Consider the following 461373-nt stretch of genomic DNA (forward strand, 5'->3'; position numbering starts at 1 on the left):
CTACGGTATGCCGGAACAGGTTCAGTTCTGGTCCGTGGCGGATAACGTGCGCTTTGGCGGCGCATTGATGGCAGTAAAAGTTGCGGAAAAACTGGTGCAGGAGTACCTGTACTAATGTCTGACCTGCAACAGCCGTCAACGCATAAAATTGCGCTGGGCATTGAGTATGACGGCAGCAAGTATTATGGCTGGCAGCGCCAGAACGAAGTGCGTAGCGTTCAGGAAAAACTGGAAAAAGCGCTCTCTCAGGTTGCGAATGAACGCATTACTGTCTTTTGTGCGGGCCGCACGGATGCGGGTGTTCATGGTACGGGACAGGTGGTGCATTTTGAAACCACCGCGCAACGTAAAGATGCGGCGTGGACGCTGGGGGTAAATGCGAATTTACCTGGTGACATCGCCGTACGCTGGGTGAAAGCGGTACCGGATGATTTTCATGCCCGATTTAGCGCCACGGCTCGCCGTTATCGCTACATCATCTACAATCATCGGTTGCGCCCTGCGGTTTTGGGTAAAGGCGTGACACATTACTATGAGCCGCTGGATGCTGAGCGTATGCATCGTGCGGCTCAGTGCCTGATTGGCGAAAATGATTTTACCTCGTTTCGGGCAGTGCAGTGTCAGTCACGCACGCCGTGGCGTAACGTGATACATATAAACGTCGCGCGTTTCGGCACTTATGTGGTGGTGGATATTAAAGCGAATGCCTTTGTACATCATATGGTCAGGAATATTGTCGGCAGCCTGATGGAAGTAGGCGCCCACAACCAGCCGGAGAGCTGGATTGCAGAACTGTTAGCGGCGAAGGACAGAACGTTAGCAGCAGCAACGGCGAAGGCGGAAGGTCTGTATCTGGTGGCGGTAGATTACCCTGACCGGTTCGACCTGCCAAAACCGCCAATGGGCCCGCTATTTCTGGCGGACTAATTTGAATTGTATAAAGGCATAACTATGGATCTGATTTACTTCCTCATCGATTTTATCCTGCACATTGATGTGCACCTGGCGGAGCTTGTCGCGGAATACGGTATCTGGGTTACGCGATTCTGTTTCTGATCCTGTTCTGCGAAACAGGACTGGTGGTAACGCCGTTCCTGCCGGGAGATTCGCTGCTGTTTGTCGCTGGTGCACTTTCTGCATTGCCAACGAACGATCTCAATGTTCATCTGATGGTGGCGTTGATGATTGTGGCGGCGATTGTGGGAGATGCGGTGAACTACACGATTGGCCGGTTGTTCGGTGAAAAACTTTTCAGTAATCCAAATTCCAAAATTTTCCGCCGCAGCTATCTGGATAAAACCCATGCGTTCTATGAGCGTCATGGCGGCAAAACGATTATTTTGGCGCGTTTCGTTCCTATCGTGCGTACATTTGCACCGTTTGTTGCGGGTATGGGACACATGTCCTACCGTCATTTTGCGATGTATAACGTTGCAGGCGCGTTGCTGTGGGTATTGCTGTTCACTTATGCAGGCTACTTGTTTGGCGATCTGCCGATCGTTCAGGAAAACCTGAAATTATTGATTGTGGCGATTATCGTCCTTTCCGTATTGCCGGGCGTGATTGAAGTGATTCGCCATAAACGCGCTGCGTCACGGGCTGCAAAATAGAAAGTAACTCAGCGGTTCGACCACTTTTTTATCCAAAGTTTCGGGCTGTTATGTTTTAATGTGCAACATTCATGGTCTGTTTGGGGCAAAAATGGCATTATGCGCCCCTTATAACAAAGCTGACTAGGGTTCAGGCAGAAAGGTCACCAATGAGCTGGATTGAACGAATTAAAAGCAACATTACTCCCACCCGCAAGGCAAGCATTCCTGAAGGGGTGTGGACCAAGTGCGATAGCTGCGGTCAGGTTTTATACCGTGCTGAGCTGGAACGTAATCTTGAGGTCTGTCCGAAGTGTGACCATCACATGCGCATGTCGGCGCGTAATCGCCTGCATAGCCTGTTAGATGAAGGTTCTCTTGTGGAACTGGGTAGCGAGCTTGAGCCGAAAGATGTGCTGAAGTTTCGTGATTCCAAAAAATACAAAGACAGACTGGCTTCTGCGCAAAAAGAAACCGGTGAGAAAGACGCGCTGGTGGTAATGAAAGGTACGCTTCACGGTATGCCGGTCGTTGCAGCTGCATTCGAGTTCGCTTTTATGGGCGGTTCCATGGGCTCTGTCGTCGGCGCGCGTTTCGTCCGTGCGGTCGAACAGGCGCTGGAAGACAACTGCCCGCTGATCTGTTTCTCTGCGTCTGGCGGGGCGCGTATGCAGGAAGCGCTGATGTCACTGATGCAGATGGCAAAAACATCTGCGGCGCTGGCAAAAATGCAGGAACGTGGTTTACCGTACATTTCCGTACTGACTGACCCTACCATGGGCGGTGTTTCTGCAAGCTTCGCGATGCTGGGCGATCTCAACATTGCTGAGCCGAAAGCACTGATCGGCTTTGCCGGTCCACGTGTTATTGAGCAGACCGTACGTGAGAAACTGCCGCCGGGATTCCAGCGTAGTGAATTCCTGATTGAAAAAGGCGCTATCGATATGATCGTACGCCGCCCGGAAATGCGTCTGAAACTGGCAAGTGTTCTGGCGAAGCTGATGAATCTGCCCGCGCCGAATCCGGATGAACCGCGTGAAGGCGAGGTGGTACCTCCGGTACCCGATCAGGAATCAGAGGCCTGATAACTGAAAAGGGCAGGGCCACAGGCGCTGCCCTTTTGCTTTTCTCAACGTAAAGAATCTACAGGCATCATGGACAATAAACCTATTCCTCAAGCCACGTCGCCCCTGGCGTCGTGGCTTTCTTATCTGGAAAACCTGCACAGTAAAACCATCGATCTGGGCCTCGAACGAGTAAGCCTGGTGGCGCGCAAACTGGGCGTGTTGAAACCTGCGCCATTTGTCTTTACGGTGGCGGGAACTAACGGAAAAGGCACGACCTGCCGTACGCTGGAATCGGTGCTGACCGCAGCAGGTTATAAGGTCGGAGTATACAGTTCGCCGCATCTGGTGCGCTACACGGAACGCGTGCGCGTGCAGGGGCGTGAACTGCCGGAATCCGCGCATACCGCCTCGTTTGCTGAGATTGAAGACGCACGTGGCGATATTTCGCTGACCTACTTTGAATACGGCACGCTGTCAGCATTGTGGCTGTTTAAACAGGCGCAGCTTGATGTGGTGATTCTGGAAGTGGGTTTAGGTGGCCGTCTTGACGCAACCAATATCGTCGATGCCGATGTCGCGGTGGTCACCAGCATTGCGCTTGACCATACTGACTGGCTGGGACCCGATCGCGAAAGCATTGGCCGCGAGAAGGCGGGGATCTTCCGTGCAGATAAACCGGCTATCGTCGGTGAACCGGAAATGCCCTATACCATCGCGGATGTGGCGCAAGAGACAGGGGCGATACTGCAGCGCCGTGGCGTGGACTGGCGCTATTCGGTTACGGAGAACGACTGGTCATTCACCGATAGCCACGGTACGCTGACACAACTGCCGTTACCGCAGGTCCCGCAACCTAACGCCGCGACCGCACTGGCAGCACTGCGCGCCAGTGGACTTAACGTCAGCGAGCAGGCGATTCGTGAAGGTATCGAGCAGGCTATTTTACCGGGGCGCTTTCAGATTGTGAGCGAGTCACCGCGGGTGATTTTTGATGTTGCTCATAATCCACATGCGGCGGAATATTTGACTGAACGTCTGAAAAAGTTAGTGAAAAGTGGGCGCGTACTTGCGGTTATCGGTATGCTACATGATAAAGACATTGCCGGTACGTTAGCCTGGTTGAAAAGCGTGGTTGACGACTGGTATTGTGCGCCTCTGGAAGGCCCGCGTGGCGCAACGGCAGAACAACTGCTGGAGCACTTGGGTAATGGCGAAGCCTATGACAGCGTGGCTCAGGCATGGATTGCGGCCCTGGCCGCGGCAAAACCAGAAGATACCGTGTTGGTGTGTGGATCGTTTCACACTGTCGCACATGTCATGGAAGTAATAGACGTGGGGAGAAGCGGTGGCGAGTAAGTTTCAGAATCGATTAGTTGGCACTATTGTGCTGGTCGCGCTTGGGGTGATTGTGCTTCCCGGGCTGCTCGACGGGCAGAAAAAACATTATCAGGATGAGTTTGCGGCGATCCCGCTGGTACCAAAACCTGGCGATCGCGATGAACCGGACATGATGCCTGCGGCGACGCAGGCGCTGCCGACGCAACCGCCGGAAGGTGCGGCAGAAGAGGTGCGTGCCGGTGATGCGGCCGCGCCGTCGTTGGACCCGTCGCGTCTGACGGCAGCAAACAACGCAGAGTTCGATCCTATCCCTGCGCCTGTGGAGCCGCCAAAACCAAAACCGAAGCCGCAACCTGTTGCCGCTGCTCCGGCGCCGACGCCCGTTCCTGCACCAGCACCGAAACCGGTCGTCGAAGACGCGCCGGCACCAACCGGGAAAGCCTACGTTGTACAGCTCGGTGCGTTGAAAAATGCGGATAAGGTCAATGAGATCGTCGGTAAGTTACGTGGTGCGGGCTTCCGGGTATATACTTCCCCGTCAACGCCGGTACAGGGTAAAATAACCCGAATTCTCGTTGGGCCTGATGCGTCCAGAGATAAGCTGAAAAACTCGCTGGGAGAACTGCAGAAAATCTCCGGTCTGAGTGGGGTTGTGATGGGGTATACCCCTAATTAAGGGGCTGTCTCATGTCGGCCGGATACGGTATTAACACCGCTATCCGGCAGTGCCCGAAGAGGCATAAAACCGTATGGCGTTGAAGATTTTTTCAGCGCCATTTTTATTTACGCGTGGAAAGGAAATCCCTACGCAAACGTTTTCTTTTTCTGTTAGAATGCGCCCCGAACAGGACGACAGGGCGTAAAATCGTGGGACACTTATGGTCTGGATTGATTACGCCATTATCGCGGTGATTGGTTTTTCCTGTCTGGTTAGCCTGATCCGTGGCTTTGTACGTGAAGCATTATCGTTGGTGACTTGGGGTTGTGCTTTCTTTGTCGCCAGCCATTACTACACTTACCTGTCTGTCTGGTTTACGGGCTTTGAAGACGAACTGGTTCGGAATGGGATTGCTATCGCGATACTGTTTATCGCGACACTTATCGTCGGCGCTATCGTTAACTTTGTGATAGGCCAGCTGGTGGAGAAAACAGGCCTGTCGGGTACTGACAGGGTGTTGGGGATCTGCTTCGGTGCTCTGAGAGGGGCGCTGATCGTCGCCGCCATACTGTTCTTTCTCGATACGTTTACCGGTCTGTCGAAAAGTGAAGACTGGAGTAAGTCGCAGCTGATCCCGCAGTTCAGTTTCATCATCAGATGGTTCTTTGACTATCTGCAAAGCTCGTCAAGTTTCTTGCCCAAAGTATAAACTTTGGGTCGTTGCTGAACGAGGAAAAGACGTATGTGCGGTATTGTCGGTATCGCCGGTGTTATGCCGGTAAACCAGTCGATTTATGACGCGTTAACGGTGCTCCAGCACCGTGGTCAGGATGCCGCAGGCATCATCACCATTGATGCCAATAACTGCTTCCGTTTGCGTAAAGCAAACGGAATGGTGAGCGATATTTTTGAAGCGCGCCATATGCAGCGTTTGCAGGGCAATATGGGCATCGGTCATGTGCGTTACCCGACGGCTGGCAGCTCCAGCGCCTCTGAAGCTCAACCTTTTTACGTCAACTCACCGTATGGCATCACGCTTGCCCACAACGGCAACCTGACCAACGCGCATGAGCTGCGTAAAAAGCTGTTCGAAGAAAAGCGCCGTCACATCAATACCACTTCAGATTCAGAAATTCTGCTGAATATTTTCGCTAGCGAGCTGGATAACTTCCGCCATTATCCGCTGGAAGCCGACAATATTTTTGCTGCGATTGCAGCGACCAACCGTCAGATCCGTGGTGCCTATGCCTGTGTGGCGATGATTATCGGTCACGGTATGGTTGCCTTCCGCGATCCTAACGGTATCCGCCCGCTGGTGCTGGGCAAACGCGATATCGGCGATGGTCGTACCGAATATATGGTGGCTTCCGAGAGCGTGGCGCTGGATACGCTGGGCTTTGAATTCCTGCGTGATGTTGCTCCTGGTGAAGCGGTGTATATTACCGAAAAAGGTCAGTTGTTTACCCGCCAGTGTGCCGATAATCCGGTCAGCAACCCATGCCTGTTTGAATATGTTTACTTCGCGCGTCCTGACTCCTTCATCGACAAGATTTCCGTTTACAGCGCCCGCGTGAATATGGGAACAAAGCTTGGCGAAAAAATTGCCCGTGAGTGGGAAGACCTGGATATCGACGTGGTGATCCCCATTCCGGAAACCTCTTGTGATATCGCGCTGGAAATTGCCCGTATCCTCGGTAAGCCATATCGTCAGGGGTTTGTGAAAAACCGCTATGTGGGGCGTACCTTTATCATGCCGGGTCAGCAGCTGCGTCGTAAATCCGTGCGCCGTAAGCTGAATGCCAACCGCGCTGAGTTCCGTGATAAAAACGTACTGCTGGTTGATGATTCCATCGTGCGTGGAACGACTTCAGAACAGATTATCGAAATGGCGCGTGAAGCTGGCGCGAAAAAGGTTTATCTGGCCTCTGCCGCACCGGAGATTCGCTTCCCGAACGTTTATGGCATTGACATGCCAACAGCGACGGAGCTGATTGCTCATGGTCGTGAAGTGGACGAGATCCGTCAAATCATTGGCGCGGATGGGCTCATCTTCCAGGATCTGAACGATCTGATCGACGCTGTGCGTGCTGAGAACCCGGATATTCAGCAGTTTGAATGCTCCGTGTTTAATGGCGTCTATGTCACTAAAGATGTTGACCAGCAGTATCTCGATTTCCTCGACTCTTTGCGTAATGACGATGCCAAAGCGGTATTGCGCCAGAACGAAGCGGAAAATCTTGAGATGCACAACGAAGGTTAACGTTTGCTCGCAAGCAAGGGGCAACCTGCACCCTTGCTTGCAACTCACCGTAAATTCCTGCAAAGTCGGCCCTGAGCAAGCAAGGGCGATTAAACATGAAACGACTCATCATTGGTATTTCTGGCGCAAGCGGGGCAATTTACGGTGTGCGCCTGCTACAGGTTTTGCGTGACGTTACCGATGTGGAAACCCATTTGGTGATGAGCCAGGCGGCGCGGCAGACGCTGGCGCTGGAAACGGACCTCTCTGTACGCGACGTGCAGGCCCTGGCGAATGTGACGCACGATACGCGCGATATCGCCGCCAGTATCTCCTCCGGTTCTTTTCAGACCGCCGGAATGGTTATTCTGCCATGTTCAATCAAAACGCTTTCTGGCATCGTTCACAGCTACACCGATGGACTGCTTACCCGTGCGGCAGATGTGGTGCTGAAAGAACGCCGTCCCCTGGTGCTGTGTGTACGTGAGACTCCGCTGCATCTCGGGCACTTGCGTCTTATGACTCAGGCGGCAGAAATTGGCGCGGTGATTATGCCACCCGTTCCCGCCTTCTATCATCGGCCACAGACGCTTGATGATGTGATTAATCAAACGGTTAATCGTGTGCTTGATCAGTTTGATATCGCTCTTCCGCAGGACCTGTTCACCCGCTGGCAAGGGGCGTAAGCCGTTCCATCAGCGTGCAAAGAAACATCCGTTGCCCTGTTTCAGGGCAATTTTGTAACCGCGATCATATCCTCAACATTTAATTCGTTAAAACGCAACGAAACGCTGCGGTTCAACCGTCAGACCTGCTATCTTCAAAATCAGGACATTATTGCAACGTTTTATTAACATATTTAACGTCGAATATCCTCATCGATGCGAAAATGGCATAAGACCTGCATGAAAAAGTCTGCAAACACACAACACAACGTAAAACATAATAAAATTACGCCACTTGAGGGTTATGTATGAAGAAGACGGTTCTTGCTTTGTCTTTGCTGGTAGGACTCTCCGCCACCGCGGCCAGCTACGCAGCACTTCCGCAGACAGTTCGTATTGGTACAGATACAACGTACGCTCCTTTTTCCTCTAAAGATGCCAAAGGCGATTTTGTCGGTTTTGATATCGATCTGGGAAATGAGATGTGTAAACGTATGCAGATCAAATGTACCTGGGTTGCCAGTGATTTTGATGCGCTGATCCCGTCGCTGAAAGCGAAAAAAATTGATGCCATCATCTCTTCGCTTTCCATCACCGAGAAACGCCAGCAAGAAATTGCGTTCTCAGACAAACTTTACGCAGCAGATTCACGTCTGATCGCCGCGAAAGGCTCCCCAATTCAGCCGACTCTGGACTCCCTCAAGGGTAAACATGTTGGCGTCCTGCAAGGTTCGACACAGGAAGCCTATGCCAATGACAACTGGCGCAGCAAAGGCGTGGACGTGGTGGCTTATGCGAACCAGGACCTTATCTATTCTGACCTGACGGCAGGCCGTCTGGACGCGGCGTTGCAGGACGAAGTCGCAGCCAGTGAAGGTTTCCTGAAACAACCTGCAGGTAAAGATTACGCGTTTGCCGGTCCGTCAGTTAAAGATAAAAAATATTTTGGCGACGGGACCGGGATTGGCTTACGCAAAGACGATGTCGAGCTGAAAGCGGCGTTTGATAAAGCGCTGGGCGAACTGCGCAAAGACGGCACCTACGACAAAATGGCGAGCAAGTATTTTAACTTCAATGTCTACGGCGATTAATACGCCGAAGCGGGGAATTGACTGCACCATTGCGGGTAACCATTACGGTGCATAATAAATTCAGTGCACTGTTTTGGTGCTTTTGTCGCTGACTTAATAAGCATGAGTGCATACTTAAGCGCTTTTCATGCAAATAAATACCGCTGACAAGGTAGAATGCTTTGCCTTGTCGGCCTGATTAATGGCACGATAACTGCACCTGGTCCTGTAAAGATCCCCTATAAAAGACAGTCTGTTGAGGATAGTTATGAAAAAACTGGTGTTGTCTCTTTCTCTGGTTCTGGCTTTCTCCAGTGCTACCGTAGCATTTGCAGCCATCCCGCAAAAAATTCGTATCGGTACGGATCCTACTTATGCACCGTTCGAATCGAAAAATGCGCAGGGTGAATTGGTCGGTTTTGATATCGATCTGGCTAAAGAGCTCTGCAAGCGCATCAATACACAATGTACCTTTGTGGAAAACCCGCTGGACGCGCTGATCCCTTCGTTAAAAGCGAAGAAGATCGATGCCATCATGTCGTCGCTTTCCATTACTGAAAAACGTCAGCAAGAGATTGCCTTTACCGACAAGCTTTATGCAGCAGATTCGCGTCTGGTGGTTGCTAAAGATTCTGCTATTCAGCCGACCATTGAGTCGCTGAAAGGTAAACGTGTCGGTGTGCTGCAGGGCACCACTCAGGAAACGTTCGGTAACGAACACTGGGCGCCAAAAGGCATTGAAATTGTCTCCTATCAGGGGCAAGACAATATCTATTCTGACCTGACTGCCGGGCGTATTGATGCCGCATTCCAGGATGAAGTCGCAGCCAGCGAAGGCTTCCTGAAGCAGCCAGTTGGTAAAGATTACAAATTCGGCGGCCCGTCTGTGAAAGATGAGAAGTTGTTCGGTGTGGGTACCGGTATGGGACTGCGCAAAGACGACAACGAGCTGCGCGAAGCGCTGAACAAAGCCTTTGCCGAAATGCGAGCTGACGGTACTTACGAGAAGCTGGCGAAAAAGTACTTCGATTTTGATGTTTACGGCGGTTAATCACCGCAGGTGCTGATAAAGCCCGTAGATTTTTGACGCGTTGAATTGATGTCTGATGGCGCTGCGCTAATCAGGCCTACGGTGATTTTGTAGGCCGGATAAGGCAAAGCCGCCATCCGGCATTTAACGGTTAGTCTGAAATCAAAAGAGGCTTATTACTCCACCACACACGACAGGACAGGCAGCATGTTGTATGGCTTTTCAGGTGTTATTTTACAGGGTGCGATTGTTACGCTGGAGCTGGCTCTCAGCTCGGTAGTGCTGGCGGTCATGATAGGCCTTGTTGGCGCGGCAGCGAAGCTTTCGCAAAGCCGGGCGCTGGCGCTTATATTCGAAGGGTACACCACGCTTATCCGCGGGGTTCCCGATCTCGTCTTAATGCTGCTCATTTTCTACGGATTACAAATCGCGCTGAATACCATTACCGATGCAGTGGGTATCAGTCAGATTGATATCGATCCGATGGTCGCAGGGATTATTACGCTCGGGTTTATCTACGGAGCCTATTTTACTGAAACCTTCCGTGGCGCGTTTATGGCGGTACCGAAAGGTCATATTGAAGCGGCGACGGCATTCGGTTTTACCAGCTCACAAATATTTCGCCGCATTATGTTCCCGGCGATGATGCGCTATGCCTTACCGGGAATTGGCAACAACTGGCAGGTCATTCTGAAGGCCACGGCGCTGGTGTCGTTGCTTGGACTTGAAGACGTAGTGAAAGCCACTCAGCTTGCCGGGAAGAGTACCTGGGAGCCGTTCTATTTTGCCGTAGTGTGCGGGGTCATCTATCTGGTGTTTACCACTGTTTCTAATGGCGTGCTGCTGTACCTTGAGCGCCGCTATTCCGTGGGTGTGAAGAGGGCTGACCTGTGATTGAGATTATTCAGGAATACTGGAAGTCCCTGCTGTGGACCGACGGATATCGCTACACCGGCGTTGCTATCACCCTGTGGCTTCTGATTTCGTCAGTGGTGATGGGCGGGATTCTGGCGCTGTTTTTGGCAATTGGTCGTGTTTCCAGTAATAAGTTTATCCAGTTTCCCATCTGGCTGTTCACCTATATTTTTCGTGGAACGCCGTTGTATGTTCAGCTGTTGGTGTTTTATTCCGGGATGTATACGCTGGAGATAGTTAAAGGCACGGATTTCCTCAACGCGTTTTTCCGCAGCGGGCTTAACTGTACCGTACTTGCGCTGACGCTGAATACCTGTGCCTACACGACGGAGATCTTCGCCGGGGCTATCCGTTCCGTGCCCCATGGCGAGATTGAAGCCGCACGCGCCTACGGTTTCTCTTCCTTCAAACTGTACCGCTGCATTATCTTGCCTTCCGCGCTGCGTATTGCGCTGCCGGCTTACAGCAATGAAGTGATTTTAATGCTGCACTCCACGGCGCTGGCGTTTACCGCAACGGTGCCTGATCTGTTGAAAATCGCCCGTGATATCAACTCGGCAACCTACCAGCCATTTACCGCATTCGGTATTGCCGCTGTACTGTATTTGATGATTTCGTATGTCCTGATCAGTCTGTTCCGTAAAGCGGAAAAACGCTGGTTGCAGCATGTATCCTCTAAATAGTTCGAGTAACACGATGCCTGAGAATAAATTAAACGTTATCGATTTACATAAGCACTACGGCGAACATGAAGTGCTGAAAGGGGTATCGCTGCAGGCCAACGCAGGTGATGTTATCAGTATTATTGGCTCGTCAGGTTCAGGTAAAAGTACCTTCCTGCGCTGCATTAACTTTCTCGAGAAACCGAGCGCCGGGTCGATTGTCGTCAGTGGCCAGAACATTGGTCTGGTGCGCGACAAAGACGGCCAGCTTAAGGTTGCCGATAAAAATCAGCTGCGCCTGCTGCGTACGCGACTGACGATGGTCTTTCAGCACTTCAACCTGTGGAGCCACATGACGGTGCTGGAAAACGTGATGGAAGCGCCGATCCAGGTGCTGGGGTTGAGCAAGCAGGAAGCCCGCGAACGTGCGGTGAAGTATCTGGCTAAAGTGGGCATTGATGAGCGCGCACAGGGGAAATACCCGGTGCATCTGTCCGGTGGTCAGCAGCAGCGCGTCTCCATTGCCCGCGCGCTGGCGATGGAACCGGAAGTATTGCTGTTTGATGAACCTACGTCGGCGCTAGACCCAGAGCTGGTGGGCGAAGTGTTGCGCATTATGCAGCAGTTGGCCGAAGAGGGAAAAACCATGGTGGTGGTGACCCACGAAATGGGGTTTGCCCGTCATGTCTCCACGCACGTGATTTTCCTGCATCAGGGGAAAATTGAAGAAGAGGGCGACCCGGAACAGGTATTCGGTAATCCGCAAAGTCCGCGTTTGCAGCAGTTCCTCAAAGGATCGCTGAAGTAATTGAGTTGCCCGGAGGCGCTATGCTTTCCGGGCCTATCGCTTTAACGCGCCGTACTCCAGACGATAAACCCAGTCGTCATGCGCTATGCCGTTCACTTCATAGGCTTTTTCAAGCACCTGAGTGCGTAGAAATCCTGTTTTTTCCAGAATGCGTATCGACCCGGTATTCCCGGCTAATACATAGGCATTTATCGCCGTTACGCCAGCCTGTTGAAAGGCATAATCGCACACGGCGCGTACGGCTTCGCTGGCAATACCTTTTCCCTGCGCCCGCGGCGTGATGGCGTAGCCAATGTCCGCTTCCTGAGGATAAAGATGGCTTATCTGTAAGCCAATATCGCCCAGTTGCGCCGTGTTGTTGTGCTCCCGGATAACAAAGGTATGTCGAGCGGAAAGGCGTCTGGCGAAGAGCAGGCGAGTATCTTTGGTTGGGGCGATATCCCCCATGAAACGCATGACGTCAGGATTTTCTCGTAGCCGCTGGAAAAAAGGCCAGTCAGCGAGTTGGTACAAAGAGAGGGTAAGTCGGGGTGTTGATATTTTCGCCATAACGTCGCCATTGTAGTAACCGGTTTTTTAACCATACCACCACAATGGCAACAGTGAAGGGATATCAGACATTATCGGATGACATCGGCCAGCGCTTCTTCCAAATCGTACCAACGAAACGCAAAACCTGCCGCTTCCAGGCGTTTGGGCAACGCGCGCTGACCCCCGAGGACCAGCACCGAGGATTCGCCCATCAGCAGCCGCATAGCGGCCGCCGGAACGCGCAGGATCGCCGGGCGGTTCAGGGCATGACCCAGCGCATGGGCAAACTGCTCATTGCGAACCGGGTATGGCGAAACCATGTTGAAGGGACCGCGCAGATCGTTGTCCAGCAGCCAGATAATCCCGTTGACCATATCGTCAACATGGATCCAGGCCAGGTATTGACGCCCATTACCGATAGGACCGCCAAGCCCCAGGCGAAACGCTGGGACCATCTTAGCGAGGATCCCGCCCGTAGAGGCCAATACAACGCCAGTACGCAGCAAACATACGCGCGTTCTGTCGCTTTGCGCAGCGCTGGCGATCTGTTCCCACCGGGCGCACAACTTATGGGTGAATTCATTGTGTGGCGGTTCTTCTTCCGTCACAACGACTTCACCCAGATCGCCGTAGTATCCCGTAGCGGAGCCGGAGATGAGTACGGCAGGCGGCGTGTCGCTGACCTTGATTAAATCGACCAGTTTCTGCGTAATCCCCCAGCGGCTCTGGCACAAACGCTCTTTTTGCTCAGCGCTCCAGCGTTTGTCAGCGATAGGTTCTCCGGCAAGATTGATGACAGCATCAATGCCATCGAGGTTTTGCTGCTCTTCCAGCCCTTTCCATAGCGTGACCCGGGAGTCCAGAATCTGACGAGCCTTATCAGGAGTACGTGTCACTACGGTAATCTGATGCCCCAGTTCCAGCAGGCAGGGGATCAAATGACGTCCAATCAGGCCAGTACCGCCGGTAATCAGAATCTGCATGTCGCCTCCCGGGTTACGTTTAGCGCTGCCAGCTCAATGTCATGGAAACGGAGTCGGCGTAACGCAATGCGTGAAGTTTATCGATCTCCACTTCAGCATAAGTGACCCAGTGATGTTCGCGTGCGATATCGAGCACATCTTGCGTTAATTTTTCCAACAATGAGAAGCGGTTACTCTCAACGTGCGAAATGATGCTCTTGGTGATGGTGCGATAATTCAGCGCGTCGTTGATATCTTCACTGGTCCGGGCTTTGTCTGCGGGATAGTGGATGGCAATATTGATGACGATATCCTGTCGGTTCAGGATCTCCTCTTCTTTAATGCCGATAAAAGTGCGCAGACGAAGGTTTTTTATACGAATAATTGCGTCAGGTTGTGACATTGCAGGTTTCCTCCATGTATGAACCTTTTCATGATACACGAGAACCGAATCGCGTTAACTTTTCTCGCTCTGCGCTTGCTGCATCGCCCGTTCTGTTGCGGGACGAGTACGGATTCGTTCGTACCAGTTATTGACCGCCGGATAGTTGTCGAGGTCGATACGCTGGCGCTGGTGGAGATTAATCCACGGCCAGCAGGCAATGTCGGCAATGCTGTAATGATCGCCACCCAGCCAGGGTGATATTTCCAGACGTTTATTCATGACGTTGTACAGTCGCTGGGTTTCTACCTGATACCGTTCAATAGCGTAGGGGATAGTTTGCGGTGCGAAGTGGCTGAAGTGATGATTTTGTCCCAGCATTGGCCCCAGTCCGCTAACCTGCCAGAAGAGCCACTGCAGCGTGGTGTGGCGCTCGCGTAATTCACCGCTGAGTAGCTTACCGCTCTTTTCCGCCAGGTAGAGTAAAATCTCACCAGACTCAAACAGGCTAATGGGTTTTCCACCATCCTCCGGGGCGCAGTCGATGATGGCCGGAATTTTATTATTTGGTGAAATCAGCAAAAAGTCAGGGCGGAACTGGCTGCCTCTGCTGATATCTACATGAATCAGCCGGTATTTTAACTGTGCCTCTTCGAGAAACAGTGTGATTTTGTGCCCGTTTGGCGATGGCGTGTAGTAGAGGTCGATCATTTTCAGCGTCCGTTTTGTCATGAACCGGGTCACTACAAGTATAGAAGCTGCTGACGTGCGTGAGTTTTCATCAAGTGACAGCGAGAGAAAGACTCTATATTTTGAAAGCAAGCCAATACACGTCAGAGGACATTATGAGCAAACCTGCAATTACGCTGTGGTCAGATGCCAACTTTTTCTCCCCTTATGTGCTGTCTGTTTATGTCGCTCTGCAAGAGAAAGGGCTGCCTTTTACGCTGAAAACCGTTGACCTCAATAGCGGTGAACACTTGCAACCTTCATGGCAAGGGTATGCGCTGACGCGGCGCGTACCGGTTCTGGACATTGACGGTTTTGAACTGAGTGAATCCTCGGCGATTGCCGAATTCCTGGAAGAGCGTTTCGCGCCGCCGCAATGGGAGCGCATTTATCCGCACGATCTACAAAAACGAGCTCGCGCCCGCCAGGTTCAGGCCTGGCTCCGCAGCGATCTGATGCCTGTCCGGGAAGAGCGTTCGACGGATGTGGTTTTTGGTGGCGTGAAGAAAGGTCCGTTGACGGAAGCTGGCAGGGCCAGTGCGGAAAAATTGTTTGCTACGGCGGGCAGTTTACTGGCGCACGGTAAGCAGAATTTGTTTGGTGAATGGTGTATTGCAGACAGCGATTTAGCGCTAATGCTTAATCGACTGGTTCTGAATGGCGATGATGTACCAGAACAGCTCGCGGAGTATGCCACCTTCCAGTGGCAGCGCGCTTCGGTACAACGTTTTATCGCGCTTTCAGCGAAGCGTTCCTGCTGAAAGTAGGGGCGTAATCCAGTATCATTGAAAGGTGTTTTTCAACGAGGGGTGAGTGATGAAACTGATGTTCGCATCGGACATTCATGGTTCGTTGCCGGCTACGGAATGCGTACTTGAACGGTTTGCCCAAAGCGGTGCGCAATGGCTGGTGATACTGGGCGATGTATTGAACCATGGGCCGCGTAATGCGCTGCCAGAGGGCTACGCGCCAGCGCAGGTCGCCGAGCGTTTGAATGAGCAGGCGTCGCGGATAATTGCGGTGCGTGGGAATTGCGACAGCGAAGTGGATCAGATGCTCCTGCATTTTCCAATAACCGCGCCGTGGCAGCAAATTCTGACTGACAGCCAGCGACTCTTTCTGACGCACGGACATCTTTTTGGTCCGGATAACTTACCACCGCTCAACGCCGGCGATGTGCTGGTTTATGGGCACACGCATCTGCCGGTGGCAGAGCGACGTGGGGATATCTACCAGTTTAACCCAGGTTCGGTAAGTATCCCGAAAGGGGGATTTACGGCAAGCTACGGGATTCTGGATGATAATGTTCTCAGCGTGATGGCACTCAATGATCAAAGTATTATTGCGCAGATCGAGATTAATCCGTAAGTTACCCCACAAACGTAAACGCGCCGTAAGAGCGCTAGAAAAAAGAAGGTTTCCTGATGGTGGAACAGCGTCGTTTGGCAAGTACTGAATGGGTGGATATTGTGAATGAAGACAATGAAGTCATCGCACAATCCAGCCGGGAACAAATGCGGGCACAATGCTTGCGCCACCGTGCAACGTATATCGTTGTACACGATGGTATGGGTAAAATTCTGGTTCAACGTCGCACTGAGACAAAGGACTTTATGCCCGGTATGCTGGATGCTACCGCGGGGGGAGTTGTGCAGGCTGATGAACAGCTTCTGGACTCCGCGCGTCGTGAAGCGGAAGAAGAATTGGGCATTGCCGGCGTCCCATTTGCCGAGCACGGTCAGTTTTATTTTGAAGACCAGAACTGTCGCGTCTGGGGCGGGCTGTTTAGCTGCGTGTCTCACGGACCGTTTGCGCTGCAGGAAGAAGAGATTAGTGAAGTGTGCTGGCTGACGCCGGAAGAAATTACCGCGCGCTGTGATGAATTTACACCGGACTCACTGAAAGCACTGGCGCTGTGGATGACACGCAATGCCAAGAATGAAAGTGCGAAAGCCGAAAAACACGAAGAAGCTGAGTAAACTGAGCGCCGCCGATCCTGGATGACGGATCGGGACTCGTTGCAGGCCGGATAAGCCGCTGATGCGCATTATCCGGCCTTGTTGTTTAATGGTAGCCCATCAGTTGCGCACCAATGACCACTACGCTGGACATAATAAACAGCAGACCCAGCAGCGTGGCGCCCACTTTCAACCAGTTGCGGAAGTCCACCCGACACACCCCTAATGTCGCCATCAGCGATGCAGAGGTTGGGTAGATAATATGACTGAAGCCGTCACCAAACTGAAAGGCCAACACGGTGACCTGGCGGTTGACCCCTACCAGATCGCCCAGTGGTGCCAGTAGCGGCATAGTCAGTGCTGCCTGACCCGATCCGGACGTGACAAAGAAGTTAAACACAGCCTGGAAAAGCAGCATAAACCAGGCCGCAATCGCGTTGTCCAGGCCACTGATACCGCTGGCGATACTGTGCAGTAGGGTATTTAACACACTGGCATCACCCGCTTCGCCATTACCAACCAGCAGCAATATTCCCTTGGCAAAGCCGACCAACAGGGCAGGCGCGATCATCATTCGCGCACCCTCAGTAAACGAGGAGGCCATGATATTGACCGTCATACCGTTGAGTCGAAAAACAACACCGATAATGCCAATCACCAGCCCCATGGTGAAAAACTGACTGGCAATTTCAGGAATGAACCACGCGTTGACGATAACGCCCCAGACCACCCAAATCATCACTGCGGTCAACACGATCAGGACCAGCCAGTCACCCAGTGTGAAACGTCGCTCGACGACCTCGTCCTGCTGCTCACGGAAGAAACGGTCCGATTCATGCACCCGGGACAGCAGAGGGTTTTTCTTAATGCGTGCCGCGTAGGCCAGCGTGAACGTCAGGCCGATCATCGTCGCTACAACCCACACGACGATGCGCAGACCCGAACCCGAGAGTACAGGGACACCCGCAATACCCTGTGCGACAACCACACAGAATGGGTTCATCCATGAGCTGGCAAAGCCAATTTGGGTGGCGATATAGGTCACCAGAACGGTGGTGATACTGTCGTAACCTAACCGCACCATAAGCGGTGCAATGATAATGGCGAAGGCGACCGCTTCTTCCCCCATCCCAAAGACGGCACCGCCTAACGAGAAGAGAATAAACAGTACCGGGATAAACAGGACCTCATTACCCCGGGTATGACGGATCAGCGCCAGGATGCCGTTATCGATGGTTCCTGTGCGCATTACGATACCGAATGCACCACCAATCACCAGCATAAACATAATGATGCCAACGGCGGTGCCAAATTTTGAACCGGAGGTTAACCCTTCAAACGGAAAATTCATCAGACCAGGGCTTTCATCGCCGGTGGTGAAGAACTTAACCCGGTGATATTGCTCTTCACCCGCATCGTTGGTCAGAATACGAAAAGAGTGGGGATCGACCACTTTACGCGTTTTGGTTTGTCCATCAACCTGGTACTGCACTTCCTGGCTGTCGAACATTCCGACGGGAACGACCCAGGTTGCCAGACTGGTTAAAATGGCGACGAAAAAAATAATCACCAGCGTGTCGGGCATGGCCCATTTTTTCGCGGGTTGTGATTCTGTTACTGCAGACATAAAGGACTATCCCTGTTGCAAAGCAAAGAGGCTAAGTATGCAAACGGGAGAATAGTTATTCATTGATGCAGCGCATCTAAGCAAATGTTTCAGAATTTGTTAATGAACGGGACAGGCATAAAAAAACCGGAAATATCAGCTATTTCCGGTTTCAAGAATCACGCTATGTCGGTCGCAACGGATGCGTTCAGGTCACCATCCGGCGTACACAGCAGATTACTGCTGCTGGGAAGACTGGATCGCGGTCAGAGCGATGGTGTAGACGATATCGTCTACCAGCGCGCCACGAGACAGGTCGTTCACCGGCTTACGCATACCCTGCAGCATCGGCCCGATGGAGATCAGGTCAGCAGAACGTTGTACCGCTTTGTAGGTGGTGTTACCGGTGTTCAGATCCGGGAAGATGAACACGGTAGCTCGACCTGCAACCGGAGAGTTCGGCGCTTTGGATTTTGCTACATCAGCCATAACAGCCGCATCGTACTGCAGCGGACCGTCGATCATCAGGTCAGGACGTTTTTCCTGCGCCAGACGCGTAGCTTCACGTACTTTCTCTACGTCGCTACCTGCACCAGAGGTACCGGTGGAGTAGGAGAGCATTGCAACGCGTGGTTCGATGCCGAAGGCAATCGCGGAATCAGCAGACTGAATCGCGATTTCTGCCAGCTGTTCTGCGGTCGGATCCGGGTTGATCGCGCAGTCGCCGTAAACATAAACCTGATCCGGCAGCAGCATGAAGAACACCGAAGACACCAGAGAGCTACCCGGCGCAGTTTTAATCAGCTGCAGCGGTGGGCGAATGGTGTTTGCCGTGGTGTGCACGGCACCGGAAACCAGACCGTCAACATCGTCTTGTTCCAGCATCAGAGTACCGAGAACCACGTTGTCTTCCAGCTGTTCGCGGGCAACGGTTTCGGTCATACCTTTGTTTTTACGCAGTTCGACCAGGCGAGCAACGTAGCTTTCGCGAACCACATCCGGGTCAACGATTTCTACGCCAGCACCCAGTTCAACGCCCTGAGACGCGGCAACACGGGTGATCTCATCCGGGTTACCCAGCAGTACGCAGGTTGCGATACCGCGTTCAGCACAGATAGCCGCTGCTTTAACGGTACGCGGTTCGTCGCCTTCTGGCAGAACAACACGTTTACCGGCTTTACGCGCCAGTTCAGTCAGCTGATAGCGGAACGCTGGCGGAGACAGACGACGGCTACGCTCAGAGGTCGCAGTCAGGGATTCAATCCAGTCAGCGTTGATATAGTTTGCAACGTATTCCTGAACTTTCTCGATGCGCTCGTGATCGTCAACCGGCACTTCCAGGTTGAAGCTCTGCAGGCTCAGAGAGGTCTGCCAGGTGTTGGTGTTGACCATGAAGACTGGCAGGCCAGTTTCGAATGCACGTTCGCACAGTTTGTTGATGCGCGCGTCCATTTCGTAGCCGCCGGTCAGCAGCAGGGCGCCGATTTCTACGCCGTTCATTGCCGCCAGGCATGCTGCAACCAGCACGTCAGGACGATCGGCGGAAGTTACCAGCAGGGAACCTGCGCGGAAGTGTTCCAGCATGTGCGGGATGCTGCGTGCGCAGAACGTTACAGACTTCACGCGGCGGGTATTGATATCGCCTTCGTTAACGATAGTAGCGTTCAGGTGACGCGCCATATCGATTGCACGAGTAGCGATCAGATCGAAGCTCCACGGCACCGCGCCCAGTACTGGCAGCGGGCTGGATTCTTGCAGTTTAGCCGGATCAACTTTGATCACTTTCGCTTTGGAAGAGTCGTCGAAAATCTCGGACAGATCCGGGCGGGTACGGCCCTGCTCATCAACCGGTGCGTTCAGTTTGTTAACGATAACGCCGGTGATGTTGGTGTTTTTCGCGCCGCCGAAGCTGCTGCGAGTCAGTTCAATACGCTCGTTCAGCTGTTCCGGAGTATCGGTGCCCTGAGACATCACGAAGACGATTTCCGCGTTCAGCGTTTTCGCGATTTCGTAGTTCAGAGACTGGGCGAACTGATGTTTACGGGTTGGGACCAGGCCTTCAACCAGTACAACTTCAGCGTCTTTGGTGTTCGCGTGGTAGTTCGCGATGATCTCTTCCATCAGCACATCTTTCTGATTGCTGGACAGCAGAGATTCAACGTGGCTCATCTTCAGCGGCTCAGCAGCTGGCAGAGAAGAGTTAGCACGCACGATGCTGGTAGTCTGGTCTGGCGCATCGCCACCGGCACGAGGTTGAGCGATTGGCTTAAAGACGCTCAGACGAACGCCTTTGCGTTCCATAGCACGGATCACGCCAAGGCTGACGCTGGTCAGGCCGACGCTGGTTCCGGTAGGGATCAGCATAATAATACGGGACACGGTTTATCCTCTTTCGTTACCGCCGATATACGGCGGGTTACAAAACAGCACCGCCAGCTAGGCTGGCGGTGTGAAATCAGGCAGTCAGACGGCTCGCGTCTTGCGCGATAACCAGTTCTTCGTTGGTTGGGATAACCACCGCAGGACGGGTACCTTCTTTGTTGATGAAACCAGATTTGCCGAAACGTGCGGCCAGGTTACGTTCGTGGTCAACTTCGAAGCCCAGAACGCCCAGTTTGCCCAGAGACAGTTCACGAACCATCGCTGCGTTTTCACCAATGCCACCGGTGAAGACAACCGCATCCAGACGACCATCCATCAGCGCGGTGTAGGAACCGATGTATTTCGCCAGACGGTGGCAGTAAACGTCCATTGCACGTTTAGCGTCTTCTTTGGTGGTGTAGTTGTCTTCAACATAACGGCAGTCGCTGGTGACTTCGGTCAGACCCAGCAGGCCAGACTCTTTGGTCAGCATTTTGTTGATCTGGTCAACGCTCATGCCCAGGGTGTCGTGCAGGTGGAAGATAATCGCCGGGTCGATGTCACCGGAACGCGTACCCATCACCAGACCTTCCAGCGGGGTCAGACCCATGGAGGTATCAACACATTTACCATTACGGATTGCAGAAACAGAACCGCCGTTGCCCAGGTGGCAAGTGATGATGTTCAGTTCATCAACCGGTTTGTTCAGCATTTTTGCCGCTTCCTGAGTCACGAAGAAGTGGCTGGTACCGTGCGCGCCGTAACGACGAACGCCATGCTCTTTGTACAGGCTGTACGGCAGAGCGTAGAGGTAAGATTCTTCCGGCATAGTCTGATGGAACGCGGTGTCGAACACAGCCACGTTTTTGTCTTTCAGGCTTGGGAAGGATTTCAGCGCTTCTGCGATACCGATCAGGTGAGCCGGGTTGTGCAGCGGTGCGAAAGAGGCGGAATCTTTGATGCCCTGGATAACGGAATCGTCAATAACCACGGAGCTGGTATACTTCTCGCCGCCGTGTACGATACGGTGACCAATTGCAGTCAATTGCGCGGACAATTCTGGTTTTTGTGCCAGAATAGTGTTAACGATAAAGTTCAGCGCTTCACTGTGAGCGGCGCCTGCACCTAAAGCCGCTTCTTGTTTACCGCCGTCCATTTTCCACTTGATACGTGCTTCTGGGAGATGGAAACATTCGGCTAAACCAGAGAGGTATTCTTCACCGTTTACTGCATCGATGATGGCAAATTTCAGTGAGGAGCTACCGCAGTTCAGAACCAGTACTAACTTACTCGACATGGAAGTACCTATTTATGATACGTGGCTAAAAAAACGTCAGGGAGTCATAGAGCGTAGCGCATGATGACACCGACGTTTATGATTAACATCATGCGCCAGGGTCTTTTTGGGCACGATGGAATAAATACCTTTGAGTCTATGCCATTTTGCGTATTTTTCAGCCAATGGCATACTGTATGCCAATTTGACGACTCAATGATTTTGGACTAAAGGCCTTACAGGCCGGCACAGGATACCTGAATGTGGGTATCAAAGACAAAATGTTTTGAACGATGTCCTTTGTAGTTGTTGTTTTACACAAATTTTTTAATTTTTATATGTGAAGTTGAGGTAACCGCCATGTCGACACCGGATAATCGCTCCGTCAATTTTTTTAGCTTGTTTCGCCGGGGACAGCACTACGCAAAGACGTGGCCAATGGAAAAGCGCCTGGCGCCTGTGTTTGTTGAGAACCGCGTGATCCGCATGACGCGTTACGCGATCCGTTTTATGCCGCCTATCGCCGTCTTCACCTTATGCTGGCAAATTGCGTTAGGTGGTCAGTTGGGGCCGGCTGTGGCAACGGCGCTGTTTGCGCTGAGCCTGCCAATGCAGGGCATGTGGTGGTTGGGTAAACGTTCCGTTACGCCGCTGCCGCCTTCGATTCTCAACTGGTTCTACGAAGTTCGGGGAAAATTACAAGAAGCCGGGCAGGCGTTATCGCCGGTTGAAGGGAAGCCGGATTACCAGGCGCTGGCTGACACGCTTAAGCGCGCCTTCAAACAACTGGATAAAACTTTCCTCGATGATTTGTAATTGACCCCTGATTACGCATATAAAAGAAGGCACAAGTTGCCTTCTTTTTTTTCATCGCAGTAGTAGTGATACAGGAGTCCCAAATGGAAATGACCAACGCTCAACGTCTTATTTTGTCGAACCAGTACAAAATGATGACCATGCTCGATCCGACCAACGCCGAGCGTTATCGTCGTTTACAGACGATTATTGAACGCGGTTACGGCTTGCAGATGCGCGAGCTGGATCGTGAGTTTGGTGAGTTGACGGAAGAAACCTGTCGTACGATTATCGATATTATGGAGATGTATCACGCATTACACGTGTCCTGGACTAACCTTAAAGATGCACAGGCTATTGATGAACGCCGCGTGACGTTCCTTGGCTTTGATGCCGCAACGGAAGCCCGTTTCCTCGGGTATGTTCGTTTTATGGTGAACGTGGAAGGCCGTTATACCCATTTTGATGCCGGTACACATGGCTTCAACGCTCAGACTCCAATGTGGGAAAAATATCAGCGCATGCTGAATGTCTGGCACTCCTGCCCACGTCAGTATCACCTGAGCGCGAATGAAATTAACCAAATCATTAATGCCTGAGGGGGCGAGCGTGCAGTGCAAAGGCTTTCTGTTTGATCTGGATGGGACACTGGTCGATTCCTTACCCGCAGTAGAACGTGCGTGGTGTAACTGGGCCGATCGTTTTGGTCTCAATCATGACGAGGTACTCGGTTTTATTCACGGCAAGCAGGCAATTACCTCCTTGCGGCACTTTATGCCTGGCAAGTCAGACGCGGAGATCGCGGCGGAATTCACCCGTCTGGAGCATATCGAAGCGACTGAAACGGATGGAATCACCGCGCAACCAGGGGCGATTGAGTTACTCAATCACCTGAATAAAGCGGGTATCCCTTGGGCGATTGTGACCTCGGGGTCAATGCCGGTCGCACGGGCACGCCATCGTGTTGCTGGTCTTCCCGCGCCTGAAGTGTTTGTCACTGCTGAGCGGGTTAAAAGGGGCAAACCCGAGCCCGATGCATATCTGTTAGGCGCTCAACTGCTAGGTCTGGCACCGCAGGAGTGTACCGTGGTTGAAGATGCGCCCGCTGGGGTGCTCTCTGGCCTGGCTGCCGGATGTCATGTGATCGCGGTCAACGCGCCGTCAGACACGCCGCGTCTGGATGAGGTCGACTTTTCGTTGACCAGCCTGGAACAGATTTCCGTGACCAAGCAACCCAACGGAAATGTGGTTGTGGTAAGAAATACCTGATCGTGATTTAGCCCCAGACTGTTGGGGCTTTTTTATGGCAAACTCAATCCATCCCTCTCATTTAACAAGGATATGTTGTGAACGGTGAATTGATATGGGTTCTCTCATTGTTGGCGATTGCCGTCGTTTTGTTTGCTACTGGCAGAGTGCGTATGGATGCCGTTGCTCTGTTGGTCATCATTGCCTTTGTTCTGAGTGGAACACTGAGCATTTCAGAGGCTTTTTCGGGTTTTAGCGATCCTAACGTTATTTTGATTGCGGCCTTATTTATCATTGGGGACGGCCTGGTGCGTACCGGGGTGGCAACGGTGATGGGGGCCTGGCTGGTGAAGGTGGCCGGCAGTAGTGAAGTCAAAATGCTGGTTTTGCTGATGATCACCGTCGCCGGGCTCGGTGCCTTTATGAGTTCCACTGGCGTAGTCGCGATTTTTATTCCTGTTGTTTTAAGCGTATCTATGCGCATGCAAACCTCTCCCTCACGCCTGATGATGCCGCTTAGCTTCGCGGGGCTTATCAGCGGCATGATGACGCTGGTGGCGACACCACCGAACCTGGTCGTCAACAGTGAGTTACTGCGCGAGGGACTTAACGGCTTCAGTTTTTTCAGCGTGACTCCGTTGGGGCTGGTTGTTCTGGTGCTCGGCATCATTTACATGCTGCTGATGCGTTTTATGCTGAAGGGCGATGATGCCGGGCAGCAGGGGGATGGCTGGAAACGCCGGACCTTTCGCGATCTTATCAAAGAGTATCGTCTGACGGGGCGCGCCCGCCGCCTGGCTATTCGTCCCGGCTCGCCGATGATTGGCCAGCGTCTTGACGACCTGAAGCTGCGTGAGCGCTACGGGGCGAACGTGATTGGTGTTGAGCGCTGGCGTCGCTTTCGGCGCGTGATTGTGGACGTTAATGGGGTCTCTGAGTTCCGTGCCCGCGACGTTTTGCTCATTGATATGTCCGCCGCTGATGTCGATCTGCGCGAATTCTGCAGTGAACAATTGCTGGAGCCGATGGTGTTGCGCGGCGAGTATTTTTCCGAACAGGCGCTCGATGTGGGGATGGCTGAGATTTCGTTGATCCCGGAATCAGAATTAATCGGTAAAACGGTACGGGAAATCGCGTTTCGTACGCGTTACGGCCTGAACGTCGTCGGGGTGAAGCGTGATGGTACGGCGATGGACGGCGCGGTGGTGGATGAACCGTTGCTGATGGGTGATATCATTCTGGTCGTGGGTAACTGGAAACTTATCACCGCGCTTGGGAAAAAAGGCCGCGACTTTGTGGTGTTGAACATGCCGGTTGAAGTCAGTGAAGCGTCTCCGGCACACAGCCAGGCACCGCACGCGATTTTCTGCCTGGTTCTGATGGTTGCGTTAATGCTGACGGATGAAATCCCCAATACGGTGGCCGCCATTATCGCCTGCCTGCTAATGGGGAAATTCCGGTGTATTGATGCGGAGAGCGCCTATAAGGCTATCCACTGGCCAAGTATTATCTTGATCGTCGGGATGATGCCTTTCGCGCTGGCTTTACAAAAAACCGGCGGTGTCGATCTGGTGGTAAAAGGACTCATGGACGTCGGTGGGGGATATGGCCCGTACATGATGTTGGGTTGTCTGTTTGTCCTGTGTGCGACCATTGGCTTATTTATCTCGAATACCGCAACAGCAGTGCTGATGGCGCCGATTGCGCTGGCGGCGGCAAAGTCGATGGGCGTTTCGCCGTATCCTTTTGCGATGGTGATTGCAATGGCGGCATCCGCGGCCTTTATGACGCCAGTCTCATCACCCGTCAACACGCTGGTATTGGGGCCGGGTAACTATAGCTTTAGCGACTTTGTGAAAATTGGGGTGCCATTTACGGTGATCGTGATGGCGGTGTGTGTGGTGATGATCCCGATGCTGTTCCCGTTTTAATTTTTATGCGCCGGATGGCGACGTAAACGTCTTATCCGGCCGACATAACGTCGCCGCAAACTTACAGCGGTGAATCCTGACTGATTTCATCCAGCGACAGATGGAAGCTTGGGACAAAGACCGCTAAAAAATAGTCCATCTCTTCACTACGCCGTGACTCCAGCGTTTTTTCCAGCCGTGTTTTTGCCAGCAGAAACTCGTTGTTACCGGCCGAAAGCTCTTCCAGACATTTCAGATAGGCGCACAGGGCATCGGCCTGCTTCACAATCGATCTCTCTTCATCGCTGCTGGCGTGCTCATCAATTAATGGCGCAAAGATATCGCGTAATTCATCCGGAACCATATCGACCAGCTTCTGCTGGGCAATTTTCTCAATGGCTTTATATTCCTGAGCAATTTGTGAGTTGAAGTATTTTACCGGGGTAGGGAGGTCGCCGGTCAGTACTTCGGAAGCGTCGTGGTACATCGCCAGTAGCGCGATGCGCTCTGCGTTAACCTGACCACCAAATTTCCGGTTCTTAATCGCGGCCAGTGCATGGGCGACCATGGCGACCTGCAGGCTATGTTCGGAGACGTTTTCGGTGCGTACGTTACGCATCAGCGGCCAGCGGTTGATGAGCTTCAGACGGGATAAGTGGGCAAAAAAGTGGCTCTGCTTCATAACGACCCTTACTCTGTGACTTCAGTAACGGTATTTTGCGCAGAGAGTACTACCGGATGCAAACCCGGTAGCACTTTGCATGATTACAGCTGGTGATAACCGGACAGGAAACGCTCAAACTTGCTCAGCGACATTTCAATATCATCAATACGCGGTAGCGTGACGATACGGAAGTGATCCGGCCACGGCCAGTTGAATGCGGTGCCCTGGACCAGCAGGACTTTTTCCTGCAGCAGGAAATCGAGTACCATTTTCTGGTCATCATGAATATTGAAGCGTTTGGCATCAATTTTCGGGAACATATACAGCGCGCCGCGCGGTTTCACACAGGAAACGCCCGGAATATCATTAAGTAATTCCCAGGCCCGGTTGCGCTGTTCATACAAACGTCCGCCTGGCATGATAAATTCGCTGATGCTCTGGTAGCCACCCAGCGCGGTTTGAATGGCGTGTTGCGCCGGGACGTTGGCACACAGGCGCATTGAGGCCAGCATTTCAAGACCTTCAATATACCCTTTGGCATGTTTCTTCGGTCCGTTCAGTACCATCCAGCCCTGGCGGAACCCCGCAACACGGTAAGTTTTTGACAGGCCGTTGAAGGTAATCGTCAGCAGGTCCGGGGCCATTGCCGCAATTGAGTGATGCTCGGCATCATCATAGAGAATTTTGTCATAAATCTCGTCAGCAAAGATAATGAGGTTGTTCTGGCGAGCAATCTCAACAATCTCCATCAGCAACTCTTTGGAATAGACGGCGCCGGTAGGGTTGTTTGGGTTGATGATGACGATCCCACGCGTGCGCGGGGTGATTTTTGCCCGAATATCATCAAGGTCCGGGAACCAGTCTGACGATTCATCACACAGGTAGTGCACGGCATTACCGCCAGAGAGCGATACTGCCGCTGTCCACAGCGGGTAATCAGGTGCAGGAACCAGCATTTCGTCCCCACTGTTCAGCAACGCCTGCATCGCCTGAACGATTAATTCAGAAACGCCGTTACCGATATAAATGTCCTCCACGGTAACATCGCGCATCCCGCGGGCCTGGTAATGCTGCATGATCGCTTTGCGGGCTGAATAAAGACCTTTTGAATCGCAATACCCTTGTGCGGTAGGCAAGTTGCGTATCACATCGACCAGAATTTCATCTGGTGCTTCAAACCCGAATGGCGCAGGGTTGCCGATGTTGAGTTTCAGAACTTTATTGCCTTCTTCTTCCAGGCGCTTTGCTTCCTTCAGAACCGGGCCACGAATGTCATAACAGACATTTTCTAATTTGCTGGATTTTTCAATGGGGGACATGAATCTTGACCTTTTTAGCTGTGAATGCCACTCCCTGCCGTGGAAGTCAGCACAGAACAATGTACTCCCCCGACGGTGAGTTTTGAAGGGTCTTTAGTAGAAGATTTCGAAAGTTGCGAGGTTATAATTAACTGGTAATAACTAAATAATGAATTTAATATAGAATTATAATCTTGATATTTTGTATTTTATGGTTATATATTTTGCGGTGGCGACTTGGATGTGGTGATTTGTTTGGCTGAAAATAGTGGGATGTGCAAAGCGGTGCGCGGTCGGCAGTATCTGCTGTATTGCGCGATTCGAAAATACTGAGGTTTGAGCCTGACAAACTGTTATCGGCCTGATCTGACAACGGCGCGGTGTGAATCTATTGTTAAGTATAATTAATGAATGGTGGCATTCTTAATTAATTATTATTTAATATTTAAACAGGATTTATTGAACGCGTTAATAATACGAAAACCACTAGTCTGAGTTAACACCTTTTTGCTTCGATTAATTCGCGATAACACTTATAAATATAGTGGTTTTAGGTTAAGATAAGTCCCATGAAATGGTACGCAACTTGTGTTTTGCGATAATTCTAATGTTAGTTGAGAGTTTCTAACATACTGAAAAGTTAGTTTTTAATGTGTAAATTAGTGTTCGTTAACTATTTTTTAAATTTACAAAGTTTACATGTTTTCCATTAGTCAGAATCATCCAATAGCTAAAAAGTGACTCTTTCTCGTTGCTATATTCCGATGAGTACCACGGGTATTAAATAGCGCTGAAGAGGAATTGTTTCGTTTGTTAAAGCAAATACATCCTTATTTTCACCCGGTTACACTTGGTGAAACGGCGAGGGAGGTCCATTACAAATGGAGTTGTTTGTTTCTGAATGCACAGCATTAACCCGGTATGACCCGCGAGTAAGTGAAAAATTATGATAAATGCAAATCGTCCGATAATTAACCTCGACCTCGATCTGCTGAGAACCTTCGTTGCTGTTGCCGATCTGAATACCTTCGCGGCTGCGGCAGCTGCGGTATGTCGCACTCAGTCTGCGGTGAGTCAGCAAATGCAACGCCTCGAACAACTAGTGGGGAAAGAGTTGTTCGCGCGCCATGGACGTAACAAACTACTGACCGAGCATGGGATTCAGCTGTTGGGTTACGCCAGAAAAATATTGCGTTTTAATGATGAGGCATGCTCATCATTGATGTTTAACAATCTTCAGGGAGTGTTAACTATTGGCGCTTCTGATGAGTCAGCGGATACCATCCTTCCTTTTCTGCTGAACCGGATAAGTTCGGTTTATCCGAAGCTTGCGCTGGATGTCAGAGTGAAACGTAACGCCTACATGGTGGATATGCTGAAGTCACAAGACGTTGATCTGGTGGTGACAACCAACCGGCCAGGCGATTTTGAGTGTCTGAATCTGCGTACCTCACCGACGCACTGGTATTGTGCGGCCGAGTATATTTTACAAAAAGGTGAACCGGTGCCGCTGGTGCTGCTGGACGATCCGAGTCCGTTCCGCGATATGGTGCTGGCAACGCTGAACGCTGCGCAGATCCCGTGGCGTCTGGCCTATGTTGCTTCAACATTAGCGGCTGTGCGTGCGGCGGTGAAGGCGGGGTTGGGCGTGACTGCCCGTCCAGTAGAAATGATGAGCCCGGATTTACGCGTACTGGGCGCGGCGGACGGATTGCCACCGTTGCCGGAAACAGAGTACTTGCTGTGCTGCGACCCTGCCTCACAAAATGAGCTGGCTCAGGTGATCTTTAAGTCGATGCAGACCTATCAAAATCCGTGGCAATACAACCAGTTTACCCCTGAAGGGGGAGATGATTCGCTGATTGTTGAGGGCGACTTCGAGTGATGTACCATAAATAATCGTTATAAAATGTAAGTGCAAAAAAGAGTCGCTGGTGATGAAAAAACCTCCAGTGGCTCTTTTTTTATGCAAATAATGGTCGGAGATGCCATTTTGTATACCAAAACTTAACAAAATCAGTAGGTAAAAAAGCCACCCACAGATAGTGCAAAAAATAATCACTCGAGGCGCTATTCATTTCCATGTTAAAAAACTAGAGAAATTGTTGCTGTTTTTTATGGTGAATTAACAAAAGCGTGTCACAGATCAAGAAAATACTCCCATTTAGGGGGAGGCATCTGTGCGAATTCCTGTCAAAATAGACGTGTATTATCTTTTTTACTTCACAACGGACACGATTCAACAACATTGAAAATGACTGATGATGCGATCGAAATTAGTCTAAAGAGCACTTTATGTTAATGAAGTTGGAACAGTGTAAAATAATGTGAGGAAACTTTTGTTAAAGTTGACAAAAGGTTATAGAAAGGAGTAAAAAACCCCATCAATTGGCTGTATAAATGATTTTCTACAGTGATTGTAAGGTTTTTTTTATTCCTCCCCATGAATCGATGTGGCGTTCATCTGCCGAAAAGAGCAGAGAATTTGGCGCTACTTTTGATGAGTAAGCAATGAGTATGTCAACATCCACTGAAGTCATCGCTCATCACTGGGCATTCGCTATCTTTCTTATTGTCGCCATTGGCCTGTGCTGCCTGATGCTCGTCGGCGGTTGGTTTTTAGGTGGTCGCGCACGCGCGAGATCTAAAAACGTGCCGTTTGAATCAGGTATCGACTCGGTCGGCACCGCCCGCTTGCGCCTGTCTGCCAAGTTTTATCTGGTAGCCATGTTCTTCGTTATCTTCGACGTTGAAGCGCTGTATCTGTTCGCATGGTCAACTTCTATCCGTGAAAGCGGTTGGATTGGCTTTGTGGAAGCTGCAATTTTTATTTTTGTGTTACTGGCAGGTCTGGTTTATCTGGTGCGTATTGGCGCGCTGGACTGGACGCCCGCGCGTTCACGCCGCGAGCGTATGAACCCGGAAACGAACAGTATCGCTAATCGTCAACGCTAACCGCGAGGCATTAAGATGGATTATACGCTCACCCGCATAGATCCTAACGGTGAGAACGACCGTTACCCCCTGCAAAAACAGGAGATCGTAACCGACCCCCTGGAGCAAGAAGTTAACAAAAACGTGTTTATGGGCAAGCTGCATGACATGGTTAACTGGGGCCGTAAAAACTCAATTTGGCCATACAACTTTGGCCTTTCCTGCTGCTACGTAGAGATGGTGACCTCGTTTACCGCCGTGCATGACGTGGCCCGTTTTGGTGCGGAAGTTCTGCGTGCATCACCGCGTCAGGCTGACCTGATGGTCGTAGCCGGAACCTGCTTTACCAAAATGGCCCCGGTTATTCAGCGCCTCTACGATCAGATGCTGGAACCTAAATGGGTTATTTCCATGGGCGCATGCGCCAACTCCGGCGGTATGTACGATATCTACTCGGTAGTGCAGGGCGTTGATAAATTTATTCCGGTAGATGTGTACATCCCGGGATGCCCGCCGCGTCCAGAAGCGTACATGCAGGCACTGATGCTGCTGCAAGACTCCATTGGCAAAGAACGCCGTCCGCTCTCCTGGGTGGTTGGCGATCAGGGCGTTTATCGCGCCAATATGCAGTCAGAACGCGAGCGTAAACGCGGCGAACGTATTGCTGTAACGAATCTTCGTACACCAGACGAGATTTAATTTGCGCCTGTCGGCAGCAACATTGCGCTTCGTGAACTATTAGACATACACAAAATCATTCAAGGTGTATCAAGGCGGCAACTGAGCGAATCCCCTGGAGCTTACATCAGTAAGTGACTGGGTGAGGGAAGGCAGCCAACACCGAGACAGCTTGAAGGATGAAGTGGATAAACAGCGCGAAGCACTGCCGACTACCACGAACCATTTGCAATGGTGAACAATATGACCGACTTAACCGCGCAAGACGCTGCATGGCAAACACGGGATCACCTCGATGACCCGGTCATTGGCGAACTGCGCAACCGTTTTGGGCCGGATGCCTTTACCGTTCAGGCGACTCGCACCGGGATACCCGTTGTCTGGGTCAAGCGTGAACAGTTACTCGAAGTTGGCGATTTCTTAAAGAGACTGCCGAAACCTTACGTCATGCTGTTTGACTTACATGGCATGGACGAACGTCTGCGTACGCACCGCGAAGGGTTACCCGCCGCGGATTTTTCCGTTTTCTATCACCTGATCTCCATTGAACGCAATCGCGATATCATGCTCAAGGTGGCATTGTCTGAAAACGACCTGCGCGTACCGACTTTCACCAAACTGTTCCCGAACGCCAACTGGTATGAGCGTGAAACCTGGGAAATGTTTGGCATCGATATCGAAGGCCACCCACACCTGACGCGTCTGCTGATGCCGCATACCTGGGAAGGCCATCCGCTGCGTAAAGACTACCCGGCACGCGCCACCGAATTCGATCCGTTTGAGCTGACCAAAGCCAAGCAGGATCTGGAGATGGAAGCGCTGACCTTCAAACCGGAAGACTGGGGCATGAAGCGTAGCACCGAAAATGAGGACTTCATGTTCCTCAACCTCGGTCCTAACCACCCGTCTTCACACGGTGCGTTCCGTATTGTCCTGCAGCTTGATGGCGAAGAAATCGTCGACTGCGTGCCTGACATCGGCTACCACCACCGTGGCGCTGAAAAGATGGGTGAGCGTCAGTCCTGGCACAGCTATATTCCGTACACTGACCGTATCGAGTACCTCGGCGGCTGCGTGAACGAAATGCCATACGTGCTGGCAGTCGAAAAGCTGGCGGGCATTACCGTACCGGATCGCGTGAACGTGATTCGCGTCATGCTCTCTGAACTGTTCCGCATCAACAGCCACCTGCTGTACATCTCCACGTTCATTCAGGACGTTGGCGCAATGACCCCGGTATTCTTCGCCTTTACCGACCGTCAGAAAATCTATGACGTTGTCGAAGCGATCACCGGTTTCCGTATGCACCCGGCCTGGTTCCGTATCGGCGGTGTGGCACACGATCTGCCACGCGGGTGGGACAAACTGCTGCGTGACTTCCTCGACTGGATGCCGAAGCGTCTGGATTCCTACGAGAAAGCTGCACTGCGCAACACCATCCTGAAAGGCCGTTCGCAGGGTGTTGCCGCATACGGCAAAAAAGAAGCGCTGGACTGGGGCTGTACCGGTGCTGCGCTGCGTGCGACGGGTATTGATTTTGACGTGCGTAAATCACGTCCGTACTCAGGTTATGAGAACTTTGACTTTGAAGTTCCGGTTGGCGGCGGTGTGTCCGACTGCTATACCCGCGTGATGCTGAAAGTGGAAGAGCTGCGCCAGAGTCTGCGCATCCTTGAGCAGTGCCTCAATAACATGCCGGAAGGCCCGTTCAAAGCGGATCACCCGCTGACCACGCCGCCGCCGAAAGAGCGCACGCTGCAACATATCGAAACCCTGATCACCCACTTCCTGCAGGTTTCGTGGGGCCCGGTTATGCCGGCGAACGAGTCCTTCCAGATGGTGGAAGCGACCAAGGGTATCAACAGTTACTACCTGACCAGCGATGGCAGCACCATGAGTTACCGTACGCGTATCCGTACCCCGAGCTATGCGCACTTGCAGCAGATCCCGGTAGCAGTACGTGGCAGCCTGGTGTCCGACCTTATCGTCCATCTGGGTAGTATCGATTTTGTTATGTCAGATGTGGACCGCTAATTATGCACGAGAATCAACAACCACAAACCGAGGCTTTTGAGCTGAGTGCGGCTGAGCGTGAAGCGATTGAGCACGAGAAGCACCACTACGAAGACCCGCGTGCGGCGTCCATTGAAGCGCTGAAAATCGTTCAGAAACAGCGTGGCTGGGTGCCGGATGGAGCGATCTACGCGATCGCTGACGTGCTGGGTATCCCGGCAAGCGACGTCGAAGGTGTTGCGACATTCTACAGCCAGATCTTCCGCCAGCCGGTCGGTCGCCACGTGATCCGCTATTGCGACAGCGTCGTGTGCCATATCAATGGCTACCAGGGGATCCAGGCTGCGCTTGAGAAAAAACTCAACATCAAGCCGGGGCAGACGACCTTTGATGGTCGCTTTACGCTGTTGCCGACCTGTTGCCTGGGGAACTGCGACAAGGGGCCGAACATGATGATCGATGAAGATACTCATGCTCACCTGACCCCGGAAGGCATTCCCGAACTGTTGGAGCGGTATAAATGAAAGACATTATCCGTACTCCCGAAACGCATCCGCTGACCTGGCGTCTGCGTGATGACAAACAGCCGGTCTGGCTGGACGAATACCGTAGCAAGAACGGCTACGAAGGTGCGCGTAAGGCCCTGACCGGGCTGTCACCGGACGAAATCGTTAATCAGGTAAAAGACGCTGGCCTGAAAGGGCGCGGCGGCGCAGGCTTTTCCACCGGTCTGAAATGGAGCCTGATGCCGAAAGACGAATCCATGAACATCCGTTACCTGCTGTGTAACGCCGATGAAATGGAGCCGGGCACCTATAAAGACCGCCTGCTGATGGAACAGCTGCCGCACCTGCTGGTGGAAGGCATGCTGATCTCCGCGTTTGCGCTGAAAGCGTACCGTGGTTACATCTTCCTGCGCGGTGAGTATATCGAAGCGGCTGTGCATCTGCGCCGTGCGATTGCCGAAGCGACCGAAGCCGGTCTGCTTGGTAAAAACATCATGGGCACCGGTTTCGATTTCGAACTGTTCGTGCACACCGGGGCAGGGCGTTACATCTGCGGTGAAGAAACCGCACTGATCAACTCCCTCGAAGGTCGCCGTGCTAACCCACGTTCCAAGCCGCCGTTCCCGGCAAGCTCTGGCGCATGGGGTAAGCCGACCTGCGTAAACAACGTCGAAACGCTGTGTAACGTACCGGCTATCCTCGCCAACGGCGTGGAGTGGTACCAGAACATTTCGAAGAGCAAAGACGCGGGCACCAAGCTGATGGGCTTCTCCGGTCGTGTGAAGAATCCTGGCCTGTGGGAACTGCCTTTCGGCACTACCGCGCGTGAGATCCTCGAAGATTACGCGGGCGGTATGCGCGATGGCCTGAAGTTCAAAGCCTGGCAGCCGGGCGGGGCGGGTACTGACTTCCTGACCGAAGCACACCTCGATCTGCCGATGGAATTCGAAAGCATTGGTAAAGCAGGCAGCCGTCTGGGTACCGCGCTGGCGATGGCGGTTGACCACGAGATTGGCATGGTACCGCTGGTGCGTAACCTCGAAGAGTTCTTTGCCCGCGAGTCCTGCGGCTGGTGTACGCCGTGCCGTGACGGTCTGCCGTGGAGTGTGAAAATTCTGCGTGCGCTGGAGCGTGGCGAAGGCCAGCCAGGGGATATCGAGACACTTGAGCAACTGTGTCGTTTCCTCGGTCCGGGTAAAACCTTCTGTGCACACGCACCGGGCGCGGTTGAACCGCTGCAGAGCGCCATTAAATATTTCCGCGAAGAATTCGAAGCTGGCATTAAGCAGACTTTCAGCAATACCCACGTAATTAGTGGTATTCAGCCGAACCTGCTGAAAGAGCGCTGGTAAACGTTTTACGCGAAAGCATTCAAGATGCGTCAAGGCGGCAACCGAGAGAATCCCTGAGCTTACTAAAGTAAGTGACTGGGATGAACGAGGGAAGCCAACGCCGAGGCAGCTTGAAGGATAAAGCGGAAAAGAAATTCGATTAACGCTTGGTCACTGACTAAGCCAACTGGAAGCATGCTGACTATGGCTACGATTCATGTAGACGGCAAAGAATATGAGGTCAACGGAGCGGACAACCTGCTGGAAGCTTGTCTGTCTCTCGGCCTTGATATTCCATACTTTTGCTGGCACCCGGCGCTGGGAAGCGTCGGTGCTTGCCGCCAGTGTGCGGTGAAGCAATATCAAAACGCGGAAGATACGCGTGGTCGCCTGGTGATGTCATGTATGACACCGGCTACCGAAGGCACTTTTATTTCTATCGACGACGAAGAAGCGAAGCAATTCCGTGAAAGCGTAGTGGAATGGTTGATGACTAACCACCCACACGACTGTCCGGTCTGTGAAGAGGGGGGGAACTGCCACCTTCAGGATATGACCGTAATGACTGGTCATAGCTTCCGTCGCTACCGCTTTACTAAGCGTACTCACCGCAATCAGGATCTGGGACCATTCATCTCTCACGAAATGAACCGCTGCATCGCCTGCTATCGCTGCGTGCGTTACTACAAAGATTATGCGGACGGCGCGGATCTGGGCGTGTATGGCGCACATGACAACGTCTATTTTGGTCGTCCGGAAGACGGTACGCTTGAGAGCGAATTCTCCGGTAACCTGGTAGAAATCTGCCCGACCGGTGTGTTCACTGATAAAACGCACTCCGAGCGTTATAACCGTAAATGGGACATGCAGTTTGCGCCGAGCATCTGCCAGCAGTGTTCCATCGGCTGTAACACCAGCCCGGGTGAGCGTTACGGCGAACTGCGTCGTATCGAAAACCGTTACAACGGTACCGTTAACCACTACTTCCTCTGCGACCGTGGTCGTTTTGGCTATGGTTACGTGAACCTGAAAGACCGTCCGCGTCAGCCGGTCCAGCGTCGTGGTGATGACCTGATCACCCTGAACGCTGAGCAGGCGATGCAGGGGGCGGCAGATATTCTGCGTCAGTCGAAGAAAGTGATCGGCATCGGCTCCCCGCGTGCCAGCGTTGAAAGCAACTTCGCGCTGCGTGAACTGGTGGGTGCGGATAACTTCTATACCGGTATCGCCCAGGGTGAGCAGGAACGTCTGCAACTGGCGCTGAGCGTGCTGCGTGACGGCGGGATTCATACTCCGGCTCTACGCGAAATCGAATCTTATGATGCGGTTCTGGTACTGGGCGAAGATGTCACCCAGACCGGCGCACGCGTTGCGCTGGCAGTGCGTCAGGCGGTGAAAGGCAAAGCGCGTGAAATGGCGGCGGCACAGAAAGTGGCCGACTGGCAGATCGCCGCAATCCTTAACATTGGTCAGCGTGCCAAACATCCGCTGTTCGTGACCAACGTCGATAACACCCGTCTGGATGATATCGCGGCATGGACCTACCGTGCACCGGTTGAAGATCAGGCGCGTTTAGGTTTCGCTATCGCCCATGCGCTGGATAACAACGCACCGGCGGTTGACGGCATCGACCGTGACCTGCAGAACAAAATTGACGTTATCGTTCAGGCACTGGCCGGGGCGAAGAAACCGCTGATTATTTCCGGCACCAACGCCGGTAGCGCCGAAGTGATTCAGGCTGCTGCTAACGTGGCGAAGGCGCTGAAAGGCCGTGGCGCAGATGTTGGCATCACCATGATTGCCCGCTCTGTTAACAGCATGGGCCTGGGCATGATTGGCGGTGGTTCCCTTGACGATGCGCTGACCGAGCTGGAAACAGGTCGTGCTGACGCCGTTGTGGTGCTGGAAAACGATTTGCATCGTCATGCTTCAGCGACTCGCGTAAATGCTGCGCTGGCGAAAGCGCCGCTGGTACTGGTCATTGACCATCAGCGTACGGCTATTATGGAAAACGCTCATCTGGTGCTTTCCGCCGCAAGTTTCGCCGAAAGCGACGGTACGGTGATTAACAACGAAGGCCGCGCCCAGCGTTTCTTCCAGGTCTATGACCCGTCCTATTACGACAGCAACACCATCATGCTGGAAAGCTGGCGCTGGCTGCATTCGCTGCACAGCACCGTACAGAGCCGTGAAGTGGACTGGACGCAGCTCGACCACGTTATCGATGCGGTCGTTGAGAAGCTGCCACAGCTGGCGGGTATTAAAGATGCTGCGCCGGATGCAAGCTTCCGTATCCGTGGACAGAAACTGGCGCGTGAACCGCACCGCTACAGTGGTCGTACGGCAATGCGCGCTAACATCAGCGTGCACGAGCCGCGCCAGCCGCAGGATAAAGACACCATGTTCGCCTTCTCGATGGAAGGGAACAACCAGCCGTCTGCACCGCGTTCACAAATTCCGTTTGCCTGGGCACCAGGCTGGAACTCCCCACAAGCGTGGAACAAGTTCCAGGATGAAGTGGGCGGTAAACTGCGTCATGGCGATCCGGGCGTGCGTCTGATTGAAGCATCTGAAGGTGGCCTGGATTACTTCACTACCGTTCCGGCGAGCTTCCAGGCTCAGGATGGTCAGTGGCGTATCGCACCGTACTACCATCTGTTTGGTAGTGATGAAATGTCCCAGCGTGCACCGGTCTTCCAGACCCGCATGCCGCAGCCGTACATCAAACTCAACCCGGCAGATGCCGCGAAGTTGGGTGTCAATGCCGGCACGCACGTTTCTTTCAGCTACGATGGCAACACGGTCACGCTGCCGGTTGAAATCGCTGAAGGCTTAACGGCAGGGCAGGTTGGTTTGCCGATGGGCATGCCTGGCATCGCGCCGGTTCTGGCAGGTGCGCGTCTTGAGGATCTGCAGGAGGCACAACAATGAGTTGGATTACACCCGATCTGATTGAGATCCTGCTGAGCATTCTCAAAGCGGTGGTGATCCTGCTGGTGGTGGTCACCTGCGGGGCATTCATGAGCTTTGGTGAACGTCGTCTGCTGGGTCTGTTCCAGAACCGTTACGGACCGAACCGTGTTGGCTGGGGCGGTTCGCTCCAGCTGGTTGCGGACATGATCAAGATGTTCTTTAAAGAAGACTGGATCCCGAAATTCTCGGATCGCGTCATCTTTACCCTGGCACCGATGATCGCCTTCACCTCGCTGCTGCTGGCCTTTGCTATTGTGCCGGTGAGTCCGAACTGGGTGGTTGCTGACCTGAACATCGGGATCTTGTTCTTCCTGATGATGGCAGGCCTCGCGGTCTACGCGGTGCTGTTCGCCGGTTGGTCGAGTAACAACAAATACTCGCTGCTCGGTGCGATGCGTGCGTCTGCGCAGACGCTGAGCTACGAAGTGTTCCTCGGATTGTCCCTGATGGGCGTGGTGGCGCAGGCCGGTTCATTTAACATGACCGACATCGTCAATAACCAGGCCGATATCTGGAACGTTATTCCGCAGTTCTTTGGTTTTGTCACCTTTGCCATCGCGGGCGTCGCGGTGTGTCACCGTCACCCGTTTGACCAGCCGGAAGCCGAGCAGGAACTGGCCGATGGTTACCACATTGAATATTCCGGCATGAAATTCGGTCTGTTCTTTGTGGGCGAGTACATCGGTATCGTCACCATTTCTGCGCTGATGGTTACCCTGTTCTTCGGTGGCTGGCATGGCCCGTTCTTACCGCCATTCGTCTGGTTCGCGCTGAAAACCGCGTTCTTCATGATGATGTTCATTTTGATTCGTGCGTCGTTACCGCGTCCTCGTTATGACCAGGTAATGTCCTTCGGCTGGAAAGTCTGTCTGCCGCTGACGCTCGTCAACTTGCTGGTAACGGCGGCTGTCATTCTCTGGCAGGCGCAATAAGGGACACAAAGACCATGACCTTAAAAGAATTGTTAGTAGGCTTCGGCACCCAGGTACGTAGTATCTGGATGATCGGCCTGCATGCGTTCGCCAAACGCGAAACGCAGATGTACCCGGAAGAGCCGGTCTATCTACCGCCCCGTTTTCGTGGTCGTATCGTTCTGACTCGTGATCCAGACGGTGAAGAGCGCTGCGTTGCCTGTAACCTGTGTGCGGTAGCGTGTCCGGTTGGCTGTATCTCTTTGCAAAAAGCAGAGACCAAAGATGGCCGCTGGTATCCGGAGTTTTTCCGCATTAACTTCTCACGCTGCATTTTCTGCGGCCTGTGCGAAGAAGCCTGTCCGACTACGGCTATTCAGCTGACTCCAGATTTCGAGCTGGGTGAGTACAAGCGCCAGGACCTGGTTTACGAGAAAGAGGATCTGCTGATCTCCGGTCCGGGCAAATACCCGGAATATAACTTCTACCGGATGGCAGGTATGGCAATCGACGGCAAAGATAAGGGCGAAGCAGAGAACGAAGCTAAGCCTATCGACGTCAAGAGCCTGTTACCGTAAGGAGAGGGGCAATGGAGTTCGCTTTTTATATCTGTGGCCTGATAGCCATTCTCGCAACCTTGCGGGTGATCACCCACACCAATCCGGTACACGCATTGCTGTACCTGATTATTTCGCTGCTGGCGATTTCTGGGGTGTTCTTCTCGCTGGGCGCTTACTTCGCCGGTGCGCTGGAAATTATCGTCTACGCGGGTGCCATCATGGTGCTGTTCGTGTTCGTGGTGATGATGCTCAACCTCGGTGGTTCTGAAATTGAGCAGGAACGTCAGTGGCTGAAGCCGCAGGTGTGGATTGGTCCGGCGATTCTGTCGGCCATCATGCTGGTGGTGATTGTGTATGCCATCCTGGGTGTTAACGATCAGGGCATCGACGGTACGCCAATCAGCGCGAAAGCTGTCGGTATTTCCCTGTTTGGACCTTATGTTCTGGCGGTTGAACTGGCTTCGATGCTGCTGTTGGCGGGTCTGGTTGTGGCCTTCCACGTCGGTCGCGAAGAGCGTTCCGGTGAAGTGCTGAGCAATCGCACTGATGACCGCGCGAAAAGAAAAACGGAGGAGCACGCATGATCCCCTTACAACATGGACTGATCCTCGCGGCTGTCTTATTCGTACTGGGTTTAACTGGTCTGGTTATCCGCCGCAATCTGCTGTTTATGCTGATCGGGCTGGAAATCATGATTAACGCCTCCGCGCTGGCCTTCGTGGTCGCCGGAAGCTACTGGGGCCAGACCGATGGTCAGGTGATGTACATTCTTGCCATCAGCCTCGCGGCTGCTGAAGCGAGCATTGGACTTGCGCTGCTGCTGCAACTTCATCGCCGTCGCCAGAACCTGAACATCGATTCAGTAAGTGAGATGCGTGGATGAACATGCTTGCCTTAACCATTATTCTGCCATTTATTGGCTTTGTATTACTGGCGTTCTCTCGCGGTCGTTGGTCAGAAAATCTGTCCGCAACCGTGGGCGTCGGGTCGATTGGCCTGGCGGCGCTGGTGACCGCGTTTGTGGGTGTTGACTTCTTTGCGAATGGCCAACAGGCCTACAGCCAGCCGCTGTGGACGTGGATGTCGGTCGGCGACTTCAACATCGGTTTTAACCTGGTGCTGGACGGCCTGTCGCTGACCATGCTCTCGGTGGTGACCGGCGTGGGTTTCCTGATCCACATGTTCGCCTCCTGGTACATGCGCGGGGAAGAGGGCTACTCTCGTTTCTTCGCCTACACCAACCTGTTTATCGCCAGCATGGTGGTTCTGGTACTGGCGGATAACCTGCTGCTGATGTATCTCGGCTGGGAAGGCGTGGGCCTGTGCTCCTATCTGCTGATCGGTTTCTATTATACCGATCCGAAGAATGGCGCAGCGGCAATGAAAGCCTTCGTGGTAACCCGTGTCGGTGACGTATTCCTGGCGTTCGCGCTGTTCATCCTCTACAACGAGCTGGGTACGCTGAACTTCCGCGAAATGGTGGAACTGGCGCCTGCGCACTTTGCAGACGGTAACAACATGCTGATGTGGGCAACCCTGATGCTGCTGGGCGGTGCGGTCGGTAAATCTGCGCAGCTGCCGTTGCAGACCTGGCTTGCAGACGCAATGGCGGGCCCGACGCCTGTCTCTGCGCTTATCCACGCCGCGACGATGGTTACCGCCGGTGTCTACCTGATTGCACGTACCCACGGTCTGTTCCTGATGACCCCGGAAATTCTGCATCTGGTAGGGATTATTGGTGCTATCACGCTGGTGCTGGCAGGGTTTGCCGCACTGGTCCAAACCGACATCAAACGTGTGCTCGCTTACTCCACCATGAGCCAGATTGGCTACATGTTCCTGGCGCTGGGCGTACAGGCATGGGATGCGGCGATTTTCCACCTGATGACGCATGCCTTCTTTAAAGCGCTGCTGTTCCTGGCATCCGGCTCGGTTATCCTGGCCTGCCATCACGAACAGAATATCTTCAAGATGGGCGGCCTGCGTAAGTCTATTCCGCTGGTGTATTTCAGCTTCCTGATTGGTGGCGCGGCGCTGTCGGCTCTGCCGCTGATTACCGCGGGCTTCTTCAGTAAGGATGAGATTCTGGCCGGTGCGATGGCGAACGGTCATATCAATCTGATGGTTGCAGGTCTGGTCGGTGCGTTCATGACCTCTCTGTACACCTTCCGTATGATTTTCATCGTGTTCCACGGTAAAGAACAAATTCACGCTCACGCAGGGAAGGGGATTACCCATCATCTGCCGCTGATTGTGCTGATGATCCTGTCCACTTTCGTTGGCGCGCTGATTGTGCCGCCGCTGCAGGGGGTACTGCCTGCGACGACCGAGCTTGAGCATGGTCGCGTCATGACGCTGGAAATTACCTCCGGTATCGTCGCGATTGCAGGCATCCTGATCGCAGCATGGTTGTGGCTGGGTAAACGTACGCTGGTGACGTCGATTGCCAACAGTGCGCCAGGCCGTCTGCTGGGGACCTGGTGGTATAACGCCTGGGGCTTTGACTGGCTGTACGACAAAGTGTTCGTCAAGCCGTTCCTGGGTGTTGCCTGGTTGCTGAAACGCGATCCGCTGAACGCAATGATGAACATTCCGGCTATCCTTTCCCGCTTTGCAGGTAAAGGCCTGCTGTTAAGCGAGAACGGCTATCTGCGCTGGTATGTGGCATCAATGAGCATTGGCGCCGTCGTTGTGCTGGCACTGTTGATGGTACTGCGTTGAGTTTGTTGGCTGGATGAACGATTGCCGGATGGCGCTTCGCTTATCCGGCCTACAAACCCAAAAATAATTTTTAGAATTCGTTGAAAATCTGTTCCTGAAGTACAGGCGTCATCGGCGAAGTCAGACCGAATACCGCCAGCGCAGAGCAACCGGAGCGTACTGAAGTACGTGAGGATTGCGAGCACTGCCGGGATTTGGGCTGACGAGTGAGATAGCCTGAGCAGGAGTAAATATAAGGGACATACTTAGCTATGTTATTACCCTGGTTGATATTAATCCCCTTTATCGGTGGCTTCCTGTGCTGGCAGACCGAACGCTTTGGCGTGAAGGTGCCGCGTTGGATAGCGCTGATTACCATGGGACTGACGCTGGCGCTTGGCCTGCAGCTGTGGTTGCAGGGCGGCTATTCACTGACGCAATCCGCTGGCATTCCGCAGTGGCAGTCTGAGTTTATCCTGCCGTGGATCCCGCGTTTCGGCATCTCTATTCACTTAGCAATCGACGGTTTATCGCTGCTGATGGTAGTGCTGACCGGTCTGCTCGGTGTTCTGGCGGTACTGTGCTCCTGGAATGAAATCGAAAAATACCAGGGCTTCTTCCACCTGAACCTGATGTGGATTCTGGGCGGCGTTATCGGCGTGTTCCTTGCCATCGACATGTTCCTGTTCTTCTTCTTCTGGGAAATGATGCTGGTGCCGATGTACTTCCTGATCGCGTTGTGGGGGCATAAAGCCTCTGACGGTAAAACGCGTATCACGGCGGCGACCAAGTTCTTCATTTATACCCAGGCGAGTGGTCTGGTGATGTTGATTGCCATCCTGGCGCTGGTGTTTGTGCACTATAAAGCGACCGGTGTGTGGACCTTCAACTATGAAGAGCTGCTGAATACCCCGATGTCCCACGGTGTGGAATATCTGCTGATGCTGGGCTTCTTCATCGCGTTTGCGGTGAAAATGCCGGTGGTTCCGCTGCATGGCTGGTTGCCAGATGCGCACTCCCAGGCACCGACCGCAGGTTCCGTTGACCTGGCGGGGATTTTGCTGAAAACCGCGGCTTACGGTCTGCTGCGCTTCTCTCTGCCGCTGTTCCCGAACGCGTCGGCTGAGTTTGCACCTATCGCAATGTGGCTCGGCGTTATCGGTATCTTCTACGGCGCGTGGATGGCCTTTAATCAGTACGATATCAAACGTCTGATTGCCTACACCTCTGTATCACACATGGGCTTCGTACTGATTGCTATCTACACCGGCAGCCAGCTGGCGTACCAGGGTGCGGTTATCCAGATGATCGCTCACGGTCTGTCCGCTGCCGGTCTGTTCATTCTGTGTGGACAGTTGTACGAACGTCTGCACACGCGTGATATGCGTATGATGGGCGGCCTGTGGGGCAAAATGAAATGGTTGCCTGCACTGTCTATGTTCTTCGCCGTTTGTACGCTGGGTATGCCTGGTACAGGTAACTTTGTTGGCGAATTCATGATTCTGTTCGGCAGCTACCAGGTGGTTCCGGTCATTACGGTGATCTCAACCTTTGGTCTGGTGTTTGCTTCTGTGTACTCGCTGGCGATGCTGCATCGCGCTTACTTTGGTAAGGCGAAAAGCCAGATTGCCAGTGTTGAACTGCCAGGGATGTCGCTGCGTGAGCTGTTTATCATCCTGTTGCTGGTTGTGCTTCTGGTACTGCTTGGCTTCTATCCGCAGCCGATTCTGGATACCTCGCATTCTGCGATGAGCAACATCCAGCAGTGGTTTGTTAATTCCGTTACTACTACAAGGCCGTAAATCGCCATGACAATAACTCCACAACACCTGATTGCGCTGCTACCGCTGCTGATCGTCGGCTTGACGGTGGTGGTTGTGATGCTCTCCATTGCGTGGCGACGCAATCACTTCCTCAATGCCACGCTGTCGGTCATTGGGCTTAACGCCGCGCTGGTTTCGCTCTGGTTTGTTGGCCAGGCGGGCGCCATGGACGTCACCCCGCTGATGCGGGTTGACGGTTTCGCCATGCTCTACACCGGGCTGGTACTGCTGGCGAGTCTTGCTACCTGTACCTTTGCTTACCCATGGCTGGAAGGCTACGACGACAACCGGGAAGAGTTCTACCTGCTGGTGCTGATTGCCGCGCTGGGTGGAATTCTGCTCGCCAATGCTAACCATCTGGCGGCGCTGTTCCTCGGTATCGAACTGATCTCTTTGCCGCTGTTTGGCCTGGTCGGTTATGCCTTCCGTCAGAAACGTTCGCTGGAAGCCAGTATCAAGTACACCATCCTGTCTGCCGCAGCGTCTTCCTTCCTGCTGTTTGGTATGGCGCTGGTGTACGCACAGTCCGGCAACCTGTCGTTCGTTGCACTTGGTAAGAGCCTCGGCGACGGCATGCTGCATGAGCCGCTGCTGCTGGCGGGCTTCGGTCTGATGATCGTGGGCCTCGGCTTCAAACTTTCGCTGGTTCCGTTCCATCTGTGGACGCCAGACGTATACCAGGGTGCTCCAGCCCCGGTTTCCACCTTCCTGGCGACGGCGAGCAAAATCGCTATCTTCGGCGTGGTGATGCGTCTGTTCCTGTACGCGCCGGTTGGCGACAGCGAAGCGGTACGTATCGTGCTGGGTATAATTGCCTTTGCGTCCATCATCTTCGGTAACCTGATGGCGCTGAGCCAGACCAATATCAAACGTCTGCTCGGTTACTCTTCCATCTCTCACCTCGGTTACCTGCTGGTGGCGCTGATTGCCCTGCAGAGCGGCGAGATGTCAATGGAAGCGGTAGGCGTGTATCTGGCCGGTTATCTGTTCAGCAGCCTCGGCGCGTTCGGTGTGGTCAGCCTGATGTCCAGCCCGTACCGTGGTCCGGATGCAGACTCTCTGTTCTCCTACCGTGGTCTGTTCTGGCATCGTCCGATCCTCGCGGCAGTGATGACGGTGATGATGCTGTCTCTGGCGGGTATCCCGATGACGCTGGGCTTTATCGGTAAATTCTACGTACTGGCGGTCGGTGTGCAGGCCAATCTGTGGTGGCTGGTTGCTGCTGTGGTGGTCGGTTCCGCGATTGGTTTGTACTACTACCTGCGCGTTGCAGTAAGCCTGTACCTGAGCGCACCGCAGCAATTGAACCGCGATGCACCGTCTAACTGGCAGTACAGCGCGGGCGGTATCGTGGTGCTGATCTCTGCACTGCTGGTGCTGGTGCTGGGTATCTACCCACAACCGCTGATCAGCATCGTGCAGCTGGCGACGCCGCTGATGTAAGCGACACGCTGAAACGAAAAAACCCGCCTCGGCGGGTTTTTTTATGCGGGCAAGGCTATCAGGCGGAAAGCTGACGGCTCACCAAAGGACCACTAACATCTTTTGCTGCGCGTTCCATCACTTCCTGAATCACAGAAGATAATTCGTTAACCTCGAATTTTGCTACGTAGCCATCGGCCTTAACCCGGCGGACGTGATCTTCGTTGGCGCTACCGGAAAGTGAAGAGTGAATGATGACCGGGATCTTCTTCAGCCGCTCGTCGGTTTTGATCTTACGGGTCAGTGTGAAACCGTCCATCTCCGGCATTTCCAGATCGGTAAGCACCAGGGCGATTTTCTCGCTGACAGGCTTACCCTCCGCTTGTGCCTCTGCGGAGAGTTGCTGAATTTTGTCCCAGGCATCTTTGCCGGTGACATGCATCAGATGCGGAATTTCCATCGCGTTCAGTCCTTTCTCCAGCATCGCCCGGGCAACTTTGGAGTCTTCCGCAACAATGGCCACCGCACCCGGCGTGATAGTGAATTTGCTGGTTTTCAGGTCGGTTGCACGTAAATCGTGGTTGGACGGCACAATGTCATACAGGATCTGCTCGACATCAAGCACCAGCGCCAAATTGTTGGTTTCTTTGTCGTCGTCCAGACAAGCGATACTGGTGATGTAGCGACCATTGACGGCTTTCTCAGCAGTGTGCACCTGCTGCCAGTCGAGACGCATAATGTTCTCTACTGACTCCACCGCAAACGCCTGTACGCTGCGGGCGTACTCGGTGATCAACAGGATATTGAGCCCGGTTTCGGGTTTACACCCAGCGACAGCAGGCAGGTCGATCACCGGGATCACCTGGTCCCGGATATTCACCATGCCTAACAGCGGAGACTTCATGCCGGCAGGGCGTGTAAATGTCGGCATCGGGACGATTTCACGGAGTTTGAAAACGTTGATGCCAAACAGCTCTGATTTCTGCTCTTCAACCGACTTGCCAAGGCGAAACAGCAGCAGCTCAAAGCGGTTCGACAAGGTTAGATTGGTCCTGTCATCAATATCTTTCTGAAAATTGTTCATCCTGTCCTCAGTGTGAAAGCCGGCCTTTCCACTGTTATCGGCATTGAGGCGGAAAAATAAAGCGTTAAACGGTGAAAATGGCGAAATCGTGAGCCAGTTCCGTTGCCGGGAACAGCGCTCTGCACTCTTCAAGTAACCGTTGGCAGCCCTTTGCATCGTAGCGGGAGCTGACGTGGGTCATGATGAGTCTGCCCACACCGGCGTCCCGTGCCAGCTGTGCGGCCTGCCGGGTGGAGCTATGCCCGCGGCTGTTGGCTTTTTCCTCCATTGACGAATCCAGCGTGGTTTCATGTACCATCACGTCCACCCCTTTTGCCAGTTCGATGGCGCTCGCACAGGGCCCGGTATCACCGAAAATGGCGACGGACTTTCCCTTAATCGCCGGGGCGAGATAATCGGCCCCGTTAATGGTGCGCCCGTCTTCCAGCACAATAGTTTTGCCCGCTTTGAGATCCTGAAAACAAGGGCCTGGTTTAACGCCCGCCACTCTGAGCGCGTTGGCATCAAGCGCACCGGGTTTGTCGTGTTCTTCAACACGAAAGCCGTAGCACTCCAACGGATGTTCCAGTCGAAATGCGGTCACTTTGCGCAGGCCGTCATCCACAATCTCACCGGCGGTGATTTCTACAATATCCAGCGGGTAATCGGTCCATGAGCCGCTCAGTCGCAGGGCCGTTTCGGTAAATTCCCGTAATCCTTTCGGACCGTAAAGCGTCAGCGGCTGGACGTTTCCGGCCATTGAACGGCTGCACAGCAGCCCTGGCAAACCAAAAAGGTGATCGCCATGCAGATGACTGATAAAAATACGATCAAGTTTGCCCGGGTTGAACGGGGTGCTAAGCATTTGATGCTGCGTCCCTTCGCCGCAATCAAAAAGCCACAAACCTGCCTGAGTAGGGTGTTGCAGATTCAGTAATATTGCCGTTACATTGCGAGAACGTGTGGGAACTCCCGCAGACGTACCTAAAAATAGTAATTCCATCTTTACGTTACACTTTTCGCCATTAATGAGGCAGGGTGTTCAGGTTATCACAACAAAGGGGCAGACAATGATCCACTGGCAAGATCTCCATCATGCAAAGCTGAGTGTTCAGGAGCTGTATGCCATTCTTCAGCTTCGCTGCGCGGTATTTGTTGTTGAGCAACAATGTCCGTATCAGGACGTGGATGGCGACGACTTAGTCGGCGAGAACCGTCACATTCTGGGATGGCATAATGATGAACTGGTGGCGTATGCGAGGATTCTGAAAAGTGACGATGATCTGGAGCCAGTAGTGATTGGTCGGGTGATTGTCAGCGAAGCGCTACGCGGCGAAAAATTGGGGCAGCAGTTAATGATGCAAACGCTGGCCTCCTGTGCGCAGCATTGGCCGCATAAGGCGTTATATCTGGGGGCTCAGGCGCATCTGCAATCGTTCTATGCGAAATTTGGGTTTGTTCCAGTCACGGAGATCTATGACGAAGATGGTATTCCACATATCGGCATGGCGCGTGAGGGGCATCAAGCGTAAACAGCCCCTGTCGTCTATAGTTAGCGGGTACGTCAATAGAAAGGGAGAATATAATGTCTTTTCATTCTTACGAATCACGTATTGATGATGATTTGGAATTATTGAGCGAAACGCTGGCAGAAGTGCTACGTTCTTCCGGCGATCCTGCCGACCAGAAGTATCTTGAGTTAAAAGCGCGGGCTGAGCAGGCGTTAGAAGAGGTGAGAAATCGCGTTAGTCACGCCTCTGACAGTTACTATTATCGTGCAAAGCAGGCAGTTTGCCGGGCCGATGACTATGTACACGAAAAACCCTGGCGTGGGATCGGCGTGGGGGCGACAGTCGGTTTAGTGATGGGATTATTGCTGGCACGGCGATAAATATAGCGCTGTCATCTCACTCCCTATACGGGGGTACTGCTTTTTCTGCTCAGTACCCCGTATAATGAGAGGTTTTTAACAGGGAGAGGTCCGCGTGCATTCAATCACTACTGCGCTGGAAAGTCTGATGCGCATTTTGTCGCAAGAGATACCGGCAGCACCTGGCATTCGTATTTACGACATACCTTTCCCACTGAACGATGCTTTTGACGCTTTAGGATGGCTGGCCAGCCAGCCCGTCTGGCCTCAGTTTTACTGGCAGCAACGTAACGGTGATGAAGAAGCGGCTGTGCTGGGCGCAGTGGCGACATTCTCCTCACTGGAATCTGCCCAACGGTTTTTACGCCAATATGATAATCACCCCGAACTGCGCATCTGGGGCCTGAATGCGTTTGAGCCGCAGCGCGGTAATTTATTGCTACCGCGACTGGAATGGCGACGCTGTGCCGGGGTTGCGACCTTACGACTTCATCTGTATAGCGACGTGTCGTTGCGTGAAGATGCCGCGCAGGCTGCTGCGTTTATTTCAACGCTTGCGCAGGTAAAACCGCTTCCCGCATTGCGTTTGATTTTGACGGGAGAACAGCACTGGCCGGATAAAGACGGTTGGGTTCGCCTGATTGAGCTTGCCACGCAGACCATTGCTGAGGAAGAACTCGACAAAGTGGTGCTGGCGCGTGCGACCGATTTACAGTTTTCTCAGCCGGTTAATGCCGCGGCGGTTATGGCCTCCAGCCGGCGTTTAAATCTCAACTGTTACCACTTCTATATGGCGTTTTCCGCCGAATCGGCTTTTCTTGGCTCTTCCCCTGAACGTCTGTATAGACGGCGTGACACGGCACTGCGCACTGAGGCGCTGGCCGGAACGGTCGCCAATCACCCTGACGATCATCGCGCCTGGCAGCTTGGTGAATGGCTGATGAAGGACGATAAAAACCAGCGTGAGAACATGTTGGTGGTGGAAGATATTTGTCAACGGCTGCAAAACTGTACGCAAACCCTCGATGTCCTGCCGCCGCAGGTACTCAGACTGCGCAAAGTACAGCATCTGCGCCGCTGTATCTGGACTGCGCTCAATCAGGCGGACGATACGCTTTGTCTGGTACAGCTACAGCCTACTGCAGCCGTAGCGGGTATTCCCCGCGAGCTGGCGCGTGAATTTATCCAACATAATGAACCCTTTGAACGCGAGTGGTACGCCGGTTCCGCGGGTTATCTTTCACTGCGTCAGAGCGAGTTTTGCGTGTCATTACGTTCAGCGAAAATTAGCGCAAATGTCGTACGCCTGTATGCCGGGGCGGGGATCGTGCGCGGTTCAGATCCTGAGCAAGAATGGCAAGAAATAGATAATAAAGCGGCAGGGTTACGTACTTTATTACAGATGGAAGGATAATGATTTCGTGTATATTCCCGACTCATATCAAAAATCCATTTATTCGATTCTTTATACTGTGTCGCAATATTGATACCGGACAATCTCATGTCAGTAAGCGCATTTAACCGACGCTGGGCGGCGGTCATTCTGGAAGCACTCACTCGCCACGGCGTCAGGCATGTTTGCATTGCCCCTGGCTCGCGTTCGACGCCGTTGACTTTAGCGGCAGCGGAAAATCCCGCTTTTATCCATCATACGCATTTTGACGAGCGCGGACTGGGACATCTCGCCTTAGGTCTGGCGAAAGTCAGCAGGCAACCTGTTGCCGTTATTGTCACCTCTGGTACGGCGGTAGCGAATTTGTATCCGGCGCTGATTGAAGCCGGACTGACCGGTGAAAAACTGATTTTACTCACCGCTGACAGACCGCCTGAGCTTATTGACTGTGGCGCTAACCAGGCGATTCGTCAGGCCGGCATGTTTGCGTCACATCCGTCGCAAACGCTCTCTTTACCGCGTCCGACGCAGGACATTCCGGCAAGCTGGCTGGTGTCTACCCTCGATAACGCTCTGGCCTCACTGCACAGCGGTGCGGTACACATTAACTGCCCGTTTGCGGAGCCGCTGTATGGCGAGATGGACGACACGGGCATTGAGTGGCAGCAGCGCCTGGGCGACTGGTGGCAGGATGACAAACCCTGGTTGCGCGAAGCGCGTCGGCTGGAAAGCGACAAACAGCGCGACTGGTTCTTCTGGCGGCAAAAACGTGGTGTGGTACTTGCCGGGCGCATGAGCGCCGAAGAGGGCAAGAAAGTTGCGCTCTGGGCGCAGACGTTAGGCTGGCCACTCATTGGTGATGTGCTGTCGCAAACCGGACAGCCGTTGCCCTGCGCCGATCTGTGGCTGGGGAACGCGAAAGCGGTCGCTGAATTAGAGCAGGCGCAGATTGTGGTGCAGCTCGGCAGTAGTCTGACCGGTAAACGACTGCTGCAATGGCAGGCTAGCTGCGATCCGCAGGAATACTGGATTGTCGATAATATCGAAGGCCGCCTCGATCCGGCCCATCATCGTGGCCGCAGGTTGGTGGCGAAAGTTGGCGATTGGCTGGAGCTGCATCCGGCGGAGAAACGTCAGCCCTGGTGCGTAGAAATCCCTCGTCTGGCGCAACAGGCATGGCAGGCGGTAGAAGCCCGCCGCGACACGTTTGGCGAAGCACAGCTGGCGCACCGTATTCGCGAGTATCTGCCAGAGCAGGGACAGTTGTTCGTGGGGAACAGCCTGGTTGTACGGCTGATTGACGCGCTGTCTCAGCTTCCGGCAGGTTTTCCGGTTTACAGCAATCGCGGTGCGAGCGGTATTGACGGTCTGCTATCAACCGCGGCAGGCGTACAGCGTGCCAGTGCGAAATCGACGCTGGCTATTGTTGGCGATTTATCCGCGCTGTATGACCTGAATGCGCTGGCGCTTTTGCGCCAGGTTTCCGCACCGTTTGTCCTGATTGTGGTGAATAATAACGGCGGACAGATTTTCTCTCTGCTGCCAACCCCGCCAGGCGAACGTGAACGGTTCTACCTGATGCCGCAGAACGTCCATTTTGAGCATGCCGCGGCTATGTTTGACCTCAAATATCACCGCCCGGAGAACTGGGCGCAACTGGAGAGCGCGCTGACGAACGCCTGGCGTACTCCGGTGGCAACGGTGATTGAGCTGGTAGTGAATGAAACTGACGGGGCGCAAACCCTGCAGCAACTGCTGGCGCAGGTCAGTCATCTATGATCCTGCACGCGCAGGCGAACACGGGGCAGGTGGATTTCCCCTGGCTGGTTTTCCTGCACGGATTTTCCGGCGATCGCCGGGAATGGCAGGCGGTCGGTGAAGCATTCCCGGACTATTCGCGGCTGTATATCGACCTGCCTGGCCACGGCGGTTCTGCTGATATCAGCGTGAACGGATTCGATGACGTCAGCGATATGTTGCGTAACACGTTGCTTAGTTACAACATACTTAACTACTGGCTGGTGGGATATTCCCTTGGCGGCAGAGTCGCAATGATGGCGGCCTGTCAGGGGATGCCGGGGCTCTGCGGCCTGATTGTTGAAGGTGGACACCCAGGCTTACAACACGAAGATGAGCGCGTTCAGCGTCGCCTTGCAGATGGGCGTTGGGCCGCACGTTTTCGCCGTGAGCCGTTGCGCGAGGTGTTTAATGACTGGTACCAGCAACCGGTTTTCGCTTCGCTGGATACGACTCAAAGAGAGGCGTTGGTCGCTTTACGCTGCCAGAATAAGGGTGAAACGTTGGCGGCAATGCTGGAAGCCACCTCGCTGGCCGTACAACCTGATTTACGTGTGCAACTGAAAACGCGCACATTTCCGTTTTATTATTTATGTGGTGAACGTGACGATAAATTCCGCGCTCTGGCGGCGGAAATATCCGTACCGAACCATGTGATTCGTAACGCCGGACACAACGCGCATCGGGAGAATCCCGCTGGCGTGGTGGACTGTCTGGCTCAGATTCTGCGTCGCTGACTATAGGACATTTTATGATCTATCCTGATGAAACAATGCTTTACGCACCGGTAGAATGGCTCGATTGCTCTGAAGGCTACACCGACATTCGCTATGAGAAATCCACCGACGGTATCGCAAAAATCACCATTAATCGTCCGCAGGTACGCAATGCTTTCCGTCCTGTCACCGTCAAAGAGATGATTCAGGCGCTGGCGGATGCGCGCTATGACGACAATATCGGCGTGATTATTCTGACCGGCGCGGGCGACAAAGCGTTCTGTGCGGGCGGCGATCAGAAAGTACGTGGCGATTACGGCGGATACCAGGATGACTCCGGTGTGCATCACCTGAACGTACTGGACTTCCAGCGCCAGATTCGTACCTGTCCGAAACCGGTTGTCGCGATGGTGGCAGGGTATTCCATCGGTGGTGGCCATGTGCTGCACATGATGTGTGACCTGACCATTGCGGCTGAAAACGCCATCTTTGGTCAGACTGGCCCGAAAGTCGGTTCCTTCGACGGCGGGTGGGGCGCATCCTACATGGCGCGTATCGTCGGCCAGAAAAAAGCACGTGAAATCTGGTTCCTGTGCCGTCAATACGATGCAAAACAGGCGCTGGATATGGGCCTGGTCAATACCGTGGTTCCGCTGGTCGATCTGGAAAAAGAGACTGTGCGCTGGTGTCGTGAAATGCTGCAAAACAGCCCGATGGCGCTGCGTTGCCTGAAAGCTGCACTGAATGCCGACTGCGATGGCCAGGCGGGTCTGCAGGAGCTGGCCGGGAACGCGACCATGCTGTTCTACATGACGGAAGAAGGTCAGGAAGGCCGTAACGCCTTTAACCAGAAACGCCAGCCTGACTTCAGCAAATTCAAACGGAATCCGTAATGCGTAGCGCGCAGGTATACCGTTGGCAGATCCCCATGGACGCGGGGGTGATTTTGCGTGACAGGCGGTTAAAAACGCGTGACGGGCTGTACGTTTGTCTTCGTGACGGCGAGCACGAAGGGTGGGGAGAGATCTCTCCACTACCGGGCTTCAGCCAGGAAACCTGGGAAGAGGCGCAAACTGCGCTGCTGGCCTGGGTTAACGGTTGGCTGCAGGGGGATTCATCCTTACCACAACTGCCTGCCGTTGCATTTGGTGTTAGCTGTGCGCTGGCCGAGCTTGAGGGTACGTTGCCTGAGGCGGCGGACTATCGTGCTGCGCCGTTGTGTACCGGTGATCCTGACGATCTGGTGCTGCAACTGGCAGACATGCCTGGCGAGAAAGTTGCGAAGGTAAAAGTCGGTCTGTATGAAGCTGTTCGCGACGGTATGGTCGTCAATCTGTTGCTGGAGGCGATCCCGGAACTGCACCTGCGGCTCGATGCCAATCGTGCGTGGACGCCGCTGAAAGCCCAGCAGTTTGCGAAATATGTCAATCCTGAGTATCGCGGCCGCATTGCCTTCCTCGAAGAGCCGTGTAAAACCCGTGATGATTCCCGTGCGTTCTCGCGTGAAACAGGGATTGCCATCGCCTGGGATGAAAGTCTGCGTGAAGCCGATTTCACCTTTATGGCCGAAGAGGGCGTGAAGGCTGTCGTCATCAAGCCTACGCTGACGGGTAGCCTCGACAAGGTGCGTGAGCAGGTTGCAGTCGCACACGCGCTCGGTCTCACCGCCGTGATCAGCTCCTCTATCGAATCGAGCCTGGGCTTAACCCAGCTGGCGCGCATTGCTGCCTGGTTGACGCCACAGACTATCCCTGGTCTGGATACGCTCAGCCTGATGCAGTGCCAGCAGGTGCGCACCTGGCCGGGTAGCGCGTTGCCGTGCATTGAGGTCGATGCGCTGGAACGATTGCTATGACCCAGTGGGAAATGCCCGATGGCGCAAGCGCATCGGGCCTGGAGCGATTGTCCGATACGCCTGATTTTACTGACTGGCCGTGGCGTCACTGGCGACAGGCTCGTGCGGACGCGCCAGCCTTACGCCTCAACGATGAGGTGTTAAGCTGGGGCGATCTCTGTGCGCGAGTCGATCGTCTGGCAAGTGGCTTTGCGGCTCAAGGGGTGGAAGAGGGCGATGGCATATTGCTCCGCGCCTGGAATCATCCCCGTCCGCTGCTGGCCTGGCTGGCATTGTTGCAGTGCGGGGCACGAATTTTACCTGTGAACCCGCAGTTGCCACAGTCGTTGCTGGATGTGTTAATCCCGGATCTGACGCTGCGTTTTGCGCTGGATCTGGAAGGCGAAAGTCCACTCCCGGGACTGACACCGCTGCGAATGCTGGAACAGTCTGGCGAGCATGCTGCCGTCTGGTTGCCTCAGCGCTTGAGCACAATGACGTTAACCTCCGGCTCAACCGGACTGCCGAAAGCGGCGGTACATACCTGTCAGGCGCATTTGGCGAGTGCGCAGGGGGTGCTGTCACTGATGCCATTTGGCGAAAACGATGACTGGCTGCTCTCGCTACCGTTATTTCACGTTTCCGGTCAGGGGATTATGTGGCGCTGGTTGTTTGCCGGGGCGCGTATGACCGTGCGCGATAAGCAGCCGTTAGAGCAGATGCTGGCGGGTTGTACCCATGCTTCGCTGGTTCCCACGCAGCTTTGGCGACTGTTGGTCAATAACGCACCGGTATCGCTAAAGGCCGTGTTGCTGGGCGGTGCCGCGATTCCTGTTGAATTGACGGAACAAGCGCGTGAGCAGGGTATTCGCTGCTGGTGCGGTTACGGGTTGACGGAATTTGCCTCCACGGTGTGTGCGAAAGAAGCCGATGGTAAGGCGGATGTCGGCTCTGCGCTACCAGGCAGAGAAGTCAGGATTGTTGATGATGAAGTCTGGCTGCGTGCCGCCAGCATGGCGCAAGGGTACTGGCGTAACGGACAGCTTTATCCGCTGGTTAATGCGCAAGGCTGGTTTGCCACCCGCGATCGCGGCATCGTGCATGATGGCAAGCTAACCCTTGTCGGGCGGATGGACAACCTGTTCTTTAGTGGCGGAGAAGGGATACAACCGGAAGAGGTGGAGCGCGTTATTGTATCGCATCCCCATGTTCTACAAGCTTTTATTGTGCCAATCGAAGATGAAGAGTTTGGCCATCGCCCCGTTGCGGTAGTGGAGTACGATGCCGAAGCTGGAAGTATTGATCTGGCTGAATGGGTGAAAGATAAGCTGGCACGTTTCCAGCAACCCGTTCGTTGGCTAACCTTACCCGCAGAATTGAAAAGCGGTGGTATTAAGATTTCTCGCCGGGCGCTGCTGGAGTGGGTCCGTACCCGCGGTAAAGCTTAAGAAAACATTAAATTTATCCCGCATAATTGCCATTCCCGGGCCATTGTCCTTTGGTTTATCTGCTAAAGTGTAACCTATTGTGAAAATCATTAGCAAAAGGTGCGCTATGGAATGGCATGTGAAGAAGTCTTGCTGTAACCGAAAAGCAGGGAGGCTCTATATTGTTCTTTGTGATACCGATGGTTCGTTGAAAATGCTGGCTGAAGCGCAAGCCTGCGAGCGTGTAAAAGTCGGCGATCTGCTGTCACCGCTAAAAGATGCCCAGTATTGTATTAACCGTGACACATCGCGAGTGATTAAAATCATTGATGCCAGACAGTATCTCTGTGAAGAATGGGAGCGTCTGCGACAACTGTCTGACGATAAATGATCTCAGGGCGTGTGTTGGCGGGCAGGTAAGAATATGGTCATTAATCCCGCCATAATACACAGCACACCCACCAGGGCTTTTATTGAGAAGGTTCCCTGCCAGCCAGGTAAAATCATTGATGCGATCCACACCAGCACATAGCTGAGGCTGAGCAAGGCATAGGCTTTGCTCAGCGCGAGCTGATGCAGGGCTTTATGCCAGCACATCACTGACAGTAAATAACCTACCAGCCCGCCATACAAGGCGAATGCGCTGCTGCTGGTTGAAAAAACGGCGGAGATAAACGCCAGCGGTTGCAGCATGGGCGGCAGATTATCCATCGCGTAACCCAGACTTAGCTGAGCAACCGACGTAATAATCACGCTGCACAGCCCCCAAAAGATGCCCATTACACCGCACTCCCAAGAATAAAGATGCCGGTGATGAGTAGCCCAACCCCCAGCCAGTGACGCGTTGTGACAGGTTCGCGCCAGATTTTCCATGCCGCCAGCGTGACCCATACAAAGTTCAGGCTTAGCATTGGGTAGGCGATACCGACGGGAACATTCTGCAATACTGCCAGCCAGAGCAGCATGGCCAGTCCCAGACAGGCCAGCGCCAGACCAATCCACTGCGCGATATAGCGTGTTCGCGCGTGGGCGGGTACCGGGCGGGTGGCCTGCTTCTGGCACAATTGTCCACAGACGCTGAGCAGGCTGGCAAGGACTAAGGTTAGCCAGATCATTTAGGCCGGTACTGAATCAAGACCAGGCGCCCCTGATTGTCGATATAGTCGGCGGGGGGAATGGCAAGCTGATTAATATCTTCATCCTTCGAAATTGATAGCACGAGCGTAATGATCCCCTCCTGACGATGTCGCGCCAACCAGTCGGCAAAGTCATCCCTGCTGACGAAGCGTCCCTGGGCATCCGGATAATTAAGGCCGTATTTTAACTCACCTGTTTGCCCGTACATGTTGATGTCATCGCGTTTCAGGCTCCAGGCCAGGCCTGCGGCAACGCCAACACTGTCGGTGAAAATATAACGGCTCGACTCCAGCGACTCTTTGGTCATCTCGACAAAAAACTGTGGCTGTTTGGATTCCATTACCCGGTCCGGTACTGAGAAACCGAACAACAGCGCCAGCCCCAGCGGGCAGAGCGCTGCTAATTTCCAGTTTTTTTCACGGTTGTTAAGCGTATACCAGCCAAATAGCGCCCAGGTGATAAAGATACCCCATGAGCAAAACACTTTATACGTTTCGATATGCGACCAGACCGGTGTCTTCAACGGCCCGAGCGTAGACACGATAAATGTGGCGACAATACCAATAACACCGAACAGAATGTTGATCCAAGCGTTGACGCGCAGCGCTGCAGAACCTTTTTCAGCCGCCTGCAAGCCAAACCGTGCGGTAAGGATCGCCAGCGGTGCGAAGCAGGAAAGAATATAGGTTGGCAGCTTCCCTTTGGCGATACTGAAAAACAGAATCGGCATGACAATCCAGCCCAGCAGATATAGCGCGCTACGCGGGATATCCCGTTCACGCCAGCCGGTACGCAATGCCCCCGGTAGTAGCCCGAGCCAGGGTAAGGCGCCCGCCACGAAAACCGGTATGTAGTACCAGAATGGCGCTTTATGCTGGGCATCATCCTGCGCAAAACGCTGAATATGCTCAATCCAGAAAAAGTAGTGCCAGAAGTCGGGTTCGCGTTGTGCAATCGCCAGCCCCCACGGCAGGACAATGGCAATACAGCTGATAATCGACAACAGGCCGTAAATAAAGATCTCTTTCCAGCGCTTTTGCACGAAAACCCATGGCAACACGCTGAGGACGGGGACAGCGAGCGCGAGAAAGCCTTTGGTCATCACGCCCATGCCGCAGGTGAATCCTAACAGCAAAAAGGCGACAATTTTACCTGTTCTGGTGGTGGCCTGCATTCCCTCCCAAAAACAGCACATGCCTGCCATCAGCCACAGCGCGATAATGGGATCAAGTACCGCATAGGTTCCGATACTGTAAACAGAAAAAAACGTTAGAAAGATAACGGCAGAGAGTAGGGCCGTACGTTTATCACGCCATAGCCGCATTGCCAGCCAGGCGACCAGGAGTGCAGTCAGTAGGGTTGCAAAAATAGCCCCCGCCCTGACGCCAAAGTTGTTTGCGCCAAACAACCATTGCCCGATGCTGTTTAACCAGTACCCCGCGATGGGCTTTTCAAAATAGCGTAGCCCTAAAAAATGTGGGACGATCCAGTCGCCAGACGTCAGCATTTCCCGGCTGATTTCAGCGTAGCGCGTTTCGTCGGGCTGCCAGAGCAGGCGGCTATTGATGGGTAAAATAAAATACAGTGCAATAAATGCGACAAATGCCAGGGCGTAACGTGCGGATTTCATGGTGTCACACTCGCGGGTTGCTGGCAGCCGAGCCATCCCTCTCTGCCGGGTATTTTGCCACGAACGATCTGGCCCGTTGGCAGTGTACTGATATCGTCTGGTAACAGTTCGCCCAGTGGACAAAACGTAATCCCAGCGTCGGCGGCACGAATGAGCAGATCGTCAAATTTCTGCTGAAAAGCAATGCCTTCCACCTCTGCGTGAATCGTGTAGACCGGGGTGCCTTTGTCCCGCTGAATGCGGGAGAGAATATAGTCGTTGAAGTCCGCGGCCTGCACCTCCTGACCAACCACCTCATCCCATGTTGGTAGCGTGACCGGAATTTGTGGCGTCCCCATTTCTCCTGTTTCAAGTACAGGACGGAATAACGATGTTCCCCTGCAATCGCTGTTATAGCGCAGATGGAATGTTTCTTTTGCCTCGACCACGCGCGAGTCGGCACGCCAGCCAGCGACGGCAGAACAGGTGACGGGTTGGCCGATGAGCGTTTCGAGCGCATTAATGCCCCGCGAAATATCATCAATCAGCTGTTTATCGTTCCAATTGCCGCTTCGTGATTGCCAGGCATGATGATCCCAGGCGTGTAAGCCTGTTTCGTGATACCGGGCAGCTTGCGAAATGATGGCCGCATTGGCCAGGCCAATTTCTTTTCCAGGCCAGGCGGTGCCAGCCAGTAAAATATCCCACCCGTAGAGTGAGGCTGCGTTTGAGCGCAGCATCTTCCACAAAAATTGCGGCTTCACCAGACGCCAGAGATGGCGTCCCATATTGTCGGGCCCGACGCTAAAAAAGAAACTTGCCCGAACGTTATGCCGGTTCAATGTCTCCAGCAGGCGGGGCACGCCTTCGCGTGTCCCCCTGAATGTATCGACATCTATGCGCAAGCCCACTTTGGTCATGATGTGTGTTCCGTGATATCCACACTGCGTAAGAAGAAGTCCAGCGTCTCTTCAACCGTTTCTTGCATCTCGATTGTTGGTTCCCAGTTCAGGCAACGTTTGGCGTTACGAATACTGGGTTTGCGGTGCTCAACGTCCTGGTAGCCTTTGCCATAGTAGCTGCTACTCTCAACGTCGCGGAAACCAGCAAACGGCGGGAAGTGCTGGCGCAATGGATGTTTTTCGAAACAGGAAAGGAGCATTTCAGCCAGTTCCTGAATACTGGCTTCGTTATCCGGGTTACCAATATTGATGATCTCGCCATCACAGCGCCCGCCGTCGTTTTCAATGATACGGAACAAGGCTTCGATACCGTCACGAATGTCGGTAAAGCAGCGCTTTTGCTTACCACCTTCAATCAGCTTGATGGGGGAGCCTTCCACCAGATTCAGGATCAGTTGGGTAATGGCGCGTGAGCTGCCGATACGTGCGGCGTTCAGGCTGTCCAGACGCGGTCCCATCCAGTTAAACGGACGGAATAAGGTGAAACGTAGCCCTTCTTTTTCACCGTATGCCCAAATGACGCGATCCAGCAGTTGTTTAGAGACCGAGTAGATCCAGCGCGGTTTATTAACCGGGCCGACGATCAGGTTGGAGCTGTCTTCATCGAAATCTTTATCGGTACACATACCGTAAACTTCAGATGTTGACGGGAAAATGATGCGTTTGCGGTACTTGACACAGTAACGAATAATTTTCAGGTTTTCTTCAAAATCAAGTTCGAAGACGCGCAGCGGGTTGCGGGTATATTCAATCGGCGTGGCAATGGCGACCAGTGGCAGCACGACGTCGCATTTTTTCACATGATATTCAATCCATTCGGAGTGAATGCTGATATCGCCTTCCACGAAATGGAATCGTGGGTGTTGCAGAAAACGCTCAATCGCATCGCTGCCGATATCAAGCCCGTAGATTTCGTAGTTATCTTCGCGCAGCAGGCGTTCAGTCAGGTGGTTGCCAATGAAACCGTTAACGCCAAGGATCAAAACCCGGGTGCGGCGTTTGCTGGCGGAAACGGGCTGGCTGTTGAGGCGGGAACCGGCGACCAGACCCAAAACTTGTGCCAGCTGTGAGCCCTGCATGGTAATGCCATCACCCGCTTGCCCGGTAATGATTTCGAGTGCGCCATCGGCACAGGCAATCAGCAATGGTGATACGGAGATAACCGTTCCTGGCAGCGCCGCAGATGAATTTGCACTCTGGCGCGATGACCAGATGGTGAATTTTTGCGTACCGGCATAGCTAAATGCACCCGGCCATGGATCGGACACGGCGCGAACCATGTTATGCAGTTGTGCGCAGGGTTTATTCCAGTCGAGGAAACTGTCTTCCGGCGTGCGGCGACCAAAACAGGTGGCATCGGCTTCCTGTTGTGGGTACTCCTGAAAATCACCGGCTTTGATGGCCGGCAGCGCCTGTGCCAGTACCTCGCGGGCAGACTGGCATAATTTATGGTGCAGGGTTAACGCCACGTCATCGGGGGAAATGGTAATGCGTTGCTGGGCGACGATGGCACCGGCATCTGCGCGCTTGACCATGCGGTGCAGCGTCACACCTGTTTCGGTTTCGCCATTGACTAATACCCAGTTCAGCGGTGCACGGCCACGATATTTGGGCAGCAATGAGCCGTGCAGATTAAAGGCACCCACAGGCGCAAGACGCAGGATCTCATCGCTGAGTAAATGGCGATAGTAGAATGAGAAGATCACATCGGGGGCGAACTGGCCGATCCGCTCGATCCACAACGGATGATTGACCTCGTCCGGAGCGTACACCGGAATTCCTGCGCTGGCAGCGAGGCGGGAAACTGAGCCAAAAAACGCTTTTTCACCTGGGTTATCGGCATGCGTAAAAATCGCAGCGATGTCATAACCCGCATCCAACAGGGCCTGAACCCCCTGACATCCCATATCGTGATAGGCAAATACGACGGCTTTCATGCGCGGTTTTCCTCAGTTGACTGCGTGGTTTGCGGACGGATAACGTGTTGAACAAAATAGCGAGGGCGTGCGCGGACATCGTTATAGATGCGACCGATATATTCGCCGAGTAATCCCATGCCAATGAATTGCGCACCGATAAAGGTAAACAGCACGGCAAACAGCATAAACACACCTTCTGCCGCCCACTGCGGGCCGAGCGTCAGGCGAAGAACAACAAGCAGGACCGACAGGGTAAAGCCTGTGGCGGCAATGATGCTGCCCAGCAGGCTCAACATACGCAATGGCGTGGTGGTCAGGCAGGTTACCAGGTCATACATCAGGTTTATCAGACGCATGAAACTGTACTTAGAGTCGCCAAATTCACGCTCGGCATGGTGCACCGGGATTTCCGTGGCTCGGCGGGCAAAGATGTTAGCCAGGATCGGAATAAAGGTGCTGCGCTCCTGGCAATGCAACATGGCATCGACGATGTGACGGCGATAGGCGCGCAGCATGCAGCCGTAATCGCCCATGGCTTTACCGGTCGTGCGCTGAATCAGATGATTGATCATCCGTGAGGCGGTCTTACGAAAGCGGGTGTCCTGGCGGTTCTGACGCACCGTTCCGACGACATCGAAGCCTTCTTTTGCCGTGGCAACCAGCCGCGGGATCTCCTCGGGCGGGTTTTGCAAATCAGCATCCAACGTGATGATCAGGTCGCCAGTGACGTGGCTGAAACCGGCCATAATCGCCGAGTGTTGCCCATAGTTTCGATTCAACAGAATAGAGACAATATGGCTGTTCGGTGCCTGGGAGGCGTCCATCATCAGTTGAGCTGAATTGTCACTGCTACCGTCATCAATGAGCAGGATTTCATATTCAGTATCCAGTTTTTCGCAGGCGGCGCTGGTGCGCCTGATTAATTCTGGCAGGCTTTCCTGTTCGTTAAAAACGGGAATGACCACCGAGACTTTACTAATCGGTGAGGCTTCAAACATGCTTATTGTCCTGCAATCTGGCGAAGTGCCGTAATGACGCGTTGTGTGTCATCGTCGGTCATGTCGGGAAATAGCGGCAGTGAACAAATGCGAGCGCTATTCCATTCGGTATTAGGCAGAGAAAGATCGGTGAAACGTTCGCGATAATATTTCTGCGTGTGGGCCGCGCGAAAATGCAGGCCTGTGCCAATATTTCTGGCCTTTAGTGCTTCCATCAAAGCATCTCTGCTCAGCCCACAGCGGGCTTCATCCACGCGAATGATGAACAAATGCCAGGCGTGCACATGCGACCACTGGGGCAGGGTGAGCGGTTGAAACGGCGTATCGGCCAGCGCCTGTTGATACTGCTGCGCAATTTGCGCCCGGCGCGCGTTGAGGCGATCCAGCTTGTTCAACTGCACCAGGGCGATGGCGGCGTTGATGTCTGTCAGGTTGTACTTGTACCCCGGCGCGAGAACTTCAGCCTGCGGCGCGCGACCATAGGTTTGACGGTCATAAGCATCTACCCCCAGGCCGTGGAATTTCAGGCTACGAAGCCGTTGAGCGAGCTGGCTGTCGTCAGTAACAATCAGTCCACCCTCGGCACAGGTCACATTCTTGATCGCGTGAAAGGAAAAGATTGCGGTACCACGAGCACCAACATGACGACCCTTGTATAACGTTCCGACGGCGTGCGCTGCATCTTCAATAACAGGGATTCCGTAGCGTTCACCGATGGCGTAAATGGCATCAAGATCGGCGGGGGCCCCGGCATAATGCACGGGAATAATGGCTTTGGTACGCGGGGTGATAGCGGCTTCAATGTGTTCAGGGGTCACCATCAGCGTATCGCGGTCGACATCGATCATAACCGGTGTGGCGCCCAGCAGGACAATCATGTTGAGTGTAGATACCCACGTCATCGACGGGGTGATCACTTCATCGCCTTCACCCACACCCAGCGCCATTAGCGTAATGTGCATACCTGCCGTCGCGGAACAGACGGCAACAGCGTTTTGGTTACCTGTGAGCTGGCAGAAAGCGTCTTCCAACTGCTGATTTTTAGGACCCGTGGTTATCCACCCTGAATCCAGAACCGCCTTAACTGCGGCAAGTTCTTCATCACCCATTGCCGGACGGGAGAAAGGCAAAAAGTCAGACATCATTATTCCTTCAGCCATTTAACGCCACCGCCGTTTTATTTTTAGTGATAAACAGGGGCATCGTTAATTATTTCATCAGGCCACAAAGATTAAAGACTGAAGGTTAATTTATCCTTAAGAGTTTAAGGTTGGAGATATAAAGAGGAATGCGGAGGAGATCATTTTATTTGTCTGAAAATAAATGATTTTTACGTGTATTCTGTCGTGGCTATGGCATCGCTGCTCTGCTGCTGAATGATGAGTGCAATGCCATGATCTGAAGGGTCAATATTTTGCTGCTATCACCATGTGAACTTACAATAACCCTTTCAATGTTAACGTTTTACGTGTGGCGACGTTTAGGTCGTAATGGGCGAGATCTTCCGGTTTAACCCAGGCGAAATCCTGGAACTCTTCGTTAATCTTCACTTCACGGTTGGCGGAAATACAATCGAAGATGAGATAAATCATGTAAATCTCTTCCTGGCGACCATCAGCATAGGTTTTGGTTCGAATATCGTCACTGAAGGTCCAGGGGGTAATCTGCGATAACTCGAGGTGTTCTCCCAGCTCTTCCCTGATTTCCCGACGTAAGGCTTCTTCGATACGTTCGCCTGGCTCAACGCCGCCGCCAGACAACGCCCACTGGCCAGGGAAAACACCGCGATCGTCGGCCATTTTGCACAATAAATAACAGCCTTCATTTTGAATGAGTGGGCAAACAATCGTTCTTTGACGCATAAGTCTGTTCCTTGTAGGGGAGGGCGGAGGAGTCCATCGTAAACTTATCTTACCTTTTGCAGGCAACAGAAAAAACGCTTCATTGCTGTTTAAGCCTGCTTTGCCGGGGAAAAGAAGGTTGTCTGTTGAAAACGGCAATCAGGTGCCTTTAACCGTCTATTTCAGATAAGAACTTAACCTTACTGAAACATTGCGGGTAGTATTTAGTTACAATATGTCATTGTATCGCTTTTTTAGCTCATTGATTCCTCGCCATCTGGCAGTACAATCCAGCGGTTTTGGGGCTATGTTTTGATTCTTGCTGGAAAGGATAGAAAATGAAAAAAAGTTTATTACTGGGTTTTGCCGGAATGCTGTTTGTTTCTGCGTCGGCGAATGCGATTAGCATTAGCGGTCAGGCTGGCGAAGATTACACTAACCTTGGCTTTGGTATGGGTACTGAGTCCACCGGACTGGCTGTTAGCGGCAACTGGATGCATAACGATGACGACGGTGATGTTGCAGGGCTTGGCCTTGGTCTGAATATCCCTCTGGGTCCGTTGCTGGCAACAGTCGGTGGGAAAGGTATCTATACCAACCCGAAAGACGGTGATGAAGGCTACGCGGCAGCTGTCGGTGGTGGTTTACAGTGGCCGATTGGCGACAGTTTCCGTCTGTTTGGCGAATACTACTACTCCCCGGACTCACTCTCCAGCGGTATCGACAGCTACGAAGAAGCAAATGCCGGTGCGCGTCTGACGATTATGCGTCCGCTGAGCATCGAAGCCGGTTATCGTTACCTGAACCTGGCAGGTAAAGACGGCAACCGTGATAACGCAATTGCTGATGGCCCGTACGTTGGGGTTAACGCCAGCTTCTAACATTTCTGGCGCGGCGTTCAGTCGCGCCTTCCCCCCTCCATGCGTTATAGTGTTTTCATCATAAAAGCAGGAGAACACGATGTTAAACGTGGAGATGCTATCCACCGGGGATGAAGTGTTGCACGGACAAATCGTCGACACCAATGCCGCCTGGCTGGCCGATTTTTTCTTTAATCAGGGATTACCGTTAACACGCCGCAATACGGTAGGCGACAATCTGAATGATTTGGTCGCTATACTGCGTGAGCGTAGCGAACATGCTGATGTGCTGATCGTTAATGGCGGCTTAGGGCCGACCAGCGATGATTTGAGCGCACTGGCGGCGGCAACCGCCAAAGGTGAAGGGCTGGTGCTGCATGAAGCGTGGCTGGCCGAAATGACGCGTTTTTTCCGTGAGCGGGGACGCGTGATGGCGCCGAGCAATCGCAAACAGGCTGAACTTCCGGCCAGCGCGGAGTTTATCAATAATCCGGTCGGAACTGCCTGCGGGTTCGCCGTGAAGCTTAATCGCTGCCTGATGTTCTTTACGCCGGGTGTGCCGTCAGAATTTAAAGTCATGGTTGAACATGAGATCCTGCCGCGCCTGCGTGAACGTTTTTCTCTCTCTCAGCCCCCGCTATGCCTGCGCTTAACAACCTTTGGTCGTTCTGAAAGCGATCTGGCACAGAGCCTGGACTCTCTGGTTTTACCGCCAGGGGTGACAATGGGATATCGCTCGTCGATGCCGATTATTGAGCTGAAGTTAACCGGGCCCGATTCCCAACGTGAAGCGATGCTGGCGCTATGGCCAGAGGTGAAACGCGTTGCCGGCCAGAATATGATTTTTGAAGGTACCGAAGGGTTACCTGCGCAAATTGCCCGTAAGCTCCAGAAGCGCCAGTACAGTCTGACGTTGAGCGAGCAATTTACCGGAGGCTTAATCGCCCTGCAGCTGTCTCGCGCCAGTGCCCCGTTGTTAGCGAGCGAGGTGGTGCCATCTCAGGAAGAAACACTGGCACAAACGGCGCACTGGATAACCGAGCGACGCGGCAACCATTATGCCGAGCTGGCGCTGGCGGTATCGGGTTTCGAAAACGAACATATTAACTTCGCACTGGCAACACCTGACGGCACGCATGCCTTGCGCGTACGGCTGAATGCAAATCGCTACAGTTTGGCTATTCGTCAGGAAGTTTGCGCAATGATGGCGCTTAATATGCTGCGGCGTTGGCTAAATGGTCAGGATATTGCCGGGGAACACGGCTGGATAGACGTGGTTGAATCGCTCACGATTTAATGATTGATTGGGAAGGCTAAAAACCTTCCTAATCTGACTCATTCTGTGACATCGTCAGGCAATAGCCCAGTAATTAACCGAACCAAATCACGATCAATTCCATTTACCAGCATCATGCGCGCGATACGTAAGGCTTCTTCTTGCGTACCTTTCTGTACTCCTTGCGCTAATCCTTGTTGTATCCCTTGTTGTAGCCCATTGCGGTGACCTTCTTGTTTTAGCCTCTCTGCGATTGTCATCAACCTCTCCTTATGATGGGGGGAACGTTCGGCAACTTCATGGATAAATTCACTGACGTGAGAAACGTCACCGTACCGTAGCAGGTAATTAAATAGCGTTTGTAGCTGGCTGTCATTAGCGGTGCTTGTAACTAATAGCGAGATCAGGCGGTCCACTAATCCCATCAAATCGCGATCTGTATATCCAGATAATCCCGAGCCATCTCAGGGTAAGACATTATCTTTTTAAAAACGGCATCATGCGGTGTAGGTGTAGTGGATTTAGCCATGGTAGTCCGTCACCAGAAAGAGAAGATGGCGTGACGGTATCCACTTTTAATATGCGCTGCATGCGGGAAATGGGGTCTTTGCGTGGGTGAATCAGAGATAAATACGCCCGACTGCAACGTATTCAATTAAGCGGAACGGGCTACGTAAAAAAATGCCCGGTAGCAAATGACACCGGGCAACAGGTTTAACCCAACGCTTTGGCAAGCAGGGTGATCGGATGTTCGCAGCGCTTACTGGTAGACATCTCAATCTGCCATTTACACGTTTCGCAGTCGGTCACGACGATATCCGCGCCGCTTTCTTCAATCTGGCGGAACAGCGGTGCGCCGATTGACTGTGACGTCGGATAGTTTTCCTTTTTGAATCCGTACGTTCCGGCGATCCCACAGCACTGTGAATCCAGCACTGTCAGTTCAAGTCCAGGAATTTGTCGCAGCAGTTCCAGCGTATAGAGTGTCCAGCCCATTTTCTCCATATGGCAGGGTGTGTGATAGACCACTTTTAGCGGCAACGTTTTCAGCGGCAACGTTTTCCCTTCGTCCAGTTTGCGCCACAGCCAGCGTGTAGCCAGTTCAATATGTTCGCGCAGGCCTGAGTTGTCGACATCCAGCACTTCAGGGTATTCATCGCGTAGCGCAAAGGTACAGGTTGAAGAGGTGGCAATAACCGGGATGCCTTTTCCGTCAATCGCTTCTCGCAGTGAAGCCACGTTACTTACCGCCTGCTTACGTGCTTTATCGGTGAAACCGTTGGCGATCAGTGGTACGCCACAGCATTTCTCTTTACTCAGCAGTTGTACGCCGGTACCCATCGCGTTCAGCACTTTTATCAGGTCTTTACCAAGTTGCGGATGGTTGTAGTTCACAAAACAACCGTGGAAAAACGCGACCTGATCCTGATACTGCGCCTGTTGTGCGGCTATGCTGCGATACCAGCGACGGAAGGTCCCGAAGGAGTACTTCGGCAGCGTACGGCGATGATCGATTTTTAGTGCATAATCAAGAAGCTGGCGTACCGGTTTCAGTGAAGTTGCGGTGTTCACGATGGGGGCGAATGGCGTAGAAACACTGCCCATCAAATCGGTATGGCTTAAGACAAAGTTACGTATCGACGGACGCGTCGTGTCGTATTTGGCACGTGCGCGTTGAATGATGTCGCCAATTTTGACATCCGAAGGGCAGGCCACTTCACAGCGTTTGCAGTTGATGCAATATTTCAGCGCATCGTCATATAACGCACCATCTTTCAACCGCAGGCGTTCACCGTCAGGCCCGGCTTGTTTAGGGCCAGGATAACCTGGGTTGACACGGCTTACCGGGCAGGCTGTGGTGCACACTGTGCATTTGATACAACTTTCAAAACGTGTGTCGCTCATTGCTGGCCTCCTGCACGTTTCGCAATATGATGCGCGGCGTGTAAAGCGCTTACTGCGCACACCCCGCCTCCGCAACCCTGGGCGATAGGGTCAAAACCGCCAAGTACCGATCCGATGGCAAACATATTCTCTACTGTTTTGCCTGCAAGCGATGGACGCAGTTCAGCATCGGTGGTTACGCCAAACTGTTGCCACGGCTGCGGATCAAAGACGTCACGCTGATACCACTGCGCACGTGTGGCGGTTTGGTGTACATCCAGACCGAGAATCGGCTCATGAACGGCCTCACGCGTGGCAACCAGTCCGCTGCTAAAGAAGCTACCGCTGGCGAGCACGGCGAAGCGTGGACGCAATGGAATATCGGCATGGTTGCGGGTCCAGATTTCGCTGACAACGCCATCCTGACAGGTGATTTTTTTCACTTCATCGCCTGGCATCCACACCCCACCCTGGCGTACAAACTGGCGCTGCAATTTGTTATGCAGGCGCATGCCCAGCACTGACGGCGGTAAAGTGGGTAATAACATCAGTGAGCAGGGCAGGCGGTCGTTGAGCCACTTCCAGAGCCGATCGTCAGCCAGGCCGAAACAGGCTGGCATGATTATCATGTCGTAAGTTTTTGCGATTGGCATCAGGGCGTCATAGAGCAGCGACCATTTATCTTCGTTATCTAACAGACGTGCAATGTTGACGGCGCGAAATTCGGTTGGGTTATCACGCAGGACATCCAGTTCTGGCAAATCGATTTCAGCCGTTTCGACGCTAAGGTTACGCTGGCGCAGTGAGGCCGCGGCAAGGTGCGCCTGGAAATCCAGTAAGCCGCTGATTCCCACCACACAGACACGTTGTGCTGATAACGGCCAGACCGGCACTTCCGCTGAACTAAGCCAGGTTGAACGCAGGGTTCCCAACGGTGTTACACGTTGATGAGCCTGATGAACCTTACCGTGCAAATGTGTTCCGCACGCTTCCAACAGATTCTGCGCCTGCTGGGCCAGTTCCAGAACGTTGTGAGTTCCGATGGTGCTATAAGGATGACCCGGTGCCTGAGTACGTAGCGCATTCAGCCCCGCTTCAATGTCGGTTACCGGTTGACCATCCGGCAGGTTGCTGAGCAAATCCAGTGAGCCGGAGGAGAAGTGCAGGGCGCTTTGGCCGCGGGTAACAATCGTGCAGCGCAACCCGCTTTTTTGCAGTTGCAGGCCACACATCAGCCCGGCGAGACCGCCGCCGATAATGACGGTATCAAATTTCATCCTGGTGCTCCTTTTCCAGACCGCATAACCCCTGATAAACCCAGCGGGTGAACTCGCTTTCGCGCAGTGCATCTCCCCACGCGATAGGCTGCACGCCTTTCCAGCGTTCGTTGAGGAATTCTGAAAGCTGGGTGATAGATTGTGCGGCGGTGGTGACATTAAAACGTTGTAGCAAACCTGCGGCGCGGCAGGCGCACAATTCGCCCTGGCACGTCCCCATCCCGACGCGGGTGCGACGACGTAAATCGAGCAAACTGTTGACGGTTAAATTTTCAACGGCATATTGCACTTCACCTGCGGTGACGGCTTCACATTCACAGACCAGGCTGCGGTGCTGACGGCCTTCGCTAAGCCATGCCGGGGTGCGGTCGCCATGGCGGTAGACCGCTGAGCCGCGCAGTGGCGCTGGCAAAGAGATAACGCGTTTAAGCGTGTGTTCGGTTGACTCCTGCGAGCCCGGCAGTGCTGTCTCTGCGGTCGTACAAGGGCGAGAATTGCCCAGTTTACGGCACACTGCGTCGGTGGCCCATTCTGCCATCAGGCGATAGGTCATCAGTTTGCCACCGGTAATGGTGATAAATCCGTCCAGTCCGTCGCGTGTGGCGTGATCGAATAACACAATACCGCGGCTGACGTTACGACCGGTCGGATCGTCGTCGCTGGCCACCAGCGGACGCACACCGGAGTAAGCACGCAGGATGCGAGTTTTCGCCATAATCGGCGCCAGCTTCTCACCTTCACGCAGCAGAATATCCACCTCTTCTGCAGTGACGCGGTTGCTGTCGATATCGTCGTAATCAATGTGTTGTGAGGTCGTACCGATCAGCGAAATGGTATCACCAGGCACCAGAATATCGGCGTCAGATGGCTTACGGCAGCGGTTGATAACATGCTGATTTATGCGATGGTCCATGATCAACAGAGAACCTTTCGCCGGGAACATACGGATGCTCAGATCGGCATATTCCGCAATGCGCTGGCCCCAGATCCCGGCGGCGTTCACCACCACCGGCGCATGCAGAGACTGCATCTCGCCCGTCAGATGGTTGCGTACGTTCACCCCGCACACCGTCGCACCTTCACGAATCAGCCCCGTCACTTCATGGGCCGTTAAGATAATCGCACCGTGCTCTCGTGCATCCAGCATGTTGGCGGCGGTTAAGCGGAAAGGATCAACGGTACCGTCTGGTACTTTCACTGCGCCAATCAGTTGCGGGTTTACCGAAGGTTCGATAATACGCGCCTGTTGGGGATCGATCGCTTCTGCGCGGATGCCCGCGTCTTCACAGGCACGAATAAAGGTGGCCTGGAAAGAGAGTTCATCTTCCGGCAGCGTAATAAACAGACCGTCCGTCGGCTCAACACAATGGCGGGCGATACGTTTCAGAATTTGGTTTTCGCTAATGCATTCGCGGGCAGATTCAGCGTCAGTAACGGCGTAACGTGCTCCGCTGTGCAGCAGACCGTGGTTACGGCCCGTTGCGCCTGTCGCGATATCGTGGCGTTCGACTAAGATAACGCGCAATCCGCGCAGGGCACAGTCGCGTGCGATCCCTGCACCTGTTGCTCCTCCACCAATGATAATCACGTCACTTGTTTGCGAGTCGCGAGTTTTCATTGTTTTTCCTCACAGTTCGTTTTTTATCATTTAGCCACATAAAAAACATGGATTGTTTGATTTCGCGCATATTCGCTCATTATTCGAAAATGAAACGTGATTTCGTGCGCCTTTATGAACATTTGTCATAAATCTGTAACAATCTGTGCTGTGTTTCACATTATTGTGCGGGGTCTTTCCTTAACATCGCGGTCACACTGGGGGCGGTAGCGTCGTGATGACGTACTACAGTGTTTCCTTCGAATGAAAGACGGCCACGGAGGCTACATATTATGTTGAGCATTTTTAAACCTGCGTCACATACGACGCGTTTACCTGCAGCGGAAATCGATCCCACCTATCGTCGATTGCGCTGGCAGATTTTCCTGGGGATATTTTTCGGTTATGCCGCGTACTATCTGGTACGTAAGAACTTTGCCCTGGCGATGCCGTATCTGGTTGAGCAGGGTTTCTCCCGTGGCGATCTGGGTTTTGCGTTATCCGGTATTTCCATTGCCTATGGTTTTTCGAAATTCATCATGGGGTCCATTTCGGACCGCTCGAATCCGCGCGTTTTCCTGCCCGCGGGCCTGATTCTGGCTGCTGCGGTGATGCTGTTCATGGGCTTCGTGCCGTGGGCGACATCCAGCATTGCAGTCATGTTTGTGCTGTTGTTCCTCTGCGGTTGGTTCCAGGGGATGGGGTGGCCGCCGTGTGGCCGTACTATGGTGCACTGGTGGTCGCAGAAAGAGCGTGGCGGCATCGTTTCCGTCTGGAACTGTGCGCATAACGTCGGTGGCGGTCTGCCTCCGCTGTTGTTCCTGTTGGGTATGGCCTGGTTTAACGACTGGAAAGCTGCGCTGTACATGCCTGCCTTTGGTGCGATAGTCGTTGCGCTGTTCGCCTTTGCGATGATGCGTGATACGCCGCAGTCCTGTGGCCTGCCGCCAATCGAAGAGTACAAGAACGACTATCCGGATGATTACAACGAAAAAGCGGAAGAAGAGCTGACTGCGAAGCAGATCTTCATGCAATACGTACTGCCGAACAAACTGTTGTGGTATATCGCTATCGCCAACGTGTTCGTCTATCTGCTGCGTTACGGTATCCTGGACTGGTCACCGACCTATCTGAAAGAAGTGAAGCATTTTGCACTGGATAAATCGTCCTGGGCTTACTTCCTGTACGAGTATGCCGGTATCCCGGGTACGCTGCTGTGCGGCTGGATGTCGGATAAAGTCTTCCGCGGTAACCGTGGTGCCACCGGCGTGTTCTTTATGACGCTGGTCACTATCGCGACGGTCGTTTACTGGATGAACCCGGCAGGCAATCCGAACGTGGATATGGCTTGTATGATTATCATCGGCTTCCTGATCTACGGCCCGGTCATGTTGATCGGTCTGCATGCGCTGGAACTGGCACCGAAAAAAGCGGCAGGGACGGCGGCAGGCTTCACCGGACTGTTCGGCTACCTGGGCGGCTCTGTCGCCGCGAGCGCCATTGTCGGTTACACCGTTGACTTCTTCGGCTGGGATGGCGGCTTCATGGTGATGATTGGCGGTAGCGTACTGGCGGTGGCTCTGCTGGTGGTCGTCATGATTGGTGAAAAACGCCATCATGCAGAAATGATGCTGAAGCGTAACGGGGGTTAATGAATGAAAACCACATTGAAAAGTCTCAGCGTCGCGTTGATGCTGGCAGGTATGGTTGTTAGCAGTGCGGCGGTTGCCGCAGATAAAATTGTCATTGCACACCGTGGCGCCAGCGGGTATTTACCCGAGCACACGCTGCCTGCGAAAGCGATGGCTTATGCTCAGGGCGCGGATTTTCTGGAGCAGGATTTGGTGATGACCAAGGATGATCATCTGGTTGTCCTGCATGACCACTATCTTGACCGCGTAACCGATGTTGCTGAGCGCTTTCCGGATCGTGCGCGTAAAGATGGGCGTTACTATGCCATCGACTTTACGCTGGATGAGATCAAATCGCTGAAATTTACCGAAGGTTTTGATATCGAAAATGGCAAAAAGGTACAGACATATCCAGGGCGTTTCCCGATGGGTAAATCTGATTTCCGTGTGCACACTTTCGAAGAAGAAATTGAGTTTGTTCAGGGATTAAATCATTCAACCGGCAAAAACATCGGCATTTACCCGGAAATGAAAGCGCCGTGGTTCCATCACCAGGAAGGGAAGGACATCGCCGCTAAAACGCTGGAAGTGCTGAAAAAATACGGGTACACCGGTAAACAAGACAATGTCTATCTGCAGTGCTTTGATGTGGCGGAGTTAAAACGCATCAAAAATGAACTGGAACCGAAGATGGGGATGGATCTCAATCTGGTGCAGTTGATTGCGTACACTGACTGGAATGAAACTCAGGAGAAAAAGCCAGACGGCAGTTGGGTGAATTACAACTACGACTGGATGTTCAAACCGGGTGCCATGAAGCAGGTGGCGGAGTATGCGGACGGCATTGGGCCGGACTACCATATGCTGGTTGATGAGAAGTCCAGTAAGGGCAATATCTCATTAACGGGTATGGTACAGGACGCGCACCAGAACAAGATGGTGGTGCATCCTTATACTGTTCGAGCCGATCAGCTGCCGGATTATGCAACGGATGTAAACCAGCTGTACGACGTGTTGTACAACAAGGCGGGCGTTGACGGGCTGTTCACCGACTTCCCCGACAAAGCGGTGAAATTCCTGCATAAAGAGTAACGGCAGAAGGCCTGCGATGAACGTATTTTCGCAGGCCTTATTGGTGAAGTGTGAGCAGATTGCTAGATGAGGCCGTCAGCAGTCAACGATTCCATATATGCCTGCAGTAGAAATAAAGGGCTGCCGTCTACCGGCGGCTCTTTTGCCAATAACGATATTTGTCGATAAAACGTTGGCTCCAGCGCCACTGAGCGAATTTCCCCGCCAACTGCCTTCAGCGTGAGTTCCGGCAATAATGCAATCCCCAGCCCCTGGCGAATAAAGCTCATTGCGGTATCCGGGTGGTTAAATTCGTATTTAATAACTGGCTCAATCCCTTTTTCTTTAAATAACGTCATGATGCTTAATTCATAGCGGCCTTTACTGATAATCAGCGGTTCTCCCATCAGTTCTTCCAGCGAAACGGTGGTGTTGGCTGCCAACGGGTGGCTTTCGGGAACCACTACGGTGAATCTGTCGCGAATGACCGGGACGCAATACATATTACTGACCGGGAAGTGTACAAAGCCTGCATCAATGCTGCCATTGCGGAGTGAATCCACAATCTCGTTGCTGTTCTCTTCGTAGGGTATGATTTTGATAGTAGGATGCTGGTGCTCAAAGTAGCGGATGATGCCGGGCAAAATGCAGGCGCAGGCGCTGGGAAAACAGCCAATATGCAGGGTCCGGATTGGGTTTCGCTTCTCCTGCTCGGCAATCTCTTTGACCGCGTGCGTTTGCACGATAATCTGGCGAAGGTGTGGGATAAGTCGGGAACCTGCTGGTGTTAGCTGAATATCTTTTCGACGCTCACGGATCAAAATATCGATGCCCAACTCTTCTTCAAGCGCTGAAATAGCCTGACTCACTGCCGATTGGGTCATATAGAGCCGCTTGCTGGCTTCGGTAAAACCTCCGTACTCAAGAACGGCAAGCAGGGCGTGGATCTGCGTTAGTGTCATTAGTTATCTCTAATCAATATAATTAAAATGATTAATTTCTCTAATAGCATAGGCCTGTTTATACTGCCTTTCTACATTCAGTACCCAAAATAATTGGCGTAGCCAACACGTAAGCAACGTGAAGTATGACGGGTATAAATCATATTTTGACGCACCTGTCCGTGGTTCAGTTGAGCTGAGCGTTGCCTGCGTGCGCCGTCTGAACAGGTTGTCGAAAATGAAAGAAAAACTGTGGACGAAGGATTTTTGGGCAATAACGATTATCAGCTTTATTATCTTTTTTGTTTTTTATGTCCTGCTGACCCTGCTTCCGATCTATATTTCGGATCGCCTGCATGCGACTCCTGATAAGGCCGGTTTGTTAGTCACGTTCTTTTTGGGTGCTGCCATTCTTGTCCGTCCTTTTGCCGGGCAGTGGGTGGGAAAATATTCGAATAAAACTATTCTGGTGCTCTCTTCTCTGGCCTTTTTGGTGGTCACTGCGCTGTATCCGGTTTGCCATTCAATTGAATCACTCCTGCTGATTCGGGTGCTTCATGGTGTAACGTTTGGCGTTATAACCACGGTAAAAGGAACGATTTCCGCGCGGTTGATACCGGCCTCCCGACGTGGGGAGGGCATCAGTTTTTTCTCTTTAGCCATGGGACTGGCAATGGTGGTTGGGCCATGGGTCGGGCTGAACATGGCACGCTGGGAAGCCTACACCGCCGCATTCTGGCTGTGTACGGCTGTGGCGGCGCTGGGGATTGGGCTGTCGCTGATTGTCGCCGTACCGCCAGTGATTCGTCATGCTGATGGTTCTAAACCGAAGCTGGGCTTTGCCGCCATGTTTGACCGCGCTGCGCTGCCTTTCGCGATGGTGACATTCTTTATGACCTTTTCCTATGCAGGCGTTTCAGCCTTCCTTGCATTGTATGCCCGCGAATTGGATTTGATGGCGGCCGCCAGTAATTTCCTGCTTTGCTACGCTATTTGCCTGATGGTCTGCCGAACCTTTACCGGCAATATTTGTGATAAAAAAGGGCCGAAATACGTGGTTTACCCGTGCTTGCTGGCCTTCACCGTTGGGTTGGTGGCGCTGGGCTACACCAACGGGAGTATGATGATGATTCTGGCCGGTGGATTAATTGGTATCGGCTATGGCTCAGTGACGCCTGTGTTTCAGACACAAATTATTAGCTCGGTGGAGCCGCACAAAATCGGTGTGGCCAATTCGCTGTTTTTCAATGCAATGGACGCGGGAATGGCCATTGGTGCGTTCATCATGGGGATGATGGTCGAAGGCGTGGGGTATCGGGCGATTTACCTGGTTGGGGCTTTGCTGGTGGTGCTGGCAGGGGCGTTGTATATCATGCAGATGAAAAAACGCGGCGACGTGGTACTGGTCTCCGCGCATGAAGTCCACTAAGCACTACATTTCAATCTCAATATCTCCGTTTGCCCGGCAACAGCAGGGCAATATCTCACCCGGCTGAATAAACGCCAGAGGTTCCGCAATCCAGTCAACCTGTCCCGCCACCAGGCGGGTACGGCAGGAACCGCAGTAACCTTCACGGCACTGATACTCGACTTCAACGTTGTGCGATTCGAGCGCGGCGAGCAGGGAAGGATGTTCATCCTGGCACAGCAGTTGTGTGCCAGAGATGCGCAGAGTCACGCGGCCCATCAGAGCTGGAAATTACTCAGGTCGTCGGTATCAACTTCGGCGTCGATTTGGCCGACCAGATAAGAGCTGACTTCCACTTCCTGCGGTGCAACCTGGACGTTATCGGATACCAGCCAGGTATTGATCCACGGGATCGGGTTAGAGCGTGTCTGGAATGGCAGATCAAGACCAACAGCCTGCATACGGATATTGGTGATGTACTCAACGTACTGGCACAGGATATCTTTGTTCAGACCGATCATCGAGCCGTCACGGAACAGATAATCTGCCCACTCTTTTTCCTGCAGCGCGGCCTGTACAAACAGGTCATAGCACTCTTGTTTACACTCTTCGGCAATTTCGGCCATCTCTGGATCGTCGACACCGCTGCGCAGCAGGTTCAGCATATGCTGGGTGCCGGTCAAATGCAGGGCTTCATCACGGGCAATCAGACGAATGATTTTTGCATTGCCTTCCATCAGTTCGCGTTCCGCAAAAGCGAAAGAGCAGGCAAAGCTGACGTAGAAGCGAATAGCTTCCAGCGCGTTAACGCTCATCAGGCACAGATACAGTTTTTTCTTCAGTTCACGCAGATTGACGACAACCGTTTTACCATTGACCGTATGCGTGCCTTCGCCCAGCAGATGCCAGTAGCTGGTCATCTCGATCAACTCATCGTAGTAGCTGGAAATGCCTTCCGCGCGTTTCTGGATCTGCTCGTTGGTGACGATATCGTCGAACACCACCGCGGGATCGTTAACGATATTACGGATGATATGGGTATAAGAGCGGGAGTGGATAGTTTCGGAAAATGCCCACGTTTCCACCCAGGTTTCCAGCTCAGGGATAGAAATCAGCGGCAGCAGCGCCACGTTCGGGCTACGTCCCTGAATAGAGTCCAGCAGCGTCTGATATTTCAGGTTGCTGATAAAAATATGTTTTTCATGTTCCGGCAGTGCCTGGAAGTCAATGCGGTCACGTGAAACGTCGACTTCTTCCGGACGCCAGAAGAAAGAGAGCTGCTTTTCGATCAGTTTTTCGAAGATGTCATATTTTTGCTGATCGTAGCGGGCGACGTTCACCGGCTGGCCGAAAAACATCGGTTCCAGAAGCTGGTCATTTTTCGTCTGTGAAAAAGTGGTGTATGCCATTGATGTGAGTCCTTTGTGGGATGTGCGCCGGAGGCGGTGCAAGCACCGTGTCCGGCCTACAAACCGTGCAATCGTAGGCCGGGTAAGCGTAGCGCCACCCGGCATCATTCATCAGATCTTACATGCGCCGCTTTCGCAGCCATCATCCTGAATGGATGGCACCAGATCGTCCTGAGAATCTTCCGCACCGTCACGGGTGTTCTGATAATACAGCGTTTTGACACCAAATTTGTAGGCGGTGAGCAGGTCTTTCAGTAACTGCTGCATCGGCACTTTTCCTGATGGGAAGCGTGACGGATCGTAGTTGGTGTTGGCAGAAATCGACTGATCGATAAATTTCTGCATGATCCCCACCAGTTGCAGATACCCGTCATTGTTCGGCATCTCCCACAGCAGTTCGTACGCGTCGTGCAGGTGTTCGTAGTCCGGCACAACCTGGCGCAGAATGCCATCTTTAGATGCTTTAATGCTCACGTAGCCGCGCGGTGGTTCAATGCCGTTAGTGGCGTTGGAGATCTGCGAAGAGGTCTCCGACGGCATCAGCGCAGAAAGCGTGGAGTTACGCAGACCGTGGGTCTTAATGGACTCACGCAGTTGCTCCCAGTCCATGTGCAACGGCTCGTTGGCAATGGCATCCAGATCTTTCTTATAGGTATCGATCGGCAAAATACCCTGCGCATAGGTGGTTTCGTTGAACCACGGGCATGCGCCTTGCTCTTTTGCCAGTTCGTTAGAGGCTTTCAGTAGGTAATACTGAATGGCTTCAAAGGTTTTATGGGTCAGGTTATTCGCGCTGCCGTCAGAGTAACGCTTACCGTTTTTCGCCAGCCAGTAGGCGTAGTTGATTACGCCAATACCCAGCGTACGACGGCCCATGGCGCCACGTTTAGCGGCCGGAATTGGATAATCCTGGTAATCCAGCAGCGCATCGAGAGCACGCACAGCCAGTACGGCCAGTTCTTCCAGCTCATCCAGGCTGTCGATAGCACCCAGGTTGAATGCGGATAACGTACACAGCGCGATTTCACCGTTTTCGTCGTTCACATCGGTCAACGGTTTGGTCGGCAGTGCGATTTCCAGACACAGGTTGGACTGGCGTACCGGTGCGACAGCCGGATCAAACGGGCTGTGGGTGTTGCAGTGGTCAACGTTCTGAATGTAGATACGACCAGTAGAAGCTCGTTCCTGCATCATCAGCGAGAACAGCTCAACCGCTTTCACGCGCTGTTTGCGGATGCTGTCGTCGTTTTCATATTTTGTGTACAGGCGTTCAAACTCGTCCTGATCGGCGAAGAATGCGTCGTACAGACCTGGGACGTCGGACGGGCTGAACAGGGTGATGTCGCCGCCTTTCAGCAGACGGGTGTACATCAGCTTGTTGATCTGCACGCCGTAGTCCATGTGACGGACGCGGTTACCTTCTACGCCACGGTTGTTTTTCAGCACCAGCAGGCTTTCTACTTCCAGATGCCACATCGGGTAGAACAGGGTGGCGGCACCGCCGCGCACGCCGCCCTGAGAGCAGGATTTCACCGCCGTCTGGAAGTGTTTGTAGAACGGGATACAGCCGGTGTGGAACGCTTCACCGCCACGAATCGGGCTACCCAGCGCACGAATGCGACCCGCGTTGATACCAATGCCAGCACGTTGAGAAACGTATTTTACAATCGCGCTGGACGTGGCGTTGATCGAATCCAGGCTGTCGCCACACTCGATCAGTACACAGGAACTGAACTGGCGGGTAGGGGTGCGCACGCCGGACATAATTGGCGTCGGCAGCGAAATTTTAAACGTAGAAACGGCGTCGTAGAAACGTTTAACGTATTGCAGACGGGTTTCACGCGGGTAGTTCGAGAACAGGCAAGCTGCCACCAGAATGTAGAGGAACTGTGCGCTTTCGTAAATCTCACCGGTGACGCGGTTTTGCACCAGATATTTGCCCTCTAACTGCTTCACCGCAGCATAAGAGAAGGTCATATCACGGTCGTGCTCGATGAACGAGTCCATCTGCTTGAACTCTTCTTCCGTGTAGTCTTCCAGCAGATGATTGTCGTATTTGCCCATTTCAACCATTTTCACAACATGGTCGTAAAGTGCAGGCGGCTCAAACTCGCCGTAGGCTTTTTTACGCAGGTGGAAAATGGCTAGGCGAGCAGCCAGGTACTGATAATCCGGCGCGTCGCGGGAGATCAGGTCTGCAGCAGCTTTGATGATCGTTTCATGGATATCGGAAGTCTTGATACCGTCATAAAACTGAATGTGGGAGCGCAACTCGACCTGTGAAATCGATACGTTATTCAGTCCTTCTGCCGCCCAATCCAGAACTCGATGGATTTTGTCGAGATTGATGCGCTCTGTACTACCATCACGCTTTGTCACCAGCAGACTCTGATTCATGTGGTTTTTTACCTGTCCGTGAAAGAAAAAATATCCCCCATATTATCCACAGTGCCACGTTGTGACTAAGTCTGTGGATAAATACTATATGTAGGGGTTGTTTGATAAAATAGACGCTATATGGTGAGTATTCTAGTAGGGATTCTTTTCAGCACAAGAGTTGATTTTGAGGTTAAATTGAGGTTGCAAAAGGGTAAGGATCGCTAAGTGCGCGTCTTATAAGGCCTGGCGGGGATGTCAATAATTGAGAAAAAAAATAGAAAATTTGATCGAGTGCTGATTTCTTCATCTAAGGCAAAGAAAGTTCTTATGATCTGGCACAGGATTTGTAGGCCTGATAAGCGAAGCGCCATCAGGCATTGTTCCCGTTAGCATGCCGGATGGCGTCGCTGGCGCGCCTTATCCGGCCTACAGGAGCGGTTAATCAACCCTGGCGGTGGTATGTACCATATAGTTCACATCCACGCCGGGACCCAGTTTGAAGGTGTTGGTAATGGGGTTGTAATGCAGACCGGTCATGTGACGTTCCTTCAACACCGTCTGGTCAACCCACTGTAACAATTCAGCCGGCTTAATAAATTTTTTCACATCGTGCGTACCTTTCGGCACCATGCGCAGAATATATTCCGCGCCGACCACAGCCATCAACCAGGACTTACCGTTACGGTTGAGCGTGGAGAAAAATACTTCGCCGCCGGGTTTCACCAGCCTGGCGCAGGCTCTGACCACCGACTGCGGGTCCGGTACGTGTTCCAGCATTTCCATACAGGTGACGACGTCATACTGATGCGCATGTTTCTCGGCGTGTTCTTCGACAGTCTCCTGCACATACTCAACATGAATGCCGCTTTCCAGCGCATGCAGTTTTGCCACCTGGAGCGGTTCAAACCCCATATCCAGGCCGGTGACCGTTGCGCCTTCACGCGCCATGCTTTCTGCCAGAATCCCGCCGCCGCAGCCGACGTCGAGTACCTTTTTACCAAACAGACCACCTGACCGTTCGGCGATATAGCCCAGACGCAGCGGGTTTATGCGGTGCAGAGGCTTAAATTCACCCTCAAGATCCCACCAGCGCGACGCGACTGCTTCAAATTTGGCAATTTCTTCATGGTCAACGTTGTGAGTTACCGGCGGTTTTTCGGCATTCATTGGGGCTTCTACTCCTAAATTAGCAATGCAAACGAGTATATCAGCCTGACGGGATGAATAAAGCCTCTGTCTGGGGGAATCCATTTACCTGAATCTGCACGGGTGTGTTATAATTTGCGACCTTTGAATCCGGGATACAGTAGAGGGATAGCGGTTAGATGAGCGACCTTGCGAGAGAAATTACACCGGTCAACATTGAGGAAGAGCTGAAGAGCTCCTATCTGGATTATGCGATGTCGGTCATTGTTGGCCGTGCGCTGCCGGACGTCCGAGATGGCCTGAAGCCGGTACACCGTCGCGTACTTTACGCCATGAACGTATTGGGCAACGACTGGAATAAAGCCTATAAAAAATCTGCCCGTGTCGTTGGTGACGTAATCGGTAAATACCACCCTCATGGTGATACCGCCGTTTACGACACCATTGTTCGTATGGCGCAGCCATTCTCCTTGCGCTACATGCTGGTGGATGGTCAGGGTAACTTTGGTTCTGTCGATGGCGACTCCGCAGCTGCGATGCGTTATACGGAAATCCGTATGTCGAAAATCGCCCACGAGCTGATGGCTGACCTGGAAAAAGAAACGGTTGATTTCGTCGATAACTACGACGGCACCGAACGCATTCCAGACGTCATGCCGACCAAAATTCCTAACCTGCTGGTGAACGGTTCGTCCGGTATCGCGGTAGGTATGGCAACCAACATTCCGCCGCACAACCTGACGGAAGTGATCAACGGCTGTCTGGCATATATTGACGATGAAGACATCAGCATTGAAGGGCTGATGGAACATATTCCGGGTCCGGACTTCCCGACCGCAGCGATCATCAATGGTCGTCGTGGTATCGAAGAAGCTTACCGTACCGGTCGCGGCAAGGTATACATTCGCGCACGTGCAGAAGTCGAAGCTGACGCGAAAACCGGTCGTGAAACCATCATCGTGCATGAAATTCCGTATCAGGTGAACAAAGCACGCCTGATCGAGAAAATTGCCGAGCTGGTAAAAGACAAACGCGTTGAAGGCATCAGCGCGCTGCGTGACGAGTCTGACAAAGACGGTATGCGCATCGTGATTGAAGTGAAACGCGATGCGGTCGGGGAAGTGGTGCTGAATAACCTCTACTCCCAGACCCAACTGCAGGTTTCTTTCGGTATCAACATGGTTGCGCTGCACCATGGTCAGCCGAAGATCATGAACCTGAAAGAGATTATTGCTGCGTTTGTTCGTCACCGTCGTGAAGTGGTTACCCGCCGTACTATTTTTGAACTGCGTAAAGCCCGCGACCGTGCGCACATCCTCGAAGCGCTGGCGATTGCTCTTGCCAACATCGATCCGATCATCGAACTGATCCGTCGTGCCCCGACCCCGGCAGAAGCGAAAGCGGCGCTGGTTGCGCGCTCCTGGGAACTGGGTAACGTCTCTGCCATGCTGGAACGTGCGGGTGATGACGCTGCGCGTCCTGAGTGGCTGGAACCTGAGTTTGGCGTGCGTGACGGTCAGTACTTCCTGACTGAACAGCAGGCCCAGGCAATTTTGGATCTGCGTCTGCAGAAACTGACCGGCCTTGAGCATGAAAAACTGCTCGACGAATACAAAGAGCTGCTGGAGCAGATCGCTGAACTGCTGCACATTCTGGGCAGTGCCGATCGTCTGATGGAAGTTATCCGTGAAGAGATGGAGCTGGTTCGTGAGCAGTTCGGCGATGCGCGTCGTACTGAAATCACAGCGAACAGCGCTGACATCAACATCGAAGATCTGATTAGCCAGGAAGATGTTGTCGTAACCTTGTCTCATCAGGGCTACGTGAAATATCAGCCGTTAACCGATTACGAAGCACAGCGTCGTGGCGGGAAAGGTAAATCAGCAGCACGCATTAAAGAAGAAGACTTTATCGACCGTCTGCTGGTGGCCAACACTCACGACACGATCCTCTGCTTCTCCAGCCGCGGTCGTTTGTACTGGATGAAGGTTTATCAGCTACCGGAAGCCAGCCGTGGCGCACGTGGACGTCCAATCGTCAACCTGCTGCCGCTGGAAGCCAACGAACGCATCACCGCAATTCTGCCGGTACGCGAGTACGAAGAGGGCGTGAACGTCTTCATGGCAACCGCCAGCGGTACCGTGAAGAAAACGGCGCTGACCGAATTCAGCCGTCCGCGTTCTGCCGGTATTATCGCCGTCAATCTGAACGAAGGCGACGAACTGATTGGCGTTGATCTGACGTCCGGTAGTGACGAAGTCATGCTGTTCTCTGCTGCCGGTAAAGTGGTGCGCTTCAAAGAAGACGCAGTCCGTGCGATGGGACGTACCGCGACCGGCGTACGCGGTATCAAGCTGGCAGGAGAAGATAAAGTTGTTTCTCTGATTGTTCCGCGCGGTGAAGGTGCCATCCTGACCGTGACGCAGAACGGCTACGGTAAGCGTACCGCGGCAGAAGAGTATCCGACCAAGTCTCGTGCGACGCAGGGCGTTATCTCCATCAAGGTTACCGAGCGCAACGGCTCTGTTGTCGGCGCGGTACAGGTTGAAGATACCGACCAGATCATGATGATCACCGATGCCGGTACGCTGGTGCGTACTCGCGTGTCGGAAATCAGCGTGGTTGGGCGTAACACCCAGGGCGTGATCCTCATCCGCACGGCGGAAGATGAAAACGTCGTCGGTCTGCAACGTGTTGCTGAACCGGTTGATGATGAAGAACTTGACTCCATCGACGGTAGTGCTGCGGAAGGGGACGATGATATCGCTCCTGAAGCTGAGAGCGACGATGATGCGGCAGATGACGCAGAAGAGTAATTAAGTTGTAATGAGAAGGGCCGGAGAAATCCGGCCCTTTTTTTTAGTTCATCCGCTCCACGATCATTGCTATACCCTGGCCGCCGCCGATACACAGCGTTGCCAGACCGAGCGTTTTATCCCGTGCCTGTAACGCGTGCAGCAATGTGACCAGAATACGCGCGCCGCTGGCGCCGATAGGGTGGCCCAGCGCAATCGCACCACCGTTAACGTTGACCTTTTGCGCATCAAACCCCAGTGTTTTACCCACGGCAAGAAACTGTGCGGCAAATGCTTCGTTGGCTTCGATAAGGTCGATATCCGACAGTTGCAGCCCGCTCAGTTGTAACGCTTTTTGCGTGGCCGGAACGGGTCCCATGCCCATCATCGCCGGGGCGACGCCGCCGCTGGCCCAGGCTTTGATTCGCGCCAGCGGTTTTAGCCCAGCAGCCAGCGCTGCCGACTCTTCCATTACCACCAGAGCGGCAGCACCGTCGTTAATCCCCGAGGCGTTGCCAGCGGTAACGGTACCTGCTTTGTCGAAGGCCGGACGCAATGCGGCAAGACCTTCCGCCGTGGAGTCTGCCTTGGGAAACTCATCGCGTTCAAAAATGAGGGTTTTCTTACGCGATTGTACGCTGACGGGGACGATTTCGGCCTGGAAAGCGCCGGACTCTATTGCGGCAATAGCTTTCTGCTGTGATAACAGTGCCAGTTCATCCTGCATTTCGCGGCTGATGCCATACTCTTTGGCGACATTTTCTGCGGTGATCCCCATATGGTAACCATGCTCGGTGCAGATCAGGCCGTCGCGCAAAATAACGTCCGACAATTGCCCATCGCCGAGGCGATATCCCCAGCGGGCTTTTGCGTCTAACAGGTAGGGGGCCTGACTCATGTTTTCCATTCCGCCAGCGACCAGTGCCTGGGCCTGTCCGGCGGCGATCGCCTGAGCCGCAAGCGCCACGCTTTTGAGACCGGAGCCACACACTTTGTTGACGGTGAAGCCGCAAACGGTGTCGGAAAGACCGCTTCTTAGCAATGCCTGACGCGCCGGATTCTGTCCAAGACCGGCCTGCAGCACATTACCCATAATCACTTCTTCAACCTGTTGCGGATCAAGATGAGCGCGCTCGATTGCCGCTTTTATCACGGTTGATCCCAGCTCGATAGCGCTGGTGGTCGCCAGTGCGCCATTAAAGCTACCGATTGCGGTACGTGCCGCGCTGACAATGACACAGTTTTTCATTTTTCTGTTCCTTTATGTAAGTAATGGCTGTCAGAACAAGGTCAATCCAATGACAAAAATGACGCCTGAGAAGAGCAGGGCGGTGATGCAGTACCCCATGATGTCGCGCACACCCAATCCGGCGATCGCCAATGCAGGTAGCGCCCAGAACGGCTGCGCCATGTTCATCCACTGCTCGCCATAGGCGATAGCCATTACTGACTTACCGAGATCGGCGCCAAGCGCCTGAGCGGCTGGCATGACGAACGGTCCCTGAATAACCCAATGGCCGCCGCCAGATGGCACGGCAAAGTTAATCAGTGCTGAACTGAAGAAGGTCATCAGCGGGAAGGTGTCTTTGTTGGCGACGTTGATGAAGAACTCGGTAATCAATCCGCCGAGGCCAGAGTGCTCCATCATCAACTGAATACCGGCGTAGAAGGGGAACTGCACCAGGATGCCGGCGGTGCTACGTGCGGCAGCGCTAACGGCACGCATATAGGCCATAGGCGTTTTATGCAGCAGCAGACCGGCAATCATAAACATCAGGTTGACGGTGTTGATGGTGATGTTGAAGCCTTTCTCAGTGAAATAGAGGGCCAGATAAGCAATCCCTAATGCCCCGATTACCAGGGCCAGAATGCGGCTCTCTTCCAGTTTTTCCGATGGCGGGGCGTCGGGTGGCAGTTTTTTCTGGAAACCAGCTTCTTCCAGTAACAGCTTCGGATCGATGCTTACCACATCAGACGGTTTTGGCGTCATCATGCGTGTGATGAACGGCATCACGACGATCAGCGCCACGGTGATGAAGATGTTGAAACCGGTAAACAGCGTATCTGCGACCGGAATTAATCCTGCGACGTGCTCAACCGGGTTGCCTGGCGTTGCCGCCAGCAATGGCATTGAGCCGGAGAAGCCACCCCCCCAGGTGAGAAAACCGATGTAGGCGCAGGCAATCAGCAGGGGATAGTCGGAGCCGGGTACCCGGCGTGCGACTTCACGGGCAAACATCGCCCCCACGACCAGACCAAAACCCCAGTTGATGACGCAGGCGACCGAACCGAAAAACGTCACCAGCATGACACCCTGAGCGGGGGTTTTGGCGGCGGAGGCCGCCGTACGCAGCAGACTTTTCACCGGTCCTGAACTGGCTAACGCATGGCCTGTGACGATGATCAGCGCCATCTGCATGCCGAAAGCCAGCAGGTTCCAGAAACCATCACCCCAGAATCTCACCATGCTGACTGGCGTTTGTGGCGTCAGCCACAGCGCGATGCCGAAGGTCAACAGCGTTAGCAGCATGGCGAAAATCAGCGGGTCGGGCAGCCAGCGGCTGACCACGCGCGTCATAAAACGAGCAATGCGGCCGATCATGCATCACCTCGCAGGATAATCAGCTCGGCGGCGACATCAAACTGCGCTTCGGTTTTTTCACGCAGCATGGCGATATCGCATCCTTCTGCGATTTCCGTAAGCCACATTTTTCCGTCAATGAAGCGGAAAACGGCGAGTTCGGTGACCAGCATATGCACCGCATGTTGTGCCGTCAGCGGCATGGTGCAATGTCGGAGGATCTTCGCTGAGCCGTCTTTTGCGCAATGCTCCATCGCGATAATCACTTTGCGCGCGCCGGTCACCAGATCCATCGCCCCTCCCATGCCGGGAACCATTTTTCCGGGAACGACCCAGTTGGCGAGGTTGGCTTGTTCATCGACCTGTAACCCACCGAGCACGCAGGCATCGACATGGCCGCCGCGAATTAACGCAAACGACATGGCGCTATCAAACATGGCCGCGCCTGGTAAAATCCCGCACGGTTGCCCACCGGCGTTTACCAGGTCGGGATGCGCGGTCGTGACCGGACCCAGACCGAGAAAACCGTTTTCTGACTGCAATGTGATATGAATGTCAGCGGGCAGGTAGTTGGCAACCATCGTCGGCAGACCAATCCCCAGGTTGACGACATCCCCGTCGTGAAGCTCAAGCGCCACACGGCGCGCAATACGTTGTTTAGCATCCATGATTAGCTCTCCTGTGGAATGACGATATGGTCGATAACGGCACCGGGGGTAACGATCTGGTCTGGCTGGAGTTCACCGATCCCGACCATTTCATCCGGTTCAACCAGTGTGATGTCGGCGGCGAGGGCAATCAGTGGGTTAAAATTACGGGCGCTAAGTTGATAGGTCAGGTTGCCAAGCGTGTCGGCGCGGTGTGCACGGATCAGCGCCAGATCGGCACGTAATGGACGTTCGAGCAACCAGACTCTGCCATCGAGCGTCATGGTCTGCTTGCCATCTTCCACTACGGTGCCGACGCCGGTTGGTGTGAGAAAACCGCCAAGGCCTGCGCCACCGCAGCGAATTTGCTCAATCAGAGTGCCTTGCGGTACCAGTTGTACGTCCATTTCACCGGCAATCATGCGGCGACCGGTTTCAGGGTTGGTGCCAATGTGCGAGGCAATCACTTTGCTCACGCGGCCGTTGACGATTAAGGGGCCGATACCGGTATCGACAAATGCGGTATCGTTGGCAATTAACGTCAAATCCCTGACGCCAGATTCAAGTAAGGCTTCGACAAGGCGAGGTGGCGTGCCAACCCCCATAAAACCGCCGACCATGATGGTCATGCCGTCACGAAAGAAGCTCGCTGCGTCTTGTAAAGTAATCAGTTTTGTTTTCATTATGTTTCCCTTTTGCATACTCCATTTTGGGTACGCTCAGGGAATTGCAAGCCGGGTGCCAGAATGATAAATGGCGAAATTAATTTTTAATTATTTGAATTTTATGATTTATTTTTTATTGGCTGGTGAGGGGAAGGGAGAGTTGCTATGCAGAGTTTTGCGCAGTGTGCAAAATTCTGCATAGCAAATTTAGGTATCAGGAGCCTGACGGGTCAATACCATACTCTTGCAATTTGTACATCAGAGCGCGCCGACTGATCCCCAGCATTAGCGCGGTACGGGTGCGGTTGCCATCCTGATTGTCGAGCACCTCAAGGATGATGCGTTTTTCCTCACGCTTAATTTCTTCCTTCAGATTGCGTTCTCCGGTCTGAACTGCTTTTACCTCTGTTACGGTACTGACAGGCGATCGGAACTGCGCAGGCAGGTCTTCGGCAAAAATCACCGCACCGGTATTCATGACCACCGCGCGTTCGATGACGTTAGACAGTTCACGAATGTTCCCTGGCCATGGCCAGGCGGTAAGCATGGACATCGCCGTTGGATCGATCTCAATGATATCCCGCTGATTTTCTGAGCTAAATTTTTGTAAAAAGTGATTCGCTAACAGGGCGATGTCTTCGCGGCGTTCGCGTAACGGGGGAAGGGTCAGATGAATCACGTTAAGCCGATAAAACAGGTCTTCGCGGAACGTTCCTTCCTTCACCATTGTTTGCAGGCAGCGGTTGGTGGCGGCAACAATACGGATATCGACGCGGATAGTTTGGTGTCCGCCGATGCGCTCGAACTCTCTTTCCTGCAAAATACGCAGCAGTTTGGCCTGCAGAACCAGCGGCATTTCACCAATCTCGTCGAGCAGAAGCGTTCCCTGATGCGCACGTTCGAACAGTCCCTGGCGTAGGGTCTGTGCACCGGTAAATGCCCCCTTTTCGTGACCAAACAGTTCGCTTTCCAGTAAGGATTCCGGTAAGGCCGCACAGTTGATTTTGATAAAGGGACCGTTGGCGCGTTTACTGTTGTAGTGGATGGCGCGGGCAATCAGCTCTTTTCCTGTGCCACTTTCACCGCTAATTAGTACGTTCGCCTGTGAGAGGGCGATTTTTGCCGTGTCTTTACAAATATCCATCATCACCGGGCTGTTGGTCAGGATATGCCCCCATTGCCAGCTGGTGCTTAGCGCCTGATGTAGATTGCGGATCTCCTGCTTCATTGCCTGTAGCTGTAGTGCGCGCTGAATGACCAGATTGAGCTCATCCAAATCAAAGGGTTTAATCACATAGTCAAACGCGCCGCTACGGAGAGCTTCCACTGCGGTTTCCACTTCGGCGTAGGCCGTCATCAGAATAACGGGGATCCGCGGCTGCTGGGCGCGCATGACTTTCAGTGCATCAATACCGTCCATCTCTGGCATGCGGATGTCCATCAGTACCACGTCAGGATGCGTATCAGCAAACAGAGTCAGCGCGGCTTTTCCATCGCTGGCGCAGTGCGTTTCATGCCCTTGCAGGGAAAACGCAGTGGTAAGCATACGGCGAACATTTTCTTCGTCATCAACGATGAGAATTCGGTAGGTCGTTTTCATTCTGACGGATTTCCCTGCGGGTTAAGAGGTAAAATCAGGGTGAAGGTTGCGCCGCAGCCCGGCATACTTGTCACGTGGATATCCCCCTGATGCGCGTTGATAATGCGCTGGCTTAGTGCCAGTCCAAGACCCGTACCTGACGCTTTGGTCGTAAAGAAGGGGTCGAATATTTTCTTCTGAATAGCACTATCGATACCGTTGCCATTATCTTCAATCATCACCGCCTGCTGTGAGGCTGAGTATTGCCAGGTGCGGATGCGAATTTCGCCCCGTGCGGCTATCGCCTGCACCGCATTGATTAAAATATTGAGGATCACCTGCTTGAGGAGTTCGCGATCGGCGACGATGGCTGGCAGGCTGGCATCTAATTCCGTGGTAAACGCGATTCGAGCCTGTAGGCCTGCGGTTTGCACGAGGATCAGCGTTTCTTCAATCAACGCATTGAGCCGTACCTGCTGCCACTGGCTTTGCCGCGGGCGTGAGAAATCCAACAGTTGCTGGATGACTTTATTGATTGAGTCAATTTCGTTCAGCACAACGGATAAATATTCCTGATGTTCTGGTAAAGACGTTTGTTGGCGGATGATCTGGACATAGCCACGGATTGCCGTCAGCGGGTTACGTACCTCATGCGCCACTCCAGCCATCAACTCGCCGAGCGTCGCGAGCCTTTCCGTTTGTGCCAGTCGGCGCTGGGTCTCTTTGCGGGCCGTTAAATCAGAGAAAATCACCAGGGCTCCGATTAGCTCGCCATGCGCGTTATGGATCCGGCTGGTGGTGACGCTTATTTCAATGGTGCGGTCGCGACCAGGAAAACTCACCTCCTGGGCGACATGTTCGGTGCCGTGCTCCAGCGTATCCAGTACCGGGCTGGAAAACTGAGTATCGGCAAAGAGGGTTGCATAGGGTTGCCCGACCAGTTCATGCAACTGATAGCCAGTGATTTGCTCTGCCGCCGGGTTCATGGTGGTGACATCGCCCTGTCTGTCGATGGCAATGACGCCGTCTGCTGCGTTCTCAATAATCAGGTCGTTAAGGGTTTTGGTTTCCCGAAGCGTTTGTGCCAGCGCATTGACGCTGCGGCTGATTTGCCCCAGTTCGCCGGGCAGTTCAGGCAGGCGGGCTGGTGTTTTTTGCGCCAGCGTGGAGAGTCCGTCGGTGATAATGTCGATATTCGCACTGAGACGGCGAGAGAAAAGCACAATCAACAGCAGGCTACTGATGAGTCCGGCAGCCAGTACGGCAATGATCCTGACGTCCATTTTCCAGGCTTGCTGGCGGATATCTTCCGTCAGTTCATTCGCCCAGATATAGCCAATGACGTCACCCTGTCGTTCGATGGGGATCATGGAGTTGAGGATGTCGCCACGAACCTGTCGTCCGGAAAAAACCACAGGTGCGTTGCTGCGCATCACTTCGCGCCCGGGGTGATCCTCGGTGATGGTGATACCGACATTACTTTGGTACAACGCAGAGGGAGCGTAGGTGATGATTGCATCCAGTGCTTTGTTGTAATACCCCGCGCCGATGCCAGGAAATGCCCGGGTGATCCGTTCGGTGATGGGGCCCAACTCAAGATTTAGCGCCCGAATGCGCGCTTCACGCGGTAAATCCGCGTAGTGGCTAAAGCGATCGCCCAGCGCACCGTTAAGCAGAGTGAGCACCGATGACAGTTTTTTCTCTTTTTCAGATAAGACTGCTGACCGGCCTTCGGTTTCTACGATATAACCAATAGAAATCGTCGGTACAATGACCATCAGAATGGCCATCATGATCATTTGGTTGCGTAAACGTCGCGGGTATAAACGACGCGTCAGCCATCTCAGCTTGCGCATTCTCACATCCGTGCAGTGTTTTTTAGGCAAACGACGATTATCAGGGGTTAAGACAACGGTGTCAGAGCGGTGTATCATATTCCCGTAAAGAGAGGGCATTGCGACGCCGGACATTTACCGCTACCTTAACCACACTCTATTGATACCCTGAGGCGGAGCTTCGCCCCTTTGAAATACCTTGCTTCCGTTCATTCAACCCTAAAAGTCTCACGCTACCTGTTCAGAGCGCTGGCCTTACTGGTCTGGTGTCTGATTGCTTTTGCGTCGGTGTTCTACATTGTGAATGCGCTGCACCAGCGAGAGTCTGAGATCCGCCAGGAGTTTAATCTCAGCTCCGATCAGGCCCAACGCTACATTCAGCGTACTTCTGACGTGATAAAAGAGCTGAAATACATTGCTGAAAACCGGTTAACGGCAGAAAACGGCGTGATGTCATTGCGGGCACGGGATGATAAAACCGTGGTGCCGAATTTTGAACCGCTGTTTGCCGATTCCGACTGTGCGGTGATGGGTAATGCCTGGCGTGGCTCGCTGGAGTCATTGGCGTGGTTTATGCGCTACTGGCGCGACAATTTCTCAGCGGCTTATGATTTGAACCGCGTGTTTCTGATCGGCAGCGATAACCTCTGTATGGCCAATTTCGGTCTGCGGGATATGCCTGTCGAACGTGACGAGGCGCTGAAAGCGCTGCATGAGCGCATCATTAAGTATCGCAATGCGCCGCAGGAAGAAAACGGCAATAACCTGTTCTGGATAAGCCAGGGACCGCGTCCGGGGGTGGGGTATTTTTATGCGCTGACGCCGGTCTATCTTGCCAATCGTCTGCAGGCGTTGCTGGGTGTGGAACAGCCGATTCGCATGGAGAACTTCTTCACGCCTGGCAGTTTGCCGATGGGGGTGACAATCCTTGATGAAAATGGTCATGCGCTGATCTCACTCACCGGTCCTGAAGGCGCTATTAAGTCTGAACCGCGCTGGATGCAGGAGCGCTCGTGGTTTGGCTACACGCCGGGTTTTCGCAACCTGGTGTTGAAGAAAAACCTGCCGCCGTCATCGCTCAGTATTGTGTACTCCGTGCCGGTCGATCTGGTGCTGGAGCGGATACGCATGATGATCCTGAATGCGGTTCTGCTGAATGTGCTGGTAGGTGCGGCGTTGTTTATGCTGACGCGCATGTATGAGCGGCGTATTTTTATTCCAGCGGAAAGCGATGCCCAGCGCCTGGAAGAGCATGAGCAGTTTAACCGTAAAATCGTGGCTTCTGCGCCGGTCGGTATTTGTATTCTGCGCACAATTGATGGCATTAACATTCTGAGCAACGAGCTGGCACATACCTATCTCAACATGCTGACGCATGAAGACAGGCAACGGCTGACGCAAATTATCTGCGGCCAGCAGGTTAATTTCGTCGATGTGCTGACCAGCAATAATACCAATCTGCAAATCAGCTTTGTGCATTCACGTTATCGCAATGAGAACGTAGCGATATGCGTCCTGGTCGATGTGAGTGCGCGTGTGAAAATGGAAGAGTCGTTACAGGAGATGGCGCAGGCGGCGGAACAGGCCAGCCAGTCAAAATCAATGTTCCTTGCGACGGTGAGTCATGAATTACGCACGCCGCTGTATGGCATTATCGGCAACCTCGACCTGCTGCAAACGAAAGAACTGCCCAGCGGAGTGGATCGCCTGGTGACGGCGATGAATAACTCCTCCAGCCTGTTGTTGAAGATTATCAGCGATATTCTTGATTTCTCGAAAATTGAATCCGAACAGTTGAAGATTGAACCGCGTGAATTTTCACCGCGGGAAGTGATGAGCCATATTACGGCCAACTATCTGCCGCTGGTAGTACGCAAGCAACTGGGATTGTACTGTTTCATCGAACCGGATGTGCCTGTGGCATTAAATGGCGATCCGATGCGCTTACAGCAGGTCATTTCTAACCTGTTGAGTAATGCGATTAAATTCACTGATACCGGCTGTATTGTGCTGCATGTTCAGTGCAGCGGCGACTACCTCAGCATTCGTGTGCGTGATACTGGCGTGGGGATCCCGGCTAAAGAAGTCGTTCGCCTGTTCGATCCCTTCTTCCAGGTGGGGACGGGCGTGCAGCGTAATTTCCAGGGGACCGGGTTGGGTCTGGCTATCTGTGAGAAACTGATCAGCATGATGGACGGGGATATTTCCGTCGATTCTGAACCGGGGATGGGGAGCCAGTTTACGCTGCGGATACCGCTGTATGGTGCCCAGTACCCACAGAATAAAAGCGTGGACGGTCTTGCCAGTACCCGCTGCTGGCTGGCGGTGCGAAACGCGTCACTCTATCACTTTATCGAATCCAGCCTCACGCGCACCGGGATGACGCTGCTGCGTTATGAGGGACAGCAACCTGATGCAAATGATGTATTGATTGCTGATGATGTGCAGGATCAGGCATGGCAGGGACGAGCCACGGTGATTTTCTGTCGTCGCCACATTGGTATTCCGCTGGAAAGAACGCCTGGGGAGTGGGTGCACAGCGTAGCATCACCGCACGAGTTGCCCGCGCTGCTGGCGCATATTTACAGCGTTGAACTGGGCAGTGAAGCGCTTTCCACCGCACTGCCAGCTCCGGACAAAGTGGGCGCCACAAACGATGACATGATGATTCTGGTGGTTGACGATCATCCGATTAACCGTCGTTTGTTGGCCGATCAGCTAGGATCGTTGGGGTATCAGTGTAAAACTGCTAACGACGGTGTGGACGCGCTCAATGTGTTGAGTAAAAACCATATTGATATTGTGCTGAGCGACGTCAACATGCCGAATATGGATGGCTATCGTTTGACGCAGCGTATTCGCCAACTGGGGCTAACGCTGCCGGTGATTGGTGTGACGGCCAATGCTCTGGCGGAAGAGAAGCAGCGTTGTCTGGAGTCGGGAATGGACAGCTGTTTGTCCAAGCCGGTGACGTTAGACGTGCTGAAGCAGACGCTAACGGTCTATGCGGAACGCGTGAGAAAAACGCGGGGATAAAAGGGGCAGGGTAGCGGCGTTTGCCTTATCCGGCCTACAGAACATACACAACGCTATATAGTTCGTAGGCCAGATAAACGCGGTGCCATCAGGCAGATGATATGGAAACCGAATTACTCTTTGTCTGACGGGCTTAGCGTCACGGATGACAGGTAATTCAGCAGGGCGATATCGTTTTCCACGCCGAGCTTCATCATTGCAGACTTTTTCTGGCTACTGATGGTTTTAATACTGCGATTGAGCTTTTTAGCGATTTCAGTCACCAGGAAACCTTCGGCAAACAGGCGCAGAACTTCACTTTCTTTCGGTGACAGGCGTTTGTCGCCATAGCCGCTGGCGCTGATTTTTTCCAGCAGGCGAGAGACACTTTCCGGGGTGAATTTCTTACCTTTTTGCAGCGCCGCCAGCGCCTTAGGCAGGTCAGTTGGCGCACCTTGTTTCAGCACGATCCCTTCAATGTCGAGATCCAGTACCGCGCTCAGGATGGCCGGGTTGTTGTTCATGGTCAAAACGATGATCGACAGGCTCGGGAAATGGCGTTTGATATATTTAATTAACGTGATCCCATCACCGTATTTATCTCCCGGCATTGAGAGATCGGTAATCAACACATGAGCATCTAATTTAGGCAAATTGTTGATCAGTGCAGTGGAGTCTTCAAATTCGCCGACAACGTTCACCCACTCGATTTGTTCAAGTGATTTACGAATACCGAACAGTACAATCGGATGGTCATCGGCAATAATTACGTTCATAGTGTTCATGTATTGGGCTACCTTGCTACAGCAAGCTCTTGACGTAAACGTCAATGTCGCTGATGTACTTTTCTATACCTGGAGCATCTTTCTCTTGAATAAGATGTTCCAGCGCTTCACATAACTGCTTGCCGGGTACCAGATTAAGCATGGCAAACACGCCTTTCAGGCGATGGGCCGTTTGGGCTAACGCAGCGAAATCGCTGGTTGCTGCCTCAGTATACAACCTCTTAACATCATCCGGTACTGTGTCTACAAAGAGTGCATAGTAACCACTGGCATGAAGTTCGGCGTTTTCATCACCGCCGAGGGGGAGTTCCTGGATCTCTTCTTGCGCCAGTTGTTCTTCTATTAGCTCCAGGACAGCTTCCTGCATAGCATTGCTCATATTAAAGTTGACGCGCAGCTGACCGGGGCCAATTTTTCGCACGCCAGACTCATCATCGCTTAAAAGCAAGCCCGAGGCAGTAAGATTAGACGGATTATCAGTGATAAAGAGATCATATTCTTGACTATTCAGTCGCTCATCGGGCGTGATGCAGGTTGCCCCCCAGTTTTCCAGCTGACGCAATACAATGCTGCGTACGTCATTCGAGGTGACGTCAACCATCACGCTGACGTCATCCAACAGCCGTTCTTCATTATCAGCATGTTGGTCATGCAGCGGCATCTTAACATGGACGATATAACGCGTTCCAAGTTCTTCCCGCGCTTTAATATTCAGATGTCCACCCAGTTTGCGTGCGAGCTGATCGCACAACCAGAACGTGAGTGGATTCGCTTTGCCATATCGATCGCTCTGCGTGTCATTGCTGAACGGGAAGTGCAGATTATCAATTTCATTCAGCGCGACGCCTTCCCCGGTATCCAGAATACGGAAGGTCAGACGCTCTGCCTCCGACTCATCCTGGTCGACGTCCAGCGTAATTTTGCCAATCTGCGTTGTGGTCACGGCATATTGAATGAGCAGCAGCAAAATACGACGCAGGGCATCGCGGTCGCCACGGCGCTCATCATTGGCGCTCAGATGATTTTTAATCAGCAGCTGTAACCCTTTACGCTTGATGGCGGGTAATACTTCAGGCACGACGTCGTCAATTAACGCCTGCACGGAAAACAGCGTTGATTCACTTTTCCAGTCATCGCTTTCCAGAAGATTGGCCAACTGAATCTCATCGACCATACGTACCAGAACGTCTGCCTGGTTTGCCAGTTTGTGGCTGTCGGGCGTATTGAGTGCGGCAGCATTGATGGCCAGCGTTTTGGCAGGATCTTTCAGTGCGCTACCAATGTTTTGCATAAAGGCAGCGCGTGCCTGTTGGTTTTTCTCATACAGTCGCTGCGCTTGTTTTAGCTTTTTATTGACCAGTACTTCGCGATCCTGGTCGCGAATGATAAAGATCTGCGTGCGGGCTGAGATCTGGCTGCGGAACAGCCTGATCTCATACAATTCATTATTGATTGTGGCCTGGATGACCCCCTGATGCTGCTCCGCCATACTGGTGATATTTTGCAGATTTAAATGTGGCAGCAGATGGTCGGCAATTTTATTGCTGATAACCGTGCGGTTGGATTCCTGGTCGTGCACCAATAACCCCAACGGCAGCAGCGAAACAATTTCTTCATTGATTGCACGCAGCACCCGGAGTTCATTATTTGCGGCAAGGTTTGGCGCCACTTCGTTTGAGCGGGCAGGGAGGTGGCGGAAAGTGGTATAGCCAAACAGCGCTAGCGCCAGCAGAGCAATATTCAGTAACAGCGGCAGCAGAATGCTTTGCAGCGTATCAAGCAGTAATGAACCAAAGGGAACCTGCCAGACCAGTCGCATATCCGTTGAATTTAGCGCTGAGGAGATCTCAATCTTGCTATTGTTAAAGTTGATGCTGACGCTGTCAGGCGACTCTTTTTCACTGAGATGCTCAGCCGTAGACGTGGCATCAGGCTCCAGGTGAAAACTGTCCAACTGCATGCCCGGCGGGATCAAATCATTAATCGGCAGGTCAAACGCGACCACGGTTGCCAGATGCCCTGGCTGATTAAAGGTAGTGCGTAACGTGAAGTAATGGCCGTTTTGCCAGACCAGACGGCGAAGGGACGAGAAGCTTTCACGCTCATCAAGCGCATTGGCCTGTTGTAACATTTCAGCGCGGCGCGAATCGACAATGTTGCCAATTGTCGATTCTTTAAAGCCGGAGGTGAGATCTTTCAGCGGCAGCGTCGAGATAAGAATCAGGCTATTGTCCTGACCATTCAGATAATACATTGACCATGGGACATTCTCCGCGCCCCACAGTGTATCCAGATAGGTTGAGATACGCTGGGTCATTTCCAGCGTAGAACTGTCATGCGAACCGAAAATCAGCGCTTCAGTCTTTCTACGGGGTTTTTCAAGATAGTAGACATCTTGCTTGAGCCGGGTTTCCTGTAACCCGTCGGCAGTCGATGAGTTGGCTGTCGCTGCAATATTGTCATAGATTTGCCAGGTCACGTATCGCCAGGTATCCACCCTTTTATGAATTGCGTGGGTGATATCGACAATCTGATAGCTCTTATCTTTTAGCCAGGTGTTGACCGCGCTCTGGACCATCACGCCCATCATCACCAACAGCACCACGATCAGTAATAAGAAGAAACGGGTAATACTTCCCGGAAGCAGGGAGAATCGGGTAGAAGCCGTTGTGTCAGACTGACTCATTCGTGTTTATGACCTGTTAAAACGACGCTAAAGATGAAGGGGCAGTATAAAGGGTAATGTATGAATTGCCATACTTACGCAACATCCGCTGAGCTGCATTTTTTATTGCTGTGTACCGTTGCCAGGCAGGCAATGCAAACATGTACAGCCGGTCACTATCAGTACAAATAGAGGTATGAAAACGACAGATTTAGCATTAAATAACAAGAAATTATTTGTCTGATTTATATGTGATGGTGAACAGGTGAGATAGTTAATAGTCGTTATAGTTATTCATCGGTAGCACAGAACCGTGACGTTTGTGTAAAGAAGGGTAAAAAAAAACCGAACGCAGAGCATTCGGCTGAAATAGGGGTAAACAGACATTCATGAATGAATGACGGTAATAAATAAAGTTAATGATGATAGCGAGTCTATTTTAGTTGCGAGTGAAGATTTTGTTTTATCATTCAGTGCTATGGTTGTGTTTTGTATAATTTATTGATTTATATGTATTTTTCAACAATTCTTGACTATTCGTGCTTATTCTCCCCATTTTCTTAATTAAAAAAAGTTCCCTTTTGTTAATATTTGGAAACATCTATATCGATAAATGAAACATCTTTAAAGTATTAGTATCATATTCGTGTTGGATTATTCTGTGTTTTTGCGGAGAATGAAGTTGCCGACTGGTTAATGAGGGTTAGCCAGTGAGCAGTGGCATAAAAAAGCAATAAAGGCATATAACAGAGGGTTAATAACATGAAAGTTAAAGTACTGTCCCTCCTGGTACCGGCTCTGCTGGTAGCAGGCGCAGCAAATGCGGCTGAAATTTACAACAAAGACGGCAACAAATTAGATCTGTACGGTAAAGTCGACGGTCTGCACTATTTCTCCGACAACAAAGGCGATGATGGTGACAAGACCTATATGCGTATCGGCTTCAAAGGCGAAACCCAGGTTAACGATCAACTGACCGGTTACGGCCAGTGGGAATACCAGATTCAAGGTAACCAGAGTGAAGCCAGCAACGACGCTTGGACGCGTGTGGCCTTCGCAGGTCTGAAATTCGCTGATGCAGGTTCTTTCGACTACGGTCGTAACTACGGCGTCACTTATGATGTCACATCCTGGACCGACGTCCTGCCGGAATTCGGCGGCGATACCTACGGCGCTGACAACTTCATGCAGCAGCGTGGTAACGGTTATGCAACCTACCGTAACACTGACTTCTTCGGTCTGGTTGATGGTCTGAACTTTGCCCTGCAGTATCAGGGTAAAAACGGCAGCGTTAGCGGTGAAAACGTAAGCGGCCGCAGCTTGCTGACTCAGAACGGCGACGGTTACGGCGGATCTGTAACCTATGATATCGGCGCTGGTTTTGGTATTGGTGGTGCTATCACGACGTCTAAACGTACTGCTGACCAGAACGCGACGCGCGCTTCTCTCTTTGGCAATGGTGATCGTGCAACCGTTTATACCGGTGGTCTGAAATACGACGCCAACAATGTTTACCTGGCTGCACAGTATTCCCAGTCCTATAACGCGACCCGTTTCGGTACCTCTAACGGTAGTAACCCGACTGCGGCTTATGGTTTCGCAGATAAAGCACAGAACTTTGAAGTTGTGGCACAGTACCAGTTTGATTTCGGTCTGCGTCCGTCCGTGGCTTACCTGCAATCCAAAGGTAAAGACATTAACAATGGCTTCACCAACTACGGTGACCAGGATATCGTGAAATATGTTGATGTTGGCGCGACCTACTACTTCAACAAAAACATGTCTACCTATGTTGATTACAAAATCAACCTGCTGGATGATAACAACTTTACCCGCGATGCTGGTATCGCGACAGATGATATCGTAGCACTGGGTCTGGTTTACCAGTTCTAATCTGCATTTATTTCTATCAAAGGCCCTACGGGGCCTTTTTTAATGCCGTTTTTCTGACGTACAAACACTCTTTTTTGGTGTACTCTTGCGCCCGTTTTCATAAGGGTAATCACGTATGGATATGATTTTTTGCCGTGCAGCGCTCCTGGCTGTAACACTCTTTTTTGTCGGGTGCGATGAGGCCCCGAAATCAACTCAGACTCCGTCCTCAACCGCGACAGTCCTGGAAGGCAAAACCATGGGCACTTTCTGGCGGGTCAGTGTGGTTGGCGTGGATGCCAAACGCGCCGGGGAGTTGCAGGAGAAGATCCAGACGCAGCTCGATGCTGATGATCAACTGCTTTCTACCTATAAGAATGATTCTGCGCTGATGCGTTTTAACCTGTCAAAAAGCCTGTCACCGTGGCCGGTGAATGATGCGCTGGCGGATATTGTGACATCGGCGTTACGTATTGGCGCAAAAACCGACGGCGCGATGGACATCACCGTCGGTCCGTTGGTGAACCTGTGGGGCTTTGGTCCACAGCAGCAACCGCTGCATACACCTACGCAGGCAAGAATTGATGCGGCAAAAGCGCAAACCGGGCTTGCACATCTGAAGGTGGTTAATGAGGCGCACCAGAATTATCTGCAGAAAGATCTGCCGGCGCTGTATGTTGATCTCTCCACCGTGGGGGAAGGGTATGCGGCTGACCATCTGGCGCGATTGATGGAACAGGAAGGGATCGCCCGCTATCTGGTTTCTGTTGGTGGTGCTCTGAACAGCCGTGGAATGAATGCCGAGGGGCAACCGTGGCGTGTGGCAATACAGAAACCGACCGATCGTGAAAACGCGGTGCAGGCGATTGTCGATATCAACGGACATGGCATCAGCACCTCCGGTAGCTATCGCAACTATTACGAACTGGACGGTAAACGTCTGTCCCATGTCATCGATCCGCAAACCGGTCGTCCGATCGAACACAATCTGGTCTCTGTGACGGTGATTGCACCCACGGCGCTGGAAGCCGATGGCTGGGATACAGGATTGATGGTCCTCGGCCCGCAAAAGGCTAAAGAAGTCGTGCGTCGCGAAGGGTTGGCGGTGTATATGATTGTTAAAGAAGGCGACGGGTTTAAAACCTGGATGTCGCCGCAATTTAAAAGCTTCCTGGTCAGCGAAAAAAATTAAAAAGCAAGATTGCGGGTTTTTATAACCCGCAATGCGGACACACTGAGGCTAAGCGCTATGCTTAACAAAGGAGTCCATCATGACAAATCTCTTACACATAACTGATGATGAACGCTGGCAGTCTGTGCTGGACCGTGACGCGGGTGCTGACGGTCAGTTTGTTTTTGCTGTTCAGACGACCGGCATTTTCTGTCGGCCGTCCTGTCGGGCAAAACACGCGCTGCGCAAAAATGTCAGTTTCTTCGCGGATGCTGAGCAGGCACAGGCGGCAGGGTTTCGTCCCTGCAAACGCTGCCAGCCGGACAAAGACAGCGCACAACAGCAGCGGCTGGACAAAATAGCCCACGCCTGTCAGTTGCTGGAGCAGGAGTCCCCCCTCACACTTGAGGCGCTTGCGCAGCATGTTGCGATGAGCCCGTTTCACCTGCATCGCCTGTTCAAAGCAACCACCGGGATGACCCCTAAAGCCTGGCAACAGTCATGGCGTGCCCGCCGCCTGCGTGACGCGCTGGCAAAAGGCGTGCCGGTCACACAGGCGATTCTTGACGCCGGATTCCCCGACAGCAGCAGCTATTACCGCAAAGCGGATCAGGCATTAGGCATGACCGCCAGGCAATTTCGTCAAGGCGGCGGTAATGTTTCTGTGCGCTATACCCTCGCAGATTGCGCTCTGGGTCGCTGCCTGGTCGCGGAAAGTGAACGGGGTATCTGCGCGATCTTGCTGGGCGACGACGATGCTACGCTGATCGCAGAATTGCATGAACTGTTTCCGACGGCACGTGATGAGCCCGCCGATGCGGAGTTTCAACAACATGTGCGTGAGGTGATTGCCGTGATTAACACGCGCAATACTGCACTGTCACTGCCGCTGGATATTCAGGGAACCGCCTTTCAGCAACAGGTATGGCAAGCGCTGCGGGCAATCCCTTGTGGTGAGACGGTGAGTTATCAGCAACTGGCCAGCACTATCGGCAAGCCGAAGGCGGTGCGTGCCGTCGCCAGTGCCTGCGCGGCGAACAAACTGGCTATTGTGATCCCGTGTCACCGCGTAATCCGTGGCGACGGCGCGCTTTCTGGCTATCGTTGGGGAATAACGCGCAAGGCGCAGCTATTGCAACGTGAAGCCACCCGCGAGGAAACCTAATGCTCGATCTCTTTGCCGATGAGAAACCCTGGCACGAGCCGCTGGCGTCAGGTGCGGTGATTTTGCGGCGTTTTGCATTTGAATACGCACCCGCTTTACTGCAGGCAATCGCGGCGACAGCCAGGCAGTCGCCGTTTCGCCAGATGGTCACCCCTGGCGGTTATACGATGTCGGTAGCCATGACGAATTGCGGCCATCTGGGGTGGACAACGGATCAACATGGCTACCTCTATTCACCGGTCGACCCATTAACTGGCGCTCACTGGCCGCCATTACCCGAGGTCTTTGCTGAGCTGTGCCAACAGGCGGCAACGGCCGCAGGCTATCCTGATTTTCAACCGGATGCTTGCCTTATTAATCGCTATACGCCGGGGGCAAAACTGTCTTTACATCAGGATAAAGATGAGCCTGACCTGCGAGCGCCTATCGTCTCTGTATCGCTGGGCCTGCCGGCAATTTTTCAGTTTGGTGGCTTACGGCGCAACGATCCCTTAAAGCGAGTTTTGCTGGAACATGGTGATGTGGTGGTATGGGGGGGAAACTCGCGGCTGTTTTATCACGGCGTCCAGCCGCTTAAGACAGGGTATCATCCGTTGACGGGGGATTGTCGCTACAACCTGACGTTTCGCCAGGCAGGTAAAAAAGAATAAAAATAAGAATTATTATTGCTGTGAGCGAAGAGATGTTTAAACTGCGGGCTGTTATTACTTGTCCGGGTTGTTTGCATGGAACTTTTACTTCTTGTCTGGCGGCAGTATCGCTGGCCATTTATCAGCGTCATGGCGCTCAGCCTTGCCAGTGCCGCGCTGGGGATTGGACTGATTGCGTTTATTAATCAGCGCCTGATTGAAACGGTCGACACCACGCTGATGGTGCTACCGGAGTTTCTTGGCCTGCTGCTGTTACTGATGGTCGTCACCCTCGGTTCACAGCTGGCGCTCACCACGCTGGGACACCACTTTGTCTACCGTCTGCGTAGCGAATTTATCAAACGTATTCTGGACACCCACGTCGAGCGTATCGAGCAAATCGGTAGCGCCTCGTTACTGGCCGGTTTAACCAGCGATATCCGTAACATTACCATTGCCTTTGTGCGCCTGCCTGAGCTGGTGCAGGGGATTATTTTGACCGTGGGGTCAGCGGCGTATCTGGCCATGTTGTCGACCAAAATGCTGCTGGTGACGGCAATCTGGATGGCAATCACCATCTGGGGCGGATTTGTGCTGGTGGCGCGGGTGTATAAACACATGGCTACCCTGCGTGAAACCGAAGACAAGCTGTACAACGACTACCAGACGGTGCTGGAAGGGCGCAAAGAGCTGACGCTCAACCGTGAGCGTGCAGAGCATATCTTTAACCAGCTGTACGTCCCGGATGCCAAAGAATACCGCCACCATATTATTCGTGCTGATACCTTCCACCTGAGCGCGGTCAACTGGTCGAATATTATGATGCTGGGCGCCATTGGCCTGGTATTCTGGATGGCCAACAGTCTGGGGTGGGCTGATACCGCGGTGGCGGCAACCTATTCGCTGACGTTGCTATTCCTGCGCACGCCGCTGCTCTCTGCCGTCGGCGCGCTGCCGACGCTGCTGACGGCACAGGTGGCGTTCAACAAGCTGAATAAGTTCTCCCTGGCCCCCTTCAAGGCAGAATTCCCGCGGCCAACCGCATTTCCGGACTGGCAAACGCTGGAGTTGCGTGACGTAGTTTTCCATTATCAGGATAATGCGTTCTCCGTTGGGCCAGTGAATCTGACCATTCGTCGTGGTGAATTGATCTTCCTGATTGGCGGTAACGGCAGCGGTAAATCTACGCTGGCGATGTTGCTGACCGGGTTGTACCAGCCGCAGTCTGGTGAGATTTTACTGGATGGCAAGGCGGTTGCTGTCGAAAAACCGGAGGACTACCGTAAGCTGTTCTCTGCAGTGTTTACCGACGTCTGGCTGTTTGACAAATTGCTGGGGCCCGAAGGCAGAGAGGCTTCTCCGGCGCTGGTCGCGAAGTGGCTGGAACATCTGCAAATGGCGCACAAGCTGGAGCTGAACGACGGACGCATTCTCAACCTGAAGCTGTCGAAAGGGCAGAAAAAGCGTGTGGCGCTGTTGCTGGCATTAGCGGAGGAGCGCGACATTATTCTGCTGGATGAATGGGCCGCCGATCAGGACCCGCATTTCCGGCGTGAATTCTACCAGGTATTGTTGCCGCTGATGCAGGAGATGGGCAAAACCATTTTTGCCATTAGTCATGACGATCATTACTTTATTCATGCAGACCGTTTGCTGGAAATGCGTAATGGGCAATTGAGTGAACTGTTGGGCGATGAGCGTGATGCAGCCTCACGTGATGCGGTGGCTCGCACAGCATGATCCCATATGCCGCCGGTTTTTTATCCAGCCGGCGGCCTCGTTTATTGTTATTTACATAATTCGGCATCATGATTAATGATATTTCATATCATGGATTTATGATTGATGTCCGTAATAAACAAAAATAGCGCCAGGCTACGTGATGAAGAACGTGCCCGCCTGATCTGGCTGCTGACCACTGATAAAGCCATTATTTCAACGCTGTTGGGCAAGCTTACCCTGGCTGAGCAATATGACGTCGGTACTCTGGCCGACGATATTGCTGAGGTAGGGGCACTGGTGGAGCATTTGCCGCCACCCGATCTGGCCGATACCCTCGAAGCATTACCCTCCGAAGAGCGTCACGCGCTGTGGCGGCTAATTCAAAGCGACAAGCGTGGTTATGTGCTGCTGGAAGCGTCCGAAAACGTCTGGGACGATCTGATCGATGAAATGTCGGACCGGGAGTTGCTCGACGCGCTGCAATACCTCGACATCGACGAGCAGATTTACGTGGTGCAGCATTTACCGCGTAACCTGACCGGTCGACTGCTGGCGACGTTGCCGGCGGAAGAGCGGGCGCGCGTGCGCCAGGTGATGCACTACGAGAAAAATCGCGTCGGTGCGATCATGGAGTTCGAAGTCATTACCGTGCGCCCGGACGTGACGCTGGAGGTGGTACAGCGCTACCTGCGACGGCTGGGTAAAATGCCGGAGAACACCGATAAACTCTTCGTCACCGATCGTAATAAAGTACTGGTGGGCGAGCTGACCTTAACCTGTATTCTGCTCAATGATGTGCAGCGCAAAGTCAGTGAGGTGATGGAAGACGATCCGCTCACCTTTGCTCCGGAAGATATCGCCGAGCATGCCGCGCGTACCTTTGAACGCGACAACCTGGTCAGTGCGGCGGTGGTGGACCCAACAGGTAAGCTGATGGGGCGATTAACCATCGATGAGATCGTCGATGTGGTGTATGAAGAAACGGACACCGATCTGCGTCGGATGGGGGGTTTAAGCGCCGGAGAAGATGTCTTTGCCCCGGTCACCAAAGCAGTAAAAACCCGTTGGGCCTGGCTGGCCGTCAATCTCTGCACCGCGTTTATCGCATCACGCGTCATTGACGGTTTTGAACACACGATTTCACAGCTGGTGGCGCTGGCCTCGCTCATGCCCATCGTGGCGGGGATCGGCGGCAACACCGGTAATCAGACCATCACCATGATTGTCCGCGCGCTGGCGCTGCAAAACATTCAGCCAGGAAACCTGACGTTCCTGATCCTGCGTGAAATGGGCGTGGCGGTGATTAACGGGCTGGTCTGGGGTGGGATTATGGGCGGCATCACCTGGTGGTTGTACGATGACATGGCGCTGGGCGGCGTGATGACCCTGGCAATGATGCTTAATCTGTTAATGGCAGCGCTGATGGGGGTGATCATTCCAATGACGATGGTCAAGCTCGGACGCGATCCGGCGGTCGGCTCCAGCGTCATGATTACCGCTATCACCGACACCGGCGGATTCTTTATTTTTCTGGGTCTGGCGACGCTGTTTTTGATGTAGACGCCCGTTTCCCTCTGACGATGCGCGGCAGTATCAACATCGTAACCACGCCGGCAACCACGCCAATCGCCAGGTTGCCGGTAGAGACTGTCGCGGCGACGGTAACCAACATTGCCAGCGTTTCGGCGACCGGCATGTTGGCCAGCGTCGTGGGTCGGATACTGTGCCAGCTAAACGTTTTTACCGCCACAATCACCATAATTCCCGCCAGTACTGACATCGTTATCTTTGCCATCACCTCGCTGAGTGCGGTGACCAGCAGCAACAGCACCAGCCCGGCGGCGAACGTAGAGACGCGGCTGCGTCCTTTACCCATCTCAACGTTAACAATCGTTTGACCAATCATCGCGCATCCGGCGATACCGCCATAAAACCCGGCCAGAATATTGGCTATCCCCAGCCCCGTACTTTCACGATTTTTATTCGAGGGCGTGACCGTCAGATCGTCAACCAGTCGGGCGGTAAGCAGCGACTCCATCAAGCCGACAAAGGCAATACTCAGCGCGCAGGGCCAGATAATCGCCAACGTGTGCAGGTTGAGAGGCACTAACAGCTGTGTGAATCCGGGTAATCCACCGCTCATTGAGCCTTCGTCACCGACGGTAGGCAATAACTGCCCGCTGGTCACGGTGAAGACCGTCAGCAGCACGATGGCAATCAGCGGCGCGGGAATGCTTTTAATAAACCGCGGTACCCACAGCACGATAAGCAGCGTCAGAACAAACAGCCCCCAAATCAACGGGCTTTTCCCCCAGAAGTGCGGAACCTGAGCAAAGAAAATCAAAATACCCAGCGCGTTGACAAAACCGGTCATCACTGCCGTGGGGATGAACCGCATCAAACGCGCCATGCCTAACACACCAAACAGGATCTGAATAATCCCGGCCAGCACTACCGCTGGCAGGATGTATTGCACGCCGTGTTGATGCACCATCGGGCCAATGACTAATGCCACCGATCCTGCAGCGGCGGTAACCATTGCCGGACGCCCACCTAAAAAGGACATCGCCAGGCACAGTACGATCGAGGCTATCAGGCTGACTTTAGGGTCCACGCCGGCGATAACTGAAAACGAAATCACTTCCGGGATCAGCGCCAGGGCGGTTACCACACCAGCCAGCGTTTCACGAACCAGCAGGCGGGGTTGGCGTAACACGGTGCGGGTGGTGTGTTCTGCCACCGCGGCAGGGGAAGAGTGTGTTGCAGACATAGTTACTCTCAGGTCAGAAAAGGCCTGATGACAGCAGACCGACAGGCATCCGTGCGGTGAATAGCAAAGCGCAGCATAGTACCCGTCTGACGGGGAGGTTTCCAGAAATGATTGTCAATAACCGTATAAAGAATCAACGTATTAATAACATTTTTAAAATTTAAATATAATTTATAAACAATATTTAATTATTTTTACTTAAGTGTTACCGTTGTTACCGCTCGATTTTCACCTGCACTAAAAGCAAAAAGCGATACTAAAAGTAAGGCATTAACATTATGAAAAAAGTGACTGCCATGCTCTTCACCATGGCTGTAGGGCTGAACGTTGTCTCAATGGCGGCAAAAGCGAAAGCGGCGGAAGAGCAGGAAACGGATGTACTGTTGATTGGCGGCGGCATCATGAGCGCCACGCTGGGAACCTATTTACAGGAGCTGGAGCCGCAATGGTCAATGACCATGGTTGAGCGACTGGATGGTGTAGCGCAGGAAAGCTCAAACGGCTGGAATAACGCCGGAACCGGCCACTCCGCGCTGATGGAGCTGAACTACACGCCTAAAAAGGCCGACGGTAGCATCAGCATTGAAAAGGCAGTCGAAATTAACGAAGCCTTCCAGATTTCCCGCCAGTTTTGGGCCTATCAGGTCAATAATGGCGTAATGCATGAACCACGCTCGTTTATCACCACCGTTCCGCACATGAGTTTTGTCTGGGGCGACGAGAACGTGAATTTCCTGCGTGCCCGTTACACGGCACTCCAGCAAAGCACCCTGTTCCGCGGTATGCGCTACTCTGAAGATCACGCGCAGATTAAAGAGTGGGCGCCGCTGGTCATGGAAGGTCGCGATCCGCAGCAGAAAGTTGCGGCCACGCGTACCGAGATTGGTACTGACGTGAACTACGGCGAAATCACGCGCCAACTGATTACCTCATTACAGAAAAAGCCCAACTTTGCGCTGCAGTTGAGCACCGAAGTGCGTGGCTTTAAGCGTAATGCCGACAATAGCTGGACGGTCACGGTCGCCGATCTGAAAAATAACGAAGCGGAACACGATATCAAGGCGAAGTTTGTCTTTATCGGTGCCGGTGGCGCTGCGCTGAAGCTGTTGCAGGAAACCGACATTCCGGAAGCGAAAGGCTATGCCGGATTCCCGGTGGGTGGTCAGTTCCTGGTGGCGGAAAACCCTGATGTGGTCAATCGTCACCTGGCGAAAGTGTATGGTCAGGCATCCGTCGGCGCGCCGCCGATGTCCGTACCGCACATCGATACCCGTATCCTTGATGGCAAACGCGTGGTGCTGTTTGGGCCGTTCGCGACCTTCTCCACTAAATTCCTGAAAAACGGTTCATTGTGGGATCTGCTCAGTTCTACTACCACGTCCAACTTTATGCCAATGGTGAATGTGGGTCTGGATAACTTCGATCTGGTGAAATATCTGGTGAGCCAGGTGATGCTCAGCGACGACGATCGTTTTGCTGCGCTGCAAGAGTACTATCCGCAGGCGAAAAAAGAAGACTGGCGTTTGTGGCAAGCGGGCCAGCGCGTGCAGATCATCAAAAGCGATGCTGAGAAGGGCGGCGTTCTGCGTCTGGGAACCGAAGTGGTCAGCGATAAAGAGGGAACCATTGCTGCGCTACTGGGCGCATCACCGGGGGCATCAACCGCGGCACCGATCATGCTGCATCTGATGGAAAAAGTGTTTAAAGATAAAGTTGCCAGTCCGCAATGGCAGGCGAAGCTGAAAACGATTATTCCGTCTTATGGCACCAAGCTGAACGGCAACGTTGATGCGACGGAGCAAGAGCTGCAATACACCAGCGAAGTACTGGGTCTGAAGTACGATAAACCGCAGGTCGCTGATGAAGCACCGAAACCACAGCTAAAACCACAGGCGCAACCGCAACCTGAGCAGAAAGCCGTGGCGGATATCGCGCTGTAAAAAAAGGCCGGATCGCGCTGCGCTTATCCGGCCTACTTCTACTTCATGCGTCTGCAGGCCGGATGGCGGTACGCCGCCATCCGGCACATTCTCACTTATCGCACGACGGCATCCTGAATCTTATCTTCTGCTTTCCAGATGCGGTATTTCACCTCCACGTTTTCCGGGGTGTAGACCACAATCGGTAATTTGCTGTTGTAACGCAGCATACCGTCTTCACCCAGATACGCGGTGATGAATTTCTTCTCTTTCTTACCGTCCGGGCAGGCCATCATGGTTGAAACCGGAGAAGTGACTTTGTCGAATACATAGTAGTCATAACCCCAACCTTCCAGCGTTTTGCTGTCCAGCTCTCCGCCAAGGCGATGTTTGTTGCAATCAACTTCCAGCGTTTGTCCGATCAGCAGTTCTACTTTCAGAGTAGATTCATCTTTCTCAGGAGTAAGCTGAATAACCTGACGCTTCATTCCCTTGTCCGCTTTAGGATAAGGGGCGACTTTTTCCAGCGGCTGAGCGCTGGCATCGGTGGTTGTCGCCCATGCAGAGGTGCTGGCGAAGGCGGCAAGGAGTACGGCAGGGACAATTGTCTTCATCTTATTGTTCACAGTGTTTCCTTTCTTCTGTCTTATGAACGTATCCAGGGCAGGTTAGCATATTCATATCGTCTATTAATCTAAATTTACTTATATTTTAAGTGCATTAATTAAAGGTTTAGAATTTGTGCAGCGATAAATGCCAGGAATTATCTGAATAATGAGATTATTCTCTGTTCCATGCTTTCGTTATATAATTTATTATATAACTCATTGAAATGTGAGCAAAAGCGCACTTTTCCCCGCCAACTCAACACTCTTTTGATCCGGCAACAGCATTTACCCCAATTGGGGTATGCACCTCTAACACATCCTGAAATATCTTACGGTTAAAAATAACTACTCATAAATAGTGCGTTTTTTATTGTCGTTCAACCCGCCGAGGGAGAGCGTCATTATGGAAGGACAATGTCATGGTTGATTTATCCCGTCGAGGCATGTTGACAGGCAGTTGGCGTAAAGCCAACGCGGGGATTCGTCCGCCGTGGAGCAAGGAAGACTCTCACTTTCTGGCCAATTGCCTCCGTTGTGACGCCTGCATCCAGGCGTGTGAAACCGACATCCTGCAGCGAGGCCAGGGTGGTTATCCAAGCGTAAATTTCAAACACGGCGAATGCAGCTTTTGTTACGCCTGCGCAGAGGCCTGTCCCGAATCACTTTTTCTTCCGCGCCACACCAGGGCATGGGATCTGAATTTTTCGATCGGTGACAACTGTCTCGCGCATCAGTCCGTTGAATGCCATCGCTGTCAGGATAGCTGTGAACCCATGGCCATTACCTTTCGTCCCACGCTGTCCGGTATTTATCAGCCGCAGCTCGACAATCAGGCATGTAACGGATGCGGCGCGTGTGTCGCTATCTGTCCGGTATCAGCCATTAATGCGGAGTACAACCATGGACACTAACTGGCAGGTCTGCAGCCTGGTCGTTCAGGCCAAAAGTCAGCACATCAGCGATATCGCCACGCAGTTACGTTCGTTTGCGGGTTGCGAAGTTGCACTCAGCGATGTGGAAAGCGGTCAGCTGATTGTGGTGGTCGAAGCTGAGCATAGTGAAACGCTAATGAAAACAATTGAGTCAGTGCGCAACGTTGCGGGCGTGCTGGCGGTGTCGCTGGTTTATCACCAGCAGGATGAGCAAGGTGAGGAAACACCATGAAACTCAGTCGTCGTAGCTTTATGAAAGCTAACGCCGTTGCGGCCGCTGCGGCGGCTGCCGGGTTAAGCGTGCCGGGCGTTGCCCGTGCGGTAGTCGGTCAGCAAGAAGCGATCAAATGGGACAAAGCCCCGTGCCGATTCTGTGGTACGGGTTGTGGCGTATTGGTAGGAACCCAGCAAGGACGAGTTGTGGCATGTCAGGGCGATCCTGATGCGCCGGTTAACCGTGGCCTTAACTGCATTAAAGGTTATTTCCTGCCGAAAATCATGTACGGAAAAGACCGTTTAACGCAGCCGATGCTGCGCATGAAAGACGGCAAATATCACAAAGAAGGCGAATTCACCCCGATTAGCTGGGACCAGGCTTTTGATGTGATGGAAGAGAAGTTTAAAGCCTCTCTGAAAGAGAAAGGGCCGGATGCTATTGGTATGTTTGGCTCCGGTCAGTGGACCATCTGGGAAGGCTACGCTGCCGCAAAACTGTTCAAAGCCGGTTTCCGTTCGAACAACATCGATCCGAACGCACGTCACTGCATGGCGTCAGCCGTTGTGGGCTTTATGCGTACCTTTGGTATGGATGAGCCGATGGGCTGCTATGACGATATCGAGCATGCGGATGCTTTCGTCCTGTGGGGCGCAAATATGGCGGAAATGCACCCGATCCTGTGGTCGCGCATTACCAACCGTCGTCTGTCCGATCCTAACGTCAACGTCGCCGTTCTCTCAACCTTCCAGCATCGTAGCTTTGAGCTGGCGGATAACGGCATCGTCTTTACGCCGCAAAGCGACCTGGTGATCCTCAACTACATCGCAAACTATATCATTCAAAACAATGCGATAAACCAGGACTTCTTTAGTAAGCACGTTAACCTGCGTAAAGGGGCGACGGATATCGGCTACGGTTTACGTCCTACCCATCCGCTGGAAAAAGCGGCGAAAAACCCAGGTTCTGACGCCTCTGAACCGATCAGCTTTGAAGAGTACAAAGCGTTTGTTGCGGACTATACGCTGGATAAAACCGCAGAAATGACCGGCGTGCCAAAAGATCAGCTGGAACAGCTGGCGCAGCTGTATGCCGATCCGAAGAAGAAAGTCATCTCCTACTGGACGATGGGCTTTAACCAGCATACCCGTGGCGTATGGGCGAACAATCTGGTCTATAACCTGCACCTGCTGACCGGTAAAATTTCTCAGCCAGGCTGCGGCCCATTCTCGCTGACGGGTCAGCCTTCCGCTTGTGGTACCGCACGTGAAGTCGGGACCTTCTCTCACCGTCTGCCTGCGGACATGGTGGTGACGAACGAGAAACACCGCGATATCTGTGAAAAGCACTGGAACATTCCGGCGGGGACCATTCCGGCGAAAGTCGGCCTGCATGCTGTGGCACAGGACCGCGCACTGAAAGATGGCAAGCTCAATGTCTACTGGGTGATGTGTAACAACAACATGCAGGCTGGGCCGAACATCAACGAAGAGCGTATGCCTGGCTGGCGCGATCCGCGCAACTTTATCATCGTTTCCGATCCGTACCCGACGGTCAGTGCTCTGGCGGCCGACCTGATCCTGCCAACAGCGATGTGGGTAGAGAAAGAAGGGGCTTACGGTAACGCCGAGCGCCGTACTCAGTTCTGGCGCCAGCAGATTAAAGCACCGGGTGAAGCGAAATCTGACCTGTGGCAAATGGTGCAGTTTGCCCGCCGATTCAAAACGGAAGACGTCTGGCCGGAGGAACTGCTGGCGAAGAAACCCGAGCTGCGCGGTAAGACGTTGTATGACGTGCTGTTCGCCACGCCAGCCGTCACGAAATTCCCGGTCAGCGAACTGGCTGAAGATCAACTTAACGATGAATCTCGCGAACTCGGTTTCTACCTGCAAAAAGGCCTATTCGAAGAGTATGCCTGGTTTGGTCGCGGACACGGACACGATCTTGCACCGTTTGATGATTACCACAAGGCGCGCGGGTTACGCTGGCCGGTGGTCGACGGTAAGGAGACTCAGTGGCGCTACAGCGAAGGCAACGATCCGTACGTGAAGGCGGGTGAAAGCTACAAGTTCTACGGCAAACCGGATGGGAAAGCCGTCATCTTCGCACTGCCATTTGAACCGGCGGCTGAAGCACCGGATAAAGAATATGATCTGTGGCTCTCCACCGGTCGCGTGCTGGAACACTGGCACACCGGCAGCATGACGCGCCGCGTACCGGAACTGCACCGTGCGTTCCCGGAGGCGGTACTGTTTATCCATCCGCTGGACGCGAAAGCGCGCGATCTGCGCCGTGGTGACAAGGTCAAAGTGGTTTCCCGTCGTGGTGAAGTGATTTCGATTGTTGAAACACGCGGCCGCAACCGTCCGCCGCAGGGGCTGGTGTACATGCCGTTCTTCGACGCCGCACAGCTGGTGAACAACCTGACGCTGGATGCGACGGATCCGCTCTCTAAAGAGACGGATTTCAAGAAGTGCGCTGTGAAACTGGCGAAGGTGTAACGCGTTATGTCCCGGTCAGCAAAACCCCAAAATGGCCGCCGCCGCTTCCTGCGCGATATGGTTCGTGCAGCTGGCGGGCTGGCTGTCGTTGGCGTGGCGCTGGGGTTGCAACAGCAAACCGCACGCGCAACAGGCGTGCGGCTGCGCCCGCCTGGGGCTTTGAGTGAGGACGCATTTGCCAGCGCCTGCGTGCGCTGTGGTCAGTGCGTCCAGGCTTGCCCGTACGACACGCTGAAACTGGCAACGCTGGCCTCCGGGCTGGCGGCCGGAACACCCTATTTTGTCGCTCGCGACATCCCCTGCGAGATGTGTGAAGACATTCCGTGCGCCAAAGTTTGCCCCAGCGGCGCGTTGGACAGGGAGATTGAGTCTATTGACGATTCACGCATGGGGCTGGCGGTGTTGTTGGATCACGAGAACTGCCTCAACTATCAGGGATTGCGTTGCGACGTTTGTTATCGCGAGTGCCCGAAAATCGATGAGGCCATCACCCTGGAGCTGGACCGCAACATGCGTACCGGTAAGCATGCGCGGTTTATTCCGACCGTGCATAGCGATGCCTGTACTGGCTGCGGTAAATGCGAAAAAGTCTGCGTACTGGAACAGCCGGCAATAAAAGTGTTGCCACTGTCGTTGGCGAAAGGGGAGTTGGGGCACCATTACCGCTTCGGTTGGCTGGAGGGGAACAATGGCAAATCGTAAACGTGATGCGGGGCGTGAAGCACAAACGAAAAAAGGTTGGTGGCGGAGCCATCGCTGGCTGGTGTTGCGTCGTCTGAGCCAGTTCCTGGTTCTGGCAATGTTTCTCAGCGGTCCGTGGCTGGGCGTGTGGGTGCTGCATGGTAATTACAGCAGCAGCCTGTTGCTGGATACCATTCCGTTAACCGATCCGCTGATCACCCTGCAAAGCCTGGCCAGCGGGCATCTGCCCGCAACAGTCGCGTTAACAGGGGCCGTCATTATTACGGTTCTGTATGCCCTTGCAGGTAAGCGACTGTTTTGTAGTTGGGTCTGCCCGATGAATCCGGTTACTGATTTGGCGAGCTGGCTGCGCAGAAGATTTGACCTGAATCAGTCTGCAACTTTGCCGCGCCATATACGGTACGTCCTGCTGGTGGTTATCCTGGTCGGTTCTGCCCTGACAGGGACGCTGCTATGGGAATGGATAAATCCGGTCTCTTTGCTGGGACGTAGCCTGGTAATGGGCTTTGGCAGCGGGGCGCTGCTTATTCTTGCGCTGTTTTTATTTGATTTACTGGTTGTTGAGCATGGCTGGTGCGGGCATCTCTGCCCCCTGGGTGCGCTGTATGGCGTATTGGGTAGTAAAGGTGCATTAACCGTATCGGCAAAAGAACGTCAGAGATGTAACCGCTGTATGGATTGTTTTCATGTTTGCCCGGAACCGCATGTGCTACGTGCGCCGGTGCTGGATGAGCAAAGCCCGGTGCAGGTGACCAGTCGCGATTGCATGGCCTGCGGTCGCTGTGTGGATGTCTGTTCTGAGGATGTTTTTACAATAACGATACACAAAATCATTTGAGATGCATCGCGGCGGCAAGTGAGGAAATCCCCGGGAGCATAGTAACTATGTGACTGGGGTTTCGGAGCGCAGCCAACAAAGAGGCAGCTTAAAGGATGAAGTGTAAATGCGATGGAGTTCGGGAGCTAAACAATGAAAAGCCATGACCTGATTAAAGCGCTGAGTCAATGGACAGCCGCGCTGGCCCTGGTAGTCAGTGGGGCCGTTTGGGCTGCAAACGGAGTGGATCTGAGCCAGTCACCGGAAGTCTCAGGGACACAGGAAGGGGCGATTCGCATGCCGAAAGAGCAGGAGCGTATGCCGCTGAATTATGTGAATCAGCCACCGATGGTTCCGCACAGTGTTGACGGCTACCAGGTGACGACCAATACCAACCGTTGCCTGCAGTGTCACGGTGTTGAAAGCTACCGCACCACCGGTGCACCGCGTATCAGCCCGACGCACTTTATGGACAGCAACGGCAAGGTACTGGCTGAAGTCGCTCCGCGTCGTTACTTCTGCCTGCAGTGTCATGTCCCGCAGGCGGATGCGGCACCGATTGTTGAAAATACCTTTACCCCCTCGAAAGGTTACGGGAAATGAGAGCCTGCCCCATTAGGCTACTTTATTTGCCATTTCGGACCAGGGCAGTGCTCGCAGTCCTCACGTACTGTATGTACGCTCCGGTTGTTCCGCGCTGTCCGTGTCCAAACTGGCTGCAACAATTTACGCCTACTGGAATAGGCTCGGGAGGTCATTATGGAAAATTCTAACCGTAAACCAGGCTGGATTAAGCGCGTCTGGCAATGGTGGCGTCGCCCCAGCCGTCTGGCGCTCGGCACGCTGTTGTTAATCGGCTTTGTGGGCGGCATTATTTTCTGGGGCGGCTTTAATACCGGTATGGAAAAGGCCAATACTGAAGAGTTCTGCATTAGCTGTCACGAAATGCGCAACACGGTATACCAGGAATATATGGAAACCGTACACTACAACAACCGCAGCGGTGTGCGTGCGACTTGCCCTGATTGCCACGTCCCTCATGAGTGGGGTCCGAAAATGATCCGCAAAATCAAGGCCAGCAAGGAGCTGTACGCGAAAGCACTGGGGTTGATAGATACACCGCAAAAATTTGAAGACCACCGTTTATCGATGGCGCAAAATGAATGGCGGCGTATGAAAGACAATAATTCGCAAGAGTGTCGGAACTGTCACAACTTCGAGTTTATGGATTTAACCGCCCAGAAAGGCGTAGCGGCTAAAATGCATGACCAGGCCGTGAAAGAAGGGCAAACCTGTATTGACTGTCATAAAGGGATAGCACACAAACTGCCTGATATGCGCGAAGTCAAACCGGGCTTTTAACAGGATGTAAATAATCAGGATGCTTGAGGCCAGAGAACTGCTCTGCGAGCGAGATGACAGAATATTGTTTAGCGATCTGTCATTTCGCGTCAATGCAGGGGAATGGGTACAAATTACCGGGAGTAATGGCGCAGGGAAAACCACTCTGCTGCGGTTGCTTACCGGGCTGGCTCGTCCTGACGCCGGAGAGGTTTGCTGGCAAGGGAAATCGCTGCACCAGGTGCGGGACAGCTACCATCAGGAACTACTGTGGATCGGACATCAGCCGGGGATAAAAACCCGGCTTTCGGCGTTGGAGAATCTGCGTTTTTTTCATCACGATGGCGATTGTCTGGCGGCGCTGGCGCAGGCAGGTCTCGCCGGATATGAAGATATTCCTGTTAATCAACTCTCTGCCGGACAACAGCGGCGCGTGGCACTGGCTCGCCTCTGGCTGACCCGCGCGCGACTGTGGATCCTCGATGAACCCTTTACGGCAATTGATGTGCACGGCGTTGAGCGACTGACTCAGCGCATGGCACAGCATACAGAGCAGGGGGGGATTGTGATCCTTACCACGCACCAGCCTCTGGGTGTTGGGACCGATAAAGTGCGACGTATTGCGCTGACCAGCGAGAGGGCCGCGCAATGATGTGGCGAATCTTCCGTTTAGAACTGCGGGTTGCGTTCCGTCATAGTGCAGAGATCGCCAATCCGTTATGGTTCTTCCTGATCGTCATAACGCTGTTCCCGCTCAGCATTGGGCCGGAGCCACAGCTGCTGGCGCGTATTGCACCGGGCATTATCTGGGTTGCCGCATTGCTGGCCTCATTACTGGCGCTGGAACGTTTATTCCGGGATGACTTACAGGATGGCAGCCTCGAACAATTGATGCTGCTGCCATTGCCGCTACCGGCCGTGGTGCTGGCGAAGGTGATGGCGCACTGGGTGGTAACCGGTTTGCCGCTGTTGATCCTCTCGCCGCTGGTGGCATTGCTGCTGGGAATGGATATGTATGGTTGGCAAATTATGGCGCTGACGTTGCTGCTTGGAACGCCGACGCTGGGTTTTCTCGGCGCGCCGGGCGTGGGACTGACGGTGGGGTTAAAACGCGGTGGCGTGCTGCTGAGCGTGCTGGTACTCCCGTTAACCATTCCCTTACTGATTTTTGCGACCGCTGCGATGGACGCCGCCTCGATGCACTTACCCGTTGAAGGGTATATGGCGATTCTTGGCGCACTGCTGGTAGGAAGCGCCACGTTAAGTCCCTTTGCGACGGCGGCGGCGTTACGTATCAGCGTGCAATAGCGCAGATATGACTTGTGGGCCGGACATGGCGAAGCCGCCCTCCGGTAAAACGGAAATTTACTAATTTATTGAGTCTGGTGACTGAACTATGTGGAAAACACTTCATCAACTGGCGATGCCCCCACGTCTCTATCAGATCTGTGGCTGGTTTATCCCATGGCTGGCGATTGCCAGCGCAGTGGTACTGGTAACAGGATGGGTTTGGGGATTTGGCTTCGCGCCAGCGGATTATCAGCAGGGGCAGAGCTATCGCATCATCTATCTGCACGTTCCGGCGGCAATCTGGTCGATGGGCATTTACGCGTCGATGGCGGTTGCCGCATTTATCGGCCTGGTCTGGCAGATGAAAATGGCCAATCTGGCGCTGGCGGCGATGGCGCCAGTGGGTGCAGTGTTTACCTTTATTGCACTGGTGACGGGCTCTGCATGGGGAAAACCGATGTGGGGAACCTGGTGGGTCTGGGATGCCCGACTCACTTCTGAGCTGGTGCTGTTGTTTCTCTATGTTGGTGCCATTGCGCTGTGGCATGCCTTTGATGATCGTCGCATGGCGGGACGGGCAGCCGGTATTCTGGTACTGATTGGTGTCGTGAACTTACCGATCATCCACTATTCGGTCGAGTGGTGGAACACGTTGCACCAGGGGTCGACCCGCATGCAGCAGAGTATTGATCCGGCGATGCGTACGCCACTGCGCCTGGCGATCGTCGGTTACCTGTTACTGTTTGTCACGCTGGCGCTGATGCGCATGCGTAACCTGATTTTGATGATGGAAAAACGCCGCCCATGGGTGAGCGAACTGATCTTAAAAAGAGGCCGCCAATGACCCCTGCATTTGCATCATGGAGTGATTTTTTCGCGATGGGCGGTTACGCCTTGTATGTCTGGCTGGCTGTGGCCATGAGCGTTATCCCGCTGGTGGTGCTGGTGCTGCATTCTGCACTACAGCATCGCGCAATCTTACGCGGCGTGGCGCAGCAGCGGGCGAGAGAAGCGCGCATGCGTGCGGCGCAAGTTCAACGGGAGGCGGCGTGAATATTCGACGTAAAAATCGGCTATGGATAGCCTGTGCGGTGCTGGCGGGCCTGGCATTGACCATCACGCTGGTGCTCTACGCGCTGCGTTCCAATATCGATTTGTTCTATACGCCGGGAGAAATACTCTACGGCAAGCGCGAAACCCAGCAGATGCCGGAAGTCGGTCAACGCCTGCGCGTTGGCGGAATGGTTATGCCGGGTAGTGTGAAGCGCGATCCGCAGTCGCTGAAAGTTAACTTCAGCATCTATGACGCCGAAGGCGTGGTGGATGTGACCTACGAAGGTATCCTGCCGGATCTGTTCCGTGAAGGGCAGGGCGTCGTTGTTCAGGGGGAACTGGATCAGGGAAATCATGTGCAGGCCAAAGAGGTTCTTGCCAAACATGATGAAAATTACACCCCGCCGGAAGTCGAAAAAGCGATGCAGGAGAACCACCGTCGCCCGGAAAGTGTTTATAAGGATAAAACGTCATGATGCCTGAAATTGGCAATGGGCTACTGTGCCTGGCACTCGGCGTTGCACTGTTGCTGTCGGTTTATCCGCTGTGGGGTGTTGCGCGTGGCGATGTCCGGATGATGGCCTCTGCGCGACCCTTTGCCTGGGTGTTGTTTATCTGTGTGATGGGTGCGTTTCTGGTGCTGGTAAACGCATTTGTGGTCAATGACTTTACCGTGACCTATGTCGCCAGTAACTCCAATACGCAACTTCCGGTCTGGTATCGCGTCGCCGCGACATGGGGCGCGCATGAAGGCTCATTGTTGCTGTGGGTGTTGCTGATGAGCGGCTGGACGTTCGCTGTGGCGCTGTTCAGCCAGCGGATGCCGCTGGATATCGTCGCACGCGTACTGGCGGTGATGGGCATGGTCAGCGTCGGCTTCCTGCTGTTTATTCTGTTTACCTCCAATCCGTTTTCCCGCACGCTGCCGGATTTCCCGATAGAAGGGCGTGACCTTAATCCGTTGTTGCAGGATCCGGGGCTGATCTTCCATCCGCCATTACTGTATATGGGCTATGTCGGTTTCTCTGTGGCTTTTGCTTTTGCCATTGCCGCACTGATGAGCGGGCGTCTGGATAGCACCTTTGCCCGTTTTTCGCGTCCGTGGACGCTGGCGGCATGGGTGTTTTTGACGCTGGGTATTGTGCTCGGCTCTGCGTGGGCATACTACGAACTGGGCTGGGGCGGTTGGTGGTTCTGGGACCCGGTAGAGAACGCTTCGTTTATGCCGTGGCTGGTGGGGACTGCGCTGATGCACTCGCTGTCAGTGACCGAACAACGCGCCAGCTTTAAAGCCTGGACGTTACTGCTGTCAATCTGCGCCTTCTCGCTCTGTTTGCTGGGGACGTTCCTGGTGCGTTCGGGGGTACTGGTGTCGGTGCACGCCTTCGCCTCTGACCCGTCGCGCGGGATGTTCATTCTTGCCTTTATGGTACTGGTTATCGGCGGTTCCCTGCTGCTGTTTGCGGTGCGCGGTCACAAGGTTCGCTCACGGGTGAATAACGCGCTATGGTCGCGTGAATCGCTGCTGTTAGGGAACAATGTTCTGTTGATTGCAGCGATGCTGGTGGTGCTGCTGGGCACGCTGCTGCCGCTGGTGCACAAACAGCTGGGGCTGGGCAGTATTTCGATTGGCGAGCCGTTCTTCAATACTATGTTTACCTGGCTGATGGCGCCGTTTGCGCTGTTGCTGGGGATTGGGCCACTGGTGCGTTGGGGACGTGACCGACCGCGTAAGCTGAAAACGCTACTGCTTGTCGCGTTTGTTACCACGCTGGTACTGTCCGTGCTGCTGCCGTGGCTGTTTGAAGATCGCATTGCCGCGATGACGGTCGTGGGTATGGCAATGGCATGCTGGATATTTGTGCTGGCGATGTCCGAGGCGTTCCTGCGTATTTCGCGTGGCACGAAGCTGACGCCGAGCTACTGGGGCATGGTGTCGGGCCACGTTGGGCTGGCGATAACTATTGTCGGTATTGCCTTTAGCCAGAACTACAGCGTTGAACGTGATGTGCGCATGAAGGCGGGCGATAGCGTCAGTATCCATGATTATCAGTTCACTTTCCGCGAAGTAAAAGATATTACCGGACCTAACTATCGGGGGGGCGTGGCCGTGATTGGTGTGACCCGTGACGGCAAGCCGGAAGCGACGCTGCATGCGGAAAAACGTTTTTACAACAGCACCAGTTCAATGATGACCGAAGCGGCGATCGATGGCGGACTGACGCGTGACCTGTACGCGGCATTAGGCGAAGAGCTGGACAACGGCGCGTGGGCAGTGCGTCTGTACTATAAACCGTTTATTCGCTGGATTTGGGCCGGAGGGTTGCTGATGGCGCTGGGCGGATTGTTCTGCCTGTTTGATCCACGCTATCGCCAGCGCACGCGTCCTCGTGCTGCTGCGCAAAAAAACGCGCCGGAGGCTGTATGAAGCGCAATGCATTGTTAATCCCATTTATTATTTTTCTCATTATTGCCGCGGCGCTGCTGTGGCAACTGGCACGTAACGCACAGGGAGACGACCCGACGAATCTGGAATCGGCGTTAATCGGTAAGCCGGTGCCGACGTTCCGTCTGGAGTCGCTGGAAAATCCGGGCCAGCATTACCAGGCTGATGTATTGACGCAGGGGAAACCGGTGCTGCTAAACGTCTGGGCGACCTGGTGTCCGACCTGTCGCGCTGAGCACCAGTATCTGAACCAGCTGTCGGCGCAAGGCGTGCGGGTCGTTGGGTTGAACTATAAAGACGATCGTCAAAAAGCCATCGTCTGGCTGAAAGAACTGGGCAATCCGTATGCCTTAAGTCTGTTTGATGGCGACGGTATGCTGGGTCTGGATCTGGGGGTGTACGGTGCGCCGGAAACGTTCCTGATCGACGGTAAAGGCATTATTCGTTATCGCCATGCCGGTGATTTAAACGCCAGGGTATGGGAGAGCGAGCTCAAACCATTGTGGGATAAATACAGTAAGGAGGCTGCGCAATGAGGTTCTTTCTGGGCCTGCTGATGCTGGTTATCTCGGGATCGGCGCTGGCCACTATCGACGTGATGCAGTTCAAAGACGAGGCGCAGGAACAGCAGTTCCGTCAGCTCACTGAACAGTTACGCTGCCCCAAGTGTCAGAACAACAGCATTGCTGACTCTAACTCAATGATTGCCACCGATCTGCGTCAGAAGGTTTACGAACTGATGCAGGAAGGGAAAAGCCAGAAAGAAATTGTCGATTACATGGTGGCGCGTTACGGCAACTTCGTGACTTACGATCCGCCGTTGACGCCGCTGACCGTGCTGCTGTGGGTGATGCCCGTTGTGGCAATTGGCCTGGGGGGCTGGATTATTGTTGCCCGTTCACGCCGTCGTGTACGAGTGAAGCAGGAAGAATTTCCTGATGAGATTACCCCCGACGGCAAACGCGGTGGATTAGGACTCTTTATACCCGGCGTTATCGTGGCGCTGGTGGTGGGCGCTGTGAGCTATTACCAAACCGGCAGCTATAAGCAGGTTAAGGTCTGGCAGCAGGCGACTGCACAGGCTCCGGCGTTGCTGGAGCGGGCATTAGATCCAAAGGCTGAACCGCTGAATGAAGAGGATATGGCGCGTCTGGCGTTGGGATTACGTACCCGGCTGCAAACCGATGCCGGAAACGTTGAAGGCTGGATTATGCTTGGGCGCGTAGGCATGGTTCTCGGTAATGCCAGTACGGCGACTGAAGCGTATGCCAATGCCTACCGACTGGATCCTAAAAATAGCGATGCTGCACTGGGTTATGCTGAAGCGTTGACCCGTTCTTCCGATCCAGATGATAACCGTCGCGGTGGGGAGTTGTTACGTCAATTGGTCAGGGGCGAACATGCGAATGTACGCGTACTGAGCATGTATGCGTTTAACGCTTTCGAACAGCAGCGCTTCGGTGAGGCGGTTGCAGCGTGGGAGATGATGCTGAAATTATTGCCCGCCAATGATACCCGTCGGGCGGTAATTGAGCGCAGCATCAAACAGGCGATGGAACAGCTGGCACCGCAGGAGAAATAAGCGTTCAGATTGCCCGATGGCGCGCAGCTTTCGGGCCTGTGTGGACCTTGTAGGCCGGATAAGACGCAGTGGCGTCGCATCCGGCATCTTATTGATTACTGCATTCCGCGGGTTTGCAAAAACAGGATGGTGGCGGCAACGCGAGAGCGGACGTTAAGTTTACGCAGCAGGTTGCGGATATGCACTTTCACCGTTTGCTCGGAAATATTCAGTACAGATGCTATCTGTTTATTCGATAATCCCTGAGCCAGCTCATGTAACACATCCAGCTCGCGTTCGGTGAGTACGCTGAACGGATCTTCCTCAGCGCCAAACAGTTCCCGTTCCCGCAGATAATCGCTGACGCGTTGGCTAAAGGCTTTACCTCCTTTTGCACCAGCGCGAATGGCTTCCAGCAGAACTTCAGGATCGCTGTCTTTAAGCAAATAGCCATCTGCGCCGGCATCAATCAGGGCGTAGACATCGCTGGCGGCATCCGAAACGGTAAGAATAATAATTTGCGCAGTAACGCCGTCCCGACGTAGCGCATTCAGGGTGTCCAGTCCGCTCATGCCTTTCATATTGAGATCGAGCAGGATCACATCAAGATCCAGACGGTTCGCCAGATCGATAGCACTTGCGCCATCGCCGGCTTCAGCGACAACATCGAATGCGGTATCCAGTTGTAATAATTGACTAATTCCTCGCCGCATGAGTGGGTGGTCATCAACGATCATCACCTTAAAAGGTGTTAATTCAGGCATCTTCTTCTCCTGAGTACTCTTAATTTCGTTATATTCCGGGGCATGGGATAATCCTGATTTATCACGTAGATGATAAGGCAACGTGACCTTACTTTTTACAGGTGCAAATAGTATATCCTGACTCAAAAAGCTCTCATTGGAATTTTTACAAAGAAAACTCTTTATGATTTGAATCAAGGTGGTGGCGGTTTGCGAGACGAAAGAATTCTCGATTTGCTGTTTGACAACATTAATTAAATATCAACATTAACAAGTGGCAATAATAAGCAATGTTGATATTGAAGGTGCAAGCAGCTGGAAGAGAACTCAGCAGACGTCACCCAGGCGGCACGACGTGCGCGACATACTCATCCCAGCGCTCTTTATGCAAATGGGCGACTAGCGATGGGATTGGGCCAATAGAGTAAGCGTAATTTAACTTAAGAATATAAAAAATCCTAAAATGCAATAGGAATAAAGTGAAAGAGCATTTATTGCCTTTACTTTTGTTTGCATTTTGTGCTTTTTTGGCAAGGAGCGCACAGCTAAGTTCGGTTTCGTACTTTGGGGGATAGGGTGAAGTTCAGGGATGAAAGAAAGTTGGCATTACTGATTGGGATGTTAGTTTTGCCGTTCACCACGGTTTCTGCCGCACCACTCTCTCCTGCGGATCGTAATACCATTCAGCAGCAGCAACAGCAGCTACTTAATGAAAACCAGCGCCAGCGTGAAGAGCTGGAGCGTAGCGTTACGCTGCCCGAAGCCGTCACGTCGAAAACGCCAGCCCCGACTGAAGGGCCGTGTTTTATGATTTCGCGCATTGATATTGACGGCGCAACGACGCTGTCCGCCGCTGCCTCGGCAAAGCTTACCGCACCGTGGGTGAATCAATGCCTGGATATTCCTCGCCTGACGGAACTGACAAATGCAATTTCCGACTGGTATATCAGTCGAGGCTATATCACCAGTCGTGCCTTTTTAACCGAACAGGATCTCTCATCCGGGGTGCTGCATATCGCGGTGCTTGAGGGGAAATTGCAGCAAATACGTCTGGAAGGTGTCCCATCGCGCACGCTGAAAATGATCTTTCCGGGGCTGGAAGGAAAGATTCTCAATCTGCGTGACATTGAACAGGGGATGGAGCAGTTGAACCGCGTTCGCCAGACGCCGGTGGAAATTGAAATTTTGCCGGGCAGCCAGCAAGGGTTATCAATAGTAAATCTGAGCGCCACGCCTGAATTCCCCGTTAACGGTTCCGTCAGTTTTGATAACAGCGGACAAAAGAGTACCGGTACCGGACAACTGAGCGGGGCATTATTTTTCAATAATATGCTTGGGCTGGCGGATAAATGGTTTATCAGCGGCGGGCGTAGCAGCGATTTTTCCAGCAGTAAAGATGCGCAGAACGTTGCTGCTGGCGTGAGTGTTCCTTACGGCTACGGATTGCTGGATTACAGCTACAGCTGGAGTAACTACCTCAGCACCATTGATAACAATGGCTATGCCTGGCGCTCCACCGGTGACAGCGAAACCCATCGTCTGACCGGCTCCTGGGTTTTGTTTCGCAACGGTGAGATCAAAACCGCAGCATCGCTGGGTCTCACGCATCGAATCAATCGTAACAGATTGAATGATGTCCTGCTGGAAACCAGTAGCCGCAAGCTTTCCAGCGTTTCGCTGGGTATCAACCATACGCAAAAAATTGCTTCCGGCGTTGCGACGTTTAACCCCTCATTCACCCAGGGCGTGCCGTGGTTTGGCGCAGAGGATGACAATGATAAACAGGGTGATGTGCCAAAGGCAGAATTTCGCAAGTGGAGCGTCAGCGGCAGTTTTCAGCGCCCGCTGACAGAAAAACTGTGGTGGCTGAGCAGCCTCTATTTTCAATGGTCACCGGACCGCCTTTACGGCAGCGAACGCCTGACGCTGGGCGGTGAAACATCGGTACGTGGCTATAAAGAACAATACATTTCAGGAGATAACGGCGGCTACTGGCGCAACGAAGTGAATTACTCTCTGTTTACGCTGCCGGTGTTGGGACAGATTGGCGCGATAGCGGCATTCGACGGCGGCTGGCTGAAACAAGATAGCGTTGACAGGTATGCCTCCGGCACGTTGTGGGGGGCCGCGCTGGGATTAACCAGCTCAGGGCGCTGGTTCTCCAGTCAGTTTACCGTAGGAACGCCAGTGAATTATCCGGACTGGCTGGCACCGGATCATCTCAATGTGTATTACCGCGTTGCGGTGGCATTTTAAGGAACAAGGATGATGAAAAAGGATCAGGTGCGTTTCTCCCAGCGTTTGCTAAGTGGCATGTTGAGTTTCCTGCTGGCTACCCAACCGCTGCTCCCGGCGATGGCTGCTGCCATCACGCCTGAAGGCAATACGCAGATGGATAAAGCCGCCAATGGTGTTCCGGTGGTGAATATTGCCACGCCGAACCAGTCCGGGATTTCACACAACAAATATAACGACTACAACGTGGGAAAAGAGGGGCTGATCCTCAACAACGCGACCGGGCAATTTACCCAAACCCAGCTCGGCGGCATCGTCCAGAATAACCCGAACCTGCGTCCCGGAAAGGAAGCGTCAGGGATCATCAACGAAGTTACCGGCGCTAACCGTTCGCAGCTACAGGGCTATACCGAAGTCGCGGGGAAAGCCGCCAACGTCATGGTCGCCAACCCCTACGGCATTACCTGTAACGGGTGCGGATTTATCAACACGCCTAACGCCACCCTGACTACCGGTAAACCGGTGCTGGATGCTAACGGTAACCTGCAGTCACTGGATGTGAGCAAAGGCAGCATTACCATTGAAGGCAAAGGGCTGGATGGTAGTCAGAGCGATGCGGTGTCAATTATTGCCCGCGCCACGGAAATTAACGCTGCGCTACACGCCAAAGATTTGACGGTTATCGCTGGGGCGAATCGCGTCGCGACGAATGGCCAGACGAGCCCGCTGAATGGCGAAGGGGAAGCACCGAAAATTGCGGTAGACACCGGCGCATTAGGTGGGATGTACGCTAACCGTATTCATCTGGTCTCCAGCGAGAAAGGGCTGGGAGTCAATCTCGGGAATCTGAATGCCCGCCAGGGTGATATCACCCTCAATGCTAACGGGAAATTAACGATTGGCAACACTCTGGCAAACGGTGGTCTTTCCGCCAGTGGCGAAGGCGTCACGTTGACCGGCAACCATAAGACCGCAAGCGGGATGGCCATCAACAGCACCGGGGCGTTAGCGCTACAAGGTGCAAATCTCTCCAGTGGCGCAGGCGTGCAGTTGGGTAGCGATGGCAAGATGACGATCGAGGGGGGCGGGGTTGCCGCAGCTGGCGAGTTGCAGATTACGGCTAAACAGGATGTCGCCATTGCCGCAACCACTCTGGTTAGCCAAAAAAACACTTCATTGCGTAGTGACGGTTCACTGACAATCACCGACGGTAGCCTGACCAGTAAAGAAAAACTGGATGTCGCGAGTACTAATGGGCTGACGCTGACCCATTCCACGCTGGGGAGTGATGCTGATGTTAGCCTTAACAGTCACGGCAACCTGTCGGCTAAAGGGGGATTGCTCTCTGCAGGTAACGGACTCACGCTGAAGGCGCAGCACATAGCACTGGATAACGCCAGTCGGGCCGATGCGAAAGGAGCATTAAGCCTGGCCGGTAGCGAAATGAACAACCAGGGACAGGTCAATGCGGGAGGCGCATTGTCTCTTTCCGGTGACCACCTCGTGAATGGGGGGCAACTGGCGGCAAACGGCAGTCTTGATGCTTCTGTCAGCAGTCTTAGCAACACAGGTCTGATGCAGGGTAACAGCGTATCGGTCCATAGCGGGTCGCTGGATAATAGGGGCACGCTGGCGAGCGGGAGCCAGCTTTCAGTACAGACAATAACGTTGAATCAACAGGGCACCCTCAGCGCGAAAAACGATGCGGATATCCGGGCGGATGTCACGCTGCGTAATAGTGGAAAGTTGCTCTCTGATGGCTCTCTAACGGTGCAGGCCGCGTCAGTTGAACATTATGGCGTCCTCTCTGGCAACCGGGGGGTGACAGTCAATGCTGAAAACCTCACCGCCGCGAAAGATTCGCTGATCGCCGGACAACAGGGCATACAGTTAAACGCTGCGCAAAACCTGAACCTGAACGGTCAGGTTAATGCCGCTGGTGCGCTTAACGTAGGCGCAAAGCAGCTGAGTACCGGCAAGGACGGTCATCTGCAGAGCGGTCTGGACCTTGCGATTACCGGCAACCGCGTCACACTGGACGGTGTACAGGCGGCAAAAGGTTCGCTGGACGTAACGGCGGACAGGCTCAGTCATGGCGGAAAATCCACCGGCACACACGTTGGTTTCAGCGCGCAGCAGTCAATTGATAACCAGGGTGAACTGCTGGCCGATACCCTGACGCTCAGCGCGGCGACGCTGACTCATAGCGGTAGCGCCAGCGCTGAACGCATCTCGATTATTGCACCTGAACTTCTCACCAGCAGCGGCTCTCTGGTAGCCGACACGTTAACGCTTCGCAGTCAGCATGTTGTGAACAGCGGCCTGATGCAGGGCAACGCGGCATTGGATCTGCAGATTGATACGTTAGATAACCTTAGCGGCGGTTCGCTCTATGCCCGGCGTTCTCTGGCGCTGGATATACCGTATCTGACCAACCATGGGCTGATTACCACCGACGGTTCATTGCACCTCAACGGTCGCCAGTTGGTTAATGGTGGAGAAATTAATGGCGTTAATCTGCAAAGTGAATATGCGACGGTAAAAAACGAAACCGCGGGGCGCCTGCTGGCGGACACGTCATTATCTGTTAACGGACAGCAGACAGATAACCTCGGACTCATGGCCGCCGATACGCTCGTGCTGAACAGTCAGGACGTGAATAACGACGGCAATGTGCTGTCGGTGGGTGAATTAAGCCTGAAGAATCAGACCCTGCACAACACCGGTTTGCTGCAGGGCGGCACGCTGAATCTGGAAGCAAATACGTGGCAAAACAGCGGTAATGCGTTAGGTGAAGCGGGGGTAACGGCGACAGTACACGACGCGTTCACTAACCAGGGCAAGGTACTCAGTCAACAAGGTATGACCGTGCATGCCGCCAGTGCGAATAACAGCGGAATGCTGGCGGCGAAGGTGCTGGCATTACACGGCGATCTCAGCAATAGCGGGATCCTGCAGGGGAATCAGACGCTTGCCTGGGATGGCAATCGCTTCACTAACCTTGCGGGTGGGCAGGTAACCAGCGGCGAAGCGTTGCATCTTAGCGGAAAGCGTATCGACAACGATGGCCAACTGGAGGCCCGTACGGCGGCGATTACGCTGGACATCCTGCGGAACGGCGGCAGCATTCAGGCTCAGAATAGCCTGAATATCGCTGCCAGCGAGCGACTGGACAATCAGGGAGCGCTGCGCAGTCTGAATCTGTTCGAACTGGCTGCAGCGCAGTTGTTTAACGACAAAACGATTGCAGCAAAATCCCTTAGCATTTCCGCGCCGGAGCTTATGAATAATGGCACTGTGCAGGGTAATTCAGCGCTACAGCTCACCACCCGCAATCTGTTTAATGGTCAGCAGGGACAACTGGTTAGCGGCGCGGGGCTGGATTTAGGCCTCGACACGCTGGAAAACCACGGTTTGTTGCTGACGAATACCGACTTCACACTGCGCGGCAGCACATTAATTAACGCCGGTGATATTCAGGCCGATTCCCTGGACCTGACGCTGGCAAACTCGGTTGAAAACCAGGGGAGCCTGGTGGCGAAACAGGGGGCGTCGATAAATACCGCCTCTCTGGATAATCGCGGTACGCTGGCGGCAAAAAATGTCACTTTGGATGGCAAATCCATCCGTAACAGCGGGCTGGTACAGGGGAATGACAGTACCTCGGTTTCTGCGAATACCTTCACCACGGATGCCACAGGTAAATGGCTGGCCGGTAATGCGCTACTGGTGCATACCGGTGCGATGGAAAACGCTGGTGTACTGCAGGGCGATGTCCTGACATTCACTGCCAGCTCGCTGAATAACAGCGGCGTGCTTAACGGTTTACATGGCCTGGAAGGCAAGCTATCCGGGCGACTTAGCAACCCCGGACACATTCAAAGTGGCGGCGCACTGACGCTGACGGCTGATGATATCAACAGCGCCGGGCGTATTGCCGGTGACAGGCTGACACTTGCAGCCTCGACGTTAAACAATACAGGTCTGTGGCAGGGGACAAACGGACTGGCCCTGTCTGGTGATGTACTCACGACGGGCATAACGTCCCGTACGCTGAGCGGCGGCGCGTTGACCTTTGATGCCAGCAGTATAACGACGCAAGGAACGCTGCAGGGGCAGCAACTTACGCTGACCGCTGATGACTGGCTGCACAAAGGCTCGCTGATAAGCCTGGATAATCTGACGGCGACTGTAAACAACGGCCTTACCACGTCAGGCGACATGATGAGTCATGGCGGAATGTCACTGACCGCGCAGCAGCTTGATAACAGCGGAAAGCTGCTCAGCGAAAGCGACGTAACGCTCGACGGCGCACAGCTTGATAACAGCGGCACAGTACAGGGAAAGGCCCTGACCCTGCAGCAAAACCGGATCCACAACCAGGGCACGCTGACCGGCTTGCAAAGCCTGACGCTGGAAGCTCGTCAGCGTCTGATGGCGCGCATGGCGATGGCTTCACCGCAACAGGAATTGATTAACGCAGCAGGTGGTTCACTACTGACGCAGGGTACGCTGAAACTCACTTCTGGCGATGTGACGAATAATGGCACATGGCAGGGGCAGTCGATTCTGCTCAATGCGCAAGCGCTGACAAACAATGGGGCAATACACAGCGCCGACGCCCTGCAGCTTACGCTCGCGAATAACCTGACTTCCACAGCGGGCAGCAAAATTACCGCGCTGGGTAACGCGACGCTACAGGCGCTTTCTCTGACTAACTCCGGGCAATGGACGGCGAAAAATCTTACGCTGAAGGGGACAACCCTCGATAACAGCGTGGCAATTAGCGGCGTAAATGCGCTCACGCTTGCCATGAACGGCGCGGTCAGGCAGCAGAAAGCGGGCAGTATGCTGAGCGGCGGCGCGTTGGATCTGACTGCGGCGTCAGTCACCAACGAGGGCAAAATTCAGGGTGCGACGCTGGGCATGACGTCCGGCACATTGACCAACAGCGGACGCCTACAAGGGGATAATGGCGCAACACTGTCGCTGAGCGGCGATTTGATAAACCAGGCTTCCGGGGAGATTGTCAGCCGTCAGGGGCTGACGCTTTCTACGCCAGTGCTGTCCAACTACGGTTTAATGCAGGGCGGTGGAGAGACCCATCTTAACGCCACAACTCGCGCGCTCAATGACGGCAAACTGCTTTCCGGCGCGGGAATGACGCTGATCACGCCGCAGTATTCCGGCGCAGGCTGGTTACAGGCGACAAACCTCATTCTGAATGCGGCAACGGCCACCAATGGCGGGAACTGGCTGGCCGACAGCGCCACGCTTACCGGTAACAATTTTACCAACCAGGGAACGACACAGGCCGGTCAACTGGCAGTGAAATACACGCAGGTGACGAATAACGGTACGCTGTTGGGCAACTCGCAACTGAGTGTTAATGCCAGTCAGGTTAATCAGAATGCGGCAGGCAAACTGTTCAGCGGTGGTGATCTGACCGTTGAAAGCCACGGGCTGGATGCGTTGGGGCAGGCGGTTGCGCTGGGTAATCTGACGCTGAAACTGGTGAATGGCTTTACTGCGCAAAGCGCGTTTGCCGCGGGTAAAACGCTGAGCATGACCAGCGAAGGTGCTATCGACAACCGTAGCGTGCTTCAGGGGCAGTCGCTCAGCCTGACGGCGGGCGGGCAGCTCAGCAATAACGGGCAAATCACAACGGGCAACGGTGCGAGCCACCTCAGCGGCAGCAACGTGGCGCTCAATGCCGCCGGAACGTTACAGGGCGGTGGCGATATTACGCTGACCAGTCGCGGTAATATTTCAGTCGATGGTTTCACCGGCACGCGTGGTTCTCTGACGCTCAATGCGCCTGGCGCTATCGTTAATACGGCGCTGTTGTACGCGGCAAATAATCTGGCGCTTTATGCCAACACCATTACCAACCAGCGCGGCGATATCCTCGCAGGCAACAATCTGTGGATGCAGCGAGATGCGGCGGGAAATGCCAACAGCGAAGTGGTCAACACCTCCGGCAATATCGAAACCCAGAACGGTGATATCACCATCAAAACCGGGCATCTGCTGAACCAGCGGGATGGGTTGACTTTCAGTCAGAGAAAGCAGGAATTTTCTAATGCATTACCTTCGGGACCATTTTTATTTCCAATCACGATTGGTGATGGTAAGAAAAAGCCGGATGTTGCGCTTAGTCTGCAGGAATGGCTGAAATCACCTGAAAATATTATCTGGAGCTATTGGGGAGAACGTTGTGCCGGAAATAGTCAGATCTGCCACGATAGATATAAGTATCTTTTAGTTGGGAATGATATTCGTCGTTTTATATTAAGTGAATCAATAGTTGAAGCGAATGCTACGGGGGATGCCGCACGTATTGCCTCAGGTAGGGATATTGTTATCAACGCTACAATAATGGATAACCGTGCAAGCCATATTCTTTCGGACAGAGAGGCATTACTGAGAGGAGATTCGTTGAATAATCTTTCTGCCGAAGCCGGGCATGAAATCGTTTATCAAGAGGCTGAATACCGGTGTGAGTGGTTCTCTGATAATTGCAATTTAACCCCTGAGAGACTTAAGGGCTATCCCAGATACGGTAAATGGTATCAGTCCACTGATACTTACGGAGAACTGGTTATACCCAATAAAGATGGCTTCGAATACATAGGGGTTCCGTATGTTTTAGGGGAAATTAAAAAGGAGTTTACAGCTGATAGTGAGTCATACCGCTCAGTGATTAGTGCGGGTGGGAATATTACAGCGACTTTCACTAATGACATTAGTAATACCAGCATCACGGCAAACAGTGGCGTTGGCACCACTATTTCTGTGCCAACCCTCAACACCCTCAGCAACCAAACCCTCAGTAATGGGGTGCAAAAGCAGGCGCTGGCAGGCAATGACACGGTGAGCGTCAGTTCCCTACCGTGGAACGATCGACTGCATGACGCATTGCAGCAGATTAACGGCGGCGGCACGCTGGAAAGCGGTGGCGTATCAGCCGCTACGCTCAGCTCTGTTTCTACCACGCAGAAAGGTGATGCCAGCCTCGGCCAACTGAATGGCCTGATTAACCCAGGCGAGAAGGGCGTGAATACCGCCGGGCAAAATCAGGGCAAAACGGTGGATACCAGCGCGTATCCGTTGCCTTCCGGAAAGAACGGTTATTTCGTCGTCTCCGACGATCCGAAAAGCCCGTACCTGATCAACGTCAACCCGAAACTGAATGGCCTTGCTCAACTCGATCCCAGCCTGTTTGGTGATTTGAATGCCATGCTGGGTATCAAACCGGGCGAAGCGCCGCGTGAAACTAACGTTGCGTATACCGATCAAAACCAGTTTCTGGGATCGGCCTATATGCTCGATCGTCTCAAACTGAACCCGGAATATGACTACCGTTTCCTCGGTGATGCGGCGTTCGATACCCGCTATGTCAGTAACGCTATGCTGAATAAGACGGGAAGTCGTTACATCAACGGTATAGGTTCTGATCTTGACCAGATGCGTTATCTGATGGACAGCGCTGCCAGTACCCAGCAGTCGCTGGGGCTGAAATTTGGGGTGGCCCTGACGGCCGATCAGATAGCGTCCCTTGAGCACAGCATGCTGTGGTGGGAAGCCGCGACCGTCAACGGTGAGACGGTCATGATACCGAAGCTGTATCTCTCGCCGAAAGATATCACGGTGAACAACGGTAGCGTCATTGCCGGGAATAATGTTCAGCTTACCAGTGGGAATATCACCAACGCTGGCAGTACGCTGCTGGCGAGAAACGATCTCACTCTCGACAGTCAGAACAGCATCAGCAACCTTAACAATAGTCTGATGCAGGCCGGGGGCAACCTTGCGCTGAATGCGATTGGCGATATCAATAACGTCAGCTCCGCCATCAGCGGAAAAACGGTGACGCTGGAAAGCCTGGGCGGCAATATCAATAACCTGACGCTGGCGGAACAGATTGATGTGAGTGCCAGGGACAAATACCGCAATGTGAGCTTTAAAGATACGTTGCTGGGTTCTGTGGCGTCCATTACCGCGCAGGACGGATTGTCGCTCTCGGCAGGCAAGGATATCACCGTTACTGGCGCGAATCTCTCTGCGGGTGGCTCATTGCTGATGGATGCGTGGAGAGATATTGCGGTAAATGCCAACCAGATTAACGATGCCCGGAGCCATTCCGGACGCAGGGTCACTGAGACCGGTCGTTCGTCGGTGGACTGGCAGGGGAGCACCATCAGTGCGGGCGGTAACCTCGGCATCAATGCCGGGAATAACCTCAACGTCACCGCCAGCAATGTTAACACGGGGGGGAATACTCAGCTTACAGCGGGTAACGATCTCAATCTGAATGCGGCCACCACTCAGCAGAATAGCCGTAACGGCGGCAGTGAATCGCACAGCACCGGGCTTTCCCGTACCACCGTCTCAGCGGGTGACAATCTGGTGTTGAAAGCGGGTCAGGATATTAATTCCCACGCGGCCGGGCTGGCAGCGGAAAATGATGTGGGTCTGCTGGCCGGGCGTGATGTCAACCTGCTGGCTGAAGCAACAACCGACGGCGACAGCTATCGTGCGAAGAAGAAAACCGTGGTCAATGACGCCGTACGCCAGCAGGGGACGGAAATTGCCAGCGGTGGCGACTCGGTCATAATCGCCGGGCGCGATGTGAGTGCGCAGGCAGCGGATGTTACGGCGCAGGGCGATATCGGCGTCACGGCAGGCCGGGATGTGAATCTCACGACCGCCACAGAGAGCGATTATCACTACCAGGAAACCACGAAAACCAAAAAAGGATTCCTCAGTAAAAAGACTACCCATACGATTGAAGAAGACAGTGCTACGCGGGAAAAAGGTGCGTTGCTGAGCGGGGACAATGTGACTGTCGCCGCCGGGAATAACATCCTGGTACAGGGCTCAGCCGTTGCCGGTGACGGCAATGTGGCGCTGGGGGCCGGCAACAATGTGGATATCGTTGCGGCCACCAATACGGATACCTCATGGCGCTTTAAAGAGACGAAAAAGAGCGGGCTGATGGGGTCGGGCGGGATCGGCTTCACCATCGGTAGCAGTAAAACGACGCACGATCTGCGCGAAAAAGGCACCACTCAAAGCGAGAGCTTCAGTACGGTCGGTTCTACGGGGGGCAACGTCAGTATCACCGCAGGCCAGCAGGCACATATCGGCGGCGCGGATATCATCGCCCAGAAAGATATTGCTGTTCGCGGCGATAGTGTACTTATTGAACCGGGACACGACAAACGCACCCGTGATGAGAAGTTTGAGCAGAAAACCAGCGGACTGACGGTGGCGTTGTCAGGGGCTGTGGGCAGTGCGGTGAACAGCGCGGTTTCAGCAGCGCAGGATGCGAAAGATGAGAGTGACGATCGTCTTGCGGCTCTGAAGGCAACGAAAGCGGCGCTTTCCGGCGTGCAGGCTGCGCAGGGGGTTGCAGTTGCTCAGGCCGGCGGCGATCCGAATAACGGTATAGGCGTCAGCATTTCTCTGACTTCCCAGAAATCAAAGTCTGAGCAGCATGCCCGGAGTGATACTGTGGCAGGCAGCACCCTGAATGCAGGCAACAATCTGGCTATTACGGCGACGGGTAAAGGTCAGAGCGGGAACAGCGGCGATATTCTGATCGGCGGCAGCCAGATAAAGGCGGGTGGGGACACCGCGCTTGCAGCAGCGAATGATATCGTACTGAGCGGTGCGGCAAACACTCAACAGACAACCGGGAAAAATAGCAGCAGCGGCGGCGGTGTAGGGGTCAGCATTGGCGGAGGAACCAATGGCTATGGTATCAGCGTCTTCGCCAACGTGAATGCGGCAAAAGGACATGAGAAGGGTAACGGCACGGCGTGGACGGAGACCACGCTGGACAGCGGTGGCATAGTATCGATGACCAGTGGTCGTGATGCCCTTCTGAATGGCGCGCAGGTCAGCGGCGATAAAGTGGTCGCGGATATTGGTCGAGACCTGTGGATGAGCAGCCAGCAGGACAGCAACGACTACAAATCGAAGCAGAACAGCGTAGCGGCAGGCGGCAGTTTTACCTTCGGTAGCATGACCGGTTCGGGCTATATCAGCGCCAGCCAGGACAAGATGAAAAGCACTTATGACTCGGTTCAGGAGCAGACAGGGCTTTTTGCGGGCGATGGCGGATTTGATGTGGCGGTGGGACGTCACACGCAACTGGACGGTGCGGTAATCGCTTCGACGGCAACGGGGGACAAAAACAGCCTGGATACCGGAACGCTGGGGTTCAGGGACATTCATAACGAAGCGGACTTTAAGGTCAGTCATTCAGGCGTTAGCCTGAGCGGCGGCGGTTCTTTTGGCGGCGACACGTTCAAAGGCAATATGCCGGGTGGAATGATTTCAGCGGGTGGCAACAGCGGGCATGCGGAAGGAACTACGCAGGCGGCGGTAGCGGAAGGAACAATTACGGTTCGTGATACAGCGAACCAGCAGCAGGATGTATCCGGTCTGAGCCGTGATACGGAACATGCAAACGACAGCATCAGCCCGATTTTTGACAAAGAGAAAGAGCAGAAGCGGCTGCAGACGGTAAGTCTCATCAGTGATATTGGCGGTCAGGCAGCGGATATTGCCAGAACACAGGGAGAGATAAATGCGCTGAAAGAGGCGCGCAGGGACAATCCGAATCTGCCTGCGGATAAGCTGAAAGATACGCCGAAGTATAAGGAAGAACTGGCGAAGTATGGCACGGGCAGCGATATTCAGCGGGGGATTCAGGCGGCAACGGCGGCGCTTCAGGGGCTGGCTGGCGGTGATATGGGGGCCGCGCTGGCGGGGGCGTCAGCACCGGAGCTAGCGCATCTGCTTAAATCGACAGAGGGCAATACTGCGGTAAATGTTATTGCTCACGCGATACTGGGCGGCGCAGTGGCGGCGATGCAGGGAAACAGCGCGGCAGCGGGCGCAGCGGGTGCGGCAACGGGTGAACTTGCGGCCCGGGCGATTGCAGGTATGCTGTATCCTGATGTGACTGACCTGTCGCAACTGAGTGAGGATCAGAAGCAGACCATCAGCACGCTGGCAACGATATCAGCAGGGATGGCCGGTGGTCTGTCGGGTGACAGTACGGCGTCGGCGGCTGCCGGGGCGCAGGCCGGGAAAAATGCGGTTGAGAATAACCTGCTGGGTGGTGGAACAGAGGACGGGCAGGTAAAAGCGGCGCAGGAGCATGCGAAAAATATCATGTCCTGCAGCACTGCCCCCGGTAGTGCCTCTTGTCAAAAAGGGCTGGCGATGCAGGATGCGCTGATGGTAGCTCTGCCAGCCGGGCTTGGTGGCGGTTTACTGGCTGCAGCTACCCCTGAACTGGCCGCAGCAGCACAGGCGGTGCTGGCAGGGTGTCAATCGGCAGCGATACTTTGCCTGAATCAGGCGGGGATCCTGACTGCTGAAGTTGCAACGCCAGGCGGCGTGGGTGCAGCGGGGATCCTTACCGTCGGTAAGAATGCAGCAGAGATTGCAGCAGCAAAAGCTGAGGTTACAACGGTGAGTTCTGCGAAGCCAGGCTGGTTGCAGAATGTTCAGGCCGGAAATAAGTTTAACGCAGAACAGTCTAAAAATTATCCGTATAATGAACTGTATGTAAACAAACCCAACGGAAACGGCTATTATCGTGTGGATTCATATAACCCGGCAACAGGTGAGATAGTGTCTCGTAAGTTCACACAATTTGCTGATATTACAGAGGCTACGGCGACCAGTTACATCCGGGAAGCTGTGAATAAATATCCTGCCGGTGCTACAATCGCAAATGTTCCTTCCAGTGGTAAGTTGGCTGGAAGCCAGATGGAAGGGAGTAACATCTTGGAGGTGCCACTTCAGATGAAACCAATTCCACAATCAGTTCTTAATGCGGCTAAGCAAGCTGATGTCATAATCCGAGATACTAACGGGAAGGTTTACAAATAATGGATAAGGTTTTTTATTGTAAGAAATGGTCCGCTGGTTATAAAGAACCAATGAATCCGCTAAGCGAGAATGAAGCCAAAAAAAAACATTCTCACGGGATGCCATATACTGCACTTATCGGTTCTGATGTAAAACCATCACATGTTATTCAGGTCACAAAAAATGCTGGTTGGATTAGTGTCGGTTTTTTAGATGAAGAATTAAGAGAATATCTTCTTTATAGTTTTAAAGTTCTGGATGATGAGCGACTTTTTCTTTCAATGGCAGTTCACCGAGAGTTCGCCGAGATCGAAGGTGAAGGTGCTGGATTTATGAATGTTTCTAATGGTACGACTTATCTTTTTAAAGAAGATGGTAGTGCCGTGGTAAGGGAAGAACATTTTAATCCCTATAAACTGGGAGAGAGTCAAACAACGGTCGATGTGACGGGGAATTATGATCAGTTTCCCGAATTTGGAAAATATGACTCTTTGATTAGAAAAGAACGATAAAACTATTCAGCCACTTACAGATGCTTCTGAGGCGTGTGTCGTGGCATCACGTCATCATAATGATACGGTTGTGGAGTAGCAGACTAAGTGTAACGGCCGGGCGGTAGCGTCTGTGGAGCCAAAAACGCTTAACAGCGCAAAAAGTTGCCGTTCCAGAAATACAGCAGGGAAAACCGGTTATAATTCACGAAAAGGAAAGGGAAAAACTGTTATCGTCGCAGGGATGTGCACCGGAAAGAGTTGTTGTTGAGAATAATGCGCTGGGAGATAAGGATAAGAAACTTCCGATACTGGATATCCGTCCTGGCAGGCTGAAACCTGGAGTTGTGGATGCTGATGGAGACATTCAAGGGAATGGAATGTCAAAAGTTTCAATTCCTAAAGCCCCCCCCAAAACTACAGCCTTTTACAAACCCGCCTCAGGGACCTGTTATCCCTCAGGGTTGGGTTAGCCAGGTAGAACACCAGTAAGTACAATTTATTATCCACCAAATACTGACCCGGGCAGTCCAGGAAGCTCATATATTAGGCTGTGTCCCTTATTGCATAACTTCTTGTAAAAGAGCCGGATACAGCCCAATTTCACCATCGGCAGATAATTTCTCGCCGTTTTGTCGTAACGTGTGGCAATACGTCGGTATTCTTTTAACCGCCCAAAACACCGCACCACTACGTTGCGGTGGCGGTAAGTGTCACTGGCGAACCGTGAGCGCCCGTCCGAAGCCATTTTTTCATTAGATTTTCGCGGGATCTTCACTGATACCAATCAGGGTGCAAGACCATCCAACTTAGCAGATGTGAATAAGCCAACACTCATTGATGGAAGAATCCAGGCTAAAATAGATAAGCAAGGCAAGCCTCTTCCTAATGGAAATATGGCTACAGCTCATGCTGAAGTGGGCGTCATCCAACAAGCTTTTGAAAAGGGTATGTCTCAAGGGCGTGAGATGACAATGAGTGTATCTAAAGAGCCTGTATGTGGTTATTGTCGCGGTGATATAGCAGCTATGGCCGATAAAGCGGGGCTAAAATCTTTAACAATCTATGAAGAGACTACTGGGTCTGTCCTCTATTGGCAGCCGGGAATGAAATCTCTCAAGGCTAGGGATTAAAATGAATTTTAAAATGAGTTGGACGCTAAATGGAACTGGCGGAAATAAGCAGATTTCAAACTGGGATGATATATTAAATCAGTTGAAACAACTTCAGGGAAAAAAGGTTCCATAACTCTTGATACCCTAACCAGGGTGGATAGTGGAGCTGAAATGCTTCAGGTAAGAACAGAAAATAATTTTTACCTAATAACATTAGGTGAGATCTTCGAAGATGAATATCAGATAAGAAGTTACTGGGATCGCTCTAAACTTGATGCCGAAATGATGATACTTGGTGATTGTTGGCCTGAACGTCAGCTTACAAAAGACTTTGATATTGTTATCAGTGTTTTTAAGGAATTTTTTAATACTGGCAACGTATCAATGGAGCTTTTGAGCTAACACATAGATCCCGAGCATACGTCAGGATTTTTGATTTCACAGCTATAAGTTCTTTAACAGCGCTGGGAAAAGTGGATAACGGGGAGCAAAACCGCGTATCTGGCTGGCGGTGATATGGGGGCCGCGCTGGCGGGGGCGTCGGCACCACAGCTAGCGCATCTGCTTAAATCGACAGAGGGTAATAGTGCGGTAAATGTTATTGCTCACGCGATACTGGGCGGCGCAGTGGCGGCGATGCAGGGAAACAGCGCGGCAGCGGGCGCAGCGGGTGCGGCAACGGGTGAACTTGCGGCCCGGGCGATTGCAGGTAAGCTGTATCCTGATGTGACTGACCTGTCGCAACTGAGTGAGGATCAGAAGCAGACCATCAGCACGCTGGCAACGATATCAGCAGGGATGGACGGTACAGGTTTTGGCTATAATATTGGTGCTTCAATTACTAATAAGTTTGAATCACAGTATATAAAAAATCAGCCAGGAATGGATGCCAGTAAGTATTCACTGAAATATTCGGAAAAGTCTATCGGATACGGTATATATCAGGGCAGTCAAATGAGCCCATACCCTGGTATACTGGGTGGTTTTGGTGGTTCTGTAATCTCAGAATGGACTGGCAATGTGACGCAAAAAGAAGCTAATGGAGAGAGTAAATGAAACATCCTCTATTAGAACTTATTAAGTTGGTGTTTATACTGGCAGTTACGTTCTCTATTGGAATGGTTGCTAGTACCTGGCTGATCAGTAAAGGAGAGGTTCCCTTTTCGGAATATATCTTAGCTGGAAAAATTGGTGCAATTGTTGGTGTATGGGGAGGGGCAGGAGTTTGGCTACTGCTCTATTTACAAGTACTAAAATATAATCGTAAGTAGTTGTTGTTGAGAATAATTTCCTTTGTGCAACATCTTCAGACAAACTTGATAAGGCCGTTGAGAAAATTAAGAACGGTGATAAGTCATTAGCAACTGCTAATGACTTATCAAGCTGGAGAATGCCGATAAACGTAGCGATGCACTGGTCCCTAAATTCACCAAAGATCCTTCACAGATGCACCGGGGTTTTCCCCCGATAATTCCCCATTGCTTCCCCGTACAGAAAACAGGCATAAAAAAACCAACCACAAGGGTTGGTTTTTTTGGGAATTTTTGGTCGGCACGAGAGGATTTGAACCTCCGACCCCTGACACCCCATGACAGTGCGCTACCAGGCTGCGCTACGTGCCGACACTTATGGCTGCTAATACTACTGCTTTCCACCACGAATGCAAGAGGATGGACTGCTAACTGATTTATAATTAATCAGTTAGCGATGAATCGTTTCTCATCCGTCAGCACTTGCAGCAGCAAACTCAGCTGCGGTTTCTGATCTTTAATTTTCTCGCCGCGTAAATCATAGGTCTGGTAATTACCGTTGTTATTAAGCACCAGCGTCATCTCTGGTGTGGTAATGGCCATTGTGCTGCTGTCAGCTGCTGTGACCCAGTAATGGCGGCGTGTTGCATTAAACAAATCCTGACCCTGTGAGTACTCGCTTGCTGGGGTACTGACGTGGAGCAGGCGCTGCATCAGTGTTGTCATCAGGTCAGTATGATCGGTCAGGCTATTAATACGCTGCGCAGGTGTTCCCGGCCAGTGAATAACCAGAGGCACCTGTAGATGGCCACGCGACCAGGCGAAGTTATTCTCTTCCTGCGTCAGCGGCACGCCGCGGCCTGCGGTAATAATGACCACCGTATTGTTCAGCTTCCCGGAATCACGCAGTGCGCTGAGTATACGGTTGATGTTGGCATCCACATCTTGCGCCGCGCTGGCGTAGCGTTTGGCAAAATTCTTCTGGTTGCTGTCATCAAGGTTCGTTCCGTTAAAGGAAACCCATGAGAACCAGCGGTTATCATCTTGCGCATAGCGGCCCAGCCAGTTAATCCACTGGCTTGCAGTTTGTTGATCAGATTGCGTTTGCACGTTTGGCATCGAGAAGTCTGACAGCAATGCCTGGCGATACAGTGGGCTAGTGAAGCCATCAGAGGAGAACAATCCCAACTGATAACCTTGTTGATTCAGCGCAGAGATTAGCGCGGCAGGTGTTCGGGTCGACAAAATGCCGTCCATGTAGCTTGGCGAGACGCCATAAAACAGGCCAAAAATCCCGTTGTCGGCAGTATTTCCCGAACTCATGTGGCGCGTAAAGGAGATATTCTGTCCGGCAAATTCAGCCAGAGCAGGCATTTGCTGTTCAAAGCGCGAGTAATTCAGACCGTCAACGGTGATCAGCAGGACATTCTGACCCGTACCCATATCGCGGTAACGCAGCTCACTGAGCGGATACTGGACGGAGACGGCTTCCGGATTACCCTGTTCAATCAGGCGGCGCTGATACTCTTGCGCATCCAACAGACCGTGTTTTTCCAGAAACTTACGTGCGGTCATAGGATAGGAAAGTGGCAGGTTTGCACGCTGCATGGTAATCGGGCGATAGAAGTTGGCATCAGCCCAGATGTACACCACATGTGAGGCGATAAATGAAACGAAAAAGAATGCTGCTAACGGTTTGGCAAAATGGCGGCGACGCGTCAGGCTGCGCAGTTTCTGCCAGCTCCAGGTCGCAAACAGCATTTCGATTAGCAGAATGATTGGCACGCTGATAAACATCAGCTGCCAGTCGCGAGCCGCTTCATTCTGGTCAGGGTTAATGACCAGCTCCCAGACGATGGGGTTGAGGTGCAGGTGGAAGCGGGTGAACACTTCGCTGTCGATCAACAACAGCGTCATGCCTGCTGTCGCCAGAATGGCTGATAAGAAGCGCATCAGCCTCTGGGACATGACGATAAACGTCAGAGGAAACAGGATTAGCAGATAGGTGGCAAACACCAGAAAGCTAAAATGCCCGACAACGCTCAGGTAAGAATAAACACGCCCTGCAAGCGTTGTCGGCCAGTCGGCGACAAACAGGTAACGGCTACCGAGTACCATGGCCAACAACATGTTGAACAGGGCAAACCAGTGCCCCCAGCTAACCATCTGGGAGACTTTCTCACGGTAGCGCTGATGATGAGTTACCATAAACTGTTGTTCGTTTCCCCGGAGCAGGCTCTTAATGCGCTTGGTCGTCGTTTACCGAAGACTGCAATGCGCGGGCAAAAGAGTTCGCAATCGCCTGGCGCTGGGCCGGTGCGATGCTTGTATTGATAAGGTTAGTCACCATATTTCCCAAAACCATCAGGGAAAGATCGGTTGGTGCCTTATGTTTTTCCAGTACGTTGAGCATCTCATTCAGTAATTGTTCAACGTGTTCGTCACTATAGCGGGAAATTTGTGGCATAAATCGAAATCAGTCTGTTCATGAAAGGGCAACATATTACCGTAGAGACAGTTTTTTTTCTGCTTTTTTATCTTCTATTGCGTCACTGCCCGGCAGGTGGTTGAATACCGCCCGGTCTAAAAGGAGAGTTTATCATGAGTCTGGATATCAACCAGATTGCCCTGCACCAGCTTATCAAACGTGACGAGCAGAATCTTGAGCTGGTCTTGCGCGATTCATTACTGGAACCGACAGCGACGGTTGTCGAGATGATGGCTGAGTTGCACCGGGTGTATAGCGCCAAGAATAAAGCCTATGGCCTCTTTAGCGAAGAGAGCGAGCTGGCGCAAACGCTGCGCTTACAGCGCCAGGGTGAAGAGGATTTTCTGGCTTTTAGTCGTGCAGCGACGGGACGTCTGCGCGACGAACTGGCGAAATATCCTTTTGCCGACGGTGGTATCGTACTGTTCTGCCATTATCGCTATCTGGCGGTAGAGTATCTTCTGGTCGCGGTGCTGAATAATTTAAGCAGCATGCGCGTCAATGAAAATCTGGATATCAACCCGACACACTATCTGGATATCAATCATGCGGACATCGTCGCGCGTATTGATTTAACCGAGTGGGAAACCAACCCGGAGTCCACGCGATACCTGACGTTCCTGAAAGGGCGGGTCGGGCGTAAAGTTGCCGATTTCTTTATGGATTTCCTCGGCGCCAGCGAAGGTCTGAATGCCAAAGCGCAAAACCGTGGCCTGCTGCAGGCCGTGGACGACTTTACCGCTGAGGCGCAGCTCGATAAAGCTGAGCGTCAGAACGTGCGCCAGCAGGTCTACAGCTACTGTAACGAGCAGCTGCAGGCAGGCGAAGAGATCGAACTGGAGTCGCTGTCCAAAGAGCTTTCCGGCGTCAGTGAAGTCAGCTTTAGTGAATTTACCGCGGATAAAGGGTATGAGCTGGAAGAGAGCTTCCCGGCAGATCGCAGTACGCTGCGTCAGTTAACGAAATTTGCCGGAAGCGGCGGTGGATTGACGATTAACTTCGATGCCATGCTATTGGGCGAGCGTATTTTCTGGGACCCGGCGACAGACACCTTGACCATCAAAGGTACGCCGCCGAATCTGCGCGATCAGCTCCAGCGTCGCACATCAGGCGGAAAGTAATCTCGTTGATGCCGGATGGCGGCTTAATCGCCTTATCCGGCCTTTGGTTTTGTCGCCATCGATAAACAACGCCCATAAAAAAACCCCGCCGAGGCGGGGTTTTTCTTCAACTTGTTGGCGATTACGCGCGAACGAAGTCGATGTGGGACAGCTTCGGCTTGAACGGGTGACGCTGTACAGCCTGAGCTTTAACTTTAACTTCTTTACCGTCAACAACGAGGGTCAGAACTTCGCTGTAAAATTCAGCTTTAGCTTGCATGTTCATAACTGCATCGTGATCCAGTTCGATAGCAACCGGGGCTTCTGCGCCACCGTAGATGATTGCCGGGAACTTGTTAGCGGCACGCAGGCGGCGGCTCGCACCCTTACCCTGCTCTTTACGTACTTCAGCGTTGATAGTAAACATTTAAATCTCTCTTTAATAATTCCTGCTACAGGCGACCCAGCAACAGGTAAGTGATCTGCTTTGCGTATGCAAAAGCGGGCGAGATTCTATACTCAAACGGCTGGCACATCAATCAAAAGTACGATTAACCGCGTAATTCATGTGCCCGCCGGAAACGACCTTCATAGTCGAAGACCTTTTCACGTACCTGCCAGTACTGGCCTTTCATGCGCGCCACCACAAAATCAGGATGTCGCAGCAGGGCCTGTTGGGCGAGGATATCGGCGGCGGTTATCCAGCGTAAGGGCACGCCGGGGGTACGGGTATGTGGGCGAATAAACAGCTGCTCAAAGGCCGTTCGCTGCGCGGGCGTGTGTAAGCGAAAACGCTCGCTGACGTCGGCGCCATCTTCATCGTAATAGGTGATTTTCAACCATTCGCCTTTTTCATCCTCGCCGTTCTGTAACACCATGCCGCTACAGCGCAGAACCAGCGCATCTTTGAGCCTGAGCGCGGCTTTCAGCATATCATCCGGATCGACCAGTACCGTATCGCACTCGCGACAGCGGCGAGCGGCAATATCATTTTCCGCATTACACTGCGGACAGTTTTTAAAACGAAAGCGGAAATCGCACTGCTCGCGATGACCGTCATCATCTTCAAACCATCCCTGGCAGCGACGGCCAAAGTGTTCGATCAGCGTGCCATCAGCGGTTGTTTTCCCCCAGAACGTGTTAGCAAATCCGCAGGCAGGGCAGAATACCTGTACCGGAACGTTGTCGCTTTTCCCTTTCGGTGCACCCACTTCCGGGGCGTACAGATCGTGCGGGTTGCCGGCGTAATCGAGGATCAGACAATCGGTTTTACCCGGGGCCAGACGCAGCCCGCGACCGACAATTTGTTGGTAAAGGCTAACTGACTCCGTCGGGCGCAGAATGGCGATAAGGTCGACGTGCGGAGCGTCGAAGCCGGTGGTCAGGACCGACACATTCACCAGATAGCGAAAGCGCTGGGCTTTGAACTCTTCAATCAGCACATCGCGCTCAGCGCCTGGCGTATCTCCGGTGATTAGCGCAGCGTCGTCAGCAGGCAGCAGGCCGACAATCTCTTTGGCGTGCTCAACGGTAGCGGCAAATATCATGACGCCTTTACGCGTCTGGGCAAATTCGACAATCTGGCTGATGATATGCGGTGTTATTCGCTGCTGCTTTTTTAGCTCCTGATTCAGATCCGCTTCGCTAAACAGGCCATTACTCTGCGCCTGCAGGCGGCTAAAGTCATACTGCACGACCGGCATATCGAGGCGTTCTGGCGGCGTCAGGTAGCCGTGTTTAATCATGTAGCGCAGCGGTAATTCATAAATGCAGTCGCGAAACAGCACTTTTTCATCGCCGCGCACCATACCATGATAATGAAAATGATAAATCCAGCCTTTGCCCAGGCGAAAAGGCGTGGCGGTGAGCCCGAGCAGGCGTAGATGAGGATTTACGTTGGTCAGGTGCGTCAGGATCTGTTGATACTGACTCTCTTCATCATCACCAATGCGATGGCATTCATCGACGATGAGCAGGGAGAATTCGCCCTGGAAGGCGTCCAGATTACGTGCCACCGACTGAACGCTGCCAAAAACCACTTTCCCGTGGCTCTCTTTGCGCTTTAACCCGGCGGCAAAGATATCGGCTTCCAACCCCAGAGCGCAGTACTTGGCATGATTCTGCGCAACCAGCTCTTTGACATGTGCCAGCACCAATACGCGCCCACGAGCAACCCGCGCCAGTTCAGCAATCACCAGGCTTTTGCCCGCGCCTGTGGGGAGGACGATAACTGCCGGCGTGCGGTGATGGCGAAAATGGTTGAGCGTGGCATCCACGGCTTCTTTTTGGTAAGGACGAAGAGTAAAAATCATGGGCTCACAATATGTAACAGTCTCGCGTATAGTATGCCACGAATCTTTTTCCCTTGAGGGAAGTTGTTAGCTCGTTATACTGAGCGGAAAACGGCTCCACTTTTCGGGCATAACGCCCGATTTCCGTATTGTTACAGGCAAAATCACACTCATGCGACTTGATAAATTTATCGCTCAGCAACTCGGCGTCAGCCGCGCTATTGCCGGGCGTGAGATCCGTGGTAACCGTGTTACCGTCGACGGCGAAATCGTCAGAAATAGCGCCTTTAAGCTGCTGCCAGAACATGACGTTGAATATGACGGCAATTCTCTGGTTCAACAGGCGGGTCCACGCTATTTTATGCTGAATAAGCCTCAGGGCTATGTTTGCTCCACGGATGACCCGGATCACCCGACAGTTCTCTATTTTCTCGATGAACCTGTCGCGCACAAACTGCATGCGGCAGGACGTCTGGATATCGACACCACCGGGCTGGTGTTAATGACCGACGACGGTCAGTGGTCGCATCGCATTACCTCTCCGCGTCACCATTGTGAGAAGACTTATCGGGTGACGCTGGAATCACCGGTGGCAGACGATACCGCTGAGCAGTTTGCCCGCGGTGTGCAATTGCATAACGAGAAAGATCTGACGAAGCCGGCTGTGCTGGAAGTGATTACGCCGACTCAGGTACGTTTGACCATCAGTGAAGGGCGCTATCATCAGGTTAAACGCATGTTTGCCGCTGTCGGGAATCACGTTGTGGAACTGCATCGTGAACGCATCGGTGCCATCAAGCTTGATGAGGATCTGGAGCCCGGTGAATACCGTCCATTGACTGAAGAAGAAATCGCCAGCGTTAACTTAACCCCGCGTTAATATCAGGAGCTAAATGTGACCACCCGGCAGAACTCTTCAATTGCCATTGTTTTTATCCTTGGCTTGTTGGCCATGTTGATGCCGTTGTCGATCGATATGTATCTTCCGGCGCTGCCGGTGATCTCTGCTCAATTTGGCGTGCCGGCAGGCAGCGCGCAAATGACCCTCAGTACCTATATTCTGGGGTTCGCGGTGGGGCAGTTGATCTATGGGCCGATGGCCGACAGCATCGGGCGTAAACCGGTGATACTGGGAGGGACCCTGGTGTTTGCGGCGGCGGCAGTCGCCTGTGCGTTGGCGCAAACTATCGATCAGTTGATCACTATGCGTTTCTTCCACGGTCTGGCGGCCGCGGCGGCAAGCGTGGTCATCAATGCCCTGATGCGCGACATCTATCCGAAGGAAGAATTCTCGCGCATGATGTCATTTGTCATGCTGGTGACGACGATTGCACCACTGATGGCACCTATTGTGGGCGGTTGGGTGCTGGTATGGCTGAGCTGGCACTATATCTTCTGGATCCTCGCTGTGGCGGCGATTCTGGCCTCGGTGATGATCTTTACGCTGATCAAAGAGACCTTGCCCGTTGAGCGTCGTCAGCCGTTTCGCTTGCGTACTACTCTGGGCAACTTTGCCTCGCTGTTTCGCCACAAGCGCGTCCTGAGTTACATGTTGGCCAGTGGGTTTAGCTTTGCAGGGATGTTTTCTTTCCTGAGCGCAGGTCCCTTTGTCTACATTGAAATCAACCATGTTTCACCGCAGCACTTCGGTTATTACTTTGCACTGAACATCGTTTTCCTGTTTGTGATGACGATTATTAATAGTCGTTTTGTTCGTCGGGTTGGCGCACTAAATATGTTCCGTACCGGGCTGTGGATCCAGTTTGTGATGGCGGGCTGGATGGTATTCAGCGCGCTGTTCGGCGTTGGATTTTGGGCACTGGTTGTCGGTGTTGCGGCGTTTGTAGGTTGCGTGTCGATGGTGTCATCAAATGCGATGGCGGTTATTCTGGATGAGTTTCCACACATGGCCGGTACGGCCTCATCGTTGGCGGGGACGTTTCGTTTTGGTATCGGCGCGATTGTTGGCGCGCTCTTGTCACTGGCGACCTTTAACTCAGCCTGGCCAATGATTTGGTCGATTGCGTTTTGCGCCACCAGCTCAATTCTCTTCTATCTCTACGCCAGTCGCAGCAAAAAACGGTGATCTATTACACAACCTGGGGGCCATAAGGCCTCCGGAGTTGATGTATATCAACCTCAAATCCATCATTTCCCCCAGTAATGTTTATTTTATGTAAAATCAATTTATGTAAAAAGTCACATCATTGTAGTTAAAAAGGTTGAGTTAGATCGCAGAAACGCGTACATATAGCGCGGAAACATGCCGTACCCATTGAATAAATTTAAATACGGGGTTCGGAAAGCGGCTTAAAGACAGGGTGTAAACGTTTACCAACTGTCTAAAGACGTATTGTCAATGGTGTGTTAATATTGATGTAAAATAATTGTGAAGTAACTGTACTTCCAGGGAAAGAAAGTGATGACATTACAACTCTCAATCGTTCATCGTCTGCCGCAGTGCTATCGTTGGTCGGTGGGTTTCGCAGGCTCAAAAGTTGAACCGATTCCGCAAAACGGCCAAAGTACAGAAAATAGCCTGGTAGCGCTAAAATTACTCAGTCCGGATGGCGACAGTGCGTGGTCGGTCATGCATAAACTCAGTCAGGCGCTTAGTGATATTGAAGTTCCTTGTTCCGTACTGGAATGTGAAGGGGAACCGTGCCTGTTTGTGAATCGCCAGGACGAATTTGCCGCGACCTGCAGACTGAAAAACTTCGGCGTGGCTATCGCAGAACCTTTTTCAAACAACAATCCATTTTGAGCGTCAGCTTAGCGCGAGCAGCTGACGCGTATAGGCCTGTTGTGGCGCGTTAAATACGTGCTCGCATTGCCCCTGTTCCACGACTTCTCCCTGCCGCAACACAATAACCTGATGGCATAACGCACGTACGACATGCAAATCATGGCTGATAAAGATATAGGCCAGACGATGCTTTTCCTGTAACGACTTTAACAGCGTGAGGATTTGCGCCTGCACGGTTCTGTCGAGCGAGGATGTCGGCTCATCCAGAATGATCAGCGAGGGTTTGAGAATCAATGCCCTGGCAATGGCTATGCGCTGGCGTTGACCACCGGAAAACTCTGCAGGATAACGATGGCGGGTTTCGCTATCGAGTCCGACTTCAGCCATCACTGCTTTTACCTGCGCTTCACGCTGTTCAGCGGAAAGCGTTGGCTGGTGAACGCGTAATCCCTCTTCAATAATTTGTAATACGCTCAAACGCGGATTCAATGAAGAGTTAGGGTCCTGAAAAACAACCTGAATGCGGTGACGTACTGGCAACAGTTGGCGACGATTTAAGGTATGCAGCGCCAGACCATCGAACACGATACTGCCCTGCGATGTGATTAATCGCAGCAGCGCCAGACCGGTGGTACTTTTCCCGGACCCTGATTCGCCCACCAGCCCCAATGTTTCACCGGGCCTGAGGGCAAAGCTAACGTTGTTAACCACCACGTTATGATCCACCACGCGCTTGAGGATACCCTTGCGTACAGGGAAGGCGACGCTCAGCCCATTCACTTCCAGTAATGGCGGTTGTCCGGCGGGTAAAGGGACGGGATCGCCGGAGGGTTCGCTATTTAACAGTTTCTGTGTGTAGGAATGGGTTGGCGCGGCAAGCAGTGGCTCGGCACGATTTTGTTCAACGCATTGACCGTTCTGCATGACGGCAATGGAATCGGCCAGCTTTCTCACGATGCTGAGGTTATGGGTGATGAACAGCAATCCCATGTTCAGCTCACGCTGCAATTCTCGCAGCAGTTGCAGAATTTGCGCCTGCACAGAGACATCCAGCGCGGTTGTGGGTTCGTCGGCAATGAGCAGCTCCGGGCGGGTTAACAGCGCCATAGCAATCATTACGCGCTGGCGCTCGCCGCCGGAAAGCTGGTGCGGATAATCTGTAAGGCGTTTCGCTGCATGGCGAATGCCTACCCGATCCAGACAGGTCAGAATTTCTGCCCGTGCGGCTTCCCGACGCATTCCCCTATGCAAAGACAGGACTTCATAGAGCTGTTTTTCAAGGTTATGCAATGGGTTTAACGACACCATGGGTTCCTGGAAAATCATGGCAATTTTATTTCCCCGTACACCGCGCAGCGTCTGCTCGTTAGCGTGAAGTAATGATTCACCGTGAAAGCGGATATCACCGGAGAGGTACACCGCAGGCGGCGTGGGCAACAGACGCAACACCGAAAGCGCGGTGACGCTCTTACCTGAACCAGATTCACCCACCAGCGCCAGCGTTTGCCCGGCATCAACGCGCAAAGAGAGAGCATTGACTACAGTGCGTACGGTAGCTTGTTGACGAAAACCGACGGATAAATTCTCAATGGCTAACAGAGGTTGTGTCATCTTAAATCGCCTTATTGGGATCAAATGCGTCGCGTACCGCTTCACCAATAAAAATCAGTAGCGATAATAAGAGGGCAACGGAGATAAACGCGGTGATCCCAAGCCACGGGGCCTGAAGGTTATTTTTACCCTGCAACAGCAATTCTCCCAGTGATGGAGAGCCGAGCGGTAATCCGAACCCGAGAAAATCCAGCGAGGTGAGCGTGGTGATTGAGGCGCATAAAATAAACGGTAAAAAGGTCAGGGCGGCAACCATCGCATTCGGCAGCATATGACGCAAAATAATACTGCGATCGCTAACCCCGAGCGCTTGCGCTGCGCGAATGTAATCAAAGTTTCGGGTGCGCAGAAATTCCGCGCGTACCACGCCAACCAGGCTCATCCAGCCAAACAGCACGGTGATCGCTAATAGCCACCAGAAGTTAGGCTGAACGACACTGGATAGCAAAATAATCAGAAACAGCGTTGGCATACCAGACCACACTTCGATGAACCGTTGCCCCCACAGGTCAACCTTACCGCCATAATAGCCCTGTAGTGCGCCGGCCATCACCCCCATGACGCTGGAACACAGGGTCAGCATCAAGCCAAACAGAATTGAAATGCGGGTGCCGTAAAGGATACGCGCCAGCACGTCACCACCATTTGCGTCAGTGCCCAGCCAGTTTTGCGCAGAGGGCGGAGAAGGGAAGGGCTTATCGGTGGCAAAGTTGATGCTGGTAGCGCCGAACCGGATGGGGGCCCATAGTATCCAACCCTGGCTCTCCAGACGGTGTTGCAGCCATGGATCCTGGTAATCAGCCTTTGTGGCTAACGGGCCGCCGAAATCGCTCTCACTGTAGTTTTTAACCAGAGGGACATACCAGCTGCCGTCATAGCGAACCAACAGCGGCTTATCATTCGCGATCAGCTCGGAACATATGCTCAGGCCAAACAACACCAAAAAAATCCATAATGACCAGTAGCCGCGGCGGTTATGACGAAAACGCGCCCAGCGGGCCTGATTGACGGGGCTTAATCGCGACATTAGCGTCCCTCGAAATCAATACGAGGATCGACCAACGTATAGCTGATATCACTGAGGATATTGAGCAACAGGCCGATCAGGGTGAAGATGTAGAGTGTGCCGAACATCACCGGGTAGTCGCGCGATACGGTAGATTCATACCCCAGTAATCCCAGACCATTAAGCGAAAACATCACTTCGATCAGCAGCGAACCGGTGAAAAACATGCTGATAAATGTGGCGGGAAATCCTGCGATTACCAGCAACATGGCATTGCGGAACACATGTTTCCACAGAATATTTTTCTCACTAACGCCTTTGGCACGCGCAGTAACGACATACTGCTTACGTACCTCATCCAGAAATGAGTTTTTAGTCAGCATGGTCAGCGCGGCGAACCCACCCACCACGGTTGCCAGCACCGGTAGGGTTATGTGCCACAGATAATCGGTAATTTTTTGATACCACGGCAGGGCGTCAAAATTAGCGGACACCAGTCCGCGTAGCGGGAACAGGTCGTAATAGCTGCCCCCGGCAAAAAAGACGATCAGCAAAATCGCGAACAGGAATGCGGGGATGGCGTAGCCGATAATAATGAAAGCACTGCTCCAGACGTCAAAACGACTGCCGTTGTGGACCGCTTTGCGGATACCAAGTGGAATCGACACCAGATAGATGATGAGTGTACTCCAGAGCCCCAAAGTCACGGAGACCGGCAGGCTGTCTTTGATTAGCGTAAGAACAGAGGCGCTGCGAAACAGACTGTCGCCAAAATCAAAGCGGATATAGTCCCAGAGCATTTTGAAATAGCGTTCATGAATGGGTTTATCGAATCCGTAGCGACGGGTAATTTCCGCAATGACCTCCGGGTCAAGGCCCCGGCCGCCACGGTAGTTACTGTCGCTGATATTCCCAACGCCGGTTTGCGCGTGGCTGGCGCGAACACCTTCACTGCCCGCTCCGGGCAACGCACCGCTTTGTCCGAACTCAATGGCGGCGACGGCCTGCTCAACAGGACCGCCAGGTGCAATCTGTACGATAAAAAAGTTGATAGTAATGATGGCCCAGAGCGTGGGGATCACCAGCAGCAGACGTCGAATCAGATAAGCGCCCATTTACTCTCCCTGTCGTCTGGCTGCGGGAAGTTTCGCCGCTTTGTTGACGTCATACCACCAGTTGTCGATGCCAATGGTATAAATCGGGCGGATAGCCGGATGCGAAAACTTATCCCACCAGGCGATACGATCTTCTGCCATGTACCACATCGGCAACATGTAGTAGTTCCAGGTTAATACCCGGTCCAGTGCCCGCCCCAACGGGATCAGTTTGGCTTTATTCCCTTGTGCGGCAATGATCTGGCTAATCAGTTTATCAATGACCGGGCTTTGCACTCCGGGCGCGTTATAGCTGGAGTCTATATATTCAGAGGCCCAGAGAATTTGCAGGTCTGAGCTTGGCCACGGCATTGCGCGATAGAGCCTTGGCATCATGTCATAGTCACGGCTGCGCAAGCGGTTAGTGATTTGCGAGTTATCCACCTGGCGGATATTCATCGTAATACCTAAGCGCTGCAGATTGTGCTGGAATGGCAATACCCACTGGCTGTTGCTGCCTGCCGGGAGTAGTAACTCGAAGGTCAGCGGTTTACCGCTGGTGCTATTTATCCGTTGTTGCCCTTTCAGTATCCATCCCGCCTGTTGGAGTAACGTATCGGCTTTCAACAGGTTTTCACGATCGTAGCCATCGCCTTTCGACATCGGTGGTTGATAGATTTGACTGAAGACCTCCGGTGGCAGCTCTTTTTTCAATGGCGCAAGGATCACCAGTTCATCCGCATCGGGGTAACTTCTGGCTGCATACTCGGTGTTCTGGAAATAGCTGTTCGTCCGACTCCAGGCATTATAAAACAGGGCCTTATTCATCCATTCAAAATCGAAGGCCAGCGTGATGGCTTCCCGTACACGTCGGTCACTAAACATTGGACGTTGAATATTAAAGGCTAACCATCGTGTGTCCTGTGCGGACTCATTCTTTTGTTCGTCTTTGACAATGTAATGATTCGCGAAATTCTTACCGGTATAACGGGTTGCCCAATTTTTTGCATCGTTTTCAAGTCGCAGGTCGAATGCTCCAGCCTTAAATGCTTCAAAAGCGACGTTATCATCTAAATAGTAATCGTAGCGGATGGTATCAAAGTTCCAGCGTCCGCGATTAACGGGCAGGTTTGCCGCCCAATAATCTTTAACGCGCGAATAAACAATGTACTGTCCCATTTTCCATTGACTGATGCGATAAGGGCCGCTGGCGAGCGGTGGCGACGACAAGGGGTCGCTGAGCTTGTGATCTTTCCAGTACTTTTCGGGCATAACGGGTAAGGAAAACAGGCTGAGCATATCCTCTTTGCCCGGTTTGGCGAGTTCAATTCGCACTGTTAACGGGGCAATTGCCTTTACCGTTGTTCCTTTGTAGACCAAACGAAACTGCGGTACGCCTTCGGTCATAAATTTATGGAAGGTGAATTCGACATCGCGTGCGGTAATAGGGGAACCATCGTGAAAACGGGCCCGCGGATTAATTGCGATTTCTACCCACGAATAATCATCGGCGTAACGCGCTCTGTCAGCGATGAGCGGGTAGTAGCTGCCGGGTTCGTCATCCGAGGTGGTAAACAGCGTATCGTAGAGCGTTTCGGTGCGTGCGCCAGGGTTGCCGCGCATCGAGTAGCGGTTAAAGTTGTCGAAGGTACCCAGGGCGGAGAGGGTGAGCTGCCCGCCTTTAGGGGCAGCGGGGTTTACATAATCAAAGTGATTAAAATTAAACGCGTACTTGGGTTCACCCAACACGGCAAAGGCGTAGCTTTCTTTGATGGATTGGGCATGAACGTTAAACCCGATAAGGGCGATAAACAGAAGCAGTACGCGAGGCATCATATCACAGAGGTTTCCTTGTCCTGCCACAACCCGACAGGCTTCTTGCCCGAGAAATAGCGGTTGGGGTGGCGAGTGAAAATATATGAATCGCTTGGTGAGATCACCACGTTGGCTTATCGGATTGCGCCATCCAACGCACAAAATCATCAAGCATTAATGGGCGGCTGATCCAGTATCCCTGGAAGAAATGAACCCCACGATCGCGCAGCCATCGGGCTTGCTCAGGCGTTTCTACCCCTTCGGCAACCGTCAGCATATTAAGACGCTTAGACAGTGTCAACACCGCATCCAGTACCGGAGACGTTAGCGTTTCTGTCCCAATGGCGTTGATAAATCCTCGGTCGATTTTCAGATAGTCAACGGTAAAGCGTTCCAGATAAATGAGTGCGCTATGGCCGGTGCCGAAATCATCAATGGCAATTTCGAATCCGGCAGCGTGTAGCCATTCAAACAACTTTGATGCTTCATGCTGATTGAGCATATCGCGTTCGGTGATTTCGAGTACAACCTGGAAATAGCGTGGCGGCAGGGAGGCGTTCAGGCGCTGAATATCGTCTTTAAAGCTCTCACCATGCAGGTGCGTTGGGGCGATGTTGAGCCCGAGCTTTGCGCCTTGCGGTAACACGTTTTTTAATGCGGGGGCATCACGGGCCACCAGTTTGAACAGATGCTGCGTCAGCGGCACGATCATTTGCTGTGATTCAGCGTAGTGAATAAACGCATCTGGCGGGATCTCACCTGTTGTCGGGTGACGCCAGCGTAACAATACTTCTACGCCTTTTACTTCCAGCGTCTGCATTTCAACGACCGGTTGGTAGACCACATAAAACTGATCGTGCTTGATAGCGTTGAGAATATCCTTTCCCGGGCGTAAACGAACGGCGTAATTGTAGTACCACAAAAGCAACCCGGTCATGATCCCGGCCATGCATCCCAACATGACGGCATACCAGACGTCAGTGTACGTCCACTCTTGCGCGTATAGCCGGATCTTCATTGGGATCCCTTTCAGCGTCGTCTGGCGCCAGGTGGTATCCGGAAGCGCAGAGACGTCCATCAGTCGGGATGAAAAGGTCGTGATAGCGGTATCACCAACAATAATTGCAATACCGTCAAAATCATCTTCTCGGGCGGTATAGAGCAGGTAAGGCGCCAGATTGATATTCAGTGAGGAAAAAACGCCGCTATTATTAAATGAAGGATTTCGGTGCCAAATCATGATCGCCGGTTTGTCAGGCATCATCGGGGTACCGGACAGTAATTCCACATCGACATCTTTATGGATATCCAGCTTCGGGATCAGCGACAGAATAGGCGAGTCCATCGCGCCAGTTGCGGAGGAGCAGAAAGCAATACCATCTTTTACCAATAAAAAAGCGCGTACATTGAGGTTAAATGCTGCGCTGGCGGTCAGCTTGGCGGCAACTTGTTGGCAATTGTATGAGACCAGCGGCTGCAGGGCATCTGTTGTACTTTTGAGGTCTGAGAGGTAACTGCTGATGTAATAGTCGATATCGGAAAGAAGCGTTTCGTACTTAACATCTCGTTTGTGCCAGGTGGCAAAAAACTGCAGGGTGCTGACAAGTACCGCGACGACTACCCCCGTAAAAATACAGGTAAAAAGGACATTTCGACTGGAAGAAGAGGGACGTCTGAACATAGTTCCTTATGTTTACCTGGGGTATTTGCTTATTATTAAACGGCTTGATCCGTAAAACTATAACCTGGATTGATTCGTATAGTGAGATTTTTCTTAAACATAGCGCAACGCAAAAAGCACTGCCGAAGCAGTGCTTTTGATAAGTCTCATCAGGATAGCCAAGGGATAGCTGCCAAACGAAATTAACTGCGGCTCAGGACCCGGCGAGCTTCGTTGTAACGTTTTTTCCAGTAAGGCTCGTTCATGCTGGAAATGATAACGCCACTGCTGGTCGAGGCATGTACAAACTGGTTATTGCCGATATAGATACCGACGTGACGGCCGGTGGAGCCCGCACGGAACAGAACCAGATCGCCTGTGCGCAGATTAGTGCGCGAAACGGATTTGCCCGTTTCCTGTTGCTCGTAGGTTGAGCGCGGAAGCTCTAAACCAAATTGCTCACGGAACGTACGCTGTACGAAACTTGAACAATCAATACCTTTTTTAGTGCTGCCGCCAAGGCGGTAACGCACGCCTTTCCAGTCAGCGTATTGATCCATAATACGTGATTTAACATCGATATTACGTACCATACTTTCAAATTCATCCTGAGAGGCTTGCAGTGAAGAGTTATCTCCATTACCCACAGCATGCGTCTCAGAATGCATATTCTTCGCGGTGTTCGTTGTGCTACATGCAGAAAGCAGAACCGCAACTGCTATCGCGGGAATCCCCCGCAAGATATATCTCAAAATCGGTTGAGATTTGACCATTTTGTTTGTTTTCCCTTGAAGTCCTTAACGATAAATATCGTTATAAAAAATGCCAAACGTGACGAGACTAATTACCAACGCATGAGGAGACAATTCTTTAAGGTCAAATCTGTGGCAGAACGCACAAATTTATTCTTATAGTGAATAATTATCCCGCGAGGCAAAACGAGTCTGAGGTTACCCGATCGCTCCGGTCATTGCGAGTGATTTTATGTGATTTCTTATAAGAAAAAGTGATACAGAAAGTGAATAAACTGCATTGGCTAAATTAAGAACAGATAGAGCAAAAAACACGCAATTCATTCATTTTAAACAGGAATAATATGACAAGAGAATGACAGTCAGAGTGATAATTTCCCGGCAGATATCATCAGGAAATCAAAAGTATCCCTGATGATGTTAATTACTCTGCGTTATTTGTTTAAAAATTGTTTGTTTTTACCGGGAAGATAATGGGTAAACAGCATAACCAGGCGATCGCTTAATGGCGTCATTAACCACCAGGGCAAGCCAATCAATACGACGGTCATTGAACCTACCACGATATCTGTGAGCCAATGTGCGCCGATCATTACGCGTGGGAAGGCAAAAACCACAGTGATAATAAGGCCGATGATTCCTGCGACTTTTCCGAAATAACGCAGCATAAATGCGGAAAAAATAAGCAGCATCATGCCGTGATCGCCAGGAAAACTGTCTCTGGACGCATCTTTTGTTGAAATATGCAGCAGCTCGCTGACGCGATTAATATTATCGAATGTGAGAGTGGGGCTGGCGCGCTTAACCGGAATAAGCGCCTGGCCCAGTTGGTTTAATATCACCGCGGTTAGCAGCATCACCAGCCCAATTGCCACAATACGGCGACGACCTTCCTGCGTTTCTTTTAGCCAAAAACTCAGCATTAATGTGCCCATCGCCAATAATGAACAGCCGTCAAATGCCCGGTTATTGGTGACAGCGACAATCCACAGGAAGAGCGGGCTCTCAACCAGCTTATGATTGAAGAAGTGGAAGATACCCGAATCAAGAGAAAACCAGAACCCATGCCCGTGTGGAAGATACCAGGACAGAAATAGCGCCAGGCCAGCAATATTAAGCAGGAGTATGAGTGGGTATCGGGTTTTCATCGTCGTTTACCGTTGCTATAAAACGCAGGCAACCTTACGCGCCAACGTCTAAACGAAGCCTCAACAATGCACTCTGTAATGCATTCCAGTCGGTCTCGGTATCGGAGATGAGTTCAATACGGCTATCAGGAGGAGCGACGTTTTGCGTCTCAATATGCCAGTCCTCACCCTGACGATTGATACGCACCAGCCCCTCTTTAATACGCATCACTCCCTTTACGCGGCCGACAGGGGCGAGACGTGACCATTCCAGCAGGCCGATGGTATCGAACACCGTGTCAGCGTCAAAAATCCAGCCGCAGGCCTGATGCCCCTGACCGCTGTTCAGACTGCGACGCCAGCGTTGCTGCGCAGGCAGGCTTAGTGCTGCCAGCCCTTTTTTATCAGCATGCTGGTGAGTATGTGCCGCGCTGGAGGGAAGCGCCGTCAGATTCAGCCGGGGCAAATCCAGTAATTGTCCGTCGATTTGTCCATGATCGGCGTGAACTAACTGGCGGTTGCCGCCGTAGTGCTGCCACCAGGTTTGCAGTGCAATTTCGCTTTCTGTCGTGGCACGATCGGATTTATTGGCAACGATAATATCGGCAGAGGCCAGCTGATCGCGGAAATTCTCGTTCGCTACGCTTTTCTCATCCAGCAACAGGCGCGGATCAAGGATACAAAGCGTTGCGCGCAAGTCGATCCACGGTTCGTAAACCGGCGCGGTCAGTAAATCCAGGATCTGTTTGGGATGCCCGAGCCCGGTGGGCTCAATCAGCAGACGATCCGGTTTTCCCTGACGTAACAACGTATTGAGGCCAACCTGCATGGGCAAGCCATTAACGCAGCACATACAGCCGCCGGGGATCTCTTTGAGCATTGCGCCGCTGTCGGCAAGCAGTGCGCCGTCGATACCCACTTCGCCAAACTCATTGACCAGAACGGCCCACTTCTCTGCGGGATCTTTGTTGGCCAATAGATGAAGAATAGAGGTGGTTTTGCCACTGCCGAGAAAACCCGTGATGAGATTGGTTTTAGTCACGTTTACTCCAGAATCATAAATTACCGTAATGGCTTTTAACAATCCTGGCGAAAAACGGGGGAAAAGAGAAGGGCAGAGAGGACGAAGACGAACTTCGTCCTGTTTAATGGCAGAAATCGTTAACTTTTTAACGTCTCGATGACCGCCTGATGTGCACCATATTGGGCGATACGTTGCCAGGCTCGTTCCACGGTATCGACGAAGTGTGGGTTCTGTGCGAGGTCAGTGGCGAAGATTTCATGCAGTGAAAGCAGTGCGCTGACGCGTTCTGATTCCGTACTCTGTTCGACGATAGTGCGGATTTTGTCACTCATCGGGTCACGAATATCGATAATTTCACCTGAATCATCAATCCCGCTTACGTAGCGCATCCAGCCCGCAATCCCAAGTGCCAGCAGCGGCCACTCACTTTGACGTGCTAAATGAACGCGAATCCCGTCCAGCATACGTTGGGGTAATTTTTGGCTACCATCCATCGCGATTTGCCAGGTTTTATGTTTTAGCGCCGGATTGGCAAAGCGTTCCAGCAGGCTGTCGGCATACTGGTCTAAATCAACATTGGTGATGCGCAGCGTTGGGGCTTGTTCGCTGAGCATCAGGCGGTGAGCCGCTTCGCGAAATGCGCGGTCCTGCATACAGTCGCTGATATGCTGAAATCCCGCCAGATAACCGAGGTAAGCGAGAAACGAATGGCTGCCGTTCAGCATCCGCAGTTTCATTTGCTCCCACGGCAAAACGTCATCAACCATCTGTACACCGGCCGTTTCCCATTGCGGACGGCCGCTGACAAAATGGTCTTCAATGACCCACTGAATAAACGGCTCGCAGCTGATTGCGCAAGGGTCTGCCACGCCTAATTCGCGGGCAATCTCATCCAGTGATTCTTCAGTCGCTGCCGGGACAATCCGGTCTACCATGGTTCCCGGGAAACTGACGTGCTCCCGAATCCAGTTAGCCAGTTCAGGTGAGCGTTTCTCCGCCATTCCCAGTACGGCGTTTTTTACCACATGGCCGTTGTCCGGGATATTATCACAGGAGAGAACGGTAAACGGTTGCAGCCCACGTTGACGTCGGCGGTGCAGGGCCTCAACAATAATACCCGGTGCAGAGTGAGGTTCATCCGGCACTTGCAGATCGTGAATAATGCGCGGGTTAGCGATATCGAGTGACCCGGTGGCAGGATCAATACAGTAGCCTTTTTCCGTAATGGTTAACGAGACAATCGCGACCTGAGGCTCGCAAAATTTTTCGATAATGGCCGCCAGTGAATCCAGCTTTGCATTCAGGCACTCGTTGACGGCCCCGACGATAATCGGCTGGTTGCCAGTCGCTCCTTTTTCCAGCACGGTAAATAAATGATCCTGCTCGCGTAGCTGGCTCATCAACCGGTCGCCGCTGAACAGGCTGATCTCACAAATCCCCCAGTCTCCGCCCTGCGAATTTAGCACCCGGTCGGTCAATAACGCCTGATGGGCGCGATGAAATGCACCGAAACCAAAATGTACGATCCGCGTTTTTAGCTGTTGGCGATCGTACCGAGGCATCACGACATTTTCCGCAAGAGACGCTGAGGCAATAGTCTTCATTTAATACACCTGATTAACCATTAATTAACAATGGCAGTATAAAGTTATATGACAACAAATTGAATTGGTGTGCCTCATTTATCCGGGTAATGTGAGCTGGATCAATCAATGATGGGCGATGTGTTGATCGTATACCGGATGCCTGTATGGTAGTCGTCATAAAAGTCGTTTAATTTGGTATAACAACTTGTGAGGTGAAGCAATGGAACAAACCTGGCGTTGGTACGGACCAAACGATCCAGTATCGCTTGATGATGTGCGTCAGGCTGGCGCAACGGGTGTTGTGACCGCCTTGCACCACATTCCAAACGGTGAAGTATGGCCCGTAGAAGAAATTCAAAAGCGCCAGGCGATTCTGGCTGAAAAAGGGCTGACCTGGTCGGTAGTGGAAAGTATCCCTGTCCACGAAGATATCAAAACACAGTCCGGCCAATATCAGACGTGGATTGCAAACTACCAGCAAAGTATTCGTAACCTGGCGACCTGCGGTATTGATACCGTGTGCTACAACTTCATGCCGATCCTGGACTGGACGCGTACCGACCTTGAATATCAGCTACCGGATGGGTCCAAAGCGCTGCGTTTTGACCAGATTGCGTTTGCGGCTTTTGAATTGCACATTCTGCAACGTCCCGGTGCCGAAGCCGATTACACCCCTGAAGAGCAGCGCCAGGCGCTGGATTATTTCAATGCAATGACCACTGCCGACATTGAAAAGCTGACCCGCAACATTATTGCTGGCCTGCCCGGTGCCGAAGAAGGTTATACGCTGGATCAGTTCCGCGCGCGCCTGGCGGAATATGATGGGATCAGCAAAGACGATCTGCGCAATAACATGGCTGTCTTCCTGCGGGCGATTGTGCCTGTTGCTGAGGAAGTTGGCGTACGTCTGGCAGTGCACCCTGACGATCCGCCACGGCCAATCCTCGGTCTGCCACGTATCGTGTCGACCATTGAAGATATGCAATGGCTGAAAGAAACGGTAGATAGTATCAATAATGGTTTCACCATGTGTACTGGCTCGTATGGCGTGCGCGCCGATAACGATCTGGTAAAAATGATTGAAACCTTTGGCGATCGTATTCACTTCACACACTTGCGTTCAACCTGCCGTGAAGAAAACCCGAAAACCTTCCACGAAGGCGCACACTTGCAGGGCGATGTGGATATGGTATCGGTGGTGGCAGCCATTTTGAGTGAAGAGCAACGCCGTAAGAAAGCGGGGGATTTGCGTCCGATCCCCATGCGCCCGGATCATGGGCATCAGATGCTTGACGATCTGCACAAGAAAACGAACCCGGGCTACTCCGCGATTGGTCGCCTGAAAGGGCTGGCAGAAGTTCGCGGCGTGGAGCTGGCGCTGAAAAAAACGCAGTTCCGCGATCTGCTGTAATTCGCCCAACGCCAGGCGATAAATTGCCGGGTGGCGCTTGTTGCGTCCCCCGGCAATACTCAGGTGCGTTGTTATTGCTGTAATAACGCACACCTCTCCTGTTCCAGTATGTTTAATACCTTTCTGAGGTGCGGCATCTGCAGTCCGCCAAAACCAAAGAACATCACCGCATCTGAATTTTGTTGCCGCCAGGCTGTTTCTGAGCCGTTTTCAATTTCCTGTAATGTATCAAAGCGTACCCCTGCCCGCAGACAGCGCTGGCGTAGTTTTGCGATGACGTCAGGCGACCAGTTAATGCGCAATGAGAGATGTAACCCTGCCGTGGCACCATCGATCTTGCCTTCAGGGAACAGGGCTGATAAGCCATCACGCAGTAATGCGAGGCGTGCTGCGTAGTTGCAGGCTAGCTTGCCGAGATGGGTATAAAACACCTGGTTTTGCATTAACTCGGCTAAAAACTGCTGCAATAACCACTGGCTACCATTGTTGTTCAGCGCTTTCATATTTTGAACGGCGGGCAGCAGTTCATCAGGGCAAACGAGGTAACCGAGACGTGCCCCCGGTCCCAGCGTTTTTGAGAAGGTCCCCATGTAGATAACCCGGTTGTGGTAATCCATGGCTTTCAGTGCCGGAAGGGGATTCTCACCATACGTAAATACGGCGTCGTAATCGTCTTCAATAATCCAGGCGCCCACTCGTTGTGCCCACGTGAGTAATGACTTACGTCGCTCAAGTGACAGAACACTGCCCATTGGATACTGATGAGCGGGTGTCACATAACAAAGCTGGGTTTCAACCTCGGGTAAATTATCGGTACACAGCCCGTGATTATCCACGGCAATAGACGTAATCTCAGCACCATAATAATTAAACAGATGCCACGCGCCAGAATAACAAGGCGATTCGGCGACCACGTGACATTTTTTATTCTGGCTTAGTGCATGATGAATAATGAATATTTGACTGAGCAGTGATAATCCTTCCTGAATTCCATCAGTAATGATGATGTTTTGTGCGTTGGTATTAATGCCGCGAGATAAATTAAGGTATCTGACAATTTGCTCACGTAATGAAAATAATCCGTTTGGTGAATGATATCGAGTCAGTAGCTGCTCTTTAAGTACGCTGGGGGCATTATTCCATTTACGCCAGCTTGACCAGGGAAACGCATTAGGGTCAGGGACGCCCATCCGGCAATAGCACTCACGCCCCATTTCAGCGTAAACATCGGTAGAAACACCGGCGGGCTTAGGCTTTATCGGCGGTGAGCCCTCCGCAGATGGCACGTGTACCGGGGGGCTACGCATAGGCGCCGTAAATGTGACTTCATAGCCGATCCCCTGCCTGCTCTTAATAAAACCGGCCGCCATCAGTTTTTCATACGCCATCACCACCGTGATTTTGGCCACGTTTAACGTCTGCGCCTGCTCGCGGATAGAGGGCAGTTTATCCCCGCAAAGCAAATCACCTTGCTGAATTGCCTGAAAGTAGAATTGAAAGATCTGCAATTGTAGCGGGGTGCGACTTTCCCTATTGAGAGACAGTGTCAGCATGAGGAAATTCCTTGTTTAAACAATAGGGGCATATTACACGTTTCAGCATATTGCTATTTTGACACGCCTCATAGAGTTAAGGCTGTTCCTATAATCTGAAATCGCTGTCTCTATTTTTGCTTTTTAATATCCCTTAGCGTGATGCTATTAAAAAAATGGAGGCAGGTATGTCGTGGATAAAAAAGAACGCGCTTTGGTGTGCGTTAGGTGGCGCAGTCGTAATGGCCATTGTTATTTGGGGAACATGGCAAGGAGTCCATTACACCAGCACTACGGAGTTTTGTTTATCGTGCCACTCGATGCGCACATCAGGAGAGGAGTATAAGACCAGCGTGCATTTTCGTAATGCCTCTGGTGTACGAGCGGAGTGTAAGGATTGCCACATTCCCCCGGGAGTCGTCCCGACGCTTGTGCGTAAAACCGAAGCCTTAAACGATCTCTACCACACCTTTATCTCACCTTCGATTGATACCCCGGAAAAGTTCAATGCCAAACGGGTTGAGCTCGCCCAGAGAGAGTGGGCACGGATGAGCGCCAACAATTCGGCAGCCTGTAAATCGTGTCACAGCTATGAAGCGATGGATCATGGAAAACAATCCGCTAATGCCGCGGCGCAGATGACGGCGGCAGCGGCGAAGGACAGCAACTGCATTGATTGCCACAAAGGGATCGCGCACCACAAACCGGACATGAGCAGTGGCTTTCGCGATCGCTACAAGCAGCTACAACAGCAGGGAGAAAAACTAGCGACTGCGACGACGCTGTTTTCGTTAAGCGAAAAAACACTGACAGCCACGGCAGGGGCACCAGCAGGGAAAGCGCTGTTATTTCCGGCAACCCAGGTCAAGGTGCTGCAAAAAGAGGGGAGCAACGTCCAGCTGGAAGTGACGGGCTGGCGTGAAAGCAAGGGGCGTGGGCGGGTGATCACCCAGTATATGGGCAAACGCGTATTCTCCGCGGTCCTTGATGCTTCGCTGATGGAAAACGTGAAAGTCCTGCAAACCCAGACTGACCCAGGTTCGCATCAGGAATGGCAGCAGGTGAGCGTGACCGCATGGACCTCCGCGCAGGGACTCATCGATAGCATTACTCCGGTGTGGGAGTACTCGGATCAGATGCTGCAATCGACGTGTAGCGCCTGTCACAGCACGCCACCGACTACCCGATACACCGCCAATGGCTGGATTGCCGGACTGAAAGCGATGTCGACGTATTATCGACTCAATCCGGTGGAAGAACGTACGTTGTTGAAATACCTCCAGACCCACGCCAGCGATGTGTCTGAACCCAACAAATAATAAGGATAAGATATGGATATTCATGACTTTAATCCGTCCCGCCGTCGTTTTCTGACCGGAATGCTGGCGGTTGGCGCAACCAGTGCGCTGGCGCCTAATCCGCTGATCTCAAAAGTATGGGCGGCGGGGGAAAACCCCGAACAATGGATCCAGTCCGGCTCACATTATGGTGCTTTTGAAGCCAAAGTGGTTAACGGCGAGTGGACGGAAACGCGCCCGTTCAAACATGACAAATACCCGTGCGATATGCTCAATGCGGTACGTGAAATCGTCTACAACCCTTCACGGGTTCGCTATCCGATGGTTCGACTGGACTGGTTACGCAAGCGAGAGAAGTCGGACCGTAGCCAGCGGGGAGATAATCGTTTTGTGCGGGTTAGCTGGGATCAGGCGCTGGACCTGTTTTATGAAGAGCTTGAGCGGGTGCAAAAAACCTACGGTTCATCCGGCGTCTTCACCGGGCTGGCGGATTGGCAAATGGTGGGCAAATACCACAAGGCTGGCGGTGCAATGGACAGAGGGCTCGGTTTGCATGGTAGCTATGTGACGACCGTAGGCGACTACTCGGCGGCTGCAGCTCAGGTGATTTTGCCGCATGTCATTGGTTCGCTTGAAGTCTATGAACAGCAAACCTCGCTGCCGCTGGTTATCGAGAACAGCAATACCATCGTATTGTGGGGCTGTGATCCCATTAAGAATTTGCAGATTGAATTTTTGGTTCCCGATCACGACGCGTTTGGCTACTGGCAGCAGATTAAAGAGGCCGTCGCCGAGGGCAAAATGCGCGTCATCAGCGTTGATCCGGTGCGCAGCAAATCGCAAAATTTTCTGGGGTGTGAACAGCTGGCGTTACGACCACAAACCGATGTTGCGTTACTGCTGGCGCTCGCACACACCCTGTATGAAGAAAAACTGTACGACACGGCATTCATTAACGACTACACCGTTGGCTTCGAGCAGTTTTTACCCTACCTGATGGGAGAAACAGACAAGCAACCGAAAAACGCCGAGTGGGCAGCGGAAATCTGTGGGCTGACGGCGGATCAGATCCGTGATTTTGCCCGGCTGCTGGTGAAAGGCCGGACGCAGTTTATGGGCGGCTGGTGCGTACAGCGTATGCACCACGGCGAACAGTATCCCTGGATGTTGGTGGTGCTGGCCAGTATGGTCGGTCAAATTGGGTTACCGGGCGGCGGTGTGGGGTTTGGTTGGCACTACAATGGCGGAGGGACGGTGACGTCAGCCGGGCCGGTACTTTCTGGTCTGGGGAGCATTAACAATCCGCCAGAGGCGAAGTATAAACCGGATTTTCGCGGCGTATCTGAGCATATTCCTACCTCACGTATTGTTGATTGCCTGCTGGAACCGGGCAAAAAAATCGCCTTTAACGGTGAGACGTTAATCTACCCTGACATCAAAATGGCGATCTACAGCGCGGCTAACCCGTTCCACGCCCAGCAGGATCGCAACCGAATGATCGAGGCGTGGAAGAAACTGGAGACCGTGGTGGTGTTAGATCACCAATGGACCGCATCCTGTCGTTTTGCCGATATCGTCCTGCCTGTTACCACACGCTTTGAACGCAACGACATTGAGCAGTTTGGTACCCATTCGAATAAGGGACTGATGGCGCTGCATCAGGTCGTCAAACCGCAATATGAAGCGCGGCATGATTTCGACGTGTTTGCCGGACTCTGTAAACGTTTTGACAAGGAGTCGGTATACCGGGAAAACCGCGATGAAATGCAGTGGGTACAAGCACTCTATGACGAAGGGGTCAAAATGGGTGCCTCGCTCGGTGTTACGTTGCCAGACTTTGACACGTTCTGGAAAGGTGAAGGGTATGTTGAATATCCCGCGGGACAACCGTGGGTGCGTCATGGCGAATTCCGCGATCAGCCCGATCTTAACCCCCTGGGCACACCATCAGGTCTGATTGAAATTTACAGCAAAACGATTGCCGGTTTTCAGTATGACGATTGCCCTGGGCATCCGGTGTGGATGGAGCCGTTTGAACGTAGCCATCAGGGTAGGAAAGACAAATATCCACTGCACCTGCAATCCTGTCACCCGGATAAACGCCTGCACTCCCAGTTGTGCTCAAGTGATGCGTTTCGCAGCACGTATGCGGTAGCGGGAAGAGAACCGCTTTACATCAGTGAGCAAGATGCTGCCGCGCGGGGGTTAAAAGCCGGGGATATTGCGCGGGTCTTTAACGCGCGCGGTCAGGTGTTGGCGGGGGTGGTGATTAGCCCTGATTTTACCCCTGGCGTGATCCGCATTCATGAAGGGGCATGGTATTCCCCACAGGAAGGCGGGAAAGCCGGGACGCTATGTACCTATGGCGATCCTAATGTTCTGAGCGCGGATATTGGTACGTCTCAACTGGCGCAAGGGCCTTCAGCGCATACCGTGCTGGTGGATGTCGAACGCTATCAGCAACATGTTCCACCGGTCACGGGATTTGGTGGGCCGGAGATTGTGAAAGAGGAGGGGGACAATGCAGCATAGCCTTATTTTCCAGCAACGCGCCGCGGTCTATCAGTGGTTTTCACAATTGCTGTTTCGTGAGCTGGACCAGAAACAACTCGCTCGTCTTGAAAGCGAGGATACCCGACAGTGGCTGGCGTCGCTGGCGGGTATTCCCGGGCTTTCGCTGGATGTCAAAAAACTGGAGCGTAGCCTGACGCAGGTTCTGCGTCGTGAAAGCCGACAGCTGGAGCTGGCCGCAGATTTTGCAACGTTATTTCTGCTACCGCCGCCTGGCGGTGTTTCCCCGTATGCGGGACATTATCCGCACACAACAGCGGCCGAAGAACGTCGACAAATGAATGTACTGTTGGTTGAACATGGGCTGGCTGCGCAGGAAAATGAGCCCTCCGATCATATCGCTATACAGCTGGCGTTGATGGCGAGGATGGTGGCCAAAGAGGAAACGCTATCTGCACAATATTACTTTCTGCATCATCACATTATGTGTTGGGCACCCTTGTTCCGTGATAGCTGCCAGCAGCGTGATGAGAAGGGATTTTATGCGCAGGCGGTTAGCGTAATTGTGGGGTTTATACGGGAAGATGAACAGTATCTGGAATCACTGTTGATGGATGATTTTTATCTCAGTAGCCAACGTTGAAAATGACAAAGGGACAGCCCGTGCTGTCCCTGATCGTCAATGTGTGGCAGAGGTATTAGTCTGCGCGCCCCATATAACGGCGTTCTTCGATATGAATACGGATTTTCTCACCCGCACTCAGATACTCAGGAACCTGGATCACCAGACCGGTGCTCAGGGTTGCTGGCTTGTTACGCGCACTCGCTGAAGCACCTTTAATACCTGGTGAGGTTTCAACGATTTCCAGGTCTACGGTCTGCGGCAGTTCAAGCGCCAGCAGCTGGCCGTCCCAGGTCAGTACCTGCATGTCCGGCATCCCGCCTTCCGGGATGAACAGCAGCTCTTCTTCAATCTGGTCTTTGGTGAAGGTATACGGGGTATAGTCTTCTTTATCCATAAAGACATATTCGTTGCCATCAACGTAGGAGAAATCAACCCCACGGCGGCTCAGGGTGACGGTATCCACGATATCGTCGCCTTTGAAGCGCTCTTCAACTTTCAGACCGGTACGGACATCAGAAAAACGCATTTTGTACAGCGTAGCTGCACCACGTGCGGATGGTGATTGAATATCAATATCTTTTACAATCAGCAGTTTGCCGTTGTAGTTCAGTACCATACCTTTTTTAATTTCGTTCGCTCTTGGCATCGAAAAAATCCTGTAGTGAGGAGTGTCTAAAATATCGCGTCAAACTACTCGCGCCAGGGCATTCAGGCAAGCGGAATTCACACTTTTGCTGGTGCAAAAAAGGTGGTATACACTTCGCCCTTCTGGTTACCTCGTTGTTGGCTGTGTGTATGCCATCTTGAGGCGCGCCGAATGAATTTGTGTATACTGTTCGCTACCTGAACAATCCGATGGTTTACCCTAAAGAGAATACTGTATGGAATGCCGTCCGGATTGTGGCGCATGTTGCACTGCGCCTTCTATCTCCAGCCCTATCCCTGGCATGCCTGATGGCAAACCCGCCAATACGCCATGCGTTCAGCTAGATGAATCCCTGCGCTGTAAGATTTTTGCGTCTCCGTTGCGCCCAAAAGTGTGTGCTGGTTTGCAACCCAGTGCGGAAATGTGCGGTAAAACGACACACCAGGCCATGTTGTACCTTATTGAGCTGGAAGCGTTGACTGCGCCTTAAACGTCTTTGATGCGTACCAGGCACACAACCGTCGCGACGATCATCACCAGCGCAAACCAGAATACGGCGTGGTAATTCCAGAGTTCTGCGGCAATACCCGCCAACGATCCGGCAATAATCCAGCCGACGCGGATGGTGTTGGTGTACAACGTTGTGGCTGATCCCGCCTGTCCCGGCATCAAATCCTGAAAATAAAGCATGCCAATCCCGCCGAGGATGCCGATGTAAATCGCGTTCAGCAACTGTAAGCCGAGCAAAACCGCCGGCGAATGTGCCAACAGCATACCCGCATAAAAAAAGAACCCGGCGATGGCGGCGATTCTCATCAACAGACGTTTGCCCAGACGTTTCGCAAAATATCCGGCAATCAGCATGGTTGGGATTTCCAACCCTGCTGCGGTGCCCATCATGATACCGGCGAGTTTTTCAGGCAGATGCAGTTCATTGATGATAAACAGCGGCATATTAATGATATAGAGGCTGTTGGTCCCCCACATTAATGTGCAGATAGCAAAAAGCAGCAGCGTATCACGACGATTACGGCGTGGAGCCTCAACCGCACCTGTTGCGAGAGGTACGCTTTTGTTCATTGACGGTAAGAAAAACCAGACCATCGCGCCGCAGACAATAAATGCCACCGCGGCGCTGAGATACATCACCGTAAAGCTGAACCCCATGGCCAGTGCGTAGGCCAACGGTGGGCCGATCACCCAGGCCAGTGAAACCTGAGCACGTAAAATCGAGCTGAACATGACGGCTTCCCGACCCGTGCGATCGGCATGTTCGCGAGCGAGCGCAAACATTTGCGGGTTGGCGGTGGAGCCAAAGCTACTGAGGAATACGCCGACAAACAGCAAAATAAAATAGTTACGGTTCCAGGCAAACAGCACGCAGGCCAGCATACCCAGTGCACAGCAAAAAACGATCAGGTTTTTACGATCGCCTTTTTTGTCAGAGCGTCCGGCCAGAAACTGGCTTACCAAAATGCCGATGACGGCGCTACCGGTAAAAAAGAAACCCACCATTCCCGGACGTGCATGGACCTCATCGGTCAGAAAAAGGCTGAGCGTGGGCGTCTGTAACGCCCCGGCGATACCCGTGAGAAAAGCGACAAGCAGGAACGCCGAAGACGTTAAATCAAACGCCTTGGGTGTGGCGGCTACGGGGGTGTTATGCATGTTTAGCTATCAGTGGAGTGAAGAGAGGCGGAGTTTACGCTGCTCGCCAGAAAATAAACAGGGCACTAAATCAAAATCGGTATGGAAAATCAAAATGTCATTTCAGTCTGATCGGTCCACATGCTGACGATGCTGAAGTTGAGAAGCTGAACGCGTTTTTGCGTCAGCTTGTTTCAACGAAACGCCGAGAAAATGTGCGGTACATCTAAATTCAGCAAGTTAATTGTTAACTTTCCTTGCGTGCTGAAGCAGAAAGATCCAGACTCCTTGAAACGTTTCAGCGTCATCTTGCCTTAACTGATGGAGTCGGGTGGCGCCTTTTTTCTCATGTTAGCTGAATCGTTTCAATTCAGCAGGAGAGGAGAATCATGTTCCAGTTATCTGTTCAGGATATTCACCCGGGCGAACAGGCCGGTAATAAAGAAGAGGCTATTCGCCAGGTTGCCGCAGCCCTGGTGCAAGCGGGCAACGTTGCGGACGGCTATGTCAATGGCATGCTGGCACGCGAACAACAAACATCGACGTTTCTCGGCAATGGTATTGCCATTCCTCACGGTACGACAGATACACGCGATCAGGTGCTGAAAACCGGGGTGCAGGTGTTTCAGTTTCCACAGGGGGTGACATGGGGCGAAGGTCAGGTTGCGTATGTGGCAATCGGCATTGCAGCCAGCTCAGATGAGCACCTTGGGTTGTTGCGTCAGCTGACTCATGTATTGAGTGATGACTCGGTTGCGGAACAGCTGAAATCCGCCACCACGGCAGAAGAATTACGTGCATTGCTGATGGGCGAAAAGCAGAGCGAGCAGCTGAAGCTTGATAACGAAACGCTATCGTTGGACGTCGTCGCCAATTCGCTGGTGACGCTGCAGGCGCTAAACGCCGCACGTCTGAAAGAAGCCGGTGCAGTAGATGCCACCTTTGTGGCCAGAGCGATTAACGAGCAACCAATGAATCTTGGTCAGGGCATCTGGCTGAATGACTGTGCTGAAGGCAATGTGCGCAGCGCCGTCGCAATCAGTCGTGCGGCAAGCGCATTTGACGTGCAGGGCGAAGCCGCTGCGCTGCTGGTGACTGTCGCGATGAATGATGACCAGCCCGTTGCGGTGCTGAAGCGTCTTGGCGATCTGTTGCTGAGCAATAAAGCTGACCGTTTGCTGAAGGCGGATGCAGCAACGGTGTTGGCGCTGCTGACCAGCGATGATGCATTAACTGATGATGTACTGAGTGCCGAGTTTGTAGTGCGTAATGAGCATGGTTTACACGCCCGTCCGGGCACCATGCTGGTGAATACGATTAAACAATTTAATAGTGAAATAACCGTGACGAATCTTGATGGAACCGGAAAACCGGCAAATGGACGCAGTTTGATGAAAGTGGTGGCATTGGGCGTGAAAAAAGGACACCACCTGCGCTTTACCGCACAGGGTGAAGATGCTGAACAGGCGCTGAAAGCCATTGGCGATGCCATCGCGGCAGGTCTTGGGGAGGGCGCATAATGAGCAGACGTGTTGCAACTATCACCCTGAACCCGGCTTACGATCTGGTCGGTTTTTGCCCAGAAATTGAACGTGGTGAAGTCAATCTGGTGAAAACGACCGGTCTGCATGCGGCAGGAAAAGGGATTAACGTCGCAAAAGTGCTTAAGGACCTGGGGATTGACGTGACTGTCGGCGGTTTTCTGGGTAAGGACAACCAGGATGGTTTTCAGCAGTTGTTCAGTGAACTGGGCATCGCTAACCGTTTTCAGGTGGTGCAGGGGCGTACCCGTATTAACGTCAAGCTGACTGAAAAAGATGGTGAAGTTTCTGACTTCAATTTTTCCGGCTTTGAAGTCACACCGGCTGACTGGGAACGCTTTGTGAATGACTCACTAAGCTGGCTGGGGCAATTCGATATGGTGTGCGTCAGCGGCAGCTTGCCGACCGGCGTGAGCCCTGAAGCATTCACTGACTGGATGACGCGCCTGCGCAGTCAGTGCCCATGCATTATCTTTGATAGTAGTCGTGAAGCGCTGGTCGCCGGCCTGAAGGCAGCTCCGTGGCTGGTGAAACCAAACCGTCGTGAACTGGAAATCTGGGCTGGCCGTAAGCTGCCAGAAATGAAAGATGTTATCGATGCGGCACATGCTCTGCGTGAGCAAGGCATTGCGCACGTGGTGATTTCACTCGGTGCGGAAGGCGCGTTGTGGGTCAACGCTTCGGGTGAATGGATTGCTAAGCCACCGTCTGTTGAGGTGGTCAGCACTGTAGGTGCGGGTGATTCAATGGTTGGCGGTCTGATTTATGGCTTGCTGATGCGTGAATCCAGCGAACATACCCTGCGTCTGGCGACGGCTGTAGCCGCCCTGGCGGTAAGCCAAAGTAATGTGGGTATTACCGATCGTCCTCAGTTGGCCGCAATGATGGCGCGTGTCGACTTAAAACCGTTTAACTGACAGCAGGAGAGGCATAATGAAAACGCTGCTGATTATTGACGCTAATCTCGGCCAGGCTCGCGCCTATATGGCGAAAACCCTGCTTGGAGCGGCGGCACAGAAAGCGCATCTGGAGATCATCGACAATCCAAATGATGCAGAGCTGGCGATTGTCCTGGGCGATAAGCTGCCTGTCGACAATTCGCTGAACGGCAAAAAGGTCTGGCTGGGTGACATCGGTCGTGCGGTTGCACATCCCGAGCTTTTTCTCAGTGAAGCAAAAGGCCATGCGCAGCCATATACCGCGCCGGTTGTGGCAACGCCAGTGGCAAGCAATGGTCCAAAACGTGTGGTGGCAGTGACAGCCTGCCCGACAGGCGTCGCACATACGTTTATGGCTGCTGAAGCCATTGAAACCGAAGCGAAAAAACGTGGCTGGTGGGTGAAAGTAGAAACCCGTGGCTCTGTAGGGGCAGGTAATGCCATTACGCCGGAAGAGGTTGCCGAGGCTGATCTGGTGATTGTGGCGGCTGATATTGAGGTTGATCTGGCGAAATTTGCTGGAAAACCGATGTATCGCACGTCTACGGGTCTGGCGCTGAAGAAAACGAAGCAGGAACTGGATAAAGCGCTGGATGAAGCGACTCCGTACCAGCCTGCCGGGAAGAATCAGACTGCGGCCACCGAAGGAAAAAAAGAGGGTGCGGGCGCGTATCGTCACCTGCTGACCGGTGTGTCTTACATGCTGCCGATGGTGGTTGCGGGCGGTCTGTGTATTGCGCTGTCATTCGCCTTTGGTATTGAAGCATTCAAAGAACAGGGTACGCTGGCGGCAGCACTGATGCAGATTGGTGGGGGCTCAGCCTTCGCACTGATGGTGCCCGTTCTGGCAGGTTACATTGCATTTTCTATCGCTGACCGTCCCGGTCTGACGCCGGGTCTTATCGGCGGTATGCTGGCGGTAAGCACCGGTTCTGGCTTTATCGGTGGGATTATCGCCGGTTTCCTTGCCGGTTATGTGGCGAAGCTCATCAGCACGAAGTTGAAACTCCCACAGAGTATGGAAGCGCTGAAACCGATTCTGATTATTCCGCTGCTTTCGAGCCTGGTCGTTGGTCTGGCAATGATTTACCTGATTGGTAAACCGGTTGCGGGCATTCTGGAAGGACTGACTCACTGGCTGCAAACCATGGGGACGGCGAATGCGGTTCTGCTTGGCGCTATTCTTGGCGGCATGATGTGTACTGACATGGGCGGTCCAGTGAACAAAGCGGCCTACGCTTTTGGGGTGGGGCTGCTGAGTACGCAAACTTATGCACCGATGGCAGCCATTATGGCGGCAGGTATGGTGCCACCGTTGGCTCTGGGTCTGGCTACGCTGGTTGCGCGTCGTAAGTTCGACAAAGCACAACAAGAAGGTGGCAAAGCGGCGCTGGTTCTGGGTTTGTGCTTCATCACCGAAGGGGCAATTCCGTTCGCGGCACGCGATCCGATGCGTGTTCTGCCATGCTGTATCGTCGGTGGCGCGGTGACGGGAGCAATCTCAATGGCTGTGGGTGCGAAGTTGATGGCGCCACACGGCGGACTGTTTGTACTGCTGATCCCAGGTGCCATTACCCCTGTGCTTGGATACCTGCTGGCGATTGTTGCTGGTACGCTGGTGGCAGGTCTCTCCTACGCGGTGCTGAAGCGCCCGGAAGTGGACGCCGTTGCGAAAGTAGCCTAACCCTTCTTTACTTCCCAGGGCAGAGATTCCTCTGCCCTTTTTTATTCTTTGATCCCGACAGTTGCGGCATCGCCACAATAATCCATCTTGCCTTAACCAAATTCGATAAAGTGCCCTTAAATCAAACTCATCACGGAAATCGAATATGAAAAAAACGCACATTTTTGCCTCTCTGTCACTCGCTACGCTGTTGCTTACGGGGTGCTCAACCACTTATGTGATGACAACAACATCAGGGGCAACGATAGAGACGCAAGGCAAGCCTGAGCCGGATTCTGGGACAGGACTGACAAAATATGCTGACACCTATGGCTATCACCGCGTGATTAAAAGCAGCGATGTGAAGCAAATAGATAAAGGTAAGACGGTATTGCTATGGTGAGCCAGGTCAGGTAAGTCGCGAAGTTTTCAGGGGGCGATATCGCTTTCGGCCCCCCTGAATAAAACAGGTCAGGCAATCATTGGCGCGATGATAAAACCAAAGGCAACGCCCGCGATGATCCCACCCAGTCCTGGCAACATAAACGGATGGTTTAAAACATACTTGCCCACGCGCGTTGTCCCGGTGGTGTCGAACTCCATTGCCGCCAGTGAAGTGGGGTATGTAGGTAGAACGAACACACCAGTCACTGCCACATAGGAAGCCAGAATGGCCCAGGTGGGTACGCCGAGCGCGACGGCAAGCGGGATAATCAGCGGCGTGGTGGCTCCCTGCGAATAGAGCAGCGCGCAGGTCCCAAACAGTACCAGAGCCAACAGCATCGGGTAGGCCTGTAGAATATTACCCGCGATGTCTTTAATTTCCGCTAAGTGTGCGTCAATGAATGTGGTTCCCAGCGTAACAATGCCGAGAATGACGGCCAGCGAACTCATCCCTGCTCGAAAAGTGGATGTCAGTACAATGGCATCTGTAGATGTTTTGCATAACACGACCATCAGGCAAGCGGCAGATAACATGCAGATAATAATAATATCCCGCGTATTCATCGGACTACCGACGTCGAATCCCGGACGTAGCTGAGGGCAGGCGGCAAGGATGACGATGACGATGGTTGCCAGCATAAACAGGGCCACGGAAAGTACGGCACCCGGCGTCGTACTACTCTGGCTTTCATATTTACGGACCAGACCTTTTTGCAGGCGTTGCAGATACACTTCATCATCCTGTAGTTCGCACCCCTGGCGTGAAGCGATGAATGCGGCCACCATGGCGGCAACGAACGAGGCGGGCAGGCATACCGCCATGACCTGTATAAAGCTGACGCCGTTTCCTTCCATGATGGTTAACATTGCGGCCATCGCAGCACTGATCGGCGAGCCGGATATTGCCACCTGGGAGGCGACGACGGATCCTGCGAGCGTGCGTGAGGGGCGGATACCGGACTCTTTTGCGACTTCGGCAATGACCGGTAGGGTAGAAAAAACAATAAACCCGGTCCCCGCCATAATGGTCATCGCCCAGGTGATGATCGGCGCAATAATATTGATATATTTAGGGTTACGCCGCATGAAATTCCCGGCAACGCGAACCAGATAATCCATACCTCCGGCGGCCTGTAGCGCCGATGCAGCCACGACAACCGTCATAATAATGAGAATAACGTCAACGGGCGGTGAACCAATTCTCAGCCCAAATCCCAGCGTTAATATAGCCAGCCCCAGCCCGCCACATAAACCGATACCAATTCCGCCGAGGCGGATGCCAAAAAATATTGCGCCCAACACTACGATAATTTCCAGCCAAATCATGATGGCCTCCGCCAGAGAATAATTCGTTATTAAAATGGGTGTTTATTTAATGCAACAATTAGCACGGCATAGATTTTCATTGCACCAGAAGGTGATTTTTACCCACGCGTTTCTCGTACCATTTAATACCGGCGCGAACCAACGAACCGGTTGAATCAATATATTTTTCAGGTGATGTTTTGACAGCCTCAGCAAGGATGACGGGGACTTCCGTACATCCCAGTACGATAACTTGTGCGCCGCGAGAGAAGAGTGCTTGAGCCTGTTCATTCATCAGCATTTGTGCCCGCTTAGCATCACTGGCTTTTAAGCAATAGATGCTTTCCATCACTTTTTCCTGACTGGCCGAGTCAGGACTGATGCAGGTTAGCCCAAGAGATTCAATGCCTTTTTGATAGAGACCCATGTACAACGTGGCGTTGGTGGCGAGCAGTCCAATACGTGATTTTCCGCAGTTCTTGACCTCGTTGATGGTCGTTTCAACGATACTGAGCAGCTCTGTGTGACAGCACTCTTTTAATTCATTAAACCAAAAATGGGCGGTATTACAGGGGATCACAATACACTCCGCGCCAGCATCTTCGAGTTTATGCATATAATCGCGCATTGCCGGAAGCGGGGAATTACCATGATGCATTAACGCGTCAGTTCGGTCAGGAATGTCAGGAATAGATGAAATAATTAATGGGATATGTTCCTGGTCACGTTGTGCCGCGGTAAAGGTGACGAATTTATTAAACAGGTCGACTGTTGCAGCTGGCCCCATACCACCAAGTACGCCAATTAAACCTTTCACGATATATACCTCAATTCACCGATGATTAATATTCAGAGCTACGTTGTATCTGCTGGTAATGTTTAACAGCAGTGAGGCGTGAGGAGAAATGCAATAATGTTTTGTTCAATGCAAAAACCGCATGGATGTGGCTTCGTTTGTCATCTCATCAGGCCGGTATTCAGCCTGAGGTCCGACAATACGCGGCAGGTGAGCGGTTGTGGCCGAGGGGGAGGGAGGCACGGTAATGCCAAAAACGAAGGCTTGATGCAAAAAACGAATCACCAGGTGGCGATGATGAATTTCATCTCTGGAAATATTCAGGCATGATGCTTAAAGCCAATTGGCATATTTAAACATCCGCGTGACAGGCATGAAAAATATTGAGACAAAATGGTTATATGATTTCCTGACGCTGGAGGCGTGTCGTCATTTTTCCCAGGCGGCTGAGGAACGCAATATATCCCAACCGGCATTTAGCAGGCGGATCAAAGCGCTCGAATCAGCCGTGGGGGTACTGCTTTTTGATCGCACGACGAGCCCACTGCAACTCACGGAGGAGGGCAAGTTATTCCATTCACAAACCCGTAGCCTGCTGCAACAGCTGGAATGCAATCTGGATGAGCTCAGCGGGCACAACCTGCTTGGGGTACCCAATATCAAAATAGCGGCGGCACATTCTCTGTCGCTGACTATGTTGCCCAGATTAGTGCACTCAATGGCGGCCTGGGGGGAAGAGTTTGTTTATCACGTCGAGGCGATTGATGTGGTGCAAGCGGTGAATACCCTGCGTGAAGGGAAAAGTGATTTTATTATCTCCTTTCGGGATGAAGACTTAATGCAGTCACCTTTCTGCGGTTTAAAGGTTTTTGAGTCTGAGCTGTATCCCGTCTGTGCGGCTGACGCGCAGGGGAAGGCGTTGTTTGATATCTATCAGCCGCAGGTGCCGATCCTGAACTATACCAGCACATCCTACATGGGAAGATTGGTAAACCGTCATCTGGCGGAAGTGGGGGGCATTTCTGCTCGTACACTGTTTATGTCTTCGATGAGTGAGTTATTGAAAAATATGGCATTAGATGGGCATGGTATCGCCTGGCTACCGGCGTGGACTATCGTAAACGAACTGCGTGACAAGCGGCTGGTTTGTCTGCAGACGCCGGAACTGATGGTGCCTATTCAGGCCTATATTTACCGGATGGATACCCGCTTGAATAAAACGGCTGAGCACTTCTGGCGGATTTTGTACAACCACATGCCGGAGGATCTGGTTTCGCTCAGTTAATACACGCAGTCCGCCTCGTGCATCTGAAAAACCTCCGGTTATCCGGAGGTTTTTTTCTGACTTGCTCAATTTGTGTTCTACCTCTCATTTTTTCGCGCCCTTGCAAACTGTATCTATAAAAAATTGTGATTCTGTTCATATCTATTTGTTTTAGATCTTGCGGATGGATTTACTTTACAAAAAACCTGGCTAATATGAACACATGTTTGATAGTGAACATGTGCTCTAATAATCTTTGGTGTGGTAAGGGTTATTTCTGACGAACTCATTAGTGGTAATTATATTGCCAGGGGACGTGCTATGCGTGAAAAGGAATACATAGTAACCATTGGCTCGGCCAATATGGATGTCGCCGGGTATTCGCATGCTTCTCTTAATTATGCGGACTCGAATCCGGGGAAAATAAAATTTACGCCAGGCGGCGTGGGGCGCAATATCGCTCATAATTTGGCGCTACTGGGGAAAAATTCATGGTTACTGACTGCCGTTGGTAACGATTTCTATGGGCAATCACTGCTGGCGCAAACTAATCAATCTGGTGTTCATGTCGAAAAATGCCTGATTGTTGCTGGAGAAAATACATCAAGCTATTTGTCGCTGCTTGATAATACCGGTGAGATGCTGGTTGCCATTAATGATATGAGTATTACCGACCACATTTCAGCGGATTTTTTGTCACAACATCGTGATTTTATTCGTGCAGCAAAAGTCATTGTCGCTGACTGTAATATTAGTGAAGACGCGCTGACATGGGTGTTGGAAAATGCGGGTGAGGTACCGGTGTTTGTTGACCCGGTATCGGCATGGAAGTGCGTTAAAATTCGCGAGCAGCTCGGCAAAATCCATACCTTAAAACCTAATCGACTTGAAGCTGAAACCCTGAGTGGTATTGCCCTCTCCGGGCGAGAGGATGTTGGCAAAGTTGCCACGTGGTTTCATGAACGCGGCCTAAACCGCCTGGTGCTCAGCATGGGGGGGGACGGTGTTTATTATAGTGATATCTCGGGGAGTAGCGGTTGGTCGCTGCCCATTAAAACTCACGTCATTAATGTCACGGGGGCGGGTGACGCCATGATGGCGGGACTGGCGTCCTGCTGGGTAGACGGTTTGCCCTTTATTGATTCGGTTCGATTTGCGCAGGGTTGCTCATCGATGGCACTGGCCTGTGAATATACCAATAACCCTGATTTGTCTGTTGCGAATGTTAGCTCATTAGTGGAGAACATAGAATGTCTGAATTAACTCTTTCCTCTGAATTATTACAAATATCTCCAGAAGTTCAGGAAGCATTAAACAGTAAAAAACCCATTGTTGCACTTGAATCAACCATTATTTCCCATGGCATGCCATTTCCACAGAATGCGCAGACAGCAATTGAAGTAGAAGAAACTATTCGCAAACATGGTGCTGTGCCTGCAACCATTGCCATTATTGGCGGGGTAATGAAAGTGGGCTTGAGTAAAGACGAAATTGAACTTTTAGGACGTGAAGGGCATAACGTTGCTAAAGTTAGCCGTCGAGATTTACCGTTTGTTGTCGCCGCGGGGAAAAATGGTGCGACTACCGTTGCCTCTACCATGATTATTGCCGCTATGGCGGGAATTAAAGTATTTGCAACCGGGGGTATCGGCGGTGTTCACCGCGGGGCTGAGCATACATTTGATATTTCTGCGGATCTGCAAGAACTGGCACATACCAATGTCACGGTTATTTGTGCAGGGGCAAAATCTATTCTCGATCTCGGATTAACAACCGAATATTTAGAAACCTTCGGTGTGCCGCTCATTGGTTATCAGACAACATCACTGCCAGCATTTTTCTGCCGCACCAGTCCGTTTGACGTCAGTATTCGTCTGGACAGCGCAAAAGACATTGCCCGTGCGATGGCGGTGAAATGGCAAACCGGCCTGAACGGCGGCCTGGTTGTCGCAAACCCCATCCCTGAACAGTTCGCAATGGCAGAAGAAAAAATTAATGCGGCAATCGATCGGGCAGTGAAAGAAGCTGAAGAGCAGGGCGTAGTGGGCAAAGATAGTACGCCGTTCCTGCTGGCACGAGTTGCGGAACTGACCGGAGGCGACAGTCTGAAATCTAACATTCAGTTGGTGTTCAACAACGCCATACTGGCTTGCGAGATTGCGAAGGAATACCAACGCCTCGCCTGACCGAATTTACCGGGCAGAAAGTGGTCGCCCGTGAATATCAAACCTACCAAAACCTGGCGTTAGCGCCGGGTTTCCTGGCATGAAGGGATTTCATTATGGATATAATGAGAAGTGTTGTGGGTATGGTGGTATTACTGGCCATCGCGTTTCTGCTGTCAGTAAATAAAAAACGGATTAGTCTGCGTACCGTTGGCGCCGCGTTGGTTTTGCAAATCGCCATTGGCGGTATCATGTTGTATTTCCCTCCGGGGAAATGGCTGGTTGAACAGGCGGCACTCGGCGTCCACAAGGTCATGTCATATAGCGATGCGGGAAGTGCATTTATTTTCGGCTCGTTGGTCGGTCCTAAAATGGATGTGCTGTTTGACGGTGCCGGTTTTATCTTTGCCTTCAGGGTACTCCCCGCGATCATTTTTGTTACCGCGCTGATAAGCCTGCTTTACTACATTGGCGTAATGGGACTGTTGATCCGTATTCTCGGTGGTATTTTCCAGAAAGCGCTGAACATCAGCAAAATCGAATCGTTTGTCGCGGTGACGACAATTTTTCTCGGGCAAAACGAAATTCCGGCAATCGTGAAACCCTTTATTGATCGCCTGAATCGCAATGAACTGTTTACTGCAATTTGTAGCGGGATGGCGTCTATTGCGGGTTCAATGATGATTGGTTATGCCGGAATGGGTGTACCCATCGATTATTTGTTGGCGGCATCGTTGATGGCAATTCCTGGCGGGATTTTGTTCGCGCGTATGCTGAGCCCGGCAACAGAAGAGTCTCGCGTCACCTTCGAGAATCTGTCGTTTACTGAGACCCCACCGAAAAGCATCATCGAAGCGGCGGCCAGTGGGGCGATGACCGGGCTGAAGATTGCCGCAGGCGTTGCGACGGTGGTAATGGCATTTGTCGCCATTATTGCGTTAATTAACGGCATTATTGGTGGCGTTGGTGGCTGGTTTGGCTTCGGTCACGCGACCCTGGAAGGCATTTTTGGCTATATCCTGGCTCCGCTGGCGTGGATTATGGGGGTGGACTGGAGCGATGCAACGCTGGCGGGGAGCCTGATCGGGCAGAAGCTGGCGATTAATGAGTTTGTCGCTTATCTCAACTTCTCACCGTACCTGCAAACGGGTGGGACGTTGGATGTGAAGACCATTGCGATTATTTCGTTTGCGCTGTGTGGTTTTGCAAACTTTGGTTCGATTGGTGTTGTCGTCGGGGCGTTTTCAGCCATTGCGCCGCAGCGCGCACCGGAAATCGCACAGCTTGGGATGAGAGCACTGGCTGCGGCAACGCTTTCTAACCTGATGAGCGCCACAATAGCCGGTTTCTTTATTGGTTTAGCGTAGCCGGATGTCTTGCCGGATGGCGGCTGACGCCTTATCCAGCCTACGAGGAAGTGCTGTTGTTTGTAGGCCGGATAAGCGTAGCGCCATCCGGCATTATATCTAAGCGGTTTTCAGCAAATACAGGGCATTATCGGCAGAGAGCGTCGGGTTGTTAATACTGACGCTGGCGCGTGATAATGCTGCGCAGGCCATTGCAAACTGCGCGCTTTCGCGGAACTCACTTCCTTCCAGGAAGCTGTATAACAATCCCGCCATAAATGCGTCATCGGCGCCGAAGCTGTCTATCACCGTATGCTTCGGCGATGTCAGTAAAAATTGCTCTCCGTCCTTTTCGCTGCAAAAAACGGATTCGTCTTCCAGACACACAAAGATGCGTTTTACGCCCTGCTGATGGAGGTCGTTGACGGCTTGCACGCGATCCGCATCCGACTGGACAGGCTTACCCCATAAAATGCCCAGCTCTTTCTGCGTGGGTTTGAGCGTATGAATACGTGTAAACCAGGTCTTCATTTTTGCTGCTTTGAACTCTGAAACGGTATCAATAAATACCGGAATGTCATCAGCAATCGTAAATACCCACTCGATGGCTTCAGCAGTCAGGTTGCAATCCGCCAGCACGACGCCGGAATGGCGGATAAGATCCCGTGAACCGTTCAGCAACTGCGGTGTTAGCTGTTGCAGAATGTGGGTGTCGTTAATCGCCAGTACGGTCTCTTCCTGCTGGTTCGCGATCGACAAATAGGTGGAGGTGTTATGTCCATGCAGACGAATACAATTGGAAACGTTAACACCGGCCTGACGCGTTTGTTCCAGCAGCGTTTCGCCATAGAAATCGCTGCCAACAGCGGAAATTAAATGCACGTCACGGCCCAGTAGCGCCAGGTTGTGGGCGATGTTTCGTCCCACGCCGCCTGCAGAACAGTGGATACTGCCGGGGTTAGATGCGGCTTGAGGATAGTGGATGTCAGCGACACCACGAATATCCATGTTTATTGCCCCGACGACGACGCAATAATCTTGTTCGGTAAGGATATAACCTTTACCTTTGATCATTCCTTTGCGCATCAAATCCATAATATGTGCGGCGACGCGCGAACGGCTGATCTGCAAAATATCGGCGATTTCATTTTGTTGTATCAGCGGATTGCGTCGCAGGATCTTAAGGATCTGCTTTTCCCTGTCGTTCATGATTATGCAACCGCCTTTTCAGTTTGCTGCGCTTTCAGCCATGCAATTTCTTCGGCCCAGATATCAGGGTTGATGGTTTCCAGTACCAGTGGGATGCCGTCAAAACGGCTGTCCTGCATGATCCAGCGGAATGCATCGTGACCGATATTGCCTTCCCCTAAGCTATGGTGGCGGTCAACGCGGCTGCCAAATGCGCTCTTGGCATCGTTCAGGTGCATACCGCGTAAATAGTTAAAGCCGACAATACGTTCAAATTCAGCGAATGTCTTTTCACACTCGTCAGCGGAACGCAAATCGTAACCGGCCGCGAAGGCGTGGCAGGTGTCGATGCAGACGCCTACCCGGGATTTATCCTCGACGCCGTCGATGATTGCCGCCAGATGCTCGAACTTAAAACCCAGATTACTGCCTTGCCCGGCGGTGTTTTCAATGACTGCCGTCACGCCCTGAGTCTGAGCAAGGACAATGTTGATTGATTCGGCAATACGCGCCAGGCATTCATCTTCCGGGATCTGCATTAAGTGGCTGCCCGGGTGAAAGTTAAGCAGGGATAAACCAAGCTGCTCGCAGCGCTGCATTTCATCAAGAAAAGCATCGCGTGATTTTTCCAGCGCGTCGCTGACGGGATGGCCGAGGTTAATCAGGTAGCTGTCGTGTGGCAGGATTTGTGCGGAGGAAAAGTGATATTTCTCGCAGGCTGCCTTGAAGTCATCAATGACGTCAGTGGTCAATGGCGCGGCGCGCCACTGGCGCTGATTTTTGGTGAACAGGGCGAATGCGGTCGCTTCGATTTCTGCAGCTCGAATAGCAGCGTTAGCCAGACCGCCAGCGGCGCTTACATGCGCTCCGATGTATTTCATAATGATTCCCTAAATAGTTCGAGTTGCAGGAAGGTGGCAAGAGAGAGAATCCCCGGAAGCGTACTTCAGTACGTGACTGGGGTGAACGAGTGCAGCCAACGCGCCTGCAACTTGAAATATGACGGGAAAAACCCGCCATACTCAAAAGGGAAGAGTATAGCGGGTTAATGGAGGTGAGTCGTGATCGATTATGCCATCAGCGCGTGGATGGCAACGTTAATCGCGCCACCGCCCACAATCAGCCAGACAAACAGCACCAGTGCCATCAGCAGAGGTTTTGCACCGGCTTTTTTCAGCGCACTCACGTGAGTGGTTAACCCCAGTGCTGCCATCGCCATCGCCAGCAACACGGTGTCCAGCGTCACCAGCATGTTCACCACTGACTGTGGCAGCAGGTGGAACGAGTTAAAAATCGCGACCACAATAAACAGGATGGCAAACCACGGAATAGTGATTTTACTTTTCTCTCCGCCGGTCGCCGGAGACAGTTGTTTAACACGAGCTGCCAGGATGATGAGGAACGGAGCCAGCATCATGACACGCAGCATTTTAGCAATGACGGCTGCGTTTTCAGCTTCCGGGGTGATTGCATGCCCGGCAGCAACAACCTGTGCAACTTCATGCATCGTGGAGCCAATATAAATCCCGTAGGTTTCCGGGCTAAACCAGTGCGCCAGTAGCGGGTACATTGCCGGGTACAGGAAGATAGCAATGGTCCCGAAGATAACCACGGTAGCAACGGCGACCGTTACCTTACTGGCTTCTGCTTTCACCACCGGCTCGGTGGCTAATACCGCGGCGGCACCACAAATGCTGCTCCCCGCACCAATCAACCAACTGGTGTGTTTGTCCAGACCAAAGACTTTCTGTCCGAGGAAGCAGGCCAGCATAAAGGTGCTGCTGAGCGTCAGGACATCGATGACGATACCGCTGACACCAACGTCGGCTATTTGGGCGAAGGTGAGGCGGAAACCATAAAGGATGATCCCCAGACGCAGTAAATGTTGCTTGGCAAATAGCACGCCACCGTCACAGCTTTTCCAGATTTGTGGATACACGGTGTTGCCGATAACCATCCCGAATAAGATGGCTAAGGTGAGGGCGCTGAACCCGGCACCTGCGACGGCGGGAATGGAACCTCCCCATAAGGCGGCCCCGGTGATAACTGCACTCAGGGCAAGCCCCGGAATAAAATGCCACACTGTACGACGATGATTCTGTAGGGCGAGTTCAGTCATAACCCCTCCTGAACAATTTGAATGATTTCTTGGCAAAAATTGTAAGGTGAAGTGGCTTAAAAATAAAATTGATTATATATTTATAATTAATCTTTATAAGTGGTAAGCGCGGGCTACCCGGTGGAAAACGACTATGCATATCACCCTGCGACAACTTGAAGTGTTTGCTGAGGTACTGAAAAGCGGCTCGACGACTCAGGCATCTGTCATGTTGTCATTGTCGCAGTCAGCGGTGAGTGCTGCGCTGACCGATTTAGAGGGGCAACTTGGCGTGCAACTGTTTGACCGTGTCGGCAAGCGGCTGGTCGTCAATGAGCACGGGCGCTTACTCTATCCGCGTGCGTTGGCCTTGCTCGAGCAAACGACAGAAATCGAACAGCTTTTTCGTGAAGATAATGGCGCGATTCGCGTCTATGCCAGTAGCACCATCGGCAACTATATTTTACCTGCCATGATTGCAGGTTACCGGCGTGATTTCCCCGACTTGCCGCTGGAACTCAGCGTGGGCAACAGCCAGGATGTTATCAATGCGGTGCTGGATTTTCGGGTCGACATCGGGCTTATCGAAGGGCCCTGTCACAGTACGGAGATCATCTCTGAACCGTGGCTGGAAGATGAACTGGTGGTATTTGCGGCGCCGTCATCGCCGCTAACCACGGGCCCGGTGACGCTGGAGCAACTTGCGGCTTCGCCCTGGATCCTGCGCGAACGTGGGTCCGGTACCCGTGAGCTGGTGGATTACCTGTTGTTGTCTCATCTACCGAGATTTCAGATGGCAATGGAGTTGGGTAACTCTGAAGCTATTAAACATGCTGTCCGCCATGGCCTGGGGATCAGCTGCTTGTCACGTCGGGTTATTGCCGAACAACTGCAGGCAGGAACGTTAAGCGAAGTTCCGGTGCCGTTGCCACGTCTGGTCCGCACGCTTTGGCGCGTCCATCATCGCCAAAAACATCTTTCAAACTCGCTGCTGCGTTTTTTGCGTTATAGCGACCAGGTAGAGCAGGTTGAATAAGACGCTGGTGCGTCGCGCCTGCAATGAACACACCCCATCTTCAACTGAGGGCAATCGTCATACGTTGCCCATTTTCTGCTTTACTTATAATCCGCAGCCAGTCATGAAGGTCTCTTATAACAGCGCATTTGTGCCGGAAGAATGCCATTTCGTCTGCTACAATCGCGCCTCATTTTTTGGATGGATAGCATTTTCACATGGTTTCCGAAACTAAAACCACAGAAGCGCCCACGCTACGCCGTGAACTGAAGGCGCGTCACCTGACGATGATCGCCATTGGTGGTTCCATCGGTACGGGTCTTTTTGTTGCATCTGGTGCAACCATTTCTGCGGCGGGTCCTGGCGGCGCGCTGTTTTCCTATATTCTGATTGGCCTGATGGTGTACTTCCTGATGACCAGTCTTGGTGAGCTGGCAGCCTATATGCCGGTTTCCGGTTCATTCTCTACCTACGGTCAGAACTATGTAGAAGAAGGCTTTGGCTTCGCGCTCGGCTGGAACTACTGGTACAACTGGGCGGTGACTATCGCCGTGGACCTGGTGGCCGCACAATTGGTAATGAGCTGGTGGTTCCCGGATACGCCTGGCTGGATCTGGAGTGCGCTGTTCCTTGGCGTTATCTTCCTGCTGAACTACATTTCGGTACGTGGATTTGGCGAAGCAGAGTATTGGTTCTCACTGATCAAAGTTACCACCGTGATTATCTTCATCGTGGTTGGCGTGATGATGATTATCGGTATCTTCAAAGGTGCTCAACCGGTGGGCTGGAGTAACTGGACGACAGGTGATGCACCCTTTGCTGGTGGTTTTGCCGCCATGATTGGTGTGGCGATGATCGTCGGCTTCTCCTTCCAGGGGACCGAGTTGATTGGTATCGCCGCGGGCGAATCTGAAGATCCAGAGAAGAACATTCCACGCGCGGTGCGCCAGGTATTCTGGCGAATTCTGCTGTTCTATGTGTTCGCGATTTTGATTATCAGCCTGATTATCCCGTATACCGATCCGAGCCTGCTGCGCAATGATGTAAAAGACATCAGCGTCAGCCCGTTCACGCTGGTATTCCAGCACGCGGGTCTGCTGTCTGCGGCGGCGGTGATGAACGCCGTTATCCTGACGGCGGTGCTGTCGGCGGGTAACTCGGGTATGTATGCATCAACACGTATGCTCTACACCCTGGCATGTGACGGTAAAGCGCCGCGTATTTTCTCTAAACTGTCTCGTGGCGGTGTACCGCGTAACGCGCTGTATGCGACGACTGTCGTGGCAGGTCTGTGCTTCCTGACATCCATGTTTGGTAACCAGACGGTGTATCTGTGGCTGTTGAACACCTCCGGGATGACGGGTTTTATCGCCTGGCTGGGAATTGCGATTAGCCACTATCGTTTCCGTCGTGGTTATGTGTTGCAGGGCCATGATATTAAGGATCTGCCGTATCGTTCAGGCTTCTTCCCTCTGGGGCCGATCTTTGCCTTTGTCCTGTGTCTGATAATCACCCTGGGGCAAAACTATGAAGCGTTCCTGAAAGATACCATTGACTGGGGCGGCGTAATGGCAACCTACATTGGTATCCCGCTGTTCCTGATCATCTGGTTTGGCTATAAGCTGACCAAAGGAACCCGTTTCGTTCGTTACAGCGAAATGCACTTTCCGAAACGTGTGAAGAAGTAATCTAGTACCTGATGGCATCGCGCTTATCCGGCCTACGTAAGATAGTGTAGGTCGGGTAAGGCCTCCGTGCTGCCATCCGGCAGACAATAACCCTCCCCCGGCATAGTGAATACCTAATGCCTGTCAGTTAAACATGTCTGGAGAACGTTTTACTCTGGATTAGTTTCCGTTCACCTTATGTTCATCGCTTCTCTGATATCGCTCTGCACGTGAACGTGCAAGGGAGGCTCACCGCCGCCTCCCTTGCATCCCAGGCTCCCGGCGGGAAAATCGTCGCTGCGCGAGCTATTCGTCTTATGCCGTCTGCCTGTCGGGTCGGGGCCGAGCCTGCGTCCCTGCAGGCCGTCCCCTCTGCCCGCATCCCTGCGGGCAGCCCCGGTCGCCGTCAACACCTCATCGATTTTCAGCCGGACCGGAGACATCGCTTCAACTCTCTGATTTTCAGTTAAATTTGTTTTGCTGTTCAAACATATTCAAATAAAAATACAGGTGGTCAGGCGTGGCTGGTCCGGCTGAAAATTGCCGACGTGTTTCCGTAAGGCCGGGAGAACCCGCAGGGATGCGGGTTCAGGGTGCGTGCGACAGGGATGTTGCATCGCGCCCGGCCCGGTAGCCTGGAGGAATAAGCGGAGGGGATTGCGCAGCAACAATTTTCCGTGCCGGGAGCCGGGATTGTTAAGGGTGCGGCGATAGCACCCTTAACACGTTCACTGGCGTTCAGTGTACAGAGAAGCGATGAACATGAGGTGAACGGAACCCTTTCTCAGAGAGAGCATGTTCATTACCCCGCCAACACATGTTGATGCTTTCTGAAACTAAAATGTTAACTGAACAGCATTTGGCATGGTGAGTGCCGGGGTTATTTATTGTCCAAACTTTAGAAGTTGTAAGTCAGGCCAACAGTGTAGCGACGACCATCAAGCACGGTGTCATAGGTATCGTAATCAATCTGTTTATCCAGCACGTTATACACGCCCGCAGTAAGCAGTACATCTTTAGTCGCGTAGTAACGCATACCGATATCGACCTGGGTATAGGAAGGAGTGCCTTGCGCCATGGAGGTACGACTCAGGTATTCTGATGTTTTGCCACGCAGATTCAAACGGCTCCAGAAACCGATATCCTGCGTAGCCTGCCAGTCCAGTGTGGTATTAAACATATGCTTTGGCATTTTGTTTAACGGCTGACCCGAGAACTGACCACTTTTCTGTTCAGATTCCGTATAGGTGTAGTTCGCCGTCCAGTTGATGTCGGAGGTCATCTTCCAGCCGAAGGTGGATTCGACGCCGCGCATATTGGCTTTATCAACGTTAACCCGATCGCTGACAAAGTCGTAATGGGTGCTGCCAATAGTACAAGCTGGATCGGCACTGCTGTTACAGCGACGCACTTCGGTGATTTTGTTTTTGAAGTCGGTATTGAACAGCGTGACGCCCGCATTGAGGTCGTTGCCGTTATCCCACAGTAAACCGATCTCTTCGCTGAGGCTTTTCTCCGGTTTCAGATCCGGGTTGCCGACAATGATACCGTTCAGACGACCGCCGCCGGTCACTTGCCCCCAGCTTGCGGATGACTGGCGCAGATCCGGCGCACGATAGCCCGCAGAAACACCGCCTTTTAAGGTCCACTGATCGCTCAGGTGCCATACGCCATAGCCGCGCGGCGTCCAGTTGTCACCGTAGTTTTCATCTTTATCCATACGCAGACCGCCGGTCAGCGTGAAAGTATCGGTAACCGCCCATTCGTCTTCGGCAAACAGCGCCCAGCTCCAGCGGGTCAATTTGTTCAGACCGTCAGCAGCCTGCAGTTGGTTGCCGTTATCGCGCAGTTTTTCATAACGATATTGCCCGCCAACTGTCAGGGTGTGCGCCCCGAGGAAGACCTGGTTCTGGTTATTGAAGATCGTATTGTAGGATTTCATCTGACGACCAGGGTTTTTGGTCTCTTCCTGCTGAACATAGCTGGTGCTGTTGAAATCGTCGTAATAACCGCTGTGGGTTAATGAATACGTTGTGTGTTCATAACGGTTGTAGCTTTTGCTGTTTGGCTTACAAACACCGTTACGGCAGTTTTCTGCCGCCATCGATTCGCCCGGCGTGCTGTTGCGATCCTGGAGTTCATGCGCGACATCGAAGTCGATGTCATTTTTATCATCCGGGGTGAAGTTGAGGGTGAGTCCGCCGTTGCGCAGGCGCTGTTCATTGTAACCATTGACTATCTTATCTTCTCCGCGATGGGAGAACAGCCCGGTCACTTTTGCGCCGAGTAGCCCGTCGATCAGTGGTCCGGACGCGTAGGCATTTGTCTGGTAAAGGTCACCGGAGTCCCGATCTTCCTGGAGGGTAGCATCACCATGTAGGGAGCCGGTCTAGGCTTTGGTATTCGAGACTTTTTTGGTGATTACGTTAATCACGCCGCCCATGGCGTCAGAGCCGTACAGAGACGACATCGGGCCGCGGATCACCTCGATACGCTCGATGGATTCCAGTGGCGGTAACCAGCCTTGCTCAATACCCGCGTTGTCGCTGTTCGGGCGGGTACCGCGTGTACTGATACGTTTACCGTTAACCAGGAAGAGCGTGTATTGCGAGGCCATACCGCGGATGCTGATATCGCTGCTGCTACCGCCGCCGGTCACAACAACACCAGGGACGTCTTTCAGTGCATCGGTCACATCGCGATACGCTTTATCTTCGATCTGCTGCTTGGTAATAACCGAAATGGAGGCGGGGGCATCCTGAATTTTTTGCTCAAACCCGGTGGCGGTGACGACCACGGTATCCTGGTCGGCGGCATAGACGAGTGATGGGAGACTCGCGACGCATACTGCGGCGGCTACAGCCTTAACGTGAGGTATAGTCATTTGTATCATTCCATTTAAATGAATCTAACTGCGTGTCATGTGAAAGGCCATGACAATTGTATGTATTTGTCTTTTAAGGACTCTTTTCAGTAAAGAAGCGGGGGGATTGTACAAAAGTATGAATTTTTGTAAACACAAATGATAATAGAAATCATTTGTGTTTGATGTGAAATTTGGGTAAGTATTTATAAAATCAATGAGATAGCGGCGAAATAAAAATGGATAAAAAGTGAAGGAATAATGGAGAAACCAAGAGGGCTTGCGCCCTCGAAGGCTACTTCAGCAGCAGATACTGGGCGTGGAAACGCAGGTGATCTTCAATAAACGATGCAATGAAGTAATAGCTATGATCATAGCCAGGCTGAATGCGTAACGTCATCGGCCATGCAGTCTGGCGGGCGGTTTCGGCCAGGACTGCGGGTTGCAGCTGGTCGGCGAGAAACTGATCGCTATCCCCCTGATCAATAAGCGTTGGGATCGCATCTGCGGGTTTGCTGGCCAGCATCAGAGCACAGCTGTCCCATTCCGCCCACCGTGATTTATCCTCACCCAGGTAGGCGCTAAAGGCTTTCTCACCCCACGGTACGCGACATGGATTGACGATGGGGGCGAAGGCAGAAACGCTGGTGTATTTGCCAGGGTTTTTCAGTGCCATGATCAGTGCACCATGCCCCCCCATTGAGTGCCCGCTGATGGCGCAGCGATCGCTGACGTTAAACTGTGACTGAATGAGTGCCGGCAGCTCATCACGCAGATAGTCATACATGCGAAAATGTGAGGCCCACGGCTGTTGCGTGGCATTGAGATAAAATCCGGCGCCCTGGCCCAAATCGTAGCCTTCATCATTGGCGACTTGTTCCCCACGCGGGCTGGTATCAGGCATCACCAGAACGATGCCCAGTTCAGCCGCAATACGTTGTGCTCCGGCTTTAGTGGTGAAGTTTTCATCATTGCAGGTCAAGCCTGACAGCCAGTACAGCACCGGAGGTGGGGAGTTATCCCGGGGAGGTGGAAGAAAAATACTGAAGGTCATGGTGCAATTTAGCGTGCTGGAGTCATGACGCCAGCGTTGCTGCCAGCCTTCAAAACAGCGGTGCTCTTCAAGCATTTCCATGCGTGCCTCCTTGTTGTGTTGAACCTGAATGTGTTTGCGAACTCACCATAATACAGATTATTCATTGCACTGTGAGTAACTTTCACTTCCGCATTGAGCAAACATACTTCATCATCTATATAACTTTACATTAACACTCGAATTCACCCGGTTGAATGACGTTTGAAATCTGTGTGCTAAAAGGCAGCACCAATTTCAATAATTATCGCGGCGAATACTGGATTATGTGCGCCGCCTCACGCACAATGTTCTGGCTGTGACACAGCCTAAAAACTTTGCCCCACGCAGGGCAGAGGCGCCCCACCTGCAGGAGAAAAAGAAATGTCATCACTCAGTAAAGAAGCGGCCCTGGTTCATGAAGCGCTGGTCGCGCGTGGTCTTGAAACACCGCTACGCCCGCCCGTGCAAGAGATGGATAATGAAACGCGCAAACGTCTTATCTCCGGTCATATGACCGAGATTATGCAATTGCTCAATCTTGATTTGAGCGATGACAGTCTGATGGAAACGCCACATCGCATCGCAAAAATGTATGTCGATGAGATTTTCTCCGGCCTCGATTACGCCAATTTCCCTAAAATCACCGTCATTGAAAATAAAATGAAGGTGGATGAGATGGTCACGGTTCGTGATATCACGCTGACCAGCACCTGCGAACATCACTTCGTCACGATTGATGGCAAAGCGACGGTGGCCTATATTCCGAAAGATTCGGTCATCGGTCTGTCGAAGATTAACCGCATTGTGCAGTTCTTCGCTCAGCGCCCGCAGGTCCAGGAACGGTTGACTCAGCAAATTCTCACCGCGCTGCAAACGCTGCTCGGGACGAATAATGTGGCGGTTTCAATTGATGCTGTGCATTACTGCGTGAAAGCGCGTGGTATCCGTGATGCGACCAGCGCCACCACCACCACCTCGCTTGGCGGATTGTTTAAGTCCAGCCAGAATACGCGTCAGGAATTCCTGCGCGCCGTGCGTCACCACAACTGATCAGGGCAGGGGCCATGGAGCGTAATGTCACGCTGGATTTTATTCGTGGCGTCGCCATCCTCGGCATCCTGCTTCTCAATATTAGCGCCTTTGGTCTGCCAAAGGCGGCCTATCTGAATCCTGCCTGGTACGGCAACATTACCCCGTCAGATGCCTGGACCTGGGCTGTGCTTGATCTCTTTGCGCAGGTGAAATTCCTCACGCTGTTTGCGCTGCTGTTTGGCGCGGGTCTGCAGATGCTGCTACCGCGAGGCAAACGTTGGATCCAGTCACGACTCACTTTGCTGGTTCTGCTGGGGTTTATTCACGGTTTGCTGTTCTGGGATGGCGATATCCTGCTGGCGTATGGCCTCATCGGGCTGATTTGCTGGCGGTTGGTTCGCGATGCCCCTTCCGTCAAAAGTCTGTTTAATACCGGCGTGTTGCTCTATCTGGTGGGCGTTGGCGTGCTGTTGCTGCTGGGGTTTATCTCCGGAAGTGAGACCAGTCGGGCCTGGACACCGGATGCTTCTGCGTTGCTGTATGAGAAGTACTGGAAGATTAACGGCGGTATGGAAGCGGTCAGCAATCGCGTGGATATGCTGTCGAATAGCTTACTGGCGCTGGGCGCACAGTACGGCTGGCAGTTGGCGGGGATGATGCTGCTGGGCGCGGCATTGATGCGCAGCGGTTGGCTGAAAGGGCAGTACAGTTTGCAGCACTATCGACGTACCGGCGCGTTATTGGTCATTATTGGCATTGCGATTAACCTGCCTGCTATCGTCGCGCAGTGGCATCTGGATTGGGCATATCGCTGGTGCGCTTTTCTGTTGCAGGCCCCGCGTGAGCTGGGCGCGCCGTTTCAGACAATTGGCTATGCCGCATTGCTGTTTGGTTTCTGGCCGCAGCTGAGCCGCTTAAAAGGCGTTGTTGCGATAGCCTGCGTTGGACGTATGGCGCTGACCAACTATCTGTTACAAACCTTAATTTGCACCACGCTGTTTTATCAATTCGGCTTATTTATGAAATATGACCGACTGGCGCTGCTGTTATTTGTCATTCCGGTCTGGGCCGTTAACCTGCTTTTCTCCGTCATTTGGTTGCATTTTTACCGGCAAGGCCCGGTAGAATGGCTATGGCGTCAATTAACCCTGCGTGCGTCAGGGACATCATTACCGCGAACATCCAGATAACGATCTGGATCACATTCATTAACAAAATGGATGTAAGCGCTTTCATTCCTGTGACATCACTCACGCAGTCCGTTTCGTTGTGCTGACAAAATACCCAGCCTGGGGTGTCTGCGGGCAGCCGCAATCTAAAACAGGGCAGTGAATATGGTAACCATTCGTGATGTGGCACGGCAGTCTGGTGTTTCTGTAGCGACCGTTTCCCGCGTACTCAACAACAGTGCGCTGGTGAGTCCTGACACGCGTGAAGCGGTAATGAAAGCTGTGACTCAGCTCGGCTATCGCCCTAATGCCAATGCACAAGCGCTGGCGACGCAGGTGAGCGACACGATTGGGGTCGTGGTGATGGATGTATCAGATGCATTTTTTGGCGCGTTGGTCAAAGCCGTGGACCTGGTTGCCCAGCAGCATCAGAAGTACGTCCTGATAGGCAACAGCTACCACGAAGCTGAAAAAGAACGTCACGCCATTGAGGTACTGATTCGTCAACGTTGTAACGCACTGATTGTTCACTCGAAAGCGTTGAGCGATCGCGAGCTGGCGGAGTTTATGGATCAGATCCCCGGTATGGTGCTGATCAACCGCATTGTGCCGGGCTATGCGCATCGTTGCGTCTGTCTGGATAATATTAGCGGCGCTAAAATGGCAACCCGTATGCTGCTGAACAATGGGCATCTACGTATTGGTTACCTGGCGTCGAGTCACCGCATTGAGGACGATGCAATGCGTAAAGAAGGGTGGCTAAGTGCTCTGAAAGAACAGGGGATTACCCCGGCCGACAGTTGGATCGGTACCGGTTCACCGGATATGCAGGGCGGAGAGTCCGCCATGGTGGAACTACTGGGACGTAACCTGCAACTGACGGCAGTCTTCGCTTACAACGACAATATGGCCGCTGGCGCGCTAACGGCGTTAAAAGACAACGGCATCGCCATTCCATTACATCTGTCTATCATTGGTTTCGACGATATTCCCATCGCACGTTACACCGACCCGCAGCTGACAACGGTGCGCTATCCCATTGCTTCTATGGCAAAAATGGCCACCGAGCTTGCGCTACAAGGCGCGGCGGGAACGCTGGATCCTGATGCAACACATTGCTTTATGCCGACGCTGGTGCGACGTCATTCCGTGGCTCTGCGGCAGAATGCGGCACCGATCACTAACTGATAATGTCGGGCTATGTAACCGCTTTCAATATGTGAGTAAATTCACAGTATCTTAACAATGCGATAGCTATGATGACACTGTTTGCTGCGCTGTAACTACTATGTAACGGTGAATAATCACTTTCATCGAGGTATAGGCGTCTTAAACAACAATTAAAGCCTGTTTTTGGAGCGTTGCCAGACACGGAAGAAATATTTTTAAAAGTGAGCTTCGGCGTTCAGTAACACTTCAGTAACGTTCTGCCTGCCGAGCATTTATCTCAAGTACTACCCTGCATAATAAAACCGGAGATACCATGAATAAGAAGGTGTTGACCCTGTCTGCTGTAATGGCAAGCATGTTATTCGGCGCGGCTGCGCACGCTGCTGATACCCGCATTGGTGTGACTATCTATAAATATGACGATAACTTTATGTCTGTGGTACGTAAGGCTATTGAAAAAGATGCCAAAGCGGCGCCGGATGTACAGTTGCTGATGAATGACTCGCAAAACGATCAGTCCAAACAGAACGATCAGATTGATGTGTTGTTGGCAAAAGGCGTGAAAGCACTGGCTATCAACCTGGTTGACCCGGCAGCAGCAGGAACGGTAATTGAAAAAGCACGCGGTCAGAACGTTCCTATCGTGTTCTTCAACAAAGAGCCTTCTCGTAAAGCGCTGGACAGCTATGACAAAGCCTTCTACGTCGGTACTGACTCCAAGGAATCCGGCATCATTCAGGGCGATTTGATTGCTAAGCACTGGGCCGCTAACCCGAACTGGGATCTGAATAAAGACGGCAAAATTCAGTTTGTTCTGCTGAAAGGCGAACCGGGACACCCGGATGCTGAAGCACGTACGACCTACGTGATTAAAGAGCTGAACGACAAAGGCATTAAAACTGAGCAGTTGCAGTTAGATACCGCAATGTGGGATACCGCTCAGGCGAAAGATAAAATGGATGCGTGGATGTCTGGTCCTAACGCAAACAAAATTGAAGTGATTATCGCCAACAATGACGCCATGGCGATGGGCGCAGTTGAAGCGCTGAAAGCGCACAACAAAACCAGCGTCCCGGTATTTGGCGTCGATGCGCTGCCTGAAGCACTGGCTCTGGTGAAATCTGGTGCCATGGCCGGTACCGTGCTGAACGATGCAAACAACCAGGCGAAAGCGACTTTCGATCTGGCGAGAAACCTGGCTGATGGCAAAGGCGCGGCAGACGGCACCAACTGGAAAATTGAGAACAAAATTGTTCGCGTTCCATATGTAGGTGTCGATAAAGATAATCTGGCAGAGTTCACCAACAAATAAATACTCCGTCTGTGGGCGCAATTTCATTGCGCCCTTAATTACGCACTCTGCAAGGCCAACAAGGTATAATTATGGTCAGCACTAATACTCAGTCGTCAGGCGAATACTTGTTGGAAATGAGCGGCATCAACAAGTCCTTTCCCGGCGTTAAGGCTCTTGATAATGTCAATTTAAAAGTCCGCCCACATTCTATTCATGCTCTGATGGGCGAGAATGGCGCTGGAAAGTCAACATTATTAAAATGTCTTTTTGGGATCTATCAAAAAGATTCCGGTAGTATTTTATTTCAGGGTAAAGAAATCGATTTTCATTCTGCTAAAGAAGCGCTTGAGAATGGTATTTCAATGGTACACCAGGAATTAAACCTGGTATTACAACGTTCTGTAATGGACAACATGTGGCTGGGGCGCTATCCCACCAAAGGTATGTTTGTCGATCAGGAAAAAATGTACCGCGATACCAAAGCGATTTTCGATGAACTGGATATTGACATCGATCCGCGTGCGCGTGTCGGAACATTATCTGTTTCGCAAATGCAGATGATTGAAATTGCGAAAGCATTTTCGTATGACGCCAAAATCGTCATTATGGATGAACCGACCTCATCGTTAACCGAGAAAGAGGTTAATCATCTGTTTACCATCATCCGTAAGCTGAAAGAGCGTGGGTGCGGGATTGTGTATATTTCTCACAAAATGGAAGAAATCTTTCAACTGTGTGATGAAATTACCGTGCTGCGCGATGGTCAATGGATTGCGACCCAGCCGCTGGAAGGGCTGGACATGGATAAGATCATCGCCATGATGGTCGGACGCTCACTGAACCAACGTTTCCCGGATAAAGAGAACAAGCCGGGAGAAGTGATTCTGCAAGTGCGTAACCTGACGTCTCTGCGTCAGCCGTCGATTCGTGATATCTCTTTTGATCTCCATAAAGGGGAGATTCTCGGCATTGCCGGTCTGGTTGGCGCGAAACGCACCGACATCGTTGAAACGTTGTTTGGCATTCGCGAGAAATCATCGGGCACGATTACGCTCCACGGCAAAAAAATCAATAACCACAGCGCGAATGAAGCGATTAACCATGGTTTTGCGTTGGTTACCGAAGAGCGTCGCTCAACCGGTATTTATGCCTATCTGGACATTGGTTTTAACTCGTTAATCTCCAATATCCAGAACTATAAAAATAAAGTCGGCCTGCTGGATAATTCCCGCATGAAGAGCGATACCCAGTGGGTAATTGACTCGATGAGGGTAAAAACACCAGGGCATCGTACGCAAATTGGTTCGCTTTCTGGCGGTAATCAGCAAAAGGTGGTCATTGGCCGTTGGTTGTTAACGCAGCCGGAAATCCTGATGCTGGATGAACCGACACGCGGTATTGATGTTGGCGCGAAATTTGAGATTTATCAGTTGATTGCTGAACTGGCGAAAAAAGGAAAGGGGATCATTATTATTTCCTCTGAAATGCCGGAGCTGTTAGGTATTACCGATCGTATTCTGGTGATGAGCAATGGCCTCGTCGCGGGAATTGTTGAAACCAAAACCACAACGCAAAACGAAATCCTCCGTCTTGCGTCTTTGCACCTTTAAGATTAGGGGCTCCTCATGAGTGCGTTAAATAAGAAAAGTTTTCTTACTTACCTGAAAGAAGGCGGAATTTACGTTGTTCTTTTGGTTTTGCTGGCAATTATTATTTTCCAGGATCCCACTTTCTTAAGTTTACTGAACCTGAGTAATATTCTGACGCAATCCTCGGTGCGTATTATTATCGCGCTGGGCGTTGCCGGGCTGATTGTTACGCAAGGGACGGACCTGTCAGCAGGGCGCCAGGTCGGTCTGGCGGCGGTCGTGGCGGCAACCTTGCTGCAGTCGATGGAGAACGCCAACAAGGTGTTCCCGGAAATGGCGACGATGCCCATTATTGTGGTCGTGCTGATTGTCTGCGTTATCGGTGCTGTCATCGGTCTGGTAAACGGTATCATCATTGCTTATCTGAATGTGACGCCCTTTATTACTACCCTCGGTACGATGATTATCGTCTACGGTATTAACTCCCTGTATTACGATTTTGTTGGGGCATCGCCAATTTCTGGCTTTGACAGCGGGTTCTCAACCTTTGCGCAGGGCTTTATTGCGCTGGGTAGTTTCCGACTCTCCTACATTACTTTCTATGCCTTGATTGCCGTGGCCTTTGTTTGGGTGCTGTGGAACAAGACCCGTTTTGGTAAAAATATTTTCGCTATCGGCGGTAACCCTGAAGCGGCGAAAGTGTCCGGTGTAAACGTGGCGCTGAACCTGCTGATTATCTATGCGCTGTCTGGTGTGTTCTATGCCTTCGGTGGTTTGCTGGAAGCAGGGCGTATCGGTTCTGCGACCAACAACCTCGGCTTTATGTACGAGCTGGATGCTATTGCGGCATGCGTGGTTGGCGGCGTGTCGTTCAGCGGTGGCGTGGGGACGGTTTTCGGCGTGGTGACCGGTGTGATTATCTTCACCGTCATCAACTACGGTCTGACCTACATCGGCGTGAACCCTTACTGGCAGTACATTATTAAGGGCGGCATCATCATCTTCGCCGTCGCGCTGGATTCACTGAAATACGCACGTAAGAAGTAACGATTAGAACGCTAAAAGCCCGGTGCAGCGCAATCTGCACCGGGCTTTTTTGTGAGTGTTACAATGTTAACGCATGCGCTTTCTCGCCGGTTTTAAATTTCACCTCACCGAGATCGATACAGGCTACCGGGCAAACGTGACCGCACAGCAGGCAGCCCACGCATTTTTCAGTGTTGCAGTGTGGTGTACGGGTCTCCTCATTCCATTCCATCGCCTGGTGCCCACCGTCATAGCAGGAGATGTAGCAGCGGCCACAGCCCACACATTTTGCGAGATTGATATGCGGATAGACGATGTAGCTACGATCAAGTTCCTCTGCGGGGATGATATTGGCATTGGCGAGACCGACCATCTCCTCCAGCGAGTCAAATCCTTGATCGGCGAGGTAATGCGACAGCCCGCTGGTCATGTCCTCCACGATTCGGTAGCCATACTGCATGACTCCGGTGGTTACCTGCAGCGTGGCAGCACCCAACAGCAGAAACTCGGCGGCGTCCTCCCAGGTTTCAATCCCCCCAATGCCGCTAATCGGGAAATCGCGCAGTTCAGGGTGCATACGCAGTTGCTGAATAAAGCGCAGAGCGATAGGTTTCACGGCCTTGCCGGAGTAACCAGAAATACTGGATTTACCGTTGACGACCGGCATCCCGATTTTGCGCTTCAGGTCGATATTGGTGATGGATTTAACCGTATTGATGGTCGCGATACCGTCAGCACCTCCGCGCTTAGCTGCCAGCGCCACCTCGCACATATCACCAATATTCGGTGTCATTTTAGCCAGCATTGGTAAGGTTGAGCCGCGTTTCACTGCCCGACAATACTTTTCGACCAGCTCAGGGCTTTGCCCGACATCGCTGCCCATGGCATGTGAGGTCATTTGCGGACACGAGAAGTTGCATTCGATCATGTCTGCACCGGCCTCTTCAACCAGGCGAGCCAGCTCCTGCCACTGTTCTTCGTTTTCACCCATGATCGACGCAATCAGGACCTTGTCAGGATAGTCCTGTTTCAGTCGGCGAATTGCGGCCAGATTCTCCTCCAGCGGATGCTCGGCAATTTGCTCCATGTTTTTGAAGCCGATAAAGCCGGTATCTTCTTTGGTCAGATGGTCAAAGCGTGGGGAGACTTCATTGGCGATAAAGAAACCGATTGTCTTAAAAACAATACCGCCCCAGCCGGTATCATAGGCTTTGGCGCACATCTCATAGCAGTTGCCCACCGGCGAAGAAGAGAGGCAGAACGGGTTGGGAAATTTGACGCCGCAAAAAGTAATAGAAAGATCTTTCGTTAACATGAGCAAGCTCCCTCTAAATAGTGATGAATGGCCTGAGCGGCTTCTTTTCCGGTTTTCACGGCGTATACAACGGTTTTATCGCCTTTAACAATATCGCCCGCGGCAAACATAACCGGATCGGCGGTTTGGTAATTGTGCGTATCGATAAGGTTGCGCTGCGGCTTTAACGCAGCAAAATCATCAAGCTGCGCATGTTGACCGACGGCAAGAATAATATGTTCGGCTTCAAGCGAGAGTTCTCCCAGCAGGCGTACGTGCTTAAAGGTGACGCGATTTCCACTAACCGCCACAGGCGTGAAACCGTCAATAATCGATACCCCTAACGCCTGGGTGCTGTTGAACTCTTTGTCGCTGGCAGGGAATTCGGCCAGTTCCTCACGCGCGACACAGGTGACGGACGGGCAGCCCAGCAGTTTCAGTGTACTGGCGACATCCATTGCCACATCGCCACCGCCGATGATCAATGCGCTTTGCGCGACGGTAATATTGCCGCCTGACTGTCGGGCCCGTTGCAGAAAGTCGACGGCAATTTCGACATTATTCGCCTGGTCAAACAGAGGCAGCGTAGAACCGTAAGACATCCCTACGGTCACCAGTACGGCGCGGTATTCTGTTTTGAGTTGCTCAAGGGAGAGGGCATTACCCACTTCACAATTGCATCTGATGGTCACGCCCATTTCCACGATACGGGCAATCTCATTATCTAAAACCGTCTGCGGCAGACGAAACTCTGGAATGCCATAACGCAACCAGCCGCCTGGCTGGGCCTGCTTTTCGAAGAGGGTGACGTCATAGCCAAGATTACTCAGCGTTACGCTGGCCTGTAATCCGGCCGGACCTGCACCGATGATGGCGACCTTGCCCAGCGTTTTTGTTGCGGGCTGATAGATTTTCATTGCGGTCTGCTGTTCAAAATCGGTAATAAATCGCTGCAGACGCGCAATATCGATAGGTTTATCAATTCCTGAACGCGTACATCCGCGCTGGCATAATTTTTCGGTTGGGCATACCCGGGCGCACACCGCACCGAGCGCATTATTTTCCCGAATAGTTTCAGCCGCGCCTTTAAAATTGCGGAAATAAATGGAGCGAATAAATTTCCCTGGGTCGGTTTGTGCCGGGCAATCCTGACTACAGGGGGCATCGTGACATAATAAACAACGAGAGGCCTCTTTTATTGCTAATAATGGGGTAAAAGCCGGCGTGAGCTCATCCAGATAATTTTGTTGTGGCATATTTTCTTCCTTAATGCTTGAGTAAATTAAGGCAACCCTTTAATAACAAAATATAAAAAGTGAAAGGCTATTCTTAAGGCTAAGCACTGCAGGAAGAGTATTCTGTGAAAGGATTCACAAATAGAAGAAGGTGTGAGGGAAATGCTGACGGGCAGCATGAATCCCTTATATTGAAATGGTAACTGTTATCATAATATTAGTTATTCTCAACCGCCAATATAAAGGCAATATCGTTAACGATAAAACACCAAATAAACAACCATACCTAATGATAAACATCCGCACCCGGCATAAACCAGCACATAGGACCAAAATTGCAAAGGCTCTTGCGAGCGATAGGCGTAAACCGGTTCGCGCGCATTCTTCTTAATTTTATCTACGGCCCCGGAGCGCCATCCTTTCCAGGCTTCACGGAAACAAAAAAGGGGAATGAGCAGAAAGGCCAATACGACGAAGAGTGTTTGTACATCCATGCTTATTTTCCTTGTTTCTTTTGTAATTCGAGTAATTGTTCAGGCGTGACTGCCGGATATCCCTGAGCATCATCGGGTACCTGATGCATGGTCGGGATAGGTACCAGCGGACCTAAAAAACGGGGTTCGCGTTTAAAAAGGTAGAGATCGGCCAGCGCGCCAAAGCGAGCGCCAAATTCGCGCACCCGCACGGTAAGCATATCTTTAGGCGAGGGTACCGCATAGCACTGAGCCTGAATGCCCATATGTAGCGCAATAAACAATGCGCGCTCACAGTGGAATCGCTGAGTAATGATGATGAAATCGTTGGTATCGAATACTTTGCGGGTGCGTACAATCGAATCAAGCGTACGGAACCCTGCGTAATCAAGCACGATGTCAGCGGGATCGACGCCCGCGGCAATCAAGTCTTTACGCATCGTCATCGGTTCGTTATAGCTTTGCTGCGCGTTGTCGCCGCTAAGGAGCAGATAGTTTACTTTGCCGCTGTTATACGCATTTAATGCGCCCTGAATGCGGTAGCGGTAATACTGATTGATGACGCCGGTACGGTAGTATTTTGCCGTGCCCAGGACAACGCCAACCTGACGGTAGGGGAGATCCTGTAATTCGTCATAGATGTAGGGGGCCGTCTTCCAGCTCATCCATCTGTCGAGCCCAAGCACTGTCAACAGCAGCAAGCCTACCAGGACTAACAAGCTGTAAAACACGCGCTTTAACATGCAGAAAACTCGATAATTGGATGGAATGTCAATCAGGCTACTGTACCCAACGGCGGAGCGCAAGAAACAGCAGTCTGATTGAGGGGATTTTAGTCACTGTTGCCCGATGACGCGGCGCCACCGGGCATCACGATTTAACCGAGTAGTACGCGCTCGATATTGTCACAGCCCAGCGCGTTCAGGGTGGCAGACGTCGCATCCCACTGGATAAGCGCCGCATCCGCTTTTTCTGCCAGCACCGCACGTTGAATGTCCGGATAGTCGTAACCGTTCAGACTCAACAGGTTTAATGCACCCTGCAACGGTGGCAGCGTTGGGTTGAAGGCGGCGTTTTCAGCATAACTACCGCTGAAAATCTGACCATCTTTACACTCCAGCGCCACGCCGCTCGGGGAGTTGCTGTAGGGCATATGGCATCTGTTTGCTGCGGCAATCGCCGCCTGGGTCAGCGCATCGCCTTGCAGCGCGAAGCCGTGATCCTGGTCGTCCATCAACAGCGTTTTGATGTCGAGATCTTTTGGCCCAAAAGCGTCCGGCAGATAGTCGCGCAGTGCGTGTGGTTCACGCCCGGGCAGGTGAATACGTAAATCCAGTCCGCTGTTCAGCTCATTCATAAACTGACGGCAGTGCCCGCAAGGGGTGTAGTTGACGGTAATCGCGGCGAGTCCTTTTTCGCCACGTAACCAGGCATGGCTAATAGCGCTCTGCTCGGCGTGAACGGTTTGCTGCATTGTGGCACCCAGAAACTCCATGTTCCCACCGAAATACCAGGTTCCGCTGATACCTCGTGAGATTGCGCCAACGTTGAAGTTGGACAGCGGGGTGCGTGCGCAGGCCGCAGCTAAAGGCAGCAGAGCGAATGCCAGCGCGTCTTCGTCCAGTCCCGATTCGCGTTTAAGCAAAGATACCTGATCAGCCGTCAGCATGGCGGGGAAATGTACATCCGCCAGAATAGGGGCCAGGGCTGATTGCAAGTTATCCGCGAGTTGGGCAAAAGCAGTTTGAAAACGTGGATGCATGGCGTTGCCTCATAACAATGTAATGGAACCGTAGTTTACGGGCCTGACAGGGCTTTATATGTGATCCAAATCTCATTGTGTATGCAACTTATGAAACTTAAATGAAAAATGTGCAACGCATCGCAAATAAACAGCTTAAAAATGCAGATTAGCCTACCACCGCCAGGATAACCGGGAACAGGAAGGGGGCAACCAATGAGGTGATAATCCCGCAAATCACCAGCGCCAGCGAGCTAAATGCGCCTTCCTGGTAGTCCAGTTCTGCACAACGAGCCGTGCCCAGGGCGTGTGAAGCCGTACCCATTGCCAGTCCACGCGCTGCCTTGGTGCGAATGCGCATGGCATTGAGCAAGGTATGGCCAAATACGGCGCCGAGGATACCGACAAAAATGACGCACACTGCGCTGATTGCCGGAATACCACCAATACTGCCACCCACAGCCATAGCGATAGGCGTGGTGACCGATTTAGGCATAATAGAGGCGGCAATCTCTGGTGAAGCTCCCATCAGCAGGGCAATTGAGGTGCCCGTGACCATGGCCACGACACTGCCGGCAAAACAGATGGCGATAATGGATTTCCAGCGGGCACGGATTTGGTGCAACTGTTCATATAACGGGTAGGCTAGCGCGACGACGGCAGGTTGCAGTAAATCGTTCAGCACCTCGCTGCCTTTGAAGTAGTGATCGTAGGGGATACCGGTCAGCATCAGAAAGGGAATAATCACCACCATTGCGACGAGCAACGGATTCAGCAACGGCAGTTTGCATCGCGCTGCCAGCTTACGTGCAGCAAAAAATACCGCCAGGGTGAGGGGTAACGACCACCAGATATACGACATCATTGTTTAGACCCTTTTTGGCCAACGATTTTGCGTTCGCCGTGAACAATGTGCGAGCTCCAGCTCACTACCAGGAAAACAACCAGTGTACTGATGGTGCAGGACACCACGACCGGACCAAATTGTGCGCGTAGCAAGTCAAAGTACTGCATGATCCCCACGCCAATCGGGACAAACAGCAGGGCCATGTAACGAATCAGTACGTAGCAGCCTGGGTTTACCCATTTTGCCGGTAAGATCTGTAATGCCAGTAATACAAACAGAATCAGCATGCCGATAATGCTGCCCGGAATCGTGATTGGCAGCAGTGATGCAAGAAAAATACCTGCATAGAGGCAGGCATAAATGAGGACGAATGCGCGTAAATATTGCCAGATAATGTTCAGTGACTTGCTCATATTTGAAACCCTTGACGAGACTGATTCATCATACAATTAAACTTTAAAACGTGCTACCGATCACATCATGAATTCTAAGCATAGTGGAGATAGATATCTGGAACATCAGGCAATGCCCCCAATCAGCATAACCAAACCTGTGCCCGGCGCTGAGACGCTTTAATCTCCTGCATAGAGACGTTACCATAGCGCCTCTCTTTTTTGCGGGTAACAATATGCGTGTTTTACTGGCGCCGATGGAAGGCGTGCTCGACTCACTGGTGCGCGAGCTGCTGACTGAAGTAAATGATTATGATCTCTGTATCACCGAATTTGTTCGCGTGGTGGATCAACTACTGCCGGTAAAAGTCTTTCACCGCATTTGTCCTGAGCTGCTTAACGCCAGCCGCACGACATCCGGTACGCCGGTGCGTATACAACTGCTGGGGCAGTATCCGCAGTGGCTGGCAGAAAATGCAGCCCGCGCGGTTGAGCTGGGTTCGTATGGCGTCGATCTAAACTGTGGCTGTCCGTCGAAGCTGGTGAACGGCAGCGGCGGTGGCGCAACGCTACTGAAGGACCCTGAGCTGATTTACCGTGGCGCTAAGGCCATGCGTGATGCGGTTCCGGCCCATTTACCGATGACGGTAAAAGTGCGTCTGGGCTGGGACAGCAGCGACAGGCAGTTCGAAATTGCTGATGCCGTCCAGCAGGCCGGTGCCAGTGAGTTGGTGGTGCACGGTCGAACGAAAGAGCAAGGTTATAAGGCCGAGCACATTAACTGGCAGGCTATAGGCGAGATCCGCCAGCGTCTCAATATCCCGGTTATCGCGAATGGTGAGATCTGGGACTGGCAAAGCGCACAGGACTGTATGGCTATCAGCGGATGCGATGCCGTCATGATCGGGCGCGGTGCGCTTAATATCCCGAATTTGAGTCGTGTGGTGAAATATAACGAACCGCGTATGCCGTGGCCTGACGTCGTGACGTTACTGCAAAAATATACCCGACTGGAAAAACAGGGTGACACCGGGCTGTATCATGTGGCGCGTATCAAACAGTGGCTGGGCTATCTTCGTAAAGAATATGTTGAAGCGACAGAACTGTTTCAGGAAATTCGGGCTTTGAATAATTCACCGGATATTGCACGCGCGATTCAGGCCATCCCTATTATCGCCTGATGGCGGCGTAACCGCCTTATCCGGCCTACGGAACGGACGCGTATTTCGCAGGCCTGATAAGCGTTTGTGACATTACGCCTTCATTTATAATTCAGTGGAATTATTTTGACAGAACCATTTGTTATGTATATGTTTCTTAATTATGTGATTTTATTTCAAAAGATGTATTGCCACGCGTAACTAAAAAAGAGAATGCGGTAAGTCGTACTCTCTGTGCATCTTTTCTTACCTGTATATTCCCATGAATCGTAATTCTGTTCTTGTTGCAACGGCATGTTTGCCGCTGCTTATTTTGATGGTTGGTTGTGCACCCATGCATGACAATCGTCAATCGCTGTCACAGCAGACACCCGCAGTGAACGTTGATTCCGCGTTGCCTGCGGCATTAAAAAATGGTTGGCCGGATAGCCAATGGTGGAAGGCGTATCATGATCCACAGCTGAATGCGTTGATTGACAGCACCCTCAAGAATTCTCCAGATATGCAGGTAGCAGAACAGCGCATTCAACTGGCAGAAGCGCAGGCTAAAGCGGTTAAGGCGCAGGATGGTCCAGAGATTGATTTTTCCGCAGATGTGGAGCGTCAGAAAATGTCGGCTGAAGGGCTGATGGGACCGTTTGCTACCGATTTGGATGGAAATACGGGGCCGTGGTACACCAATGGAACCTTTGGTTTAACCGCGGGCTGGAACCTGGATCTGTGGGGTAAAAACCGGGCTGAAGTGGCGGCGCGTATTGGTGAGGTGAAAGCGCGTGAGGCTGAACGTGAGCAAACCCGCCAGTTACTGGCGAGCGGCGTATCGCGTTTGTACTGGGAGTGGCAGACACAGGCGGCGCTGAAAACCGTACTGACGCAGATTAAAAACGAGCAGCAGAACGTCATCACCGTCGATCGTCAACTGTATCAAAACGGGATTACCTCTTCTGTCGAAGGTGTTGAAACGGATATCGATTCCAGTAAAACGGAGCAGCAGCTGAACGATGTCAGCGGCAAAATGAAGGTGATAGAGGCGCGGCTGAGCGCACTGACCAACTCGCAATCTTCCGTCATGAAGCTTAAAGCAACGGCGCTACCGGCGGTCGAAAGCCAGCTACCGTCCCAGCTTGGTTATTCGCTGCTGGCCCGCCGCCCTGATTTACAGGCTGCACACTGGTACATCGAGTCATCGCTGAGCAGCATTGATGCGGCAAAAGCGGCATTCTATCCGGACGTGAACCTGATGGCGTTTTTACAGCAGGATGCGCTACATCTGAGCGATTTGTTCCGCCATTCCGCACAGCAGATGGGCGTGACGGCTGGGCTGACGCTGCCTATTTTTGATAGCGGCAGACTGAATGCGAATCTCGATATCACGAAAGCGCAGAGCAACCTGACGGTGGCAAATTACAACAAGGCAGTGGTCGATGCGGTGAATGACGTGGCGCGTGCGGCATCACAGGTAGAAACGCTGGCGCAGAAGAACCAGCATCAGCAGCAAATTGAACATGACGCACAGCGCGTCGTGGGGCTTGCGCAGGCACGATATAGCGCCGGTATCATTGCGGGTTCCCGGGTTAGCGAGGCCAAAATTCCGGCATTACGCGAACAGCTTAATGGTCTGGTTCTACAGGGGCAATGGCTGGATGCTTCTATACAGCTGACCAGCGCACTGGGCGGCGGTTACCGCGCCTCCTGATAGTCTGACCCGGCAGAAGCCGCTGTCGGGTCAATTTGCCTGTTCTTTGCGTTTACTTCGCCGTTTCATCCACCAGCGGGCAGCCACTACAACGCCGATAACCAGAACCAACCACACCCCATGTTTAATATGCTGGTCGAGGCTATGCAACCATGGGGCAATCACTTCACCGCCCACATAGCCGAGCGTGGTAAACAGCAAAGCCCAGACAAACGCCCCCAGGATATTCAGTGGGATGAAAATCTTCGGCGGCAGGTGGCTGGCTCCAATCAGCAACGGGCCAATGACGCGAAAGCCGTACATAAAGCGCGTGCCGACCACAAACAGATAGGGACGCCGTTGGATCATCTTCTGCGCATAGTGGATTTTTGCCCGATGACGCGAGAAACGACGTAAAATTTTGCCGCCATAACGACGCCCAAGTAAAAAGAGTAACTGATCGCCAATCATCCCGCCCAACGCGACGGAGAGTACCACCAGCGGAAATTTAAGAATTCCCTGATGCGCAGCAACACCGCCTAGCAAGGTAATGGTTTCGCCTTCGGCAAGGCTGCCAATAATCAGCGCCGCATAGCCGTATTGCTCAACATAATGCGTTATATCCATACGTTGTATGACCTCCACGCTCCATAGCATACACCCAGTGAATTGTTCATGCCGGAAAAGCAGCAACTCAGCGCATCGGTATTTTTCATGTGTACATAAAATAATCAAAAGCTGAATTATACTTGAAGTGTTGAGGTCCGGAGCTGACAAGAAGGGGGCGGTATGAACCATGTCTGGGGGCTGTTTTCCCATCCCGATCGTGAAATGCACGTGATCAACAGCGAGAACGAAAGTGTTTCGCATCACTATACCCACCATGTCCTGCTGATGGCGGCAATTCCGGTGATTTGTGCGTTTATTGGCACCACGCAAATTGGCTGGAATTTTGGCGACGGCAATATCCTGAAGTTATCCCTGTTTACCGGATTTGCGATGGCAATTCTGTTTTACGGTGTGATGCTGGCGGGTGTGGCCATTATGGGCAGAGTGATCTGGTGGATGGCGCGTAATTACTCGCGACGCCCGTCGCTGGCGCATTGTATGGTCTTTGCCGGATATGTTGCCACGCCGCTGTTTTTAAGCGGGCTGGTGGCGCTGTATCCGCTGGTCTGGCTGTGTGCGCTCGTGGGAACCATTGCGCTGTTTTACACCGGCTATTTACTCTATCTCGGTATTCCAACGTTCCTGAATATCACTAAAGAAGAAGGGCTGAGCTTTTCCAGTTCAACGCTGGCGATTGGCGTACTGGTGCTGGAGGTTCTGCTGGCGATTACGGTGATCCTGTGGGGCTACGGCTACCGATTATTCTAGGTGTACAACTTATCTGCGCTGCGTTGTTGGCGTAAAAGCCAGCAACGCAGCATTTCGAGATGATTCTTCTGTAGCGGCAAACCTGCCGGATCGCTATGATGCCAGAGCTAGCCTGAGATAATCCTTATTTCAGGCGGTGTGCGTTGTGACGTGCGTGAACCATTATCAGAAACCTCATCATGCTGAAATTCCGAGTTTCATTATTAAGTCTTGCCCTGGTGCTGGCCGTTCCTTTTGCACCCCAAGCCGTAGCGAAAACGGCGACTACCGCAGCGGCATCTCAACCTGAGATTGCTTCGGGTAGTGCGATGATTGTTGATCTGAATACCAACAAAGTTATCTATTCGAACCACCCGGACCTCGTGCGTCCGATTGCGTCGATTACCAAATTAATGACGGCGATGGTAGTGCTTGACGCACGACTGCCGCTGGATGAAAAACTGAAAGTTGATATCAGCCAGACGCCGGAAATGAAAGGCATCTACTCTCGTGTGCGTCTGAACAGTGAGATCAGCCGTAAGAATATGTTGCTACTGGCGCTGATGTCCTCAGAAAACCGCGCAGCGGCAAGCCTGGCGCACCACTATCCGGGCGGTTATAACGCATTTATCAAGGCGATGAATGCGAAGGCGAAATCGTTGGGAATGACCCAGACGCGCTTTGTGGAACCGACTGGCTTGTCGATTCATAACGTCTCGACGGCGCGTGATTTAACGAAACTGCTGATTGCCAGCAAGCAGTATCCGCTGATTGGTCAGTTGAGTACGACGCGTGAAGACATGGCGACCTTTGCTAATCCGGCTTATACGCTGCCGTTCCGTAACACCAACCATCTGGTGTACCGCGATAACTGGAACATTCAGCTCACCAAAACGGGGTTTACTAATGCCGCCGGTCACTGTCTGGTGATGCGTACGGTCATTAATAACAAGCCGGTTGCGCTGGTGGTCATGGATGCCTTTGGCAAATACACCCACTTTGCTGATGCCAGTCGTTTACGCACCTGGATCGAAACCGGCAAGGTGATGCCTGTTCCGGCCGCGGCGCTGAGCTATAAAAAGCAAAAAGCCGCCCAGATGGCGGCAGCGGGTTCAGCGACAGGTGAGCAAACTGCGCAAAACGATTAAACCGTAGGCCGGGCAAGCGAAGCGCCCCCGGCAACGTGCCCGATGGCGCTTACGCTTATCGGGCCTACGATTCTTTCCAGTACTTCTGCTTACTGGTTTTACCAATGCCTGGATTCATACTGTTGGTCGGGTCGTTCTCGCGATAAAAACGCGTCAATGTTTCTGGCGCTTTATACAGATGTCCCACGTTATGTTCTGCAGGGTATTGTGCCCCGCGTTCACGCAGTAACACCAGCATTTGCTCTTTCAGTTCGTGAGCATCCACACCTTTCTTCACGATGTAATCCTGATGGAAGACATAGCACATAAAGTGGCCGTAATAGAGCTTGTGAACCAGCTTGCTGTCTATTTCCGGCGGCAGGTGCTCATACCATTCGGTATCGTTACGGCGCAGCGCAATATCCAGCGCCAGAATATCTTCCACTTCATCCGCATGGACGGCCTGATATCGAATGGCCGCCCCCGCCGCGGCGAAGCGGTGCAAAAAGGCCTTGCTACCTTCTTCCGGCGTACAGGCAAAGAAATCACCTTCGGCGGTTTTGAAAAACTCAGTCAGCCAGCTCTGTGCTTCTGCTACGCCGCCACCGGCCATTTTTAACAGCAGGTGATGTTCGTATTTATCACGCCAACTTTTCATCCGTGCCGGTAAATGGCTGGGGAATAAATGGCCAAACTTCTGCATCGCCCGGTCGGTAAAGTGCGGGCGGAAAATTTTCACTTTTTCCAGCATCGCATCGGTGCGGCCTTTCAGCGTAAAGAAAAACGGCATTTTGTCAGTGCCGAGTTTGTCGATCATCAGAAACGTATCTTTGCCATAGGTTTCGGCGATGTCATAGATATCGCGGTGCATATATTCACCCGCGACCGGCAGATGTTCAAATTTGGCCAGAATATGACGACGGATTTCTGTCAGCACTTCTGGCTGGTTGGTGCCGATATAAAATACCTGCTGGTTTTTCTCAGCCTCAAAGGTATCCAGGCGCACGGCGAACACTGCAAGCTTTCCGGCGCAACCAGAAGATTCAAACAAACGCTCAGGGTCTGCGTTATAGCGTGCCGGCGTATCGGCCTCAATATCTCTGACGCGGGTGACGTAATCATGATCGTGTGCGTGACGCCCATCGTGCTGGACATCATCATCTTTGATCCGCTCGTCGTCGAGTTTACTGAGGATCTGCTCCGGCGTTTGACCCAGCTCGATACCCAGATGGTTGACCAGCTGTAACTTACCCTGCTCATCAATACGTGCAAAGAGCGACATTTCTGTGTATGCCGGACCACGTTGTACCAGCGAGCCGCCAGAGTTGTTGCAGATACCGCCGATCACGGAAGCACCGATACAGGAAGAGCCGATCACCGAATGCGGTTCACGGCCAAAAGGTTTGAGCGCCTTTTCCAGTGAATACAGTGTCGTACCGGGATACGCCAGCACCTGTTCACCGTTGCCGATGACGTGCAGCTTATCGAGGCGCAGAGTACTGATGATAACGATGTCGCGATCGTAATCATTGCCGCTAGGCGTAGAGCCTTCGGTCAGACCGGTATTGGCGGCTTGCATCAGGATTATTTTGTCAGCCGAGACGCAGGCGCTGAGGACACGCCACAGTTCTAATAGCGAGCCAGGGAAAACGACGGCGAGCGCCTCGCCCTGGCCCGAGCGGAAGCCTTTACGATAACGGGCCGTTTTGGCCGGTTCGGTGAGCAGGTGTGAATGGCCGACCAGTCGGGTCAATTCAGTCAGAAACGCTTTATTATCAGTTGTTGTAATGGAAGACATTCTCCACTCCTTGTGGTGGGACTCAATATCAGGAACAAGCATAGCGCTATGTATGACAATACGCTTTCTCATTCGCATTGTCTCTGTGTTGTATCCCACTGATTCATGCTGGTTTTGAAAATTCAGAGAATATCCTTAGCTTTCTTCCCCACTCCCGTTTAGGCTTACGGCAAGCTGCGGTTTTTGTTATATTTTCGCTGCCTCGTCGGGTAGAAATTAAGAGAGAATCAACATGAAATGGCTATGTTCTGTAGGTGTCGCGGTGGGCCTGGCGTTGCAACCAGCGCTGGCGGACACCTTGTTTGGTAACCATCCACTGACGCCTGAAGCGCGGGATGCGTTTGTGACCGATTTACTCAAACAGATGACCGTGGATGAGAAAATTGGGCAATTGCGTTTGATAAGCGTCGGACCTGATAACCCGAAAGAAGCCATCCGTGAGATGATCAAAGATGGACAGGTAGGGGCGATTTTTAACACCGTCACGCGCCAGGATATCCGTAAGATGCAGGATCAGGTTATGGAACTCAGCCGCCTGAAAATCCCTCTCTTTTTCGCCTATGACGTGCTGCACGGTCAACGCACCGTGTTTCCGATAAGCCTTGGCCTGGCATCCTCTTTTAACCTTGATGCGGTCAGAACCGTTGGCCGGATTTCTGCGTATGAAGCCGCAGACGATGGCCTGAACATGACCTGGGCGCCGATGGTCGATGTCTCCCGCGATCCGCGTTGGGGCCGTGCGTCCGAAGGTTTTGGTGAAGATACGTATTTAACTGCCATCATGGGCAAAACCATGGTGGAAGCGATGCAGGGGAAAAGCCCGGCCGATCGCTATTCAGTGATGACCAGCGTCAAGCACTTCGCCGCTTATGGCGCCGTTGAGGGCGGTAAAGAGTACAACACTGTGGATATGAGTCCGCAGCGCTTATTCAACGACTATATGCCGCCGTACAAGGCCGGACTGGATGCCGGTAGCGGTGCGGTGATGGTGGGGCTTAATTCACTGAATGGGACGCCTGCCACCTCTGATGCCTGGCTGCTCAAAGACGTGCTGCGCGATAAGTGGGGCTTTAAAGGCATAACGGTTTCCGATCATGGCGCAATTAAAGAATTGATTAAGCATGGAACCGCGTCCGACCCTGAAGACGCTGTGCGCGTGGCGATCACGTCCGGTATTAACATGAGCATGAGCGATGAATACTACAGTAAGTATCTGCCGGGACTGATTAAGTCGGGCAAGGTTTCGATGGCGGAACTCGACGATGCCGCGCGCCATGTACTGAATGTGAAATATGATATGGGTCTGTTTAACGACCCGTACAGCCACCTGGGGTCGAAAGACTCTGACCCACAGGATACCAATGCTGAAAGCCGTTTGCATCGCAAAGAAGCCCGTGACGTGGCGCGTGAAAGCCTGGTATTGCTGAAAAACCGTCTGGAAACATTGCCACTGAAAAAAACAGCAACTGTGGCAGTTGTCGGACCGTTGGCAGACAGCAAACGTGATGTCATGGGTAGCTGGTCTGCGGCGGGTGTTGCCGAACAGTCTGTCACGGTACTGACAGGCATTAAAAATGCCCTGGGTGATAAAGGTAAAGTGGTCTACGCCAAAGGGGCGAATATCACCAACGATAAAGGTATTGTTGATTTCCTTAACCTGTACGAAGAGGCGGTGAACGTTGATCCACGCTCGCCGCAGGCGATGATTGATGAAGCCGTTAACGCGGCGAAACAGTCTGACGTGGTTGTTGCGGTCGTGGGTGAAGCGCAGGGGATGGCGCATGAAGCGTCCAGTCGAACCGATATCACTATCCCGCAAAGCCAGCGTGATCTGATTGCTGCGCTGAAAGCAACCGGGAAACCGCTGGTGCTGGTGCTGATGAACGGTCGTCCACTGGCACTGGTGAAGGAAGATCAGCAGGCTGATGCGATCCTCGAGACCTGGTTTGCCGGCACCGAAGGCGGTAACGCCATTGCTGATGTGCTGTTTGGCGATTATAACCCGTCAGGTAAGCTGCCGATGTCTTTCCCACGATCGGTGGGGCAGATCCCGGTCTATTACAGCCATCTTAATACTGGTCGCCCGTATAACGCCGATAAGCCGAACAAATATACGTCGCGCTACTTTGATGAAGCGAATGGTCCGTTGTATCCCTTTGGCTATGGCCTGAGCTACACCACGTTTACCGTGTCTGATGTGAAGCTCTCTGCACCGACAATGAAACGTGACGGAACAGTGACTGCCAGCGTGCAGGTAACCAACACCGGCAAGCGTGAAGGGGCGACAGTCATTCAGATGTATTTACAGGATGTGACAGCCTCAATGAGTCGTCCGGTAAAACAGCTGAAAGGCTTTGAGAAAGTGAACCTCAAGCCAGGTGAAACCCAGACCGTCAGTTTCCCCATTGATATTGACGCGCTGAAGTTCTGGAACCAGCAGATGAAGTACGATGCGGAGCCGGGCAAATTTAACGTCTTTATCGGCGTGGACTCTGCCAGAGTGAAGCAGGGCGAGTTTGAACTGCTGTAATGGGTGAATAAAGCCACCGACAGTGCCTGATAGCGCTACGCTTATCAGGCCTGCGAAATCCTATCATCCGGTAAATTCACGTTGGGTTTACCGGATTTTTTTATTTTGTTCTCGTCGTACCGCTAATAACGCTCGGTGTTACCCCCCAATAGCCAGGTTAAGACTGGATTTTTCAACTATGCTTTTTCCTCAAGTCTCTGAAAAGGGCAGCAAAAGGATGAGGAGAGCAGCATGATTATCTCAAAGGTATGGGTGGGTTCGCTGGCGTTACTGGCTACGATAAGCTTGCCTTTACAGGCCGCGTCACCCGTCACTGTGGGGTCAAAAATTGATACCGAAGGGGCGCTGCTCGGCAATATTATTTTGCAGGTGCTTGAAAGCCACGGCGTGAAAACGGTCAATAAAGTGCAACTGGGCACGACGCCCGTGGTGCGTGGGGCCATCACTTCCGGTGAGCTGGATATTTATCCGGAATATACCGGCAATGGCGCGTTCTTTTTTAAAGATGAAAACGACCCCGCGTGGAAAAATGCGCAGGCAGGTTTCGAGAAAGTGAAAAAACTGGACGCTGAGCAAAATAAATTGATCTGGCTAACGCCTGCGCCAGCCAACAATACCTGGACTATTGCAGTACGTCAGGATATCGCTGAAAAAAACAAACTTGTCTCTCTGGCGGATTTAGGTCGCTACCTGAAAGAGGGGGGGACGTTCAAACTGGCGGCTTCCGCCGAGTTTATTGAACGTGCAGACGCGCTGCCCGCCTTTGAAAAAGCGTATGACTTCAAGCTCAATCAGAACCAATTGTTGTCGCTGGCAGGGGGCGATACTGCGGTGACAATTAAAGCTGCGGCGCAGCAGACCTCCGGCGTTAATGCCGCAATGGCTTACGGAACCGATGGCCCTGTTGCTGCGCTGGGGCTGCAAACATTAAGCGATCCCAAAGGGGTTCAGCCCATTTACGCGCCTGCGCCCGTCGTGCGTGACGTGGTACTCAAGGAGTACCCGCAAATGGGGGAATGGCTACAGCCGGTCTTTGCCAGTCTGGATGAAAAAACGCTGCAGCAGCTCAACGCCAGTATCGCCGTTGAGGGGCTGGATGCGAAAAAAGTCGCTGCAGATTACCTGAAGCAAAAAGGATGGGTGAAGTAACGGATTTGCAGCAGGTGAGTGTTGTGTCGAAGATATCAGTTAATCGGGTGCTGTTGCTGCTGGTGGTTCTGACCGTGGCCGCAGCCGCGCTTCCTTTCATCAGCTATGCCCCTAATCGTCTGGTTTCCGGTGAAGGTCGCCAACTCTGGGAAGTCTGGCCCCACATGGCGTGGGGACTGGCGGCGACATTTTTACTGCTCGTGGTTCTCTGCTTCATACCCGGTAAATCCGGCAATATATTGACGCTGGTTGTTGTCCAGTTACTGGTGATTGCGGCGTTGTTTATGGCCGGGAAAACGGCAACGCATCTGGCTCAGACGGGAACGTCTGTCGCCAGAACCAGCCTGGGGAGCGGTTTCTGGCTTGGGTCAGGGGTGCTGTTGCTGGCTGGCAGTGACGCCATTCGGCGTATCACCGTTCAGCCGCTGTGGCGCTGGGTACTGCATGCGCAAATTGTCATTGTGCCAGTGGCGCTGCTGCTGTCCGGTACTCTTAACGATCTTTCTCTGCTCAAAGAATATGCCAACCGCCAGGATGTCTTTGATGATGCTCTGGCGCAGCACCTGACTATTCTGTTCGGTACCGTGGTGCCTGCGCTGTGTATTGGCGTGCCGCTGGGTATCTGGTGCACCTTTTCTGCTGCGCGTCAGGGGCCAATATTTGCCGTGCTGAATATCATCCAGACGATCCCCTCCGTCGCATTGTTTGGTTTGTTGATCGCGCCGCTTGCCGGGCTGGTTAAGCATTTCCCGTGGCTTAGCTCGCTCGGCGTGGCGGGAACGGGCCTGACGCCCGCGCTGATTGCGCTGGTGCTGTATGCCTTATTGCCCTTGGTTCGTGGCGTGGTGGCCGGGTTGAATCAGGTTCCGCGTGATGTGCTGGAAAGTGCGCGGGCGATGGGGATGAGCGCGCGCCAGCGTTTTCTTTCAGTGCAACTTCCGTTAGCGCTACCCGTTTTTTTGCGCAGTTTGCGAGTGGTAATGGTACAGACGGTGGGGATGGCGGTCATTGCCGCATTGATTGGGGCAGGCGGGTTTGGCGCGCTGGTCTTTCAGGGACTGCTCAGTAGCGCCGTTGATTTAGTGCTACTGGGTGTGATTCCGGTGGTGGTACTGGCAGTGCTGATTGATGCGCTGTTTGATTTAGGCTTAGCGCTGCTGAAGGTGACAAACGATGATTGAATTTAGCCATGTCAATAAAACCTATAACCAGCAACAGGCCGTAAGCGATCTCAATCTGCATTTAGGCGAAGGGAGCTTTTCGGTATTAATTGGGACCTCCGGTTCGGGGAAGTCCACCACGTTGAAAATGATCAACCGGCTGGTCGAGCATGACAGTGGGCAGATCCGTTTTGCCGGGGAAGAGATCCGCAGCCTGCCGGTGCTGGAATTAAGGCGACGTATGGGCTATGCCATCCAGTCGATTGGCTTGTTTCCGCACTGGACAGTCGCCCAGAACATTGCCACCGTACCACAGCTGCAAAAGTGGTCACGTGCGCGTATTGATGACCGAACAGAAGAGCTGATGGCGTTGCTGGGGCTGGAAGCGGATTTGCGTCACCGCTATCCGCATCAGCTTTCCGGCGGCCAACAACAGCGGGTCGGTGTGGCACGCGCGCTGGCGGCTGACCCTCAGGTACTGCTGATGGACGAACCTTTTGGCGCGCTGGACCCGGTAACACGCAGTGCGCTACAGCAGGAGATGACCCGTATCCATCGTCTGCTGGGTCGTACCATCGTGTTGGTGACGCATGATATTGATGAAGCGCTGAGACTGGCGGAGCACCTGGTGTTAATGGATGCGGGCAAGGTGGTGCAGCAGGGCACGCCGCTGTCGATGTTGACGGCACCGGTGAATGATTTCGTGCGGACCTTTTTTGGCCACAGTGAACTGGGCGTCCGGCTGCTCTCGCTGCGCACGGTGGGGGATTTTACCCGTCGTGGTGAACAGTTGGCCGGTGAGCCGTTGGTGGACGAGCTGACGTTACGTGATGCGCTATCTGTTTTTGTCGCCCGGGGTTGCGATGTGTTGCCGGTGGTGAATGCCCAGGGCGTGGCCCGCGGTACGCTGCATTTTCACGATCTGCTTTCGGAGACACCGCACAGTGAAACATCTGTTTGATCCTCTGCTGTGGCTCATTGCGCTGTTCCTGGTGTTGCTGGTGGGATTGCCCCACAGCCAGGCACTGTTCAGCGCGTTGTTTCCCCAATTGCCGCGTCCTGTTTATCAGCAAGAGAGCTTTACGGCGCTGGCGCTGGCGCATTTCACGCTGGTGGGCGTTTCAAGCCTGATTGCTGTCATTATTGGGGTTGGGGCAGGTGTAGCGGTAACCCGCTCATGGGGAGTAGAATTCAGACCGTTGGTCGAAACGATTGCCGCGGTGGGGCAAACTTTTCCGCCGGTTGCTGTGCTGGCGATCGCCGTACCGGTGATGGGATTTGGCCCGGAGCCTGCGATTATCGCGCTGATCCTGTATGGGGTGTTACCGATCTTACAGGCGACGCTGGCAGGGCTGGGAGGGATCTCTTCCAGCGTGATAGATATCGCCAGCGGGATGGGCATGAGTCATGGACAGCGGCTACGCAAAGTCGAACTTCCGCTCGCGGCACCGGTTATTCTGGCCGGGATTCGCACGTCAGTCATTATTAATATTGGCACCGCAACGATTGCCTCTACCGTTGGTGCGAATACGCTGGGAACACCGATTATTATCGGGTTAAGCGGGTTTAATACCGCCTATGTGATCCAGGGGGCGCTGCTGGTCGCCTTGGCCGCAGTCATTGCCGATCGCGGGTTTGAGCGATTAGCGTACTACCTTACCCGGCACGTAAAATAAAGGTATAACCTGCCAGCATTACGCCGCCAATACCACCGATGGCCATCAGCAGGAAGAGGGTTATAACACCGATTTTAGCTGCGCTCATTATGTACTCCTTATGTGAATTCAAGGATTGTACACGTTTGTTAATAAAATATTAAATACCGAGTGGATAAATATCGTGACCTAACGCGCGCCACTCATCCAGTTGTTGGTGTTGTGCAGGAGTTTGGTTCTCTCCACACCAGACGAGCAGGGTGCGCCCTTCAAATAGCTCAGGCCGTAGCTGATTGAGCGAGTGGGCCAGTACATCAACACGCCATCCTTGCTGGCTGGCGACCCAACCTTCCAGCCATAAGCGGGTGGTATCGTGGATATTCCAGCCGACTACCAGGGCATCTTTACCCTGTTTTTTACGCGCCGAGGCAAGGCAAATCGCAATATAATTGATGAGCACACCGTCAAGGATCCCCAATAGCGCCTGAAGAATGGGCTGCTGGCATTGCAGACGTCGGCGTAAGGGAATGAACAAATGTGTATTGAGCGTTTGCGCAGGGTAATCCTGACCACGCTCTTTGATCCACAACCTGAGGCTGTGCAAATTGTTACTTTGCAAATAGCTCAATAGCGTTTCTTGTTGTTCACGCCAGCCGTTATGCACATCAATGTTCTCATTGCTGAGTAACATTTTAACTTTACTGACCTGAACGCCATTATTTATCCAGCGTTTTATCTCACGGATCCTGTCAATGTCCGCATCGTTAAACAGGCGATGCCCCCCGTCTGTACGCTGAGGTTTTAGTAATCCGTAACGCCTCTGCCATGCACGTAAAGTGACAGGGTTGATATCACAAAGCAAAGCCACTTCACCTATCGTGTAAAGCGCCATCGTTGTCTCACTCTTGCTCGCGAGGTCCCAGTTTTACTTTAGACGCTCTTTTGCGAACCAGGTAGTTTTGTCTGTTTTTTGATCAGGAGAAGGGTGAGATTGTCGTCATACTCGCGCTTTCGAGTGATCGTTCTCACAAATTCCTGTTTTTTTGCAACAGTTCAAAGAAAGTTACGCGCAGCCCATGTATGTTACGCGCTTTTAAGAAATGTGTGGTTGGCGGGTATGTACGAGTTTAATCTGGTGTTGCTGCTGCTTCAGCAGATGTGCGTGTTTCTCGTTATCGCGTGGCTAATGAGCAAGACGCGTCTGTTTATCCCGCTGATGCAGGTCACTATCCGACTGCCGCACAAACTTCTGTGTTACGTCACCTTCTCCATTTTTTGCATTATGGGCACCTACTTTGGGCTGCATATTGAAGACTCCATTGCGAATACTCGCGCCATCGGCGCGGTGATGGGCGGTCTGCTTGGCGGTCCTGTTGTTGGGGGACTGGTTGGCCTGACCGGCGGTCTTCATCGCTATTCGATGGGGGGCATGACGGCGCTCAGTTGCATGATTTCGACCATCGTGGAAGGCCTGCTTGGGGGACTGGTACACAGTGTCCTTACCCGACGTGGCCGTACTGATAAAGTATTTAGCCCGCTGACGGCGGGCGCGATTACTTTTGTTGCCGAGCTGGTGCAGATGCTGATCATTTTGCTGATTGCGCGTCCCTTTGAGAATGCCTTGCACCTGGTCAGTAACATTGCCGCACCGATGATGGTGACCAATACCGTTGGTGCTGCGTTGTTTATGCGCATTCTGCTCGACAAACGCGCGATGTTTGAAAAATACACCTCGGCGTTTTCTGCCACTGCGCTAAAAGTTGCCGCCTCTACGGAGGGGATTCTGCGACAGGGATTTAACGAGGTTAACAGCATGAAGGTCGCTCAGGTGCTGTATGAAGAGCTGGATATCGGTGCGGTGGCGATTACTGACCGCGAGAAGTTACTGGCGTTTACCGGCATTGGTGATGACCACCACCTGCCAGGCAAGCCCATATCCTCTTCATACACCCAACGGGCGATTGAAACCGGGGAAGTTGTGTATGCCGATGGTAATGAAGTGCCTTATCGCTGTTCACTGCATCCGCAATGCAAATTAGGGTCGACGTTGGTTATCCCTTTGCGTGGTGAAAACCAGCGGGTGATGGGGACGATTAAACTGTATGAAGCCAAAAACCGTCTCTTTAGCTCAATTAACCGCACGCTGGGGGAAGGGATTGCCCAGTTGCTTTCCGCGCAAATCCTGGCCGGGCAATACGAGCGACAAAAAGCGATGCTGACGCAGTCAGAAATCAAACTTCTGCACGCTCAGGTTAATCCCCATTTTCTGTTTAACGCGTTGAATACGATCAAAGCCGTGATCCGTCGTGACAGCGAACAGGCCAGCCAACTGGTGCAATATCTCTCGACTTTCTTTCGTAAGAATTTAAAACGCCCGTCGGAAATTGTGACGCTGGCTGATGAAATCGAACACGTAAATGCCTATCTACAAATTGAAAAGGCACGATTCCAGTCCCGTCTGCAGGTGACCTTAACGGTACCGGAAGCGCTTGCGCATCAGCAATTGCCTGCGTTTACGCTGCAACCGATAGTCGAGAATGCGATTAAGCATGGCACTTCCCAGCTACTTGATACCGGAGAAGTCTCTATCACTGCTCGTCAGGAAGGGCAGTATCTGATGCTGGATATTGAAGATAATGCCGGACTGTATCAGCCCACGACAGAGTCCAGCGGGCTTGGAATGAATCTGGTGGACAAACGCCTGCGGGAACGGTTTGGCGATGATTTTGGCATCAGCGTAGTCTGTGAGCCTGACCTCTTTACCCGAATTACTTTACGACTTCCCCTGGAGGAACTGGCATGATCAAAGTGCTGATTGTCGATGATGAACCGTTAGCGCGGGAGAACCTGCGGATCCTGTTACAGGAGCAAAGCGACATCGAGATAGTCGGAGAGTGTTCGAATGCGGTAGAGGCCATTGGCGCAGTACATAAGCTGCGCCCGGATGTGCTGTTCCTCGATATCCAGATGCCGCGTATCAGCGGGCTGGAAATGGTGGGTATGCTGGATCCCGAGCATCGCCCATATATCGTTTTTCTCACCGCTTTTGATGAATATGCAGTGAAAGCCTTTGAAGAGCATGCCTTTGATTATCTGCTTAAGCCGATTGAAGAAACGCGGCTGGAGAAAACGCTGAGCCGTTTACGTCAGGAGCGCACGAAGCAGGATGTGTCGTTACTGCCGGAACATCAGCAGGCGCTTAAGTTCATTCCCTGTAGCGGTCATAGCCGAATTTATCTGCTGCAAATGGATGATGTGGCGTTTGTCAGCAGTCGTATGAGCGGCGTTTATGTGACCAGTAGCGATGGCAAAGAAGGATTCACCGAGCTGACGCTCAGAACGCTGGAGAGCCGAACTCCGCTGCTACGCTGCCACCGACAATACCTGGTCAACATGGCCCATTTGCAGGAGATCCGTCTGGAAGATAATGGCCAGGCTGAGCTGATTTTACGTAACGGACTGACTGTCCCGGTGAGCCGTCGTTACCTCAAAAGTCTAAAAGAGGCGATTGGCCTGTAAAACTGGTACACTGCGCGCCATTGCATCACCGACAGTTGAAGGCTCTATGCTAAGTAACGATATTCTTCGTAGCCTGCGCTACACCCTGAAAGCGAACAATAACGATATGGTGCGCATTCTTGCGCTTGCTGAGATGGAAGCCACCTCGGCAGGTTTTGACACCTGGATGACAAAAGAAGATGAAGACGGCTTTGTTCGCTGCCCGGATATCATCCTCTCCGGTTTCCTGAACGGTCTTATCTACCATCTGCGTGGCAAAGATGATTCTGCGCCGGAACTGGCGATTGAACGTCGTGTTAACAACAATACGGTACTGAAAAAACTGCGTATTGCGTTTTCACTGAAAACTGATGATATTCTGGCCATCATGACCGAACAGAAATTTCGCGTATCAATGCCGGAAATCACCGCGATGATGCGTGCACCGGACCATAAAAACTACCGCGAGTGCGGAGACCAGTTTTTACGCTATTTCCTGCGTGGTTTGACCAAGCGGGTGCACAGCATGAAAGCGTAAAAATAGACTGGCGACCGCGGTTAAAACCGGGTCGCCGGTGCGATTATTTGACTTCTTTAAAGCCTGCCGCCGTCATGATGGTTTCCATTTGTTTCATGGTGATGCCTTTCGCTGCATCGTCCGCAGAAATGTTGATGCCGGAAATACCTTGCAAGGCTTTAAAATCAACCTTTTCCATATCGATAGTGACATTTTCCTGCGCGTAGGTATCGGAATAGGTCAGTTTTTCTTCTATACCTGCGATGTTTTTATATTTCGCGCTCAGAGCATCCAGCACTTTCGCCGCACTCTCTTTGTCGGTTGCGCCGATAGAAGCATAGTTAATTTTGCTCTCTGACGTTTGTTTCAGAACCTTATCGCCTTTATAAGTGTAGGTAATGGAAATTTCCACGCCGTTCAGATTAGCACTGTATTTTTTGCTTCCTTCTTTATCACCGCAGCCTGCCAGAGAAAAAGCCAGCACAGACGCAATGGCCAGCGTAAATAATTTCTTAAACATGTTCATGTAAAACTCCATTTTATGAATATTTGATGCCGAAAAATAATCCCCGGGAATCTGGTGTTCTCAATACTCCTGAGCGCCAGAGGGGATACAGAATAAGAGGTTTATGCGGAATCAGGCAGTCCGAAAATGGAGTGAGAGGGGTATTTCAGATTAAAGGTATATACCCGTCATACTTCAAGTTGCTTATGTGTTGGCTACGCTCGCTCACCCCAGTCACATAGTTATCTATGCTCCTGGGGACTCACTCCCTTGCCGCCTTTAAGCAACTCGAATTAATTTAGGGTATAGGTAACACGGGTTATCAAAAAAAAGCGCTGCAGTTGCAGCGCTTGATGTGAGGATTACTTCACCTGTTGGCCAGGTTTGGCGCCGTTGTCAGGACTTAGCAGGAAGATATCTTTCCCGCCAGGGCCTGCTGCCATCACCATCCCTTCAGAGATACCGAAGCGCATCTTACGTGGAGCCAGGTTCGCCACCATAATGGTCTGGCGGCCAATCAGGGCTTGCGGGTCCGGATAGGCAGAGCGAATACCGGAGAAGACGTTACGCTTCTCACCACCGAGATCCAACGTCAGACGCAGCAGTTTGTCGGAACCTTCCACGAACTCGGCGTTTTCAATCAGCGCCACGCGCAGATCAACTTTGGCGAAATCGTCAAAGGTGATGGTGTCCTGGATAGGGTCATCCGCCAGCGGGCCGGTCACCGGTGCGGCTGCGGCTTTCACTTCTTCTTTCGACGCTTCCACCAGTGCTTCAACCTGTTTCATGTCGATACGGTTGTAGAGCGCCTTAAAGGTGTTGACCTTGTGACCGAGTAGCGGTTGCTGGATGGCATCCCAGGACAGGTCGCTGTTCAGGAAAGCTTCCACACGTTCAGCAAGCGTTGGCAGAACCGGCTTCAGGTAGGTCATCAGCACGCGGAACAGGTTGATACCCATGGAGCAGATCGCCTGCAGGTCGGCGTCACGGCCTTCCTGTTTCGCCACTACCCATGGTGCCTGTTCGTCAACATAGCGGTTCGCCACGTCGGCCAGCGCCATGATTTCACGGATAGCTTTACCGAATTCACGGCTTTCCCATGCTTCGCCAATTACTGTTGCGGCGTCGGTGAAGGTTTTATACAGCGCCGTGTCGGCCAGTTCATTCGCCAGAACGCCGTCAAAACGCTTGCTGATAAAGCCTGCGTTACGGGACGCCAGGTTGACTACTTTGTTGACGATATCGGCGTTAACGCGCTGGACAAAGTCTTCCAGGTTCAGGTCGATGTCATCAATACGTGAAGAGAGCTTCGCGGTGTAGTAGTAGCGCAGGCTGTCGGCATCGAAGTGCTTCAGCCAGGTGCTGGCCTTAATGAAGGTGCCACGTGATTTGGACATCTTCGCGCCGTTCACCGTCACATAACCGTGTACAAACAGGTTGGTCGGTTTACGGAAGTTGCTGCCTTCCAGCATGGCTGGCCAGAACAGGCTGTGGAAGTAGACGATATCCTTACCGATGAAGTGATACAGCTCGGCGTCGGAATCTTTCTTCCAGTATTCATCAAAGCTTGTGGTGTCACCGCGCTTATCGCACAGGTTTTTGAACGAGCCCATATAGCCAATTGGCGCGTCCAGCCAGACATAGAAGTACTTGCCAGGCGCATTCGGGATTTCAAAACCGAAGTACGGGGAATCGCGGGAAATATCCCACTGTTGCAGGCCGGATTCGAACCATTCCTGCATTTTGTTGGCGACCTGCTCCTGTAACGCGCCGCTGCGCGTCCACGCCTGCAACATTTCGCTGAATGACGGCAGATCAAAGAAGAAGTGTTCGGAGTCACGCATCACCGGCGTTGCGCCAGACACGACGGATTTCGGCTCGATAAGTTCGGTCGGGCTGTAGGTTGCGCCGCACACTTCACAGTTATCGCCGTACTGGTCCGGAGACTTACATTTCGGGCAGGTGCCTTTAACGAAACGGTCCGGCAGGAACATGCCTTTTTCCGGATCGTAAAGCTGGGAGATTGTACGGTTCTTAATAAAACCGTTCTCCTTCAGGCGCGTGTAAATCAGTTCAGACAGTTCACGGTTCTCTTCGCTGTGCGTTGAGTGGTAGTTGTCATAGCTGATATCAAAACCTGCAAAATCAGTCTGATGCTCCTGACTCATTTCACCGATCATCTGCTCTGGCGTGATCCCAAGCTGCTGTGCTTTCAGCATGATTGGCGTACCGTGTGCGTCGTCCGCGCAGATGAAGTTAACCTGGTGGCCGCGCATTCGCTGGTAACGGACCCAGACATCAGCCTGGATGTGCTCCAGCATATGGCCGAGGTGGATTGAGCCGTTGGCGTACGGCAGCGCGCACGTTACCAGAATTTTCTTCGCGACTTGAGTCATAGTGGGCAATTACTTCTTTTGTAGTGAAAAGGGCTTTGATAGTACCAAAATGGTAATTACTGCGCCAAGCGATAAGGGCATTTATCCGTAAATGAATAATTGTTGCGGTTGGAGTAAACTACCTGGTGACTATTGTATTTTCAGAACAACAAAAAGGAGTCGGGATGAACGCACAATCCCAGGCCAAATCACCAGAAACCCTGCGCGCCATGGTCGCTGGGACGCTGGCGAATTTTCAGCATTCAACCCTGAAGCATAATCTGACAACGCTGAAAGCGTTGCATCATGTCGCCTGGATGGACGACACGTTGCACGTTGAGCTGGTCATGCCATTCGTCTGGCACAGCGCGTTTGAGGCATTAAAAGAGCAATGCAGTGCCGATTTACTGCGTATTACCGGTGCTAAAGCCATTGACTGGAAGCTGTCGCATAACATTGCGACGCTGAAGCGTGTGAAAAACCAGCCGGGTATTAATGGTGTGAAAAACATCATTGCCGTGAGTTCCGGCAAAGGTGGTGTGGGTAAATCCTCCACTGCGGTGAACCTGGCACTGGCGCTGGCAGCCGAAGGCGCGAAAGTAGGTATTCTGGACGCCGACATTTATGGTCCGTCCATTCCGACCATGCTCGGTGCGGAAAATCAGCGTCCAACCTCGCCAGATGGCACCCATATGGCGCCGATTATGTCTCATGGCCTGGCAACCAATTCCATTGGGTATCTGGTAACTGATGACAATGCGATGGTGTGGCGTGGACCAATGGCCAGCAAGGCGTTGTTACAAATGCTGCAAGAGACCTTATGGCCGGATCTTGATTATCTGGTTCTGGATATGCCGCCGGGCACCGGTGACATTCAGCTGACGCTGGCGCAGAACATCCCGGTAACGGGCGCGGTAGTGGTCACCACGCCGCAGGACATTGCGCTTATCGATGCGAAAAAAGGCATCGTGATGTTCGAAAAAGTGGAAGTACCGGTGCTGGGCATTGTTGAAAATATGAGCATGCATATTTGCAGCAACTGCGGTCATCATGAACCGATTTTCGGCACGGGTGGCGCACAAAAGCTGGCTGAGCAATATCACACCCAACTGCTGGGACAGATGCCGCTGCATATTTCCTTGCGTGAAGATCTCGACCGCGGTATGCCGACGGTTATCAGTCGTCCTGACAGTGAATTCACCGCGATTTACCGCGATCTGGCCGGCCGTGTCGCCGCCCAGCTCTACTGGCAGGGAGAGGTTATTCCAGGGGAAATTGCCTTCCGCGCGGTGTAATTTTTTCTGATGCGAAAGGTGTTGTACGTATTCACCGTATTAATGATATATTGATACGGTGAATATATGGAGTGAACAAACTGCCCAATATTATTCATCATGCCACTATAATTCCTGTCCTTTTCCGAATAATTCCTCTTAATGCATCATTCAAATTGATCATACCAATCTCATTAATCTACAATTTCAATTGGTTTTAGCAGGGAAGTTATCTCATAATTCAACGGACAAGCAGCTTGCATGCTGTTTCTGACCCATTACAGGAATAATGAACACATGAAAATTAGTTTATTCTTGGGAATTATCACACTGGCTTATGGAATTAGCACGTCTGCTTTTGCTTCTGATACCGCGACCTTGACCATTACCGGCAAGATAGTTGAACCCACCTGTAGCACTGATGTCGTGGATAGTACTGTGCAACAGCGGTGTGGTCAGACTGTGCATAGTGCAGATATCAACAATGTGATGACTGCTCCAGCACAAGGCGTTTTGACCCGTATCGTCGCTGTTCCTGGGGATTCTTCGCGACAGATAGTATTAAATCGCTACGATTAAAAAAGCGTACTGCATAGTAGGCCCCCATCATTTTAATGAGAGATGGGGGCTTTTTTTTGGCCTGAATAATGATATCTAACGATTAATTACGTTAATTTATTAAAGTCGATAATAATATCTATGATATTCATTTGTTGCAATTATATTGATATTTGTAACTTGTTTTAAATCAAAGAAACAACATGTTTACATTGCGGTAACGTTTATGCTGTGCGAATTTAATTTCAAGGGCCGACCCCTGGTAATAAATAGAAATTACTTTATTAAGGAAGATATTATGAAACGCTCAATTATTTCTGCTACTGTGCTGTCTGCTGTGTTTATGAGTGCCGGGGCTTTTGCTGCTGGGGAAGAAGGGACGTTAATTATTAATGGAGAAGTTACAGGGTCCTCTTGCTATTTTGATGGCGGCAAAGATTCTGAAACTCTTCAATTGAAAACCGTTGATGCGTCACTTTTCGCTAATAAGACTGTGGGGGAGGAGGTTGAAGGCAATGCCACGAAAACAACAAATATGAAAATAATTTGCCCTGGGAGCACACAATTAAAAAGTATAAACATCACAAATGTAACTTTTGGCGATAACGGCATTATTATACCAACAGATGGGGCGGATACTAACGTTGGTTTTAAACTTAAAATGGACGGTAAGCATATTGATAACACCGGTGTTGTTGATATTGCATCTTTAAATAAGACGCTGACGAGTAGCGGTGAGATCTATGATTTGAATTTTGATGCTGACTATTCTCGATTGAATTTAGATCCGGTTAAAAATGGTCAACTTAGCGCCACAGTCATTTTTTCTGTTTCGGCTGAATAAATTATTTTGCCGGTAATTATTACCGGCATTATTTTGGATGGCACAGTATGAAACGAATATTTATCTCAATGCTCGCGATATACTCTTTTTCTGGGCATGCTGGAGTCGTGATCTATGGCACTCGTGTTATTTACCCAGCAGAAAAGAAAGAAGTCCTGGTACAATTGATGAACCAGGGTGAACGCTCTGCACTGGTACAGTCATGGATTGATGATGGTGACAGCTCATTGCCACCGGAAAAAATTCACGTACCATTTATGCTGACTCCTCCGGTGGCTAAGATAGCTGCGGACTCTGGTCAGCAGTTGAAAATTAAAAAAATGCCGAGTATGTTGCCAAATAACAAAGAAAGTTTGTTTTATCTTAATGTACTGGATATTCCGCCGAACAATCCTGACAGTACCGGTAAAAATGTACTCAAATTCGCCATGCAAAATCGGATTAAACTATTCTATCGACCTAAAGGTATAGCGGCCGTTAATAAAAATACTTTCCATAAACTGTCGTTAACACGCAGTGGTAATGGTTATTCTATTAGAAATGATGCTGCTAACTGGGTTACGGTGACAGAAGTTAAAGCTAATAATGTCAAAATCAACAATGAAAGTATTATGCTTGCTCCGCTCTCCAGTGAAAAAGTGGCATTGAAGAATATCAACGCCAGTCAGTATAAATTGACCATTATTGATGATCACGGCAATTATATTAGCGATAACGTCAGCCTAAAATAACAGGAGCTGATTATGTTAAGGATGACTCCGCTTGCTTCGGCAATACTGCTGTTGTTGGTTGGCATTGACGCCCAGGCCGCAGAAGAGACGTTTGACACCCACTTTATGATGGGCGGTATGAAAGGCGAAAAGGTCTCAAATTTTCGCCTCGATGATAATCAACCACTGCCAGGCCAATATGATATTGATATCTACGTCAATAAGCAGTGGCGTGGTAAGTATGAAATAACCGTTAAGGATAATCCGGATGACACTTGTTTATCCCGTGACGCATTAACGCGTCTGGGGATAAATGTACAGGCGTTAGACAAGCTGAATGAATGCCCAACCTTGAAGCAGGCGGTGCAAGGGGGCAGTTATGCCTGGAATATCGGCACGTTTCGTCTTGATCTCAGCGTACCGCAGGCGTTTGTCGACGAACTTGAGCAAGGGTATGTTCCTCCTGAGAACTGGGATCGCGGCGTCAATGCCTTCTATACCTCGTACTATGCCAGCCAGTATTACAGCGACTATAAGGATTCTGGTAACAGTAAAAGTACCTATGCTCGTTTTACCAGTGGGTTAAATCTGCTGGGCTGGCAGTTGCATTCCGATGCCAGCTATAACAAAACTGATGACAGCAGCGGTGAATGGAAAAGTAATACCCTGTATCTGGAACGTGGCATCCCGCAAATTCTGGGCACGCTGCGTGCCGGGGATATGTATACCTCATCAGATATTTTTGACGCGGTACGTTTTCGGGGCGTACGGTTGTATCGTGATATGCAGATGCTGCCGAACTCAAAGCAGAATTTTACGCCGCTGGTTCAGGGGATTGCGCAAAGCAACGCACTGGTCACCATCGAACAGAACGGCTTTGTCGTTTATCAGAAAGAAGTCCCGCCAGGCCCGTTCTCCATTGCCGATTTACAGCTTGCTGGCGGCGGCGCGGATCTTGACGTTAGCATTAAAGAGGCTGACGGATCGGTAACAACCTATCTGGTGCCCTATGCTGCGGTGCCCAATATGTTGCAACCCGGCGTGTCAAAATATGATTTTGCCGCTGGACGTAGCCATATCGAAGGCGCCAGTAATCAGACCGACTTTGCACAAATGAGCTACCAATACGGGCTGAATAATCTGTTAACGCTGTATGGCGGCACCATGCTGGCAGATAACTACAATGCGTTTACGCTTGGTACTGGCTGGAATACGCGTATCGGTGCGATTTCCGTCGATGCGACACAATCGCACAGCAAACAGGATAATGGCGATGTGTTTGACGGGCAAAGTTACCAGATTGCTTATAACAAGTATTTGACGCAAACCGCCACGCGTTTTGGCCTGGCGGCGTATCGCTACTCATCACGGGATTATCGCACGTTTAACGATCATGTCTGGGCAAACAATAAGAACAACTATCATCGCGATGAAAATGATGTGTATGACATCGCGGATTATTACCAGAATGATTTTGGTCGTAAAAACAGCTTTTCGGCTAACGTCAGCCAGTCCTTGCCTCAAGGCTGGGGCTCGGTATCACTGAGCACGCTGTGGCGTGATTACTGGGGGCGGAGCGGTAACAGTAAAGACTATCAGGTGAGCTATTCCAATAGCTGGCAACGGATTAGCTATACCTTTTCCGCCAGCCAGACTTACGATGAAGATCATCATGAAGATAAACGTTTTAACGTCTTTATCTCTATTCCGTTTGACTGGGGTGATGATATTAGCAGTCCACGCAGACATTTGTATGTATCTAACTCAACGACCTTTGATGACGATGGCTTTGCATCCAACAATACCGGGCTTTCCGGCACCGCAGGCAGTCGCGATCAGTTTAACTATGGGGTGAATCTCAGTCATCAACGGCAGGGTAGCGAAACAACGGCAGGCGGCAATCTGACGTGGAATGCGCCAGTTGCGACGCTTAATGGCAGCTACAGCCAGTCGTCTAAATATACACAAACTGGCGGCGGTATTTCCGGGGGGCTGGTGGCCTGGTCTGGGGGCGTGAATTTAGCCAATCGGCTATCAGAAACGTTTGCCGTGATGCATGCGCCGGGTCTGGAAGGGGCATATGTGAATGGGCAGAAATACCGTACCACCAACCGCAATGGCGTGGTGGTCTACGACGGCTTAACGCCTTATCGTGAAAACCACTTGACGTTGGATGTGTCTAATGCCAAGAGTGAAACCGACCTGCAAGGTAATCGCCGTAGCGCAGCGCCGTACCGGGGAGCGGTTGTGCTGGCAATGTTTGATACCGACCAACGTAAACCCTGGTATATCCGGGCGCAGCGCCCTGATGGTTCACCACTGACGTTTGGTTACGAAATCGAAGATAGCCACGGGCACAATATCGGCGTGGTAGGCCAGGGGAGTCAGCTCTTTATTCGCACCAATGAAGTGCCATCAGAGATAAAAGTGGCGGTCAATAAACAACAGGGACTTTCATGCTCAATCACTTTCGGCAAAACGATTGATGAAAGTAAAGTTTATATTTGTCGGTGAGGTGTGAATAGTGAAAAATCTACTCTTTATGTTTTTGTTATTTGTTTCATTTGTAGCACAAAGTGCCTGCAGGATTGATGGCGATGGTAAAAATAGTGATACCATCACTTTGGATGCCACATTTGATTTGAGCAATAAGTTACTCTCTGTTTCTCAGGAACAGAATCTGGCATTTACAAAAAATTTTTCTTGCGTATTGTCTAACGATAAAATGTATTTTACTGATAACATTTCTGGCAATATATATTCCTTAGGCGCGAGTAGTGGTTTGAAATTTTCTATAAAAGGAACATCCACAAGTTTTCCTGTGAATGTTGGCAGAGGGGACAAAAACGTCAGCACTATAAACAAGCCAATCACTCTCGGTTTTGATTATATAAAAAATGGAGGGGGAGCGGTGAAGATCTTTGAAAACAATTCGTTTATAATAGATAAAGCTTTTACTGTATCCTCTCAACAATGTTTTAAGCTTTTTGGCGGGTGTATATGGGGGAGTGATGCCAGCCAGTTTTATGTGAATTTAAATGTCACTGTTATTAATAAGAAAACGACGTGTGAGTTTGTTTCTCCATCTTATGAAATAAACATGGAGAATATTACAGCTCAGGAGTTAATATCCGGTGAAAAGAAAAGAAGTTCTCTTACCAATATAGAACTTGCATGTGATGGCGTTCATAACATCGCCAGTAATCCAGTGGTGGTTAAGCTTTCATCCGGCGACTGGGATGCTGAAGGAGAAAAATTAGTTAACTCCATACAAAATGGTAGTAAAAATGTCGGGTTTAAAATTTTTAATGGATCAGGCACGACAAGTTTAAGTAAAGGGGATTCATTGTTAACTGTTGCTAAATTATCTGCTATAAGCGATAAATATATCTTTCCGTTATCAGCCGAATATACATTGATGAACAATGAAAGACCGACCCCTGGTTTGGTTTCCAGTAAAGTTATTTTAAGTGTTGATTATCAGTAAGTGGACTGGAACACGCACTCCCTCATAAGAACGAGTGCGTTTTTTTCACCGGTGATAAAAAATCTCGCCGTCGTAAGCTTTAATGATCTTAGCATCAGCATCATTGACCAGCACGTACGCGCCGCCCATGTAGGTCCAGTGGGTGCCTGCGGTCGGTGCGGGCAGGTTGCGCAGATTCCATTGCTTAATGGTGTATTCTTCGGTGAGATACAGTGGTGGAACCTTGTCACCGGGCTTGAAATGGGTGAAGTCAGCTATAAAGCTGCTCAGCTCATACTTATCGATACCGGTGGGGGCGGCTGTTGCGGTCGGTGCGGCCCAGACGACGCTGCTCGCGAGCAGGAGTGCACCCAGCAACATTTTATTCTTCATACCCATTCTCTCTACCTCTTCGGGTCATCAAAATCAGTCATGTATGATTCCTGGCTAACAGGATATCTGACAAGTACTATTTTGTGATTACTCAAGTTATTTCGTAAAAAGTGTAAATGAAAGTACAGAAATCCGGCAACCGTGACCAGCGGTTTCACCGCCAAAGCTTGTTCCGCGCCAATTTACATCGTTAAGCGCAGGCAGTATCCTGTTGCCGAAACCTGAATATCATATTTGTGTTTCAACGACTCGGGGTGCCCTTCCTTGTGAAGGCTGAGAAATACCCGTACCACCTGATCTGGATAATGCCAGCGTAGGGAAGTCTGGCACTGCTCGTGTCCCTTCTTCACGCGGGCAGGAGCTGAACCATGCAGCCTGACCTGCACAGCCGTACCCTTGCGGCTCACACCTTACAGCAATTTAGAACGCTTTCCCCACTGACACACTGTATGACTAATGACGTTGTGCAGAGTTTTACCGCCAATACGCTACTGGCTTTAGGGGCATCCCCTGCGATGGTGATTGAACCTGAGGAAGCCAGCCAGTTTGCTGCTATTGCCCAGGCGCTGCTCATTAATGTTGGGACACTGACTCAGGCGCGAGCAACGGCAATGCGTGCCGCCGTTGAGCAGGCACAGCAGGTAAAAACCCCCTGGACGCTGGATCCTGTTGCCGTTGGCGCACTGGATTTTCGTCGTCGCTTTTGTCTGGACATACTTGCGCTGCGCCCGGCTGCGATTCGTGGCAACGCGTCAGAAATACTCGCCCTGGCTGGGATGAATGCCGGTGGGCGTGGGGTGGATACCACCGACACCGCATTGGCTGCGATTCCGGCAGCACAAACGCTGGCACGCCAGGTTGGAACTATTGTCGCGGTTACCGGGGAAGTGGATTACGTCACTGATGGTCAGCGGACGGTGGGTATTCATGGTGGCGATCCGTTGATGACACGGGTCGTGGGCACCGGATGCGCACTGTCAGCGGTAGTCGCAGCCAGCTGCGCCCTGGAGGGAGACCGGTTGAACAATGTTGCTTCCGTCTGTAGCTGGATGAAACAGGCCGGACAACGCGCCACGCAACAATCGACCGGACCGGGCAGTTTTGTCCCGGCATTTCTCGATGCCCTCTATAATCTGAACACCCAGGAGCACGCATGAAACGGATTAACGCCTTAACCATTGCCGGAACCGATCCGAGCGGCGGTGCAGGTATTCAGGCCGACTTAAAAACTTTTTCGGCACTCGGCGCTTATGGCTGTTCAGTCATCACGGCACTGGTGGCGCAAAATACGCGCGGAGTACAGTCGGTTTACCGGATTGAGCCTGATTTTGTGGCGGCGCAGCTGGACTCGGTGTTCAGCGATGTGCGCATCGATACCACCAAAATCGGCATGCTGGCAGAAACCGACATTGTCGAAGCCGTTGCCGAACGTTTACAGCGTCACCGCGTACAAAACGTCGTACTGGATACGGTAATGCTGGCAAAAAGCGGCGATCCGCTGTTGTCTTCCTCTGCGGTTGAAACGCTGCGTACCCGTCTGTTACCGCAAGTGTCGATTATTACCCCTAATCTGCCGGAGGCGGCGGCGCTGCTCGGGGCATCGCATGCCCGAACGGAGCAGGAAATGTTAGAACAGGGGCGTGCGCTGAGTGCGCTGGGCTGTGAGGCGGTATTAATGAAAGGGGGGCATCTGGATGATGCGCAAAGCCCTGACTGGCTCTTTACCCGTGATGGCGAACAGCGTTTCACCGCGCCAAGAGTGGCAACCAAAAATACGCACGGAACGGGTTGTACGCTGTCGGCAGCGCTGGCGGCACTGCGTCCACGTCATGCTAACTGGGCTGATACGGTACAGGAGGCTAAGTTGTGGCTCTCTGCGGCGTTGGCGCAGGCGGATACGCTGGAAGTGGGCGAGGGGATTGGCCCGGTGCATCATTTCCACGCGTGGTGGTGATGAGCAGAAATGGTATACTGGCTGCGGAAACGGCTGCCAGGAAAAAGATAAATGGAACAAGCGCATACCCAGCTTATCGCGCAACTGAATGAACGTATTTCAGCGGCGGACAACACGCCGCTGTATATGAAATTTGCTCAAACGGTTAAGAACGCTGTGCGCTGTGGGATCCTGGAGCATGGTAATATCCTGCCTGGCGAGCGCGACCTCAGCCAGTTGACTGGCGTTTCACGCATTACGGTGCGAAAAGCGATGCAGGCGCTGGAAGAAGAGGGGGTGGTGACGCGTGCGCGTGGCTACGGGACGCAAATCAATAACATCTTCGAGTATTCGCTCAAAGAAGCGCGCGGTTTTTCACAACAGGTGGTGTTACGCGGTAAAAAGCCGGATACGCTGTGGGTGAATAAACGCGTGGTGCCCTGTCCGGAAGAGGTGGCTCAGCAGTTGGCTATTGCTGTCGGCAGTGAGGTCTTCTTGCTGAAGCGCATTCGCTATGTTGATGAAGATGCTGTGTCTATTGAAGAATCATGGGTACCCACCCATCTTATCCATGATGTGGATGCCATTGGCGTTTCACTGTACGACTATTTCCGCAGCCAACATATCTTTCCGCAGCGCACACGCTCACGCGTCAGTGCGCGGATGCCGGACGCCGAGTTCCAGTCGCATATCCAGATGGACAGCAAAGTGCCGGTACTGGTGATCAAGCAGGTAGCGCTTGATCAGCAGCAACGGCCTATTGAATACAGTATCAGTTACTGTCGAAGCGACCTATACGTCTTTGTGTGCGAGGAGTAACGCCTCGCGTGAGGGGGCGCAGTCGCCACCGCGGTGACCCACCACCCAGGCGGCTACCGCATTGCCAAGCAGGACGGCATCGCCCAGCGACCAACCCGATGCCAGCCCAGCCAGCATGCCGCCAGCGTGACTGTCTCCCGCACCGATGGTATCAACGACTGTGGTCGGAAAGGCGGGCACGCAACCGGATGTCTGAGCGCTGAAATACCACGCGCCGTCTTTATCGTGACGCACTACCACCGGTGCGGTGAAACGCTGCACCCATTCTGCGCCAAAACCTTCCACATCCTGACTCAATGCAAACCGTTCGGCGGCAATTTCTGCCTCCTGACGATTAAGTGACACCAGCGGACGACAGGCCATGATCCGCGCCATCAGGACATCGGGAATATCACCAATTCGTGGGCCAAAATCGATAAACGGCGTCACCTCTTCCAGACCTTCCAGCCATTGCACCAGCAATTCACCACAGGGTGAGGCCAGCTGGTAGCCGGAAAGGTAGACGTAACTCTCGTGCGGGATATTCAGCTGTGCCAGCCAGTCAGCATTCCACTGATTTTCGACGCCGCTAAAGGACATAAATGTGCGTTCACCGTCCGGCTCGACCAGTGCCAGACACCAGCCGTTATCGCCCTCAGCATTGTCGATCAGGCTGTGCAATCCTTCTTTCGCCATACGATTGCGGATTATATCGGCCCACACGCCCTGACCCAGCGGTAGGGCATTACTGGCCTCGATGCCCAGACGCTTTAGAGCGACGGCAATGTTGAGCGCACAACCGCCCACGTTCACGCCCTGTTGCTTAAGCTCAATATCACAGCCGCGCCAGGGAAGAGCATACGCATCGGCAATCACATCAATAACAGCCGCACCGACTACCGTTACTGGTCGCTGGCTGTGCAACTGTGGGAGAAGCGTTTGCAGACGCGTAGCACTCATAGCGCCTCCCGTTGCTCGCGCAGCCGCACTAACGCACTGGCATAGCGGGTGAAATCGAGCTTATTCACCGTATCCAGTTCCTGTTTTAACGTCGGATTAATCGCGCTTACGCCGTGTAGCGCACCACAAATAGCGGTTGCCATTGCCCCGATGGTGTCAGTGTCACCGCCGAGATTCGCACACAGTACGGCACAGCGGTTAGGGTCGGTTTGTGCCAGTTCGACCATCGCGATGGCGCAGGGCACGGATTCGATGGTGCTGGTCCCGGCACCAATCACCTGATACAGCTGCTCGCTGGCAGATTCCGCACCGTTGGCCTCGCGAACGATTTTCAATGCCAGTTCAAGGCGGGCGGCGAGCGATGCGCTAAACGTAGTGATCCGTTTTTGCTGAGCGTGGAGAGCAATCGCGGGAAGTGCGCCGACAATCTCAGGCCATGTCCTTGCGTCGATAGCTCGAGACACCGCCCAGGCGATGACCACCGCGCCCGCAATCGCTAAATCAGACTTATGTGTCGGGCTGGAGGCCAGCGCGATGTCGTCAATAAACGCATCAAGATTGCCTGTCGGTAGCAGACATCCCAACGGCGACACGCGCATAGCCGCCCCATTGGTGACACCGTTGTTTTCCAGCTCAGCAACGGGCTTACCGTCGCGGATGGCGTTGAGCGCAATCTTTGAGGTGGGGCCCAGCACGTTTTTATTGAAAGCATCAAAACGTTCAGCCCAGGCGAGGATATTGCGGCCAATAACGTCCGGAACAATCTCTCCGTTGCACTCGAGCAGGGCATCGGCCAGACACAGCGCCATGGAGGTGTCATCAGTGAACTCCGCCTGGTTGAAATAGCAGGCGGCATTATTTTCCGCAGGACCGGGCAAAAAACGGTCGATCCAACCGAAGTGAGCTTTTACCCGGGTTCGTGGCCACAGTTCCGACGGCATACCCATCGCATCCCCTAACGCCTGCCCATAAAGAGCACCGAGAACACGTTCTGCTTTCATTTAACTTCCCCTTGTTGCAATGCGATATCGCGGTCGTCCACCTTAATAGCGGTGATTTCTTTGTCTGACTCGCGAAAGAAAATCATAAACAGCACGGCGATAACGGCGATCATGATCGCGCCAAATCCCCACATGCCAGCCCAGTTAAAGGTGAGGCCATTAACCGGCTCTTTATAAGCAAACATTTTCTCCATCATCACCCCACCCAGGCGGTAGCCGAGCAGGCTGCCGAATCCCTGACAACAGAGCGTGATTAACCCCTGCGCAGCGGTGCGCATGTGCACCGGCGCTTTTTTATCGACATAGATGTAGGCCGTAACGTAGTAGAAATCGTAGCTAACGCCATGTAGCAGAATGCCGAGAAATAGCAGGGCGTAGGTGAAATATTCTTCCGCGCCGCCGTAAACAAAAAATCCGTAGCGGATCGCGGCAGTGATAAGACCAAGCAATAATACCTTTTTAATGCCAAAGCGTTTGGTGAAGAACGGTAGTGCCAGCATAAAGAAAATTTCAGAGAACTGACCCAGCGTCATCCAGCCGGTCGCATTTTTCATCCCAACTTCTGTCAGGTAGCCGTTGGCGAAGATGTAGTAAAACGCCAGCGGCATGGCAAACAGAAAAGAGCAGAAGAAAAAGACCAGGAAGTTCTTATCACGCAGCAGGATCAGTGCATCCAGGCCCAGCATGACTTTGAAATCCATCTTGCCGGTACTTTTCGGCGGCGTATCCGGTAAAAAGAAAGCGAAGATACCCAGCAACGCGGAACTTGCGGCGGTAATGAGCAGCGGAACGTTGGTCGGTGAAATGTCGTTATAGCCGAGCATTTGCGGTAAGAATCCACAAGCCAGGCCGGATGCGATCCAGCCGATCGTGCCCATTACGCGAATGCGTGGAAAATCACGTTCGACATCCGGGACGTTGGCGAAGGCGATACTGTTGGTTAGTGCAATCGTCGGCATATAGGTGAGTGAATACGCCAGCAATAGCGGAAAGAATCCGCCGAACGTCGTCTGCTGCGCGGCAAAATACATCAAAATCGCGCCGACAAACATCAGCACTGCCAGTACTTTTTGCGCAGAGAAAAAGCGGTCAGTGATCGAACCGACGAAGATCGGTGAGAGGATCGCGGCAATGGCGGTACAGGCATAAGACCAGCCAATTTCACCGGCAGTAAAGCCGCTTTTACTCAGCCAGAGCCAAAGCGGCACAAACCAGGCGCCCCAGATAAACCACTCCACAAACATCATGAACGACAGCTTAACTGTAGTTTTCATCTTTAAATCCTTCATGACAGGTAAGGTACGGCTGGATAGTACCATTTGATAATACCTTTTAAATACCTTTATGGTCTAAATTTGACCGCTGTATCATTTTTTGATGCCTGAATCGAGCCAGCGGAAATCGCTGAAAAGTGCGCTAAAGATGGAAAAAATGCGTAGTCAGTACCAGGCTTATTGCTGCCCGCCACCAGGCGGGTCAGGACAATCCACTTCCGATATCAAATCGGAACTTACGGGAGCATAGCTATGACTGATATTGCGCAGTTGCTTGGCAAAGATGCCGACAACCTTTTACAGCATCGTTGTATGACCATTCCTTCTGACCAACTTTACCTGCCAGGACATGATTACGTCGACCGCGTGATGGTTGACAATAACCGTCCACCTGCCGTGCTGCGTAATATGCAGACGCTGTACAACACCGGACGGCTCGCGGGAACCGGTTATTTGTCGATTCTGCCTGTAGACCAGGGGGTGGAGCATTCTGCTGGGGCATCATTTGCCGCAAACCCGCTGTATTTTGATCCCAAAAATATTGTTGAGCTGGCGATTGAAGCGGGCTGCAACTGCGTCGCGTCAACCTATGGCGTGCTGGCGTCTGTTTCCCGCCGTTATGCGCATCGCATTCCATTCCTGGTGAAAATTAACCATAACGAAACGCTCAGCTACCCGAATACCTTTGACCAGACGCTGTACGCCAGCGTGGAGCAAGCGTTCAATATGGGCGCGGTCGCAGTGGGGGCGACTATTTATTTCGGTTCAGAGGAGTCGCGCCGCCAGATTGAAGAGATTTCTGCGGCCTTTGAGCGCGCCCACGAGTTGGGCATGGTAACGGTCCTGTGGGCCTATTTGCGTAACTCCGCGTTTAAGAAAGACGGAGTGGATTATCATGTTTCGGCTGATTTGACCGGGCAGGCAAATCATCTGGCGGCGACTATCGGCGCGGATATCGTTAAACAAAAAATGGCAGAGAATAACGGCGGGTATAAAGCGGTTAACTTCGGCTACACCGACGATCGTGTCTATAGCAAGCTGACCAGTGATAACCCGATTGACCTGGTGCGTTATCAACTGGCGAACTGCTATATGGGACGCGCCGGACTCATTAACTCCGGAGGTGCGGCCGGCGGAGAAACCGATCTCAGCGATGCGGTGCGTACTGCGGTGATTAACAAGCGTGCCGGTGGTATGGGATTAATTCTTGGACGTAAAGCGTTCAAGAAAACCATGGCTGACGGCGTGAAGCTGATTAACGCCGTGCAGGATGTTTATCTGGATAACAAAGTCACGATTGCCTGATGTCAGTAGAGTACCGTCGGATTAGCGCAATAATGGGCAGCCCGGTGGTAATCTGCAGCGCAGGGCTGCGGGCAGGATCTCAACATGAAACTCTTGCCCGCTAAGCGGTTCACCATCCAGATTGAAGGTAATTTCATGTGGCGCACGGATATCAAACCATGATGATGCGCCATCAATGATATTCGGATTGCCTTCGGACTGAGTTATCGCCGACAACAGTGCCGGAATCAGCTCCTCACCGGTAAAGATTCGCAGTTGCAGCAGACCGTCGTTAATGAGCGCTGTCGGGCAAAGTTGCTGTCCGCCACCGGCCTGACGCCCGTTGCCAATACCAATCACCAGCGCATCCCCCTGCCAGTGAAAGTTTTCGCCGCGAATTTCGCAACTGTCTGGCTTTAGCGTATCCATGCGCATTAACCCGTGAATAAAGTACGACACACCGCCCAGGGCGGCTTTGAGTTTCTCCGGTGTTTCGCTGGTGATCCGCGTACCGAACCCTCCGGTCGCCATATTGATAAAGCAGGTTTTATCGTTGACCTGCGCCATATCAATCGCTACCGAGTTCCCGGCAATAGCCAGCTTTAATGCCTTGTCCAGCGCTTCAGGAATGCCAACGCTGGTAGCAAAATCATTTGCCGTTCCCAATGGCAAAATCCCGAGTGCCGGAATATTCTCCCCCTGACAGTGGATCAGCGCTGTGGATACTTCGTTGATGGTACCGTCACCACCGCCGGCAATCACCGTTGCCACGCCCAACCGGAGCGCTTCATCAACGTAACGTTGCGCATCGCCTTTTTCCCAGGTCACGCGAACATGGATTTCGACACTCTCATTGCGCAGTTGAGCAATAGCGTCACGCAGGGGTAGGTTATCAGCACTTTTTCCATTCAGGATCAGTAAGCTGGCCGGGAATGCTATCATCCTGTTGCCTCACTTTTATCGTTTTAACTAGTGTATGTCAGGAATGCGTTTATGGCGTAGGAACTGACTGAAAGCGAAGACCCATCGACGGATTCTGAGAGCGGTTGATAGTCTGTATGGGTCATATGCGAAAAAAAAGCCCGTACTTGCGTACGAGCTCTTTCTCGAATATGGCGGTGAGGGGGGGATTGACTCGCTTTGCTCGCCCCTACGGGGCAGCCCGTTCGCGATGCTCCCGGTCTGTCCAGCTGGCTACGCCAGCAGTCGAACCCCGGTCGGGGCTTCTCATCCCCCCGGAGGTGTGCAATATTGACTAGTCCTGATATAGGTTGACAGTTTTTTGTCTATAAAACGCCTGATGAACATCATCGGGCGTTTTGTATTTCAGGGCCAGATGTGGCCGTTCATGGTTATAAATGGCCACGGACTCTTTTACCATCATTCGGGCTTGTGCAAGATCCACCGGGCGGGAGAGTAAAAACTCATTTTTCAGTATCCCGTTTATTCTCTCAGCCAGCGCATTCTGGTAGCAGTCGTAACCATCGGTCATTGAACAGATTATTCCGTTTCGCTCATGAACTGACTGATAAAGTACCGAACAGTATTGCAGTCCTCTGTCAGAGTGATGTACCAGCGGACCTGTCGTTTTTCTCCGCCTCAGAGCCTGTCTGAACGCCTTTACCACGTTTTCTGTCTGCAGGTTTTCCCCGACATGGTAACCCACGATTTTTCTGGAGCAGGCATCGGTGACCAGACTCAGATAAGCCGTGCCGCTGCGTAGTGGAAGGTAAGTTATATCAGCGACCCAGACCTGCTCTGGCTCAAGGGCGGTAACCTGTTCAGGGCCGGGTTTCAGCAGATTAGGATGCCGGTAAAAGCGATGATGGCTGTTGGTTGTTTTGTGATATGCCCGTTTCACGGGGACCAGGAGCCGGTATTCACCCAGCAGGTTAAACAAACGGTCCCGCCCTATAGCCAGTGTTTTACCGGCCTGGGTGTTCAGCAGATAGTGCAGTTTACGCGTACCTATTCGCGGCTGACGGCACCGGGTACGTGCAACAAAATCAAGAACCTGAGCATGATGCTCCTGCCGTTTATTACATCTTGTGTTGTACTGGTACCACGCCTGTCTGCTGTGCCCCAGGAATTGACATGCACGCGTAACTGTTATTTTTGGGGCCTGACTTTGCGTGAGGACTTGCCGGGCCGCTTTTTTACAACACTCACCCCGTAATCATTTTTCAGGACGTTGATAACGGACTCAAAAAACTCAGCTTTCTGGTTTGCCAGCTCAAGCTGTTCTTCAAGTTCCCTGATTCTTTGCTCGGGTGTAAGCGGGACAGTCGTCTGAGCCACAGGCAGTTTCCTCTTCACCAGGTCAGGAAGTCCGGGACTCCAGTCAAGCCGGCCATATTTACGCAGCCAGACAAGTACGGTGGAGCGCCCCTGAATGCCATATCGCTGCTGGGCCTGTTTATAGGTCATCTCGCCTTTTTCGACCTGCTCAACGACGGCTATTTTAAAGGATAGAGGATAATCGCGTTGGGTGCGTTTGAACTCAGTCATCATCACGTTCTCCGGAATTAAATCTGGAACGTGTCAACGCTATTCAGGACGGGTCATATGCGAAAAAAAAGCCCGTACTTGCGTACGAGCTCTTTCTCGAATATGGCGGTGAGGGGGGGATTGACTCGCTTTGCTCGCCCCTACGGGGCAGCCCGTTCGCGATGCTCCCGGTCTGTCCAGCTGGCTACGCCAGCAGTCGAGCCCCGGTCGGGGCTTCTCATCCCCCCGGAGGTGTGCAATATGCGAAAAAAAAGCCCGTACTTGCGTACGAGCTCTTTCTCGAATATGGCGGTGAGGGGGGGATTCGAACCCCCGATACGTTGCCGTATACACACTTTCCAGGCGTGCTCCTTCAGCCACTCGGACACCTCACCATATTGTTGTTCCTGTACTGCTGGAACGGGCGCTAATGTAGGGGAAATACCGCCCCGGCGTCAATCTACTTTTTCAAAAAAACGTGCATTTACACAAACTTCAAGCAACATGGGGCTTAAATGAGCGGGAATTGTTTTTTTTGCCAGCACCCTGAAATTTGCTAATCTGATGTTCCCTCGGAAAATGATGATAATAAGTGCGAGAATGTTCCGCATAACAATGTTCAGGAGACAATATGGAAATAATTTTCTATCACCCTACATTTGATACGGCCTGGTGGGTAAAGGCGCTGACGAAAGCCATCCCTGGCGCTAACGTTCGCGAGTGGAAAGCGGGTGATAACGCCCATGCCGACTATGCGCTGGTCTGGCATCCGCCGGTTGAAATGCTGGCAGGACGAAAGTTGAAAGCCGTCTTTGCATTGGGAGCCGGAGTGGACTCCATCCTCAGTAAGCTAAAAGCGCACCCGGAGATGCTGGATACCTCGATTCCACTTTTCCGTCTGGAAGATACCGGTATGGGCCTGCAAATGCAGGAGTATGCGGTGAGTCAGGTGTTGCACTGGTTCCGCCGCTTTGATGACTATCAGGCATTAAAATCCCAGGCGAAGTGGCAGCCGTTGCAAGAGTATACCCGTGATGAATTTACTATCGGAATCATGGGGGCCGGTGTATTAGGGGCTAAAGTGGCAGAGAGCCTGCAGGCATGGGGCTTCCCGTTACGCTGTTGGAGCCGTACCCGTAAATCCTGGCCTGGTGTGGAAAGTTTTGCAGGCACCGAAGAGTTGAGTGCATTTTTAAGCCAGACGCGTGTGCTGATTAATCTTCTGCCCAATACGGCAGAAACGGTAGGTATTATTAATGCCGGACTGTTGAATCAATTACAGGATGGAGCCTATGTGCTTAACCTGGCGCGTGGCGTTCATCTCAATGAAGACGATCTTCTGGCATCGTTGGATAGCGGAAAACTGAGAGGTGCGATGCTGGATGTCTATAGCCGAGAACCGCTACCCGAAGACAACCCATTGTGGAAACACTCGCGTGTGGCGATGACGCCGCACATTGCAGCGGTAACGCGCCCGGCGGAAGCGGTGGATTATATCTCTCGTACAATCCTTAGCCTGGAAAGTGGCAAAGCGGTTACCGGTCAGGTCGATCGCGTTCGGGGTTACTGATATCAATGTCAACCCGGCCTGCGCCGGGTTTTGACTCAATACAACCCGAATTATTTAGGGTATTAATGGCGGCGATACCTGCTATCCTTGACGGAAAACGACTACAGGAGAGAGTTATGTATCCCGTTGACCTGCATATGCATACCGTTGCCAGCACCCACGCCTACAGCACCCTGAGTGATTACATCGCTGAAGCCCATCGCAAGGGTATCAAGCTGTTTGCCATCACCGATCATGGACCGGACATGGCGGATGCGCCACACCACTGGCATTTTATTAACATGCGTATTTGGCCGCGCGTGGTGAACGGAGTGGGGATCCTGCGCGGGATAGAAGCGAACATTAAGAATATTGAAGGGGAGATCGACTGTTCAGGGCCGATGTTTGACTCACTCGATCTGATTATTGCGGGCTTCCATGAGCCAGTTTTTGCCCCTCACGATAAAGAGACCAATACTCAGGCGATGATCGCCACGATGGCGAATGGCAATGTGCATATTATCAGCCATCCAGGAAATCCCAAATATCCCGTCGATATCACCGCAATTGCACAGGCGGCGGCAAAATATCAGGTTGCACTGGAAATCAATAATTCCTCATTTTTGCATTCGCGTAAGGGCAGTGAAGATAACTGTCGCGCTGTGGCTGCGGCAGTACGTGATGCAGGTGGCTGGGTGGCCCTGGGTTCAGATTCCCATACCGCATTTACGTTGGGAGAGTTCGGTGAATGCCGTAAGATTCTGGATGATGTGGGCTTCCCGGAAGAGCGAATTCTGAACGTTTCACCAAAACGCTTGCTGTCGTTTCTGGAATCGCGGGGCATGGAGCCTATCGCGGAATTTGCTGAACTTTAATTGTTACTAACTGGAATATATCAATGAACGAGTTTTCTATCCTGTGCCGTGTACTGGGCTCGCTGTTTTACCGCCAACCGCAGGACCCTTTACTGGTTCCCCTGTTTACCCTGATTAGCGAAGGTAAACTGTCTGCTAACTGGCCACTGGAACAGGATGAGCTGTTGGCCCGTTTGCAGAAAAGCTGTGATATGCCCCAGCTTGCTGCAGATTACAACGCGCTGTTTGTCGGGAAAGAGTGTTCAGTACCGCCTTATCGTAGCGCCTGGGTAGAAGGGGCGAAGGAAGCAGATGTTCGTGCATTCCTTTCAGCACGTGGAATGCCGCTGGCGGATACACCAGCCGATCATATTGGTACCTTGTTGCTGGCGGCATCCTGGCTTGAAGACCAGTCAGCAGAAGATGAGAGTGAAGCACTGGAAACCTTGTTTGTTGACTACCTGCTTCCCTGGTGCGGCACGTTCCTTGGTAAAGTTGAGGCGCATGCGAATACCGCTTTCTGGCGAACTATGGCACCGCTAACGCGCGATGCCATTAGCGCAATGTGGGACGAATTGCAGGAAGATACCGACGAATAAATGTGATTTAGATCACTATGTACTGCAACGCAAATTATCGTCTTGCATAAATTGTGTGCACGATCTCATTACTATGCCGTTTTTCTGCTAAGATGCGCGGCATGAACATACTTCTCTCTATTGCAATCACAACGGGCATTCTCTCCGGACTCTGGGAATGGGTGGCCGTTTCTCTTGGTTTACTCAGTTGGGCTGGCTTCCTGGGCTGTACGGCTTATTTTGCCTGCCCACAAGGTGGACTGAAAGGGCTGTGGATCTCGGCATGTACGTTGCTAAGCGGTGTAGTGTGGGCGTTGGTGATTATTAATGGTAGCGCGCTTGCCCCGCATATGGACATCCTTGGCTATGTCATAACGGGAATTGTCGCATTTATGATGTGTATCCAGGCAAAGCAATGGCTGCTTTCATTTGTCCCAGGCACATTTATGGGGGCATGCGCAACATTTGCAGGGCAGGGAGACTGGCAGTTGGTTCTGCCTTCTCTGGGGCTGGGACTGGTGTTTGGCTATGCGATGAAAAACAGTGGTCTGTGGCTGGCATCACGTCGCGAAAACCCGACTTCATCCACACTGACCAGTAAATAAAAAAAGCGTGAGGCTTCCCTCACGCTTTTTATTCTCTCTTTAGTATCAGGACTCTGGAGGTACCGACATATGGCGGTATTTGACCAGAATGTCGTTATCAACTTGTTTCTTATCCTGCAAATCCCACAAGCCGCGATCGATACCGTCATTTATCAGGAAGATAACGCCAGTTTCAATGGCTGACATCAGGCAAAGCATGACCGGCTCGTTAGAGGTATAACCAATTTCCCCTTCCAGAAGCCGTTGGTAGTCAATGAAACGGAATACCCCTGCCTGCACTTCATAAGACAGGATGGTTTTACTGGTGTTGACCGAAGAAAGGATCTCACCGGTACTGACGTTAACCACACGCAGGTTTACCGCAATCTGATCGAGTTGGTATTGCGTATCTGCACCAATACCGAAATAACGTGCGCCGACACCACCTGATTTAACGTTGCTTTCATAGCCGATGATTGAACCTTCCACCATCACGTTAGCTGCGGTTAATGATTGCAGCGGAATTCGGTTGTTAATAGCAACCGTGCCGTTTTCCTGTGCCGCACGGATTATTTTCCGTTCGTTCAGTAAGTTCTGTAATCCCTGACGCTCCAGCGGGATGAACCAACGCGAATCTTTCAGTGCGGTAACCAGCATTGCCGTGGCACTTTGCGGTACGGCAGTGGAGAAGTTACTTGCCGGATAAGGTTTAAACTGACCCGTTTCATCCTGGATATTGTAAACCGATACAAAGATTTTACCCGTAGGCATCGGGAGATGCGTCAAGTCTTTGTAACTTTGGGCGCGAGGCATTAATGTCGGTTTAGCGGCTTCTTGCGGTGGGGACGTTAAGCATCCGCTGAGTAAAAATACTGCAACCATTATAAGTAAGCGCTGCATGATTTTTTCCTTTCGTGGCTATGGCTTAGAAATCGGTTGACTGTGTTTGCAAACCCGACACTTCGATCGTTGATGTTTTTCCCGATTTCCTGTCGGTAACATTCAATTGCAGTTGCCCGTCCCGGTTAGCGATATCAATGATAAAATCATTGGTCACCATTCTTCCCGGCTTACCGGTATTAATGTTGGTGAGCAGGCCGCCGAGAATTTGTGACTGAATCGCCTGAGTAAAGTTATCCAGCGCTGACGGGGTTTCAATTCCGTAATCGCTATAGCTCGGATCTTTATAGGAGTTCTGCGCCTGAGCGCTGTTCAACAAAAAAGCCCCGTTATTCGGGTTGCCACCAAAGTTTGGGTTTCGGAACTGGAACGTCATGTTTCCGGCCCAACTTAATGGTGAAATTAGCATGAGCAAAACCACTGCATGTTTGACACGCATGAAAGCCTCCGGACAAAATCATGTTTTAGAATTCATCGCGCGCTAAATCGCTCGTGCTTAATAGTGTTTGATCTATTTGCCGGCGATTTAATGCTTCCTCAGTTTGTGCCAATGCGAAGACGACAATTTTGTCGAAGTCTCTTTTCGTGGGGAATAAAAAAGTCTGGAAGATAACGTCCTGATTGACCGTTATGGTGATCCAACTTCCCCAACGCGCACTGGGTCTTTCATTGATAGTTAAATTTCCTGTGTACTCACTTTCCCACTTGTCACTAAATGCACGATAAAAATCATGCCCGATTGAAGAGACAGTGTGGTCAGTTAACAGTCCGGGAACCTCCACCTCTACGCTGGTAGCCGCGTGCAAATTCCCGGCAGCAAAGAATAAATTTGCTGCCACTATCCAGGTCAAATAGCGTTTCATGGCTTTATCGCCTGAGGTTATCATTGGCCCATGAGACCGCCTGCGTACGATTTTTGACAGCTATCTTTTTGAAAAGATTATAAAGATGTGTTTTTACCGTATTTTCACTGATAAATAGTGAGCGAGCGATTTCAATATTTGAGGCGCCGATACGCAATTTATTAAGTATTTCTTTTTCACGGTGTGTCAGTAACGCCGACTCCGTGCTGTTATAACGATAATTTCCAGAATGCGTGATCAGATAACTGGCAAGCTTTTGCGTGAAGTAACATTCACCGCGTAAGACACCCTGCAAGCCGCTAACGACACGCTGTTCGTCTTCAGTTGCGTAAAACACGCCATTGATATGTGGCCAGTTTTCGATATCCCGATAAGGGTAGTCATCAGGGGTATTCAACAATAACGTCTTTATATTGTTGTTTTTTCTGCTCAAATTATCTTGCCAGTAATGGATCAGTTTTTTATCTGCCTCCATCATATCCAGTAAAACAATGCAGCTGGAGGAAATATCATCCAGAGAACGTTGAATATTATGTAGTTTTCCGGTTAGTGCCAGTGATTGTTTTAAATGTTGTAATAATGCAGTTGCCTGCAAAGAAGGTTTCGTGATCAACAATAATGTATGACCATGAATGCTATGGACTTCATTAAACATGATGAAACTCCACTTTTTAGTCGCACACCTGACAGCTGTCTCTACTAAAATAGAGGCACCAGAAGTACTGACAGATGTTGCACTGCTGTGTAGAAATAAAATATCGACCCAAAGGGGTGAAAATATTAAAACAAATGGACTTCAACTGATTTCAATCTAGCTATTACAAATCTTAAAGCAAGTGTTAAACATGTAACAGGATGTAAAATTATATATTTAAATGTGATTTTTGGGTTTTATTGGAGTTTAGATTTGATAGGAAAGTTGTACATTTTACCGTTGCTGCATAGATTTAAAAAATCATACAAATTATAGTAATTTATTGATTTATAATGTTTTAATTTATAATTATCAAGTTTTAGAATTCTAATGAATTCAAAATTTTTTGCCCCACTTTACGTTGGACAATTTTAGGCGGAAAAAACTGACCTTTGTCACGACTTGTATCGATGACTATCGCGACGCGGTGCTGCGAAGCCCTGAAATCGTGGAAAGAGCACTTTTTCAGTGACTGCATAGACATTCATTCCTGATGACGAAATAAAAATAAAACCTATACCTGTAGCGGTGTTATTCACTGTTAATTAGTACTTTGGTGTGAATCTGGATATAAAAATACCACTCGCGGGTGAGTTATTTAAAATGTTTCAACGGACATACTCTTCATCGTAACGTGGCGTTAACAAATGTAAGTCATGTTAACAACAATTTGAGTGGTAATTAATTTAACTTCATGTACGACCAGGTCCAGGGTGACAGCATGAAAAACAAGTTGTTATTTATGATGTTTACAATACTGGGTGTGCCTGGGATTGCATCCGCAACCAGTTATGATTTAGCTAATTCAGAATATAACTTTGCGGTAAATGAATTAAGTAAGTCTTCATTTAATCAGGCAGCCATTATTGGTCAGGTTGGCACTGCTAACAGTGCAAATACTCGCCAGGAGGGCAGCAAGTTATTGTCGGTCATTTCGCAAGAAGGTTCAGGTAACCGGGCGAGAACAGACCAGACAGGATCATATAATTTTGCATATATTGATCAAACGGGCAGCTCCAATGATGCGAGTATTAAACAAAGTTCTTACGGTAATACAGCGATGATTATCCAGAAAGGTTCTGGTAATAAAGCAAATATTACCCAGTACGGTACACAAAAAACAGCAGTTGTGGTGCAGAGACAGTCGCAAATGGCAATTCGCGTTACTCAACGCTAATCCGTGAACGACGTTTAAATCAATCCGATGGGGGTTTTACCATGAAACTTTTAAAAGTGGCAGCATTCGCAGCAATCGTAGTTTCTGGCAGTGCTCTGGCAGGCCTTGTTCCGCAATTGAACAGCAATGGTCACCATAACGGTGGTAGTAATTATGGCCCGGACTCTTCATTGAGTATTTACCAATATGGGTCAAGTAACGTTGCGAATGCGCTGCAAAGTGATGCACGTAAATCAGACGTGACCATCACACAACACGGACATGGTAACGGTGCTACCGTCGGGCAAGGTGCTGATGATAGTACCATTAGCCTGAAACAGACTGGCTTCCAGAACAGCGCAGATATCAATCAGTGGAATGCAAAAAATGCTGACATCAGTGTAACTCAGTTCGGTGGTCGTAACGGTGCGGTGGTTAATCAGACTGCATCTGACTCGAATGTTCTGATTCAGCAGGTTGGTTATGGCAACAATGCGACAGCTAACCAGCACTAATTCAGTTTTATGACTGATAATAAACAGGGCGAAAGCCCTGTTTTTTTTCGGGAGCATATTATGCATACGCTATTACTTATTGCCGCGCTTTCAAATCAAATAACCTTTAATACAACCCAGCAAGGTGAGATGTATACCATTATTCCGCAGGTGACGTTATCGCAACCCTGCGTGTGCCAGGTACAAGTTCTTGCCATACGTAAAGGGTCGGGGGGGCAAAGCCAAACGCAACAGAAAACAAGCCTGTCGATCCCTGCTAATCGGCCGATTGAATTAACAAAACTGAGCTTTAATATTTCACCTGAAGATACGGTCAACATTGTCGTTACCGTTTCGGATGGGCAGTCATTGCATCTGTCCCAGCAGTGGCCTGATTCAAGCAGTCGCTCATGATTTTTTGCTGTATTTGCTTTAAGGGTGTGGCTGGGACAGCGGTGCTGTTCTATGAATATAGAGACGTGAAAACGTTTTTATTTGGTCGTTAATCGCAGCGGTGAAGGATCACTTCGATCCCTCAAGGATGGTTTATCATTGAGGAACCCTTATGAGCACCTTATTAAAACGTATTTTAAGTACCAGTTTATGTGTTACTTCTTTTTTTATGTTCTCCGCAACGGCGCAGCAAATCACACCTGGCGGAATTATCCATTTCCGTGGCGCAATAGTTGAATCGCCTTGTGAGGTGAACTCGCAACAACAACAGATTGAATTGTCATGTATACGTGATGGCAAGCTACGGAGTAGTCGCTATAACACGCAACAGATAGCGATGGCCCCTGAAAGCCTCCAGCAAATTGCCAGTGTGAAAATGCAGTACCTTAATGAACAGAAAAATCTGGCGATTCTTAATATTGAATATAAATGAATCGTTCCGGCGTAGATATGCACCTGTATGGTTAAAAAGTGAGATTTCGTAGAAAACCCTGCTGTACACTTAACAGAGAGTGTTTTGTCAGGGGGAACTTATGCAATCGCGTGTTCATGTTTTACAGGGCGACATTACGACAATCGCCGTTGATGTGATTGTCAATGCGGCCAACTCCTCATTGCTGGGCGGCGGTGGCGTTGATGGAGCGATTCATCGTGCAGCTGGACCGGCACTGTTGGAAGCCTGCAAACAGGTATTACAGCAACAGGGCGAATGCCCAACCGGTCATGCGGTTATCACCCTGGCGGGAGATCTTCCCGCCAAAGCGGTGATCCACACTGTTGGGCCCGTCTGGCAGGGCGGCGATCATCATGAAGCTGAACGCCTTGAGGAGGCCTATCGCAATTCATTACAACTGGCACTGGCCAATGGCTATCAATCCATTGCGTTCCCGGCTATCAGCACCGGAGCCTACGGGTATCCACGTGCGGCGGCGGCGGAGATAGCGGTGAATACGGTGCTGAAATTTATCACCCGCCGTGCGCTACCTGATCAAATCTACTTCGTGTGTTTTGATGAGGAAAATGCCAGGTTATACAAGAGATTACTCACCCAACAAGGCGATGATAATACGGCCTGATATGACGCGACTTGAGCGTGCCATTACCCCATTGTGCGTAAGCCATCCGGATCAGTGCGGCATTCTGGCACTGGATGACAGTCTGGATGCTTTCGCAGCCCGTTATCGGCTGACAGAAATGGCGGAACGAACGCTGGATGTGCAGTATTACATCTGGGAGAACGACATGTCCGGGCTGCTGTTGTTTTCTGTTCTGCTGGCCGCGGCGAAACGCGGGGTACGGGTTCGTTTGCTGTTGGATGATAACAACACGCCGGGCCTTGATGACACGCTGCGTCTGCTGGATAACCATCCGAATATTGAAGTCCGCCTGTTTAATCCCTTCTCATTTCGCATCCTTCGCGCGTTGGGATATTTAACCGATTTCGCCCGGCTCAATCGCCGCATGCACAATAAAAGTTATACCGCGGACGGTGTAGTGACGCTGGTTGGTGGGCGTAATATCGGTGATGCCTATTTTGGTGCGGGTGAAGAACCGTTGTTTTCCGATCTTGACGTGATGGCCATCGGTCCGGTGGTGAAAGAGGTCGCGGATGATTTTGAGCGCTACTGGCAATGTCAGTCAGTTTCAACGTTACAGAGCGTCCTTGCGTTGTCTGAGCCAGAAACGACGCAACGTATTGAACTGCCAGAATCCTGGTATAACGACGATATTACCCGACGCTATTTGCACAAACTGGAGACCAGCCAGTTTATGACGCAGCTCGATCAGGGTTCACTGTCGCTGATTTGGGCCAAAACGCGGCTGCTCAGTGACGATCCGGCAAAAGGAGAGGGGAAAGCGCCGCGTCACTCGCTATTACCGCAGCGTTTGTTTGACGTCATGGGCTCACCCACTGAGCGTATTGATATAATTTCCGCTTACTTTGTGCCGACACGTGCCGGAGTCGCACAGCTCCTGCGCCTGGTCCGAAAAGGGGTAAAAATTGCTATTTTAACTAACTCGCTGGCCGCGAATGATGTGGCAATTGTGCATGCGGGATATGCGCGCTGGCGGAAAAAATTGCTGCGCTATGGTGTAGAACTGTATGAGCTAAAACCAACCCGCGATCGCGGTGCGGTGGTACACGATCGCGGGCTGACCGGCAATTCAGGCTCCAGTCTGCATGCGAAAACCTTCAGCATTGATGGCCGCAAAGTCTTCATCGGCTCGCTTAATTTTGATCCGCGCTCAACGTTGCTCAATACGGAAATGGGGTTTGTGATTGAGAGTGAAGTGCTGGCGTCATTGATTCATAAACGCTTTATGCAAAGCCAGCGTGATGTGGCCTGGCAATTGCGCCTGGACCGCTGGGGCCGGATAAACTGGGTAGACTGTCCTGACGGCAGTGAGCGGGTAGTGAAAAAAGAACCCGCCACAGGATTCTGGAAGCGGGTTCTGGTGAGGCTGGCCTCTGTATTACCGATTGAATGGCTGCTCTGAGCCATGCAATGACAGGTCTGCTATCCGGCAATGGCCTTGTTTTTATCCTGCTTAACGATGGGTTTCCCGGAAAAGAGGAACTTCAGCACCGGTATCCGCAAGTGGATTTCGTACAATATTACCGCAATCCCGACCACAAACAGCAGCCCACAGAGAAAACCCAGCAGATTTGATGTGATGTGCGGTGTGATATAGGCACCGAAAAACAGCGTCAACGGATGATGCACCAGATAGATAAACAGTGAAGCATTGACAAAATAGGTGACGCGGGCTGACTGGAAATTCAATAAACGGTGGCCGAGCGAGAAGACGACGTTAACCATCCACAGCCCCATCACCATCGTTATCACGTATTCGGTTTCATACATCCAGGCATCGCCGTTTCCATAGCGTTGATTGAGCAGATAAGCCACAAAAGCGAATGCCGCGCCGAACGTGCAGCTGCGCGAGGGCCTTGTGAACAGTGCTTTTAGCTGCGGATTGATAAACGCCAGCGCGCCGAGCATAAAAAACGGCACATAGAACAGCGTTTGCATGACGATAAAATTAAACATGCCATCGCTGAGAATAGACGGATAGACGATAAAAATTGTTCTTCTGACGGCGGCGTATCCGACGCCAAGCAACAAAAAAATCAACGTCAGTTTCGTCATCGATACCGTGGAATGGCTGACGCCATCGGGGCTCGTCAATCGGTGTTTCATTTGGCTAAACACCCACATACTCACGGTTGTTAAAACGACAAGGACGAGTAAAAACCACAGATGAGAAATCAGCTCCCATGCCAGTGCGTTGTATTTATCGTATCCACTGAGAGTATGCCAGCTGTCGGCTTTGCCTTTCACATATTGCAGCATGATAAATTGCGGCAGCGTGAGTAGCGGGATGGCGGTCAGCATGGGGATACCCACACGTTCAACACGCACTTTCCACCAGCGCTTTAAGGGGTAGCGCAAAAACAGCATGTATGAAAAATAACCCGAAATAACAAAGAAGACCTGCATGCGAAATGCATGTATGAAATCGTTAAAGAGGGTCAATATCCATGACGGTTCTGCACTGTTCACATGCCAGGTATGCGTGGAGTAGATCAGCGAGATATGGAAGGGAATCCCCAACAACATCAGCCAGGCACGGATGGAATCCAGAAAATATTCACGCGGTGGAGATACAGAGCTCATAGATAGTTACGTATTCTCAGACTTTTCGTCTTATCCCTAAGACGAATTATGGTTACATTCGAAGGCAACCCTACACGAAGTCCAACAACCTGTCTCCAGGATAAGCACTCAAAGTGAAAACAGGTAGGCGAACCTGATTAAACCATGAGCCAGCACGCGAACAATACAGGGATTCAGTTGTCGGAATACCCGATTATCCATTAAAATGGATCGGATCAATATAAGCACACAAAGGGGGAAGTGCTTACTAATTATGAAACATAAACTACAAATGATGAAAATGCGTTGGTTGGGTGCAGCAGTAATGTTAACGCTGTATACATCATCGAGCTGGGCGTTCAGTATTGATGATGTTGCAAAGCAAGCTCAATCCTTAGCCGATAAAGGCTACGAGGCGCCAAAAAGTAACTTGCCCTCCGTTTTCCGCGACATGAAATATGCGGATTATCAGCAGATCCAGTTTAATCGCGACAAAGCGTACTGGAGCAATCTCAAGACCCCATTTAAGCTCGAATTCTACCACCAGGGTATGTACTTCGACACGCCGGTCAAAATCAACGAAGTCACCGCCACTGCGGTGAAAAGAATCAAATACAGCCCGGATTACTTTAATTTTGGCGATGTTCAGCATGATAAAGACACGGTAAAAGATCTCGGTTTCGCCGGGTTCAAAGTGCTGTATCCGATCAACAGCAAAGATAAAAACGACGAAATCGTCAGCATGCTCGGTGCCAGCTATTTCCGTGTTCTGGGTGCAGGCCAGGTCTATGGTCTGTCTGCGCGCGGTCTCGCGATAGATACCGCTCTGCCTTCTGGCGAAGAATTTCCCCGCTTCCGCGAGTTTTGGATCGAACGTCCAAAACCGACTGACAAACGTTTAACCATTTATGCCTTGCTGGATTCCCCGCGTGCGACCGGGGCGTATCGCTTTGTGATTATTCCTGGCCGTGACACGGTTGTGGATGTTCAGTCCAAAGTCTATCTGCGCGATAAAGTGGGCAAACTGGGCGTAGCTCCGTTAACCAGTATGTTCCTGTTCGGGCCGAACCAGCCTTCTCCGACGACAAATTATCGTCCTGAACTGCACGACTCAAACGGATTGTCTATCCATGCTGGTAACGGCGAGTGGATTTGGCGTCCGCTGAATAACCCGAAACATCTCGCGGTGAGCAGCTTTGCGATGGAAAACCCGCAGGGATTCGGCCTGCTGCAACGTGGACGTCAGTTCTCCCGTTTCGAAGATATCGACGATCGTTATGACCTGCGCCCAAGTGCCTGGATCACGCCAAAAGGTGACTGGGGTAAAGGCAAAATTGAATTAGTTGAGATCCCCACTAACGACGAAACAAACGATAACATCGTTGCCTACTGGACGCCGGATCAACTGCCGGAAGCAGGCAAAGAGATGAACTTTAAGTACACCCTGACGTTTACGCGTGATGAAGATAAGCTTCATGCGCCAGAAAATGCTTGGGTGCAGCAGACTCGCCGTTCCACAGGGGATGTCAAACAATCCAATCTCATTCGCCAGCCTGACGGCACTATCGCGTTTGTGGTGGATTTCACCGGCACCGAGATGAAAAAGCTGCCGCAGGACACCCCGATTACCGCGCAAACCAGCATTGGCGACAACGGTGAAATCGTGGAAAGCACCGTGCGTTACAACCCGGTTACGAAAGGGTGGCGTTTGATGCTGCGCGTGAAAGTGAAAGATGCGAAGAAAACCACTGAAATGCGTGCTGCGTTGGCCAATGCCGATCAGCCGTTGAGTGAAACCTGGAGCTACCAGTTACCTGCCAATGAATAAGACAACTGAGTATATTGACGCAATGCCGCTTTCGGATATCGAAAAAGCGGCACTGCCGAAAACTGACATCCGCGCCGTTCATCAGGCGCTGGATGCCGAGCACCGTACTTACTCGCGCGAAGATGATTCACCGCAGGGTTCTGTAAAAGCTCGCCTTGAGCAAGCCTGGCCAGACTCTCTGGCCAAAGATCAGTTGATAAAGGATGATGAAGGGCGTGACCAGCTGCAGGCAATGCCGAAAGCGACACGTACCTCAATGTTTCCCGATCCCTGGCGTACAAACCCGGTTGGCCGTTTTTGGGATCGCCTGCGTGGGCGCGATGTCACACCGCGTTATCTTTCTCGTTTGACGAAAGAAGAACAAGAAAGTGAGCAGAAATGGCGTACCGTCGGCACGATCCGCCGTTATACGTTGTTGATCTTAACGCTGGCGCAAACGGTCGTCGCGACCTGGTATATGAAGACGATCCTTCCTTATCAGGGATGGGCGTTCATTAATCCAGCAGATATGATGGGGCAGAACCTGTGGGTTTCCTTTATGCAGTTGCTGCCCTATGTGCTACAGACCGGTATCCTCATTTTGTTTGCCGTGCTTTTTTGTTGGGTTTCAGCCGGTTTCTGGACCGCGCTGATGGGCTTCCTGCAGTTGCTGATTGGGCGTGACAAGTACAGTATCTCTGCCTCAACGGTAGGGGATGAACCGCTGAATCCCGAGCACCGCACCGCGCTAATCATGCCTATCTGTAACGAGGACGTTGACCGCGTATTCGCGGGCCTGCGCGCGACGTGGGAGTCGGTTAAAGCCACGGGGAATGCGGAGCATTTCGATGTCTACATTCTAAGTGACAGCTACAACCCCGATATCTGCGTTGCGGAACAAAAGGCGTGGATGGAGCTGATTGCCGAAGTGCAGGGCGAAGGACAGATTTTCTACCGCCGCCGTCGTCGCCGTGTTAAGCGTAAAAGCGGTAACATTGATGACTTCTGCCGTCGCTGGGGCAACCAGTACAGCTATATGGTGGTACTGGACGCTGACTCCGTGATGAGCGGAGACTGTCTGACCGGTCTGGTACGCCTGATGGAAGCGAATCCAAATGCCGGGATTATCCAGTCTTCGCCGAAAGCGTCTGGTATGGACACCCTGTACGCGCGCTGCCAGCAGTTTGCTACCCGCGTTTATGGCCCGCTGTTTACCGCCGGACTTCACTTCTGGCAGTTGGGTGAGTCGCACTACTGGGGTCATAACGCGATTATTCGTGTGAAACCGTTTATTGAACACTGTGCGCTTGCACCGCTACCGGGCGAAGGCTCGTTTGCGGGATCGATCCTCTCCCATGACTTCGTGGAAGCGGCATTGATGCGTCGTGCGGGCTGGGGCGTGTGGATTGCTTACGATCTGCCGGGCTCGTATGAAGAGCTGCCACCGAACCTGCTGGATGAGCTCAAGCGTGACCGTCGCTGGTGCCACGGTAACCTGATGAACTTCCGGCTGTTCCTGGTTAAAGGGATGCACCCGGTTCATCGCGCGGTGTTCCTGACCGGTGTGATGTCCTATCTGTCAGCACCGTTATGGTTTATGTTCCTCGCGCTCTCTACCGCATTGCAGGTGGTCCATGCGTTGACGGAACCGCAGTACTTCCTGCAACCACGTCAGCTGTTCCCGGTCTGGCCGCAGTGGCGTCCTGAGCTGGCTATCGCGTTGTTTGCCTCAACGATGGTGCTGTTGTTCCTGCCGAAGCTGCTAAGTATTCTGCTTATCTGGTGCAAAGGCACGAAAGAGTACGGTGGATTTATTCGCGTCACGCTGTCGCTGCTGCTGGAGGTTCTGTTCTCCGTGCTGCTGGCGCCGGTGCGTATGCTGTTCCACACCGTTTTCGTGGTGAGTGCCTTCCTCGGATGGGAAGTGGTGTGGAATTCGCCGCAACGTGATGACGACTCCACTCCGTGGGGCGAGGCGTTTATGCGTCACGGATCTCAGCTGTTGCTGGGCCTGGTGTGGGCAGTAGGGATGGCCTGGCTGGATCTGCGTTTCCTGTTCTGGCTGGCTCCGATTGTCTTTTCACTAATCCTGTCGCCGTTTGTTTCCGTCATTTCCAGTCGTTCAACGGTTGGGTTACGTACCAAACGCTGGAAACTGTTCCTGATCCCGGAAGAGTATTCTCCGCCGAAGGTGCTGGTGGACACGGATAACTATCTGGAGCTGAACCGTAATCGTTCGCTGGATGACGGTTTCATGCACGCCGTGTTTAATCCGTCGTTTAACGCGCTGGCAACGGCCATGGCTACCGCGCGCCATCGTGCGAGTAACGTGCTTGAAATCGCACGCGATCGCCATGTCGAGCAGGCGCTGAATGAAACGCCGGAGAAACTGAATCGCGATCGCCGCCTGGTTCTGTTGAGCGACCCGGTGACCATGGCGCGTTTACATTATCGCGTCTGGAATTCACCAGATAAGTATTCCTCATGGGTTAATTATTATCAGGGGATAACCCTGAACCCACTGGCGCTCAGGAAAAAATAAGCGTGTGAAACGTAAAAATACCGGCCTGGAGCCGGTATTTTTTTATACTGAATATAAAAGTCATGAGGTATCCAGTGCGAATACTGGCTGTGGGAATGATGGTCTTTCTTCTGAGCGGATGCGGCAGCATTATTAGCCGGACGATCCCCGGTCAAGGACACGGAAATCAATACTATCCAGGCGTACAATGGGACGTCCGGGACTCTGCGTGGCGTTATGTCACCATCCTGGATCTGCCGTTTTCGCTGGTGTTTGATACGTTGCTATTACCGCTCGATGTACACCATGGGCCTTACGAGTAACTACCGTTCATCCCATTCATCGGCTGCGGTCTGGCCTTCCTCTGTGTCAAGGGGAGGCTCCAGTTGAAATTCACCCTCATCCCATTCGTGGAGCGTATTTTCCTCCTGCCATTCCTGGCGAATATCAATCTCATCATAGTCACCATCAAAAACGCTTTGTGCCGCTTCACCGCTCAGCATGGGCAAACATTCGCCTTCGCTATCATCTTCGTCGGCAAAGAACTCAGCTTGCCACATGATATCGCCATCCTGTAGCACGTACTTTTGTACATTCAGCTGCTGGACACTGGCTTCGTCAGATTCAGTGCCTGGATTCTCAGCCAGAAACTCTTCACGGGCTGCATCAATGGCTTCTTCAAGGGTGGGGTACAAGGCATTCATATTCGCATCCTGATCGCATGGGTGATTGGCTTAATAAAAAGATATAGGCGGTGTGGTGAGAACTGTCAAAGCATTCGTTTATCGCGAAGTTTCAGGCATGCAACGGCTTGAAGCATCGGGTGTTTCTCACCATAACCACACGGTTGTGGTGCTTCCTGGAACAACAAAAATACGGGTTGAACTCTGCCGCCAATACGATTCATGAACAATAAACCTTAAGTATCTAAGAATGGGGTGTAATGTATTAAACTCAAGCGGTTATGACTGGAGCACAATACGTGAGGATATTATAGTTTAAAGGGGGTGATTGAATAGCAAGCTTGCGACAGCTTACAATGAAAAAAACACAATGGGCAGATGAGATAAACATTAATTAACGGCATGAAATTAAAGGAGAATGATATCAAGAAGCAGATATAGATAACATCTGAAATCATCAACATTTAGTAATGTGGATAATATCGCCAATCATTTAATTTGTAACTCGTATGTAAACTCCTGGTTTGCATAAAAATGAATTCATCATATTTAATGAATAATAACAGAAGTTATAGATAAGCTATTTATCATTAAAAGATGAATAAATAATGTTGTGTTATGGGTTGAATTATTAATTTGCAAAAAGTAATAACTTAATATATAAAATGCTAAAAGGGATTCTTGCCAAGGCTGTTATGGATAATAGTAATTCAAACAATAGCAGGTTGATGAGTTTTTACATAGTTTGCTTAGTCAGCTATCTTATTGTTGGTGCGTGTCTTTCTCAGTATCAGTTAGAAGTGCAGAGTGTACCTCAAACAACATATTTAATTATCATCGTGGGGTTGTTCTTTCTGTACGGAATTATTTTTCTTTTTATGCTATTTCAGTACCTTTGCAGGAGAGATCTAACATACCTGATGATATTAGGAATGGCATTCCTCAGTAATAATATCTATTTTATAGAAACTATATATATCGTTCAGGATTTAATTAATGATAGTGTTTTGATAGAAAAACGGACAAATGATATTGCTATCTTCTATTATTTTAGGCAAGTGAGTTTTATTGCATTGTTTTTTGTATCATTGAAAGCGTATAAAGCGACTTCCACCGTTATTGAGACTAAAGAAAGAGAACCATGCTACATCATTATAGCATTGCTGATTATGCTGGCAATTGCATTCCTTTCACATAATTTATCCAGCTATAACGCTGATGTCACGATTAAAATTACCAGTCTCAAAGCTGACAATAAAACGGTGCACTGGCATATTGGCTACATATATTCTTTGATTATTGCATGGGGGATGGTTTTATTGTATCTGGCAGTGAAAACCAAAATGCATGGTATCTTATGGAAAAGCATCGCGTTACTGTGTTGCTCGGCAATCCTGACGAATGTTCTGCTGTTAAGTCTGGATGAATATAGTATGTATATTTGGTATGTCAGTAGGGGCATCGAAGTCATCAGCACCTTATGTATCATATCTATATTAATGTACAATACGTTCATTATTCTTAAGAGAGAGACGGATTCAGCAATAAAAGATGCGATGACTAAGATATATAACCGGAAATTATTCTATAAGGCACTGAAGTCATCTTTAGTAAAAGGTGCTGTTTGTATAATGATACTGGATATAGACAAATTCAAACGCATCAATGATACTTATGGCCATCAGGAAGGCGATCGCGTTATAAAGAGCATTGTTGATATTGTCAATAAATCGATCAGGGACTCCGATATTTTTGCGAGAATTGGTGGGGAAGAGTTTGGGATACTGATTAAGTGTAAAGATAAAGCTGAAGTAATGTTTGTTGCGGAAAGAATAAGAAAAAATGTTGAGACTGAAACAGTGGTGCCCAATATATATGGCTTGAAAGAGAAAATGACAATCAGCATCGGTGTATATTGTAGTAAATCTGATGATTATTCTGCTGATAAAGTCGTATCATATGCTGATGCTGCGCTGTATGAAGCGAAAAACTCAGGTAGAAATAAAGTGGTTTACTATAACAGCTAGAATAATATTAAGCGTTATTGAGTGTCATGACGTTTAAAAAAGCTGTGTAGCCAGTACGATCAGAACTGTTATTGAGTTCACTCTGCGTATCCCCCCACATTAAGCCAATTGATATGTTGGGGGGAGCGTTGAGAATGGATATACAAAATCATCCCGGGACCTGAGATCCCCGGCGACGGCGCAGACTATTCCACGAGTAGAAAGCGTTGAATAACACAACACCCGCGGTGACGCAGAAGACGGCACGGAAGCCATAATTTGCTGATATAGCAGCTCCCATTAACGGCCCAGTCACGTTGCCGATATCACGAAACGACTGGTTGTAACTAAAGATGCGCCCGGCGATTTGGTTGGTTGAGTTATACACCAGCAAGGTCTGTACGGCAGGCAGCAATGCACCATCAGCGGCACCCAGTAAAAAGCGCAGCACGCCTAGCTGCCAGGGTGTCTGGACGAATGACATTGGGATCAACAACAGTACGGAGATAACCAATGCCACGATCAGGATCTTCTCCGGGCCAATCCTGTCACCCAATTTGCCGAGTCTTGGTGCACTGATTAAGGCCGCAACACCGGGTACAGAGGCAATCATCCCGCTGATAAACGCGATATTGCTGACATTGCCCGCAAGCTCCCGTACATACAGCGTCAGGATTGGCGCAATAGAGCCGGTTGCAACCTGAATTATCAGGGTAGTGACAAACAAGCTCAGCACCAGCTTTGGATTCTTTAACGACGTCACGACTTCGCGAACGTGCAGCATCTCTTTCTTGCTCACTGGCTGGAAGCGTTCACGGATAAAAAAGAGTGTCAGAATAAAACAGATCAACAGCACCAGGGCGGTAATGAAAAATACGGGGCGCAGACCATACTGATCGGCAAGTAACCCGCCTGCCAGTGGCCCAAGTAAAGCACCGCTGACGCCGCCGGTGGAAAGTGTTCCCAACGCCCAGCCGCTTTTATTGCGTGGCACCTGGGTTGCGATCAGTGCGTTGGCATTAGGAATAAATCCACCGAGTAAACCCAGCAGGGCGCGCAGGATCAAGAACTGCCAGATATTTTGCGCCAGCCCCATCAGCAGCATGACAATGGCCATGCCCAGCGCCGAGCGTAAGAGCATAATTTTCCGGCCTTTACGGTCGGCCAGCCCGCCCCAGAAAGGTGAGGCAATCGCTGAAAACAGGAAGGTGATACTGAATACCAGCCCTGACCACATATTCAGGGCGCTGTGACCCGTCACGCCAAGACTCTCGACGTAAAGGGGTAAAAATGGCATGACCAGGCTAAATGCTGCGCCGGTTAAAAAACAGCCCAGCCAGGCAACGGTGAGATTGCGTTTCCAGTTTATGGGGACATCAGAGGGTGACATAGCGATCCGCAGTGTGATGCGCTGTTTGCGCTATCGATTAAATATAAATAAGCAGGCTAATTATGCGCCTGGTTGATAGTTGCTGCAATGCGGATAGCAGTTAAACCTAAAAGGGGATAGAAGGTGTTGCAGCCCACTGGACTGCAACAAAGACTCAGTACAGAGACGGGGAGCCTTCAGGACGTGTCTTGAAGCGGCGATGTAGCCACATGTATTGCTCGGGGGCCATCATGATGCATTTTTCAACGATTTTATTCATCCAGGCCGCCGTTGTTTCAGCATTGTCCAGCGGTGGTGAACACTCCGGTGGCAGCATGATCAATTGATACCCCTTGCCGTCAGGTTTGCGGCGGGGAACAAATGGCACCAGGCAGGCATTCGACATTCGTGACAGCATCCAGGTACCGGACGTCGTCGCAGCCTGTTCAACGGCGAACAAAGGCACAAATACACTGGCGCGAGGGCCGTAATCGTGATCCGGCGCGTACCAGACCACTTCACCTTTCTTCAACGCTTTAATCATCCCTTTCAGGTCTTTACGATCGAGCATTGATTTATTGGAGCGCATACGCCCCCAGGTTTGCAGCCAGTCGAGCAGCGGATTGTCGTTAGGACGATACACGCCAATTCCCGGTTCTTGTAAGCCAAACTGGCGTGCGCCCAACTCGAGCGTCAAAAAGTGCAGACCAACTAACAGGATCCCACGCTTCTGTGCCTGAACGTCACGGATATGCTCCATTCCGATAACTTCAGTCCAGCGTGATATTCGCCTGTCGGACCAAAACCAGGCCATACCGGTTTCCATTACGCCCATACCGACAGACTCGAAGTTTTTTACCATCATCTGCTGGCGTTCCTGCTCGCTCATTCGCGGGAAGCACAGTTCCAGATTGCGGGAAACAATCTTTGCCCGACGTTTCATCAAACGCAATGCCAGACGGCCTAATGCACATCCCATTTTATAGAGCACTGGGTAGGGTAACTGCACGATTAACCAAAGGATGCCAATACCCAGCCAGGTTAACCAATAACGCGGATGCAGTAGCGCAGCCGAAAACTTGGGTAAATTCGTCATGTCTATCCTGTCTTCTAACGACCAATTCCCTGTATTGTCGCATTTTTTTACGCGTATCTAAAATTTACGACGGGAGAACGGTGATTAAACCATCAATTGTTGTTGCGTTTTTATCGTGAAGTATGAAATGTAGCGTAAAATGTGTGGATGTAAATTGGCGATGTTTGCTTTATCATGCCGGCCAATTTTCATTTTTACTGATTGCAGGATACGTACACCATGCCAGTGTTACACAACCGCATTTCGAATGACGCGCTCAAAGCTAAAATGCTGGCGGAATCTGAGCCGCGCACGACGATTTCATTCTATAAATATTTCACCATCGCTGATCCTCAGCAAACGCGTGATGCACTGTATCAACTGTTCACGACATTGAATGTGTTTGGCCGCGTATATCTTGCGCGGGAAGGCATTAACGCACAAATCAGTGTACCGCAAAGTCACGTTGATGCGTTTCGCCAACAGTTATATGCATTTGATCCTGCATTATCCGGGGTGCGTCTCAATATTGCATTAGATGATGACGGCAAATCTTTCTGGGTTCTGCGCATGAAGGTCCGTGAGCGGATTGTCGCGGATGGCATTGATGATCCTGATTTTGACGCCAGCAACGTGGGTGATTATCTGAAGGCTGCTGAAGTGAATGCCATGCTGGACGATCCGGATGCGGTGTTTATTGATATGCGCAACCACTATGAGTATGAAGTGGGTCACTTCGAAAACGCACTGGAGATCCCGGCAGACACCTTCCGCGATCAACTGCCGAAAGCGGTAGAAATGATGCAGGAGCATAAGGATAAAAAAATCGTTATGTACTGTACCGGGGGGATTCGTTGTGAGAAAGCCAGTGCCTGGATGAAACATAACGGGTTTAGCAAAGTCTGGCACATTGAGGGTGGCATTATTGAGTATGCCCGCAAAGCGCGTGAGCAGGGGCTGCCTGTACGTTTTATCGGCAAAAATTTTGTTTTCGATGAACGTATGGGGGAAAGGATCTCTGACGATGTGATTTCGCATTGTCACCAGTGTGGTACCGCATGTGACAGCCATACCAATTGCAAAAACGATGGCTGCCATCTGCTGTTTATTCAGTGTCCAGCCTGTGCGCAAAAGTATAAAGGCTGCTGTAGTGAACTGTGTTGTGAAGAGAGTGAACTGCCGGAAGAAGAGCAGCGCCGCCGTCGCGCGGGGCGTGAGAACGGCAATAAGATCTTTAATAAATCGCGGGGTCATTTAAATACTAAACTCGGTATTCCCGATCCTGCGCAGTAACACGATGCCGGATGGTGGCAAAAGCCTCATCCGGCATCAATAGGACGTTATTTCTGCTGTACGCCTTCCACCGAGATAATTAATTCGACTTCCTGCGAAGCGGGACCGAGATCGGTGGTGATGTTGAAATCCTTCAGCTTTATTTTCCCTTGAGCTTCAAAACCGGCGCGTGTGCCACCCCATGGATCGCCACCCTGACCCATCAGCTTTGCATCAAGTGTTACCGGTTTGGTGACGCCGTTCAGGGTCAGGTTACCGGTGATATCCAAATCGTTGCCCTCTTTCTTCACGCTGGTGGACGTAAAGGTGGCCTGCGGGAACTTGCTCACATTGAGGAATTCTGCACTACGCAGGTGTTTGTCACGCTCGGCATGATTGGTATCAACACTGTTGGTGTTGATGGTGACATTGACTTTATCGGCAGCCGGATTTTTCTCGTCAAAGGTAAATGTGCCGTCGAAGTCTTTAAAAGTGCCGTACAGCCAGCTGTATCCCAGATGCTGAATGCGGAAATTAACAAAGGCATGCTGTCCCTCTTTGTCAATTTTGTAATCCGCCGCGATGGCAGAGCCGGTCGTGAATAATAAAGAGGCAAGTGTGAGTCCCAGCAGGTTTTTTTTCATTTTAAGCTCCATAGTCAGATGACGATTTTCCCAACATGCGATTAAGAGTATCGTCGTTATCGATAAAGTGATGTTTCAGGGCCATTAGCCCATGCAGAAGTGATAAAACCACCACGGCCCACGCGAGCCACAGGTGCACGCTACCGGCGATGTCGGCTTGTACGCCTGCGTTGGCAAACGTGGCGGGAACATCGAACCAACCAAATACGCTGATTGCTTTACCGTCTGCGGTAGAGATCAGATAGCCGCTGATGACAATAGAAAAAAGCAGGGTATATAGTGTGAGGTGGCCCAATGCCGCCGCAATGCGGGTTAGACGGGAATAGCTTTTCAGCGCGGCAGGGGGAGGGGAAACAACCCGCCAGACAATGCGGACAACCAGTCCCATCATCAGCAACACACCGATACTTTTATGCAGTTCAGGCGCCTGGTGATACCAACCATCGTAATAACTGAGTGTTACCATCCATAAACCCAGAGCAAACATGCCATAAACGGCAATAGCGACCAGCCAGTGCAATGCGGCAGACACCACGCCATAACGCTGTGGACTATTATTGAATTGCATAAACATACCGTTAAATATTTCAGAAGTGAATGAAAATGGCGCGTAAAAGACATTAATGCAACTAATAAATAACAATGGTGATGATATTTATTCTTATTTCAATAAAATTGATTAATTAAAGGCGCAATCATCAAATCGTTAGTGTGAGTGAACAAAGAGAAGGGCTTGAAAACAAGGAAGGATGGCAATTATGTTATTCAGTTTATTGCAATGAAATTAAGTAATCATCAGTTTTTGTCAATTAATGTCAACGCACATCAATTAGAAGAACATAATATATATGACGTCCATAATCGCCAGCAGGGACCATAAAATAATGTAGAGCATGAAATGCTCGCGAATATTATTAACCAGATAGTGAAAGATGCGGCGCATCAATGTTATTCCTGTCATTAAAAATGGCCTCACCAACGAGGCCATTGATCGATTATCGCTTAAAACGGGACAGCCTGAATGGCGTCAGGTCAAAGGCTGACGGTTTACCCTGGGCAAAATCAGCCGCAATTTCGCCCAGTACGGAAGCAAACTTAAAACCGTGTCCGCTGAGTCCGGTAATCACCAGCGTGTTGTCATGGTCTGGCAACATATCGATAATGAAGTCTTCATCTGGCGAGTTATCGTAAGTACAGGATGCGCCATGCAGACAACAGCCAATGCCAGGCAAAACAGCGCGCAGGAATGGGAACGCCTCAGAACCATCGCTGGCGACAGCGGCAAACGGTTTACGTTCTTCAGGTGAATGAATGACCTGTCCGCCGTTATGTCTGCCAATTTTTAACTCGTCATTCTCAGCCGGAAAACCGTAGTATTGATCGCCATTTGGCAGTTCGCCGGTAAATGCCGGGAATTTGTTTTTGACACTGTAGCGCCCGTCAGCCTGATACCATGCGAACACCTTACGCACCGGTTGTATCGGCAGTTCAGGCAGTAATGCCTTGACCCAGGTACCGGCGCTGACGACGACTTTTTTCGCGTGGTAGTCACCATCGGCTGTTGCAACCGTTACGCCATCACCGTGGTGATGAATTGCCGTGACGGGGCATTTAAACAGCTGTGCACAACCCGCCTCTTCAGCCAGGCGAATCCAGGTTTTAATGGCTAGCTCACTGCGTAAAAAACCGGATTCGGCTTCAAACAGCCCGATATAGTTTTCAGGCACGCGAATTTCTGGCCAGCGAGCCATGATGGCAGCTGCATCCAGCTGTTCGACATTGAGCTGCCACTGTTTGGCACTTTGCGCCACGGTCGCTAAGAAGGTTGAATCTGCTGGGCCCAGGTTGATAACGCCAGAGCGAACAAAAACAGGCTCTTCATTTTGTGCGGAAAGTTCATCCCACAAGGTCTGCGCACGTAGCACCAGTGGAACGTATTTTTCACCTTCGCCATAAGCATGACGAATTAATCGTGTATCACCGTGGTGGCTGCCCTGTTGATGCGGTGGCATATGCGCATCGATCATCAGAACGTTAAGACCAGCGCGAGTGGCGTAGTATCCGGCTGCGGCGCCCACGGAACCGCTGCCAATAATGATTAAGTCGTATTTCATCCGCTTCTCTCTGCAATCGCGATAGCATACGTTAAATAATTCGAGTTGCAGGACAAAACGCCCTGGCGGTTTTGAACAGCGCTTACGCTGGCCCCGAAGGGGCGAGGCCAAAGGCCGGGTAAAGCCAACGCACATGCAACTTGAAGTATGACAGGTATAGCAGGGTAAATAACTGAACCGGAATATTCAACCTGCAAATAAGAAAGGCACCGTGAAGGTGCCTTTTGATGGTGTGATGTATCAGGTTTAATGTCGCTGATACTCATTTACCTGGTAATCGCCAGATTCAATTTTGGCGATTCCGGCTTCTAATATCGAAATAAATTGCCTGGCAACATCAGTGGTTAACCAGAGCGTTTGACCGACTTCAGTCCCATCCGGGTCCGGACGATTCGGGGTCTGGTAGTGCAAACGCAGCATCAGCGCATCGTAGCTATCAACAGTGCTGATGTCCCACCCTACAAGCGGATGAGTCTGAATGACTTCATTATTCTTTTCCATCATGCCCCCTAATTCGTGTTACTAGACAACGGTTTTCGAGGTTCAATGCGTTTTTTTCTGAAGCAACTTCAGTATATCAATAAATAAGGGTATTCATTGAAAATTTAAAGAGGGCAACGCATAAATTTTTTGTTTTCAGTGTTATCTGACTAATAAAACAACATGTTATTCATTTTTTTTTAGCATGTTGTGCAATTATTTTGGTGATTTGATTAAAAGATAATCAAGGTATTTAATATAAATTATCTGCCAGCATGGTGAATGCAAGATTGATTTAAAGGATGCACGTATAAAAAAGCCGGGGCGACCCGGCAAAAAAACATCACTGCATATCATTTTTTATTCGTTGATGAACCAGTCATCCGCGCTTTCCCAGGTTTCCTGTAGGATTTCGCTGATGCGTTCTTTGTCCTCTTTTGATGCGCCAATAACCGACAGATTGTTGGCCCCGGCATAACGAACGGTAACGTTACCTTCGTTATCCGGAAAATGATGATGAATACGGCGGGAGAGTTCACCTGCCAGCGCGTCGATAGCACCGGCTGGTAAAGGTGAAGTTTTGGCAATAGTGACTTCAATACGCATAATAGCCCCCTGTTGGATATACTGGTTATTTATACAGTTAACTGCGCCAGTTGACAACAGTGGGCTACATTTTTTTAGCGTTTTACTGACCAGCGTACCGTTTCACCGCCAAGGAATGGCACCAGCGTGTCATTTTCCAGCGCAATGCTCTCTGGGACCTGGTGCTCAACGCGTTCCAGCTCAATAAAGGTCTCATTCACCGGCAAACCATAGAACTGTGGGCCATTGAGTGAGCAGAAGGCTTCGAAATGGTCCAGAGCGTTCATCTCTTCGAACACAGTGGCATAGCTGCCCAGCGCGGTCGGTGCATTAAAGCAGCCCGCACAGCCGCAACTGGACTCTTTACGATGACGCGCATGCGGTGCGGAGTCGGTACCCAGGAATGCACGACTGAATCCGCTGGCAACCAGTTCACGCAGCGCCTGCTGGTGAACGTTACGTTTGAGTATCGGCAGACAGTACAGATGCGGACGAATTCCGCCGACCAGCATATGGTTGCGGTTAAACATTAAATGCTGCGGTGTGATGGTTGCGGCAAGAAGCTCGTTGCCCTCGCGAACGTAGTCGGCGGCATCTTTGGTTGTGATATGTTCAAACACCACTTTTAGCGCGGTTAAACGCTGACGTAAGGGGTCCATCACCGTTTCGATGAAACGTGCTTCGCGATCGAAAATATCGATCTCAGCGTGCGTCACTTCACCATGTACCAACAGTGGCATCCCCAATTTTTCCATGCGCTCCAGTACCGGCATAATGGCATCGACCGAGGTTACACCGTGTGTAGAGTTGGTTGTTGCATTGGCGGGATAAAGTTTCGCGGCGGTGAAGACGCCTTCGTTGAATCCACGCTCAAGTTCATTAGGATCCAGCGTGTCCGTTAAGTAGCAGGTCATCAACGGCGTAAAGTGATGTCCGGCGGGTACAGCGTCCAGAATGCGCTGACGGTACGCAATGACCGCATCAACGGTAGTGACCGGCGGAGCGAGGTTTGGCATAACAATCGCGCGACCATAAGTTTCACTGGTATAAGGCACGACAGTTTTCAACATGTCGCCATCGCGAAGGTGAAGGTGCCAGTCGTCTGGGCGGCGGATCTTTAAAACCTGGGATGGTGCAGTCATCAATATGCTCCGGCTGAGGATAGTCTTTTTTGCCGGAAACAAAGGATAAGCGGAAACGTTTTCGTTTGCACGAAAAAAAAGGCGCATTCGCGCCCTGATGTTGATTAATCGGTAAACGGGATAATGATTTCGCCCGGTTTAACCTCAATCCCTTTCGCCAGTTTTTTCGCCAGCGCTTCGCCTTTGCTGCTGTCTTCACGCAGAATATAGGCCGGTTGCTGGTTAAAGTAATTGCGCAGCGACTGATTTAAGTAGGGCATCAGCGTTTGCAGCACTGATTGCATTTTCTCTGGTGTGACGGTCGCATCGACCACTTCCATTTCTTGTAGATAAATCGCGCCTTTTTCTTTATTGAAGACTGGCAATGCTTTTAACTTCAATTTCATGGTCGCTTTCTGGCTACCAAAAAGGGAATTCATATCCAGATTGGCATCGCCTGTCAGAGTCACTTTATTCGGTTCTTCGCGACCAATCTGGCTGGCGAGATTGGTCAGTACGATGTGGGCTTCAGCAACGCCAGGCAGACCAATATCTTTCGAGAAGTCGTTATGCTTAGCCAGTGCCTGATTAATCTCTTGCTCGCTAACCGTGTACTGTGTGAGTTGATTACAACCAACCAACAGGCCGCTGACAATCAGTGCAGCAGCAAAAAAAATCTTTTTCATGGGGTTCCTCAACATGATGCTTGTGGCGTAATCGTGACACAAAGCAGCATCCAGCACCAGCGGCCCGGACGCCAGCAGAAAAAACTGAAATTGAGTCCGGGACGTCTGGTCAGCTATCAGGCATCAGGTTCCAGCATGCCGCGTGACGGGCGTTTATGGCTAAACTGCCAACCCAGCGCGAGGAAGGTGATAACGCCGATAATGCCGAGCATCATCCACGGGAGTTCTGGCTGTGACAGTGCTTTACCCATATCAAACAGCCAGCCGCCACCGATATAACCGATGGCACCGCCGATGGCGAGTCCCAGGCGGCTAAAGCCCATGTAACTGCCCCGCGCACGCGCATTTGCCAACGACGCGCTCAGCGTCTCGCGTGCCGGTTCCGCAATAATAGAACCGATATAGAAGGTGCAAATCAGGGTGAAAAGCTGCTGTAAATTCCCGACCAGACCGATGGGCATCATGCTAAGAGACATAATCAGCAGGCCTGCCATCAGCCGATGCTCAAGACGAAAACGTTTCTCACTCCAGCGGGCGATAGGGTAGAGCAGCGTTAAAGAGAGACACGCCTCGATGGCATACATCCACTTCACGGCGGCTGGCGAACCGGCAATGTCATTAACCATAATCGGCAGCATCAACATAACCTGTACCGCCAGCATGTAATACCCCGCCAGCGTCAGGACATAGGTAACAAATCGTTTGTCATGCATCACATGGCTCATGCCTTCGCGCACGGGAATCTTCACGGTGGATAGCTTCCATGCCGGAAGCAGCCAGGCGTTAAACGCGGCGCACAGAACGAACAAAATTGCACCCGTAGCGCAGACCAGGCGGAAATCGTACTGTAACAGCCAGCTGCCGAGTAATGCGCCAACAACGGCACCGGCACTGTCCTGCATCATCAGAATAGAGAAAAAGCGCCCGCGCTTTTCCGGGCGGATCAGTTTGACCACCAGTGCTGAACGGGGCGGGTCGAATAACGTACCGCCTAAGCCGGAGAGGAAGCAGGAAAACCACAAGAGCCAGGGTTCGTGCGCAATCCCCATCGTGGCGAACCCGGCGGCACGCATCAGCATGCCGGTCACAATCATGGGTTTGGCACCAAAGCGGTCAGCAATTGCGCCGCCAAAAATCCCCAGACCTTGCTGAATAAATTGGCGCAATCCAAGTGCGATACCGACCATCACGGCGGCCCAGCCCATTTGGTCGACGAAGCGGATAGAGATCAGTGGGAAAACGACAAAGAAACCCAGCACGACCAGCATATTATCGATGAGCAGGAAATATTTACCCAGGTTCCTTGCCTGCGAGACTTGCGACATTTCCCCTCCAGGGAAAAAACTCGTCACTCGGTGGAGAGTTTAAAAGATAAGCACCTTCTATTCTGCGGTGTCGTTTGCGCTTTTCCCACCCTTGGCGGGACAATATTTTTTTATCAAAAGTCAGTCTTGATAGAGAGTTTTCATCAAAATGTGTGAATAATTCAAAAAATGGCATTTTGCTCTTTTCACACGGTGTATTTGCACAGGTATAGTAATGCGAATTGCGTATTGAAGACGTTACGGGAAGGAGTAGGTATAGAATGTTTGGCTATCGCAGTAACGTGCCAAAAGTGCGCTTAACCACGGACCGCCTGGTCGTGCGTTTGGTGCATGAGCGTGATGCCTGGCGTCTGGCAGATTATTACGCAGAGAATCGTCATTTCTTAAAACCCTGGGAACCTATCCGCGATGAAAGCCACTGCTACCCCTCTGGCTGGCAGGCGCGTCTGAGCATGATCTCTGAATTCCATAAACAAGGCACGGCCTGGTATTTCGCGCTGCTCGATCCGGATGAAAAAGAAATTATCGGCGTTGCGAACTTCTCGAACGTGGTGCGCGGATCTTTCCACGCCTGTTATCTCGGTTATTCCATTGCGCAGAAGTGGCAAGGGCAGGGGCTGATGTACGAAGCCCTGACCGCCGCAATTCGTTATGTACAGCGGACGCAACATATTCACCGCATTATGGCGAACTACATGCCACACAATAAGCGTAGCGGCGATTTGCTGGCGCGACTCGGCTTTGAGAAAGAAGGGTATGCAAAAGACTATCTGCTGATTGATGGGCAGTGGCGCGATCATGTGCTGACGGCGTTGACAACATCAGAATGGACCCCCGGTCGCTAAGTTTCAGGCGCGCGGCCTGAATAATGGAGAAGACGATGAAATACGAATTAACCGCCACTGAAGCCCGTGTGATTGGCTGCTTATTAGAAAAACAGGTTACTACACCGGAACAATATCCCCTTTCCGTGAATGGTGTGGTGACCGCGTGTAATCAAAAAACCAACCGTGAACCGGTGATGAATCTATCGGAAGCCGACGTGCAGGATCAGCTTGATAACCTGGTAAAAAGGCATTTTCTGCGTACGGTGAGCGGCTTTGGTAATCGCGTGACCAAATACGAACAGCGGTTCTGTAATTCAGAGTTTGGCAATCTTAAGCTTAGCGCGGGTGAAGTGGCATTGATCACCACGCTGTTACTCCGTGGCGCTCAAACACCGGGTGAATTGCGTAGCCGCGCATCCCGAATGTATGAGTTCAGCGATATGGCGGAAGTAGAGTCGACGCTGGAGAAACTGGCTACCCGGGAAGATGGCCCTTATGTGGTCCGCCTGGCACGCGAACCTGGAAAACGAGAAAGTCGTTATATGCACCTGTTTTGTGGCGAGGTTGATGAGTCACTCGCTGCGGCAGATGAACCGCAGGCGGCGTCTGGAGATTTGCAGGCGCGTGTTGAAGCGCTGGAAACCGAAGTGGCAGAGTTGAAACAGCGGCTCGATTCATTATTGGCACACCTGGGAGACTGACGTGGGAAAATTGCGTATTGGCGTGGTCGGGTTAGGGGGCATCGCGCAAAAGGCATGGTTGCCTGTGTTGGGCGCATCTGCGGACTGGACGCTGCAGGGCGCATGGTCGCCCTCGCGGGAAAAAGCACTGCGTATTTGTGAAACCTGGCGAATGCCATACGTTGATTCCGTACAGAATTTAGCGGCAACCTGCGATGCTGTTTTCGTTCATTCCAGTACCGCCACCCACTACGCTGTAGTGAGTGAGTTGCTGAATGCCGGCGTTCACGTTTGCGTGGACAAGCCGCTGGCAGAAAATCTGCGCGAAGCTGAACAACTGGTGGAGCTGGCGGCGCGGAAAAAACTGACGCTAATGGTTGGGTTTAATCGTCGCTTTGCGCCGCTGTATCAGGATCTAAAGGCGCAGTTGGGCAATGCGGCGTCTGTTCGTATGGACAAGCACCGTACGGATAGCGTCGGGCCGCACGATCTGCGTTTTACGCTGCTGGATGATTATCTGCACGTGGTAGACACCGCGCTGTGGCTGGCGGGAGGAAAGGTTCAACTTAATGGCGGCACGCTGTTAACAAATGACACCGGTGAGATGCTGTATGCTGAACATCATTTTTCTGCCGACCAGCTACAGATAACCACCAGTATGCACCGCCGCGCTGGTAGCCAGCGCGAGTGTATCCAGGCCGTGACGGAGGGGGGCTTGATTGATGTGACGGATATGCGGGAATGGCGCGAGGAACGCGGGCAGGGTGTGGTACATAAGCCCATTGCAGGATGGCAAACGACGTTAGAACAACGTGGGTTTGCCGGCTGCGCTCGTCATTTTATAGCCTGCGTACAAAATCAGACGGTTCCTGAGACGGCGGGCGAGCAGGCGATTCTGGCACAGCGTGTGGTAGAAAAACTGTGGCGGGAGGCGATGGAGGAATAACCCCCTGTAACATCTGGCGGTAGTAATTCACGGTAATCCAGGTACTATATGCCCACTCAAAAAACACCTCTTTTCAAGCTATAGACCAGTTTGTCGGCCTGATAAGACGCTTTAGCGTCGGCATCAGGCTCTGCGACATTGCCGGATGAGGGCTCAACGCCTTCTCCGGTCAATGGACTGGCTATGCGGGGTTCTGCCTCAGAGTCTGGAATACAACATAGATGAATTTATTAAAATCGCTGGCAGCCGTCAGCTCGATGACGATGTTCTCACGTGTGCTGGGTTTTGCGCGTGACGCGATTGTCGCCAGAATCTTTGGCGCAGGGATGGCGACCGACGCCTTTTTTGTGGCATTCAAACTTCCTAACCTGCTGCGCCGCATTTTTGCTGAGGGCGCGTTCTCTCAGGCGTTTGTACCGATTCTTGCTGAATACAAAAGTAAGCAAGGCGAAGACGCCACCCGCGTGTTTGTCGCCTATGTTTCTGGTCTATTGACGCTAGCGCTGGCCGTCGTCACGGTGGCCGGGATGCTTGCTGCACCGTGGGTGATAATGGTCACCGCGCCAGGGTTCGCTGATACTGCAGATAAGTTCACACTGACCACCCAACTGCTGCGGATAACCTTTCCTTATATTCTGCTGATTTCGCTGGCCTCACTGGCAGGTGCAATCCTTAACACATGGAATCGCTTCTCCATTCCAGCGTTTGCGCCGACGTTTCTGAATATCAGCATGATTGGTTTTGCGCTGTTTGCCGCGCCTTATTTCCATCCGCCGGTGCTGGCGCTGGCGTGGGCTGTCACCGTGGGCGGTGTGCTGCAACTGGTTTATCAGCTTCCGCATTTGAAGAAAATTGGCATGCTGGTACTGCCGCGTGTCAACTTCCGCGATGAAGGTGCGATGCGCGTCGTGAAGCAAATGGGGCCGGCGATCCTTGGGGTTTCCGTCAGCCAGGTTTCAATGATTATTAACACGATTTTTGCCTCGTTTCTGGCCTCCGGCTCGGTGTCATGGATGTACTATGCTGACCGTATGATGGAGTTTCCGTCCGGTGTTTTGGGGGTGGCGCTGGGGACAATCCTGCTGCCGTCACTGTCCAAAAGTTTTTCCAGTGGTAATCATGATGAGTATTGCCGTCTGATGGACTGGGGGCTGCGCCTGTGCTTTCTGTTGGCGTTACCCAGTGCCGTGGCGTTGGGTATCCTGGCAAAACCGCTGACGGTGTCGCTGTTCCAGTACGGAAAGTTTACCGCGTTTGATGCGGCGATGACCCAGCGCGCGCTGGTGGCGTATTCGGTCGGTCTGATTGGCATTATCATCGTGAAAGTATTGGCGCCTGGTTTTTACTCGCGTCAGGATATTAAAACGCCGGTAAAAATTGCCATTGTGACGCTGATTCTGACCCAGGTGATGAACCTGGCGTTTATCGGGCCGTTGAAGCATGCCGGACTGTCGTTGTCGATCGGTTTGGCGGCATGTCTGAATGCTTCACTGCTCTACTGGCAACTGCGCAAACAGAAAATATTCACCCCACAGCCGGGCTGGGCCTGGTTCCTGACGCGTCTGGTGATTTCAGTGCTGGTGATGTCTGCTGCGCTGGTAGGGATGCTTTACATGATGCCGGACTGGTCACAAGGGACAATGGTGTGGCGTGTGATGCGTTTGCTGGCGGTGGTGGTCGTGGGAATCGTTGCCTACTTCGCCGCTCTTGCTGTGCTGGGCTTTAAAGTGAAAGAGTTCGTTCGCCGGACGGCGTAATGGACATCCTATGCCGGATGGCGGTACTACGCCGCATCCGGCCAACAGAATAGCGTTGCCTGATAAGCACAATGCCATCAGGTAATGATCAAATAGAGAATTTTTTCCCGCCGCGATGTGCTGCAGAGGTCTGGCCGTTCGCGCCATACAGCGTCGGCTCCTGGTGCGGTTTCAGCACTTGAATTGCCTGTTGATTGCGTTCGATTTGCCCTTCGAGCAGCCAACCATTGTGCTGGTTGAGATCGCGCAAATGCTGTGTCTTCTTGGTGATTGTCTGCCAGCGCTCGGCAATCTCATCATTGGCGCTGCGCGTGGCGTCATTTTCCAGGCGGCGCTGCTGCTCCAGATAATCGAGGGTGGCCAGCAAAGAACTTTTTTCTTCTGTAATTCGCTGTAGCTGGCTACCGTTGATCTGTCCTGCAGAAAGCTGATGCTGCTCAGCATCCATCACCGTTTTCAGGTCATTGAGGACGGTCGTCATCTGATCAAGTATTTCTGACAAACGAGTCATACTTTATTTACTCTGTAGGTAGCTCTGTGCCTCGCGGATCAGCGAGTCGGCAATTTTTCCGGTATCCATTTTCAGCTCGCCGTTACGGATCGCGGTTTTCAGTGCTTCGACACGTTCCATGTTGATGTCATTGGTGCCGGGCTGCATCAGTTTGGCCTGAGCGTCACTCAGCATTACGCTGGTGCTGTTTGTCGTCGCTGTTTTTTCCTTCCGCGCTTTTTGTACCGGCGAGTCGCTGGTTTCGCGTGGCTGGACAGTGCTTACTGGCTTCAATGGTGAGGTACGATCAATACTCATTTTTTCTATCCTCATCGAGGGGTTACGCTATAGCGACCCGCTTTAATCATTGGTTGATTATCTATCGGCACTCGCTAAAAAATCTTTAACCTATTATAGGTTAATAAGAATATTCCCATCAGAATCGACGATTCCACTCACCACCTGACCAGAAATCATCCGCACTCGTGCGTTTTGCGCGACGGCTGCATTGTTGAGCGCTTTACCTTCGGCATTGACCCGAAAGCCGTCTCCGTTAGCGATAACCATCACGCGTTGACCCGCTTTTATCCGCCATGCCTGGCGCAACATTGTAAGCTGGATTGGCTGACCGGGAACCAGGTCGCGCAGGCTCACGGCATCCTGAACCTGGTTAATGTCCAGTACGGTGCGTGGCGGCAGTTGATCCAGACGACCACGTTTTAGCGTTACGCTGGCCGCGTTCAGTGCGCTTCCGCGGGCAACAGGGGCCGCTGCGACAACATAGTTGCCGGTGGCTTGCACAGTGACCTGCAGATAGCGTTTTTCATTGGCGCAGCGGGCCAGCACGTTCACGTTACCCCACAGTTTCGCACTGCCGGACACGCTCAGCGCAGGCTGGTCACAGCTGGGCTGCAAGTTTGGCGGCGTACGGACAGTGACGACCACCTCATCGCTAAACCCGGCCAGGCGCTGGGAAAACCACGCGGTTAACTGCGAATTCAGGTCTTGTGCCAGCGTCATAGGGCTGAACAGCAGTGCTGCCACGACTATTCCACGTTTAAACGTTTGCATCAAAACCTCGCGCTTTTTCAGGTAGTGGCAGGATTCTACCTGTGTGACGCAGTCATCAACGCAACAAATAGCGACGCATTTTGCGTTTATTCCGGCGATAACGCGCGCGTGATGGGATTTAAGCTGTCGGCTGAATTTTGTCATTTGCGGAGGAGATATGCTCGATAAGCTCGACGCCGCCTTACGTTTTCAACAGGAAGCGCTGAATTTGCGCGCCCAACGCCAGGAAATATTAGCGGCCAACATTGCCAATGCCGACACGCCGGGGTATCAGGCGCGCGACCTGGATTTCGCCAGTGAATTAAAAAAAGTCATGGTGCGCGGGCGGGAAGAAACAGGCGGTGTTTCGTTGACGCTGACCTCTGCACAACACATTCCTGCCCAGACTGTCTCGGCTCCTTCTACGGAGTTGCTCTATCGCATTCCTGACCAGCCGTCTCTGGATGGCAACACGGTGGATATGGACAGGGAGCGTACGCAGTTTGCGGATAACAGCCTGAAGTACCAGATGGGGCTTACCGCGTTAGGTGGGCAAATCAAGGGCATGATGAACGTGCTGCAAGGAGGGAACTAACCCGTGGCGTTGCTCAATATTTTTGATATCGCAGGCTCTGCGCTGACGGCTCAGTCTCAGCGTCTGAACGTGGCTGCCAGCAACATGGCGAACGCCGATAGCGTGACCGGACCTGATGGTCAGCCGTATCGTGCAAAGCAGGTTGTTTTTCAGGTTGATGCAGCACCAGGCGCAGCAACCGGTGGCGTAAAAGTCGCTGACGTCATTGAGAGTCAGGCACCGGACAAGCTGGTTTATGAACCGGGCAATCCGCTGGCGGATGCGAATGGCTACGTAAAAATGCCGAATGTCGACGTGGTTGGCGAGATGGTTAACACCATGTCTGCTTCACGCAGCTATCAGGCAAACGTTGAAGTGCTCAATACCGTGAAAAGCTTGATGCTTAAAACGCTGACGCTGGGCCAGTAAAGGAGGCGCATATGTCCGTTGCTGTAAAAATGAATGACCCGAGTACGTCGGGTGTGAATGCTGCCACTGGCAAAAGTTCGCTGACCGGGAGCAACGCGGCCGATCTGCAAAGCAGCTTTCTGACGCTTCTGGTCGCGCAGTTAAAAAACCAGGACCCAACCAACCCGCTGCAAAACAATGAGTTGACTACCCAGTTAGCGCAAATCAGTACCGTAAGCGGCATTGAAAAATTGAATACCACGCTGGGATCGATCTCCGGACAGATCGATAGCAGCCAGTCGTTGCAGGCCAGTACGCTGATTGGCCATGGCGTCATGATCCCGGGGACCACCATTCTGACCGGTAAGGGTACGGAAGAAGGGGCTACGACGACCACGACACCGTTTGGCGTTGAGCTGCAGCAGCCGGCAGATAAGGTTACCGCAACCATTACCGATAAAGACGGCAAGGTGGTACGCACCATTGATATTGGCGGGTTGAAAGCGGGCGTTCATACCTTTACCTGGGATGGCACCATGACGGACGGCACGGATGCGCCGAGCGGTTCGTATAACGTCTCGATTGCGGCCAGCAACGCCGGAACGCAGCTTGTGGCGCAGCCTCTACAGTTTGCGCTGGTGCAAGGTGTTATCCGCAGTAACGGCGGTAACACACTGGATCTGGGCACCTATGGAACCACCACCCTCGACGAAGTACGGCAGATAATTTAAGCCTTCACACTTATCAGGAGTAAGTCATGGCCTTTTCACAAGCGGTCAGCGGTCTGAACGCTGCAGCGACCAACCTCGATGTCATTGGTAACAACATCGCCAACTCCGCCACCTACGGTTTTAAATCCGGTACGGCATCCTTTGCCGATATGTTCGCCGGTTCTAAAGTGGGTCTGGGCGTTAAAGTTGCGGGTATTACCCAGGACTTTACCGATGGAACCACCACCAACACTGGACGTGGGCTGGATGTGGCTATCAGCCAGAACGGTTTTTTCCGTATGGTTGACAGCAATGGTTCCGTTTTCTTCAGCCGCAACGGTCAGTTCAAACTCGATGAAAACCGCAACATTGTTAACATGCAGGGGCTGAAACTGACGGGCTATCCGGCGACCGGTACGCCGCCGACCGTTCAGCAGGGTGCGAACCCGGGGCCGATCACGATCCCTAATACATTGATGGCGGCACAGGCAACCAGCAAGGCCTCAATGCAGATCAACCTGAACTCATCGGATAAAATCCCGACAACGACAAAGTTCGATCCGAAAGATGCTGACAGCTATAACAAAAAAGGCCCTGTCACCGTTTATGACAGCCTGGGCAATGCCCACGAAGTTAACGCCTATTTTGTAAAGCAGCCTGATAACAAATGGGCTGTCTATACCATTGATAGCAGCGATCCTAAGGCTGCTGTGCCAACCGCACCGACGTCCACGCTGGAATTTGATACCAATGGCGCGTTAATCGGCGGCGGTACATTCGATATCACTACCGCCGCGCTCAATGGCGCCCCGGCCGTCACCTTCGCAATGAGTTTCCAGAACTCCATGCAGCAGAATACTGGGGCAAACAACATTGTTGCCACTAACCAGGACGGCTACAAACCAGGCGATCTGGTGAGCTATCAGATTAACAATGACGGTACCGTAGTTGGTAACTACTCCAACGAACAGAAACAGGTTCTGGGACAGATCGTGCTGGCAAACTTTGCCAACAACGAAGGTCTGGCGTCTCAGGGCGATAACGTCTGGGCGGCAACTCAGGCCTCCGGTGTGGCGCTGCTGGGTACCGCGGGTACGGGTAACTTCGGCAAGCTGACCAACGGTGCGTTGGAAGCCTCTAACGTGGATTTGAGTAAAGAACTGGTGAATATGATTGTCGCTCAGCGTAACTATCAGTCGAATGCGCAGACTATCAAAACCCAGGATCAGATCCTTAACACACTGGTCAACCTGCGCTAAGCGCCTGACGGGATGGCTTAATGGATCACGCAATATATACCGCCATGGGCGCGGCCAGTCAGACGCTGAATCAACAAGCGGTGACGGCCAGCAACCTGGCAAATGCCTCGACACCGGGTTTTCGTGCTCAGCTCAACGCGCTGCGTGCGGTTCCCGTAGAAGGGCTTTCACTGCCGACGCGTACGCTGGTGGTTGCTTCCACGCCTGGGGCCGATATGACGCCAGGCCAGATGGATTATACCTCCCGCCCGCTGGATGTGGCCTTGCAGCAGGATGGCTGGTTGGCTGTGCAGACCGCTGATGGCAGCGAAGGATACACCCGCAATGGCGCTATTCAGGTGAGTCCAACCGGTGAGCTGACTATTCAGGGACATCCGGTGATCGGCGAAGCGGGGCCGATAGCGGTACCGGAAGGGTCGGAAGTGACTATCGCCGCAGACGGAACGATTTCGGCGCTCAACCCAGGCGATCCCGCGAATACGGTGGCGCCAGTAGGACGTCTGAAGCTGGTTAAAGCGACGGGAAGTGAAGTGCAACGTGGCGATGACGGTATGTTCCGTCTGAGTGCGGCAGCGCAGGCTACCCGGGGGCCGACACTGCAAGCTGACCCCAGCATCCGCGTGATGTCGGGCGTACTGGAAGGCAGTAACGTCAAACCCGTTGCGGCGATGAGCGATATGATCGCCAGCGCTCGCCGCTTCGAAATGCAGATGAAGATTATCAGTAGCGTGGATGATAACGCGGGCCGTGCCAACCAACTGCTGTCGATGAGTTAATACAGGACATTTTATGATCAATTCATTATGGATCGCCAAAACCGGCCTGGACGCGCAGCAAACCAACATGGATGTGATTGCCAACAACCTGGCAAACGTCAGTACGAATGGTTTTAAACGCCAGCGTGCGGTGTTTGAAGATCTGCTGTACCAGACGATTCGTCAACCGGGGGCTCAGTCTTCTGAACAGACAACGCTGCCGTCTGGTTTGCAGATTGGTACTGGTGTGCGTCCGGTTGCGACCGAACGTTTGCACAGCCAGGGTAACCTGTCGCAGACCAATAACAGCAAAGATGTGGCGATTAAAGGCCAGGGCTTTTTCCAGGTCATGTTACCGGATGGGACGTCAGCCTATACACGTGATGGTTCTTTCCAGGTGGATCAGAACGGTCAGTTGGTCACGGCGGGTGGTTTTCAGGTGCAGCCTGCAATCACTATCCCGGCGAACTCGCTGAGCATCACCATTGGACGAGACGGTATTGTCAGTGTGACTCAGCAGGGCCAGGCTGCGCCTGTTCAGGTGGGACAGCTCAACCTGACAACCTTCATGAATGATACCGGTCTGGAAAGTATTGGTGAGAATTTGTACACCGAAACGCAATCGTCCGGCGCACCGAACGAAAGCACGCCGGGGCTGAACGGCGCGGGCTTGTTGTACCAGGGTTATGTGGAAACCTCTAACGTCAACGTGGCGGAAGAACTGGTTAACATGATCCAGGTTCAACGTGCTTATGAAATCAACAGTAAAGCGGTATCGACCACCGATCAGATGCTGCAGAAACTGACGCAACTCTAAAGTGACGTCCGGTGGGGTGAAAGCCTCACCGGCGCACTGATTTTGAAGATGAAGGCAATGCGAAAACACGCGCTTCACCCATACCCGATTTTGGCCCTGCTGGTGGTTTCACTGACAGGATGTGCCTGGATACCGGCTACTCCGCTCGTGCAGGGCGCGACGACTGCCCAGCCCGTTCCAGGCCCGACGCCGGTGGCGAATGGATCAATATTTCAGTCTGCGCAGCCGATTAATTATGGCTACCAGCCGTTATTTGAAGACCGCCGTCCGCGCAATATTGGCGATACGCTGACTATCGTATTGCAGGAAAACGTCAGTGCGAGCAAAAGCTCCTCGGCGAATGCCAGTCGTGATGGCAAAACTAACTTTGGTTTTGACACGGTACCCCGTTACCTGCAGGGGCTGTTTGGCAACGAGCGTGCCGACGTAGAGGCTTCAGGCGGCAACTCGTTTAACGGTAAAGGCGGCGCGAACGCCAGAAACACCTTCAGTGGTACGTTGACCGTGACGGTTGATCAGGTACTGGTGAATGGCAATTTACATGTCGTGGGTGAAAAACAGATCGCCATTAACCAGGGCACTGAATTCATTCGCTTCTCTGGGGTTGTTAACCCGCGCACTATTAGCGGCAGCAACTCTGTACCGTCAACGCAGGTTGCGGATGCGCGTATTGAATATGTCGGTAACGGCTATATCAATGAGGCGCAGAATATGGGCTGGTTGCAGCGTTTCTTCCTTAATTTATCGCCGATGTAAGCGAGGTATCCAGTGTTTAAAACTCTTGTTGGAATGGTACTGATACTGGCTACCACCTTTGCGCATGCCGATCGCATTCGTGATCTGACCAGTGTTCAGGGGGTGCGTGAAAACTCGCTGATAGGCTACGGCCTGGTGGTGGGGCTGGACGGTACGGGTGACCAGACCACCCAGACACCGTTTACCACGCAAACGCTGAATAACATGCTCTCGCAGCTGGGTATTACCGTGCCGACGGGCACCAATATGCAGTTGAAAAACGTGGCGGCGGTGATGGTGACCGCGTCATTCCCGGCGTTTGGGCGGCAGGGACAAACCATTGATGTGGTGGTCTCTTCAATGGGTAACGCCAAAAGCCTGCGTGGCGGGACGTTGCTGATGACGCCGCTGAAAGGGGTCGATAGCCAGGTGTATGCGTTGGCGCAGGGGAATATTCTGGTCGGTGGTGCAGGCGCCGCAGCGGGTGGTAGTAGTGTCCAGGTGAACCAGCTCAACGGCGGGCGTATCACCAACGGTGCCATTATTGAGCGCGAGTTGCCTACCCAGTTTGGTGGCGGTAACACCATTAATCTGCAGCTGAATAATGAAGATTTCACCATGGCGCAGCAGATAACCGACACCATCAACCGCTCTCGCGGATTTGGCAGTGCGACTGCGCTGGATGCACGCACGATCCAGGTACGCGTCCCGAGTGGCAATAGCTCGCAGGTACGTTTCCTCGCAGATATCCAGAATATGGAAGTGAACGTCACGCCGCAGGACGCGAAGGTGATTATTAACTCCCGTACGGGATCGGTGGTAATGAACCGTGAAGTGACGCTGGATAGTTGCGCTGTTGCACAAGGCAATCTGTCGATTACGGTTAACCGCCAGGCGAACGTCAGCCAGCCGGATACCCCGTTTGGTGGTGGACAAACCGTGGTGACGCCACAAACGCAGATCGATCTGCGCCAGAGCGGTGGGTCGTTGCAGAGCGTTCGTTCCAGCGCCAACCTGAACAACGTCGTACGTGCATTGAATGCGCTGGGGGCAACACCGATGGATCTGATGTCTATCCTGCAATCCATGCAAAGTGCGGGTTGTCTGCGCGCCAAACTGGAAATCATCTGATGATTGGTGATAGCAAACTGCTGACCAGCGCAGCCTGGGATGCACAATCACTGAACGAACTGAAAGCGAAAGCGGGTCAGGACCCGGCGGCAAATATCCGCCCGGTCGCCCGCCAGGTTGAAGGGATGTTCGTGCAGATGATGCTGAAAAGTATGCGCGAGGCGTTGCCAAAAGACGGTGTGTTTAGCAGCGACTCCACGCGTTTATACACCAGTATGTATGACCAACAGATCGCCCAGCAGATGACGGCAGGAAAAGGTCTGGGACTGGCAGAAATGATGGTCAAGCAGATGACGCAAGGACAGGGGCAACCTGCGGATGATGCGCCGCAGGTGCCGATGAAATTCTCGCTGGAAACGGTGACCAGCTATCAAAATCAGGCGCTGACGCAACTGGTGCGTAAAGCCATTCCCCGGGCGACGGAAAGCAATGATGAGCCGCTGTCAGGTGACAGTAAAGACTTCCTCGCTCAGCTATCGCTGCCGGCTAAGCTGGCGAGTCAGCAAAGCGGGGTGCCGCATCATCTGATTCTGGCGCAGGCGGCGCTGGAGTCCGGGTGGGGGCAACGACAAATTCGACGGGAGAACGGCGAGCCGAGCTTTAACATTTTTGGGGTGAAAGCCTCGGGAAGCTGGAAAGGGCCGACCACTGAAATCACCACTACCGAATACGAAAACGGTGAGGCGAAAAAAGTGAAAGCGAAATTCCGTGTGTATAGCTCCTATCTTGAAGCACTGTCGGATTATGTCGGTCTGATATCCCGCAATCCGCGTTACGCCGCGGTGACCGGTGCCGCGACCGCTGAGCAGGGTGCCCAGGCATTGCAGAATGCGGGTTACGCCACTGACCCTAACTACGCGCGCAAATTAACCAGCATGATCCAGCAGCTAAAATCGATGAGCGAAAAGGTGAGTAAAACCTACAGCACGAATCTCGATAATCTCTTTTAAATAGCTCAAGTCTGCTGACCTGCTGCCGATAATACCGAGTATTGAAGGATTACAAGGAACCTCCATGTCCAGCTTGATTAATAACGCGATGAGTGGACTCAGCGCAGCGCAGGCCGCGTTGAACACTGCCAGTAATAACATCTCCAGCTATAACGTTGCCGGATATACCCGGCAAACGACAATTATGGCGCAAGCGAACAGCACGCTGGGTGCGGGGGGCTGGGTCGGCAATGGTGTCTATGTTTCTGGCGTACAGCGTGAGTATGACTCATTTATCACTAATCAGTTACGTGCGGCGCAGAACCAGAGCAGCGGTCTGACGACACGTTATGAGCAAATGTCAAAAATCGACAACCTGCTCGCCAGCAAAACCAGTTCGATCTCAACGTCGATGCAGGGTTTCTTTACCAGCCTGCAGACGTTGGTGAGTAACGCAGAAGATCCGGCGGCACGTCAGGCACTTATCGGTAAAGCTGATGGCTTAGTCAATCAGTTCAGAACGACGGACCAATATCTGCGCGATCAGGATAAGCAGGTCAATATTGCGATTAAGGCCAGCGTCGATCAGATCAATAACTATTCGAAGCAAATTGCCAGCCTTAACGACCAAATCTCCCGTTTGACCGGCGTTGGCGCGGGTGCGTCACCGAACGATCTGCTCGATCAGCGCGATCAACTGGTGAGTGATCTGAACAAGATTGTCGGCGTGGAAGTCAGTATTCAGGACGGCGGCACCTATAACGTGACCATGGCGAATGGCTATTCGCTGGTGCAAGGCAGCAATGCTCGCCAACTGGCCGCTGTACCTTCCAGCGATGATCCCTCTCGCACGACCGTCGCTTATGTTGACGGCGTGGCCGGAGAAGTTGCCATCCCGGAAAAGTTGATCACGACCGGTTCGCTGGGCGGGCTGTTGACGTTCCGTTCGCAGGAACTCGACCAGACGCGTAATACCCTTGGTCAGTTGGCCCTCGCCTTTGCTGATAGGTTTAACACGCAGCACAAAGAAGGTTTTGATGCCAACGGCGACCCGGGCAAAAACTTTTTCGATATTGGTGGCCCGGCAGTCCTTAGCAATACGAAGAATAAAGGGACCGGTGCGCTTGATGTTAAAATGACGGATAGCTCGTCGGTGCAGGCAACCGACTATAAAATTACGTTTGATGGTACTGACTGGCAGGTAACCCGTCTGGCTGACAATACCAGCTTTAAGCCGACGGTCACTGGCGGAAAAATGTCGTTTGATGGGCTGGAAATCACCGTCAAAAATGGTGCGGTGGCAAATGACAGCTTTACGGTGAAACCCGTGGGGGACGCCATTATTAATATGAAAGTGGCGGTGACCGATGAGTCGAAAATCGCCATGGCTGAAGTGTCCAAAAATGACGCTGATCCCGATGTTGATAAAGGAAAAAGCGATAACCGTAACGGCCAGAAACTGCTGGATCTGCAAACGAAGGCAACCATCGGGAATAAAACCTTTAACGATGCTTACGCTACGCTGGTGAGCGATGTCGGGAACAAAACGGCGACCTTAAAAACCAGCAGCACCACGCAAAACAACGTGGTCACGCAGCTTTCAAATCAGCAACAGTCTATTTCCGGGGTGAACCTCGACGAAGAGTACGGGAATTTGCAGCGTTATCAGCAGTATTACCTGGCCAACGCTCAGGTACTGCAAACGGCGAATTCGCTCTTTGATGCACTGCTGAATATTCGCTAAGGGAGAGGAACTCAATGCGTATCAGTACTCAGATGATGTACCAGCAGAATATGCGCGGCATCACCAACTCTCAGGCTGAATGGTTGAAATTTGGCGAGCAGATGTCAACGGGGAAACGCGTGAACAACCCGTCTGACGATCCGATTGCCGCATCACAGGCTGTGGTGCTTTCACAGGCTCAGGCGCAGAACAGCCAATATACGCTGGCGCGTACTTTCGCGACGCAAAAAGTGTCACTGGAAGAGAACGTGTTAAGCCGGGCGACGACCGCGATTACCGCGGCACAGGAAAAAATTGTCAATGCTGGCAACGGTACATTGAGTGATGATAACCGGGCATCGTTGGCAACTGATTTGCAAGGGATCCGCGATCAGTTAATGAATCTGGCGAACAGCACCGACGGTAATGGTCGCTATATCTTTGGCGGCTACAAAACGGAAGCGCCGCCATTTGCCAAGACTGATGGAACCTATAGTGGTGGAACGCAAAATATCACCCAACAGGTTGATGCCGCCCGGTCAATGGTGATTGGTCATACCGGGGATAAGATTTTTAACTCGGTGACCAGCAACGCGGTTCCAGAGCCAGATGGAAGCAAGTCAGAAACGAACTTATTCGTCATGCTGGATACCGCTATTGCAGCCCTGAAAACGCCGATTGAAGGCGATGATGCGGCTAAAGATGCAGCCAAAGCCGCCATCGATAAATCCAACCGTGGTCTGAAGAACTCACTGAATAATGTGCTGTCTGTTCGTGCTGAACTCGGTACGCAACTCAGTGAACTTAGCGCTCTGGACTCGTTGGGTGCCGATCGCGCGTTGGGCCAAACGCAACAGATGAGTAATCTGGTTGATGTTGACTGGAATGCGGCGATTTCTTCGTATGTGATGCAGCAGGCTGCGCTACAGGCATCGTATAAAACGTTTACCGATATGCAGGGAATGTCACTGTTCCAGCTCAACCGGTAACGACCCTTTTTGAAACATATCATGAAACTGGATATGTTTGTCTGCCCGCTCCACATACACCCCGGAGCGGGCATTTTTTTAGGCTGCAGTTGTCTGGCTAACAGGTAATTTACCGGTCAGTCTAATTACCAGCGCAACAACGCCGCTGAAAGTGGCCAGTGTCACCACGCCTTCCCAGTTTGCCAGCGCATAGACCTGACTTCCGAGTACAGAACCCAGCGCCATGCCGATAAACACCATGGTGAATAGCAACGCGTTCAGACGACCTCTTGCCTGAGGCTCCAGGCTATAAACCAGGTTCTGGTGGGCGACCAGGCTGGATTGCAGTCCGAGATCAAAGCCTATCGCCGACAAGGCAATCAGCAGCCATTGCCCCTGTACTGGCAGGGCCGGAAGCAAGAACATCAGTGCAAATGAAAGCGTGACTAACAGCGCGCCCAACTGTGTTACCCGCCCGGCACCTACTTTATCTGCCAGATGGCCTGCCATAGGGGCTGCCAGCGCTCCGGCTGCCCCTGCAATACCAAATGCCCCCGCCATCGCGCTGCCCATGTGGTAATGCTCAGAGAGCATAACCGCCAGTGTTGACCAGAAGGCGCTAAAGGCAATGGACAGAAAGCCCTGCGCCAACGCCGCCCGGCGCAGTGCAGGATAACGCTGCCACAGTTGCGCCATGGAGAACATTAATGCCGGATAACTCAGCGTGGAATGGACCGTAAAGCGGGGCAGCATTTTCCACATCAGTACGGCAATCACGGCAATACTGACGGCGGCAAGTTGATACATTTCCCTCCAGCCATAGGCTTCACCTACCAGCCCGCTGATGGTCCGTGAGAGTAAGATCCCTAGCAGAAGACCGGTCATGACGGTGCCCACCGTTTTTCCCTGTTTGCCTTCAGGCGCAAGGATGGCTGCGGCTGGCACGATATCCTGAGCCATGGTCGCTGCCATCCCCATCAATAAGCTTACCAGCAGTAGTGAATGCAACTGCCCGGTAAAGCTGCAGGCCAACAGCAATGCGGCAAGAGAGACGCTTTTAAGCAGGATTAATGTCCGGCGGTCATAACGGTCGCCCAGCGGCAACAAAAACAAAATGCCCAGCGCGTATCCTGCCTGGGTGAGCGTTGGCACCAGCCCCATGCCGGTGATGCTTAAGGCCAGGTCCTGGCCCATTAAAGGCAAAAGAGGCTGGGCATAATAGATTGCGGCAACGCTGAATCCAGCGCCCAGTGCCAGAACAAAAATAACCCAACGGGAAAGTGCGGTGTGTGTGTTCACAAATGATTCCTCAATCACGGGATGTGCAGCTATTTTTATCCTTCAACCGGTAGCACGGTAGCGAGCGCAGTGGTAAAACAGTTATACGTTACACGTATGAACAACGACTAAATGATAAAAAATGAACGTATAGATAGGGTGGAATTGATGCGCACGTTTGTGCGCATCGTCGAGGCTGGTTCGCTTTCCGCGGCGGCAAAGCAAATGGGCACCACCCAGGCAACCGTCAGTCGGCGGTTACAATCCCTTGAGACGCTGTTGGGTGTTAAGCTGATTATGCGTACCACCCATGCAATGAAGCTGACTGATGATGGTGAACGAGGGTATCAGCATGCCAAACACATTATTGATGCCTGGCTGGCGCTGGAGGACGGACTGAACATCACGGAGGATGAACCGGTGGGGACGTTGCGGGTTCGGGCACCGCATGCGTTCGGCCAACAGCAACTCCTTGAACCGCTTCTGCAATTCCTTTCCCGCTATCCACAGTTATCCGTCGAGTGGATGCTGAATGATAAGACGGTTGATTTTCTCAGCGACAATATCGACTGCGCTATCCGGGTTGGGGCTGAGGTTGATCCGGCAACGGTTTCGGTATTGCTGGCTGAAGTACCGCGAAGTATGGTGGCAAGCCCTGAGCTTCTCGCACAGTTTGGGGTTTTGACTCACCCTGAGCAGCTATCGGTGCTGCCCTGGATCGCGGTAAATACATTTTATCAGCACAGCGTGTCGTTACTTCACCACCGGCGTAACGACGCTATCACGTTGAATATTTCTCCCAGATTAAGTACCGACAGTATTTATGTCGCCAGAAATGCTGCACTTGCGGGGCTGGGCGTTACGCTTGTCTCAAGCTGGATGGTTGAAGACGATATCGCCTGCGGAAGATTGATTACGCTATTACCTGACTGGCATGCGTCGTCATTGCCCGTGCATTTGGTTTATCCCTGGGCTCGTTATTATCCAACCCGCTTACGCAAATTTCTGGCGCTGATGAAAGATGTTATGCCACAGGTAACGGGGATGAGGGGCGTTCACGACGTATAAAAAAAGCCGACCCTGAGGTCGGCTTTTTCATTGCTTATGACTTACTCAACAGGCTGTGGTCGCGTTGCTGGCGCGGTTGCCTGATGGCTGGCACTGTGTCCGCCTGCCGCACCTTTACCCTCAAAGGCAAAAGCAGGGCGCTGCCAGTCACTATGACGCGGCGCTTCTGGTACATACTCCGGTGCTGGTGCACGAGTCATCGGTGCGGTCGCATGGCTGTGAATCAGTTCAGCGCCTGCGCTGGCTGTTGCAACGTCGGTCACTGCGGCTGGCGCTACGGCAGTCATCACATCCTTCGGCGCTTCAACAATGGGGGCTGTCTCAACAACCGGTGCAACCTCAATAACCTCTTCAACCACTTCTGGCTGGGAAGCCACGGTTTCAACAGGCTCTTCGGCTACTGCTGTTGGTGTGATTTCAGCAACAGGCTCAGCTTGAGCGGCAATCTGTTCAGCAACAGGTGCATCAGCGGCGGCGATAATCTGCGGCTGTTCAGCAACCGGAGCGGCAATTACTTCCGGATGTGCCGTTTCAGCCACAATAGTCTGCGTTTCCGCTACGCTAACATCGGGTTGCACGACGTCTGCCTGTGCAGGGACATCCGCAATGTGCTCAACGACAGCAGCAGCGACTTGAGGCTCTACTGCCACAGATGCGTTTTGTTCCAGCTCCAGTTTCTGTTCGCGCTGTTCTTCAACCTGCATGTCCTGAGTTCGGGCAACAGGGTAGCTAATCCAGACTTTGCCGGATGCTAATTCAGGAGAAGCACAGGCAACCGTTAACGGCATCGGCGACTGAACCGGATAACGTTCGTCACGATAGCGGCGACGACGCTGCCCGCTTACGCGCAGATGGCGAGGAGAACGACGCGAGCGACGAGGCATACCGTTGTTATCACGTGCTTCGTTGTTGTCTTCTTGCTCTGGTGCAACAACTGCAGGTAAATCGACTTTAGCCAGTTCGGTACGTTGTGCCGGTGCGGACTGTTCAACAGGTTGAGCAACGGCGGTTTCAGCAACAATAGCTGCAGTGGCCACTTCGGCTTCAACCGGCGCGCTGTCGGTGAATCGAACTTTCTGATTCAACTGACGCTGTTTACGACGCGTTTGCGGCTGACGCACGCGTTCTTCCTGCTCGGAATCCTGCGCAGGCTGTTCAGCCAGGTTCAGCTCTTTAACTTCCTGCTGCGCCTGACGCTTATCATCGTTACGACGGCGGTTGCGCTCACGACGTGGAGCCTGCTGCTCGTCACCGGATTTCGCTTTATCGGCTACATCGCTGGACTGCTGGCGGTTGTCACGCGTTTCAGCATTCTGCTGCTGCGCCTGACGACGATTACGACGATTTTCATCGCGGTTTTCGCCGTTTTCTGAACGTTCGTTGCGGTTGTCACGATCGCCACGGTTGTCGCGATTATCACGGCGTTCGTTGCGGTCGCGGCGATTGTTCTGGCGCGGCTTACGACGATCCTGCTGACGTTCAGTTTTTTCTTCGGCTTTCGGTGCAGGTTGCTCCACCGGTTTCACTTCTTCGCTTCCGCTGAAGATAGACTTCAGCGCGCCGAAGAAACGGCTAATCAAACCAGGCTGTGCGGCTGTTGCGGCAGCTGTTGCGGCAACTTTTGGCGCAGCGACAGGTTTAGCAACGGGTTCTTGTAGCGCCGGGGCAGGCGGAACATCAGGCATCGCGAAGGTGGCGAGTGCCGGTTGTTCAGGTTGTTTACGCTCGACGTATTCTTCTTCCGTCGGCAACGCCATCGCTTCTTCGTGCAGTTTCGGCAGCAGATAGCTCAGGGTTGGCGTTTCCTCCCCTTTGCGTACACGCAGTACGGAATAGTGCGGCGTTTCCATCTGATCGTTTGGCACGATCACACAGCGCACACCGTTCTGACGCGTTTCAATGGCATTGACCGCAGTACGTTTTTCGTTGAGCAGATAAGACGCAATGGGTACCGGGACGATCGCGTGAACTTCCTGGGTATTCTCTTTCAGCGCTTCTTCTTCGATCAGGCGCAGAATGGAGAGCGACAGCGATTCGTTGTCACGCACGGTACCGGTGCCGGAGCAACGCGGGCAGACGTGGTGACTGGATTCACCCAGCGACGGGCTCAGACGCTGACGGGACATTTCCAGCAGACCGAAGCGAGAAATATGGCTGATCTGAATACGCGCTCTGTCCTGACGAACGGCTTCACGCAGACGGTTTTCTACCGCACGCTGGTGGCGAACCGGGGTCATATCGATAAAGTCGATGACGATCAGGCCACCAAGGTCACGCAGACGCAGCTGACGCGCAATTTCATCGGCAGCTTCAAGGTTGGTGTTAAACGCCGTTTCTTCAATATCGCCGCCGCGGGTTGCGCGTGCGGAGTTGATATCGATAGCCGTCAGCGCTTCAGTGCTGTCGATAACGATTGAGCCGCCGGAAGGCAGACGCACTTCACGTTGGAAGGCGGATTCAATCTGCGATTCAATCTGGTAGTGGCTGAACAGCGGGATTTCACCGGTGTACAGTTTGATTTTGCTGCTGAAATCCGGACGACCCAGCGCAGCGATGTGCTGACGCGCCATCTCCATCACTTTCGGGTTATCGATAAGGATTTCACCAATATCCTGACGTAAATAGTCACGGAAAGCACGAACGATGACGTTGCTTTCCTGGTGGATCAGGAACGGGGCAGGGCGGCTTTCAGCTGCTTTTTGAATGGCTTCCCAGTGTTTCAGACGGAAGCTCAGGTCCCACTGCAGCGCTTCGGCGGATTTGCCGACACCCGCGGTACGCACGATAAGCCCCATGCCATCAGGCAGTTCGAGGCTTGCCAGCGCTTCTTTTAATTCGGTACGGTCGTCGCCTTCAATGCGACGAGAGATGCCGCCCGCACGCGGGTTGTTTGGCATCAAAACCAGATAGCTGCCAGCCAGACTGATAAAGGTTGTCAGTGCTGCGCCTTTATTTCCGCGCTCTTCTTTATCTATCTGAACGATAACTTCCTGACCTTCACGCAACACATCTTTAATGTTGGGGCGGCCGTGGGAACTGTAGTTTGCGGGGAAATATTCGCGGGCAATTTCTTTTAACGGGAGGAAACCGTGACGTTCAGCGCCGTAATCAACAAAAGCAGCTTCCAGACTCGGTTCAATACGGGTAATTTTACCTTTATAGATGTTGGCTTTTTTCTGCTCGTGTCCAGGACTTTCGATATCCAGATCGTACAGACGCTGCCCATCTACAAGGGCGACACGCAACTCTTCCTGCTGAGTCGCGTTAATTAACATTCTTTTCATCGTAACTTACTCATTATTCTTACATTGACGACTAAGCTGCGGGCAGAGAAATGCCTTTCCGGGTGTGAACCGATGGCCTCGTGTCTATTCGCGTCGCCAACCTCACGGTTATCGTCAGCTCAAAGAGGCGCAGAGTGTCGGTTGCCTGTATTTCATACGGAAACACAGCGCAATTATCAGGGGAACAGTCTGGGTATTACTCTCCAGAGAAGCTTCCATTGTGCTTGTCGTCTTTCACGCTGTTGGTGCGTTGGCTTCATCTTCTCACCCCAGACACTTACAGGAGTAAGCTTCTGGGGGTTCCCAGACTTGCCGCCTTCCTACAACGCGAAATCCATAGAGCACTTACCGGTAAGGACTGCAACCCGCAGCCCGCTAACTGCCTGAAAGATCAATACGTCTTACGCCATTGCTGCGTTGATGATCGGTCGGGCAAAATTGGGTCATTCCGGAAAAGTTCTTGTTTTAACAAGATTCAACACGGAAACAAGCTCATTATTCCACTGCTAACCTTGTTATAGCAAGATGACTTTTGCCATTTATCACCCGGTTACTCACAGTTTTTACACTTCCGCCTGGCGATTGCTTTAATAACCACCAAATCGGTTATGTCAAACTTAAGTCATCGGGTATAGCAGTTAATATAAGCATAGAAAAATGTGTGGCGCGAATCTTGATGGCTATTTAAAATCGGCCCCCATGAAAACAGAGACTCCAGCCGTAAAAATAGTTGCCATTACTGCCGATGAAGCAGGGCAACGCATCGACAACTTTTTGCGCACCCAGCTGAAAGGTGTGCCGAAAAGTATGATTTATCGCATTTTGCGTAAAGGCGAAGTGCGGGTGAATAAAAAACGCATCAAACCCGAGTACAAACTCGAAGACGGGGATATTGTACGTATTCCGCCAGTGCGTGTCGCTGAGCGTGAAGAAGAAGCGATTTCTCCGAATTTGCAGAAGGTCGCTGCGCTGACTGATGTCATTTTGTATGAAGATGACCATATTCTGGTGCTTAACAAACCTTCTGGCACTGCCGTTCATGGTGGCAGCGGATTAAGCTTTGGTGTGATCGAAGGTTTACGTGCCTTACGTCCGGAAGCGCGTTTCCTTGAACTGGTGCATCGTCTGGACCGTGATACCTCCGGTGTGCTGCTGGTCGCCAAAAAACGCTCAGCGCTGCGTTCACTGCATGAACAATTGCGTGAAAAAGGGATGCAAAAAGACTATCTGGCGCTGGTAAGGGGTCAGTGGCAATCGCATGTCAAAACTGTGCAGGCACCTTTGTTAAAGAATATTCTGCAAAGCGGTGAGCGTATCGTGCGGGTGAATCAGGAAGGGAAACCGTCGGAAACCCGTTTTAAAGTGGAAGAACGCTATGCGTTTGCCACGCTGGTACGTTGTAGCCCGGTAACCGGTCGTACTCACCAGATCCGTGTGCATACGCAATTTGCCGGGCATCCGATTGCTTTTGATGACCGCTATGGCGACCGTGAGTTCGATAAGCAACTGGCGGGTACGGGGTTGAACCGTCTGTTTCTGCACGCTGCAGCGTTGAAGTTTACTCATCCCGGTACGGGTGAGGTTATGCGTATTGAAGCGCCGATGGATAATCAGCTGAAACGCTGCCTTGAGGTATTGCGCAGCAAAGCCTGATACGCGTTGCTTATCAGGCCTACAATCGCGCAATGCGCCGTAGGCCTGGTAAGACGCACCGCAGCGCCATCAGGCAAATTAACTAGGCTTTTAACGGGTTCATGTCTTCCCGGCGCAGCATCTGACACAACGCGATCAGCGGCAAGCCAATCAGGGTGTTAGGGTCGCGGCCCTCCAGACGCTCAAAGAGCGCGATACCTAATCCTTCACTTTTAAAACTACCTGCGCAATGTAACGGGCGTTCTTTACGCACGTAATCTTCAATTTCCATTTCACTTAAATGGCGGAAATGGACATCGAACGGTTCGACTTCGGTTTGTAGGTGACCGTTCGCTGAATTATAAAGCGCCAGTCCGGTGTAAAAAGTGACAATATTTCCACTGGCTTTGGTTAATTGTTGTCTGGCGTTTTCTTCCGTTAACGGTTTGCCGGTTATTTCACCATCAAGAACACAAATTTGATCAGACCCAATTATCAAATGTGCTGGAAACCGATGGGCAAGAGATTGCGCTTTTTCCTGTGCCAGGCGTAACACTAAATGCCGGGGTGTTTCGCCGGGTAAGGGGGTTTCATCAACCTCTGGGGCTGCGCATTCAAACGGGATGGCCAATTTTTCGAGCAAAGCGCGACGCCAGGGAGAGGTGGACGCAAGAATAAGTTGAGGCATATTTTTTCCCCCGCATATAGCGTAATGATGAGAGCCATTTTAAACTATGGACTTCGTCCTTCAAGCTGGCTGCGATGGCTTGTTGTGATCGATTTTAAGTCGATGACCCGCAATGTGTGCGAATTATTGGCAAAAGGCAACCACAGGCTGCCTTTTTCTTTGACTCTATGACGTTACAAAGTTAATATGCGCGCCCTATGCAAAAGGTAAAATTACCCCTGACTCTTGATCCGGTTCGTACGGCTCAAAAACGCCTCGATTATGAAGGTATCTATACTTCTGATCTGGTTGAGCGCGTCGCCGATTCTGTAGTCAGTGTGGACAGTGATGTGGAATGCTCCATGTCGTTCGCTATCGATAACCAGCGCCTTGCCGTTATAACCGGTGATGCGAAGGTTTCGGTTACGCTCGCGTGTCAGCGTTGCGGGAAACCGTTCCCACTTCATGTTCACACAACATATTGTTTTAGTCCTGTCCGTTCTGACGAGCAGGCTGAAGCACTCCCGGAAGCGTATGAGCCGATTGAGGTTAACGAATTCGGTGAAATCGATCTGCTTGCAATGGTTGAAGATGAGATTATCCTCTCCTTGCCGGTAGTTCCGGTGCATGATTCTGAACACTGTGAAGTGTCCGAGGCGGACATGGTCTTTGGCGAATTGCCTGATGAAGCGCAAAAACCAAACCCATTTGCCGTATTAGCCAGCTTAAAGCGTAAGTAATTGAGGAGTAAGGTCCATGGCCGTACAACAGAATAAACCAACCCGTTCCAAACGTGGCATGCGTCGTTCTCATGACGCTCTGACCGCAGTCACCAGCCTGTCTGTAGACAAAATTTCTGGTGAACAACACCTGCGTCACCACATCACTGCCGACGGTTTCTACCGTGGCCGTAAGGTAATCGCTAAGTAATCACGCATGACTCAATGGATTTCCCACTTCGGTGAGAAAAACAGAGAGTACAAGCGTGATGAAGCTTAGTGAGGCTTTCCCCGGGTAACTGGGGAAATACCTAACCGGGCAGCGACGATACCTTGACACGTCTAACCCTGGCGTTAGATGTCATGGGGGGAGATTTTGGCCCTACCGTGACAGTGCCTGCAGCATTGCAGGCACTGAATTCTAATTCGCAACTCACTCTTCTTTTAGTCGGGGATCCCGATACAATCACGCCATTACTTGCCAAAGCTGACTTCGAACAACGTTCACGTCTGCAGATTATCCCTGCTCAGTCAGTTATTGCCAGTGATGCCCGGCCCTCGCAAGCAATCCGCGCCAGTCGTGGAAGCTCAATGCGTGTCGCCCTGGAGCTCGTGAAAGAAGGTCGAGCGCAAGCCTGTGTCAGCGCTGGTAATACGGGCGCACTAATGGGGCTTGCGAAACTCTTGCTCAAACCCCTTGAGGGTATTGAGCGTCCTGCGCTGGTCACGGTTTTACCGCATCAGCAAAAGGGCAAAACGGTGGTGCTGGACTTGGGTGCCAACGTGGATTGCGACAGTACGATGTTGGTGCAATTTGCCGTCATGGGTTCCGTGTTGGCAGAAGAGGTGGTTGGGATTGCCAATCCTCGCGTTGCGTTACTCAATATCGGCGAAGAAGAAACTAAGGGTCTCGACAGTATTCGGGATGCTTCTGCTGTGCTAAAAACAATCCCTTCTATCAATTATATCGGCTATCTTGAAGCCAATGAGTTGCTGACTGGCAAAACGGATGTGTTGGTCTGTGACGGCTTTACAGGTAATGTCACATTAAAGACGATGGAAGGTGTTGTCAGAATGTTCCTTTCACTGCTGAAATCTCAGGGTGAGGGCAAAAAACGGTCGTGGTGGCTGCTGTTATTAAAACGTTGGTTACAAAAAAGCCTGACAAGGCGATTTAGTCACCTCAACCCCGACCAGTATAATGGCGCCTGTCTGTTAGGATTGCGCGGCACGGTGATTAAGAGTCATGGTGCTGCCAATCAGCGAGCATTTGAAGTCGCGATTGAACAGGCAGTGCAGGCGGTGCAGCGACAAGTTCCTCAGCGAATTGCCGCTCGCCTGGAATCTGTATACCCAGCTGGATTCGAACTGCTGGACGGTGACGAAAGTATCAACTCACGAGTGCACAGGTAACAGTGCGACTGAGGATGCTGTCAACGTACCAGTGATTTGCTCGTGGCGGTATATAACCAAAAAGTGACTGAGCGTACATGTATACGAAGATTATTGGTACTGGCAGCTATCTGCCTGAACAAGTGCGTACTAACGCCGATTTGGAAAAAATGGTCGAGACGTCTGATGAGTGGATCGTCTCTCGTACAGGTATCCGCGAACGCCATATTGCTGGGCCAAATGAAACCGTTGCGACGATGGGCTTTGCCGCCGCTAACCGTGCACTTGAAATGGCCGGCATCGACAAAGAACAAATTGGTCTGATTGTGGTTGCTACCACGTCATCAACCCACGCATTTCCAAGCGCGGCATGCCAGATCCAAAGTATGCTGGGGATTAAAGGCTGTCCGGCGTTTGATGTTGCAGCAGCCTGTGCTGGCTTTACCTATGCACTTAGCGTTGCCGATCAGTATGTAAAATCTGGCGCAGTCAAACATGCGCTGGTTGTTGGATCGGATGTGCTGGCGCGCACGTGTGATCCCACCGATCGCGGGACGATCATTATTTTTGGTGATGGCGCGGGTGCGGTTGTACTGAGTGCATCAGAAGAGCCGGGTATTATCTCCACCCATTTGCACGCTGACGGTAGCTATGGCGAACTGCTGACGCTGCCTAATGCCGATCGCGTGAATCCGGAAAACCCGATTCACCTGACGATGGCGGGTAACGAAGTCTTTAAAGTTGCGGTTACCGAACTTGCTCATATCGTTGATGAAACGCTGGAAGCAAATAATCTCGACCGTTCTGCGCTGGACTGGCTGGTGCCACATCAGGCAAACCTTCGCATTATCAGCGCAACAGCGAAAAAGCTGGGTATGTCGATGGATAATGTCGTCGTCACGCTGGACAGACACGGCAATACGTCCGCTGCTTCCGTACCGTGTGCGTTGGACGAAGCCGTCCGCGACGGGCGAATTAAAGCAGGGCAGTTAGTATTGCTTGAAGCCTTCGGCGGTGGATTCACCTGGGGCTCCGCGCTGGTTCGTTTCTAGTATAAGGATTTTAACATGACGCAATTTGCATTTGTGTTCCCTGGTCAGGGTTCTCAAACCGTTGGAATGTTGTCTGATATGGCAGCAAGCTACCCAATTGTTGAAGAAACTTTTGCTGAAGCTTCAGCGGCGCTGGGCTATGATCTTTGGGCTCTGACTCAGCAGGGTCCGGCAGAAGAACTGAATAAAACCTGGCAGACGCAGCCAGCGCTGTTAACGGCATCTGTCGCACTGTATCGCGTATGGCAACAGCAGGGTGGTAAAACACCTGCGCTGATGGCAGGTCACAGCCTGGGTGAATACTCTGCGCTGGTGTGTGCAGGTGTTATCAATTTTGCTGATGCCGTGCGCCTGGTTGAACTGCGCGGCAAATTTATGCAGGAAGCCGTTCCGGAAGGCACTGGTGGCATGTCTGCTATCATCGGTCTGGATGATGCCGCTATCGCGAAAGCGTGCGAAGAGTCTGCTGAAGGTCAGGTAGTTTCACCGGTAAACTTTAACTCACCGGGTCAGGTCGTTATCGCCGGGCACAAAGAAGCGGTAGAGCGTGCAGGCGCGGCCTGTAAAGCTGCTGGTGCTAAGCGTGCGTTGCCGTTACCGGTTAGCGTTCCATCTCACTGTGCGCTAATGAAGCCTGCAGCCGAGAAGCTGGCTGTTGAACTGCAGAAAATTACCTTTAACACGCCGACTGTTTCCGTTGTGAACAACGTTGACGTGAAGTGCGAAACCACCGCCGATGCTATCCGCGACGCGCTGGTTCGTCAGCTTTACAGCCCGGTTCAGTGGACTAAGACCGTTGAATTTATGGCATCTCAGGGCGTAGAGCACCTGTATGAAGTCGGTCCGGGTAAAGTCCTCACCGGTTTGACGAAACGTATTGTTGACACCCTGACTGCTTCGGCACTGAATGAGCCGGCGGCGTTGTCTGCGGCGCTAGAGCAATAAAAGAGGAAAACCATGAGTTTTGAAGGAAAAATCGCGCTGGTTACCGGTGCAAGCCGTGGCATTGGCCGCGCAATTGCTGAGACACTCGTTGCCCGTGGCGCGAAAGTTATCGGTACTGCCACCAGCGAAAGCGGCGCGCAGGCCATTAGCGATTACTTAGGTGCAAATGGCAAAGGTCTGATGTTGAATGTGACCGATCCTGCATCTATCGAATCTGTTCTGGAAAATATTCGTGCAGAATTTGGTGAAGTCGATATCCTGGTCAATAATGCCGGGATTACTCGTGATAACCTGTTAATGCGCATGAAAGATGACGAGTGGAACGATATCATCGAAACCAACCTGTCATCTGTTTTCCGTCTGTCAAAAGCGGTAATGCGAGCTATGATGAAAAAGCGTCATGGTCGTATTATCACTATCGGTTCTGTGGTTGGTACCATGGGAAATGCGGGTCAGGCTAACTACGCTGCGGCGAAAGCGGGTCTGATCGGCTTCAGTAAATCACTGGCGCGTGAAGTCGCGTCTCGTGGTATTACTGTAAACGTTGTTGCTCCGGGCTTTATTGAAACGGACATGACGCGTGCGCTGTCTGATGATCAGCGTGCGGGTATTCTGGCGCAGGTTCCTGCGGGTCGCCTTGGTGGCGCTCAGGAAATCGCCAGCGCGGTTGCATTTTTAGCTTCCGACGAAGCAAGTTACATCACTGGTGAGACTTTGCACGTCAACGGCGGGATGTACATGGTTTAACCACGATTGAAAAATATTTGCGTTATTAGGGCGAATGGCCTCAAAATAACGTAAAATCGTGGTAAGACCTGCCGGGATTTAGTTGCAAATTTTTCAACATTTTATACACTACGAAAACCATCGCGAAAGCGAGTTTTGATAGGAAATTTAAGAGTATGAGCACTATCGAAGAACGCGTTAAGAAAATTATCGGCGAACAGCTTGGCGTTAAGCAGGAAGAAGTTACCAACAATGCTTCCTTCGTTGAAGACCTGGGCGCGGATTCTCTTGACACCGTTGAGCTGGTAATGGCTCTGGAAGAAGAGTTTGATACTGAGATTCCGGACGAAGAAGCTGAGAAAATCACTACCGTTCAGGCTGCCATTGATTACATCAACGGCCACCAGGCGTAAGTGAACATCTCCAGGCGGTCATTCGACCGCCTGAGTTTTATCTTTTTTTCCCACTTGAATTATTTTTCCCTCCCTGGAGGACAACCGTGTCTAAGCGTCGTGTAGTTGTGACCGGACTGGGCATGTTGTCTCCTGTCGGCAATACCGTAGAGTCTACCTGGAAAGCTCTCCTTGCCGGTCAGAGTGGCATCAGCCTGATCGACCATTTCGATACTAGCGCCTATGCAACGAAATTTGCTGGCTTAGTAAAGGATTTTAACTGTGACGACATTATCTCGCGCAAAGAACAGCGCAAGATGGATGCCTTCATTCAATATGGAATTGTCGCTGGCGTTCAGGCCATGCAGGATTCTGGCCTCGAAATTACGGAAGAGAACGCTCACCGTGTTGGCGCCGCTATCGGCTCCGGTATTGGCGGTCTCGGTCTTATCGAAGAAAACCATACCTCGCTGGTAAATGGTGGACCGCGTAAGATCAGCCCGTTCTTCGTTCCGTCGACGATTGTTAACATGGTGGCGGGTCATCTGACCATCATGTACGGCCTGCAAGGGCCAAGCATCTCCATCGCCACGGCCTGTACTTCAGGCGTGCACAACATCGGTCATGCCGCGCGTATCATTGCATACGGCGATGCAGACGCGATGGTTGCGGGTGGAGCAGAAAAAGCCAGTACACCGCTGGGTGTAGGTGGTTTTGGCGCAGCACGTGCGCTGTCTACGCGTAACGATAACCCGCAAGCGGCAAGCCGTCCGTGGGATAAAGAGCGTGACGGGTTTGTGCTGGGCGACGGCGCAGGTATGGTGGTACTGGAAGAGTACGAGCATGCGAAAGCACGTGGCGCAAAAATCTATGCTGAAGTGGTTGGCTTTGGTATGAGCAGCGATGCTTACCATATGACATCACCTCCGGAAAATGGTGCAGGTGCTGCACTGGCGATGGTCAATGCTCTGCGTGATGCGGCGATTGAACCTGGTCGTATTGGCTATGTCAATGCGCATGGTACGTCCACTCCAGCAGGTGATAAAGCAGAAACCCAGGCCGTGAAATCGGTGTTTGGTGATGCTGCACGTAGCGTGATGGTCAGTTCGACCAAATCCATGACCGGACACCTGTTGGGTGCTGCGGGCGCGGTAGAGTCTATTTTCTCTATTCTGGCGCTGCGCGATCAGGCTGTTCCGCCAACCATCAACCTGGATAACCCGGATGAAGGTTGTGACCTGGACTTCGTTCCGCACGAGGCGCGTCAGGTTAGCGGTATGGAATACGCACTGTGCAACTCCTTCGGCTTCGGTGGCACCAACGGTTCGGTGATCTTCAAAAAGATCTAAGCACCAGCAGGTGACTTACCAGGCTCTAAGAGAAAAGGCCCGCTTGTCGGGTCTTTTTTTATTCAGTTTTCAGTCCTTGTCCTGGGTGACTCATCCTGCCAAACTAGCGGACCACGAATAAGGAGCCACGATGTTCTTAATTAATGGCCGTGAGCAGGATATGCTGGCTGCAAGCGATCGGGCGACGCAGTTTGGTGATGGCTGCTTTACCACTGCGCGTATAACCGATGGCAAAATTTGCTTTTTTGCAGCGCATCTCCAGCGTTTACAGGACGCATGCCAAACATTGTTTATCCCCTTCGATAAGTGGTCAGAACTGCAAGCTGAAATGGAAAAACTGGCTGCAGGGCATGCACGTGGCGTACTGAAAGTGATTATCAGTCGAGGCAGTGGCGGTCGTGGTTACAGTGGGACAAGCTGTCACGAGCCGACTCGTATCCTCTCCGTCTCTGTTTACCCTGCCCATTATGATAGCTGGCGAAAGCAAGGCATCGTGCTGGCGTTAAGTCCTGTTCGTCTGGGGCGCAATCCGCTGCTTGCCGGGCTTAAACATTTGAATCGGCTGGAGCAGGTGCTGATCCGCTCTCATCTTGAACAGACGGATGCCGATGAGGCGCTGGTGCTTGACAGCGAGGGATGGGTTACGGAATGCTGTGCGGCTAATTTGTTCTGGCGAAAAGACGACGTGGTTTATACGCCGCGGCTGGATCAGGCTGGTGTGAATGGCATTATGCGACAATTCTGTATACGTATGCTGGCACAATCGCCTTTCCGGGTTGTCGAAGTGTATGCCGGGTTGGAGGAGGTTATGCAGGCTGAGGAAATCGTCGTCTGCAATGCATTAATGCCTGTTCTCCCCGTGCGTACCTGTGACGACAGGCCGTTGTCTTCACGTTTGTTATTCAATTTTTTAGCCCCACTTTGTGAGCACCCAAATTAGTCATGAAAAAATTGTTACTCGTTGTCCTGTTATTGCTGGTTGTGCTGGGCATTGCCGCGGGAGTGGGAATGTGGAAAGTTCGCCATCTGGCGGACAGTAAGTTGTTGATCAAAGAAGAGACGATTTTTACGCTGAAAGCGGGGACGGGCCGTCTGGCGCTGGGGGAACAGCTGTATACGGACAAGGTTATTAATCGTCCGCGGGTATTCCAGTGGTTGTTACGTGTCGAACCCGATCTTTCGCATTTCAAAGCCGGAACCTACCGTTTAACGCCTGATATGACCGTACGCGAGATGCTGCAATTGCTGGAAAGCGGCAAAGAAGCACAGTTTCCGTTACGTCTGGTCGAGGGGATGCGCCTGAGCGATTACCTGAAACAATTGCGCGATGCGCCGTATATCAAGCATACGCTGAGCGATGATAGCTACGAAACCGTCGCCAGGGCACTGAAGCTGGAAAACCCGGAATGGTTGGAAGGCTGGTTCTGGCCGGACACCTGGATGTATACCGCGAATACTACCGATGTGGCGTTGCTGAAGCGTGCGAATCAAAAGATGGTTAAAGCCGTAGATACGGTCTGGGAAGGGCGAGCTGACGGCCTGCCGTATAAAGACAAAAATCAACTGGTGACGATGGCCTCAATTATTGAGAAAGAGACCGCCGTTGCCAGCGAGCGTGATCAGGTGGCCTCGGTCTTTATTAACCGCTTACGTATCGGTATGCGCTTACAGACCGATCCGACCGTGATTTACGGTATGGGGGCACGGTATAATGGTAAATTGTCGCGTGCAGATCTGGAAATGCCGACCGCCTATAACACTTATACCATCACAGGTTTGCCACCGGGTCCGATTGCCATGCCTGGTGAGGCTTCGCTGCAGGCGGCCGCACATCCGGCAAAGACCCCGTATCTCTATTTCGTGGCTGACGGTAAAGGCGGTCACACGTTTAACACTAATCTTGTCAGCCACAACCGCTCCGTGCAGGATTATCTGAAAGTGCTTAAGGAAAAAAATGGGCAGTAATTACATCGTCATCGAGGGCCTGGAAGGCGCCGGCAAAACCACCGCGCGTGACGTAGTGGTCGAGACACTTGAGCAACTCGGGATTCGCGACATGGTATTTACCCGCGAACCCGGTGGGACCCAGCTTGCGGAGAAATTAAGAAGTCTGGTGCTGGATATCAAATCGGTCGGCGATGAAGTGATTACCGATAAAGCCGAAGTCCTGATGTTTTATGCCGCGCGCGTACAACTGGTGGAAACCGTGATTAAGCCGGCGCTGGCAAAAGGCCGCTGGGTTATTGGCGATCGTCACGATCTGTCAACCCAGGCCTACCAGGGCGGCGGTCGTGGCATCGATCAAAACATGCTGGCAACACTGCGTGATGCCGTGCTCGGCGATTTTCGCCCTGACCTGACCCTGTATCTGGATGTGACGCCTGAGGTCGGGTTAAAACGCGCTCGAGCACGTGGCGAACTGGATCGTATTGAACAGGAGTCTTTCGATTTCTTCAATCGCACCCGCGCACGCTACCTTGAACTGGCTGCCAAAGACGCCAGCATTCGTACAATTGATGCAACACAGCCGCTTGATGTCGTGATGGCGGATATCCGCAATACCATCACCGAGTGGGTGAAGGAGCAGGGCGCATGAAATGGTATCCATGGTTACGACCGGATTTTGAAAAACTGGTAGCCAGCTACCAGTTGGGTCGTGGTCACCATGCGCTACTGATTCAGGCGTTACCCGGAATGGGTGACGACGCGCTGATTTATGCGCTTAGCCGCTATTTAATGTGCCAGCAGCCGGAAGGACATAAAAGTTGCGGGCACTGCCGTGGCTGTCAGTTGATGCAGGCAGGTACACACCCGGACTACTATTCGTTGCTGCCGGAAAAAGGCAAAAGCACGCTGGGTATTGATGCGGTACGTGAAGTCAGCGAGAAGCTGTACGAGCATTCACGCCTTGGCGGTGCGAAAGTGGTGTGGATCCCGGATGCCGCTCAGTTAACCGATGCCGCTGCCAATGCCTTACTGAAAACGCTGGAAGAGCCACCGGCGCAGACCTGGTTTTTCCTCGCTAGTACAGAGCCGGCAAGATTATTGGCGACGCTACGTAGCCGCTGTCGGTTACATCATCTTGCTCCCCCGGCAGAATCATATGCCATTTCCTGGCTTGCCCGCGAAGTGACAGCATCTCAGGAGGCGCTTCTGAGCGCATTACGGCTGAGTGCCGGATCGCCCGGTGCGGCATTAACGTTGCTACAAGCCGAAAGCTGGGCGCACCGGACCGACTTCTGTGCGGCACTGGCGAACACATTGCAATCCGGCGATTGGTATATTCTGTTGGCGGCACTCAATCATGAGCAAGCTGCGACCCGTTTACACTGGCTGGCAACGTTGTTTACCGATGCCCTCAAACGCCCGTATGGTGTGGCCCATTTAACCAATCCTGATGCTCTGGCGTTGATATCGTCAATCGCAGAACGGTTATCCGTTGCGCAGATACAGGCGATACTCGGTGACGTTTGCCATTGCCGTCAGCAATTGCTTAACGTGACCGGCGTAAACCGTGAGCTGGTATTAACCGATCTTATTCTTCGTATTGAGCATTACCTGCAACCAGGCACTGTACTGCCTGTTCCCCATCTTTGAGAGAGACATTATGTTTTTAGTCGACTCACACTGCCATCTTGATGGCCTGGATTATCAATCTCTGCATAAGGACGTGGACGACGTGCTGGCGAAAGCGGCCGCACGCGATGTGAAATTCTGCCTTGCCGTCGCGACCACTCTGCCAGGATACCGCAGTATGCGCGAACTGGTCGGTGAGCGTGACAATGTGGTTTTCTCATGTGGTGTTCATCCGCTAAACCAGGATGAAACCTATGATGTCGAGGATTTACGTCGTTTTGCCGCCGAAGAGGGCGTAGTTGCGATGGGCGAAACGGGGTTGGACTATTTTTACACCCCGGAAACGAAAGTTCGCCAACAGGAATCATTCATCCACCACATCCAGATTGGCCGTGAGTTACACAAGCCGGTTATTGTTCATACCCGCGATGCGCGTGCCGATACGCTGTCGATTCTGCGCGAAGAAAAAGTGACGGATTGTGGCGGCGTACTACACTGTTTTACAGAGGACAGGGAAACTGCGGGTAAATTGCTGGATCTCGGATTTTATATTTCGTTTTCTGGCATCGTCACGTTCCGTAATGCCGAACAGCTTCGTGATGCTGCGCGTTATGTTCCGCTGGATCGTTTGTTAGTTGAGACTGATTCCCCATACCTTGCGCCCGTGCCGCATCGCGGAAAAGAGAATCAGCCAGCCATGGTTCGTGATGTCGCAGAGTACATGGCCGTATTGAAAGGTGTTGCCGTTGAAGAACTGGCGCAAATCACCACAGATAACTTTGCCCGCCTGTTTCACATCAACGCTTCTCGCCTGCAATCAGTCCGCTAACTGAGTTTTTTTAAAGCTCGTAATTAATAAATAAAGCGAGTAAAGTTCACCGCCATTAAATGGGCGGTGAATAACCAGTTGGAAACATTCAGATACTCATTTTATCGAAATGTGCGAGTTTTTCGGTCATCCACAGCTGAATTGTGATAGCCGTGAAACAAAAATGAACTGAATTATTTTACTCTGTGTAATAAATAAAGGGTACTTAGATACCCTGTCCACGGCGAGGTTCTCCCCCCTCGCCAATGCGTGAGAACGTAGAAATACACAATATCATGCAAGCTGCGTCACGATGGCAAGTGAGTGAATCGCCAGGGTAAGTCACTGGGGTGAATGAACGCAGCCAACGCCGAGGCGGTTTGCAGGATGAAGTGTATAAAAGCACAAATACTCAGGAGCACTCCTAATTATGTTTAAGAATGCATTTGCTAACCTGCAAAAGGTCGGTAAATCGCTGATGCTGCCGGTATCCGTACTCCCGATTGCAGGTATCCTGCTGGGTGTCGGTTCCGCTAACTTCAGCTGGCTGCCAGCCGTTGTATCGCACGTAATGGCAGAAGCAGGCGGTTCTGTTTTTGCGAACATGCCGCTGATTTTCGCTATCGGTGTTGCGTTAGGCTTCACCAACAACGACGGCGTATCTGCTCTGGCATCAGTTGTTGCCTACGGCATCATGGTCAAGACCATGGCTGTTGTTGCGCCGCTGGTTCTGCATTTACCTGCTGAAGAGATCACAGCGAAACACCTGGCAGATACGGGTGTTCTCGGGGGGATTATCTCCGGTGCGATCGCAGCGTATATGTTCAACCGCTTCTACCGAATCAAATTGCCTGAGTACCTCGGCTTCTTTGCCGGTAAGCGCTTTGTTCCTATTATTTCTGGTCTGGCTGCCATCTTCACGGGTGTGGTCCTGTCCTTCATTTGGCCGCCGATCGGTACTGCTATTCAGACGTTCTCCCAGTGGGCGGCGTACCAGAACCCAGTCGTTGCATTCGGTATCTATGGTTTCATCGAACGCTGCCTGGTGCCGTTTGGTCTGCACCATATCTGGAACGTTCCATTCCAGATGCAGATCGGTGAATACACCAACGCTGCGGGTCAGGTATTCCACGGCGACATCCCTCGCTATATGGCAGGTGACCCGACTGCGGGCAAACTGTCCGGTGGCTTCCTGTTTAAAATGTACGGTCTGCCTGCTGCTGCTATTGCAATCTGGCACTCTGCTAAACCGGAAAACCGCGCGAAAGTGGGCGGTATCATGATCTCCGCTGCGTTGACCTCGTTCCTGACCGGTATCACCGAGCCGATCGAGTTCTCCTTCATGTTCGTGGCGCCGATCCTGTACATCATCCACGCGATTCTGGCTGGCCTGGCATTCCCAATCTGTATTCTGCTGGGTATGCGTGACGGTACATCGTTCTCCCACGGTCTGATCGACTTTATCGTTCTGTCCGGTAACAGCAGCAAGTTGTGGTTGTTCCCGATTGTCGGCATCGGTTATGCGATCGTGTACTACACCATTTTCCGTGTGTTGATCAAAGCGCTGGACCTGAAAACGCCGGGTCGTGAAGATGCGACTGAAGACAACAAAGCGGGCGCGACTGGCGAAATGGCTCCGGCCCTGGTTGCCGCGTTCGGCGGTAAAGAAAACATCACTAACCTCGATGCGTGCATCACGCGTCTGCGCGTCAGCGTTGCTGACGTTGCCAAAGTGGATCAGGCTGGCCTGAAGAAACTGGGTGCGGCGGGCGTTGTGGTCGCGGGTTCTGGTGTTCAGGCGATCTTCGGTACCAAGTCCGATAACCTGAAAACTGAAATGGATGAGTACATCCGTAACAGCTAAGCAGTAAGATGTTGGGGAGAACTAAGGCAGCCTGCGGGCTGCCTTTTTTATGCCTTAATTAGCCTGAACGCGAATCGGCGCCGTCGCAGCGAACAGCCACGGACGTGCGTCGCTGCCTACGCGTGGCGATAGCGTTTCTCTTACTTGTTGATGATAATCATCAATCCACTGTTTCTCTGCATCACTCAGCAGATGCAATTCAACAAGGTTCAGATCGATGGGGACCAGCGTCAGGCTAGAGAAGCGGCAAAAACCGGGTCGGCTGTTGATAATCTCCACCTGATTTTCAATACGGATCCCATATTGCCCAGCCAGATAATATCCAGGTTCGATGGTAATAATGTTGCCCGCAGCCAGAGGCCAGGGATTCACTTTCTTCGCAATGCGGTGCGGCTGCTCGTGGATCAACAACTGATGTCCGACACCGTGGCCGGTGCCATGATCGTAATCCAGGCCCAGTTCCCAAAGTGCCCGACGGCTAAATGCATCCAGTTGATGCCCCTGAGTACCACTCGGAAATTGCAGTGTGATCAGTGATAAAAACCCTTTCAGCACGGCGGTGTAATGCAGTCGTCGCTGCGGATCCTGTGGGCCAAAGGCGAGTGTTCTTGTTGTATCCGTAGTACCATTTTGATACTGGCCGCCGGAATCATTCAGGTACATTGCCTGTGTGGTGATGGGCGTGTTTGTTTTCTCGCTGGAATGGTAATGGCACATCGCCGCATTGCTGGCAGAGGCGGAAATAGTACTGAAACTTTGCTCTATAAATCCTGGCTGCTGCTGGCGAAACGCCAGCTGTTTGGCTTGTGCTTCCAGTTCAGTGACGGGGTTACCTGCTGCCTCACGCAGCGGGACCTCATGCGCCAGCCAGGCCAGAAAGTTTACCCATGCGGCGCCATCCTGTTCATGGCATTCCCGATACCCTGCCAGTTCAACATCATTTTTATGAGCTTTAATCAATGTGATGGGATCGGGGGCCCAGAGAACCTCTCCCCCGTTTTGTTCAATAGCGAACCGCAGCGCGACTGGCGCATAGTCTTTATCAACCAGGAAACGCTTTCCTTGGGCAAGTTGCTGGCAGCGAGGGAGAAAGTTTTCTTGCGGGGCCAGCGTGACCGTCTCCAGCAATGAGGCAGGCAGCTGCTGCGTCTTATTATTATCAACAAACCACTCCAGTTCGCCGCTGCGATGGAGCAGGGCAAACGAAAAAGGAACCGGAACCATCGCAAGATCGGCTCCACGGACATTGAGTAACCAGGCGATGTTATCCGGCAGCGTGATCGCCAGCACGTCGGCTTGACGCTGAGTCAGTTGCTCTACTATTCGTTCACGCTTATGTATGCTGCTTTCGCCGCTTATCTCAACGGGCATTTCACGAATAACACCACAGGGGGCGGCTGGACGGTCGAGCCAGATCTGGTCGAAGGGATCGCCTTCCATCGGAACCAGTTTGCAGTGAGTGGCCGACAGTGCTTCAAATTGGCTGTTGACCATCAGCAGAGGTTCAAAGCCGATACGCGCACCAGAGGTGACGTAAGCCTGCAAGTAGTCGGCCAGAGGTTCATCGTGCAAATGATGGATTTCAAAATCATCGAGTGAGACTTCGTTACGCACCTGGACCTGATAGCGCCCATCGACAAACATCAGCGCGCGATCGCGAAGTACCAATGCAAGGCCCGCGGAACCGCTAAAGCCGGTGAGCCAGGCCAGTTTATTGTCGTGCGGTGTGCAATCTTCGCTCTGATGCGCATCGGCGCGGGGGACAATCATGCCATCCAGTCCCTGCGCTAACAGCAGACTGCGCAGGGCGGAAAGGGGAGTTGAGTTGTGCATAGTTACCTTCAGGCCTTAACGGAACGGCGGTTCGTTGAATGTACGTAATTTGCGGGAGTGAAGCCGATCGCCTTCGGCACGCAGTCGGTCGATAGCCCGGATGCCAATTTGCAGGTGCTCAGAAATGGCCCCTTCATAAAAACGGTTGGCCTGACCTGGCAGTTTGATTTCGCCATGCAGTGGTTTGTCGGAAACACACAGCAACGTGCCATAAGGGACGCGGAAGCGGTAGCCCTGGGCTGCAATGGTGGCGCTCTCCATATCAATAGCGACGGCACGACTGAGGTTAAAACGCAGTGCAGACGCGGAATAGCGCAATTCCCAATTACGGTCGTCAGTGGTGACAACGGTGCCGGTACGCAGCCGCTGTTTAACCTCCTCACCCGGCATGCCGCTGACTTCTTTGGTGGCGTCATACAGTGCGCGCTGAACTTCGGCGATGCTGGGAATCGGAATATCCGGCGGCAGTACGGCATCCAGTACATGGTCGTCGCGCAGATAGGCATGAGCCAGAACATAATCACCAATTGCCTGACTTTCGCGCAGGCCACCACAGTGGCCAATCATCAACCAGACGTCAGGACGCAGCACGGCCAGATGATCGCAAATGGTCTTGGCGTTAGAGGGGCCGACGCCGATATTAACCAGCGTGATCCCCTGACCGTCGGCGGTAATTAAATGCCAGGCAGGCATCTGGTGTTTTTTCCACGCCAGATCGGAGATGGCCTCTTCCGGTGCCTCGGTTTCCGCGGTGATCCAGATCCCGCCCGCGCATGACAGCGCGATATACGGACTGTCCGGGTCGAGGATCTGGCTGCAGCCCCAGCGCACGAACTCATCGACGTAGCGGGTGTAGTTGGTGAACAGCACAAAGGGCTGAAAGTGTTCAACCGGCGTTCCCGTGTAGTGACGCAGTCGCGCCAGCGAGAAATCGACCCGACGGGCGTCGAAGTGCGACAGCGGAGAAAACTCTGCCGGATGGTAGGTACCATCTGCTGTTTCGTCACCAATTTGTGAGAGTTCGGTAGTAGGGAAATGGCGCGTTAGCCCGGCACTCATCGAACGATCAAGCGTTAACTCAGAACCGTCAATCACATACGGATAGGGAATTTCATGCTGTGATGGCTCGACGGAAATATGCGCATCATAATCCTGATACAGCAGCGTCAGTTGTTCTTCAAGATAAGGGCGAAAAAGCGACGGGCGGGTGATGGTTGTGGTATAGCAGCCTGCATGGGTAAAACGTCCGTATGCGCGCGTTTTCGGTGGGTTTGTGGCGCTGCCATCCCAGGTGACACAAAGCGATGGGTAAACAAAAAGACCGTTTTGGCGGGCGATGTCGTCAGGGAGTGTCCCTGTTTCAATATACTTACCAATGGCGCTACGCAGAGCCTTTACCGACTGCTCGTACAGCGCGTCCAGTTTATCCAGCGCCTGAGCGGGTGTCAGGCTGGAGCCCTTATTGTTCATGTCTGTCTCCTTGTTCCACAGATGTACTGCTCTCCCGATAGTATGTCACAGGAATGTGAAACAAAAGTCAGACGTTGAGGAAGATTATGCGAAGACCCGATGGCCTTCGCATAAAGGTTTACGCGTGTTGCTTATCTCTCATCAGCATTGCGGTGACGGCCGAAATAAGGCATCCGGCCATCAGGTAAATGGCAACGCTGTGCCAGTCGCCACCGGAGAAAGTCACCAATGCAGCGGCAATAAAAGGCGTAAAACCACCGCCGACAACGCTGGCAACCTGATAACCCACCCCCGCGCCACTGTAGCGATAGCTTGCGCCAAACAGGCCGGTAAACATAGGCTGCTGTACGCAGACCACCATATCGTGCGCAATGTTAGCCAGCATAATCGCGAAGAACACTATCCAGAAGATGGACTGCGCTTCCAGGGCCATGAAGAACGGGAAGGCGCTGAGTGTACCGACCAGCGCACCGGTAATATAGACGCGCCGACGGCCAAAGCGATCGGCAAGCCAGGCAAAACAGGGGATGGTCAAACAACTCAGCCCACCCACCAGTAACCCGATATTCAGAAACAGTTCGCGCGGCAGCCCCAGGTTTTGTGTGGAGTAGTTGAGAGCAAACGCGGTGACGATGTACATCGTCAGGAGCTCGCACAGACGCAGGGCGATAATTTTTAGAAATGCCCCTGGGTGACGGGTGAGCGCCTCGATAACCGGCAGTCGCTTTTTCACCGGTTGGGGTTCCTGTTTTTGCTGTTCGAATTCAGCCGATTCATCCATTCTGTTGCGCATCCACAGCGCGCCCAGAACCAGCACAATGCTGAACAGGAACGGAATACGCCAGCCCCAGCTCAGGAACTGCTCATCGGTTGTTTGCGAGCTAATCAACGACACCAACCCCGTAGAGAGCAGTAGCCCGACGCCGTAACCGACCTGAACGCCGCTACTGTAGGAGGCTTTTTTATTTTTTGGGGCACTTTCAACAGAGAGTAATGCCGCGCCACCCCACTCGCCGCCAACGGCGAAACCCTGGATGGCACGTAGCGTCACCAGCAGAACAGGTGCCCACCAGCCGATGGTATCGAAAGAGGGAATGATACCAATCAGCGCAGTGGCAATCCCCATCATCCAGACGGTAAGCATCAACATACGTTTGCGGCCCAGGCGATCGCCAAAGTGGCCGAAGATTACCCCGCCTAACGGACGGAACAAAAATCCGACGCCAAAGGTGGCAAATGCGGCAAGTGTACCCATCGCCGGGCTGACCTGCGGGAAGAACTCGCGATTAAAAACCAGCGCGGCGGTGATGCCATAAAGCAGAAAATCATACCAGTCGACCACGGCACCCGCGAAGCTGCCGAGAGCGGCGCGTCGGGCACGGTTAAGCGATGTGGTGTCCTGCTGGGGACCCGTGGAGGTGAGGGTGGAATCCATAGTTATCCTGTCTGTACTGTTTTTTAATTATTAGTATTGGAGTTAGGTTACGCACATTGCAGTCGAGATATAAACGACTGTAATGAGACTACCGCGACAGACGCGAAGATAAAACGATTTTATCCCTTACGGGAGGGCAAGATGAAAAATAAGACGATTGAAGAAATTAATAAGCAAAAAGCCTGCTTAGTTTCCTAAGCAGGCTTCTTAAATTTGGCTCCTCTGACTGGACTCGAACCAGTGACATACGGATTAACAGTCCGCCGTTCTACCGACTGAACTACAGAGGAATCGTGTGAACGAGGCGAATATTAGCGAGGGTGATGGGGGTTGTCAAAGGGGTAAATGAAATTGTGTGTTCGTTTGCTGACAAATTCAACAAAGCGGCGATCTTTCATGCTTTTTAGACATTTGCCCCATTCTGGTGCGCGTCTACCTCTTGTGGGGCAGCCTGGAAAAAGGCGGAATCAGTAGACGCTATCATTTTCCTGCGCCATCCCTTACTTAACGGGAGCTTAACATTAAATACTCGTCTACAGATGAAACTGGCAAGCATCTTGCAATCCTGAGTTTCATGACTGCCAGCATGGGTTCTGGTATTCCGACAGGAGGCAAAATGAACTTCAGACGACTGAAATACTTCGTAAAAATCGTCGATATTGGTAGCCTGACCCAGGCAGCGGAAGTATTGCATATCGCTCAACCCGCGCTGAGCCAGCAGGTTGCTACGCTGGAGGGGGAACTGGATCAACAGTTGTTGATCCGCACCAAACGCGGGGTGACGCCGACGGAAGCGGGGAAAGTGCTGTATACGCACGCCCGGACAATATTACGTCAGTGTGAACAGGCGCAGCTTGCGGTCAATAATGTAGGGCAGACCCTGAGTGGACACGTCTCTATTGGCCTGGCGCCTGGCACGGCGGCATCATCAATTACCATGCCGTTATTACAGACCGTTCGCGCCGAGCTGCCCGATGTACTGGTCTATTTGCATGAAAACAGCGGGGCGGTGCTGAACGATAAACTGCTCAGTGGTCAATTAGATATGGCGGTGCTCTACGAGCGCTCGCCGATCGCGGGTATTTCCAGTCAACCGTTACTCAAAGAGGATCTTTTCCTGGTGGGGACGCGCGAATGTCCTGGGGCAAGTGTCGATTTAACGGCAGTCGCGCAGATGAATCTGTTTCTGCCACGGGATTACAGTGCGGTTCGCCTCCGTGTTGACGAAGCCTTCTCACTGCGCCGCTTAACGGCGAAAGTAATAGGTGAAATTGATTCTATCTCCACCCTAACGGCCGCGATTGCCAGCGGTATGGGGGTGACGGTCTTACCTGAATCGGCGGCCCGGGCATTATGCCATGCAGCGAATGGCTGGATGGCGCGGATTACAACGCCCTCCATGAATCTGCCCCTCTCCCTAAACATGTCAGCCAGAGGCAGTTTGACACCACAGGCTCAGGCGGTGAAAGAGATCCTGTTGTCGCTGGTTAGCCGTCCGGCTCTGGAAAATCGGGAGCTACAGCTGGTGAGTTAGACCTTATTCCAGCAAGGAATAAGATGCAGGTTTTTATTATTTGTTATGCCGGGCGTCAGACTTTAACAATAGCGTAATGTCTGATGTACCCGGAGTGAAAAGTGAATTTCCAGCAACTTAAAATAATCCGCGAGGCGGCCCGTCAGGATTACAACCTGACGGAAGTCGCGAATATTCTTTATACCTCGCAGTCGGGGGTAAGTCGGCATATTCGCGAACTTGAAGATGAACTTGGCATCGAAATTTTTATTCGCCGTGGTAAGCGTTTACTTGGCATGACCGAACCGGGGAAGGCGTTGCTGGTGATCGCTGAGCGTATTCTTAATGAAGCCAGCAATGTTCGCCGACTGGCGGACCTGTTTACCAATGACACGTCTGGTGTGCTGACCATTGCGACCACACACACGCAGGCCCGCTATAGTCTGCCTGCGGTGATCAAGGCATTTCGTGAACTCTTCCCGGAGGTTCGCCTGGAGCTTATCCAGGGGACACCGCAAGAAATTGACGTTCTTCTGCAAAATGGTGGCGCTGACATTGGTATTGCCAGTGAACGACTCAGCAGCGATCCGCTGTTGGTGGCGTTTCCCTGGTTTCGTTGGCAGCACAGCCTGCTCGTTCCACACGATCATCCATTAGTTAAGGCTTCCCCGCTTACGCTTGAGTCTATTGCTCACTGGCCGCTCATTACCTATCGGCAGGGTATTACGGGGCGCTCACGTATTGATGAGGCATTTGCGCGTAAAGGGTTGGTGCCGGATATTATCCTCAGTGCGCAGGACTCGGATGTGATTAAAACGTATGTAGCGCTGGGGCTGGGAATCGGGCTGGTGGCGGAGCAATCCAGTGGCGAGCAGGAGGAGGGGACGTTAACCCGCCTTGATACCCGGCATTTATTTGATGCGAACACCGTTTGGCTGGGGCTCAAACGCGGTCAGTTGCAGCGCAATTACGTCTGGCGATTTATCGAGCTATGCAACGCAGGTTTATCTGTGGAAGAGATTAAACGCCAGGCGATGGAGCCTGATGAAGTGATGATTGATTATCAAATTTAAAGCAAAAAGCCTGCTTAGTTTCCTAAGCAGGCTTCTTAAATTTGGCTCCTCTGACTGGGATCGCCTTTGTCATTAACTGGCTAATAAGTAAGCTAAATCTGAATTGCCGTTCTGTCAAGACCACCAAACTGACCACCAATAGTTGCGGGGGGAGCAAAACTGATTTGAGCGCTCTACTACAGATGCTTATCGTTACCTGAAAGGAAAACATAGTTCCACTAAGTGGAACTATGTTCAAAGGGAACTAAAAGCCAGCTAAGTGCTAGTGTAAGTATCCCTGTAGTGATGTGATGGACGCCCCTTCCTAACGCAGTCAGTGCCATACTTTTACTGACTGAATTAATCCGGGAGTAATATCACATGAACAAGATCAGAGTTGTTGGTATCGATATCGCCAAATCTGTTTTTCAGGTATGTGTCTGGATGATTGATGACTCCGTTGCCTGGAACAGAAAAATATCGCGTCAGAAATTGCTGGATACGCTTCGCCAGTTTGAACCGGGTACTTTAATTGCGATAGAAGCCTGTTCAACCTCTCATTTTTGGGGGCGAACCCTCAACTCTATGGGATATAGCGTAAGGCTTATCCCTGCCCAGCATGTGAAGGCCTTTGTCAGAAGCCAGAAGAACGATGCAAACGATGCGCTGGCAATCTGCGAAACAGCATGCCGCCCTGGCTAACCAGCTTCGTTCTCTGCTCGCGGAATATGGCCTCATTATTCATGTCGGGAGCCAGCGTCGCTCTGGCGAATAAACTGACCCGGATCATCTGGCGAGTTCTAACTGATAATGTTGATTTTAATATGAATAAGGCTTTTGCTGTGAGTTAACGCAATACCGCGTTAAAGAAAATATATCTCTCTGAGTTTGCAGACACTGATGAGAAAACGGTTACCGTCCCTGTAACAGCCTGAAGTTGACCTTGGTAATCATATACCGGTGTAGTGATAAGGAAACAGGGTTCGGATAACATCATGGCGCAGGTAACTTAACCTACTTAGGACGCGGATTTATGGTCGCAAACCGTATCGAACCAGTACTTGTAACACCCGGGGAATTCATCACTGTGCATTGAGAACAGCAGAATATCAGTTCTCACCATCATGCATACGATTTTGTCAGTCTGGCATTTGCAAATCATCAAATAAAATAGCCGCCGGGTGAAAGTATCCTGTTTCCGAAGAACAAGTGTGTTAATGGCGATATTAACGAGTTGATATATCTACTTGCTCCTGGAAGGAGGGCCATATTTCAAGTAAAGATCCTCATCGAGATATCATCAAGATATTTAGTATCGTCACAACATAATTTATTTATCTAATAAACATATAGTTGAGAATTTTTAATACATAAAACCAAAGAATTACAATTACTACCTCCATCTTTGTACTACATTTTATTTCTATATGTAACTATGTGATTTGCTCTTTTTTCCGGGAGTAAGCGCCATGAAACTATCTCGCCCCACCGTTGGTCCTATTGTCGGTTTCACTACACCCAATGAATCACGTATCTGGTTCAGAGGTCAGTTTGAACCAGTATCTCCCAACAGCTACAGACGGTGTTTTGGCGTAATTAGATGGGGTGAAAAAACCAAAAAAGTTACTGAATGGTCATCAAAAGTGGGTAAGCTTTCGCCTAATTTCGATATGACCGGAGTTTTCCCGGTTACCGGTCTTAAAGCCGAGTGTACTTACCAATATCAGGTCGGGTGGTTTCTTGCCGATTCCGAACTGGATGCCGCTCGTACGATCATTCAATTCGACTGGAGCGATCTCGAGACTTTCACCTTCACGGCAGGAACAACTGACCAAAATCGCTCTCGTGTCTATGCGGTTGGCTCATGTCGATATTTGCTGCGTTTGTTTGGTGGACTAATTTTTGATGATCGGGGTGATAAAACTTTTGAATCCATTCTGGAGCTTCATAAAAAGACGCAGGTGAACGCAGTGCTTATGGTAGGTGATCAGATCTATGCCGATGACCTTAAATTTATGGGCGCAGATCGGGACGTACAGTCATTTCTGAACCGCTACCAGGCCGCATTTACCCAAGAAAATATCGCCAGGCTCATGAGCCAGATCCCGACCTATATGATCCTGGACGATCATGAAATAGAAGATAACTGGCCATCTCATGCCAGTTCCGCCGATATGGTTACAAAATATCCCAGCGCTATCCATGCTTACCAGATCTATCAGGCCAGCCATAGCCCGGTCTTTAGCCTGGACAACAGCGGCTGGATAACCGGTACTCCGACCCACCTCTTGTATACCTTTAGTGACGGCTGTGCTGATTGGTTTGTGATGGATGTGCGCACTGAGCGGATCTGGAATGATGACCCTCTCAAACGCCAGATGATAAAACAGTCGCAAATGAAAGCGCTGCTGAATTGGTTAGCTGCAAATCCGGGTAGGGTTAAAATGATTGTGAGCTCTGTTCCCTTTTTCCCGGATCTCAACAGCGATGCAGAGGATAAATGGGGCGGGTACCAACGGGAACGCACACAGATCCTTGATTACATACTGCAGAATAAAATCAGGAAGGTCTGCTTTGTGTCAGGTGACGTGCATTGCTCATTTACCACTCAACTAACAAGTCCTGTCGACAAAGACTTTCGGGTACTGAGTATTATTTCATCCTCATTATTCTGGCCTTATCCCCATATGGAGCAAAACGACTTTGTTCTTAAGGGAGCTCTCACCAGTAACAGCCAAAATCAGTATACCGTCACCAGCTCAACACAAATTTATTCTGAAGATAACTTTGCCCGACTCGAAGTGTTTCCAGACGCAGTGACGGTGACATTCTATGAACGTAAAGGCAGCGCGCTTGGGCGCCCGATCAAACTGGTATTTTAAGCCATACACAATGAATATCAGAGATTGGTTAAACGTTGCCTTATTCTCCCTTCTTTTGACAGGGTGCTCTACGCCCTCGGCATCCCCGGCCAATCTGACACCTACGGTGTCAGTGCCTGTAGCGCTGAGCAATGTCAAAGATGAACGAGGGCAGTTCAGAAATCTGTTTTGCCAGCTTATTCATCGAGATGGCATAAAAAGTAACGAGGACTGCACAGACTGGTTACGACGCTTGAAGGGGGAAGATAATAGTGGTCCTGATGAAGGGAATACGGAATACCCTCTGCAAAAAACGCCATTGCTGATCATTCCTGGGATTTTTGGTGAATGCGTCCAGGATCAGGTCACCGTTTTGGGAGATGCAATCAGCCATCTCACCCGATTGGGATACCAGAGCACAACGGTAGCCGTCAAAGGTCGTGCCAGTGATATAGTAAATGCGCGAATCATACGAGATACGATTATTTCAGCTGCCAGAACCAATCCTAAAAAACGCTTTCTGGTTATCGCGTATTCAAAAGGCGTCAGCGATTTTCTTACCGCCTTAACACTCTATCCAGAAATCCAACCCCATATCTCGGCAGTGATAAGCCTGGCTGGCGCCGTGAACGGTACTCCTCTGGCCGACCAGATCAGTCGCCCTTACACTAAAATACTGTCCCGTCTCCCTGACGAGCATTGCCCGGTAACCGATCACAACGAGATAACCAGCCTTACCCGAAATATACGTCTGTCCTGGCTGGCTAGTCACCCACTACCGGTCAACATTCCTTATTATTCCATTGTGGCGCTCCCCGAATTACAGAGTGTATCTGCAATACTTCTGCCCATTTATCTGCAGCTCGCGGCCAGCGACCCTAACAATGATAGTCAGGTGATCCACTACGACGCCATCATTCCCGGCAGTACTCTTCTTGGTTATGCCAATGCCGATCACTGGGCTATTGCACTACCGTTTGAATTTCAGCAACCTGCACTGGCCGCAACCTTGGTTAATCGTAACCATTTTCCAAGAGTCCAGTTACTGGAAGCAGCCGTTCGTATTGCTGAAAACCCGGCACACGCAGTCATAAAATCTAAGCCCCTTACTGGGTCGCAGAAAATATTACGATAACAAGTTGCAGTACCATCCAACTCCTCGTTAAGTAACCAGACTCCGGAGAAATTTATCCGAAGCCTGCAAAAAGGCCGGAATCTCTGATTTATCCTGGTATCGATATTGGGAGGAGATCACAAGCGTGACGCGTGGTTTTCTGACCAGGTTCTGTTACTTTTATGTCACTCGGGTGCTACCGATTTAAAGGAGGGTATTGGCGAGTTAGCGGTCCTTTCGGCAACACGCTGCTGTGCGGGATTGATATTTTGCTTGAGCAGTTTGCGGATACCTTCACGCTGTTGGCGAGCATCCGCCAGACAAACTTCGGGGTAGGCCCCTAAACCAAGGCAAGATTCTTTAGTATTGATGCGGTACTTGAGATACCAGAGACGAGAACCGTTAGGATTTATTAAAAGGTATAGTCCGTTGGAATAGAAGACTGTAAAGGGTTTATCAGAAGGTTTAAAACTGAGGATTTTTTTGTCACCAAGACACCTTTGCTGGCCGCGTTATTATCGCACCGCAAATGACCCCCAATCAGACCTCCAGATTTCTCCCCAACGGCAGTTGCCTAACGCAAAAAGCCTGCTTAGTTTCCTAAGCAGGCTTCTTAAATCTGGCTCCTCTGACTGGACTCGAACCAGTGACATACGGATTAACAGTCCGCCGTTCTACCGACTGAACTACAGAGGAATCGTGTGAACGAGGCGCATATTACTGACCTCACCATGACGTGTCAACAGTAAAATTAATACGTCATATCAATTGGTTAATTAATCTTCAAATTCAGTATTAATGCACATTTGATGAGCGAAAATGGTCTTCTTCCTGGCTATCGCGCAACCGAAGCATTGGGTTCTGGCGATAGAACTGGAAAAAACGTTGCCACAATGCCGGAAAACGCGGTGCAAACAACTCAGGGGCGCTGAAGAAATACTCGGATAATACCGCAAAGCATTCTGCAGGATCGGTTGCTGCGTAGGCGTCTATACTGCAGGCCGTTTCACCCACCAGATCGATTTCATCCTGGATGTTGTTCATCGCGGCATGGAGATCGTGCTCCCAGTTCGCAATTTCCCTTAGCGGGATAGCCGGAACGCCGCTGGCGCGATCGCCATTACGCATATCAAGTTTATGCGCCACTTCATGAATAATCAGATTAAAGCCGGAAGCATCAAAGGAATCCTGGATATCAAGCCAGTTCAGGATCACTGGACCCTGTTGCCAGCTTTGGCCTGACTGAACAATCCGTTGATTGTGCACCAGCCCAATATCATCTTCCCATTCGTCATCCACGACAAACGGGGCAGGGTAAATGAGGACTTCATGAAAACCATCGAGCCACTCGATGCCTAATTCCAGAACAGGCAAACAGAAAAGCAGAGCAATTCGTGCACTTTTCAGTGCGTCCAGTTCAAATCCTTGTAGTGCAACCAATCTTTTTTGCTGTAAAAAACGCTCGGCCAGGGCAATAAGCCTGGCTTGTTCTTGTTCAGTAAGATTCACCAGAAGAGGAATTGCCAGGGCATCATCCCAGGGCCAGTCATCATTCCGGGCTGTTTCTTGCTCTTTCCAGGGCCACTTAATCATCGTTTTGCTCGCAAACTCGTCACTTGAACGAAATTGACGGAACTGGGTCTGTTAAAATGCCAAATTACCTGGCATCATGACAACCACCAGAACGGAGAGATGCCAGAGCGGCTGAATGGACCGGTCTCGAAAACCGGAGTAGGGGCAACTCTACCGGGGGTTCAAATCCCCCTCTCTCCGCCACTATTCAAACACTTGCACGCCTTGCTTTCAACGACAGCAGTCACGGATGTTTTTTTCTTTGAGTATCCTCACAAGTTTGTCGTTCTATTGCCTTCGCGATATAAAAATCCGCTTCAAATAAACAAAAAGCCCGCTTCATATGAAGCAGGCCTGATACGTTTTGTGCAAAATTAGAACTGGTAGACTAAACCAACGGCAACAATATCGTCGGTTGCGATGCCATTGCTTTCATAGAAGCTGTCATCTTCATCCAGCAGGTTGATTTTGTAGTCAACGTAGGTGGACATGTTTTTGTTGAAGTAATAAGTCACACCGACATCAACATATTTTACAAGGTCTTTGTCGACGTAACGCCAATTACCATGACTGACTCTCTGACCGCCTAAATCACTACCTTTGGACTGCAGGTAAGATACGGACGGGCGCAGACCGTAATCGAACTGGTACTGAGCCACAACTTCAAAGTTTTGCGTTTTGTTTGCGATACCGCCATTGCCTTCGCCATTACCGCCGCCGTAGTAGGTCATGTTGCGGGTTTCTGCATACATCGCTGCCAGATAAATATCATTGGCATCATATTTCGCACCAATGGTCCAGGCTTCAGCTTTGTCACCGCCAGCATAGTTGTTACGGCTATTAATGCCATCGTTGTAACCGCGAGCGACCTGATTATCGGTACGGTCAGATGAAGAATACGCCGCGCCGAGGCTTAAACCAAAGTCGAAGTCATAGGAGGTAGACATACCAAACCCGTCGCCATTTTCGCGAGCCAGTTTACGGTCACCACCGTTGCCAGTACCTTCGCCTGAACCTGGGTTTTCATTATTACCCTGATACTGCAGAGCGAAGTTCAGACCATCAACCAGACCAAAGAAGCCGTGGTTACGATAAGTGGCAACACCGTTGGTACGGCCTGTCATATAAACGTCGGTCTGGGTGTAGGTATCGCCACCGAATTCTGGCAGCATATCGGTCCACGCTTCTACGTCGTATACCACGCCATAGTTACGACCGTAATCGAAGGTGCCATATTCGCCAAAGCCTAAACCGGCGAAGCCCAGACGGGTCCACGCGTTTGCGCCTTCACCTTCGGTGCTGTTGGCCTGAACGTTATATTCCCACTGGCCGTAACCCGTCAGCGTGCTATTAATCTGCGTTTCGCCTTTGAAGCCAACACGAACGTAAGTCTGGTCGCCATCATTGCTCGCATCATCAGAGAAATAATGCAAGCCGTCTACTTTACCGTACAGATCTAATTTATTGCCGTTCTTATTATAGATTTCAGCTGCATTTGCCGCGCTGGCCGCTAATAACGCGGGGACAATAATTGCCAATACTTTTCTTTTCATTATGTATTCCCTTTTGATAATAATTCATATGAATATGTAGTACATCCAAAAACTACATTTTGATACTATCTATGAAGTTCATTTAATTTAAAACATAACATGTAACAATTGTATATAAAGAATTTCAAAATGTTTCAATAGCGATTTCATATAATATAGAGGTATAATTTATAAAATTATATTTGAAAAATAAATGTATGTTTATCACGATCTTATGGGTTATGCTTATATATTTATTGAATGTATTAAATTAGTGTGGTTTATGTGTTTTTGGTGGAGTGTTTAATTAACGGATGGTTTGATTGTCTGCACTAAAAACAGAATGGTTATTATATGAAAAGAGATTAAAACATTTTTAATGATGATGAATCTGAGACTGGCAGTGGCCTGTGATGAAAATTGTTGCTAAGGTGGTTTTCTTTCTGCACAGAGAGTTAGCGTGGAACTACAACACTGGCAGTCACAATTTGAATCATGGCTGCGTGAGAATCTTACAGGGCAAGATGCCGCCCATGATATCTTTCATTTTCGCCGCGTGTGGATGACATCGCAAAAGCTGAGTACTGATGCTGATATTGACTGGCTGGTCGTACTGACCGCGTGCTATTTCCACGATCTTATCAGCTTACCGAAAAATCATCCGGAACGTCATCGTTCATCGGTACTGGCTGCACAGGAAACCTGTCGTGTACTGTCACTGGACTTTCCTGAATTTCCTCAGGATCGGCTGCATGCGGTGAGTCACGCTATTGCCGCGCACAGTTTTAGCGCAAAAATTACGCCCACTACCCTTGAAGCCAAAATCGTTCAGGATGCCGATCGACTTGAGGCGCTCGGTGCTATCGGTCTGGCGCGCGTGTTCGCCGTTTCTGGCTCGCTGGGTGTGGCATTGTTTGATGCGGAAGATCCGTTTGCCCGGCAGCGCAACCTGGATGATAAACAGTACGCGCTTGATCATTTCCAGACCAAACTGCTGACGTTGCCACTGACAATGCAAACTGAACAAGGGCGGCATCTGGCGCAGCATAATGCTGACTTCTTATTGACGTATATGGCGAAACTCAGCGCAGAATTAAAAGGAGAATATGAAATGTTGGATCTTGCGGCGATTCAACCCTTTAAAGCATATCAGTAGTCGTCATTGCTGAAACGTCAATTGCACCAATTTATGTTAACCTGTCGACTATCCATTTCGGCCGGTTAAACATATGCAGGATAATTTTTCAGTAGCAGGCTCCATGAAACCGATGACAGATGATACCGGAGTTACCATTCAGGTGATTTTGGCTAAGTTGCTTGAAATATACGATGTGAAAACGCTGGTTGCTCATCTTAATGGCGTCGGCGAAAACCACTGGAGTCCGGCCATCTTTAAGCGTGTGGTCGCCAATCAAACATGGCATCGCCTTAGCGATCGTGAGTTTGCTCACCTGTATTCTTTACTCCCGACGCCCCCTGCACATCATCCGCATTATGCCTTTCGGTTTATCGACCTTTTTGCCGGGATAGGTGGGATTCGCCGCGGTTTTGACGCGATAGGCGGGCAATGTGTGTTTACCAGTGAATGGAATAAACATGCTGTTCGCACCTATAAAGCGAACAACTATTGTTCTCCTGAGCAGCACCATTTTAATGAAGATATTCGCGATATCACCCTTAGCCATCATGAGGGGGTGAGTGACGAGCAGGCTGCGGAGCATATTCGTCAACACGTTCCCGAGCATGATGTCCTGCTGGCCGGCTTCCCTTGCCAGCCATTTTCGCTGGCGGGCGTATCAAAGAAAAACGCGTTAGGGCGCGCCCACGGTTTTGCCTGTGATACGCAAGGCACGCTTTTTTTTGACGTGGTGCGAATTATCGACGCACGGCGACCGGCTATATTTGTGCTCGAAAACGTCAAAAATCTAAAAAGTCATGACCAGGGAAAAACCTTTCGCATCATCATGCAAACGCTGGATGAACTGGGCTATGACGTGGCGGATGCAGCAGATAATGGCCCGGATGATCCGAAGATTATCGATGGGCAACATTTTTTACCCCAGCATCGCGAACGTATCGTGCTCGTCGGTTTTCGGCGGGACCTGAACCTGAAGTCAGACTTTACGTTGCGCGATATTGTCAGCCGCTACCCTCAGCGTCGAACGACGCTCGCAGAGCTGCTTGAACCGACCGTTGATGCGAAATATGTGCTGACACCGGTCCTGTGGAAATACCTGTATCGCTATGCGAAAAAACATCAGGCACGGGGCAATGGGTTTGGCTACGGTATGGTCTATCCCGGCAACCCCAATAGCGTAACGCGTACATTATCTGCACGTTACTATAAGGATGGGGCAGAAATTTTGATTGACCGTGGCTGGGATATGGCGCTGGGGGAACAGGATTTCGATGATCCCGCCAATCAGCGACACCGTCCTCGTCGATTAACGCCAAGAGAGTGCGCTCGCCTGATGGGGTTTGAGTCTCCTCAGGGTTACCAGTTTCGTATTCCGGTATCCGATACCCAGGCTTACCGCCAGTTCGGTAATTCGGTGGTCGTCCCGGCGTTTGCAGCGGTAGCCAAACTGCTGGAGCCGAAGATCAAACAGGCTGTTGTGCTCCGTGAGAAAGAACAGCAACATGGCAGACGTTCACGATAAGGCAACGCGCAGTAAAAATATGCGGGCGATAGGGACCCGCGATACGGCGATCGAAAAACGTCTGGCCGACATCCTGACGGATCAGGGGGTAACGTTTCGCACGCAGGATGCAACGTTGCCCGGTCGCCCCGATTTTGTGGTGGATGACTATCGCTGCGTTCTCTTTACCCACGGCTGTTTCTGGCATCAGCACAACTGCTATCTCTTTAAAGCCCCGGCAACCCGCACGGCGTTCTGGCTGGAGAAGATAGGAAAAAACGTGGTACGTGATAAGCGGGACTGCGAAAAATTACAGGCGTTGGGATGGCGGGTCTTGATTGTCTGGGAATGCGCCCTGCGTGGGCGTGAGAAACTGGGTAACGAGGCGCTGTCTGAACGGGTTATCGAGTGGATCTGCGGCGGCGGTGCCACCGCGCAGATCGACACTCAGGGCATTCATTTACTGTAACGACTTTTCCGATGGGGCTGCAACCGCGTCCGCTTTGACAGGGAATAAGTATTTCCCCAGCGTCACCAATACTACGGCAAAAACAATGACCCCGAGCGCCAGCCACTCGATCAACGCCAGGCTTTCACCTCCCAGACCCGTACCTAACAGAACCGCCACTACCGGGTTGACGTAGGCATAGCTGGTGGCTAACGCCGGGCTTACATTACGGATAAGGAACATATAAGCGTTAATCGCAATAATTGAGCCGAACAGGGCGAGGTATGCCACCGCCATAAAACCGGAGAAGGTTGGCATCGCGGTCAGCTTTTCTCCACTGAGCAGCGATGCGCACATCAGCACAATACCCGCGGCTAACATTTCAATAGCACCGGCCATCATGCCAACGGGCAAGGTAATGCGTGAGCCGTACACGGAGCCAAACGCCCAGCTCATTGAACCAATCAGGATTAGTACCGCCCCCCAGGGATTACCACTCAAGTTACCCCCGCTGTTAAGCATGATGATCCCGGCAAGTCCAATTGCGATCCCCATCCATTCCAGTTTGCGTGTTTTGATGCCAAGAAAGTGGCTAAAGCACAGGGTAAACAGCGGGACGGTAGCAACCACCACAGCGGCAATGCCGGAAGGGACGTTTTGATGTTCTGCGACGGTAACGAGGCCATTGCCTACCGCCAATAGCAGGATACCAATCAGTGCAGCATTCAGGAGCGGGCGCAGTGGTGGCAGCTTATGTCCGCGAATAAGTAAAAATGCGGTTAATAAAATGCCCGCAGAGAGAAAGCGCACGCCAGCCATCATCAATGGCGGCCAACTTTCAACACCAATGCGAATAACGAAGTACGTGGAACCCCAAATGATATACAGCGCGAAGAGCGCACTGAAAAGTGGTAACAATTGCCTGAAACGCATAATCCCTCACGGTGGAAATAAAAAGGTGCAACATAGTAAACGTCAAAACTATCATGCTGGCGAGATTTATAATTGCCTGCCGTTGTTAAATATTTGTTGACCAGAAAGGTCTGTTTCAGCATGGCGTGTTTTACTTCATACTTATGACGGCAAAAAAATAATATTGAGGGTTAAAATTTTGGCAGGAAGTAGCTTACTCACCTTGCTTGATGACATCGCCACGCTTCTGGACGATATCTCTGTGATGGGAAAACTGGCCGCGAAAAAAACGGCGGGTGTGCTGGGAGACGATTTGTCGCTTAACGCGCAACAGGTATCGGGCGTGCGGGCGAACCGCGAGCTTCCGGTGGTCTGGAGTGTGGCCAAAGGATCTTTCGTCAACAAAGTTATCCTGGTGCCGCTGGCGCTATTGATCAGCGCTTTTATTCCATGGGCGATCACGCCCTTATTGATGATTGGTGGGGCGTTCCTCTGTTTTGAGGGGGTGGAAAAAGTGCTTCACACCCTGGAAGCGCGAAAACACCAGGAAACGGCGGAAGAACGACAGCAACGTCTGACCTCTCTTGCCGCACAGGACCCGCTGACGTTTGAGAAAGATAAAATCAAAGGGGCGGTACGTACCGACTTTATTTTGTCTGCGGAGATTGTGGCCATTACGTTGGGTATTGTGGCGGATGCGCCGTTGTTGAATCAGGTACTGGTTTTGTCGGGTATTGCTTTGGTGGTGACCGTTGGCGTGTATGGTCTGGTCGGCATTATTGTGAAGCTCGATGATATTGGCTACTGGCTGGCAGAAAAGCGTAGCGCATTTGCTCAGGCGCTGGGTAAGGGATTGCTGGTGGTGGCTCCCTGGCTCATGAAATCACTTTCCGTAGTTGGCACGCTGGCGATGTTTTTAGTCGGCGGCGGCATTGTGGTGCACGGCATTGCACCGCTGCATCATGCAATTGAGCACTTTGCCCAACAGCAGAGTTCATTCATTGCTCTGATGCTTCCGACCCTGCTTAACCTGGTGCTCGGCTTTATTATTGGTGGGATCGTGGTGATGCTGGTAAACCTGGTTGCCAGGTTACGCGGAGTTTCGCACTAATTGTCGCGTGCCAGATTACGCAAAACGTCTCTTTGTCGTCTAAGGTGAAAAGGTTTCTCTTGATACAGGAGGCGTGTATGGTCTTTTCTGTCAGTGAGGAAGTCACCGCGAAAGAGGGTGGTCCACGCATGATCGTTACCGGGTATGCCAGCGGAATGGTGGAGTGCCGCTGGTATGACGGTTTTGGCGTCAAACGGGAGGCATTTCGTGAAGATGAACTGGTTCCTGGTGAACGCAGTCCGCTACGCCAGGATGCTTGAATACTGCAGGCTGGCGTAACCAGGTGATCTCTCAACCATTAGTTATATTTATCATTTTGGTGAGAATTATTTACTTGTCAGGCAAAAAAATTGCAGATAAGGTTGGTTTCGCATCAGATTTCCTGGTGTAACGAATTTTCAAGTGCTTCTTGCATAAGCAAGCTTGATCCCGACCCGATAAGGGCCGGGATTTTTTTCGCCCAAAGTCAGCGATTGATCTCCGTCACGCTAAAATCATGGATATCAAGCTCGAACGCATCGGCCAGCTCATGCCATGTATGATAATCCCGGCCATCAACGCTGACGCGATCGGGGTCATCATGGCTGCGGTGAATTTCGCTCTCGCAGATTTCGTTGATAGCTTTCAATAGCGCGTCTACATCGACGCTGACTTCACGTTTGGCCGTATCGCTGTACTCTTTCGCGGTTTTCATCCTCATACCTCTCAACCGTTAAGGATACCGGGGCACGTATCAGAATCTCTGATGCGTACAAGTTAAGTATAGACCGTCGAGAAAACCCGCAATCACGCGAGCAGGGCGCTGCCAGGAAAAGGAATTTGTTCTACACTGGCACAAAGCCACAGGAGGAAAACGATGAAGGTGAATGATCGGGTTACAGTCAAAACGGACGGCGGGCCGCGTCGGCCAGGCCGGGTACTGGCGATTGAAGAGTTTAGTGAAGGCACCATGTACCTGGTTTCTCTGGAAGACTACCCGCTCGGTATCTGGTTCTTTAATGAGTCAGGCCATCAGGATGGTATCTTTGTGGAAAAAGTGGAGTAATCCAGGCGCTGATTCTGACTGGTGGCGAACCCACCAGTCAGAACGTCCTAACGCATATTCACAAAGATACCATTGGTGACGTTATCCGTGAGTCGTACAACGTGATAGATAACTTGCTTATTATGTGTCTTGATCTTTCGTTTTATATTCCCCTTATGGGATGAGACTGTCTTCGCCTTGATATTCATTTGATCGGATATCTGTATTGTTCCCTGACCGGCCATCCACATACGTAGCATGCTGGATTCGGTGCGGCTTAATGATAGCGTTGGCAGGTTCACATCAATGACAATATCCACTTCCTTTTTCAGAATATCGCCAAGAAGTTCATCCAGTGAATCTGGTTTAATCGACTTAGAGCTGATTAATAAATTTTTTCTTACTAAGAGATACTCATCAAAATGGACATTGGCAATCGCCATAAATACAATAAATAAAGTGCTGGGATGTTGATTAATGATTTGCTTAATTCGCTGGCTGTTATCCGGATCGTGAATAAAGCAGTCTTCATTAATAAACACCACAGACGGCTGCAGTGAGACACAGGCGACGCTGAGTTCATCAACGCTTGAAATATCGTTGATTTCCCTTTTCTTCACCCCCCGACTTACCAGATATCCGGTCAACCCTAGCCGGGTGTAACTGCATAAATCCATAATAATCGTTGACATGGCATACCCTCACTCAATGCGTAACGATAATTCCCCTTACCTGATTATGTCATCACAACTAAACGGAATAATAACGACCCAATATGACGCTTTCGCTGTTTTCAGGCGAATTTACTATCCCGTAAAGTTGCGTATAATTTGCCAGGAAACATCTTAAAGTAAAGTAAATGTTGCGTTATGTGAGTGAGGCAAAAACAAATAAACCGCGACAGCGTTATCCTGGTGGATGTTGCCCGTATTTGAATTTAGGACAATCCTTAGTAAAACAGGATAAAAAATAAGGGTTATTATTTTGAAGGCATTTCACTGATGATATCAGCCAGCAAATTAAAAATCTCACTGAATAAGCGCTCACAGAAGGGGGAAATTAATGGCATTAGCGCGGCCATTAATGAAATACCCACGGTCAGGGTGAGTGGGAAACCAATGACAAATATCGATAGCTGTGGCGCCATACGGTTTAACAAACCGAGTGCGAGGTTGAGTGTGAGCAGCAGCGTCATCACCGGCAGAGCCAGCATCAGGCCATTGAGGAAGATGAGTCCCCCCGCCCGCGCCAGCGCGAGAAAGGCATTGCTATTCACCGGATGGCCACCGATAGGCAGAGTATGGAAGGTATCCACCAACAGCGAGATAAGCCACAAGTGACCATTAAAGGTGAGGAACAGCAGCATCGCCAGCAAATCTATCAGACGTGCCAGAACGGGCATATTCAGGCGGCTGCCCGGGTCGAAGAAAGTTGCGAAGGAGAGACCCATTTGCAGCCCGATGATTTCCCCGGCGGTACGCACTGCGGCAAACGCAAATTGCATGGTGAACCCTAACGCGATGCCGATCAGGATTTGCTGCATCGCCTGCCATATCGCGCCGACAGAAAAGATAGGCACGTTTACCGGGGGAAGCAGCGGCGCGATAACCATGGTAATCATCAACCCCAGCCCCAGTTTTACTCGCTTGGGGATGGCGCGTTCGCTGAGTATCGGAGCCGTTGAAATGAGCGCCAGTATGCGCAGCAGGGGCCAGAAGTAAAGATTCAGCCAGTGGAGCCACTCAACGCTGGTCACCTGCAACATAGCGTCGTTTACCCGATGATGTAGGGAATATTGCTGAACAGCGTACGCACGTAGTCGAGCAGCAAGTTAAGCATCCACGGACCGGCAACGATGATGGCAATAAAGACCGCGACAATTTTCGGAATGAAGGACAGCGTCATTTCGTTAATCTGGGTTGCCGCCTGCAGGATACTGATGATAAGACCCGTGACGAGGGCAACCAGCAACAAAGGCGCGGCAAGGGCAAGGGCAACTTTCATCGCCTCAGTGCCCATCATCATGACCGATTCAGGAGTCATTTCGCGCCTCTAACTGTAAAAGCTTTGTGCAAGCGAGCCGACAAGCAGCTGCCAACCGTCAACCAGCACAAACAGCATCAGCTTGAATGGGAGTGCGATGGTTGCTGGTGGCACCATCATCATCCCGAGCGCCATCAGGACGCTGGCGATGACCAGATCGATTATCAGAAATGGAATGAAAATGGTAAAACCTATCTGGAATGCCGTTTTCAACTCACTGGTGACATATGCCGGCAGCAAAATGCGCATCGGCACTGCTTCAGGTCCCTGTAACGGGCCGCTGTTTGCCAGACGGGCGAACAGGGCCAGATCGGCTTCGCGGGTCTGACGCAGCATAAACTCACGCAACGGCTGTGCGCCTTTCTCCATGGCTTCCTGCATGGAGATCTTCTCTTCGCTGAAGGGTTGATACGCATCAACGTAGATTTTGTCGATCACCGGCGACATGATGAAGAAAGTCAAAAACAGCGCCAGTCCAAGTAAAACCTGGTTCGGCGGTGCTGACGGTGTTCCCAGCGCATTACGTAACAGACCAAAAACGATGATGATGCGGGTGAAGCTGGTCATCATCAGCAAAATAGCCGGCAGGAACGTCAGCGAGGTGATAAATACCAGCGTTTGGACGGGCAACGTCCAGTTTTGTCCGCCACCGGGCAGCGGTTGGCTAACCAGACCCGGTAGTTGGGCCAGGGCCGCAGGGCTGAAAAGCCACAAACCCGTCAGCGTGAGGGATAACAAACGGCGCATCAGGATCTCCCAGGACGCTTCAGCAAACTCTTCATCATGGCCTGGAAATCCGCAGGGGAGGCCGCTTTTTCTTCTGCACTGGCAGGTGCCGGGGGGAGGGTATGCAGAACGTTGATCTGCGACGCTGTAACGCCCAGCACCAGACGCGCGTCTTCGACCTCAACAATCACCACCCGCTCACGTGGGCCTAATGAGGTACTGGCCGAAACTTTCAGTCCACGCGTACTGACGCTTTTCGGGGCGAATCCCAGGCGCTTAATCAGCCAGGCGGCTCCCAGGATCAACACAATGATCCCCAGCAGCGCGCCGCTGACCTGCACTAATGGTGAACCGGGTACAGCAGCGGGCTGAGCGACGGTGGCCTGGGTATTCATGGTTAACGGCTCAGACGACGCATACGTTCAGATGGGGTAATAATGTCGGTAATACGGACACCGTATTTATCTGCGACTACCACAACTTCACCCTGAGCAATCAAATAACCGTTGATCAGAATATCCAGCGGCTCGCCCGCCAGACCGTCCAGCGCGACGACCGAGCCCTGCGTCAGGCGCAGCAGTTCTTTGATGGTCATGCGGGTGCGGCCCAATTCAACGGTCAGCTTGACCGGAATATCCATGATCAGGTCGATATCCTGCAGCGCGCCGCTGACGTCGCCGCCACCTAGCTGCTGGAATACCGCATCGGCCGCACTTTTGGTGGTCGTTGTTTTTTGCTCGTTTAACGCGTCAGCCCACAGATCGTCCAATGCACCAGTGTTCTCATCGGACGGATTATTCATGTCACTCATTTGGGCTGTTCCTCATTCAGCGAATTCAAAATCGGGTTTATCAAATGTTCTACGCGTAACGCATACTGACCATTTACGGTGCCATATTGGCTGGTCAGCACAGGTACGCCGTCCACATGAGCAATAATGCGGTCGGGTTTTTCAATCGGCAGTACATCGCCGGGTTTCAGCTTCAAAATCTGGGACAGCCGCAACGGAATGTCAGCAAAGTTTGCAACCAGTTCCAGCTCAGAATGCTGAACCTGACGCACCAGATTATTGCGCCAGTTCTGATCTTCATTACGCGAGTTTTCCAGCGGCGGGTTTACCAGCAGTTCACGTAAAGGCTCAATCATGCTGAATGGCAGACAGATGTTAAATTCACCGGTCAGGTTGCCGATTTCAACGTGGAACGGGGTGTTCACCACGATGTCGTTCGGGGAGGTGGTGATATTGGTAAACTTCACCTGCATCTCGGAACGGACATATTCCACTTCCAGCGGGTTGATAGCCTTCCACGCGTCGCTGTAGCTTTCCAGCGCCAGTTTCAGCATGCGGTTGATCACGCGTTGTTCAGTGTGCGTAAATTCACGGCCTTCGACTTTCGTCGGGAAACGACCATCACCGCCGAACAGGTTATCTACGGCGATAAACACCAGACTCGGTGAGAACACCACCAGACCTGTCCCGCGTAGCGGTTTCAGGTGGATTAAGTTCAGGTTGGTCGGAACCGGTAAGTTACGCGCAAACTCGTGGTATGGCTGGATACGGATCGCACCCACGGTAATATCCGGGCTGCGGCGTAGCAGGTTAAATAACCCCATACGGAACTGGCGCGCAAAGCGTTCGTTAATGATCTCCAGCGCCTGCAAACGCTCACGAACGACGCGGCGCTGAGTGTTGGGATCATAAGGACGAATATCGCTTTCTTTTGCGATACCGGAAATGGGTTCGTCTTTAGTTTCGCTATCGCCGTTAAGCAATGCGTCGATTTCAGCCTGAGAAAGAATACTGTCGCCCATGTCTTTACCGCAGAATAAAAGCTGTATAAAGAACGTCGGTGACAACCTGTTTCGGCTGCCCGACAACGAGCGGAGTCGCGAGCGTCTCTTTGATAGCGGCAATCAGCTGCTGTTTGCCTTCTTCTGTTGCGAGCGTGGCTGCGTTCTGGCGAGAGAACAATAACAGCAGACGGCTGCGCACTTCTGGCAGATATTCGTTAAGACGCGAGCGTGTCGCCTCGTCTTTCATGCGCAGTGTGATACCGATATACAGCACGCGATCCGCATCACCTAAATTGACGGTAAACGTATCCAGTGCAAAGAACACTGGGGCAGGCGGTGGAGCCGGTTCCGCTTTTACGCTGGCGGACGGCTGCTGCTGCATGCGCCAGTAGCTATAGCCCGCAGTAGCGAGGGCGGCGAGCGTAATTAACACCAGCAGAGGGATCCAAATAGCGCGTTTACTCTTTTTGTTAATCGCGGAGTCAGTCATCAGATACGGGCTTCCTGTTTCGGTACAGCTTATAGGCTGATTATCCCGTGTCCTGACCACGACAAAGCGTGGAAAAGACGCGGATAATCATGCTACCTCTGGCGTTAGGCGAAGATGTCTACTGCACCATCACCGCGAGCTGCGGCTTGCAGTGCAGCAGGTGTGGCCAGAACGGCATCATCTTCGGGAGCAAAAATATCTTGTCCATGCGCACGCCCAGCCTGTTGTTGCTGTGAAGACGACTGTTGCTGACCGGCGAAACTTTCGCTGCTGATACTGCTTTGCCCCAGTTGAATCCCGCTTTCAGCCAACTGCGTGCGCAGCATGGGTAATGCCGCTTCCAACGCCGCGCGAACGTGGCTATGAGGCGAGACCATTTGCAGTTGCGCCATGTTGTCATCGAGCTTGAGGGAAATCTGCACTTGCCCCAGATCCTGCGGATGCAAGCGCAATTCCGCACTTTGCTGGCCCTGGCGGGTGAACAGCGTGACGTGTTGACTCAGTGATTGCTGCCATTCATGGCTTCCCAGCGGGGCACTCAATACCGGTGCCGCGGCTGTCGGTAACGGCTGCGCATGTGTCTGTGTGCCAGCCAGCGGAGCTATTGTTGCGCCAACGCTGGTTGGTGACGGTGAACTTTCAATCTCCGCACGCGTGGCTACCGCTGCCGTTAATGGGGTTAAACCCGCATTGTTGGTCTGATCTGCGCCACTGGCATGCATCGCTGTCTCTGCTTTACCTTTTTTCCCTTCGCCGGTCAGTAATTCACTGGCGCTATCGGCAGTCGTGTTAGGGGTATTACCACGTAACAGTACCGACAGCGTCGCATCCGCAGGGGCTGGGGTGGCATCAACAGTCGGAGTGGTTACCTGTTGCCCCGGTAGCATAGCGAACAGCGCACTCAGGTTGGCGAGATCGTCATCGCTCAGACGGGCTGTTTTTTCATCCTGCTGTGCGGTTTTGCCCAGTGTTGTCAGGGCATTAACCTTCAGTGACGGCGTGAGCGCAGACAGCAACTGTTGTGCATCAGTCAGGTCGGCCAGCGACGTCTCGGTTTGGACCTCTTTTTGTGCCAGCAGATCGGCTAATTTTACCGTCTGCGCGGTATCACCATTCTTTTGCAATAACCCTTTTTGCAGTTTGCTGCCTGCGGCCTGTAAATCAGCCAGCGACAGCGGGGCGTCTTTACCCTGTGCATCGCCTGCACCTAATGCACCCGCCAGCAGCGCCAAAAAATCCTCGGGAGAATCTACCGCTTTGCCTGACTGAAGACCTGCGGCTACGTCGGTGTCGGTGGTAATCAGTTGGGGTAACGTAATCATTCGGGTTTCCTCATAGCTGCACGCTGAGCAAATTCATCCATTTTTTTCTGATCCAGGCGGTTTTCAGCCAGTAATGCGGCTGTGGTTTGCCGGTCCTGCAGAGTCTGCCATGCCTGCAGTCGCTGCTTTTTATCGCGCCAACTGCTCAACGCCTGGTCTACTTTCTGCGTCCATTGGTTGAGTTGTTGGCGATGTTGCTCAATCGCTTTTTCCAGCGTCTGAATAAATTGTTGATAGTTAATCCAGCGATTACTGGTAATACCCTGACCCATATCGCTATTCAGGTTGTTGCGATATTCATGCTGATAATCGATCAGCATCTTCAACTGCTCTTCCGCCTGCTGACATCCACGGCGCATCTCGCCTAATAAGATAGCTGCGTCATCGACTTCTTTTTCAGCCAGGTCTTTAAGTGTTGCCAGCGCACCATGTTGTGCCATGACCTATGCTCTCCTGCTTATTCACACACCAGGGAAAATCAGATCCAAAGCCTGCAGGGAGTCTTCCCAGTCGGCTCGTTCAAAGATGCCTTGCTGTAAAAATGCTTCCAGCTGTGGCCATAAGGCAATGGCTTTATCCAGCATGGGATCGCTGCCTTTGGCGTAGGCGCCTACGCTGACCAGATCGCGGTTACGCTGGAAACTGGACAATAGCTGTTTAAAGTTGCGTACCCGCGCATAATGTTTTTCGCTGATTAAGGCGGTCATTGCGCGGCTGATTGAGGCTTCAATATCAATGGCCGGATAGTGACCCGCTTCTGCCAGATGACGGGACAGGACAATGTGGCCGTCGAGAATGGCGCGGGCGGAGTCAGCAATAGGGTCCTGTTGGTCATCGCCTTCGGTCAGTACGGTATAAAATGCGGTCACGGAACCGCCGCCATGAATACCGTTTCCGGCCCGTTCAACCAGTGCGGGTAATTTCGCAAACACCGACGGTGGATAACCTTTCGTTGCCGGAGGTTCGCCGATCGCCAAGGCAATTTCACGCTGCGCCATCGCATAACGGGTGAGGGAATCCATAATCAGCAGCACGTGCTGACCGCGGTCGCGAAAATCTTCGGCGATGCGCGTGGCGTAGGCAGCACCCTGCATACGCAACAGCGGGGAAACATCCGCCGGGGCGGCAATCACCACCGAGCGCGCACGTCCCTCGGCGCCAAGAATATTTTCAATAAAATCTTTAACTTCGCGTCCACGCTCGCCAATCAGACCGACAACAATGACATCAGCCTGGGTATAGCGTGCCATCATGCCGAGCAGGACGCTTTTACCCACACCGGAACCGGCGAAAAGCCCCATTCGCTGACCGCGACCGACGGTTAACAGCGCATTGATAGGCCGTACGCCAGTATCCAGTACGTGTTCAATCGGGGTACGTTGCAGGGGGTTAAACGGCGGGGTGATTAGCGCCCCTGTTTCCGTGGTGTCGGGAGCTGGCAGCCCATCAAGCGGCTTCCCGCTGCCATCGAGCACACGCCCCAGCAGGGCAGGGCCCAGCGGTAATTGTTTCCCGCTTTGCAGCCCTTCGCCGGCGATGTTTTTCGCGTATACGCGCGCGCCCGGCAGAACGCCTTCGACCTCTTCGAGCGGCATCAGAAACAGGCGTTGACCATTAAAGCCAACCACTTCGCTTTCAACTTCCTGGGTTTCGTTGCCATCCTGACGCTCAATAACGCAGGTGGCACCCAGCGGTAACTGCAGGCCCGTGGCTTCCAGTACCAGCCCAGTGGCGCGGGTCAGACGCCCGTAACGACGCACCGCAGGCAGCAGCGACATTTTCTCTTCGAAGTTGTCTAGCGTGTTGAGCCAGCGAGTCAGGCGAGTGGTCATTACACGACTCCCGGCGCTGCCAGACGGCAGAGCTCTTGCCAGCGGGTGGCAACACTGGCGTCCAGATCGCCTTCGTCAGCAGAGACTTTACAGCCACCGTGATGCAGCGTTGGATCGCCACGCAGTCGCCAGCCGTGCAGGCTGAGGGTCGCCCCGAGCATCTCTTCCACTCGTTGCAGATCGTCCGGATGGACGCGCAACTGCGGTTTGCCGCTAAACAGCGGCTCCTGTTGCAACAGCTGTTGGATTTGTTTAATCAGCGCGGCGTTATCGACGATGGGCGTCTGACCGATAACCTGGCGCGCCGCTTCCAGTGCCATTTGCATCAGGCGCGATGCAATGACGCTGTCCAGGGCATCCAGTGTATTCTGAAACTCACTGACCAGTTGCTGCATGCGGGCATGAATCGGCGCATGTTGGGCGCGAGCCTGGTTCTGACCTTGTTCCAGCCCCTGGGCCAGTCCGTCCTGATAACCTTGTTCGTGTCCTTTTTGCCGACCTTCAGCCAGGCCGGCGTTATATCCTTGCTCATGGGCCTGGAGCTGCATTTGCGCCAACTGCTGCTCAAGCTGTTGTTCAGCAGATAGCTGTGGCTCTTCTGTCTCGTCGGACGGCCGATCGTCGGTATGATCGGCCAGTACGAACTCCGCCATTGGCGGGGCGAGGTCGTCAGGCGTCCAGACTTTCCATGGCAGATCGTTAGACATAGGTATCCTCGCCGCTGCCGATCACCATCTCGCCGGTCTCGGCCAGACGACGTACGATAAGCAGAATCGCTTTCTGTTCGTTTTCTACCTGCGACAAACGTACCGGACCGCGGTTGGCAAGATCGTCGCGCAAGATATCGGCGGCACGCTGCGACATGTTGCGCAGGAACTTCTCGCGCAATGGTTGCTCGGCACCTTTCAGGGCTATCAGCAGCGATTCGGAATCCACTTCCTGCAACAGACGCTGGATGCTGCGATCGTCGACATCCACCAGATTTTCGAACAGGAACATCTCGTCGATAATTTTCTGCGCCAGCTCGCCGTCGAATTCGCGCACCGCGGTAATAACCGCTTCTTCCTGCTGTGTCTTCATCAGGTTGATAATTTCTGCTGCTGTCCTCACGCCGCCCATTTTGCTGCGCTTGAGGTTCTGGCCATCGAGCAATCCGTTCAGCACTTCGGTCAGTTCTGCCAGCGCGGCAGGCTGTACGCCGCCGAAAGTAGCGATACGCAGCATGACATCGTGGCGTAAGCGCTCGTCGAACAGCGCCAGAATATCGGCGGCCTGGCCCCGTTTCAGGTGAACCAGAATGGTGGCGATAATCTGCGGGTGCTCGTCGCGAATAAGATCGGCGGCGCTTTGTGGCTCCATAAAGTTGAGCGTTTCAATGCCGCTGGTGGTATCGCGCGTTTCCAGAATGTCTTCCAGCAGGCTGGAGGCTCGTTCTTCACCCAACGCTTTTACCAGCACGGAGCGCAGGTATTCGTTGGCGTTGATGTTCAGGGCGGCAAACTGCTCGGCTTCTTGTTCAAATTCGGCCAGAACCTCCGTCAACTGCTTGTTGGAGATCTGACGCACGTTGGCCATTGCCGTACTGAGGGCCTGCACTTCGCGCGTGGAAAGGTGCTTAAAGACCTCCGCCGCGCGATCTTCGCCAATGGTCATCAATAAGATGACGCTTTTATCGGTGCCGCTAAGATTACTCATGTTCGTTATTTATCCACTGGCGAATGACCAGCGCCACGACGCGCGGATCGTTATCTGACATTTCACGGATACGCTGGCTCATGACTTCAGCACCCAGACGCTGGTTGTTACGGCGTTGCTGGGTCTGCTCGTCTTTGCTGAGGCGAACTTCAACCGCTTCTTCCGTTTCCTGGCGAATACGTGTTTGTTCTTGTGCGGCTTTGACCTCTTCGCTGCGACGCATCAACTGCGGACGCACCGCTTTACGCCACAGGACCCAGGCCACCAGCAGAACCAGTAACCAACGACCGGCTACCATCAGCTGTTCAATAAAGGACTGCTGCTGCCAGAACGGAAGCTCTCCGCCCGTGTCATCACTCGCGGTGAAGGGGGAATTCACGACATTCAGGGTATCGCCGCGTTTTTCAGAGAAGCCCATGGCCTCGCGGGTCAGGTCCTCAATTTGTTTCATTTGGTCAGCGGTTAATGGCAGCGGTTTGCCATCCGGTAACGTTTTATAGTTGACCACTACCGCCACCGACAGGCGCTGCACATCACCCACATTCATCTTGGTGTGGCGAATGGTACGATCAACTTCATAGTTGCTGGTTTCATTACGCTGCGTGCTGCGCGGGCCGGCATTGGCGTTATTCGCCGTTTGCGTGGTTTGCGCATTCTGCTGATTTGCCGGTGGCGTATTAATCGGGGCCGTATTCGCTGGGGCGGGTTGGTTAGACAGTGCGCCCGGTACGCCGCCAGGTGCTCCGCTTCCTATCTGTTCGCTGACGTTAAGCTGGCGTGAACGCAGAACAGCCTGTGAGTCGTCGCCATTTGGGCTGTACTTTTCTTCGGTTTGCTCTTTGTTGGCGAAATCCAGCTGTGCAGTAACCTGCGCGTGTACGTTGCCGTTACCGACAATTGGCGACAGGATTGATTCAATACGACGCTGTACGCGACCTTCAACATCGCTGGCATATTTCAGCTGCGCATCGTTCAGGTCGCGGCTGCTGGTGTTCGACTGGGTTAACAGATGTCCTGCCTGATCGACCAGCGTCACGTTGCCCGGCGGCAAGCCGGCGACAGCGCTGGAGACCAGATGCGTTACCGCGCTAATCTGACCTTCGTCCAGTGCTCGCCCCGGTTCCAGGTTTACCGTCACGGAGGCAGAAGGGGCCTTTTGTTCACGTACGAACAGTGACGGTTTGGGCATCGCAAGATGGACACGGGCGCGCTTCACCGGCCCCAGGGTTTCAATGGTACGGGCTAATTCGCCTTCCAGAGCTCGCTGGTAATTGACCTGCTCGCTAAACTGGCTGATACCAAACTTTTCCTGGTCCAGTAACTCAAAGCCCACCGCACCGCCTTTCGGCAGCCCTTGCTGTGCCAGACGTAAACGCAGTTCGTGAACTTTATCCGCAGGGACTTCAATGGCGCCGCTTCCCTCAGTGAAACGATAAGGAACGTTCATCTGCGTCAACTGCGTGACAATCGCGCCACCGTCCTGATCGGATAAGTTACTGAACAGTGTGCGGTAGTCAGGTGTTTTGGCCCACAGGACCATCGCAACGATGATAGCGACGGCAGCGGCACCCGCCACAATCAGAGGGATTTTGGGATTCGCGCGCAGGCGATTTAACCACTCGAGAGGTTTCAGTTGGGTTGCAGTCGATGCTGTCGCACTCATCTCGCACCTCGTGGCTTATCGTGGACGGCGTTTTTTGCAAAGTGGAACAAGACTCACTCCCGGGTCAGCAAACTCGAAAAATTGACGGTCTCATTATTTGCGGTTTCGAATTTTTCTATGCGTTAAAAACCGAGGTTTTTTATCGTTATTTAGCGCCTTTATCTTATTGACGAGCTGGTAATCTCTGCTACGTGAAAAATCATCCAGGGGATCAGAATGTCGGCAATACAGGGGATTGAAGGGGTTATCAGCCAGCTACAGGCCACGGCGATGTCAGCGAAGATGCAGGATGTGCAGCCACAATCGACCGTGAGTTTTGCCGGACAACTGCACGCGGCATTGGACAGAATCAGCGATGTGCAAACCGCCTCTCGCGTTCAGGCTGAAAAATTTACCCTGGGTGAACCAGGCATTGCGCTAAATGACGTGATGACCGATATGCAGAAAGCGTCGGTTTCGATGCAGATGGGTATTCAGGTGCGTAACAAACTGGTATCAGCCTACCAGGAAGTCATGTCGATGCAGGTGTAGGTTCTGTTGGTTTTTTCACTATTCCAGTTTGCGCCAGAATAGTGAATGCTCATGTTATGATAGTGCGGCCTTATTATCGGCCGCATTTTTTATCTCCAGTATCTGGGATAAAAATCAATATATTGACTGATACTGTACACGGATGTAATGACACAAATGATAGCAATAAGAAGAAATGCGACTTTTCCGATTTTTTCTATTCTCATTGCGGACAAGGCAATAAGAAAAGTAATAAGAAATCCAATTTTAATCCTGTCAAATGTGTATGTCGCCGCGTGTTCAAACATAGCAATATTTTCTATCAGCATAAAGCAAATGATTGCGATTAAAATGGAAATTTTAATGTATTGATCTTTGCTAAAACTATTGCTTTTCTTGATAAATAATGAGGCGAATGCCAAAAAAATCGAGGAAATTAACCATGGACCATATGCCTGATATACAGATAGCCACCATTCACTCCAGCCAATATATGTTTTCTCCATTCCCCGGATGCTTGCCCGACTGGATAATTCGTTAAAGTATGGCCCAAGTCCAACCATGAACGAATAATACCAAAGCAGTGTCAAACCACCTGAAATTGCTATCAGAGTGTAAATGATTGTATTTTTATATCCGGATTTTAGCTTGAAGTCATGAATAAGAACAACGACGAATAATGCGATACACATCAGGTATGCGGTCCACTCAATCCAGCATGCAAGGGCTGATATGATGCCAAGTGCAATCACCGTCCTGCGGTTTATGCCCATAGCCACTATCAGAAATGCGGCGGCTGCAAAAATCTGGAATGTTTGATGTGCCCACATTGATAGTTGATGAGAGTGCATCGGTTCAACGGCAAATAACATCGGAATGACGGACAGGAAGGAAATTATCTCACTATGTTTTGATGTTCTGGTTATTGTTGAGATGGCAAAGTAAATAAGAATAATCGAAATAATCCAAAATAACATATTGACCCATTGCAACATCTCCCAGGATATCGGTATCCCCGATATCAGTGAGGCCATTTTTATTACACCATAGGCAACTACCATTGAACCGGGTGGGAAGGATATATATATGGCTTCGTTATTTATTCTCGGAGAGGGCAGAACTGCTGAGCCTGGTATTGATGGGTTATCTGTAACTGTGCATGGGTTAACTAAATCAACACATGGGCGGGATATAGCAAAATAATGTTGGTTGAATGGAAGGGTATCATAGCGTTTTAATGTGTTGAAAAAATGAGCTGATGCCTCGGCGTTTTCCCATCTTTGATTCCAGTGACTTTTGTCAGACGGTGAACCATGATTATAACTATACAGGCTTATCGCTGTGACCAACCATAGAGCAGTAATGATTACGGCCCCTATGAGGGTAGACTTACGCATCAGGTTTCCTTATTTTAGTGAACCTTTGTGATTTAACAAAAATTTATAAATTAATGCAGGTCAATGTTGTGTCCATATGTCTACAGGATGATTCATGAATGGTGTGGGCTGGAGTAAACAAAGGTGCACATTGGGTAGAGGCTGGCATTATACAGATTATGGTAACTATAGTGTCATTGATTTTAGGCTGCCAGTGCATTGTTGTTGTATAAAAGGCGAGAGAAAAAGCGTTGCGGCAACAACGACTCATATTGACGCTCCCGCAGCGTATCGCTGTGGGAGCGCTGGGTTATTTTTGAATCAGATAGCGAATAGTTGGCCCATCCTGCTGAATATCCAGCACCGTATACCCATGGTTACGCGCATCCAGCGGAATATTGTTGATTGACTGCGGGCAATCGCTGACCACTTCCAGAATTTCACCTTTCTTCAACTGCGGCATGGCTTCCAGCGTGGCAACAGCCGGGTAAGGACACGGTTCACCGACCATGTCGAGGCGATAATCAGGGACGATATTTTTCATGCGGATTCCTTAGCTGGCGTCAGCCCGGCACGGCGGAAGAAACGCTTTTCCCAACCGATGATGAGCATCAACACGATAAACAACAGCAGATAAGTCACCAGTAGCCCGCCGAGCGGCCCAAAGGTGTCGAGCAGATTCACTTTATCCCAACGAGTGGCCAGGGCAGGGGCAAAGTCATCCCAGTAGTAAGCCAGAATGGTCGAACCGATAACGTTACCCAGTCCCACCCACCAGTAATGTACCTGGCCCTCAACCGCACGGTACATCCAGCCAGTCTCACACCCGCCTGCCAGCACGATCCCGAAACCAAACAGTAAGCCGCCGATCACCGCATTTGGACCGGCCCACATAATCTTCGGCTCAACGCCCAGTTGCACATAGCTAAAGATACCAATGGCGCTCACCGCCATGCCGAAGATGATGGCTTTTGCCATATGGGTGCGCCCGGAAATCCACAAATCGCGGAAGGCCGAGGTAAAGCAGATTTGCGCCCGTTCAATCAGCAGGCCGAACCCAACGCCAAACAACATGGCCAGACCCAGCTTCGGCTTGTCCATTGCGGTCAGTAGTGCCCAACCGATCATGCCGATAAATACCAGCATACCGAGGCGGAAACGACGACGCGCTTGTTCCGGCTTTTGCGTCAGCGGGGAGGCGGCGGACACTTTCTGCATTTTGACCGGAATACGAAACATCGGCAGCAGGGTAAAGCGGGCGCCAAACCATGAGCCCATCGCCGTTGCCAGCGCGAAGAACCAGGCATGCAGCGAGAACTGTGGAATGCCGGTAAAAAACGCGGCCAGGTTACAGCCCATTGCCAGACGGGCGCCGAAACCGGCGATCATCCCGCCGACCACCGCCTGCAGAATGCGGATCCGACTGCGCGGCATGCGTAATTTGACGTTGTTGGCCCACAGCGCGGCAGCGAAACAGCCGCCGAACATACCGAGGATCATCATCCCGTCAATACGGGTCAGGGGCGAGCCTTCGAGGTGGATCAGTTTATAGTATCCCCACTCTTCGGCGTGCACGCCAAACAGTTGCAGGATTTGCCCACCCCAGCGGGTAAATTCGCCGGTAACGGCCCAGAAGGTTCCCGTAATGCCGAAATAGTAGGTGGAGAGAATACCCGCTGCGATAACCGCAGGGGCAGGGGCCCAAAATTTAATTAACCAGGCCTGTTTGAAGTGTTGCCATGACATGCGTTGTGCCTCTGAACTCAGAAGGTATGTAACAAGAAGCGTGGATATTACACCTGTCAGAATTTTTGACTATGAGTAATAAGAGGTAACACCGTCTGGATCAATCTTTCTCCGGGCTGCCGAAAGGCTGGCGACATCAGGGCTTTAATGCCACAATCCCCTTTTCTTCGCATGCAGGATGAATGATGAAAAAATTAGCAATCGTTGGTGCATTGTTGGTGCTTGCCGGCTGCGCCGAGGTACAAAATTATAATGACGTGGTGAAAACACCAGCCCCTGCCGGTCTGGCAGGTTACTGGCAGTCGAAAGGTCCGCAGCGCGCGCTGGTGAGCCCGGAAGCTATCGCCAGTCTGATTGTCACCAAAGAGGGGGATACGCTGGATTGCCGTCAGTGGCAGCGAGTGATTGCCGTCCCCGGGAAATTGACCATGCTCTCCGGTGACCTCACCAACGTGACGGTGAAACGCGAGCTGTATGAAATCGATCGCGATGGCAATACGCTGGATTATGACGGTATGACGCTGCAACGGGTAGAACGCCCGACGCTGGAGTGTGCCGAGGTGTTAAAGAAAACGCCGTTAGCTACACCGCTGCCATAAGTATTGCGCCCCGGTAGCCTGTCGCCACCGGGGTTAAGTGCTACAACACGTCTTCAATCACCCACACGCTGACGCTGCCGCCATCACAGAAAAACGTCGCCACGCCGTTTTCATCGGTCACTACGCTTTCTTCACGATTCCCCAGATAATCACGCCAGGTTTTATTGCCGTAATTTGCGCCAAGCGCGATGCTCTTTTCACCGTCATCGCCATTGGACAGCACGACGACGCACCCGGGGTCATCATCCGTACCGCTGCGACTGAAGGCGATACAGTTTGGATGATCAAAATAGAGCGTTTGTACGCCGTGGGCGAAGCGTTGGCGGGCCAGAATCAATTCATCAAGTTGTTCAATAATCGGCATATCGATGGTGTAGGTTTCGCCATCACCGCCAGTATCTTCATAATGTGCACCGTAGAGATCGGGGTAGAACACCGACGGCACGCCGTTTTCGCGCAGCAGGATCAGCGCGTAGGCCAGCGGCTTAAACCACGCCTCGACCGGGGCTTCCAGCGCCTGTAACGGCTGGGTGTCATGGTTCGCAACCAGCGTCACCGCATGAAAGGGATCGGCCTCCACCAGCGTATCGGTGAAAATCTGGCTCATGTCATAATCGCGCCCCTGGCGGGACGCTTCGTGAAACTTCATTTGCAAAGGGGCATCAAACAGCATGGTTTTCCCCTCGACCTGGTTAATATAGGTTTGCAGTTTATCGACCTCATGGGACCAGTATTCCGCCACGATAAACAGCGGCCTGGGAGCGACTTCCTGGACGTGCTCGATCCACTCTTTATAGAACCACGCCGGGATGTGTTTGACGGCATCCAGGCGAAAACCATCGCAATGGGTTTGATCCATCACCCAACGTGCCCAGTATTTGAGCTCTTCGGTCACGGCATGATTGCGAAAATCGATATTTTCGCCCATCAGGTAGTCAAAGTTGCCCAGTTCGTCATCGACCTGATCGTTCCAGCCTTCGCCGGTATAATCATTAACGATTTTAAAAATGCCGTCCTCGGTGGGATTTTCAATATGATCGATGCCGCTGAAGCATTTGTAGTCCCAAATGAATTGAGAGTACTGACCCGCACGGGCGGGGAAGGTGTAGCGGGTCCAGGCCTCGCATTCGACGATCTCATCGTCAATCTGCGTGCGGTCATCGGCGTTGACGCGCTGAACCTGAATGTGCTCTTTCTCATCGGCACCCATTTTATGGTTGACCACCACATCCAGCAGTACCGCGATATCGTTGTGCTTTAACGCGTCGATTGCCGCCAGTAATTGATTTTTATCGCCGTATTTGGTGGCAATAGTGCCTTTCTGGTCGAATTCGCCTAAATCAAACAGATCGTAGGAGTCATAGCCAACGGAGTACCCGCCGGACGCACCTTTATAGGCGGGAGGCAGCCATACCATATTGATGCCGATATCGTTAAGTCCGTCCGCGCGTGCGGCGAGCTCCGGCCAGAGCTGGCCGCCATCAGGGTAATACCAGTGGAAGTACTGCAATAAGGTGGGATTTTTCATCTTCCGTGCTCCAGAAGCCGTTTGGCCGACCTCTGGAGTATGGAAGATTATTCAGACGTAACGGGAAATTATTGTGGGGCAGTTGGGGCGTCGGGAACCAGCAACATACCGGAAAGCCGACCGTAGGCGTTATTTAGCGTCTTCTGGCGGGTTGACTGACCGATCAGCGTGCTGAGTTCATCCAGACGCTGCTGCAATAATGCTTTGAGCAACTGTTCGTTATCCAGCGTCTGTTTAATATACCCGGCAATCAAATCCTGAACGCTTCGCGTAATGCCAGATGGAGTTTGTTCTTCCATGACCACTTCAATACTTTGCAGATAGGTAACTTCCTGTTCCAGTAAAAGGTCCCATTCACCTCGCTGCGCCAGTTCCAGCAGCGAGTGACTGAGCAGCGCAATGCGCTGCCAACGGTTGATAAACTCCACGGCTGAGGTCATTAACGGGACTCCTGGGACGACGCGTTTGGTGAGATCTGTTTCCAGGCATCCGCGATGTTTCCGAGCAACCCTTCGACTTCTTCAATCGCCTGACAATCATTATTCAGATTGGCGTGCAATAAACGGCGAACCATATAGTCGTACAACGAAGAAAGATGGGTAGCGATCTCTCCTCCTTTTTCGTGGTCCAGGCCCGCCTTCAGACCATTATCGATGATATTGATTGCCTTGCTTAATGCTTCACCTTTGGCAACGATATCGCCTTGCTGCATAAACAGACGAGCGCGCACCAGGGCGCTATGTGCGCCATCAAACAACATTTCGATCAACTGATGCGGGTTGGCGCTCATCACGGCGCTTTCCACGCTGACCTGTGCATAGGCTTTGGTACCGCTCGCGGTATACATGCTTACCTCGTGTTATCAGGAATTATTCATCGCTGAAAATTGTTGGCCCAGATAGGTACTGGTGCTGTTCAGCTTACTCATCATGGAATCGAGTTGGGTAAACTGTGCTTTATAGCGAGCCACGACTTCATCAATGCTATTACTCACGGTCAGATACTGCTTAGTCAGCAGTTTCAGGTTGGCGTTAATATTGTCTTGCGCATTGTCGATAATACCGTCATCGGCCAGATAGCTTTTTACTTCGGTGGCAATCTTGGTGGTAATACCGGTTTCTTTGCCGTCACCCACCAACAGTTCACGGGTCGCTGCCGTATTATCTTTCAGTGCCTTAGCCAGTTTTTCTTCATCAATTTTTAACTTGCCAGTGCCGCCATCCTGAGTAATGCCAATCTCAGACATGGTTTTAAACGGGGACTCGCTGCCGCTGTTAGCAAATGGCGCACGAATACCGTTTTGAATGGTACGGAGAACACTGTCGCCCAGTAACGCGCCGTTATCTGTACTTGCCGCTTCACCCGGTTCAACTTCTTTATATTTAGTCAGCGTACCAAAGGTATCGACCAGTGAGTTATAGGCTTCCACCCAGGCTTTAATTGCCGTTGTGGCCTTTTCATCACTTTTTGTTACCGTGATAGAGGCATCTTTTACTTCTTTGGTCAGTTCGAGCGTGATGCCCTGCGGTGCGTCAGTTACGGTATTGCTTTGACGTACAATATCAATGCCGTTAACGGTCAGCTGCGCATTTTGCGCACCGACCAGTTGCTTCATTTTCCCGCTGCCCGCTTTGCTGTCATAGGACAGTAAATCGCTCAGTTTCGAATCATTCGAGACGGAGATGGTCATTTCGCTTTCAGTGCCGCTTTCCGCGGTTAACACCAACTGATAATCGTCTTCCTTAACCTTCACCAGACTTGCCGAAATACCGCTGTCCGCATCGTTAATGGCATCACGAATATCCTCCAGAGAGGTTTCGCCTTTGCCTAACTTGATTTCCAGAGGTTCTTTACGACCCGGTTGTGAAATCGTTATGGTGCGTTCATCAACACTAGTATCGCCCAACTGTTCTTTGGTAGAGGCAATTTTGGTCGTGGTTGATAGCGACTGTGCTTGCGCCAGTTTGGACACGCTGACGGTATATTTACCGGGAGCAGCACCGGCGGTCGTACTGACCTTTAAGTCTTCTGTGCTGCTGCTTGCCGTGGTGCTTTTAAACAGATCGGCATTGTTCAGTGCGGTATTCGCCGTTTGAAATTTTTCTAATGCACTTTTCAGCGTACCGTACGCGGTCAGACGCGAGGTGTTAGCACTTTGCTGCTGGGTAATGGGCGTTAAACGCTTTTTCTCAGCAGTGGTTAAGTTTGTCAGCAATGTGTCCAGTGGTAAGTTCGAGCCAACGCCCAGTGATGTAAATGAAGGCATGCCTAATTCCTTGTGATTGCAAACAGTAGTTAACCGCTATATCGGCAATCTGCGCGCAAAGTTTAATAATAGTTTTGCAAAAATAAAGCGCGGAATAGTGGTAATTAAAGCGGGTATTTCCGGGGCTAAAAAAAAATGGGCGGAAAGTGAAAATTTTCTAAAGTTCGAATTTAAGGTGCCGATACATGGGTTACGGTCAGAAACCGTGGGCAACAGCCCAATAACATCAAGTTGTAATTGATAAGGAAAAGATCATGGCACAAGTCATCAATACAAACAGCCTGTCGCTGTTGACCCAGAATAACCTGAACAAATCTCAGTCTTCTCTGAGCTCCGCTATTGAACGTCTGTCTTCCGGTCTGCGTATCAACAGCGCGAAAGACGATGCTGCTGGTCAGGCGATTGCAAACCGTTTCACCTCTAACATCAAAGGTCTGACTCAGGCGTCCCGTAACGCCAACGATGGTATCTCCATCGCGCAGACCACTGAAGGTTCTCTGTCTGAAATCAACAACAACCTGCAGCGTGTTCGTGAGCTGGCGGTTCAGTCTTCTACTGGTACCAACTCCCAGTCTGACCTCGACTCCATCCAGGCTGAAATCACTCAGCGTCTGAACGAAATCGACCGCGTATCCGGCCAGACCCAGTTCAACGGCGTGAAAGTGCTGGCGAAAGACAACACCCTGACTATCCAGGTCGGTGCCAACGATGGCGAAACCATCGATATCAACCTGAAAGAAATCAACTCCAAAACGCTGGGTCTGGATTCACTGAACGTACAGCAGAAATATAAGGTTTCTGATACTGCTGCGGCTCCTGCTGGTTACCAGAACTCTACAGTAGCGGTAGACAAAACTACTGGTTTTTCAGCATCAGCAGTAACAGCAATTAAAGCTAAAGATACTGCATCGGCTGCGACAGGTGCAACAATTACTGGCGATGTGAAATTTGATGAAGCTAAGAACAAATACTATGCGAATGTCACAGTAGCAGGTGACACCGCCAAAAATGGTGTTTATGAGGTAGAGATTGACGATACATCTGGAGAAGTAACACTCAAAGATGCTGATGTTGATGTGCTGCCAGCTGCAACTAAAGATGTGAAATTTAAGCAGGAACCAGCGACGTATGATACTGCTGCTGCTATTACGGCATTAAAAGCGGCGAATGTTGATTCCACTGATGCTGATACTGCTTCACTTGTTAAAGTGTCTTTTACTGACAATAATGGTAAAGCCATTGATGGCGGTTATGCGCTGAAAACTGCTAGCGGAAAATATTATGCTGCATCAGTTGACGAATCTAACAAAGTATCCATTAAAGAAGTAGCATATACCGATGCAAGTGGTAAGGACGCAACTGCTGCTGTCCAACTCGGTGGTGTCAATGGTAAAACCGAAATTGCTAACGTCGGTGGTAAGGACTACCTTGCAGAGAAAGTAAAAAATCACAATTTCAAAACTGAACCTAAAGTGAATGAAATTGCGACTGCTACTACCGATAGCCCGCTGGCTAAAATCGACGCGGCGCTGGCGAAAGTTGCTGACCTGCGTTCCGACCTGGGTGCGGTACAGAACCGTTTCAACTCTACCATCACCAACCTGGGTAACACCGTAAACAACCTGTCTGAAGCCCGTAGCCGTATCGAAGATGCTGACTACGCGACCGAAGTGTCCAACATGTCTCGCGCAAACATTCTGCAACAGGCGGGTACTTCTGTTCTGGCGCAGGCAAACCAGACCACGCAGAACGTCCTGTCTCTGCTGCGTTAATTTACACTTATCGCGCAAACCCCGCTCCGGCGGGGTTTTTTACATTCCGCTTTACCCGTAACCCCCAAATAACCCCCCATTTCACCCACTATTCACCCGATTAAAACCCCTGCAGAAACGGATAATCATGCCGATAACTCATTTAACGCAGGGCTGTTTATCGTGAATTCACTGTATACCGCTGAAGGTGTAATGGATAAACACTCGCTGTGGCAGCGTTATGTACCGTTGGTGCGTCACGAAGCATTGCGCCTTCAGGTGCGCTTGCCGGCGAGCGTGGAACTGGATGACCTGCTACAAGCGGGCGGCATCGGGTTATTGAATGCAGTTGACCGATATGACGCTTTGCAAGGAACGGCATTTACCACTTACGCAGTGCAGCGTATTCGTGGGGCTATGCTGGATGAACTACGCAGCCGGGACTGGGTGCCGCGTAGCGTTCGGCGCAATGCCCGCGAAGTGGCACAGGCGATGGGGCAACTGGAGCAGGAATTAGGGCGCAACGCGACGGAAACAGAAGTGGCGGAGCGTCTGGGTATCCCTGTACAAGAGTATCGTCAGATGTTGCTTGATACCAATAACAGCCAACTCTTCTCATACGACGAGTGGCGGGAAGAGCATGGCGATAGTATTGAGCTGGTGACAGAAGAGCATCAGCAAGAAAACCCGTTACAACAGCTTCTTGAGGGGAACCTCCGTCAGCGCGTGATGGATGCGATCGACGCATTGCCGGAGCGCGAGAAGCTGGTATTGACGCTGTACTATCAGGAAGAGCTGAATCTGAAAGAGATTGGTGCTGTTCTGGAAGTCGGCGAATCACGGGTCAGTCAGTTGCACAGCCAGGCTATCAAACGTCTACGCACCAAGCTGGGTAAGCTATAAGGGGTAATCTTTGCCCCTGAACAATGCCGCATAACGTATTGACTACCAGGAGTTCTCATGACGGTGCAGCAATCAAAAAGACGGCCACTAAGCCGCTACCTCAAAGATTTCAAACACAGCCAGACGCATTGCGCCCACTGCTTTAAGTTGCTCGACAGGATCACGCTGGTTCGCCGCGGACAGATTGTGAATAAGATAGCCATCTCCCGTCTGGACACGTTGCTTGATGATGCTGAATGGGCACAGGAGAAAAAAGAGTGGGTGGCGTTGTGCCGTTTCTGCGGTGATTTGCATTGCAAAGAACAAAGCGACTTCTTTGACATCATCGGCTTTAAACAATTTTTGTTTGAGCAAACCGAAATGAGCCACGGTACGGTGCGCGAATATGTTGTTCGCCTGCGCCGTCTTGGCAATCATCTGACCGAACAAAAAATTTCTCACGACCTGCTGCAGGAAGGGTTCCTCGACGAAAACCTCGCCCCGTGGCTGCCAGAAACCAGCACCAATAACTACCGCATTGCGCTACGTAAGTATGAGCAGTTTAAAGCCCATACGCATATGGGGCATATGCAGAAATCCGCCTGGACAGCCAGTTCTGATATATATTAAAAACGAATAAGGTGTAACAGAGTCGTGTTTGTGAATTACGGCGAACGTTCTACACTACGCTCATACACACGTTATCCTTCAAGCTGTCTCTGCGTTGGCGCCCCAGTCACTTACTTTAGTAAGCTCCTGGGGACTTACTCGCTTGCCGCCTTGATGCAACTCGAATGATTTTGTGGATAAATAGCAGTCACTAATGACAATATTCGGGGTAACTATGAAATTAGCACTTCTGGGACGTCAGGCGCTGATGGGTGTAATGGCTGTTGCACTTGTCGCGGGTATGAGCGCAAAAACATTTGCGGACGAAGGTCTGTTAAATAAAGTGAAAGAGCGCGGCACGCTGCTGGTGGGGCTGGAAGGGACTTATCCCCCGTTTAGTTTCCAGTGTGACGACGGCAAACTGACCGGTTTTGAAGTGGAATTTGCCGAGGAGTTGGCTAAACATCTGGGTGTGAAAGCCTCGCTCAAGCCGACCAAATGGGACGGTATGCTGGCGTCGTTAGATTCCAAACGTATCGATGTGGTGATAAACCAGGTAACCATCTCTGACGAACGTAAGAAGAAATACGATTTCTCTACCCCGTATACGGTTTCTGGTATCCAGGCGCTGGTGAAGAAAGGTAACGAAGGCGTGATTAAGACCGCCGCGGACCTGAAAGGTAAAAAAGTCGGTGTTGGTCTGGGGACCAACTACGAAGAGTGGCTGCGTCAGAACGTGCAGGGCGTAGATATTCGTACCTATGATGATGACCCGACCAAATATCAGGATCTGCGCGTAGGTCGTATCGATGCCATTCTGGTTGACCGTCTGGCCGCGTTGGATTTGGTGAAGAAAACCAAAGACACCCTGGCCGTGACCGGTGAAGCGTTCTCCCGCCAGGAATCTGGTGTGGCGTTGCGTAAAGGCAATGAAGATCTGCTGAAAGCTGTAGATGCAGCTATGGCCGAGATGCAAAAAGACGGCACGCTGAAAGCCCTGTCCGAAAAATGGTTTGGAGCGGATGTGACGAAATAATCATCATCCGGATAAAAAAGGCGCCTTTAACAGCGCCTTTTTTTATTCCATTGCGCCTGAACGTGCATAATAAAAAGAACATCACAACAACTTCTACTCTCAGGCTTTTGGGCTGCTTGCTGCCCACAAGATGATGAGTAAACACCGGAGGCTCTATGCCACTGCATAACTTAACGCGCTTTCCCCGTCTGGAATTTATTGGCGCGCCAACGCCGCTCGAATATCTCCCGCGTTTCTCTGATTATCTCGGTCGCGATATTTTTATTAAACGCGATGACGTCACGCCGATGGCGATGGGCGGCAATAAACTGCGCAAACTGGAATTTCTGGCGGCGGACGCACTGCGTGAAGGCGCAGACACATTGATCACCGCAGGGGCTATCCAGTCGAACCACGTGCGTCAGACGGCGGCGGTCGCGGCGAAGCTGGGGCTGCACTGTGTGGCGCTGTTGGAAAACCCGATCGGCACGACCGCGGAAAATTACCTCAGTAACGGTAACCGCCTGCTGCTGGATCTGTTCAATACCCAGATTGAAATGTGTGATGCGCTGACCGATCCGAATGCGCAGCTTCAGGAACTGGCGACGCGGATTGAAGCGCAGGGATTCCGCCCGTATGTGATCCCGGTTGGCGGTTCTAACGCGTTGGGCGCATTGGGTTATGTCGAAAGCGCACTGGAAATTGCCCAGCAGTGTGAAGGTGCCGTAGAACTGTCATCCGTCGTGGTAGCGTCGGGCAGCGCAGGAACGCACGCCGGGCTGGCGGTAGGGCTGGAACAATTGATGCCAAACGTTGAGCTTATCGGTGTCACCGTTTCACGCTGCGTTGCTGACCAAAAACCAAAAGTCGTTGCGCTTCAGCAGGCGATTGCCAGTGAGCTGGAACTGACCGCGGCGGCAGAGATTTTACTGTGGGATGATTATTTTGCGCCAGGTTACGGTACGCCAAATGAAGAAGGCATGGAGGCGGTAAAACTGTTGGCACGTCTGGAAGGCATCTTGTTGGACCCGGTGTATACCGGTAAAGCGATGGCAGGCCTGATTGACGGTATCAGCCAGAAACGCTTTAAAGATGAAGGGCCAATCCTCTTTATTCATACCGGTGGGGCACCTGCGTTGTTTGCCTACCATCCACATGTATGACAACCAGGTAGAAAAATACGAATGCAAGAAAGTATCCAACTGGTCATTGATTCGCTGCCGTATCTGCTGAAAGGGGCGGTATTTACGCTCCAACTGAGTATCGGCGGGATGTTTTTTGGCCTGGTGCTGGGGTTCATCCTGGCGCTAATGCGTTTATCGTCACTGTTGCCTGTGCGCTGGCTGGCGCGCTTTTATATCTCGGTCTTTCGCGGTACGCCGTTAATTGCCCAGCTGTTTATGATCTACTATGGTCTGCCGCAGTTTGGGATTGAGCTGGACCCGATCCCGGCTGCAATGATCGGTCTGTCGCTGAATACCGCGGCTTACGCGGCAGAAACGCTGCGTGCGGCCATCTCCTCCATTGATAAAGGGCAGTGGGAAGCCGGGGCGAGTATCGGTATGACGCCGTGGCAGACGATGCGCAGGGCGATTCTCCCGCAGGCGGCACGCGTGGCATTGCCGCCGCTGAGCAACAGTTTTATCAGTCTGGTGAAAGACACCTCACTGGCCGCGACCATCCAGGTACCGGAACTGTTCCGCCAGGCGCAGCTGATTACTTCACGCACGCTGGAGGTGTTTACCATGTATCTGGCGGCCTCGCTGATTTACTGGGTCATGGCGACGGTGCTTTCTGCGCTGCAGAACTATTTTGAAGAACAGCTCAACCGCCAGGAGAGAGATCCGAAATGAGTGCTATTGAAGTCAGAAACCTGGTGAAAAAATTCCACGGGCAAACGGTACTGCACGGCATTGATCTGGACGTTAAGCCTGGTGAAGTCGTGGCGATTATCGGGCCGAGCGGTTCAGGTAAAACCACGCTGCTGCGCAGTATTAATTTGCTGGAACAACCGGAGGCGGGCACCATCAAGGTCGGAGACATTACCATTGATACCGCACGCTCCTTAAGCCAGCAGAAAGGACTGATTCGCCAGTTGCGCCAGCATGTGGGGTTTGTGTTCCAGAACTTTAATTTATTTCCACATCGCACAGTACTGGAAAACATTATTGAAGGTCCGGTCATTGTGAAGGGAGAAGCGAAGGCGGAGGCGACAGCGCGTGCGCGTGAACTTCTGGCAAAGGTTGGGCTTGCGGGTAAAGAGAGCAGCTATCCACGGCGGTTATCCGGCGGTCAGCAGCAGCGTGTCGCCATTGCCCGGGCGCTGGCTATGCGTCCGGAAGTGATTCTTTTTGATGAACCGACCTCCGCGCTGGACCCGGAACTGGTTGGCGAAGTGCTTAATACTATTCGTCAGCTGGCGCAGGAAAAACGCACCATGGTCATTGTGACACATGAAATGAGTTTTGCGCGTGACGTTGCTGACCGGGCGATATTTATGGATCAGGGCAAGATAGTGGAGCAGGGGCCGGCAAAATCCTTATTTACGCATCCACAGCAACCGCGAACCCGTCAGTTTCTTGAAAAGTTCCTGATGCAATAAAAGGCCAGAGAGCACTCATCGAAATTGTTTTTTTGGTGAGTGCTTATTGCATAACTATTTATAATTACTGCTTTATTATTATTGCTTCACCCTGCCAGCATGGTGGGGAGTTACGTTGCACTCAAGTAATTTCATATTTGTCCGATAATTTGCATATATAAAATACATTTATGTGTTAGCTTGTTTCATACATTTGGATGATTATCAATCTCAGGGGCATTACCACTTAGTATGCAGGATCATGATTTCTTCACCTGGCGACGGAGCATGCTGTTACGCTTTCAGGAAATGGCGGCGGCAGAGGATGTCTATAACGAATTACAACATCAGACGCAGCACTTAGAGTTCGATTTTTATGCGCTCTGTGTCCGGCATCCCGTACCCTTTACCCGACCTAAAACGGTACTTCATACGACGTATCCCAAAGCCTGGGTCGCACATTATCAATCAGAAAATTATTTCGCTATCGATCCGGTACTGAAACCCGAAAACTTCAGTCAGGGCCACTTACCGTGGGATGATACCCTGTTCCGTGACGCACAACCGCTGTGGGATGCCGCACGTAATCACGGTCTGCGCAAGGGGATGACGCAATGCTTAATGTTGCCAAACAGGGCATTAGGCTTTTTGTCCGTGTCACGCGCGAGTTTGCGTAATGGCCGCTATGCGCAGGATGAAGTCGAGCTCAGGATGCAACTGCTGGTACGAGAAAGCCTGTCGGTACTTATGCGGCTGGAAGATGACATGGTCATGGCGCCGGAGATGCGTTTTAGCAAGCGCGAAAAAGAGATTCTGAAATGGACGGCTGAGGGGAAAACCTCTTCCGAGATAGCAATGATTCTGTCGATCTCTGAAAATACCGTTAACTTTCATCAGAAGAATATGCAGAAGAAGTTTAACGCGCCAAACAAAACACAGATTGCTTGTTATGCCGCCGCAACGGGGCTTATCTGAATAAAATGTCGTTCTGAGTGTCAGACGCAAAACCGGCTGAGAGCATCGCTGTCAGCCGGTTTCTTATCACTGACGATAGGCCTGTTTAATTTGTTTAACAGTGCTGGTAAATACCGCGGCCTGTGTTTCGTCCTCAATCAGCGCGATCTGTTTTTCCATTTTAAGAATCACGCGTCCTGCATCGGCTTGTCCCATAGCCTGCAGCATCAGCGTTAACATGGCCTTCAGGCAGGTGACTTCATTAGCCAGTTCTTGATTATTCTCAGCAGTGGAAAAATCAGGCGTACTCATTTATTTTCCTCGTTATGTTTCAATGAAAAAGTGCGATGGCAAACGTCAAGGCGGCGGAGTATACCATAAGCTTGGCTAAAAATATCTGAGGTTGTTTTTTGCGCAAACAAAACCCAATGAGATTAAAATAAACAAGATGTTGCAGTGCATATATTTTCTCCATTCTTTGTTTATTTCGAGTATTTTACTCGTTAATTATTGTTACAAGCTTACCTTTCTATTTAGCATTCAACGTAAGAATATGAATTTTTTGTCACTATTCTGAAACAGCTATGCAGATATAAGCGCAGGCAAACGCCCTTCAACCGTGGAAGTTTCCACGGTTCGTACAATCTAATTTCCAAAAACGAGAGCAAAATCGAAAGTCGGGTGTTTTTTAGATTTCAAAGTTGAGATAAAACCCGTTAACATAGGACCGATTAACTATCGGTAGCGTTATCCCTATTCTGGAGATATTCCTTTGATCAACGTTTTTCTTGTTGATGACCACGAACTGGTGCGCGCAGGGATACGACGCATTCTGGAAGATATAAAAGGCATTAAAGTTGTCGGCGAGGCGTGCTGCGGCGAAGATGCGGTCAAATGGTGCCGCGCTAACGCTGTCGACGTTGTGCTGATGGACATGAATATGCCCGGTATTGGCGGTCTGGAGGCAACCCGCAAAATTGCGCGTTCCTCGGCGGACATTAAAGTGATCATGTTGACTGTTCATACCGAAAACCCGTTGCCGGCAAAAGTTATGCAGGCGGGAGCCGCGGGCTATCTCAGCAAGGGGGCCGCCCCTCAGGAAGTCGTGAGCGCGATTCGTTCGGTTTTTTCCGGACAGCGCTACATTGCTTCCGATATTGCTCAACAAATGGCGCTTAGCCAGATTGAGCCAGAGAAAACGGAAACCCCGTTTGCCAGTTTGTCTGAACGTGAATTGCAGATTATGCTGATGATCACCAAAGGCCAGAAGGTCAATGAGATCTCAGAACAACTGAATCTTAGTCCCAAAACAGTGAACAGCTACCGCTATCGAATGTTCAGTAAATTAAACATTCATGGCGATGTGGAGCTGACTCACCTGGCAATTCGCCATGGCCTGTGTAATGCGGAGACATTAACAAGCCTGTGACCGATCAGTTCGATGCTAAAGCGTTTCTGAAAACTGTGACCAGCCAGCCTGGCGTCTATCGTATGTACGATACCGCCGGGACGGTTATCTATGTCGGTAAAGCGAAAGACCTGAAAAAACGGCTCTCCAGCTATTTCCGCAGCAACCTCGCGTCGCGTAAAACCGAAGCGCTGGTGGCACAAATTCAGCAGATTGATGTCACGGTGACGCACACCGAAACTGAAGCATTATTGCTTGAGCACAATTACATCAAGCTGTACCAACCGCGCTATAACGTATTGCTGCGCGATGATAAATCCTATCCCTTTATTTTCCTCAGTGGCGATACCCATCCGCGCCTGGCGACGCATCGCGGTGCGAAGCATGCTAAAGGTGAATACTTTGGACCGTTTCCTAACGGTTACGCCGTCCGTGAAACACTGGCGCTATTGCAGAAGATTTTCCCAATACGTCAGTGCGAAAATAGCGTTTATCGCAACCGCTCGCGCCCGTGTTTGCAATATCAGATTGGCCGCTGCCTTGGGCCATGTGTTGCCGGTCTGGTGAGTGAAGAAGAGTACGCGCAGCAGGTCGACTATGTACGGCTGTTTTTATCCGGCAAAGACGATCAGGTGTTAACGCAACTGATCGCCCGGATGGAGAAGGCCAGCCAGAACCTTGAGTTTGAAGAGGCCGCGCGCATCCGTGACCAAATTCAGGCGGTTCGCCGCGTTACTGAAAAACAGTTTGTTTCCAATACTGGCGACGATCTGGATGTTATCGGCGTGGCATTTGATGCCGGAATGGCCTGCGTACACGTCTTGTTCATTCGTCAGGGCAAAGTGTTAGGCAGTCGCAGCTATTTTCCTAAAGTACCTGGGGGAACGGAACTGGGCGAGGTGGTTGAAACCTTCGTTGGGCAGTTCTATTTACAGGGTAGCCAGGTGCGTACCTTGCCTGGTGAGATCCTGCTTGATTTCAATCTTAGCGATAAGACGCTGTTGGCTGACTCTTTGTCTGAGCTGGCCGGGCGGAAGATTAACGTCCAGACGAAACCGCGAGGCGATCGCGCCCGATATTTGAAGCTGGCGCGTACCAATGCGGCTACGGCGTTAACCACCAAACTTTCTCAGCAGTCCACGATTACCCAACGTCTGACGGCTCTGGCATCCGTGCTGAAACTGCCTGCGGTGAAACGCATGGAGTGTTTTGACATTAGCCACACGATGGGCGAGCAGACCGTTGCCTCCTGCGTAGTTTTTGACGCTAACGGGCCGCTGCGCGCAGAGTATCGCCGCTATAACATTACGGGTATTACGCCGGGTGATGATTACGCGGCGATGAACCAGGTACTGCGTCGGCGTTACGGTAAGGCAATAGAAGAAAGTAAGATCCCGGATGTTATTTTGATCGACGGCGGTAAAGGCCAGCTAGGGCAGGCGAAAGCGGTTTTTGCTGAACTGGACGTGCCCTGGGATAAACAGCACCCTCTGTTACTGGGGGTGGCAAAAGGGGCAGATCGTAAAGCCGGCCTGGAAACCCTGTTTTTTGAACCGGAAGGCGAGGGGTTTAGCCTGCCGCCGGACTCCCCAGCGTTGCACGTGATTCAGCATATCCGCGATGAGTCTCACGATCACGCCATCAGCGGACACCGTAAAAAACGGGCGAAGGTGAAAAGCACCAGCACGCTGGAAACCATCGAAGGCGTTGGACCTAAGCGCCGACAAATGTTGCTGAAATATATGGGGGGTTTGCAAGGGCTTCGTAACGCCAGTGTCGAAGAAATTGCAAAAGTGCCGGGTATTTCGCAAGCTCTGGCAGAAAAGATCTTCTACTCGTTGAAACATTAGGCCCTCTGTAGCAACATAGGGGTAATTTCACTGACAACAGATAGTTATCCGTCATATGCAATTTAATATCCCTACATTGCTCACGCTGTTTCGCGTCATTCTGATCCCATTCTTTGTATTGGCGTTTTATCTGCCATTCACCTGGGCTCCCTTCGTTTGTGCGCTGATTTTCTGTATCGCAGCCGTTACCGACTGGTTTGACGGTTTTCTGGCGCGCCGCTGGAACCAAAGCACGCGTTTCGGGGCGTTCCTCGATCCGGTGGCAGATAAGGTTCTGGTGGCTATCGCGATGGTGCTGGTGACGGAGCACTACCACAGCTGGTGGGTGACATTGCCTGCCGCCACGATGATCGCGCGTGAAATTATCATTTCAGCGCTGCGTGAATGGATGGCAGAACTTGGCAAGCGTAGTAGCGTGGCGGTGTCGTGGATCGGTAAAGTCAAAACGACATCGCAAATGGCGGCGCTGGCATGGCTGCTGTGGCGTCCAAATATCTGGGTAGAGTATGCCGGGATTGCACTTTTCTTTGTCGCCGCAATTCTGACTTTATGGTCAATGTTCCAGTATTTGAGCGCTGCACGGGGAGATTTGCTTGATCAGTGATCGTTTCGCCGCAAATTTCAGCAAACGATCGTCAGTGGTGAAAAATATCGTTGACTCATTGCGTCAGGTAAGTAGAATGCAACGCATCGAACGGCAGCACTGATTGCCAGACGATAACAAAATCAAGTGATTAACAAAGTTACTTGGTGATGCGGGAATAGCTCAGTTGGTAGAGCACGACCTTGCCAAGGTCGGGGTCGCGAGTTCGAGTCTCGTTTCCCGCTCCAAATTTAAAACATCGGCATTTGCGGATGTTTGGCTGTAAAGCCAGAAGATTTCGGCGCGTTAGCAAAGCGGTTATGTAGCGGATTGCAAATCCGTCTAGTCCGGTTCGACTCCGGAACGCGCCTCCAATTTCTTCCCGAGCCCGGATGGTGGAATCGGTAGACACAAGGGATTTAAAATCCCTCGGCGTTCGCGCTGTGTGGGTTCAAGTCCCACTCCGGGTACCATGGGAAAGAATAGAATAATCAAAGCAATAAGCAGTGTCGTGAAACCACCTACGGGTGGTTTTTTGTTTTTGTCGTTTGCCAGTGGCAGCAAAATGGCAGCAGCGTGGCAGCATATTTTTGTGTTTGTCTATTTTGCCTCTTGGCGGTTATCGAACGGGTTAAGTGCTACCGCAGCATCAAGGTGGTTTGGGGCAAAATGCGCATACCTCATTGTCATCATGATCGTGCTGTGCCCGAGAATTTGCTGTAACACCAAAATATTCCCACCTCGCATCATGAAGTGACTCGCGAATGTATGACGTAGTACATGGGTACGCTGTCCTTTGGGTAGCTCTATACCTGCGCGTGCGAGAGCTGCCTTAAAAGCCTCGTATGCGGGTGAGAAGAGGGCACCACGCTTTTTAGGGAGCATCGCCTGTAGTTGTTGTGAAATTGGCACTGTGCGGTTCTTCTTGCTTTTGGTTTGCGTAAACGTCAGACGACCAGGAAGGATTTGAGATTGCTTTAAGTCTTGAGCCTCGCTCCATCGTGCACCGGTCGCCAGACAAATCCGTACGATAATCCCTAAATCTTTATTTGCGGACTGGTCGCATGCTGCAAGCAATCGGTCAATTTCTTCCTCATACAGAAAAGCCAGCTCCTGATCACCTTCTTTGAACTGCCTGATTCCAGACAGCGGGTTATCTCCTTCCCATTCCCCCAGCCGCTTCATTTCCGAGAATACTGCATGCAGATAAGACTGCTCGCGGTTTACTGTCGCTTCACTCAGCTTCTTCTTGCCTTTCTGATTCCATTCACCACTCAAACGCCGTTCCCGGTATACAGCGAAAGTGTTTTTATCAAAGTGAGAAGCCAATGGATCACCAAGACGTTCGCATATGGCCAGTAGTTTCACCTTTCTTTCATCACCAGATGAGAGCGTTTTGCCATGCATCTCGTACCAGCGTTCAACGAATGCCGAAAGAGTCACAGCGCTGTCGTTTACCGGCTGGTTTGCAGCGTTATTCATTAAACGGCGCTCATGGGAGAGCGCCTCACCTTTGGTAGCAAATTGCTTACGTATGCGTTTCCCATCACGCCCGTAAGGGAAGCACTGACAAAGCCATTTACCGGAGGGTAGTTTTCGGACGGTCAATTACTCACCTCTGCATCATCATCAGATCCTGCATACGCGAGTGAAATGAACATTTCCGCAGCGTTATCAAGATGTGCATAGGTTGATGTAAATTCGATATCTCGACACCTACAGACGAATGGGCGCGTTTGATTTTCTGGTTGGAAGGATAAACTTACAACTGGAGTTTTGCGTGGTTTACCATTTTTGAAAAAGTCACAGACATCCAAACGATTGCAAAGGCCTGCATCATCTTGATAAGTAGCAACATGCCACCCCATACCATGAAGTGTATCGGCAAATGCTAAATGCACTTCTTCGATATTTTTATATAAGCCAACGGAGTATTGTTTTTTCTTACTCTCATTACGTTTTCTTGGCAGGGATGGGAGCCTTGCTACACCAGGTATTTCAATTTTTTCCAAGCTGAATGTTTTTACCGGGTGAGTCGGAGATGATAGGTCCGCTGCTCGCAGCGTAAAGTTATCAAGCAATGTCAGAGGAAGGATATCTCTTGCTGCTCCGGATCGTTCACCTCCGTGATAAATGATTGATAAATTATCTTTGGTATCAATTGACGACCAGATCAGGTCCAGAAGAGGGTGTTCATCATGGATTGTAAATGTTGGTGTATTGCCCTTTTGACCTTCTATATTTTGCGCATCCGACAAGGGGGATAGGTTTAGAAATTGCTCGGTCGACAGCACCTCTGAACCTTGCTGAGATGCCTTTTTTATTTTGCTCGGACCAGCATTTTCACCGCAACAGAGATAGTTAAGATCCTTGGTGACATCACTTCTAACGACATATCCACGAGCCTTAGCAATTTCAATAAGCTCATTTTTGTCTTTTTTCCCAAAACCTGTAAAACAAATAGTCCTCATATAAAACCCCACGAAGTCAGAAAAATAATGAACCTAACAGGAAACCAATTAAGAAGATGACAATGAATTCTTTAGCGTGGGATCGCAGCAATGTAGTGACATCCAATGGAGAGTGATTCTCTCTCGGGGGAGAAGGCGGAATATCTTGTGTTTGCTGGTCCAGCCACGATAAACACATTTGAAGCTGGTTGCGTGTTAGGTCATTCAGTCGACCAGTTCCGAAGTTAACATGGCAATAACGAATCAGTTTCTGCCTCAATTCGCTGTCTTCACTATTTCGAAGGAGAAGGCTAACAAGTGCTTTACTTGCATCTTTATCCTTAGCGCGTTCGAGCATGGACTGCAAAAAGCTAACTGCAGTCTGATATTGGTTGACGGTCATTTCTTCGATACTCGAAACGCCAATCTCTGCATGCAGCTTTTGCCAGATCTCATATGCTTCATTGCCGTAGGAATCAGAAACAAGTGCTACTAGGGCATTAAGTTCTTTTCTCTGCGCCCTAACCAAAGGACGCTCATCGTGAGTATCTGAGGGAATCGCAATGTTGATGGTGTGACGACCATCAAATTTATCGATCTGAACGCGGTTTTCTGTGAAGTCGCGTCCAGCGGTGCGGTTTTGATCTCCAGAGGAATTCACTTCCATACTGCTTCCCTATTTATTTTTTTTCGTTGTAATCCCTGCCAGCCACTCGGTTCCCATTTCCTGACACATTGACTGAGTTTGAGACGGAGTTGCCAGCCGTTAAGGCTGCAAATACAGCAGCTTTGATGGCTAATGGGGCGTTTCTGAAATGATTAATTAGATCATGCTCGTCCCGTGTTAGTGCAACACCACCAGATTCTTGCCCTGTCAAAATGAACTGGACGTTAGCCCCATTGAGGGCGAAGGAACACAAAACATTGCCGCCGGGAACGGCAGCGCCTCGCTCATACTTCCCCCAAATTTCTCTGGATATACCGCAAAGTTCTGCAATGGAGGCTTGATTAAAGCCCAATCTTTTCCGTTCATTTTTCAATCTGATAGCGCATTGAGAATCAAAGTTCATAAAACACCGTTTGACAATGAGAACTACTGTTCTCATAATGTTTTCCACAGACACTTAGCAGATCACAATATACCACTATGACACAAGCACAAAACACACAGCGGGCGCGTACGCCCAAAAACAGCGTAGCGGGAGGGTCTTTACCGCTACGTCTGTCACCTGAAGAACGCACTGAAATTGAAGCAATGGCAGAGGCTGAATGTCGATCTGCTTCAAACATGGTTCGCATAGTTTTTTTGCGCGGGCTTGAGTGCATGAAATCCACACATTTTCCGCAATCTGGTAACTGATACTAGCGTGTGAGGTAGAAATGACGGGCGTGACCATCAATATGAATGTTGCTGCTCCTTATGTATCTCTCAAGGAGTATTCCAGACTAACCGGCATTCCATTTGACACATGCAGGTTAATGGTTCGCGACGGAAGGATAATTATCAGGCCTAAAGAGCTATCAGGGGGCAAGGTGGAAGTAAACATGATAGCCATGCTCAAGGATGCCATTGCAAACAGTTGACAGGAAAATCATGAATCAGCTAATCCAACTGAGTCGACACAATTATGTGTATCGGGGATTCACTATCCACATGTGTCCTAAAAACTCCAGAACAATGCAGCGCGCATATCGCGTGATGAATGATGGGAATTATTTCGGCAGAGACTTTGCATTAGCAGAGGCAATGCGAACCATTGATAAACTAAAAAATGGTGGAAGAAATGAAACTTGAAATGGCTATCGGGCTTTTTATTATTGCCGTGTTTGTTTTGAGCCTGATTCAGATCCTGATAAGAATGCACTGTAAAAAGATAAACCAGAAAAAAGATAAAGCATTATCTGAATTTAGGTCTCGACGTGAAGAAGTGGAGCGCAAGGCGCGCAGACAATTGTAATAGGGGCATTTTATGAACGATAACACGCCATCACTTGCCAGCCTGTTAAAGCATGGTTGCCAGGTTACGCATTACAGTAACACTCGCGGATGGATCGAAACTCCTGACGGACGTTTCTTTAAGCCAGAACCTAATAAGGTTCGTTTTATTAAAGAAATGAATAAACCGTTTGTTTATACGGCAAAAATAAATAAGGGTTTATTGAGTGCTGTAATCCACCTTTTTAAAAAGTGTGGCTGCAAATGAGTCTGATCGGAGCGCACCAGCTTTCGCAAGCTACCCAGCAAGCAATGCGGAAAGCTCGAAGAGTTAGAGTGGCAAAGGCGGAACTTGCGCTACTGCGGATTCAATCGCTTCTTGGCCTGAGTGATAACGAGCTGGTGTATGCCGCTAAAAGAGTGGCAGAACTGGATGTAGTTGCTGAACCATGTATGCCACCAAACAAACCATGAGGTTTATATGTTTACAGAAGAGAAAACATCGTGGGAACGGGAAATGCTGATTCGCGAAGCGGTAGAAAACGCGGAGAAAGGCTTTATTGTTAATTTAAAAAATGGTGCGCGCATTGTTGTAACGCCTGACAGCCCATCAATTGATTTAATCATTTATGGACTTGAAAAAACAATTCGCGGGAATCATGAGCGGGCGCGAATGACATTTATTGATTTTCTTTATTACTGGCACGAAAGGTTGTTTAAACAGGTTAAAAGAAAACCTCGTCCTAACCACTAATTAAGCAGGCTTAAATTAACGGCATTCATTTTGCCGGGGGTTCGTTTTGCCTTTTTCAGGAGGTTGCATGTCGGTTAAGTCAATAAAGCTGGATACCGAAATAAGTGATCCGGAGTTTGTAGAGATAAGCACCAATGCACGAAAACACGAGCGCGCCCACCTTTTGGGGCTGCTTCGTATTTTTGTCGGCCAGCTGAAAAAGGAAAGCGCCACACCAGAAGAGATTTATTCATCAGTCGAGCGGTGGATCGTCAGCCGCGAATTAACCATTAACGAGGGTAACAAACAATGAATAACTTCATGTTAGATATTCGCGCGCTGGGGAAAGCGCCTGATTCGCCGATCTTTGCTATTGAGTGCGTTTTCTTCGAGCCCTCGACAGGTCAGATTGGTCCGCAGTTCTATCGCGCCATAAATATCAGGACGGTAGGGGGCATTTATCCTGAGGCTGTTTTGCAGCTCATGAAGGGAGATAACGCGCAGCGCGCTGAAGTTATTAGTGCAACTTGTAGCGAGATTGACGCCATACGGTCCGCCTGCAAGTTTATTAACACCACTGCATCAAAACACGAAAAACTCTATTGCTGGTCTGCGAACAATACAGCTGATGTGGCTACGTTGGCTCATGCTCTCTCCCGCTATGGCATCCCAGACCAGCTTCTGCCGCCTTTCGAAATTCGCCATCTCTCTACGTTAATCCACATCGCTGGTATCACCGGATATACACCACATCCGCGCCGTTCTACAGCGACTTACATGCTGACAGATGCTGTTTATCGCGCTGAGCAGGTTTGCGAGATTTGGCAACGCCTGACCTCCCCACACCTCGAATCGTTGTGAGGGCAAGATAATGATCAGATCACCAATCAAATGGGCGGGCGGTAAAGCTCGCGTTATGTCGCAACTGCTGGAGCATTTGCCGGAGGCCGATTGTCTGATTGAGCCATTTGTAGGAAGCGGAACCGTATTTATGAATACGGATTACCGCCGCTATATTCTTTGCGATAGCAATCGCGCGCTGATCAATTTTTTCCGTGTGGTCACGATGGATGCCGAACGCCTGATCAACATCACGAGATCGATGTTTCATGGCGATAACACCGAAGATCGTTACTACGCACGAAGGACGCTTTTTAACTCCATGCAGTGGAGTGATACCTCTAGGCCTGATCAGGCTTTGCTGTATGCCGCATTATTTCTGTATCTGAACCGCCATGGATTTAACGGGCTGTATCGCACTAATCTGAGGGGGGAATTTAACGTTCCATTCGGTAAATATGCCGCGCCTTACTTTCCTGAAAAGGAAGTGCGCCTGTTTGCTGAAAAGGCAAACGACACAAACGCCGTTTTCATCCATTGCGACTTTCGCCATTCCATTCGCTACATCGTGGAACTGGATTTTGACAAAGTCATTTACTGCGATCCGCCATACATTCCAGCCAGTGAAACCGCCAACTTCACCGCTTACGGTAAGCCATTCACCCTGGACGATCATCGTGAGCTGGTTAAAGCCTTGCTGGATGTCAATCGCCAGCATGGCATCCGCTCGATCATCTCAAACAGCGACACGCCTGATACCCGCGAAATTTATTCCGCCTTCAACCTTCACTCCCTGAGTGTCCGCCGTTCCGTGAGTGCCAAAAGCCGCGATATGGCTGGCGAGGTGATCGGTGTACTCCGCATATCTCGCAAATTTAAAGAGGTGGCGTGATGGTCATTGATTCCATTCTGTGTCAGCTGGTCAGGCATGAAGAAGACGGTATTCCGGGTCTGAATATGCTTGTCGAAACCATGGGCGAGATTGAAATAGTTTGGTTTTGCCCTGCGGAAAAGGTGGGCCTTAAAGGCTTGTGGGTGCACTGGCACCAGGTGGCTTTTTACGGGTTTGATGAAGGGGTGCCGTTCTGATGAGCAAGCCTGTCTGGATGGCGGTAGATCCCGCCGAAGAGTCTGGAGATTACACAGCAGTAACAGCGATGGTTTACCGCATAACTGGCCGTCAGCAATACCACACCTTCACCCTGATTGATTTTAGGGCATTCATCCTGGATGCAAACGTTCCGATCTCCAGATCATGTGTATCCGGTATAGGTAGCGATGATCAGGGCATTAAGAGGGGTTGCCTTGTACGGCTGCAACTCGTTCAAGAAGACCCTGACGAGGAGTTGCCATTCTGATGAATACCGTTGATGCAGTAGTAACTCGCGTACTCGACGTTCGTCCATACCGTGATTTCTGGATCGTTGAGGTGGAGGTGTTGAGCTGGGGCAGGTACAGCAGCACAACCATTATCCGTGATACCGAAAAAGACGCCCGGCAGGTTAAGCCCGGCGACACCGAGACGGTGTAGGTGGTGCGCGATGACGGCTTATTACAACGAAATCGACCCTCATGCAGCGCAGCATCTGCGCAATTTAATCGACGCCGGCCATATAGCGCCTGGTGTTGTTGATACACGCTCAATTGAGGATGTAACCCCCAATGATCTCAAAGGTTTCAGACAATGCCATTTCTTCGCCGGAATTGGCGGATGGTCACTCGCATTACGTCGCGCAGGCTGGCCCGATGATCGTCCTGCATGGACAGCATCATGCCCTTGCCAACCTTTCAGCGCGGCAGGCAAAGGACTTGGGTTTGCTGACGAGCGGCACTTATGGCCCTCCGCACATTGGCTTATCGGCCAGCGCCGCCCTGTCGTGGTATTTGGCGAGCAATCTGGAAGCGCTTACGCGAGCTACTGGATCGACCTTGTTCAAGCTGACGTGGAAGCCCTGGGCTATGCCTTCGGGGCGACTGCGTTTCCGTCTGCGAGCGTCGGCGCGCCGCACCAGCGAGACCGTGCTTATTGGGTGGCCGACGCCGCTTGCCAGCAATGGAAGAGGGGCGGGGAATTTCAAACGACAGGGGGGGGTGAACCTTCAGACAGCAGCATTATTAGCCGGATGGACAACACCAAGTGCGACAGATGGAGTGCGGGGCGGATCGGGGATCACTCCTGGAATGACGGGCAGCTCACTTACGCAGATGGTGAAAATGGCAGCATGGCCAACGCCGACGACAAGCAACGACCGTTCACCATGCCCGCAGGAAGCTATGCGGACGTATCGCGACAATGGAACAAAAATACAGAAGCGGCTTCAGGATGTGGCAGCGCTTTGCGGCCCGGCCCGCTTAACGGTTTCTGGCGAGATGCTGATTGGCTCATCTGCCAAGATGGAAAGTGGAGGCCAGTTGTCCCCGGATCATTCCCGTTGGCTAATGGGGTTCCCGCCAGAGTGGGAAGACTGCGCACCTACGGAAACGCCATCAATGTTGAAGCGGCAACAGCGTTCATAAAAGCTTACATGGCGACGGTGAGTTATGTCTGATCTCGCCGCGTTAGCATGGGAATGGAATACCAAACGGCAGGCCATCAATCCCAACAAAGCCGACGATTCAGCGATTGAATATCTCACCCCAAAAGGTGAGCGCAAGGCGCTCGCTTATGGTGATCTTGTTGATGCTGTTTATCGTGCCCCCATGCGCCCGCGCGAGAGTGATGCACGAGAGGTATTTGACCGCAAAGGCCGTGCTAACTACCTCCGCCGCAGGGTGCAAAGTCTCCCGGCATTTATCCGCAAGCGCTTCGCCCAGCATCTTGAAAACCTCGATCGTAACAAGCCAAAAGATGTAATGCGCTGGTTGTTCGGCACGTTCGAACGCCATGTTTTACGTCGCGTGGATGCGGTAAATGCGCAATACCTGCCACAAAGTACGCTTCCTGCAATTCTTTTACCGCTGCGTGATGACTTTCACCTGTTGCCGTGGGCGGACAAAAAGCGCCTGAAAAGACTGGGGTATAAGCTTGCTAACTTGATGAAAAGCGAGTTTATGCGCGAGTTTGATTTTCAGTATGAACAAACATCTGATCTCGATTTTTCGTCGATTTACGCATACGGGGCTATAGCGAGCAAGGCGGCGACGCTCAATATCGCGATCCCCGGATGGGCGCGTTATTGCGATGAAGAGTTGGACGCCGACGAGGCGCTGCGTGCCGCTGGCAGACTTCATTCCGAAAAATGGTGGCTTAACAAAATCCGCCGTATCCATGACTGCTGGCGCGAACATCTTATGATCGCGACCGGCTATGTCAGCAAAGTGGCTTCACCATATTGCTCTGATCCATGCTTCAGGGAATGGGTTGCGCAGAAAAAAGCGAACTTCGAATTCCTTCAGGCGATGGAGCTGGAAGACCAGGACACCGGCGAGCGCAGCTCATTACTGGATAAGGTGATGGGTAGTGTTTCCAACCCGAAGATCGCGCGGCATGAGCTGATGGTGCGCATGCGCGGGTTTGAGGATATGGCGAATGAAATGGGGCTGGTTGGCATGTTCTATACGCTGACAGCGCCGTCGCGTTACCACTCAACACATGTCCAGTCAGGCAGACGAAACGATAAGTACCAGCACGCCAGCCCGCGTCAGACGCAAAAATACCTTTGCAAAGTCTGGGCGCGCGTCAGAGCCAAATGGAGTCGCGAAGGTATTCGCACGTTTGGTTTTCGTGTTGCAGAGCCTCACCACGATGGAACCCCTCACTGGCATCTGTTGCTTTTCCTCCGTCCTGAGGAAGTAGAGTATGCAACAGCCATTTTCCGCAAACACGCCATGAAAGAGGACGGTAACGAGAAAGGTGCTTCAGAGCACCGTTTTACTGTTACGCCGATGGACGAGCAATTTGGGTCTGCAACAGGCTATATCGCGAAATACATCTCGAAAAACATCGATGGCTACGGCATGGATGGTGAAGTGGATCTTGAGTCAGGCCAGCCGATCAGGGAGATGGCAAAGCGTGTACGCGCCTGGGCTTCACGCTGGAATATCCGCCAGTTTCAGCAGATTGGCGGTGCGCCCGTTACCACCTGGCGCGAATTGCGCCGGTTAGGTAGTCGCGAGCTGGTATTACATCCGGAACTGGAAGCGGCACGGGCAGCAGCCGATGCGCCAGACTGGCCGGGATACACCAACGCTCAGGGCGGGCCATTTGTCGCGCGCGATTGCCTGCGCGTTCGGCTTAACTATGAATTCACCGAAAATGGCAATGATTATGGGGACACGGTCGCCAAAATTACTGGCGTTTATTGCCCTTATACGGGCAGCGAATCAGTCATTTTTACCCGCACCACCGATTACAAGATTGTGCCGAAGCGGAAGCCGTCGCCGGTCGAGATTTTGACCTTAGAAGGCCGCGCAGCGGCCCCTCGGAGTTCTGTCAATAACTGTACGGAGCGCTCCGGAACGGACGAAAAACCACCGTTAAAAGTGGCGGTGCCAGCTGGTACCACACCGTCAAAACCGGCGATGCATGCCGGTATTGATCACCCGGACAGTCAAATGACAGAACTTCCGCTGAATATCGAAGATTTGCGCCGATATTCACGCCAGCAGCGGCAGGAAATCACCAGCAGACTGAAAAACTTTGGCCGCGAAAGCTCAGATCAAGCCTTCGAGCGTACCGCGCGCGGCCTGCGCACGTCTGTTGATGATGAAACTGCGTTGACGTGGGGGCCAAAAGTGGCCGCTGCGAAAGATATGAGCCTGACACCGGAAGAGGCAGAACAGCGTTGGCGCGAACAACTGCGGGTCGAAGCGGAGCGGCGTGCGGATAACTATGCCGCCGCAGTTGCGGAATACCAGAAGAAAAAAGCCGAAGCGGCACTGCGACAGGTACAGCAAAGGGATGCTGCGAAACAAGACGGCGTTAGCCAGGAAACCATCGCCAGCATCGGCGCTCAGCTGCGTAGTTGCAGGATTTTCGTCAGCGATGACGTTGTGAGGTCGGTTGCTGGCGGCGCCCGCGTTCGCCATGGCGGCGGACTGATCGCCATGAGCAATGGCCGGTTGCAGGAAGTGAAGGCATGGCGTGCCGGTGAGAAAGATAAACCGACGTCTGAATACATGGCGGTGTGTGACCTGGTCACGCGCTGGAAGAAGGCGGCTAAACGAAAAAGCCGGGATTGATGCTAAGGAGCGAAAATGAAATCAAGTTATATCAGCTACTTCGAAGGGTACGACGCAGAAGGGCACATTGTTTATAACGGCAATGGATCAGTAACCGTTGAGCATGGGGCGGGGCAATGTGTCAACCCAGAGGAGCTTAAAGACCAGCATTGCGCTTATATCCTGGAAAAAGCTAAGCAGACCAACAGCCTTGTCACCAGGATTGTGATCAAAAACCTGATGAAGCTGTGAGAGCGCTGGTCTGCCATGGTCACTTTTGGCTGTGCTGGCCATTCTATCGAGCGCCGTCATTTTTGGCGGTGCTGCAGGTTTGTTTTTTTTGGAGCAAGAAAGTTATGAGCTATCTGGGAAGTAAAGCGGCGAGTGGGGTTTATCAAAAGATTATTGCTGAAATGCCGCCACATGATACCTACATTGAAACGCATCTGGGCAGTGGTGCGGTAATGTTTTACAAGCCACTCGCAGCCAGGACGATTGGAATTGATGTCGATGAAAATGCCTTCAAATTAACGCGGAATCGCTGGGCAGAGATGGGAGAGACTCCGCCCCCGCTGCATCTTTATCACGGAGATGCTGTAGGCTTTCTGGAAAGAGAAGACTTTACTCAACATGGCCGCGTGCTGGTCTATTCCGATCCTCCCTATCTGCCAGAAACGCGCACCAGTCGCGCCCGCTACCGTCATGAGTATACCGTTGCCGATCATGAGCGTCTGTTAGCCTGCCTCATGAGCTTGCCGGAGAACGTCAGCGTGATCCTTTCTGGCTATCCGTCGTGGCTTTATGACGAAACGTTAGTGGGCTGGCGCAGCAAAGAATTTCAGGCAATGACGCGCGGCGGGGTGAGGACGGAGAAAATCTGGATGAACTACCAGGAGGGGCGTGCTTATTCGCATACTTTTGCAGGCAAAAATTACAATGATCGCTATCGAATCAAGCGAAAAGCGCAGCGCTGGAAGGAGAAATTTGCAGCGTTACCGCCCGCCGAGCGCCTGGCGATCATGGTGGCGCTCGGCGAGGTTGATCAGGTGTAAAAATGGGGCCGCGCGGATGCAAAAAGATGCACAAATTTGCACAATTTTTGAAACAACGTTTTTTACATGCCGCCCCAGCACTGGCGGGGCCTGGGCGGCCTGCACAAAGTGCACAAAAAGAGGTCGGTTTAGCGCGCAGGCGAGGCGGGGGAGCAAGCGCGCGCAAAGGGGGTCAGGCAGGGGGTCATATCCTTCGCCATTCGCCGCCTGCTGGGCGCTCATGTTGATGGTTGAGCAAAGCGGCGGCGCGAGAGAAGTCGCGCCAGAAGCCCGCAGGCTGCGTCTGGTAGGGGGAGTGAATTATTTTTGTTTCGTGAGTGGCCGATATGGCAGGAAATGATGGTGCTGCGGGTGGTACCGCACCGCCAGAAATGACGATGCGGCCAGGAGATCACTTCGTGGGTTCAAGCAATGCGTAAGGGTTGAAGCGAATCACCTCCTCACCAAGCCAGTCGTTAACATGCTTCATGGCTTCCATGCAGGGTGTCAGCTCGTTGACGGCGAACACGCGGGCCGCTTTCTCAATATCGCCGAATGAACCGTTCCCTTCCGGAATGGCGCCCATCAGTTGCGGCGGTACCCGGTGCGCTGCCAGCATGTCATCGCGGGTGGAAGACTTCACCCCCACAAACTCATCCTTAGCCGATATCTGGCTGAATGGCAGTATTTGCACTGAGTCTTTGCCGCCGTTAGGTGCGTGCAGAAGGATGTTCTTAAACGCACCGCCCCGCCGGGTATCCGTCAGCGTCTTTTTGAGCTTATCAAGGCTCTCCTGGTCGGCCATCGCGCTGTTAACGTAGACGATGCAGCCAGCGTGCGAGCCGTTGTCGTAGTAGAGCTTTCTGAACTTGTCAGCAGAATGGGCCAGGTTTGCAGACAGCAGGCCAGCGAAATACTCAGGCATGCCGTATATTTCCTGGTGAATATCCGGGCTGAGAACGTGACATACCGAGCCCGTTGAAAACATGTGATCCTGTAGCCCGGCCTGAATAAACCAGTAAGTGTCCAGGTCAGAACCACGGCGTGTGTATTTCGCCAGCGAGTGACGAAAGCCAAAGGAACCACCAAGCCGGTTTTTTCGCATCTCAAGATAGCCATTCCCGAAGACAAACCAGTCCAGCGCGAAGGCGGAGAACACCTGGCGGGAAAGAAGTTTGTGCGGGATAAAGCATCCGGCAAGGACATTGCGCTTGAAATAAAGCGCCGACTGGTGCCAGCTTGCATAGCCAAACTGACGGGCGAGGCCATACCAGTCAATGGGGGTTTCGTAGTATCGCCCGTTGTCTGCGCAATACATGTTATCAAGCAGGTCGCTGGCACCACTCACCGGCCATGGGCCGTCGAAGGTGAATGAGTTCAGCTCCGGTGACGCTTTCAGTGAGGCGGCGAGATCTGCCTGCTCCCTGGCATACTTCCTGCCGCGTGTGGGTCTTTGTTTGCTCAAGGTTAATACTCCGTAACTGTCATACTGCTGCCGCCTTCTTGTCCCAGCGGTTCGTTAATGGTGGCAAGCATCGTCGCCCATGCGAGATCGCCATGACTGACGCCGCGAGAGCGGTCCGTGTCGTAAGTGACAACGCCTCCAGGGGTAACGATCTTGCGGACTGAGTTGAATGCACCGACCAGGTCAAGCTCACCACGATCAAACTCCCAGCGCCCGCCACGAATCAGCTGTTGCATCTTCAGCACGAGCATTCGCTTGCTGGACGGTGAGAACTGGTAACAAACCGCTGCCGGGAAATGCTTTTTAACCAGCTGATAAACCGCTTCACCAATACCGGTGCCATCGATCCCAATGTGCTGCACGTTGTACCGGGTGAGCATGCCGATAATGAGATTGGCCTGCTCTTCGAACTCCATCCCTCGTATGCGTAGTGTCTCAATCGTGCGGAACTTGCCGCCGGGCACCATCGGCACAGCGTTAACGGATATGGCTCCACTGTCCCCCTTGCCGCTGGCGCCGTTCGGGTCGTAGCCAATCCAGACGGGACGATCAGCCATGGGGCGGGCCGCATATGGCCGCCAGTCGGGCCAGTCGTCATAACCATCAGCGCCGCATGCCAGTAGCCTGTTATAGTCAAAGGCGCTTTCACCGCTTTTGATGAACTGGCATCCGTACAGGTTGTCGTATTCCTCCGGGCTGTTCTCTTCCCGGATTTCGTCGATATCAGTCAGATCCCATCCATGGTCGATAGCATCCTGCAACGTGACAATCTGCCTCCAGATCTTGTCCGGGCACATCAGGCCGCTGTTAAGTGTTTTCCAGGATGTATCAAACTCAATGCGCTTGCCATGGCTGCGACCTTTGTTAAATGCTTCACCTGTCCAGAATGGATAAGCCTCATGGCTTTCGGCTGAAGGGGTGGAGAAATAGGTACGCGTTAGGCCTTTTAGCGTTGCCATGGCGCCCGCGACTTTTTTCAGGTTGGCAAACTGGCCTACCCAAAAGAATTCGTCGAAATACAGGTTGCCCGTGTATGACTGAGCGGTAGCCGCTGACGTGCCAAGAAAATGCAGCTCGGCGCCGTTGAACAGCTGGATCATGTCGCCGCCCTTGAGCTCCACGTCAACTTCTTCGGCGGCCGAGCGAATGAAACTACGAAACTGGTACGCCTGGCGGCGGCTTGCCGATAAAAAGATTTGGTTGCGCTGATGCTTGTATTTCACATCCTCAGACAGGGCGCGCACCAGAGCTTCACGTGCGAAATACCACGTCGCGCCAACCTGACGGCTTTTCAGGATCATGCGGTTGCGCCAGTGGTGATTGTCATACCACCCTTTCTGGTGCCAGTGCAGAGAGCCGAGAATGTTCTCCCGCAGCGCGGCAATCTGCGACTCTGAGAAATAGTTTTGCTTTTTGCGGATCTTTTTCTTCGGCTGGGTGGCTGCTGTGCCGTTATCCAGCTTTTTCAGCTGACGGGTGAGCAGGTCAATCTCTTTGAAATCACCGCCGGTCTTTTTGTCTTTGCCAGTGAGCTGAATTAGCCTGGCATCAATGGATGTTGTCACGCGCTGGATCGGCGGTGTGGCGTCCCATTCATCTCGCTTTTTCCATGAGTAAACCGTGTTCTGGTTGATCCCCATCAGGCGTGCGATCTCTGCTGGCGGGTAGCCCTGCCAGTAAAGCTGTCGTGCACGCTGCATGATGAATGCTTCTTCAATCGCCATTAATCCTCCTCGCTTCCTGCCGGGGAGATTAACCCGCGCGCGCGTACCCTTGCGCTCGCTTTAGGTTGTAGTGCTCCGCTCACAACAACAACGCGTTGAGGGGGGATGCGTCCCCCTGCCATCATCTCCGGGAACTCAGAAAACAAGCGAGTAAACGAACATGGCAGGCACAGCAAAACCACGTAAGAAGTTTCGCGTGGCCGTCTCCGGAAATACCGTTGACGGGCGCGAAATTCAACCGCAGCACCTTCGCGATGCAGCAGCAAATTACAACCCAGAGGTGTATGGCGCGCGGGTCAACATTGAGCACTATCTCTCTATGTTCCCGAATAGCGATTTTGGGGCGATGGGGGATGTGGTAGCCCTCAGCACTGAAGACATCACCGAAGGTGCACTGGCGGGGCGCACCGCGCTTTATGCCGAAATCGAACCATCCGAGCGCATGGTGCAGATGACCGACAAAGGGCAAAAAGTCTATTCCAGTATTGAGCTGCATCCGCAGTTTGCCCTCAACGGCAAAGCCTATGTTGTCGGGCTGGCAATGACCGATACCCCGGCGAGCCTGGGCACTGAGCGTCTTAAATTTGCCTCACAGCAGCGTGCATCGGTGATGGCCTTCAATAACCAGCAGGGTGAGGCGCCGATGTTCACCGAAGCGCTTGAAGCAGAGGTGATCGAGCTGACCGCCCAGCGCAGCGATGAAGGTGCCAGGTGGTTTAATCGCGTGATGAGCATTATTGGCAAAGGTCAGAAAACGGACGATCAGCGCTTCAGTCAGATGTATCAGGTCGTTGAGGCCGTGGCGCAATCGCAATCCGAGCAAATTGATCGCTTCAGTGCCGCAGAGCAGGAGCGCCAGGAGGATAAGGCCGCTATCCAGAAGCTGACCACTGAGCTTGCGGAGCTGCGCCAGAAGCTGGTGAGCACTGAAGCTTCCTTCAGTCAGCGACCACCTGCGAACGGCGGCGCCAACGCGCAGCTGGCTGATTACTGATATCCACTACGAGAGCAGAGAACATGGAAAACAATACCCGCCAGCTGTTTGATCAGTACATTGCGCAACAGGCGCGCTTAAACGGCGTATCGACTGCGGCAGTCGCTGCGAAATTTGCGGTAGACCCGGCGCGTCAGCAGCGCATGGAGCAGGCCGCACAGGAGAGTGATTCTTTCCTGAGCAAAATTAACGTGTTTGGCGTTAACCAGCAGATTGGTCAGAAAGTGCTGATTGGCAGCAAAGGCCCGATGGCTGGCGTTAACAACAGCACCACCAACCGTCGTAATCCAGGGGCTAACCATTCAATGGAGCCGTTTGATTACATGTGCCGTAAGGTCAACTACGACTACGGGATCAGCTATGAACAGCTTGATGCCTGGGCGCATATGCCGGAATTCCAGCCCCTGATCAGCAAGGCTATGGCTCGCCAGATGTCACTTGACCGCATCATGATCGGTTTCAACGGCACCAAATACAGCGATCCATCAGACCGCGCGGCTAACCCACTGTTGCAGGATTGTGGTATTGGCTGGCTGGAGAAAATCCGTACCGAAGCCTCACACCGCGTGATTTCCGGCGTCACGATCACTTCCCGTGATGAAGATAACAAGGTTATTGCGAAAGGGACTTACGGTAACCTGGGCGCGGCGGTGTACGACGCAAAAAACAGCCTGATGGATGAGTGGCACAAACGTAATCCTGACAACGTGGTAATCCTGGCGGGCGACCTGTTGACCACCGGCAACTTCCCGGCGATTAACGCCATGAGCCAGACCAACCCGAATACCGAAATGCTGGCCGGTCAGCTGATTGTTGCGCAGGAACGTGTCGGCAACATGCCGACCTTCATCGCGCCGTACTTCCCGGTCAATGGCGTACTGATCACGCCGTTTAAAAACCTGTCCGTGTACTACCAGCGCGGTGGAATGCGTCGGACGATCAAGGAAGAGCCGGAGTACAACCGTATTGCGACCTATCAGTCATCGAATGATGACTTTGTGATTGAGGACTACGGCAACGTCGCATTCATTGACGGCATTACCTTTGCCGAGGCGCCGGCAGGCGGCGCATAACCGCACACTGGCGGGCTTCGGCCCGCCGTTCATCGGGGAAGAAACAATGCTGACACCGGCACAACGACATTTTCAACGCGTCATGGCTGAACGCCATGGCAAGGCAGATGATCTGTCAGAAACAGCGCGTACTGCGCACGAGCAAATTCTGCACCGCATGCGTATGGATATGAGTGCGCTGAAGAAAATTCAGGGCGAACAGGCAAAAGCCGCGCTTAAACGCCAGCTGCTACCCAATTACGAGGGGTGGATTGAAGGAACGCTGGAGGGAGACAGCGGGCGACAGGATGAAGTGATCACGCGCCTGATGATTTGGGCGATTGATATTCGGGATTATCCGCTGGCCGTGCGCATCGGGCGGTACGTCATCGCGCACAACCTGGCAATGCCAGACCGGTTTAACCGCACGGCAGCGACAGCGCTGGTCGATGAGATTTGCGATCCCATTCTGGTGCAGGTCAAGGCGGATGACAGCACTGATGTTAAGCCATATCTGGCGGTGCTCGATGAGGTCCAGGAGATCACTGAAAACAGCGATATGCCAGACGTCGTACGGGCCAAGCTGTATAAAGCCCGCGCCTTTGCATTGTGCAACGGCACTGCGGATGAACAGGCGACCGCGCTGGAGCTGTTGCGTCGCGCGCTGAACCTCGACTCCGGCGCCGGGGTGAAAAAGCTGATCGATAAGCTTGCCAGGCAGGTAAAAAAAGCCTCTGTGGAAAATGCATCAGGCGGTGAGGGGGCAGACCAGAGCGGGGGCGAAGGGGGCAATAATCAGGCTGCAGCAACGCCGGAAGTGACGGTGCCAGCTGCCAAAAAGCCAGCCGCCAAAAACAACCCCGGAAGCACAACACGCAAAACGGCGGCCCGCAAAACAACGACGAAAAAGCCCACCGCCGATAAAAAATAACCGACTTGCGCCCCGTGCGCTGGCGGCGCGGGCGGAAATCTGCAACGCATCGCGTTAGCTTTTCTCCGTCCGCTCACCGCCAACCTTTTCTGGAGACTACACGATGAGCCTTGTGGCCCCTCGCACAGTTACCTCCTCTGCGGAGGATGTGCCGGACGTGGATGACGGCGGAGAGAAAGTCACCGCCGGGGAGTTCTGGCCCGAGATAGTGCTGAGCAACGTCCGTAAGGAGATGCGGATCACCGGTGCGGTTACCACTTCGCGTTTAAAGCAGGTGGTCATTGAAGCCGTAGCCCACACAGCTGATCAGCTGAAGCAATGGCAGGCTGAACAGATTGGGGCCGGATATGCCAGTTTGGCCGCCGTACCGGCCATGGTGATTAACGACGAGAGCGTAAAGGTATATCGCTGGCGCCGCGCAGTTTACAGCATCTCGCGGGCCCTTCTGATCGAGACTTTCCGCGATGTTGACACCACGGGTGACGCGGGCGAGAAGCGCGCCGCCGCACTCGCAACCCAGGCGAATGATCACTGGCGTGATGCGCGCTGGGCTATCTCGGATATTCAGGGCGTGGTCCGTAACTCTGCGGAGGCGTTCTGATGAAAGTGAAGGCATTGCAGGGCGATACAGTGGATTTGTTGTGTCAGCGTCACTACGGCATCACCCAGGGCGTGACCGAGATCGTACTGGCTGCGAATCATGCGCTGGCCGCTCAGATCTTCCTTGATGCCGGGCAGGAAGTTGAACTGCCTGACGTCGACACCTCTGCGACAAAGGAGACTGTTCAATTATGGAGCTGATAAACCGCCTCTGGAACTGGACGGTGTACCTTTGGTCGATGCTGCTGACGGGCGTCGGCATGATGACGCAGAAGGACTGGCTGGCTTTCATTGCTGCGCTCACCGGGATCGTGGTTGCCGTGCTGGGTGAGATCCATCGCCGCCGAATGTCCCGCATCCATGAAACCAATAATGTTCTGCTGAATGAATTGATCGATGCGATTCGGGACGATACCGAGAACCGGCAGGACGTGAAGGAGTTAATTCGGACTATCAGGGAGTCACCGCGATGAAAAGAGGAATTATTGCCTGTTCTGTTGCGGCGATTGTCTCTCTCGCAGCGGCACTCTGGCCGCAGACGCTGCGCACAAGTCCTGAAGCGCAGCTGAAGATGGCGAAATACGAGGATTGCCGAAAGACGCCGTATTACTGCCCGGCAGGTGTGCTGACCGTAGGCATGGGGTCGACCAGCAACGTGCAGAACCGCGAATACGCCGAGCGCGAGATCGCCGAGCGATGGGTGAATGACCTGTTTCGTGCTGAGAAATGCGTAAACCGCGAGTTTAATGGCGCAGCTGCACCACAACGGGTTTTCGAAGCGCTCACTGACGGCGCATTTAACGTCGGTTGTGGTGGTCTTGGCTGGTACACCAACAAAAAGGGCCAGAAGGTCAGAACAACAATCTGGCGCAATGCGCAGGATGGTAACTGGCAGGGCGTTTGCGAGCGACTCACAGACTTTGTCAACTCCGGCGGAAAACGTATGCCGGGGCTGGAAAGGCGCCGGGAAGAGTTTCGGGACTGGTGCCTCTCAGAGCCTGAGCTAAAGGGGGTGAAATGAAAGCGCTGGGTGTATTTACCGTTTTTATTTCCCTTCTGCTGGTCCTCGCAGGCGTCAGGCTGACGCTGGAGAGCAGTAAACGAGAGGCCGCAGAGACGGCACTTGGAGAAGCTAACCAGAAGCTTAAGCAAACCGGTGATGTGCTGGACGAGGTCAGGGCGTTACGTAACGACGTGAACGAAGTGGCTGCTGGTCTGAAAACACTGGCTCAGAAGCGTAGCGATACAGGGGAAAAGCGCCGTGAAAATATCAAAACTGAGCTGGCCGGTGATAAATGCGCCGCTGTGCCTGTGCCTGACCGTGTGGCTGACAGCCTGTACCAGCGAGCCGCCGAAGTTGGCGCCGGTGATTATTCAGGAACCTTTACCGGAAAGCCTGACAGCAAAAACTGAAACGCCAGCACCGCCAAAACCAATGACATACGGGAGTCTCGCTCCGTGGTCCGATGCGCTGCTGGATGCGCTGGACACATGCAACGCCGATAAGGCGGGCATCAGAGAGCTGGAACTGCGGCGAATCGCCAGGGGGATAAAGTGAAAAAAGCAGAATTGATGCGTGAAGCCCTGATAGCCGGTAACACATGGTGTAAGGCCAACCCGGAGCAAATCACCGTCTGGGTGGAAAAAGGCAATATCGGGATTGAAGCGACCGGCGAACCGTCTTTCATGTACCTCTACACCATCAATATTCTCGCCGTGGAATTCCCAGGGGCGGTTGATGATCTGATGCTGCCGATCATGGCCTGGGCCTGGCAATATCAGCCTGATTTACTGCTGAATCCTGACAATAACCGCAAGGTGGAGTTTGACGCTGACATTATCAGCGACGACCTGGCCGATCTTCTGTTCAAGGTGCCGGTCTGGGAGCGCGTCATGGTGGAAACCGTTGACGGGAAGCCCGTCGCGAAGCACCTGAGCGAAGACCGCCCGCGCATCAATGGCGGAGAGTGGGAAGTGGTATTTGGCGGAGGAGAGCTGGCATGACCGATGATGCCGCGCTGTTTCATCAACTCGATCAGGTTTTTGCAGACATCCTGTCCGCAATGGCGCCAGCGAGCCGGTTGCGTACTGTGCGCGGAATAGCGACTACATTACGCCGTAGCCAGAGCCAGCGCATCGGGAGGCAGACAGCTCCGGATGGCACGAAATACCAGAAGCGTCATCGCCGCGTCTTACGCTCCCAGGCTGGGATCGGGTTTGTCTGGCAAGGTGAGGAGCGTCGTCTGAGGAACTGGCGGGCAACCCGTGGAAGCCGGGGACGCATGCTGACAGGCTTTGATGAGGGGAAAGGGGCCGTTCGCTCGTTCTATCGCTCTGATATTGAGCGTTATCTTGATATCAGTTTCAGCGAGACGCGCCGTGATACCACGAAAAGCGATCCTATGTTTCGCCGACTGCGCACAACCCGTTTTCTGAAAGCAAGAGCGACTTCTGAGGGGGCTGTAGTTGGTTTTTCTGGCGCTGCTGCCCGCATCGCCCGCGTTCACCAGTACGGGCTACGGGACAGGGTAAACGACAGTGGCGCGATGGCCAGCTATCCGCGCCGTGAGTTGCTCGGCCTGAGCAAGGCGGACCGCATGGCTATTGCCCGGCAGGTCATTGATTCTCTGGGGGTGAGCTGATGGATCTGGCTGAAGTCATTCGCCTGCTGGAAAACATCGTTCGCACCGGTACGGTGACGGAGATTGACGAGGAAAAGTGGCGGGTAAGGGTAAAAAGCGGAGAGCTGGATTCCACCTGGCTGCGCTGGAATGCACAGCGTGCAGGTGCTTTCAGCTTCTGGGTGCCGCCGTCTGTTGGCGAGCAGGTATGGTTCCTGTGCCTTGGGGGTAACACTACCGCTGCGATCATCGGGGGAAGTCTTTACAGCAACGACAATCCTGCGCCAGGTATATCGGCAAAAGAAATGATCGTGACCGCGCCGGATGGAGCGAAGTTTCGCTATGACGCAGAAGCAGGGGCTTTGCAGGTCAGCGGCATCAAATCAGCAACGATTGAGGCGTCGGTTAAGGTCTTGCTGAAAACGCCGCTGGTCGAGTGTACCGAGATGCTGAAAACCAAAAATTTCACCGTTACGGAAGGCGGCAAAATGCAGGGGGACTTTACGCACTCTGGCGGTGCGTTCATCTCAAACGGTGTCCAGGTTGATGATCATGGTCATGGTGGAGTGCAGCGTGGCGGAAGCTGGACGGAGGGCACGCGATGACGGTGCGCTATACCGGGATGAATCCTGATGGCACGGGAACGCTGACGGATGCCGCCCACGTGTGGCAGTCAGCCAGTGATATTCTTAACACCCCGATCGGCTCGCGGGTCATGCGCCGTGACTACGGCTCTCTCGTTCCTGATCTGATTGATGGTCCGCAAAACGACGTTACACGCATGCAACTGATGAGCGCGGTGGTTATTGCGCTGGCGACATGGGAGCCGCGGATCACGCTGAGCATCGTGGATGTGCGTTATTCGCAGTCCGGAGCAGTGGAGGCGGGATTGTCAGGGGCTCTGACGGAATCTATGGAACAGCAGACGACAACCTTAACACTCAGGAAAAGCAGCAATGGCAACAGTTGATTTGGCGCAGCTACCGCCGCCGCAAATTATTGAGGTGCTGGATTTTGAAGTGATCATGGCGGATGTCAAAGCCGTCATGATCGCGGCTTTCCCTGATGAACAACAGGCCTCTGTTGCCGCTGCGTTAAAGCTTGAGTCTGAGCCCCTGACCATACTGGCGCAGGTGATTGCCTACCGGGAATTAATGCTGCGCCAGCGAATCAATGAGGGTGCTGCGGCCTGCATGTTGAGCCATTCCGTCTCCACCGATCTTGATAACCTTGCGGGTAACCTGAACACCGAGCGCCTGGTTCGTATTCCGGCTACCGAAACCACCGATGCAGAGATGGAAAGCGATACCGCACTGCGTCTGCGTGCGCAATCCGCTTTTGAAGGGTTGAGCGTTGCTGGCCCTACCGGGGCATACGAATATTTTGCGAAGAGTGCCAGCGGTAAAGTTGCAGATGCCAAGGCAACCAGCCCCTCACCCGCTGTTGTCGTCGTGTCCATTCTGTCTACCGAAGGGGATGGCACGGCGAGCGACGAGCTGATCGCAACAGTAAACGACACGCTCTCAGCGGATGATAAGCGGCCTGTTGCCGACCGACTAACCGTCCAGTCAGCGGAGATTGTGAATTATGAAATTGACGCTCTGCTTTATCTCTATCCGGGGCCGGAATCTGAGCCGATCCTGAGTGCGGCAGATGATGCACTGCGGACATGGCTGGGAGCGCAGGGGAAAATCGGTCGCGATGTTGCGCGTTCAGCCATTATGGCCGCTCTGCATGTGCAGGGGGTGCAGCGCGTAGTCTTGCTGAATCCTCAGGAAGATATCGTGATCAATGATATCCAGGCGGCACGATGTATTTCGCACACCATCAGCGTAGGGGGAACGGATGAATAACAGCCTCCTGCCGCCTTCAGCCAGCACCTTCATGCGGAATGCGGAGAAACCGACGGCGCGGATCAGCGGTATTCCTGTCGACCTTCGAAAGCTCTGGAATCCGGATGAATGCCCCGTGGAGTTTTTACCCTATCTGGCCTGGGCGTTGTCTGTTGATCGCTGGGATAAGCGCTGGTCTGAACAGACCAAGAGGCAGGTAATAAAAGCCTCCTGGCTTGTCCATCGCCACAAAGGCACGATTTCAGCGCTGAGGCGCGTTGTTGAACCTTTCGGCTATTTGCTGAGGGTGATTGAGTGGTGGCAGAACGGCGAGGAGCCAGGCACTTTCCGGCTTGAAATCGGCATTCAGGATGAGGGGATCACCGAGGAAACTTATCGGGAGCTTGAGCGCCTGATCGACGATGCAAAACCCAGAAGCCGTCACCTCACCGGCCTTTCGCTTTCGCTTCAGTCTCAGGGTTATATCGAGATAGGGGCGGGGTGTTACGTGGGTGATACGCTGACGGTATATCCCTATTTTCCTGAAACTATCGCTGTGGGTGGCAATGACTACACCGGCGCAGCAATCCATTTAATTGATACCGTGGAGATCGCAAGTGGCGACTAAATATCTTGCCCTGTTGACCAATATCGGGGCGGCAAAACTGGCAAAAGCCACGGCGTTGGGTACGAAAGTTGAGATTACCCAGCTGGCCGTTGGTGATGGCAATGGTGTACTGCCTACACCGAATCCGGCACAGACTGCCCTCGTACATGAGTTACGCCGCGCCCCTTTGAATATGTTGACGGTGGACCCGGCGAACGCCAGCCAGATCATTGCGGAACAGGTCATACCGGAAGACGTCGGCGGGTGGTGGATTCGTGAGATCGGCCTTTTCGATAAAGATGGCGATATGGTGGCGATTGCCAATTGCGCTGAAACCTATAAGCCTCAGTTGCAGGAGGGGAGCGGGCGCGTTCAGGTTATTCGCGTGATCCTGATTGTCAGCAGTACCGAAGCCGTTACGTTGAAGATTGATCCGGCTGTTGTACTGGCAACACGCCAGTATGTTGACAGCCAGCTGCGCGCGCATGAGCAGTCACGTAATCACCCGGATGCGTCAACGACAGAGAAAGGTTTTGTGCAGCTCAGCAGCAGTGTGACCAGTGACAGCGAATCGCAGGGGGCAACACCGAAGGCCGTTAAAATTGCGATGGATAACGCGAGCGCACGGCTGGCAAAAGATCGCAACCTGTCGGACTTACCCAATATCGCATTAGCCCGGCAGAATTTAGAGCTGGGTGACAGCTCGACGCGAAATGTTGGAACAACGGCCGGAACGGTAGCTTCGGGGGATGATGCTCGAATTACCGGGGCGATGCAGAAAAACCAAAACGGTGCGGATATTCCTGACGTGGCGAAGTTTCTCCAAAACCTTGGTTTGGGAGCAGGCGCTCCCCCTATTGGAATCCCGTTTTACTGGCCATTGGCTGCAATGCCAAATACGGTCATGCCGGAATGGTCGGATATGGTATTCCTGAAACCCAATGGCGCTTCATTCTCTGCCGCCACGTATCCAAAACTGGCACTGGTGTGGCCCGGCCTGATTATTCCTGAAATGCGGGGGGAGTTTATTCGTATTTTTGACGATGGGCGCGGCGTGAACCCGATACAGCCACTACTGGGGTGGGCGGACTCACGCCTCAAGGAGCATACGCATGTGTTACCAACAGGCAGGATGGCCGTTGGCGTGGACGATGTGTCTTCAACCTGGGTCGCGGTAGAAAACGATGTGGCCAACCCAAAAATATCTACAAAAACGCAGAGCGGTGGCGCCGGTGAAACCGCCCCACGCTCAATAGCATTTAACTGTCTGGTGAGGGCAAAATAATGAAACCTGTTTTTGATGAAAATGGACTGGCTATTGTGCCGGGGAATGTCGTCTGCTTTTACTATGATGCAGCCACGGGAGAATACTGCGGGTTCTCTGATGAATTTATTCATCCTGGTGTCAGTATGCCAGGGCATTCAACTGATATAGATCCGGGAGAGAAACGGTCGGGATTTGTCGCTGTATTCAACGGTACTGACTGGGAGCAACAGCCAGACCATCGCGGCATTACGGTCTATTCGACTATGGACAGAACCCCGGAATTCGTTGATTACATAGGGGAGATTCGTTCTGGTTACACAACCGTTGCGCCATCCACTCAGTATGATAAATGGGATGGCAGCAAGTGGGTTACAGATGCCGACGCGCAGCGAAATGCAGCGATAGTTGACGCTGAAAAACTGCGTAGTAAGTTGCTGGCCAGTGCCGATAAAGTAATGCTCGACTGGCGAACAGAGCTGATGCTGGGTGAAATCAGCGACGCCAACAAAGCTAAACTGTCGGCGTGGATGGCTTATAAAAACGAGGTTAAGGCGGTCGATGTGACAACTGACCCTGAGCATGTTAACTGGCCCGCTCTCCCGCCTGCGTAGGCTGTGCAGGATTGCAGAACATTATTCATTTGCCAGCCACATATCAGCCTCTTCAAACATTTCCTGAACAGTACGGCTTATTTGTTCTTTCTCATGCTTGCTGGCGTCAGTGTTGATCGCCGGCAGTGTCATCATCGGTTTTACCCGGACATCAGCATCCGGGAAAATCCGGTGAACCCTCTTAGTCAATTCGCCCAGAATGATGTCTTTTGCACCTGGCAGACCATCAAAATTCCGTTTGTCATAAACGAGTTCCACGAACATTGCGCATTACCTCTTTACTGGATAGATATACAGTATTTATACTGTATTTCTATCCGTCATTCAAGAGAGGGTACTGACATGGGATTCCCATCACCTGCGGCAGATTATGTTGAAACACGAATCTCCCTCGACCAGCAGTTTATTCGCCATCCATCAGCAACGTATTTTATGCGGGCTGCAGCTTCGTATTATCGTGAAGGGATACTGAACGGTGCGCTGCTGGTTATCGACTCATCTTTATCGCCATGCGATGGTTCGTTGTTGATATGTGCGATGGATGGAGAATTCAGGATTAAGCGATACCGGACGCACCCGAAGCCGCACCTGATCAACCTAGAGAACGGGAGAAGGGAAGCGATACCAGCCGAAAATGAAGGATATGGCACTTCGCTCCCGGTGTTCGGGGTGATCACCTACATCATTAATGATGCGAGGCTGGGGGAGTTTGATGACTGTCCTGTTATGTGATGATAAAAACAAAAAAGCCCGCACGGGCGGGCAATGATATGCTTATTTTGTGTTCAAATTTATTATAGGCGAGTTGAGTATCGGCATTAACAATGACTAATTTAGTGCTGATTAAAAATAATTCTTAGCAAGAAAATTAATTTCAAGTGATTACGGAGAGTGACAGTTTCTGTGTCGGGTGTATTTTACATTTTTAAGAAAAATGCCCTCGCAAAAGCAGCAAAGAAAAGAAGTAATCCACCAGGTTTAAGGGTTGGTTTTGTTTAAGTTCATTTGGAAACAGCTAGTTGTTGAGATTAAAAAAAATAGTAAAGTTTAATTGATTGATGACGATAACTTGAATGACACAGGCAAGCCTGGCGTAATAACCCAAAAGGAATATTTTATGGCACAAGTTATCAATACAAACAGCCTGTCGCTGTTGACCCAGAATAACCTGAACAAATCTCAGTCTTCTCTGAGCTCCGCTATTGAGCGTCTGTCTTCCGGTCTGCGTATCAACAGCGCGAAAGACGATGCTGCTGGTCAGGCGATTGCAAACCGTTTCACCTCTAACATCAAAGGTCTGACTCAGGCGTCCCGTAACGCCAACGATGGTATCTCCATCGCGCAGACCACTGAAGGTTCTCTGTCTGAAATCAACAACAACCTGCAGCGTGTTCGTGAGCTGGCGGTTCAGTCTTCTACCGGTACCAACTCCCAGTCTGACCTCGACTCCATCCAGGCTGAAATCACTCAGCGTCTGAACGAAATCGACCGCGTATCCGGTCAGACCCAGTTCAACGGCGTGAAAGTGCTGGCGAAAGACAACACCCTGACTATCCAGGTCGGTGCCAACGATGGCGAAACCATCGATATCAACCTGAAAGAAATCAACTCCAAAACGCTGGGTCTGGATTCACTGAACGTACAGCAGAAATATAAAGTTTCTGATACTGCTGTGGCTCCTGTTGGTTACCAGAACTCTACAGTAGCGCCCGTCACAACAGGTTTTTCAGCATCAGCAGTAACAGCAATTAAAAATAAAGATAGTGCATCGACTGCGACAGGTGCAACAATTACTGGCGATGTGAAATTTGATGAAGCTAAGAACAAATACTATGCGAATGTCACAGTAGCAGGTGACACCGCCAAAAATGGTGTTTATGAGGTAGAGATTGACGATACATCTGGAGCAGTAACACTCAAAGATGCTGATGTTGATGTGCTGCCAGCTGCAACTAAAGATGTGAAATTTAAGCAGGAACCAGCGACGTATGCTGCTATTAAGGCATTAAAAGCGGCGAATGTTGATTCCACTGATGCTGACTCTGCTTCACTTGTTAAAGTGTCTTTTACTGACAATAATGGTAAAGCCATTGATGGCGGTTATGCGCTGAAAACTGCTAGCGGAAAATATTATGCTGCATCAGTTGACGAATCTAACAAAGTATCCATTAAAGAAGTAGCATATACCGATGCAAATGGAAAGGCCGCAACTGCTGCTGTCCAACTCGGTGGTGTCAATGGTAAAACCGAAATTGCTAACGTCGGTGGTAAGGACTACCTTGCAGAGAAAGTAAAAAATCACAATTTCAAAACTGAGCCTAAAGTGAATGAAATTGCGACTGCTACTACCGATAGCCCGCTGGCTAAAATCGACGCGGCGCTGGCGAAAGTTGCTGACCTGCGTTCCGACCTGGGTGCGGTACAGAACCGTTTCAACTCTACCATCACCAACCTGGGTAACACCGTAAACAACCTGTCTGAAGCCCGTAGCCGTATCGAAGATGCTGACTACGCGACCGAAGTGTCCAACATGTCTCGCGCAAACATTCTGCAACAGGCGGGTACTTCTGTTCTGGCGCAGGCAAACCAGACCACGCAGAACGTCCTGTCTCTGCTGCGTTAATTTACACTTATCGCACAAACCCCGCTCAGGCGGGGTTTTTTCGTTTAGAATAATACTTTTAGGATTAAATGGATGTTCTGGCAATGAATGATATTTCTTACGGTCGAGTAGCAGAGATGTGGCCGCGTGACTATTCAATGCTCGCTCGTCGGATACAGTATCTGCGTTTTAATGATTGCCTGGTAAAACTGGTTAGCTGCAATGGGCAATCGATCATTGGTTACATCTCAAAATTCAATCCGAATGAGAACTTAATTCTGGCGTCAGATATTCCCAAAGGAAGCAACAGGATCGAAGTAAAACTTGAGTCTCTTGCCTCTCTTGAGGAACTAAACGATAACTCTGATATTTGTACTGCGTTAGTGATGACCGGGACATTCAATACCCAGCCAAATGAACCAACAAAGCAGGATTTCTTTTCGATATGCAATAAGTGTTTCAAGCAAGGGGTAGGCATCAGGGTTTATATGCTTGATGGCAGAATTATTGTAGGTGATACCACGGGTGTTAATGCTTGCCATGTTGGAATTAAAATACCTGAAGGCAACCATATGCAAATCATGTTTGATTGGGTTAGTAGGATCACTTCATCAGATTATGTTGAATAGGGCTCAGGTAGTCACGCACAGTGGATCTTCACGACTGTAAATGCTTCACCATTGGGGTCTGAGGGCTAACGGTAACCTTTTGAATGTTCAGATAATAAAAAAATGAATTAATGGTGAAATAATCCTTTAACTTGTTGATTGCTATCGATAACACGCATGATTTAAAATCCCTCGGCGTTCGCGCTGTGTGGGTTCAAGTCCCACTCCGGGTACCATGGGAAAGAACAGAATAATCAAAGCAATAAGCAGTGTCGTGAAACCACCTACGGGTGGTTTTTTTGTGCCTGAAACGGACTGACAGCTTATAGCTTGCGTCGCAATACCCACCTGTAAAGCAAAACCGCCAAAACGCCCAATTCACCAACATGATTTAGCCCATTCGTTTATCGGCGAATAGGCGTGCTCAGCATAAACCCTCCGCGGGCCGGGTTGTTCATGAACCCATCACGGGCGGGGTTATCGTTGTGGTTCTGAAAACCGCTCATTATGAGGGGATCGTTAATGCCATCCTGAATCGTAAAGGGTCTGTGGAGCCGGCTACGGGCTCTGAGCGTAAACGCAAAATCATCCATTCCGCCAATCACGATAACACCATTACCGGCAGCTAACGCAGCACTCAACTCTTGCTCTCTTTGAGCCTGACTTTGCAATGTGCCTGCTGCAACTGATGAAGACACCGACAGCAGTAGCGCAAGGACGGCGCATGAAAATACCCGTGGCAGTTTCATGATAAATACTCATAAATAATGTGGCTATTAAAGTATAGCGTTTGATGACGCTCTTATCCGGGCGGTAAACCACCATTTTCTGGCGGCTGAGGCGGTGATTCTGGGAGGCCTGGCCGTGTAATTAAGCACTATAATAAAAACAGCTCACAGGTGATTATGCCTGTTCGTAGCACAGGCAGGTGCCGCAGATTTTTCACCCCATAGGGGAGAGAAGGCGATGGCTGACTATCAGTTTTCCACAGTCTGGCGGGTTGAGGCTTCACTACAGGATGTCTGGGATGTTTTCTCCCACCCGGATCAGTGGCCAGAATGGTGGAGAAGCCTTGAGCGTGTTGTTGAGATTAAAAAAGGCGATATACAGGGAGTCGGAGCGTTGCATCGTTACACCTGGAAGGGTGTGCTTCCGTATCGTCTAACCTTTGATATCAGTGTATTAAATATTTTGCAGTACTCTCTTCTTGAAGGTGCTGCCAGCGGCGAGGTTGAAGGACGCGGGGTATGGTCTTTTATTGATACCGGTAGGGAGACTATTGTCAGGCACGACTGGAATGTACGAACTACGATTCGCTGGATGAATATACTTGCCCCACTGGCGGCACCGGTATTTCGCTGGAACCACGATACGGTAATGCGCGAGGGGGCGAAGGGATTAGCCCGTAAACTTGGCACCCATGTGTATATATTTTGATTCAGAGCCTATCCCATTAGGGCTATTTTGCTTGCCATTTCGCCGCTGGCAGTGCTCAAACTGTTTGCGCCAATAACGCTTGCTGGGATAGGTTCTTCGTCCTCTGCTCTCAGGGGCCGTTTTGTCCCTGAAAGTTAAAAATCCCGCCGTTGCTAACCTTAATCGCCTTGGAATAGGCACACAGTGCTGGATCGTTCGCCACGATACCACCATTGACCAGGACATTCTTTTACGGCAATGGGGGAAGTGAGTAAATACGCGCTGCTTCGAAATACGTCGGTGCTTGCTGCGGAGGTACCTGCATTTAAATATAGACAGGTTTTTGGCGGTGTTTCCTTAATAAGGATGAGGGATCTTCATGCCGCCATTACTGTACTTTCGCGCCGGTAAGTGGCTTAATGGCGGCCACGTAGTTTCGTATTTCATTCACAGTTAACAGGTCTGTTATTGATGAATAACCTCCATCGACTCGCCTTTTTATGTCAGCGTCTGTCTGCTGTGATGATCGCCTGCGGTTTTTTATTCAGCCGTCGCTCAACTCTCATAACATGGACAGACAGCAATGCAACGTCGACAATTTCTCAAAAATAGCGTTCTCCTTTCCGCCGCCGGTATAGTCGGCCCTTCGATTGTTAGCCGCACGGTCCAGGCTGCTGAGCCTGCAACCGTGCCGGTGGCACGTCGGCGCTTTGTGCTATCGCAAACGTATAAGCTCAACCCACCAAAGGGGTCGAGTGGCGTCGTGAAGTTGTGGATACCTTTGCCGGTCGATACCGCATTCCAGCAAATGACAAATCTTGCTTTTAGCGGCAATTACAAACAAGCGTACGTCACAACCAACAATGTCTATGGCGCGAAAACGTTGTTTGCCAGTTGGCCCGACTCGCAGGGAGAACTGCTGATTAAGGTTGATCTCGATATTGAGACAGCCGATTGGGAGCCCATGCAGCATGACGCGTTAAAAAACTGGCAAGCACCGGAACAGATTACTTACCCGCTGGATGTAAAACCGTATCTGCTGCCAACAACGCACACTCCGATTGATGGGCTGGTCCTGGAAACGGCGCGTAAAATTACCGGTAATGAACAAGACCCGCTGAAAAAAGCTCGCCTGATTTACGAGTGGGTGAGCAGTCATATGGAGCGCGATAATGACGTTATCGGCTGCGGAACCGGGGATGTAGCGGAGATTTTGAAAAGCGGGAAGCTCAAGGGCAAATGCACCGACATGAGCTCTGTTTTTGTCGCCCTGGCCCGAGCCAGCGGCATTCCTGCACGTGAATTGTTCGGGATTCGTCTGGGGAAAGCAAACAAGCTGGAGCGCTACTCAACAAGTGCATTTGGTAAAGCCGACAGTGCAGGTGTTGCTGATGTTAGCGGGGGGCAGCACTGCCGTGCGGAGTTCTACCTGGCGGGTTACGGCTGGTTACCGTGCGATCCGGCCGATGTGACCAAAATGCGCCTGGCGGAGAAAAAAACGCATCAGGATGCGGACGTCCAGGCGGTGAATACCTATCTGTTTGGCAACTGGGAAATGAACTGGGTTGGCTTCAACTATGGTCGTGACTTTGAACTGTACCCGGCTACAGAGCAGGGCGCGATGAACAACTTTGGTTATCCTTATGCTGAAGTGGACGGTGACCCCATCAATTTCTATGACCCGAAAGCGTTCTCTTACCGCTATGTCGCAACAGAACAACGCTAAAGGGGCGGGATTGACCCTGCTGACGGCCGCCGCGGCTGCCGTCACGGCTGGCTTATGTTGCGTCGGACCACTGCTGTATCTGCTGTTTGGTATTTCGGCGGCGAGCTTTGCCGTGTTCACTCAGTTTGAGTTTCTGCGCATTCCCCTGATGTTGCTGTCCTTAGGGCTGTTGTTACGCGTTTTCTGGCGGCTCTACTTTTCTAAAAAACTATGGTGTTCCGGATGGCTGTCCCTGAAGCAAGCGCGCGTTCTCTACTGGTGTGCGTTGGCGCTGATTCTGCCGGTGTTGTTTTACCCCACGATCGTGGCCTGGTTTTATGAGGTGTTTGAGTGAAGATTATTACGTTAATCGCATGTTTACTGTTGCCATTGTGGACTCAGGCTGCCAATCAGAAAGTGGTGCTGGATATCCAAAATATGACCTGCTCGTTATGTGTCATTTCGGTCAACCAGGCGCTACGTGAAACGGATGGGGTGATTAAAGCCAAATCTTCGCTCAAAACCCGGCAGGCAGAAGCTATCGTCCCCGAGGGATTTTCTACCGATACGCTCCTTAACGCGGTGGCGAAAACGGGGTATACCGCAACGTTGAACCGTATTGAGCCACAATAAACCACCTTCGGGTGGTTTTGTTCTGTTTTCCGCGTATGATGCCCGGCGGCTGATGCTCCCTTTTGTGCGTTAACTACCGGAATTCCCCTCGTTTCCTGTTAACCTGAATTGACGGTACCTGTAAGCCGCTCATGCCCATTTGGATCTGATATCCCACCAGCCATGTAAGATAATCACAGGCAAGAATTTTTACTAAGGAAAAGCGTTATGAAAACGGGACCACTAAACGAGAGCGAACTGGAATGGCTGGATGATGTACTGACTAAGTACAATACGGACAAGTCTATTCTGGATGTGTCAGAGCTGGATGGCTTACTGACGGCGGTGCTCAGTTCACCGTATGAGATCGAGCCGGAGCAGTGGCTGGTCGCTATCTGGGGTGGTGCACAGTATGTTCCGCGCTGGTCCTCCGAAAAAGAAATGGCGCGTTTCATGAATCTGGCGTTCCAGCATATGGCGGATACGGCCGATCGTCTGGATGAGTTCCCGGAGCAGTTTGAACCGCTGTTCGGCCTGCGTGAAATTGAAGAGCATGAGCTGACTATCGTAGAAGAGTGGTGCTTTGGCTATATGCGAGGCGTCGCGTTGTCGGATTGGTCAACGCTACCTGATTCACTGAAACCCGCTCTCGATGCGATTGCGCTACACGGGACAGAAGAAAACTTCGAGGTGGTGGAGAAGCTGACGCCAGAGGCATTTGAAGAGAGCGTGGATGCCATTCGTCTGGCGGCTCTGGATCTGCATGCTTACTGGATGGCGCATCCGCAGGAAGCACCGGTTAACGTCCCGGTAAAAGTTGATGCCAAAGTGGGGCGCAACGACCCATGCCCGTGCGGCAGTGGTAAAAAATATAAACAGTGCTGTCTGCATTAAAAGAGAGGGGCGTAAGCCCCTTTTACTTTACAGAGCCAATAGTAGGCCTGATAAGCGTAGCGCCATCAGGCAAAATCTTCGTTAACCCACTTCAGGCAGCAGCCCTGCGGCAATAGAAAACTGCACTGCTATCACCACGATGCCGCAAATAAAGACCAGCGCCAGCGCTGGCGTGCCACCCATTACGCGGTAGTTTGCCTGCGGGTTGTGCTTTCTGCTCCGCCAGGCCAGCATGGAGGGGATCAACAGAGCCAAAACGGCCAGGGCAACGCCTGCATATCCCAGCGCCATGACAAAACCTCGCGGATAGAAAAGAGCAAATGCCAGCGGTGGCAGGAACGTCACGACGCCAGTTTGCATCCTGCCAGCCACAGTATTACGGCGCTGAAAGAGATCTGCCAGGTAATCAAATAACCCCAGTGCGACGCCGAGGAAAGAGGTGGCCAGTGCGAGGTCGGCAAACAGATGCACGGCCAGTTCGACGTGCGGCGAAGCCACGACTTCACGTAATGCCTGTAACAAACCGTTTAAGCCAGCGTGATTGGCTAAGAGCCCCATAAACGTTGACGAGTTAATGCTACCGAGCGTGGCCAGTTGCCAGAAAATATAGGCCACTAACGGGATGGCGCTACCGCTGATAAACACCCAGCGCAGTTTACGGATGTTGCCGTTCATGTAGCTGACGATGCTGGGTACGCTACCGTGAAAACCAAATGAGGTAAAAATAACCGGGATCGCGGAGAGCGCCAGGCCTTGTTGAAGCGGCAGGGTAAGCAGGTTCACCTTATGAATATGCGGCATCAACAGCGCGAGCATTGCCACCAGGAAGATGATTTTGGCGCTGAACAACAGACGATTGAACAAATCAACCAGTGAGGTCCCGACGCATACCACGCCACCGGCAACAAAGGTGAACAGCAATACGCCTGTGGTGGGCGAGATGCTGGTTCCGGTCCAGTCGCTGATGCTGGAGGCCAATAGCTCGCCTGCACCACTGATGTAGGCGGCGGTCAGGGCATACATCAAGAACATCATGCTAAAGCCCGTTACCCACTGCCCGTATCGGCCAAGATAGCGTTTTGCCAGCGTGCCAAGCCCGGTGTCTGCCGGTACATGCTGGTACACCTCAAGCAGCAACAGCGCGGTGTAGCACATTAGGGCCCATAATCCAACCAACAACACCAGCGTGACGCTAAACCCCACGCCTGCCGCCGCCAGCGGCATTGCCAACATACCGGCACCAATCGTGGTTCCCGCCACGATAAAAATACTACCCAGGGTTCTGTTTTTCACGCTTTCCTCTGTCCCAGAGATAATCAACGGTTATATCTGCGGCGCAGGTTAAGGCATAACGCTATTTTCGTCAAATCACCGTTACAAGCGATGTATATTAATGTTTACAGGCGTTGAGGCTTAAGATGCATTAAAAATGACATTTATCTGCGCTCTGCCCGCATAAACCTGCGTTAGCGCAAAGCAGCGTTGTACGGTTCACATTAGGCTACGGGCTTTATTGAGGAGGTAGTATGGAATCTATTCACGGTCACGAAGTGCTCAACATGATGATTGAATCTGGTGAGCAGTATTCACATGCCAGCCTTGAGGCGGCGATTACCGCGCGGTTTGGTGAGCAGGCACGTTTTCACACCTGTTCAGCAGAAGGCATGACGGCGGGCGAGCTGGTCGCGTTTTTAGCGGCGAAGGGGAAGTTTATTGCCAAAGAAGACGGCTTCTCTACGCATGAAAGCAAGATCTGCCGCCACTAAGATTCTCGAATAACGGTGGCAAACAGCCACCGTTACCCAACAACATTAATTCTGTGTATCAAGGGTTGCCAGTTCTTTATCGATGAAATAAAGACCTTCGCCACTTTTACCGGCCAGCGATAACTTATCGATGACGGATTTAAATAATTTCTCTTCTTCGTGCTGCTCAGCAACATACCATTGCAGGAAATTAAAGGTCGGATAATCCTGGTGGGTCATTGCCGCATGCGCCAGTTCATTAATTTTCTGCGTGATCAATTGTTCGTGCTCATAGGTTACACGGAACAGTTCATCCAGGGACGCATATTCTGCAAACGGTGAAGAAACGGTATTAATACGCGGCAGGCTGCCGGTATCCGTCAGGTAATCGAACAGACGCTGCATATGCGTCATTTCTTCCTGGGCGTGGCGACGCAGAAACGCGGCGGCACCTTCGAAGCTGTGATAGCTGCACCACGCACTCATCTGTTGGTAGAGCAGGGACGAATATAATTCAAGATTCATTTGCTCATTCAGTTTGTCGATCATTTCTGTTTTCAGCATGGTTCTGCTCCACGAACGTTATTATATATTGACGTGGCGCCACTATAATTTGTTATTTAATTATTTGCAAAAGGTAAAATAATAAATTTATTTATTAAAAATGCGAATGGGAATAAAACGCATTAACGCTATTAAATTGATGATATAAATAAAAATAGAATAGATGACCAGCAGATGTGCTGGTCGGAATGATTAATAATGGAAAGTGGAATTTTGTGGTACGGCAACACCGTGGCACTGCCAGGACTGCGTGATTTTGGTATTCAAACACAAAGATCCGGCATAAACGCTGCAGGTCGCAACCGGCTGGCCAAATCCGACTGCACTGGCATAACCCATGCGCTGACATGCTTTTGTCGCCGTACCCTGGGCGACATAGTCGTCGGTACGTGCTGTTTGTAGCATGGCCTGGTTGTAAGTCAGACGAACCACGCCGGTAATGTTGCTGGCTTCGCTGACCTGAGCCTGCTTAGTGATAGTGCATCCCGTCAGCATGAGCGGTAAGAGGGCAAGAATAAAGGTCTTCATGAAATCGCTCTGAAAAATCGGTGATACGCTATCCTGACATACATCACGGCTAATCAATGGCCTGAATAGCCAGAAGATCACCTGCGATTAATCACAACGACACCCTGTGTATGAGTCAATTCTGAAGGCTGGCGTAAAAACCGTGAGCATCTCGATATTTTATGAAACTTAATTTCATAAAATTTGAAAGCTGATTTGCTAAATAGTAATGTGACTGAAATGTCATGACTTACGGCGGGCCCCCCGCGGCGCATTCAGGAGAGTACACAATGAAAATTGCATTGATGATGGAAAACAGCCAGGCAAGCAAAAACGCGATCATTCACCATGAACTTAAGTCTGTCGCGGATGAAAAAGGTTTTCCTGTGTTCAACGTCGGGATGAGCGACGAAAACGATCACCATCTGACTTACATCCATTTGGGCATCATGGCCAGCATTCTGCTCAATTCAAAAGCAGTTGATTTCGTTGTCACGGGCTGCGGTACGGGTCAGGGAGCCATGATGTCACTGAATATTCACCCTGGTGTGGTGTGCGGCTACTGCCTTGATCCCGCGGATGCGTTCCTGTTTGCGCAGATCAACAACGGTAATGCGCTCTCGCTGGCCTTTGCGAAAGGGTTTGGCTGGGGGGCTGAACTGAACGTCCGGTATATGTTTGAAAAAGCGTTTACCGGTCGTAATGGTGAAGGTTATCCACCGGAGCGTAAAGACCCGCAGGTGCGTAATGCGGGGATTTTGAACCAGGTAAAAGCGGCAGTAGTAAAAGAAAATTATCTTGATACCCTGCGCGCTATCGATCCTGAACTGGTGAAAACCGCCGTTTCAGGTCCACGTTTCCAGCAGTGTTTCTTTGAAAACTGCCAGGACAAAGCGATCGAAGCCTTTGTCCGTGAAGTTATTGGCTAAAACCGGTTGGCCCGATAGCGTGAACTATCGGGCTTATCGACGCTTATTTGACACTGCGCTTCCCGCATCGCGGGTAAGCCGCAGGGTATCAACCATTCCTATCAGGCAAATCATGGCGATAGCGACGAATGCCAGCCGGAAACTGATGCCGGGTATCGCCCCCAGAGACAACCATTCACTCACTTGATCCCCGATACGGATCCCGATAGCCGCCAACGAAATCCCCAGTCCAACAGCCAGTTGCGTCGCGGTACTAAACAGCGTATTGGCATAGCTCATCAGCGATGCAGGAACATCCGCAAATGCCAACGTGCTGACACCGGTAAACTGAATTGAGCGAAAAACGCCGCCCAGGTACAGCACCAGTAAAATTACCCATACGGGGGTTTGCGGCGTGATCAGCGCACAGGCCAATAGCGCCAGCACATTAAGCGCACCGTTTATCAGCAGCAGCTTTTTAAAGCCTAACCAGCGTATTAACGGCGTAGTCGCGGGTTTAATCGTCAGGTTGCCAACAAACACGGCCAACACCAGCGAACCAGCATGAAAAGCATTCATGCCAAATCCAACCTGAAACATCAGTGGCAACAGAAAGGGTACCGCGCTGATAGAGGCACGAAACAGCGAGCCTCCGTACATCGTGACACGAAATGTAGGCACGCGCATGGCATCCAGACGAATCATCGGCCACGCGGATTGGCGAAAATGGCGCAGCGCATACAGGAACGTGGCTATTCCAAGCGCCAGAAGTCCCGCGGTTATCCAGCCCTGCGGTTGTTGGGTTCCCAGCAGTTCCATCGCATATACCAGACTGACCATCGCGACCGATGTGGCAATAAAGCCGGGAAAATCGAATGGGCGACGCTCGTCATCATGAATATCCGGGATAAAACGCAGCGCCAGCGCTATCGCCAGCAACCCCAGCGGCACATTAATAAAGAAGATCCAGCGCCAGTTGGCATAACTGGTAATAAATCCGCCCAAGGGCGGGCCAATAATCGGGGCCACTAAGGCAGGCCAGGTCAGGGTGGCGATCGCGGTGATCAACTGATGTTTAGGCGTGGTACGCAGAACGGCGAGGCGGCCGACCGGCACCATCAGTGCCCCTCCGACACCCTGTAAAATGCGCATTGCTACAAAGCTTTCAATGCTGGTGGCGAGCCCGCATAAGACTGAGGCGAAGGTAAAGATCGCCAGTGCCAGGGTAAACACTTTTCGGGCACCAAAACGATCGGCAATCCAGCCACTGGCAGGGATGAGAACCGCCAGCGTAATCAGATAAGCACTGATACCGATGTTCAGATCAACGGCCTGCACGCCGAAACTTTTTGCCATATCGGGCAGGGCCGTCGCAATCACCGTGCCATCGATGAACTCCATAAAGAAGGCCCCGGCGACCAGTAGTGCAGCCGGAGAAAGACCCCGTTTATTCTCAACCGCTAAATGTTCACTCATGTTGTGCTTGCCATCTCAAACGAAATTAACTGGATCTGTTTTTTTATTTTCAGCGCGGCTGTACTGCTTTCGCCGCTACCGTTTCGAGCGCTGAATGGGTACTATGACGACCTTTCTATAAGGAGCTCACTATGTCCCAAACACTGAATGCCGATCAGGAACTGCTCTCGGACGTTGTTGCCTGCCAGTTGGTTATCAAGCAAATCCTGGATGTTATTGATGTTATTGCCCCGGTAGAGGTTCGGGAAAAAATGTCCAGTCAACTGAAAAGCATCGACTTTTCCAGCCATCCCGCGGGCGCTGATCCCGTTACGATGCGCGCAATTCAAAAAGCGGTTGCGTTGATCGAACTGAAATTCACCCCGCAGAATGAGTCTCACTAAAATAAACCGTTGTTTCAGGTTTTAGAAAGGTTTTTTTGCGCCTCTCAGAACGGGAGGCGCAGATGTGTTGCGATCGGATATCAGTGATGTTGGTAGTTTACGACGTTTAGCAGATGCTTATCCGTTTGCGCCATACACAGTCCAGCACGTTTAGCGCTACGAACTTCATCAAGAATCGTTTGTAACAGCACGCCATCCTGCTGCTGTTCTTTTTCCAGATCATGAAGAAAATCAGCGGTTGAGGCGTCGTTCAACGCTTCTGCTTCATCCGTCAGACGCGACAGCGTACGGGAACGCTGCTGATAATCTTCCAGCGTTTTCTGAAACAGTTCTTCAAGGGATGTTAGGTCATCACCGGGAATATCGATGGCCTTGACGATGGGGTTAGCCCCTGCGCTTTTCATAAAATTAAACATACGCATCATTTGCGTCACGTTACCCTGCGCCTGAGTGCGCAGAAACGTCGCGGTGCCTGTCAGGCTGTGTTCATAGCACCATTCACTAAGGTGGAGGTAGAGATTCGATGCGTAAAACTCAAGGTTCATTTGCGTGTTGAGTTTGTGAACAATTCCAACTGCAGCCATATCAATATCCTTATTTCCAGAAAGGAGAAGTACGTCACCAACGCCAGTGCAACGGGCTGCCGTTGCACTTCACATCTACGTACGAGTAATACTGTTAGCAGAATAAATCCGTTCCGCCGGTCCTTTAGGTGATCACGAATTATATTCGCTTCCGATCGTGAATCAGCATAGCGCGTGCCAGGCATCAAGAAAATCCTTAAAACCATCTATTTATGTTTTTTTACATATTGACATAACAATATGCTTAGCCATGCCATTTGGGTATATAAGTGAAGTGAATGTAATCAACTGATTTATAATGAATTTACACAAAATAAAGATAATGAAATGCGGTTTCAAGTCTCAAAATTAAATTTCATGGCGCGGTATTCTATGACGTCTGGTGATTATCACTGTTGGTTTTGATGGGAATTTCCCGGAGAAGTGATGTGTCCGGAAATTATCTACAACCTAATTTCTTGCGCCAGATCATTTTTAAATAAATTTAACGGCATGATTTATTCGGCATTTGTTGTTGGATATCGGTGGATTAATCGAGGAGTTGTATATGAAAAAGGTGGCGGTGTTACTGGCACCCGGTTTTGAAGAGGCTGAAGCCATTGTGACTATTGATATTCTACGTCGCCTGCAAATTGAGGTTGAGACGCTGGCCTGCGCAGAGTCTCGTGCGGTGGTGAGCTATCATGACGTACCAATGGTGGCCGACAGTACGCTGGAGACCCGTCGGGATACCTTCTACGATGCGATCGTGTTGCCAGGGGGACCACAGGGTAGCGCAAATCTTGCCGCCAGTGCTGCAGTTGTCCAGTTTGTCTCTCGCCATGACGATGCAGGAAAACTGATTTGCCCGGTTTGTTCGGCAGCCGCACGAGTGCTGGCGGGTAATGGGTTGCTGAAAGGACGGCGCTACGTGTGTTCAGGTGAGCTGTGGCAAACCATCACCGACGGCGAGTATGTCGACGCGCCTGTTGTTGAAGATGGCAATCTTATCAGTGGCAAAGGATTGGGCCATATTTTTGATTTTGCGTTTACGCTTTCTGCACGCCTGTTAGAAGACGATATTCCTGTTCGCGATCACGCTGACCATATTTATTACCCCTGGTAATCACTGGACTCCCGGATGTTTCGATATTCGGGAACAAGGATTCACTGGCTGAGGTTATGGATTAATCTGCTATTTCTTATTTTTCCTATTCTGAAAATTGTGTTTTTTTATGTCATTTCCCGCTGAATTTATGTACGCAACTACTGTAATTCTAGGGTGTGATGCCGCTCTCTTATGGAGAATCAATTTCCCGCTAAAAATACTCTCAGCACTGGCATTGATCTTATCAATAAAAGGTAATGCCTTGTTTTACGTCCGGATTACAAAAAATCGTTTGATTTTACCCTACATAAAAGAACGTTAAAGCTGGAGTTAACCATGCACAAATTCACTAAAGCGCTGGCTGCCATCGGTCTGGCTGCCATTATGTCACAATCCGCTATCGCTGAATCCATGAAGCTCGGTTTCCTGGTTAAACAACCGGAAGAGCCCTGGTTCCAGACAGAGTGGAAGTTTGCTGATAAAGCCGGTAAAGACCTTGGGTTTGAAGTGATTAAAATTGCCGTTCCAGACGGCGAGAAAACCCTGAATGCTATCGACAGCCTGGCGGCAAGCGGTGCAAAAGGATTTGTAATTTGTACGCCGGACCCAAAACTCGGGCCTGCCATTATGGCAAAGGCGCGTGGCTATGACATGAAAGTCATCGCGGTTGACGATCAGTTCGCCAATGCGAAAGGTAAGCCAATGGATACCGTGCCATTGGTGATGATGGCCGCAACCAAAATTGGTGAACGCCAGGGCCAGGAACTGTACAAAGAGATGCAGAAACGTGGCTGGGATGTGAAATCTTCTGCTGTAATGGCGATTACCGCCAACGAACTGGATACCGCGCGCCGCCGTACCTCGGGTTCGATGGAGGCGCTTAAAGCTGCAGGCTTCCCGGAAAAACAGATCTACCAGGTCCCAACCAAATCTAATGATATCCCTGGCGCATTCGACGCCGCAAACTCCATGCTGGTTCAACATCCTGAAGTTAAACACTGGCTGATTGTCGGGATGAACGACAACACCGTGCTGGGTGGCGTGCGCGCTACCGAAGGACAGGGGTTTAAAGCAGCAAACGTGATTGGTATCGGTATTAACGGTGTTGATGCCATTAGCGAACTCTCCAAAGGGGAAGCCACCGGATTCTACGGTTCACTGCTGCCTAGCCCGGACGTTCACGGTTATAAATCCAGCGAAATGCTCTACAACTGGGTCACCAAAGGCGCAGAACCGCCGGCGTTTACTGAAGTTACCGATGTGGTGTTGATTACTCGCGACAACTTCAAAGAAGAACTGGCGAAAAAAGGCTTAGGCGGCAAATAACGCAACTGCCGTAAAACGATCTTATCCGGCCTACAAATATTGCCCTGAGTAGGCCGGATAAGGCTACGCCGCCATCCGGCAACCGTTTAGATCCACGGAGACGTTATGCAACAGTCTACCCCCTATCTCTCATTTCGCGGCATCGGCAAAACCTTCCCTGGCGTAAAAGCGCTAACGGATATTAGTTTCGACTGTTATGCCGGTCAGGTGCATGCACTGATGGGTGAAAATGGCGCCGGGAAATCAACATTATTAAAAATTCTCAGCGGTAACTACGCGCCAACCACGGGATCTATAGCGATCCGCGGACAGGAGGTTTCGTTTGCGGACACCACCACTGCGCTGAATGCCGGTGTCGCCATTATTTACCAGGAATTGCATTTGGTGCCGGAAATGACCGTCGCCGAGAACATCTATTTAGGTCAGCTTCCACATAAGGGTGGGGTTGTGAACCGCTCGTTGTTGAACTACGAGGCGGGGCTGCAGTTAAAGCATCTGGGAATGGATATCGATCCTGATATTCCGTTGAAATATCTCTCCATCGGTCAGTGGCAAATGGTGGAAATTGCTAAGGCGCTGGCGCGTAATGCCAAGATTATCGCTTTTGATGAACCCACCAGCTCTCTTTCCGCCAGGGAGATTGACAATCTGTTTCGCGTAATTCGTGAGCTACGCAATGAGGGCCGCATCATTCTGTACGTTTCGCACCGCATGGAGGAGATTTTCGCCCTCAGCGATGCCATAACGGTGTTTAAGGATGGCCAGTACGTCAAAACGTTTACGGACATGCAGCAGGTTGATCACGACGCACTGGTACAGGCGATGGTGGGGCGTGATCTTGGGGACATCTATGGCTGGAAAGCCAGACCTTATGGCGCGGAGCGTCTGCGTTTGCATGAGGTAAAAGCGCCAGGCGTGCGCACCCCGATCAGCTTATCGGTGCGTAGCGGCGAAATCGTCGGACTGTTCGGCCTGGTGGGTGCCGGACGTAGCGAATTAATGAAAGGTCTGTTCGGCGGAACGCGCATCACACAAGGCCAGGTGTTTATTGACGAACAAGCGATAGATATCCGCAAACCCAGTCACGCCATTGAAGCAGGCATGATGCTGTGTCCGGAGGATCGCAAAGCCGAAGGGATCATCCCGGTCCATTCGGTACGCAACAACATCAATATTAGTGCGCGCCGTAAACATGTCACGGGGGGATGTCTGATCAACAACGGCTGGGAAGAGACCAATGCTGACCATCATATCCGTTCACTCAACATTAAAACGCCGGGTGCAGAGCAACTGATCATGAACCTCTCTGGCGGTAATCAGCAAAAGGCCATTCTGGGGCGTTGGTTATCGGAAGAGATGAAAGTGATTTTGCTGGATGAGCCCACTCGCGGCATTGATGTTGGTGCGAAGCATGAAATTTATAACGTGATTTATGCCCTGGCTGCGCGCGGTGTTGCCGTGCTGTTTGCCTCCAGTGACCTGCCGGAAGTTCTTGGTGTCGCCGACCGTATTGTGGTGATGAGAGAAGGTGAGATCGCAGGTGAATTACTTCATGAACAGGCGGATGAACGCCAGGCGTTGAGCCTTGCTATGCCTAAAGTCAGCCAGGCAGTCGCCTGAATAAGGAGAGTATGATGTCTTCCGTTTCTACATCGGGTTCAGGCGCTGCGAAGTCGGCGCTAAATCTTGGCCGAATTTGGGATCAGTACGGGATGCTGGTGGTGTTTGCCGTGTTGTTCCTGGTTTGCGCTATTTTTGTGCCAAACTTTGCGACTTTCATCAACATGAAGGGGCTGGGACTGGCGGTATCGATGTCGGGTATGGTTGCGTGCGGGATGCTATTTTGCCTGGCATCCGGCGATTTTGACCTCTCGGTAGCGTCCGTTATTGCCTGCGCAGGGGTGACGACGGCAGTGGTCATTAATATGACCGAAAGCCTGTGGATTGGCGTGGCGGCTGGGTTGTTGCTCGGCGTACTGTGCGGTCTGGTGAATGGTTTCGTGATTGCACGCTTAAAAATTAACGCGTTGATCACGACGCTCGCCACCATGCAAATTGTTCGCGGTCTGGCCTACATTATCTCCGACGGTAAAGCGGTGGGTATCGAAGACGAGCGCTTCTTTACGCTTGGCTATGCCAACTGGTTAGGACTGCCGGCGCCGATCTGGTTAACCGTGGGCTGCTTTATTATTTTTGGCCTGCTGTTGAATAAAACCACGTTTGGTCGTAATACGCTGGCGATTGGGGGCAATGAAGAAGCGGCTCGTCTGGCTGGGGTGCCGGTCGTTCGCACTAAGATTATTATCTTCATTCTCTCCGGTCTGGTATCCGCCGTGGCGGGGATTATCCTGGCATCACGTATGACCAGCGGCCAGCCAATGACCTCTATCGGTTATGAGCTGATCGTGATTTCTGCCTGTGTGTTGGGCGGCGTTTCGCTCAAAGGCGGCATCGGAAAAATCTCATATGTCGTCGCAGGGGTGTTAATTCTGGGGACGGTCGAGAACGCGATGAACCTGCTGAATATCTCTCCATTCGCACAGTATGTGGTGCGAGGTTTGATCCTGCTGGCGGCGGTGATCTTCGACCGTTACAAACAAAAAGCTAAGCGTACTGTTTGATGATTTAAATCCCAACTTTTTAGTCTAGCTTCGACATATCGCCAGCCGCTACCCGGCTGGCGATTGTTTTTCTAAATGGCGAGCACGGTCACACTGTCTATACTTATACCCGTCATACATCCTATATACGGCGCGATCCGCGCGGCGTACAGACCATGACGAGGAGGAGAATCGGGTGACAGCATCGCTAACCTTACCCCCTGAGCATCCCACAAACTGTGCTTATTTTTTCGATCTCGACGGAACACTGGCTGAAATAAAACCGCATCCTGACCAGGTTGTTGTTCCACAGACAATTCTGCAGTTATTACATCGCCTGGCCACGCAAAATGCGGGTGCTCTGGCATTGATTTCAGGGCGCTCAATGGCCGAGCTTGACGCACTCACCACCCCTTATCGTTTCCCGCTCGCCGGGGTACATGGGGCAGAACGCCGTGACATCAATGGTCAAACCCATATTGTGCATCTGCCTGCGGCGGTCGAGCGCGAAGCGGGGGCGTTATTGCATGCGGCGCTGGCGACGTTACCGGGGACCACGCTTGAAACAAAAGGCATGGCTTTCGCTCTGCACTACCGGCAGGCGCCTGAGCATGAGGCCGCGCTGCTGGCGCTGGCTGAACGTATTACCCATATCTGGCCACAATTGGCATTGCAGCCCGGGAAGTGTGTTGTGGAAATCAAATCACAGGACACCAATAAAGGAGACGCAATTGCGGCATTTATGCAGGAAGCGCCATTTGTCGGACGGACCCCTGTTTTTGTTGGTGATGACCTGACCGATGAAACAGGTTTTACCGTGGTCAATCGCGCTGGCGGTATCTCGGTAAAAGTGGGAAGCGGGGAGACTCAGGCGGCATGGCGTCTGGCTGCTGTCAGGGACGTCTGGCATTGGCTGGAACACATCAACTGTCCGCAGCAGGAACAAGACGCAACGAATGACAGGAGAGGTGGCTATGAGTCGTTTAGTCGTAGTATCTAACCGCATTGCCTCACCGGATGACAAAGGCAGCGCTGGCGGTCTTGCGGTAGGTGTGCTGGGCGCACTGAAGGCGGCTGGCGGCCTGTGGTTCGGCTGGAGCGGTGATACTGGTAATGAGGATCAACCGTTAAAAAAGGTTACCCGTGGCAACATCACCTGGGCATCGTTCAATCTGAGTGAACAGGATTACGAAGAGTATTACTGCCAGTTTTCCAATGCCGTGTTATGGCCTGCGTTCCATTATCGACTGGACCTGGTACAGTTTCAGCGTAGTGCCTGGGAAGGCTACCAGCGGGTGAATGCTTTACTGGTTGATAAGCTGCTGCCACTGCTTAGCGATGACGATACCATCTGGGTTCACGATTATCACTTGTTACCCTTTGCCTGCGAGCTACGCAAACGTGGTGTGAATAATCGCATCGGTTTTTTTCTGCATATTCCTTTTCCGACACCCGAAATTTTCAATGCGTTGCCGCCACATCAGGCGTTGCTTGAGCAACTGTGCGACTTTGATTTATTGGGTTTTCAAACCGACAACGATCGCCAGGCCTTTCTTGACTGTCTGACGGCGCAAACTCAGGTAACTACGCCCCGCGAGAAACAGCATCTGGCCTGGGGAAAAGCGTTCCGCACGGAGGTTTATCCTATTGGTATTGCACCTGAGGAGATTGCACGGCAAGCATCAGGACCGCTACCGCCGAAACTGGCGCAGTTAAAAGCAGAACTTAAAAATGTGAAAAATATCTTCTCTGTTGAGCGACTGGATTACTCCAAAGGCCTGCCGGAGCGCTTTCAGGCCTACGAGGCGCTGTTGGAACAGTTTCCTCAGCATCACGGTAAGATTCGTTATACGCAGATAGCACCGACCTCGCGTGAGGAGGTACAGGCTTATCAAGATATTCGTCACCAGTTAGAGACCGAGGCCGGGCGGATCAATGGTAAATACGGGCAACTGGGTTGGACGCCGCTGTACTACCTGAATCAGTATTTTGACCGTAAGTTACTGATGAAGGTCTTCCGTTACTCTGATGTTGGACTGGTGACGCCACTGCGCGATGGCATGAATCTGGTGGCAAAGGAGTTTGTCGCCGCACAGGACCCTGCCAACCCTGGCGTCCTGGTGCTCTCGCAGTTTGCCGGGGCTGCGAATGAGCTGACTTCTGCACTCATCGTAAACCCTTATGATCGGGATGCTGTCGCGGGCGCATTAAACCAGGCTCTGACGATGCCGCTTGCCGAGCGCATTTCCCGTCATGCGGCAATGCTGCAGACTATTGTTAAAAATGATATCAACAACTGGCAGGCGAGATTCATTTGCGATCTGAAGAACGTCGCATCGCGTCATACGGAAAACCTGTCGCCTGACCCGCAAACAGCCTGCAGCAAACTGGCGTGATTAATCGCCGGCAAGTGGCACCAGCAACACATCAACCTGGCTTGCGCTGACCACGCTTTTCGCTGAGCAGGAGGCTCGCGAAAAGAAACTGTGGTTATGGTTGCCATAAATCACCAGATCAACCGCGTGTTTGCGGCATACATCCAGAATATGTTCGTTCAATGTCCCATAGGTAATAAACGTGTGCGCAATGGGGTACTGCGCCTCTTTGCTTAACTGATCGATAAAGTTATGGGTCTCTTCTTGCATGACTTCCCGCAGATCTTCCAGCATTGGGGCAGCAAACTGGTTATACAGTTCGGGATCTGAAACCAGGGTTATCAGACTAATGCGGGCGTTGACAGGGCGAGCGATTGAAACAGCCTTTGCTAACAGCTGGTGGCTTTCGGGGGTGGCGGCAACAGCGACAAGAATGTGCGCATAGCTCATAACTCGCTCCTTTTGTTCATGAATTATGAGAGAACTCTTCAGTTTTAACCGTATACCACCATACTGCTACGTTTCGTATGGTAATTGTGTGAATGTCATCATGATTATTCATTAATTATTCTTATAAATAGAATAATCACTTCATATAAGCTGTAAATCTGTTCGGATGATTTAAGTTAAACTCATCCCTAATAAAAACAATTTGTTAATAAAAAGTACACATCAATTAACATTTAAACGGTTATCACAGTCCGGTATTAATTAATCAGTCTTAATATTTAAGTCTTTGTTTATAAAGAGTTTAATTGAAATGTCATTTCTTATTAAATCTGTGATCCAGCTCGCTATTTCAGCGCGTGATATTAACGTGCGTAAACAGAATACTATTCGCTTTTATTGCAAGATTATTCGTATGGCTGGAATCGAAAAAGATAACGGCGGTTTAAAAAATAGCCAAAATAAAAGCTGTGCTGATGGATTTATGTTAAGTGTTTAGCTTGATTATGTGATCTGCGTCACATATTCTTTAAATTCGCAGCATGGCTACGTTGTATGTGTAACGGGTGGCGGGTAGAGTTGCGTCGAATTAGGAAAAATCTTAGACATTTGTAAGAAATGATGTGAGCTTGTAAGGGACGCGGCATTCTAAGAAAGGAATGTTTAGACAACGCGTAAGCACCATCACGTTGCTATGTATTTGACCTTTTGCTTTTTTTTTACCGGGCCTTCCCGGCGACATCACGGGGTGCGGTTCTGCCGCATGAAAATAATGTTGGTTATTATGGATGCAAATAATGCATACATCCGAGTTGCTGAAACACATTTATGACATCAATTTGTCGTATTTATTGCTAGCACAGCGTTTGATCGTTCAGGACAAAGCGTCTGCAATGTTCCGCTTGGGTATCAGCGAGGAGATGGCGGATACATTGGCAACATTAACACTTCCTCAAATGGTCAAATTGGCTGAAACCAATCAACTGGTATGCCATTTCCGTTTCGACGATCATCAGACTGTAACGCGTTTGACGCAAGATTCCCGCGTTGACGATCTTCAGCAAATTCATACCGGTATTATGCTTTCAACACGCCTGCTTAACGACATCGATGACGCAGCGCGTAAGAAAAGGGCTTGATGATGAGCGAAAAAAGCATTGTTCAGGAAGCGCGTGATATCCAGTTAGCGATGGAATTAATCACATTGGGCGCCCGTTTGCAAATGCTGGAAAGCGAAACGCAATTAAGCCGTGGCCGACTCATCAAGCTGTACAAAGAATTACGCGGTAGTCCTCCGCCAAAAGGGATGCTTCCGTTTTCCACCGACTGGTTTATGACGTGGGAACAAAATATTCATGCATCGATGTTTTGTAATGCATGGCAATTTCTGCTTAAAACCGGTTTGTGCAGCGGCGTGGATGCCGTGATTAAAGCGTATCGGTTATACCTTGAGCAGTGCCCGCAGCCAGAAGAAGGGCCATTGTTGGCGCTTACTCGTGCGTGGACCCTGGTCCGTTTTGTTGACAGTGGTTTGCTTGAATTGTCCGCCTGTAACTGCTGCGGCGGAAATTTTATTACCCACGCGCACCAACCCGCAGGCAGCTTTGCCTGCAGTTTATGTCAGCCGCCATCGCGAGCCGTAAAAAGACGTAAACTTTCCCAGAATGCTGCCGATATTATTCCACAACTGCTGGATGAACAGATCGAACAGGCTGTTTAACTGAAACGGTGTGGATAAACACTCCAGCAGCGGTAAGCGATTACCGCTGCTTTTTTTTGTCCTGACCGTGAGTTAACTGCCCGACTGCGCATCCTGTCATAGTCAATTGCGAAAGGATGATGTCGTGCTTATCTTATTAGGTTACCTGGTTGTTATTGGTACAGTTTTCGGCGGTTACATGATGACCGGCGGACACCTTGGGGCACTCTATCAACCGGCTGAGCTGGTGATTATCGGTGGCGCGGGTATTGGGGCATTCATCGTCGGCAATAACGGGAAAGCCATCAAAGGGACGATGAAAGCGATCCCGATGCTTTTTCGTCGTTCAAAATACACCAAAGCGATGTATATGGATCTGCTGGCGCTGCTGTATCGCCTGATGGCCAAGTCACGTCAGCAGGGCATGTTCTCGCTGGAACGCGATATCGAAAATCCAAAAGAGAGTGAAATTTTCGCCAGCTATCCGCGTATTCTTGCGGATGCGGTGATGCTTGATTTTATTGTCGATTATCTGCGTTTGATTATCAGCGGCAATATGAACACGTTTGAAATTGAAGCGCTGATGGACGAAGAAATTGAGACGCATGAAAGTGAGGCCGAAGTTCCGGCTAACAGTCTGGCAATGGTGGGTGATTCATTACCGGCGTTCGGCATTGTGGCGGCGGTCATGGGGGTTGTCCATGCGCTGGCTTCTGCCGATCGTCCGGCGGCTGAGCTGGGTTCGCTGATTGCACATGCCATGGTAGGGACATTCCTCGGTATTTTACTGGCCTATGGATTTATTTCCCCACTCGCCAGCGTCCTGCGACAGAAAAGCGCTGAAACAACCAAGATGATGCAGTGCGTGAAGATAACTCTGCTCTCCAATCTGAATGGCTACGCGCCACCGATTGCGGTCGAGTTTGGTCGTAAGACGCTGTATTCCAGCGAGCGTCCTTCGTTTATCGAACTGGAAGAGCATGTTCGTGCGGTGAGGAATCCAGCAGCGCAGCAGACGACCGAGGACGCATGAAAAATCAGGCCCATCCCATTATCGTCGTAAAGCGACGCAAACATAAAAATCACGGTGGTGGGGCGCATGGTTCGTGGAAAATTGCCTACGCCGATTTTATGACCGCGATGATGGCCTTCTTTCTGGTGATGTGGCTTATTTCCATCTCCAGCCCTAAAGAACTGATTCAAATTGCCGAATATTTCCGTACTCCGCTGGCCACTGCGGTGACGGGCGGAAATCGGATCTCGAACAGCCAAAGCCCAATTCCTGGTGGGGGTGATGATTACACCCAGCAGCAGGGGGAAGTGAACAAGCAGCCCAACATAGATGATCTGAGAAAGCGCATGGAGCAAAGCCGCCTGAGCAAGCTACGTGGCGATCTCGATCAGCTGATTGAATCCGATCCTAAGCTGCGTGCACTACGCCCACATCTGAAAATTGATTTGGTCCAGGAAGGGCTGCGGATACAGATTATCGACAGTCAGAACCGCCCGATGTTTAAAACCGGAAGCGCAGAGGTTGAACCTTACATGCGTGATATTTTGCGGGCGATTGCGCCGGTGCTGAACGGGATCCCAAACCGTATCAGTCTTTCTGGTCACACGGATGATTATCCCTATGCCAACGGCGAGAAGGGATATAGCAACTGGGAACTGTCTGCCGACCGCGCCAATGCATCGCGTCGCGAGCTGGTCAGCGGCGGACTGGATGATGGAAAAGTATTACGGGTGGTAGGTATGGCCGCCACGATGCGTCTGAGCGATCGCGGTCCCGAGGACGCCATCAACCGCCGTATAAGCCTGCTGGTTCTGAATAAGCAGGCCGAAGAGGCCATTTTGCATGAAAACGCTGAAAGCCAGAATGAGCCGGTAAGTGTCTTACAACAGCCAGTGGCGCTGCCGCCGGCAAGCGTTCCCACATCGCCACCAGCCAATCCGAGGTGATAGCGTGAGCATGGATATTAGCGATTTTTATCAGACATTTTTTGATGAAGCTGACGAACTGTTGGCTGACATGGAGCAACACCTGCTGGATTTGGTGCCTGAAGCCCCGGACTCCGAACAGCTGAATGCCATTTTTCGTGCAGCGCACTCGATTAAAGGCGGGGCGGGCACTTTCGGCTTTACCATTTTGCAGGAAACGACCCATCTGATGGAAAACCTGCTGGATGAAGCGCGGCGTGGCGAGATGCAGCTCAATGCCGACATTATCAACCTGTTTTTGGAAACGAAAGATATTATGCAGGAACAGCTCGACGCCTATAAAAACTCAGAGGAGCCGGATGCCGCCAGCTTTGAGTACATTTGTAATGCGTTACGACAGTTAGCGCTCGAAGCAAAAGGTGAAACCGCGCCCGCGGTGGTCAATAGCGCCAAACTAAGCGTTGTTGATAGCACGGCGATACCAGACGAGGTGGTTGCACAAGCCGCCCCTGTCGCTGAAGAGATCAAAAAGCGCATCATTCTCTCGCGTCTGAAAGCCAGTGAAGTCGATTTACTGGAAGAGGAACTGGGGAATCTTGCGACCTTAAGCGATGTGGTTAAAGGTGCCGATACGCTGTCGGCAACGATCGACGGTAGCCTCGCTGAAGATGACATTATTGCTGTGCTCTGTTTCGTCATCGAAGCGGATCAGATTGAGTTCGAAACCATCACTGCCGCGCCGACTGCTGCAGAAACGCCAGCCGTCGCCGATGTTGTCGAACCACAGCCGCTGCCGGTTGCTGCACCTGCGCCGGTGGCCAAAGCAACCGCCAACGAAGCGCCGCATGGACGAGCAGAGCGTGAGAAACCTGCCCGTGCCAGCGAATCAACCAGTATCCGCGTGGCGGTTGAGAAGGTCGATCAGCTGATTAACCTGGTGGGTGAACTGGTCATCACACAGTCAATGCTGGCTCAGCGTTCGAACGAACTGGATCCGGTAAATCATGGCGATCTCATCACCAGCATGGGGCAGTTACAACGTAACGCCCGCGATTTGCAGGAATCGGTGATGTCGATTCGTATGATGCCGATGGAATATGTTTTTAGCCGCTTCCCGCGTCTGGTGCGCGATCTGGCGGGTAAATTGGGTAAACAGGTTGAACTAACCCAGGTCGGTAGCTCCACCGAACTGGATAAGAGTCTGATCGAACGCATTATCGATCCGTTGACGCACCTGGTGCGTAACAGCCTCGATCACGGTATTGAACTGCCGGAAAAACGCATCGAATCCGGGAAAAGTCCGATTGGTAATCTAACACTCTCTGCCGAACACCAGGGCGGGAATATTTGTATCGAAGTGACCGACGATGGCGCGGGTCTGAATCGCGAACGTATCCTGGCGAAGGCTATTTCCCAGGGGATGCCAATCCACGAAAACATGAGCGATGACGAAGTCGGCATGCTGATCTTCGCCCCGGGATTCTCGACCGCCGAGCAGGTGACGGATGTTTCCGGGCGTGGTGTCGGTATGGACGTGGTGAAGCGAAATATCCAGGAGATGGGCGGGCACGTTGAGATCCAGTCGAAACAGGGCCAGGGCACAACCATCCGTATCTTGCTGCCGCTGACGCTGGCTATCCTTGATGGCATGTCCGTTCGTGTAGCCGATGAAGTGTTTATCCTGCCGTTAAATGCGGTGATGGAATCTCTGCAACCTCGGGAAGAAGATCTCCATCCGCTGGCCGGGGGAGAGCGCGTTCTGGAAGTGCGTGGTGAGTATTTACCGCTGGTTGAGTTGTGGAAAGTCTTTGAAGTTGAAGGTGCAAAAACCGAAGCAACTCAGGGTATTGTCGTGATTTTACAAAGTGCAGGGCGTCGCTACGCGTTGCTGGTCGATCAGTTAATTGGTCAACATCAGGTGGTGGTAAAAAACCTGGAAAGCAACTACCGCAAAGTGCCAGGCATTTCCGCAGCAACGATCCTCGGCGACGGTAGCGTCGCGCTGATTGTCGATGTCTCTGCATTGCAGGGGTTAAACCGCGAACAACGTGTGGCAATCACAGCCGCCTGATTGAGTAAGAAAGGGAAGAATATGACCGGTATGAGTAATGTAACTAAACTGGCCGGCGAACCGTCAGGTCAGGAATTCCTCGTGTTTACGCTGGGGGATGAAGAGTACGGTATCGATATCCTGAAAGTGCAGGAAATCCGCGGCTACGATCAAGTTACGCGTATTGCCAATACGCCTGCCTTTATTAAAGGTGTGACTAACCTGCGCGGCGTGATTGTGCCAATTGTTGATCTGCGGGTGAAATTTAGCCAGAGTGATGTGGATTACAACGAAAACACCGTGGTGATTGTGCTGAATCTGGGTCAACGGGTGGTTGGGATTGTGGTGGATGGCGTATCTGACGTGCTGTCGCTGACGACCGATCAAATCCGACCTGCACCGGAATTCGCGGTTACGCTGTCAACGGAATATCTGACGGGACTGGGCGCGTTGGGAGACCGGATGCTGATTCTGGTTAATATTGAGAAATTGCTGAACAGCGAAGAGATGGCGCTATTGGATATCGCGGCTTCGCATATGGCATAAAAGTAGTCAATATTATCATTCTTTGTAATATTTAGCTGGCAGTTATTAAACGCCCTCCGCAATATGGAGGGCGTTTTGCTTTTAATTTTGGGTATAGGGAGATTAAGTAATAATAGTTTTTTTTGATTTTAATTTTGAATGTTTATTGTTATTTCATTCACTTGGCTTATTTGTATTTTTTCTTTGATTAAAACTGGCGAATCTTTATAGTATCTGTCGCTTGTTGGTACATATAATATAATCTACAAGTGCAATATATAAATAATTTATCATTTGAAATGGTTTATATTGATCATGGGTATATAATGAAGTTGTGCCTTCTGATTTTTCTATTGGCGTAGAGGGAACTAAATATGAATGCTATATATAATATAGTCTGGAGTATGGCGCGTAATATGTTTGTGGTTGCTGGTGAGTTTTCCCGCGGTAATAATGGAATGCGTAATAGCATCAAGGTAACAGGCCTCGCAACATTAATCTGTACTGCGGCTGTCAATGCTGCAGAGTTAGGTCCACAAAGTGGTGCATCGATCATTTTGAGTGATAATGATGTCGTTACGGCTAGCGGGCAAACAAATACCACGGGGGTTGAGAGCATCACTACCGGTGGTGATGGCTTGCAGATTCAAGGAAAAACAATTATCAACGTATCGGGTGAAACCCTGTCTACCGGTATTTCACTGGATAATGGCACCCAAAATGATTTAGGCACGAATACCGAAATCCATGTCACCGATACGGATGGCACACAAAATTCAAGTAAAAATACCAGCGGAATTTTGATTTCAGGTAATAACCCGGGTACAGAAGTAACAGCATCCGGTATTAATATCGATGTTTCGGGTAAAAATAATGTTTATGGATTTAAAAATACAGGCAAAGACAGTAACGTCGATCTGGGTAGTGGAAGCTCTATTACAGCCACCACTGAAACGGATTATAGTATTGGTGGGATAGGTGATGCCCGCGGTGTCTATTTATTAGACGGGAGTGGTACTTTCACCATGGATAATGGATATATCCATTCGACGAGTAAAGACAACTCCGCATGGGGGATTCAAAGTACTGGTAATGCAAAAATAGATTTAGGTGCAAACAGTCATATTATTACCGAAGGGAATAATATGACGAAAGGTATTGAGTTGGGTGATGATGGAATGCTAGATGCCGACCAACTTACCCTCACTGCTACCGGGCTTGCCGAGTGGTCATCCGTCTCGGGTGTGATATTACACGCTAACAGTCATGCTGACTTAGGCGACAATAGCACCGTTATTCTTAATGGTAGCGGCGATCTTTCAGAAGGCGTTGCTGTCAAGGGGGCGAATAGTTCCTTCCAGGCTAATGCCCTGACCCTTCAGGTGAGCACCGACGGGAATTCAATGGGTACAGGTCGGGGGATTGCTATTGATGGTGCCGGTACGAGCGTGGATTTAGGCACGGGCTCCTCCATCTCGATGGACGGGTTTGCATACGGCGCTGGGGTATCGATAAATGGTGCTGCAACAGGGGCTGAATTTACTGCGGATAACCTGACAGTTGATGTTACAGGGCAATTCACGAATGCCATCATGATGGATGCCGGTTTTGCCGATTTGGGGAAAAATAGCACCATTAGTGCGACAGGCGAAAGTACAACCCTCTGGGTGACGGGGGGAGAATTCCAGGCGGAAGAGCTGACAGTCAACACCGCTCAGTCTGTGGGCATCATTGCCCAGGGTGGCGATGTGAAGATTGGTTCCGGTAGCGTTGTTGACGGCAGAAGTACGGCTATTTCAGGCTCTGCGACCAACGGTATCGCTGCGACTTCTGGCAGTACACTTGATTTTAAAGGGGATACCGACAATCGGAATGCTATTTACGCTATCGATGGTTATGGCGTTTCAGCGCAATACAGCGGTGCTGTTATTAATGTCGCCAATACTGACATTATTATGAGTGGCGATAACAGTTCCTATGGTTTATGGGCAATAGGCAGCAATGACCTCAATCAGCCAGGAATAATCAATGGTGAAAATCTGACCATTGATATGACGGCGAGTGGAGAAAATGGCTACGGTGTGGTGGTACAGCAAGGCGGGTCAATATCGCTGACCGGTGATACTACAATTAAAACTCAGGATGGGGTCGCTATTCTTGTGCCGGTTGTTGCAAGAAATCTCTTACCCGGCGGTACCGTGACAGGCTCTGGTGTCATGGATATTACAGGCGATATCATTAGCGCAGGTGAGGGTAGCATTTCACTGGATATGGCGTCTGACTCACAGTTTGTGGGGGCGACGTTTGTTAACACCGATCCGACGGTAGACTCTTCACTGAATATCTCGCTGGCTGAACAGACACGCTGGACAATTACCGATGATTCTTCTTTAACCCAATTAAATAATGCCGGAGATATTGTATTTGAGATTCCTTCACAGAACGACCAATTCAAAACGCTGACGATTAATGGGGATTATAACGGCGATAACGGTAATCTTTATCTGAACACGCAACTGGGGGATGACACTTCACCGACGGATAAAGTGATTATTACCGGTGATACTTCCGGCAGCACAACGCTCTATATCAACAACGTCGGGGGTAGCGGGGCGTTAACGACAAATGGCATTGAAGTGGTTGATGTCGGCGGTCAGTCTGATGGCGTTTTTACTCAGGGTAATCAGGTGCAGACGGGTTTGTATGAATACCGATTGTATGAAGACGGTGGTGACTGGTATCTGCGCTCGCAGGCCGTTCCGCCAGTAGATCCTGATGACGGCGACGATGTTACGCCGGTAAACCCGGATGACGGCGGTGATGTTACGCCGGTAGACCCGGACGATGGTGGTGATGTTACGCCGGTAGATCCGGATGACGGCGGTGATGTTACGCCGGTAGATCCGCAGTACCGGGCAGATATTGGCGCTTATCTGGGCAACCAGTGGATGGCGCGTAATCTGCAAATGCAGACCCTTTATGACCGCGAAGGGAGTCAATTACGTACCGATGACGGCAGTATGTGGATGCGCTTTAAAGCAGGTGAAGCGTCGTCAACCGCTGCAGACGGTCATGTGGATATTGACAACAACTATTCTCAGCTCCAGATCGGTGGCGATATACTGAGCTGGGATGATAGCGTGCAGAGCCTGAAAGCAGGGCTGATGGTGAGTTATATCAACGCCGATACGGACAGCACCGGTAACCGAGGGGCGGATGGGAGCCAGTTCTCTGCCAGTGGTAACGTAGCCGGTTACAATCTTGGGGCTTATGCCACCTGGTTTGCGGATGCGAAGGACCATAGCGGACTGTATGTGGATAGCTGGTACCAGTATGGGCTGTACAATAACAGCGTCGATAACGGTGATGTCGGGTCAACGGATTATGATTCAACTGCCAGCGCGGTCTCTGTGGAAACGGGTTATCGGTACGACATCGGACTTGAGAACCTGAATACTGTCAGCCTGACGCCGCAGGCTCAGGTGACATGGCAGCAATATAAAGCGGACGCGGTTGTGCAGAATGGAACGCGTATTGACGGACAAAACGGTGACAGTTGGACCACGCGCCTCGGACTGCGGGTAGATGGCAAGCTGCACAAGAATACCACGTCGGTGATCCAGCCGTTTGCGGAGGTGAACTGGTTACACACCAGTGATGATGTTGCCGTAGCATTTGATGGTGCTGAGGTGAAGCAGGATCTTCCGGCAGATCGCGCCGAAGTGAAAGTGGGTATCCAGGCGAATCTGAATAGCCAGTGGAGTATCACTGGACAAGTGGCGGGTCAAAAAGGACGTAATGACTATGGCGATCTCAGCGGTAGTTTGCTCGTACGCTACAGCTGGTAATTGATGTAAATTATCATCCAGCTGTTGTTGAAATACCCCAGTCTATGGCTGGGGTAATCTTTGTTGATGTGCTGCTCTTGTTTACTTAGCTCGCTCTTGTCTTAAAAAAGTTAAGCCTTAATTTGCTCTGTGACGTTTTCTGAAGACTCGCTTTCTTCCAGTAAACCTTCATCCTGTGCCAGCATCGCCGTTGCAATCCCGTTACCCAATACGTTGATCGCTGAGCGCCCCATATCGAGGAAATGGTCGATACCCATCAGTAACAAAATTCCTGCAACCGGAATATTAAAGCTTGGGATGGTTGCCGCCAGCACCACCAGCGCAGAACGCGGCACACCGGCAATCCCTTTGGACGCCAGCATCAGGGTCAACATCAGCACGGTAATTTCCGCGAAGGAGAGGTGAATATTATAGGCCTGTGCGATAAACATGGAGGCGAACGAGCAGTAGACCATGGAACCCACCAGGTTAAATGAATAACCGATAGGCAGTACAAATGACACAATATTGGGCGAGCAACCAAATTTGGTTAATTGCTCCAGCGTTTTCGGATAAGCGGCTTCGGAGCTACTGGTGGTGAAGGCGACCAGAACCGGGTCTTTCAGCATGCTGACCAGGCGGAACACCTCTTTTTTCAGCATCACATAACCCACGGCCAGCAGGACCAGACAGGTCAGCAAAATGGCTACATAATAACCACCAATGAATGACGCGTAGTTGAGCAGGATCCCCAGACCCTGGGTGGAGATAACGGAAGAGATGGCGGCAAAAATAGCCAGCGGCGCAACATACATCACGTAGCCGGTCACCTTCAGCATAATGTGGGAGACTACATCCAGCGCGGCAACCAGCGGGGCGTTAAATTTTTCGCCGAGCGAAGCACCACCGATTCCGAAGAACATCGAGAACACGACGATTTGCAGGATCTCATTATTCGCCATCGCTTCGGCGATGCTGGTAGGAATGGTATGCGTCAGAAAACCTTTCAGGCTCATACCACCGACGGCAAGGCCGGTATCAGTGGCTTCCAGCGGGATCGCCAGGTTCAGGCCGCTGCCGGGTTGTTCGAGAGAGACCACAAACAGACCGACCAGAATAGACAGAATAGAAGAGCTGATAAACCAGATCATCGCTTTGCCGCCCACGCGCCCGATAGTTGAGGTTTCGCCCAGGCGCATAATACCCACGGTCAGGGTACTGAATACTAAAGGCGCAATCACCATCTTAATCAGGCGCAAAAAGATGTCGGTCAGCAGCGTAATATTATCGGCCCAGGCGGTAACGACGCCGGGGGAGGCATAAGAGTGGATCACCGCACCCGACAGGATCCCCGCCAGCATGAAGATCACAATAAACAACGTGAGTTTGTTTGCATTTGCCACTAAAAAGCCCTCAGTAAGGATGTAACATTTATTGTTCGGTTACTCATTTTTTATACTTATTAAGTGGTAACGAAGTATTCATCATATAAATTGGATTAAAGCGTAAGCAGATACAACTTTTTTTAATTTTTTATCCATTTTGTTGTGGTATTTGATGAGTGATTATGTGATCGGTGTCACGCGAAAAAGGGGCAGGGAATACAAATAGCGGCAAAATCAGGTGAGTTGAAAATGTTATTTTCATGATAATTATGATGTTTTTATGTAAATGCGTTGTGGTTTCTGTGCCCCCGGTTTTCCCTCCGCCCACCGGCCTTGCTTTCCTGATGGATTTCCTTTTTGCAAACGTAAAGTTATCTCAGTGCATGCCGATAATGTTGATAACTCGTTTTCAGGAAGGTGCCTTATGTTTAACCGTATCCGCGTTGTCACAATGCTGATGATGGTGCTGGGGGTTTTCGCACTGCTACAGCTTGTTTCCGGTGGTCTGTTGTTCTCTTCATTGCAGCAGAATCAGCAAAGTTTTGTTATTTCTAACGATCTTCGACAGCAGCAAAGCGAACTCACCTCAACATGGGATCTGATGCTGCAAACACGCATCAATTTGAGTCGTTCCTCTGCGCGCATGATGATGGATGCGTCCAACCAGCAAAGCAGCGCGAAAAATGATCTGCTGAAGAATGCGAAAGCGTCGTTGGCGCAAGCCGAAGCGCATTACGCTAATTTCAAAAAAATCACGCCGTTGCCTGATATGACGGATGCCAGCGGTAACGTCGATGAAAAATATCAGCAGTACCATGCGGCCCTGGTGGAGCTCGTCCAGTTCCTTGAAAACGGCAACATGGATGCTTATTTCGCACAGCCAACTCAGGGCATGCAAAATGCCCTCGGCGCCGCGTTAGGTAAATATGCCGATGTTAGCGAGAAACTCTACCGCCAGGCCTTTGATCAAAGCGCAAGCGATTACCATTTTGCCCAATGGCAACTTGGCATTCTGGCTGTCGTGCTGGTATTGATTCTGGTGGTGGTGTGGTATGGCATTCGTCATGCCTTGCTAAACCCTTTATCTCGCGTCATTGCGCATATCCGTGAAATTGCCAGCGGTAACTTAACCGCAACTCTGGCGGTCAGCGGTCGTAATGAAATTGGCGAGCTGGCCAGCACGGTCGATCATATGCAACGTTCGCTAACCGAAACGGTAACCCTGGTGCGCGAAGGTTCGGATGCGATTTATTCCGGTACCAGTGAAATTGCCAGCGGTAACACCGATCTTTCATCCCGTACTGAACAACAGGCTTCCGCGCTGGAAGAAACAGCAGCCAGCATGGAACAGCTGACGGCTACCGTGAAGCAAAATGCGGACAATGCGCGTCAGGCTTCTCAACTGGCGAAAAGCGCCTCCGATACCGCGCAACATGGCGGCAAAGTGGTCGATAGCGTGGTGAATACCATGCACGAAATCGCCGATAGTTCGAAGAAAATTGCCGACATTATTAGCGTCATTGATGGCATTGCATTCCAGACAAACATTCTTGCGCTGAATGCGGCGGTAGAAGCTGCGCGTGCCGGTGAACAAGGCCGTGGTTTTGCCGTCGTTGCCGGTGAAGTGCGTAACCTGGCGAGCCGCAGTGCGCAGGCAGCAAAAGAGATTAAAGCGCTAATTGAAGATTCTGTATCGCGGGTTGATACCGGTTCTGTATTGGTAGAAAGCGCCGGGGAAACCATGCATGACATCGTTAATGCGGTCACGCGTGTGACCGACATCATGGGGGAAATCGCCTCGGCATCCGATGAACAAAGTCGAGGGATAGATCAGGTTGCGCTCGCTGTGTCTGAAATGGACCGGGTTACGCAACAGAACGCCTCGCTGGTGCAGGAGTCGGCCGCTGCCGCTGCCGCACTTGAGGAGCAGGCCAGTCGCCTGACCCAGTCGGTGTCGACATTCCGCCTCGCATCACGTCCTTCATCATCAAAGACGCGAGATACACGACTACCTGCAACAGCAACTCCGGCGTCACAACCGCGCCAGCTAGCCACCGAACAAGATACGCATTGGGAAACATTTTGACTGACAGTTAAACCGCGGCCTGCGCCGCCTGATGGGAGCGTTGATGTTTAATCGTATTCGAATTTCGACCACGCTGTTTTTGATTTTAATCCTCTGCGGTGTTTTGCAGATTGGCAGTAATGGCTTGTCCTTCTGGGCATTTCGGGATGGTTTTCAGAACCTGAACCAGGTCGAACAGAGTAATCAGCAACGCGCTGCGCTGGCGCAAACCCGCGCTGTGTTATTACAGGCCAGTACTGCACTTAATAAAGCAGGCACGCTGACAGCTCTGAGCTATCCGCCAGAGGATATCAAAGCGCTGATGACGATTGCACAGGACAGCCTGACCCAGTCCGAATCGATATTTAAACGCTTTATGGCGACGACGCAGACGGCAGAAGAGGGGAAGGCGCTGCAAAGCGCAACCGAGAAAAGTTTCAGTCAATGGCATAGCGACCTGGTTCATCAGGCAACCTGGCTGGAAAATAATCAGCTGTCAGATTTTTTGACTGCCCCGGTGCAGGCTTCACAGGATGCCTTTGATGCAAACTTTACGGCGTGGCAGAACAACATTAACCAGGTATTGCAAAAAGCAGAGGACCACAGCCAGCGTAGTTACCATATGTCCGGGGTGATTTTCGCCACCATGCTGGTACTGGCGGCGCTACTAACGACCGCAGCGCTGTACTGGTCGCGCAAAATGATTGTGCAGCCGCTGGCTATCATCGGTAGCCATTTCGACAGCATTGCGGCGGGTAATCTGGCGCGACCGATAGCGGTATATGGCCGTAATGAGATTTCAGCCATTTTTGCCAGCCTGCAAGCGATGCAACAGGCACTGCGTGAGACGGTCAGCGAGGTACGCCAGGGGAGCTCGGCAATGCATACCGGGATCTCGGAAATCGCGATGGGTAATAACGACCTGTCCTCACGAACTGAACAGCAGGCGGCATCGCTGGCGCAAACGGCAGCCAGTATGGAACAGCTTACCGCCACCGTGGGGCAAAACGCGGATAACGCACGACAAGCCTCAGGCATTGCCAAAAGTGCAGCCGATACAGCGCATAAAGGAGGGGAACAGACGGCTAAGGTTGCCAGCACTATGCATGAGATTTCTGCCAGCTCGCAGAAGATAGGTGACATCACCAGTGTGATTGACAGCATCGCTTTCCAGACCAACATCCTGGCGTTAAACGCTGCGGTAGAAGCGGCCCGTGCCGGTGAGCAGGGGCGGGGTTTCGCCGTGGTCGCCGGAGAGGTCCGCAATCTGGCAAGCCGTAGCGCGCAGGCAGCGAAAGAAATTAAAGGGCTGATCGAAGAGTCCGTCACCCGCGTTCACCAGGGATCGCAACTGGTGGATATGGCGGCGCGCACGATGACAGAGATTGTTAGCTCGGTTACCCGGGTTAACGACATCATGGGGGAGATTGCCTCGGCCTCCGATGAACAACGCAGAGGCATTGAGCAGGTGGCGCAAGCCGTCAGCCAGATGGATTCTGTCACACAGCAGAACGCCGGGCTGGTGGAAGAAGCGGCAGCCGCCACTGAGCAGTTAGCTACCCAGGCAGATAATCTTTCCGCCTGTGTTGCGTTTTTTAAGCTTGAAGAGCAAACCGTAACACAACAAGAATTGGCGCAGCCGCAGGTTGTGCCCGTTGTATCCTGAATGTGATTGAGAAGGCGCTATGACATCATCTCTGCCCTCCGGGCAAACGTCATTATTGTTACAGATGACACAGCGCCTCGCGCTGTCTGACGCGCATTTTCGTCGGATATGTCAATTAATCTACCAGCGCGCGGGGATCGTGCTGGCCGACCACAAGCGGGACATGGTCTATAACCGCCTGGTTCGCCGGTTGCGTACCCTGGGACTGGATGATTTTGGTCGCTATCTCAGCATGCTGGAAGCCAACCAGAGCAGTGCTGAATGGCAGGCTTTTATTAACTCCCTGACCACCAACCTGACCGCTTTTTTTCGCAAAGGGCATCACTTTCCGGTGCTGTCTGACCACGCCCGTCGACACAGCGGTGAATATCGCGTCTGGAGCGCGGCAGCGTCTACCGGAGAAGAACCTTACAGTATTGCGATTACGCTGGCCGATACCCTGGGTATGGCGCCGGGTCGCTGGCGTGTTTTTGCCAGCGACATTGATACTGAGGTGTTGGAAAAGGCCAGAAGCGGTATTTACCGTCTTGACGAGCTAAAGACGTTGTCGCCACAACAGCTGCAACGTTATTTCATGCGCGGTACCGGGCCTCATGAAGGGCTGGTACGCGTACGGCAGGAACTGGCAAGCCATGTTGAATTTTCCAGCGTGAATTTACTGGACAAAAAATACAACGTGCCAGGCCCGTTCGACGCCATATTCTGTCGTAACGTCATGATCTATTTTGACAAAACGACTCAGCAGGACATTTTGCACCGTTTTGTTCCACTCCTTAAACCTGACGGACTGCTGTTTGCCGGTCATTCAGAAAACTTTAGCAACCTCGTGCGCGAGTTTAGCCTGCGCGGGCAGACGGTGTATGCGCTAGGTAAGGATAAAGCATGAGTAAAATCAGGGTATTGTCGGTTGATGATTCTGCATTGATGCGTCAAATCATGACCGAGATTATTAACAGCCACAGCGATATGGAGATGGTTGCCACAGCGCCTGATCCTTTGGTTGCACGGGATCTCATCAAAAAATTTAATCCCGACGTTCTGACGCTGGATGTTGAAATGCCGCGCATGGACGGCCTCGATTTTCTTGAAAAGCTGATGCGTCTGCGTCCGATGCCCGTAGTGATGGTCTCTTCACTGACTGGCAAAGGTTCTGAGGTCACGCTGCGGGCCCTGGAACTGGGGGCGATTGACTTTGTCACCAAGCCTCAGTTGGGGATCCGCGAAGGAATGCTGGCGTATAGCGAGATGATTGCGGAGAAAATCCGCACTGCATCGCGTGCAAAACTGGCTGCCCACAAACCCACGTCAGCGCCAGCGACCTTGAAGGCGGGGCCGCTACTCAGTTCGGAAAAACTGCTGGTCATCGGCGCATCAACCGGAGGAACAGAGGCAATTCGTCATGTACTCCAGCCATTGCCGCTTTCAAGTCCCGGTATTCTTATTACCCAGCATATGCCGCCAGGATTTACCCGTTCGTTCGCCGAACGTCTGAACAAACTGTGTCAGATAACCGTGAAAGAGGCAGAAGACGGAGAACGTGTGCTCCCAGGGCATGCGTATATCGCTCCTGGCGACAAGCATATGGAACTGGCGCGTAGCGGGGCGAACTATCAGATCAAAATTCATGATGGCCCGCCGGTTAACCGGCATCGGCCTTCAGTGGATGTGCTGTTCCATTCGGTGGCGAAACATGCGGGGCGCAATGCCGTCGGGGTGATCCTGACCGGTATGGGCAACGATGGGGCCGCCGGAATGTTAGCGATGAACCAGGCTGGCGCCTGGACCATTGCGCAAAACGAAGCAAGTTGTGTGGTGTTCGGCATGCCGCGCGAGGCCATCAATATGGGTGGCGTAAGCGAAGTGGTCGATCTTAGCCAGGTAAGCCAGCAAATGCTGGCGAAAATCAGTGCCGGACAGGCAATACGTATTTGAATCAGGAGTTTATTTTTATGGCGGATAAAGAGCTTAGGTTTTTGGTTGTGGATGACTTTTCCACCATGCGTCGCATTGTGCGTAACCTGCTGAAGGAACTGGGATTTAACAACGTTGAAGAAGCTGAAGATGGTGTGGACGCGTTGAACAAACTGCAGGCAGGGGGATTCGGATTTGTGATTTCCGACTGGAACATGCCTAACATGGACGGTCTTGAACTGCTGAAAACCATTCGTGCAGACGGCAGTATGTCTGCCCTGCCGGTGCTGATGGTGACGGCAGAAGCGAAGAAAGAAAACATTATCGCGGCAGCGCAGGCGGGTGCCAGTGGTTATGTTGTAAAACCGTTCACCGCGGCGACGCTGGAAGAAAAACTCAATAAGATCTTTGAGAAACTGGGCATGTGAGGATGTGATGATGATGCAACCACAAATTAAACCTGTTGACGAACACTCGGCAGGGGACATCATTGCGCGCATCGGTAGTTTGACCCGAATGCTGCGCGACAGCCTGCGTGAACTGGGGCTGGATCAGGCCATTGCCGAAGCGGCGGAAGCCATTCCCGATGCGCGCGATCGCCTGGACTACGTTGTACAAATGACTGCACAGGCGGCAGAGCGTGCGCTGAACAGCGTAGAAGCTTCACAGCCGCACCAGGATGCCATGGAAAAAGGGGCAAAAGACCTGACCAAACGCTGGGATGAATGGTTCGAAAATCCGATTGAACTGTCCGATGCCCGTGAACTGGTCACTGATACCCGCCAGTTCCTTGGTGATGTCCCCGGTCATACCAGCTTTACCAATGCCCAATTACTGGACATCATGATGGCGCAGGATTTCCAGGATCTCACCGGTCAGGTTATCAAGCGCATGATGGATGTTATTCAGGAGATTGAGCGTCAACTGCTGATGGTGCTGCTGGAAAACATTCCGGAGCAGGGCGCCCGACCAAAACGCGAGAACGAAAGTTTGCTGAATGGTCCGCAGGTTGACACCTCTAAAGCCGGCGTAGTGGCAAGCCAGGATCAGGTCGACGACCTGCTGGATAGCCTCGGTTTCTGATGTGTATTTGCCGGATGCGGAAGGAAACTTCTCATCCGGCTTACATGTTATTCATCGGCAATTGGCGTTAAAGCCATAAATCCCGTCTTTTTTACCGCTTACTCTCCCCATTGTTGCATGGCTGTTCTGGCATCATTCACGCCTATATCTCTATCCAGGGTCTGATGCGTGGCAGAAGAAAGCGACGACGACAAAACAGAAGCCCCCACACCCCACCGACTTGAAAAAGCACGGGAAGAAGGGCAGATACCCCGATCCAAGGAGCTAACCTCACTGCTTATTTTGCTGGTGGGCGTGTGCATTATCTGGATTGGTGGGGAGTCGCTCGCCCGTAGGTTAGCAGGCATGCTGTCAACCGGATTACGCTTTGACCACAGTATGGTCAATGACCCTAACCTGATCCTGAGTCAAATCATTCTGTTGATTAAAGACGCCATGATTGCGTTGTTGCCGCTGATTACCGGGGTTGTGCTGGTGGCATTGATCTCCCCGGTGATGCTTGGCGGCTTGATCTTCAGCGGTAAATCGCTGCAACCCAAATTCTCAAAGCTGAATCCGTTACCGGGTATTAAGCGTATGTTCTCGGCGCAAACCGGGGCGGAACTGCTCAAAGCCATATTGAAATCCACGTTGGTGGGTAGCGTGGCGGGCTTCTACCTCTGGCATAACTGGCCGGAGATGATGCGCCTGATGGCCGAATCCCCGATTACGGCGATGGGTAATGCGCTGGATTTAGTCGGTATGTGCGCATTACTGGTGGTGCTTGGCGTCATTCCGATGGTGGGGTTTGACGTCTTTTTCCAGATTTATAGCCACGTAAAAAAACTGCGGATGTCGCGTCAGGATATCCGTGACGAATTTAAACAAAGCGAAGGTGACCCGCACGTTAAGGGCAAAATTCGCCAGATGCAGCGTGCGGCCGCACAGCGCCGCATGATGGCAGATGTGCCGAAGGCGGATGTTATTGTGACCAACCCTACGCACTATTCGGTTGCCTTGCAGTACGACGAAAACAAAATGAGCGCGCCACAAGTTGTGGCGAAAGGGGCCGGGCTGGTGGCATTGCGTATTCGAGAGATCGGCGCGGAGCACCGTGTCCCAACGTTAGAAGCTCCGCCGCTGGCGCGTGCGTTATATCGCCATGCTGAGATCGGTCAGCAAATACCTGGCCAATTGTATGCCGCCGTTGCCGAAGTGTTGGCATGGGTATGGCAGCTAAAACGCTGGCGTCTGGCTGGCGGCACGCCGCCACCACAACCTGGAAACCTTCCGGTGCCTGAAGCACTGGATTTTATGAACGAGAAGAATACTGATGGCTAATCTGGTCGCGATGCTGCGTCTGCCCGGCAACCTGAAATCCACGCAATGGCAAATTCTTGCCGGGCCGATCCTCATTCTGCTGATCCTGTCGATGATGGTGCTGCCGCTTCCGGCCTTCATCCTCGATTTACTGTTCACCTTTAACATTGCGCTGTCGATCATGGTGCTGTTGGTGGCGATGTTCACCCAGCGCACGCTTGAATTCGCCGCATTCCCAACGATTCTGCTGTTCACCACCTTGTTGCGCCTGGCACTGAACGTTGCGTCAACGCGTATCATATTGATGGAAGGACATACCGGCGCCGCGGCGGCAGGTAAAGTGGTGGAAGCCTTTGGTCACTTCCTGGTTGGCGGTAACTTTGCCATCGGTATCGTGGTCTTCGTCATTCTCGTCATCATCAACTTTATGGTTATCACCAAAGGTGCGGGACGTATCGCGGAAGTGGGTGCGCGCTTCGTGCTGGACGGGATGCCGGGTAAACAGATGGCGATTGACGCCGATCTGAATGCGGGATTGATTGGTGAAGATGAGGCCAAAAAACGCCGTTCTGAAGTGACACAGGAAGCCGATTTTTACGGCTCCATGGACGGTGCGAGTAAATTTGTTCGTGGGGATGCCATCGCCGGTATTCTGATCATGGTCATCAACGTGGTGGGCGGCTTGCTGGTTGGGGTGTTGCAGCACGGTATGAGTATGGGCAGCGCGGCAGAAAGCTATACCCTGCTGACCATTGGTGACGGGCTGGTAGCACAGATCCCTGCGCTGGTAATCTCAACGGCGGCGGGGGTTATCGTAACCCGCGTGAGTACCGATCAGGACGTGGGTGAACAGATGGTCACCCAGTTGTTCAGCAACCCAAGAGTCATGCTGCTTAGTGCGGCGGTCCTCGGTTTACTGGGGCTGGTACCGGGAATGCCAAACCTGGTGTTTCTGATGTTTACCGCGGCATTGCTGGGGCTGGCCTGGTGGATGCGCGGGCGCGAGCAAAAAGCACCTGAAGAAGCTCAGCCGGTGAAAATGCCGGAAAACAACTCGGTGGTAGAAGCTACGTGGAGTGATGTACAGCTGGAAGACACGCTGGGAATGGAGGTTGGGTATCGCCTGATTCCGATGGTGGATTTCCAACAGGACGGCGAATTGCTGGGGCGTATTCGCAGCATTCGTAAGAAATTTGCCCAGGATATGGGGTTCCTGCCGCCAGTGGTACACATTCGCGACAATATGGATCTGCAACCTGCCCGCTATCGTATTCTGATGAAAGGCGTCGAGATTGGGAGTGGTGATGCTTACCCTGGGCGCTGGCTGGCTATCAACCCGGGTACCGCGGCCGGATCGCTACCAGGGGAGAAAACGGTTGATCCTGCTTTTGGCCTGGATGCTATTTGGATCGAAAGCGCGCTAAAAGAGCAGGCGCAAATTCAGGGCTTCACCGTTGTTGAAGCCAGTACGGTGGTTGCCACACATCTGAACCATCTGATTGGCCAGTTTGCCGCAGAGCTGTTTGGTCGCCAGGAGGCGCAACAGCTGTTGGATCGTGTTTCACAAGAAATGCCAAAACTGACAGAAGATCTGGTACCGGGTGTGGTCACGCTGACCACACTGCACAAAGTGCTGCAGAACCTGCTGGATGAAAAAGTCCCTATTCGTGATATGCGCACCATTCTTGAAACGTTGGCGGAACATGCCCCGTTACAGAATGATCCGCATGAACTTACTGCAGTGGTGCGTGTGGCGCTTGGACGGGCGATTACTCAGCAGTGGTTCCCGGGTAACGAGGAAGTTCAGGTTATCGGACTCGACACGCCGCTTGAGCGCCTGTTGTTACAGGCGTTACAGGGCGGTGGGGGCCTTGAGCCTGGTCTGGCAGACCGGTTGCTGGCGCAGACGCAGGAAGCACTGTCGCGTCAGGAAATGTTGGGTGCGCCGCCGGTATTGCTGGTGAATCATGCGCTGCGACCTCTCCTGGCGCGCTTTTTACGCCGCAGTATTCCGCAGTTGGTGGTGTTGTCGAATATGGAGCTTTCCGATAACCGCCACATCCGTATGACCGCGACCATTGGAGGTAAATAATGCGTAAATTTCTTTGGCTGTTGCTTTTTCCACTGGCGGTACAGGCCGCCGGGGAAGGGACATGGCAGGCAAGCGGTATGGGGATTACCTTAAATTATCGAGGGGAGTCGGCCTCATCTTCGCCTTTGGTTCCCAGCCAGCCTGTTTCCGGCCTGATGACGCTGGTCGCCTGGCGCTATGAATTAAATGGGCCTACGCCTGCGGGGTTACGTGTGCGCTTATGCTCTCAATCCCGTTGTGTCGAACTGGATGGACAAAGCGGTACCACCACTGGCTTTAATAGTGTCCCTGCGATTGAACCCATGCATTTCGTCTGGGAAGTGCCTGGTGGAGGTCGCCTGATCCCTGCCTTGCAGGTTCAGAGCAATCAGGTGATTGTGAACTACCGTTAATTCCCTTCTTTACGTCGGCCAGCAGGCGAAACTGCTGGCTACCTCGCAGTTCTGCTCGACCACCCCCGATTAAAAAGAAACGCTGTTTTATAAAATCAGTGACCTGTGTTTTCGGACTCTTTGTGCTATTGCCATTTCGCAAAAACCCCTGGCAGAAACAAAAAGGTTTCCCCTGCGGTTAGCTTTTACTGTGACCCGGTAATGATGCCCCATGTTTACGCATCACTTTAGGGTAACAACACAGGGTTATCCGAATCGTAATAAACCTGCCGCGCCGAAACTGGAACAGGGCGCAGCATTGAATTCGACACTGACAGAGGTTAAGGAAATGATTGTTTACCCGGTTAAACACAGCCCATTGTTGCGTCAACCAGAACATTTTATTGCCAGGGATGAATTAAAAACGCTCATTAAAAAGGTGACGCATAACCTGGTCAATATTCATGATGAAACGGGCGAGTTCTTGCTGCGACTGGATGACGGACGTGTTATTGATACCAAAGGCTGGGCCGGATGGGAGTGGACTCACGGCGTCGGCCTGTACGGAATGTATCAGTATTATCAGCAAACCGGTGATGAGACGATGCGCGACATTATCGATAGCTGGTTTGCCGAACGCTTTGCCGAGGGGGCGACGACCAAAAACGTCAACACGATGGCCCCGTTTTTAACGCTGGCATATCGCTATGAAGAAACGCGTAATCCGGCGTATCTGCCCTGGCTTGATGCCTGGGCTGAGTGGGCCATGCATCAGATGCCCCGCACCGAGTTTGGCGGTATGCAGCACATCACGCTGGCAGAAGAAAATCATCAACAGATGTGGGATGACACGCTGATGATGACGGTGCTGCCTCTGGCAAAAATTGGCACGTTGCTCAATCGTCCTGAGTATATCGAAGAGGCCACGTATCAGTTTCTGCTGCATGTACAAAATCTGATGGATAAGGAAACGGGGCTGTGGTTCCACGGCTGGAGCTATGTGGGGCGGCATAACTTCGCGAACGCCCGCTGGGCGCGAGGTAATAGTTGGCTTACGATGGTTATCCCGGACTTCCTTGAACTTATCGATTTGCCGGCAAACAGCGCCGTGCATCGTTATCTGGTGCAGGTTCTCAATGCGCAAATTGCAGCCCTGGCGGAATGTCAGGATGAGAGCGGATTGTGGCACACCTTACTGGACGATCCTCAGTCGTATCTGGAAGCCTCCGCAACGGCTGGATTCGCTTACGGTATTCTCAAAGCGGTGCGTAAACGCTATGTCGGTCAGGAATATGCGGGGGTGGCGGAGAAAGCTATCAGAGGTATTGTGCAACACATTTCCCCGGAAGGGGAGTTGCTACAAACCTCATTTGGCACCGGCATGGGGCACAATCTCGATTTCTACCACAACATCCCTCTCACCTCTATGCCTTACGGGCAGGCCATGGCCATGCTGTGCCTCACCGAATACTTGCGTAAGTACTATTAATTGTGTTGTCCGCTGATGCCGTGTTGACCGGGCCAGGTTGTTCTGCGGCATCGGGTTGCCCGGTGTTGTCCTGCGGCGCAAACAGATGATCCATGATTTGGCGCATGACCGGCGCGGCGGTAACCCCGTCGCTGCCGCCGTTTTCCAGAATCAATGCGATAGCGACTTTTGGATTCTTGTACGGCGCAAATGCGGTATAGAACACGTGGTCGCGCAGTCGGATGGGGATCATCTTCGCATTGTAAGTCTGGTTTTCTTTCAGGCTAAAGACTTGTGATGTTCCGCTTTTGGCCGCGATGCCATAAGGTGCCGTATGGAAAAATTTATACCCGGTACCGTTAGGTGCATTCGCCATGCCGAACATGGCCTGGCGTACCAGGCTCCAGTACGGTGATGAGGCTGAGGCTATTTGCGCGGGTGCCTCCGGTGCCTGATAGCGGGTGATTGCTTTGCCGCTCTCTTCATCCTGTAGCAGGTGAGGGGCAATAACTTTCCCGTTGTTAATCAGTGCGACCATCGCTTTTACCATCTGAATTGGCGTGGCAATCCAGTAGCCCTGGCCGATGCCGACCGAAATGGTGTCTCCCTGGTACCAGGCTTTTTTATGCACCCGTTGTTTCCAGTCGCGGCTTGGCAGCAGACCGTTGTATTCTTCATCAAGATCGATACCGGTAGGTTTGCCGTAGCCAAACTGGCTAAGCATGCTGTTAATACGGTCGATCCCCATCATGTACGCCACCTGATAGAAGAACGTATCCGCGGATTCTTCAATCGCTTTGGTCACATCCAGCATGCCGTGTCCTGTTTTTTTCCAGTCGCGGTAATGCCGTTCGGTGCCGGGGAGTGTCCATGTCGGGGCGCCAAAGAAGCTGGTTTGTGGGGTGATCACCCCGTTTAATAAGGCTGACATCGCCATGTACGGTTTTACCGTTGAGGCAGGAGGATATAACCCCTGGGTGACGCGGTTAATTAATGGCAGGTCTTTATCCTGCAACAGCGTGTTGTAATCCTGGTAGCTGATGCCTTTTACAAACGGGTTCGGATCGTAGCTGGGGTTTGAGACCATTGCCAGCACGGAGCCATCGTGGGGATCTTCCACCAGCACCGCGGCGCGTTGTCCCACCAGCAGGCTTTCAATGTATTCCTGTAAGTGTAAATCCAGCGTCAGATGGATATCTTTGCCGGCGACAGGGGGGACGTCTTTAATCAAACGTACAATACGCCCGTGATTATCAACTTCCACTTCCTGATAACCCGTTTTACCGTGCAGGTCATTCTCGTAGTAGTGCTCAATACCCTGTTTACCGATGTTGTGATCGGCGGCGTAGTTCTCTGCCAGCCCTTTTTTATCCAGTGCTTTCAGATCGCTATCGTTGATTTTTGATACGTAACCAAGTACATGTGCCAGCTCCGCCCCATAAGGATACTGGCGATCTTCGTAGCTATTGATGGTCACGCCGCTGAAATGGAACTGGTTCACAGAGAAACGGGCAATTTCTACATCGGTCAGCGCATTTTTAAGTACTACCGGGCGATAGCGGCTGCTGGCCTTCAGTTCATGGCGAAACTGGTCAATATCATCTGGCGTGAGGTCAACAATCGGCGTGAGTTGCTTCAGCAGGGCGTCCATATCGCTGATTTTATAAGGCGTAACAGAAATGTCGTACCAGGTGACATTTTGTACTAGTGGAATGCCGTTGCGATCGTAAATGATACCGCGCGTTGGGGCGACGGGCAGCATTTTGATGTCGTTTGCATCCGATCGGGTGGTGTAATACTGGTGTTGACGGATTTGTAAGTTGTAGAGGTTATAAATCAGGATGCCAAAACAGATGACGACCAGGCCAAAGGCCACCATTACACGTCGCTGGAAAAGTTTTTCTTCCGCCTCAAAATCTCTGAATGTCATTGACCCGTACCCGATTAATTCGCCGCCTCATGATACGGAGGCGTAAACGGGATGACAGGCAAAAAATGTTCCATCCCTCAACGGAAATGTGTCATTCCTTGTGAGTTGTTACAAATTGATGCTATTAGTAGGCCGGATAAGGCGTTTACGCCGCCATCCGGCAAGGTGCGTCTGACCGCCTGATGGAGCTTCACTGGGCAGGTAAGGCCATAATAAAAAGCCCGCGACAGGCGCGGGCTTTAGTATCAATCTGGACGATTACATGCGTTCTACGGTTTCGATACCCAGCGTATCCAGACCCAGTTTCAGCGTTTTCGCCGTCAATTGCGCCAGTTTCAGACGGCTGTTACGAATCTCTTCGTTTTCAGCGCTGAGGATCGGGCAGTGTTCGTAGAAGCCAGAGAACAGGCCGGCAACGTCGTACAGATAAGCGCACATCACGTGCGGCGTACCTTCACGTGCTACAACGGCCAGCGTTTCTTCGAACTGCAGCAGGCGGGCGGCCAACTGAGCTTCGCGATCTTCGCTGATAATAACCTGCGCGCTGGCCAGCGCGTTTTCGTCGATATCCGCTTTACGGAACACGGACAGTACGCGGGTGTATGCATACTGCATATACGGTGCCGTATTGCCTTCGAACGCCAGCATGTTGTCCCAGTCGAAGATATAGTCGGTGGTACGGTTTTTCGACAGATCCGCATATTTCACCGCACCGATACCAACGGCATTCGCCAGTTTTTCCAGCTCATCAGCAGGCATGTCCGGGTTCTTCTCCGCCACCAGACGACGCGCACGTTCCAGTGCTTCATCCAGCAGGTCGGCCAGTTTTACGGTACCGCCAGCGCGAGTTTTGAACGGCTTACCGTCTTTACCCAGCATCATGCCGAACATATGGTGTTCCAGCGGTACGGAGTCCGGCACATAACCGGCTTTACGCACGATAGTCCATGCCTGCATTAAATGCTGATGCTGACGGGAGTCGATGTAATAGAGGACGCGGTCGGCGTGCAGCGTTTCGTAACGATACTTCGCACAGGCGATATCGGTCGTGGTGTAGAGATAGCCGCCATCTTTCTTCTGAATGATGACGCCCATTGGTTCACCTTCCTTGTTTTTATACTCATCAAGGAATACAACGGTAGCGCCTTCGCTCTCAACAGCCAGACCTTTGGCTTTCAGATCAGCAACAATGCCCGGTAGCATCGGGTTGTACAGGCTTTCGCCCATCACGTCGTCACGGGTTAGCGTCACGTTCAGACGGTCATAGGTTAACTGGTTCTGCGACATCGTGATGTCGACGAGCTTGCGCCACATCTCGCGGAAGTATTCGTCGCCGCCCTGCAGTTTCACCACATAGCTACGAGCGCGCTCGGCGAAGGCTTCATCTTCGTCGTAGTGTTTTTTCGCATCGCGGTAGAAACCTTCCAGGTCTGCCAGCGCCATTTCTCCGGCATTTTCCTGCTGCTGTTTTTCCAGCCATGCGATCAGCATACCGAACTGAGTACCCCAGTCGCCGACGTGGTTGGCGCGGATCACCTTATGGCCGAGAAACTCCAGCGTACGTACCGCGGCGTCACCGATGATGGTGGAACGCAGGTGACCCACGTGCATCTCTTTCGCCACGTTAGGTGCGGAGTAGTCAACAACAACCGTTTGTTTAGCCGGTTGAGTAACGCCCAGACGATCGGAGGTCAGCGCCTGCTGAACGTGCTGCGCGAGGAATGCCGGATCGAGAAAAATGTTGATAAAGCCTGGGCCTGCAATTTCAACTTTGCTGGCAATCCCGTTGAGATCCAGATGAGTCAGCACCTGCTCTGCCAGTTGTCGCGGCGCCATACCCAGTTTTTTAGCAACTGCCATCATGCCGTTGGCCTGATAGTCGCCGAACTGTACTTTTGCTGACTGACGAACCTGCGGTTCGCAATCTGCAGGTGCGCCTGCAGCAATCATGGCCTGACTAACTTTTTCTGAGAGAAGAGCCTGAATATTCACCGGAATACCTTACATTTATGAAGCGGGACAAAATTCACCGCGCCAGTTTAAGAATTTAGGGCGGGAGTATACTGCAAATGCCCGTTGCCGTCAGCATTGCGAGTACGGCGCACAGCCTAAAATACAGACACTGTTATTACGTATAATTATTCATACCCGTTCGAAAAAATCAGCAGTTGGATGGGACTACGCAACAGAGTAAATTAGCGGCTTTGAACATCGATATGAGCTTTCATTATGGCGAACTGGCAAACAGTTACAGAACTGCATGATATTTCCGCAGATTTACCACATTTCATTCAAGCGTTAACGGAACTTTCCACCCGTCTGGGTCTGGATATTTCATCGCTGGATGCCGATCATATCTCTTTGCGCTGCCATCAAAATACCACCGCAGAGCGCTGGCGTCGGGGATTTGAACAGTGTGGCGAGCTGCTATCGGAAAATATCATTAATGGCAGACCGATTTGCCTGTTCAAACTGGATGAGCCGGTTTGTGTCGCGCACTGGCAGTTTTCGGTGGTTGAGTTGCCATGGCCGGGTGAAAAGCGTTACCCGCACGAGGGGTGGGAGCATATCGAAATCGTTCTGCCCGGTGCGCCGGAAACACTGAACGCTCGTGCGCTGGCGCTGCTTTCTGATGAAGGATTGAGTCAGCCGGGGATTTTCGTGAAAACCAGCTCGCCAAAAGGAGAGCGTGAGCGTTTACCGAATCCGACACTGGCGGTCAGTGATGGCAGCGTCACCCTCAAATTTCATCCGTGGTCAATTGAAGCGATTGTCGCAAGCGAGCAACAGGAGTGAGTGATGGCATTACTGGAAATCTGCTGTTACAGCATGGAGTGCGCACGCACCGCGCAGCGTCAGGGGGCTGATCGTATTGAATTGTGCTCGGCGCCCAAAGAAGGGGGATTAACGCCGTCGCTGGGGGTGTTGCGCTCAGTACGCCAGCATGTCTCTATTCCGGTTAATCCCATTATCCGCCCGCGTGGGGGCGATTTTTGTTACACCGACGGTGAATTTGCCGCGATGCTTGATGATATCGCGATGGTCAGAGATTTAGGTTTTTCAGGACTGGTGACCGGGATTCTCGATGTGGACGGGAATGTCGATATGCCACGTATGGAAAAAATAATGGTTGCTGCGGGCCCACTAAATATCACGTTTCATCGGGCCTTCGATATGTGCGCCAACCCATTAAATGCGCTGAATAAATTGTCCGATTTGGGCGTCGCCAGAGTGCTGACTTCCGGGCAAAAATCAGATGCAGCGCAAGGTTTAACAAAAATAATGGAACTTATTGAGCAGGTGAATGCTCCAATCATTATGGCCGGAGCGGGGGTTCGCGCCGCGAATTTATCCCTGTTCCTCAACGCTGGAGTGCAGGAAGTCCACAGTTCTGCCGGAGTATGGCTGGCTTCACCCATGCGGTATCGCAATTCGGGGTTGTCGATGTCTTCGGATACGCAGGCGGATGAATATTCCCGCTATGCGGTAGACGGGACGGCGGTTGCTGAAATGAAGGCAATCATTGCGCACCACCAGGCCAGCTGATTTTTACCGTTGCATCATGTCGCCCAATATGATGCTTGCTCGTACCAGGCCCCTGCAATTTCAACAGGGGCCTTTTTTTATCCTTCTCCTGCATATTTCGGTCTGCTACTGCGTTGGCTTTCCTCGCGCACCCCGGTCACGTAGTTATCTACGCTCCCGAGGATTTGCTGCGTCGCCGCCTTGTCGCAAACCGAACTATTTTGGAGAAAATGTGCCACCAGTCAAAAATGACTAGGGCTTACGCGCAATCAATACCGCACGTAATGGGGCAGGGTAACCTTCCAGCGTTTTACTGCTGTCATTCGGGTCGAGGAAGTCGGCCAGCGATTCGGTTACCATCCATTCGGTGCGACGCTGCTCTTCTGTGGTAGTGACACAGACATCGGCGATACGGACATCCACAAATCCACATTTTTCCAGCCAGTTTTTCAGCGCCAGTGCGGATGGAATAAAGTAGACGTTACGCATTTGCGCGTAGCGGTCGCCTGGTACCAGAACGGTATTCTCATCACCTTCAACCACCAGCGTTTCCAGCACCAGCTCTCCGTCTTTTACCAGTTGATCTTTCAACTGCCAGAGATGTTCCAGTGGAGAGCGGCGGTGATAGAGCACACCCATAGAGAATACGGTATCAAACGCGTTCAGTGCCGGAAGCTGTTCGATACCCAGCGGCAGCAGGTGAGCACGCTGATCGTTACCCAGCAGTTTGCGCACGGCTTCAAACTGACACAGGAACAACTGCGTAGGATCGATACCGACGGCCAGGTGCGCGCCCGCGCCAATCATGCGCCACATGTGATAGCCACTACCGCAGCCCACGTCGAGAATGGTACGCCCGGTCAGATCGGATAAATGCGGCAGAACGCGATCCCACTTCCAGTCGGAACGCCATTCGGTATCGATATTGACGCCGTACAGCGAATATGGACCTTTGCGCCACGGCATGAGATGACGCATCAGCGTATCAATCCGTTTGATCTGCCCTTCGCTGAGCGGCTCCTCGCTTTCGGCAGTCACACTATGCAGTAAATCCAGACGATGCGGCGTCAGTTCCGGCAGAAACTCCACGGCATTCGACCACTGCTTAAACAACCCATGTTGATCGCGCTGCCAGGCGGCGATTTGTGCCGGGAGCGTTTCCAGCCAATGGGAAAGATGGTTTTTGGCAATCAGCTGATAAAAGTTACCAAAGTCTGTCATGCCGCAACCTCAGATTTCAACGCGACCAGTGACCCAAAGTTGAAGCACTGGAACCACAGTTCGCTGTGCTCAAAACCCGCCTGATGCAGACGTGCTTTGTGCGTTTCAACAGAGTCAGTTAGCATCACGTTTTCCAGCATGCTGCGCTTCTGGCTGATTTCCAGTTCGCTGTAGCCATTGGCGCGTTTGAAGTCGTGGTGCATGTTGAACAGCAGTTCGCCAACGTTGGCATCTTCGAAGCTGAACTTCTCGGACAGCACCAGCGCACCGCCGGGGTTCAACCCCTGATAAATCTTATCCAACAATGCCTGGCGCTCAGGTGGTTCAAGGAATTGCAGGGTAAAATTCAGCACCACCATCGAAGCGTTTTCGATAGTGATGTTGCGAATATCGCCTTCGACCACGTCAACAGGCGTGGGGGCTTTATAGGCATCGATATGACGACGACAGCGTTCAACCATCGCCGGCGAGTTATCAACGGCGATAATTTTGCAATTCTCATGATGGATATTGCGACGCACTGAGAGCGTCGCTGCGCCCAAAGAGCAGCCCAGATCGTAGACCTGCGTGTTGGGTTGTACGAAACGTTCGGCCAGCATGCCAATCATGGAGATGATATTGGAATAGCCGGGAACGGAACGCTGGATCATATCCGGGAAGACTTCAGCTACCCGTTCATCAAAGGTCCAGTCACCCAGACTGGCGATAGGCGCAGAAAAAAGCGTGTCGCGGTGAGACATAACGTAAAAATCCGGGAAAAATAAAGTGGCGTATTGTGCGCTAATGCAGGGAGAAAACCAACTCCCAGGGCATATACCAAAGATTCGCCAGCACCATTAGCAACAGTGAACACCAGGTGGCGCTCATGCCGGAACGACGCCAGCGGAAAAGACGATGATGGAATCCGTAATAATGCATCAGTCGCCCGGCTATCAACATCAGCCCGCAAATATGCACCATCCACGTTTCAGCGCCGTTCATTTCCATAAAAAGCAGCAGCACTAATGCAACGGGAATATATTCCACTGCATTGCCGTGAATGCGGATAGCGCTTTGCAGCTCACTAAAACCGCCATCACCATAGGCAACGCGGTACTGCATGCGCAGGCGAACGACGTCAAAGGAGAACTTTATTAACAATAACGCACCCAGGACGGCATATAGCGCGCTTACCATACAAACTCCCTTTTAAAATGGCTGCTGGCATTGACTATGATAGGTGGCATTTTCAGAAAAGAGAAGATTGCTGTGGAATCGAGGGTGCTGATCCGATCTCTGGCAGGGCACTACGCAAATCCGCCCATAGCGTGTCTACCAGCTCTGGCGCCTGTGCGATATCCGGCGTGTGCAAAAACAGATATGGCGTGGTGGTCTGTTGCCAGAGTGACAACTTTGCCAGCCAGGCGGCAAAGAACTGCCGATTTTGTGTCATGTTATCACTACCGATAAAACGGACCATCGGGTGGTTTGCCGTGACTACCGCATGGACCGGGACCTTCGGTTTCTTACGTTGAGCGTCGCGTATCGCTTCCGTGTGTGGGATCGCGGCATGGACCGGACGACTGTCTAAAATGACCCGATTAACCCTGCGTTCATGCAGACCCCGATTGAGCTGAATCTCTGATTCACCTTTCGCAAAGAAATCCGGATGACGAACCTCGACACCGTAGGTAAACGTTTTAGGGAGAGCATCGAGGAATTGCCACAGGGCAGGGAGGTCACGCGGGCCGAACGTGGCAGGTAGCTGCAACCAGTATTGTCCGATACGGGCATCCAGTGGTGACATGCGCGTAAAAAATTCCTGTACCAGGTCATCGCAATTACGCAGTGCGGCCTGATGCGAAATGGTGGCCGGGAATTTGAAACAGAAGCGAAAATCGTCGCTGGTTTGTGCAAACCAGCGGTCAACAATCTCGGCTTTCGGCAAGGCGTACAGCGTGGTATTACCCTCCACACAGTTGAAGTGGCGGGCGTTAGGGGTTAACTTACTGATTTTAATAATCCTCTCATGCTGCCTTGTGGCCTTTGGGGCATCAATGGGGCAAAATCTGCCAGCTTCTGATTCAGCATTGCGATCTGCTCTGCGCTGCTGTCAGCCATCCATGCACCGTAAACATTGAACACCATCTGCGCGCTCGCATGCCCCATCTGACTGGCAATAAAACTTGGGTTTGCACCAGCAGATAATGACCAGCACGCATAGGTGTGCCGTGACTGGTACGCCTTTCTGTGTCTGATCCCTGCACGCTTTAATGCCGCTTCCCATGAGTCGCCTACAGAATCGACCCGGTAGATAAATCCGACCTGCTTACTGCGTCTGACCATATGCGGGTTAAAGACGAATGTACACTCATGGTTCACCGAACGGCCGTACTCACGTAACTGCACTTCAATGTGATATGGCCTGCCCAGCCTTGTCATTTCAGCCTGATTTTTCAGGATACTGATTGCGGGCTGGATAAGATGCACCACTCGATCTGTGCTTGCCTCGGTTTTCGGTAGAGTGAACTCACCAAGTTTCGTATAATTACGTCTGACGGTAATTGTTCCAGCCTTCAGGTCGATATCTTCCCAGGCCAGGGAGACCAGTTCCCCGTGACGCATTCCTGTGTAGACTGCTAATGACCACAGGTTTTTCGTCTGCTGATGCCGGCATGCATCTATCAGGCGAATAAATTCGTCTCGAGTTAGCGGATCTGGCTCTGCCCTGGCTTTTTTCAGAGGCTTAATTCCTTCGAATGGGTTCACCTCTAAGTAACCGTGATCCGCAGCAAACTGAAACATTCCAGCTATTGTCGTCATGTAATAATTTACAGTAACAACGCTCCGCCCCTTTGCTGGTTTTTTGCCATTCCCCGGATTTTGATAACCGGTCAGCAACTCCTTCCTGATGTACAGCAATTCCTCTTTGGTTACCGTTGACACCAGGCGGTTACCTCCGATCCTTGGAACTACATTCCGCGCGACAGATTCATAGCGATTGAATGCGTTCGCACAGATTTCCATCCGTTTCAGATCCAGCCATTTCTCTTCAAGTTCTTTCACTGTAATTTCTTTTTTACTTACACCAAAAGCCTTGAGGTTAGGGGAGTCAGGAAACTGTGTTGCATAATCAAAGGTTCCTGTGCGGATGGCAAAACATACTGATGTCCGCAGTTCCCCGGCTATCTTCCTGTTCTTAGCGGTGTCAGGGACACTGAGACTTTCCCTGACACGCTTACCTTTAAAATTAAACCAGATGCGTAGTGTGCCACCGTGGTTTTCGACGCCTGTTGGATATGTGACTTTATCCATTGGTGTTACCTCCAGACGCCCAAGAGCGATACGAGCTTACCTTTTTCATGGCATCAAATCATCCTGGCTGCTTGCTTTTCATTGAAGCGACCCAGGCATCTACAGCCTTTCTGTTATACATGCACTCACTGGAAGGTTTAGGATTTCCGTCAGGCGATACGTGGATATACTCCCTCCCAATCATCCAGCATTCTTTTCTGGCACGGAGGATGGTTCCGGGTTTGAGCCCGGTAACCGCGATCAAAACGCTTTCACAAACCCAATCGTTGGGAGCTAACTGGAAAATATTGCTCATAGTTATTTCTCCATTATCCCGGCTGCACCCGGGGAAAACTTTAGCTGTTGCTGGTGGTTGGGATTAGTTTCTGCCAAATCGCTGAAACATATTTCGCCTGGTGGCGGGCATCAGCCAGTGCGTTATGTGCAACCCCATCAAATGGCATATCACGCTTAGGATCGAAACCTACAGCTCTGCCTAATGTGACGATGGTTCTGACGTCGTGATCATTCCAAAATTGCCACGGGCAAACCTGGCCGGCACGCTCATATGCGCCGCGCAATATAACGTTGTCGAAAGTAGCTCCATTGCCCCAAACCTTTAAATATTTTGGGTTATCAGAATGCCGATTAATGAAATGGCTCAGTTCAGATAGGGCAGACGATATCGGCATCGCATCATCAACACAGATTGCTGATCGTGCTTCTGAGCTTTGTCTTAACCACCACAAAATAGTGTCACCATCCGGCACCGCTCCCTGCTCCATAGCGCTTTCAAGATTAACGGCGGTGTAAAACTCCTGACCAAGATCACCGCTTTGCGGATCGAAGAATACGGCACCAATGGAGACAATAGGGGCATTCGGTTTTTTGCCCATGGATTCGAGGTCGATCATTAAATTGTTCACGTTATACATTCTCCTGCTGCGGTGCTGCTGCGAAATGTTCGACACCTTTAGCCCAAATAGCTTTGATGGTCGTCCATGTGACAGGAACGGTGATTTCAATTCTTCCGCTTCCGTCGCAGGTTTCGCAATCATCATCACCAAAACACTCTGGGCAGTTTATAAATTTCGTTTCTGAAAACTCACCGGACAGCACACCCTTTGCGCCGTTCTCGGCGGTTAGCCTCTTAGGCACCAAAGCCAAACCATCTGGAGTTACCGGAGAGTTGCCAGCCTGAAGCATGGCGGAGCGGACGGTTCGAGCTATGCGTTCTCGCAATTGCTGTGTTCCGTGATACTCCACGGTAATATCGCGCAGGTCGTTTACCAGTTCGCGGATTTGATGGTCTTTCATCGGTTCCGGCGCTGGCGGTGCGGTGTAGACCTCAATGACGCCGTTATCGATGGGCCACTCACCATCCTTGATATAATCCGAGGTTCCTTCCACCTGCTGATCTGAAATGTGGAATGCGCCAATCGGTTCGGCGGTAAGCGAGGCCCTTGCGATTTCAGCAAGACGCAAATCCATTTCAATATCTCGCAGGATTTCACTATCCTGCACAAAGCCCAGTGCATAGCGTGCTGACGACATCTGCTCTTCCAGCCGCTTGAGTAACTGCTCTTTGGTGAATCTGGTAATAGTGGTCATAGTGTCATGAGTTCCATTTTTTTGATGATTTCTGAATGGCAGTCTTCCTCGACCTCATCACAAGCCAATTCATTCAAGGCCTCAATAACTACATCGCGTTGTTCTGGACAGAAGAAATCATCGCGGTAGTCGGCCCACAGAACAGCCGAAAGACGCCCACCGAGAATCTCGGTTGCCGCTGATACAACAGGCTCTGCGCCATCCTTGAAATCGACAACAAAAGTTACCTTTCCCATCACCTCTCCTTTACGCTGATGCCAGCGGCGCGTATTTCGTGGATCGCATTGTCATTACCAGAACACCAACCCTCAGCATAATCACGGCTAAATCCGCTCATGTGCATGACTTCACCGACGCTGCGCTTTGGTAGGTTGACCGTCAGCGCCTCCAGTTCTGCTATGCGCTTCTCTGCGGCTTCCAGCTCATCCAGCAGGCCTTCAAACTCATCAGTCGAAAGGTGCAAAAGCTTAACCCCGGATTTAAGTGCCGTATCGAGATAGTTGCGCATGCGCGGTGCCTGTTTGTTGAGTGCTGTCATTGGGCTGTTAGTCATTCCAGGCCTCCAGCTCGTTCTGGATTTCCTCGTCGATCTCGTCATTGGTGGCGTCTTCGTTCAGATAGTCACGAGCTTCTTTGAGATACTGTTCACGGCGTTCGTGGTACCAGGCAGAGAACTCCGGCGACCACCCTCGATTAGTCTCCTGAAAATCTACCATCGCATTATCCTCTGCCATACGCTCTACCATGCAATCAGCGGTAGTCAGGGCACATTCCCGGATGTAACTGCGAAGGTGGTGCTTACGCCAATACGGACTGTGTTTCGAGTCGCAGCGGCCTTTAAATTCGACGGTCCAGCGACGGATGCAACGTGCGTTCAGAGATTTACTCATTGTGCAGATCCCTTTCTGGCTGTGTTTAATAGCTGGTTAAACATCATGGTTAAGCTGTTACTGCACCCAAACGGCATATCGTTAACACGGTAAGTAGGAATTCCCTTGCGAACACCAGACTTCACGATCCGGCCGGTGCCATAGAGTTGCGATAATGCGCCAGCGACCGCGGGTGTCTTTTGTTCATACCTTTGGCGATTTCACCGCTGGTGGTATTCGGATGAGCCTGGAGATATTCAAATACGGTCATGGCGTTTTACCTTTACGTTCCTGTTCCAGTTGCACCAGAGACTCTTTTAATGCTGCGAACGTAGCGTCCAGTCTGGTGGCGACTTCGCGCATAAGCGGCGCATGTTTTGGTGGCAATTCAGCAACGGAGGCAAACGCCTCCGCTACGAGTTCTTTTACCTTCATGCGGCGCATTGGCGCAGCTCCACCAGTTCGTTAAAGCGGTTCATGAACATGCCGTATGACTGGCCAGGACGAACTGGATTGATAATGAATAAATCCGTTGGGACAACTCCCTCGAGGCATGGCCACACGGAACCTTCGTCAACCTCAAAATCGCGGCGTTCGCTGGCGAGCATCACCAGATCGGCATATTTCACAGTTGGGTGTTGTTCCGTCGGTAGGCCAAATTTCTGGCGAATAGCTGCGTCTACGCGAGCTTCTATCAACTGGTAATCCGGTAGCAGGCGTTTAAGAGGCGAGGGGATATCCTGCAGGTAGGCTTCGGCGGCATCATGAAGCAGTGCTTCTAATGCAAACTCCTGCGGAACGAGGTGACTGGTTAAAACGCTATGCTGGCCGACGCTGTAAAACTCAGGAAGATGCCCTGCAAAGCGGCAGATATGAGACAACGCGGTGGCGATATCTTCGATCACGATATCGTCCTGTTGGATATCGAGGTAATTAAAATGTTTGCCGGATAAAGTCTGAATATAGCTCATGGTTTTCTCCATATTGGCGCGCTGCACCGCGCAGATTTTGGTTGCACGAATCCCTCGCCGGGTGGCGATAATTAATGGAATTACGCTTCAATAAATCCCCGCGGCGCCGGGGATTTAATGCAGAGCAATTACGCTTTAAAGTTACCGATGAAAGTTTCCACTGATCCACTGTCTAACTTGCTGATCAGCAAATCGCGGAATTCGTTGGCGATCGCTTCTTCCTGGGCTTCCAACTGGACGATACGCAGAACAAAGCAGGGTTCATCGCTGGTCAGCAGGCTGTTACGCAAGCTAAAGCGGCGTTCGCCCAGACCTTCATACGGCACACATTTGAACTCGAACGCCACAGGCATTACGTCTTTGCTGCTTGCTTCAACGCTTTGCATCAGAGATTTTTTACCAGCGAAATCACCAGTTTCATGGTCCTGCTGTGTTGCTTGCTGAATAGTGATACGACGCACAGCCTGAGCCGCCTGGGAAATCTGCATCGTATTGCCATCAGCATCAAACGCCAGCAGGTAATCGCTCCAGTCTTCCAGCCATTCAGCGATTTGCTTTTGCTTCAGGCGTTGACCATCGATCTGCAGTAACGCTCGGAACGGGGCGGTTTTCTTCAGGGTGATTGAAGCAACGTTATCGGCGTGACCGGGATTATCCCGGGTTCCGATGTTGAACACTGAACGGGCGGTCATGTTGTCAGCATCAATGAAGCAACGAGCTGGCTCGCTGTCGCTGGCGTAACCTTTAGAATAACGTGCGAAGTCGTCAATACTGGTTGTGGTCATTGCGCCACGAAAGCGGAAACGCTCCAGAGAAAAGCGCTCGAGGCTTTCAACGGTAGTACCCTCTGGCAGTAATGCGGTCGGGCAAGCCAGGTCCTGAATATCATTCAGGTGATAACCGGAAAGAACCAGGTCTTTGACCTGCTTGAATGTGCCGCTGTCTAACTGAGACATAAAAATTCCTTAATTGCTGATGTTCGAAGTGGTATCAGTGAGTTTGTTGCTGCGGATCACTGAGCCGCTTTAAGCTTTCCATCCACCGCGCCGGTGATCCCGAATAGTTGCCCCTGATCTTCCTGCAGGATGGTGAGCTTCCCGCCTTTGTTGACCCACATAGGGGTTTCGGTTGTGTCCTCTTCGGAGGCTTTCCCACGCGGTGTCGGGGTGCTGTAGTTCAGCTTGTGCTTGATCTTGACGCGCTTCTCTTCGACGGAATTACCCATGCGCTCAAAATCAAAGGTGAGGACTACTTTGCCTTTGTTGCCGTTGTTCAGAACGCCAAGCGCGGTGGTATTAAGTGCTGCCGCGATTTTGTTCATGAAGACGCCGGCATCCAGTTCGCCAAGAAAATCTGGCACTACGGTCATGCGGTCATTACTCATGGTTTTACCCTCGTTAAGGCGGCTGCCACCGCCGAACTTTCTCCATACACAACAGAGAAGGGCACCTGCATTGGTCGGCGGCTTGCAGAGACCGCTTTCTTTTTGCCCGGGTGGATTGGGTTATGAGCCCGTCGCCCGGTGATGCCCTTTTCTGTTGTGTGTCGGGCTTCCACCGACTCCCATCTGTTTTTAAATGCGCTCAGATATCGTCTGGCCTGTGCTGGTCTTTCCCTGCCGTCAGCGTTCTACTTCACGCCGTCACTGCCGTCGAGGGAGCTGGCATCTCTCCGTTTTCACAGTTGAACGTCTGCCGCTGTTGTCGGTGCTGGTACCGCCACTGTCCAGGACATTTATAAGGACCGTCTCCAAGTGGTAACTCTTCCAGTCCCGGTAAGAACCCTGCGAGATGCTTACCATGACCGGCTGATATTCCCTGAAAAAGGCTGGCGGTAACCAGACAAAAGGGAAAACACTGGGCCGCCAGAATAGTGATACAAGGCATTTGTTATCTTCACCAAACGTACCAATGATTACGTTTGATGATTTAAATGTACCTTTAGTTACCTTTTGGGTCAAGCGAGTAATGTACTTTATGTTACCTTGGGGAATGTAAAAAAGCCGAGGCTATGCTCGGCTCTTAATTTTGAAGGGATTAAATGTTTTGAGTGATTTGTACAACTTTTCCGACAATGCGACAGTTACCATCAATTTGGATTGGCTTAAATAACGGATTCAGTGGCATTAGGTATGAGTAGGGGCTATCCCAAACTAATTTTTTAACCGTTGCTTCTGATGTCCCATCCAATATAGCAACGACTATTTTCCCATATAGATCATCAAGCTGCCCATAATGGGGCTCGACTATAACAATAGAACCTTCAGGTATAGATGGAAGTCCTTGCGGGTTAGTCATCGACTCACCGCGGACTACTAACCCAAACGCTTCATCCGATACATTTGCAGTTGTTTGAGTCCAGGAAATCACGTCTGTAAGTCTTGAGCAGGCATAGCTATCCGTCCATAAACCGGCTTGAACTGCCGATATGATCGGTACAGCTACAGGGGGTTTCAAAAAAGGCACGACGCGCGTGTCGTCAATGGCCTCATCACCGCTTCCATAGAGTATCCACTCTGGTGTTGTTGATAGAGCCTGAGCCAACTGGTGAAGGTTCTCACCATCAGGCTTTGTCGTGCCGTTTTCCCATTTTGTAACCGATACACGGCTTACACCAAGCTTTTTAGCCAGTGCTAATTGGGTTATATCCAGCTGGATTCGTCTGGATCTGATGCGGTCTTTCATCTCTGTTTTCATGTAACCAATGTTACACCCTTTGCTTGTAACTGTTGTTTGCTATTTAATGTACCTTTTGTTACCTTTGGTTCATTCATCACACCGGAGGAACTATGTATAAGTCCGAAGTCGTAAAGCATTTTGGCGGTATCTCTAAAACCGCTGTTGCTTTGAATATCTCACACCCTGCCGTATGTCGTTGGGGAAAGGTCATCCCTGAGAAGCAAGCCTTCGTAATAGAGAGAATTACTAATGGGAAACTTAAGTATGACGCATCCCTATATCACAAGGTTACAGGCGTATCTGCTAACCAGTAACCACAGAAAAAAGGAGTAAGCCGTGGGTAACGAACCTATTTGGAAAGTCGAACGTCAGCCAGCCTGGCTGGTGGCGGCGATAAAAAAAACGATCACCGATCTACCTGGTGGTTATGCCGAGGCGGCGGAATGGTTGGGCGTGACAGAGAACGCATTGTTTAACCGCCTTCGTGTTGACGGCGACCAGATCTTCCCACTGGGCTGGGCAATGGTTTTACAACGTGCTGGTGGTTCAACTCATATCGCTGATGCCGTTGCGCGCCATTCTCAGGGCGTATTTGTACCACTGGCAGATGTTGATGATCTGGATAACGCCGATATAAATCAGCGCCTGATGGAGTCCATCGAATGGATAGGCCGTCATTCGAATTTTGTACGTAAAGCCACGGCTGATGGGGTAATTGACGCAGATGAGCGTGCTCAGATTGAGGAAAACAGCTATCAGGTTATCGCGAAGTTCCAGGAGCACGTAACGCTTCTTTATCGAGTTTTTTGTGTCGCTGAAAAGAGTGACGCCCGCGAGTGTGCAGCTCCGGGCGCCTTGGCGAACAACTCTTCGAGTATGGAGAAATAATCCGCATGAGCAGTTTAACGGCTTTTGACCGTCTACCGCAACTCAGGATGATCCCGGTTTCGGGTACTCCGTTGTTTCGGTATGAACGCAGATTATCAAACCGCTGGGTTCCGTGTAACCACAGTAGGGCGGTTTCAATTGTGGGGGTCTACAACCGGAGGGCAAAACGCCTGTGCGCGAACTTAACCGAAGGTTCAAAGACAACCGCGGAGTGCCAGTCCGTGTTATCCGCTGGGAGCCAGAAACACAGCGCGTTATCTATCTGCGTGATGGCTACCCGCACGAATGTTTCAGCCCACTTGAGCAATTCAGGCAGAAGTTCAGGGAGATAACGGACGATCATGAGCACTAAATTAACCGGCTACGTATGGGATGGTTGCGCGGCGTCGGGCATGAAGTTGTCTAGTGTCGCGATCATGGCTCGCCTCGCTGATTTCAGCAGCGATGAGGGAGTGTGCTGGCCGTCCATTGAAACTATTGCTCGCCAGCTTGGCGCAGGGCCGAGCACTATCAGAACGGCAATCGCAAAGCTTGAAAAAGATGGCTGGCTCACGCGTACACAGCGCCGTAATGGTAACCGTAATGCGTCGAACGTGTACCGCCTGAATGTGGAGAAACTTCAGGCTGCCGCATTTTCTCAACTGTCAGATTCTGACACGTCAAAATCTGACGCATCAAAATTTGACGCCTCAAAAACTGACCCGTCGAAATCCGTCAAAAACGGCGGTTTTGACCCGTCAGAATCTGGCGGGGATCCGTCAGTAAAATCAAAACAAGATCCACAAGTAACTTCAAAACCCTCTTGTCCGGTTGCGGCGCAACCAGACCCTGAAGTCGTGATTACTGATCAGGCAATTTTGGTTCTGACCCATTTGAACCAGATCAGCGGATCCAGGTATCAGAAATCAAAAACATCCCTGGAGAACATCCGTGCCCGACTGCGTGAGGGATACAGCGTTGCAGACCTGCAACTGGTTATCGACCTGAAGCATGAGCACTGGCACGAGAACGACGAGCAGTACCAGTACATGCGCCCGGAAACGCTGTTCGGCCCGAAGAAATTCGAGAGCTATCTGCAAAGCGCTACCCGCTGGGAGCAGAAGGGACGGCCTAAACGCGCTGACTGGGGGGCGAAAAAGCGCGATGTGATGGCTTTTGGTCCGGTTGATACAACGATTCCAGAGGGGTTCAGGGGATGACGTTAAACAAATATTGCCAGTCGCTGGCGGCACTACGTAGCCAACCAGCCCACGAATTGAAAGAAGTTGGCGATCAGTGGCGAACACCGGATCTGCTTTTTTGGGGGATCAACGCGCTATTTGGTCCATTAGTTCTGGACTTGTTTGCTGACGCCGACAACGCGAAATGCCCGGCATGGTACACCGCCGAAGATAACGCGCTGACGCAGGACTGGTCTGAACGTCTGGCAGAACTGGGTGGCGCGGCGTTTGCCAACCCTCCATATAGCCGCTCGCAGTATCACGACAAGCAGGCGATCACGGGTATGACACACATCATGAATCACACCATGGACATGCGTGAAAGAGGTGGTCGCTATATTTACCTGGTGAAGTCTGCCACAAGTGAAACATGGTGGCCGGAAGATGCCGATCACATCATGTTTATTCGTGGTCGTATTGGGTTCGATCTGCCTGTGTGGTTTGTACCTGCTGACGAAAAACAGAAACCCACCAGCGCGTTTTTTGCCGGTGCCATAGCTGTATTCGATAAGTCGTGGCGGGGTGAGCGGTTCAGCTATATCAACCGCACAGAACTGGAGGAAAAAGGGCGGGCATTTATGGCTTTGGCTCAATTCGCCGTTGGTAAAGAGCAAACAATTGCAATGCAGGCAGCCAGGGAACCAGCAGCAACACCGGAAACTGAGTCACGAATCTGGCCTCTCGAGGTTGGTCTGGTGTTTAACCAGGTGGAAGGCGTTGATGTATTGAGCGAGGCCCAGCAGAACAAACTGAAAGCCAACATCAATCAACTCTGGCTGGAACGAACGGCCACCAGCGAAATTATCACAATTGCGCGTGGTCTTGTTGGCAGCATGCAGGGGGCAACCCATGCGTGAGATTATCGTTGATAACTTTGCTGGTGGCGGTGGTGCATCAACGGGTATTGAACTGGCGATCGGACGCAGCGTGGATATTGCTATCAACCACGACGAAAACGCCATTGCGATGCACAAGACGAACCACCCTGACACACTGCATTACTGTGAATCCGTATTTGACGTGGATCCGGTAGCCGCCACCGGCGGTAATCCTGTTGGCCTGGCATGGTTTAGCCCGGACTGCCGACACTTCTCAAAGGCCAAAGGTGCAAAGCCTGTCAAAAAAGAGATACGCGGTCTGGCATGGATTGTTCTGCGTTGGGCACTGGCGAAGCGACCGCGCGTGATGATGCTGGAGAATGTGGAAGAGTTTAAAACGTGGGGACCGCAGCTGGCCGATGAAATGCGTCCAGACCCTGCCCGCACTGGCGAAACATTCAATGCTTTTGTCGGCATGCTTTCCACAGGCATTCCTGCCGATCACCCGGCACTGGCAGAGGTCTGTGAATTCCTTGCTATTGATCCTGGCAGCACGCAGGCCAAACAGCTGGTGGAAGGGCTTGGATATGATGTTGATTATCGCGAACTTCGCGCGTGTGATTACGGCGCGCCGACGATCCGCAAACGCTTCTTCATGGTTATGCGCTGTGATGGCTGCCCAATCCAGTGGCCTGCTGTTACCCATGGGGATCCTAAGTCTCTGGAGGTGCAGAGCGGCAGGCTGATGCCATGGCGTACCGCGGCGGAATGTATCGACTGGAATGTTCCGGCCCTGTCCATCTTCGACCGCAAAAAACCGCTGGCGGAGAACACACTTAAGCGGATCGCGCGCGGCATACAGCGCTTTGTTATCGAGAGCGCGTCGCCGTTCATCGTTAAGTGCAACCACACGACGACCAAAGGGAAATACGACTGTTTCCGTGGGCAGGCGCTGAGAGAGCCTCTGCAGACCATTACGAAAACCCACGGCTACGCGTTAGCCGTTCCACACCTGACAAAGTTCCGTACCGGTGCAACCGGGCAGCCCGTTACCGAACCTGTCCCGACGGTAACAGCTGGCACATCAAAACGCCCGGGCGGGAATGGGCATGCTCTGGGTATCGTTGAGGCAGCCATTGCGCCGTTTGTTGGTCGACAGTTTGGTGCGAGTGTCGGTCACCGGGCCGATGAACCGAGCGCAACTATCACCGCTGGCGGTGGCGGTAAATCGCAATTGGTGGGCGCGTTCCTGGCGAAACACTACGGCGGTAACTATACGGGGCCGGGTGTCAGTATGGATGAACCCGCGCACTCAGTGACCACTGTCGACCATCATGCAGTAGTTGCCTCTCATCTGGTGAAACTGCGTGGAACATGCCGTGACGGGCAACGCCTTGATGTGCCTATGCCAACAATCACCGCTGGTGGCCAACACGTGGGTGAGGTGCGCACATTTCTCGAGACGTATTGCGGGGAAAGTGACGATGAATGGCTGGTAACGATCGATGGGGTTAAATACCAGATCGTTGATATTGGAATGCGCATGTTGCAGCCGCATGAACTCTACAAAGCGCAGGGCTTCCCGGATGGATACGTTATTGATCAGGACTACCGTGGAAATCGCTATGCAAAAGATAAGCAGGTAGCCCGCTGCGGTAATGCGGTACCACCACCATTCGCCAGGGCGCTGGTGGAGGCAAATCTTCCGGAACTGTGTGCAATGCAACAACAGGAGGTGGCATGAAACTTGTGCTCCCGTTCCCTCCGAGCGTGAACACTTACTGGCGCGCCCCTAACAAGGGGCCGCTGGCCGGTCGTCACCTCATTAGTGTTGATGGCCGTAAATACCAGAGCGCTGCCTGCGTGGCGATCATTGAGCAATTACGACGTCTCCCGAAGCCATCGACTGAACTGGCAGCGGTAGAAATCACTCTGTACCCGCCGGATGCGCGCCGCCGGGATATCGATAATTACAACAAGGCTCTGTTTGACGCGCTGACGCATGCGGGTGTCTGGGAAGACGACAGCCAGATTAAGCGCATGCTGGTGGAATGGGGGCCAATAGTACCGAAGGGAAAAGTTGAGATAACCATAACGGCATATAAAAAAGAGGTGGTTATATGTCCAGCTGTGGGTTGAATATTGGTCGATATGGCAGTAATGTCGGAAAGTGCAAGCGAAACGGGCGTGCAGGCCCTTCGCAACAATCAGAGTATGGAGATAATATGAGCAATCATCATGTTATGGGCACCGCTACGCCCAAAAATAGCACTTCATCAGTAATTTCCGTTAATCACTCATCGGTGCCGGTGATCACTTATCGCAATCAGCGCGTAGTGACTACGGAATCTTTAGCAAGCGGCTACGGTACAACAGCGCAAAACATCACGAATAACTTTAACCGCAATAAAATGCGTTTTGTTGAGGGTAAGCATTACTTTCGAATTGAGGGTGATGAAGTCGAAAATTTGCGCAACTCTTTCAGCAGTGTGCAAATATCATCAAAGGCTCGCAGCCTTTATCTTTGGACTGAGCGCGGCGCCTCCCGCCACGCAAAAATGCTTGAAACCGAATTAGCCTGGGACTTCTTTGAACAGCTTGAAGATCATTACTTCAATCTTCGTGAGGTCCACGGTGTCATGCTGCCGAATATGTCTGATCCAATAACCCTGGCGCGTGCGTGGGCGGATGCCATGGAGGCAAAACAGCAAGCTGAGGCGCTTACCCACCAGCAAGCCGAATATATCGAGCATCTCGAGAGCCTCTTCACTGATGGGCTTTCCCCAGTACAGTTCTGTAAACGTCTGAATGGCGTTAATACCTCAAAAATTAGCGCCTGGCTTGTTTCGATGAACTGGTTATATGACGACAATCCGGAAGGACGCAGCGCACAATGGCGTGTCCGGTCATACGCGCGTGATAAATACCTCACCGAGAAAAGCAGCAAAGTCTCTCCAAATTCAGCAGTCAGCTTTACCACCTATCAGCCGGTTCTGCTTCGGGAAGGGGCCACCTGGATCTACAAAAACTATCTGAAAGGGAAGCTTCCGATGAAGGTGACCTGGAACGGGAGCTTCACCCACGATAAAGAACTGGCTGGTGGCGACAATTGAGGGCATTACTCACACCTGAAATAGCCTCCCGTATGGGGATTGTGTTGTTTCGTCCCGGCGCGGAACTGATGCATCTCTTCATGCGAGGTCGCGTTCTGCTCGAGCCTGAACCAGAAGAAATGGCGTCATTCAGTACCGGGGCTGTTCCCGGAGTCATTCAGCCGCTGGCTGATGATCCGGTAATGCGGCAGGTCTTCGGGAATGAACGGGTTATACAGCGTGCCGGTGGGCTTTCTTCCCTTGAGCAGTGGCTGAGTTCACGGTTTGAATGCCAGTGGCCCCATTCATCGTGGCATGACAAGAACTTTACAACAATGCGGCACGAGCCAGGAAGCATTCGCCTGTGCTGGCATTGCGATCACATCCTGTCCGGGCAACATACCGAGCAGCTTGCAGATATAGCGGCAGGAAACCTGGTATCCTGGATTCTGGAAGTCATTCGGCGTGATTCTGGTTTTCCCGAGTCGCATATCCTGACACTACCGGAACTGTGCTGGTGGATGGTCAGAAACGACCTGGCTGATGTTATTCCGGAAAGCGTTGCGCACAAAGGGCTGCGCCTTCCGGATGAGAAGCTCCGTTCTGTCATGAGGGAAAGCGACATAGTGCCTTCCTCGTCAGCAACCAGACTCGTGCAGGAGAAGGCGAAGAAGATCCTCACGCTCTCTGTTGATCCTGAGTCGCCAGAGTCTTTTATGCTCAGGCCAAAACGTCGCCGCTGGATAAATGAGACTTACACCCGCTGGGTAAAAACACAACCCTGTGAGTGTTGCCGACGGCCAGCAGATGATCCGCACCATATCGTAGGGCACGGTATGGGTGGTACAGCAACAAAAGCCCATGACCTCTTCGTGATCCCTCTGTGCAGAGAGTGCCACGACGAGTTACACGCCGATGTACCAGCATTCGAGCAGAAGCATGGTACGCAGCTTGAGCTGCTACTGCGTTTTATGGATCGGGCGCTGGCGATCGGCGTAATTGCGAAAGCTTAAGTGTATGGAGAAAAGTGATGCGTGATATTCAAATGTTACTCGAAAGATGGGGCGGGTGGGCTGCCAGTGATAGTTCTGGCGTGGACTATTCTCCTATAGCTGCAGGATTTAAAGGGCTGTTGCCGCAAATAGGTAGCTCCCGACCGTCTTGTACTGACGATGATGCGCTGATCATCGAAGGGTGCCTGGCGCGATTGAAAAACCGAAAACCATATGAGCATTCACTTCTTGTTGCCCACTACCTATACGGAATATCTAAGAGGAAGATTGCGAAAGCGCGTAAAAAAGATGAGAAATTGATACGCATCGAGATACAGATGGCAGAAGGATTTATAGACGGATGTTTGGCTATGCTTGATATTCGACTTGACATGGATGATTGATTGTTAAAATCAAGACTGCCGGTTAGCCTTGAGGCCCGGCAGTATCTGGTAGTTGGCTCGAACGTGATGAGGCTTCAAGGATAGAGTCGCTGCCAATAGAAACGAGTATTTCAATTGTCTTGGCCTTTGCCTGCATCAGCCTGGCTTCAATTTCAGGGGTTAAATGCTCTGAGCTTAGCTGTTTTTCGATCTCAGCTAAATCTCGTTTACACTTCGCTCGTTTAGCTGCATCTTCTGGTGATTCAAACCCATGCCTAGAAATGAACCAATTCATCACGTAGGTAAGGACAGCAGCAACACCAGGCACAAGGGCATAAGCAACCGTCCTCCACACGCTGTTGGGGTCTGTAAGAACTGCACCAACTAAAACGCTGAGTATTGCTCCCCAACCACCAGTGGAAAGTGTCGCTTTTCCAGTACTTAAACCTTTACTTTGAGAACTCATTTTGGTTTTGAATTCTCCGAAATAGCCTCATCAATAAGGCTGGTAAGCATTTTGCCGTTTTTTCTTGGCACCTTAACTATGAGTGTTTTAGTTGTACCAGTATCTTCATCGTGATACCGGAACTCAAAGGTCCTGGTAGGAAACAATCGACGCCATAGCAAAGCAGATGCCGAATAGCAGAAACGACTAAAGGTAGGAATGATCATAATCACTCCTATCCAGAAGATCAGTTGCGCTATCTGCAAGTTTAATGCCACGTTAATCAAGCCTCAGCAGGGCGTTTTCGCTTAACTTTGGTTATAGCATACTTGGTTGAAGCATTACGTGCAGTGAAAGTTTTTGTTGTTTTGAGGTCAACGACAAACAAATCTTCTTTGGTGAAACTAACGATCCCATTTTGGACTTGATGTATAAAAAGTTGATCCTCAAACGAAACTGCATGTTCCTCTCCGAGGTACTCAATCCTCCAACCTTTTGTTCCTTCAAAGTTTATTTGGACGAATCTTACGTTTACTTCTTCCACTGATTCTTCTTTTTCCAGCAAAGTGCCCCTGGGAAGTGGTTTTATTTCCTCAGTTTCTTCACCTTCCAGGCGGACGACTTCGATACCGTCTTCATTCAGAACTTTGAACACTGCGCCTTCTTTCCCGTCTAAAGGTGCGCGCACAACGTTCACTAAAGCATTCCTAATTTCTGGATCAGTCACTAGCTTTGCTACAGAATCATGACAAACAATCTCTTCACCTTCGAGCTCAAGAACGGATTGGTTTGTACCTGCTCGTTTCGTGATGGAAATGACTTTCTTACTTCCCAACTGTCGAATTAACGATAATGCAGGTGCACCAATTGCTGCGCCGGCTAACCCTGTCAATCCGATCACTTTCGCAACATTGATTGCATGTGGGACAAGTTCCATCATCGTATAGGATACGCCGAGAGAGCCAGCCTCAGCCGGGTTTGTCACCATCAACTTCACAGTTTGTTGACCGTCGTTAAGCCGTTTATCGGCGGCTGAAATTAAATCAGCCATAGAACCTATGGAAATGCTAAGTGTTTTTGCATCAATTTTATGCTGTGCCAATTCAGTGTCTTCTGCATCATAGAAGATCTGAAAAGAAGTAGTATTGGTCACTATTTGCTCGCTATGGTTTGATTTTTTTCCATAAAATACCTGTTTTAATAATAAAAAACATTATTGCGGTCCGCAAAAAGTAATGTAACGTGTTAAGAGTGGTTACTTAGACGCGTACTTAACATCATTAAAAACCTCGCTACAGCGGGGTTTTGTCGTATTTAGGGCTGCCATTTGGCGGCCTTTTCTATTTCAGGCTCTGGGAATCACCCTTACTTTTACCTTTGCATAAGAGCCCAGAAGCCTGATCCTCCTTTCATCACACAGCGCCATCCGAAGAATCGGAGGTGAGAGACCATGAAAATGCATAACGACCCTCACTCCTGGACGGAGTTAATTGAGTTACTTCATAGCTGGTGGCGCGGTGATACGCCAATGGGCGCAGTTCTTTTATCGGTAGCGATGGCTGTACTGCGGATTGCGTATGACGGCGGCAAAATTTCGTGTTTACCACGACCTCGACAAAAAAGAGAACATCCGTGACTACCTGACGCCGGAGCAGATCCACTGCGTAACTGAGTTGCAGCGGGCCAATACAGTTTTCATTGGCATGGGCTGGGACTTTGAGCAGCGCAAAGAGGCGCTAAAGGGTGTATTTGATCGCAATCATCGCCAGCCGCTGATTGAAGAACAGCACAGTTTAGCAGCGTAATGAGCGTCACTTCGACACACAGCCTAATCATCGGAACCCTGCCAGTCGGCGGGGTTTTTGCTTTTCGCACTCAGTGTAAGTGAAATATAACCATGTGCTTTCAGGGTGAGTTACTATGCAGATTCCTTTCAAAAGTTGTCTGGAGAGTGGCATGGAATTAACATTTAAGGATCTGAAAGAAAAACGCACTAAACTGGTCGAGGCGCAATGGAAGTTACAGGATAAACTTCAGGAGAAGGCGAGCGAACTACTACGAGAGTATTCAGGTTCTCTTGATCTTACATCTCGTGAGTGGACTGGTTCTGACGGAACAAGATGGCCTTATGTGGACATTGGTATTTGGGAGGAGGAGGGGAAGTTCTTTCCTGTCTTAATCCCCCAACTCAATATGGACAGCCGTTACCACTTGAATTTCGTGATTGCAACCACTCTTGATGATTCTCCGCTAACAGGTGGCTACAGGCAGGGCGTAAGCATCTCACTCTGGTATGAGAACTCATCATTTTATGCTGAAGTAGGCTCAGGAGACGACGTCTCCCGTTTTTCTGTCTCATCTCAGCTGGGTGGATTTTATCAGGTATGCAACGCTATTAAGGCGTTAATTAGCTCTTCTATGGATCGCGCCATGCCAGATATTCCAGCGAATTAATAAAGCATAAACATCTTTCAGGGCTATGCAAATGCACGGCCTTTTCTATATCCCGTTGTGAAATGTTCGTGAGGCATGGGTTGTCAGCCAAAGGATCACCGGGAGACACCCGGCACCACGCATCCATTATTGCATAGCAAAAAGGCTCACAACGGTGGAACTTTTAGCAGGGCGAAAAAAAGCCCGCATTGGGTTGCGGGCATAACAGAGAACAAATAGCTAATATTCAAGTTGTCTTTCATCAACTTGTCAGAAGAATTTAACCTTAAGAAAAATTGATGTAAAGACAATATTGATTTCTGGTTACAGGCTGCGCATTTGCGTGGCCTTTTCTATTTCAGGCTCACGGGAATCATCCGCTACGTGCTTTGTTGATAAATCCAGCCCGTGAAGCCTGACCTTTTCATCACACACAGCGCCATCCGAAAAATCGGAGGTGAGGCTATGACCAGAATGAGCACCATTTACAGCAGACTTTCATATGGATCAGGAACCACGCTTGCCGGCTGCGGTGTATCAGCGAAGGCATATGCCGAAACAGCTAAAACAGCAAAAGAGGTGTCCTGGATGTTGGCCGACAGAATTGCAGGGTTAAGCCTGAGCGACTGGGCAATTATTGTCGGTATCGCATGCACCGTTATCACCTGTGCAGTGAACTGGTATTTCCGCTGGAAAGAACGGGAGGATCGGCGCAATGGCTATGCCACCAAAGCTGAAGAATAAACTGAGTGCAGCGGTCGTTGGTTTAATTCTTGCGGGGGCTTCCGCGCCCGTGATTCTCGATCAGTTTCTGGATGAGAAAGAAGGCAACAGTCTGACCGCATACAAGGATGGCTCCGGCATCTGGACTATTTGCCGTGGCGCCACGATGGTTGATGGTAAGCCAGTAGTTCAGGGCATGAAGCTGTCTGCTGAGAAATGCGATCAGGTAAACGCCATTGAGCGTGATAAGGCACTGGCGTGGGTTGACCGAAATATCAAAGTACCACTGACCGAACCACAGAAAGCCGGGATCGCGTCTTTCTGCCCATATAACATCGGTCCCGGAAAATGTTTCCCATCTACGTTCTATAAGCGAATAAATGCTGGCGACCGTGAAGGTGCCTGTGAAGCGATCCGCTGGTGGATAAAAGACGGTGGTCGCGATTGTCGTCTGACCAAAGGGCAGAAGAACGGTTGCTATGGTCAGGTTGAACGGCGAGACCAGGAAAGCGCGTTGACGTGCTGGGGGATAGACCAGTGAGCCTGCGCTATCAGTTCATTGTTATTTTGTTGCTGGTGGCCGTTGCATTCTTCGCGGGTAGTGTATGGAGCAGCCGCGGTTGGGAAAAGAAGTGGGCCGAGCGTGACAGCGTAGAATCATCGCAAACAGCGAACGCACAGACCGCCGCTCGCATGATTGAACAAGGGCGTATTATTGCCCGTGATGAGGCTGTAAAAGATGCACAAGCACAAGCCGCTAAATCCGCTGCCACTGCTGCTGGCCTGTCTGCCACTGTTAACCAGCTGCGTACCGAAGCAACAAAGCTTGCCACTCGCCTGGACGCCGCAAAGCACACCGCAGATCTTGCCACTGCCGTCAGAAGCAAAACAGCCGGAGCCGACGCCGCAGTGCTCGCCGACATGCTCGGACGCCTTGCAGAAGAAGCTCGATATTATGCTGAGCGATCTGACGAAAGCTACCGGGCAGGAATGACGTGTGAGCGCATTTACGACTCAGTGAGGCAGTCAAACAACAACAGGGTTAGAAGATGAACGCAGAAAACCTAAGTGAAGCGTATTACCTCAATAACGATATAAAAGAACTACAACTTCAGAAAAGCATACTGGAAAGTGGTGCCGGACTTGGTGTGACAATCCAGTCTACCTATCAGGATAACGCCTTTCTTGATGCCATACGCCCGCATGCAGTGGCTGAACTTGATCGCCGTATTGTGGAGAAGAAAAAAAACCTCTCCACTCTGGGTGTTACATTCTCTTAAATGAGAACAACAATAAAAGGTTATGTCTGCTTTGCCACATTCTGAGAGTATGAGTTTTATTTGGTAGTCAATCAGTTACTTTATTGGTTTGCTTTCCGATGGAAGATAGATGTTTCCACAGAAGGGGCAAATTAACGTTATATTGTTTTTTATTCTCGACAGACTGTGCTTTGACTGGCGGGAGCAATGAGGACAAGTACTTTTCACATGGCGTAAAGTACGCATCTTGATATCTTTGAGTATCGACATGTTGATTGTCCTGGTGGGCGGTTAACAACCATACACCACATGTTGGCTAATAGCTTCTTTTATAACCGTTACGATGTAGTCGTTAGCCATAATCAATCAAGCCTCGCAATAGCGGGGCTTTTTAACAACTGAGGAATGAGCGTTACAGTAGTTCTTACAGCTAAGCAGATTGAAGACCTGGCTGCCTTCGCAAAAGAAGATGGCCAGCCACAATATACCATCACTACCGGAACAATCCCTGAGTTCGAAGCGGATGATGGCGAGGTTATCCCTGAGTACACCGGGCTGATTGCCTATTCCGAGTCGCTAGAGCATAGCGTTCTACAGCTCGATAACTAACGAATCAACATAACTTTCCATCCGCCATGACACCACAATGCTCGTAGACATGCCAGGAAGCCTGGCAGAAGAAGCTCGATACCATGCTGAACGCGCTGATGAAAACTACCGAGCAGGAATGACATGTGAGCGGATTTATGAGTCCGTAAAAATACTAACAATGAACCGTAGAGGAAAAATAATAGCTCTATAAATTAAGATGTTGACGGTTTTCGTGGATAAATTTGTGAATTTTTACTATGAAGGAAATACGACTCTTCCTTGAGTCAAAATCCCTGACAACTTAGGGTGATAGATAAAGGTCTTACGCAGCATGACATAATTTTCGATTTAAGCTATTTAAATTAATTTTTAAGATCAAAACCCACTGAGATTTACTTACAAAACTAAACCTTGCTATGTCTGGTTAATCATGCGTTAATGAATGTCTGGTTTGTAACGAATTTATCTGAAGCAGTCGCTGTAATAATTTTATTCCTTGTTCCTGTTGAGATTTCCTTGTTAGCTTTTCTCTCTGATAATTTTTTTTCGGACCATTCTGCCCAAGGGCTTACTCAATAAAGGTAATGTTTATGTCTAATAAAATGACTGGTTTAGTTAAATGGTTTAATCCTGAAAAAGGTTTTGGTTTTATCACTCCAAAAGATGGTAGTAAAGATGTGTTTGTTCACTTCTCTGCTATCCAGAGTAATGATTTCAAGACGTTGAATGAGAATCAGGAAGTTGAATTTAGTGTTGAACAGGGACCTAAAGGCCCCACGGCAGTTAATGTCGTGGCTGTATAAGGTAACTGTTATTACTAATAATATTCACTTCAGATGTCCGTGTTGCCACGGATCTCAGTACCGAACGTCAAACTTTGATGTTACTGAAAAAAATCCTTTCGGAGCAAAATGTATTTTTTGCAAATCAACAATGATTACATTTGATAATATTGCACTGTACATTCGTTCTGGTCAGTCTTCGTTAGAATTCAGAAAATAAATTTCAGGCTCCTTATGGAGCCTTTTTTGTATGCTGAACCGACAATCTCTGTAAGAGACATCACGGTAAAATTATGAAAAAAGTCATCGTTTTTTTTAATGCAGAACCAGCAGTTGTTGTAACCGTAATGAAAGGTATTACTACGATAATGCGTGAGTTTCCCAATGGGGAAAAAGCACACCTACCCGTGATGTCAGCGGGATTTCCATCTCTGACAGGAGACCATAAAATAGTTTATGTAGCCTCTGATCGTGATGTCAGTTCAGAAGAGATCCTCGAGGCAGCCTCGAAGCTTTTGAAATGAGATCTGGTTGTTTCGTGACCGACCCGGATTTTAGTACAGTGGTTTGTGTGGTCGCGAGCTCTTTTGCATGAAGATTGTACTGCAAACTATTGATAATTGAGTCTTTCTATTCTATCTTTTAAACATATCAGCGCTTATACAAGTGCTCTACGGGGAATGTAACATGCCTGGCGTTGATACGTTAGAGATCAAGAGAGGTAA

449 protein-coding genes, 8 tRNA genes, 1 other RNA gene, 14 pseudogenes and 1 riboswitch (1 of these 473 cut by a window edge) are annotated in these 461373 nt (G+C 51.7%); of the genes and pseudogenes, 292 read left to right on the top strand and 180 right to left on the bottom strand.

Annotated elements, in window-relative coordinates:
- From HV261_RS10075 to hisP, 14 genes and pseudogenes are all read left to right on the top strand, one after another.
- Positions 1–115 carry the end of an aspartate-semialdehyde dehydrogenase gene (locus HV261_RS10075; RefSeq protein WP_137384181.1) on the top strand. Its footprint begins 899 nt before the window's first position, so 115 of the gene's 1014 nt are visible here — the last part of the coding sequence; its start codon lies off the left edge, out of view; it ends in the stop codon at positions 113–115.
- Entirely contained in the window at positions 115–927 is an 813-nt protein-coding gene (gene truA / locus HV261_RS10080) for a tRNA pseudouridine(38-40) synthase TruA (protein WP_202038181.1), read from the top strand. Before HV261_RS10075 ends, truA begins: the two co-directional genes overlap by 1 nt.
- A gap of 24 nt (positions 928–951) precedes the next feature.
- Positions 952–1610: pseudogene (locus HV261_RS10085) on the top strand (DedA family protein).
- A gap of 149 nt (positions 1611–1759) precedes the next feature.
- The gene (gene accD, locus HV261_RS10090; protein ID WP_137384179.1) at positions 1760–2674 is read left to right on the top strand and encodes an acetyl-CoA carboxylase, carboxyltransferase subunit beta; all 915 of its coding nucleotides are present in this window, start codon (positions 1760–1762) and stop codon (positions 2672–2674) included.
- 69 nt (positions 2675–2743) lie between these two features.
- Positions 2744–4012 carry a bifunctional tetrahydrofolate synthase/dihydrofolate synthase gene (gene folC / locus HV261_RS10095; RefSeq protein ID WP_202038182.1) on the top strand — a complete coding sequence of 423 codons (1269 nt, stop codon included), beginning with the start codon at positions 2744–2746 and terminating at the stop codon, positions 4010–4012.
- Positions 4002–4670, top strand: a complete 669-nt coding sequence (dedD, locus tag HV261_RS10100) for a cell division protein DedD (protein WP_202038183.1) — start codon at positions 4002–4004, stop codon at positions 4668–4670. Before folC ends, dedD begins: the two co-directional genes overlap by 11 nt.
- Before the next feature lie 202 nt (positions 4671–4872).
- Complete coding sequence (gene cvpA, locus HV261_RS10105; protein ID WP_005129678.1) at positions 4873–5361, top strand: colicin V production protein; 489 nt, start codon at positions 4873–4875, stop codon at positions 5359–5361.
- Positions 5362–5394: 33 nt separating this feature from the next.
- Entirely contained in the window at positions 5395–6912 is a 1518-nt protein-coding gene (purF, locus tag HV261_RS10110) for an amidophosphoribosyltransferase (RefSeq protein WP_137384176.1), read from the top strand.
- Between the two features lie 71 nt (positions 6913–6983).
- On the top strand, positions 6984–7577 hold the full coding sequence (locus HV261_RS10115) for a UbiX family flavin prenyltransferase (protein ID WP_524536654.1): 594 nt from the start codon (positions 6984–6986) through the stop codon (positions 7575–7577).
- A gap of 287 nt (positions 7578–7864) precedes the next feature.
- Positions 7865–8647, top strand: coding sequence for a lysine/arginine/ornithine ABC transporter substrate-binding protein ArgT (gene argT, locus HV261_RS10120; RefSeq protein WP_103770351.1), 783 nt, complete (start codon positions 7865–7867; stop codon positions 8645–8647).
- Between the two features lie 247 nt (positions 8648–8894).
- On the top strand, positions 8895–9677 hold the full coding sequence (hisJ, locus tag HV261_RS10125; protein ID WP_202038184.1) for a histidine ABC transporter substrate-binding protein HisJ: 783 nt from the start codon (positions 8895–8897) through the stop codon (positions 9675–9677).
- Between the two features lie 186 nt (positions 9678–9863).
- Positions 9864–10550, top strand: coding sequence for a histidine ABC transporter permease HisQ (locus HV261_RS10130; protein WP_137384172.1), 687 nt, complete (start codon positions 9864–9866; stop codon positions 10548–10550).
- Positions 10547–11254, top strand: a complete 708-nt coding sequence (hisM, locus tag HV261_RS10135; RefSeq protein ID WP_137384171.1) for a histidine ABC transporter permease HisM — start codon at positions 10547–10549, stop codon at positions 11252–11254. The genes HV261_RS10130 and hisM overlap by 4 nt, the downstream gene beginning before the upstream one ends.
- Positions 11255–11267: 13 nt before the next feature.
- Positions 11268–12041: a histidine ABC transporter ATP-binding protein HisP gene (gene hisP, locus HV261_RS10140; RefSeq protein ID WP_202038185.1), complete on the top strand. Its 774-nt coding sequence runs from the start codon at positions 11268–11270 to the stop codon at positions 12039–12041.
- Between the two features lie 33 nt (positions 12042–12074).
- Here the strand turns inward: hisP and HV261_RS10145 are convergent, their stop codons facing one another.
- From HV261_RS10145 to yfcG, 4 genes are all read right to left on the bottom strand, one after another.
- Positions 12075–12590: a GNAT family N-acetyltransferase gene (locus HV261_RS10145; RefSeq protein ID WP_202038186.1), complete on the bottom strand. Its 516-nt coding sequence runs from the start codon at positions 12588–12590 to the stop codon at positions 12075–12077.
- 71 nt (positions 12591–12661) lie between these two features.
- Entirely contained in the window at positions 12662–13555 is an 894-nt protein-coding gene (locus HV261_RS10150) for a TIGR01777 family oxidoreductase (protein WP_202038187.1), read from the bottom strand.
- A gap of 19 nt (positions 13556–13574) precedes the next feature.
- On the bottom strand, positions 13575–13937 hold the full coding sequence (gene folX / locus HV261_RS10155; RefSeq protein WP_005129505.1) for a dihydroneopterin triphosphate 2'-epimerase: 363 nt from the start codon (positions 13935–13937) through the stop codon (positions 13575–13577).
- Between the two features lie 54 nt (positions 13938–13991).
- Positions 13992–14627: a GSH-dependent disulfide bond oxidoreductase gene (gene yfcG, locus HV261_RS10160; protein WP_048211061.1), complete on the bottom strand. Its 636-nt coding sequence runs from the start codon at positions 14625–14627 to the stop codon at positions 13992–13994.
- Positions 14628–14761: 134 nt separating this feature from the next.
- On the opposite strand from yfcG, the gene yfcF reads away from it, so the two are divergent.
- From yfcF to yfcD, 3 genes are read left to right on the top strand one after another with little or no spacing between them, the layout of a single operon-like run.
- Entirely contained in the window at positions 14762–15406 is a 645-nt protein-coding gene (gene yfcF / locus HV261_RS10165) for a glutathione transferase (protein WP_137384167.1), read from the top strand.
- Between the two features lie 55 nt (positions 15407–15461).
- On the top strand, positions 15462–16013 hold the full coding sequence (gene yfcE / locus HV261_RS10170; protein WP_202038188.1) for a phosphodiesterase: 552 nt from the start codon (positions 15462–15464) through the stop codon (positions 16011–16013).
- 56 nt (positions 16014–16069) lie between these two features.
- The gene (gene yfcD, locus HV261_RS10175) at positions 16070–16624 is read left to right on the top strand and encodes an NUDIX hydrolase YfcD (protein ID WP_048211064.1); all 555 of its coding nucleotides are present in this window, start codon (positions 16070–16072) and stop codon (positions 16622–16624) included.
- Positions 16625–16709: 85 nt separating this feature from the next.
- On the opposite strand, the gene yfcC is transcribed toward yfcD, so the two are convergent.
- From yfcC to ackA, 3 genes are all read right to left on the bottom strand, one after another.
- Positions 16710–18230, bottom strand: a complete 1521-nt coding sequence (yfcC, locus tag HV261_RS10180) for a putative basic amino acid antiporter YfcC (protein ID WP_202038189.1) — start codon at positions 18228–18230, stop codon at positions 16710–16712.
- A 216-nt stretch (positions 18231–18446) separates the two neighbouring features.
- Positions 18447–20588 carry a phosphate acetyltransferase gene (gene pta / locus HV261_RS10185; protein WP_137384163.1) on the bottom strand — a complete coding sequence of 714 codons (2142 nt, stop codon included), beginning with the start codon at positions 20586–20588 and terminating at the stop codon, positions 18447–18449.
- Between the two features lie 76 nt (positions 20589–20664).
- Entirely contained in the window at positions 20665–21867 is a 1203-nt protein-coding gene (gene ackA, locus HV261_RS10190; protein WP_006683648.1) for an acetate kinase, read from the bottom strand.
- A 339-nt stretch (positions 21868–22206) separates the two neighbouring features.
- Here ackA and yfbV point away from each other — a divergent pair, with 339 nt between their 5' ends.
- The 4 genes from yfbV to HV261_RS10210 all read left to right on the top strand — a co-directional run bounded on the left by yfbV (position 22207) and on the right by HV261_RS10210 (position 25820).
- A complete protein-coding gene (gene yfbV / locus HV261_RS10195; RefSeq protein ID WP_003028087.1) occupies positions 22207–22662 on the top strand; it encodes a terminus macrodomain insulation protein YfbV in 456 nt (151 codons plus the stop codon).
- 83 nt (positions 22663–22745) lie between these two features.
- Positions 22746–23240: a YfbU family protein gene (locus HV261_RS10200; protein ID WP_003028086.1), complete on the top strand. Its 495-nt coding sequence runs from the start codon at positions 22746–22748 to the stop codon at positions 23238–23240.
- The gene (locus HV261_RS10205; RefSeq protein WP_202039681.1) at positions 23233–23910 is read left to right on the top strand and encodes a sugar phosphatase; all 678 of its coding nucleotides are present in this window, start codon (positions 23233–23235) and stop codon (positions 23908–23910) included. Before HV261_RS10200 ends, HV261_RS10205 begins: the two co-directional genes overlap by 8 nt.
- Positions 23911–23987: 77 nt before the next feature.
- Positions 23988–25820 carry an SLC13 family permease gene (locus HV261_RS10210; RefSeq protein WP_202038190.1) on the top strand — a complete coding sequence of 611 codons (1833 nt, stop codon included), beginning with the start codon at positions 23988–23990 and terminating at the stop codon, positions 25818–25820.
- A gap of 61 nt (positions 25821–25881) precedes the next feature.
- On the opposite strand, the gene yfbR is transcribed toward HV261_RS10210, so the two are convergent.
- Positions 25882–26481, bottom strand: coding sequence for a 5'-deoxynucleotidase (yfbR, locus tag HV261_RS10215; RefSeq protein WP_137384161.1), 600 nt, complete (start codon positions 26479–26481; stop codon positions 25882–25884).
- An 83-nt stretch (positions 26482–26564) separates the two neighbouring features.
- Entirely contained in the window at positions 26565–27782 is a 1218-nt protein-coding gene (gene alaA / locus HV261_RS10220) for an alanine transaminase AlaA (protein ID WP_005129483.1), read from the bottom strand.
- 925 nt (positions 27783–28707) lie between these two features.
- On the opposite strand from alaA, the gene lrhA reads away from it, so the two are divergent.
- The 14 genes from lrhA to nuoN all read left to right on the top strand — a co-directional run bounded on the left by lrhA (position 28708) and on the right by nuoN (position 45633).
- On the top strand, positions 28708–29646 hold the full coding sequence (lrhA, locus tag HV261_RS10225; RefSeq protein WP_005129482.1) for a transcriptional regulator LrhA: 939 nt from the start codon (positions 28708–28710) through the stop codon (positions 29644–29646).
- Between the two features lie 626 nt (positions 29647–30272).
- Complete coding sequence (gene nuoA, locus HV261_RS10230) at positions 30273–30716, top strand: NADH-quinone oxidoreductase subunit NuoA (protein WP_040230134.1); 444 nt, start codon at positions 30273–30275, stop codon at positions 30714–30716.
- A gap of 15 nt (positions 30717–30731) precedes the next feature.
- Complete coding sequence (nuoB, locus tag HV261_RS10235) at positions 30732–31394, top strand: NADH-quinone oxidoreductase subunit NuoB (protein ID WP_003028075.1); 663 nt, start codon at positions 30732–30734, stop codon at positions 31392–31394.
- Positions 31395–31604: 210 nt separating this feature from the next.
- On the top strand, positions 31605–33407 hold the full coding sequence (gene nuoC, locus HV261_RS10240) for an NADH-quinone oxidoreductase subunit C/D (protein ID WP_202038191.1): 1803 nt from the start codon (positions 31605–31607) through the stop codon (positions 33405–33407).
- 2 nt (positions 33408–33409) lie between these two features.
- A complete protein-coding gene (nuoE, locus tag HV261_RS10245; RefSeq protein WP_003028069.1) occupies positions 33410–33910 on the top strand; it encodes an NADH-quinone oxidoreductase subunit NuoE in 501 nt (166 codons plus the stop codon).
- Complete coding sequence (gene nuoF, locus HV261_RS10250) at positions 33907–35244, top strand: NADH-quinone oxidoreductase subunit NuoF (RefSeq protein WP_202038192.1); 1338 nt, start codon at positions 33907–33909, stop codon at positions 35242–35244. The genes nuoE and nuoF overlap by 4 nt, the downstream gene beginning before the upstream one ends.
- Before the next feature lie 183 nt (positions 35245–35427).
- Complete coding sequence (gene nuoG / locus HV261_RS10255) at positions 35428–38154, top strand: NADH-quinone oxidoreductase subunit NuoG (protein ID WP_202038193.1); 2727 nt, start codon at positions 35428–35430, stop codon at positions 38152–38154.
- Positions 38151–39128, top strand: a complete 978-nt coding sequence (gene nuoH, locus HV261_RS10260; protein WP_003028063.1) for an NADH-quinone oxidoreductase subunit NuoH — start codon at positions 38151–38153, stop codon at positions 39126–39128. Before nuoG ends, nuoH begins: the two co-directional genes overlap by 4 nt.
- A gap of 14 nt (positions 39129–39142) precedes the next feature.
- Complete coding sequence (gene nuoI / locus HV261_RS10265; RefSeq protein WP_005129470.1) at positions 39143–39685, top strand: NADH-quinone oxidoreductase subunit NuoI; 543 nt, start codon at positions 39143–39145, stop codon at positions 39683–39685.
- An 11-nt stretch (positions 39686–39696) separates the two neighbouring features.
- Entirely contained in the window at positions 39697–40251 is a 555-nt protein-coding gene (gene nuoJ, locus HV261_RS10270; RefSeq protein ID WP_003028059.1) for an NADH-quinone oxidoreductase subunit J, read from the top strand.
- Positions 40248–40550: an NADH-quinone oxidoreductase subunit NuoK gene (gene nuoK / locus HV261_RS10275; RefSeq protein WP_006683663.1), complete on the top strand. Its 303-nt coding sequence runs from the start codon at positions 40248–40250 to the stop codon at positions 40548–40550. Before nuoJ ends, nuoK begins: the two co-directional genes overlap by 4 nt.
- Positions 40547–42388 (top strand): NADH-quinone oxidoreductase subunit L, encoded by a 1842-nt coding sequence (gene nuoL, locus HV261_RS10280; RefSeq protein ID WP_202038194.1) that lies wholly within the window; start codon positions 40547–40549, stop codon positions 42386–42388. Before nuoK ends, nuoL begins: the two co-directional genes overlap by 4 nt.
- Before the next feature lie 251 nt (positions 42389–42639).
- Positions 42640–44169 (top strand): NADH-quinone oxidoreductase subunit M, encoded by a 1530-nt coding sequence (gene nuoM / locus HV261_RS10285; protein ID WP_005129465.1) that lies wholly within the window; start codon positions 42640–42642, stop codon positions 44167–44169.
- A 6-nt stretch (positions 44170–44175) separates the two neighbouring features.
- Positions 44176–45633 (top strand): NADH-quinone oxidoreductase subunit NuoN, encoded by a 1458-nt coding sequence (gene nuoN, locus HV261_RS10290; protein ID WP_137384155.1) that lies wholly within the window; start codon positions 44176–44178, stop codon positions 45631–45633.
- 58 nt (positions 45634–45691) lie between these two features.
- Here the strand turns inward: nuoN and HV261_RS10295 are convergent, their stop codons facing one another.
- The gene (locus HV261_RS10295; protein WP_202038195.1) at positions 45692–46696 is read right to left on the bottom strand and encodes a chemotaxis protein; all 1005 of its coding nucleotides are present in this window, start codon (positions 46694–46696) and stop codon (positions 45692–45694) included.
- Between the two features lie 64 nt (positions 46697–46760).
- Complete coding sequence (gene rbn, locus HV261_RS10300; protein ID WP_202038196.1) at positions 46761–47678, bottom strand: ribonuclease BN; 918 nt, start codon at positions 47676–47678, stop codon at positions 46761–46763.
- A gap of 67 nt (positions 47679–47745) precedes the next feature.
- On the opposite strand from rbn, the gene HV261_RS10305 reads away from it, so the two are divergent.
- The 9 genes from HV261_RS10305 to pmrD all read left to right on the top strand — a co-directional run bounded on the left by HV261_RS10305 (position 47746) and on the right by pmrD (position 56103).
- Positions 47746–48207 carry a GNAT family N-acetyltransferase gene (locus HV261_RS10305; RefSeq protein WP_202038197.1) on the top strand — a complete coding sequence of 154 codons (462 nt, stop codon included), beginning with the start codon at positions 47746–47748 and terminating at the stop codon, positions 48205–48207.
- 53 nt (positions 48208–48260) lie between these two features.
- Positions 48261–48566: a stress response protein ElaB gene (gene elaB, locus HV261_RS10310; RefSeq protein ID WP_137384151.1), complete on the top strand. Its 306-nt coding sequence runs from the start codon at positions 48261–48263 to the stop codon at positions 48564–48566.
- A 94-nt stretch (positions 48567–48660) separates the two neighbouring features.
- Positions 48661–49959 (top strand): isochorismate synthase MenF, encoded by a 1299-nt coding sequence (menF, locus tag HV261_RS10315; protein WP_202038198.1) that lies wholly within the window; start codon positions 48661–48663, stop codon positions 49957–49959.
- Positions 49960–50046: 87 nt separating this feature from the next.
- On the top strand, positions 50047–51717 hold the full coding sequence (menD, locus tag HV261_RS10320; protein ID WP_202038199.1) for a 2-succinyl-5-enolpyruvyl-6-hydroxy-3-cyclohexene-1-carboxylic-acid synthase: 1671 nt from the start codon (positions 50047–50049) through the stop codon (positions 51715–51717).
- Complete coding sequence (gene menH / locus HV261_RS10325) at positions 51714–52472, top strand: 2-succinyl-6-hydroxy-2,4-cyclohexadiene-1-carboxylate synthase (RefSeq protein WP_202038200.1); 759 nt, start codon at positions 51714–51716, stop codon at positions 52470–52472. The genes menD and menH overlap by 4 nt, the downstream gene beginning before the upstream one ends.
- A gap of 14 nt (positions 52473–52486) precedes the next feature.
- On the top strand, positions 52487–53344 hold the full coding sequence (menB, locus tag HV261_RS10330; protein WP_137384147.1) for a 1,4-dihydroxy-2-naphthoyl-CoA synthase: 858 nt from the start codon (positions 52487–52489) through the stop codon (positions 53342–53344).
- A complete protein-coding gene (gene menC, locus HV261_RS10335) occupies positions 53344–54306 on the top strand; it encodes an o-succinylbenzoate synthase (protein ID WP_202038201.1) in 963 nt (320 codons plus the stop codon). The genes menB and menC overlap by 1 nt, the downstream gene beginning before the upstream one ends.
- A complete protein-coding gene (menE, locus tag HV261_RS10340) occupies positions 54303–55733 on the top strand; it encodes an o-succinylbenzoate--CoA ligase (protein WP_202038202.1) in 1431 nt (476 codons plus the stop codon). The genes menC and menE overlap by 4 nt, the downstream gene beginning before the upstream one ends.
- A gap of 106 nt (positions 55734–55839) precedes the next feature.
- On the top strand, positions 55840–56103 hold the full coding sequence (gene pmrD, locus HV261_RS10345; protein ID WP_202038203.1) for a signal transduction protein PmrD: 264 nt from the start codon (positions 55840–55842) through the stop codon (positions 56101–56103).
- 2 nt (positions 56104–56105) lie between these two features.
- Here the strand turns inward: pmrD and arnF are convergent, their stop codons facing one another.
- From arnF to nudI, 8 genes are all read right to left on the bottom strand, one after another.
- The gene (gene arnF, locus HV261_RS10350) at positions 56106–56492 is read right to left on the bottom strand and encodes a 4-amino-4-deoxy-L-arabinose-phosphoundecaprenol flippase subunit ArnF (protein ID WP_137384143.1); all 387 of its coding nucleotides are present in this window, start codon (positions 56490–56492) and stop codon (positions 56106–56108) included.
- On the bottom strand, positions 56492–56827 hold the full coding sequence (gene arnE, locus HV261_RS10355) for a 4-amino-4-deoxy-L-arabinose-phosphoundecaprenol flippase subunit ArnE (protein WP_202038204.1): 336 nt from the start codon (positions 56825–56827) through the stop codon (positions 56492–56494). The genes arnF and arnE overlap by 1 nt, the downstream gene beginning before the upstream one ends.
- Complete coding sequence (gene arnT / locus HV261_RS10360) at positions 56824–58479, bottom strand: lipid IV(A) 4-amino-4-deoxy-L-arabinosyltransferase (RefSeq protein ID WP_202039682.1); 1656 nt, start codon at positions 58477–58479, stop codon at positions 56824–56826. Before arnT ends, arnE begins: the two co-directional genes overlap by 4 nt.
- Positions 58476–59378 (bottom strand): 4-deoxy-4-formamido-L-arabinose-phosphoundecaprenol deformylase, encoded by a 903-nt coding sequence (gene arnD / locus HV261_RS10365; protein ID WP_202038205.1) that lies wholly within the window; start codon positions 59376–59378, stop codon positions 58476–58478. Before arnD ends, arnT begins: the two co-directional genes overlap by 4 nt.
- A complete protein-coding gene (gene arnA, locus HV261_RS10370) occupies positions 59375–61357 on the bottom strand; it encodes a bifunctional UDP-4-amino-4-deoxy-L-arabinose formyltransferase/UDP-glucuronic acid oxidase ArnA (RefSeq protein ID WP_202038206.1) in 1983 nt (660 codons plus the stop codon). The genes arnD and arnA overlap by 4 nt, the downstream gene beginning before the upstream one ends.
- The gene (gene arnC, locus HV261_RS10375; protein ID WP_137384140.1) at positions 61354–62337 is read right to left on the bottom strand and encodes an undecaprenyl-phosphate 4-deoxy-4-formamido-L-arabinose transferase; all 984 of its coding nucleotides are present in this window, start codon (positions 62335–62337) and stop codon (positions 61354–61356) included. The genes arnA and arnC overlap by 4 nt, the downstream gene beginning before the upstream one ends.
- Before the next feature lie 2 nt (positions 62338–62339).
- The gene (gene arnB / locus HV261_RS10380; protein ID WP_137384269.1) at positions 62340–63479 is read right to left on the bottom strand and encodes a UDP-4-amino-4-deoxy-L-arabinose aminotransferase; all 1140 of its coding nucleotides are present in this window, start codon (positions 63477–63479) and stop codon (positions 62340–62342) included.
- Positions 63480–63773: 294 nt separating this feature from the next.
- Positions 63774–64199 (bottom strand): nucleoside triphosphatase NudI, encoded by a 426-nt coding sequence (gene nudI, locus HV261_RS10385; protein WP_202038207.1) that lies wholly within the window; start codon positions 64197–64199, stop codon positions 63774–63776.
- Positions 64200–64516: 317 nt separating this feature from the next.
- On the opposite strand from nudI, the gene HV261_RS10390 reads away from it, so the two are divergent.
- Both HV261_RS10390 and HV261_RS10395 read left to right on the top strand, forming a co-directional pair.
- Positions 64517–65059: a YfaZ family protein gene (locus HV261_RS10390; RefSeq protein ID WP_202038208.1), complete on the top strand. Its 543-nt coding sequence runs from the start codon at positions 64517–64519 to the stop codon at positions 65057–65059.
- A gap of 79 nt (positions 65060–65138) precedes the next feature.
- A complete protein-coding gene (locus HV261_RS10395; RefSeq protein WP_202038209.1) occupies positions 65139–66335 on the top strand; it encodes a nicotinamide mononucleotide deamidase-related protein YfaY in 1197 nt (398 codons plus the stop codon).
- A gap of 38 nt (positions 66336–66373) precedes the next feature.
- Here HV261_RS10395 and HV261_RS27650 read toward each other — a convergent pair.
- From HV261_RS27650 to glpA, 5 genes and pseudogenes are all read right to left on the bottom strand, one after another.
- Positions 66374–66748: pseudogene (locus HV261_RS27650) on the bottom strand (Rpn/YhgA-type helix-turn-helix domain-containing protein); the annotation flags it as partial.
- Positions 66739–66843 (bottom strand): Rpn family recombination-promoting nuclease/putative transposase, encoded by a 105-nt coding sequence (locus HV261_RS27940; protein WP_202038211.1) that lies wholly within the window; start codon positions 66841–66843, stop codon positions 66739–66741. The pseudogene HV261_RS27650 and the gene HV261_RS27940, both read right to left, overlap by 10 nt.
- 185 nt (positions 66844–67028) lie before the next feature.
- Complete coding sequence (gene glpC, locus HV261_RS10410) at positions 67029–68219, bottom strand: anaerobic glycerol-3-phosphate dehydrogenase subunit GlpC (RefSeq protein WP_048211095.1); 1191 nt, start codon at positions 68217–68219, stop codon at positions 67029–67031.
- Positions 68216–69475, bottom strand: a complete 1260-nt coding sequence (gene glpB / locus HV261_RS10415) for a glycerol-3-phosphate dehydrogenase subunit GlpB (RefSeq protein WP_202038212.1) — start codon at positions 69473–69475, stop codon at positions 68216–68218. Before glpB ends, glpC begins: the two co-directional genes overlap by 4 nt.
- Entirely contained in the window at positions 69465–71093 is a 1629-nt protein-coding gene (glpA, locus tag HV261_RS10420; protein WP_048211097.1) for an anaerobic glycerol-3-phosphate dehydrogenase subunit A, read from the bottom strand. The genes glpB and glpA overlap by 11 nt, the downstream gene beginning before the upstream one ends.
- Before the next feature lie 272 nt (positions 71094–71365).
- Between glpA and glpT the strand changes: the two genes are divergently transcribed.
- Together glpT and glpQ are read left to right on the top strand one after the other, a co-directional pair.
- Entirely contained in the window at positions 71366–72724 is a 1359-nt protein-coding gene (gene glpT, locus HV261_RS10425) for a glycerol-3-phosphate transporter (RefSeq protein ID WP_202038213.1), read from the top strand.
- A 3-nt stretch (positions 72725–72727) separates the two neighbouring features.
- Entirely contained in the window at positions 72728–73795 is a 1068-nt protein-coding gene (gene glpQ / locus HV261_RS10430; RefSeq protein ID WP_137384133.1) for a glycerophosphodiester phosphodiesterase, read from the top strand.
- Between the two features lie 62 nt (positions 73796–73857).
- On the opposite strand, the gene HV261_RS10435 is transcribed toward glpQ, so the two are convergent.
- Complete coding sequence (locus HV261_RS10435; RefSeq protein WP_202038214.1) at positions 73858–74736, bottom strand: LysR family transcriptional regulator; 879 nt, start codon at positions 74734–74736, stop codon at positions 73858–73860.
- Between the two features lie 217 nt (positions 74737–74953).
- Here HV261_RS10435 and HV261_RS10440 point away from each other — a divergent pair, with 217 nt between their 5' ends.
- A complete protein-coding gene (locus HV261_RS10440; protein WP_326929139.1) occupies positions 74954–76144 on the top strand; it encodes an MFS transporter in 1191 nt (396 codons plus the stop codon).
- 3 nt (positions 76145–76147) lie between these two features.
- Here the strand turns inward: HV261_RS10440 and yfaE are convergent, their stop codons facing one another.
- The 4 genes from yfaE to ubiG form a co-directional block, all read right to left on the bottom strand.
- The gene (yfaE, locus tag HV261_RS10445; RefSeq protein WP_115643144.1) at positions 76148–76402 is read right to left on the bottom strand and encodes a ferredoxin-like diferric-tyrosyl radical cofactor maintenance protein YfaE; all 255 of its coding nucleotides are present in this window, start codon (positions 76400–76402) and stop codon (positions 76148–76150) included.
- Positions 76402–77532: a class Ia ribonucleoside-diphosphate reductase subunit beta gene (gene nrdB / locus HV261_RS10450; protein ID WP_003834668.1), complete on the bottom strand. Its 1131-nt coding sequence runs from the start codon at positions 77530–77532 to the stop codon at positions 76402–76404. The genes yfaE and nrdB overlap by 1 nt, the downstream gene beginning before the upstream one ends.
- A gap of 111 nt (positions 77533–77643) precedes the next feature.
- Positions 77644–79929: a class 1a ribonucleoside-diphosphate reductase subunit alpha gene (gene nrdA / locus HV261_RS10455; protein WP_202038216.1), complete on the bottom strand. Its 2286-nt coding sequence runs from the start codon at positions 79927–79929 to the stop codon at positions 77644–77646.
- Between the two features lie 420 nt (positions 79930–80349).
- Positions 80350–81078, bottom strand: a complete 729-nt coding sequence (ubiG, locus tag HV261_RS10460) for a bifunctional 2-polyprenyl-6-hydroxyphenol methylase/3-demethylubiquinol 3-O-methyltransferase UbiG (RefSeq protein WP_202038217.1) — start codon at positions 81076–81078, stop codon at positions 80350–80352.
- 158 nt (positions 81079–81236) lie between these two features.
- Here ubiG and gyrA point away from each other — a divergent pair, with 158 nt between their 5' ends.
- Complete coding sequence (gene gyrA / locus HV261_RS10465) at positions 81237–83873, top strand: DNA topoisomerase (ATP-hydrolyzing) subunit A (protein WP_137384128.1); 2637 nt, start codon at positions 81237–81239, stop codon at positions 83871–83873.
- Positions 83874–83916: 43 nt separating this feature from the next.
- On the opposite strand, the gene HV261_RS10470 is transcribed toward gyrA, so the two are convergent.
- The 6 genes from HV261_RS10470 to atoS form a co-directional block, all read right to left on the bottom strand.
- Complete coding sequence (locus HV261_RS10470; protein WP_202038218.1) at positions 83917–85101, bottom strand: acetyl-CoA C-acetyltransferase; 1185 nt, start codon at positions 85099–85101, stop codon at positions 83917–83919.
- A gap of 30 nt (positions 85102–85131) precedes the next feature.
- Positions 85132–86454, bottom strand: a complete 1323-nt coding sequence (locus tag HV261_RS10475) for a TIGR00366 family protein (RefSeq protein ID WP_202038219.1) — start codon at positions 86452–86454, stop codon at positions 85132–85134.
- Positions 86451–87101 (bottom strand): 3-oxoacid CoA-transferase subunit B, encoded by a 651-nt coding sequence (locus HV261_RS10480; protein WP_202038220.1) that lies wholly within the window; start codon positions 87099–87101, stop codon positions 86451–86453. The genes HV261_RS10475 and HV261_RS10480 overlap by 4 nt, the downstream gene beginning before the upstream one ends.
- Positions 87102–87103: 2 nt before the next feature.
- Positions 87104–87763 (bottom strand): acetate CoA-transferase subunit alpha, encoded by a 660-nt coding sequence (gene atoD, locus HV261_RS10485; RefSeq protein WP_202038221.1) that lies wholly within the window; start codon positions 87761–87763, stop codon positions 87104–87106.
- A gap of 196 nt (positions 87764–87959) precedes the next feature.
- Complete coding sequence (gene atoC, locus HV261_RS10490) at positions 87960–89345, bottom strand: acetoacetate metabolism transcriptional regulator AtoC (RefSeq protein ID WP_202038222.1); 1386 nt, start codon at positions 89343–89345, stop codon at positions 87960–87962.
- Positions 89342–91180 carry a two-component system sensor histidine kinase AtoS gene (gene atoS, locus HV261_RS10495; protein WP_202038223.1) on the bottom strand — a complete coding sequence of 613 codons (1839 nt, stop codon included), beginning with the start codon at positions 91178–91180 and terminating at the stop codon, positions 89342–89344. Before atoS ends, atoC begins: the two co-directional genes overlap by 4 nt.
- 168 nt (positions 91181–91348) lie before the next feature.
- On the opposite strand from atoS, the gene rcsC reads away from it, so the two are divergent.
- Complete coding sequence (gene rcsC, locus HV261_RS10500) at positions 91349–94195, top strand: two-component system sensor histidine kinase RcsC (RefSeq protein WP_202038224.1); 2847 nt, start codon at positions 91349–91351, stop codon at positions 94193–94195.
- Between the two features lie 113 nt (positions 94196–94308).
- Here rcsC and rcsB read toward each other — a convergent pair whose 3' ends face one another.
- Together rcsB and rcsD are read right to left on the bottom strand one after the other, a co-directional pair.
- A complete protein-coding gene (gene rcsB, locus HV261_RS10505) occupies positions 94309–94959 on the bottom strand; it encodes a response regulator transcription factor RcsB (RefSeq protein ID WP_003027592.1) in 651 nt (216 codons plus the stop codon).
- Between the two features lie 16 nt (positions 94960–94975).
- Complete coding sequence (gene rcsD / locus HV261_RS10510) at positions 94976–97645, bottom strand: phosphotransferase RcsD (RefSeq protein ID WP_202038225.1); 2670 nt, start codon at positions 97643–97645, stop codon at positions 94976–94978.
- 741 nt (positions 97646–98386) lie between these two features.
- On the opposite strand from rcsD, the gene HV261_RS10515 reads away from it, so the two are divergent.
- From HV261_RS10515 to mgtE, 6 genes are all read left to right on the top strand, one after another.
- The gene (locus HV261_RS10515) at positions 98387–99517 is read left to right on the top strand and encodes a porin OmpC (RefSeq protein ID WP_202038226.1); all 1131 of its coding nucleotides are present in this window, start codon (positions 98387–98389) and stop codon (positions 99515–99517) included.
- 115 nt (positions 99518–99632) lie between these two features.
- A complete protein-coding gene (gene apbE, locus HV261_RS10520; RefSeq protein ID WP_202038227.1) occupies positions 99633–100688 on the top strand; it encodes an FAD:protein FMN transferase ApbE in 1056 nt (351 codons plus the stop codon).
- Positions 100689–100767: 79 nt separating this feature from the next.
- Positions 100768–101832 (top strand): bifunctional DNA-binding transcriptional regulator/O6-methylguanine-DNA methyltransferase Ada, encoded by a 1065-nt coding sequence (ada, locus tag HV261_RS10525; protein ID WP_202038228.1) that lies wholly within the window; start codon positions 100768–100770, stop codon positions 101830–101832.
- Positions 101832–102482: a DNA oxidative demethylase AlkB gene (gene alkB, locus HV261_RS10530; RefSeq protein WP_202038229.1), complete on the top strand. Its 651-nt coding sequence runs from the start codon at positions 101832–101834 to the stop codon at positions 102480–102482. The genes ada and alkB overlap by 1 nt, the downstream gene beginning before the upstream one ends.
- Before the next feature lie 75 nt (positions 102483–102557).
- Positions 102558–104201, top strand: a complete 1644-nt coding sequence (locus HV261_RS10535; protein ID WP_202038230.1) for a multidrug ABC transporter permease/ATP-binding protein — start codon at positions 102558–102560, stop codon at positions 104199–104201.
- Between the two features lie 105 nt (positions 104202–104306).
- Positions 104307–105743: a magnesium transporter gene (gene mgtE, locus HV261_RS10540; RefSeq protein WP_202038231.1), complete on the top strand. Its 1437-nt coding sequence runs from the start codon at positions 104307–104309 to the stop codon at positions 105741–105743.
- Here mgtE and HV261_RS10545 read toward each other — a convergent pair.
- Positions 105706–106953, bottom strand: a complete 1248-nt coding sequence (locus HV261_RS10545) for a SulP family inorganic anion transporter (protein ID WP_202038232.1) — start codon at positions 106951–106953, stop codon at positions 105706–105708. The genes mgtE and HV261_RS10545 overlap by 38 nt on opposite strands.
- Positions 106954–107231: 278 nt before the next feature.
- On the opposite strand from HV261_RS10545, the gene mqo reads away from it, so the two are divergent.
- On the top strand, positions 107232–108893 hold the full coding sequence (gene mqo, locus HV261_RS10550) for a malate dehydrogenase (quinone) (protein WP_202038233.1): 1662 nt from the start codon (positions 107232–107234) through the stop codon (positions 108891–108893).
- 95 nt (positions 108894–108988) lie between these two features.
- On the opposite strand, the gene eco is transcribed toward mqo, so the two are convergent.
- Positions 108989–109486: a serine protease inhibitor ecotin gene (gene eco, locus HV261_RS10555; RefSeq protein WP_202039683.1), complete on the bottom strand. Its 498-nt coding sequence runs from the start codon at positions 109484–109486 to the stop codon at positions 108989–108991.
- 413 nt (positions 109487–109899) lie between these two features.
- Here eco and napF point away from each other — a divergent pair, with 413 nt between their 5' ends.
- The 15 genes from napF to HV261_RS10630 all read left to right on the top strand — a co-directional run bounded on the left by napF (position 109900) and on the right by HV261_RS10630 (position 122358).
- Complete coding sequence (napF, locus tag HV261_RS10560; protein WP_202038234.1) at positions 109900–110391, top strand: ferredoxin-type protein NapF; 492 nt, start codon at positions 109900–109902, stop codon at positions 110389–110391.
- A complete protein-coding gene (gene napD, locus HV261_RS10565) occupies positions 110381–110644 on the top strand; it encodes a chaperone NapD (RefSeq protein ID WP_202038235.1) in 264 nt (87 codons plus the stop codon). Before napF ends, napD begins: the two co-directional genes overlap by 11 nt.
- On the top strand, positions 110641–113127 hold the full coding sequence (gene napA / locus HV261_RS10570; RefSeq protein WP_202038236.1) for a nitrate reductase catalytic subunit NapA: 2487 nt from the start codon (positions 110641–110643) through the stop codon (positions 113125–113127). The genes napD and napA overlap by 4 nt, the downstream gene beginning before the upstream one ends.
- A 6-nt stretch (positions 113128–113133) precedes the next feature.
- Complete coding sequence (napG, locus tag HV261_RS10575; protein ID WP_137384108.1) at positions 113134–113829, top strand: ferredoxin-type protein NapG; 696 nt, start codon at positions 113134–113136, stop codon at positions 113827–113829.
- Positions 113816–114667, top strand: coding sequence for a quinol dehydrogenase ferredoxin subunit NapH (gene napH / locus HV261_RS10580; RefSeq protein ID WP_202038237.1), 852 nt, complete (start codon positions 113816–113818; stop codon positions 114665–114667). The genes napG and napH overlap by 14 nt, the downstream gene beginning before the upstream one ends.
- 132 nt (positions 114668–114799) lie before the next feature.
- A complete protein-coding gene (napB, locus tag HV261_RS10585; protein ID WP_048212558.1) occupies positions 114800–115249 on the top strand; it encodes a nitrate reductase cytochrome c-type subunit in 450 nt (149 codons plus the stop codon).
- A gap of 156 nt (positions 115250–115405) precedes the next feature.
- On the top strand, positions 115406–116008 hold the full coding sequence (gene napC, locus HV261_RS10590) for a cytochrome c-type protein NapC (RefSeq protein ID WP_005129332.1): 603 nt from the start codon (positions 115406–115408) through the stop codon (positions 116006–116008).
- A gap of 13 nt (positions 116009–116021) precedes the next feature.
- On the top strand, positions 116022–116639 hold the full coding sequence (ccmA, locus tag HV261_RS10595) for a cytochrome c biogenesis heme-transporting ATPase CcmA (RefSeq protein WP_220472514.1): 618 nt from the start codon (positions 116022–116024) through the stop codon (positions 116637–116639).
- Positions 116636–117295, top strand: a complete 660-nt coding sequence (gene ccmB, locus HV261_RS10600; protein ID WP_045445367.1) for a heme exporter protein CcmB — start codon at positions 116636–116638, stop codon at positions 117293–117295. Before ccmA ends, ccmB begins: the two co-directional genes overlap by 4 nt.
- 88 nt (positions 117296–117383) lie before the next feature.
- On the top strand, positions 117384–118121 hold the full coding sequence (locus HV261_RS10605; protein WP_202038239.1) for a heme ABC transporter permease: 738 nt from the start codon (positions 117384–117386) through the stop codon (positions 118119–118121).
- Positions 118118–118330: a heme exporter protein CcmD gene (gene ccmD / locus HV261_RS10610; RefSeq protein WP_020996676.1), complete on the top strand. Its 213-nt coding sequence runs from the start codon at positions 118118–118120 to the stop codon at positions 118328–118330. Before HV261_RS10605 ends, ccmD begins: the two co-directional genes overlap by 4 nt.
- Positions 118327–118806, top strand: a complete 480-nt coding sequence (gene ccmE, locus HV261_RS10615; RefSeq protein ID WP_005129319.1) for a cytochrome c maturation protein CcmE — start codon at positions 118327–118329, stop codon at positions 118804–118806. The genes ccmD and ccmE overlap by 4 nt, the downstream gene beginning before the upstream one ends.
- The gene (locus HV261_RS10620) at positions 118803–120758 is read left to right on the top strand and encodes a heme lyase CcmF/NrfE family subunit (protein ID WP_202038240.1); all 1956 of its coding nucleotides are present in this window, start codon (positions 118803–118805) and stop codon (positions 120756–120758) included. Before ccmE ends, HV261_RS10620 begins: the two co-directional genes overlap by 4 nt.
- On the top strand, positions 120755–121312 hold the full coding sequence (dsbE, locus tag HV261_RS10625) for a thiol:disulfide interchange protein DsbE (protein ID WP_202038241.1): 558 nt from the start codon (positions 120755–120757) through the stop codon (positions 121310–121312). Before HV261_RS10620 ends, dsbE begins: the two co-directional genes overlap by 4 nt.
- Positions 121309–122358, top strand: a complete 1050-nt coding sequence (locus HV261_RS10630; protein WP_202038242.1) for a cytochrome c-type biogenesis protein CcmH — start codon at positions 121309–121311, stop codon at positions 122356–122358. The genes dsbE and HV261_RS10630 overlap by 4 nt, the downstream gene beginning before the upstream one ends.
- A 95-nt stretch (positions 122359–122453) precedes the next feature.
- Here the strand turns inward: HV261_RS10630 and narP are convergent, their stop codons facing one another.
- Positions 122454–123101, bottom strand: coding sequence for a nitrate/nitrite response regulator protein NarP (gene narP, locus HV261_RS10635; protein WP_202038243.1), 648 nt, complete (start codon positions 123099–123101; stop codon positions 122454–122456).
- A 597-nt stretch (positions 123102–123698) separates the two neighbouring features.
- Between narP and HV261_RS10640 the strand changes: the two genes are divergently transcribed.
- The 3 genes from HV261_RS10640 to HV261_RS10650 are packed head-to-tail and all read left to right on the top strand — an operon-like array spanning position 123699 to position 137719.
- Positions 123699–125336, top strand: coding sequence for a ShlB/FhaC/HecB family hemolysin secretion/activation protein (locus tag HV261_RS10640; RefSeq protein WP_202039684.1), 1638 nt, complete (start codon positions 123699–123701; stop codon positions 125334–125336).
- A 12-nt stretch (positions 125337–125348) separates the two neighbouring features.
- Positions 125349–137228, top strand: coding sequence for a hemagglutinin repeat-containing protein (locus tag HV261_RS10645; RefSeq protein ID WP_326929176.1), 11880 nt, complete (start codon positions 125349–125351; stop codon positions 137226–137228).
- Entirely contained in the window at positions 137228–137719 is a 492-nt protein-coding gene (locus HV261_RS10650) for a lytic transglycosylase (RefSeq protein ID WP_202038244.1), read from the top strand. Before HV261_RS10645 ends, HV261_RS10650 begins: the two co-directional genes overlap by 1 nt.
- A 541-nt stretch (positions 137720–138260) precedes the next feature.
- On the opposite strand, the pseudogene HV261_RS10655 reads toward HV261_RS10650, so the two are convergent.
- Positions 138261–138482: pseudogene (locus HV261_RS10655) on the bottom strand (IS5/IS1182 family transposase); the annotation flags it as partial.
- 34 nt (positions 138483–138516) lie between these two features.
- Between HV261_RS10655 and HV261_RS10660 the strand changes: the two are divergent.
- From HV261_RS10660 to HV261_RS27950, 5 genes and pseudogenes are all read left to right on the top strand, one after another.
- The gene (locus HV261_RS10660) at positions 138517–138831 is read left to right on the top strand and encodes a cytidine deaminase-like fold-containing protein (RefSeq protein WP_202038245.1); all 315 of its coding nucleotides are present in this window, start codon (positions 138517–138519) and stop codon (positions 138829–138831) included.
- 135 nt (positions 138832–138966) lie between these two features.
- The gene (locus tag HV261_RS27655; RefSeq protein WP_442781034.1) at positions 138967–139215 is read left to right on the top strand and encodes a DUF6911 family protein; all 249 of its coding nucleotides are present in this window, start codon (positions 138967–138969) and stop codon (positions 139213–139215) included.
- A gap of 99 nt (positions 139216–139314) precedes the next feature.
- A pseudogene (locus HV261_RS27945) lies at positions 139315–139620 on the top strand (VENN motif pre-toxin domain-containing protein); the annotation flags it as partial.
- A 245-nt stretch (positions 139621–139865) separates the two neighbouring features.
- Positions 139866–140084, top strand: a complete 219-nt coding sequence (locus HV261_RS10680) for a hypothetical protein (RefSeq protein ID WP_137384099.1) — start codon at positions 139866–139868, stop codon at positions 140082–140084.
- Between the two features lie 5 nt (positions 140085–140089).
- Positions 140090–140262: pseudogene (locus tag HV261_RS27950) on the top strand (VENN motif pre-toxin domain-containing protein); the annotation flags it as partial.
- A gap of 96 nt (positions 140263–140358) precedes the next feature.
- On the opposite strand, the gene HV261_RS10685 reads toward HV261_RS27950, so the two are convergent.
- The 3 genes from HV261_RS10685 to HV261_RS10695 all read right to left on the bottom strand — a co-directional run bounded on the left by HV261_RS10685 (position 140359) and on the right by HV261_RS10695 (position 142530).
- A tRNA-Pro gene (locus HV261_RS10685) sits at positions 140359–140435 on the bottom strand.
- A 75-nt stretch (positions 140436–140510) separates the two neighbouring features.
- The gene (gene yejM / locus HV261_RS10690; protein WP_137384098.1) at positions 140511–142271 is read right to left on the bottom strand and encodes an LPS biosynthesis-modulating metalloenzyme YejM; all 1761 of its coding nucleotides are present in this window, start codon (positions 142269–142271) and stop codon (positions 140511–140513) included.
- 31 nt (positions 142272–142302) lie between these two features.
- The gene (locus HV261_RS10695) at positions 142303–142530 is read right to left on the bottom strand and encodes a YejL family protein (protein ID WP_003027506.1); all 228 of its coding nucleotides are present in this window, start codon (positions 142528–142530) and stop codon (positions 142303–142305) included.
- Positions 142531–142664: 134 nt separating this feature from the next.
- Here HV261_RS10695 and yejK point away from each other — a divergent pair, with 134 nt between their 5' ends.
- On the top strand, positions 142665–143672 hold the full coding sequence (gene yejK, locus HV261_RS10700; RefSeq protein ID WP_005129293.1) for a nucleoid-associated protein YejK: 1008 nt from the start codon (positions 142665–142667) through the stop codon (positions 143670–143672).
- A 121-nt stretch (positions 143673–143793) separates the two neighbouring features.
- Here yejK and rplY read toward each other — a convergent pair whose 3' ends face one another.
- On the bottom strand, positions 143794–144078 hold the full coding sequence (gene rplY, locus HV261_RS10705; protein WP_137384097.1) for a 50S ribosomal protein L25: 285 nt from the start codon (positions 144076–144078) through the stop codon (positions 143794–143796).
- Between the two features lie 124 nt (positions 144079–144202).
- Complete coding sequence (gene radD, locus HV261_RS10710) at positions 144203–145963, bottom strand: DNA repair helicase RadD (RefSeq protein ID WP_202038246.1); 1761 nt, start codon at positions 145961–145963, stop codon at positions 144203–144205.
- 151 nt (positions 145964–146114) lie between these two features.
- Between radD and rsuA the strand changes: the two genes are divergently transcribed.
- The 3 genes from rsuA (at position 146115) to HV261_RS10725 (ending at position 148706) form a co-directional block, all read left to right on the top strand.
- Entirely contained in the window at positions 146115–146822 is a 708-nt protein-coding gene (gene rsuA / locus HV261_RS10715; protein ID WP_202038247.1) for a 16S rRNA pseudouridine(516) synthase RsuA, read from the top strand.
- A gap of 15 nt (positions 146823–146837) precedes the next feature.
- Positions 146838–148028 carry a Bcr/CflA family multidrug efflux MFS transporter gene (locus tag HV261_RS10720; RefSeq protein ID WP_137384094.1) on the top strand — a complete coding sequence of 397 codons (1191 nt, stop codon included), beginning with the start codon at positions 146838–146840 and terminating at the stop codon, positions 148026–148028.
- 333 nt (positions 148029–148361) lie between these two features.
- On the top strand, positions 148362–148706 hold the full coding sequence (locus HV261_RS10725) for a YejG family protein (protein ID WP_137384093.1): 345 nt from the start codon (positions 148362–148364) through the stop codon (positions 148704–148706).
- A 3-nt stretch (positions 148707–148709) separates the two neighbouring features.
- Here HV261_RS10725 and yejF read toward each other — a convergent pair whose 3' ends face one another.
- The 9 genes from yejF to HV261_RS10770 all read right to left on the bottom strand — a co-directional run bounded on the left by yejF (position 148710) and on the right by HV261_RS10770 (position 160381).
- Complete coding sequence (yejF, locus tag HV261_RS10730) at positions 148710–150299, bottom strand: microcin C ABC transporter ATP-binding protein YejF (RefSeq protein ID WP_202038248.1); 1590 nt, start codon at positions 150297–150299, stop codon at positions 148710–148712.
- A 1-nt stretch (position 150300) separates the two neighbouring features.
- Positions 150301–151326, bottom strand: coding sequence for an ABC transporter permease (locus HV261_RS10735; protein ID WP_202038249.1), 1026 nt, complete (start codon positions 151324–151326; stop codon positions 150301–150303).
- The gene (locus HV261_RS10740) at positions 151326–152420 is read right to left on the bottom strand and encodes a microcin C ABC transporter permease YejB (RefSeq protein WP_040230596.1); all 1095 of its coding nucleotides are present in this window, start codon (positions 152418–152420) and stop codon (positions 151326–151328) included. The genes HV261_RS10735 and HV261_RS10740 overlap by 1 nt, the downstream gene beginning before the upstream one ends.
- Positions 152421–154235 (bottom strand): extracellular solute-binding protein, encoded by a 1815-nt coding sequence (locus HV261_RS10745; RefSeq protein WP_202038250.1) that lies wholly within the window; start codon positions 154233–154235, stop codon positions 152421–152423.
- 100 nt (positions 154236–154335) lie between these two features.
- On the bottom strand, positions 154336–155895 hold the full coding sequence (locus HV261_RS10750) for a cyclic di-GMP phosphodiesterase (protein WP_202038251.1): 1560 nt from the start codon (positions 155893–155895) through the stop codon (positions 154336–154338).
- A gap of 182 nt (positions 155896–156077) precedes the next feature.
- Entirely contained in the window at positions 156078–156647 is a 570-nt protein-coding gene (mepS, locus tag HV261_RS10755; protein ID WP_121584825.1) for a bifunctional murein DD-endopeptidase/murein LD-carboxypeptidase, read from the bottom strand.
- Between the two features lie 413 nt (positions 156648–157060).
- The gene (locus tag HV261_RS10760; RefSeq protein WP_202038252.1) at positions 157061–157774 is read right to left on the bottom strand and encodes a phosphatase PAP2 family protein; all 714 of its coding nucleotides are present in this window, start codon (positions 157772–157774) and stop codon (positions 157061–157063) included.
- Between the two features lie 34 nt (positions 157775–157808).
- Positions 157809–158795, bottom strand: coding sequence for a CobW family GTP-binding protein (locus HV261_RS10765; RefSeq protein WP_137384087.1), 987 nt, complete (start codon positions 158793–158795; stop codon positions 157809–157811).
- 119 nt (positions 158796–158914) lie between these two features.
- Positions 158915–160381, bottom strand: coding sequence for a mannitol dehydrogenase family protein (locus tag HV261_RS10770; protein WP_202038253.1), 1467 nt, complete (start codon positions 160379–160381; stop codon positions 158915–158917).
- A gap of 202 nt (positions 160382–160583) precedes the next feature.
- On the opposite strand from HV261_RS10770, the gene uxuA reads away from it, so the two are divergent.
- Positions 160584–161774, top strand: a complete 1191-nt coding sequence (gene uxuA / locus HV261_RS10775; RefSeq protein ID WP_202038254.1) for a mannonate dehydratase — start codon at positions 160584–160586, stop codon at positions 161772–161774.
- Positions 161775–161845: 71 nt separating this feature from the next.
- Here the strand turns inward: uxuA and pdxR are convergent, their stop codons facing one another.
- Positions 161846–163327, bottom strand: a complete 1482-nt coding sequence (pdxR, locus tag HV261_RS10780) for a MocR-like pyridoxine biosynthesis transcription factor PdxR (RefSeq protein ID WP_202038255.1) — start codon at positions 163325–163327, stop codon at positions 161846–161848.
- 167 nt (positions 163328–163494) lie between these two features.
- Here pdxR and torC point away from each other — a divergent pair, with 167 nt between their 5' ends.
- Genes torC through torD form a run of 3 tightly spaced genes read left to right on the top strand, consistent with a single transcriptional unit; the run spans position 163495 to position 167758 of the window.
- Positions 163495–164625 (top strand): pentaheme c-type cytochrome TorC, encoded by a 1131-nt coding sequence (gene torC, locus HV261_RS10785; RefSeq protein ID WP_202038256.1) that lies wholly within the window; start codon positions 163495–163497, stop codon positions 164623–164625.
- 12 nt (positions 164626–164637) lie between these two features.
- Positions 164638–167136 carry a trimethylamine-N-oxide reductase TorA gene (gene torA, locus HV261_RS10790; protein ID WP_202038257.1) on the top strand — a complete coding sequence of 833 codons (2499 nt, stop codon included), beginning with the start codon at positions 164638–164640 and terminating at the stop codon, positions 167134–167136.
- A complete protein-coding gene (gene torD, locus HV261_RS10795) occupies positions 167126–167758 on the top strand; it encodes a molecular chaperone TorD (protein WP_202038258.1) in 633 nt (210 codons plus the stop codon). Before torA ends, torD begins: the two co-directional genes overlap by 11 nt.
- A gap of 55 nt (positions 167759–167813) precedes the next feature.
- On the opposite strand, the gene yeiP is transcribed toward torD, so the two are convergent.
- Positions 167814–168386 (bottom strand): elongation factor P-like protein YeiP, encoded by a 573-nt coding sequence (yeiP, locus tag HV261_RS10800; RefSeq protein ID WP_005129255.1) that lies wholly within the window; start codon positions 168384–168386, stop codon positions 167814–167816.
- A gap of 235 nt (positions 168387–168621) precedes the next feature.
- Between yeiP and HV261_RS10805 the strand changes: the two genes are divergently transcribed.
- Positions 168622–168876, top strand: coding sequence for a YkgJ family cysteine cluster protein (locus HV261_RS10805; RefSeq protein WP_005129254.1), 255 nt, complete (start codon positions 168622–168624; stop codon positions 168874–168876).
- Here the strand turns inward: HV261_RS10805 and setB are convergent.
- Positions 168873–170054: a sugar efflux transporter SetB gene (gene setB / locus HV261_RS10810; protein WP_202038259.1), complete on the bottom strand. Its 1182-nt coding sequence runs from the start codon at positions 170052–170054 to the stop codon at positions 168873–168875. The two genes, HV261_RS10805 and setB, sit on opposite strands and share 4 nt — an antisense overlap.
- A 368-nt stretch (positions 170055–170422) precedes the next feature.
- On the opposite strand from setB, the gene fruB reads away from it, so the two are divergent.
- The 4 genes from fruB to HV261_RS10830 all read left to right on the top strand — a co-directional run bounded on the left by fruB (position 170423) and on the right by HV261_RS10830 (position 174578).
- Complete coding sequence (fruB, locus tag HV261_RS10815; RefSeq protein WP_202038260.1) at positions 170423–171553, top strand: fused PTS fructose transporter subunit IIA/HPr protein; 1131 nt, start codon at positions 170423–170425, stop codon at positions 171551–171553.
- On the top strand, positions 171553–172491 hold the full coding sequence (gene fruK / locus HV261_RS10820) for a 1-phosphofructokinase (protein WP_003027446.1): 939 nt from the start codon (positions 171553–171555) through the stop codon (positions 172489–172491). Before fruB ends, fruK begins: the two co-directional genes overlap by 1 nt.
- A 16-nt stretch (positions 172492–172507) precedes the next feature.
- Positions 172508–174196: a PTS fructose transporter subunit IIBC gene (fruA, locus tag HV261_RS10825; protein WP_202038261.1), complete on the top strand. Its 1689-nt coding sequence runs from the start codon at positions 172508–172510 to the stop codon at positions 174194–174196.
- 145 nt (positions 174197–174341) lie between these two features.
- The gene (locus tag HV261_RS10830; protein WP_202038262.1) at positions 174342–174578 is read left to right on the top strand and encodes a YgdI/YgdR family lipoprotein; all 237 of its coding nucleotides are present in this window, start codon (positions 174342–174344) and stop codon (positions 174576–174578) included.
- A gap of 68 nt (positions 174579–174646) precedes the next feature.
- On the opposite strand, the gene HV261_RS10835 is transcribed toward HV261_RS10830, so the two are convergent.
- Positions 174647–175945: an anaerobic C4-dicarboxylate transporter gene (locus HV261_RS10835; protein WP_202038263.1), complete on the bottom strand. Its 1299-nt coding sequence runs from the start codon at positions 175943–175945 to the stop codon at positions 174647–174649.
- A gap of 76 nt (positions 175946–176021) precedes the next feature.
- Complete coding sequence (cuyB, locus tag HV261_RS10840) at positions 176022–176741, bottom strand: cysteate racemase (RefSeq protein WP_202038264.1); 720 nt, start codon at positions 176739–176741, stop codon at positions 176022–176024.
- A 352-nt stretch (positions 176742–177093) separates the two neighbouring features.
- On the opposite strand from cuyB, the gene hypT reads away from it, so the two are divergent.
- The 4 genes from hypT (at position 177094) to HV261_RS10860 (ending at position 181516) form a co-directional block, all read left to right on the top strand.
- The gene (gene hypT, locus HV261_RS10845) at positions 177094–178005 is read left to right on the top strand and encodes a hypochlorite stress DNA-binding transcriptional regulator HypT (RefSeq protein ID WP_202038265.1); all 912 of its coding nucleotides are present in this window, start codon (positions 177094–177096) and stop codon (positions 178003–178005) included.
- A gap of 300 nt (positions 178006–178305) precedes the next feature.
- The gene (locus HV261_RS10850; protein WP_202038266.1) at positions 178306–179247 is read left to right on the top strand and encodes a pseudouridine kinase; all 942 of its coding nucleotides are present in this window, start codon (positions 178306–178308) and stop codon (positions 179245–179247) included.
- Complete coding sequence (locus HV261_RS10855; RefSeq protein WP_202038267.1) at positions 179235–180170, top strand: pseudouridine-5'-phosphate glycosidase; 936 nt, start codon at positions 179235–179237, stop codon at positions 180168–180170. Before HV261_RS10850 ends, HV261_RS10855 begins: the two co-directional genes overlap by 13 nt.
- 95 nt (positions 180171–180265) lie before the next feature.
- Positions 180266–181516, top strand: a complete 1251-nt coding sequence (locus HV261_RS10860; RefSeq protein WP_040230612.1) for a NupC/NupG family nucleoside CNT transporter — start codon at positions 180266–180268, stop codon at positions 181514–181516.
- 99 nt (positions 181517–181615) lie between these two features.
- On the opposite strand, the gene HV261_RS10865 is transcribed toward HV261_RS10860, so the two are convergent.
- The 3 genes from HV261_RS10865 to HV261_RS10875 form a co-directional block, all read right to left on the bottom strand.
- A complete protein-coding gene (locus tag HV261_RS10865; RefSeq protein ID WP_137383676.1) occupies positions 181616–182704 on the bottom strand; it encodes a sugar kinase in 1089 nt (362 codons plus the stop codon).
- 2 nt (positions 182705–182706) lie between these two features.
- The gene (nfo, locus tag HV261_RS10870; RefSeq protein ID WP_202038268.1) at positions 182707–183564 is read right to left on the bottom strand and encodes a deoxyribonuclease IV; all 858 of its coding nucleotides are present in this window, start codon (positions 183562–183564) and stop codon (positions 182707–182709) included.
- 188 nt (positions 183565–183752) lie between these two features.
- Entirely contained in the window at positions 183753–184802 is a 1050-nt protein-coding gene (locus tag HV261_RS10875; RefSeq protein WP_137383674.1) for a YeiH family protein, read from the bottom strand.
- Positions 184803–184935: 133 nt separating this feature from the next.
- Here HV261_RS10875 and yieE point away from each other — a divergent pair, with 133 nt between their 5' ends.
- Positions 184936–185817: a DNA-binding transcriptional regulator YeiE gene (gene yieE, locus HV261_RS10880; protein ID WP_048211165.1), complete on the top strand. Its 882-nt coding sequence runs from the start codon at positions 184936–184938 to the stop codon at positions 185815–185817.
- A 197-nt stretch (positions 185818–186014) separates the two neighbouring features.
- On the top strand, positions 186015–187484 hold the full coding sequence (lysP, locus tag HV261_RS10885; RefSeq protein ID WP_137383673.1) for a lysine-specific permease: 1470 nt from the start codon (positions 186015–186017) through the stop codon (positions 187482–187484).
- 877 nt (positions 187485–188361) lie between these two features.
- On the opposite strand, the pseudogene HV261_RS10890 reads toward lysP, so the two are convergent.
- Both HV261_RS10890 and fghA read right to left on the bottom strand, forming a co-directional pair.
- Positions 188362–190347 (bottom strand): annotated as a pseudogene (locus HV261_RS10890) (ligand-gated channel protein).
- 274 nt (positions 190348–190621) lie between these two features.
- Positions 190622–191461, bottom strand: a complete 840-nt coding sequence (gene fghA, locus HV261_RS10895) for an S-formylglutathione hydrolase (RefSeq protein WP_202038269.1) — start codon at positions 191459–191461, stop codon at positions 190622–190624.
- Positions 191462–191782: 321 nt separating this feature from the next.
- Between fghA and folE the strand changes: the two genes are divergently transcribed.
- The 6 genes from folE to mglC all read left to right on the top strand — a co-directional run bounded on the left by folE (position 191783) and on the right by mglC (position 198702).
- A complete protein-coding gene (folE, locus tag HV261_RS10900; RefSeq protein WP_003027410.1) occupies positions 191783–192451 on the top strand; it encodes a GTP cyclohydrolase I FolE in 669 nt (222 codons plus the stop codon).
- A gap of 14 nt (positions 192452–192465) precedes the next feature.
- Positions 192466–193623, top strand: a complete 1158-nt coding sequence (yeiB, locus tag HV261_RS10905; protein WP_202038270.1) for a DUF418 domain-containing protein YeiB — start codon at positions 192466–192468, stop codon at positions 193621–193623.
- A 144-nt stretch (positions 193624–193767) separates the two neighbouring features.
- Complete coding sequence (gene galS, locus HV261_RS10910) at positions 193768–194790, top strand: HTH-type transcriptional regulator GalS (RefSeq protein WP_202038271.1); 1023 nt, start codon at positions 193768–193770, stop codon at positions 194788–194790.
- Between the two features lie 295 nt (positions 194791–195085).
- On the top strand, positions 195086–196084 hold the full coding sequence (mglB, locus tag HV261_RS10915; protein WP_202038272.1) for a galactose/glucose ABC transporter substrate-binding protein MglB: 999 nt from the start codon (positions 195086–195088) through the stop codon (positions 196082–196084).
- Positions 196085–196155: 71 nt separating this feature from the next.
- On the top strand, positions 196156–197676 hold the full coding sequence (gene mglA, locus HV261_RS10920; RefSeq protein ID WP_137382286.1) for a galactose/methyl galactoside ABC transporter ATP-binding protein MglA: 1521 nt from the start codon (positions 196156–196158) through the stop codon (positions 197674–197676).
- A gap of 15 nt (positions 197677–197691) precedes the next feature.
- Positions 197692–198702, top strand: coding sequence for a galactose/methyl galactoside ABC transporter permease MglC (gene mglC / locus HV261_RS10925; protein WP_005129205.1), 1011 nt, complete (start codon positions 197692–197694; stop codon positions 198700–198702).
- Between the two features lie 58 nt (positions 198703–198760).
- On the opposite strand, the gene preA is transcribed toward mglC, so the two are convergent.
- The 7 genes from preA to HV261_RS10960 form a co-directional block, all read right to left on the bottom strand.
- Positions 198761–199996 carry an NAD-dependent dihydropyrimidine dehydrogenase subunit PreA gene (gene preA / locus HV261_RS10930; protein WP_202038273.1) on the bottom strand — a complete coding sequence of 412 codons (1236 nt, stop codon included), beginning with the start codon at positions 199994–199996 and terminating at the stop codon, positions 198761–198763.
- A complete protein-coding gene (locus tag HV261_RS10935; RefSeq protein WP_202038274.1) occupies positions 199990–201231 on the bottom strand; it encodes an NAD(P)-dependent oxidoreductase in 1242 nt (413 codons plus the stop codon). The genes preA and HV261_RS10935 overlap by 7 nt, the downstream gene beginning before the upstream one ends.
- A 233-nt stretch (positions 201232–201464) precedes the next feature.
- Entirely contained in the window at positions 201465–201704 is a 240-nt protein-coding gene (locus tag HV261_RS10940; protein WP_137382289.1) for a DUF2542 family protein, read from the bottom strand.
- Positions 201705–201706: 2 nt separating this feature from the next.
- A complete protein-coding gene (gene sanA / locus HV261_RS10945; RefSeq protein ID WP_137382290.1) occupies positions 201707–202426 on the bottom strand; it encodes an outer membrane permeability protein SanA in 720 nt (239 codons plus the stop codon).
- Positions 202427–202560: 134 nt separating this feature from the next.
- Positions 202561–203445: a cytidine deaminase gene (gene cdd / locus HV261_RS10950; protein ID WP_202038275.1), complete on the bottom strand. Its 885-nt coding sequence runs from the start codon at positions 203443–203445 to the stop codon at positions 202561–202563.
- Positions 203446–203593: 148 nt separating this feature from the next.
- Positions 203594–204289: a CidB/LrgB family autolysis modulator gene (locus HV261_RS10955; RefSeq protein ID WP_202038276.1), complete on the bottom strand. Its 696-nt coding sequence runs from the start codon at positions 204287–204289 to the stop codon at positions 203594–203596.
- The gene (locus tag HV261_RS10960) at positions 204286–204684 is read right to left on the bottom strand and encodes a CidA/LrgA family protein (protein ID WP_005129194.1); all 399 of its coding nucleotides are present in this window, start codon (positions 204682–204684) and stop codon (positions 204286–204288) included. The genes HV261_RS10955 and HV261_RS10960 overlap by 4 nt, the downstream gene beginning before the upstream one ends.
- Positions 204685–204899: 215 nt before the next feature.
- Between HV261_RS10960 and dusC the strand changes: the two genes are divergently transcribed.
- Complete coding sequence (gene dusC, locus HV261_RS10965; RefSeq protein WP_202038277.1) at positions 204900–205844, top strand: tRNA dihydrouridine(16) synthase DusC; 945 nt, start codon at positions 204900–204902, stop codon at positions 205842–205844.
- Between the two features lie 241 nt (positions 205845–206085).
- Positions 206086–207519: a multidrug resistance outer membrane protein MdtQ gene (mdtQ, locus tag HV261_RS10970; protein WP_202038278.1), complete on the top strand. Its 1434-nt coding sequence runs from the start codon at positions 206086–206088 to the stop codon at positions 207517–207519.
- Positions 207520–207549: 30 nt separating this feature from the next.
- Here mdtQ and HV261_RS10975 read toward each other — a convergent pair whose 3' ends face one another.
- Positions 207550–208125, bottom strand: coding sequence for a DedA family protein (locus HV261_RS10975; protein WP_137382295.1), 576 nt, complete (start codon positions 208123–208125; stop codon positions 207550–207552).
- A gap of 162 nt (positions 208126–208287) precedes the next feature.
- Between HV261_RS10975 and HV261_RS10980 the strand changes: the two genes are divergently transcribed.
- Together HV261_RS10980 and pbpG are read left to right on the top strand one after the other, a co-directional pair.
- On the top strand, positions 208288–208875 hold the full coding sequence (locus HV261_RS10980; RefSeq protein ID WP_005129189.1) for a Yip1 family protein: 588 nt from the start codon (positions 208288–208290) through the stop codon (positions 208873–208875).
- A gap of 179 nt (positions 208876–209054) precedes the next feature.
- On the top strand, positions 209055–210002 hold the full coding sequence (gene pbpG / locus HV261_RS10985) for a D-alanyl-D-alanine endopeptidase (RefSeq protein WP_048211180.1): 948 nt from the start codon (positions 209055–209057) through the stop codon (positions 210000–210002).
- A gap of 64 nt (positions 210003–210066) precedes the next feature.
- Here pbpG and dld read toward each other — a convergent pair whose 3' ends face one another.
- Entirely contained in the window at positions 210067–211779 is a 1713-nt protein-coding gene (dld, locus tag HV261_RS10990; protein WP_202038279.1) for a D-lactate dehydrogenase, read from the bottom strand.
- A gap of 232 nt (positions 211780–212011) precedes the next feature.
- On the opposite strand from dld, the gene bglX reads away from it, so the two are divergent.
- From bglX to HV261_RS11015, 5 genes are all read left to right on the top strand, one after another.
- Positions 212012–214309 carry a beta-glucosidase BglX gene (gene bglX / locus HV261_RS10995; RefSeq protein ID WP_202038280.1) on the top strand — a complete coding sequence of 766 codons (2298 nt, stop codon included), beginning with the start codon at positions 212012–212014 and terminating at the stop codon, positions 214307–214309.
- A 231-nt stretch (positions 214310–214540) separates the two neighbouring features.
- Complete coding sequence (osmF, locus tag HV261_RS11000) at positions 214541–215458, top strand: glycine betaine ABC transporter substrate-binding protein OsmF (protein WP_137382299.1); 918 nt, start codon at positions 214541–214543, stop codon at positions 215456–215458.
- Complete coding sequence (locus tag HV261_RS11005; protein WP_202038281.1) at positions 215446–216639, top strand: ABC transporter permease; 1194 nt, start codon at positions 215446–215448, stop codon at positions 216637–216639. The genes osmF and HV261_RS11005 overlap by 13 nt, the downstream gene beginning before the upstream one ends.
- Positions 216632–217579 carry an ABC transporter ATP-binding protein gene (locus HV261_RS11010; RefSeq protein ID WP_202038282.1) on the top strand — a complete coding sequence of 316 codons (948 nt, stop codon included), beginning with the start codon at positions 216632–216634 and terminating at the stop codon, positions 217577–217579. Before HV261_RS11005 ends, HV261_RS11010 begins: the two co-directional genes overlap by 8 nt.
- The gene (locus HV261_RS11015; protein ID WP_202038283.1) at positions 217563–218294 is read left to right on the top strand and encodes an ABC transporter permease; all 732 of its coding nucleotides are present in this window, start codon (positions 217563–217565) and stop codon (positions 218292–218294) included. Before HV261_RS11010 ends, HV261_RS11015 begins: the two co-directional genes overlap by 17 nt.
- On the opposite strand, the gene HV261_RS11020 is transcribed toward HV261_RS11015, so the two are convergent.
- Both HV261_RS11020 and mlrA read right to left on the bottom strand, forming a co-directional pair.
- Entirely contained in the window at positions 218275–218382 is a 108-nt protein-coding gene (locus HV261_RS11020; protein ID WP_003027354.1) for a protein YohO, read from the bottom strand. The genes HV261_RS11015 and HV261_RS11020 overlap by 20 nt on opposite strands.
- Positions 218383–218433: 51 nt before the next feature.
- Positions 218434–219165: an HTH-type transcriptional regulator MlrA gene (gene mlrA / locus HV261_RS11025; RefSeq protein ID WP_048211186.1), complete on the bottom strand. Its 732-nt coding sequence runs from the start codon at positions 219163–219165 to the stop codon at positions 218434–218436.
- 225 nt (positions 219166–219390) lie between these two features.
- Between mlrA and HV261_RS11030 the strand changes: the two genes are divergently transcribed.
- From HV261_RS11030 to HV261_RS11040, 3 genes are read left to right on the top strand one after another with little or no spacing between them, the layout of a single operon-like run.
- A complete protein-coding gene (locus tag HV261_RS11030; protein WP_202038284.1) occupies positions 219391–221076 on the top strand; it encodes a LytS/YhcK type 5TM receptor domain-containing protein in 1686 nt (561 codons plus the stop codon).
- Complete coding sequence (gene btsR / locus HV261_RS11035) at positions 221073–221792, top strand: two-component system response regulator BtsR (protein WP_202038285.1); 720 nt, start codon at positions 221073–221075, stop codon at positions 221790–221792. The genes HV261_RS11030 and btsR overlap by 4 nt, the downstream gene beginning before the upstream one ends.
- 46 nt (positions 221793–221838) lie before the next feature.
- On the top strand, positions 221839–222309 hold the full coding sequence (locus HV261_RS11040) for a YehS family protein (protein WP_202038286.1): 471 nt from the start codon (positions 221839–221841) through the stop codon (positions 222307–222309).
- Positions 222310–222352: 43 nt separating this feature from the next.
- Here the strand turns inward: HV261_RS11040 and HV261_RS11045 are convergent, their stop codons facing one another.
- The gene (locus HV261_RS11045; protein ID WP_196210022.1) at positions 222353–222814 is read right to left on the bottom strand and encodes a YehR family lipoprotein; all 462 of its coding nucleotides are present in this window, start codon (positions 222812–222814) and stop codon (positions 222353–222355) included.
- 341 nt (positions 222815–223155) lie between these two features.
- Positions 223156–225189, bottom strand: a complete 2034-nt coding sequence (gene metG, locus HV261_RS11050; protein WP_202038287.1) for a methionine--tRNA ligase — start codon at positions 225187–225189, stop codon at positions 223156–223158.
- Between the two features lie 164 nt (positions 225190–225353).
- Between metG and apbC the strand changes: the two genes are divergently transcribed.
- From apbC to HV261_RS11080, 6 genes are all read left to right on the top strand, one after another.
- Positions 225354–226463, top strand: coding sequence for an iron-sulfur cluster carrier protein ApbC (gene apbC / locus HV261_RS11055; protein WP_040230634.1), 1110 nt, complete (start codon positions 225354–225356; stop codon positions 226461–226463).
- Positions 226464–226739: 276 nt separating this feature from the next.
- The gene (locus HV261_RS11060) at positions 226740–227021 is read left to right on the top strand and encodes a DUF2574 family protein (protein WP_202038288.1); all 282 of its coding nucleotides are present in this window, start codon (positions 226740–226742) and stop codon (positions 227019–227021) included.
- 277 nt (positions 227022–227298) lie between these two features.
- Positions 227299–227844: a fimbrial protein gene (locus HV261_RS11065; protein WP_202038289.1), complete on the top strand. Its 546-nt coding sequence runs from the start codon at positions 227299–227301 to the stop codon at positions 227842–227844.
- A gap of 47 nt (positions 227845–227891) precedes the next feature.
- Positions 227892–228575, top strand: coding sequence for a fimbria/pilus periplasmic chaperone (locus HV261_RS11070; RefSeq protein ID WP_202038290.1), 684 nt, complete (start codon positions 227892–227894; stop codon positions 228573–228575).
- A 12-nt stretch (positions 228576–228587) separates the two neighbouring features.
- The gene (locus HV261_RS11075) at positions 228588–231068 is read left to right on the top strand and encodes a fimbrial biogenesis outer membrane usher protein (protein WP_202038291.1); all 2481 of its coding nucleotides are present in this window, start codon (positions 228588–228590) and stop codon (positions 231066–231068) included.
- Between the two features lie 10 nt (positions 231069–231078).
- Positions 231079–232041, top strand: a complete 963-nt coding sequence (locus HV261_RS11080; protein ID WP_202038292.1) for a fimbrial protein — start codon at positions 231079–231081, stop codon at positions 232039–232041.
- A gap of 45 nt (positions 232042–232086) precedes the next feature.
- On the opposite strand, the gene HV261_RS11085 is transcribed toward HV261_RS11080, so the two are convergent.
- The gene (locus tag HV261_RS11085) at positions 232087–232419 is read right to left on the bottom strand and encodes an RcnB family protein (protein ID WP_016150637.1); all 333 of its coding nucleotides are present in this window, start codon (positions 232417–232419) and stop codon (positions 232087–232089) included.
- 234 nt (positions 232420–232653) lie between these two features.
- A riboswitch (TPP riboswitch) is annotated at positions 232654–232750 on the top strand.
- 31 nt (positions 232751–232781) lie between these two features.
- Between HV261_RS11085 and thiM the strand changes: the two genes are divergently transcribed.
- From thiM to HV261_RS11100, 3 genes are read left to right on the top strand one after another with little or no spacing between them, the layout of a single operon-like run.
- Entirely contained in the window at positions 232782–233570 is a 789-nt protein-coding gene (gene thiM / locus HV261_RS11090; RefSeq protein WP_202038293.1) for a hydroxyethylthiazole kinase, read from the top strand.
- The gene (thiD, locus tag HV261_RS11095) at positions 233567–234367 is read left to right on the top strand and encodes a bifunctional hydroxymethylpyrimidine kinase/phosphomethylpyrimidine kinase (protein WP_202038294.1); all 801 of its coding nucleotides are present in this window, start codon (positions 233567–233569) and stop codon (positions 234365–234367) included. Before thiM ends, thiD begins: the two co-directional genes overlap by 4 nt.
- A 51-nt stretch (positions 234368–234418) precedes the next feature.
- Positions 234419–235165, top strand: coding sequence for a GntR family transcriptional regulator (locus HV261_RS11100; protein WP_202038295.1), 747 nt, complete (start codon positions 234419–234421; stop codon positions 235163–235165).
- On the opposite strand, the gene HV261_RS11105 is transcribed toward HV261_RS11100, so the two are convergent.
- From HV261_RS11105 to HV261_RS11115, 3 genes are read right to left on the bottom strand one after another with little or no spacing between them, the layout of a single operon-like run.
- Positions 235139–236104 carry a carbohydrate kinase family protein gene (locus HV261_RS11105; protein WP_202038296.1) on the bottom strand — a complete coding sequence of 322 codons (966 nt, stop codon included), beginning with the start codon at positions 236102–236104 and terminating at the stop codon, positions 235139–235141. The genes HV261_RS11100 and HV261_RS11105 overlap by 27 nt on opposite strands.
- The gene (locus HV261_RS11110) at positions 236101–237105 is read right to left on the bottom strand and encodes an ADP-ribosylglycohydrolase family protein (RefSeq protein WP_202038297.1); all 1005 of its coding nucleotides are present in this window, start codon (positions 237103–237105) and stop codon (positions 236101–236103) included. The genes HV261_RS11105 and HV261_RS11110 overlap by 4 nt, the downstream gene beginning before the upstream one ends.
- A complete protein-coding gene (locus tag HV261_RS11115; protein WP_202038298.1) occupies positions 237102–238379 on the bottom strand; it encodes a nucleoside permease in 1278 nt (425 codons plus the stop codon). Before HV261_RS11115 ends, HV261_RS11110 begins: the two co-directional genes overlap by 4 nt.
- A gap of 252 nt (positions 238380–238631) precedes the next feature.
- Here HV261_RS11115 and fbaB point away from each other — a divergent pair, with 252 nt between their 5' ends.
- Positions 238632–239684 (top strand): class I fructose-bisphosphate aldolase, encoded by a 1053-nt coding sequence (fbaB, locus tag HV261_RS11120; RefSeq protein WP_005129139.1) that lies wholly within the window; start codon positions 238632–238634, stop codon positions 239682–239684.
- 21 nt (positions 239685–239705) lie between these two features.
- Here fbaB and yegS read toward each other — a convergent pair whose 3' ends face one another.
- The 4 genes from yegS to HV261_RS11140 form a co-directional block, all read right to left on the bottom strand.
- Entirely contained in the window at positions 239706–240605 is a 900-nt protein-coding gene (yegS, locus tag HV261_RS11125; RefSeq protein ID WP_202038299.1) for a lipid kinase YegS, read from the bottom strand.
- Between the two features lie 171 nt (positions 240606–240776).
- Positions 240777–240915: non-coding RNA, RtT sRNA (locus HV261_RS11130), on the bottom strand.
- 3 nt (positions 240916–240918) lie between these two features.
- Positions 240919–242174, bottom strand: a protein-coding gene (locus HV261_RS11135; protein WP_202037240.1) for an IS3 family transposase whose coding sequence is annotated in 2 segments (ribosomal slippage) — positions 240919–241823 and positions 241823–242174 — 1257 coding nt in all. Because the reading frame shifts where the segments join, the coding sequence is not laid out codon by codon here.
- Positions 242175–242457: 283 nt separating this feature from the next.
- A tRNA-Ser gene (locus HV261_RS11140) sits at positions 242458–242545 on the bottom strand.
- Positions 242546–242781: 236 nt separating this feature from the next.
- Here HV261_RS11140 and ghrA point away from each other — a divergent pair.
- The 4 genes from ghrA to HV261_RS11160 all read left to right on the top strand — a co-directional run bounded on the left by ghrA (position 242782) and on the right by HV261_RS11160 (position 245736).
- On the top strand, positions 242782–243720 hold the full coding sequence (gene ghrA, locus HV261_RS11145) for a glyoxylate/hydroxypyruvate reductase GhrA (protein ID WP_202038300.1): 939 nt from the start codon (positions 242782–242784) through the stop codon (positions 243718–243720).
- Between the two features lie 116 nt (positions 243721–243836).
- Positions 243837–244574: a phosphatase gene (locus HV261_RS11150; RefSeq protein WP_202038301.1), complete on the top strand. Its 738-nt coding sequence runs from the start codon at positions 243837–243839 to the stop codon at positions 244572–244574.
- Between the two features lie 23 nt (positions 244575–244597).
- On the top strand, positions 244598–245152 hold the full coding sequence (locus tag HV261_RS11155) for a TorD/DmsD family molecular chaperone (protein WP_202038302.1): 555 nt from the start codon (positions 244598–244600) through the stop codon (positions 245150–245152).
- Positions 245153–245253: 101 nt separating this feature from the next.
- On the top strand, positions 245254–245736 hold the full coding sequence (locus tag HV261_RS11160) for a DUF1097 domain-containing protein (RefSeq protein WP_202038303.1): 483 nt from the start codon (positions 245254–245256) through the stop codon (positions 245734–245736).
- 45 nt (positions 245737–245781) lie between these two features.
- On the opposite strand, the gene csgG is transcribed toward HV261_RS11160, so the two are convergent.
- The 4 genes from csgG to csgD are packed head-to-tail and all read right to left on the bottom strand — an operon-like array spanning position 245782 to position 248133.
- A complete protein-coding gene (gene csgG / locus HV261_RS11165; RefSeq protein WP_005129128.1) occupies positions 245782–246615 on the bottom strand; it encodes a curli production assembly/transport protein CsgG in 834 nt (277 codons plus the stop codon).
- Between the two features lie 25 nt (positions 246616–246640).
- Entirely contained in the window at positions 246641–247054 is a 414-nt protein-coding gene (csgF, locus tag HV261_RS11170) for a curli production assembly/transport protein CsgF (protein WP_005129126.1), read from the bottom strand.
- Positions 247055–247079: 25 nt separating this feature from the next.
- Positions 247080–247478 (bottom strand): curli production assembly/transport protein CsgE, encoded by a 399-nt coding sequence (gene csgE / locus HV261_RS11175; protein WP_061068136.1) that lies wholly within the window; start codon positions 247476–247478, stop codon positions 247080–247082.
- Positions 247479–247482: 4 nt separating this feature from the next.
- Positions 247483–248133 (bottom strand): biofilm master transcriptional regulator CsgD, encoded by a 651-nt coding sequence (gene csgD, locus HV261_RS11180; RefSeq protein ID WP_005129125.1) that lies wholly within the window; start codon positions 248131–248133, stop codon positions 247483–247485.
- Positions 248134–248893: 760 nt separating this feature from the next.
- Between csgD and csgB the strand changes: the two genes are divergently transcribed.
- The 6 genes from csgB to HV261_RS11210 all read left to right on the top strand — a co-directional run bounded on the left by csgB (position 248894) and on the right by HV261_RS11210 (position 252774).
- Positions 248894–249349 carry a curli minor subunit CsgB gene (csgB, locus tag HV261_RS11185; RefSeq protein WP_048211206.1) on the top strand — a complete coding sequence of 152 codons (456 nt, stop codon included), beginning with the start codon at positions 248894–248896 and terminating at the stop codon, positions 249347–249349.
- 41 nt (positions 249350–249390) lie between these two features.
- Positions 249391–249843 carry a curli major subunit CsgA gene (csgA, locus tag HV261_RS11190; protein WP_137383203.1) on the top strand — a complete coding sequence of 151 codons (453 nt, stop codon included), beginning with the start codon at positions 249391–249393 and terminating at the stop codon, positions 249841–249843.
- 60 nt (positions 249844–249903) lie between these two features.
- Positions 249904–250236 carry a curli assembly chaperone CsgC gene (gene csgC / locus HV261_RS11195; protein ID WP_137383204.1) on the top strand — a complete coding sequence of 111 codons (333 nt, stop codon included), beginning with the start codon at positions 249904–249906 and terminating at the stop codon, positions 250234–250236.
- A 151-nt stretch (positions 250237–250387) separates the two neighbouring features.
- Positions 250388–250708: a YmdA family protein gene (locus tag HV261_RS11200; protein ID WP_202038304.1), complete on the top strand. Its 321-nt coding sequence runs from the start codon at positions 250388–250390 to the stop codon at positions 250706–250708.
- A gap of 100 nt (positions 250709–250808) precedes the next feature.
- Positions 250809–251351: an O-acetyl-ADP-ribose deacetylase gene (gene ymdB / locus HV261_RS11205; protein ID WP_137383206.1), complete on the top strand. Its 543-nt coding sequence runs from the start codon at positions 250809–250811 to the stop codon at positions 251349–251351.
- Positions 251287–252774: a phospholipase D family protein gene (locus tag HV261_RS11210; RefSeq protein ID WP_202038305.1), complete on the top strand. Its 1488-nt coding sequence runs from the start codon at positions 251287–251289 to the stop codon at positions 252772–252774. Before ymdB ends, HV261_RS11210 begins: the two co-directional genes overlap by 65 nt.
- A gap of 20 nt (positions 252775–252794) precedes the next feature.
- Here HV261_RS11210 and mdoC read toward each other — a convergent pair whose 3' ends face one another.
- Entirely contained in the window at positions 252795–253955 is a 1161-nt protein-coding gene (gene mdoC / locus HV261_RS11215; RefSeq protein WP_202038306.1) for a glucans biosynthesis protein MdoC, read from the bottom strand.
- 271 nt (positions 253956–254226) lie between these two features.
- Here mdoC and mdoG point away from each other — a divergent pair, with 271 nt between their 5' ends.
- The 3 genes from mdoG (at position 254227) to HV261_RS11230 (ending at position 258585) form a co-directional block, all read left to right on the top strand.
- Positions 254227–255762 (top strand): glucans biosynthesis protein MdoG, encoded by a 1536-nt coding sequence (gene mdoG / locus HV261_RS11220; RefSeq protein WP_137383216.1) that lies wholly within the window; start codon positions 254227–254229, stop codon positions 255760–255762.
- Positions 255755–258283 (top strand): glucans biosynthesis glucosyltransferase MdoH, encoded by a 2529-nt coding sequence (gene mdoH, locus HV261_RS11225; RefSeq protein ID WP_137383209.1) that lies wholly within the window; start codon positions 255755–255757, stop codon positions 258281–258283. Before mdoG ends, mdoH begins: the two co-directional genes overlap by 8 nt.
- Before the next feature lie 62 nt (positions 258284–258345).
- Entirely contained in the window at positions 258346–258585 is a 240-nt protein-coding gene (locus tag HV261_RS11230) for a YceK/YidQ family lipoprotein (RefSeq protein WP_411961629.1), read from the top strand.
- Here HV261_RS11230 and HV261_RS11235 read toward each other — a convergent pair whose 3' ends face one another.
- Complete coding sequence (locus tag HV261_RS11235; RefSeq protein WP_202038308.1) at positions 258586–258966, bottom strand: MysB family protein; 381 nt, start codon at positions 258964–258966, stop codon at positions 258586–258588.
- A gap of 644 nt (positions 258967–259610) precedes the next feature.
- Between HV261_RS11235 and HV261_RS11240 the strand changes: the two genes are divergently transcribed.
- Positions 259611–260972 carry a sensor domain-containing diguanylate cyclase gene (locus tag HV261_RS11240; protein ID WP_442781038.1) on the top strand — a complete coding sequence of 454 codons (1362 nt, stop codon included), beginning with the start codon at positions 259611–259613 and terminating at the stop codon, positions 260970–260972.
- A 148-nt stretch (positions 260973–261120) separates the two neighbouring features.
- Here HV261_RS11240 and mdtG read toward each other — a convergent pair whose 3' ends face one another.
- Both mdtG and HV261_RS11250 read right to left on the bottom strand, forming a co-directional pair.
- Positions 261121–262341 (bottom strand): multidrug efflux MFS transporter MdtG, encoded by a 1221-nt coding sequence (gene mdtG, locus HV261_RS11245; RefSeq protein ID WP_202038309.1) that lies wholly within the window; start codon positions 262339–262341, stop codon positions 261121–261123.
- A 154-nt stretch (positions 262342–262495) separates the two neighbouring features.
- Complete coding sequence (locus HV261_RS11250) at positions 262496–263416, bottom strand: Kdo(2)-lipid IV(A) acyltransferase (protein ID WP_202038310.1); 921 nt, start codon at positions 263414–263416, stop codon at positions 262496–262498.
- 219 nt (positions 263417–263635) lie between these two features.
- On the opposite strand from HV261_RS11250, the gene trhO reads away from it, so the two are divergent.
- Positions 263636–264688, top strand: a complete 1053-nt coding sequence (trhO, locus tag HV261_RS11255) for an oxygen-dependent tRNA uridine(34) hydroxylase TrhO (RefSeq protein ID WP_202038311.1) — start codon at positions 263636–263638, stop codon at positions 264686–264688.
- A 47-nt stretch (positions 264689–264735) separates the two neighbouring features.
- Here the strand turns inward: trhO and HV261_RS11260 are convergent, their stop codons facing one another.
- From HV261_RS11260 to mdtH, 9 genes are all read right to left on the bottom strand, one after another.
- Positions 264736–265311: a YceI family protein gene (locus HV261_RS11260; protein ID WP_061068131.1), complete on the bottom strand. Its 576-nt coding sequence runs from the start codon at positions 265309–265311 to the stop codon at positions 264736–264738.
- Between the two features lies 1 nt (position 265312).
- Positions 265313–265879 carry a cytochrome b gene (locus tag HV261_RS11265; RefSeq protein WP_202038312.1) on the bottom strand — a complete coding sequence of 189 codons (567 nt, stop codon included), beginning with the start codon at positions 265877–265879 and terminating at the stop codon, positions 265313–265315.
- Positions 265880–266140: 261 nt separating this feature from the next.
- Positions 266141–266254: a YceO family protein gene (locus HV261_RS11270; protein ID WP_003846814.1), complete on the bottom strand. Its 114-nt coding sequence runs from the start codon at positions 266252–266254 to the stop codon at positions 266141–266143.
- Between the two features lie 52 nt (positions 266255–266306).
- A complete protein-coding gene (gene solA, locus HV261_RS11275) occupies positions 266307–267425 on the bottom strand; it encodes an N-methyl-L-tryptophan oxidase (protein WP_202038313.1) in 1119 nt (372 codons plus the stop codon).
- A gap of 246 nt (positions 267426–267671) precedes the next feature.
- On the bottom strand, positions 267672–267926 hold the full coding sequence (bssS, locus tag HV261_RS11280) for a biofilm formation regulator BssS (protein ID WP_003036154.1): 255 nt from the start codon (positions 267924–267926) through the stop codon (positions 267672–267674).
- 339 nt (positions 267927–268265) lie between these two features.
- Positions 268266–268511, bottom strand: coding sequence for a DNA damage-inducible protein I (gene dinI, locus HV261_RS11285; RefSeq protein WP_202038314.1), 246 nt, complete (start codon positions 268509–268511; stop codon positions 268266–268268).
- A 74-nt stretch (positions 268512–268585) separates the two neighbouring features.
- Positions 268586–269632, bottom strand: a complete 1047-nt coding sequence (gene pyrC / locus HV261_RS11290; protein WP_202038315.1) for a dihydroorotase — start codon at positions 269630–269632, stop codon at positions 268586–268588.
- Positions 269633–269736: 104 nt separating this feature from the next.
- Positions 269737–270297: a lipoprotein gene (locus HV261_RS11295; RefSeq protein ID WP_061068127.1), complete on the bottom strand. Its 561-nt coding sequence runs from the start codon at positions 270295–270297 to the stop codon at positions 269737–269739.
- 116 nt (positions 270298–270413) lie between these two features.
- Positions 270414–271622 carry a multidrug efflux MFS transporter MdtH gene (gene mdtH, locus HV261_RS11300; RefSeq protein WP_202038316.1) on the bottom strand — a complete coding sequence of 403 codons (1209 nt, stop codon included), beginning with the start codon at positions 271620–271622 and terminating at the stop codon, positions 270414–270416.
- A 260-nt stretch (positions 271623–271882) separates the two neighbouring features.
- On the opposite strand from mdtH, the gene rimJ reads away from it, so the two are divergent.
- The 4 genes from rimJ to murJ all read left to right on the top strand — a co-directional run bounded on the left by rimJ (position 271883) and on the right by murJ (position 275832).
- Positions 271883–272467 carry a ribosomal protein S5-alanine N-acetyltransferase gene (gene rimJ / locus HV261_RS11305; RefSeq protein ID WP_005129064.1) on the top strand — a complete coding sequence of 195 codons (585 nt, stop codon included), beginning with the start codon at positions 271883–271885 and terminating at the stop codon, positions 272465–272467.
- A 35-nt stretch (positions 272468–272502) separates the two neighbouring features.
- Entirely contained in the window at positions 272503–273150 is a 648-nt protein-coding gene (locus tag HV261_RS11310; RefSeq protein WP_048211222.1) for a YceH family protein, read from the top strand.
- A gap of 1 nt (position 273151) precedes the next feature.
- Complete coding sequence (locus HV261_RS11315) at positions 273152–274075, top strand: Gfo/Idh/MocA family protein (protein WP_202038317.1); 924 nt, start codon at positions 273152–273154, stop codon at positions 274073–274075.
- 221 nt (positions 274076–274296) lie between these two features.
- Positions 274297–275832 carry a murein biosynthesis integral membrane protein MurJ gene (gene murJ / locus HV261_RS11320; protein ID WP_202038318.1) on the top strand — a complete coding sequence of 512 codons (1536 nt, stop codon included), beginning with the start codon at positions 274297–274299 and terminating at the stop codon, positions 275830–275832.
- An 88-nt stretch (positions 275833–275920) separates the two neighbouring features.
- Here the strand turns inward: murJ and flgN are convergent, their stop codons facing one another.
- The 3 genes from flgN to flgA form a co-directional block, all read right to left on the bottom strand.
- Positions 275921–276343, bottom strand: a complete 423-nt coding sequence (gene flgN / locus HV261_RS11325) for a flagella biosynthesis chaperone FlgN (protein WP_137383037.1) — start codon at positions 276341–276343, stop codon at positions 275921–275923.
- Positions 276344–276346: 3 nt separating this feature from the next.
- The gene (flgM, locus tag HV261_RS11330) at positions 276347–276640 is read right to left on the bottom strand and encodes a flagellar biosynthesis anti-sigma factor FlgM (protein WP_005129057.1); all 294 of its coding nucleotides are present in this window, start codon (positions 276638–276640) and stop codon (positions 276347–276349) included.
- Positions 276641–276733: 93 nt separating this feature from the next.
- Complete coding sequence (flgA, locus tag HV261_RS11335) at positions 276734–277393, bottom strand: flagellar basal body P-ring formation chaperone FlgA (RefSeq protein ID WP_137383036.1); 660 nt, start codon at positions 277391–277393, stop codon at positions 276734–276736.
- Between the two features lie 157 nt (positions 277394–277550).
- On the opposite strand from flgA, the gene flgB reads away from it, so the two are divergent.
- From flgB to flgL, 11 genes are all read left to right on the top strand, one after another.
- Positions 277551–277967, top strand: a complete 417-nt coding sequence (gene flgB, locus HV261_RS11340; protein ID WP_003036189.1) for a flagellar basal body rod protein FlgB — start codon at positions 277551–277553, stop codon at positions 277965–277967.
- Positions 277968–277970: 3 nt separating this feature from the next.
- Entirely contained in the window at positions 277971–278375 is a 405-nt protein-coding gene (gene flgC, locus HV261_RS11345; protein ID WP_045441655.1) for a flagellar basal body rod protein FlgC, read from the top strand.
- 11 nt (positions 278376–278386) lie between these two features.
- Complete coding sequence (flgD, locus tag HV261_RS11350) at positions 278387–279085, top strand: flagellar hook assembly protein FlgD (protein ID WP_137383035.1); 699 nt, start codon at positions 278387–278389, stop codon at positions 279083–279085.
- 26 nt (positions 279086–279111) lie between these two features.
- Positions 279112–280323 carry a flagellar hook protein FlgE gene (gene flgE / locus HV261_RS11355; protein WP_116360490.1) on the top strand — a complete coding sequence of 404 codons (1212 nt, stop codon included), beginning with the start codon at positions 279112–279114 and terminating at the stop codon, positions 280321–280323.
- A 20-nt stretch (positions 280324–280343) separates the two neighbouring features.
- A complete protein-coding gene (locus tag HV261_RS11360; protein WP_048211227.1) occupies positions 280344–281099 on the top strand; it encodes a flagellar basal-body rod protein FlgF in 756 nt (251 codons plus the stop codon).
- Positions 281100–281112: 13 nt separating this feature from the next.
- Positions 281113–281895, top strand: a complete 783-nt coding sequence (flgG, locus tag HV261_RS11365; RefSeq protein WP_005129045.1) for a flagellar basal-body rod protein FlgG — start codon at positions 281113–281115, stop codon at positions 281893–281895.
- A 57-nt stretch (positions 281896–281952) separates the two neighbouring features.
- Positions 281953–282651 (top strand): flagellar basal body L-ring protein FlgH, encoded by a 699-nt coding sequence (gene flgH / locus HV261_RS11370; RefSeq protein ID WP_003036206.1) that lies wholly within the window; start codon positions 281953–281955, stop codon positions 282649–282651.
- A 33-nt stretch (positions 282652–282684) separates the two neighbouring features.
- Positions 282685–283761 (top strand): flagellar basal body P-ring protein FlgI, encoded by a 1077-nt coding sequence (locus tag HV261_RS11375; RefSeq protein WP_202039686.1) that lies wholly within the window; start codon positions 282685–282687, stop codon positions 283759–283761.
- Positions 283761–284711, top strand: coding sequence for a flagellar assembly peptidoglycan hydrolase FlgJ (gene flgJ, locus HV261_RS11380; protein ID WP_137383034.1), 951 nt, complete (start codon positions 283761–283763; stop codon positions 284709–284711). Before HV261_RS11375 ends, flgJ begins: the two co-directional genes overlap by 1 nt.
- A gap of 64 nt (positions 284712–284775) precedes the next feature.
- Complete coding sequence (gene flgK / locus HV261_RS11385) at positions 284776–286434, top strand: flagellar hook-associated protein FlgK (RefSeq protein WP_202038319.1); 1659 nt, start codon at positions 284776–284778, stop codon at positions 286432–286434.
- A 14-nt stretch (positions 286435–286448) separates the two neighbouring features.
- Positions 286449–287402 carry a flagellar hook-associated protein FlgL gene (gene flgL, locus HV261_RS11390; protein ID WP_137383032.1) on the top strand — a complete coding sequence of 318 codons (954 nt, stop codon included), beginning with the start codon at positions 286449–286451 and terminating at the stop codon, positions 287400–287402.
- A gap of 78 nt (positions 287403–287480) precedes the next feature.
- Here flgL and HV261_RS11395 read toward each other — a convergent pair whose 3' ends face one another.
- Positions 287481–288680: an MFS transporter gene (locus tag HV261_RS11395; RefSeq protein WP_202038320.1), complete on the bottom strand. Its 1200-nt coding sequence runs from the start codon at positions 288678–288680 to the stop codon at positions 287481–287483.
- Positions 288681–288791: 111 nt separating this feature from the next.
- Here HV261_RS11395 and HV261_RS11400 point away from each other — a divergent pair, with 111 nt between their 5' ends.
- Entirely contained in the window at positions 288792–289727 is a 936-nt protein-coding gene (locus tag HV261_RS11400; protein WP_202038321.1) for a LysR family transcriptional regulator, read from the top strand.
- A gap of 41 nt (positions 289728–289768) precedes the next feature.
- On the opposite strand, the gene rne is transcribed toward HV261_RS11400, so the two are convergent.
- Entirely contained in the window at positions 289769–293011 is a 3243-nt protein-coding gene (rne, locus tag HV261_RS11405; RefSeq protein WP_202038322.1) for a ribonuclease E, read from the bottom strand.
- 699 nt (positions 293012–293710) lie between these two features.
- Here rne and rluC point away from each other — a divergent pair.
- Positions 293711–294664 carry a 23S rRNA pseudouridine(955/2504/2580) synthase RluC gene (rluC, locus tag HV261_RS11410; RefSeq protein WP_170974373.1) on the top strand — a complete coding sequence of 318 codons (954 nt, stop codon included), beginning with the start codon at positions 293711–293713 and terminating at the stop codon, positions 294662–294664.
- Positions 294665–294746: 82 nt separating this feature from the next.
- Here rluC and HV261_RS11415 read toward each other — a convergent pair whose 3' ends face one another.
- Positions 294747–295331: a Maf family protein gene (locus tag HV261_RS11415; protein ID WP_202038323.1), complete on the bottom strand. Its 585-nt coding sequence runs from the start codon at positions 295329–295331 to the stop codon at positions 294747–294749.
- A gap of 197 nt (positions 295332–295528) precedes the next feature.
- On the opposite strand from HV261_RS11415, the gene yceD reads away from it, so the two are divergent.
- The 14 genes from yceD to ptsG all read left to right on the top strand — a co-directional run bounded on the left by yceD (position 295529) and on the right by ptsG (position 308133).
- On the top strand, positions 295529–296050 hold the full coding sequence (gene yceD / locus HV261_RS11420; RefSeq protein ID WP_137383026.1) for a 23S rRNA accumulation protein YceD: 522 nt from the start codon (positions 295529–295531) through the stop codon (positions 296048–296050).
- A gap of 16 nt (positions 296051–296066) precedes the next feature.
- Entirely contained in the window at positions 296067–296240 is a 174-nt protein-coding gene (rpmF, locus tag HV261_RS11425) for a 50S ribosomal protein L32 (RefSeq protein ID WP_202038324.1), read from the top strand.
- A gap of 122 nt (positions 296241–296362) precedes the next feature.
- Positions 296363–297442, top strand: a complete 1080-nt coding sequence (plsX, locus tag HV261_RS11430; protein ID WP_202038325.1) for a phosphate acyltransferase PlsX — start codon at positions 296363–296365, stop codon at positions 297440–297442.
- A gap of 77 nt (positions 297443–297519) precedes the next feature.
- Positions 297520–298473, top strand: a complete 954-nt coding sequence (gene fabH, locus HV261_RS11435) for a beta-ketoacyl-ACP synthase III (protein WP_005129019.1) — start codon at positions 297520–297522, stop codon at positions 298471–298473.
- 15 nt (positions 298474–298488) lie between these two features.
- The gene (gene fabD / locus HV261_RS11440; RefSeq protein WP_137383024.1) at positions 298489–299418 is read left to right on the top strand and encodes an ACP S-malonyltransferase; all 930 of its coding nucleotides are present in this window, start codon (positions 298489–298491) and stop codon (positions 299416–299418) included.
- A gap of 12 nt (positions 299419–299430) precedes the next feature.
- A complete protein-coding gene (gene fabG / locus HV261_RS11445; protein ID WP_003036255.1) occupies positions 299431–300165 on the top strand; it encodes a 3-oxoacyl-ACP reductase FabG in 735 nt (244 codons plus the stop codon).
- A gap of 155 nt (positions 300166–300320) precedes the next feature.
- Positions 300321–300557, top strand: a complete 237-nt coding sequence (acpP, locus tag HV261_RS11450) for an acyl carrier protein (protein WP_000103754.1) — start codon at positions 300321–300323, stop codon at positions 300555–300557.
- 86 nt (positions 300558–300643) lie between these two features.
- Entirely contained in the window at positions 300644–301885 is a 1242-nt protein-coding gene (fabF, locus tag HV261_RS11455) for a beta-ketoacyl-ACP synthase II (protein ID WP_005129014.1), read from the top strand.
- 130 nt (positions 301886–302015) lie between these two features.
- The gene (pabC, locus tag HV261_RS11460) at positions 302016–302825 is read left to right on the top strand and encodes an aminodeoxychorismate lyase (RefSeq protein WP_202038326.1); all 810 of its coding nucleotides are present in this window, start codon (positions 302016–302018) and stop codon (positions 302823–302825) included.
- Positions 302826–302827: 2 nt separating this feature from the next.
- Complete coding sequence (gene yceG / locus HV261_RS11465; protein ID WP_202038327.1) at positions 302828–303850, top strand: cell division protein YceG; 1023 nt, start codon at positions 302828–302830, stop codon at positions 303848–303850.
- A complete protein-coding gene (gene tmk / locus HV261_RS11470; protein WP_137383021.1) occupies positions 303840–304481 on the top strand; it encodes a dTMP kinase in 642 nt (213 codons plus the stop codon). The genes yceG and tmk overlap by 11 nt, the downstream gene beginning before the upstream one ends.
- Positions 304478–305482 carry a DNA polymerase III subunit delta' gene (gene holB / locus HV261_RS11475; protein WP_202038328.1) on the top strand — a complete coding sequence of 335 codons (1005 nt, stop codon included), beginning with the start codon at positions 304478–304480 and terminating at the stop codon, positions 305480–305482. The genes tmk and holB overlap by 4 nt, the downstream gene beginning before the upstream one ends.
- A 10-nt stretch (positions 305483–305492) precedes the next feature.
- The gene (locus HV261_RS11480; RefSeq protein WP_202038329.1) at positions 305493–306290 is read left to right on the top strand and encodes a metal-dependent hydrolase; all 798 of its coding nucleotides are present in this window, start codon (positions 305493–305495) and stop codon (positions 306288–306290) included.
- Between the two features lie 409 nt (positions 306291–306699).
- Positions 306700–308133 carry a PTS glucose transporter subunit IIBC gene (gene ptsG, locus HV261_RS11485; RefSeq protein ID WP_137383018.1) on the top strand — a complete coding sequence of 478 codons (1434 nt, stop codon included), beginning with the start codon at positions 306700–306702 and terminating at the stop codon, positions 308131–308133.
- 54 nt (positions 308134–308187) lie between these two features.
- Here the strand turns inward: ptsG and HV261_RS11490 are convergent, their stop codons facing one another.
- The 4 genes from HV261_RS11490 to HV261_RS11505 form a co-directional block, all read right to left on the bottom strand.
- Positions 308188–309966, bottom strand: a complete 1779-nt coding sequence (locus HV261_RS11490) for an aminopeptidase P family protein (protein ID WP_202038330.1) — start codon at positions 309964–309966, stop codon at positions 308188–308190.
- Between the two features lie 15 nt (positions 309967–309981).
- Positions 309982–311436 (bottom strand): AMP nucleosidase, encoded by a 1455-nt coding sequence (locus tag HV261_RS11495; protein WP_005128994.1) that lies wholly within the window; start codon positions 311434–311436, stop codon positions 309982–309984.
- A 118-nt stretch (positions 311437–311554) separates the two neighbouring features.
- Positions 311555–312871, bottom strand: a complete 1317-nt coding sequence (shiA, locus tag HV261_RS11500) for a shikimate transporter (protein WP_202038331.1) — start codon at positions 312869–312871, stop codon at positions 311555–311557.
- A gap of 214 nt (positions 312872–313085) precedes the next feature.
- Positions 313086–313161 (bottom strand) — tRNA-Asn (locus HV261_RS11505).
- A gap of 326 nt (positions 313162–313487) precedes the next feature.
- Here HV261_RS11505 and nac point away from each other — a divergent pair.
- From nac to HV261_RS11530, 5 genes and pseudogenes are all read left to right on the top strand, one after another.
- Positions 313488–314405: a nitrogen assimilation transcriptional regulator NAC gene (gene nac / locus HV261_RS11510; protein WP_202038332.1), complete on the top strand. Its 918-nt coding sequence runs from the start codon at positions 313488–313490 to the stop codon at positions 314403–314405.
- A 101-nt stretch (positions 314406–314506) separates the two neighbouring features.
- Positions 314507–315457 (top strand): HTH-type transcriptional regulator Cbl, encoded by a 951-nt coding sequence (gene cbl, locus HV261_RS11515; RefSeq protein ID WP_005127780.1) that lies wholly within the window; start codon positions 314507–314509, stop codon positions 315455–315457.
- Between the two features lie 360 nt (positions 315458–315817).
- Positions 315818–316132 (top strand): annotated as a pseudogene (locus tag HV261_RS11520) (IS110 family transposase); the annotation flags it as partial.
- A 773-nt stretch (positions 316133–316905) separates the two neighbouring features.
- Positions 316906–318318, top strand: coding sequence for an alkaline phosphatase D family protein (locus tag HV261_RS11525; protein ID WP_202038333.1), 1413 nt, complete (start codon positions 316906–316908; stop codon positions 318316–318318).
- Entirely contained in the window at positions 318269–319432 is a 1164-nt protein-coding gene (locus tag HV261_RS11530) for a YajG family lipoprotein (protein ID WP_202038334.1), read from the top strand. Before HV261_RS11525 ends, HV261_RS11530 begins: the two co-directional genes overlap by 50 nt.
- Before the next feature lie 167 nt (positions 319433–319599).
- Here HV261_RS11530 and HV261_RS11535 read toward each other — a convergent pair.
- From HV261_RS11535 to mtfA, 3 genes and pseudogenes are all read right to left on the bottom strand, one after another.
- Positions 319600–319890, bottom strand: a pseudogene (locus tag HV261_RS11535) (integrase arm-type DNA-binding domain-containing protein); the annotation flags it as partial.
- Between the two features lie 141 nt (positions 319891–320031).
- Positions 320032–320107 (bottom strand) — tRNA-Asn (locus HV261_RS11540).
- Between the two features lie 99 nt (positions 320108–320206).
- Positions 320207–321004 carry a DgsA anti-repressor MtfA gene (gene mtfA, locus HV261_RS11545; RefSeq protein WP_137381513.1) on the bottom strand — a complete coding sequence of 266 codons (798 nt, stop codon included), beginning with the start codon at positions 321002–321004 and terminating at the stop codon, positions 320207–320209.
- A gap of 93 nt (positions 321005–321097) precedes the next feature.
- On the opposite strand from mtfA, the gene HV261_RS11550 reads away from it, so the two are divergent.
- Positions 321098–321187, top strand: a tRNA-Ser gene (locus tag HV261_RS11550).
- Positions 321188–321357: 170 nt separating this feature from the next.
- On the opposite strand, the gene HV261_RS11555 is transcribed toward HV261_RS11550, so the two are convergent.
- Complete coding sequence (locus HV261_RS11555; protein WP_202038335.1) at positions 321358–322536, bottom strand: porin OmpC; 1179 nt, start codon at positions 322534–322536, stop codon at positions 321358–321360.
- Between the two features lie 439 nt (positions 322537–322975).
- On the opposite strand from HV261_RS11555, the gene HV261_RS11560 reads away from it, so the two are divergent.
- The 3 genes from HV261_RS11560 (at position 322976) to HV261_RS11570 (ending at position 325623) form a co-directional block, all read left to right on the top strand.
- Positions 322976–323671: a phosphohydrolase gene (locus tag HV261_RS11560; protein WP_202038336.1), complete on the top strand. Its 696-nt coding sequence runs from the start codon at positions 322976–322978 to the stop codon at positions 323669–323671.
- Between the two features lie 73 nt (positions 323672–323744).
- Positions 323745–325175, top strand: a complete 1431-nt coding sequence (dcm, locus tag HV261_RS11565; RefSeq protein WP_442781041.1) for a DNA cytosine methyltransferase — start codon at positions 323745–323747, stop codon at positions 325173–325175.
- Positions 325156–325623, top strand: a complete 468-nt coding sequence (locus HV261_RS11570) for a very short patch repair endonuclease (RefSeq protein ID WP_202038338.1) — start codon at positions 325156–325158, stop codon at positions 325621–325623. The genes dcm and HV261_RS11570 overlap by 20 nt, the downstream gene beginning before the upstream one ends.
- Here HV261_RS11570 and yedA read toward each other — a convergent pair.
- The gene (gene yedA, locus HV261_RS11575) at positions 325615–326535 is read right to left on the bottom strand and encodes a drug/metabolite exporter YedA (protein WP_202038339.1); all 921 of its coding nucleotides are present in this window, start codon (positions 326533–326535) and stop codon (positions 325615–325617) included. The two genes, HV261_RS11570 and yedA, sit on opposite strands and share 9 nt — an antisense overlap.
- 175 nt (positions 326536–326710) lie before the next feature.
- Here yedA and HV261_RS11580 point away from each other — a divergent pair, with 175 nt between their 5' ends.
- Both HV261_RS11580 and HV261_RS11585 read left to right on the top strand, forming a co-directional pair.
- The gene (locus HV261_RS11580) at positions 326711–327625 is read left to right on the top strand and encodes a DUF808 domain-containing protein (protein WP_202039688.1); all 915 of its coding nucleotides are present in this window, start codon (positions 326711–326713) and stop codon (positions 327623–327625) included.
- 77 nt (positions 327626–327702) lie between these two features.
- Positions 327703–327885: a YodC family protein gene (locus HV261_RS11585; protein ID WP_061068109.1), complete on the top strand. Its 183-nt coding sequence runs from the start codon at positions 327703–327705 to the stop codon at positions 327883–327885.
- A 206-nt stretch (positions 327886–328091) separates the two neighbouring features.
- Here HV261_RS11585 and yodD read toward each other — a convergent pair whose 3' ends face one another.
- Positions 328092–328319, bottom strand: a complete 228-nt coding sequence (gene yodD / locus HV261_RS11590) for a YodD family peroxide/acid resistance protein (protein WP_137381521.1) — start codon at positions 328317–328319, stop codon at positions 328092–328094.
- Between the two features lie 162 nt (positions 328320–328481).
- On the opposite strand from yodD, the gene dsrB reads away from it, so the two are divergent.
- Complete coding sequence (gene dsrB, locus HV261_RS11595) at positions 328482–328670, top strand: protein DsrB (protein WP_005127768.1); 189 nt, start codon at positions 328482–328484, stop codon at positions 328668–328670.
- Between the two features lie 47 nt (positions 328671–328717).
- On the opposite strand, the gene rcsA is transcribed toward dsrB, so the two are convergent.
- The 14 genes from rcsA to fliF all read right to left on the bottom strand — a co-directional run bounded on the left by rcsA (position 328718) and on the right by fliF (position 340214).
- Entirely contained in the window at positions 328718–329341 is a 624-nt protein-coding gene (rcsA, locus tag HV261_RS11600) for a transcriptional regulator RcsA (protein ID WP_048211304.1), read from the bottom strand.
- 287 nt (positions 329342–329628) lie between these two features.
- Positions 329629–330414 carry a flagellar biosynthetic protein FliR gene (fliR, locus tag HV261_RS11605; protein ID WP_202038340.1) on the bottom strand — a complete coding sequence of 262 codons (786 nt, stop codon included), beginning with the start codon at positions 330412–330414 and terminating at the stop codon, positions 329629–329631.
- A gap of 8 nt (positions 330415–330422) precedes the next feature.
- Complete coding sequence (gene fliQ, locus HV261_RS11610) at positions 330423–330692, bottom strand: flagellar biosynthesis protein FliQ (RefSeq protein ID WP_003030425.1); 270 nt, start codon at positions 330690–330692, stop codon at positions 330423–330425.
- A 9-nt stretch (positions 330693–330701) separates the two neighbouring features.
- A complete protein-coding gene (fliP, locus tag HV261_RS11615; protein ID WP_202038341.1) occupies positions 330702–331439 on the bottom strand; it encodes a flagellar type III secretion system pore protein FliP in 738 nt (245 codons plus the stop codon).
- On the bottom strand, positions 331439–331813 hold the full coding sequence (gene fliO / locus HV261_RS11620; RefSeq protein WP_137381523.1) for a flagellar biosynthetic protein FliO: 375 nt from the start codon (positions 331811–331813) through the stop codon (positions 331439–331441). The genes fliP and fliO overlap by 1 nt, the downstream gene beginning before the upstream one ends.
- Positions 331814–331815: 2 nt before the next feature.
- Positions 331816–332229, bottom strand: a complete 414-nt coding sequence (fliN, locus tag HV261_RS11625) for a flagellar motor switch protein FliN (protein WP_005127761.1) — start codon at positions 332227–332229, stop codon at positions 331816–331818.
- A complete protein-coding gene (gene fliM, locus HV261_RS11630) occupies positions 332226–333230 on the bottom strand; it encodes a flagellar motor switch protein FliM (protein WP_003030434.1) in 1005 nt (334 codons plus the stop codon). Before fliM ends, fliN begins: the two co-directional genes overlap by 4 nt.
- Positions 333231–333234: 4 nt before the next feature.
- The gene (gene fliL, locus HV261_RS11635) at positions 333235–333702 is read right to left on the bottom strand and encodes a flagellar basal body-associated protein FliL (RefSeq protein WP_048211308.1); all 468 of its coding nucleotides are present in this window, start codon (positions 333700–333702) and stop codon (positions 333235–333237) included.
- Between the two features lie 104 nt (positions 333703–333806).
- Positions 333807–335024, bottom strand: coding sequence for a flagellar hook length control protein FliK (fliK, locus tag HV261_RS11640; protein ID WP_202038342.1), 1218 nt, complete (start codon positions 335022–335024; stop codon positions 333807–333809).
- A complete protein-coding gene (gene fliJ, locus HV261_RS11645; protein ID WP_005127756.1) occupies positions 335021–335464 on the bottom strand; it encodes a flagellar export protein FliJ in 444 nt (147 codons plus the stop codon). Before fliJ ends, fliK begins: the two co-directional genes overlap by 4 nt.
- A gap of 21 nt (positions 335465–335485) precedes the next feature.
- Positions 335486–336856, bottom strand: coding sequence for a flagellar protein export ATPase FliI (fliI, locus tag HV261_RS11650; RefSeq protein WP_005127755.1), 1371 nt, complete (start codon positions 336854–336856; stop codon positions 335486–335488).
- Complete coding sequence (gene fliH / locus HV261_RS11655) at positions 336856–337563, bottom strand: flagellar assembly protein FliH (RefSeq protein ID WP_202038343.1); 708 nt, start codon at positions 337561–337563, stop codon at positions 336856–336858. Before fliH ends, fliI begins: the two co-directional genes overlap by 1 nt.
- Positions 337556–338551 (bottom strand): flagellar motor switch protein FliG, encoded by a 996-nt coding sequence (fliG, locus tag HV261_RS11660; protein ID WP_048211311.1) that lies wholly within the window; start codon positions 338549–338551, stop codon positions 337556–337558. The genes fliH and fliG overlap by 8 nt, the downstream gene beginning before the upstream one ends.
- Entirely contained in the window at positions 338544–340214 is a 1671-nt protein-coding gene (gene fliF / locus HV261_RS11665; RefSeq protein WP_202038344.1) for a flagellar basal-body MS-ring/collar protein FliF, read from the bottom strand. Before fliF ends, fliG begins: the two co-directional genes overlap by 8 nt.
- 216 nt (positions 340215–340430) lie before the next feature.
- Between fliF and fliE the strand changes: the two genes are divergently transcribed.
- The gene (fliE, locus tag HV261_RS11670; RefSeq protein WP_005127749.1) at positions 340431–340745 is read left to right on the top strand and encodes a flagellar hook-basal body complex protein FliE; all 315 of its coding nucleotides are present in this window, start codon (positions 340431–340433) and stop codon (positions 340743–340745) included.
- An 89-nt stretch (positions 340746–340834) separates the two neighbouring features.
- On the opposite strand, the gene HV261_RS11675 is transcribed toward fliE, so the two are convergent.
- The 3 genes from HV261_RS11675 to yedE form a co-directional block, all read right to left on the bottom strand.
- Positions 340835–342121, bottom strand: a complete 1287-nt coding sequence (locus HV261_RS11675) for a hypothetical protein (protein WP_202038345.1) — start codon at positions 342119–342121, stop codon at positions 340835–340837.
- A 289-nt stretch (positions 342122–342410) separates the two neighbouring features.
- Positions 342411–342644: a sulfurtransferase-like selenium metabolism protein YedF gene (gene yedF / locus HV261_RS11680; RefSeq protein WP_000790504.1), complete on the bottom strand. Its 234-nt coding sequence runs from the start codon at positions 342642–342644 to the stop codon at positions 342411–342413.
- Positions 342641–343894: a selenium metabolism membrane protein YedE/FdhT gene (gene yedE, locus HV261_RS11685; RefSeq protein ID WP_326929177.1), complete on the bottom strand. Its 1254-nt coding sequence runs from the start codon at positions 343892–343894 to the stop codon at positions 342641–342643. Before yedE ends, yedF begins: the two co-directional genes overlap by 4 nt.
- A 137-nt stretch (positions 343895–344031) precedes the next feature.
- Between yedE and yedD the strand changes: the two genes are divergently transcribed.
- Positions 344032–344445 carry a lipoprotein YedD gene (gene yedD / locus HV261_RS11690; RefSeq protein ID WP_121584786.1) on the top strand — a complete coding sequence of 138 codons (414 nt, stop codon included), beginning with the start codon at positions 344032–344034 and terminating at the stop codon, positions 344443–344445.
- Between the two features lie 40 nt (positions 344446–344485).
- On the opposite strand, the gene amyA is transcribed toward yedD, so the two are convergent.
- The 4 genes from amyA to fliD all read right to left on the bottom strand — a co-directional run bounded on the left by amyA (position 344486) and on the right by fliD (position 348239).
- On the bottom strand, positions 344486–345973 hold the full coding sequence (gene amyA, locus HV261_RS11695) for an alpha-amylase (protein ID WP_202038347.1): 1488 nt from the start codon (positions 345971–345973) through the stop codon (positions 344486–344488).
- A gap of 68 nt (positions 345974–346041) precedes the next feature.
- A complete protein-coding gene (gene fliT, locus HV261_RS11700; RefSeq protein WP_005127745.1) occupies positions 346042–346413 on the bottom strand; it encodes a flagella biosynthesis regulatory protein FliT in 372 nt (123 codons plus the stop codon).
- Complete coding sequence (gene fliS, locus HV261_RS11705) at positions 346413–346820, bottom strand: flagellar export chaperone FliS (protein WP_005127744.1); 408 nt, start codon at positions 346818–346820, stop codon at positions 346413–346415. The genes fliT and fliS overlap by 1 nt, the downstream gene beginning before the upstream one ends.
- Positions 346821–346835: 15 nt before the next feature.
- Entirely contained in the window at positions 346836–348239 is a 1404-nt protein-coding gene (gene fliD, locus HV261_RS11710; RefSeq protein ID WP_202038348.1) for a flagellar filament capping protein FliD, read from the bottom strand.
- A gap of 254 nt (positions 348240–348493) precedes the next feature.
- On the opposite strand from fliD, the gene HV261_RS11715 reads away from it, so the two are divergent.
- The 8 genes from HV261_RS11715 to sdiA all read left to right on the top strand — a co-directional run bounded on the left by HV261_RS11715 (position 348494) and on the right by sdiA (position 356052).
- Positions 348494–350011: a FliC/FljB family flagellin gene (locus tag HV261_RS11715; RefSeq protein WP_202038349.1), complete on the top strand. Its 1518-nt coding sequence runs from the start codon at positions 348494–348496 to the stop codon at positions 350009–350011.
- Between the two features lie 162 nt (positions 350012–350173).
- Entirely contained in the window at positions 350174–350893 is a 720-nt protein-coding gene (gene fliA, locus HV261_RS11720; RefSeq protein ID WP_005127740.1) for an RNA polymerase sigma factor FliA, read from the top strand.
- 57 nt (positions 350894–350950) lie between these two features.
- Complete coding sequence (gene fliZ / locus HV261_RS11725; protein WP_040232441.1) at positions 350951–351502, top strand: flagella biosynthesis regulatory protein FliZ; 552 nt, start codon at positions 350951–350953, stop codon at positions 351500–351502.
- 214 nt (positions 351503–351716) lie between these two features.
- The gene (gene tcyJ, locus HV261_RS11730; protein ID WP_202038350.1) at positions 351717–352517 is read left to right on the top strand and encodes a cystine ABC transporter substrate-binding protein; all 801 of its coding nucleotides are present in this window, start codon (positions 351717–351719) and stop codon (positions 352515–352517) included.
- A gap of 155 nt (positions 352518–352672) precedes the next feature.
- Positions 352673–353659 (top strand): D-cysteine desulfhydrase, encoded by a 987-nt coding sequence (gene dcyD / locus HV261_RS11735; protein WP_202038351.1) that lies wholly within the window; start codon positions 352673–352675, stop codon positions 353657–353659.
- A gap of 21 nt (positions 353660–353680) precedes the next feature.
- A complete protein-coding gene (gene tcyL / locus HV261_RS11740) occupies positions 353681–354349 on the top strand; it encodes a cystine ABC transporter permease (RefSeq protein WP_048211320.1) in 669 nt (222 codons plus the stop codon).
- Positions 354346–355098 carry an L-cystine ABC transporter ATP-binding protein TcyN gene (gene tcyN / locus HV261_RS11745; protein ID WP_137381531.1) on the top strand — a complete coding sequence of 251 codons (753 nt, stop codon included), beginning with the start codon at positions 354346–354348 and terminating at the stop codon, positions 355096–355098. The genes tcyL and tcyN overlap by 4 nt, the downstream gene beginning before the upstream one ends.
- 231 nt (positions 355099–355329) lie before the next feature.
- The gene (gene sdiA, locus HV261_RS11750; RefSeq protein ID WP_202038352.1) at positions 355330–356052 is read left to right on the top strand and encodes a quorum-sensing transcriptional regulator SdiA; all 723 of its coding nucleotides are present in this window, start codon (positions 355330–355332) and stop codon (positions 356050–356052) included.
- Between the two features lie 66 nt (positions 356053–356118).
- Here sdiA and HV261_RS11755 read toward each other — a convergent pair whose 3' ends face one another.
- The 3 genes and pseudogenes from HV261_RS11755 to HV261_RS28075 form a co-directional block, all read right to left on the bottom strand.
- The gene (locus HV261_RS11755) at positions 356119–356343 is read right to left on the bottom strand and encodes a DUF2594 family protein (protein WP_005127733.1); all 225 of its coding nucleotides are present in this window, start codon (positions 356341–356343) and stop codon (positions 356119–356121) included.
- Positions 356340–356453, bottom strand: a complete 114-nt coding sequence (locus HV261_RS28070) for a hypothetical protein (RefSeq protein WP_202038353.1) — start codon at positions 356451–356453, stop codon at positions 356340–356342. The genes HV261_RS11755 and HV261_RS28070 overlap by 4 nt, the downstream gene beginning before the upstream one ends.
- Positions 356420–356506 (bottom strand): annotated as a pseudogene (locus tag HV261_RS28075) (hypothetical protein); the annotation flags it as partial. The gene HV261_RS28070 and the pseudogene HV261_RS28075, both read right to left, overlap by 34 nt.
- A 297-nt stretch (positions 356507–356803) precedes the next feature.
- On the opposite strand from HV261_RS28075, the gene uvrY reads away from it, so the two are divergent.
- The 6 genes from uvrY (at position 356804) to HV261_RS11790 (ending at position 360345) form a co-directional block, all read left to right on the top strand.
- Complete coding sequence (gene uvrY / locus HV261_RS11765; RefSeq protein ID WP_137381533.1) at positions 356804–357460, top strand: UvrY/SirA/GacA family response regulator transcription factor; 657 nt, start codon at positions 356804–356806, stop codon at positions 357458–357460.
- The gene (gene uvrC, locus HV261_RS11770; protein WP_202038354.1) at positions 357457–359289 is read left to right on the top strand and encodes an excinuclease ABC subunit UvrC; all 1833 of its coding nucleotides are present in this window, start codon (positions 357457–357459) and stop codon (positions 359287–359289) included. Before uvrY ends, uvrC begins: the two co-directional genes overlap by 4 nt.
- Positions 359290–359344: 55 nt before the next feature.
- Positions 359345–359893, top strand: a complete 549-nt coding sequence (gene pgsA, locus HV261_RS11775) for a CDP-diacylglycerol--glycerol-3-phosphate 3-phosphatidyltransferase (protein ID WP_003030490.1) — start codon at positions 359345–359347, stop codon at positions 359891–359893.
- Positions 359894–360044: 151 nt separating this feature from the next.
- A tRNA-Gly gene (locus tag HV261_RS11780) sits at positions 360045–360120 on the top strand.
- Positions 360121–360172: 52 nt separating this feature from the next.
- Positions 360173–360246: transfer RNA gene (locus HV261_RS11785), tRNA-Cys, on the top strand.
- Positions 360247–360258: 12 nt separating this feature from the next.
- Positions 360259–360345: transfer RNA gene (locus HV261_RS11790), tRNA-Leu, on the top strand.
- Between the two features lie 127 nt (positions 360346–360472).
- Here the strand turns inward: HV261_RS11790 and HV261_RS11795 are convergent.
- The 4 genes from HV261_RS11795 to HV261_RS11810 are packed head-to-tail and all read right to left on the bottom strand — an operon-like array spanning position 360473 to position 363428.
- Positions 360473–361480, bottom strand: coding sequence for a phage integrase (locus HV261_RS11795; protein ID WP_039268413.1), 1008 nt, complete (start codon positions 361478–361480; stop codon positions 360473–360475).
- Positions 361477–362343, bottom strand: a complete 867-nt coding sequence (locus HV261_RS11800; RefSeq protein WP_101701024.1) for a BRCT domain-containing protein — start codon at positions 362341–362343, stop codon at positions 361477–361479. Before HV261_RS11800 ends, HV261_RS11795 begins: the two co-directional genes overlap by 4 nt.
- A gap of 16 nt (positions 362344–362359) precedes the next feature.
- Positions 362360–362989 carry a membrane protein gene (locus tag HV261_RS11805; protein WP_039268412.1) on the bottom strand — a complete coding sequence of 210 codons (630 nt, stop codon included), beginning with the start codon at positions 362987–362989 and terminating at the stop codon, positions 362360–362362.
- 13 nt (positions 362990–363002) lie between these two features.
- The gene (locus HV261_RS11810; RefSeq protein WP_241024999.1) at positions 363003–363428 is read right to left on the bottom strand and encodes a helix-turn-helix domain-containing protein; all 426 of its coding nucleotides are present in this window, start codon (positions 363426–363428) and stop codon (positions 363003–363005) included.
- A gap of 274 nt (positions 363429–363702) precedes the next feature.
- Between HV261_RS11810 and HV261_RS11815 the strand changes: the two genes are divergently transcribed.
- From HV261_RS11815 to HV261_RS11885, 15 genes are all read left to right on the top strand, one after another.
- Positions 363703–363906: a hypothetical protein gene (locus tag HV261_RS11815; protein WP_024142410.1), complete on the top strand. Its 204-nt coding sequence runs from the start codon at positions 363703–363705 to the stop codon at positions 363904–363906.
- 70 nt (positions 363907–363976) lie between these two features.
- Complete coding sequence (locus HV261_RS11820; protein ID WP_239509506.1) at positions 363977–364117, top strand: DUF4761 family protein; 141 nt, start codon at positions 363977–363979, stop codon at positions 364115–364117.
- Positions 364107–364280, top strand: coding sequence for a hypothetical protein (locus HV261_RS11825; RefSeq protein WP_202038355.1), 174 nt, complete (start codon positions 364107–364109; stop codon positions 364278–364280). The genes HV261_RS11820 and HV261_RS11825 overlap by 11 nt, the downstream gene beginning before the upstream one ends.
- Before the next feature lie 12 nt (positions 364281–364292).
- Positions 364293–364526 (top strand): phage filamentation protein Fil family protein, encoded by a 234-nt coding sequence (locus HV261_RS11830; RefSeq protein ID WP_016155217.1) that lies wholly within the window; start codon positions 364293–364295, stop codon positions 364524–364526.
- 213 nt (positions 364527–364739) lie between these two features.
- A complete protein-coding gene (locus tag HV261_RS11835; RefSeq protein WP_202038356.1) occupies positions 364740–365012 on the top strand; it encodes a hypothetical protein in 273 nt (90 codons plus the stop codon).
- A 67-nt stretch (positions 365013–365079) separates the two neighbouring features.
- Positions 365080–365304, top strand: coding sequence for a hypothetical protein (locus tag HV261_RS11840; protein ID WP_202038357.1), 225 nt, complete (start codon positions 365080–365082; stop codon positions 365302–365304).
- A complete protein-coding gene (locus tag HV261_RS11845) occupies positions 365301–365852 on the top strand; it encodes a 3'-5' exonuclease (RefSeq protein WP_202038358.1) in 552 nt (183 codons plus the stop codon). The genes HV261_RS11840 and HV261_RS11845 overlap by 4 nt, the downstream gene beginning before the upstream one ends.
- Before the next feature lie 10 nt (positions 365853–365862).
- Positions 365863–366723: a DNA adenine methylase gene (locus HV261_RS11850; protein WP_326929141.1), complete on the top strand. Its 861-nt coding sequence runs from the start codon at positions 365863–365865 to the stop codon at positions 366721–366723.
- Positions 366723–366920 carry a hypothetical protein gene (locus HV261_RS11855; RefSeq protein ID WP_199953257.1) on the top strand — a complete coding sequence of 66 codons (198 nt, stop codon included), beginning with the start codon at positions 366723–366725 and terminating at the stop codon, positions 366918–366920. Before HV261_RS11850 ends, HV261_RS11855 begins: the two co-directional genes overlap by 1 nt.
- The gene (locus tag HV261_RS11860; RefSeq protein WP_199953258.1) at positions 366920–367189 is read left to right on the top strand and encodes a hypothetical protein; all 270 of its coding nucleotides are present in this window, start codon (positions 366920–366922) and stop codon (positions 367187–367189) included. Before HV261_RS11855 ends, HV261_RS11860 begins: the two co-directional genes overlap by 1 nt.
- The gene (locus HV261_RS11865; protein WP_199953259.1) at positions 367189–367362 is read left to right on the top strand and encodes a hypothetical protein; all 174 of its coding nucleotides are present in this window, start codon (positions 367189–367191) and stop codon (positions 367360–367362) included. Before HV261_RS11860 ends, HV261_RS11865 begins: the two co-directional genes overlap by 1 nt.
- Before the next feature lie 10 nt (positions 367363–367372).
- Positions 367373–368380 carry a DNA cytosine methyltransferase gene (locus HV261_RS11870; RefSeq protein ID WP_202038359.1) on the top strand — a complete coding sequence of 336 codons (1008 nt, stop codon included), beginning with the start codon at positions 367373–367375 and terminating at the stop codon, positions 368378–368380.
- Positions 368373–371012, top strand: coding sequence for a replication endonuclease (locus HV261_RS11875; RefSeq protein ID WP_202038360.1), 2640 nt, complete (start codon positions 368373–368375; stop codon positions 371010–371012). Before HV261_RS11870 ends, HV261_RS11875 begins: the two co-directional genes overlap by 8 nt.
- 15 nt (positions 371013–371027) lie before the next feature.
- Complete coding sequence (locus HV261_RS11880) at positions 371028–371243, top strand: hypothetical protein (RefSeq protein ID WP_016155223.1); 216 nt, start codon at positions 371028–371030, stop codon at positions 371241–371243.
- A 104-nt stretch (positions 371244–371347) separates the two neighbouring features.
- Positions 371348–372043 carry a DNA adenine methylase gene (locus tag HV261_RS11885; RefSeq protein WP_202039689.1) on the top strand — a complete coding sequence of 232 codons (696 nt, stop codon included), beginning with the start codon at positions 371348–371350 and terminating at the stop codon, positions 372041–372043.
- A 391-nt stretch (positions 372044–372434) separates the two neighbouring features.
- On the opposite strand, the gene HV261_RS11890 is transcribed toward HV261_RS11885, so the two are convergent.
- Positions 372435–373487 (bottom strand): phage portal protein, encoded by a 1053-nt coding sequence (locus HV261_RS11890; RefSeq protein ID WP_000043651.1) that lies wholly within the window; start codon positions 373485–373487, stop codon positions 372435–372437.
- Positions 373488–373489: 2 nt separating this feature from the next.
- A complete protein-coding gene (locus tag HV261_RS11895) occupies positions 373490–375211 on the bottom strand; it encodes a terminase large subunit domain-containing protein (protein ID WP_008500365.1) in 1722 nt (573 codons plus the stop codon).
- Positions 375212–375371: 160 nt separating this feature from the next.
- Between HV261_RS11895 and HV261_RS11900 the strand changes: the two genes are divergently transcribed.
- From HV261_RS11900 to HV261_RS11975, 17 genes are all read left to right on the top strand, one after another.
- A complete protein-coding gene (locus HV261_RS11900; RefSeq protein WP_137378548.1) occupies positions 375372–376205 on the top strand; it encodes a GPO family capsid scaffolding protein in 834 nt (277 codons plus the stop codon).
- Between the two features lie 23 nt (positions 376206–376228).
- A complete protein-coding gene (locus HV261_RS11905) occupies positions 376229–377278 on the top strand; it encodes a phage major capsid protein, P2 family (protein WP_023305076.1) in 1050 nt (349 codons plus the stop codon).
- A 46-nt stretch (positions 377279–377324) separates the two neighbouring features.
- The gene (gene gpM, locus HV261_RS11910) at positions 377325–378188 is read left to right on the top strand and encodes a phage terminase small subunit (protein WP_048998607.1); all 864 of its coding nucleotides are present in this window, start codon (positions 377325–377327) and stop codon (positions 378186–378188) included.
- A 103-nt stretch (positions 378189–378291) separates the two neighbouring features.
- Positions 378292–378789, top strand: coding sequence for a head completion/stabilization protein (locus tag HV261_RS11915; protein ID WP_023305074.1), 498 nt, complete (start codon positions 378292–378294; stop codon positions 378787–378789).
- Positions 378789–378989, top strand: coding sequence for a tail protein X (locus tag HV261_RS11920; protein ID WP_048998600.1), 201 nt, complete (start codon positions 378789–378791; stop codon positions 378987–378989). Before HV261_RS11915 ends, HV261_RS11920 begins: the two co-directional genes overlap by 1 nt.
- Entirely contained in the window at positions 378980–379261 is a 282-nt protein-coding gene (locus HV261_RS11925) for a hypothetical protein (protein WP_137378547.1), read from the top strand. Before HV261_RS11920 ends, HV261_RS11925 begins: the two co-directional genes overlap by 10 nt.
- A complete protein-coding gene (locus HV261_RS11930) occupies positions 379258–379809 on the top strand; it encodes a lysozyme (RefSeq protein ID WP_010835075.1) in 552 nt (183 codons plus the stop codon). Before HV261_RS11925 ends, HV261_RS11930 begins: the two co-directional genes overlap by 4 nt.
- Complete coding sequence (locus tag HV261_RS11935) at positions 379806–380201, top strand: hypothetical protein (RefSeq protein WP_048998601.1); 396 nt, start codon at positions 379806–379808, stop codon at positions 380199–380201. Before HV261_RS11930 ends, HV261_RS11935 begins: the two co-directional genes overlap by 4 nt.
- Positions 380155–380346: an Rz1-like lysis system protein LysC gene (lysC, locus tag HV261_RS27960; protein ID WP_000586620.1), complete on the top strand. Its 192-nt coding sequence runs from the start codon at positions 380155–380157 to the stop codon at positions 380344–380346. Before HV261_RS11935 ends, lysC begins: the two co-directional genes overlap by 47 nt.
- Positions 380343–380792: a phage tail protein gene (locus tag HV261_RS11940; protein WP_010835077.1), complete on the top strand. Its 450-nt coding sequence runs from the start codon at positions 380343–380345 to the stop codon at positions 380790–380792. The genes lysC and HV261_RS11940 overlap by 4 nt, the downstream gene beginning before the upstream one ends.
- Positions 380789–381430, top strand: coding sequence for a phage virion morphogenesis protein (locus HV261_RS11945; RefSeq protein ID WP_202038361.1), 642 nt, complete (start codon positions 380789–380791; stop codon positions 381428–381430). The genes HV261_RS11940 and HV261_RS11945 overlap by 4 nt, the downstream gene beginning before the upstream one ends.
- Positions 381430–382014, top strand: coding sequence for a phage baseplate assembly protein V (locus tag HV261_RS11950; protein WP_200022216.1), 585 nt, complete (start codon positions 381430–381432; stop codon positions 382012–382014). The genes HV261_RS11945 and HV261_RS11950 overlap by 1 nt, the downstream gene beginning before the upstream one ends.
- Positions 382011–382379, top strand: a complete 369-nt coding sequence (locus tag HV261_RS11955; RefSeq protein ID WP_010835080.1) for a GPW/gp25 family protein — start codon at positions 382011–382013, stop codon at positions 382377–382379. Before HV261_RS11950 ends, HV261_RS11955 begins: the two co-directional genes overlap by 4 nt.
- On the top strand, positions 382366–383262 hold the full coding sequence (locus HV261_RS11960) for a baseplate assembly protein (protein WP_202038362.1): 897 nt from the start codon (positions 382366–382368) through the stop codon (positions 383260–383262). Before HV261_RS11955 ends, HV261_RS11960 begins: the two co-directional genes overlap by 14 nt.
- Positions 383255–383869: a phage tail protein I gene (locus HV261_RS11965; protein ID WP_008500379.1), complete on the top strand. Its 615-nt coding sequence runs from the start codon at positions 383255–383257 to the stop codon at positions 383867–383869. The genes HV261_RS11960 and HV261_RS11965 overlap by 8 nt, the downstream gene beginning before the upstream one ends.
- Positions 383859–385133 (top strand): phage tail protein, encoded by a 1275-nt coding sequence (locus HV261_RS11970; RefSeq protein ID WP_202038363.1) that lies wholly within the window; start codon positions 383859–383861, stop codon positions 385131–385133. The genes HV261_RS11965 and HV261_RS11970 overlap by 11 nt, the downstream gene beginning before the upstream one ends.
- Positions 385133–385726 carry a tail fiber assembly protein gene (locus HV261_RS11975; protein ID WP_202038364.1) on the top strand — a complete coding sequence of 198 codons (594 nt, stop codon included), beginning with the start codon at positions 385133–385135 and terminating at the stop codon, positions 385724–385726. Before HV261_RS11970 ends, HV261_RS11975 begins: the two co-directional genes overlap by 1 nt.
- 21 nt (positions 385727–385747) lie before the next feature.
- Here HV261_RS11975 and HV261_RS11980 read toward each other — a convergent pair whose 3' ends face one another.
- Positions 385748–385990: a DinI family protein gene (locus HV261_RS11980; protein WP_202038365.1), complete on the bottom strand. Its 243-nt coding sequence runs from the start codon at positions 385988–385990 to the stop codon at positions 385748–385750.
- Positions 385991–386068: 78 nt separating this feature from the next.
- On the opposite strand from HV261_RS11980, the gene HV261_RS11985 reads away from it, so the two are divergent.
- The 3 genes from HV261_RS11985 (at position 386069) to HV261_RS11995 (ending at position 388957) form a co-directional block, all read left to right on the top strand.
- On the top strand, positions 386069–386458 hold the full coding sequence (locus HV261_RS11985; protein ID WP_202038366.1) for a HumD family translesion DNA polymerase: 390 nt from the start codon (positions 386069–386071) through the stop codon (positions 386456–386458).
- A gap of 385 nt (positions 386459–386843) precedes the next feature.
- Positions 386844–388349: a FliC/FljB family flagellin gene (locus HV261_RS11990; RefSeq protein ID WP_202038367.1), complete on the top strand. Its 1506-nt coding sequence runs from the start codon at positions 386844–386846 to the stop codon at positions 388347–388349.
- 83 nt (positions 388350–388432) lie between these two features.
- Positions 388433–388957 (top strand): phase 1 flagellin transcriptional repressor, encoded by a 525-nt coding sequence (locus HV261_RS11995; protein ID WP_167736280.1) that lies wholly within the window; start codon positions 388433–388435, stop codon positions 388955–388957.
- Positions 388958–389340: 383 nt separating this feature from the next.
- Here the strand turns inward: HV261_RS11995 and HV261_RS12000 are convergent, their stop codons facing one another.
- Entirely contained in the window at positions 389341–389685 is a 345-nt protein-coding gene (locus tag HV261_RS12000; RefSeq protein WP_202038368.1) for a hypothetical protein, read from the bottom strand.
- A 217-nt stretch (positions 389686–389902) separates the two neighbouring features.
- On the opposite strand from HV261_RS12000, the gene HV261_RS12005 reads away from it, so the two are divergent.
- From HV261_RS12005 to HV261_RS12025, 5 genes are all read left to right on the top strand, one after another.
- A complete protein-coding gene (locus HV261_RS12005) occupies positions 389903–390373 on the top strand; it encodes an SRPBCC family protein (protein ID WP_202038369.1) in 471 nt (156 codons plus the stop codon).
- Between the two features lie 562 nt (positions 390374–390935).
- Complete coding sequence (locus HV261_RS12010) at positions 390936–392078, top strand: transglutaminase-like domain-containing protein (protein ID WP_202038370.1); 1143 nt, start codon at positions 390936–390938, stop codon at positions 392076–392078.
- On the top strand, positions 392056–392412 hold the full coding sequence (locus HV261_RS12015) for a mercuric transporter MerT family protein (RefSeq protein ID WP_202038371.1): 357 nt from the start codon (positions 392056–392058) through the stop codon (positions 392410–392412). The genes HV261_RS12010 and HV261_RS12015 overlap by 23 nt, the downstream gene beginning before the upstream one ends.
- Positions 392409–392690: a heavy-metal-associated domain-containing protein gene (locus HV261_RS12020; protein ID WP_048211334.1), complete on the top strand. Its 282-nt coding sequence runs from the start codon at positions 392409–392411 to the stop codon at positions 392688–392690. The genes HV261_RS12015 and HV261_RS12020 overlap by 4 nt, the downstream gene beginning before the upstream one ends.
- A 207-nt stretch (positions 392691–392897) precedes the next feature.
- Positions 392898–393563: a YecA/YgfB family protein gene (locus tag HV261_RS12025; RefSeq protein ID WP_137381539.1), complete on the top strand. Its 666-nt coding sequence runs from the start codon at positions 392898–392900 to the stop codon at positions 393561–393563.
- Positions 393564–393644: 81 nt separating this feature from the next.
- Here the strand turns inward: HV261_RS12025 and tyrP are convergent, their stop codons facing one another.
- Complete coding sequence (gene tyrP / locus HV261_RS12030) at positions 393645–394856, bottom strand: tyrosine transporter TyrP (protein ID WP_202038372.1); 1212 nt, start codon at positions 394854–394856, stop codon at positions 393645–393647.
- Between the two features lie 233 nt (positions 394857–395089).
- Between tyrP and HV261_RS12035 the strand changes: the two genes are divergently transcribed.
- Positions 395090–395329 (top strand): YecH family metal-binding protein, encoded by a 240-nt coding sequence (locus tag HV261_RS12035; RefSeq protein WP_005127720.1) that lies wholly within the window; start codon positions 395090–395092, stop codon positions 395327–395329.
- A gap of 45 nt (positions 395330–395374) precedes the next feature.
- Here the strand turns inward: HV261_RS12035 and ftnA are convergent, their stop codons facing one another.
- Both ftnA and yecR read right to left on the bottom strand, forming a co-directional pair.
- Positions 395375–395872: a non-heme ferritin gene (ftnA, locus tag HV261_RS12040; RefSeq protein WP_005127719.1), complete on the bottom strand. Its 498-nt coding sequence runs from the start codon at positions 395870–395872 to the stop codon at positions 395375–395377.
- 192 nt (positions 395873–396064) lie between these two features.
- Positions 396065–396400 carry a YecR family lipoprotein gene (gene yecR, locus HV261_RS12045; protein WP_137381540.1) on the bottom strand — a complete coding sequence of 112 codons (336 nt, stop codon included), beginning with the start codon at positions 396398–396400 and terminating at the stop codon, positions 396065–396067.
- A 269-nt stretch (positions 396401–396669) separates the two neighbouring features.
- Between yecR and HV261_RS12050 the strand changes: the two genes are divergently transcribed.
- Positions 396670–397308 (top strand): RpiB/LacA/LacB family sugar-phosphate isomerase, encoded by a 639-nt coding sequence (locus HV261_RS12050; RefSeq protein ID WP_061068094.1) that lies wholly within the window; start codon positions 396670–396672, stop codon positions 397306–397308.
- 33 nt (positions 397309–397341) lie between these two features.
- Here the strand turns inward: HV261_RS12050 and HV261_RS12055 are convergent, their stop codons facing one another.
- The gene (locus HV261_RS12055; protein WP_202038373.1) at positions 397342–398763 is read right to left on the bottom strand and encodes an MFS transporter; all 1422 of its coding nucleotides are present in this window, start codon (positions 398761–398763) and stop codon (positions 397342–397344) included.
- Between the two features lie 131 nt (positions 398764–398894).
- On the opposite strand from HV261_RS12055, the gene HV261_RS12060 reads away from it, so the two are divergent.
- The gene (locus tag HV261_RS12060) at positions 398895–399146 is read left to right on the top strand and encodes a DUF2766 family protein (RefSeq protein ID WP_005127709.1); all 252 of its coding nucleotides are present in this window, start codon (positions 398895–398897) and stop codon (positions 399144–399146) included.
- Between the two features lie 80 nt (positions 399147–399226).
- Here HV261_RS12060 and HV261_RS12065 read toward each other — a convergent pair whose 3' ends face one another.
- Positions 399227–399730 carry a non-heme ferritin-like protein gene (locus HV261_RS12065; RefSeq protein ID WP_137381544.1) on the bottom strand — a complete coding sequence of 168 codons (504 nt, stop codon included), beginning with the start codon at positions 399728–399730 and terminating at the stop codon, positions 399227–399229.
- A 547-nt stretch (positions 399731–400277) separates the two neighbouring features.
- On the opposite strand from HV261_RS12065, the gene HV261_RS12070 reads away from it, so the two are divergent.
- From HV261_RS12070 to otsA, 6 genes are all read left to right on the top strand, one after another.
- Positions 400278–400835: a DJ-1/PfpI family protein gene (locus HV261_RS12070; RefSeq protein ID WP_202038374.1), complete on the top strand. Its 558-nt coding sequence runs from the start codon at positions 400278–400280 to the stop codon at positions 400833–400835.
- 318 nt (positions 400836–401153) lie between these two features.
- Positions 401154–402143: an arabinose ABC transporter substrate-binding protein gene (locus HV261_RS12075; RefSeq protein ID WP_202038375.1), complete on the top strand. Its 990-nt coding sequence runs from the start codon at positions 401154–401156 to the stop codon at positions 402141–402143.
- 105 nt (positions 402144–402248) lie between these two features.
- Positions 402249–403763, top strand: coding sequence for an L-arabinose ABC transporter ATP-binding protein AraG (araG, locus tag HV261_RS12080; protein ID WP_202038376.1), 1515 nt, complete (start codon positions 402249–402251; stop codon positions 403761–403763).
- A gap of 14 nt (positions 403764–403777) precedes the next feature.
- Positions 403778–404764 (top strand): arabinose ABC transporter permease AraH, encoded by a 987-nt coding sequence (gene araH, locus HV261_RS12085; RefSeq protein ID WP_048211343.1) that lies wholly within the window; start codon positions 403778–403780, stop codon positions 404762–404764.
- Between the two features lie 175 nt (positions 404765–404939).
- Positions 404940–405743, top strand: a complete 804-nt coding sequence (otsB, locus tag HV261_RS12090; RefSeq protein WP_137381547.1) for a trehalose-phosphatase — start codon at positions 404940–404942, stop codon at positions 405741–405743.
- Positions 405718–407139 (top strand): alpha,alpha-trehalose-phosphate synthase, encoded by a 1422-nt coding sequence (gene otsA, locus HV261_RS12095; RefSeq protein WP_202038377.1) that lies wholly within the window; start codon positions 405718–405720, stop codon positions 407137–407139. Before otsB ends, otsA begins: the two co-directional genes overlap by 26 nt.
- Here the strand turns inward: otsA and uspC are convergent, their stop codons facing one another.
- A complete protein-coding gene (gene uspC, locus HV261_RS12100) occupies positions 407140–407568 on the bottom strand; it encodes a universal stress protein UspC (RefSeq protein ID WP_137381549.1) in 429 nt (142 codons plus the stop codon).
- Between the two features lie 794 nt (positions 407569–408362).
- Here uspC and flhD point away from each other — a divergent pair.
- The 7 genes from flhD (at position 408363) to HV261_RS12135 (ending at position 417625) form a co-directional block, all read left to right on the top strand.
- On the top strand, positions 408363–408704 hold the full coding sequence (flhD, locus tag HV261_RS12105; RefSeq protein ID WP_040232414.1) for a flagellar transcriptional regulator FlhD: 342 nt from the start codon (positions 408363–408365) through the stop codon (positions 408702–408704).
- A gap of 2 nt (positions 408705–408706) precedes the next feature.
- Complete coding sequence (flhC, locus tag HV261_RS12110; RefSeq protein ID WP_005127694.1) at positions 408707–409285, top strand: flagellar transcriptional regulator FlhC; 579 nt, start codon at positions 408707–408709, stop codon at positions 409283–409285.
- Between the two features lie 124 nt (positions 409286–409409).
- Positions 409410–410297: a flagellar motor stator protein MotA gene (gene motA / locus HV261_RS12115; RefSeq protein ID WP_032939611.1), complete on the top strand. Its 888-nt coding sequence runs from the start codon at positions 409410–409412 to the stop codon at positions 410295–410297.
- Complete coding sequence (gene motB, locus HV261_RS12120; RefSeq protein WP_005127690.1) at positions 410294–411223, top strand: flagellar motor protein MotB; 930 nt, start codon at positions 410294–410296, stop codon at positions 411221–411223. Before motA ends, motB begins: the two co-directional genes overlap by 4 nt.
- Before the next feature lie 4 nt (positions 411224–411227).
- Complete coding sequence (gene cheA, locus HV261_RS12125) at positions 411228–413273, top strand: chemotaxis protein CheA (RefSeq protein WP_202038378.1); 2046 nt, start codon at positions 411228–411230, stop codon at positions 413271–413273.
- A 21-nt stretch (positions 413274–413294) separates the two neighbouring features.
- Positions 413295–413798: a chemotaxis protein CheW gene (gene cheW, locus HV261_RS12130; protein WP_003839146.1), complete on the top strand. Its 504-nt coding sequence runs from the start codon at positions 413295–413297 to the stop codon at positions 413796–413798.
- Between the two features lie 353 nt (positions 413799–414151).
- Positions 414152–417625 (top strand): autotransporter outer membrane beta-barrel domain-containing protein, encoded by a 3474-nt coding sequence (locus tag HV261_RS12135; RefSeq protein WP_202038379.1) that lies wholly within the window; start codon positions 414152–414154, stop codon positions 417623–417625.
- 110 nt (positions 417626–417735) lie between these two features.
- On the opposite strand, the gene HV261_RS12140 is transcribed toward HV261_RS12135, so the two are convergent.
- A complete protein-coding gene (locus HV261_RS12140; protein ID WP_137381552.1) occupies positions 417736–419007 on the bottom strand; it encodes a dicarboxylate/amino acid:cation symporter in 1272 nt (423 codons plus the stop codon).
- Between the two features lie 406 nt (positions 419008–419413).
- On the opposite strand from HV261_RS12140, the gene tar reads away from it, so the two are divergent.
- From tar to bglB, 10 genes are all read left to right on the top strand, one after another.
- Positions 419414–421075: a methyl-accepting chemotaxis protein II gene (gene tar, locus HV261_RS12145; protein ID WP_048211352.1), complete on the top strand. Its 1662-nt coding sequence runs from the start codon at positions 419414–419416 to the stop codon at positions 421073–421075.
- 43 nt (positions 421076–421118) lie between these two features.
- Positions 421119–422720, top strand: coding sequence for a methyl-accepting chemotaxis protein IV (gene tap / locus HV261_RS12150; protein WP_202038380.1), 1602 nt, complete (start codon positions 421119–421121; stop codon positions 422718–422720).
- A 19-nt stretch (positions 422721–422739) separates the two neighbouring features.
- Entirely contained in the window at positions 422740–423606 is an 867-nt protein-coding gene (gene cheR, locus HV261_RS12155) for a protein-glutamate O-methyltransferase CheR (protein WP_202038381.1), read from the top strand.
- Positions 423603–424652 carry a protein-glutamate methylesterase/protein glutamine deamidase gene (gene cheB / locus HV261_RS12160; protein WP_202038382.1) on the top strand — a complete coding sequence of 350 codons (1050 nt, stop codon included), beginning with the start codon at positions 423603–423605 and terminating at the stop codon, positions 424650–424652. The genes cheR and cheB overlap by 4 nt, the downstream gene beginning before the upstream one ends.
- A gap of 17 nt (positions 424653–424669) precedes the next feature.
- On the top strand, positions 424670–425059 hold the full coding sequence (gene cheY / locus HV261_RS12165; protein WP_005127682.1) for a chemotaxis response regulator CheY: 390 nt from the start codon (positions 424670–424672) through the stop codon (positions 425057–425059).
- A 10-nt stretch (positions 425060–425069) separates the two neighbouring features.
- Positions 425070–425714, top strand: coding sequence for a protein phosphatase CheZ (cheZ, locus tag HV261_RS12170; RefSeq protein WP_040232409.1), 645 nt, complete (start codon positions 425070–425072; stop codon positions 425712–425714).
- 168 nt (positions 425715–425882) lie between these two features.
- Complete coding sequence (gene flhB, locus HV261_RS12175) at positions 425883–427034, top strand: flagellar biosynthesis protein FlhB (RefSeq protein ID WP_202038383.1); 1152 nt, start codon at positions 425883–425885, stop codon at positions 427032–427034.
- Complete coding sequence (flhA, locus tag HV261_RS12180) at positions 427027–429105, top strand: flagellar biosynthesis protein FlhA (RefSeq protein ID WP_202038384.1); 2079 nt, start codon at positions 427027–427029, stop codon at positions 429103–429105. Before flhB ends, flhA begins: the two co-directional genes overlap by 8 nt.
- Positions 429105–429497, top strand: a complete 393-nt coding sequence (gene flhE, locus HV261_RS12185; protein WP_202038385.1) for a flagellar protein FlhE — start codon at positions 429105–429107, stop codon at positions 429495–429497. Before flhA ends, flhE begins: the two co-directional genes overlap by 1 nt.
- Before the next feature lie 328 nt (positions 429498–429825).
- Positions 429826–430965, top strand: coding sequence for a beta-galactosidase BglB (bglB, locus tag HV261_RS12190; RefSeq protein WP_202039690.1), 1140 nt, complete (start codon positions 429826–429828; stop codon positions 430963–430965).
- On the opposite strand, the gene mrdA2 is transcribed toward bglB, so the two are convergent.
- Together mrdA2 and argS are read right to left on the bottom strand one after the other, a co-directional pair.
- Entirely contained in the window at positions 430937–432874 is a 1938-nt protein-coding gene (mrdA2, locus tag HV261_RS12195; RefSeq protein WP_202038386.1) for a peptidoglycan DD-transpeptidase MrdA2, read from the bottom strand. The genes bglB and mrdA2 overlap by 29 nt on opposite strands.
- 258 nt (positions 432875–433132) lie before the next feature.
- Positions 433133–434866 (bottom strand): arginine--tRNA ligase, encoded by a 1734-nt coding sequence (gene argS, locus HV261_RS12200; RefSeq protein ID WP_202038387.1) that lies wholly within the window; start codon positions 434864–434866, stop codon positions 433133–433135.
- Between the two features lie 237 nt (positions 434867–435103).
- On the opposite strand from argS, the gene HV261_RS12205 reads away from it, so the two are divergent.
- Positions 435104–435670, top strand: a complete 567-nt coding sequence (locus HV261_RS12205) for a VOC family protein (protein WP_202038388.1) — start codon at positions 435104–435106, stop codon at positions 435668–435670.
- Positions 435671–435673: 3 nt separating this feature from the next.
- Entirely contained in the window at positions 435674–436420 is a 747-nt protein-coding gene (gene cutC / locus HV261_RS12210; protein ID WP_202038389.1) for a copper homeostasis protein CutC, read from the top strand.
- 231 nt (positions 436421–436651) lie between these two features.
- Here cutC and cmoB read toward each other — a convergent pair whose 3' ends face one another.
- The 17 genes and pseudogenes from cmoB to HV261_RS12300 all read right to left on the bottom strand — a co-directional run bounded on the left by cmoB (position 436652) and on the right by HV261_RS12300 (position 447040).
- Positions 436652–437620 (bottom strand): tRNA 5-methoxyuridine(34)/uridine 5-oxyacetic acid(34) synthase CmoB, encoded by a 969-nt coding sequence (gene cmoB / locus HV261_RS12215; RefSeq protein ID WP_202038390.1) that lies wholly within the window; start codon positions 437618–437620, stop codon positions 436652–436654.
- Complete coding sequence (cmoA, locus tag HV261_RS12220) at positions 437617–438360, bottom strand: carboxy-S-adenosyl-L-methionine synthase CmoA (RefSeq protein WP_137381564.1); 744 nt, start codon at positions 438358–438360, stop codon at positions 437617–437619. The genes cmoB and cmoA overlap by 4 nt, the downstream gene beginning before the upstream one ends.
- A gap of 40 nt (positions 438361–438400) precedes the next feature.
- A complete protein-coding gene (locus HV261_RS12225) occupies positions 438401–438796 on the bottom strand; it encodes an MAPEG family protein (RefSeq protein WP_003833847.1) in 396 nt (131 codons plus the stop codon).
- Between the two features lie 52 nt (positions 438797–438848).
- A complete protein-coding gene (locus HV261_RS12230; RefSeq protein WP_442781064.1) occupies positions 438849–439658 on the bottom strand; it encodes a DUF72 domain-containing protein in 810 nt (269 codons plus the stop codon).
- Positions 439601–440914: a tyrosine-type recombinase/integrase gene (locus HV261_RS12235; protein ID WP_202038391.1), complete on the bottom strand. Its 1314-nt coding sequence runs from the start codon at positions 440912–440914 to the stop codon at positions 439601–439603. The genes HV261_RS12230 and HV261_RS12235 overlap by 58 nt, the downstream gene beginning before the upstream one ends.
- Before the next feature lie 58 nt (positions 440915–440972).
- The gene (locus tag HV261_RS12240; protein WP_003839185.1) at positions 440973–441209 is read right to left on the bottom strand and encodes an excisionase family protein; all 237 of its coding nucleotides are present in this window, start codon (positions 441207–441209) and stop codon (positions 440973–440975) included.
- A gap of 40 nt (positions 441210–441249) precedes the next feature.
- Positions 441250–441819 carry a 3'-5' exonuclease gene (locus HV261_RS12245; protein WP_191235582.1) on the bottom strand — a complete coding sequence of 190 codons (570 nt, stop codon included), beginning with the start codon at positions 441817–441819 and terminating at the stop codon, positions 441250–441252.
- A gap of 1 nt (position 441820) precedes the next feature.
- Positions 441821–442384 (bottom strand): hypothetical protein, encoded by a 564-nt coding sequence (locus HV261_RS27665; protein ID WP_442781065.1) that lies wholly within the window; start codon positions 442382–442384, stop codon positions 441821–441823.
- A gap of 116 nt (positions 442385–442500) precedes the next feature.
- Positions 442501–442740 (bottom strand): hypothetical protein, encoded by a 240-nt coding sequence (locus HV261_RS12260; protein WP_020838478.1) that lies wholly within the window; start codon positions 442738–442740, stop codon positions 442501–442503.
- Positions 442740–442916: pseudogene (locus HV261_RS12265) on the bottom strand (ead/Ea22-like family protein); the annotation flags it as partial. The pseudogene HV261_RS12265 and the gene HV261_RS12260, both read right to left, overlap by 1 nt.
- A gap of 133 nt (positions 442917–443049) precedes the next feature.
- A complete protein-coding gene (locus HV261_RS12270) occupies positions 443050–443394 on the bottom strand; it encodes a hypothetical protein (RefSeq protein ID WP_125112487.1) in 345 nt (114 codons plus the stop codon).
- A pseudogene (locus tag HV261_RS12275) lies at positions 443391–443644 on the bottom strand (hypothetical protein). Before HV261_RS12275 ends, HV261_RS12270 begins: the two are co-directional and overlap by 4 nt.
- The gene (locus tag HV261_RS12280) at positions 443641–443817 is read right to left on the bottom strand and encodes a hypothetical protein (protein ID WP_001253786.1); all 177 of its coding nucleotides are present in this window, start codon (positions 443815–443817) and stop codon (positions 443641–443643) included. The pseudogene HV261_RS12275 and the gene HV261_RS12280 overlap by 4 nt, the downstream one beginning before the upstream one ends.
- Positions 443805–444344 (bottom strand): HD family hydrolase, encoded by a 540-nt coding sequence (locus HV261_RS12285; protein WP_202038392.1) that lies wholly within the window; start codon positions 444342–444344, stop codon positions 443805–443807. Before HV261_RS12285 ends, HV261_RS12280 begins: the two co-directional genes overlap by 13 nt.
- Positions 444345–444472: 128 nt before the next feature.
- A complete protein-coding gene (locus HV261_RS12290; RefSeq protein ID WP_202038393.1) occupies positions 444473–445300 on the bottom strand; it encodes a YfdQ family protein in 828 nt (275 codons plus the stop codon).
- Positions 445301–445356: 56 nt separating this feature from the next.
- Complete coding sequence (locus HV261_RS12295; RefSeq protein WP_001515608.1) at positions 445357–445728, bottom strand: YfdP family phage-associated protein; 372 nt, start codon at positions 445726–445728, stop codon at positions 445357–445359.
- A gap of 652 nt (positions 445729–446380) precedes the next feature.
- Positions 446381–447040, bottom strand: coding sequence for a LexA family protein (locus HV261_RS12300; protein ID WP_000845984.1), 660 nt, complete (start codon positions 447038–447040; stop codon positions 446381–446383).
- Between the two features lie 92 nt (positions 447041–447132).
- On the opposite strand from HV261_RS12300, the gene HV261_RS12305 reads away from it, so the two are divergent.
- The 10 genes from HV261_RS12305 to HV261_RS12350 all read left to right on the top strand — a co-directional run bounded on the left by HV261_RS12305 (position 447133) and on the right by HV261_RS12350 (position 454436).
- On the top strand, positions 447133–447336 hold the full coding sequence (locus tag HV261_RS12305) for a Cro/CI family transcriptional regulator (RefSeq protein ID WP_000278289.1): 204 nt from the start codon (positions 447133–447135) through the stop codon (positions 447334–447336).
- A 22-nt stretch (positions 447337–447358) separates the two neighbouring features.
- On the top strand, positions 447359–447910 hold the full coding sequence (locus tag HV261_RS12310) for a YmfL family putative regulatory protein (protein WP_003826142.1): 552 nt from the start codon (positions 447359–447361) through the stop codon (positions 447908–447910).
- A 172-nt stretch (positions 447911–448082) separates the two neighbouring features.
- Positions 448083–448262 (top strand): DUF4222 domain-containing protein, encoded by a 180-nt coding sequence (locus HV261_RS12315; protein ID WP_024135702.1) that lies wholly within the window; start codon positions 448083–448085, stop codon positions 448260–448262.
- Complete coding sequence (locus tag HV261_RS12320) at positions 448252–449109, top strand: conserved phage C-terminal domain-containing protein (protein ID WP_202038394.1); 858 nt, start codon at positions 448252–448254, stop codon at positions 449107–449109. Before HV261_RS12315 ends, HV261_RS12320 begins: the two co-directional genes overlap by 11 nt.
- The gene (locus HV261_RS12325; protein ID WP_202038395.1) at positions 449106–449987 is read left to right on the top strand and encodes a phage N-6-adenine-methyltransferase; all 882 of its coding nucleotides are present in this window, start codon (positions 449106–449108) and stop codon (positions 449985–449987) included. Before HV261_RS12320 ends, HV261_RS12325 begins: the two co-directional genes overlap by 4 nt.
- Entirely contained in the window at positions 449980–451692 is a 1713-nt protein-coding gene (locus HV261_RS12330; protein ID WP_202038396.1) for a DNA cytosine methyltransferase, read from the top strand. The genes HV261_RS12325 and HV261_RS12330 overlap by 8 nt, the downstream gene beginning before the upstream one ends.
- Positions 451689–452087: a RusA family crossover junction endodeoxyribonuclease gene (locus HV261_RS12335; protein ID WP_182269535.1), complete on the top strand. Its 399-nt coding sequence runs from the start codon at positions 451689–451691 to the stop codon at positions 452085–452087. Before HV261_RS12330 ends, HV261_RS12335 begins: the two co-directional genes overlap by 4 nt.
- 86 nt (positions 452088–452173) lie before the next feature.
- Entirely contained in the window at positions 452174–453061 is an 888-nt protein-coding gene (locus tag HV261_RS12340) for an ORF6N domain-containing protein (RefSeq protein ID WP_226814010.1), read from the top strand.
- A complete protein-coding gene (locus HV261_RS12345; protein WP_202038397.1) occupies positions 453058–454053 on the top strand; it encodes a DUF968 domain-containing protein in 996 nt (331 codons plus the stop codon). Before HV261_RS12340 ends, HV261_RS12345 begins: the two co-directional genes overlap by 4 nt.
- 17 nt (positions 454054–454070) lie before the next feature.
- Entirely contained in the window at positions 454071–454436 is a 366-nt protein-coding gene (locus tag HV261_RS12350) for an antiterminator Q family protein (protein WP_086539062.1), read from the top strand.
- 22 nt (positions 454437–454458) lie between these two features.
- Here HV261_RS12350 and HV261_RS12355 read toward each other — a convergent pair whose 3' ends face one another.
- Together HV261_RS12355 and HV261_RS12360 are read right to left on the bottom strand one after the other, a co-directional pair.
- Complete coding sequence (locus HV261_RS12355; protein ID WP_003826156.1) at positions 454459–454881, bottom strand: hypothetical protein; 423 nt, start codon at positions 454879–454881, stop codon at positions 454459–454461.
- Between the two features lie 262 nt (positions 454882–455143).
- Entirely contained in the window at positions 455144–456013 is an 870-nt protein-coding gene (locus tag HV261_RS12360) for an LAPAL motif-containing putative phage structural protein (RefSeq protein WP_061381724.1), read from the bottom strand.
- A gap of 297 nt (positions 456014–456310) precedes the next feature.
- Between HV261_RS12360 and HV261_RS12365 the strand changes: the two are divergent.
- The 7 genes and pseudogenes from HV261_RS12365 to HV261_RS12395 all read left to right on the top strand — a co-directional run.
- Positions 456311–456448: pseudogene (locus tag HV261_RS12365) on the top strand (phage holin family protein); the annotation flags it as partial.
- Positions 456432–456665: pseudogene (locus HV261_RS12370) on the top strand (Rha family transcriptional regulator); the annotation flags it as partial. The pseudogenes HV261_RS12365 and HV261_RS12370, both read left to right, overlap by 17 nt.
- Positions 456666–456816: 151 nt before the next feature.
- A complete protein-coding gene (locus HV261_RS12375; protein WP_000423994.1) occupies positions 456817–457314 on the top strand; it encodes a hypothetical protein in 498 nt (165 codons plus the stop codon).
- Between the two features lie 444 nt (positions 457315–457758).
- Positions 457759–458037, top strand: coding sequence for a phage holin (locus HV261_RS12380; protein WP_016150433.1), 279 nt, complete (start codon positions 457759–457761; stop codon positions 458035–458037).
- Positions 458009–458557 carry a lysozyme gene (locus tag HV261_RS12385; protein WP_115601849.1) on the top strand — a complete coding sequence of 183 codons (549 nt, stop codon included), beginning with the start codon at positions 458009–458011 and terminating at the stop codon, positions 458555–458557. Before HV261_RS12380 ends, HV261_RS12385 begins: the two co-directional genes overlap by 29 nt.
- A complete protein-coding gene (locus tag HV261_RS12390) occupies positions 458554–459069 on the top strand; it encodes a DUF2514 domain-containing protein (protein WP_142710296.1) in 516 nt (171 codons plus the stop codon). Before HV261_RS12385 ends, HV261_RS12390 begins: the two co-directional genes overlap by 4 nt.
- The gene (locus HV261_RS12395; protein ID WP_000990801.1) at positions 459066–459296 is read left to right on the top strand and encodes a hypothetical protein; all 231 of its coding nucleotides are present in this window, start codon (positions 459066–459068) and stop codon (positions 459294–459296) included. The genes HV261_RS12390 and HV261_RS12395 overlap by 4 nt, the downstream gene beginning before the upstream one ends.
- 75 nt (positions 459297–459371) lie before the next feature.
- On the opposite strand, the gene HV261_RS27525 is transcribed toward HV261_RS12395, so the two are convergent.
- The gene (locus tag HV261_RS27525) at positions 459372–459545 is read right to left on the bottom strand and encodes a YnfU family zinc-binding protein (protein WP_213083834.1); all 174 of its coding nucleotides are present in this window, start codon (positions 459543–459545) and stop codon (positions 459372–459374) included.
- Positions 459546–459680: 135 nt separating this feature from the next.
- Between HV261_RS27525 and HV261_RS12400 the strand changes: the two genes are divergently transcribed.
- The 5 genes and pseudogenes from HV261_RS12400 (at position 459681) to HV261_RS12420 (ending at position 461172) form a co-directional block, all read left to right on the top strand.
- Positions 459681–459884, top strand: coding sequence for a hypothetical protein (locus tag HV261_RS12400; protein WP_202038398.1), 204 nt, complete (start codon positions 459681–459683; stop codon positions 459882–459884).
- A 28-nt stretch (positions 459885–459912) separates the two neighbouring features.
- Positions 459913–460077 (top strand): annotated as a pseudogene (locus HV261_RS12405) (DUF2514 family protein); the annotation flags it as partial.
- Positions 460078–460456: 379 nt separating this feature from the next.
- Positions 460457–460669 carry a cold shock protein CspG gene (cspG, locus tag HV261_RS12410; RefSeq protein ID WP_000066494.1) on the top strand — a complete coding sequence of 71 codons (213 nt, stop codon included), beginning with the start codon at positions 460457–460459 and terminating at the stop codon, positions 460667–460669.
- Positions 460670–460679: 10 nt separating this feature from the next.
- Positions 460680–460868 carry a cold shock small protein YmcF gene (gene ymcF, locus HV261_RS12415; RefSeq protein ID WP_057069020.1) on the top strand — a complete coding sequence of 63 codons (189 nt, stop codon included), beginning with the start codon at positions 460680–460682 and terminating at the stop codon, positions 460866–460868.
- A 73-nt stretch (positions 460869–460941) separates the two neighbouring features.
- Entirely contained in the window at positions 460942–461172 is a 231-nt protein-coding gene (locus HV261_RS12420) for a hypothetical protein (protein ID WP_000756041.1), read from the top strand.
- The last annotated feature ends 201 nt before the right edge of the window (positions 461173–461373 follow it).

The sequence above is a fragment of the Citrobacter sp. RHBSTW-00671 genome (assembly GCF_014103415.1).
Taxonomy (GTDB): Bacteria; Pseudomonadota; Gammaproteobacteria; order Enterobacterales; family Enterobacteriaceae; genus Citrobacter.

Coding starts and splice junctions, on each gene's coding strand:
- thiD (WP_202038294.1), top strand. CDS start 233,567: ATGAAACGGATTAACGCCTTAACCATTGCCGGAACCGATCCGAGCGGC.
- HV261_RS11835 (WP_202038356.1), top strand. CDS start 364,740: ATGTTTACAGAAGAGAAAACATCGTGGGAACGGGAAATGCTGATTCGC.
- HV261_RS11040 (WP_202038286.1), top strand. CDS start 221,839: ATGCTAAGTAACGATATTCTTCGTAGCCTGCGCTACACCCTGAAAGCG.
- yceD (WP_137383026.1), top strand. CDS start 295,529: ATGCAAAAGGTAAAATTACCCCTGACTCTTGATCCGGTTCGTACGGCT.
- HV261_RS11075 (WP_202038291.1), top strand. CDS start 228,588: ATGTTAAGGATGACTCCGCTTGCTTCGGCAATACTGCTGTTGTTGGTT.
- HV261_RS12225 (WP_003833847.1), bottom strand. CDS start 438,796: ATGGTAAGCGCGCTATATGCCGTCCTGGGTGCGTTATTGTTAATAAAG.
- arnB (WP_137384269.1), bottom strand. CDS start 63,479: ATGTCTGACTTTTTGCCTTTCTCCCGTCCGGCAATGGGTGATGAAGAA.
- HV261_RS10740 (WP_040230596.1), bottom strand. CDS start 152,420: ATGGGCGCTTATCTGATTCGACGTCTGCTGCTGGTGATCCCCACGCTC.
- fabD (WP_137383024.1), top strand. CDS start 298,489: ATGACGCAATTTGCATTTGTGTTCCCTGGTCAGGGTTCTCAAACCGTT.
- HV261_RS10955 (WP_202038276.1), bottom strand. CDS start 204,289: ATGATGTCGTATATCTGGTGGTCGTTACCCCTCACCCTGGCGGTATTT.
- HV261_RS11715 (WP_202038349.1), top strand. CDS start 348,494: ATGGCACAAGTCATCAATACAAACAGCCTGTCGCTGTTGACCCAGAAT.
- HV261_RS12065 (WP_137381544.1), bottom strand. CDS start 399,730: ATGGCTGCAGTTGGAATTGTTCACAAACTCAACACGCAAATGAACCTT.
- preA (WP_202038273.1), bottom strand. CDS start 199,996: ATGTTAACGAAAGATCTTTCTATTACTTTTTGCGGCGTCAAATTTCCC.
- flgH (WP_003036206.1), top strand. CDS start 281,953: ATGCGAAAACACGCGCTTCACCCATACCCGATTTTGGCCCTGCTGGTG.
- mdtG (WP_202038309.1), bottom strand. CDS start 262,341: ATGTCACCCTCTGATGTCCCCATAAACTGGAAACGCAATCTCACCGTT.
- fruB (WP_202038260.1), top strand. CDS start 170,423: ATGTTCCAGTTATCTGTTCAGGATATTCACCCGGGCGAACAGGCCGGT.
- mglC (WP_005129205.1), top strand. CDS start 197,692: ATGAGTGCGTTAAATAAGAAAAGTTTTCTTACTTACCTGAAAGAAGGC.
- HV261_RS10545 (WP_202038232.1), bottom strand. CDS start 106,953: ATGTCTGCAACACACTCTTCCCCTGCCGCGGTGGCAGAACACACCACC.
- cheZ (WP_040232409.1), top strand. CDS start 425,070: ATGATGCAACCACAAATTAAACCTGTTGACGAACACTCGGCAGGGGAC.
- hypT (WP_202038265.1), top strand. CDS start 177,094: ATGAAAAATATTGAGACAAAATGGTTATATGATTTCCTGACGCTGGAG.
- HV261_RS12025 (WP_137381539.1), top strand. CDS start 392,898: ATGAAAACGGGACCACTAAACGAGAGCGAACTGGAATGGCTGGATGAT.
- yfcF (WP_137384167.1), top strand. CDS start 14,762: ATGAGCAAACCTGCAATTACGCTGTGGTCAGATGCCAACTTTTTCTCC.
- mdoC (WP_202038306.1), bottom strand. CDS start 253,955: ATGAGCTCTGTATCTCCACCGCGTGAATATTTTCTGGATTCCATCCGT.
- HV261_RS11070 (WP_202038290.1), top strand. CDS start 227,892: ATGAAACGAATATTTATCTCAATGCTCGCGATATACTCTTTTTCTGGG.
- HV261_RS10735 (WP_202038249.1), bottom strand. CDS start 151,326: ATGTCGCGATTAAGCCCCGTCAATCAGGCCCGCTGGGCGCGTTTTCGT.
- HV261_RS12335 (WP_182269535.1), top strand. CDS start 451,689: ATGAAACTTGTGCTCCCGTTCCCTCCGAGCGTGAACACTTACTGGCGC.
- fliT (WP_005127745.1), bottom strand. CDS start 346,413: ATGACCTCAGCCGTGGAGTTTATCAACCGTTGGCAGCGCATTGCGCTG.
- bglX (WP_202038280.1), top strand. CDS start 212,012: ATGAAATGGCTATGTTCTGTAGGTGTCGCGGTGGGCCTGGCGTTGCAA.
- HV261_RS10865 (WP_137383676.1), bottom strand. CDS start 182,704: ATGAACGACAGGGAAAAGCAGATCCTTAAGATCCTGCGACGCAATCCG.
- HV261_RS11855 (WP_199953257.1), top strand. CDS start 366,723: ATGGTCATTGATTCCATTCTGTGTCAGCTGGTCAGGCATGAAGAAGAC.
- HV261_RS12070 (WP_202038374.1), top strand. CDS start 400,278: ATGAAAAAGGTGGCGGTGTTACTGGCACCCGGTTTTGAAGAGGCTGAA.
- HV261_RS10640 (WP_202039684.1), top strand. CDS start 123,699: ATGTTAGTTTTGCCGTTCACCACGGTTTCTGCCGCACCACTCTCTCCT.
- HV261_RS11100 (WP_202038295.1), top strand. CDS start 234,419: ATGGAACAAGCGCATACCCAGCTTATCGCGCAACTGAATGAACGTATT.
- rcsD (WP_202038225.1), bottom strand. CDS start 97,645: ATGAGTCAGTCTGACACAACGGCTTCTACCCGATTCTCCCTGCTTCCG.
- flgN (WP_137383037.1), bottom strand. CDS start 276,343: ATGACTCGTTTGTCAGAAATACTTGATCAGATGACGACCGTCCTCAAT.
- csgG (WP_005129128.1), bottom strand. CDS start 246,615: ATGCAGCGCTTACTTATAATGGTTGCAGTATTTTTACTCAGCGGATGC.
- otsA (WP_202038377.1), top strand. CDS start 405,718: ATGAGTCGTTTAGTCGTAGTATCTAACCGCATTGCCTCACCGGATGAC.
- cheW (WP_003839146.1), top strand. CDS start 413,295: ATGACCGGTATGAGTAATGTAACTAAACTGGCCGGCGAACCGTCAGGT.
- napD (WP_202038235.1), top strand. CDS start 110,381: ATGGACACTAACTGGCAGGTCTGCAGCCTGGTCGTTCAGGCCAAAAGT.
- araG (WP_202038376.1), top strand. CDS start 402,249: ATGCAACAGTCTACCCCCTATCTCTCATTTCGCGGCATCGGCAAAACC.
- yejK (WP_005129293.1), top strand. CDS start 142,665: ATGAGTCTGGATATCAACCAGATTGCCCTGCACCAGCTTATCAAACGT.
- sanA (WP_137382290.1), bottom strand. CDS start 202,426: ATGTTAAAGCGCGTGTTTTACAGCTTGTTAGTCCTGGTAGGCTTGCTG.
- HV261_RS11675 (WP_202038345.1), bottom strand. CDS start 342,121: ATGCGTAAGTCTACCCTCATAGGGGCCGTAATCATTACTGCTCTATGG.
- fliO (WP_137381523.1), bottom strand. CDS start 331,813: ATGAATACCCAGGCCACCGTCGCTCAGCCCGCTGCTGTACCCGGTTCA.
- HV261_RS11825 (WP_202038355.1), top strand. CDS start 364,107: ATGAAACTTGAAATGGCTATCGGGCTTTTTATTATTGCCGTGTTTGTT.
- HV261_RS11975 (WP_202038364.1), top strand. CDS start 385,133: ATGAAACCTGTTTTTGATGAAAATGGACTGGCTATTGTGCCGGGGAAT.
- HV261_RS11115 (WP_202038298.1), bottom strand. CDS start 238,379: ATGAAAACTACAGTTAAGCTGTCGTTCATGATGTTTGTGGAGTGGTTT.
- cmoA (WP_137381564.1), bottom strand. CDS start 438,360: ATGTCTCACCGCGACACGCTTTTTTCTGCGCCTATCGCCAGTCTGGGT.
- csgC (WP_137383204.1), top strand. CDS start 249,904: ATGCATACGCTATTACTTATTGCCGCGCTTTCAAATCAAATAACCTTT.
- HV261_RS10480 (WP_202038220.1), bottom strand. CDS start 87,101: ATGGATGCTAAACAACGTATTGCGCGCCGTGTGGCGCTTGAGCTTCAC.
- HV261_RS12380 (WP_016150433.1), top strand. CDS start 457,759: ATGACCAGAATGAGCACCATTTACAGCAGACTTTCATATGGATCAGGA.
- nuoL (WP_202038194.1), top strand. CDS start 40,547: ATGAACATGCTTGCCTTAACCATTATTCTGCCATTTATTGGCTTTGTA.
- HV261_RS10855 (WP_202038267.1), top strand. CDS start 179,235: ATGTCTGAATTAACTCTTTCCTCTGAATTATTACAAATATCTCCAGAA.
- glpA (WP_048211097.1), bottom strand. CDS start 71,093: ATGAAAACTCGCGACTCGCAAACAAGTGACGTGATTATCATTGGTGGA.
- HV261_RS12050 (WP_061068094.1), top strand. CDS start 396,670: ATGAAAATTGCATTGATGATGGAAAACAGCCAGGCAAGCAAAAACGCG.
- nuoC (WP_202038191.1), top strand. CDS start 31,605: ATGGTGAACAATATGACCGACTTAACCGCGCAAGACGCTGCATGGCAA.
- HV261_RS11525 (WP_202038333.1), top strand. CDS start 316,906: ATGAAACTATCTCGCCCCACCGTTGGTCCTATTGTCGGTTTCACTACA.
- yejF (WP_202038248.1), bottom strand. CDS start 150,299: ATGACACAACCTCTGTTAGCCATTGAGAATTTATCCGTCGGTTTTCGT.
- hisP (WP_202038185.1), top strand. CDS start 11,268: ATGCCTGAGAATAAATTAAACGTTATCGATTTACATAAGCACTACGGC.
- HV261_RS11400 (WP_202038321.1), top strand. CDS start 288,792: ATGATAAAAAATGAACGTATAGATAGGGTGGAATTGATGCGCACGTTT.
- fabH (WP_005129019.1), top strand. CDS start 297,520: ATGTATACGAAGATTATTGGTACTGGCAGCTATCTGCCTGAACAAGTG.
- HV261_RS11820 (WP_239509506.1), top strand. CDS start 363,977: ATGTGTCCTAAAAACTCCAGAACAATGCAGCGCGCATATCGCGTGATG.
- fliL (WP_048211308.1), bottom strand. CDS start 333,702: ATGACTGACTCCGCGATTAACAAAAAGAGTAAACGCGCTATTTGGATC.
- gpM (WP_048998607.1), top strand. CDS start 377,325: ATGCTGACACCGGCACAACGACATTTTCAACGCGTCATGGCTGAACGC.
- HV261_RS11990 (WP_202038367.1), top strand. CDS start 386,844: ATGGCACAAGTTATCAATACAAACAGCCTGTCGCTGTTGACCCAGAAT.
- fliJ (WP_005127756.1), bottom strand. CDS start 335,464: ATGGCACAACATGGTGCGCTGGCAACACTTAAAGACCTGGCTGAAAAA.
- yeiB (WP_202038270.1), top strand. CDS start 192,466: ATGGAGCGTAATGTCACGCTGGATTTTATTCGTGGCGTCGCCATCCTC.
- HV261_RS12005 (WP_202038369.1), top strand. CDS start 389,903: ATGGCTGACTATCAGTTTTCCACAGTCTGGCGGGTTGAGGCTTCACTA.
- yfbR (WP_137384161.1), bottom strand. CDS start 26,481: ATGAAGCAGAGCCACTTTTTTGCCCACTTATCCCGTCTGAAGCTCATC.
- glpC (WP_048211095.1), bottom strand. CDS start 68,219: ATGAGCGACACACGTTTTGAAAGTTGTATCAAATGCACAGTGTGCACC.
- ada (WP_202038228.1), top strand. CDS start 100,768: ATGACAAATCTCTTACACATAACTGATGATGAACGCTGGCAGTCTGTG.
- HV261_RS11240 (WP_442781038.1), top strand. CDS start 259,611: ATGCTAAAAGGGATTCTTGCCAAGGCTGTTATGGATAATAGTAATTCA.
- HV261_RS11920 (WP_048998600.1), top strand. CDS start 378,789: ATGAAAGTGAAGGCATTGCAGGGCGATACAGTGGATTTGTTGTGTCAG.
- cvpA (WP_005129678.1), top strand. CDS start 4,873: ATGGTCTGGATTGATTACGCCATTATCGCGGTGATTGGTTTTTCCTGT.
- HV261_RS10975 (WP_137382295.1), bottom strand. CDS start 208,125: ATGGATATAACGCATTATGTTGAGCAATACGGCTATGCGGCGCTGATT.
- mdtQ (WP_202038278.1), top strand. CDS start 206,086: ATGAATCGTAATTCTGTTCTTGTTGCAACGGCATGTTTGCCGCTGCTT.
- HV261_RS10150 (WP_202038187.1), bottom strand. CDS start 13,555: ATGCAGATTCTGATTACCGGCGGTACTGGCCTGATTGGACGTCATTTG.
- fliH (WP_202038343.1), bottom strand. CDS start 337,563: ATGTCTAACGATCTGCCATGGAAAGTCTGGACGCCTGACGACCTCGCC.
- metG (WP_202038287.1), bottom strand. CDS start 225,189: ATGACTCAAGTCGCGAAGAAAATTCTGGTAACGTGCGCGCTGCCGTAC.
- HV261_RS10745 (WP_202038250.1), bottom strand. CDS start 154,235: ATGATGCCTCGCGTACTGCTTCTGTTTATCGCCCTTATCGGGTTTAAC.
- yedD (WP_121584786.1), top strand. CDS start 344,032: ATGAAAAAATTAGCAATCGTTGGTGCATTGTTGGTGCTTGCCGGCTGC.
- tap (WP_202038380.1), top strand. CDS start 421,119: ATGTTTAATCGTATTCGAATTTCGACCACGCTGTTTTTGATTTTAATC.
- HV261_RS11860 (WP_199953258.1), top strand. CDS start 366,920: ATGAGCAAGCCTGTCTGGATGGCGGTAGATCCCGCCGAAGAGTCTGGA.
- fbaB (WP_005129139.1), top strand. CDS start 238,632: ATGACTGATATTGCGCAGTTGCTTGGCAAAGATGCCGACAACCTTTTA.
- dcm (WP_442781041.1), top strand. CDS start 323,745: ATGCAGGATAATTTTTCAGTAGCAGGCTCCATGAAACCGATGACAGAT.
- alaA (WP_005129483.1), bottom strand. CDS start 27,782: ATGTCCCCCATTGAAAAATCCAGCAAATTAGAAAATGTCTGTTATGAC.
- HV261_RS12270 (WP_125112487.1), bottom strand. CDS start 443,394: ATGAGTAAATCTCTGAACGCACGTTGCATCCGTCGCTGGACCGTCGAA.
- HV261_RS11945 (WP_202038361.1), top strand. CDS start 380,789: ATGACCGATGATGCCGCGCTGTTTCATCAACTCGATCAGGTTTTTGCA.
- HV261_RS11900 (WP_137378548.1), top strand. CDS start 375,372: ATGGCAGGCACAGCAAAACCACGTAAGAAGTTTCGCGTGGCCGTCTCC.
- HV261_RS10760 (WP_202038252.1), bottom strand. CDS start 157,774: ATGAAAACCCGATACCCACTCATACTCCTGCTTAATATTGCTGGCCTG.
- menB (WP_137384147.1), top strand. CDS start 52,487: ATGATCTATCCTGATGAAACAATGCTTTACGCACCGGTAGAATGGCTC.
- HV261_RS12295 (WP_001515608.1), bottom strand. CDS start 445,728: ATGAGTAATGACCGCATGACCGTAGTGCCAGATTTTCTTGGCGAACTG.
- HV261_RS11800 (WP_101701024.1), bottom strand. CDS start 362,343: ATGAGGACTATTTGTTTTACAGGTTTTGGGAAAAAAGACAAAAATGAG.
- HV261_RS10145 (WP_202038186.1), bottom strand. CDS start 12,590: ATGGCGAAAATATCAACACCCCGACTTACCCTCTCTTTGTACCAACTC.
- HV261_RS11210 (WP_202038305.1), top strand. CDS start 251,287: ATGAGGAAAATGCCAGGTTATACAAGAGATTACTCACCCAACAAGGCG.
- HV261_RS11905 (WP_023305076.1), top strand. CDS start 376,229: ATGGAAAACAATACCCGCCAGCTGTTTGATCAGTACATTGCGCAACAG.
- atoS (WP_202038223.1), bottom strand. CDS start 91,180: ATGCGCAAGCTGAGATGGCTGACGCGTCGTTTATACCCGCGACGTTTA.
- nuoE (WP_003028069.1), top strand. CDS start 33,410: ATGCACGAGAATCAACAACCACAAACCGAGGCTTTTGAGCTGAGTGCG.
- HV261_RS11885 (WP_202039689.1), top strand. CDS start 371,348: ATGAGCTATCTGGGAAGTAAAGCGGCGAGTGGGGTTTATCAAAAGATT.
- HV261_RS10980 (WP_005129189.1), top strand. CDS start 208,288: ATGAACCATGTCTGGGGGCTGTTTTCCCATCCCGATCGTGAAATGCAC.
- HV261_RS11995 (WP_167736280.1), top strand. CDS start 388,433: ATGAATGATATTTCTTACGGTCGAGTAGCAGAGATGTGGCCGCGTGAC.
- fliD (WP_202038348.1), bottom strand. CDS start 348,239: ATGCCTTCATTTACATCACTGGGCGTTGGCTCGAACTTACCACTGGAC.
- radD (WP_202038246.1), bottom strand. CDS start 145,963: ATGATTTTTACTCTTCGTCCTTACCAAAAAGAAGCCGTGGATGCCACG.
- HV261_RS11815 (WP_024142410.1), top strand. CDS start 363,703: ATGACGGGCGTGACCATCAATATGAATGTTGCTGCTCCTTATGTATCT.
- HV261_RS12055 (WP_202038373.1), bottom strand. CDS start 398,763: ATGAGTGAACATTTAGCGGTTGAGAATAAACGGGGTCTTTCTCCGGCT.
- HV261_RS11020 (WP_003027354.1), bottom strand. CDS start 218,382: ATGAGCGCAGCTAAAATCGGTGTTATAACCCTCTTCCTGCTGATGGCC.
- HV261_RS11375 (WP_202039686.1), top strand. CDS start 282,685: ATGGTACTGATACTGGCTACCACCTTTGCGCATGCCGATCGCATTCGT.
- cheB (WP_202038382.1), top strand. CDS start 423,603: ATGAGTAAAATCAGGGTATTGTCGGTTGATGATTCTGCATTGATGCGT.
- rcsB (WP_003027592.1), bottom strand. CDS start 94,959: ATGAACACTATGAACGTAATTATTGCCGATGACCATCCGATTGTACTG.
- HV261_RS11495 (WP_005128994.1), bottom strand. CDS start 311,436: ATGAACAATAAGGGCTCCAGCCTGACACCCGCTCAGGCGCTGGATAAA.
- HV261_RS11865 (WP_199953259.1), top strand. CDS start 367,189: ATGAATACCGTTGATGCAGTAGTAACTCGCGTACTCGACGTTCGTCCA.
- mdoH (WP_137383209.1), top strand. CDS start 255,755: ATGAATAAGACAACTGAGTATATTGACGCAATGCCGCTTTCGGATATC.
- HV261_RS10750 (WP_202038251.1), bottom strand. CDS start 155,895: ATGTTCAGACGTCCCTCTTCTTCCAGTCGAAATGTCCTTTTTACCTGT.
- csgE (WP_061068136.1), bottom strand. CDS start 247,478: ATGAAACGCTATTTGACCTGGATAGTGGCAGCAAATTTATTCTTTGCT.
- HV261_RS11295 (WP_061068127.1), bottom strand. CDS start 270,297: ATGAAAAAGATTTTTTTTGCTGCTGCACTGATTGTCAGCGGCCTGTTG.
- pbpG (WP_048211180.1), top strand. CDS start 209,055: ATGCTGAAATTCCGAGTTTCATTATTAAGTCTTGCCCTGGTGCTGGCC.
- lrhA (WP_005129482.1), top strand. CDS start 28,708: ATGATAAATGCAAATCGTCCGATAATTAACCTCGACCTCGATCTGCTG.
- tcyL (WP_048211320.1), top strand. CDS start 353,681: ATGCAAGAAAGTATCCAACTGGTCATTGATTCGCTGCCGTATCTGCTG.
- uxuA (WP_202038254.1), top strand. CDS start 160,584: ATGGAACAAACCTGGCGTTGGTACGGACCAAACGATCCAGTATCGCTT.
- mgtE (WP_202038231.1), top strand. CDS start 104,307: ATGTCCGTAATAAACAAAAATAGCGCCAGGCTACGTGATGAAGAACGT.
- HV261_RS11805 (WP_039268412.1), bottom strand. CDS start 362,989: ATGGAAGTGAATTCCTCTGGAGATCAAAACCGCACCGCTGGACGCGAC.
- napB (WP_048212558.1), top strand. CDS start 114,800: ATGAAAAGCCATGACCTGATTAAAGCGCTGAGTCAATGGACAGCCGCG.
- HV261_RS11155 (WP_202038302.1), top strand. CDS start 244,598: ATGAACGAGTTTTCTATCCTGTGCCGTGTACTGGGCTCGCTGTTTTAC.
- atoD (WP_202038221.1), bottom strand. CDS start 87,763: ATGAAAACAAAACTGATTACTTTACAAGACGCAGCGAGCTTCTTTCGT.
- HV261_RS11955 (WP_010835080.1), top strand. CDS start 382,011: ATGACGGTGCGCTATACCGGGATGAATCCTGATGGCACGGGAACGCTG.
- HV261_RS11150 (WP_202038301.1), top strand. CDS start 243,837: ATGTATCCCGTTGACCTGCATATGCATACCGTTGCCAGCACCCACGCC.
- HV261_RS10935 (WP_202038274.1), bottom strand. CDS start 201,231: ATGCCACAACAAAATTATCTGGATGAGCTCACGCCGGCTTTTACCCCA.
- flhA (WP_202038384.1), top strand. CDS start 427,027: ATGGCTAATCTGGTCGCGATGCTGCGTCTGCCCGGCAACCTGAAATCC.
- HV261_RS11585 (WP_061068109.1), top strand. CDS start 327,703: ATGGTCTTTTCTGTCAGTGAGGAAGTCACCGCGAAAGAGGGTGGTCCA.
- yejM (WP_137384098.1), bottom strand. CDS start 142,271: ATGGTAACTCATCATCAGCGCTACCGTGAGAAAGTCTCCCAGATGGTT.
- HV261_RS10940 (WP_137382289.1), bottom strand. CDS start 201,704: ATGGATGTACAAACACTCTTCGTCGTATTGGCCTTTCTGCTCATTCCC.
- HV261_RS12060 (WP_005127709.1), top strand. CDS start 398,895: ATGTCCCAAACACTGAATGCCGATCAGGAACTGCTCTCGGACGTTGTT.
- yegS (WP_202038299.1), bottom strand. CDS start 240,605: ATGATAGCATTCCCGGCCAGCTTACTGATCCTGAATGGAAAAAGTGCT.
- nuoN (WP_137384155.1), top strand. CDS start 44,176: ATGACAATAACTCCACAACACCTGATTGCGCTGCTACCGCTGCTGATC.
- HV261_RS11270 (WP_003846814.1), bottom strand. CDS start 266,254: ATGCGCCGCATCTTTCACTATCTGGTTAATAATATTCGCGAGCATTTC.
- HV261_RS11310 (WP_048211222.1), top strand. CDS start 272,503: ATGAAATACGAATTAACCGCCACTGAAGCCCGTGTGATTGGCTGCTTA.
- fruK (WP_003027446.1), top strand. CDS start 171,553: ATGAGCAGACGTGTTGCAACTATCACCCTGAACCCGGCTTACGATCTG.
- csgA (WP_137383203.1), top strand. CDS start 249,391: ATGAAACTTTTAAAAGTGGCAGCATTCGCAGCAATCGTAGTTTCTGGC.
- atoC (WP_202038222.1), bottom strand. CDS start 89,345: ATGAAAACGACCTACCGAATTCTCATCGTTGATGACGAAGAAAATGTT.
- HV261_RS27665 (WP_442781065.1), bottom strand. CDS start 442,384: ATGGATTTGCGTCTTGCTGAAATCGCAAGGGCCTCGCTTACCGCCGAA.
- rcsA (WP_048211304.1), bottom strand. CDS start 329,341: ATGTCAACGATTATTATGGATTTATGCAGTTACACCCGGCTAGGGTTG.
- thiM (WP_202038293.1), top strand. CDS start 232,782: ATGCAGCCTGACCTGCACAGCCGTACCCTTGCGGCTCACACCTTACAG.
- HV261_RS11200 (WP_202038304.1), top strand. CDS start 250,388: ATGAGCACCTTATTAAAACGTATTTTAAGTACCAGTTTATGTGTTACT.
- HV261_RS11935 (WP_048998601.1), top strand. CDS start 379,806: ATGAAAGCGCTGGGTGTATTTACCGTTTTTATTTCCCTTCTGCTGGTC.
- HV261_RS12395 (WP_000990801.1), top strand. CDS start 459,066: ATGAACGCAGAAAACCTAAGTGAAGCGTATTACCTCAATAACGATATA.
- HV261_RS10830 (WP_202038262.1), top strand. CDS start 174,342: ATGAAAAAAACGCACATTTTTGCCTCTCTGTCACTCGCTACGCTGTTG.
- HV261_RS11570 (WP_202038338.1), top strand. CDS start 325,156: ATGGCAGACGTTCACGATAAGGCAACGCGCAGTAAAAATATGCGGGCG.
- pabC (WP_202038326.1), top strand. CDS start 302,016: ATGTTCTTAATTAATGGCCGTGAGCAGGATATGCTGGCTGCAAGCGAT.
- fliR (WP_202038340.1), bottom strand. CDS start 330,414: ATGTTGCAGGTGACCAGCGTTGAGTGGCTCCACTGGCTGAATCTTTAC.
- HV261_RS11160 (WP_202038303.1), top strand. CDS start 245,254: ATGAACATACTTCTCTCTATTGCAATCACAACGGGCATTCTCTCCGGA.
- flgM (WP_005129057.1), bottom strand. CDS start 276,640: ATGAGTATTGATCGTACCTCACCATTGAAGCCAGTAAGCACTGTCCAG.
- yfaE (WP_115643144.1), bottom strand. CDS start 76,402: ATGGGCCGCGTGACTCTGCGCATCTCTGGCACACAACTGCTGTGCCAG.
- HV261_RS10645 (WP_326929176.1), top strand. CDS start 125,349: ATGAAAAAGGATCAGGTGCGTTTCTCCCAGCGTTTGCTAAGTGGCATG.
- napF (WP_202038234.1), top strand. CDS start 109,900: ATGGTTGATTTATCCCGTCGAGGCATGTTGACAGGCAGTTGGCGTAAA.
- HV261_RS11060 (WP_202038288.1), top strand. CDS start 226,740: ATGAAAATTAGTTTATTCTTGGGAATTATCACACTGGCTTATGGAATT.
- HV261_RS11415 (WP_202038323.1), bottom strand. CDS start 295,331: ATGCCTCAACTTATTCTTGCGTCCACCTCTCCCTGGCGTCGCGCTTTG.
- HV261_RS10835 (WP_202038263.1), bottom strand. CDS start 175,945: ATGATTTGGCTGGAAATTATCGTAGTGTTGGGCGCAATATTTTTTGGC.
- fliF (WP_202038344.1), bottom strand. CDS start 340,214: ATGAGTGCGACAGCATCGACTGCAACCCAACTGAAACCTCTCGAGTGG.
- HV261_RS12305 (WP_000278289.1), top strand. CDS start 447,133: ATGTATAAGTCCGAAGTCGTAAAGCATTTTGGCGGTATCTCTAAAACC.
- cheY (WP_005127682.1), top strand. CDS start 424,670: ATGGCGGATAAAGAGCTTAGGTTTTTGGTTGTGGATGACTTTTCCACC.
- yedA (WP_202038339.1), bottom strand. CDS start 326,535: ATGCGTTTCAGGCAATTGTTACCACTTTTCAGTGCGCTCTTCGCGCTG.
- cspG (WP_000066494.1), top strand. CDS start 460,457: ATGTCTAATAAAATGACTGGTTTAGTTAAATGGTTTAATCCTGAAAAA.
- yfcE (WP_202038188.1), top strand. CDS start 15,462: ATGAAACTGATGTTCGCATCGGACATTCATGGTTCGTTGCCGGCTACG.
- mepS (WP_121584825.1), bottom strand. CDS start 156,647: ATGGTCAAATCTCAACCGATTTTGAGATATATCTTGCGGGGGATTCCC.
- HV261_RS11925 (WP_137378547.1), top strand. CDS start 378,980: ATGGAGCTGATAAACCGCCTCTGGAACTGGACGGTGTACCTTTGGTCG.
- HV261_RS10650 (WP_202038244.1), top strand. CDS start 137,228: ATGGATAAGGTTTTTTATTGTAAGAAATGGTCCGCTGGTTATAAAGAA.
- HV261_RS10605 (WP_202038239.1), top strand. CDS start 117,384: ATGTGGAAAACACTTCATCAACTGGCGATGCCCCCACGTCTCTATCAG.
- HV261_RS10850 (WP_202038266.1), top strand. CDS start 178,306: ATGCGTGAAAAGGAATACATAGTAACCATTGGCTCGGCCAATATGGAT.
- rimJ (WP_005129064.1), top strand. CDS start 271,883: ATGTTTGGCTATCGCAGTAACGTGCCAAAAGTGCGCTTAACCACGGAC.
- nuoA (WP_040230134.1), top strand. CDS start 30,273: ATGAGTATGTCAACATCCACTGAAGTCATCGCTCATCACTGGGCATTC.
- HV261_RS12240 (WP_003839185.1), bottom strand. CDS start 441,209: ATGAGCAATATTTTCCAGTTAGCTCCCAACGATTGGGTTTGTGAAAGC.
- btsR (WP_202038285.1), top strand. CDS start 221,073: ATGATCAAAGTGCTGATTGTCGATGATGAACCGTTAGCGCGGGAGAAC.
- dusC (WP_202038277.1), top strand. CDS start 204,900: ATGCGTGTTTTACTGGCGCCGATGGAAGGCGTGCTCGACTCACTGGTG.
- rbn (WP_202038196.1), bottom strand. CDS start 47,678: ATGGAATTACTATTTTTAGGTACGTCTGCGGGAGTTCCCACACGTTCT.
- HV261_RS11105 (WP_202038296.1), bottom strand. CDS start 236,104: ATGAGTGCTACGCGTCTGCAAACGCTTCTCCCACAGTTGCACAGCCAG.
- torA (WP_202038257.1), top strand. CDS start 164,638: ATGGATATTCATGACTTTAATCCGTCCCGCCGTCGTTTTCTGACCGGA.
- HV261_RS12285 (WP_202038392.1), bottom strand. CDS start 444,344: ATGAGCTATATTCAGACTTTATCCGGCAAACATTTTAATTACCTCGAT.
- HV261_RS11845 (WP_202038358.1), top strand. CDS start 365,301: ATGAATAACTTCATGTTAGATATTCGCGCGCTGGGGAAAGCGCCTGAT.
- yodD (WP_137381521.1), bottom strand. CDS start 328,319: ATGAAAACCGCGAAAGAGTACAGCGATACGGCCAAACGTGAAGTCAGC.
- HV261_RS10305 (WP_202038197.1), top strand. CDS start 47,746: ATGATCCACTGGCAAGATCTCCATCATGCAAAGCTGAGTGTTCAGGAG.
- HV261_RS11250 (WP_202038310.1), bottom strand. CDS start 263,416: ATGACGAATTTACCCAAGTTTTCGGCTGCGCTACTGCATCCGCGTTAT.
- ptsG (WP_137383018.1), top strand. CDS start 306,700: ATGTTTAAGAATGCATTTGCTAACCTGCAAAAGGTCGGTAAATCGCTG.
- folX (WP_005129505.1), bottom strand. CDS start 13,937: ATGTCACAACCTGACGCAATTATTCGTATAAAAAACCTTCGTCTGCGC.
- HV261_RS12260 (WP_020838478.1), bottom strand. CDS start 442,740: ATGGGAAAGGTAACTTTTGTTGTCGATTTCAAGGATGGCGCAGAGCCT.
- menH (WP_202038200.1), top strand. CDS start 51,714: ATGATCCTGCACGCGCAGGCGAACACGGGGCAGGTGGATTTCCCCTGG.
- pdxR (WP_202038255.1), bottom strand. CDS start 163,327: ATGCTGACACTGTCTCTCAATAGGGAAAGTCGCACCCCGCTACAATTG.
- HV261_RS11360 (WP_048211227.1), top strand. CDS start 280,344: ATGGATCACGCAATATATACCGCCATGGGCGCGGCCAGTCAGACGCTG.
- HV261_RS11875 (WP_202038360.1), top strand. CDS start 368,373: ATGTCTGATCTCGCCGCGTTAGCATGGGAATGGAATACCAAACGGCAG.
- sdiA (WP_202038352.1), top strand. CDS start 355,330: ATGCAGGATCATGATTTCTTCACCTGGCGACGGAGCATGCTGTTACGC.
- pgsA (WP_003030490.1), top strand. CDS start 359,345: ATGCAATTTAATATCCCTACATTGCTCACGCTGTTTCGCGTCATTCTG.
- HV261_RS11915 (WP_023305074.1), top strand. CDS start 378,292: ATGAGCCTTGTGGCCCCTCGCACAGTTACCTCCTCTGCGGAGGATGTG.
- cutC (WP_202038389.1), top strand. CDS start 435,674: ATGGCATTACTGGAAATCTGCTGTTACAGCATGGAGTGCGCACGCACC.
- HV261_RS10680 (WP_137384099.1), top strand. CDS start 139,866: ATGAAACATCCTCTATTAGAACTTATTAAGTTGGTGTTTATACTGGCA.
- pyrC (WP_202038315.1), bottom strand. CDS start 269,632: ATGACTGCACCATCCCAGGTTTTAAAGATCCGCCGCCCAGACGACTGG.
- nuoJ (WP_003028059.1), top strand. CDS start 39,697: ATGGAGTTCGCTTTTTATATCTGTGGCCTGATAGCCATTCTCGCAACC.
- HV261_RS11065 (WP_202038289.1), top strand. CDS start 227,299: ATGAAACGCTCAATTATTTCTGCTACTGTGCTGTCTGCTGTGTTTATG.
- arnF (WP_137384143.1), bottom strand. CDS start 56,492: ATGGGCATCTTTTGGGGGCTGTGCAGCGTGATTATTACGTCGGTTGCT.
- csgF (WP_005129126.1), bottom strand. CDS start 247,054: ATGCGTGTCAAACATGCAGTGGTTTTGCTCATGCTAATTTCACCATTA.
- fliM (WP_003030434.1), bottom strand. CDS start 333,230: ATGGGCGACAGTATTCTTTCTCAGGCTGAAATCGACGCATTGCTTAAC.
- HV261_RS12330 (WP_202038396.1), top strand. CDS start 449,980: ATGCGTGAGATTATCGTTGATAACTTTGCTGGTGGCGGTGGTGCATCA.
- elaB (WP_137384151.1), top strand. CDS start 48,261: ATGTCTTTTCATTCTTACGAATCACGTATTGATGATGATTTGGAATTA.
- nuoM (WP_005129465.1), top strand. CDS start 42,640: ATGTTATTACCCTGGTTGATATTAATCCCCTTTATCGGTGGCTTCCTG.
- HV261_RS10535 (WP_202038230.1), top strand. CDS start 102,558: ATGGAACTTTTACTTCTTGTCTGGCGGCAGTATCGCTGGCCATTTATC.
- fliG (WP_048211311.1), bottom strand. CDS start 338,551: ATGAGTAATCTTAGCGGCACCGATAAAAGCGTCATCTTATTGATGACC.
- nudI (WP_202038207.1), bottom strand. CDS start 64,199: ATGCGTCAAAGAACGATTGTTTGCCCACTCATTCAAAATGAAGGCTGT.
- HV261_RS11530 (WP_202038334.1), top strand. CDS start 318,269: ATGAACGTAAAGGCAGCGCGCTTGGGCGCCCGATCAAACTGGTATTTT.
- HV261_RS11030 (WP_202038284.1), top strand. CDS start 219,391: ATGTACGAGTTTAATCTGGTGTTGCTGCTGCTTCAGCAGATGTGCGTG.
- HV261_RS11870 (WP_202038359.1), top strand. CDS start 367,373: ATGACGGCTTATTACAACGAAATCGACCCTCATGCAGCGCAGCATCTG.
- nuoF (WP_202038192.1), top strand. CDS start 33,907: ATGAAAGACATTATCCGTACTCCCGAAACGCATCCGCTGACCTGGCGT.
- menD (WP_202038199.1), top strand. CDS start 50,047: ATGTCAGTAAGCGCATTTAACCGACGCTGGGCGGCGGTCATTCTGGAA.
- nuoB (WP_003028075.1), top strand. CDS start 30,732: ATGGATTATACGCTCACCCGCATAGATCCTAACGGTGAGAACGACCGT.
- mglA (WP_137382286.1), top strand. CDS start 196,156: ATGGTCAGCACTAATACTCAGTCGTCAGGCGAATACTTGTTGGAAATG.
- menC (WP_202038201.1), top strand. CDS start 53,344: ATGCGTAGCGCGCAGGTATACCGTTGGCAGATCCCCATGGACGCGGGG.
- dcyD (WP_202038351.1), top strand. CDS start 352,673: ATGCCACTGCATAACTTAACGCGCTTTCCCCGTCTGGAATTTATTGGC.
- rluC (WP_170974373.1), top strand. CDS start 293,711: ATGAAAACAGAGACTCCAGCCGTAAAAATAGTTGCCATTACTGCCGAT.
- ubiG (WP_202038217.1), bottom strand. CDS start 81,078: ATGAATGCCGAAAAACCGCCGGTAACTCACAACGTTGACCATGAAGAA.
- yceG (WP_202038327.1), top strand. CDS start 302,828: ATGAAAAAATTGTTACTCGTTGTCCTGTTATTGCTGGTTGTGCTGGGC.
- flhC (WP_005127694.1), top strand. CDS start 408,707: ATGAGCGAAAAAAGCATTGTTCAGGAAGCGCGTGATATCCAGTTAGCG.
- nuoI (WP_005129470.1), top strand. CDS start 39,143: ATGACCTTAAAAGAATTGTTAGTAGGCTTCGGCACCCAGGTACGTAGT.
- HV261_RS11480 (WP_202038329.1), top strand. CDS start 305,493: ATGTTTTTAGTCGACTCACACTGCCATCTTGATGGCCTGGATTATCAA.
- mtfA (WP_137381513.1), bottom strand. CDS start 321,004: ATGATTAAGTGGCCCTGGAAAGAGCAAGAAACAGCCCGGAATGATGAC.
- rpmF (WP_202038324.1), top strand. CDS start 296,067: ATGGCCGTACAACAGAATAAACCAACCCGTTCCAAACGTGGCATGCGT.
- glpT (WP_202038213.1), top strand. CDS start 71,366: ATGTTGAGCATTTTTAAACCTGCGTCACATACGACGCGTTTACCTGCA.
- arnT (WP_202039682.1), bottom strand. CDS start 58,479: ATGAAATCCGCACGTTACGCCCTGGCATTTGTCGCATTTATTGCACTG.
- arnA (WP_202038206.1), bottom strand. CDS start 61,357: ATGAAAGCCGTCGTATTTGCCTATCACGATATGGGATGTCAGGGGGTT.
- ghrA (WP_202038300.1), top strand. CDS start 242,782: ATGGAAATAATTTTCTATCACCCTACATTTGATACGGCCTGGTGGGTA.
- shiA (WP_202038331.1), bottom strand. CDS start 312,871: ATGGATTCCACCCTCACCTCCACGGGTCCCCAGCAGGACACCACATCG.
- fliQ (WP_003030425.1), bottom strand. CDS start 330,692: ATGACTCCTGAATCGGTCATGATGATGGGCACTGAGGCGATGAAAGTT.
- HV261_RS12280 (WP_001253786.1), bottom strand. CDS start 443,817: ATGCGCCGCATGAAGGTAAAAGAACTCGTAGCGGAGGCGTTTGCCTCC.
- menE (WP_202038202.1), top strand. CDS start 54,303: ATGACCCAGTGGGAAATGCCCGATGGCGCAAGCGCATCGGGCCTGGAG.
- HV261_RS10130 (WP_137384172.1), top strand. CDS start 9,864: ATGTTGTATGGCTTTTCAGGTGTTATTTTACAGGGTGCGATTGTTACG.
- HV261_RS12340 (WP_226814010.1), top strand. CDS start 452,174: ATGAGCAATCATCATGTTATGGGCACCGCTACGCCCAAAAATAGCACT.
- HV261_RS10875 (WP_137383674.1), bottom strand. CDS start 184,802: ATGACTGAACTCGCCCTACAGAATCATCGTCGTACAGTGTGGCATTTT.
- argT (WP_103770351.1), top strand. CDS start 7,865: ATGAAGAAGACGGTTCTTGCTTTGTCTTTGCTGGTAGGACTCTCCGCC.
- lysP (WP_137383673.1), top strand. CDS start 186,015: ATGGTTTCCGAAACTAAAACCACAGAAGCGCCCACGCTACGCCGTGAA.
- fabG (WP_003036255.1), top strand. CDS start 299,431: ATGAGTTTTGAAGGAAAAATCGCGCTGGTTACCGGTGCAAGCCGTGGC.
- HV261_RS12300 (WP_000845984.1), bottom strand. CDS start 447,040: ATGAAAACAGAGATGAAAGACCGCATCAGATCCAGACGAATCCAGCTG.
- yecR (WP_137381540.1), bottom strand. CDS start 396,400: ATGAAGACCTTTATTCTTGCCCTCTTACCGCTCATGCTGACGGGATGC.
- mqo (WP_202038233.1), top strand. CDS start 107,232: ATGAAAAAAGTGACTGCCATGCTCTTCACCATGGCTGTAGGGCTGAAC.
- uspC (WP_137381549.1), bottom strand. CDS start 407,568: ATGAGCTATGCGCACATTCTTGTCGCTGTTGCCGCCACCCCCGAAAGC.
- HV261_RS11960 (WP_202038362.1), top strand. CDS start 382,366: ATGGCAACAGTTGATTTGGCGCAGCTACCGCCGCCGCAAATTATTGAG.
- HV261_RS12385 (WP_115601849.1), top strand. CDS start 458,009: ATGGCTATGCCACCAAAGCTGAAGAATAAACTGAGTGCAGCGGTCGTT.
- HV261_RS10200 (WP_003028086.1), top strand. CDS start 22,746: ATGGAAATGACCAACGCTCAACGTCTTATTTTGTCGAACCAGTACAAA.
- HV261_RS12355 (WP_003826156.1), bottom strand. CDS start 454,881: ATGAGTTCTCAAAGTAAAGGTTTAAGTACTGGAAAAGCGACACTTTCC.
- HV261_RS10205 (WP_202039681.1), top strand. CDS start 23,233: ATGCCTGAGGGGGCGAGCGTGCAGTGCAAAGGCTTTCTGTTTGATCTG.
- napH (WP_202038237.1), top strand. CDS start 113,816: ATGGCAAATCGTAAACGTGATGCGGGGCGTGAAGCACAAACGAAAAAA.
- fliS (WP_005127744.1), bottom strand. CDS start 346,820: ATGTATACCGCGAGCGGTACCAAAGCCTATGCACAGGTCAGCGTGGAA.
- hisJ (WP_202038184.1), top strand. CDS start 8,895: ATGAAAAAACTGGTGTTGTCTCTTTCTCTGGTTCTGGCTTTCTCCAGT.
- cheR (WP_202038381.1), top strand. CDS start 422,740: ATGACATCATCTCTGCCCTCCGGGCAAACGTCATTATTGTTACAGATG.
- glpQ (WP_137384133.1), top strand. CDS start 72,728: ATGAAAACCACATTGAAAAGTCTCAGCGTCGCGTTGATGCTGGCAGGT.
- HV261_RS12400 (WP_202038398.1), top strand. CDS start 459,681: ATGAGCGTTACAGTAGTTCTTACAGCTAAGCAGATTGAAGACCTGGCT.
- alkB (WP_202038229.1), top strand. CDS start 101,832: ATGCTCGATCTCTTTGCCGATGAGAAACCCTGGCACGAGCCGCTGGCG.
- HV261_RS10630 (WP_202038242.1), top strand. CDS start 121,309: ATGAGGTTCTTTCTGGGCCTGCTGATGCTGGTTATCTCGGGATCGGCG.
- nuoK (WP_006683663.1), top strand. CDS start 40,248: ATGATCCCCTTACAACATGGACTGATCCTCGCGGCTGTCTTATTCGTA.
- HV261_RS11985 (WP_202038366.1), top strand. CDS start 386,069: ATGGGATTCCCATCACCTGCGGCAGATTATGTTGAAACACGAATCTCC.
- arnC (WP_137384140.1), bottom strand. CDS start 62,337: ATGTTTGAAGCCTCACCGATTAGTAAAGTCTCGGTGGTCATTCCCGTT.
- flhD (WP_040232414.1), top strand. CDS start 408,363: ATGCATACATCCGAGTTGCTGAAACACATTTATGACATCAATTTGTCG.
- HV261_RS10860 (WP_040230612.1), top strand. CDS start 180,266: ATGGATATAATGAGAAGTGTTGTGGGTATGGTGGTATTACTGGCCATC.
- apbE (WP_202038227.1), top strand. CDS start 99,633: ATGGATATGATTTTTTGCCGTGCAGCGCTCCTGGCTGTAACACTCTTT.
- HV261_RS10435 (WP_202038214.1), bottom strand. CDS start 74,736: ATGACACTAACGCAGATCCACGCCCTGCTTGCCGTTCTTGAGTACGGA.
- motB (WP_005127690.1), top strand. CDS start 410,294: ATGAAAAATCAGGCCCATCCCATTATCGTCGTAAAGCGACGCAAACAT.
- arnD (WP_202038205.1), bottom strand. CDS start 59,378: ATGACCAAAGTGGGCTTGCGCATAGATGTCGATACATTCAGGGGGACA.
- fliI (WP_005127755.1), bottom strand. CDS start 336,856: ATGACCACTCGCCTGACTCGCTGGCTCAACACGCTAGACAACTTCGAA.
- HV261_RS10440 (WP_326929139.1), top strand. CDS start 74,954: ATGAAAGAAAAACTGTGGACGAAGGATTTTTGGGCAATAACGATTATC.
- rsuA (WP_202038247.1), top strand. CDS start 146,115: ATGCGACTTGATAAATTTATCGCTCAGCAACTCGGCGTCAGCCGCGCT.
- rplY (WP_137384097.1), bottom strand. CDS start 144,078: ATGTTTACTATCAACGCTGAAGTACGTAAAGAGCAGGGTAAGGGTGCG.
- HV261_RS12135 (WP_202038379.1), top strand. CDS start 414,152: ATGAATGCTATATATAATATAGTCTGGAGTATGGCGCGTAATATGTTT.
- glpB (WP_202038212.1), bottom strand. CDS start 69,475: ATGAAATTTGATACCGTCATTATCGGCGGCGGTCTCGCCGGGCTGATG.
- yfcD (WP_048211064.1), top strand. CDS start 16,070: ATGGTGGAACAGCGTCGTTTGGCAAGTACTGAATGGGTGGATATTGTG.
- flgJ (WP_137383034.1), top strand. CDS start 283,761: ATGATTGGTGATAGCAAACTGCTGACCAGCGCAGCCTGGGATGCACAA.
- HV261_RS12015 (WP_202038371.1), top strand. CDS start 392,056: ATGTCGCAACAGAACAACGCTAAAGGGGCGGGATTGACCCTGCTGACG.
- tcyJ (WP_202038350.1), top strand. CDS start 351,717: ATGAAATTAGCACTTCTGGGACGTCAGGCGCTGATGGGTGTAATGGCT.
- HV261_RS10620 (WP_202038240.1), top strand. CDS start 118,803: ATGATGCCTGAAATTGGCAATGGGCTACTGTGCCTGGCACTCGGCGTT.
- araH (WP_048211343.1), top strand. CDS start 403,778: ATGTCTTCCGTTTCTACATCGGGTTCAGGCGCTGCGAAGTCGGCGCTA.
- setB (WP_202038259.1), bottom strand. CDS start 170,054: ATGCATAACACCCCCGTAGCCGCCACACCCAAGGCGTTTGATTTAACG.
- dld (WP_202038279.1), bottom strand. CDS start 211,779: ATGTCTTCCATTACAACAACTGATAATAAAGCGTTTCTGACTGAATTG.
- HV261_RS11965 (WP_008500379.1), top strand. CDS start 383,255: ATGAATAACAGCCTCCTGCCGCCTTCAGCCAGCACCTTCATGCGGAAT.
- fruA (WP_202038261.1), top strand. CDS start 172,508: ATGAAAACGCTGCTGATTATTGACGCTAATCTCGGCCAGGCTCGCGCC.
- fliZ (WP_040232441.1), top strand. CDS start 350,951: ATGACGGTGCAGCAATCAAAAAGACGGCCACTAAGCCGCTACCTCAAA.
- HV261_RS12420 (WP_000756041.1), top strand. CDS start 460,942: ATGAAAAAAGTCATCGTTTTTTTTAATGCAGAACCAGCAGTTGTTGTA.
- truA (WP_202038181.1), top strand. CDS start 115: ATGTCTGACCTGCAACAGCCGTCAACGCATAAAATTGCGCTGGGCATT.
- fghA (WP_202038269.1), bottom strand. CDS start 191,461: ATGGAAATGCTTGAAGAGCACCGCTGTTTTGAAGGCTGGCAGCAACGC.
- tmk (WP_137383021.1), top strand. CDS start 303,840: ATGGGCAGTAATTACATCGTCATCGAGGGCCTGGAAGGCGCCGGCAAA.
- holB (WP_202038328.1), top strand. CDS start 304,478: ATGAAATGGTATCCATGGTTACGACCGGATTTTGAAAAACTGGTAGCC.
- nac (WP_202038332.1), top strand. CDS start 313,488: ATGAACTTCAGACGACTGAAATACTTCGTAAAAATCGTCGATATTGGT.
- HV261_RS11950 (WP_200022216.1), top strand. CDS start 381,430: ATGGATCTGGCTGAAGTCATTCGCCTGCTGGAAAACATCGTTCGCACC.
- amyA (WP_202038347.1), bottom strand. CDS start 345,973: ATGAAAAATCCCACCTTATTGCAGTACTTCCACTGGTATTACCCTGAT.
- HV261_RS12205 (WP_202038388.1), top strand. CDS start 435,104: ATGGCGAACTGGCAAACAGTTACAGAACTGCATGATATTTCCGCAGAT.
- mlrA (WP_048211186.1), bottom strand. CDS start 219,165: ATGGCGCTTTACACGATAGGTGAAGTGGCTTTGCTTTGTGATATCAAC.
- HV261_RS12350 (WP_086539062.1), top strand. CDS start 454,071: ATGCGTGATATTCAAATGTTACTCGAAAGATGGGGCGGGTGGGCTGCC.
- HV261_RS11010 (WP_202038282.1), top strand. CDS start 216,632: ATGATTGAATTTAGCCATGTCAATAAAACCTATAACCAGCAACAGGCC.
- HV261_RS11980 (WP_202038365.1), bottom strand. CDS start 385,990: ATGTTCGTGGAACTCGTTTATGACAAACGGAATTTTGATGGTCTGCCA.
- yeiP (WP_005129255.1), bottom strand. CDS start 168,386: ATGCCAAGAGCGAACGAAATTAAAAAAGGTATGGTACTGAACTACAAC.
- yfcC (WP_202038189.1), bottom strand. CDS start 18,230: ATGTCTGCAGTAACAGAATCACAACCCGCGAAAAAATGGGCCATGCCC.
- napC (WP_005129332.1), top strand. CDS start 115,406: ATGGAAAATTCTAACCGTAAACCAGGCTGGATTAAGCGCGTCTGGCAA.
- HV261_RS11755 (WP_005127733.1), bottom strand. CDS start 356,343: ATGAGTACGCCTGATTTTTCCACTGCTGAGAATAATCAAGAACTGGCT.
- yedF (WP_000790504.1), bottom strand. CDS start 342,644: ATGAAAAATATCGTCCCTGATTATCGCCTCGACATGGTCGGTGAACCG.
- folE (WP_003027410.1), top strand. CDS start 191,783: ATGTCATCACTCAGTAAAGAAGCGGCCCTGGTTCATGAAGCGCTGGTC.
- HV261_RS12325 (WP_202038395.1), top strand. CDS start 449,106: ATGACGTTAAACAAATATTGCCAGTCGCTGGCGGCACTACGTAGCCAA.
- HV261_RS27940 (WP_202038211.1), bottom strand. CDS start 66,843: ATGGCTAAATCCACTACACCTACACCGCATGATGCCGTTTTTAAAAAG.
- mglB (WP_202038272.1), top strand. CDS start 195,086: ATGAATAAGAAGGTGTTGACCCTGTCTGCTGTAATGGCAAGCATGTTA.
- nfo (WP_202038268.1), bottom strand. CDS start 183,564: ATGAAATACATCGGAGCGCATGTAAGCGCCGCTGGCGGTCTGGCTAAC.
- ackA (WP_006683648.1), bottom strand. CDS start 21,867: ATGTCGAGTAAGTTAGTACTGGTTCTGAACTGCGGTAGCTCCTCACTG.
- osmF (WP_137382299.1), top strand. CDS start 214,541: ATGATTATCTCAAAGGTATGGGTGGGTTCGCTGGCGTTACTGGCTACG.
- torD (WP_202038258.1), top strand. CDS start 167,126: ATGCAGCATAGCCTTATTTTCCAGCAACGCGCCGCGGTCTATCAGTGG.
- cdd (WP_202038275.1), bottom strand. CDS start 203,445: ATGCATCCACGTTTTCAAACTGCTTTTGCCCAACTCGCGGATAACTTG.
- HV261_RS11930 (WP_010835075.1), top strand. CDS start 379,258: ATGAAAAGAGGAATTATTGCCTGTTCTGTTGCGGCGATTGTCTCTCTC.
- mrdA2 (WP_202038386.1), bottom strand. CDS start 432,874: ATGACATTCAGAGATTTTGAGGCGGAAGAAAAACTTTTCCAGCGACGT.
- ymdB (WP_137383206.1), top strand. CDS start 250,809: ATGCAATCGCGTGTTCATGTTTTACAGGGCGACATTACGACAATCGCC.
- HV261_RS11555 (WP_202038335.1), bottom strand. CDS start 322,536: ATGAAAAGAAAAGTATTGGCAATTATTGTCCCCGCGTTATTAGCGGCC.
- HV261_RS27525 (WP_213083834.1), bottom strand. CDS start 459,545: ATGTCGATACTCAAAGATATCAAGATGCGTACTTTACGCCATGTGAAA.
- HV261_RS12235 (WP_202038391.1), bottom strand. CDS start 440,914: ATGGATAAAGTCACATATCCAACAGGCGTCGAAAACCACGGTGGCACA.
- solA (WP_202038313.1), bottom strand. CDS start 267,425: ATGAAATACGACTTAATCATTATTGGCAGCGGTTCCGTGGGCGCCGCA.
- HV261_RS12290 (WP_202038393.1), bottom strand. CDS start 445,300: ATGTCTCAGTTAGACAGCGGCACATTCAAGCAGGTCAAAGACCTGGTT.
- nrdB (WP_003834668.1), bottom strand. CDS start 77,532: ATGGCATACACCACTTTTTCACAGACGAAAAATGACCAGCTTCTGGAA.
- acpP (WP_000103754.1), top strand. CDS start 300,321: ATGAGCACTATCGAAGAACGCGTTAAGAAAATTATCGGCGAACAGCTT.
- HV261_RS11850 (WP_326929141.1), top strand. CDS start 365,863: ATGATCAGATCACCAATCAAATGGGCGGGCGGTAAAGCTCGCGTTATG.
- bglB (WP_202039690.1), top strand. CDS start 429,826: ATGATTGTTTACCCGGTTAAACACAGCCCATTGTTGCGTCAACCAGAA.
- HV261_RS10390 (WP_202038208.1), top strand. CDS start 64,517: ATGAAAAAAAGTTTATTACTGGGTTTTGCCGGAATGCTGTTTGTTTCT.
- yieE (WP_048211165.1), top strand. CDS start 184,936: ATGCATATCACCCTGCGACAACTTGAAGTGTTTGCTGAGGTACTGAAA.
- HV261_RS10770 (WP_202038253.1), bottom strand. CDS start 160,381: ATGAAGACTATTGCCTCAGCGTCTCTTGCGGAAAATGTCGTGATGCCT.
- HV261_RS11235 (WP_202038308.1), bottom strand. CDS start 258,966: ATGAATGCCTTGTACCCCACCCTTGAAGAAGCCATTGATGCAGCCCGT.
- HV261_RS12035 (WP_005127720.1), top strand. CDS start 395,090: ATGGAATCTATTCACGGTCACGAAGTGCTCAACATGATGATTGAATCT.
- cmoB (WP_202038390.1), bottom strand. CDS start 437,620: ATGACAGACTTTGGTAACTTTTATCAGCTGATTGCCAAAAACCATCTT.
- nuoH (WP_003028063.1), top strand. CDS start 38,151: ATGAGTTGGATTACACCCGATCTGATTGAGATCCTGCTGAGCATTCTC.
- flgB (WP_003036189.1), top strand. CDS start 277,551: ATGCTCGATAAGCTCGACGCCGCCTTACGTTTTCAACAGGAAGCGCTG.
- flgG (WP_005129045.1), top strand. CDS start 281,113: ATGATCAATTCATTATGGATCGCCAAAACCGGCCTGGACGCGCAGCAA.
- galS (WP_202038271.1), top strand. CDS start 193,768: ATGGTAACCATTCGTGATGTGGCACGGCAGTCTGGTGTTTCTGTAGCG.
- dsbE (WP_202038241.1), top strand. CDS start 120,755: ATGAAGCGCAATGCATTGTTAATCCCATTTATTATTTTTCTCATTATT.
- HV261_RS12000 (WP_202038368.1), bottom strand. CDS start 389,685: ATGAAACTGCCACGGGTATTTTCATGCGCCGTCCTTGCGCTACTGCTG.
- HV261_RS11230 (WP_411961629.1), top strand. CDS start 258,346: ATGAGGTATCCAGTGCGAATACTGGCTGTGGGAATGATGGTCTTTCTT.
- flgD (WP_137383035.1), top strand. CDS start 278,387: ATGTCCGTTGCTGTAAAAATGAATGACCCGAGTACGTCGGGTGTGAAT.
- ccmD (WP_020996676.1), top strand. CDS start 118,118: ATGACCCCTGCATTTGCATCATGGAGTGATTTTTTCGCGATGGGCGGT.
- ftnA (WP_005127719.1), bottom strand. CDS start 395,872: ATGCTGAAAACAGAAATGATCGACAAACTGAATGAGCAAATGAATCTT.
- eco (WP_202039683.1), bottom strand. CDS start 109,486: ATGAAGACAATTGTCCCTGCCGTACTCCTTGCCGCCTTCGCCAGCACC.
- HV261_RS12075 (WP_202038375.1), top strand. CDS start 401,154: ATGCACAAATTCACTAAAGCGCTGGCTGCCATCGGTCTGGCTGCCATT.
- HV261_RS11005 (WP_202038281.1), top strand. CDS start 215,446: ATGGGTGAAGTAACGGATTTGCAGCAGGTGAGTGTTGTGTCGAAGATA.
- HV261_RS11265 (WP_202038312.1), bottom strand. CDS start 265,879: ATGCAATTCAATAATAGTCCACAGCGTTATGGCGTGGTGTCTGCCGCA.
- arnE (WP_202038204.1), bottom strand. CDS start 56,827: ATGATCTGGCTAACCTTAGTCCTTGCCAGCCTGCTCAGCGTCTGTGGA.
- flgE (WP_116360490.1), top strand. CDS start 279,112: ATGGCCTTTTCACAAGCGGTCAGCGGTCTGAACGCTGCAGCGACCAAC.
- bssS (WP_003036154.1), bottom strand. CDS start 267,926: ATGGAAAAGAATAATGAAGTCATTCAGACTCATCCGCTTGTAGGGTGG.
- apbC (WP_040230634.1), top strand. CDS start 225,354: ATGAACGCACAATCCCAGGCCAAATCACCAGAAACCCTGCGCGCCATG.
- flgK (WP_202038319.1), top strand. CDS start 284,776: ATGTCCAGCTTGATTAATAACGCGATGAGTGGACTCAGCGCAGCGCAG.
- pmrD (WP_202038203.1), top strand. CDS start 55,840: ATGGAATGGCATGTGAAGAAGTCTTGCTGTAACCGAAAAGCAGGGAGG.
- yfbV (WP_003028087.1), top strand. CDS start 22,207: ATGTCGACACCGGATAATCGCTCCGTCAATTTTTTTAGCTTGTTTCGC.
- folC (WP_202038182.1), top strand. CDS start 2,744: ATGGACAATAAACCTATTCCTCAAGCCACGTCGCCCCTGGCGTCGTGG.
- nuoG (WP_202038193.1), top strand. CDS start 35,428: ATGGCTACGATTCATGTAGACGGCAAAGAATATGAGGTCAACGGAGCG.
- yfcG (WP_048211061.1), bottom strand. CDS start 14,627: ATGATCGACCTCTACTACACGCCATCGCCAAACGGGCACAAAATCACA.
- gyrA (WP_137384128.1), top strand. CDS start 81,237: ATGAGCGACCTTGCGAGAGAAATTACACCGGTCAACATTGAGGAAGAG.
- HV261_RS10475 (WP_202038219.1), bottom strand. CDS start 86,454: ATGATCGGCCGCATTGCTCGTTTTATGACGCGCGTGGTCAGCCGCTGG.
- tcyN (WP_137381531.1), top strand. CDS start 354,346: ATGAGTGCTATTGAAGTCAGAAACCTGGTGAAAAAATTCCACGGGCAA.
- HV261_RS10395 (WP_202038209.1), top strand. CDS start 65,139: ATGTTAAACGTGGAGATGCTATCCACCGGGGATGAAGTGTTGCACGGA.
- HV261_RS10805 (WP_005129254.1), top strand. CDS start 168,622: ATGGAATGCCGTCCGGATTGTGGCGCATGTTGCACTGCGCCTTCTATC.
- dinI (WP_202038314.1), bottom strand. CDS start 268,511: ATGCGTATTGAAGTCACTATTGCCAAAACTTCACCTTTACCAGCCGGT.
- fliK (WP_202038342.1), bottom strand. CDS start 335,024: ATGATTACGTTACCCCAACTGATTACCACCGACACCGACGTAGCCGCA.
- fliN (WP_005127761.1), bottom strand. CDS start 332,229: ATGAGTGACATGAATAATCCGTCCGATGAGAACACTGGTGCATTGGAC.
- narP (WP_202038243.1), bottom strand. CDS start 123,101: ATGCCTGAATTAACACCTTTTAAGGTGATGATCGTTGATGACCACCCA.
- HV261_RS10515 (WP_202038226.1), top strand. CDS start 98,387: ATGAAAGTTAAAGTACTGTCCCTCCTGGTACCGGCTCTGCTGGTAGCA.
- HV261_RS10470 (WP_202038218.1), bottom strand. CDS start 85,101: ATGAAAAACTGTGTCATTGTCAGCGCGGCACGTACCGCAATCGGTAGC.
- torC (WP_202038256.1), top strand. CDS start 163,495: ATGTCGTGGATAAAAAAGAACGCGCTTTGGTGTGCGTTAGGTGGCGCA.
- csgD (WP_005129125.1), bottom strand. CDS start 248,133: ATGTTTAATGAAGTCCATAGCATTCATGGTCATACATTATTGTTGATC.
- HV261_RS11895 (WP_008500365.1), bottom strand. CDS start 375,211: ATGGCGATTGAAGAAGCATTCATCATGCAGCGTGCACGACAGCTTTAC.
- rne (WP_202038322.1), bottom strand. CDS start 293,011: ATGAAAAGAATGTTAATTAACGCGACTCAGCAGGAAGAGTTGCGTGTC.
- HV261_RS11045 (WP_196210022.1), bottom strand. CDS start 222,814: ATGAACATGTTTAAGAAATTATTTACGCTGGCCATTGCGTCTGTGCTG.
- napG (WP_137384108.1), top strand. CDS start 113,134: ATGTCCCGGTCAGCAAAACCCCAAAATGGCCGCCGCCGCTTCCTGCGC.
- dsrB (WP_005127768.1), top strand. CDS start 328,482: ATGAAGGTGAATGATCGGGTTACAGTCAAAACGGACGGCGGGCCGCGT.
- fliP (WP_202038341.1), bottom strand. CDS start 331,439: ATGCGCCGTTTGTTATCCCTCACGCTGACGGGTTTGTGGCTTTTCAGC.
- HV261_RS10295 (WP_202038195.1), bottom strand. CDS start 46,696: ATGAACAATTTTCAGAAAGATATTGATGACAGGACCAATCTAACCTTG.
- trhO (WP_202038311.1), top strand. CDS start 263,636: ATGCCAGTGTTACACAACCGCATTTCGAATGACGCGCTCAAAGCTAAA.
- HV261_RS10960 (WP_005129194.1), bottom strand. CDS start 204,684: ATGAGCAAGTCACTGAACATTATCTGGCAATATTTACGCGCATTCGTC.
- tar (WP_048211352.1), top strand. CDS start 419,414: ATGTTTAACCGTATCCGCGTTGTCACAATGCTGATGATGGTGCTGGGG.
- HV261_RS11830 (WP_016155217.1), top strand. CDS start 364,293: ATGAACGATAACACGCCATCACTTGCCAGCCTGTTAAAGCATGGTTGC.
- ccmB (WP_045445367.1), top strand. CDS start 116,636: ATGATGTGGCGAATCTTCCGTTTAGAACTGCGGGTTGCGTTCCGTCAT.
- HV261_RS11110 (WP_202038297.1), bottom strand. CDS start 237,105: ATGAAAGCAGAACGTGTTCTCGGTGCTCTTTATGGGCAGGCGTTAGGG.
- flgA (WP_137383036.1), bottom strand. CDS start 277,393: ATGCAAACGTTTAAACGTGGAATAGTCGTGGCAGCACTGCTGTTCAGC.
- HV261_RS12320 (WP_202038394.1), top strand. CDS start 448,252: ATGAGCACTAAATTAACCGGCTACGTATGGGATGGTTGCGCGGCGTCG.
- HV261_RS11490 (WP_202038330.1), bottom strand. CDS start 309,966: ATGCACAACTCAACTCCCCTTTCCGCCCTGCGCAGTCTGCTGTTAGCG.
- HV261_RS11260 (WP_061068131.1), bottom strand. CDS start 265,311: ATGAAAAAAAACCTGCTGGGACTCACACTTGCCTCTTTATTATTCACG.
- HV261_RS11810 (WP_241024999.1), bottom strand. CDS start 363,428: ATGAGAACAGTAGTTCTCATTGTCAAACGGTGTTTTATGAACTTTGAT.
- HV261_RS12375 (WP_000423994.1), top strand. CDS start 456,817: ATGGAATTAACATTTAAGGATCTGAAAGAAAAACGCACTAAACTGGTC.
- HV261_RS11840 (WP_202038357.1), top strand. CDS start 365,080: ATGTCGGTTAAGTCAATAAAGCTGGATACCGAAATAAGTGATCCGGAG.
- HV261_RS11085 (WP_016150637.1), bottom strand. CDS start 232,419: ATGGGTATGAAGAATAAAATGTTGCTGGGTGCACTCCTGCTCGCGAGC.
- flgL (WP_137383032.1), top strand. CDS start 286,449: ATGCGTATCAGTACTCAGATGATGTACCAGCAGAATATGCGCGGCATC.
- fliE (WP_005127749.1), top strand. CDS start 340,431: ATGTCGGCAATACAGGGGATTGAAGGGGTTATCAGCCAGCTACAGGCC.
- purF (WP_137384176.1), top strand. CDS start 5,395: ATGTGCGGTATTGTCGGTATCGCCGGTGTTATGCCGGTAAACCAGTCG.
- flhE (WP_202038385.1), top strand. CDS start 429,105: ATGCGTAAATTTCTTTGGCTGTTGCTTTTTCCACTGGCGGTACAGGCC.
- napA (WP_202038236.1), top strand. CDS start 110,641: ATGAAACTCAGTCGTCGTAGCTTTATGAAAGCTAACGCCGTTGCGGCC.
- csgB (WP_048211206.1), top strand. CDS start 248,894: ATGAAAAACAAGTTGTTATTTATGATGTTTACAATACTGGGTGTGCCT.
- nrdA (WP_202038216.1), bottom strand. CDS start 79,929: ATGAATCAGAGTCTGCTGGTGACAAAGCGTGATGGTAGTACAGAGCGC.
- mdtH (WP_202038316.1), bottom strand. CDS start 271,622: ATGTCGCAAGTCTCGCAGGCAAGGAACCTGGGTAAATATTTCCTGCTC.
- HV261_RS10695 (WP_003027506.1), bottom strand. CDS start 142,530: ATGCCACAAATTTCCCGCTATAGTGACGAACACGTTGAACAATTACTG.
- mdoG (WP_137383216.1), top strand. CDS start 254,227: ATGATGAAAATGCGTTGGTTGGGTGCAGCAGTAATGTTAACGCTGTAT.
- HV261_RS12010 (WP_202038370.1), top strand. CDS start 390,936: ATGCAACGTCGACAATTTCTCAAAAATAGCGTTCTCCTTTCCGCCGCC.
- HV261_RS11880 (WP_016155223.1), top strand. CDS start 371,028: ATGAAATCAAGTTATATCAGCTACTTCGAAGGGTACGACGCAGAAGGG.
- accD (WP_137384179.1), top strand. CDS start 1,760: ATGAGCTGGATTGAACGAATTAAAAGCAACATTACTCCCACCCGCAAG.
- murJ (WP_202038318.1), top strand. CDS start 274,297: ATGAATTTATTAAAATCGCTGGCAGCCGTCAGCTCGATGACGATGTTC.